Origin of the sequence: Cellulosimicrobium sp. JZ28 (genome assembly GCF_015327065.1) — a bacterium.
GTDB lineage: Bacteria > Actinomycetota > Actinomycetes > Actinomycetales > Cellulomonadaceae > Cellulosimicrobium > Cellulosimicrobium funkei.
Map to the genome: position 1 here is coordinate 3,651,844 of NZ_CP017660.1, position 455,966 is coordinate 4,107,809.

Annotated in this window: 425 protein-coding genes, 3 tRNA genes, 6 pseudogenes and 4 riboswitches (2 of these 438 only partly in view); of the genes and pseudogenes, 243 read left to right on the forward strand and 191 right to left on the reverse strand. The window is 74.6% G+C overall.

Going from position 1 to position 455,966, the window contains the following annotated elements:
• Positions 1–406: the end of an LLM class flavin-dependent oxidoreductase gene (locus BJP59_RS16330; RefSeq protein WP_194521452.1), read on the forward strand. 686 nt of this gene lie to the left of the window's left edge; 406 of the gene's 1,092 nt are visible here — the last part of the coding sequence; the start codon falls outside the window, past its left edge; it ends in the stop codon at positions 404–406.
• A 55-nt stretch (positions 407–461) separates the two neighbouring features.
• Here the strand turns inward: BJP59_RS16330 and BJP59_RS16335 are convergent, their stop codons facing one another.
• The gene (locus BJP59_RS16335) at positions 462–1,517 is read right to left on the reverse strand and encodes an NAD-dependent epimerase/dehydratase family protein (protein ID WP_194521453.1); all 1,056 of its coding nucleotides are present in this window, start codon (positions 1,515–1,517) and stop codon (positions 462–464) included.
• 148 nt (positions 1,518–1,665) lie between these two features.
• On the opposite strand from BJP59_RS16335, the gene BJP59_RS16340 reads away from it, so the two are divergent.
• Both BJP59_RS16340 and BJP59_RS16345 read left to right on the forward strand, forming a co-directional pair.
• Positions 1,666–1,920 (forward strand): type II toxin-antitoxin system Phd/YefM family antitoxin, encoded by a 255-nt coding sequence (locus BJP59_RS16340; protein WP_021483636.1) that lies wholly within the window; start codon positions 1,666–1,668, stop codon positions 1,918–1,920.
• Positions 1,917–2,309, forward strand: coding sequence for a type II toxin-antitoxin system VapC family toxin (locus tag BJP59_RS16345; RefSeq protein ID WP_021483637.1), 393 nt, complete (start codon positions 1,917–1,919; stop codon positions 2,307–2,309). The genes BJP59_RS16340 and BJP59_RS16345 overlap by 4 nt, the downstream gene beginning before the upstream one ends.
• Positions 2,310–2,322: 13 nt before the next feature.
• Here the strand turns inward: BJP59_RS16345 and BJP59_RS16350 are convergent, their stop codons facing one another.
• A complete protein-coding gene (locus BJP59_RS16350) occupies positions 2,323–3,183 on the reverse strand; it encodes a siderophore-interacting protein (RefSeq protein WP_194521454.1) in 861 nt (286 codons plus the stop codon).
• A 105-nt stretch (positions 3,184–3,288) separates the two neighbouring features.
• Positions 3,289–4,428: an epoxide hydrolase family protein gene (locus BJP59_RS16355; protein WP_194521455.1), complete on the reverse strand. Its 1,140-nt coding sequence runs from the start codon at positions 4,426–4,428 to the stop codon at positions 3,289–3,291.
• A 140-nt stretch (positions 4,429–4,568) separates the two neighbouring features.
• Between BJP59_RS16355 and BJP59_RS16360 the strand changes: the two genes are divergently transcribed.
• The 3 genes and pseudogenes from BJP59_RS16360 (at position 4,569) to BJP59_RS16370 (ending at position 11,534) form a co-directional block, all read left to right on the forward strand.
• On the forward strand, positions 4,569–5,519 hold the full coding sequence (locus BJP59_RS16360) for a helix-turn-helix transcriptional regulator (protein ID WP_194521456.1): 951 nt from the start codon (positions 4,569–4,571) through the stop codon (positions 5,517–5,519).
• 377 nt (positions 5,520–5,896) lie between these two features.
• A pseudogene (gene hrpA, locus BJP59_RS16365) lies at positions 5,897–10,491 on the forward strand (ATP-dependent RNA helicase HrpA).
• Between the two features lie 167 nt (positions 10,492–10,658).
• Positions 10,659–11,534 (forward strand): hypothetical protein, encoded by an 876-nt coding sequence (locus BJP59_RS16370; protein WP_194521457.1) that lies wholly within the window; start codon positions 10,659–10,661, stop codon positions 11,532–11,534.
• Here BJP59_RS16370 and BJP59_RS16375 read toward each other — a convergent pair.
• Both BJP59_RS16375 and BJP59_RS16380 read right to left on the reverse strand, forming a co-directional pair.
• On the reverse strand, positions 11,531–11,998 hold the full coding sequence (locus BJP59_RS16375) for a DUF488 domain-containing protein (RefSeq protein WP_031316026.1): 468 nt from the start codon (positions 11,996–11,998) through the stop codon (positions 11,531–11,533). The two genes, BJP59_RS16370 and BJP59_RS16375, sit on opposite strands and share 4 nt — an antisense overlap.
• Positions 11,999–12,168: 170 nt before the next feature.
• Positions 12,169–13,017 carry an endo alpha-1,4 polygalactosaminidase gene (locus BJP59_RS16380; protein ID WP_228485130.1) on the reverse strand — a complete coding sequence of 283 codons (849 nt, stop codon included), beginning with the start codon at positions 13,015–13,017 and terminating at the stop codon, positions 12,169–12,171.
• A gap of 282 nt (positions 13,018–13,299) precedes the next feature.
• Here BJP59_RS16380 and BJP59_RS16385 point away from each other — a divergent pair, with 282 nt between their 5' ends.
• From BJP59_RS16385 to BJP59_RS16395, 3 genes are all read left to right on the forward strand, one after another.
• Complete coding sequence (locus BJP59_RS16385; RefSeq protein ID WP_194521459.1) at positions 13,300–14,505, forward strand: beta-ketoacyl-[acyl-carrier-protein] synthase family protein; 1,206 nt, start codon at positions 13,300–13,302, stop codon at positions 14,503–14,505.
• Between the two features lie 101 nt (positions 14,506–14,606).
• Positions 14,607–15,185, forward strand: coding sequence for an O-acetyl-ADP-ribose deacetylase (locus BJP59_RS16390; RefSeq protein WP_194521460.1), 579 nt, complete (start codon positions 14,607–14,609; stop codon positions 15,183–15,185).
• Positions 15,186–15,278: 93 nt separating this feature from the next.
• Entirely contained in the window at positions 15,279–15,497 is a 219-nt protein-coding gene (locus tag BJP59_RS16395; RefSeq protein WP_021482897.1) for a PspC domain-containing protein, read from the forward strand.
• A gap of 74 nt (positions 15,498–15,571) precedes the next feature.
• On the opposite strand, the gene BJP59_RS16400 is transcribed toward BJP59_RS16395, so the two are convergent.
• The gene (locus tag BJP59_RS16400; protein WP_194521461.1) at positions 15,572–16,552 is read right to left on the reverse strand and encodes a hypothetical protein; all 981 of its coding nucleotides are present in this window, start codon (positions 16,550–16,552) and stop codon (positions 15,572–15,574) included.
• 605 nt (positions 16,553–17,157) lie between these two features.
• Between BJP59_RS16400 and BJP59_RS20230 the strand changes: the two genes are divergently transcribed.
• Positions 17,158–19,419, forward strand: coding sequence for a hypothetical protein (locus BJP59_RS20230; protein ID WP_194521462.1), 2,262 nt, complete (start codon positions 17,158–17,160; stop codon positions 19,417–19,419).
• Between the two features lie 136 nt (positions 19,420–19,555).
• On the opposite strand, the gene BJP59_RS16410 is transcribed toward BJP59_RS20230, so the two are convergent.
• From BJP59_RS16410 to BJP59_RS16420, 3 genes are all read right to left on the reverse strand, one after another.
• Positions 19,556–20,236, reverse strand: coding sequence for a hypothetical protein (locus BJP59_RS16410; RefSeq protein WP_194521463.1), 681 nt, complete (start codon positions 20,234–20,236; stop codon positions 19,556–19,558).
• A gap of 71 nt (positions 20,237–20,307) precedes the next feature.
• The gene (locus BJP59_RS16415; RefSeq protein WP_194521464.1) at positions 20,308–22,026 is read right to left on the reverse strand and encodes a tetratricopeptide repeat protein; all 1,719 of its coding nucleotides are present in this window, start codon (positions 22,024–22,026) and stop codon (positions 20,308–20,310) included.
• A gap of 19 nt (positions 22,027–22,045) precedes the next feature.
• On the reverse strand, positions 22,046–23,476 hold the full coding sequence (locus BJP59_RS16420) for an ATP-binding protein (protein WP_194521465.1): 1,431 nt from the start codon (positions 23,474–23,476) through the stop codon (positions 22,046–22,048).
• A 160-nt stretch (positions 23,477–23,636) separates the two neighbouring features.
• Here BJP59_RS16420 and BJP59_RS19960 point away from each other — a divergent pair, with 160 nt between their 5' ends.
• The 4 genes from BJP59_RS19960 (at position 23,637) to BJP59_RS16435 (ending at position 26,667) form a co-directional block, all read left to right on the forward strand.
• Complete coding sequence (locus BJP59_RS19960) at positions 23,637–24,089, forward strand: hypothetical protein (protein WP_228485131.1); 453 nt, start codon at positions 23,637–23,639, stop codon at positions 24,087–24,089.
• Positions 24,086–24,442 carry a winged helix-turn-helix domain-containing protein gene (locus BJP59_RS19965; RefSeq protein WP_211932621.1) on the forward strand — a complete coding sequence of 119 codons (357 nt, stop codon included), beginning with the start codon at positions 24,086–24,088 and terminating at the stop codon, positions 24,440–24,442. The genes BJP59_RS19960 and BJP59_RS19965 overlap by 4 nt, the downstream gene beginning before the upstream one ends.
• An 86-nt stretch (positions 24,443–24,528) precedes the next feature.
• The gene (locus tag BJP59_RS16430; RefSeq protein ID WP_194521467.1) at positions 24,529–25,167 is read left to right on the forward strand and encodes a DNA-3-methyladenine glycosylase I; all 639 of its coding nucleotides are present in this window, start codon (positions 24,529–24,531) and stop codon (positions 25,165–25,167) included.
• A 57-nt stretch (positions 25,168–25,224) separates the two neighbouring features.
• On the forward strand, positions 25,225–26,667 hold the full coding sequence (locus BJP59_RS16435) for an L-serine ammonia-lyase (RefSeq protein WP_194521468.1): 1,443 nt from the start codon (positions 25,225–25,227) through the stop codon (positions 26,665–26,667).
• Positions 26,668–26,736: 69 nt separating this feature from the next.
• On the opposite strand, the gene BJP59_RS16440 is transcribed toward BJP59_RS16435, so the two are convergent.
• Both BJP59_RS16440 and BJP59_RS16445 read right to left on the reverse strand, forming a co-directional pair.
• Entirely contained in the window at positions 26,737–27,279 is a 543-nt protein-coding gene (locus BJP59_RS16440) for a DapH/DapD/GlmU-related protein (protein ID WP_194521469.1), read from the reverse strand.
• A gap of 20 nt (positions 27,280–27,299) precedes the next feature.
• A complete protein-coding gene (locus BJP59_RS16445) occupies positions 27,300–28,604 on the reverse strand; it encodes a glycosyltransferase (RefSeq protein WP_194521470.1) in 1,305 nt (434 codons plus the stop codon).
• Between the two features lie 152 nt (positions 28,605–28,756).
• Here BJP59_RS16445 and BJP59_RS16450 point away from each other — a divergent pair, with 152 nt between their 5' ends.
• The 4 genes from BJP59_RS16450 (at position 28,757) to BJP59_RS16465 (ending at position 32,348) form a co-directional block, all read left to right on the forward strand.
• Entirely contained in the window at positions 28,757–29,407 is a 651-nt protein-coding gene (locus BJP59_RS16450; protein ID WP_228485132.1) for a TetR/AcrR family transcriptional regulator, read from the forward strand.
• A 39-nt stretch (positions 29,408–29,446) separates the two neighbouring features.
• The gene (locus tag BJP59_RS16455; protein WP_163185129.1) at positions 29,447–30,046 is read left to right on the forward strand and encodes a sulfite oxidase-like oxidoreductase; all 600 of its coding nucleotides are present in this window, start codon (positions 29,447–29,449) and stop codon (positions 30,044–30,046) included.
• On the forward strand, positions 30,039–30,899 hold the full coding sequence (locus tag BJP59_RS16460) for a ferredoxin reductase (protein ID WP_194521471.1): 861 nt from the start codon (positions 30,039–30,041) through the stop codon (positions 30,897–30,899). The genes BJP59_RS16455 and BJP59_RS16460 overlap by 8 nt, the downstream gene beginning before the upstream one ends.
• Positions 30,900–31,013: 114 nt before the next feature.
• Entirely contained in the window at positions 31,014–32,348 is a 1,335-nt protein-coding gene (locus BJP59_RS16465; RefSeq protein ID WP_194521472.1) for a serpin family protein, read from the forward strand.
• Here the strand turns inward: BJP59_RS16465 and BJP59_RS16470 are convergent.
• Positions 32,329–32,919: a pyridoxamine 5'-phosphate oxidase family protein gene (locus tag BJP59_RS16470; RefSeq protein ID WP_194521473.1), complete on the reverse strand. Its 591-nt coding sequence runs from the start codon at positions 32,917–32,919 to the stop codon at positions 32,329–32,331. The genes BJP59_RS16465 and BJP59_RS16470 overlap by 20 nt on opposite strands.
• Before the next feature lie 94 nt (positions 32,920–33,013).
• The gene (locus tag BJP59_RS16475) at positions 33,014–33,472 is read right to left on the reverse strand and encodes a hypothetical protein (RefSeq protein WP_228485133.1); all 459 of its coding nucleotides are present in this window, start codon (positions 33,470–33,472) and stop codon (positions 33,014–33,016) included.
• A 139-nt stretch (positions 33,473–33,611) separates the two neighbouring features.
• On the opposite strand from BJP59_RS16475, the gene BJP59_RS16480 reads away from it, so the two are divergent.
• Positions 33,612–34,682, forward strand: coding sequence for an App1 family protein (locus BJP59_RS16480; RefSeq protein ID WP_194521474.1), 1,071 nt, complete (start codon positions 33,612–33,614; stop codon positions 34,680–34,682).
• Between the two features lie 88 nt (positions 34,683–34,770).
• Here the strand turns inward: BJP59_RS16480 and BJP59_RS16485 are convergent, their stop codons facing one another.
• The gene (locus tag BJP59_RS16485) at positions 34,771–35,976 is read right to left on the reverse strand and encodes a YeiH family protein (RefSeq protein WP_194521475.1); all 1,206 of its coding nucleotides are present in this window, start codon (positions 35,974–35,976) and stop codon (positions 34,771–34,773) included.
• Positions 35,976–36,140 (reverse strand): hypothetical protein, encoded by a 165-nt coding sequence (locus BJP59_RS16490; RefSeq protein ID WP_021483057.1) that lies wholly within the window; start codon positions 36,138–36,140, stop codon positions 35,976–35,978. Before BJP59_RS16490 ends, BJP59_RS16485 begins: the two co-directional genes overlap by 1 nt.
• A 292-nt stretch (positions 36,141–36,432) precedes the next feature.
• On the opposite strand from BJP59_RS16490, the gene BJP59_RS16495 reads away from it, so the two are divergent.
• A complete protein-coding gene (locus tag BJP59_RS16495; RefSeq protein WP_194521476.1) occupies positions 36,433–37,290 on the forward strand; it encodes a hypothetical protein in 858 nt (285 codons plus the stop codon).
• Positions 37,291–37,303: 13 nt separating this feature from the next.
• On the opposite strand, the gene BJP59_RS16500 is transcribed toward BJP59_RS16495, so the two are convergent.
• From BJP59_RS16500 to BJP59_RS16525, 6 genes are all read right to left on the reverse strand, one after another.
• Entirely contained in the window at positions 37,304–38,248 is a 945-nt protein-coding gene (locus tag BJP59_RS16500) for an aldo/keto reductase (protein ID WP_228485134.1), read from the reverse strand.
• Positions 38,249–38,281: 33 nt separating this feature from the next.
• On the reverse strand, positions 38,282–38,698 hold the full coding sequence (locus BJP59_RS16505) for a MerR family transcriptional regulator (protein WP_194521477.1): 417 nt from the start codon (positions 38,696–38,698) through the stop codon (positions 38,282–38,284).
• Between the two features lie 79 nt (positions 38,699–38,777).
• Entirely contained in the window at positions 38,778–39,947 is a 1,170-nt protein-coding gene (locus BJP59_RS16510) for a hypothetical protein (protein ID WP_228485135.1), read from the reverse strand.
• 138 nt (positions 39,948–40,085) lie between these two features.
• Positions 40,086–40,532, reverse strand: coding sequence for a DoxX family protein (locus tag BJP59_RS16515; RefSeq protein WP_194521478.1), 447 nt, complete (start codon positions 40,530–40,532; stop codon positions 40,086–40,088).
• 36 nt (positions 40,533–40,568) lie between these two features.
• Positions 40,569–41,216 carry a response regulator gene (locus tag BJP59_RS16520; RefSeq protein WP_228485136.1) on the reverse strand — a complete coding sequence of 216 codons (648 nt, stop codon included), beginning with the start codon at positions 41,214–41,216 and terminating at the stop codon, positions 40,569–40,571.
• Positions 41,217–41,242: 26 nt separating this feature from the next.
• Entirely contained in the window at positions 41,243–42,538 is a 1,296-nt protein-coding gene (locus tag BJP59_RS16525; RefSeq protein WP_194521480.1) for a sensor histidine kinase, read from the reverse strand.
• 106 nt (positions 42,539–42,644) lie between these two features.
• Between BJP59_RS16525 and BJP59_RS16530 the strand changes: the two genes are divergently transcribed.
• The gene (locus BJP59_RS16530) at positions 42,645–43,394 is read left to right on the forward strand and encodes a ZIP family metal transporter (RefSeq protein WP_194521481.1); all 750 of its coding nucleotides are present in this window, start codon (positions 42,645–42,647) and stop codon (positions 43,392–43,394) included.
• Between the two features lie 6 nt (positions 43,395–43,400).
• Here BJP59_RS16530 and BJP59_RS16535 read toward each other — a convergent pair whose 3' ends face one another.
• The 3 genes from BJP59_RS16535 to BJP59_RS16545 all read right to left on the reverse strand — a co-directional run bounded on the left by BJP59_RS16535 (position 43,401) and on the right by BJP59_RS16545 (position 47,384).
• On the reverse strand, positions 43,401–44,045 hold the full coding sequence (locus tag BJP59_RS16535) for a lysophospholipid acyltransferase family protein (protein ID WP_194521482.1): 645 nt from the start codon (positions 44,043–44,045) through the stop codon (positions 43,401–43,403).
• A 54-nt stretch (positions 44,046–44,099) separates the two neighbouring features.
• Positions 44,100–45,605 carry an amino acid permease gene (locus tag BJP59_RS16540; protein WP_194521483.1) on the reverse strand — a complete coding sequence of 502 codons (1,506 nt, stop codon included), beginning with the start codon at positions 45,603–45,605 and terminating at the stop codon, positions 44,100–44,102.
• A 144-nt stretch (positions 45,606–45,749) separates the two neighbouring features.
• Complete coding sequence (locus tag BJP59_RS16545) at positions 45,750–47,384, reverse strand: nucleobase:cation symporter-2 family protein (RefSeq protein WP_228485137.1); 1,635 nt, start codon at positions 47,382–47,384, stop codon at positions 45,750–45,752.
• A 222-nt stretch (positions 47,385–47,606) separates the two neighbouring features.
• Between BJP59_RS16545 and BJP59_RS16550 the strand changes: the two genes are divergently transcribed.
• Complete coding sequence (locus BJP59_RS16550; protein ID WP_061268955.1) at positions 47,607–48,101, forward strand: GNAT family N-acetyltransferase; 495 nt, start codon at positions 47,607–47,609, stop codon at positions 48,099–48,101.
• A 51-nt stretch (positions 48,102–48,152) separates the two neighbouring features.
• Here the strand turns inward: BJP59_RS16550 and BJP59_RS16555 are convergent, their stop codons facing one another.
• Positions 48,153–49,529, reverse strand: a complete 1,377-nt coding sequence (locus tag BJP59_RS16555; protein WP_194521484.1) for an 8-oxoguanine deaminase — start codon at positions 49,527–49,529, stop codon at positions 48,153–48,155.
• A 141-nt stretch (positions 49,530–49,670) separates the two neighbouring features.
• Here BJP59_RS16555 and BJP59_RS16560 point away from each other — a divergent pair, with 141 nt between their 5' ends.
• On the forward strand, positions 49,671–50,993 hold the full coding sequence (locus tag BJP59_RS16560; RefSeq protein WP_194521485.1) for a cation:proton antiporter: 1,323 nt from the start codon (positions 49,671–49,673) through the stop codon (positions 50,991–50,993).
• A 60-nt stretch (positions 50,994–51,053) separates the two neighbouring features.
• Here BJP59_RS16560 and BJP59_RS16565 read toward each other — a convergent pair whose 3' ends face one another.
• Both BJP59_RS16565 and BJP59_RS16570 read right to left on the reverse strand, forming a co-directional pair.
• Positions 51,054–52,370: a glycoside hydrolase family 16 protein gene (locus BJP59_RS16565; protein ID WP_194521486.1), complete on the reverse strand. Its 1,317-nt coding sequence runs from the start codon at positions 52,368–52,370 to the stop codon at positions 51,054–51,056.
• A 225-nt stretch (positions 52,371–52,595) separates the two neighbouring features.
• Positions 52,596–53,165, reverse strand: coding sequence for a TetR/AcrR family transcriptional regulator (locus BJP59_RS16570; RefSeq protein ID WP_137281287.1), 570 nt, complete (start codon positions 53,163–53,165; stop codon positions 52,596–52,598).
• 110 nt (positions 53,166–53,275) lie between these two features.
• On the opposite strand from BJP59_RS16570, the gene BJP59_RS16575 reads away from it, so the two are divergent.
• On the forward strand, positions 53,276–54,118 hold the full coding sequence (locus BJP59_RS16575; protein ID WP_194521487.1) for an alpha/beta fold hydrolase: 843 nt from the start codon (positions 53,276–53,278) through the stop codon (positions 54,116–54,118).
• Between the two features lie 94 nt (positions 54,119–54,212).
• On the opposite strand, the gene BJP59_RS16580 is transcribed toward BJP59_RS16575, so the two are convergent.
• The 3 genes from BJP59_RS16580 to BJP59_RS19970 form a co-directional block, all read right to left on the reverse strand.
• Positions 54,213–55,484, reverse strand: a complete 1,272-nt coding sequence (locus BJP59_RS16580) for an NYN domain-containing protein (RefSeq protein ID WP_061268961.1) — start codon at positions 55,482–55,484, stop codon at positions 54,213–54,215.
• Between the two features lie 108 nt (positions 55,485–55,592).
• Complete coding sequence (locus tag BJP59_RS16585; protein ID WP_043654445.1) at positions 55,593–56,879, reverse strand: MFS transporter; 1,287 nt, start codon at positions 56,877–56,879, stop codon at positions 55,593–55,595.
• Positions 56,876–59,104 (reverse strand): glycoside hydrolase family 3 protein, encoded by a 2,229-nt coding sequence (locus BJP59_RS19970; protein WP_228485138.1) that lies wholly within the window; start codon positions 59,102–59,104, stop codon positions 56,876–56,878. The genes BJP59_RS16585 and BJP59_RS19970 overlap by 4 nt, the downstream gene beginning before the upstream one ends.
• A 198-nt stretch (positions 59,105–59,302) precedes the next feature.
• Here BJP59_RS19970 and BJP59_RS16590 point away from each other — a divergent pair, with 198 nt between their 5' ends.
• The 4 genes from BJP59_RS16590 to BJP59_RS16605 are packed head-to-tail and all read left to right on the forward strand — an operon-like array spanning position 59,303 to position 62,472.
• A complete protein-coding gene (locus tag BJP59_RS16590) occupies positions 59,303–59,926 on the forward strand; it encodes a TetR/AcrR family transcriptional regulator (protein ID WP_021482984.1) in 624 nt (207 codons plus the stop codon).
• Positions 59,927–59,971: 45 nt separating this feature from the next.
• On the forward strand, positions 59,972–61,282 hold the full coding sequence (locus BJP59_RS16595) for an MFS transporter (protein ID WP_194521489.1): 1,311 nt from the start codon (positions 59,972–59,974) through the stop codon (positions 61,280–61,282).
• Positions 61,279–61,866 carry a sugar O-acetyltransferase gene (locus BJP59_RS16600; RefSeq protein WP_021481591.1) on the forward strand — a complete coding sequence of 196 codons (588 nt, stop codon included), beginning with the start codon at positions 61,279–61,281 and terminating at the stop codon, positions 61,864–61,866. Before BJP59_RS16595 ends, BJP59_RS16600 begins: the two co-directional genes overlap by 4 nt.
• A gap of 3 nt (positions 61,867–61,869) precedes the next feature.
• A complete protein-coding gene (locus BJP59_RS16605; protein ID WP_194521490.1) occupies positions 61,870–62,472 on the forward strand; it encodes a TetR/AcrR family transcriptional regulator in 603 nt (200 codons plus the stop codon).
• Here BJP59_RS16605 and BJP59_RS16610 read toward each other — a convergent pair.
• Together BJP59_RS16610 and BJP59_RS16615 are read right to left on the reverse strand one after the other, a co-directional pair.
• Positions 62,432–63,013 (reverse strand): GNAT family N-acetyltransferase, encoded by a 582-nt coding sequence (locus BJP59_RS16610; RefSeq protein WP_194521491.1) that lies wholly within the window; start codon positions 63,011–63,013, stop codon positions 62,432–62,434. The genes BJP59_RS16605 and BJP59_RS16610 overlap by 41 nt on opposite strands.
• 40 nt (positions 63,014–63,053) lie before the next feature.
• Complete coding sequence (locus BJP59_RS16615) at positions 63,054–63,695, reverse strand: hypothetical protein (protein ID WP_163185196.1); 642 nt, start codon at positions 63,693–63,695, stop codon at positions 63,054–63,056.
• A gap of 235 nt (positions 63,696–63,930) precedes the next feature.
• On the opposite strand from BJP59_RS16615, the gene BJP59_RS16620 reads away from it, so the two are divergent.
• From BJP59_RS16620 to BJP59_RS16645, 6 genes are all read left to right on the forward strand, one after another.
• On the forward strand, positions 63,931–66,228 hold the full coding sequence (locus BJP59_RS16620) for a carbon starvation CstA family protein (RefSeq protein ID WP_194521492.1): 2,298 nt from the start codon (positions 63,931–63,933) through the stop codon (positions 66,226–66,228).
• On the forward strand, positions 66,225–66,491 hold the full coding sequence (locus BJP59_RS20235) for a YbdD/YjiX family protein (RefSeq protein WP_336244580.1): 267 nt from the start codon (positions 66,225–66,227) through the stop codon (positions 66,489–66,491). Before BJP59_RS16620 ends, BJP59_RS20235 begins: the two co-directional genes overlap by 4 nt.
• Before the next feature lie 18 nt (positions 66,492–66,509).
• On the forward strand, positions 66,510–66,971 hold the full coding sequence (locus BJP59_RS16630; protein ID WP_194521493.1) for a hypothetical protein: 462 nt from the start codon (positions 66,510–66,512) through the stop codon (positions 66,969–66,971).
• Positions 66,972–66,976: 5 nt separating this feature from the next.
• On the forward strand, positions 66,977–67,495 hold the full coding sequence (locus BJP59_RS16635) for a hypothetical protein (RefSeq protein ID WP_194521494.1): 519 nt from the start codon (positions 66,977–66,979) through the stop codon (positions 67,493–67,495).
• An 85-nt stretch (positions 67,496–67,580) separates the two neighbouring features.
• Entirely contained in the window at positions 67,581–67,853 is a 273-nt protein-coding gene (locus tag BJP59_RS16640) for a type II toxin-antitoxin system Phd/YefM family antitoxin (RefSeq protein WP_021483656.1), read from the forward strand.
• Complete coding sequence (locus BJP59_RS16645; RefSeq protein ID WP_021483657.1) at positions 67,850–68,128, forward strand: type II toxin-antitoxin system RelE family toxin; 279 nt, start codon at positions 67,850–67,852, stop codon at positions 68,126–68,128. Before BJP59_RS16640 ends, BJP59_RS16645 begins: the two co-directional genes overlap by 4 nt.
• 22 nt (positions 68,129–68,150) lie before the next feature.
• Here BJP59_RS16645 and BJP59_RS16650 read toward each other — a convergent pair whose 3' ends face one another.
• The gene (locus tag BJP59_RS16650) at positions 68,151–68,621 is read right to left on the reverse strand and encodes an META domain-containing protein (protein ID WP_194521495.1); all 471 of its coding nucleotides are present in this window, start codon (positions 68,619–68,621) and stop codon (positions 68,151–68,153) included.
• A 90-nt stretch (positions 68,622–68,711) separates the two neighbouring features.
• Between BJP59_RS16650 and BJP59_RS16655 the strand changes: the two genes are divergently transcribed.
• Positions 68,712–69,332 (forward strand): hypothetical protein, encoded by a 621-nt coding sequence (locus BJP59_RS16655; RefSeq protein WP_021482172.1) that lies wholly within the window; start codon positions 68,712–68,714, stop codon positions 69,330–69,332.
• Here BJP59_RS16655 and BJP59_RS16660 read toward each other — a convergent pair.
• Together BJP59_RS16660 and BJP59_RS16665 are read right to left on the reverse strand one after the other, a co-directional pair.
• Positions 69,310–70,236, reverse strand: a complete 927-nt coding sequence (locus BJP59_RS16660) for a siderophore-interacting protein (RefSeq protein WP_194521496.1) — start codon at positions 70,234–70,236, stop codon at positions 69,310–69,312. The genes BJP59_RS16655 and BJP59_RS16660 overlap by 23 nt on opposite strands.
• On the reverse strand, positions 70,223–71,188 hold the full coding sequence (locus tag BJP59_RS16665; protein WP_228485139.1) for an ABC transporter substrate-binding protein: 966 nt from the start codon (positions 71,186–71,188) through the stop codon (positions 70,223–70,225). The genes BJP59_RS16660 and BJP59_RS16665 overlap by 14 nt, the downstream gene beginning before the upstream one ends.
• An 86-nt stretch (positions 71,189–71,274) precedes the next feature.
• Between BJP59_RS16665 and BJP59_RS16670 the strand changes: the two genes are divergently transcribed.
• The 6 genes from BJP59_RS16670 (at position 71,275) to metE (ending at position 79,038) form a co-directional block, all read left to right on the forward strand.
• Positions 71,275–72,447, forward strand: a complete 1,173-nt coding sequence (locus BJP59_RS16670) for a sensor histidine kinase (RefSeq protein WP_194521498.1) — start codon at positions 71,275–71,277, stop codon at positions 72,445–72,447.
• Positions 72,448–72,506: 59 nt separating this feature from the next.
• Positions 72,507–73,316 (forward strand): LytR/AlgR family response regulator transcription factor, encoded by an 810-nt coding sequence (locus BJP59_RS16675; RefSeq protein ID WP_442861551.1) that lies wholly within the window; start codon positions 72,507–72,509, stop codon positions 73,314–73,316.
• A 166-nt stretch (positions 73,317–73,482) separates the two neighbouring features.
• The gene (locus tag BJP59_RS16680) at positions 73,483–73,767 is read left to right on the forward strand and encodes a hypothetical protein (RefSeq protein WP_194521499.1); all 285 of its coding nucleotides are present in this window, start codon (positions 73,483–73,485) and stop codon (positions 73,765–73,767) included.
• A complete protein-coding gene (locus BJP59_RS16685) occupies positions 73,764–75,287 on the forward strand; it encodes a sodium/solute symporter (RefSeq protein WP_194521500.1) in 1,524 nt (507 codons plus the stop codon). The genes BJP59_RS16680 and BJP59_RS16685 overlap by 4 nt, the downstream gene beginning before the upstream one ends.
• Positions 75,288–75,376: 89 nt before the next feature.
• Positions 75,377–75,479, forward strand: a riboswitch (SAM riboswitch).
• 5 nt (positions 75,480–75,484) lie between these two features.
• Positions 75,485–76,546, forward strand: a complete 1,062-nt coding sequence (locus BJP59_RS16690) for a methylenetetrahydrofolate reductase (RefSeq protein ID WP_043655337.1) — start codon at positions 75,485–75,487, stop codon at positions 76,544–76,546.
• A gap of 32 nt (positions 76,547–76,578) precedes the next feature.
• Positions 76,579–79,038: a 5-methyltetrahydropteroyltriglutamate--homocysteine S-methyltransferase gene (gene metE, locus BJP59_RS16695; protein ID WP_194521501.1), complete on the forward strand. Its 2,460-nt coding sequence runs from the start codon at positions 76,579–76,581 to the stop codon at positions 79,036–79,038.
• 56 nt (positions 79,039–79,094) lie between these two features.
• Here the strand turns inward: metE and BJP59_RS16700 are convergent, their stop codons facing one another.
• The gene (locus BJP59_RS16700) at positions 79,095–79,346 is read right to left on the reverse strand and encodes a hypothetical protein (protein ID WP_021483231.1); all 252 of its coding nucleotides are present in this window, start codon (positions 79,344–79,346) and stop codon (positions 79,095–79,097) included.
• Positions 79,347–79,396: 50 nt separating this feature from the next.
• The gene (locus BJP59_RS16705) at positions 79,397–79,645 is read right to left on the reverse strand and encodes a DUF2630 family protein (RefSeq protein WP_194521502.1); all 249 of its coding nucleotides are present in this window, start codon (positions 79,643–79,645) and stop codon (positions 79,397–79,399) included.
• Positions 79,646–79,737: 92 nt separating this feature from the next.
• On the opposite strand from BJP59_RS16705, the gene BJP59_RS16710 reads away from it, so the two are divergent.
• On the forward strand, positions 79,738–80,136 hold the full coding sequence (locus BJP59_RS16710) for a VOC family protein (protein ID WP_194521503.1): 399 nt from the start codon (positions 79,738–79,740) through the stop codon (positions 80,134–80,136).
• Positions 80,137–80,140: 4 nt separating this feature from the next.
• On the opposite strand, the gene BJP59_RS16715 is transcribed toward BJP59_RS16710, so the two are convergent.
• Positions 80,141–80,365: a hypothetical protein gene (locus BJP59_RS16715; RefSeq protein ID WP_194523119.1), complete on the reverse strand. Its 225-nt coding sequence runs from the start codon at positions 80,363–80,365 to the stop codon at positions 80,141–80,143.
• A gap of 269 nt (positions 80,366–80,634) precedes the next feature.
• On the opposite strand from BJP59_RS16715, the gene BJP59_RS16720 reads away from it, so the two are divergent.
• Together BJP59_RS16720 and BJP59_RS16725 are read left to right on the forward strand one after the other, a co-directional pair.
• Positions 80,635–81,015, forward strand: coding sequence for a VOC family protein (locus BJP59_RS16720; RefSeq protein WP_043655328.1), 381 nt, complete (start codon positions 80,635–80,637; stop codon positions 81,013–81,015).
• A 479-nt stretch (positions 81,016–81,494) separates the two neighbouring features.
• On the forward strand, positions 81,495–82,001 hold the full coding sequence (locus BJP59_RS16725; protein ID WP_021483431.1) for an FBP domain-containing protein: 507 nt from the start codon (positions 81,495–81,497) through the stop codon (positions 81,999–82,001).
• Here the strand turns inward: BJP59_RS16725 and BJP59_RS16730 are convergent.
• Entirely contained in the window at positions 81,985–84,222 is a 2,238-nt protein-coding gene (locus BJP59_RS16730; RefSeq protein ID WP_194521504.1) for an MMPL family transporter, read from the reverse strand. The two genes, BJP59_RS16725 and BJP59_RS16730, sit on opposite strands and share 17 nt — an antisense overlap.
• 271 nt (positions 84,223–84,493) lie before the next feature.
• A complete protein-coding gene (locus BJP59_RS16735; protein WP_194521505.1) occupies positions 84,494–87,817 on the reverse strand; it encodes a family 16 glycoside hydrolase in 3,324 nt (1,107 codons plus the stop codon).
• A gap of 166 nt (positions 87,818–87,983) precedes the next feature.
• On the opposite strand from BJP59_RS16735, the gene BJP59_RS16740 reads away from it, so the two are divergent.
• Genes BJP59_RS16740 through BJP59_RS16750 form a run of 3 tightly spaced genes read left to right on the forward strand, consistent with a single transcriptional unit; the run spans position 87,984 to position 91,861 of the window.
• The gene (locus BJP59_RS16740) at positions 87,984–88,895 is read left to right on the forward strand and encodes a PhzF family phenazine biosynthesis protein (protein WP_194521506.1); all 912 of its coding nucleotides are present in this window, start codon (positions 87,984–87,986) and stop codon (positions 88,893–88,895) included.
• Positions 88,896–88,955: 60 nt separating this feature from the next.
• Positions 88,956–90,269, forward strand: coding sequence for an MFS transporter (locus tag BJP59_RS16745; RefSeq protein WP_194521507.1), 1,314 nt, complete (start codon positions 88,956–88,958; stop codon positions 90,267–90,269).
• A gap of 47 nt (positions 90,270–90,316) precedes the next feature.
• The gene (locus BJP59_RS16750) at positions 90,317–91,861 is read left to right on the forward strand and encodes a glycosyltransferase 87 family protein (RefSeq protein ID WP_194521508.1); all 1,545 of its coding nucleotides are present in this window, start codon (positions 90,317–90,319) and stop codon (positions 91,859–91,861) included.
• A 104-nt stretch (positions 91,862–91,965) separates the two neighbouring features.
• Here the strand turns inward: BJP59_RS16750 and BJP59_RS16755 are convergent, their stop codons facing one another.
• The 4 genes from BJP59_RS16755 to BJP59_RS16770 all read right to left on the reverse strand — a co-directional run bounded on the left by BJP59_RS16755 (position 91,966) and on the right by BJP59_RS16770 (position 99,436).
• Positions 91,966–93,204 (reverse strand): DUF916 domain-containing protein, encoded by a 1,239-nt coding sequence (locus BJP59_RS16755; RefSeq protein ID WP_194521509.1) that lies wholly within the window; start codon positions 93,202–93,204, stop codon positions 91,966–91,968.
• 132 nt (positions 93,205–93,336) lie between these two features.
• Entirely contained in the window at positions 93,337–94,611 is a 1,275-nt protein-coding gene (locus tag BJP59_RS16760; protein ID WP_194521510.1) for a hypothetical protein, read from the reverse strand.
• Between the two features lie 33 nt (positions 94,612–94,644).
• The gene (locus BJP59_RS16765) at positions 94,645–95,664 is read right to left on the reverse strand and encodes a sugar phosphate isomerase/epimerase family protein (RefSeq protein ID WP_228088017.1); all 1,020 of its coding nucleotides are present in this window, start codon (positions 95,662–95,664) and stop codon (positions 94,645–94,647) included.
• 94 nt (positions 95,665–95,758) lie between these two features.
• Positions 95,759–99,436, reverse strand: coding sequence for a PQQ-dependent sugar dehydrogenase (locus tag BJP59_RS16770; RefSeq protein WP_228485141.1), 3,678 nt, complete (start codon positions 99,434–99,436; stop codon positions 95,759–95,761).
• Between the two features lie 614 nt (positions 99,437–100,050).
• On the opposite strand from BJP59_RS16770, the gene BJP59_RS16775 reads away from it, so the two are divergent.
• On the forward strand, positions 100,051–100,326 hold the full coding sequence (locus BJP59_RS16775; RefSeq protein ID WP_021483283.1) for a type II toxin-antitoxin system Phd/YefM family antitoxin: 276 nt from the start codon (positions 100,051–100,053) through the stop codon (positions 100,324–100,326).
• 94 nt (positions 100,327–100,420) lie between these two features.
• Here BJP59_RS16775 and BJP59_RS16780 read toward each other — a convergent pair whose 3' ends face one another.
• The 6 genes from BJP59_RS16780 to BJP59_RS16805 all read right to left on the reverse strand — a co-directional run bounded on the left by BJP59_RS16780 (position 100,421) and on the right by BJP59_RS16805 (position 108,132).
• Complete coding sequence (locus BJP59_RS16780) at positions 100,421–101,041, reverse strand: M15 family metallopeptidase (protein ID WP_194521511.1); 621 nt, start codon at positions 101,039–101,041, stop codon at positions 100,421–100,423.
• A gap of 164 nt (positions 101,042–101,205) precedes the next feature.
• Positions 101,206–104,139 (reverse strand): FAD-binding and (Fe-S)-binding domain-containing protein, encoded by a 2,934-nt coding sequence (locus tag BJP59_RS16785; protein ID WP_194521512.1) that lies wholly within the window; start codon positions 104,137–104,139, stop codon positions 101,206–101,208.
• On the reverse strand, positions 104,136–105,023 hold the full coding sequence (locus BJP59_RS16790) for a MurR/RpiR family transcriptional regulator (protein WP_021482220.1): 888 nt from the start codon (positions 105,021–105,023) through the stop codon (positions 104,136–104,138). Before BJP59_RS16790 ends, BJP59_RS16785 begins: the two co-directional genes overlap by 4 nt.
• Complete coding sequence (locus BJP59_RS16795) at positions 105,020–106,162, reverse strand: N-acetylglucosamine kinase (protein ID WP_194521513.1); 1,143 nt, start codon at positions 106,160–106,162, stop codon at positions 105,020–105,022. The genes BJP59_RS16790 and BJP59_RS16795 overlap by 4 nt, the downstream gene beginning before the upstream one ends.
• Positions 106,163–106,282: 120 nt before the next feature.
• Positions 106,283–106,957, reverse strand: a complete 675-nt coding sequence (locus tag BJP59_RS16800; protein WP_137281313.1) for a response regulator — start codon at positions 106,955–106,957, stop codon at positions 106,283–106,285.
• Positions 106,954–108,132, reverse strand: coding sequence for a sensor histidine kinase (locus tag BJP59_RS16805; protein WP_228485455.1), 1,179 nt, complete (start codon positions 108,130–108,132; stop codon positions 106,954–106,956). The genes BJP59_RS16800 and BJP59_RS16805 overlap by 4 nt, the downstream gene beginning before the upstream one ends.
• Before the next feature lie 108 nt (positions 108,133–108,240).
• Between BJP59_RS16805 and BJP59_RS16810 the strand changes: the two genes are divergently transcribed.
• Together BJP59_RS16810 and BJP59_RS16815 are read left to right on the forward strand one after the other, a co-directional pair.
• Positions 108,241–109,254 carry a CPBP family intramembrane glutamic endopeptidase gene (locus tag BJP59_RS16810; protein ID WP_194521515.1) on the forward strand — a complete coding sequence of 338 codons (1,014 nt, stop codon included), beginning with the start codon at positions 108,241–108,243 and terminating at the stop codon, positions 109,252–109,254.
• Between the two features lie 50 nt (positions 109,255–109,304).
• A complete protein-coding gene (locus tag BJP59_RS16815) occupies positions 109,305–110,972 on the forward strand; it encodes an outer membrane protein assembly factor BamB family protein (RefSeq protein WP_194521516.1) in 1,668 nt (555 codons plus the stop codon).
• A 16-nt stretch (positions 110,973–110,988) separates the two neighbouring features.
• Here BJP59_RS16815 and BJP59_RS16820 read toward each other — a convergent pair whose 3' ends face one another.
• The 4 genes from BJP59_RS16820 to BJP59_RS16835 all read right to left on the reverse strand — a co-directional run bounded on the left by BJP59_RS16820 (position 110,989) and on the right by BJP59_RS16835 (position 113,522).
• The gene (locus BJP59_RS16820) at positions 110,989–111,684 is read right to left on the reverse strand and encodes a DNA alkylation repair protein (protein ID WP_194521517.1); all 696 of its coding nucleotides are present in this window, start codon (positions 111,682–111,684) and stop codon (positions 110,989–110,991) included.
• Between the two features lie 79 nt (positions 111,685–111,763).
• Positions 111,764–112,549, reverse strand: a complete 786-nt coding sequence (locus BJP59_RS16825) for an SDR family NAD(P)-dependent oxidoreductase (RefSeq protein ID WP_074803850.1) — start codon at positions 112,547–112,549, stop codon at positions 111,764–111,766.
• A 150-nt stretch (positions 112,550–112,699) separates the two neighbouring features.
• Complete coding sequence (locus tag BJP59_RS16830; RefSeq protein ID WP_194521518.1) at positions 112,700–113,311, reverse strand: DUF6993 domain-containing protein; 612 nt, start codon at positions 113,309–113,311, stop codon at positions 112,700–112,702.
• Positions 113,312–113,363: 52 nt separating this feature from the next.
• Positions 113,364–113,522 carry a hypothetical protein gene (locus BJP59_RS16835; RefSeq protein WP_021483806.1) on the reverse strand — a complete coding sequence of 53 codons (159 nt, stop codon included), beginning with the start codon at positions 113,520–113,522 and terminating at the stop codon, positions 113,364–113,366.
• Between the two features lie 169 nt (positions 113,523–113,691).
• Between BJP59_RS16835 and BJP59_RS16840 the strand changes: the two genes are divergently transcribed.
• On the forward strand, positions 113,692–114,174 hold the full coding sequence (locus BJP59_RS16840) for a glutathione peroxidase (protein WP_194521519.1): 483 nt from the start codon (positions 113,692–113,694) through the stop codon (positions 114,172–114,174).
• Positions 114,175–114,177: 3 nt separating this feature from the next.
• Here the strand turns inward: BJP59_RS16840 and BJP59_RS16845 are convergent, their stop codons facing one another.
• Together BJP59_RS16845 and BJP59_RS16850 are read right to left on the reverse strand one after the other, a co-directional pair.
• Positions 114,178–114,810 carry a uridine kinase gene (locus BJP59_RS16845; protein ID WP_194521520.1) on the reverse strand — a complete coding sequence of 211 codons (633 nt, stop codon included), beginning with the start codon at positions 114,808–114,810 and terminating at the stop codon, positions 114,178–114,180.
• A 60-nt stretch (positions 114,811–114,870) separates the two neighbouring features.
• Positions 114,871–115,749, reverse strand: a complete 879-nt coding sequence (locus BJP59_RS16850; RefSeq protein ID WP_194521521.1) for an AraC family transcriptional regulator — start codon at positions 115,747–115,749, stop codon at positions 114,871–114,873.
• 129 nt (positions 115,750–115,878) lie between these two features.
• On the opposite strand from BJP59_RS16850, the gene BJP59_RS16855 reads away from it, so the two are divergent.
• Entirely contained in the window at positions 115,879–116,424 is a 546-nt protein-coding gene (locus tag BJP59_RS16855) for a carboxymuconolactone decarboxylase family protein (RefSeq protein ID WP_171468589.1), read from the forward strand.
• 11 nt (positions 116,425–116,435) lie between these two features.
• On the forward strand, positions 116,436–117,215 hold the full coding sequence (locus BJP59_RS16860) for an MOSC domain-containing protein (protein WP_194521522.1): 780 nt from the start codon (positions 116,436–116,438) through the stop codon (positions 117,213–117,215).
• A gap of 10 nt (positions 117,216–117,225) precedes the next feature.
• On the opposite strand, the gene BJP59_RS16865 is transcribed toward BJP59_RS16860, so the two are convergent.
• The 3 genes from BJP59_RS16865 to BJP59_RS16870 all read right to left on the reverse strand — a co-directional run bounded on the left by BJP59_RS16865 (position 117,226) and on the right by BJP59_RS16870 (position 120,866).
• Positions 117,226–118,164: a PP2C family protein-serine/threonine phosphatase gene (locus BJP59_RS16865; protein ID WP_336244634.1), complete on the reverse strand. Its 939-nt coding sequence runs from the start codon at positions 118,162–118,164 to the stop codon at positions 117,226–117,228.
• On the reverse strand, positions 118,071–119,006 hold the full coding sequence (locus tag BJP59_RS19975) for a PAS domain-containing protein (RefSeq protein WP_228485142.1): 936 nt from the start codon (positions 119,004–119,006) through the stop codon (positions 118,071–118,073). The genes BJP59_RS16865 and BJP59_RS19975 overlap by 94 nt, the downstream gene beginning before the upstream one ends.
• A 150-nt stretch (positions 119,007–119,156) precedes the next feature.
• Positions 119,157–120,866: an alpha/beta hydrolase gene (locus BJP59_RS16870; RefSeq protein ID WP_194521524.1), complete on the reverse strand. Its 1,710-nt coding sequence runs from the start codon at positions 120,864–120,866 to the stop codon at positions 119,157–119,159.
• Between the two features lie 120 nt (positions 120,867–120,986).
• On the opposite strand from BJP59_RS16870, the gene BJP59_RS19980 reads away from it, so the two are divergent.
• Entirely contained in the window at positions 120,987–121,130 is a 144-nt protein-coding gene (locus BJP59_RS19980) for a hypothetical protein (RefSeq protein ID WP_228485143.1), read from the forward strand.
• Positions 121,131–121,261: 131 nt separating this feature from the next.
• Positions 121,262–121,588: a type II toxin-antitoxin system HicB family antitoxin gene (locus BJP59_RS16880; RefSeq protein WP_043652837.1), complete on the forward strand. Its 327-nt coding sequence runs from the start codon at positions 121,262–121,264 to the stop codon at positions 121,586–121,588.
• 134 nt (positions 121,589–121,722) lie between these two features.
• On the opposite strand, the gene BJP59_RS16885 is transcribed toward BJP59_RS16880, so the two are convergent.
• The 3 genes from BJP59_RS16885 to BJP59_RS16895 are packed head-to-tail and all read right to left on the reverse strand — an operon-like array spanning position 121,723 to position 124,042.
• Positions 121,723–122,955 carry an SLC13 family permease gene (locus BJP59_RS16885; protein ID WP_194521525.1) on the reverse strand — a complete coding sequence of 411 codons (1,233 nt, stop codon included), beginning with the start codon at positions 122,953–122,955 and terminating at the stop codon, positions 121,723–121,725.
• A gap of 5 nt (positions 122,956–122,960) precedes the next feature.
• Complete coding sequence (locus BJP59_RS16890; RefSeq protein ID WP_194521526.1) at positions 122,961–123,710, reverse strand: cation transporter; 750 nt, start codon at positions 123,708–123,710, stop codon at positions 122,961–122,963.
• Complete coding sequence (locus BJP59_RS16895; protein WP_043652840.1) at positions 123,707–124,042, reverse strand: ArsR/SmtB family transcription factor; 336 nt, start codon at positions 124,040–124,042, stop codon at positions 123,707–123,709. The genes BJP59_RS16890 and BJP59_RS16895 overlap by 4 nt, the downstream gene beginning before the upstream one ends.
• A 97-nt stretch (positions 124,043–124,139) precedes the next feature.
• Between BJP59_RS16895 and BJP59_RS16900 the strand changes: the two genes are divergently transcribed.
• From BJP59_RS16900 to BJP59_RS16925, 6 genes are all read left to right on the forward strand, one after another.
• Positions 124,140–125,783 carry an ATP-dependent DNA ligase gene (locus BJP59_RS16900; protein WP_194521527.1) on the forward strand — a complete coding sequence of 548 codons (1,644 nt, stop codon included), beginning with the start codon at positions 124,140–124,142 and terminating at the stop codon, positions 125,781–125,783.
• A gap of 139 nt (positions 125,784–125,922) precedes the next feature.
• Entirely contained in the window at positions 125,923–126,576 is a 654-nt protein-coding gene (locus tag BJP59_RS16905; protein ID WP_194521528.1) for a fasciclin domain-containing protein, read from the forward strand.
• Positions 126,577–126,721: 145 nt separating this feature from the next.
• Entirely contained in the window at positions 126,722–127,600 is an 879-nt protein-coding gene (locus tag BJP59_RS16910; protein WP_194521529.1) for a DUF4397 domain-containing protein, read from the forward strand.
• A complete protein-coding gene (locus BJP59_RS16915) occupies positions 127,597–128,319 on the forward strand; it encodes a class F sortase (RefSeq protein WP_194521530.1) in 723 nt (240 codons plus the stop codon). The genes BJP59_RS16910 and BJP59_RS16915 overlap by 4 nt, the downstream gene beginning before the upstream one ends.
• An 88-nt stretch (positions 128,320–128,407) precedes the next feature.
• Positions 128,408–128,989, forward strand: coding sequence for an RNA polymerase sigma factor (locus BJP59_RS16920; RefSeq protein WP_074803869.1), 582 nt, complete (start codon positions 128,408–128,410; stop codon positions 128,987–128,989).
• Complete coding sequence (locus BJP59_RS16925) at positions 128,973–129,794, forward strand: anti-sigma factor (protein WP_194521531.1); 822 nt, start codon at positions 128,973–128,975, stop codon at positions 129,792–129,794. Before BJP59_RS16920 ends, BJP59_RS16925 begins: the two co-directional genes overlap by 17 nt.
• A gap of 29 nt (positions 129,795–129,823) precedes the next feature.
• On the opposite strand, the gene BJP59_RS16930 is transcribed toward BJP59_RS16925, so the two are convergent.
• Entirely contained in the window at positions 129,824–130,402 is a 579-nt protein-coding gene (locus BJP59_RS16930; protein WP_194521532.1) for a dihydrofolate reductase family protein, read from the reverse strand.
• A gap of 78 nt (positions 130,403–130,480) precedes the next feature.
• On the opposite strand from BJP59_RS16930, the gene BJP59_RS16935 reads away from it, so the two are divergent.
• Positions 130,481–131,053 (forward strand): TetR/AcrR family transcriptional regulator, encoded by a 573-nt coding sequence (locus BJP59_RS16935; protein WP_086150075.1) that lies wholly within the window; start codon positions 130,481–130,483, stop codon positions 131,051–131,053.
• A gap of 31 nt (positions 131,054–131,084) precedes the next feature.
• Here the strand turns inward: BJP59_RS16935 and BJP59_RS16940 are convergent, their stop codons facing one another.
• Complete coding sequence (locus tag BJP59_RS16940) at positions 131,085–133,037, reverse strand: BTAD domain-containing putative transcriptional regulator (RefSeq protein ID WP_228485144.1); 1,953 nt, start codon at positions 133,035–133,037, stop codon at positions 131,085–131,087.
• Positions 133,038–133,172: 135 nt separating this feature from the next.
• Here BJP59_RS16940 and BJP59_RS16945 point away from each other — a divergent pair, with 135 nt between their 5' ends.
• Positions 133,173–134,045, forward strand: coding sequence for an alpha/beta fold hydrolase (locus tag BJP59_RS16945; protein WP_194521533.1), 873 nt, complete (start codon positions 133,173–133,175; stop codon positions 134,043–134,045).
• A gap of 16 nt (positions 134,046–134,061) precedes the next feature.
• Here BJP59_RS16945 and BJP59_RS16950 read toward each other — a convergent pair whose 3' ends face one another.
• Positions 134,062–134,691 carry a PAS and ANTAR domain-containing protein gene (locus BJP59_RS16950; protein ID WP_175009479.1) on the reverse strand — a complete coding sequence of 210 codons (630 nt, stop codon included), beginning with the start codon at positions 134,689–134,691 and terminating at the stop codon, positions 134,062–134,064.
• A 198-nt stretch (positions 134,692–134,889) separates the two neighbouring features.
• On the opposite strand from BJP59_RS16950, the gene BJP59_RS16955 reads away from it, so the two are divergent.
• The 6 genes from BJP59_RS16955 to BJP59_RS16980 all read left to right on the forward strand — a co-directional run bounded on the left by BJP59_RS16955 (position 134,890) and on the right by BJP59_RS16980 (position 139,350).
• Entirely contained in the window at positions 134,890–135,600 is a 711-nt protein-coding gene (locus tag BJP59_RS16955) for a GAF and ANTAR domain-containing protein (protein ID WP_076404212.1), read from the forward strand.
• A 95-nt stretch (positions 135,601–135,695) separates the two neighbouring features.
• Complete coding sequence (locus tag BJP59_RS16960) at positions 135,696–136,712, forward strand: zinc-binding dehydrogenase (RefSeq protein WP_194521534.1); 1,017 nt, start codon at positions 135,696–135,698, stop codon at positions 136,710–136,712.
• Positions 136,713–136,799: 87 nt separating this feature from the next.
• Positions 136,800–137,744, forward strand: a complete 945-nt coding sequence (locus BJP59_RS16965; RefSeq protein ID WP_194521535.1) for an N-acetyltransferase — start codon at positions 136,800–136,802, stop codon at positions 137,742–137,744.
• A gap of 2 nt (positions 137,745–137,746) precedes the next feature.
• A riboswitch (guanidine-III (ykkC-III) riboswitch) is annotated at positions 137,747–137,813 on the forward strand.
• Between the two features lie 13 nt (positions 137,814–137,826).
• The gene (locus tag BJP59_RS16970; RefSeq protein ID WP_021482216.1) at positions 137,827–138,141 is read left to right on the forward strand and encodes a DMT family transporter; all 315 of its coding nucleotides are present in this window, start codon (positions 137,827–137,829) and stop codon (positions 138,139–138,141) included.
• A gap of 2 nt (positions 138,142–138,143) precedes the next feature.
• On the forward strand, positions 138,144–138,557 hold the full coding sequence (locus tag BJP59_RS16975) for a DMT family transporter (protein WP_194521536.1): 414 nt from the start codon (positions 138,144–138,146) through the stop codon (positions 138,555–138,557).
• 136 nt (positions 138,558–138,693) lie between these two features.
• Complete coding sequence (locus BJP59_RS16980) at positions 138,694–139,350, forward strand: ANTAR domain-containing protein (protein WP_194521537.1); 657 nt, start codon at positions 138,694–138,696, stop codon at positions 139,348–139,350.
• Positions 139,351–139,447: 97 nt separating this feature from the next.
• Here BJP59_RS16980 and BJP59_RS16985 read toward each other — a convergent pair whose 3' ends face one another.
• The gene (locus BJP59_RS16985; RefSeq protein ID WP_194521538.1) at positions 139,448–141,577 is read right to left on the reverse strand and encodes a Cys-Gln thioester bond-forming surface protein; all 2,130 of its coding nucleotides are present in this window, start codon (positions 141,575–141,577) and stop codon (positions 139,448–139,450) included.
• A 276-nt stretch (positions 141,578–141,853) separates the two neighbouring features.
• Here BJP59_RS16985 and BJP59_RS16990 point away from each other — a divergent pair, with 276 nt between their 5' ends.
• The 7 genes from BJP59_RS16990 to BJP59_RS17020 all read left to right on the forward strand — a co-directional run bounded on the left by BJP59_RS16990 (position 141,854) and on the right by BJP59_RS17020 (position 146,824).
• Positions 141,854–142,831 carry a sensor histidine kinase gene (locus BJP59_RS16990; protein ID WP_194521539.1) on the forward strand — a complete coding sequence of 326 codons (978 nt, stop codon included), beginning with the start codon at positions 141,854–141,856 and terminating at the stop codon, positions 142,829–142,831.
• Positions 142,828–143,481: a response regulator gene (locus tag BJP59_RS16995; RefSeq protein WP_194521540.1), complete on the forward strand. Its 654-nt coding sequence runs from the start codon at positions 142,828–142,830 to the stop codon at positions 143,479–143,481. The genes BJP59_RS16990 and BJP59_RS16995 overlap by 4 nt, the downstream gene beginning before the upstream one ends.
• A gap of 71 nt (positions 143,482–143,552) precedes the next feature.
• Positions 143,553–144,059, forward strand: coding sequence for a hypothetical protein (locus BJP59_RS17000; protein ID WP_194521541.1), 507 nt, complete (start codon positions 143,553–143,555; stop codon positions 144,057–144,059).
• Positions 144,056–145,285 (forward strand): NRAMP family divalent metal transporter, encoded by a 1,230-nt coding sequence (locus tag BJP59_RS17005; protein WP_194521542.1) that lies wholly within the window; start codon positions 144,056–144,058, stop codon positions 145,283–145,285. The genes BJP59_RS17000 and BJP59_RS17005 overlap by 4 nt, the downstream gene beginning before the upstream one ends.
• The gene (locus BJP59_RS17010) at positions 145,282–145,695 is read left to right on the forward strand and encodes a hypothetical protein (RefSeq protein WP_194521543.1); all 414 of its coding nucleotides are present in this window, start codon (positions 145,282–145,284) and stop codon (positions 145,693–145,695) included. Before BJP59_RS17005 ends, BJP59_RS17010 begins: the two co-directional genes overlap by 4 nt.
• Entirely contained in the window at positions 145,692–146,105 is a 414-nt protein-coding gene (locus tag BJP59_RS17015; RefSeq protein ID WP_194521544.1) for a PRC-barrel domain containing protein, read from the forward strand. The genes BJP59_RS17010 and BJP59_RS17015 overlap by 4 nt, the downstream gene beginning before the upstream one ends.
• Positions 146,106–146,218: 113 nt before the next feature.
• Entirely contained in the window at positions 146,219–146,824 is a 606-nt protein-coding gene (locus BJP59_RS17020) for a flavodoxin family protein (RefSeq protein WP_194521545.1), read from the forward strand.
• 10 nt (positions 146,825–146,834) lie between these two features.
• Here BJP59_RS17020 and BJP59_RS17025 read toward each other — a convergent pair whose 3' ends face one another.
• The 8 genes from BJP59_RS17025 to BJP59_RS17060 all read right to left on the reverse strand — a co-directional run bounded on the left by BJP59_RS17025 (position 146,835) and on the right by BJP59_RS17060 (position 153,487).
• The gene (locus tag BJP59_RS17025; protein WP_034652607.1) at positions 146,835–147,155 is read right to left on the reverse strand and encodes an ArsR/SmtB family transcription factor; all 321 of its coding nucleotides are present in this window, start codon (positions 147,153–147,155) and stop codon (positions 146,835–146,837) included.
• Positions 147,152–147,637: an SRPBCC domain-containing protein gene (locus BJP59_RS17030; protein WP_194521546.1), complete on the reverse strand. Its 486-nt coding sequence runs from the start codon at positions 147,635–147,637 to the stop codon at positions 147,152–147,154. Before BJP59_RS17030 ends, BJP59_RS17025 begins: the two co-directional genes overlap by 4 nt.
• 99 nt (positions 147,638–147,736) lie before the next feature.
• Positions 147,737–148,114 carry a fluoride efflux transporter FluC gene (locus BJP59_RS17035; protein ID WP_194521547.1) on the reverse strand — a complete coding sequence of 126 codons (378 nt, stop codon included), beginning with the start codon at positions 148,112–148,114 and terminating at the stop codon, positions 147,737–147,739.
• On the reverse strand, positions 148,111–148,557 hold the full coding sequence (locus tag BJP59_RS17040) for a FluC/FEX family fluoride channel (protein WP_228485145.1): 447 nt from the start codon (positions 148,555–148,557) through the stop codon (positions 148,111–148,113). Before BJP59_RS17040 ends, BJP59_RS17035 begins: the two co-directional genes overlap by 4 nt.
• Complete coding sequence (locus tag BJP59_RS17045) at positions 148,545–149,105, reverse strand: universal stress protein (protein ID WP_194521548.1); 561 nt, start codon at positions 149,103–149,105, stop codon at positions 148,545–148,547. The genes BJP59_RS17040 and BJP59_RS17045 overlap by 13 nt, the downstream gene beginning before the upstream one ends.
• A 41-nt stretch (positions 149,106–149,146) precedes the next feature.
• Positions 149,147–149,221: riboswitch (Fluoride riboswitch) on the reverse strand.
• Positions 149,222–149,246: 25 nt separating this feature from the next.
• Positions 149,247–150,059 (reverse strand): hypothetical protein, encoded by an 813-nt coding sequence (locus BJP59_RS17050; protein WP_194521549.1) that lies wholly within the window; start codon positions 150,057–150,059, stop codon positions 149,247–149,249.
• A gap of 661 nt (positions 150,060–150,720) precedes the next feature.
• Positions 150,721–151,992, reverse strand: a complete 1,272-nt coding sequence (locus BJP59_RS17055; protein ID WP_194521550.1) for an arginine deiminase — start codon at positions 151,990–151,992, stop codon at positions 150,721–150,723.
• Positions 151,993–152,035: 43 nt separating this feature from the next.
• Positions 152,036–153,487 carry a basic amino acid/polyamine antiporter gene (locus tag BJP59_RS17060; protein ID WP_085386982.1) on the reverse strand — a complete coding sequence of 484 codons (1,452 nt, stop codon included), beginning with the start codon at positions 153,485–153,487 and terminating at the stop codon, positions 152,036–152,038.
• 282 nt (positions 153,488–153,769) lie between these two features.
• Here BJP59_RS17060 and BJP59_RS17065 point away from each other — a divergent pair, with 282 nt between their 5' ends.
• Complete coding sequence (locus BJP59_RS17065; RefSeq protein ID WP_086150094.1) at positions 153,770–154,201, forward strand: hypothetical protein; 432 nt, start codon at positions 153,770–153,772, stop codon at positions 154,199–154,201.
• A 41-nt stretch (positions 154,202–154,242) separates the two neighbouring features.
• On the opposite strand, the gene BJP59_RS17070 is transcribed toward BJP59_RS17065, so the two are convergent.
• On the reverse strand, positions 154,243–154,902 hold the full coding sequence (locus BJP59_RS17070; protein ID WP_144722927.1) for a GntR family transcriptional regulator: 660 nt from the start codon (positions 154,900–154,902) through the stop codon (positions 154,243–154,245).
• Between the two features lie 90 nt (positions 154,903–154,992).
• On the opposite strand from BJP59_RS17070, the gene BJP59_RS17075 reads away from it, so the two are divergent.
• Positions 154,993–156,081: a 3-keto-disaccharide hydrolase gene (locus tag BJP59_RS17075; RefSeq protein WP_194521551.1), complete on the forward strand. Its 1,089-nt coding sequence runs from the start codon at positions 154,993–154,995 to the stop codon at positions 156,079–156,081.
• Positions 156,082–156,094: 13 nt separating this feature from the next.
• Here BJP59_RS17075 and BJP59_RS17080 read toward each other — a convergent pair whose 3' ends face one another.
• Together BJP59_RS17080 and BJP59_RS17085 are read right to left on the reverse strand one after the other, a co-directional pair.
• Positions 156,095–159,517, reverse strand: a complete 3,423-nt coding sequence (locus tag BJP59_RS17080) for a GH36-type glycosyl hydrolase domain-containing protein (protein ID WP_194521552.1) — start codon at positions 159,515–159,517, stop codon at positions 156,095–156,097.
• Complete coding sequence (locus BJP59_RS17085) at positions 159,514–160,251, reverse strand: TetR/AcrR family transcriptional regulator (protein ID WP_082774551.1); 738 nt, start codon at positions 160,249–160,251, stop codon at positions 159,514–159,516. Before BJP59_RS17085 ends, BJP59_RS17080 begins: the two co-directional genes overlap by 4 nt.
• A 141-nt stretch (positions 160,252–160,392) precedes the next feature.
• On the opposite strand from BJP59_RS17085, the gene BJP59_RS17090 reads away from it, so the two are divergent.
• From BJP59_RS17090 to BJP59_RS17110, 5 genes are all read left to right on the forward strand, one after another.
• Positions 160,393–161,682 (forward strand): extracellular solute-binding protein, encoded by a 1,290-nt coding sequence (locus BJP59_RS17090; protein WP_061268126.1) that lies wholly within the window; start codon positions 160,393–160,395, stop codon positions 161,680–161,682.
• Between the two features lie 15 nt (positions 161,683–161,697).
• Entirely contained in the window at positions 161,698–162,621 is a 924-nt protein-coding gene (locus tag BJP59_RS17095; protein WP_021481814.1) for a carbohydrate ABC transporter permease, read from the forward strand.
• Between the two features lies 1 nt (position 162,622).
• Complete coding sequence (locus BJP59_RS17100; protein WP_061268125.1) at positions 162,623–163,516, forward strand: carbohydrate ABC transporter permease; 894 nt, start codon at positions 162,623–162,625, stop codon at positions 163,514–163,516.
• A gap of 23 nt (positions 163,517–163,539) precedes the next feature.
• Complete coding sequence (locus BJP59_RS17105; RefSeq protein WP_306303317.1) at positions 163,540–164,709, forward strand: glycoside hydrolase family 1 protein; 1,170 nt, start codon at positions 163,540–163,542, stop codon at positions 164,707–164,709.
• Positions 164,710–164,869: 160 nt separating this feature from the next.
• The gene (locus tag BJP59_RS17110) at positions 164,870–165,886 is read left to right on the forward strand and encodes a LacI family DNA-binding transcriptional regulator (protein ID WP_194521553.1); all 1,017 of its coding nucleotides are present in this window, start codon (positions 164,870–164,872) and stop codon (positions 165,884–165,886) included.
• A gap of 37 nt (positions 165,887–165,923) precedes the next feature.
• On the opposite strand, the gene BJP59_RS17115 is transcribed toward BJP59_RS17110, so the two are convergent.
• Positions 165,924–167,876: a glucoamylase family protein gene (locus BJP59_RS17115; protein WP_194521554.1), complete on the reverse strand. Its 1,953-nt coding sequence runs from the start codon at positions 167,874–167,876 to the stop codon at positions 165,924–165,926.
• A 215-nt stretch (positions 167,877–168,091) separates the two neighbouring features.
• Here BJP59_RS17115 and BJP59_RS17120 point away from each other — a divergent pair, with 215 nt between their 5' ends.
• The 15 genes from BJP59_RS17120 (at position 168,092) to BJP59_RS17185 (ending at position 181,203) form a co-directional block, all read left to right on the forward strand.
• Positions 168,092–168,394, forward strand: a complete 303-nt coding sequence (locus tag BJP59_RS17120; protein ID WP_043654671.1) for an urease subunit gamma — start codon at positions 168,092–168,094, stop codon at positions 168,392–168,394.
• A gap of 43 nt (positions 168,395–168,437) precedes the next feature.
• The gene (ureB, locus tag BJP59_RS17125; protein ID WP_086150101.1) at positions 168,438–168,812 is read left to right on the forward strand and encodes an urease subunit beta; all 375 of its coding nucleotides are present in this window, start codon (positions 168,438–168,440) and stop codon (positions 168,810–168,812) included.
• Between the two features lie 3 nt (positions 168,813–168,815).
• Complete coding sequence (locus BJP59_RS17130) at positions 168,816–170,534, forward strand: urease subunit alpha (RefSeq protein ID WP_194521555.1); 1,719 nt, start codon at positions 168,816–168,818, stop codon at positions 170,532–170,534.
• Between the two features lies 1 nt (position 170,535).
• Positions 170,536–171,057, forward strand: coding sequence for an urease accessory UreF family protein (locus BJP59_RS19985; protein WP_228485146.1), 522 nt, complete (start codon positions 170,536–170,538; stop codon positions 171,055–171,057).
• Entirely contained in the window at positions 171,054–171,332 is a 279-nt protein-coding gene (locus BJP59_RS19990; RefSeq protein ID WP_170963734.1) for a hypothetical protein, read from the forward strand. The genes BJP59_RS19985 and BJP59_RS19990 overlap by 4 nt, the downstream gene beginning before the upstream one ends.
• Positions 171,325–172,170: an urease accessory protein UreG gene (ureG, locus tag BJP59_RS17140; protein WP_194521556.1), complete on the forward strand. Its 846-nt coding sequence runs from the start codon at positions 171,325–171,327 to the stop codon at positions 172,168–172,170. Before BJP59_RS19990 ends, ureG begins: the two co-directional genes overlap by 8 nt.
• Positions 172,171–172,190: 20 nt before the next feature.
• Positions 172,191–173,021, forward strand: coding sequence for an urease accessory protein UreD (locus tag BJP59_RS17145; protein WP_228485147.1), 831 nt, complete (start codon positions 172,191–172,193; stop codon positions 173,019–173,021).
• A gap of 1 nt (position 173,022) precedes the next feature.
• A complete protein-coding gene (locus tag BJP59_RS17150; protein ID WP_194521557.1) occupies positions 173,023–174,006 on the forward strand; it encodes an energy-coupling factor ABC transporter permease in 984 nt (327 codons plus the stop codon).
• Positions 174,007–174,204: 198 nt separating this feature from the next.
• Entirely contained in the window at positions 174,205–175,470 is a 1,266-nt protein-coding gene (gene urtA / locus BJP59_RS17155) for an urea ABC transporter substrate-binding protein (RefSeq protein WP_021479860.1), read from the forward strand.
• Positions 175,471–175,661: 191 nt separating this feature from the next.
• Entirely contained in the window at positions 175,662–176,546 is an 885-nt protein-coding gene (gene urtB / locus BJP59_RS17160) for an urea ABC transporter permease subunit UrtB (RefSeq protein WP_086150105.1), read from the forward strand.
• Positions 176,543–177,766 carry an urea ABC transporter permease subunit UrtC gene (urtC, locus tag BJP59_RS17165; protein WP_194521558.1) on the forward strand — a complete coding sequence of 408 codons (1,224 nt, stop codon included), beginning with the start codon at positions 176,543–176,545 and terminating at the stop codon, positions 177,764–177,766. The genes urtB and urtC overlap by 4 nt, the downstream gene beginning before the upstream one ends.
• Positions 177,763–178,722, forward strand: a complete 960-nt coding sequence (gene urtD, locus BJP59_RS17170; protein WP_194521559.1) for an urea ABC transporter ATP-binding protein UrtD — start codon at positions 177,763–177,765, stop codon at positions 178,720–178,722. Before urtC ends, urtD begins: the two co-directional genes overlap by 4 nt.
• On the forward strand, positions 178,722–179,414 hold the full coding sequence (gene urtE, locus BJP59_RS17175) for an urea ABC transporter ATP-binding subunit UrtE (RefSeq protein ID WP_061268117.1): 693 nt from the start codon (positions 178,722–178,724) through the stop codon (positions 179,412–179,414). Before urtD ends, urtE begins: the two co-directional genes overlap by 1 nt.
• Before the next feature lie 61 nt (positions 179,415–179,475).
• On the forward strand, positions 179,476–180,219 hold the full coding sequence (locus tag BJP59_RS17180; protein ID WP_194521560.1) for a GntR family transcriptional regulator: 744 nt from the start codon (positions 179,476–179,478) through the stop codon (positions 180,217–180,219).
• 168 nt (positions 180,220–180,387) lie between these two features.
• Positions 180,388–181,203 carry a CPBP family intramembrane glutamic endopeptidase gene (locus tag BJP59_RS17185; RefSeq protein ID WP_194521561.1) on the forward strand — a complete coding sequence of 272 codons (816 nt, stop codon included), beginning with the start codon at positions 180,388–180,390 and terminating at the stop codon, positions 181,201–181,203.
• A gap of 275 nt (positions 181,204–181,478) precedes the next feature.
• Here BJP59_RS17185 and dnaB read toward each other — a convergent pair whose 3' ends face one another.
• Positions 181,479–182,846: a replicative DNA helicase gene (gene dnaB / locus BJP59_RS17190; RefSeq protein ID WP_021479895.1), complete on the reverse strand. Its 1,368-nt coding sequence runs from the start codon at positions 182,844–182,846 to the stop codon at positions 181,479–181,481.
• Positions 182,847–183,249: 403 nt separating this feature from the next.
• Between dnaB and BJP59_RS17195 the strand changes: the two genes are divergently transcribed.
• Complete coding sequence (locus tag BJP59_RS17195; RefSeq protein WP_194523122.1) at positions 183,250–184,614, forward strand: MATE family efflux transporter; 1,365 nt, start codon at positions 183,250–183,252, stop codon at positions 184,612–184,614.
• 99 nt (positions 184,615–184,713) lie between these two features.
• On the opposite strand, the gene rplI is transcribed toward BJP59_RS17195, so the two are convergent.
• The 5 genes from rplI to BJP59_RS17220 all read right to left on the reverse strand — a co-directional run bounded on the left by rplI (position 184,714) and on the right by BJP59_RS17220 (position 189,052).
• Positions 184,714–185,160 (reverse strand): 50S ribosomal protein L9, encoded by a 447-nt coding sequence (gene rplI / locus BJP59_RS17200; RefSeq protein ID WP_194521562.1) that lies wholly within the window; start codon positions 185,158–185,160, stop codon positions 184,714–184,716.
• A gap of 19 nt (positions 185,161–185,179) precedes the next feature.
• Positions 185,180–185,416: a 30S ribosomal protein S18 gene (rpsR, locus tag BJP59_RS17205; RefSeq protein ID WP_021481584.1), complete on the reverse strand. Its 237-nt coding sequence runs from the start codon at positions 185,414–185,416 to the stop codon at positions 185,180–185,182.
• A 101-nt stretch (positions 185,417–185,517) separates the two neighbouring features.
• Positions 185,518–186,045: a single-stranded DNA-binding protein gene (locus BJP59_RS17210; protein WP_194521563.1), complete on the reverse strand. Its 528-nt coding sequence runs from the start codon at positions 186,043–186,045 to the stop codon at positions 185,518–185,520.
• Positions 186,046–186,198: 153 nt separating this feature from the next.
• Entirely contained in the window at positions 186,199–186,489 is a 291-nt protein-coding gene (gene rpsF / locus BJP59_RS17215) for a 30S ribosomal protein S6 (protein WP_009863694.1), read from the reverse strand.
• Positions 186,490–186,640: 151 nt separating this feature from the next.
• The gene (locus BJP59_RS17220; protein WP_194521564.1) at positions 186,641–189,052 is read right to left on the reverse strand and encodes a penicillin-binding protein; all 2,412 of its coding nucleotides are present in this window, start codon (positions 189,050–189,052) and stop codon (positions 186,641–186,643) included.
• Between the two features lie 414 nt (positions 189,053–189,466).
• On the opposite strand from BJP59_RS17220, the gene BJP59_RS17225 reads away from it, so the two are divergent.
• The 4 genes from BJP59_RS17225 to BJP59_RS17240 all read left to right on the forward strand — a co-directional run bounded on the left by BJP59_RS17225 (position 189,467) and on the right by BJP59_RS17240 (position 194,891).
• Positions 189,467–190,162, forward strand: coding sequence for a PadR family transcriptional regulator (locus BJP59_RS17225; protein ID WP_021482833.1), 696 nt, complete (start codon positions 189,467–189,469; stop codon positions 190,160–190,162).
• The gene (locus BJP59_RS17230) at positions 190,159–191,250 is read left to right on the forward strand and encodes an inositol-3-phosphate synthase (protein WP_021482832.1); all 1,092 of its coding nucleotides are present in this window, start codon (positions 190,159–190,161) and stop codon (positions 191,248–191,250) included. Before BJP59_RS17225 ends, BJP59_RS17230 begins: the two co-directional genes overlap by 4 nt.
• A gap of 420 nt (positions 191,251–191,670) precedes the next feature.
• A complete protein-coding gene (locus BJP59_RS17235; protein WP_194521565.1) occupies positions 191,671–193,002 on the forward strand; it encodes an MFS transporter in 1,332 nt (443 codons plus the stop codon).
• 326 nt (positions 193,003–193,328) lie between these two features.
• Complete coding sequence (locus BJP59_RS17240; RefSeq protein ID WP_228485148.1) at positions 193,329–194,891, forward strand: MDR family MFS transporter; 1,563 nt, start codon at positions 193,329–193,331, stop codon at positions 194,889–194,891.
• A 132-nt stretch (positions 194,892–195,023) separates the two neighbouring features.
• On the opposite strand, the gene BJP59_RS17245 is transcribed toward BJP59_RS17240, so the two are convergent.
• Entirely contained in the window at positions 195,024–196,457 is a 1,434-nt protein-coding gene (locus BJP59_RS17245) for a CCA tRNA nucleotidyltransferase (RefSeq protein ID WP_442861552.1), read from the reverse strand.
• A 173-nt stretch (positions 196,458–196,630) separates the two neighbouring features.
• Between BJP59_RS17245 and BJP59_RS17250 the strand changes: the two are divergent.
• The 8 genes and pseudogenes from BJP59_RS17250 to BJP59_RS17285 form a co-directional block, all read left to right on the forward strand.
• Positions 196,631–197,218 (forward strand): annotated as a pseudogene (locus tag BJP59_RS17250) (NUDIX hydrolase); the annotation flags it as partial.
• Positions 197,219–197,346: 128 nt separating this feature from the next.
• Complete coding sequence (locus BJP59_RS17255; protein ID WP_194521568.1) at positions 197,347–199,620, forward strand: DUF6049 family protein; 2,274 nt, start codon at positions 197,347–197,349, stop codon at positions 199,618–199,620.
• Positions 199,621–199,823: 203 nt separating this feature from the next.
• On the forward strand, positions 199,824–201,539 hold the full coding sequence (gene murJ / locus BJP59_RS17260) for a murein biosynthesis integral membrane protein MurJ (protein WP_086150256.1): 1,716 nt from the start codon (positions 199,824–199,826) through the stop codon (positions 201,537–201,539).
• Positions 201,540–201,637: 98 nt separating this feature from the next.
• Entirely contained in the window at positions 201,638–203,497 is a 1,860-nt protein-coding gene (locus tag BJP59_RS17265) for a protein kinase family protein (protein WP_194521569.1), read from the forward strand.
• 353 nt (positions 203,498–203,850) lie between these two features.
• Entirely contained in the window at positions 203,851–204,879 is a 1,029-nt protein-coding gene (gene trxB / locus BJP59_RS17270; protein ID WP_021479913.1) for a thioredoxin-disulfide reductase, read from the forward strand.
• Positions 204,880–204,918: 39 nt separating this feature from the next.
• On the forward strand, positions 204,919–205,251 hold the full coding sequence (gene trxA, locus BJP59_RS17275; protein ID WP_021479912.1) for a thioredoxin: 333 nt from the start codon (positions 204,919–204,921) through the stop codon (positions 205,249–205,251).
• Between the two features lie 228 nt (positions 205,252–205,479).
• Entirely contained in the window at positions 205,480–206,715 is a 1,236-nt protein-coding gene (locus BJP59_RS17280; RefSeq protein ID WP_194521570.1) for an aminotransferase-like domain-containing protein, read from the forward strand.
• Positions 206,716–206,920: 205 nt separating this feature from the next.
• A complete protein-coding gene (locus BJP59_RS17285) occupies positions 206,921–207,841 on the forward strand; it encodes a D-alanine--D-alanine ligase family protein (protein WP_228485457.1) in 921 nt (306 codons plus the stop codon).
• Between the two features lie 1,338 nt (positions 207,842–209,179).
• On the opposite strand, the gene BJP59_RS17290 is transcribed toward BJP59_RS17285, so the two are convergent.
• The 9 genes from BJP59_RS17290 to rpmH all read right to left on the reverse strand — a co-directional run bounded on the left by BJP59_RS17290 (position 209,180) and on the right by rpmH (position 216,263).
• Positions 209,180–209,317 (reverse strand): hypothetical protein, encoded by a 138-nt coding sequence (locus BJP59_RS17290; protein ID WP_194521572.1) that lies wholly within the window; start codon positions 209,315–209,317, stop codon positions 209,180–209,182.
• 675 nt (positions 209,318–209,992) lie between these two features.
• Positions 209,993–211,345 carry a ParB/RepB/Spo0J family partition protein gene (locus BJP59_RS17295; RefSeq protein ID WP_194521573.1) on the reverse strand — a complete coding sequence of 451 codons (1,353 nt, stop codon included), beginning with the start codon at positions 211,343–211,345 and terminating at the stop codon, positions 209,993–209,995.
• Positions 211,342–212,514 (reverse strand): ParA family protein, encoded by a 1,173-nt coding sequence (locus tag BJP59_RS17300; protein ID WP_336244582.1) that lies wholly within the window; start codon positions 212,512–212,514, stop codon positions 211,342–211,344. Before BJP59_RS17300 ends, BJP59_RS17295 begins: the two co-directional genes overlap by 4 nt.
• Positions 212,515–212,629: 115 nt before the next feature.
• Entirely contained in the window at positions 212,630–213,292 is a 663-nt protein-coding gene (gene rsmG, locus BJP59_RS17305) for a 16S rRNA (guanine(527)-N(7))-methyltransferase RsmG (RefSeq protein ID WP_194521574.1), read from the reverse strand.
• A gap of 412 nt (positions 213,293–213,704) precedes the next feature.
• Positions 213,705–214,232 carry a Jag family protein gene (locus tag BJP59_RS17310; protein WP_086150127.1) on the reverse strand — a complete coding sequence of 176 codons (528 nt, stop codon included), beginning with the start codon at positions 214,230–214,232 and terminating at the stop codon, positions 213,705–213,707.
• A 39-nt stretch (positions 214,233–214,271) separates the two neighbouring features.
• Complete coding sequence (yidC, locus tag BJP59_RS17315; RefSeq protein WP_144679290.1) at positions 214,272–215,357, reverse strand: membrane protein insertase YidC; 1,086 nt, start codon at positions 215,355–215,357, stop codon at positions 214,272–214,274.
• A 61-nt stretch (positions 215,358–215,418) separates the two neighbouring features.
• On the reverse strand, positions 215,419–215,754 hold the full coding sequence (yidD, locus tag BJP59_RS20370; RefSeq protein WP_021479903.1) for a membrane protein insertion efficiency factor YidD: 336 nt from the start codon (positions 215,752–215,754) through the stop codon (positions 215,419–215,421).
• A complete protein-coding gene (rnpA, locus tag BJP59_RS17325) occupies positions 215,751–216,119 on the reverse strand; it encodes a ribonuclease P protein component (protein ID WP_031315171.1) in 369 nt (122 codons plus the stop codon). Before rnpA ends, yidD begins: the two co-directional genes overlap by 4 nt.
• A 6-nt stretch (positions 216,120–216,125) precedes the next feature.
• The gene (gene rpmH / locus BJP59_RS17330; protein WP_034225701.1) at positions 216,126–216,263 is read right to left on the reverse strand and encodes a 50S ribosomal protein L34; all 138 of its coding nucleotides are present in this window, start codon (positions 216,261–216,263) and stop codon (positions 216,126–216,128) included.
• Between the two features lie 544 nt (positions 216,264–216,807).
• Here rpmH and dnaA point away from each other — a divergent pair.
• The 5 genes and pseudogenes from dnaA (at position 216,808) to BJP59_RS17355 (ending at position 223,578) form a co-directional block, all read left to right on the forward strand.
• Positions 216,808–218,228 (forward strand): annotated as a pseudogene (gene dnaA / locus BJP59_RS17335) (chromosomal replication initiator protein DnaA).
• A 1,279-nt stretch (positions 218,229–219,507) separates the two neighbouring features.
• Positions 219,508–220,638 carry a DNA polymerase III subunit beta gene (gene dnaN / locus BJP59_RS17340; protein WP_034651929.1) on the forward strand — a complete coding sequence of 377 codons (1,131 nt, stop codon included), beginning with the start codon at positions 219,508–219,510 and terminating at the stop codon, positions 220,636–220,638.
• Positions 220,639–220,690: 52 nt separating this feature from the next.
• Positions 220,691–221,629 (forward strand): phosphogluconate dehydrogenase (NAD(+)-dependent, decarboxylating), encoded by a 939-nt coding sequence (gene gnd / locus BJP59_RS17345; RefSeq protein WP_194521575.1) that lies wholly within the window; start codon positions 220,691–220,693, stop codon positions 221,627–221,629.
• 37 nt (positions 221,630–221,666) lie between these two features.
• A complete protein-coding gene (gene recF, locus BJP59_RS17350) occupies positions 221,667–222,971 on the forward strand; it encodes a DNA replication/repair protein RecF (RefSeq protein ID WP_194521576.1) in 1,305 nt (434 codons plus the stop codon).
• Positions 222,972–223,077: 106 nt separating this feature from the next.
• Positions 223,078–223,578, forward strand: a complete 501-nt coding sequence (locus BJP59_RS17355; protein WP_061268303.1) for a DUF721 domain-containing protein — start codon at positions 223,078–223,080, stop codon at positions 223,576–223,578.
• A gap of 92 nt (positions 223,579–223,670) precedes the next feature.
• On the opposite strand, the gene BJP59_RS17360 is transcribed toward BJP59_RS17355, so the two are convergent.
• Positions 223,671–225,215 (reverse strand): hypothetical protein, encoded by a 1,545-nt coding sequence (locus BJP59_RS17360; protein WP_194521577.1) that lies wholly within the window; start codon positions 225,213–225,215, stop codon positions 223,671–223,673.
• Positions 225,216–225,776: 561 nt separating this feature from the next.
• On the opposite strand from BJP59_RS17360, the gene gyrB reads away from it, so the two are divergent.
• From gyrB to BJP59_RS17385, 6 genes are all read left to right on the forward strand, one after another.
• Complete coding sequence (gyrB, locus tag BJP59_RS17365) at positions 225,777–227,852, forward strand: DNA topoisomerase (ATP-hydrolyzing) subunit B (RefSeq protein ID WP_031315400.1); 2,076 nt, start codon at positions 225,777–225,779, stop codon at positions 227,850–227,852.
• A gap of 183 nt (positions 227,853–228,035) precedes the next feature.
• Positions 228,036–230,675 (forward strand): DNA gyrase subunit A, encoded by a 2,640-nt coding sequence (gene gyrA, locus BJP59_RS17370; RefSeq protein ID WP_044144050.1) that lies wholly within the window; start codon positions 228,036–228,038, stop codon positions 230,673–230,675.
• The gene (locus BJP59_RS20000; RefSeq protein WP_228485150.1) at positions 230,672–231,676 is read left to right on the forward strand and encodes a DUF3566 domain-containing protein; all 1,005 of its coding nucleotides are present in this window, start codon (positions 230,672–230,674) and stop codon (positions 231,674–231,676) included. Before gyrA ends, BJP59_RS20000 begins: the two co-directional genes overlap by 4 nt.
• A gap of 127 nt (positions 231,677–231,803) precedes the next feature.
• Positions 231,804–231,877 (forward strand) — tRNA-Ile (locus BJP59_RS17380).
• Positions 231,878–231,904: 27 nt separating this feature from the next.
• Complete coding sequence (locus BJP59_RS20005; protein WP_021483216.1) at positions 231,905–232,024, forward strand: DLW-39 family protein; 120 nt, start codon at positions 231,905–231,907, stop codon at positions 232,022–232,024.
• A 38-nt stretch (positions 232,025–232,062) separates the two neighbouring features.
• Positions 232,063–232,138, forward strand: a tRNA-Ala gene (locus tag BJP59_RS17385).
• Positions 232,139–232,326: 188 nt separating this feature from the next.
• Here the strand turns inward: BJP59_RS17385 and BJP59_RS17390 are convergent.
• Positions 232,327–233,493 carry a YtxH domain-containing protein gene (locus BJP59_RS17390; RefSeq protein WP_194521578.1) on the reverse strand — a complete coding sequence of 389 codons (1,167 nt, stop codon included), beginning with the start codon at positions 233,491–233,493 and terminating at the stop codon, positions 232,327–232,329.
• 140 nt (positions 233,494–233,633) lie between these two features.
• On the opposite strand from BJP59_RS17390, the gene BJP59_RS17395 reads away from it, so the two are divergent.
• Both BJP59_RS17395 and BJP59_RS17400 read left to right on the forward strand, forming a co-directional pair.
• The gene (locus BJP59_RS17395; protein ID WP_021483785.1) at positions 233,634–234,173 is read left to right on the forward strand and encodes a peptidylprolyl isomerase; all 540 of its coding nucleotides are present in this window, start codon (positions 233,634–233,636) and stop codon (positions 234,171–234,173) included.
• A gap of 107 nt (positions 234,174–234,280) precedes the next feature.
• Entirely contained in the window at positions 234,281–235,090 is an 810-nt protein-coding gene (locus tag BJP59_RS17400; RefSeq protein ID WP_228485151.1) for a rhomboid family intramembrane serine protease, read from the forward strand.
• A gap of 105 nt (positions 235,091–235,195) precedes the next feature.
• On the opposite strand, the gene BJP59_RS17405 is transcribed toward BJP59_RS17400, so the two are convergent.
• Complete coding sequence (locus BJP59_RS17405) at positions 235,196–235,447, reverse strand: cell division protein CrgA (RefSeq protein ID WP_021483485.1); 252 nt, start codon at positions 235,445–235,447, stop codon at positions 235,196–235,198.
• A gap of 321 nt (positions 235,448–235,768) precedes the next feature.
• Here BJP59_RS17405 and BJP59_RS17410 point away from each other — a divergent pair, with 321 nt between their 5' ends.
• Genes BJP59_RS17410 through BJP59_RS17425 form a run of 4 tightly spaced genes read left to right on the forward strand, consistent with a single transcriptional unit; the run spans position 235,769 to position 238,195 of the window.
• A complete protein-coding gene (locus BJP59_RS17410) occupies positions 235,769–236,569 on the forward strand; it encodes a DUF881 domain-containing protein (protein WP_228485152.1) in 801 nt (266 codons plus the stop codon).
• On the forward strand, positions 236,566–237,345 hold the full coding sequence (locus BJP59_RS17415) for a class E sortase (RefSeq protein WP_086150133.1): 780 nt from the start codon (positions 236,566–236,568) through the stop codon (positions 237,343–237,345). Before BJP59_RS17410 ends, BJP59_RS17415 begins: the two co-directional genes overlap by 4 nt.
• Positions 237,345–237,539 carry a hypothetical protein gene (locus BJP59_RS17420; protein ID WP_021482317.1) on the forward strand — a complete coding sequence of 65 codons (195 nt, stop codon included), beginning with the start codon at positions 237,345–237,347 and terminating at the stop codon, positions 237,537–237,539. Before BJP59_RS17415 ends, BJP59_RS17420 begins: the two co-directional genes overlap by 1 nt.
• Positions 237,536–238,195 carry an aminodeoxychorismate/anthranilate synthase component II gene (locus BJP59_RS17425; protein WP_194521579.1) on the forward strand — a complete coding sequence of 220 codons (660 nt, stop codon included), beginning with the start codon at positions 237,536–237,538 and terminating at the stop codon, positions 238,193–238,195. The genes BJP59_RS17420 and BJP59_RS17425 overlap by 4 nt, the downstream gene beginning before the upstream one ends.
• A 115-nt stretch (positions 238,196–238,310) precedes the next feature.
• Here the strand turns inward: BJP59_RS17425 and pknB are convergent, their stop codons facing one another.
• The 7 genes from pknB to BJP59_RS17460 form a co-directional block, all read right to left on the reverse strand.
• On the reverse strand, positions 238,311–240,383 hold the full coding sequence (pknB, locus tag BJP59_RS17430; protein WP_194521580.1) for a Stk1 family PASTA domain-containing Ser/Thr kinase: 2,073 nt from the start codon (positions 240,381–240,383) through the stop codon (positions 238,311–238,313).
• Between the two features lie 110 nt (positions 240,384–240,493).
• Positions 240,494–242,164, reverse strand: a complete 1,671-nt coding sequence (locus BJP59_RS17435) for a serine/threonine-protein kinase (RefSeq protein WP_194521581.1) — start codon at positions 242,162–242,164, stop codon at positions 240,494–240,496.
• Positions 242,161–243,627, reverse strand: a complete 1,467-nt coding sequence (locus BJP59_RS17440) for a peptidoglycan D,D-transpeptidase FtsI family protein (protein ID WP_194521582.1) — start codon at positions 243,625–243,627, stop codon at positions 242,161–242,163. Before BJP59_RS17440 ends, BJP59_RS17435 begins: the two co-directional genes overlap by 4 nt.
• The gene (locus BJP59_RS17445; protein WP_137281368.1) at positions 243,624–245,264 is read right to left on the reverse strand and encodes an FtsW/RodA/SpoVE family cell cycle protein; all 1,641 of its coding nucleotides are present in this window, start codon (positions 245,262–245,264) and stop codon (positions 243,624–243,626) included. The genes BJP59_RS17440 and BJP59_RS17445 overlap by 4 nt, the downstream gene beginning before the upstream one ends.
• Entirely contained in the window at positions 245,264–246,694 is a 1,431-nt protein-coding gene (locus tag BJP59_RS17450) for a Stp1/IreP family PP2C-type Ser/Thr phosphatase (protein WP_137281369.1), read from the reverse strand. Before BJP59_RS17450 ends, BJP59_RS17445 begins: the two co-directional genes overlap by 1 nt.
• 6 nt (positions 246,695–246,700) lie before the next feature.
• Positions 246,701–247,204 carry an FHA domain-containing protein FhaB/FipA gene (locus tag BJP59_RS17455; protein WP_194521583.1) on the reverse strand — a complete coding sequence of 168 codons (504 nt, stop codon included), beginning with the start codon at positions 247,202–247,204 and terminating at the stop codon, positions 246,701–246,703.
• Positions 247,205–247,214: 10 nt separating this feature from the next.
• Entirely contained in the window at positions 247,215–247,922 is a 708-nt protein-coding gene (locus BJP59_RS17460) for an FhaA domain-containing protein (protein WP_021480387.1), read from the reverse strand.
• Between the two features lie 400 nt (positions 247,923–248,322).
• On the opposite strand from BJP59_RS17460, the gene BJP59_RS17465 reads away from it, so the two are divergent.
• Positions 248,323–248,406 (forward strand) — tRNA-Leu (locus BJP59_RS17465).
• Here BJP59_RS17465 and BJP59_RS17470 read toward each other — a convergent pair.
• Positions 248,388–248,927, reverse strand: a complete 540-nt coding sequence (locus BJP59_RS17470; RefSeq protein WP_194521584.1) for a DUF6389 family protein — start codon at positions 248,925–248,927, stop codon at positions 248,388–248,390. The genes BJP59_RS17465 and BJP59_RS17470 overlap by 19 nt on opposite strands.
• A gap of 52 nt (positions 248,928–248,979) precedes the next feature.
• Here BJP59_RS17470 and BJP59_RS17475 point away from each other — a divergent pair, with 52 nt between their 5' ends.
• From BJP59_RS17475 to BJP59_RS17485, 3 genes are read left to right on the forward strand one after another with little or no spacing between them, the layout of a single operon-like run.
• Positions 248,980–249,354, forward strand: coding sequence for a PadR family transcriptional regulator (locus BJP59_RS17475; RefSeq protein ID WP_194521585.1), 375 nt, complete (start codon positions 248,980–248,982; stop codon positions 249,352–249,354).
• On the forward strand, positions 249,354–250,730 hold the full coding sequence (locus tag BJP59_RS17480) for a permease prefix domain 1-containing protein (protein ID WP_194521586.1): 1,377 nt from the start codon (positions 249,354–249,356) through the stop codon (positions 250,728–250,730). The genes BJP59_RS17475 and BJP59_RS17480 overlap by 1 nt, the downstream gene beginning before the upstream one ends.
• A 39-nt stretch (positions 250,731–250,769) precedes the next feature.
• Positions 250,770–251,852, forward strand: coding sequence for a squalene cyclase (locus BJP59_RS17485; RefSeq protein WP_194521587.1), 1,083 nt, complete (start codon positions 250,770–250,772; stop codon positions 251,850–251,852).
• Here the strand turns inward: BJP59_RS17485 and BJP59_RS17490 are convergent.
• The 4 genes from BJP59_RS17490 to BJP59_RS20010 all read right to left on the reverse strand — a co-directional run bounded on the left by BJP59_RS17490 (position 251,777) and on the right by BJP59_RS20010 (position 255,999).
• Complete coding sequence (locus BJP59_RS17490; RefSeq protein WP_137281378.1) at positions 251,777–252,832, reverse strand: ABC transporter substrate-binding protein; 1,056 nt, start codon at positions 252,830–252,832, stop codon at positions 251,777–251,779. The genes BJP59_RS17485 and BJP59_RS17490 overlap by 76 nt on opposite strands.
• Positions 252,833–252,923: 91 nt before the next feature.
• A complete protein-coding gene (locus tag BJP59_RS17495; protein WP_194521588.1) occupies positions 252,924–253,793 on the reverse strand; it encodes an ABC transporter ATP-binding protein in 870 nt (289 codons plus the stop codon).
• 29 nt (positions 253,794–253,822) lie between these two features.
• The gene (gene fepG, locus BJP59_RS17500; RefSeq protein WP_228485153.1) at positions 253,823–254,914 is read right to left on the reverse strand and encodes an iron-enterobactin ABC transporter permease; all 1,092 of its coding nucleotides are present in this window, start codon (positions 254,912–254,914) and stop codon (positions 253,823–253,825) included.
• On the reverse strand, positions 254,911–255,999 hold the full coding sequence (locus BJP59_RS20010; RefSeq protein WP_228485154.1) for an iron chelate uptake ABC transporter family permease subunit: 1,089 nt from the start codon (positions 255,997–255,999) through the stop codon (positions 254,911–254,913). The genes fepG and BJP59_RS20010 overlap by 4 nt, the downstream gene beginning before the upstream one ends.
• 183 nt (positions 256,000–256,182) lie before the next feature.
• Between BJP59_RS20010 and idi the strand changes: the two genes are divergently transcribed.
• Positions 256,183–256,779 (forward strand): isopentenyl-diphosphate Delta-isomerase, encoded by a 597-nt coding sequence (idi, locus tag BJP59_RS17505; RefSeq protein ID WP_086150146.1) that lies wholly within the window; start codon positions 256,183–256,185, stop codon positions 256,777–256,779.
• A gap of 34 nt (positions 256,780–256,813) precedes the next feature.
• On the opposite strand, the gene BJP59_RS17510 is transcribed toward idi, so the two are convergent.
• From BJP59_RS17510 to BJP59_RS17520, 3 genes are read right to left on the reverse strand one after another with little or no spacing between them, the layout of a single operon-like run.
• Entirely contained in the window at positions 256,814–257,554 is a 741-nt protein-coding gene (locus tag BJP59_RS17510) for a hypothetical protein (RefSeq protein ID WP_194521590.1), read from the reverse strand.
• On the reverse strand, positions 257,551–258,366 hold the full coding sequence (locus BJP59_RS17515; protein WP_194521591.1) for a hypothetical protein: 816 nt from the start codon (positions 258,364–258,366) through the stop codon (positions 257,551–257,553). Before BJP59_RS17515 ends, BJP59_RS17510 begins: the two co-directional genes overlap by 4 nt.
• Positions 258,363–259,367, reverse strand: a complete 1,005-nt coding sequence (locus tag BJP59_RS17520) for a hypothetical protein (protein ID WP_137281383.1) — start codon at positions 259,365–259,367, stop codon at positions 258,363–258,365. Before BJP59_RS17520 ends, BJP59_RS17515 begins: the two co-directional genes overlap by 4 nt.
• Before the next feature lie 195 nt (positions 259,368–259,562).
• Between BJP59_RS17520 and BJP59_RS17525 the strand changes: the two genes are divergently transcribed.
• Positions 259,563–260,411 carry a class I SAM-dependent methyltransferase gene (locus BJP59_RS17525; RefSeq protein WP_194521592.1) on the forward strand — a complete coding sequence of 283 codons (849 nt, stop codon included), beginning with the start codon at positions 259,563–259,565 and terminating at the stop codon, positions 260,409–260,411.
• Between the two features lie 57 nt (positions 260,412–260,468).
• On the opposite strand, the gene BJP59_RS17530 is transcribed toward BJP59_RS17525, so the two are convergent.
• Positions 260,469–261,533 carry a LacI family DNA-binding transcriptional regulator gene (locus BJP59_RS17530; protein WP_228485155.1) on the reverse strand — a complete coding sequence of 355 codons (1,065 nt, stop codon included), beginning with the start codon at positions 261,531–261,533 and terminating at the stop codon, positions 260,469–260,471.
• 217 nt (positions 261,534–261,750) lie between these two features.
• Here BJP59_RS17530 and BJP59_RS17535 point away from each other — a divergent pair, with 217 nt between their 5' ends.
• The 8 genes from BJP59_RS17535 (at position 261,751) to BJP59_RS17570 (ending at position 270,110) form a co-directional block, all read left to right on the forward strand.
• A complete protein-coding gene (locus BJP59_RS17535) occupies positions 261,751–262,989 on the forward strand; it encodes an amino acid ABC transporter substrate-binding protein (RefSeq protein WP_194521594.1) in 1,239 nt (412 codons plus the stop codon).
• A 7-nt stretch (positions 262,990–262,996) separates the two neighbouring features.
• Positions 262,997–263,881: a branched-chain amino acid ABC transporter permease gene (locus BJP59_RS17540; RefSeq protein WP_021482482.1), complete on the forward strand. Its 885-nt coding sequence runs from the start codon at positions 262,997–262,999 to the stop codon at positions 263,879–263,881.
• A gap of 109 nt (positions 263,882–263,990) precedes the next feature.
• Entirely contained in the window at positions 263,991–265,112 is a 1,122-nt protein-coding gene (locus BJP59_RS17545) for a branched-chain amino acid ABC transporter permease (protein ID WP_194521595.1), read from the forward strand.
• Positions 265,109–265,867, forward strand: coding sequence for an ABC transporter ATP-binding protein (locus BJP59_RS17550; protein WP_021479842.1), 759 nt, complete (start codon positions 265,109–265,111; stop codon positions 265,865–265,867). Before BJP59_RS17545 ends, BJP59_RS17550 begins: the two co-directional genes overlap by 4 nt.
• A complete protein-coding gene (locus tag BJP59_RS17555) occupies positions 265,860–266,642 on the forward strand; it encodes an ABC transporter ATP-binding protein (RefSeq protein ID WP_021479843.1) in 783 nt (260 codons plus the stop codon). The genes BJP59_RS17550 and BJP59_RS17555 overlap by 8 nt, the downstream gene beginning before the upstream one ends.
• An 8-nt stretch (positions 266,643–266,650) precedes the next feature.
• Positions 266,651–267,877 (forward strand): Gfo/Idh/MocA family protein, encoded by a 1,227-nt coding sequence (locus BJP59_RS17560; RefSeq protein WP_198947262.1) that lies wholly within the window; start codon positions 266,651–266,653, stop codon positions 267,875–267,877.
• Complete coding sequence (locus tag BJP59_RS17565; RefSeq protein ID WP_194521596.1) at positions 267,874–269,085, forward strand: dihydrodipicolinate synthase family protein; 1,212 nt, start codon at positions 267,874–267,876, stop codon at positions 269,083–269,085. The genes BJP59_RS17560 and BJP59_RS17565 overlap by 4 nt, the downstream gene beginning before the upstream one ends.
• A gap of 140 nt (positions 269,086–269,225) precedes the next feature.
• Positions 269,226–270,110 carry a sugar phosphate isomerase/epimerase family protein gene (locus BJP59_RS17570; RefSeq protein ID WP_228485459.1) on the forward strand — a complete coding sequence of 295 codons (885 nt, stop codon included), beginning with the start codon at positions 269,226–269,228 and terminating at the stop codon, positions 270,108–270,110.
• Between the two features lie 82 nt (positions 270,111–270,192).
• On the opposite strand, the gene BJP59_RS17575 is transcribed toward BJP59_RS17570, so the two are convergent.
• Entirely contained in the window at positions 270,193–270,666 is a 474-nt protein-coding gene (locus BJP59_RS17575) for a winged helix-turn-helix transcriptional regulator (protein ID WP_228485156.1), read from the reverse strand.
• A gap of 278 nt (positions 270,667–270,944) precedes the next feature.
• Between BJP59_RS17575 and BJP59_RS20195 the strand changes: the two are divergent.
• Positions 270,945–271,391, forward strand: a pseudogene (locus BJP59_RS20195) (MFS transporter); the annotation flags it as partial.
• A 152-nt stretch (positions 271,392–271,543) separates the two neighbouring features.
• On the forward strand, positions 271,544–272,296 hold the full coding sequence (locus tag BJP59_RS20200) for an MFS transporter (RefSeq protein ID WP_255541859.1): 753 nt from the start codon (positions 271,544–271,546) through the stop codon (positions 272,294–272,296).
• Positions 272,297–272,701: 405 nt separating this feature from the next.
• On the opposite strand, the gene BJP59_RS17585 is transcribed toward BJP59_RS20200, so the two are convergent.
• Complete coding sequence (locus BJP59_RS17585; RefSeq protein WP_228485157.1) at positions 272,702–273,610, reverse strand: SDR family oxidoreductase; 909 nt, start codon at positions 273,608–273,610, stop codon at positions 272,702–272,704.
• Positions 273,611–273,696: 86 nt separating this feature from the next.
• Here BJP59_RS17585 and BJP59_RS17590 point away from each other — a divergent pair, with 86 nt between their 5' ends.
• Positions 273,697–274,221: a low molecular weight protein-tyrosine-phosphatase gene (locus BJP59_RS17590; RefSeq protein ID WP_228485158.1), complete on the forward strand. Its 525-nt coding sequence runs from the start codon at positions 273,697–273,699 to the stop codon at positions 274,219–274,221.
• On the opposite strand, the gene BJP59_RS17595 is transcribed toward BJP59_RS17590, so the two are convergent.
• The 4 genes from BJP59_RS17595 to BJP59_RS17610 form a co-directional block, all read right to left on the reverse strand.
• Positions 274,204–274,812, reverse strand: coding sequence for a VanZ family protein (locus BJP59_RS17595; protein WP_194521598.1), 609 nt, complete (start codon positions 274,810–274,812; stop codon positions 274,204–274,206). The two genes, BJP59_RS17590 and BJP59_RS17595, sit on opposite strands and share 18 nt — an antisense overlap.
• A gap of 163 nt (positions 274,813–274,975) precedes the next feature.
• The gene (locus BJP59_RS17600) at positions 274,976–276,124 is read right to left on the reverse strand and encodes an alpha/beta hydrolase (RefSeq protein ID WP_194521599.1); all 1,149 of its coding nucleotides are present in this window, start codon (positions 276,122–276,124) and stop codon (positions 274,976–274,978) included.
• Between the two features lie 95 nt (positions 276,125–276,219).
• On the reverse strand, positions 276,220–276,828 hold the full coding sequence (locus tag BJP59_RS17605) for a J-domain-containing protein (RefSeq protein ID WP_194521600.1): 609 nt from the start codon (positions 276,826–276,828) through the stop codon (positions 276,220–276,222).
• Positions 276,829–276,893: 65 nt separating this feature from the next.
• Positions 276,894–277,526 (reverse strand): hypothetical protein, encoded by a 633-nt coding sequence (locus BJP59_RS17610; protein ID WP_194521601.1) that lies wholly within the window; start codon positions 277,524–277,526, stop codon positions 276,894–276,896.
• Between the two features lie 123 nt (positions 277,527–277,649).
• Between BJP59_RS17610 and BJP59_RS17615 the strand changes: the two genes are divergently transcribed.
• Positions 277,650–278,834 carry a pyridoxal phosphate-dependent aminotransferase gene (locus BJP59_RS17615; RefSeq protein ID WP_194521602.1) on the forward strand — a complete coding sequence of 395 codons (1,185 nt, stop codon included), beginning with the start codon at positions 277,650–277,652 and terminating at the stop codon, positions 278,832–278,834.
• A 95-nt stretch (positions 278,835–278,929) separates the two neighbouring features.
• A complete protein-coding gene (locus tag BJP59_RS17620; protein WP_228485159.1) occupies positions 278,930–279,829 on the forward strand; it encodes an endonuclease/exonuclease/phosphatase family protein in 900 nt (299 codons plus the stop codon).
• 16 nt (positions 279,830–279,845) lie between these two features.
• Here BJP59_RS17620 and BJP59_RS17625 read toward each other — a convergent pair whose 3' ends face one another.
• A complete protein-coding gene (locus BJP59_RS17625; RefSeq protein ID WP_128957677.1) occupies positions 279,846–280,214 on the reverse strand; it encodes a CBU_0592 family membrane protein in 369 nt (122 codons plus the stop codon).
• A 216-nt stretch (positions 280,215–280,430) separates the two neighbouring features.
• Here BJP59_RS17625 and BJP59_RS17630 point away from each other — a divergent pair, with 216 nt between their 5' ends.
• Together BJP59_RS17630 and BJP59_RS17635 are read left to right on the forward strand one after the other, a co-directional pair.
• The gene (locus BJP59_RS17630; RefSeq protein WP_163185503.1) at positions 280,431–281,348 is read left to right on the forward strand and encodes a LysR family transcriptional regulator; all 918 of its coding nucleotides are present in this window, start codon (positions 280,431–280,433) and stop codon (positions 281,346–281,348) included.
• Between the two features lie 25 nt (positions 281,349–281,373).
• Complete coding sequence (locus BJP59_RS17635; RefSeq protein ID WP_194521603.1) at positions 281,374–282,891, forward strand: lactate/malate family dehydrogenase; 1,518 nt, start codon at positions 281,374–281,376, stop codon at positions 282,889–282,891.
• A gap of 47 nt (positions 282,892–282,938) precedes the next feature.
• Here BJP59_RS17635 and BJP59_RS17640 read toward each other — a convergent pair whose 3' ends face one another.
• Positions 282,939–283,304, reverse strand: coding sequence for an SdpI family protein (locus BJP59_RS17640; RefSeq protein ID WP_194521604.1), 366 nt, complete (start codon positions 283,302–283,304; stop codon positions 282,939–282,941).
• A 175-nt stretch (positions 283,305–283,479) separates the two neighbouring features.
• Positions 283,480–283,587, forward strand: a riboswitch (glycine riboswitch).
• Positions 283,588–283,867: 280 nt separating this feature from the next.
• Here BJP59_RS17640 and gcvP point away from each other — a divergent pair.
• Genes gcvP through gcvH form a run of 3 tightly spaced genes read left to right on the forward strand, consistent with a single transcriptional unit; the run spans position 283,868 to position 288,349 of the window.
• Positions 283,868–286,723 carry an aminomethyl-transferring glycine dehydrogenase gene (gcvP, locus tag BJP59_RS17645; RefSeq protein ID WP_442861553.1) on the forward strand — a complete coding sequence of 952 codons (2,856 nt, stop codon included), beginning with the start codon at positions 283,868–283,870 and terminating at the stop codon, positions 286,721–286,723.
• Positions 286,720–287,943, forward strand: a complete 1,224-nt coding sequence (gcvT, locus tag BJP59_RS17650) for a glycine cleavage system aminomethyltransferase GcvT (RefSeq protein ID WP_043653114.1) — start codon at positions 286,720–286,722, stop codon at positions 287,941–287,943. The genes gcvP and gcvT overlap by 4 nt, the downstream gene beginning before the upstream one ends.
• A gap of 28 nt (positions 287,944–287,971) precedes the next feature.
• Entirely contained in the window at positions 287,972–288,349 is a 378-nt protein-coding gene (gcvH, locus tag BJP59_RS17655) for a glycine cleavage system protein GcvH (protein WP_021483687.1), read from the forward strand.
• A gap of 51 nt (positions 288,350–288,400) precedes the next feature.
• Here gcvH and BJP59_RS17660 read toward each other — a convergent pair whose 3' ends face one another.
• The 3 genes from BJP59_RS17660 to BJP59_RS17670 are packed head-to-tail and all read right to left on the reverse strand — an operon-like array spanning position 288,401 to position 292,382.
• On the reverse strand, positions 288,401–288,970 hold the full coding sequence (locus BJP59_RS17660) for a hypothetical protein (RefSeq protein WP_086150167.1): 570 nt from the start codon (positions 288,968–288,970) through the stop codon (positions 288,401–288,403).
• Positions 288,967–289,467, reverse strand: a complete 501-nt coding sequence (locus BJP59_RS17665) for a pyruvoyl-dependent arginine decarboxylase (RefSeq protein ID WP_043653117.1) — start codon at positions 289,465–289,467, stop codon at positions 288,967–288,969. The genes BJP59_RS17660 and BJP59_RS17665 overlap by 4 nt, the downstream gene beginning before the upstream one ends.
• On the reverse strand, positions 289,464–292,382 hold the full coding sequence (locus tag BJP59_RS17670) for a response regulator (RefSeq protein ID WP_194521606.1): 2,919 nt from the start codon (positions 292,380–292,382) through the stop codon (positions 289,464–289,466). Before BJP59_RS17670 ends, BJP59_RS17665 begins: the two co-directional genes overlap by 4 nt.
• Before the next feature lie 70 nt (positions 292,383–292,452).
• On the opposite strand from BJP59_RS17670, the gene BJP59_RS17675 reads away from it, so the two are divergent.
• The 8 genes and pseudogenes from BJP59_RS17675 to BJP59_RS20025 all read left to right on the forward strand — a co-directional run bounded on the left by BJP59_RS17675 (position 292,453) and on the right by BJP59_RS20025 (position 296,417).
• Entirely contained in the window at positions 292,453–292,848 is a 396-nt protein-coding gene (locus BJP59_RS17675; protein WP_086150268.1) for a response regulator, read from the forward strand.
• Positions 292,845–293,198: an Hpt domain-containing protein gene (locus tag BJP59_RS17680; protein WP_194521607.1), complete on the forward strand. Its 354-nt coding sequence runs from the start codon at positions 292,845–292,847 to the stop codon at positions 293,196–293,198. Before BJP59_RS17675 ends, BJP59_RS17680 begins: the two co-directional genes overlap by 4 nt.
• Positions 293,199–293,306: 108 nt before the next feature.
• On the forward strand, positions 293,307–293,588 hold the full coding sequence (locus tag BJP59_RS17685; RefSeq protein ID WP_021483475.1) for a hypothetical protein: 282 nt from the start codon (positions 293,307–293,309) through the stop codon (positions 293,586–293,588).
• A gap of 197 nt (positions 293,589–293,785) precedes the next feature.
• A complete protein-coding gene (locus BJP59_RS17690) occupies positions 293,786–294,013 on the forward strand; it encodes a helix-turn-helix domain-containing protein (RefSeq protein WP_044144703.1) in 228 nt (75 codons plus the stop codon).
• 79 nt (positions 294,014–294,092) lie between these two features.
• Positions 294,093–294,521 carry a (deoxy)nucleoside triphosphate pyrophosphohydrolase gene (locus BJP59_RS17695; protein ID WP_044144702.1) on the forward strand — a complete coding sequence of 143 codons (429 nt, stop codon included), beginning with the start codon at positions 294,093–294,095 and terminating at the stop codon, positions 294,519–294,521.
• A gap of 362 nt (positions 294,522–294,883) precedes the next feature.
• Positions 294,884–295,093 (forward strand): annotated as a pseudogene (locus tag BJP59_RS20015) (DUF308 domain-containing protein); the annotation flags it as partial.
• Between the two features lie 524 nt (positions 295,094–295,617).
• Positions 295,618–295,860, forward strand: a pseudogene (locus BJP59_RS20020) (lipase family protein); the annotation flags it as partial.
• Between the two features lie 77 nt (positions 295,861–295,937).
• The gene (locus BJP59_RS20025; protein WP_228485160.1) at positions 295,938–296,417 is read left to right on the forward strand and encodes an alpha/beta hydrolase family protein; all 480 of its coding nucleotides are present in this window, start codon (positions 295,938–295,940) and stop codon (positions 296,415–296,417) included.
• 52 nt (positions 296,418–296,469) lie between these two features.
• Here BJP59_RS20025 and BJP59_RS17705 read toward each other — a convergent pair whose 3' ends face one another.
• The gene (locus tag BJP59_RS17705) at positions 296,470–296,853 is read right to left on the reverse strand and encodes a hypothetical protein (protein WP_194521608.1); all 384 of its coding nucleotides are present in this window, start codon (positions 296,851–296,853) and stop codon (positions 296,470–296,472) included.
• A 114-nt stretch (positions 296,854–296,967) separates the two neighbouring features.
• Between BJP59_RS17705 and BJP59_RS17710 the strand changes: the two genes are divergently transcribed.
• Positions 296,968–297,390 (forward strand): VOC family protein, encoded by a 423-nt coding sequence (locus BJP59_RS17710; RefSeq protein WP_076404560.1) that lies wholly within the window; start codon positions 296,968–296,970, stop codon positions 297,388–297,390.
• A 44-nt stretch (positions 297,391–297,434) separates the two neighbouring features.
• On the forward strand, positions 297,435–298,724 hold the full coding sequence (locus BJP59_RS17715) for an amidohydrolase (RefSeq protein WP_137281397.1): 1,290 nt from the start codon (positions 297,435–297,437) through the stop codon (positions 298,722–298,724).
• 163 nt (positions 298,725–298,887) lie between these two features.
• Here the strand turns inward: BJP59_RS17715 and clpX are convergent, their stop codons facing one another.
• Complete coding sequence (gene clpX / locus BJP59_RS17720) at positions 298,888–300,243, reverse strand: ATP-dependent Clp protease ATP-binding subunit ClpX (protein ID WP_085386935.1); 1,356 nt, start codon at positions 300,241–300,243, stop codon at positions 298,888–298,890.
• An 83-nt stretch (positions 300,244–300,326) separates the two neighbouring features.
• Positions 300,327–301,538, reverse strand: a complete 1,212-nt coding sequence (zapE, locus tag BJP59_RS17725; RefSeq protein WP_194521609.1) for an AFG1/ZapE family ATPase — start codon at positions 301,536–301,538, stop codon at positions 300,327–300,329.
• 105 nt (positions 301,539–301,643) lie between these two features.
• Between zapE and BJP59_RS17730 the strand changes: the two genes are divergently transcribed.
• A complete protein-coding gene (locus BJP59_RS17730; RefSeq protein WP_043659817.1) occupies positions 301,644–302,354 on the forward strand; it encodes a metal-dependent transcriptional regulator in 711 nt (236 codons plus the stop codon).
• Between the two features lie 127 nt (positions 302,355–302,481).
• Here BJP59_RS17730 and BJP59_RS17735 read toward each other — a convergent pair whose 3' ends face one another.
• Positions 302,482–303,105 (reverse strand): superoxide dismutase, encoded by a 624-nt coding sequence (locus BJP59_RS17735; RefSeq protein WP_074804415.1) that lies wholly within the window; start codon positions 303,103–303,105, stop codon positions 302,482–302,484.
• Between the two features lie 147 nt (positions 303,106–303,252).
• On the opposite strand from BJP59_RS17735, the gene BJP59_RS17740 reads away from it, so the two are divergent.
• Together BJP59_RS17740 and arfB are read left to right on the forward strand one after the other, a co-directional pair.
• Positions 303,253–303,609, forward strand: coding sequence for an iron chaperone (locus BJP59_RS17740; RefSeq protein WP_194521610.1), 357 nt, complete (start codon positions 303,253–303,255; stop codon positions 303,607–303,609).
• 136 nt (positions 303,610–303,745) lie between these two features.
• On the forward strand, positions 303,746–304,183 hold the full coding sequence (arfB, locus tag BJP59_RS17745) for an alternative ribosome rescue aminoacyl-tRNA hydrolase ArfB (protein WP_194521611.1): 438 nt from the start codon (positions 303,746–303,748) through the stop codon (positions 304,181–304,183).
• A gap of 102 nt (positions 304,184–304,285) precedes the next feature.
• Here the strand turns inward: arfB and BJP59_RS17750 are convergent, their stop codons facing one another.
• Entirely contained in the window at positions 304,286–304,915 is a 630-nt protein-coding gene (locus BJP59_RS17750) for a putative glycolipid-binding domain-containing protein (protein WP_228485161.1), read from the reverse strand.
• A 61-nt stretch (positions 304,916–304,976) separates the two neighbouring features.
• Between BJP59_RS17750 and BJP59_RS17755 the strand changes: the two genes are divergently transcribed.
• Positions 304,977–305,396: a VOC family protein gene (locus BJP59_RS17755; RefSeq protein WP_194521612.1), complete on the forward strand. Its 420-nt coding sequence runs from the start codon at positions 304,977–304,979 to the stop codon at positions 305,394–305,396.
• On the opposite strand, the gene BJP59_RS17760 is transcribed toward BJP59_RS17755, so the two are convergent.
• Entirely contained in the window at positions 305,393–306,049 is a 657-nt protein-coding gene (locus BJP59_RS17760) for a helix-turn-helix transcriptional regulator (protein ID WP_228485162.1), read from the reverse strand. The two genes, BJP59_RS17755 and BJP59_RS17760, sit on opposite strands and share 4 nt — an antisense overlap.
• A 229-nt stretch (positions 306,050–306,278) precedes the next feature.
• Here BJP59_RS17760 and BJP59_RS17765 point away from each other — a divergent pair, with 229 nt between their 5' ends.
• The 16 genes from BJP59_RS17765 (at position 306,279) to BJP59_RS17840 (ending at position 322,506) form a co-directional block, all read left to right on the forward strand.
• The gene (locus BJP59_RS17765) at positions 306,279–308,099 is read left to right on the forward strand and encodes a fatty acyl-AMP ligase (RefSeq protein WP_194521613.1); all 1,821 of its coding nucleotides are present in this window, start codon (positions 306,279–306,281) and stop codon (positions 308,097–308,099) included.
• Positions 308,096–308,362, forward strand: coding sequence for an acyl carrier protein (locus BJP59_RS17770; protein WP_194521614.1), 267 nt, complete (start codon positions 308,096–308,098; stop codon positions 308,360–308,362). The genes BJP59_RS17765 and BJP59_RS17770 overlap by 4 nt, the downstream gene beginning before the upstream one ends.
• Entirely contained in the window at positions 308,359–309,363 is a 1,005-nt protein-coding gene (locus BJP59_RS17775; protein ID WP_194521615.1) for a 3-oxoacyl-[acyl-carrier-protein] synthase III C-terminal domain-containing protein, read from the forward strand. The genes BJP59_RS17770 and BJP59_RS17775 overlap by 4 nt, the downstream gene beginning before the upstream one ends.
• Positions 309,360–310,817, forward strand: a complete 1,458-nt coding sequence (locus BJP59_RS17780) for an ATP-grasp domain-containing protein (RefSeq protein WP_194521616.1) — start codon at positions 309,360–309,362, stop codon at positions 310,815–310,817. The genes BJP59_RS17775 and BJP59_RS17780 overlap by 4 nt, the downstream gene beginning before the upstream one ends.
• Positions 310,814–312,133: a type III PLP-dependent enzyme gene (locus BJP59_RS17785; RefSeq protein WP_194521617.1), complete on the forward strand. Its 1,320-nt coding sequence runs from the start codon at positions 310,814–310,816 to the stop codon at positions 312,131–312,133. Before BJP59_RS17780 ends, BJP59_RS17785 begins: the two co-directional genes overlap by 4 nt.
• 73 nt (positions 312,134–312,206) lie before the next feature.
• Positions 312,207–312,491 carry an acyl carrier protein gene (locus BJP59_RS17790; RefSeq protein ID WP_194521618.1) on the forward strand — a complete coding sequence of 95 codons (285 nt, stop codon included), beginning with the start codon at positions 312,207–312,209 and terminating at the stop codon, positions 312,489–312,491.
• Positions 312,492–312,564: 73 nt separating this feature from the next.
• Positions 312,565–313,494: a hypothetical protein gene (locus BJP59_RS17795; protein ID WP_194521619.1), complete on the forward strand. Its 930-nt coding sequence runs from the start codon at positions 312,565–312,567 to the stop codon at positions 313,492–313,494.
• The gene (locus BJP59_RS17800; RefSeq protein WP_194521620.1) at positions 313,491–314,210 is read left to right on the forward strand and encodes an acyl-CoA dehydrogenase family protein; all 720 of its coding nucleotides are present in this window, start codon (positions 313,491–313,493) and stop codon (positions 314,208–314,210) included. Before BJP59_RS17795 ends, BJP59_RS17800 begins: the two co-directional genes overlap by 4 nt.
• The gene (locus tag BJP59_RS17805; protein ID WP_194521621.1) at positions 314,207–315,355 is read left to right on the forward strand and encodes an acyl-CoA dehydrogenase family protein; all 1,149 of its coding nucleotides are present in this window, start codon (positions 314,207–314,209) and stop codon (positions 315,353–315,355) included. The genes BJP59_RS17800 and BJP59_RS17805 overlap by 4 nt, the downstream gene beginning before the upstream one ends.
• Positions 315,339–316,826: an MATE family efflux transporter gene (locus BJP59_RS17810; protein WP_194521622.1), complete on the forward strand. Its 1,488-nt coding sequence runs from the start codon at positions 315,339–315,341 to the stop codon at positions 316,824–316,826. The genes BJP59_RS17805 and BJP59_RS17810 overlap by 17 nt, the downstream gene beginning before the upstream one ends.
• Positions 316,823–318,859: a hypothetical protein gene (locus BJP59_RS17815; RefSeq protein WP_194521623.1), complete on the forward strand. Its 2,037-nt coding sequence runs from the start codon at positions 316,823–316,825 to the stop codon at positions 318,857–318,859. Before BJP59_RS17810 ends, BJP59_RS17815 begins: the two co-directional genes overlap by 4 nt.
• On the forward strand, positions 318,856–319,554 hold the full coding sequence (locus tag BJP59_RS17820; protein ID WP_194521624.1) for an HAD-IA family hydrolase: 699 nt from the start codon (positions 318,856–318,858) through the stop codon (positions 319,552–319,554). Before BJP59_RS17815 ends, BJP59_RS17820 begins: the two co-directional genes overlap by 4 nt.
• Entirely contained in the window at positions 319,551–320,249 is a 699-nt protein-coding gene (locus tag BJP59_RS17825) for a 4'-phosphopantetheinyl transferase family protein (protein ID WP_194521625.1), read from the forward strand. The genes BJP59_RS17820 and BJP59_RS17825 overlap by 4 nt, the downstream gene beginning before the upstream one ends.
• On the forward strand, positions 320,246–321,703 hold the full coding sequence (locus tag BJP59_RS17830) for a hypothetical protein (protein ID WP_194521626.1): 1,458 nt from the start codon (positions 320,246–320,248) through the stop codon (positions 321,701–321,703). Before BJP59_RS17825 ends, BJP59_RS17830 begins: the two co-directional genes overlap by 4 nt.
• Positions 321,704–321,849: 146 nt before the next feature.
• On the forward strand, positions 321,850–322,113 hold the full coding sequence (locus BJP59_RS17835) for a GlsB/YeaQ/YmgE family stress response membrane protein (RefSeq protein ID WP_009863124.1): 264 nt from the start codon (positions 321,850–321,852) through the stop codon (positions 322,111–322,113).
• Positions 322,114–322,158: 45 nt separating this feature from the next.
• Complete coding sequence (locus BJP59_RS17840) at positions 322,159–322,506, forward strand: STAS domain-containing protein (protein ID WP_143317101.1); 348 nt, start codon at positions 322,159–322,161, stop codon at positions 322,504–322,506.
• A 24-nt stretch (positions 322,507–322,530) separates the two neighbouring features.
• Here the strand turns inward: BJP59_RS17840 and BJP59_RS17845 are convergent, their stop codons facing one another.
• Complete coding sequence (locus tag BJP59_RS17845) at positions 322,531–323,445, reverse strand: LysR family transcriptional regulator ArgP (protein ID WP_194521627.1); 915 nt, start codon at positions 323,443–323,445, stop codon at positions 322,531–322,533.
• Between the two features lie 11 nt (positions 323,446–323,456).
• Here BJP59_RS17845 and BJP59_RS17850 point away from each other — a divergent pair, with 11 nt between their 5' ends.
• A complete protein-coding gene (locus BJP59_RS17850) occupies positions 323,457–324,167 on the forward strand; it encodes a LysE/ArgO family amino acid transporter (RefSeq protein ID WP_194521628.1) in 711 nt (236 codons plus the stop codon).
• Positions 324,168–324,230: 63 nt separating this feature from the next.
• Here BJP59_RS17850 and BJP59_RS17855 read toward each other — a convergent pair whose 3' ends face one another.
• A complete protein-coding gene (locus BJP59_RS17855) occupies positions 324,231–324,617 on the reverse strand; it encodes a hypothetical protein (RefSeq protein ID WP_021482779.1) in 387 nt (128 codons plus the stop codon).
• A 157-nt stretch (positions 324,618–324,774) separates the two neighbouring features.
• Positions 324,775–325,509: an aminoglycoside phosphotransferase family protein gene (locus BJP59_RS17860; protein WP_194521629.1), complete on the reverse strand. Its 735-nt coding sequence runs from the start codon at positions 325,507–325,509 to the stop codon at positions 324,775–324,777.
• A gap of 106 nt (positions 325,510–325,615) precedes the next feature.
• Here BJP59_RS17860 and BJP59_RS17865 point away from each other — a divergent pair, with 106 nt between their 5' ends.
• Positions 325,616–327,364 (forward strand): SpoIIE family protein phosphatase, encoded by a 1,749-nt coding sequence (locus BJP59_RS17865; protein ID WP_194521630.1) that lies wholly within the window; start codon positions 325,616–325,618, stop codon positions 327,362–327,364.
• Between the two features lie 17 nt (positions 327,365–327,381).
• Here the strand turns inward: BJP59_RS17865 and BJP59_RS17870 are convergent, their stop codons facing one another.
• The 3 genes from BJP59_RS17870 to BJP59_RS17880 all read right to left on the reverse strand — a co-directional run bounded on the left by BJP59_RS17870 (position 327,382) and on the right by BJP59_RS17880 (position 329,091).
• Positions 327,382–327,894 (reverse strand): hypothetical protein, encoded by a 513-nt coding sequence (locus tag BJP59_RS17870; RefSeq protein ID WP_194521631.1) that lies wholly within the window; start codon positions 327,892–327,894, stop codon positions 327,382–327,384.
• The gene (locus tag BJP59_RS17875) at positions 327,867–328,166 is read right to left on the reverse strand and encodes a hypothetical protein (RefSeq protein ID WP_034653057.1); all 300 of its coding nucleotides are present in this window, start codon (positions 328,164–328,166) and stop codon (positions 327,867–327,869) included. Before BJP59_RS17875 ends, BJP59_RS17870 begins: the two co-directional genes overlap by 28 nt.
• Before the next feature lie 67 nt (positions 328,167–328,233).
• On the reverse strand, positions 328,234–329,091 hold the full coding sequence (locus tag BJP59_RS17880) for an MBL fold metallo-hydrolase (protein ID WP_194521632.1): 858 nt from the start codon (positions 329,089–329,091) through the stop codon (positions 328,234–328,236).
• A gap of 55 nt (positions 329,092–329,146) precedes the next feature.
• On the opposite strand from BJP59_RS17880, the gene BJP59_RS17885 reads away from it, so the two are divergent.
• Both BJP59_RS17885 and BJP59_RS17890 read left to right on the forward strand, forming a co-directional pair.
• On the forward strand, positions 329,147–329,665 hold the full coding sequence (locus BJP59_RS17885; RefSeq protein ID WP_194521633.1) for a VanZ family protein: 519 nt from the start codon (positions 329,147–329,149) through the stop codon (positions 329,663–329,665).
• A 158-nt stretch (positions 329,666–329,823) separates the two neighbouring features.
• Complete coding sequence (locus BJP59_RS17890; RefSeq protein WP_194521634.1) at positions 329,824–330,795, forward strand: LacI family DNA-binding transcriptional regulator; 972 nt, start codon at positions 329,824–329,826, stop codon at positions 330,793–330,795.
• 39 nt (positions 330,796–330,834) lie between these two features.
• On the opposite strand, the gene BJP59_RS17895 is transcribed toward BJP59_RS17890, so the two are convergent.
• From BJP59_RS17895 to BJP59_RS17915, 5 genes are all read right to left on the reverse strand, one after another.
• Complete coding sequence (locus tag BJP59_RS17895; protein ID WP_194521635.1) at positions 330,835–331,581, reverse strand: glycosyltransferase; 747 nt, start codon at positions 331,579–331,581, stop codon at positions 330,835–330,837.
• Entirely contained in the window at positions 331,578–332,987 is a 1,410-nt protein-coding gene (locus tag BJP59_RS17900) for a bifunctional PIG-L family deacetylase/class I SAM-dependent methyltransferase (protein ID WP_228485163.1), read from the reverse strand. The genes BJP59_RS17895 and BJP59_RS17900 overlap by 4 nt, the downstream gene beginning before the upstream one ends.
• Positions 332,984–334,075 (reverse strand): acyl-CoA dehydrogenase, encoded by a 1,092-nt coding sequence (locus BJP59_RS17905; protein ID WP_194521637.1) that lies wholly within the window; start codon positions 334,073–334,075, stop codon positions 332,984–332,986. Before BJP59_RS17905 ends, BJP59_RS17900 begins: the two co-directional genes overlap by 4 nt.
• A gap of 102 nt (positions 334,076–334,177) precedes the next feature.
• On the reverse strand, positions 334,178–335,344 hold the full coding sequence (locus tag BJP59_RS17910; RefSeq protein WP_194521638.1) for a YihY/virulence factor BrkB family protein: 1,167 nt from the start codon (positions 335,342–335,344) through the stop codon (positions 334,178–334,180).
• Between the two features lie 135 nt (positions 335,345–335,479).
• Complete coding sequence (locus tag BJP59_RS17915) at positions 335,480–336,436, reverse strand: L-lactate dehydrogenase (protein WP_194521639.1); 957 nt, start codon at positions 336,434–336,436, stop codon at positions 335,480–335,482.
• Positions 336,437–336,588: 152 nt separating this feature from the next.
• On the opposite strand from BJP59_RS17915, the gene BJP59_RS17920 reads away from it, so the two are divergent.
• Complete coding sequence (locus BJP59_RS17920) at positions 336,589–337,008, forward strand: hypothetical protein (protein WP_194521640.1); 420 nt, start codon at positions 336,589–336,591, stop codon at positions 337,006–337,008.
• A gap of 404 nt (positions 337,009–337,412) precedes the next feature.
• Here BJP59_RS17920 and BJP59_RS17925 read toward each other — a convergent pair whose 3' ends face one another.
• Positions 337,413–337,814 (reverse strand): hypothetical protein, encoded by a 402-nt coding sequence (locus tag BJP59_RS17925; protein ID WP_194521641.1) that lies wholly within the window; start codon positions 337,812–337,814, stop codon positions 337,413–337,415.
• Between the two features lie 455 nt (positions 337,815–338,269).
• On the opposite strand from BJP59_RS17925, the gene BJP59_RS17930 reads away from it, so the two are divergent.
• The 4 genes from BJP59_RS17930 (at position 338,270) to BJP59_RS17945 (ending at position 342,245) form a co-directional block, all read left to right on the forward strand.
• A complete protein-coding gene (locus BJP59_RS17930) occupies positions 338,270–340,609 on the forward strand; it encodes an arylsulfatase (protein WP_194521642.1) in 2,340 nt (779 codons plus the stop codon).
• Between the two features lie 103 nt (positions 340,610–340,712).
• On the forward strand, positions 340,713–341,189 hold the full coding sequence (locus BJP59_RS17935; RefSeq protein ID WP_021480863.1) for a DUF6325 family protein: 477 nt from the start codon (positions 340,713–340,715) through the stop codon (positions 341,187–341,189).
• A gap of 23 nt (positions 341,190–341,212) precedes the next feature.
• Positions 341,213–341,524: an SHOCT domain-containing protein gene (locus BJP59_RS17940; RefSeq protein ID WP_194521643.1), complete on the forward strand. Its 312-nt coding sequence runs from the start codon at positions 341,213–341,215 to the stop codon at positions 341,522–341,524.
• 52 nt (positions 341,525–341,576) lie between these two features.
• Entirely contained in the window at positions 341,577–342,245 is a 669-nt protein-coding gene (locus BJP59_RS17945) for a YrhK family protein (protein WP_194521644.1), read from the forward strand.
• A gap of 34 nt (positions 342,246–342,279) precedes the next feature.
• Here BJP59_RS17945 and BJP59_RS17950 read toward each other — a convergent pair whose 3' ends face one another.
• The 6 genes from BJP59_RS17950 to BJP59_RS17975 all read right to left on the reverse strand — a co-directional run bounded on the left by BJP59_RS17950 (position 342,280) and on the right by BJP59_RS17975 (position 349,338).
• Entirely contained in the window at positions 342,280–344,496 is a 2,217-nt protein-coding gene (locus BJP59_RS17950) for a sialidase family protein (RefSeq protein ID WP_194521645.1), read from the reverse strand.
• A gap of 221 nt (positions 344,497–344,717) precedes the next feature.
• Entirely contained in the window at positions 344,718–345,389 is a 672-nt protein-coding gene (locus BJP59_RS17955) for a hypothetical protein (protein WP_076406800.1), read from the reverse strand.
• Positions 345,390–345,658: 269 nt separating this feature from the next.
• A complete protein-coding gene (gene nagB, locus BJP59_RS17960; RefSeq protein ID WP_137280243.1) occupies positions 345,659–346,441 on the reverse strand; it encodes a glucosamine-6-phosphate deaminase in 783 nt (260 codons plus the stop codon).
• Positions 346,441–347,523, reverse strand: coding sequence for a Gfo/Idh/MocA family protein (locus tag BJP59_RS17965; RefSeq protein ID WP_194521646.1), 1,083 nt, complete (start codon positions 347,521–347,523; stop codon positions 346,441–346,443). The genes nagB and BJP59_RS17965 overlap by 1 nt, the downstream gene beginning before the upstream one ends.
• A complete protein-coding gene (locus BJP59_RS17970) occupies positions 347,520–348,521 on the reverse strand; it encodes a Gfo/Idh/MocA family protein (RefSeq protein WP_228485164.1) in 1,002 nt (333 codons plus the stop codon). Before BJP59_RS17970 ends, BJP59_RS17965 begins: the two co-directional genes overlap by 4 nt.
• A gap of 61 nt (positions 348,522–348,582) precedes the next feature.
• Positions 348,583–349,338 (reverse strand): FadR/GntR family transcriptional regulator, encoded by a 756-nt coding sequence (locus BJP59_RS17975; protein WP_144681223.1) that lies wholly within the window; start codon positions 349,336–349,338, stop codon positions 348,583–348,585.
• 100 nt (positions 349,339–349,438) lie between these two features.
• Between BJP59_RS17975 and BJP59_RS17980 the strand changes: the two genes are divergently transcribed.
• The 12 genes from BJP59_RS17980 (at position 349,439) to aspS (ending at position 362,587) form a co-directional block, all read left to right on the forward strand.
• Positions 349,439–351,043 carry an ABC transporter substrate-binding protein gene (locus BJP59_RS17980; RefSeq protein WP_086149537.1) on the forward strand — a complete coding sequence of 535 codons (1,605 nt, stop codon included), beginning with the start codon at positions 349,439–349,441 and terminating at the stop codon, positions 351,041–351,043.
• A 132-nt stretch (positions 351,044–351,175) separates the two neighbouring features.
• The gene (locus tag BJP59_RS17985) at positions 351,176–352,132 is read left to right on the forward strand and encodes an ABC transporter permease (protein WP_021481963.1); all 957 of its coding nucleotides are present in this window, start codon (positions 351,176–351,178) and stop codon (positions 352,130–352,132) included.
• 1 nt (position 352,133) lies between these two features.
• Positions 352,134–354,233 (forward strand): dipeptide/oligopeptide/nickel ABC transporter permease/ATP-binding protein, encoded by a 2,100-nt coding sequence (locus tag BJP59_RS17990; RefSeq protein WP_194521647.1) that lies wholly within the window; start codon positions 352,134–352,136, stop codon positions 354,231–354,233.
• Entirely contained in the window at positions 354,230–355,072 is an 843-nt protein-coding gene (locus tag BJP59_RS17995; protein WP_144681231.1) for an ABC transporter ATP-binding protein, read from the forward strand. Before BJP59_RS17990 ends, BJP59_RS17995 begins: the two co-directional genes overlap by 4 nt.
• Positions 355,073–355,146: 74 nt before the next feature.
• Positions 355,147–356,070: a dihydrodipicolinate synthase family protein gene (locus tag BJP59_RS18000; protein ID WP_034652676.1), complete on the forward strand. Its 924-nt coding sequence runs from the start codon at positions 355,147–355,149 to the stop codon at positions 356,068–356,070.
• Positions 356,063–357,064: an ROK family protein gene (locus BJP59_RS18005; protein ID WP_228485165.1), complete on the forward strand. Its 1,002-nt coding sequence runs from the start codon at positions 356,063–356,065 to the stop codon at positions 357,062–357,064. Before BJP59_RS18000 ends, BJP59_RS18005 begins: the two co-directional genes overlap by 8 nt.
• Complete coding sequence (locus BJP59_RS18010) at positions 357,061–357,777, forward strand: N-acetylmannosamine-6-phosphate 2-epimerase (protein ID WP_194521648.1); 717 nt, start codon at positions 357,061–357,063, stop codon at positions 357,775–357,777. The genes BJP59_RS18005 and BJP59_RS18010 overlap by 4 nt, the downstream gene beginning before the upstream one ends.
• 148 nt (positions 357,778–357,925) lie before the next feature.
• On the forward strand, positions 357,926–358,459 hold the full coding sequence (locus BJP59_RS18015) for a DUF1016 N-terminal domain-containing protein (RefSeq protein WP_228485166.1): 534 nt from the start codon (positions 357,926–357,928) through the stop codon (positions 358,457–358,459).
• 324 nt (positions 358,460–358,783) lie between these two features.
• The gene (locus tag BJP59_RS18020; protein WP_194521649.1) at positions 358,784–359,734 is read left to right on the forward strand and encodes an NAD(P)/FAD-dependent oxidoreductase; all 951 of its coding nucleotides are present in this window, start codon (positions 358,784–358,786) and stop codon (positions 359,732–359,734) included.
• Between the two features lie 56 nt (positions 359,735–359,790).
• Positions 359,791–360,048, forward strand: coding sequence for a hypothetical protein (locus BJP59_RS18025; protein ID WP_194521650.1), 258 nt, complete (start codon positions 359,791–359,793; stop codon positions 360,046–360,048).
• 42 nt (positions 360,049–360,090) lie between these two features.
• Positions 360,091–360,771 (forward strand): XRE family transcriptional regulator, encoded by a 681-nt coding sequence (locus BJP59_RS18030; RefSeq protein WP_194521651.1) that lies wholly within the window; start codon positions 360,091–360,093, stop codon positions 360,769–360,771.
• Positions 360,772–361,276: 505 nt separating this feature from the next.
• On the forward strand, positions 361,277–362,587 hold the full coding sequence (gene aspS / locus BJP59_RS18035) for an aspartate--tRNA(Asn) ligase (protein ID WP_194521652.1): 1,311 nt from the start codon (positions 361,277–361,279) through the stop codon (positions 362,585–362,587).
• 240 nt (positions 362,588–362,827) lie between these two features.
• Here the strand turns inward: aspS and BJP59_RS18040 are convergent, their stop codons facing one another.
• The 3 genes from BJP59_RS18040 to BJP59_RS18050 form a co-directional block, all read right to left on the reverse strand.
• Positions 362,828–363,355 carry a ClbS/DfsB family four-helix bundle protein gene (locus BJP59_RS18040; RefSeq protein WP_194521653.1) on the reverse strand — a complete coding sequence of 176 codons (528 nt, stop codon included), beginning with the start codon at positions 363,353–363,355 and terminating at the stop codon, positions 362,828–362,830.
• Positions 363,322–364,098, reverse strand: a complete 777-nt coding sequence (locus BJP59_RS18045) for a class I SAM-dependent methyltransferase (RefSeq protein WP_194521654.1) — start codon at positions 364,096–364,098, stop codon at positions 363,322–363,324. The genes BJP59_RS18040 and BJP59_RS18045 overlap by 34 nt, the downstream gene beginning before the upstream one ends.
• A gap of 68 nt (positions 364,099–364,166) precedes the next feature.
• Positions 364,167–364,682, reverse strand: coding sequence for a mycothiol transferase (locus tag BJP59_RS18050; protein WP_194521655.1), 516 nt, complete (start codon positions 364,680–364,682; stop codon positions 364,167–364,169).
• A gap of 232 nt (positions 364,683–364,914) precedes the next feature.
• Between BJP59_RS18050 and BJP59_RS18055 the strand changes: the two genes are divergently transcribed.
• Genes BJP59_RS18055 through BJP59_RS18080 form a run of 6 tightly spaced genes read left to right on the forward strand, consistent with a single transcriptional unit; the run spans position 364,915 to position 371,731 of the window.
• Positions 364,915–366,153 carry a PP2C family protein-serine/threonine phosphatase gene (locus BJP59_RS18055; RefSeq protein ID WP_194521656.1) on the forward strand — a complete coding sequence of 413 codons (1,239 nt, stop codon included), beginning with the start codon at positions 364,915–364,917 and terminating at the stop codon, positions 366,151–366,153.
• Complete coding sequence (locus tag BJP59_RS18060; RefSeq protein ID WP_194521657.1) at positions 366,150–368,165, forward strand: glycosyltransferase family 2 protein; 2,016 nt, start codon at positions 366,150–366,152, stop codon at positions 368,163–368,165. The genes BJP59_RS18055 and BJP59_RS18060 overlap by 4 nt, the downstream gene beginning before the upstream one ends.
• Positions 368,162–368,497: an STAS domain-containing protein gene (locus BJP59_RS18065; RefSeq protein WP_051028350.1), complete on the forward strand. Its 336-nt coding sequence runs from the start codon at positions 368,162–368,164 to the stop codon at positions 368,495–368,497. Before BJP59_RS18060 ends, BJP59_RS18065 begins: the two co-directional genes overlap by 4 nt.
• A 7-nt stretch (positions 368,498–368,504) precedes the next feature.
• The gene (locus tag BJP59_RS18070) at positions 368,505–368,951 is read left to right on the forward strand and encodes an ATP-binding protein (protein ID WP_051028349.1); all 447 of its coding nucleotides are present in this window, start codon (positions 368,505–368,507) and stop codon (positions 368,949–368,951) included.
• A 57-nt stretch (positions 368,952–369,008) separates the two neighbouring features.
• Positions 369,009–370,865 carry a cation:proton antiporter gene (locus BJP59_RS18075; RefSeq protein ID WP_194521658.1) on the forward strand — a complete coding sequence of 619 codons (1,857 nt, stop codon included), beginning with the start codon at positions 369,009–369,011 and terminating at the stop codon, positions 370,863–370,865.
• 47 nt (positions 370,866–370,912) lie between these two features.
• Positions 370,913–371,731, forward strand: a complete 819-nt coding sequence (locus BJP59_RS18080) for a MerR family transcriptional regulator (RefSeq protein ID WP_076404001.1) — start codon at positions 370,913–370,915, stop codon at positions 371,729–371,731.
• Here the strand turns inward: BJP59_RS18080 and BJP59_RS18085 are convergent.
• Positions 371,647–373,380: a helix-turn-helix transcriptional regulator gene (locus BJP59_RS18085; protein WP_194521659.1), complete on the reverse strand. Its 1,734-nt coding sequence runs from the start codon at positions 373,378–373,380 to the stop codon at positions 371,647–371,649. The genes BJP59_RS18080 and BJP59_RS18085 overlap by 85 nt on opposite strands.
• Positions 373,381–373,770: 390 nt before the next feature.
• Here BJP59_RS18085 and BJP59_RS18090 point away from each other — a divergent pair, with 390 nt between their 5' ends.
• Both BJP59_RS18090 and BJP59_RS18095 read left to right on the forward strand, forming a co-directional pair.
• Entirely contained in the window at positions 373,771–376,146 is a 2,376-nt protein-coding gene (locus BJP59_RS18090; protein ID WP_194521660.1) for a DUF11 domain-containing protein, read from the forward strand.
• Positions 376,065–381,353, forward strand: coding sequence for a DUF7507 domain-containing protein (locus BJP59_RS18095; RefSeq protein ID WP_194521661.1), 5,289 nt, complete (start codon positions 376,065–376,067; stop codon positions 381,351–381,353). Before BJP59_RS18090 ends, BJP59_RS18095 begins: the two co-directional genes overlap by 82 nt.
• A gap of 72 nt (positions 381,354–381,425) precedes the next feature.
• On the opposite strand, the gene BJP59_RS18100 is transcribed toward BJP59_RS18095, so the two are convergent.
• The 5 genes from BJP59_RS18100 to BJP59_RS20035 all read right to left on the reverse strand — a co-directional run bounded on the left by BJP59_RS18100 (position 381,426) and on the right by BJP59_RS20035 (position 384,916).
• Positions 381,426–381,590 (reverse strand): hypothetical protein, encoded by a 165-nt coding sequence (locus tag BJP59_RS18100; protein ID WP_158097153.1) that lies wholly within the window; start codon positions 381,588–381,590, stop codon positions 381,426–381,428.
• A gap of 91 nt (positions 381,591–381,681) precedes the next feature.
• The gene (locus tag BJP59_RS18105) at positions 381,682–382,800 is read right to left on the reverse strand and encodes a glycosyltransferase family 2 protein (RefSeq protein WP_194521662.1); all 1,119 of its coding nucleotides are present in this window, start codon (positions 382,798–382,800) and stop codon (positions 381,682–381,684) included.
• Positions 382,801–382,986: 186 nt separating this feature from the next.
• On the reverse strand, positions 382,987–383,706 hold the full coding sequence (locus BJP59_RS18110) for an anti-sigma factor family protein (RefSeq protein WP_194521663.1): 720 nt from the start codon (positions 383,704–383,706) through the stop codon (positions 382,987–382,989).
• On the reverse strand, positions 383,703–384,209 hold the full coding sequence (locus BJP59_RS20030) for a sigma-70 family RNA polymerase sigma factor (protein WP_269467723.1): 507 nt from the start codon (positions 384,207–384,209) through the stop codon (positions 383,703–383,705). Before BJP59_RS20030 ends, BJP59_RS18110 begins: the two co-directional genes overlap by 4 nt.
• A 20-nt stretch (positions 384,210–384,229) precedes the next feature.
• A complete protein-coding gene (locus tag BJP59_RS20035) occupies positions 384,230–384,916 on the reverse strand; it encodes a YceI family protein (RefSeq protein ID WP_228485167.1) in 687 nt (228 codons plus the stop codon).
• A gap of 249 nt (positions 384,917–385,165) precedes the next feature.
• Here BJP59_RS20035 and BJP59_RS18120 point away from each other — a divergent pair, with 249 nt between their 5' ends.
• Positions 385,166–385,717 carry a COG4315 family predicted lipoprotein gene (locus BJP59_RS18120; protein ID WP_194521664.1) on the forward strand — a complete coding sequence of 184 codons (552 nt, stop codon included), beginning with the start codon at positions 385,166–385,168 and terminating at the stop codon, positions 385,715–385,717.
• A 76-nt stretch (positions 385,718–385,793) separates the two neighbouring features.
• Here BJP59_RS18120 and BJP59_RS18125 read toward each other — a convergent pair whose 3' ends face one another.
• From BJP59_RS18125 to BJP59_RS18145, 5 genes are all read right to left on the reverse strand, one after another.
• Entirely contained in the window at positions 385,794–386,207 is a 414-nt protein-coding gene (locus BJP59_RS18125) for a VOC family protein (protein ID WP_076403994.1), read from the reverse strand.
• 3 nt (positions 386,208–386,210) lie between these two features.
• The gene (locus BJP59_RS18130; protein ID WP_194521665.1) at positions 386,211–386,993 is read right to left on the reverse strand and encodes a deoxyribonuclease IV; all 783 of its coding nucleotides are present in this window, start codon (positions 386,991–386,993) and stop codon (positions 386,211–386,213) included.
• A gap of 43 nt (positions 386,994–387,036) precedes the next feature.
• Entirely contained in the window at positions 387,037–387,270 is a 234-nt protein-coding gene (locus BJP59_RS18135; RefSeq protein ID WP_194521666.1) for a hypothetical protein, read from the reverse strand.
• 232 nt (positions 387,271–387,502) lie between these two features.
• Positions 387,503–388,642: an RDD family protein gene (locus tag BJP59_RS18140; RefSeq protein ID WP_194521667.1), complete on the reverse strand. Its 1,140-nt coding sequence runs from the start codon at positions 388,640–388,642 to the stop codon at positions 387,503–387,505.
• An 85-nt stretch (positions 388,643–388,727) separates the two neighbouring features.
• Positions 388,728–389,969 carry an MFS transporter gene (locus BJP59_RS18145; protein WP_194521668.1) on the reverse strand — a complete coding sequence of 414 codons (1,242 nt, stop codon included), beginning with the start codon at positions 389,967–389,969 and terminating at the stop codon, positions 388,728–388,730.
• A 66-nt stretch (positions 389,970–390,035) separates the two neighbouring features.
• On the opposite strand from BJP59_RS18145, the gene BJP59_RS18150 reads away from it, so the two are divergent.
• Positions 390,036–390,467: a MerR family transcriptional regulator gene (locus BJP59_RS18150; protein WP_021483088.1), complete on the forward strand. Its 432-nt coding sequence runs from the start codon at positions 390,036–390,038 to the stop codon at positions 390,465–390,467.
• 57 nt (positions 390,468–390,524) lie between these two features.
• Here BJP59_RS18150 and BJP59_RS18155 read toward each other — a convergent pair whose 3' ends face one another.
• Positions 390,525–390,860, reverse strand: coding sequence for a YnfA family protein (locus BJP59_RS18155; protein ID WP_194521669.1), 336 nt, complete (start codon positions 390,858–390,860; stop codon positions 390,525–390,527).
• Positions 390,861–390,945: 85 nt separating this feature from the next.
• On the opposite strand from BJP59_RS18155, the gene BJP59_RS18160 reads away from it, so the two are divergent.
• From BJP59_RS18160 to BJP59_RS18185, 6 genes are all read left to right on the forward strand, one after another.
• Complete coding sequence (locus tag BJP59_RS18160; RefSeq protein WP_194521670.1) at positions 390,946–391,962, forward strand: LacI family DNA-binding transcriptional regulator; 1,017 nt, start codon at positions 390,946–390,948, stop codon at positions 391,960–391,962.
• Between the two features lie 281 nt (positions 391,963–392,243).
• On the forward strand, positions 392,244–394,433 hold the full coding sequence (locus BJP59_RS18165) for an alpha-galactosidase (RefSeq protein WP_442861516.1): 2,190 nt from the start codon (positions 392,244–392,246) through the stop codon (positions 394,431–394,433).
• The gene (locus tag BJP59_RS18170) at positions 394,430–395,365 is read left to right on the forward strand and encodes a carbohydrate ABC transporter permease (RefSeq protein ID WP_076403986.1); all 936 of its coding nucleotides are present in this window, start codon (positions 394,430–394,432) and stop codon (positions 395,363–395,365) included. Before BJP59_RS18165 ends, BJP59_RS18170 begins: the two co-directional genes overlap by 4 nt.
• Before the next feature lie 7 nt (positions 395,366–395,372).
• Complete coding sequence (locus BJP59_RS18175; RefSeq protein ID WP_021480452.1) at positions 395,373–396,326, forward strand: carbohydrate ABC transporter permease; 954 nt, start codon at positions 395,373–395,375, stop codon at positions 396,324–396,326.
• Positions 396,327–396,417: 91 nt separating this feature from the next.
• Complete coding sequence (locus BJP59_RS18180) at positions 396,418–397,758, forward strand: ABC transporter substrate-binding protein (protein ID WP_021480451.1); 1,341 nt, start codon at positions 396,418–396,420, stop codon at positions 397,756–397,758.
• A gap of 102 nt (positions 397,759–397,860) precedes the next feature.
• Positions 397,861–400,764, forward strand: coding sequence for a hypothetical protein (locus BJP59_RS18185; RefSeq protein WP_194521671.1), 2,904 nt, complete (start codon positions 397,861–397,863; stop codon positions 400,762–400,764).
• 424 nt (positions 400,765–401,188) lie between these two features.
• Here the strand turns inward: BJP59_RS18185 and BJP59_RS18190 are convergent, their stop codons facing one another.
• From BJP59_RS18190 to BJP59_RS18200, 3 genes are all read right to left on the reverse strand, one after another.
• Positions 401,189–401,824 carry a sugar O-acetyltransferase gene (locus tag BJP59_RS18190; RefSeq protein ID WP_194521672.1) on the reverse strand — a complete coding sequence of 212 codons (636 nt, stop codon included), beginning with the start codon at positions 401,822–401,824 and terminating at the stop codon, positions 401,189–401,191.
• A gap of 145 nt (positions 401,825–401,969) precedes the next feature.
• Positions 401,970–402,695, reverse strand: coding sequence for a HEAT repeat domain-containing protein (locus BJP59_RS18195; protein ID WP_194521673.1), 726 nt, complete (start codon positions 402,693–402,695; stop codon positions 401,970–401,972).
• A gap of 108 nt (positions 402,696–402,803) precedes the next feature.
• Positions 402,804–404,240: an NAD(P)/FAD-dependent oxidoreductase gene (locus BJP59_RS18200; RefSeq protein ID WP_194521674.1), complete on the reverse strand. Its 1,437-nt coding sequence runs from the start codon at positions 404,238–404,240 to the stop codon at positions 402,804–402,806.
• A 191-nt stretch (positions 404,241–404,431) separates the two neighbouring features.
• Here BJP59_RS18200 and BJP59_RS18205 point away from each other — a divergent pair, with 191 nt between their 5' ends.
• Positions 404,432–404,893: an Lrp/AsnC family transcriptional regulator gene (locus BJP59_RS18205; protein ID WP_021482652.1), complete on the forward strand. Its 462-nt coding sequence runs from the start codon at positions 404,432–404,434 to the stop codon at positions 404,891–404,893.
• Between the two features lie 10 nt (positions 404,894–404,903).
• On the opposite strand, the gene BJP59_RS18210 is transcribed toward BJP59_RS18205, so the two are convergent.
• Positions 404,904–406,460, reverse strand: coding sequence for a class I adenylate-forming enzyme family protein (locus BJP59_RS18210; RefSeq protein ID WP_194521676.1), 1,557 nt, complete (start codon positions 406,458–406,460; stop codon positions 404,904–404,906).
• Between the two features lie 139 nt (positions 406,461–406,599).
• Here BJP59_RS18210 and BJP59_RS18215 point away from each other — a divergent pair, with 139 nt between their 5' ends.
• From BJP59_RS18215 to BJP59_RS18225, 3 genes are all read left to right on the forward strand, one after another.
• On the forward strand, positions 406,600–407,280 hold the full coding sequence (locus BJP59_RS18215; protein ID WP_194521677.1) for a TetR/AcrR family transcriptional regulator: 681 nt from the start codon (positions 406,600–406,602) through the stop codon (positions 407,278–407,280).
• 98 nt (positions 407,281–407,378) lie between these two features.
• On the forward strand, positions 407,379–409,154 hold the full coding sequence (locus tag BJP59_RS18220) for an acyl-CoA dehydrogenase family protein (protein WP_194521678.1): 1,776 nt from the start codon (positions 407,379–407,381) through the stop codon (positions 409,152–409,154).
• Positions 409,155–409,224: 70 nt separating this feature from the next.
• Positions 409,225–409,800 (forward strand): DUF4240 domain-containing protein, encoded by a 576-nt coding sequence (locus BJP59_RS18225; protein ID WP_194521679.1) that lies wholly within the window; start codon positions 409,225–409,227, stop codon positions 409,798–409,800.
• 39 nt (positions 409,801–409,839) lie between these two features.
• Here the strand turns inward: BJP59_RS18225 and BJP59_RS18230 are convergent, their stop codons facing one another.
• From BJP59_RS18230 to BJP59_RS18240, 3 genes are all read right to left on the reverse strand, one after another.
• Complete coding sequence (locus tag BJP59_RS18230) at positions 409,840–411,225, reverse strand: FAD-binding oxidoreductase (protein ID WP_194521680.1); 1,386 nt, start codon at positions 411,223–411,225, stop codon at positions 409,840–409,842.
• A 118-nt stretch (positions 411,226–411,343) separates the two neighbouring features.
• Positions 411,344–412,141 (reverse strand): alpha/beta hydrolase, encoded by a 798-nt coding sequence (locus BJP59_RS18235; protein WP_074804572.1) that lies wholly within the window; start codon positions 412,139–412,141, stop codon positions 411,344–411,346.
• 84 nt (positions 412,142–412,225) lie between these two features.
• Complete coding sequence (locus tag BJP59_RS18240) at positions 412,226–413,242, reverse strand: 5'-3' exonuclease (protein ID WP_228485168.1); 1,017 nt, start codon at positions 413,240–413,242, stop codon at positions 412,226–412,228.
• A gap of 112 nt (positions 413,243–413,354) precedes the next feature.
• Here BJP59_RS18240 and BJP59_RS18245 point away from each other — a divergent pair, with 112 nt between their 5' ends.
• The gene (locus BJP59_RS18245; protein WP_021482941.1) at positions 413,355–413,648 is read left to right on the forward strand and encodes a hypothetical protein; all 294 of its coding nucleotides are present in this window, start codon (positions 413,355–413,357) and stop codon (positions 413,646–413,648) included.
• A gap of 10 nt (positions 413,649–413,658) precedes the next feature.
• Here BJP59_RS18245 and BJP59_RS18250 read toward each other — a convergent pair whose 3' ends face one another.
• Together BJP59_RS18250 and BJP59_RS18255 are read right to left on the reverse strand one after the other, a co-directional pair.
• Positions 413,659–414,522: a CPBP family intramembrane glutamic endopeptidase gene (locus BJP59_RS18250; protein ID WP_076403977.1), complete on the reverse strand. Its 864-nt coding sequence runs from the start codon at positions 414,520–414,522 to the stop codon at positions 413,659–413,661.
• A 115-nt stretch (positions 414,523–414,637) separates the two neighbouring features.
• Entirely contained in the window at positions 414,638–415,003 is a 366-nt protein-coding gene (locus BJP59_RS18255; protein ID WP_076403976.1) for an ArsR/SmtB family transcription factor, read from the reverse strand.
• Between the two features lie 83 nt (positions 415,004–415,086).
• Here BJP59_RS18255 and BJP59_RS18260 point away from each other — a divergent pair, with 83 nt between their 5' ends.
• Positions 415,087–416,505, forward strand: coding sequence for an FAD-dependent oxidoreductase (locus tag BJP59_RS18260; protein WP_194521681.1), 1,419 nt, complete (start codon positions 415,087–415,089; stop codon positions 416,503–416,505).
• A 50-nt stretch (positions 416,506–416,555) separates the two neighbouring features.
• On the opposite strand, the gene BJP59_RS18265 is transcribed toward BJP59_RS18260, so the two are convergent.
• From BJP59_RS18265 to arsB, 3 genes are read right to left on the reverse strand one after another with little or no spacing between them, the layout of a single operon-like run.
• Entirely contained in the window at positions 416,556–416,993 is a 438-nt protein-coding gene (locus BJP59_RS18265) for an arsenate reductase ArsC (protein WP_034655985.1), read from the reverse strand.
• Positions 416,994–417,010: 17 nt separating this feature from the next.
• Entirely contained in the window at positions 417,011–418,027 is a 1,017-nt protein-coding gene (locus BJP59_RS18270; RefSeq protein WP_194521682.1) for a metalloregulator ArsR/SmtB family transcription factor, read from the reverse strand.
• Entirely contained in the window at positions 418,024–419,130 is a 1,107-nt protein-coding gene (arsB, locus tag BJP59_RS18275; protein ID WP_194521683.1) for an ACR3 family arsenite efflux transporter, read from the reverse strand. The genes BJP59_RS18270 and arsB overlap by 4 nt, the downstream gene beginning before the upstream one ends.
• A gap of 165 nt (positions 419,131–419,295) precedes the next feature.
• Between arsB and BJP59_RS18280 the strand changes: the two genes are divergently transcribed.
• Positions 419,296–419,739 (forward strand): acetyltransferase, encoded by a 444-nt coding sequence (locus tag BJP59_RS18280; RefSeq protein ID WP_076403972.1) that lies wholly within the window; start codon positions 419,296–419,298, stop codon positions 419,737–419,739.
• Between the two features lie 85 nt (positions 419,740–419,824).
• Positions 419,825–420,202: a VOC family protein gene (locus BJP59_RS18285; RefSeq protein ID WP_194521684.1), complete on the forward strand. Its 378-nt coding sequence runs from the start codon at positions 419,825–419,827 to the stop codon at positions 420,200–420,202.
• Between the two features lie 4 nt (positions 420,203–420,206).
• On the opposite strand, the gene BJP59_RS18290 is transcribed toward BJP59_RS18285, so the two are convergent.
• From BJP59_RS18290 to BJP59_RS18300, 3 genes are all read right to left on the reverse strand, one after another.
• Positions 420,207–420,875, reverse strand: coding sequence for a response regulator transcription factor (locus BJP59_RS18290; RefSeq protein WP_031315713.1), 669 nt, complete (start codon positions 420,873–420,875; stop codon positions 420,207–420,209).
• Positions 420,872–422,878 carry a sensor histidine kinase gene (locus BJP59_RS18295; RefSeq protein ID WP_228485169.1) on the reverse strand — a complete coding sequence of 669 codons (2,007 nt, stop codon included), beginning with the start codon at positions 422,876–422,878 and terminating at the stop codon, positions 420,872–420,874. The genes BJP59_RS18290 and BJP59_RS18295 overlap by 4 nt, the downstream gene beginning before the upstream one ends.
• A 170-nt stretch (positions 422,879–423,048) precedes the next feature.
• On the reverse strand, positions 423,049–423,744 hold the full coding sequence (locus BJP59_RS18300) for a hypothetical protein (protein ID WP_194521685.1): 696 nt from the start codon (positions 423,742–423,744) through the stop codon (positions 423,049–423,051).
• A 195-nt stretch (positions 423,745–423,939) separates the two neighbouring features.
• On the opposite strand from BJP59_RS18300, the gene BJP59_RS18305 reads away from it, so the two are divergent.
• Complete coding sequence (locus BJP59_RS18305; RefSeq protein WP_021483470.1) at positions 423,940–424,359, forward strand: phage holin family protein; 420 nt, start codon at positions 423,940–423,942, stop codon at positions 424,357–424,359.
• Positions 424,360–424,414: 55 nt separating this feature from the next.
• Here the strand turns inward: BJP59_RS18305 and BJP59_RS18310 are convergent, their stop codons facing one another.
• Both BJP59_RS18310 and BJP59_RS18315 read right to left on the reverse strand, forming a co-directional pair.
• Entirely contained in the window at positions 424,415–426,202 is a 1,788-nt protein-coding gene (locus BJP59_RS18310; RefSeq protein WP_228485170.1) for a SulP family inorganic anion transporter, read from the reverse strand.
• Positions 426,186–427,523: an ion channel protein gene (locus BJP59_RS18315; RefSeq protein ID WP_228485171.1), complete on the reverse strand. Its 1,338-nt coding sequence runs from the start codon at positions 427,521–427,523 to the stop codon at positions 426,186–426,188. The genes BJP59_RS18310 and BJP59_RS18315 overlap by 17 nt, the downstream gene beginning before the upstream one ends.
• Before the next feature lie 179 nt (positions 427,524–427,702).
• Here BJP59_RS18315 and BJP59_RS18320 point away from each other — a divergent pair, with 179 nt between their 5' ends.
• Positions 427,703–428,200 carry a DUF1269 domain-containing protein gene (locus BJP59_RS18320; RefSeq protein WP_194521686.1) on the forward strand — a complete coding sequence of 166 codons (498 nt, stop codon included), beginning with the start codon at positions 427,703–427,705 and terminating at the stop codon, positions 428,198–428,200.
• 159 nt (positions 428,201–428,359) lie between these two features.
• Positions 428,360–429,031, forward strand: coding sequence for a GAP family protein (locus BJP59_RS18325; protein ID WP_194521687.1), 672 nt, complete (start codon positions 428,360–428,362; stop codon positions 429,029–429,031).
• Positions 429,032–429,049: 18 nt separating this feature from the next.
• On the opposite strand, the gene BJP59_RS18330 is transcribed toward BJP59_RS18325, so the two are convergent.
• The gene (locus BJP59_RS18330; RefSeq protein ID WP_228485172.1) at positions 429,050–430,327 is read right to left on the reverse strand and encodes an AI-2E family transporter; all 1,278 of its coding nucleotides are present in this window, start codon (positions 430,325–430,327) and stop codon (positions 429,050–429,052) included.
• 136 nt (positions 430,328–430,463) lie between these two features.
• Between BJP59_RS18330 and BJP59_RS18335 the strand changes: the two genes are divergently transcribed.
• Both BJP59_RS18335 and BJP59_RS18340 read left to right on the forward strand, forming a co-directional pair.
• Positions 430,464–430,871 carry a DUF7144 family membrane protein gene (locus BJP59_RS18335; protein WP_086149493.1) on the forward strand — a complete coding sequence of 136 codons (408 nt, stop codon included), beginning with the start codon at positions 430,464–430,466 and terminating at the stop codon, positions 430,869–430,871.
• A 52-nt stretch (positions 430,872–430,923) separates the two neighbouring features.
• Positions 430,924–431,406, forward strand: coding sequence for a DUF1269 domain-containing protein (locus tag BJP59_RS18340; RefSeq protein WP_194521688.1), 483 nt, complete (start codon positions 430,924–430,926; stop codon positions 431,404–431,406).
• Positions 431,407–431,417: 11 nt separating this feature from the next.
• Here BJP59_RS18340 and BJP59_RS18345 read toward each other — a convergent pair whose 3' ends face one another.
• Entirely contained in the window at positions 431,418–432,509 is a 1,092-nt protein-coding gene (locus BJP59_RS18345; RefSeq protein WP_194521689.1) for a sigma-70 family RNA polymerase sigma factor, read from the reverse strand.
• Between the two features lie 142 nt (positions 432,510–432,651).
• Positions 432,652–434,655, reverse strand: a complete 2,004-nt coding sequence (locus tag BJP59_RS18350; RefSeq protein WP_442861518.1) for a SpoIIE family protein phosphatase — start codon at positions 434,653–434,655, stop codon at positions 432,652–432,654.
• Positions 434,656–435,172: 517 nt separating this feature from the next.
• Here BJP59_RS18350 and BJP59_RS18355 point away from each other — a divergent pair.
• Together BJP59_RS18355 and BJP59_RS18360 are read left to right on the forward strand one after the other, a co-directional pair.
• On the forward strand, positions 435,173–435,733 hold the full coding sequence (locus BJP59_RS18355) for a SigE family RNA polymerase sigma factor (protein ID WP_228485174.1): 561 nt from the start codon (positions 435,173–435,175) through the stop codon (positions 435,731–435,733).
• Positions 435,730–436,923, forward strand: coding sequence for a hypothetical protein (locus BJP59_RS18360; RefSeq protein WP_194521691.1), 1,194 nt, complete (start codon positions 435,730–435,732; stop codon positions 436,921–436,923). Before BJP59_RS18355 ends, BJP59_RS18360 begins: the two co-directional genes overlap by 4 nt.
• 57 nt (positions 436,924–436,980) lie before the next feature.
• On the opposite strand, the gene BJP59_RS18365 is transcribed toward BJP59_RS18360, so the two are convergent.
• The 4 genes from BJP59_RS18365 to BJP59_RS18375 all read right to left on the reverse strand — a co-directional run bounded on the left by BJP59_RS18365 (position 436,981) and on the right by BJP59_RS18375 (position 440,995).
• On the reverse strand, positions 436,981–437,772 hold the full coding sequence (locus BJP59_RS18365; protein WP_194521692.1) for a 2,3-bisphosphoglycerate-dependent phosphoglycerate mutase: 792 nt from the start codon (positions 437,770–437,772) through the stop codon (positions 436,981–436,983).
• Positions 437,773–437,775: 3 nt separating this feature from the next.
• Positions 437,776–438,000 (reverse strand): helix-turn-helix domain-containing protein, encoded by a 225-nt coding sequence (locus BJP59_RS18370; protein WP_228076049.1) that lies wholly within the window; start codon positions 437,998–438,000, stop codon positions 437,776–437,778.
• Entirely contained in the window at positions 437,919–440,720 is a 2,802-nt protein-coding gene (locus BJP59_RS20040) for an ATP-binding protein (protein ID WP_228485175.1), read from the reverse strand. Before BJP59_RS20040 ends, BJP59_RS18370 begins: the two co-directional genes overlap by 82 nt.
• A gap of 131 nt (positions 440,721–440,851) precedes the next feature.
• Positions 440,852–440,995 carry a hypothetical protein gene (locus BJP59_RS18375; RefSeq protein WP_158097151.1) on the reverse strand — a complete coding sequence of 48 codons (144 nt, stop codon included), beginning with the start codon at positions 440,993–440,995 and terminating at the stop codon, positions 440,852–440,854.
• A 278-nt stretch (positions 440,996–441,273) separates the two neighbouring features.
• Between BJP59_RS18375 and BJP59_RS18380 the strand changes: the two genes are divergently transcribed.
• Positions 441,274–442,422 (forward strand): zinc-dependent alcohol dehydrogenase, encoded by a 1,149-nt coding sequence (locus BJP59_RS18380; protein WP_031316519.1) that lies wholly within the window; start codon positions 441,274–441,276, stop codon positions 442,420–442,422.
• A gap of 11 nt (positions 442,423–442,433) precedes the next feature.
• Positions 442,434–443,060: a hypothetical protein gene (locus tag BJP59_RS18385; protein ID WP_228485176.1), complete on the forward strand. Its 627-nt coding sequence runs from the start codon at positions 442,434–442,436 to the stop codon at positions 443,058–443,060.
• Positions 443,061–443,120: 60 nt separating this feature from the next.
• On the opposite strand, the gene BJP59_RS18390 is transcribed toward BJP59_RS18385, so the two are convergent.
• A complete protein-coding gene (locus tag BJP59_RS18390) occupies positions 443,121–443,930 on the reverse strand; it encodes a carbonic anhydrase (RefSeq protein ID WP_194521693.1) in 810 nt (269 codons plus the stop codon).
• A gap of 241 nt (positions 443,931–444,171) precedes the next feature.
• Here BJP59_RS18390 and BJP59_RS18395 point away from each other — a divergent pair, with 241 nt between their 5' ends.
• Together BJP59_RS18395 and BJP59_RS18400 are read left to right on the forward strand one after the other, a co-directional pair.
• Positions 444,172–444,864, forward strand: coding sequence for a hypothetical protein (locus BJP59_RS18395; RefSeq protein WP_021480893.1), 693 nt, complete (start codon positions 444,172–444,174; stop codon positions 444,862–444,864).
• 47 nt (positions 444,865–444,911) lie between these two features.
• Positions 444,912–445,271, forward strand: coding sequence for a UBP-type zinc finger domain-containing protein (locus tag BJP59_RS18400; protein ID WP_086149696.1), 360 nt, complete (start codon positions 444,912–444,914; stop codon positions 445,269–445,271).
• Positions 445,272–445,319: 48 nt separating this feature from the next.
• Here the strand turns inward: BJP59_RS18400 and BJP59_RS18405 are convergent, their stop codons facing one another.
• A complete protein-coding gene (locus BJP59_RS18405; protein WP_194521694.1) occupies positions 445,320–445,643 on the reverse strand; it encodes an STAS domain-containing protein in 324 nt (107 codons plus the stop codon).
• Positions 445,644–446,034: 391 nt separating this feature from the next.
• On the opposite strand from BJP59_RS18405, the gene BJP59_RS18410 reads away from it, so the two are divergent.
• Positions 446,035–449,592 carry a LamG-like jellyroll fold domain-containing protein gene (locus tag BJP59_RS18410; RefSeq protein WP_228485177.1) on the forward strand — a complete coding sequence of 1,186 codons (3,558 nt, stop codon included), beginning with the start codon at positions 446,035–446,037 and terminating at the stop codon, positions 449,590–449,592.
• A 139-nt stretch (positions 449,593–449,731) separates the two neighbouring features.
• Here BJP59_RS18410 and BJP59_RS18415 read toward each other — a convergent pair whose 3' ends face one another.
• A complete protein-coding gene (locus tag BJP59_RS18415; protein WP_194521696.1) occupies positions 449,732–451,504 on the reverse strand; it encodes a SpoIIE family protein phosphatase in 1,773 nt (590 codons plus the stop codon).
• A 197-nt stretch (positions 451,505–451,701) separates the two neighbouring features.
• On the opposite strand from BJP59_RS18415, the gene BJP59_RS18420 reads away from it, so the two are divergent.
• The 4 genes from BJP59_RS18420 (at position 451,702) to BJP59_RS18435 (ending at position 454,730) form a co-directional block, all read left to right on the forward strand.
• A complete protein-coding gene (locus tag BJP59_RS18420; RefSeq protein WP_061268374.1) occupies positions 451,702–452,049 on the forward strand; it encodes an S-adenosylmethionine decarboxylase family protein in 348 nt (115 codons plus the stop codon).
• On the forward strand, positions 452,046–452,801 hold the full coding sequence (locus BJP59_RS18425; protein ID WP_171467235.1) for a DUF4178 domain-containing protein: 756 nt from the start codon (positions 452,046–452,048) through the stop codon (positions 452,799–452,801). Before BJP59_RS18420 ends, BJP59_RS18425 begins: the two co-directional genes overlap by 4 nt.
• Positions 452,802–452,880: 79 nt before the next feature.
• Positions 452,881–453,111, forward strand: coding sequence for a DUF350 domain-containing protein (locus BJP59_RS18430; protein WP_034656213.1), 231 nt, complete (start codon positions 452,881–452,883; stop codon positions 453,109–453,111).
• 2 nt (positions 453,112–453,113) lie between these two features.
• A complete protein-coding gene (locus BJP59_RS18435) occupies positions 453,114–454,730 on the forward strand; it encodes a polyamine aminopropyltransferase (protein ID WP_228485178.1) in 1,617 nt (538 codons plus the stop codon).
• A gap of 28 nt (positions 454,731–454,758) precedes the next feature.
• On the opposite strand, the gene BJP59_RS18440 is transcribed toward BJP59_RS18435, so the two are convergent.
• On the reverse strand, positions 454,759–455,966 hold the end of the coding sequence (locus BJP59_RS18440; protein WP_194521697.1) for a LuxR C-terminal-related transcriptional regulator. 1,405 nt of this gene lie beyond the right edge of the window; only the last 1,208 of its 2,613 coding nucleotides appear in the window; its start codon lies off the right edge, out of view; it ends in the stop codon at positions 454,759–454,761.

Sequence of the window (455,966 nt, forward strand, 5' to 3'; positions counted from 1 at the left end):
CCGCCCCTACGTGGACCTCTACCACCGCGCGGTCGAGGAGCTCGGCACGCCCGTGCTGCCGATCGGCGTGCACTCGCCCGGCCACGTCGCCGAGACCGACGAGCAGGCCCAGGAGGAGGTCTACGAGCACTTCGCGGCGATGAACAACCGGATCGGGCGTGAGCGCGGCTGGCCCGCGTACCACCGGGGGCGGTTCGCCCACGACGTGCGCGACGGCTCGCTCTACGTCGGCTCGCCCGAGACGGTGGCCCGCAAGATCGCCCGCACCGTCCGCCTCCTGGGCGCGGGCCGGTTCGACCTCAAGTACTCGACCGGCACGCTCCCCCACTCGACGATGCTGCGCAGCATCGAGCTCTACGGCACCCAGGTCATCCCCCGCGTCCGCGAGCTCCTCGCGGAGCACTGACCCCCCACTGATCGCTGCGCGGCCAACCCCCTCGCCGACGAGCCGCGTCGGCGGGTCAGCCGCGGCCGGCGGCGCGCAGCGCGGCGGCCTCGAGGTCCGGCGGGAGCCCGACGGCGGGGCGGTCCGCGCGCTGCGGCGTCGTCTCTCCCGTGGCGTCGAGGGCGCAGAGCCATGCCCACGTGTCGCGCACCGTCTCGCGCACGTCGCGCGTGCGCAGGCCGAGCGTCGCCGCGCGCGACGTGTCGGAGCCGTGGAGCGCGTCGTGCAGCTCGCCCGGCGGCAGCCAGACCGGGAGCTGGGTCCACGGCTCGATCCCGGCCGCGAGGACGGCCTCCGGCTCGACCCACACGAGCTCGGCGGGCGGGTCGCCCGCCGCTGCCGCGTCGTCGGCGGTCGCCTCGACGCACGCGGCGAGCAGCTCGCCCATGGTCGTGCGCCCGGGAGCGCTGACGACGTCGACCGGCCCGGACGCGCCCGCGAGCGCCACGTCGAGCGCGAACGCCGCGAGGTCGCGCGCGTCGACGTACTGCAGCGACAGGTCCGCGGGCCCGGGGGCGAGCACCGGGCCGCCGCGCGCGACGCGCCGCAGCCACCACGGCAGGCGGCCGACGTTCTCCCGCGGCCCGAGGACGAGGCCCGCGCGCAGCAGGATCGCCCGGTCGCCGAGCGCGTCGGTCACGGCGATCTCCGCGCCGCGCTTGGCGCGGGCGTAGTCGTCGGAGGTCGTGTCGTCCGGGTCGCCGTCGACGAGCTCCGACGTCTCGTCGGCCCCGCGCGGCCGCGGGAACGGGTACACCGAGCGCGACGACACGTAGACGTACCGGTCGTCGCCCGGCACCCGGCCGGCGAGGAGCCGGGCGGCGTCGCGCGCCGCCGCGGGCGCCCAGGACCACGTGTCGACGACGACGTCCCACTTCTGCGGGACGTCGTCCGCGCGCAGCGCGTCCAGGCCGTCGGGCCGGGTGCGGTCGCCCACGAGCTGCCGGACGCCGTCGGGCACGGGCGTGGTGCCCCGGTTGAGGACGGTGACGTCCCAGCCGCGGGCGAGGGCGTCGTCGACGACGGCGCGCCCCACGAAGTCGGAACCGCCGAGCACGAGGAGTCGGGTCATGGGCCCACTGTGGCGCGCCGTCGGTCCGCTTGCAGCCCGTTACGCCGGCCGCAGACGCCCGCGGGAGGGGACCTCACGGCCCTCGCGAGCCTTCCGCGGAGCACACTGGCCAGGTATCCTGGCCAGGATAACGACCCGAGGAGCGGCGATGCAGGTCAACGTGCTCGAGGCCAAGAACAACCTCTCTCAGCTCGTCAATCGTGCCGCGGCCGGCGAGGACGTGGTCATCGCGCGGCGTGGCGTCCCGCTCGTGCGGCTCGTGCCGGTCCGGGCCGACCTCGCGCACGGGACCGGGGCAGCGATCGTCGAGTGGCTCGACGACCACCCGCCGTCGCGACGGACCGCCCGCTCGGCGAGCCAGATCGACGCCGACATCGAGGCCGCGCGCGAGGGCTGGGAGTGATCTACCTCGACACGTGCCTCGTCATCTACCTGGTCGAGGACGCCGAGCGCGGTCCGCACGTGCGCGAGCTGCTGGCCCGGCACGGGCACGAGGAGTTCGCGATCAGCCCGCTCGTCCGGCTGGAGTGCCTCGTGGGACCGCTGCGGTCCGGGGACCCGGAGCTCGAGGACCGGTACCGGGGCGCGCTCGACCTGTTCGTCGAGCTTCCCCTCGATGCCACGGCCTTCGAGCGGGCGGCACGCCTGCGCGCCTCCTCGTCGCTCCGGACGCCCGACGCGCTGCACCTCGCCGCCGCGCAGGTCCACGGGTGCTCCGCCCTGTGGACGAACGACTCGCGGCTCGCCGTCGCCGGGCGCGGGCTCGCCGTCGACGTCCTGCACGGCAGCTGACCCGGGCGAGGGGTCAGTCGGGGTCGGTCGGGTCCAGGGGAGCCTCGGGGTCGAGGTTGACGACGCCGCGACGCCAGTAGCCGTGGACGGCGAGCTGGTCGGGCCGCGCGCCGGAGCCGCGCAGCGCCCGGCGGACCGCGACGAGGTCGGTCGCCTCGCCCGCGGCGAACACGTACTCGTCGGCGTCGAGCGGGCCGAGCGCGCGGACGGCCTCGGCGAGCTGCCCCGGCCCGTCGGTGCGGTAGAGGAGCTCGGTCGTCGCGCGCCCGAGCTCGTCCTCGACGAACGCCTCGTCGACGTCGTCGCCGATCTCCACGATCGCGGTCACCGGCACGTCGGCCCCGACCGCCTCCACCCAGCGCGCGAGCGCCGGCAGGCCCGTCTCGTCCCCGACGAGCAGGAGCCGCCCGACGCCGTCCGGCACGGCGCGGCTCGTCGTCGGGCCGGCGAGCACGACCTCGTCGCCCACCGCCGCCCGTGCGGCCCACGCCGACGCCGGGCCCTCGCCGGTGGGCGGCGCACCCGGGTCGGTGCCGCCGTGGAGCACCCAGTCGACGTCGACCTCGGGAACCCCGTCGATGGTCCGCGTCGCCCGGACGGTCAGCTCGCGCGAGATCGACACGACGCCTGCCGGGCGCTGGAGGGCGCCGTCGTCGGTGAGCGTCGGGGCGTGCAGGACGCCGGTGGCCGGGTCCGGGAGGAACACCTTGACGTGGTCGTCGGGGCCGGGCACGCGCAGCGTCGCGAGCGAGGCATCGCCCGGGGCGGCGTCGCGGAAGGTGAGGCGGCGCAGCGCGCCGGACGTCTCCCGGACGGCGTGCACGCGGACGCGGCGCGGGACGAGGTCGAGGCGGGTCACGGGTCGGGAGAACACCGCCCCATTCTGCGCCGAGCACGACGTCGCCGTCGTCATCGGCCGGATGACGACGGCGACGTCGTGGTCGAGCGCGCGGTACCCCGTTCTCGACGGTCGCGGGCGTCAGGCGAAGAAGACCCGGAGGTCGGCGACGACGTCGAGCGGGACCTCGAGCGCCGCGTAGTGACCGCCGCGCGGGTGCTCGGACCAGTGCTCGATCCGGGCGTTGTCGCGCTCGGCGAACGCGCGGATCGTCTGGAAGTCGTCGGCGAAGACGGCCACGCCGATCCGGCCCCGGCTCACGACCGGCTCGGCGCCCGAGCGCTGCTCCGCGTAGTGGTAGCGCGCGGCGGTCGCGTAGGAGTTGGTCAGCCAGTAGAGCGTCGCCTGGGCGAGCACCTGGTCGGCGCTCACGAGGCTCGTCCCGTTGCCGAAGCTCTCGAACAGCTCGTGGTAGGCGAGGACGGCGACGGGCGAGTCGGCGAGGCCCGCGGCCATCGTCTGCGGCCGCGACGCGTTCATCGTGTTGTAGGCACCCACCGACTGGAACCACTGGAGGTGCCCGAGCGCGGCGAACTCCTTCTCGCCGAAGCCGTCCATCTCGCCGGGAGCGCCCGACGGGAAGGAGAAGAGCTGGAGCACGTGGGCACCGAGGAAGCCCTCGGGGTCGAGGACCGCGAGCTCGCGGCCGACCATCGCGCCGCCGTCGCTGCCGTGGATCCCGTAGGAGTCGTACCCGAGGTCGCGCATGAGGACGTCGTAGGTGCGGGCGACGCGCGCCATCGTCCAGTCCGTGTCCCCGACGACGGGCGTCGAGAATCCGAAGCCCGGCATGGAGGGGATGACGAGGTGGAACGCGTCCTCGGGCCGGCCGCCGTGGGCGACGGGGTCGACGAGCGGGTCGATCATGTCGAGGAAGTCGAGGAACGAGCCCGGGTAGGTGTGCGCGAGCAGCAGCGGCGTCGCGTCGTCGTGCCGGGAGCGCACGTGGAGGTAGTGGATCGGCTGGCCGTCGATCTCGGTGCGGAAGCCCGGGTACGTGTTGACCCGGTCCTCGACCGCCCTCCAGTCGAACGCCGTCCAGCGCCCGACCATGTCGCGCAGGTAGGACTCGGGCGTGCCGTAGTCCCAGGAGTCCCCGGGGGCGGCGGGCGCGAACCGGGTCCGTCCGAGGCGCGACCGGAGGTCGTCGAGGTCGACCTGCGGGACGGCGACGGAGAACGGGCGGTGCTCGAGGGACGGGGAGAGGTGTGACGCGGTCATGGTGGTCTCCTCGGTCGGGCGGGGCCTCGTACCCTGCTCTGCTCCCGACTCTAGGAAGGGTTCAGGAACGGTTCATTCCGTTATTCTGGCGGTGCTCCGAGAAGTTCTCCCGCATCGTCCGTCGACCCCAGGAGGGACCCGTGGCCTCCACCTCGGCCCGCATGCTCGCGCTGCTCGGCCTGCTCCAGTCGCGCTCCGACTGGTCGGGCGCCGAGCTCGCCGAGCGCCTCGACGTCAGCGACCGCACGGTCCGCAACGACGTCGCCCGCCTGCGCGAGCTCGGCTACCCCGTCGACGCGGTGCGCGGCCCGGGCGGCCGGTACCGGCTCGGCGCCGGGGCGCGGCTGCCCCCGCTCCTGCTCGACGACGCCGAGGCCGTCGCGGTCGCCGTCGGGCTGCGGGCCGCGACCGGCACGGCGGGCTTCGAGGAGTCCGGGGCGTCCGCGCTCGCCAAGCTGGAGCAGGTCATGCCGGACCGCCTGCGCCGTCGTCTCGCCGCGCTCCGGTCCGCGAGCGCCGCCGGCCCCGCGAACACGGACTCGAACGTCGAGGACCCGGTCGTCGACCCGGACACGCTCACCGCCCTGGCCGACGCCGTGCGCGACCACCAGGGCCTGCGCTGCTTCTACCGCGACGAGCCGCTCGAGCTCGAGCCCTACCGCCTCGTCGCGTGGCAGCGCCGCTGGTTCCTCGTGGCCCGCGACCCGGCGACGGGCGCGTGGGCCCCCTACCGCGTCGACTGGCTCGTGCTGCGCGTGCCGGGTGGGCGGCGGTTCGCGCCGGTGGACTTCCCCGGCGACCTGACCGACTTCGTCGTGCGCGAGGTCGCGCGCGCCGGCTGGGCCGTGCACGCCCGGATCGTCGTCGACGCGCCCGCCGACGAGGTGCTGCGGCGCATCAACCCGACGGTCGGCACGGTCGAGCCGCTCGCCGACGACCGCTGCGTCCTCGTCACCGGCGGCGACAGCGTGGAGGTCGTCGCGGTGTGGGTCGGGATGCTGGGCCTCGACTTCCACGTGACGGAACCGCAGGCCCTCGTCGACCACGTGCGCACCCTGGCGACCCGCTACGCCCGCGCGACCCCGCCGTGACCCACCCCACCCCCGCTCCCCTCCCCCTCCCCCCGACCGGCATCGAACACGGGGTTGGAGACCTGTTCTCGACGAGAACGGTCGCTGATCCCGTGCTCGGCGCCAGTGGGCACCGTTCGGTCAGCACCCCGGAGCAATGAAGTTGCGACGGGTTGAGAGAATGGACCGTCGTGAGTACCGAGCCCGCAGCGAACCAGCCTGACGCGCGCCCTCCCCAGCGGGACGGCGCCGCCGAGGGCACCCCGCGCGAGGGCCGCCGACGCCGCGGGAACCGCCGCGGGCGCGGTCGGGGCGAGCGGGCGGCGTCGGGCACCTCGACGACCACGGAGCCGACGCGTCGCGGGCGGGGCGCGCGGACGACGTCGGGCCCGCGGCAGGTGAGCCGGGCGCAGCTCGACCGGGCCGCGCAGGCGCGCGAGAACGTGACGGTCCCGCCCATCACGTACCCCGAGCAGCTCCCGGTCAGCGCCCGACGCGCGGACATCGCCGCCGCGATCCGCGACCACCAGGTCGTCATCGTGGCGGGCGAGACGGGCTCCGGGAAGACGACGCAGCTCCCCAAGATCGCGCTCGAGCTCGGCCGAGGCCGCTCGGGTCAGGTCGGGCACACGCAGCCGCGCCGCATCGCCGCGCGCACGGTCGCCGAGCGCATCGCGGAGGAGCTCGGCACGGAGCTGGGCGGCGTGGTCGGGTACCAGGTGCGGTTCACCGACACCTCCAGCGAGGACACGCTCGTCAAGGTCATGACGGACGGCATCCTGCTCGCGCAGATCCAGCGCGACCCGGAGCTGCTCGCCTACGACACGATCATCGTCGACGAGGCGCACGAGCGGTCGCTCAACATCGACTTCCTGCTCGGCTACCTCGCGCGGCTCCTGCCGCGCCGCCCCGACCTCAAGCTGATCATCACGTCGGCGACGATCGACTCCGAGCGCTTCGCGCAGCACTTCTCCCCCACGCACCTCGCGCAGCTCGGCGGCGCGCCGGAGTACGTGGTCGACGCGCTGCCCGACGCCGCGCCCGTCGTCGAGGTGTCCGGCCGCACCTACCCGGTCGAGATCCGGTACCGGCCGCTGTCCCCCGACGCCGACCCCGGCGCCTCCACCGGCAGCGGCACGAAGGCGAAGGGCCGCTCGGGCGCCGAGGAGAAGGACCTCGTGACCGGCATCGTCGACGCGTGCGACGAGCTCATGCGCGAGGGACCGGGCGACATCCTCGTGTTCCTCTCGGGCGAGCGCGAGATCCACGACGCCGCCGACGCGCTCACCGGCCACCTCAAGGACCGCGTCACCGTCCCGAAGCACCCGCAGCGCGTCGAGATCCTGCCGCTGTACGCGCGGCTGTCGTCGGCCGAGCAGCACCGCGTGTTCCAGGCGCACTCCTCGCGGCGCATCGTGCTCGCGACGAACGTCGCCGAGACGTCGCTCACCGTGCCGGGGATCCACTACGTCGTCGACCCCGGCACGGCCCGCATCTCGCGCTACTCCAAGGCGACCAAGGTCCAGCGCCTGCCCATCGAGCCCGTCTCGCAGGCGAGCGCGAACCAGCGCTCCGGCCGCTCCGGGCGCGTCGCCGACGGCATCGCGGTGCGCCTCTACTCCGAGGACGACTTCCTCTCCCGGCCCGAGTTCACCGAGCCGGAGATCCTGCGCACCTCCCTCGCGTCGGTGCTGCTCCAGATGATCTCCGTCGGCGTCGTCGAGACCCCGGACGAGGTCGCGCGCTTCCCGTTCGTCGAGCCCCCGGACACGCGCGCCGTGCGCGACGGCGTCCAGCTCCTCACCGAGCTCGGCGCCCTCGCCACGTCCGACGGCGTCACGCGCCTCACCGAGGTCGGGCGCGTCCTCGCTCAGCTCCCCATGGACCCGCGCCTCGCCCGCATGATCTGGGAGGGCTCGAGGCTCGGCGTCGCGCGCGAGGTCGCGATCATCGCCGCCGTCATGTCGATCCAGGACCCGCGCGAGCGCCCCGCCGAGGTCCGCGCCCAGGCCGACCAGGCGCACGCGCGCTTCACCGACCCGCACTCCGACTTCCTCACCTACCTCAACGTCTGGGAGTACGTCCGCGAGCAGCAGCACGAGCTCTCGTCGTCGGCCTTCCGCCGCCTGTGCAAGGCCGAGTACCTCAACTTCCTGCGCATCCGCGAGTGGCAGGACGTCGTCGCCCAGCTCCGCGAGATGTCCAAGCCCCTGGGCATCGACATGTCGTACCGCCCCCGCGCGCGTCACGGGTCGGGCGCGGGGGGGACGCGGCGTCGACGCCCGGGCGACGAGCAGGACGAGCGGTGGGGGCGGCGTCGGATGCGAGAGAGCGTCAAGCCGCGCTCGTGAACTTCCGGCCGGACGACCAGGGCGACGGCGCGGCAGCTCCGAGCACCGACGCCGCCGCCACCGCGGACGCCACCCCCGACACCCAGGCGTACAAGCGCGCCTGGGATGGCGACACGATCCACAAGGCGCTCCTGTCCGGCCTGCTGTCGCAGATCGGGATGCAGGACACGGGCGAGGTGAAGGCGTCGTCGGTCGCGCACCTCAAGGGCGAGGCTCGCGCCAAGGCGCTGCGGCGCGCGCAGAAGCAGGCCCGCAACGAGTACACCGGCGCGCGCGGCGCGCGGTTCGCGATCTTCCCCGGCTCGCCGCTGAGCAAGAAGCCGCCGGCGTGGATCATGGCGGGCGAGCTCGTCGAGACGTCGCGGCTGTGGGCGCGCGACGTCGCCCGGATCCAGCCCGAGTGGGCCGAGGACCTCGCGGGCGACCTCGCGCGGCGCACGTACTCCGAGCCGCACTGGTCGACCAAGCGCGGCGCGGCGATCGCGACCGAGAAGGTGCTGCTGTACGGCGTGCCGATCGTCGCGGACCGCAAGGTCCTCTACGCCAAGGTCGACCCCGAGGCCGCGCGCGAGATGTTCGTGCGGCACGCGCTCGTGCAGGGCGAGTGGACGACGCACCACAGGTTCTTCCACGACAACCGCAAGCTCCTCGCCGAGGCGGAGGAGCTCGAGGCGCGCTCGCGCCAGCGCGGGCTCGTCGTCGACGACGACGTGCTGTTCGACTTCTACGACGAGCGCGTGCCCGACGACGTCGTCTCCGCCGCGCACTTCGACCGCTGGTGGAAGACGGCGCAGCGCCGCGACCCCGACCTCCTCACCTTCACGCTCGAACAGCTCGTGCCCGACGCCGAGCAGGTCGACACGTCGCAGTTCCCGGAGACCTGGCCCCAGGGCGAGCTGACGCTCCCGCTCACGTACCAGTTCCAGCCCGGGACCGAGGCCGACGGCGTGACCGTGCACGTCCCGATCTCCGTGCTCAACCGCGTCGTCCCCGACGGATTCGACTGGATGGTGCCGGGCCTGCTCGACGAGCTCGCCACGGCGACGATCCGCTCGCTGCCCAAGCCGGTCCGCGTCCAGCTCGTGCCGGCGCCGGACGTCGCGCGCGACGTCGTCGCCTGGCTCCGCGAGCACACGCCCGCCTGGGAGGACATGGCCCGCGCGGGCGACATGGCCGAGCCGTTCCACGTCGCGTTCACGCGCGCCGTCCGGGCGCTGCGCGACGTCGTCATCCCCGACGACGCGTGGGGCCCCGAGCAGGAGGCGCGCCTGCCCGCGCACCTGCGCATGACGTTCCGGGTCGAGGACACCCGCGGGCGCGGCTCCGTCGTGCTCGACGAGTCGAAGGACCTCCTCGCGCTCCAGCGCCGTCTCGCGGCACAGAACCAGGCGGCGGTGCGGGCGGCGGTCAAGGGCGCGGTGGGTGCGGCGCTGCGCGAGGCTGCCGCGGGGTCCGGATCGGAGCTCGCGGGGTCGGGTTCGGCGGCGGAGGGGGCGTCGGTGCTCGGGCTACCATCCGCGCCGCTCGTTCCTCACGGCGCTCCCGCCAGGCCCGCCACGCCCTTCGCATCCGACGCCCCCTCCCCCGCCTCCGCGTCCGGCTCGCCGACGCGCCGCGAACAGGTCACGGCGCAGGACGGCGCAGGGTCACCCTCGGCGTCCGGTTCGCCACGGCAAGGCGACCCGCCGCCCTCGGACCCCGCCACGGCCACGCTCGTCAGCGAGCGCACCGACCTGACCACCTGGCCCGACGGCCTCACCGACGGGCGGCTGCCCGCGACGGTGTCGACTGACCTCGGGGGCGGGGTCGTGGTGCGGGGGTACCCGGCGGTCGTCGAGGAGCAGGACGCGAAGGGGAAGCCGGTCGTCGCGCTGCGCGTGCTGGCCGACGCGACCGCGCAGGCGCGGGTGCACGCGCGGGGTGTGCGGCGTCTGCTGCTGACCGAGACGGCGCTCCAGACCGGGCGCATCACGAGCCGGTGGAACGGCACGCAGTCGCTCACGTTGGCGGCCAGCCCGTACCGGAACACGGACGCGCTCGTCGCGGACCTGCAGCTCGCCGCGGTGATCGCGCTGACGAGCGGCGGCAGCGGGCAGCCGGACGCGGCGACGATCCGCGACGCCGAAGCCTACGAGGCCGCGCGCGCGTTCGTCCGCGCGCACCTGGAGGAGCACGTGCACCAGGTGGTCGGGCACGTGGTCGCCGCGCTCACCGCGTCGCGCAACCTCGACGCGGAGATCCGCGCGTCGAACAGCCTCGCGCTGCTCAACACGCTCACGGACCTGCGCGACCAGGCGGCGGGCCTCATCCACGACGGCTTCGTCTCGCAGACCCCGCCGCGGCGCCTGCCGCACCTCACGCGCTACCTGCGGGCGGCGTCGTACCGGTTGGAGAAGGCGCAGACGAACCCGAACCGCGACGCCGAGCTCGCGTGGCGCGTGCACGACGTCGAGGACGCCTACCAGCGCGCCCGTGCCGCGTACGTGCAGGGCCCGGCCGACCCGGTCCGCGCCGCCGACCTGGCCGAGGTGCGGTGGCTGATCGAGGAGCTGCGCGTGTCGCTGTTCGCGCAGCAGCTCGGCACCGACGGCCCGGTGAGCGAGAAGCGCATCCGCAAGCTCCTCACGCCCGACGGCTGGTGACGCGCGGAGTCGTTGTGTCGAGCGCGGCCCCGCGACCCGAGAGCGCCTCGCCGAAGACCAGGTGTCCGACGAACTGGCGCGGACGCGCGGTTTCCGGCACGATCCGACCACGCCGCGGTCGTCTCAGACGGGTGCTGCTTCCGCGAAGTGCAGAGGGCAGGGGGCCCATGAGCAAGTCGAGCACGCTTCCCGCCGGGGTTCCCGACCTCGGCGTCACGAACAAGCCGGGGTGGGAGACGGTCACCGCTCTGATCACCGTCAAGGCCTATCCGGTCATCGGGCGGAAGACGGGGGAATCGGTGTGCGTCGCCGGGGTTCGCCTCGACGGCGCCCGGCCACGGTGGATCCGACTCTTCCCCGTCCCGTTTCGAGAACTCCCGAAGAACGTCCAGTTCAAGAAGTACTCCATCGTCCAGCTCCGAGCCCGCCGATCCGACGGACACGACAGACGGCCCGAGAGCATGCGCCCCGACCTGTCTACATTGCGTGTCGGTGGCGTGATCACGTCCGACCGGAGTTGGCGCGAACGCTGGGATCTCATGGAGCCGCTCGTGGGGGCCACGAGCGCGTGCCGCCTCATCAAGGCCGCACGGGCCCAGGGTCAAGTGGCTCCCTCACTCGGCCTCGTGCGTCCGACCGAGGTTCTCGACGTCGTCGTCACGGACAACGCGGCCTACGAACCATCTACCGGAGTCGGTGATCTGCTCGATGCCGACCTCTTCGGCAACACACTTGCCGCGCTGGAAGCGTCACCCTTCGTCGCGAAGTACCGCTACCGCTGCGCTGAGTGCAGCGGCGGCGGCCACGAACAGTCGATCATCGACTGGGAAGCCGGCGAGTTGTCACGGCGGCTTCTCCGCGACGGCCGAACGCCACGAGAGGCGCGAGACGCGATTCGCGCGAAGTTCCTCCAACAGATGGCCGGAGCCAGCAAGGACACCCACTTCTATCTGGGGAACCAGCACCAGAACCCCGGCACCTTCATGGTGCTCGGCGTCTTCTGGCCGCCGAGATGGAGCCGCCCAGCGCCCCAGCTCTTCTAGGCCGGGACGAGCTGCCGGTCGTCGTCGCGCTGCGCCCTCGCCTGGAGCGCTTCCAGGATGAGGGACCGGTGACAGCAGTCTTCCGTCGCCTCGAAGCAGAGAAGCAGGACCGGCCCTCGCTGTTGCAGCTCGTCGATCGTGCGGAGCGCGTCCTGTGCGTCGAGGGTCGTCAGCACCTCGGCCTGAAATCGGTGCCGAGCGTGCAGCCCCTCGGCGGTCGACGTCTCCGCGAAGCCCGCTCGGTTGTCTTTCGGATTTCCCAGAGCGCGCAGGTGCACGTACTGCACGCCTGCCGCCGCGAGAGTCGCTGCGAGGGCGGTCTTCGACAGACCTCGCTTGCGTGAGATGGGGTTCAGACGGACGTCGACCACGGTGGCCACGCCCTCTCGCCGGGCATCCTCAACCAGCTCGTCAACAGATCGTCCTTCGTAGCCCCAGCCCGTCACGCCGTGTCGCACCGTCATCCCGTGATCGTTGCACGACCGACGCCAGCCTGCCGAAACGCTCGAGATATCCACAACGCACCTTGTTCCGGCACCACGACGGCACACGCGAAGAGGTGTCTCCTGCACAGCGTTCGACCTCCCGTGCACACTCACGCTCGTTCCTGTCGTGAGGCCGGCGGGTTCTCCTGTCAGCACGCGTCGTAGGCATATCCCGACTCGTCCGGGCCGACGAGGTCGCGGTCGCGCAGGACGGTGAGCGGGGCGCGGTCGTCGCGGGCGCAGACGTCGTCGAAGGTCAGGCCGGCGTCGGCGAGCGCGTCGGGGTACTCGACCTGGAGCACGTGGTCGCCGTAGACGTCGGTGTACGCGGCGCACTCGTCGAAGACCGCGCACTCCTCGGTGACGGCGAGGTCGAAGCCGAGGTCGTCGTGCGCGACGGACGCGATCTCCGCCGCGTTCTTCTGCGCGACGGCGAGCCCGGCGTCGTGCGCGAGGTCGACGTACGCGCGGGCGAGGGCGTGGGCGCCGTCCTCGTCGATGGCGTCGAACCGCGTCCAGGTGTCGAGGTTGTCGAGCTCGACGGCGTCGAAGCCGGCGTCGGCGCAGCCCGTGACGACGGGCCCGAGGATCGCGAGGATGCCGTCGCGCTGCTCGGGCGTGGAGGGGTCGAGGACGTGCTCGTCCGGCCAGTCGGGGTCGACGACGAGCGTCCCGTCGGCGTCGTGCAGGAGCAGGTCCTCGTGGCCGTCGAGCCACCGGTCGGCCTCTCCGGGCTGGGTCTGGAAGCCGTTGACGTAGCAGACCGAGTACGCGCCCGGCAGCGGTGCGGCGGTCGCGTCCCGCACGACGACGTCCGGCCGCACGGGCCCGTCCCCCGCGTCGACCTCGTCGTACGCGGCGCCGAGCTGGTAGTCGAGCACGCCGTCCGTGGGCGGAAGGGCGGGCGTCTCCGCCCGGGCAGAGGCCGCGGGCGCCGGGGGCGCGGGCGCGGCGCACGACCCGGTCCCGAGCACGACGACGCCCACGGCGACCGCCACCACGGCGCGGTGCGCGCGCCGTCGGGCAGCAGGCCCTCGCGTCCCCGCACGTCGCACCGTCGCTCCCCCGACCTCGTCCCGCGGCCTCCCCGACGGCGGCCGCTGTGCCGACCGTACGCGGCCGGCGGGCGCTCGCGGGAGTCGTCCGCCGCTCCCGCCGGGATGTGGGCGTGCGCACCGTCACACCTGCGAGGGCGACAAAGACCGCTGCGATGACTTGGAATAAGACCCATCGACCACACCCGTCGCCGTTCTCGGCGGCTCGGCTGCAAGGGGCACACCATGACACGAGTCGTCGTCAGCGGGTACGGGGCGGTGACCCCGGTCGGGCGCACCGCCCCCGACACGTGGGAGGCGCTGCTGCGCGGGGAGCCGGGCGTGCAGGCGATCGACGACGACTGGGCGGCCGAGCTGCCCGTGCGCATCGCCGCGCGCGTCGACGACGTCTTCGCCGAGGCGCTGTCCGTCCGGGAGCGGCGCCGCACCGACCGGGCGGAGCAGCTCACGCTCGTCGCGGGCCGGGAGGCGTGGGCGTCCGCCGGGTCGCCCGACGTCGACCCGACGCGTCTCGCCGTCGTCGTCGGCTCCGCGAACGGCGGGATCGCGACGACGCTCGACCAGTCGCGCGTCCTGCACGAGCAGGGCCACCGGCGCGTCTCCCCGCACACCGTGACGATGCTCATGGCCAACGGCCCGGCCGCGTGGCTGTCGATCGACCTCGGCGCCAAGGCCGGCGCGCGCGCCCCGATCAGCGCGTGCGCGGCGGGCTCGGAGGCGATCACGATGGGCCGCGAGATGATCCTCGCCGGCTCGGCGGACGTCGTCGTGTGCGGGGGCGTCGAGGCGGGCGTCCAGCCGTTCTCGCTCGCGGCCTTCGCCGCGGCCCGCGCGATGTCGACCCGCAACGACGAGCCGGAGCGCGCGTCCCGGCCGTTCGACGTGGACCGGGACGGGTTCGTCATGGGCGAGGGCTCGACGCTCCTCGTGCTCGAGCGCGAGGACCACGCCCGGGCCCGCGGGGCGGTCGTGCACGGCGTCGTCTCGGGTGCGGCCCTGACGTCGGACGCGTACGACATCGTCGGCGGCGACCCCGAGAACCAGGCCCGCACGATCACGATGGCGCTGCGCTCGGCGGGCCTCTCCCCCGAGGACGTCGGGCTCGTCCACGCGCACGCGACGGCGACCCCCGTCGGGGACGTCAACGAGGCGGACGCGCTGCGCGCCGCCCTCGGGATGCCGCCGCCCGTCACCAGCACGAAGGGCGCGACGGGCCACCTCCTCGGCGCGTCGGGCGCGCTGGGCGTCCTCGTCGCGCTCCTCGCCCTGCGCGACGGCCGCGTGCCGCCCACGCTCAACGTCGACACGCTCGACCCCGCGATCGACCTCGACGTCGTGCGGGAGGCGGCCGCGACGTCGGCCCGGCACGCGCTCGTCGACGCGTTCGGGTTCGGCGGTCACAGCTCGAGCGTCGTGGTCTCGCGCGACTGACCGGGATCGCCGAGCACGAGGTCGCCGTCGGGAAGGCGGCCAGAACGCCACGGACCCCGTGGTCGACGGCGAGCAACCCCGTCCCCGGGCACGATGGAGCGATGGACCTCGACGCACGCCTCGCCGACATCACGACGCTCGACGTCGACGCGATCGTCAACGCCGCGAACTCGTCGCTGCTGGGCGGCGGCGGGGTGGACGGCGCGATCCACGCCGCAGCCGGGCCGCGGCTCCTGGAGGAGTGCCGACGGCTCCGGCGCACGACCCTCCCCGACGGCCTGCCCGTGGGCGACGCCGTCGCCACCGACGCCTACGACCTCCCCGCCCGCTGGGTCGTGCACACCGTCGGGCCGAACCGCTACCGCGGCGAGACGGACCCCGCGCTCCTCGCGTCGTGCTTCGCCCGCTCGCTCGACGTCGCGGACGACCTCGGCGCCACGACCGTCGCCTTCCCCGCGATCAGCGCGGGCGCGTACGGCTGGGACGTCGAGGAGGTCGCCCGCGTGGCGGTGGACGCCGTCCGCGGCTGGTCCGCACCCGACCTCTTCGACGAGCCCACCGGCCCGACGGCGGCCCAGGACCCGGACGGGTCGCGCCCCGGGCCGGGCGTCGCCGCCGTCACGTTCGCCCTCGCGACGCCGCGGGCGCTCGCGGCGTTCCAGGCCGCCCTCGCCCGCTGAGCCCCGACCCTCGGGGTCGCCGCCCCGAGGATCAGGGTCGGGTCGGGGGACCTCCGGATACCGGGGCGCCCGGGACGCTCGTACCGTCGAGGCATGAGCACCTCAGACGCCTCCACCGCCGCGTACCGCCCGACGCTGTCCCGCCCGCGCCACGGCCGGATGATCGCCGGCGTGTGCGCCGGGATCGCCCGCCGGTTCGGCTGGGACCCGACCGTCGTCCGCATCGTCGCCGCGGTCTCGATCCTGCTCCCCGGCCCCCAGGTCATCGCGTACCTGGTCCTGTGGGCCCTCATGCCGAACGACCGCGACTGAGCACGGTCCACGCGCCGGTCGCGCAAAGCCCCTGGCGGTCGTTCGACCGACTCGTCCCGGCTGGCCGGGACGCCTCAGTCGAGCTCGACGACGACGGCGCCGGACGGGTCACGCAGCACGGTGCCCTCGACCCTCACGGTGACCTCCAGCGGGCCCTGCGGCCATCGAGCACTCACCGTGTACGGGGCGGACGCGCGCACCTCCTCGCCGGTCACGAGGTCGAGCGGCTCGTCCTGGGCCCAGACGGCGGACGCCACGTCCACCCCTGCGTACCCGCGGAAGATCCCGTCCGCGACGCTCTGCGGGCAGTCGTCGCCCGTGAGCCCGGCGGCGGTGCACGAGGCGAGCAGCTCGTCGATGCGCGCCTCGGCCTCGGTGGCCACCTCGGCGCGGAGCACCGGGTCGACGTGCAGCATCTGCGAGCGCAGCTCCGCTCCCGGAGGAGGCTGGATCGCGTCCGGGTCCACGGGGAACTCCACCGTGAACGGCTCGCTGTCGCCGCCGTCGGGATCGATCGTCGTGAGGTCCTGCGGCCCGGCGAGCTCGAGGTCGTAGATCCCGGGAAGCAGCCGCAGGGGCCCCGACGTCGCGAGGTCGAACACGCCCGACCCCTCGACCACGATCTCCACCGGGACGCCCGGATGGACGACCGGGAGCCCGTGATCGGACCAGAGCGCGACCCTCGGCTCCCCTCCGACGGTCTCCGTGCTGACCACGAGGGTGCGCGTCTCCTCCTCGCCGTCGAGCCGGTACTCGACGTCCACCGAGGACTCCGGGCCCGACCCGGTCACGGAGGTGACACGGGCCTCGACGGGGCGCACCGCCTCGGCGTAGACCGCGTCGTCGAGCGCGACCGGGCTGACCACCGACGGATCGCTCAGCAGCTCGCCCGCTCCCGTGGCGTCGCCGTCGACGAGGCGGTCGAAGAAGGTCGTGACCACCTGCTCCGCGGCCCTCTCCTCGGAGCTCTGGAACGAGCACCCCGCCACCGTCAGGGGGACGACCACGGTCGTGAGGCCGGCGGCCCACCGCGCCGCGCGTGACGACGCCCTCACCGGATCACCGCCCCTGCTCGCGGACGGCCCCGGAGCCGTCGACGGTGGTCCCGGGCTCGGCGTCGGTCTTCCACGCCCTGCCCCGGAAGGACGACACGCCGGCCGGCGCACTGCACTCCATGCTGTTCCTCTTCCCCTTCTGCCCTACCCTCGCTCCGCCCCGGACCCAGCAGCCGTCCGGAGCGTCACCGTCGAGCCCCGCTGGTCGGGCGGGCGCGTCGTCGAGCACCGCCCTACCTTCGCCGATGAGCGCCGAGATCGCCTCATGAGCGGCGCGGCTCCCGCTCCGGACGGCAGCGCTCGGGCTCGTCTGCGGTGCCCCGGACGGGCGGCCGTTGCTCCGAGCGACGGACTCGCGCACGGAGTACCTGATACTTCGGGCCCGTGACCGAATCGTGACGGCGAAAGTACCTAGTACTCGCTGTCCGTGGTGTCCGGGGCGTTGCTAGCGTCGCTGGGGATCTACCTGCTACTCCACGTCCCGCCAACGGTGGCGGGCGCACCGGCGCACTCCCGCGCCGAGCAGACCGGTACCCGCCTCTCCCGCAGCTCTCCCCTCGTGCCGACCGCCCCGCGACGACGCCGGGCGTGAGGAAGGACGACAGATGACGCAGCACGCTCTCCGACCGTCACGCACGCACACGGTCCTCACCTCCGTCGCGCTCGCCGTGCTCGCCCTCGCGGTCGCCGGCCTGGTCGCGTTCCTCCTCGTGTACAACGGCAAGGTCGCCGACGGCGCGACCCGCCTCGACGACGGCGCGGCCGAGCTCGACGCGGGCGCCGCGACCCTCGCCGACGGCACGACCGAGGCCCAGGCCGGCGCCCGACGCCTCGCCGACGGCGCGGACGACCTCGAGGCCGGCGCGGGCGACCTCTCCGCCGGGGCGCGGAAGGCGTCCGACGGCGCCACCCAGCTCGCCACGGGCGGCGCCACCGCGCTGGACGGCGCGACCGAGCTCGCCGCCGGGGCGGACGAGCTCAACGCCGGGGCGGCACGCCTCGCCGCCGGGGCGGGCGACGCCGCGAGCGGCGCGGCCCGGCTCGCCGCGGGCAGCAAGGACCTCGACTCCGGGGCGGCACGCCTCGCCGCGGGCAACGCCCGGGCGGCCGACGGCGCGTCCCAGATCGCGGCGGGTGCGGGCACCCTGAAGGACGGCGCGGCCGAGCTCTTCGCCGGGAACGCGACGGCCGCGCAAGGTGCCGGGCTGCTCGCCGAGGGCACCTCGGCGCTCGCCACCGGCGCGTCCGACCTCGCCGACGGCACGGCACGGCTCGCCGTCGGGGCGAGCACCGTCGCGGACGGCGCGTCGACGGTCACCACGGGCCTCACCGGCGCCGCGTCCGGCGCGCGCGATCTCGCGACCGGGGCGAGCAGCGTCTCGGCGGGCGCGTCAACCCTGCGCGACGGCGTCGCCGCCACCGCCCGGGGCGCCGGCTCGCTCGCGCCGGGCGCGGCGACGGTCGCGGCGGGCGCCGAGCAGCTGTCCGTTGGAGCGAGCTCGTTGCAGGCCGGCACGGCGCTCCTGGCGCCGGGCGCGCAGCAGGTCGCGGCGGCGTCCGCCCAGCTCCGGGACGGCGCGACCGGACTGGCGGCGGGTCTGTCCACGGCCCGCGACGGCGCCGTCGGCCTGGCCGACGGGACGCGTTCGGTGGCCGAGGGCGCCGACCAGGTCCACGCGGGCGCGGACTCCCTCGCCGCACAGCTCCAGGGCCTGGCCGCGGCGACCGACGACCCGGCTCTCAAGGCGAGGCTCGACGCGCTCGCGGGTGCGGCGGGCTCGGTGCGCGACGGTGCGGCGAGGGTCGACGCCGGCGCAGGAGGGCTCGTCGCCGGCGCGTCCGCCCTGCGCGACGGGCTCGCGGGCGACTCCGGCGCCGCGGCGGGCGCGGCCCGGCTCGAGGCGGGTCTTCGGGACCTCAGCACCGGAGCCGCACGGGTGTCCACCGGCGCCCAGGAGGCGGACGCGGGCGCGACGCGGCTCGCGGAGGGCGCGGCCGGGCTCGCCACCGGCGCCGCCGCGGTCTCCGGCGGGGCACAGAGCCTCGCCGCCGGGACGGCGCAGCTCTCCGGAGGGGCCGACGCTCTCGCTGCTGGCGCGAGCACGGTCTCGGCCGGCAACGCCTCGCTCGCCGGGGCGACCCGCGCCCTCGCCGACGGCGCCGCGAAGGTGTCGGGCGGCGCGACGACCTTGGCCGCCGGGAACGCGGCGTCGGCAGACGGCGCCGCCCGTCTCGCCGCCGGGAACACCGACGCGGCCGACGCCTCGGCAGCGCTCGCCGAGGGCACGGCTCGCCTGGCCGACGGCGCCTCGCGGGTCGCTGGCGGCAACGCCCAGCTCGCCACCAAGACCTCCGAGCTCGCCGCAGGCGCGTCGGAGCTCGCGTCCGGCGCCGCCGACCTCAAGGCCGGGACGGCGAGGGCCGCGACCGGCGCGAGCGACCTCTCCGCCGGCACGGTGCGGCTGCGCACGGGCGCGGGCGACCTGTTCGGCGGGACCACGCGGCTGGAGGACGGGACGCTGCGCCTGCAGAACGGGCTCACGACCCTCTCGACGGGCGCGACGACCCTCGCGGCGGGCAACGCGGCGCTGGCCGAGGGCTCCGCGACGCTGCACGCCGGCACGACGACCCTCGCCGACGGCGCGTCCGACCTGCACGACGGCAGCACCCGCATCGCCGACGGCGCGGCCACGCTCGCGGACGGCACGGGCACCCTCTCCGACGGCACGACGGAGCTCAAGGACAGCGTCGAGAACAGCCCCGTCGGACGGGTGTCGCTCGGCATGTCGGCGCTGGTCGGCGGGTCCGTGCTCGCGGGCGTCGCGGGCGTCGGGCTCGGGCTGCGCCGTCGGCTCGCGGCGGTCTGACGGACCGACGCGCACGGCCGGGCGGCGTCCTCGCCGCCCGGCCCTCGGCTCGGGGGCGGCCTCACGTCGACGGTGCCGCCCTCGCGGGCGGCGGTCCCGGTGGACAGGACTCCGGGGTCGCCGCCCTTTTCTCTCGCTACCGGGCTGCGGGCCCGCCGCCACGGCGCGCGGCCGCGTAGCCGCGAGCGCGCAGCGCGTCCTCCCAGCCATACGTGCCGAGGTGGCGCGGCGCGTGACCGGTGGGGTCGAAACGCACCTCGGGGTCGTCGCCGTCGTGCGCGGACCCCGTCTCGGGTCCGTGCAGCTCGACCGCGCCGAACCGGTGCCAGGCGCCGAGCGGGGTCGCCTCGAGCACCTCGAGCACCGGCGTGCCGACGACCCGCGCCGCGTCGCGGTCCGGCCGCAGGGCGAGCACGCGGGGACCGTGCGGCGACCGCAGCGGCATGAGCGTCGACAGCCAGCCGCGCAGCAGCGCGCGGCGCGGCACGAGGAGGAAGCGCGTGAGCCGCCCCCTCCCCGAGGAGGCGAGCAGGACGTCCTGGGGCACGCCGTCGTCGGTCCAGCGCACGGCGATCCCGACGACGTCCGGGAGCCCGCTCGGGAGGCCTGCCCCGAGGGACACGCGCACCGTGACGGGCGTGCGGCCCTGCGGGACGCTGACCGCGCCCGCCTCGTCCTCCGCGACGACGAGCGTGCCGCGGAGCAGCACGCCGCGCGCGTGCATCGGGCGGCCGCCGCGCAGGCGCGCGACCGTGCCGGTCACGGCCGCGAGCGCCGCGCCGACGGGTCGAGAGAGCGTCTCCACGAGTCCTGCCACGCGGCCACGGTCGCACCGCCCCGGGCCACCCGCACGGCCGCGGGCTCGTCACCCGCCCGGGGTGCCGGGGATCAGGGGGTCTGCTGCCCCGTGGAGCCCGGCGCCTGGAGATCCGAGAGATCCGGGAGGTCCGGCACGTCGAACGTGGGGACGTCGATCGTCGGGACGTTGAGCTCACCCATCCGCTCCTGGAGCTCCTCCTGGCGGACCCGGTTGTTCTCCTGGAGGCACGCGAGGCGCGCGGCGGGGCGCCCGGCACACTCCTGCACGGCCGAGCCCGGGTCGCGCGGGGCGCGCTCCTCCTGGGCGTAGCGACCGTCGGCGTCGTGCTCGTCGGGGGCGACGGGCAGCGCGGCGAGCGCGGCCGCCTCGGCGAGCAGCAGCAGGACCGTGACGAGGACGAGGACGGCGCCGCCCAGCCCCGCGCGGACCGCGGCGGCCGTGCTCACGGGCGGGCGCTCGTCGGACACCGCGCGCTGCCGGGCCGCGACGCGCCCCGCGGCCCACATCCCGACGACGAGCGGCAGCACGTACGCCACCGCGGCCAGCGCCGCCACGGGGCGCGCGTCCTCGCGCGCGACCGCGCCCGGGCCGATGCTCCCGACGACGACCGCGACGATCCCGAGGACGACGGCACGGCGCACGACGGCGCCCCGCAGGCTCGCGCGCAGGGCCGCGATCCGCGCGGCTCCCGCCGTCCCGGCCGGCAGGTACCCGAGCTCGCGCGCCTGCGTGAACATCGCCGCGTGCAGCACGGCCGAGGTCACGGTCGTCAGGGCCAGCACCACCCCGAGCCCGACGAGGAACCAGCGGACGGCGACGGCGTCGCGCACGACGCAGAGCAGGGCGAGGCCCGCGAGGACGCCCGCCCACCCGACGGCGATCGCCACGACGGTGCCGCCGCGGAACGGGGTCCGACGCAGGGTGCGGCGCAGCAGCCCGCGCGGGACCTGGAGCAGGACGGGCAGGACGCGCAACGCGGTCACGCCCGTCCACAGGAGCACGACGACCCCCCAGACCGGCACGCTGCCCACGTGGGCGTCGCTCATCGCGAAGGCGACGACGAGGGCGACCGCCCCGACGAGCAGGACCGGCATCTCGACGAGCCGCAGCACCTGCTGCCACACGCTGAGGTGCAGCAGGTACCCGGCCTCGGCGTGCTCGGGGTTCATGGCGAGGACGCCGCTGTACCCCTGGGCGCTGCGGCTCGCGTCGAGCGCGAGGGCCGCGTCGAGGTAGAGGAGGTCCTCGTGCTCCGGCGCGACGGCGAGCCCCTGCCGCACCAGGGCGCGCGCCCGGTCGTCGTCCCCGAGGCGCGACCACAGCCGGGCCGCCTGCGCGAGCCGGTCCGGGGCCTCGGGGGCGAGCTCGAGCGCCGAGGCGATGCGCTCGCGCGCGAGCCGCCGGTCGGCGCCGCGCACGCGCCCCGAGAGGAGGGCGTCGGCGAGCTGGAGGTGGTAGCGCGCGTCGTCGGGGTCGAGCTCGAGCGCACGGCGTGCGGCGTCGCGCGCGCCCGGGACGTCACCGGTGTTCTGGCGCGCGACCGACAGCAGGTAGAGCGCGCCGTCGGCCGCGGGCTGGGCGGCGACCACCTGCTCCAGGAGGGGCAGCGCGTCGGCGGAGCGCTGGAGGTGCAGCCGCACCCACGCGGCAGCGAGGAGGAGCCGCGGGTCGTCGGGGACGGTCGCGAGCGCCTCGTCGACCTCGTCGAGCGCGCGCTCGGGCCGCCCCATCTGGACGAGCATCTCGACGCGCGCGCCGACGGCGCGCGGGTCGGTGGTCGTGGTCACCGTCGGCTGCCTCGCCCTCTCAGAGCATGCGCCGCGCGCGCAGGTACGCGGCGAGCTCGTCGTAGCGGCCGTCGTTGTTCGCGAACGTCACGACGTTGCGCGCGGACTGGAGCCACGCCGTCGTGGACGGCCGGACGTCCGCGAGCGCCGACTCCATGTCGGCCATCGTGACGGGTCGCACCTGGCCGGACGCGATCGAGTCCATCATCGCCTTCTCGGCCGCCGTGGCCGCCAGGTGCTCCAGGTCCGCGCCGGAGAACCCCTCGGTGCGCCGCACGACGGCGCCCAGGTCGATCCCGGCGACGGGCCGCCCCGCGAGGTGGTGGCGCAGGATGGCCTCGCGCGCGGGCTCGTCGGGCGGCAGGACGAGCACGACGCGGTCGAACCGGCCCGGGCGCAGGAGCGCCGTGTCGACGTCCCACGGGTGGTTGGTCGCGCCGAGCACGAACAGGCCGTCGTTGTCGGAGCCGATGCCGTCCATCTCCTGGAGGAGCTGGTTGACGACCGTCCGCATGCCCGACGAGCCGGAGTACTGCGCGCGCCTGCCGCCGATCGCGTCGACCTCGTCGAGGAACAGGACGGCCGGCGCGAGCTGTCGCGCGCGCTGGAACAGGGCGTGGAGGTTCTGCTCGCTCTCCCCGATGTACTTGTCGAGGATGTCCGCGAGCGTCACCGTGAGGAACCGCGCGCCGAGCTCGCCCGCGACCGCGCGCGCCATGTACGTCTTGCCGGTGCCGGGCGGCCCGTAGAGCAGCAGGCCGCCGCGCAGCGACTTGCCGAACGCCTGCGCGATGGCCTGGTGGCGCATCGGCTCCAGGAACGCCTCGCGGATGCGCTTCTTCACCGGCTCCAGGCCGCCGACGTCGGCGAGCGTCACCGTCTCGCGCGAGACCTCGAGCAGGCCCGACCCGTCGTCGGGGGCGTCGTCGCGCGCGGGCACGAGGAACGGCTGCCCGCCCCCGGGCGCCGGGTCCGCGTGGCCCTGCTCGGGTGCCGGGCTCGGGTCGGCGGGGGCGGGGCCCGTGGCGCCGACCACAGGCTCCTCGACGAAGGGCGGAGGGACGCGCACGTCGAGCTCGTCCTCCAGCCGGTCCCAGTCGATGCCCGACGCCGGGCTCCCCGGCCCGGCGGGAGCGCCCTGCCCGGGGTGGTCGGACTGCGCAGGGTGGTCGGACGGCGCGGGGTCGCCGGACGGCGCGGGGTCGCCCGGCGCGTGCCCTGGCGCGGCGTCTCCCGGTCGCGACGCCGCCGCGGCGGACGCGGCCGCCTCCTGCACGAGCCGCAGCGCCTCGCCGTCGGCGGGGTCGATCCGGAGCCCGGCGCTGGCCTGCTCGAGCGCCTCGACGGGACGCCCCGCGGCGAGCAGGAGGCTCGCGTAGTGCACGCGCAGCGGCGCGCTCGCGGGCGCTGCCGCGACGGCGGCGGCGAGCGCGGCCAGGGCGTCGGACATGGGTGCTCCTCGGGGAAGGAGGTCGGGACGACGGCGTCGTGCGGCCCGGGGCGGGGCACGGCCGGGACCAGTGTGCACGGGACCGGTGACGCGCACGATAGGGAGAGGTCCCCATGGAAACCACTTGCCATAATGGAAAGTAGATGCTTCGATGGCATCCATGAGCACCGACGACACGACCTCCTTGGCGCCCCTCGACGCGGCAGCCGCTCTCGACCGTGCCGGCCGCCTCGCCGGCGCCACCCGGGCGCGCGGGTGGCGGTGGGTCCGGCTCTACCTGACGGGGTGGGCCGTCGCGAGCGTCGGGCTGGTGCTCGCGATCGGGCTCGGCGGCCGGGTCGGCTTCGTCGTCGGCATGGCGGCCTGGGTCGCGATCGTCACCGTCGGCGCCACGTGGGCGGGGCGGCAGGGCGCCCTGGCCGTCGGCACGCGACGCCGGATCGCCGTCGGCGCCGTGTCCTGGGCCGTGGTCTACGGGGCCGTGCTCGTCGCCGGGCTGGTGGTGTGGCCCGGCTCCGTGGCGTACTGGGTGCCCGCGGCTCTCGTGAGCGCCGTCCCGCTGCTCGTCGCGGCGTGGCGGCCCGCCCCGCGGGACGCGGCGGTGACGGCGTGACCACGCGCCGTCCCCCGGCGGGCGACGGCTCCGCCGTCGACCACCACCCGCGCCACACGCTCGACGAGGTGATCCACTCCCCCGTGCGCCTCTCCGTCGTCGCCGCGCTCTCGGGCGTCGAGAAGGCGGACTTCCGGACCCTGCGCGACACCATCGAGCTGTCCGACTCGACCCTGTCGAAGCAGCTCACGGTGCTCGAGGACGCCGGGTACGTCGAGATCAGCAAGGAGCGCGCCGGACGACGCACGCGCACCTGGGTGCGCCTCACGCCCGCCGGTGCCGCCGCCCTGCGCGCGCACCTCGACGCGCTGCGCGCGATCGCGGAGGTCGCGCTGCCCCCGGCCGACGCCTGACCACAGGCGCCTCGGCGCACGCGCCCGGACGCACGCCGTCCACAGGGACCTCGTGGGTGTCGGCGGGAGGCGGCAGAGTGGGGCGCATGACGACCGAGACCGACGCGTCCACCCCGCTCGCCGTGCCCGACGACGCGCCGCCCGCGCCGCGCCCCGGCGCACGCTGCTTCGGCGACGGCGACCCGCTCTACGAGGAGTACCACGACACCGAGTGGGGGGTGGCGGTGCACGGGGACACCGCGCTGTTCGAGCGCCTGGTCCTCGAGGGCTTCCAGTCCGGGCTGTCCTGGATCACGGTGCTGCGCAAGCGACCGGCCTTCCGCGAGGTGTTCGCGGGGTTCGACCCCGAGGCGGTCGCGGCGTTCGACGAGACCGACGTCGAGCGGCTCCTGGCGGACGCCCGCATCATCCGCAACCGCCAGAAGATCACGGCGACGATCGACAACGCGCGGGCGCTCCTCGCGCTGCAGTCCGGCGGCGGCTCGCTCGACGAGCTGGTGTGGTCGTTCGCGCCGCCCGCGCGCTCCGGCCGGCCCGCCACGTGGGGCGACGTCCCGAGCACGAGCCCGGAGTCGGTCGCCCTGTCGAAGGCGCTCAAGAAGCACGGCTTCCGGTTCGTCGGGCCCACGACGGCGTACGCGGCCATGCAGGCGTGCGGCCTGGTGGACGACCACCTCGCGACCTGCCCGGTCGCCCTGAGCCGTCCCGCGCCCACGCGCTCGTGACCGATTCGCTATAGCAAAATCCGCCCGCATCGTGGACGAGGTGCGACCATGGTGGGCATGAGCGCCTACGTCTCGGTCCTCGACCTGTTCTCCGTCGGCGTCGGCCCGTCGAGCTCGCACACCGTCGGGCCGATGCGCGCGGCGAAGGCGTTCGTCACGACCCTGGCCGCGGACGACACGCTCGGCAGCGTCGCCGGCCTGCGGGTCGTGCTGTGCGGCTCGCTCGGCGCGACGGGCGTCGGCCACGGGACCCCGGAGGCCGTCGTCGCGGGCCTGCTCGGCCTCGACCCCGAGACGTGCGACCCGGCGCGCGTGCCCGGGTCGTGGGAGAAGCTCGGCGACGGCGCGCCCGTCACGCTCCTGGGCCGCCACCGCATCACCATGACCAGCGACGACGTGCGCCTCGCGCCGCTGACGCGCATGCCCGGCCACCCCAACGGGATGCGCTTCACCGCGCTCGACGCCGACGGCGCGACGGTCGCCGAGGAGGCGTACTACTCCGTCGGCGGCGGGTTCGTCCTCACCGCGGCCGAGCTCGAGGCAGCCGCCGCGAACGAGGCCGCGCAGGTCGGGGCCGAGCTCGCGGGCGAGGCGATCGACCCGCGGACCGAACCGGCCGGCGTGCCGTTCCCGTTCGCCAACGCGGCCGAGCTCCTCGCCGTGTGCGAGCGCGAGCGGACGTCCATCGCCGCGGTCGCGTGGGCCAACGAGACCGCGCTGCGCCCGGCGGCCGACGTCGAGGCGGGCGTCGACCGCATCTGGGACACGATGAGCGCGTGCGTCGACGCGGGGCTGGAGCGCGACGGCGTCCTGCCCGGGCGGCTCAAGGTCCGGCGTCGGGCCCGTGCGCAGCGCGAGCGCCTCGAGCTGGCCGACGAGCGCGGCGCCGACACGACGATCGAGTGGCTCCAGGCCTTCGCGATGGCCGTCAACGAGGAGAACGCCGACGGGCGGCGCGTCGTGACCGCCCCGACGAACGGCGCTGCCGGGATCATCCCGGCCGTCGGGCGGCACTTCCTGCGCACGCACCCGGACGTCGCCGCCGACCCGGCCCGCCGTCGTCGGGCGATGCGCACGTACCTGCTCACCGCCGCCGCCATCGGCGCGCTGTACAAGCGCAACGCGTCCATCTCCGGCGCGGAGGCCGGGTGCCAGGGGGAGGTCGGTTCGGCCTGCTCCATGGCCGCCGGCGCCGTCTGCGCGGTGCTCGGCGGCACGCCCGCCCAGGTCGAGAACGCGGCCGAGATCGCGATGGAGCACAACCTCGGCCTCACGTGCGACCCCGTCGGGGGGCTCGTCCAGGTCCCGTGCATCGAGCGCAACGCCATCGCCGCGTGCACCGCCGTCTCCGCCGCGCGCCTCGCGCTCCAGGGCGACGGCTCGCACGTCGTCTCGCTGGACACCGTCATCGAGACCATGCGCCAGACGGGCGTCGACATGTCGACCAAGTACAAGGAGACCTCGACGGGTGGCCTTGCGGTCAACGTCGTCGAGTGCTGAGCCGGAGCGCAGCGGAGCAAGCACAGGCTCCAGCACGACCGAAGGAACACGTGCGGAGCCGGCGGCCCCTCACCAGGTGCGGCGGACGTCCGCCCGCGGCCCGGTCACGAGGCTGCGTGGCGGCACGTCGTCGGTGACGACGGCGCCCGCGGCGACGACGGCGTCGCGACCGATGGTCACGCCGGGCAGGATGGTCGCTCCCGCGCCGATCCACACGTTCTCGTGGACGTCGATCGGGCCGCCGGTGAGCCAGACCTTGCGGTCGTCGGTGTCGACGGGGTGCCCGACGGTGATGAACGTGACCCGCGGTGCGACCAGCACGCGGTCGGCGAGCCGGATGCCGGCGTAGTCGAGGAACGTGCAGTTCTGGTTGACGAAGACCCGCTCGCCGAGGTCGAGGTGCAGTCCGTGGTCCGTGAAGAACGGCGGGTAGATCGTCGTGCGCGGCGGCAGCGGTCGCCCGAGGATCTGCTCGAACAGCTGGGCCTTGCCCTCCTCGTCGTCGAACGGGAGCACGTTGAGCCGCGAGGTGAGCGCGGTCGCCTCCAGCACACGCTCGGACATGGCGCGGAACTCGGGACCGTGGATGCGCATGAGCAGGTCGCTGGGCATCCCCCGATCCTCCTCCCCCGTCAGCGCGCGGCACGGGGCGCGGCGCGCCGGGCGACGACCTCCTCCACGACCGCGACGACGCCGTCCTCCCCCGGCGCGACGGCGATGCGCTCGCCGAGGCGCGCGGCGGCCCGGGCGTACGCGGGGTCGTCGAGCAGGCGGCGCACCGCGCGTCGCACCTGGGCGGGTCGCGGCGTGCTGGTCCGCAGCCGCACGCCCGTCCCGGTCCACGCGACGCGGGCCGCGACCTCCGCCTTGTCCTCCGTCTTCCCGGCGACGACGACGGGCACGCCGTGCCGCAGCGCGTGGTGCACGCCCCCGTAGCCGCCGTTCGTCACGAGGACCGACGTGCGCGGGAGCAGCGCGTCGTACGGGAGGTACTCGGCGGCGCACGCGTTGGCGGGCAGCGCGCCGAGCGTCTCGACGGGCCGCCCGCCGGTGGCGGCGACGACGAGCACGTCCTCGTCCGCGAGCGCGCGCAGGGTCGGCAGGAGGAGCTGGTGCGGGTCCTCGTTCGCGACCGTGCCCTGCGTGACGTGGACGACGGGGCGGCGCGTGCCGAGGTCGTCCCACCAGGCGGGGAGGTCGCCGTGCGCGGCGACGGGTCGCGGCGGGCCGACGAACCGGACGGGCGTGACGACGTCGGGCCGCGGGTACTCGAGCTCGGGGACAATGAGCTGCACGACGGCGTCCGCGTCGGCGGGCCAGCCCAGGAAGAACGTGTCGCTCGGGGTGGCGCCGGTCGCGCGCACCATGTCCTGCGCGGCGCGCTGCGGCGCGGCGAACGCGACGCCCTCGACGAACCGGTGCAGCGCCCGGTTGCGCAGCACCCCGAGCGGCCCGCGCGCGGGAAGCACGCCGAGGCCGAACGGTGCGGTGAGGTCGCTCTTCAGCCCGAGCGGGAAGATGCCCAGCGTGAGCACGGGAGGGCGCCGGTCGGCCGGGGTGGCGACGAGCGCCATCGCGCCGAGGAACAGGGGCTCGACGAGCACGACGTCGGCCGGGCGCGCGGCGAGGGCGTCGACGACGGCGCGGTGCTGCGCGGCGCCCGGCCGGACGAAGATCTCGAGCATGTCGTGCCGGATCGCGTCGAGACCGGTGCGGCCCGCGCGGCCCGGGAAGGCGGCCGCGAGGTCGCGGTCGTCGAAGTCGGCGGCGGCGGGCAGCGGCACGTGCTCGGCGCCGGCCGCCTCCGCGGCCGCGGCGAAGCGCGCGCCGGTGAGGAACCGGACCTCGTGGCCGTGGGCGACGAGCGCGCGCGTGACCGCGAGCAGCGGGGTGACGTGGGCATGCACGGGGGTGGAGCAGAGCAGGACGGTGGCCATCGGTGTGCCTCCCTCGGGCGGCGCGGGACGCGCCGGTCGGACGGGAAGGGCGCGGGACCGGGCCGTCCGCGCGAGGACGCCGAGGGGGAGGCGGCGTGTGAGAAGATCGGTAACCGTCAGGAGTATTCATCACCCTAGAGGGGTAGTCAATAGTGGTCCCCCGCGCCTACACGTCCGACCTCCGCGCCGAGCAGGCCGCGCGTACCCGTGAGCGCGTCGTGCGCGCGGCGGCCGAGGAGCTCGCCGAGCGTGGCTACGAGCGCACGACCCTCGCACGCGTCGCCGAACGGGCGGGCGTGTCGCTCGAGACCGTCAAGGCGCACGGGCCCAAGCGCGCCCTGCTCCTCGCGGCCTTCGAGGTGACGTTCGCGGGGTCCGAGGGCCAGGAGTCGCTCGCCGCCCGGCCCGAGGGCCGCGCCGTCGCCGGGACCACCGACCCCGAGGCCTTCCTCGACGGGCTCGTCGCGCTCGTGGCGGCGGCGAACGAACGCGTCGCGGCCCTGTGGTCGGCGTTCACGTCGGCGGCCCGCTCCGACGAGGCCGTCGTCGCCGAGCTCGCGGCGCTCCTCGACCGCCGTCGCGCGGACCTGCGCGCGAGCGTCGACGTGCTCGCGGACCACGGGTTCCGGCTGCGCGCACCGCGGGACGAGGCCGCCGAGACCCTGTCCTACCTCCTCGCGCCGGAGGGCTGGACGCACTTCGCGGCCGGTGCGGGCTGGTCGCGCGAGCGGTACCGCGCGTGGCTGCGCGACGCCGTCGTGCGCCTCGTCGCCGCACCGCCCCGGGGTGACGCGGACGCCTGACCCCTGGCGCGGCCTGGCGGGCCGCGCCTACCGTGAGCCATGAGCACCCTCACCCCCGGCTTCCAGGGCCGGCCCCGCCCGCAGGGCGTGGCGCTCCCGCCGGGCCAGTACGTCGAGACCGGGTTCCCCGTGCTCTCGGCAGGGCCCACACCGCGCGTCGACACCGCGACCTGGCGCTTCGACGTCACCACCGAGACCGGCGCGACCCGATCCTGGTCGTGGGCCGAGCTCCTGGCGCTCCCCCAGGACGAGCCGACCGTCGACATCCACTGCGTCACCCGCTGGTCGAAGTTCGGCACGTCCTGGCGCGGCGTCTCGCTCGACACGCTCCTCGGCGAGGTCGAGTCCACGGCCGACTTCGCGATGATCGGCTGCTACGGCGGCTACACGACGAACCTCCCGGTCGCCGAGCTGCTCGGTGGCAAGGCGTGGGTCGTGCACACCTTCGACGGCGCCCCGCTGCACCCCGTGCACGGCGGCCCCGCGCGGCTCCTCGTGCCGCACCTGTACTTCTGGAAGTCGGCGAAGTGGGTCAACAGCATCACCCTCATGCCCATGGACCGGCAGGGCTTCTGGGAGCGGCTCGGCTACCACGACCTCGGCGACCCGTGGCGCGAGCAGAGGTACCAGGGTGACTGAGGCGCCCGTCCGCCTCGGCGCGCGGTACGCGACGCCGTCGGGCTGGCAGGTCGCGACGCTCGTCGACGCGTGGGCCGAGAGCCCGTCCGCGCGGACGCTCGTCCTCGAGGTCCCCGCGTGGCCCGGCCACCTCGCCGGCCAGCACGTCGACCTGCGCCTCACCGCGCCCGACGGCTACACCGCCGAGCGCAGCTACTCGATCGGCAGCGCCGCGACGCGCACCCCCTTGCCCGACGACGACCCCTCCCCGGGCAGCCCGCCCGCCGTCCGGCAGGACGGCGCGGTGCCCGACGGCGTCGCCCCCGCCCGCGTCGAGGTCACCGTCCAGCGGGTCCCCGGCGGCGAGGTCTCGACCTACCTCACCGACGTGTTCGCCGTGGGTGACGCGATCGAGCTGCGCGGGCCCGTCGGCGGGTGGTTCGTCTGGTCGCCGGAGCGCGACGCGGGGACGCCCGTGCTGCTCGCGGCGGGCGGCTCGGGCCTCGTCCCGCTCATGGCGATGCTCCGCACCCGGCGCGACGCCGGCGACCGCACGCCGTTCCGGCTCGTGTACTCGGTGCGGCGCCCCGAGGACATGCTGTACGTCGACGACCTCGACCGCCTCGCGGCCGCGCACGACGGGCTCGACGTCCACGTCGTCCACACCCGTTCGACCCCGCTCGGCTCGATGCGCGGGCCCGGCCGCGTCGAGCGGCGCGAGCTCGCCGCGTGGGGCTGGCCGCCCGAGATCGAGCCCGCGTGCTTCGTGTGCGGGCCGACGGGGTTCGTCGAGGCCGTCGCACGGCAGCTCGTGGCGCTCGGCCACGACCCGGCGCGGATCAAGACCGAGCGCTTCGGGCCAGCGGTCGACTGACCGCGGCGGAGCGCGTCAGAGCCGCAGCGGTACCGCTGCGCAAGGATCGCGCTCCCGCCGACACAGTCGGAGAGAGGGCGGCGGGCGCGCCGCCCCCGACGGCCGGGGGGATCGATGACGACGACGACGACCGCAGGACCGCACCGGGAGCCGAGCCCGCCGCGGCGCACGCTGACCGCCCTGGCGACGACGGCGGCGCTGGCCGCGCTCACGGCGTGCGCGGGCGGTGTGCCGGCAGGCCCGGACCTGCCGCTCGCCACCGCCGACACCGCGCGGGACGTCGTGCGCGTGACCGACGCCGGCGCGACACCCCGCGTCGTCGACGCGACCGAACGGCTCGGCCTGACGATGCTCGCCGCGGCACCGCGCGACGGGAACGTCGTGGTGTCGCCCGCGAGCGCCGTCGTCGCGCTCTCGATGCTGGCCGAGGGCGCGCGGGGCGACACGGCGCTCACCCTCGACGACGTGCTCGGCGCGTCCGGCCAGGACCGGACGGACGCGGTCAACGCCCTCCTCGCGTCGCTCGACGCCTACGACGGCGACCCGGCGCAGGTCCGGGCGGACGAGCTCCCGGAAAAGCCTCTCGTGCACGTCGCGAACCAGGTCGTGCTCGACGACGAGGCCGAGGTCCACGAGCCCTACCTCGAGTCGCTCGCGACCGGGTACGGCGCCGGGGTGCTGCACACGGACCTCGGGACGTCGTCGGGCATGGTGCCGCTCAGCGAGTGGGTCCGGTTCCACACCGGCGGGCTGATCGAGGAGAGCGCCATCGAGCCCGACGTCGACCTGCGCCTCGTGCTCCAGAACGCGGTCCTGTTCGCCGCCCGGTGGGAGGCACCGTTCGACGTGGGCGACACGGCGCCCTCGCCCTTCACGCTCGGGGGCGGCGACACGGTGGACGTGGAGTCGCTGCGGCTCACGGAGACGTGGGCGTACGCCGAGGACGACGGGTGGCGCGCGGTCCGGCTGCCGTACGTCGAGGGGTTCCACGCCGACGTCGTGCTTCCGCCCGAGGGAGTCGATCCGGCGTCCGTCGCGCCGGGGCGGCTCGTCGCGCTGCGGGAGACGCTGGACACGGCACCCCGGCTGACGGTCGCGCTCATCCTGCCGACGCTCGACGTCCCCGCCGAGGACCCGCTGGACCTCCGGCCCGCGCTCTCCGCCGCCGGGCTGGGCGGGCTTCTCGACCCGGCCACGCCGCCAGACCTCGGCGGCATCAGCGACGAGGAGCTCTACGTCTCGCAGGCGTGGCAGCAGGCGCTCCTCCAGGTCGACGCCGAGGGCACCGTCGCGGCGGCCGTCACCGAGGTCGGTGTCGGGGCGGTGTCGGCGGAGGCCGTGGCCGAGATCGTCACCTTCCGCGTGGACCGGCCCTACCTCTTCTCGGTGTCCTCCGACGACACCGGCTGGCCGCTCTTCACCGCGGCGATCAGGGACCCGCGGCACTGACGGCGCGGGGGCCCGGGCCGAACCGCCACCGCATCGCCGCGTGCTCGGACGTGCGCTCGTACGCGAACACGACCTCGGGCCGCACGGCGAAGACGAGCGCCGGGTCGCCGTCGTGGAGGAACACGCCGTCCCCGACGTCGAACGCCCAGTCGTCGCCGTACTTGCAGCGCCACCGCTCGGCGAGGCGGTGCAGCGCGGCATCGTCGGTGACGCGCGCGGCGGTGCCCTCGACGACGACGTCGAGCGCGTCCTCGTAGGCGTTCGTCCCGGTCGTGAGGACGACGCGCGCGTTCTCGGCCAGGTTGCGGGCCTTGCGCTCGTCGGGCCCGGTGGTCACGTGGAGGCGGCCGTCGGCGACGACCGTCATGAGCGGCGTGACGTGCGGGCGCCCGTCGGGGCGCACGGTCGAGATCCACGAGATCTCGGCCCGTTCGAGCGTGCTGCGCACCGTCTCCCACGGGACGGGGCGCGCGCCGGGAGAGCTGAAGCCGGGGACGAGCGTGCCCTGCGGTGCGTCGGGGTCGGTCTGTCGGGCGTCGGGTCGCGCGGCCGGCTGGTCGGCGGTGGTCATGGCGGTCCTCTCGTCGGTCCTGCCTCTGGGACCGACGAGCGCGCCCGGACTCATCGGTCGCGCGGGCCTCGGTCCTGCGCCGACCGGCGGGGCGTCACCGCACGTCGTCGGGGCCGGCCTCATGACCGGGGCGGCCCGCCGTGCGCCGGTCCTGCTTCATCCGCGCCTCGAACAGGTGCCGTGCGCCGCCCGCGAGCTCGTCGCGCGCGGCGCGCTCGTGCTCCCGGAACGCCGACCAGTAGCCGTCGTCGTACTCCTCGACGAGCTGGAACGTCCAGCGGCCGGGGACGACGTTGCGGCCCACGAGGTCCGTCTCGATGCGGTCCGCGACCTCGGCGTGCCCTGCGGCGCGCAGCTTCTCGACCGCGTCACCGAGGGCGAGGTCCGCCTCGCCGGTGAGCTGGTGGAACGTGTAGAGGTGCCCGCGCGCGCGTTCCGTCGTCTCGAGCGCCTCGCTCAGGGCACCGAGCGCCTCGACGGTCACGTCGGTCACGCCGTCGGGCACGGGACGGCCGGGCAGGTCCGCAGGGTTCCGGGAGGTCTCGTCGCTCACGCGGCCACGCTAGGCACGGCCCGCCGGGCCCGCACGCGCTCGCCGACGACGACCACCGCCCCGAGCGACACCCCGCGCGCGTGGGCATGCTGTGACAGGGTTGACCCGCCACCCCCGACCGAGGACAGCGCCGCGAGCCATGCCACAGACCGCACCCGTACCGACCGTCACGAGCGAGCCCACCCCGAGCCAGCGCCCCCACCGGGCCGCGCGGCTCGAGGACCGGTGGCGCGCCGTCGTCTCCCGCTTCCAGAAGGCCCGCGGGTGGCGCCCGCGCGTCGAGCCGTTCGCCGGCTACGGGAGCCCGCGCCGCGTGCGCGTGCTGGGCCGGGTGCTGCTCGCGAGCCCCGCGTTCGACCCGGCGCTGCACGAGCGCGAGTCCGCGGACCGCCGCGGCTGGCGCTACTTCTTCACCGCCCCGGCCCCGCGCGAGGAGGTCCGCGTGCGGGTGGGCGGCACGACGGTCGACCTCGTGTCCGACCGCGGCGGCTACCTCGACCGGGTGATCGACGTCGACCTCGCGCCGGGCTGGCACGACGTCTCGTTCCGGACGTCGGCGGGCGCGACGGCGACCGGCCGCGTGTTCGTCGTGGCCGACGGGCGCCGGCTCGGCGTCGTCTCGGACATCGACGACACCGCGATGGTGACGGCCGTCCCGCGCCCGTTCATCGCGGCGTGGAACACGTTCGTGCGGCACTCGAGCGCCCGCGTGCCGGTGCCGGGCATGGCGGCGCTGTATCGCGGCATCGCGACGTCGCAGCCCGGCACCCCGTTCGTCTACGTGTCGACGGGCGCGTGGAACACCGCCGCCAACCTGCGGCGCTTCCTCCAGCGCCACGGCTTCCCGCCCGGCCCGCTGCTGCTCACCGACTGGGGCCCCACCAACACGGGCTGGTTCCGCAGCGGCCCGGAGCACAAGGACACGTCGCTCGACCGGCTGTTTCGCGAGCTGCCCGACGTCGACTGGCTGCTGATCGGCGACGACGGCCAGCACGACCCCGACATCTACGCGCGCGCCGCGCGGCGCCACCCGGGCCACGTGGCGGCCGTCGCGATCCGCGAGCTGACGCCCGCGCAGCAGGTCCTCGCGCACGGCTCGCCGCTGCCCGCGCCGGGCAGCCTGCCGGGCGACGTCGGGGGCGTCCCGACGGCGCACGGGCCCGACGGCGACGCGCTCACCCGTTCGCTCGCCCGGGTCCTGCGCCGCTGACCGTCCGGCCCCGATCGGGGCCCCGCGCCACGAGGTAGAGGCACGGTCCGAGGACCACGCCTCTACCTCGCGCGTCAGGACTGGCGCGTCAGACCTCCAGGTTCGCGAACAGCACGCTCGCGAGGGCGAGCCCCACCACGAGGTTGAACACCGTCGCGGACCCGAACACGACGAGCGGCTTCCAGCCCGCCTCGCGCACGGCCGTGACCTTGAACTCCAGGCCGATCGAGACGAACGCGACGATGAAGAACACGGTGCTCAGCGACTTGAGGACCGCGATCTGGTCCGCCGACGCGTCGGCGCCCACGGCGCCGACGTACACCGTGGCGGCGACGGACGCGGCGAGGAAGCCGAGCACGAACTTCGGGAACCGCGTCCACAGCTCGCGCACGCGCGGGGCCGAGGCTCCCGGAGTCCGCTCGACCTTGAACGCGAAGTACGCGGTGAGGGCGACGGCGACGACGCCGATGAGCGCGTTCTGGGTCGCCTTGACGATGGCCGCGACCTGGAGCGCCTCGTCCCCCGCGAGGGCGCCCGCCGCGGTGACGGCCGCCGTCGTGTCGATGTTGCCCCCGATCCAGGCGCCCGCGACGGCGGGGCTGAGGCCGAGCGACTCGGCCAGCGCCGGCAGCACGAAGATCGACGGGAGCGCGAAGAGGATGACGACGCTCGCCGTGTACGCGAGCTGCTCCTTCTTCGCCTGCACAGCCCCGGCAGCGCTGATCGCGGCGCTCACCCCGCAGATCGACACCGCGGACGCGAGCAGCGCCCGGAGCCTGTCCTCGATGCCGAGCCGCCCGCCGAGCCACCACGTGAACCCGAACACGAGCGTGATGAGCAGGAACGCCTGGGCGATCGCCGGGCCCGCCGCGGACACGATGAGCGCCAGGTTCACCGTCGCGCCGAGCAGGACGAGCCCGGTCTTGATGAAGAGCTCGGTGCGGAACGCGGCGGAGAGCCGGTCGCGGAGCCCGAGCGCGGTGAGCACGAGGTTGCCGAGCAGGCCGAGCGCGATCGCGTACACCGGGTACTCGACCGCCTTGGCGATGCCCGCCAGCGACGTGCCCGCGAGCCAGTCGGGCACGTGCTGCTCCAGGTAGCGGACCGACCACGCGAGGCCGAGGAGGACGACGACCCCGGCGACGACGTAGCCCGCCCCGGGGTTGCGCCCGTCCTGGACGACGGACTCCTCCAGGCTCGTGCCCGACGTCGGGCCGCGCCCCTCGGGGTCCGTCGCCGGGTCGGTGGTCGGCGTGGTGCTCGTCGCCGCGGAGGGCGGGGTGGAGGCGCTCATCACGGCACCAGCCCTTCGGGGATCAGGCCGAGGAGGCCGAGGGCCACGATCAGGAGGCCGACGCCGGTCGCGAGCCAGTCCTCGGAGAGGTGGACGCGGCGGACGGTCTCGACGGTGACGGGTGGTTCGACGCGCGCGGCGCCGGGGGTCTCGTGCTCGCTCATGGTGGTCCTGTCGCAGGGAGTCGGGGGGTCGGCGGTCCGGGCAGGGGCGACGGACGGCCGCGCGACGACCGCGAGAGCGCGGCCTACCTCGCGACGTGTCGGGGTCCGTCGCCCCGTCGACACAGCGCGCCGGGGCGCGGGGCGCGCTCCGCGGGAGGTCGGGTGCCGGTCATGGCGACATGGTCCTCGGGCCGGGCGGTCGACCGGAAGCGGGTTCTCGCATCTCGGGCGGACGTGACGCAACGTGACGCGTCCGGGGTGCCGTCCCCGCGCGTGGTGGTTGCCTGGGGACATGACCACGCCCGGAGACCCCTTCCCCACGCCCGACCCCGAGCCCGCGCCGACGCGCCGCACGTGGCCGTGGATCGTCGTCACGGTCGTCGCGGTGCTGGTGATCGCGCTCGTCGTGTGGCTGGTCAACCGCCCGACGGACGACGGCCCCGCCGTCGAGACGCCCGCGCCGTCGACCAGCGCTCCCGCGAGCCCGTCCCCCACCGACGCGGCGTCGCCCACCGACGGCGCCTCGACCCCGGCCGCCGAGGGGTGCCCCGCGACCGGCGACGGCGTCCCCGCCGGGGCGGGCACGCACGAGATCGTCGACGTCGACGGCGACGGCCGCCCGGACACCGCGTGGCTCACCGGCGGTGCGGACCGCACGTTCGGCATCACGACGGCGTCGGGCGCCACGTTCTCCGCACCCGTCGAGTCGGCGAGCCCGCAGCCGGCGAGCGCGATCGTCCAGCTCGTCGCGGCGGGCGACGGGACCGCGCCGATCGCGCTCGTGGACACCGGGCGCGAGGTCCTGCTGCTCTCGGCCGCCGACTGCGCCCTGACGCCGACGCAGAACGCGCAGGACGAGCCCTACACGTTCGACAAGGGCTTCACGGGCTTCGGCACGGGCGTCGGCTGCACCGAGGTCGACGGCACGCTGCGCCTCGCGGGCTTGAACGCCGTGCCCGACGACGGCTCCACCTTCACGGTGTCGCGCACCTTCGTCGACCTCGACACGGGCGCGAAGGTCGCGACGAACGGCGAGGAGGAGACGGTCGCGCAGGGCGCCGCCGCCGACGACCCGGTCGTCACGACAGCCCAGGAGACGAGCTGCGGCGACCTCGTGGCCGGCCAGGACGGCCCCGTCGAGCCGCAGTAGCCCCGCCGAGGGGTCAGCGGGCGTCGGCGAAGCGGTCGAGCTGGCTCGGGGACAGCGTGACGTCGCGCGCGGCCATCGCCTCGTCGACCTGCTCGATCCTGCTCGCCCCGACGATGGGCGAGATCCCCTGGCTCATGAGCCAGGCCAGGACGACCTGGTTCGGCGTCGCGCCGGTCTCCCGGGCGACCTCGTCGAGCACGCGGAGCACGCGCTCGGTCCCGGGGTGGGCGTAGCCCGCGGAGAACGGACGGTCCGCGCGGGTGTACCCGCCCATCATCAGGGGCGTGTAGCACCACAGGTCGAGCCCTTCCGTGCGGGCGTGGTCGAGGTCGTCCGGGGCCAGGAGCTTGTGGCCCGCCTCCGGGACCGTCGTGCCCGGGCGGGGCTGCACGAGGGAGTGCCGGAGCTGCAGCGCCGACCACGCGGCCACGCCCTGCCGACGCGCGAGGTCACGCGCCTGCTGCACCCGCCACGACGCGTGGTTGGCCGCGCCGATCCGGGTGGCACGCCCCTCGGCCACCGCCTCCCCGAACGCGGCGACGGTCTCGCCGAGGTCGACCGTGCGGTCCTCCGCGTGCGCCCACAGCAGGTCGACGTGGTCGACGCCGAGCCGCTCGAGGCTCCCGTCGAGCCCGGCCCGGACGGCAGACGCGGACAGCCCCTCCGCGCTCTCGGGCCACGCGTGCGCGACCAGCGGGTCCTGACGGACCTTGGTCGCGAGCCCGACGGCCGAGCGCGCCCCCGGGTTCGCCCGCAGCCACGCGCCGAGCACGCGCTCGCTGGCGCCACCCAGCCCGCTCGGGTCGGTCCAGAAGGCGTAGCAGTTGGCGGTGTCGAGCCAGTGGCCGCCGGCCTCGACGAAGCGGTCGAGCAGCCGGAACGCGGTGGTCTGCTCCACGCGCGTGCCGTGGTCCATGGTCCCGAGGACGATCTGGGGGGCGTTCTGCTGTGCGGTCATGCCCCGATGCTCGATGCTGGAGCGCGCTCCAGGTCAAGCGGTGCGCGACGGCGGAGCCGGCTCCCCCTCGACGCTCGGCTCCGGGCCCCCTCCCGCCTGCTCGCGGTAGTACGCGATCTTGTCGTCGAGCACGCCGAGCGCGAGGTCGATCCGCGCCCTGCGCTCGTGCAGCTCCCGCCGATGGCCCTGGAGGAACGCGACGCGGTCCGCGGGGCTCCCCTCGCGGCGGAGGAGCGACGTGAACTCGCGCAGCTCGGAGATCCCCAGCCCGGCGTCGCGGAGGCACGTCACCAGCCCGATCCAGAACAGGTCGTCCCCGTCGTAGGCCCGGTGCCCGCCGGCGGTCCGGGCGATCGGCCCGATGAGCCCCTCCCGCTCGTAGTAGCGGAGCGTGTCGAGGCTGACGCCTGCTCGGGCGGCAGCGGCCTGCGGCGTGAGCGTGTCGGACATGAGGAGCCTCTCTCTGCGCTGTCGGTACCCGCTCCCGATTCTGGGTCCTGGTGCGCGCTCCAGGCCAACGCCGCCCGGCTCAGCCGCGCCCGCAGACCCGGCACGCGCCACGGCGTCGGAGCCAGTAGGCGTAGGTCGCGGCGCCGAGCGCGAGCGACCAGACCGGCCACAGGAGCGTCGGCCCGACGGCGCCCCACGAGTCCGCGGTCAGGGCCAGCCGGCTCTCGCCGAACCCGAGGACGATGAGCGAGAGCCCCGCGGGGAGCACCGCGACCGCGACGACCGTCGCGGGGACGACCGCGAGCCCCACCGGCACGCGGCGTCCCGCGAGCCCGACCGTCCAGCGCGGGAAGACCTCGCCCCAGCGCTGGAACAGGCCGAGCGTGAGCACCGCGCCGACGAGCGCGAAGCCGCCCAGCCCGAGCGCCGCGACCCAGCCGTCGTCCCCGGCGAGCTGCGCGACGTCGTCGGGCGAGAAGCCGAGCGGGATGCCGAGCACCCAGGCGATGCGCGTGACCGCGTAGAAGGTGGGGATCGCGGCGGCGACGAGCGCGGCGGTCCGGCCCCAGCGCGCCGCGGCGGCGGGCGTGGTCCACGCCGGGTCGTGGCCGTCGTGGCGGCGCCCGCAGGACGCGCACGCCCCGGCCCCGCGGCGCACGAACCGCCACGTCGAGGCGACGAGCAGGGCGCCGCCGCCGAGGAGCGCGAGCTGCGTGAGCGGGCCGGCGCCGAGGAAGTCCTCGAACGCGGCGCGGATCACGGGGTCGAACGGCGCCATGACGAGCGTGACCGGGAGGTACCCGAGCCGGGCGAGGATCGACGCGTCGGTGAGGGCGAGCACGCCGGCCGAGACGACCGCGGTCGCCGCGACGGTCAGCGCGCGGTCGGCCCGGGCGACGGGACCGCGCCGTCCGCCGAGCCACGCGCGCAGCGCGGTGGCCGCGCCGACGAGCGCGAGGACCGCGACCCACGGCGTGAGGGTCGCGCCCGGGACGCCGCTCAGGGCGCCGAACGACAGGTCGTTCGCGGCACCGACCGCGAGCGTGCCGCCGGTCAGCGTGACGACGAGCGCCACGACGCCGCCGAGCGCCCACCACGCGGCCGCGGCGGGGGCGATCCAGCGTCCGCGGGACGCGCGCTCGGGATGGACGCGCGGCCCGCCGCGGGTCGACGGTCCACGGTCGCGGCCCGACGACGCGGGTGCGGGCGTGCGGTCCGACAGGGGCGGGTGCGGTGTCGAGGTGCTCATGCCTCGACGATCCCGGACCCCGCCCGGCGGCGGATCCCCCGGCACGGCGAGCACGCTCCCCCGCGCGGGTGACCGCGCTCCGGCGCGAGCGGTCCGACAGCCACCGGTCCGACAGCGGCCGGCCGGCGCGTCAGGGGATCAGTCGCGCGGGCGCACCCGGCGCAGCGCCCGGAGGGCGCCTGTGGACCACAGCGCCCACGCCACGAGCACCGGCTGGAAGAACAGGCGGCCGAACCGCTTGGCGTCGGTGTCGAGGCCGAACCCGTCCTGGTGCTCGAGCCACTGCCCGACGTTTCCCGGGAAGATCACCACGAAGAACGCGGCAGCGACAAGCCCCACGGCGACGCGCCACCGGGACAGCACGACGAGCGACCCGCCGAGCGCGATCTCGACGGCGCCGGACGCGAGCACCGTCACGTCGTCGTCCACGGGGAACCAGGACGGGACCTGCGCCTGGAACTCCTCACGCGCGACCGTGAGATGGCTGATCCCGGCCCCGACCAGGGCGAGCCCCAGCGCGACGCGTGCGACCGTCGCGACGGGCGGCACGGACGGGGCGGGGCGGGTGAGCACGGAGAGGTCCATGGCGCGATCGTCGCACCGGGGCGGTCGGCGCGCGCGTCAGCCCGCCCGCACGAACCCCGACTCGTAGGCGCGCACCACGGCCTGCGTGCGGTCGCGCACGCCCAGCTTGGCGAGGACGTTGCCCACGTGCGTGCGCACCGTCTCGACGCCGAGGTAGAGCTCGGCCGCGACCTCCGCGTTCGACAGCCCCTGCGCGACCAGCCGCAGCACCTCCCCCTCCCGCTCGGTGAGGCGCGCGCTCCGCAGCGCGTCGCCCGTGGGCGGGTGCGCCGTCGCGAGGCGTCGCACGGCGTCGGGGAAGAGCAGCGACTCGCCGCGCGCGACGACGCGCACCGCCTGCGCGACCTCCTCCGGGCGAGCGCGCTTGAGCAGGAACCCGTGCGCCCCGGCCCGGAGCGCGTCGAGCACGTGGTCGTCGTTCTCGAAGGTCGTGAGCACGAGGACGCGCGGCGCGCCGTCGCGCGCGAGCAGCGCCCGCGTCGCCGCGATCCCGTCGACGCGCGGCATCCGCACGTCCATGAGCACGACGTCGGGGCGCGCCCGCGCGACGACGCCCGGCACCTCCGCGCCGTCCCCCGCCTCGCCGACGACCTCCAGGTCCGGCTCCGCGTCGAGGATGACGCGCAGCCCCGCGCGCACGAGCGGCTCGTCGTCGACGAGCACCACGCGGACCGTCCCCGTCACGGGACCGCTCCTGCCCGGGCCCGCGCTCATCGCGACGACCCCGCGCGCGGGAACGTCGCGCGCACGACCCAGGCGCCGCCGTCGGGCGCGGGACCGGCCGCGACCTCCCCGCGCAGCAGGTGGGCCCGTTCGCGCATGCCCGCGAGGCCGCGGTGCTCGCGCGCGGCGCCGTCGGTTTCCCGACGCCGCGCGCCCGCCCCGAGCGGGTTGCGCACCTCGACGACCAGCGCGTGACCGGGACCGGGCGCCACCTCGACGGCGACGGGCTCGCCGGGCGCGTGGCGCAGCGCGTTGGTCAGCGCCTCCTGCACGACCCGGTACGCCTCCTGCGAGACGGCGCGCGGGACGTCGGGCAGCGCGGCGCCGTACCGCGCAAGCCGCACGTCGGCGCCCGTGCCGCGCGCGTCGTCGAGCAGGGCGTCGAGGTCGGCGAGCGTGCGGGCCGGGGCGCGGGGCGGCGCCCCCGGGACGTCCGCGCGCAGGAGGCCGAGCACGTGGTCGAGGTCCGCCATCGCGCTGCGGCCCGTCTCCTCGATCGCGGCGAGCGCACGGCGCGCCGCGGGCGGGTCGGAGTCCAGCAGGCGTGCCGCCGCGGCCGCCTGGAGCGTCGTGACGGTCAGCGCGTGGCCGACCGAGTCGTGCAGCTCGCGCGCGAGCCGGCCCCGCTCGGCCGCACGGTCCGCGGCCGCCTCCAGCTCCGCGATCTGCTCCGTCTGGTCCGGGCCGAGCAGCGGCAGGGCCGCCTGGCGCAGCACGGCGCGCGCGAGCGCCACGACGTACGGGACGGCGAGCAGCACGAGCACCGCGGTGAGCAGCCACGTCCACGCAGGCAGCGCCTCCCACGGTCGCCAGTCGGCGAGCAGCACCGGCTCGACGCCCGTCGCGGACAGCACGAGCTGCGTCGCGACCGGGACCCCGAACAGCACCACGACCACGACCGCCGCTCCGAGGGCCAGGTGCAGCGCGTACCAGGCCGCGGCCCGCCAGCGCGTCGCCGCGCCCGGCGGGTCGGTGCCGGCCGCGGGGAGCGGCACGTCGACGTCGAGGAACGTCCGCGCCGCCGCGATCTCGAGCGTCCGCACGGGCGCGAGGAACGGGGGCGCGCTCGCGAGGACCGCCGTCACGAGCGCCAGGACGACCGTCGCGACGCGCGGCGTCTGGAGGGACGCGAACATCTGCACGAACCCCGCGACGAGTGCCGCGTACGCCCCGGCGACGACGCCGCCGACCACGAGGAGCACCCCGGCGCGCACGGTGGCCGTGCTGCGCAGCGGGGCGAGCACCCGTCCCCACCCTCGCGGCGGGCGCGCGTCGGTCGTCATGGCCCCCAGTCTCACCGCGCCGCCCGCGCGGCACATCCCCTCGACGGGGGAACCGCGACGTGCGCGACGCCGCGCGCCCCGGCACGCCCGCTGGTCCAATGGGAGCGTGATCGGGTTCTGGTGGGGCCTCGTCGGGGCGTCGTCGCTGCTCCTCGGGGCCGCGCTCGTCTTCTGGCGCCCGCCGGGCCAGCGGTTCGTCGGGCTCGTCATGGCGTTCGGCTCGGGCGTGCTCATCAGCGCGGTCGCCTACGACCTCGTGGAGGACGCGTCGACCCGCGCGAGCGGGCTCGTCCTGCTCGCGGGCCTCGCGGGCGGGGCGCTGACGTTCTTCGTCGGCGACCGGATCATCGACCGGATGGGCGGCGAGGGCCGCAAGCGCTCCACGGGCGTGCAGAAGGAGGCGGTCCAGGCCGCGGGCGGGACCGGCGGCGCGGCGATCGCGCTCGGCACCGTGCTCGACGGCATCCCCGAGTCCGTGGTGCTCGGCGCGACGCTCATCGGGGGCGGCGGGGTGAGCGTCGCGATGCTCGCCGCCGTCTTCGTGTCCAACCTGCCGGAGGCGATGTCGGCGACGGCGGGGCTGCTCAAGGCCGGCACGAAGCCGTCACGGCTGTGGGTGCTGTGGGGGTCGACGACGCTCGTCTCGGCGCTCGCGGCCGGGGTCGGCTACCTCGCGCTCGACGGCGCGTCGCCCGCCGTCGTGGCGGTCACCCAGGCGTTCGCCGCGGGGGCGCTGCTCACCATGCTCGTCGACACGATGATCCCCGAGGCGACGGAGTTCGGCGGCCCGGTCACCGGGCTCGTCACCGTGCTCGGGTTCGCGACGGCGTTCGGGCTGAGCTCGATCGGCGGGTGACCGCCGTCAGGCCGCGAGGTCCTGGCCGCTCATGCGGTGGATCGACGCCATGACCTCGTCCGTGAGCTCGCGGCGCGCCTGCGCCGGCTTGGTCCCGGCCGTGATCTGGCGCTGCGGGTCGATGGGCTTGCCGAAGTGCACCTCGACGCGGTGCAGGCGCGGGATCCGCTTGCCGACCGGCTGGACCTTGTCCGTGCCGCGCACGGCGACGGGGACGACGGGCGCGTGCCCGGCGAGCGCGAGCCACGCGACGCCCGTGCGGCCCGGGTGCAGCTTGCCGTCGCGCGAGCGCGTGCCCTCGGGGTAGATCCCGAACGCGCCGCCGCGCTGGAGCACCTCGAGCGCGTCCTCGAGCGAGCGCTGCCCGGCGCGCGGGTCGTCGCGCTGGACGGGGATCATGCCGATCGTCGTGAAGAACCACCGCAACAGGCGTCCCTTGATCCCGCGGCCCGTGAAGTACTCGGCCTTGGCGAGGAACGTCACGTGCCGCGGCGCGACGATCGGGATGAGCAGCGAGTCGATGAACGACAGGTGGTTGCTCGCGAGGATCACCGCACCGTGGCGCGGGATGTTGTTGCGACCTGTCACCTGGGGCCGCAGCAGCACGTAGGCGAGCAGCGACAGGATGAGCCTCAGGACGCGATAGGTCATCCGTTCATTGTGCACCGTCCGGGGCGCACGTCCGTGCACGCCGTGGGCGACGGCTCACCCGTCGGCGCGCGCCCCCGCCGCCGCACCGCGCCGCGCCCGGCCCCGCCGGGTGACGAGGTACACCGCGAGGATCACGACCACGAGCCCCGCGGTGGACACGAGCTGGGCGCGCGCGGCGGCGTCGGTCAGCATGAGGACGGCGAGCGCCGCGAGACCCACGAGCACCGCCCACGTGAGCCACGGGAAGCCCCACATACGCAGGGTCATCGGCTCGCCCGACGCGCGGGCCTGCGCCTCGATCCGCCGACGGAGCCGCAGCTGCGAGACGGCGACGAGGACCCACACGACGAGCAGCGCGGCGCCCACGGCGTTGAGCAGGATGCCCAGCAGCGCCTCCGGCAGGAGCCAGTTCAGCCCGACCGCGACGAGCGCGAAGAACACGGAGACCAGCACCGACACCCAGGGGACGTCGCGCCGCGACACGCGCCGCAGCGCGCGCGGGCCGTCGCCGCGCCCGGCCAGCGAGTAGGCCATGCGCGACGTGCCGTACACGTTCGCGTTGAACGCCGAGAGCAGCGCGACCACGACGACGACCTCCATGACGCGCGCCGCGCCCGGCAGCCCGGCGAGGTCGAGCACCGCGACGAACGGGCTCTCGGCGAGCAGCGGCGAGTCCCACGGGAGCACGAGCACCATGATCGCGACCGAGCCCAGGTAGAACACGAGGATCCGCCACACGATGCTGCGCGTCGCGCGCGCGACGGCGGTGCGCGGCTCGCGCGCCTCGGCCGCGGCGATCGTGACGATCTCGATGCCGCCGAACGCGAAGACGACGACGAGCAGCCCCGCCGCGATGCCGCCCCACCCCTCCGGGGCGAAGCCGCCCTGGCCGAGCAGGTTCGACGTGCCGACGGGCTCCGTCCCGGGCAGCAGTCCGAGCACGAGCAGCACGCCGACGACGAGGAACCCGACGATCGCCGCGACCTTGACGAACGCGAACCAGAACTCGAGCTCGCCGAACTGCCGCACGCCCCACAGGTTGATCACCGCGAACACGACGACCACGGCGAGCGCGACGCCCCACTGCGGCACGTCGGGGTACCAGCCGGTGACGATGCGCGCGGCCCCGGTGATCTCGGCGCCGAGCACCATGACGAGCATGAACCAGTACAGCCAGCCGAGCAGGAACCCGGCCCACGGCCCGAGCGCCTCCTCCGCGTAGACGGAGAACGACCCGCTCGCGGGGCGCGCGCTCGCCATCTCGGCGAGCATCCGCATCACGAGGATGACGACGACGCCCGCGATCGCGTACGACACGAGCACGGCCGGGCCGGCGGTGGCGATCCCGACGCCGGAGCCGAGGAACAGCCCGGCGCCGATCGCGGAGCCGAGGCCCATCATCGTCAGGTGCCGCGTGCGCAGCCCGCTGCCGAGATGGTCGGCTCCCGGGTCGCCAGGGTCGGCGCCGCGGTCGACGGTCGGGTCGGTCGTCGACGGCCGGGTCTCGGCCGGGGCCCCGCTCGCAGACGGTGCCGGGCGTTCGGGCGTGGGGGTGCTCATGGTGCGGTCCTGCGGTCGGGGTCGGGACGCCGTGCTCGACGCCGACCCACGACGCTACACGGCCCGGGCGCGACGACGCCCCGCACCCGGCGTGAGGGACGCTCGGGGGTGCGGGGCGGTGTCGGGCACGACGCTGTGCCGTCGCTACGGGGTCGCGGTCCGCGGGAGCGGGGCGACGGCGTGCTGGCGCGGCGCGGCGCTGCCGTCGCCCGGTGCGGCCGGGTCGTCGGCGCGGTCGCCCGCTCCGGCGGCGGTGCCGGTCTGTCGTCCGTCGCCGTCCGGCGCCGGGGCGTCGGGGGTCGGCGCCGCGGCGTCGACGGCGACCGGTCGGCGCGTCGAGCCGTTGAGGACGCCGTCGTCCTGGAGGTCGTCGAGGTCCTCGTCGTCCACGGCGTTCGCCCCGTGCTCCGCCCCGGCGGCGAACACCGACGGGTCGGGCGGCGTGCCGAACTTCAGGTGGTTGAAGAGCAGGTTGAGCAGGATCGCCATGACCGCGGCCGAGCTGATGCCCGAGTGGAAGATGATCCCGAACCACGTGGGGAACTGGTCGTAGAAGTCGGGCTTGGCGATGGGGATCATGCCGAACGAGATCGACGCCGCCACGATGATGAGGTTCATCGGGCGCGAGTAGTCGACCTTGGCGAGCGTGCGGATGCCCGACGCCGCGACCGAGCCGAACAGGACGACGCCCGCACCGCCGAGGACCGGCGTCGGCACCGCGGCGACGACGCGGCCGAGGACCGGCAGCAGGCCGAGGATCACGAGGATCGCGCCGCCCGCCCCCACGACGAACCGCGACTTCACGCCCGTGATGGCCACGAGGCCGACGTTCTGCGCGAACGCCGACTGCGTGAAGGACCCGAAGAACGGCGACACGATGGACGACGCCATGTCGGCCCGGAGGCCGTCCGCGATGCGCTTGCGGTTCACCTTGGTGCCGACGATCTCGCCGACGGCGATGATGTCGGCCGTCGTCTCGGTGAGGGTCACCAGGATGACGATGAGCATGGAGATGATCGCGGCGATCTCGAACGTCGGCGCCCCGAAGCCGAGGAACGACGGGAACGCCGCGACGGGGCCGTCGCCCACGCCGGAGAAGTCGGCCTTGCCGAGCGCGAGGGCGATGAGCGTCCCGACGACGATCGCGATGAGGATCGACAGGCGCGAGATCGTGCCGCTGCCGACCTTGGACAGCAGGATGACGATCGCGAACGTCAGCGCGGCGAGGCCGATGTTGCTTACCGAGCCGTAGTCGGGCGCGCTCGCGTTGCCACCCATCGCCCAGTTGGCCGCGACGGGCATGAGCGTGAGGCCGATCGTCGTGATGACGACGCCCGTGACCACCGGTGGGAAGAACCGGATGATCTGCGCGAAGAAGGGCGTGATGAGCAGGCCGATCACGGAGGCGACGAGCACCGCGCCCAGGACGCCCGGGATCCCTCCGCCGCCGTTGACGATCGCGACCATCGTGGACACGCCCGCGAAGGACACGCCCTGGACCAGCGGCAGCTGGGACCCGAAGAAGGGGATGCCCACCGTCTGCAGGATCGTCGCGAGGCCGCCGATGAAGAGGGACGCCGCGACGAGCATCCCGATCTCGGCGCCGGTCAGGCCCGCGGCGCTCCCCACGATGAGCGGCGGGGCGATGATGCCGCCGTACATCGTGAGCACGTGCTGGAACCCGTACCCGAACGTCGACCCGATGGGCAGCCGCTCGTCCTCGGGGCGTGCCGGACGCCGTTCGGCGCCGTCCGTGGCCCTCGTGGCTCGCGCATTCATAGCGGACCTCCTCGTCAGCTATCGTTCCGCTTGGCGGAAAACTACTTCCACTATTCGAACGCCTCGTGTGACCTGTGTCAAGTCCCGGCCCGCAACTCGTGCGTGGCCAGCGGGGACGGTCGCGACCGCCCGACGTCGCCCGTCCGCCGCCGCCCGTGACGTCGCCCGTGCGACGCGGCAAAGCGCTAGCACCATGCCGCGCGCCCTCCCTACGCTCCACCGGTGACCACGACCCTGCGGCCCTACCGCCCCGCCGACCTCGACGCGGTCGTCGCGCTGTCGCTGCGCGCGTGGGAGAGCGCGTTCGCCTCCTGGCGCGAGATCCTCGGGGAGCGCCTCTACGACCTCGCCTACCCCGACTGGCGCCGCAGCCAGGCGGCGGAGGTGCGGGGCGCGTGCGAGAAGCACCCCGCGACGACGGTCGTCGCGGAGCGCGACGGCCGGGTCGTCGGGTTCGCCACCACGGTGCTCGGCGAGCCCGCGCCGGAGGGCGCGCGCACCGCCGACCTGGAGATCATCGCCGTCGACCCCGACGTGCAGGGCGACGGCATCGGCCGCCGGCTCGTGGACGCTGCCCTCGCGCTCATGCGCGACGCCGGGTGCGCCTACGCCAACGTCTGGACCGGCGGCGACCCGGGCCACGGGGCAGCGCGCGCCCTGTACGAGTCGAGCGGTTTCACCGCCCTGCCCGTCGTCCACTACTACCGCGAGCTCTGAGCCGACGGGGACGTCCGGGCGTCGGCCCGGCCCGTCCCCGCCGGCCCCGGCTCACCCCGCGACGAGGCGCCGGGCCGCCGCCGAGTGCTCGGCCGCGAGGGCGCCGAGGTCGAGCCCGGGGATCGCGCCGTCGACGACGCGCCACGCGCCGCCCACCATGACGCGGTCCGCGCGGTCGGCGCCGCACAGCAGGAGCGCGGCGACCGGGTCGTGGGCGCCGGAGAAGCGCAGCTCGTCGAGCCGCCACAGCGCGAGGTCGGCCTGCTTGCCGACCGCGAGCACGCCGACGTCGTCCCGCCCCAGCACGCGCGCCGAGCCACGCGTGCCCCAGCCGAGCGCGCGGGTCACGGGGATGTCCGCGCCGTACCGGAGGCGCTGGAGGTAGAGCGCCTGGCGCGCCTCGAGGATCATCGTCGAGGCGTCGTTCGACGCCGAGCCGTCGACCCCGAGCCCGACGGGCGCGCCCGCGTCCTCCAGCTCCACGGCCCGGGCGATGCCCGACGCGAGGCGCATGTTCGACGTCGGGCAGTGCGCGACGCCGGTCCCCGCCGCCCCGAGGCGGCGCACCTCGTCGTCGTCGAGGTGGATGCCGTGGCCGAGCCAGGCGCGGTCCGTGAGCCAGCCGACGGACTCCAGGTAGTCGACCGTGCGCATCCCGAAGCGCTCACGGCAGAAGTCCTCCTCGTCGACCGTCTCGGCGAGGTGCGTGTGCAGGCGGACGTCGAGCTCCTCCGCGAGCGCCGCGCTCTCGCGCATCGCGTCGGTCGTCACCGAGAACGGCGAGCAGGGCGCGAACGCGATCTGCACCTGCGCCCCGGCGCCCCGCTCGTGGTACGTGTCCACGAGCCGCCGCGAGTCCGCGAGGATCGTGTCGAGGTCCTGGACGACCGACTGCGGCGGCAGGCCGCCGTCGTCCTGGCCGAGCGTCATGGAGCCGCGCGTGAGGGTCGCGCGCATCCCGAGCCGCCGGACGGCGGCGACCTGGAGGTCGATCGCGTCGTCGAGACCGGCGGGGAAGACGTAGTGGTGGTCGGCCGCCGTCGTGCAGCCGGAGAGCAGGAGCTCCGCGAGGGCGACGGTCGTCGCGAGCTCGTGGTCGCGCGGCGTGAGGCGCGCCCAGACCGGGTAGAGGCGCTGCAGCCAGGGGAAGAGCGGGGCGTCGGCGACCGGCCCCCAGGCCCGCGTGAGCGTCTGGTAGAAGTGGTGGTGCGTGTTGATCAGGCCCGGCGTGAGCACGTGCTGCGACGCGTCGAACGTCTCGTCGACGGGAGCGGACGGCTGCGCGCCGGCCGCGACGAGCTCGACGACCACCCCGCCCTCGACGACGAGGCCGCCGCGCGCGTCCGGGGCGCCCGGGGAGTCGTCGGCGGTGAACACGCCGAGCGGGTCGCGGACCCACGTCCTGGTCGCTGCGTCGGTGCTGGTCATGGTGCCTCCTGGTGGCTCGTCGCTCACCGGGGCGCGGCTCCGGCGCCACGGTGCGCCGGCTCAGTGGTCCTGTCTGCCGATCCAGGTGCCGCGCGTCACGCGGCCCGGCCGACGCTAGGCCGGGCCGCGACCGCCGTCAAGATGCGCCCGCCGCTTCCCGCGCGCGACCTCGGCCGCTGCGCCATCCTGGTGCTCGCCGCCGCCGACCACCGGGAGCCGTCCGTGAACGTCTACGCCCCGCTCGTGCCGGTGTTCGTCGTCGCCCTGCTGGCGCCCCTGCTCACGGGCCTCATGCCCGTGCGGTCGCGCGTCCCGCAGGTCGTCGTGCTGCTGCTGGGCGGCATCCTCGTCGGGCCGTCCGCGCTCGACCTCGCCACGCCCGACGACGTCACGCTCCTCTCGGACCTCGGCATGGGCTTCCTCTTCCTCCTGGCCGGGTACGAGCTCGAGCCGAGCCTCCTGCGCGAGCGCGTCGGCCGGCGGGCCGGAGCGGCGTGGCTGACGTCGCTCGTCGTCGGCGCCGTGCTCGTCCTCGCGATCGTGGGCCACGACTCGCCGCACGCCGTCGCGGCGGGGGCGATCGCGCTCACGACGACGGCGCTCGGCGTGGTGCTCCCCATCCTGCGCGACGGCGGTCAGCTCGGCTCGCGGCTCGGCCGCGCGGTGCTCGTGGTCGGGGCGGTGGGCGAGCTCGGCCCGATCGTCGCCATGGCCGTGCTGCTCGGGACGCGCGAGAGCGGGGTCGCGGCGATCCTGCTCGTCCTGTTCGCGGTCGTCGCGGTCGCGCTGTCCGCGCTGCCGGGCCGGCTGGGGCGCCTCAAGGCCCTCGGCGGCGACCGCCTCTTCAGCGCGGCGGAGCACGGGACCGGCCAGAGCACGCTGCGCCTCACGGTGCTGCTGCTCGTCGTGCTGCTCGCGCTCGCCGCGGGGCTCGGGTTCGACGCGGTGCTGGGCGCGTTCGTCGGCGGCATGGTGCTGCGCCGCTGGGCGCCCGGCGACGTCGAGGCGCTGGAGAAGAAGCTCGACGCGGTCGCGTGGGGCGTGTTCGTGCCGGTGTTCTTCGTCAGCTCCGGCATGGGCCTGGACATCGACTCCATCGTCGCGTCCCCGCTGCTGCCGCTGACGTTCTTCGCGCTCATGGTGGTCGTGCGGGGCGGCCCGGTGCTCCTGTGGTTCCGGCGCGAGCTACCGTCGGTCGAGCGTGTCCAGACCGCGCTCTACGCGGCGACCGCGCTGCCGCTGCTCGTCGCGCTCACGGAGATCGCCGTCGAGCAGGGCGCCATGACGTCGCAGGTCGGGGCGGCGCTCGTCGGCGCGGGCGTGCTGTCGGTGATCGTGCTGCCGATGGTCGCGAGCCGGCTCGGGCCGCGCGAGCCAGGCGGCCGCCCGCCCCGACCGGGCGAGCAGGGCGAGCCGGGCCCGCGCGTCGACCCGCCCGACGACGCGGCGACCGCGCGCGGGTGACGCACCCCGGGGTGCCCCGCCCGCGCGGCCGGTCGCCGCGGTCGCCAGGTCAGCCGGGTGTCAGAGCGTCCACTGCTGGGCGGTCGTGCCGTTGCACGTCCAGGTCTGCAGCCGCTGGCCGTCGTGCAGGGGCGCGCCGCCCGTGGCGTCGAGGCAGAGCCCGGACTGCGGGTTGCGCAGCGCCTTGCTCCCCGCGTCGTACGCCCACTTCTGCGCGCCCGTCCCGTTGCACGTCCACACCTGCACCGCCGCGCCGCGCGTCGTCGCGCCGTCGCGCACGTCGAGGCACTTGCCGAGCGCGCGGACGGTCCCGTCGGAGCCGCGCGTCCAGGTCTGCGCGGCGTTGCCGCTGCACGTGACGATCTGCACCTGGTTGCCGTCGGTCGGGTCCGCCCACGGGACGTCGACGCACATGCCGTTCGCGGCGCGCACCGCGCCGGTCCCCGTCGGCAGGCCGGTCCCCGGGTTCCCCGGGTTCCCGGGGTTCGACGAGCCCGAGCCGTTGTCGTAGACGCGCACGTAGTCGACCTTCATCTGCTGCGGGAGCTGGGTCGTGCCGTCGGGGTAGCCGGGCCACTGCCCGCCGACCGCGACGTTGAGGATGAGGAAGAACGGCTGGTCGAACACCCAGGCGTTCGCGCCGACGCTCGCGCGCGTGACGCGGTGGAACTGCTGGCCGTCGACGAACCACGTGATCTCCCCCGGCTTCCAGTCGACCGCGAACGTGTGGAACGTGTCCGCGAAGGACCAGCCCTGCGGGTGCTGGTACATGCCCGTGATGCCGGAGCCGCCGGAGTACCCCGGGCCGTGCACCGTGCCGTGCACGCGGTGCGGCTCGAACCCGACGTTCTCCATGATGTCGATCTCGCCCGACGACGGCCACGGCGTCCCGGGGAAGCTCCCGCCGAGCATCCAGAACGCCGGCCAGATCCCCTGGCCCCGCGGGATCTGGATGCGCGCCTCGATGCGCCCGTACTGCGGCTGGTACTTCCCCTGGGTCGTCATGCGCGCCGACGTGTACGACCCGTCGCCCTCGCGGCGCGCGGTGATGACGAGGTTGCCCTGGCCGTCGAGCGCGGAGTTGGCGCGCGAGGCCGTGTAGTTCTGGAGCTCGGCGTTGCCCCACCCGTGCGCACCGGTCTCGTGGTTCCAGACGGCGGGGTTCGGCGCCGAGCCCGCGGCGCCGTCGAACTCGTCGGACCACAGGAGGTCGCCGGGTGCGGCGGCGGCCGACGTCGCGGGCACGGTGACGGCGAGCGCCGCGGCGGCCGCCGTGAGCGCGGCGACGAGCGCGCCCGCGAGGCGCCGCCGGGTGCGGGATCGGGGCCCGGCCGGGGTGCGGGGCCGTGTCAGGGAGCGGTGACGTGCGAGGTCCATCGTGCCTCCAGGTCCGGCGGCGGTGCCGCCTGCGTCTCGCCACGGTGCGCGACGTGCTCTCGGCGCGACTCTGCACCGGGACGGGGGCCGTTCCTCGGCCCTCCGTCGCGAACCTACGACGGCAGGATCACGCCGAGCAAGCGCTCTCTCGGCGTGTCGTGGGATCGCTCCCATCTTTCGATCCCTCCCGGTGCCCGGAGCCCGGAGCCCGACCACCCAGGGACGTCAGGCCGTCGCGGGGACCGCCGCGTCGAGGATCGCCTCGGCCGCCCGGCGCGCCTGGCGCGCGACGTCGAGGTCCTGCGTGATGGCCGCCGTCGTCTGCGCACCCTCGGCGAGCAGCACGACCTGGAGCGCGACGTCGTCGGGCAGGCCCGCCTCGCGCACGACGTCGCGCGCGTACCGCTGGAACGACTCCTTGTGCTCGCGCACCGCGGCGGCGACCCCGGGCGACGTCGCGCCCAGCTCGCCGAACGAGTTGATGAACGCGCACCCGCGGAAGCCGTCCTCGCGGAACCACGTGTCGAGGAAGTCGAACACCGCGAGCAGGCGGTCACGGGGCGTGGCCGCTCCCGCGGCGGCCTGCGCGATCCCCTCGTCCCACCGGCGCGTGCGCTGGCGCAGGACGGCGACGACGAGGTCGTCCTTGGACGGGAAGAGCGAGTAGATGCGCTTGAGCGACACCCCGGCCTCGGCGCGGACGGCGTCCATCCCGACGGACTGCACGCCCTGGGCGTAGAACAGCCGGTCGGCCGCGGCCACCACGGCCGCACGGGCGCTCGCGTCGTCGAGCATCGCTCATCTCCTGTTCACGTCGTACCGCTTGCGCGGAGAACCATCGTTCTCTAGTGTAGCGACTCACGGGAGAACGACCGTTCTCCCGACGCCGCGAAGGGAGCACGACCATGGGGTACATCACCGTCGGGCAGGAGAACTCCACCGACATCGAGCTCTACTACGAGGACCAGGGCACCGGGCGGCCGGTCGTCCTCATCCACGGCTACCCGCTCGACGGCCACAGCTGGGAGCTGCAGAAGCGCGAGCTGCTCGACGCCGGCCACCGCGTCATCACCTACGACCGCCGCGGGTTCGGTGCGTCGAGCAAGGTCGGCAGCGGCTACGACTACGACACGTTCGCAGCCGACCTCGACACCGTCCTCGAGACGCTCGACCTGCGCGACGTGATCCTCGTCGGCTTCTCCATGGGCACCGGCGAGCTCGCCCGCTACGTGAAGAACCACGGCCACGAGCGCGTCGCCAAGCTTGCGTTCCTCGCCTCGCTCGAGCCCTTCCTCGTCCAGCGCGACGACAACCCGGAGGGCGTCCCGCAGTCCGTGTTCGACGGCATCGTCGAGGCCGCGCGCTCCGACCGCTACGCCTGGTACACACAGTTCTACAAGGACTTCTACAACCTCGACGAGAACCTCGGGACCCGCATCAGCGAGGACGCCGTGCACGCGAGCTGGATCACCGCGATCGGCTCCGCGCCCGTCGCCGCGTACGCGGTCGTGCCGACCTGGATCGAGGACTTCCGGGCCGACGTCGAGGCCGTCCGCGCGGCCGGCAAGCCGACGCTGATCCTGCACGGCACGAAGGACAACATCCTGCCGATCGACGCGACCGGGCGCCGCTTCCGCCAGCTCGTGCCGGACGCCGAGTACGTCGAGGTCGAGGGCGCTCCCCACGGCCTGCTCGTCACGCACGCGGCCCAGGTCAACGAGGCGCTGCTCGCCTTCGTCGGTCGCTGACCGCGACGTTCCTCGCGGGAGCGGTCGCCCGTCCGAGCGCCGCGACCGGGCGCCGGGGTGGTCCCCGGCGCCCGGCGCCACGGCCGAGTGAGCGTCAGGCGACCGTCACGCGGTAGTCGTCGGCGTCGTCGTCCCAGGCGAGGTCGACGGCGCCGGCGGCCTGCGCCGCCTTGCAGAACTGCAGGAACCCGCGGTACCCGAGCGCCTTCTCGCTGAAGTCGGGGCGCTTCTTGCGGATGGCGTTCTTCAGCCCGGACAGGACCGTCGAGCCGCCCTCCTCGCGGACCACGTCGCGCACGAGCGCGAACGCCTGGTCCGTGTCGCCCTGCGCGGGCAGCGACACCTCGGGGTCGCCCGTCGCGGGGCCGGGCGCGAGCTCCACGAAGCTCCGGTCGGCGAGGAACCGCAGGAACTCGCCGAAGTTGCGGAACCCGTAGTCCGCCTCGCTGAACGTCGGGTCCTTGCGCAGCAGCGTGCGCTTGAGCACCGACGCGGTGACCGGGCCGCTCGTGGACGCCTCGAGGTCGGCCAGCGTCTGCGCGACGCGCACCTCCATCGGGACGTCCTCGCCCGACGGCGCGTCGTCGTCGGCCTCGGGGGTCGTCGCGACGAGCGCGGGCTCGTCGGTCGGCTGCTCGACGGGCGTCGTCTCGCCGTCGACCTCGGCGTTCTCGGTCACGACGGGCTCGCCCCGGCGCGACGAGCGCCCGACGGCCTCGCCGAGCTCCGCGAGCGCCGCCGCGGCCGGGGTCTCGACCTCCGGCTCGGCGATCTCGGTCGCCTTGCGGCGCCCGGACGTGCGACCCCCGGTGCGCTTCGCCTTCGCGCCGCCCGACGGCGCCCCGGCGCGCCCGCCGCGGACCGAGCGGGGCTCCGGCTCGTCGGGGACGTCGACACCCTCGAGCCGGTCGTAGAAGAGGAACTCGTCGCACGCGGGCGGCAGGAGGCGGGACGTCGACTTCTCGACGCCCACGCCGATCACGCGCTTGTTCAGCTCGCGCAGCTTGTGGACGAGCGGGGAGAAGTCGCTGTCCCCCGTGCACATGACGAACGTCGAGATGTAGTCGCGCTCGAACGCCATCTCGATCGCGTCGACGACCATCTTGATGTCGGCGGCGTTCTTGCGGGACGCCCCCATGCGCTGGGGCATCTCGATGAGCTCGACCTGGTGCCGCGTGAGCGAGCGACGGTCCTCGTCGAAGTACGACCAGTCCGCGTACGCCCGCCGCACGACGACGCGCCCGCGCACGGCGAGCGCGTCGGCGATCGGGCCGAAGTCGAACGTCATGCCGCCCAGGTGCTCGCGCGCCCCGAGCGCGAGGTTCTCGTAGTCGATGAAGACGGCCAGGCGCTCCTCGGTGTCCATGTCCGCCAGCCTAGGCGCAGACCACGGCGCCGCGCCCTCGAGCGCCGGCGTCGTGCGTCACGGGCCTGCGCACGTGACGCACGACGCCGGCCGGAAGAGCTCCTCCGCTCAGCGGACGGACCGGATGAGCAGGATGAGGACCGCACCGACGAGGGCCAGCACAGCCGCGACGGGGAACATCGCGTGGTAGCCCAGCGCCGTGATCGCGGCAGCCGCGAGGACCGGTCCGAGGATCTGCCCACCCGTGTTGGCGAGGTTGAGGATGCCCAGGTCCTTCGCGGCCGTCTCCGGATTGGGCAGCACCTCGACGTTGAGCGCCTGGTCGACGGCGTTGAAGGCGCCCATGCCGATGCCGGCGACGAGCCCGTAGACGAGCATCGTCCAGGGCTCGGCGGACACGAACGGCACGAACGCGCCGATCGCGACGAGCACGGCCGCCACGACCACAGGCAGCCGCCGTCGCCGCAGGCGGTCCGAGACCGGCCCCGCCACGGCCGACATCACGAGCGCCGTGATCATGAGGAACAGGGACACCAGCGAGACGTACCGCGAGGTCTCGTCCTCGCCGAGGCGCATGTAGTCCGTGAGGATGTAGAGCTGGTAGCCGGAGATCGCGAACGTCGCGGCGATGATGAGGAACTTCCCGAACAGCGCGAGGTAGTAGTCGCGCGCACCGCGCCGCGGGAACGAGAAGTTGTCCAGCAGCATCCGCTTGTCGAGACGGCGCCGGGCCATGCCCAGGCTCGAGCCCTCGCGCATGAGCAGGGCGGCGACCGGGCCCGAGAGCAGGGTCAGGGCGGCCAGGACCGTGAAACCGCCGGTCAGCGAGCCGAGGAACTGCGCGCCCACGATCTGCCCGCCGTAGAGCCCCGCGGAGTACCCGAGGGCGTAGACGGACGAGATCGTGCCGCGGTGACGCGGGGCGACACGGTCGGAGATCACGGCGATGAGCGGCGCGACGATCGCGTTGAGGAAGAACTGGTAGACGCACCACGCGACGACCAGCAGCCCGACGCTGCGCACCGAGCCCACGACGAGCAGCATCGCCGCGGACGCGACCGACCCGACGACGATCCACGGCGTGCGCCGCCCCCAGCGCGAGCGTGTGAGGTCGGAGAGCGCGCCGAACAGGATGTTCGCGATCGTGGCGACCACCATCGCGCTCGTGGCGAGGAGCGCGACGACCGCCTCCTTGTTCGCCGGAGCGATCTCTGCGACGCGCGCGGGGAGCAGGACGGCGTTGACGCCCAGGTAGGGGCCGAGCCACAGCACCACGCCCAGCGCGAGGGCGACGCCGACGCGCAGCGGCCGGCGCGGCTGCTGACCGTCCTCGACGGTGCCGGACCACTCGCTGACGACCTCGGGCGCGACGGCGCCGGGTCCGGTCGCGGTCACAGCTCGGCCTCCGCCCGTGCCGCGCCCGCGTCGCCCCAGCACGACGCCGCCTCGAGCACGACCGGCCCCGCCGCGACGACGACCGCTCGGGTGCGCTCGTCCCAGCGCCCGAAGGGCGTGAGGTCGAGCGCCACCGGGACCGTGACGCTCGACCCCGCCGGGACGTCCACCACGGCGAAGCCCAGCAGCTCGCGCTCGCCCGCACGGTCGCCGTCGGCCCGCGAGCCGTACACCTGGACGACGTGGCGGCCGTCGCGGTCGCCCGTGTTGCGCACGGTCGCGCGCACCTCGGCGTGGCCCGCGGCGCGGTCGACCGTGCCGACGTCGATCCGCGTCACCTCGTACGTCGTGTACGCCAGCCCGTGGCCCAGGGGGAAGAGGGCGTCGACGCCGTCGCGCTGCAGCAGCCGCTGCCCGTACCAGCGGTCGTACGTGATCGCGGTCGCGTCGATGTCGAGGGGCGGCAGGTGGTCCGCGGACGCCGGGATCGGGTAGGGCAGACGCCCGGACGGGTTGTGAGCGCCGAGCAGCACGTCGGCGAGCGCGTTGCCGCCCTCCATGCCGGCGTACCAGCCGAGCAGGACGGCCGGGACGTCGTCGACCCATTCCTCCATGAGAACCGCGCCGGCGCTGACCACGACGACGACGGTGCGCGGGTTGGCCGCCGCGACCGCACGGATGGTCTCGACGTCCTCGGGCCGCAGGTGCAGGTCGCGGCGATCGCCGCCGGCGGTCCCGCTGCCCACGACGCTCAGGCCTTGGCCCATCGCGGCCATGACGGCGTCGCGATCGGCGCGCTGGGCGTCGTCGACGGGGTCCGGGTAGAGGCGTAGCAGGTCCTCGCGCGTCGCGACGGAGCCGTCGACGAACTCGCCCTCGTCGGCGGCGGTGTACCCGACGACGACGACGGCCGCGTCGGCACCGCGGGCCGCTTCCGCAGCCGCCGGGGCACCCCGCTGCGGGTCCGCCGTGACGATCTCGGCCCCGGGGATCGCGGCGCGCAGGCCCTCGACCGCGGTGACGACGTACGGCGCCCGCACGTCGGACGACCCGTGGTCCCCGGTGTTGGCGACATCCGCGAGACGGCCGACGACGGCCAGGCGACGCAGGGAGTCCGTATGCAGCGGGAGCGCGGGCGCACCGGACGCCTCGTCGTTCTTGAGGAGCACGACGGCGCGGCGCGCCGCCTCGCGTGCCAGGTCGACGTGCTCGGCGCTCACGACGGTGCCGCGAGGCTCGTCGGCGTCGCGCCCGGCGTGGTGGCGCAGCTGCGTCGCGAGGATGCGCACGCCCGCGCGCTCGACGTCCGCCCAGGTGGCACGGCCGTCCTCGAGGGCATCACGCAGCCATGCACCACGCTGCTGGCGGAACGGCGCCTCGACGTCGAGCCCGGCGGCGAGCGCCTTCGCCCCGTCGCGCATGCCCCAGATGAAGTCCGTGACGACGGTGCCCTCGAAGCCCCAGTCCTCGCGCAGGACCGTGGTGAGGGTGTACGGGTTCTGACCGCCCCACTCGCCGTTCACCGAGTTGTAGGAGCTCATGACGGCCGCTACGCCCGCGTCCGACACCTGCTTGAAGTGCGGGAGGTAGACCTCGTGGAGGGTGGCCTCGTCGACGGTGACGTCGACCGAGAAGCGCGCGTTCTCCATCGAGTTGAGCGCGTAGTGCTTCATGCACGCCATCGCGTGGTGCTGCACGCCGCGCGTGAGCGCGGCCCCGAGCGCGCCGAGCAGCAGGGGCTGGTCGGAGTACGTCTCCTGCGAGCGGCCCCACGCCGGGTGGCGCGGCAGGTTGATGCACACGCCACCGAAGAAGTTGCCGCCCTGCTCGCGGATCTCCGCGCCGATCGCGCGCCCCACTCGCTCCTCGAGCTCGACGTCCCACGTGGCGCCGCGCGCCATGGAGACCGGAAACGCCGTCGAACGGCCGACGACGCACCCGCGTGGTCCGTCGACGAACCGGATCCCCGGGATGCCGAGCCGGTCCACGGCGCCCATCACGTAGGGGAAGACGTTGTAGCCGTCCTCCACGAACGAGCGCATCCCCTTCCAGAACTCGAGGTCGCCGTCGAGGAGCCAGAGCCGCTCGTCGTCGGTGAGCCGGTCGTACAGGCCCGTGGCCTGCGCGACGGGGTCCGCGCCCGCGCGCACCTCGTCGGTCGCGAGGCCGAAGGCCCCGGTGTCGGTCGGGACGGTCGTCGTCCCGGCGGCGTCATCGCTCGTCATCCTGCACACCTCGTCCGTGAGTCGTGAGTGGTACTGAGTACCTAGTAGGTATTCAGTAAGATAGGTCGTGGCAGCCGCCCGAGCAAGGGGCCCTTCGTCCCGGGCCGTGCTCCTGCCCGCCGGGGCGGGGACTGGCACGCGCCTGACCAGCCGCGACGCCCCGGCGTAGAGTGGCGAACGACGACCCGACGAGGAGCGATGACCACAGCCCCCTGGAGCGCACGACCCCGCACGCGCATGGCCGCGGCAGACCGCCGCGCGCAGATCCTGGCATCCGCGAGCCGGCTCATCGCCGAGCGCGGGTTCTGGGGCCTCACCCTGCGCGACGTGGCGCTCGACTGCGGCATCACCGAGGCCGGGGTCCTGCACCACGCGGGGTCGAAGGACGGCCTGCTGGTCGCGGTGCTCGAGCACCGCGACGCGGTCGACATGGCCGCGCTCGCCGAACGCCTCGCAGTCCCCGTGACCGCCATCGACGACGACCCGCTCCCCGTCGGGCTCCGCGACCTGTGCGCCGCGCTCGTCGCCCGCAACGCCACCCAACCGGAGATCGTGCGCCTGTACACGGTGCTCCAGGGCGAGTCCCTCGACGAGTCGCACCCGGCCTACACCTACTTCCAGCAGCGCGAAGAATGGGTCATGGACCTGTTCTCCCGGGCGGCCCGAACCGACGGCCTCCTGGGGGCGGCCGTCGTCACGACGGCCCGCGAGACGCTCGCCGCCATGGACGGCCTGCAGCTGCGCTGGCTGCGCTCCCCCGCGACCGTGGACCTGGTCACCGAATGGGACGCCTTCGCTGACAGGCTGCTGACCGGGCGCTGACCCGAGATATGTACGACCGTACGCACGATGTGTACGATCGTCCGCATGTCGTCTCCCACCCTCGCGCGCCCGGCGCCGGACGTCCGGCGCGCGCGGGTCGCCGTCGCCGCGCTGTTCCTCACGAACGGCGCGCTGTTCGCGAACCTCGTGCCGCGCTACCCCGAGATCAAGGCCGGGCTCGACCTGGGCAACGCCACGTACGGGCTCGCCGTCGCGGCGTTCCCCGCGGGAGCCATCACCGCCGGGCTCGCCGCCGCGGCGCTCGTCCGCCGGTTCGGGTCGGCGCGCGTCGCCGTCGCCGGCACCGTGCTCACCGCGGCCGGGCTGCTGCTCGCGGGCCTGGCGCCCGTCCTGCCGCTGCTCGTCGTCGCGCTGTTCGCAGCGGGGGCGATGGACGCGTTCACCGACGTCGCGCAGAACGCGCACGGCCTGCGCGTGCAGCGCCGGTACGGCCGCTCGATCATCAACGGCTTCCACGCGCTGTGGTCGGTCGGCGCCGTCGTGGGCGGCGGCATGGCGGCCGCCGCCATCGCGCTCGGCCTGCCCCTCGGCGTCCACCTCGCGATCACGGGCGCGCTCTTCGCGGTGGTCGCGCTCGTCGCGCTGCGCTGGTGCCTGCCTGGGCTCGACGGCGAGGCGCCCGACGCCGTCGCCGCGGAGACCGCCGCGACCCCCGCCGGTGCCCCGGCAGGCGGGGAACCCGCAGGGGCCGGCGCAGCACTCGCGCGCACGTCCCGCGCCCGCACGGCCGCCGTCCTCGCCGCGCTCGTGCTCGTCGCCGTCGCGGGCGCCCTCGTCGAGGACGCGGGCAGCACGTGGGCCGCGGTCTACCTGTCCGGGTCCCTCGGCGCCCCCGCGACGCTCGCCGCCGCCGGCTTCGTCGCGCTCGTCGGCGCCCAGTTCGTCGGGCGCCTCGTCGGGGACCGCCTCGTGGACCGCTTCGGCCAGCGCGCCGTCGCCCGGACCGGGGGTGCGCTCGTCGCGCTCGGCACGGGCCTCGCGCTCGCGTTCCCCTCCGTGCCCGGCACGATCGCCGGGTTCGCCGCCGCCGGGTTCGGCGTCGCGACCCTCGTCCCGGCCGCGATGCAGCAGGCAGACGAGCTCCCCGGGCTGCGCGCGGGCACGGGCCTCACGCTCGTCTCGTGGCTCATGCGGCTCGGGTTCCTCCTGTCGCCGCCGATCGTCGGGCTCGTCGCCGACGCCACGAGCCTGCGGACCGGCCTGCTCGTGCTCCCGCTCGCGGGCGTCGTCGTCGTGCTGCTCGCCGGCGTCCTCGCACCGCGCCGCGCCACCACCTCGCCGCACCACCCCGCCCTGCACGGCAGCACCCTCGAGTCCCAGGAGACCAGCGCATGACCACCGACTACTTCGCCGGCGACGACCGCACCAGCTACGAGCGCATGGCCGCGGGCGACCTCTACGTCGCCGACGACCCGGAGATCGCGCGCGGCGTCCAGCGCGGCCTGCGCCTCGTCGACGCCTACCATCGGGCGGTGCTCGACGGCGACGACGACGGCGCCCGCGCGATCCTCACCGACCTGCTCGGCTCGCTCGGCGAGGGCGCGTCCGTGAAGCCCCCGCTCGCGGTGGACTTCGGCAGCAACGTGCACCTCGGCGACCGGACGTTCGTCAACTCCGGGCTCACCGCGCTCGACGTCGCGGCGATCACCGTCGGCGACGACTGCCTCCTCGGGCCGAACGTCCAGCTCCTCACCCCCACGCACCCCGTCGACCCCCAGCCGCGGCGCGACAAGCTCGAGGCCGCCGAGCCCATCACGCTCGGCGACAACGTCTGGCTCGGCGGCGGGGTCATCGTGTGCCCGGGCGTGACGATCGGCGACAACACCGTCGTGGGCGCGGGGTCCGTCGTGACGCGCGACCTGCCCGCGAACGTCGTGGCCGTCGGCAACCCGGCGCGCGTGATCCGCGAGAACATCTGACCCGTGACCGAGACCCCCACGCCTCCCGGACCGACGGGCCGCGCGCGCCGCCACGACCCGGAGCGCCGCGACCGCATCATCGACGCGTGCCTCGACGTGATCGCGGAGCACGGGGTCGAAGGGACCTCGCACCGGCGCGTCGCGGCGGCGGCCGACGTCCCGCTCGGCTCCATGACGTACCACTTCGCCGGGATGGACGACCTGCTGCGCGAGGCGTTCGGCCGGTTCACGCGCGAGGCCGCCGCGCAGTTCGAGCGCCGCATGGGCGACGCGCGCACGCCCGAGGAGGCCGTCCAGGCCGTCACGACGCTCATCACGCACGACGTCTTCGCGACGCAGCGCGACCTCGTCCTGTCGCACGAGCTCTACACGCTCGCGGCGCGGGACCCGGCCTACCGGACGCTCACCAACGACTGGATGCGTCGCAGCCGCGCCGCGCTGGGCCGCCACTTCGACCCCGCGACGTGCCGCGTGCTCGACGCGTTCATCGAGGGCATGACGATCCATCGCGCCCTCGACACCGAGCCGCACGACGACGTCGACGTCCTCGGTACGGTCCGCCGCCTCACGCGGGTCGGGCCGCCCGCGCCCCCTCCGCCGCGGTGACGTCGAACAGCTCGCACGTCACGCCGTAGTAGGCGTCGGTCGTGCCGCGGGGGGTCATGCCGATCCGTCGGCACACCGCCTGGGACGCCGCGTTGTCGGGGTGCGTCACGGCGACGACCCGGTCGAGGCCCCGCGCGAACGCGTGCGCGAGGACGGCCGAGGCCGCCTCCGACGCGTACCCGCGGCCCCATGCGGCGGGGTGGAAGTGCCACCCGATCTCCGTGTCGCCGGACGGCTGCAGCGGCTCGCCCGTGCCCGACGCCGGGATCGACTTGAGCAGGATGGTCCCCACGGGTGCGCCGTCCGGCAGACCGGCACCGTCGTCCTCGCGCGGGACGACCGCCCAGACGCCGTGCGTGCCGTCGTCGACCTCGGCCCACGCGGCGACGCGCGCGAGCGCCTCGTCCCGGTGCTCCAGGACGCGCGGCGTCGTCCCGACGTACCGCATCACGTCCCAGCGGGAGTAGATGTCGAGGACGGCGTCGGCGTCGTCGGGCTGCCAGGGGCGGAGGGTCAGTCGGGGCGTCGTCAGCGTCTGCACCGCCCCAGGCTACGAGCCGGCGCGGGCCCTGGCCGAGGGGTCAGACGATCTTGGGGAAGGTGAGGAGGAAACCCACGCCCACGACGAGCACCACGCACGCGAGCCCGACCATCGCCCACGAGGCGCGCTCCGAGCGGAACCGGCCGGCGAACGCCCCGAAGAACAGCACGAGCGCGAAGAGCACGGTCGTGAGGGTGTAGTTGTCGCCGCGCTGGTTGTTCACGAGCGCCTGCGCGAAGAGGGCGTCGGCCCGCTCGTCCGCCGCGGCGGCCTCGACCTCTCCCGGCGGGACGTACGCGTCGAGCGCGAACGGGCTCGGCGCTGCTGCAGGGTTCTGCAGCGGGCGGGACGCGAGCCACTCGTCGAACGCGGGCCGGAAGTGGTCGGTGAACCGCGCGCGCGTGAACTCCTCCAGCTCCGTGTCCCCGGTCGCGTACGCCTCCAGCCACAGGCTGAAGACCTGCAGGTCGATCGACCGGGCGGTGTCGGCGTGCGCGCGCTGCGTCGACGCCTCGATGCGCTGGGTCGACGCGCGCGAGAACGCGATCGACATCTCGCCGCCCCACTTGCTCGCCTCGAACCCGCTCCACGCGGTGAGCACGGCCGTCACGGCGAGCAGCACGACCGTCACGGTCTCCCGCAACGACCTGCCGCCCTTGCCCTCCGCGCCGTCGTCGGCCACGGCAGGACACTAGCCCTCCGCTCAGGGGTCCGCGCGGCGACGCCGCACGCCCGGCGGCACCTGCCCAGGACAGCGCGACGAGCGCCACCACGCGCGACGAACGCGCCGTTCGTCGCACACCGACCACCGTTCGTCGCACACCTCGACCGCCTGCCGCCGTGACGTGGATCACGGTCCGCCGCGGTTCCTAGCCTTCCGTGGTCGGACCGCAACGACGCGACCCTGGAGAGGCTCGATGACGACAGACACCCGCGCGGCGCGGAACGCCGCGGACGACGACCCGGAGATCGTGCCGGACCCGTCCCTGCCCCCCACCGCGGTGCCCGAGGAGCTTCCCGGGGCACAGGCGCGCACCCGCTGGACGCCGCAGAAGATCGCCCTGTGGGCCGCGATCTCGCTGGTCGGCGGCATCGCGTGGGTCATGCTCGCGGTCGTCCGCGGCGAGACCGTGAACGCGATCTGGTTCGTGTTCGCCGCCGTGTGCACGTACCTCATCGGGTACCGCTTCTACTCCAAGGTCATCGAGCGCTACATCACGCGCCCCGACGACCGCCGCGCCACGCCCGCCGAGGCCCGCGAGGACGGCAAGGACTACGTCCCGACCGACCGGCACGTGCTGTTCGGCCACCACTTCGCCGCGATCGCCGGCGCGGGCCCGCTCGTCGGCCCGGTGCTCGCCGCCCAGATGGGCTACCTGCCCGGCACGATCTGGATCATCGTCGGCGTCGTGCTCGCCGGCGCGGTCCAGGACTACCTCGTCCTGTTCTTCTCCATGCGCCGCGGCGGGCGGACCATCGGCCAGATGGCGCGCCAGGAGCTCGGCCGCGTGGGCGGTACCGCCGCGATCGTCGCGTCGCTGCTCATCATGATCATCATCGTCGCGATCCTCGCGCTCGTCGTCGTCAACGCGCTCGGCGAGAGCCCGTGGGGCGTGTTCTCCGTGTCGATGACGATCCCCATCGCGCTGTTCATGGGCGTGTACCTCCGGTACATCCGGCCCGGGAAGATCACCGAGGTCTCGGTCATCGGCTTCGTGCTGCTGCTCGCCGCGATCGTCGGCGGCGGCTGGATCGCGGACACCGCCTGGGGCGCCGAGCTCTTCCACCTCGACCGCACGACCATCGCGGTCGGCGTCATCGTGTACGGCTTCGTCGCCGCCGTCCTGCCCGTGTGGCTCCTGCTCGCGCCCCGCGACTACCTCTCGACGTTCATGAAGGTCGGCGTCATCGTCGTCCTCGCGGTCGCGGTGATCGTCGTGCGGCCCGAGATCACGGTGCCCGCGATCAGCGAGTTCGCGAGCGGCGAGACGGGCCCGGTCGTGTCCGGGGCGTTGTTCCCCTTCCTCTTCGTCACCATCGCGTGCGGCGCGCTGTCCGGCTTCCACGCGCTCATCGCGTCGGGCACGACGCCGAAGCTCGTCGAGAAGGAGCGCCAGACGCGCTTCATCGGCTACGGCGGCATGCTCATGGAGTCGTTCGTCGCGATCATGGCGCTCGTCGCCGCGATCTCCATCGACCGCGGCATCTACTTCGCGATGAACTCGTCCGCCGCCGCCACGGGCGGCACGGTCGAGGGCGCGGTCGCGTTCGTCAACGGGCTCGGCCTCATGGGCGTCAACCTCACGCCGGACATGCTCACGTCGACCGCGGAGGCCGTCGGGGAGCCGTCGATCGTGTCCCGCACGGGCGGCGCCCCGACGCTCGCGCTCGGCCTCGCGCACATCATGCAGCAGCTCGTGGGCGGCACCGCGATGATGGGCTTCTGGTACCACTTCGCCATCATGTTCGAGGCGCTGTTCATCCTCACCGCCGTCGACGCCGGCACGCGCGTCGCGCGGTTCATGCTCCAGGACACCCTCGGCAACGTGTCGCCGAAGTTCCGCGACGTCACGTGGCGGCCGGGCGTGTGGTTGTGCACCGCGATCATGGTCGCCGGGTGGGGCAGCATCCTCTACCTCGGCGTCACCGACCCCCTCGGCGGGATCAACACGTTCTTCCCGCTGTTCGGCATCGCGAACCAGCTCCTCGCGGCCATCGCGCTCGCCGTCGTGCTGGCGATCGTCGCCAAGCGCGGGCGCAGCTACCAGCGCTGGCTGTGGATCGTCGCGGCGCCGCTCGCGTTCACCGCGGTCATCACCATCTGGGCGTCGATCGAGAAGATCTTCTCCCCCGTCCCCGCGGTCGGGTACTGGGCCAACCACAACGCGTTCAAGGACGCGCTCGCCGCGGGCGAGACGTCGTTCGGCACCGCCGGCTCGGTCGAGGCCATGGAGGCGGTCGTCCGCAACACGTTCGTCCAGGGCACGCTCTCGATCGTGTTCGTCGTCCTCGCGATCGTCGTCATCGTCGCGTCGGTCCTCGTGACCGCGAAGGCGCTGCGCGACGGCGGCGGCGCCAACCACGAGGACCCGCCCGTCGCGTCGCGCCGGTTCGCCCCGGCCGACCTGTTCGCGACGAAGGCCGAGAAGGCGATCCAGAAGGAGTGGGCGGCGCTGCCGCCCGAGAAGCGCCCTGCCGCGACGGGGCACCGGTGACGGTGCGGCAGGGGACGCAGGGTCCCGCCACGACGGTCCGCGCGATCGTCGTGGCGGGGCTCCGCAGTGCCGCGACCCGCGTGCACGACGGCGCGGCCCACGTCCGCTGGTACGTGCGGCAGGTGATGGGCGACGACGCGTACGCGACCTACGCCGCGCACCAGCGCGCGGTGCACCCGGGGGGCGTCGTCATGACCGAGCGCGAGTTCTGGCGCATGCGGCACGCCGAGCAGGACGCCAACCCGGGGTCGCGCTGCTGCTGACGGCCTAGGCTCGGCGCCGTGCTCCGCGTCCCCCTCGACCTGCTCCTGCCGCGGGTCTCCGTCGCCGACGTCCGGCAGCGCGCCGCGGAGCTGCCCCGCCGCGGGCAGGAGGTCCGGGTCCGCGTGCGCGACGACGTGCTCGTCGCGCGCCGCTGGGCCCCCGGCGCGCACGCGAGCGGGCACAGCGTGCTGCGCGCCCGGCTCACCGAGGAGCCCGACGGCGTCCGCGTGCGCGGGACGGTCGCCCCGAGCGGGCTGGACCTCGTGCTGGTGGCGATCTGGCTCGCCGCGGCCGCCGGGATCGCGACCCTCGGCGCCGTCTACCAGAACGGGGTCGCGTGGCTCGTCGCGCTCCTCCCGCTCGCGTTCGGCGCGGTCTTCGCCGCCTGGCTGCCCGGGGCCGCGCGGTCCGGTCACGACGTGCTGCTGCGGGCGCTCGCCGCCCTCGGCGAGGGGCCCGACCCCCACGGGCTACGGTGACGGGCGTGGCCCGCCCTCCCGTCCGCATCACGTCCGACCCGCCGCGGGGGACGTTCTCCGCGTGCACCCTCGTGCTCGCCACCGACCCCGGGACGGCGGCCGGGTGGGTCGCCGCCGCGTTCGGCGCGCTGCGCTGGAAGCGCCGGGCGTCCGACGTCGCGCACCGCGAGGGCGCGTCGTTGTGGGAGGTCGGGGGCGCGGCCCGCGCGTTCTTCCTCGACGACCTCGACGTGCTCCGCCTCGTCACCCCGCGTGCGGCGGCGTTCTTCTCGCACGGGCGGGGCGTCGCTACGGTCCAGCCCGACGGCGCCGCGCACCGCACCGTCGTCACGCTCTCCCTCGTCGAGGGCCAGCTCTCCTGCCGCGAGAGCTTCGGCGCCGTCGCGCGGCACCTGCACGAGGCCGCGGTCCGCGCCGGGGCGCTCCCGCCCGAGGACATCCCGGTGTGGACGAGCGCCTACGACCTGCCCGCCGCCTCCCCCGGCGACCCGCGGTCGCGCAAGCGCCTGTTCCGCGGTTCCTGAGCACCCGCACCGACTAGATGGACGCCGGCGAAGCGCCTCATCTTCAGACTAGAATTCGAGTCTGAATAGAGACTAGAATCATGGTGTGCACACCTATCCCATGAGCGAAGCGAAGACCAACCTGTCCGCCCTGGTCGACGAGGTGGAGAGCACCCACCAACCGGTGACGATCACCCGTCACGGGAAGGCGGCGGCGGTGCTGATCGCGCCGGAAGACCTGGCGACGCTCATGGAGACGCTGGCATGGCTGTCCGACCCTGACCACGGGGCCGAGATGGCCGAGGCCGAGGAGGCGGTGGCGCAGGGCCGCACCCTGAGCCTCGCCGAGGTGCGCGAGCAGCTGGCCTCGCGACGGTGACCGACGTCGACGGTGGGTGGGAGGTGCGCCTGAGCCCACCGGCCGCACGCACGCTCTACCAGCTCCCCCCACGCCTGGCCGACGCCGTGATCCGCTTCTGCGACGAACCACTCGCGTCGAACCCCTACCGGGTGACGAAGGCGCTCGGGGCCGAGCTCGCCGGCCAGCGTGCCGGGTACGTCGGGATCGGGTTCCGCGTCCTGGTCCGCATCGACGACGACCAGCGTCTGGTCACCGTGATGCGGATGGCCTACCGCGCCGACGCCTACCGGTAGCCCAGGACGGGCGCTACGAGAGTCAGCCCCGTTCCAGCCGCGCGAGCTCGACGCCGTCGTGGTCGACGAGCACGAGCACGGCACCGTCGAGCCCGGCGCGGGAGGAGCGGGCCAGGAGATCCGGCACCGGCTCGCCCTCGCAGCCGATCTCGGTGTGCCCGCCCGAGGTGACGACCAGGCGGCCCTCGGCCTCGACGAGCCAGCTCCCGGCCGCGGCGTTGCACCCGTCGGTGCCGGTCCACGAGCCGTCCTCCGCGAGGACGACGTGCGGGTCGGTCGCATAGTCGGCGCCGGGCTGCCAGCGGCCGGCCAGGTCGCCCGCGGTGGCGGGCGCCGTGCCGTCGGGCAAGGGTGCGGCCGTCGTCGGCGCCGGCCCGGCCGTCTCCCCCGGGCGGAGGGGCGCGTCGGCGCCCGGCCCGACGCACGAGGCGAGGAGCGCCACGGCGAGCACCGGGAGGGCCGTCGTCCTGGGCAGGGGACGTCGTCGGGTCATGTCTCGATCGTGTCTCCCGGTGGGCGAACCTTGCACCGCCCGGGCGGGCCGCCCGACGCGAGGGCCGGGCGCCGTGGGACGATGCCGCCCGTGACGGAGCTGACCTTGCACGACGACGCCAAGCGCCGCGTGGTGCGCGCCAACCTCACGTTCGCCGCGATCCTCGTGCCGATCCTCGGGCTCACGGCGGTCTCCCTGGGGATCAGCACGCGCAACCTCGCCCTCGCGCTCGGCTACGCGTGCGTCGTGCTCGCGATGATCCCGCTGACGTACGTGCTCGCGCGCCGGTTCACCGACCGCTCCCGCGTCACGTTCGGCGACGGGTCGGTGACGGTCCAGGGCTGGGGCCGGCCGCGGCGGTTCACGGTGGCCGAGATCGAGCGCGTCGTCACGGTCGACAGCATGGGGTTCGGGGGCATGACGCCGACGCACCACCTCATCGTCGTGGGGCCGACGAAGCGCCTCGCCCTGCTCGTCGGGCAGATGTGGGACCGCGACCAGCTCTCGGCCGTCGCGCTCGACCTCGCGCACCGCGGCGTCCCGCTCAACCCGGTCCACCAGCCGGTCACGCCCGCGCAGCTGCGGGCGATGGACCCCCGGCTCGTGCCGTGGCGTCAGGCGCACCCGGTCGCGCTGGGCTTGTTCGTCGGGCTCGGGGTGCTGCTGTTCTTCCTGGTCGCGTTCGTCGTCATGGTCGCGTTCCTCGTCTGACCGTCGCCTCCGGCCGGGCGCGGTCGTGCCAGTAGCCCTGGGCGTGCACGCGCGACCGCGCCACGCCCGCCGCGACGAGCTCGGCCCGGACGCGCGCGACCGTGGCGCTCTCCGTCGCGCACCACGCATAGAAGCCGTCGCCCGCGGAGGACGCGGACCGGCCGTGCTCGGCAACCCAGTCGCGGACGGCGCCCAGCACCGCCCGCTCGGCGCCGCGACGTCGCAGGCGGGGCACGTGCTCGACGCGCACGGTCGCGCGCACGTCCCCGAGCGGGGCGTCCGCCGGGTCGTCGGCCTCGACGAGCACGTGGGCCCGGACGTCGGGGCCGAGGCTCGCGAGGATCCCGCGCACCGCGGGCGCGGACGTCTCGTCGGCGACGAGGAGCACGTGCCCGACGGCGGGTCCCGGGTCCCACTGCGTGCCGTGGTCGGTCACGCCGAACCGCGCGTGCGGCGCGGACAGCAGGACGCGGTCCCCGACCGCCGCCCGCCGCGCCCAGGCGCTCGCCGGGCCCGCGGGCTCGTGCAGGTACAGGTCGAGGTCGACCTCGGCGGCCTCCGACCGCACGGCCACGGGCGTGTACGAGCGCATGACGGGGCGCTCGTCGTCGTCGAGCGCGGACCACTCACGGCGCCACGTGCTCTCGTCCGCGAGGCGCGCCCGGCGCGCGAGGCGGTCCGCGCCCGGCCCCGGGAGCAGGATCTTCACGCGCTGGTCGAGCCCGACGTCGGCGCACACGGCGAGGTCCGGACCGGCGAGCGTCACGCGCACGAGGCGCGGGCCGACGTCGTGCACGCGCGCGACGGTCGTCGGGAAGAGCACGTTGGGCGACCGGTGGAACCGGCACCCGGCCGGGCTCCCGGCGCTCGCCGGGGGCCCGGCCGCCGCGTCAGGAGCCGGCACGGTCCTGCAGGAAGCGCTCGACGTCGTCGAGCACGGCCTGCCCGCCGAGCGGCCCGACGCCGCTGATCCAGGAGGACTGGTCCACGACGCGCACGTCGGGGAACGACGCGGCGTTGAGCGGGATCTCCGCGGGGACCGCGGACGCGTCGCCGGGGTCGGCGGCCGAGACGAGCACGAGGTCGGCGGCGGCCTCGGTCACGCGCTCCGGGGACAGGTCCACGGAGATGTCCTCGCCCCACTCCTGCTCCGGCGTCGTGAACCCGACGCACTCGAGCGTGCTGCCCGCGAACGACCGCGGCCCGTACGCGGACACGATGCCGTCGCGCGGGCGCAGGAGCTGCGCCGTCCCGGAGACGTCGTAGTCCTCCTGGAGCTGTGCGCAGCGCGCGTCGTAGGCGTCGAGCAGGGCCTGGGCGTCCGCCTCCCGGCCGAGCGCGCGCCCGACCAGCAGCACGTTCTCCTGCCACGGGTCGGTCTGGGTCGCCATGAAGACGGTCGGCGCGACGCTCGCGAGCTGGTCGTACAGGTCGGAGTGGCGCGACTCCGTGCCGAGGATGAGGTCCGGCTCGAGCGCCGCGATGGCCTCGAGGTTCGGCTCGGGCACGGTCCCGACCACCTCGATCGCCTGCGCCTCCTCGCCGAGGTACGCGGGCACGCCCGCCTCGACGCTCAGCACGGCGGCACCCACGGGGACGACGCCGAGCGCGACGGCGGTGTCCGTCTCGACGGGCTCGAGCGTCACGACGCGCTGCGGCGCCGCGTCGAGCTCGGTGGTCCCCCGCGCGTGCTCGACGGCGTACCCCGCCGCGGTGTCGTCCGGCGCCGGCGCGCCGGTCGCCGCGGGCTCGGGGTCGGACGAGCACGCCGCGAGGAGGGTCGCGGCGAGCACGAGGGCGGTGGTGGTGACGCTGCGGCGCACGCGCGGGCTCGACGTGGTCCGGGAGATCGGCACAGGAGGTTCCTTCGTCATGGGATAGGACTGCCTAACCTTATCTGCCCCACCGGGGTGGGTGACGCCGCGCTGGATACGATCACTGCATGTCCGGGCCCGTGTTCGCCGGCGCCGCCGCCGGTCTCGTCGTGGGCATCCTGCTCACCCTCGGGCTCGTGCTCGCCTGGCGGCTCGCGCGCGGGTCGCGCGAGCTCGGGAGCGACTCCGACCGGGCGACGTTCCGCACCCTCCACCTCGCGTCGCGCGCCGCGACGCACCTGCGCGACGGGCTCGACGGCGACGACGTCGGCCGCGCGGCCCGCTCCCTGCGCCAGCTCCTCGGCGCCGACGCGCTCGCCGTCGTCACGGCGGACGGGGCGGTCGCCCTCGACGGGAGCTCGACCCTCGAGCCCGACGCGCGGCGCGTCGCCGAGCGCGTCCTCGCGACGGGACGGCGCCACGTCGAGAGCGGTGACGTCGAGGACGCCGTCGGGGCGCCCGTCGTCGCGGGCGGGCGCGTCGCCGGTGTCGTCGTCGCGTTCGCCGACACCGTGCGACCGCCGCTCGTGCGCGCGACGGGCGAGGTGGCGCAGTGGTGCGCGGCGCAGCTCGAGCTCGCCGAGCTGGAGGCGTCGCGCACCGCGCTCGCCCAGGCCGAGCTCCGCGCGCTGCGCGCCCAGATCAGCCCGCACTTCGTCTACAACGCGCTCGGCGCCATCGCGTCGTTCATCAGCACCGACCCCGAGCGGGCGCGCGACCTCGTGCTCGACTTCGCCGACTTCACGCGCTACTCGTTCCGCGGGCGCGGCGACTTCACGACCCTCGCCGACGAGCTGCGCTCGATCCACTCCTACGTCGAGCTCGAGCGCGCCCGGTTCGGCGAGCGCCTCGCCGTCACCCTGCAGATCGCGCCGGAGTCGCTGACGGCCGTCATCCCCTTCCTCTCCGTGCAGCCCCTCGTCGAGAACGCGGTGCGCCACGGCCTGGAGCCGCGCGAGCACGGCGGCACGATCGTCATCACCGCGCGCGACGAGGGCACCCAGACGGAGATCACGGTCGAGGACGACGGCGTCGGCATGGACCCGGCCGTCGTGCGCGAGCTCCTCACGTCGCGCGACACGACGCACGTGGGCCTGCGCAACGTCGACACGCGCGTCCGCCAGCTCTACGGCGACGACCACGCGCTCGACATCGAGACCGCGCCCGGCGCGGGCACGCTCGTGCGGCTGCGCGTCCCGCGGTCGCAGCCGCTGCACGAGACGGAGGTGAGCGTGCCGTGACCACCCCGGACCCGGCCCCGGCCGGAGGCGTCCCCGGCGGGGCGGGCGACGCCGTCGGGCTGGACGTGCTCGTCGCCGACGACGAGCGTCCCGTGCTCGACGAGCTCGTGGCCCTGCTCCGCCGGGACCCGCGCGTGCGCACCGTGCGCGGGGTCGCGAGCGGCTCCGAGGCGCTGCGCGAGCTCTCGTCGCGCACGGTGGACGCGGCGTTCCTCGACATCCACATGCCGGGGCTGACCGGCCTCGACCTCGCCCGCGCGCTCTCGCGGTTCGCCGACCGCCCGGCGGTCGTGTTCGTCACCGCCGACGAGGCGCGCGCGCTGGAGGCGTTCGACGTCGAGGCCGTCGACTACGTGCTCAAGCCCGTGCGGCGCGAGCGGCTCACGCGCGCCGTCGACCGCGTCGTCGAACGGGTCGCGGAGCGCACCGCGGTGGGGCGCGCCCCCGCGACCGACGCGGCAGCACCGCCCGCGAGCGCCGCCGCTCCCCCGCCGGCGGCCGGCGACCCGGCGGGCGGTGCGGCCCCGGCCGACGAGACGCTCGTCGTGACGGTCGGCACGACGACGCGGCTCGTCCGGCGCAGCGCGGTGCGGTGGGTGCAGGCGCAGGGCGACTACTCCCGGCTCGTGACGGACACCGAGCAGTTCCTCGTGCGCGAGCCGCTCTCCGACCTCGAGGAGCGGTGGGCGCCCGCGGGGTTCCTGCGCGTGCACCGGTCGTACCTCGTGGACCGCGCGGCCGTGACCGCGGCGCGGTTCGGCGGGGCGCAGCCCGCGCTCGTCGTCGCCGGGCACGAGGTCCCGGTGAGCCGCCGCATGGTGCCCGGGGTCCGTGAGGCGCTCCTCGGGCCGCACCGGGGCGCGCCGTGACAGGCACCGACCCGCGTCGTGACGCGCGCGTGCGCGTCCGGTCCACCGACCTCCCCGCGGCGCGCGCCGGCCGCGGCGAGGGTGCCGGCCCGGGGGCGGGGCGCCGTCGGGCACGGCGCGGACCGGCGAGCCGGACGACGCCGCGACCGCCTACACGCGCGGGCTCGTGCGGGCCCAGCTCCGGCTCGGGCTGGCGTGCGTGGCGTCGTTCCTCGCAGTCGTCACGCTGCTCACGGTGACGATGAGCGGCGTGCCCGCGCTGGACGACGTCGTGCTGCTCGGCGTGCCGCTGCCGTGGCTCGTGCACGCGTACGGGTTCTACCCGGTGATCGTCGCGTTCGCGGTCGTGTTCGCGGTCGCGGCGGCGCGCAACGAGCGCCGGTACCGCGCGCTCGCCGAGGGCGCGGGCGGGCCCGACGAGCCCGGCCCCGACGACGGCGGTGCGCCGTGACCAGCGCGCTGCCCCTCGTCGCGATCGCGCTGCTCCTGCTCGCGACCGGGCTCATCGGGTTCTACGGCCTGCGGATCTCGCGCACCACGAGCGACTTCTTCGTCGCGTCGCGCACCGTGCGGCCGGTCTGGAACGCGTCGGCGATCAGCGGCGAGTACCTGTCCGCGGGCACGTTCCTCGGGCTCTCGGGTCTCGTGCTGCTGTCCGGCGCGGAGGCGTTCTGGTTCCCCGTGGGGTACGCGGCGGGCTACCTGCTCGTCCTGCTGTTCGTCGCGGGCCCCCTGCGGCGCAGCGGCGCGTACACGATCCCCGACTTCGTGCACGCCCGGCTCGACTCCGTGGTCGCGCGCCGCGTGACGAGCGTGCTCGTGCTGGTCATCGGGTGGCTCTACGTGGTGCCGCAGCTCCACGGGGCGGCGCTCGTCATCACGAGCGTGGCCGCGGTGCCGCCGTGGGTCGGCTCGGTGGGGATCGCGGTCGTGGTGAGCGCCGTCGTCGCCGCGGGCGGGATGCGCTCCATCACGTTCGTCCAGGCGTTCCAGTTCTGGGTCAAGCTCACCGCGCTCGCGGTGCCGCTCGTCTTCGTGCTCATGGCGCTCGGCGGGGCGTTCGAGCCCGGCGGCGCCGTCGTCACGTTCGACCCCGGCGCCGTGTTCCCCCACGAGGCCGGGCCGGGCGGCCTCGACGCGTACGCGACCGTCTCGCTCCTGCTCGCCCTCCTGCTCGGCACGACCGGCCTGCCGCACGTCCTCGTGCGCTTCTACACCTCGCCCGACGGCGGCTCGGCCCGCCGCACGACCGTCGTCGTGCTCGTCATGATCAGCGTGTTCTACATGGTGTCGAGCACGCTCGGGCTCGTGGCGCGGGTCGTCGCGCCCGACCTCGCGGCGCCCGGGGTCGCGGACACGGTCGTCCTCACGCTGCCGACCCGCCTCGTGCCCGGGCTCGGCGGCGAGCTGCTCGCCGCGCTCGTCGTCGCCGGGGCGTTCGCGGCATTCCTCGGGACGTCGTCGGGGCTCGTGGTGGCGCTGGCGGGCGTCGTGAGCCAGGACCTGTTCGGCGGCACCGTGCGGTCCTTCCGCTGGTCGGCGGTCGCGTGCACGCTCATCCCGCTCGCGTTCGCGCTCGTCACCATCCCGCAGGGCCTCGTGACAAGCGTCGGGACGGTGTTCGTCTTCGCCGCGTCGGCCCTGTCCCCGGTGATCCTGCTCGGCGTGTGGTGGCGCGGCCTCACCGCGCGCGGCGCGGTGGCGGGCATGGTCGTGGGCGCCGTCCTGTGCGCGACGGCGCTGCTCGCGTCGTCCGCGCTCGTCGCCGCGGGGTACGGGAGCCCGTCCGGCAGCACGGCCGACGGCGTCCCCGGCGTCGTGCGCGCCCTGCTCGCCCAGCCCGCCGCCTGGACCATCCCGCTCGCGACGGCGACCGTCGTCGTCGTGTCGCTCCTCGACCGGCGCGGCCCGCCGCTGCGCACCGACCGGTTCCTCCGCCGTCTGCACGTGCCCGAGCGCCGTCGAGCCTGAGACTCGTCGCACCGGGAGCTCCGACGACCCTCCGCATCTCACCTGGCGGGCGCTCTCGACCGCATGTCGGATGGGTCGTAGGATCGTGGCAACCATCCAGAGCGGTCGAGAGTCCTGGCTCGACGACACCGCAGCAACCCGCCGACGGAAGCCTCCCGAGGACAAAGGTGCTAACGCCAGGGTCGATGGAGTGACGCATGACCTCAGAGGCATCCTTCGCGCACCGTCCGGGCCGTCCGCGGCCGACGGTGTCGTTCGAGCTCATGCCCCCGCGCCGACCGGACGCGGCCCCGAAGTTCTGGGAGACGGCACGCCGTCTCGTCGCGACGCACCCCGACTTCGTGTCCGTGACGTACGGCGCCGCGGGCACCGACCGCGCGACCGCGCGCCAGGTCGTCGGACGCCTGCTCCAGGGCACGCCCGTGCTGCCGATCGCGCACCTCACGTGCGTCGGGGCGTCGCGCGAGGACGTGGAGTCGGTCATCACCGACTTCCTCGACGAGGGCGTGCGGAGCTTCCTCGCCCTGCGGGGCGACCCGCCGCGCGACCAGCCGGACTGGCAGCCCGCGCCGGACGGCGTCCGGTCGTCGACCGAGCTCGTCGCCCTGCTGCGTGAGGTCGAGGCGTCGCGCTGCGCGTCCGACCCGGCCGTCGCGCTGCGCGGCGCGGCCCGGCCGCTGACGATCGCCGTCGCGACGTTCTGCGACGGCAACCCCGCCGCCGGCACGACGCGCACCCAGGAGGTGCGACGCCTCTGGCAGAAGCAGCAGGCCGGCGCGAGTTTCGCGATCACGCAGCTCTTCTACGACGCGTCGTCGTACACCGACTTCGTCGCCGAGGCCCGCGCGGCCGGCGTGACGATCCCCATCCTCGCCGGGCTGCTGCCCACGACGGAGCCCGCGCGGCTCCGTCGCGTCGAGGAGCTCACGGGCGTGCGCGCGCCCCAGCACCTGCTGGACGCGCTCGACGCCCTGCCCGACCCGGAGGCGCAGCACGCCTACGGGATCGCGTACTCGGTCGACCTCGCGCAGCGCGTCCTCGACGCGGGCACGCCCGGTCTGCACGTGTACACGTTCAACAAGCACCGCGCCGCTCTTGACCTGCTCGAGGGTGTCCACCTCGGCGGCGGGTCGGTCGGGACCGGGGGCGGCGCCAGCGCCGCCGCCGCCCCGCTCGTCCCGGACCTGGCCAGCGGGCCGTGGGTCACCGGCACCTCCCTGCCCACGACGAGCGCCGCCACGCACGGCGCGCCCGTCTGACCGGTCCTCCGGACCAGCAAGAGGTTTCGATCATGGCCACTTCCGTACCCTCCCCTACCCAGAACCCGGTCGGTTTCCCCGCCGGCACCGTGCTCGGCTACCCGCGCATCGGGCGCCGCCGCGAGCTCAAGAAGGCCGTCGAGGCGTTCTGGGCCGGCAAGACGTCGGCCGACGAGCTCGAGGCCACGGCCCGCGAGCTGCGCCTCGCGGCCGTCCGCCGGCTCGTCGACCTCGGCCTCGGCGCCGACGACGCCTCGGTCCCCGGCTCGTTCTCCTTCTACGACCAGGTGCTCGACGTCACCGCCTCCCTCGGGGCGGTCCCGTCGCGGTTCGCGTCGCTCCTCGGCACCGGGCCCGACGACGCGGGCCGCCTCGACCTCGCGGGCTACTTCACCGTGGCGCGCGGCCAGGGGGACGACGCCCCGCTCGAGATGACCAAGTGGTTCGACACCAACTACCACTACCTGGTCCCCGAGATCGGCCCGGACACCCCGATCCGCTTCGTCGACGACCGCGTCGTGCGCGAGTTCGTCGAGGCGAAGGAGGCCGGCGTCGTGACGCGGCCCGTCGTCGTCGGGCCCGTGACGTTCCTCGCGCTGTCCAAGGCCGCCGACGACGCGCCCGCGGGGTACTCGCCGCTCGACCGCCTGGACGACGTCGTCGCCGCCTACGCCGACCTGCTGCGCGCGCTCGCCGCCGCGGGGGCGCCCTGGGTCCAGCTCGACGAGCCGATCCTCGTCACCGACTCGGTCGACGTGCCGTTCGCCGACCTGGCCGCCGCCGTGGAGTCCGCGTACCGCACGCTCGCGACGGAGCTCTCCGTCGGCGCCGAGGACGCCGCGCAGGCGCGTCCCGCGATCCTCGTCGCCGCGCCGTTCGGCGGCCTCCAGGCCGCCGCCGAGCACGACGGCGCCGCGGCCCGCGACGGCCTCGCGCTGCTCGCCGGCACGGACGTGGACGCCGTCGCGATCGACCTCGTCAAGGGCGCCGTCCCGGCGGCGGCCGACGGCGCCGTCCCCGGCCTCGCGGGCAAGACGCTCGTCGCGGGCGTGATCGACGGGCACAACGTGTGGCGCGCCGACCTCGCGGCGAAGCTCGACGTCGTCGACACCGTCCGGGCCCTGGGCGCGGGCGCGGTCGCCGTCGGCACGTCGACATCGCTGCTGCACGTGCCGCACGACGTCGAGGACGAGACGTTCGCCGAGCCCGGCACGGCGTCGGGCACGACGCTCGACCCGCGCCTGCGCGACTGGCTCGCGTTCGCGGACCAGAAGGTCGGCGAGGTCGCGACGCTCGCCCGCGCGCTCACGGAGGGTCGCGACGCCGTCGCGGCGGAGATCGAGGCGTCCCGCGCGGCGGTGGCGTCGCGCGCGGAGGCGAGCGGCGTCGTCGTGCCCGCGGTGCGCGAGCGTGCGGCCGCGCTGACCGACGCGGACTTCGCGCGCGGTGACTACGCCGAGCGTGCGGCCGCGCAGCAGGAGCGCCTGAACCTGCCGCCGCTGCCCACGACGACGATCGGCTCGTTCCCGCAGACGCCGGAGATCCGCCGCGCCCGCGCGCTGTGGACGAAGGGCGAGCTGTCGGACGCGGACTACACGACCGCGATGCGTGAGGAGATCGCGCGCGTCGTCGCGATCCAGGAGGAGCTGGGCCTCGACGTCCTCGTGCACGGCGAGCCCGAGCGCAATGACATGGTGCAGTACTTCGCGGAGCACCTCGACGGGTTCGCGGTCACGGCGAACGGCTGGGTGCAGTCGTACGGGTCGCGCTGCGTGCGCCCGCCGATCCTGTGGGGCGACGTGACGCGGCCCGCGCCGATCACGGTCGAGTGGTCCGCGTACACGGCGTCGCTCACCGAGAAGCCCGTCAAGGGCATGCTCACCGGGCCCGTGACGATCCTCGCGTGGTCGTTCGTGCGCGACGACCAGCCTCTCGGCGACACGGCGAACCAGGTGGGCCTCGCGCTGCGCGACGAGATCGCGGACCTCGAGGCCGCCGGCATCGGGATCGTCCAGGTCGACGAGCCCGCGCTGCGCGAGCTCCTGCCGCTGCGCCGCGCGGACCAGCCGGCGTACCTCGACTGGTCCGTCGGGTCGTTCCGGCTCGCGACGTCGGGCGTGGAGGCGGCGACGCAGATCCACACGCACCTGTGCTACTCGGAGTTCGGCGAGGTCATCGGCGCGATCGACGGCCTCGACGCCGACGTGACGTCGGTCGAGGCGGCGCGCTCGCGCATGGAGATCGTGCCGGAGCTGCGCGACGCCGGGTACTCGCGCGGCATCGGGCCGGGCGTCTACGACATCCACAGCCCGCGCGTGCCCTCGACGGAGGAGGTCACCGAGCTGCTGGAGCTCGCCGTGAAGTCGATCGACCCGCGCGTCGTCTGGGTCAACCCCGACTGCGGCCTGAAGACCCGCCGCTACGAGGAGACCGTGCCGTCGCTCGAGCACCTCGTCACCGCGGCGAAGGCCGTCCGGGCCACGCTCGGCTGACCCCGGAGACGCCGGAGGCCGGGTCCCGTCAGGACCCGGCCTCCGTGTCGAGGGTGTCAGCGCTCGGTCGTGCCCGTGCCCGCCATCGGGAGGGCGAAGGCGAGCGTCGCCGCCGCGAGGCCGCCCACGAAGAGCCACACACCGCCGTCGACGCCGGACATGCCCGACCCCATGAGCACGAGCCCGCCCACGAACAGCGCGAACGCCACGACGAACCGTGCGACCGCGCCCGCGTGACCGGGGATGTCGCGCCCTTCGGTCCCGGTGGGGAGGGGGCTGTGCGCCGCCTGCTCGCTGGACGTGGTCATGGGGTTCTCCTTCTGAGGTCGGAACGGGAGCCGGACGTCGCCGTCGGCGATCAGTCCAGGTAGTTCTCCACCGTACCGGGGTCTCGCACCGCCGCCGCATCGGGGTCGCCGCCGAACTCGCGCGCGGCGCCGCGCTGGCGCAGCAGGTCCCAGCACTGGTCGAGCTCGACCTCGATCGCGCGGAGCCGCTCCTGCTCCTGCGGGCCCGAGATCTCGCCCCGGGCGAGCTGCTCCCGGAGCCGGTGCTCCTGCGCCACGAGCTCGCTGATCGTGCTGCGGATGCCGCCGTCGGTCGTCATGCCGTCCACGGTATGCCCGACGGCGCGGGCGCGCCCCGGGAGGCCGGGCCCCACGCGGGCGGGGCGTCGGCGGTGCGCCCTAGGCTCGTCGCATGACGACGACGATCGGGCGCACGGTCCTGCTCTGCCGCGACCTCGACGCGAGCGCCGCGTTCTGGGCCGACGGGTTCGGCTTCCGCACGTTGTTCCAGGGGGAGACGGAGGGGTTCCCGCTGCTCCACGTCGGCCCCGGACGCGTCGACGAGCCCGGCCTGTGGCTCGTGCCGCTCCCCGCGGGCGGCGCCCCGCTCGTGCGGCACGGCCTGCCCAACCTCGTGCTCTACGTCGACGACCTCGACGCGACCCTCGCGCGCCTCGCCGCGGCCGGGGTCGAGCCGTTCGTCGGGCCCGACGCCGACGCCGACACCGGCGACCGGTTCGCGCACGTCCACGACCCCGACGGGCACCGGGTCGTCGTCGTGCAGCTCGGGACGACGACCGACCCCGCGTAGCGGGCTAGCGAGCCCGCACCCACGTCGCGTCGTCGGCGAGGATCGTCACCTCGTCCTGGTCGACGACGACGAACCCGCCCCCGATCCGCAGCTCGGCCGTCGGGCGGTCCGGGGTGCGCAGACGCACCCGGCCCGCCGTGAGCGACGCCGCGACCGGCTGGTGCCGCGGCAGGATGCCCAGCGTGCCCGACGCCGCGGGGACCGTCACGCTCCGCGCCTCCCCGCCCAGAACACCCCGGACGGCACCACCACCTCCACGGACACCAGCCGCTCCCCGGCGGGTGCGGCGGTCTCGGACGGGGACGGCAGGGCGACGGGCACGGAGTTCCTCCCGGACGGTGGACGGCGGAACCTCCGAGTCTGGCCGGGCGACCCGCTCGCCGGGTCCGGCACTTCGTCACCCGGGTGGGGCCGAAGGTCACCGGGGAAGCGCCCGCCGCGGTGGTTCCGGTGGGTGCCCGCGCGTCGACCGTGGGTGGCCCACGTCACGATGGGTGCATGAGCACCCATGCGCACGGCATCCACCACTCGATCGACTACGTCGAGCTCCCCGTGACCGACCTCGCCGCCGCGCAGGCGTTCTACGGCGCGGCCTTCGGCTGGGAGTTCGTCCCCTACGGCCCCGGGTACGCCGGCATCCGCACGGCGGCAGAGTCCGGCGCGGACGAGGCCGGCGGTCTGCGTCTGGCCGAGTCGGGCGACGTGACCCGCGGCGGTCCGTTCGTCCTGCTGTTCTCCGAGGACCTCGACGCGACGCTCGCCGCCGTGCGGGACGCGGGCGGCGAGGTGGTCGAGGGCCCGTACGAGTTCCCCGGCGGCCGTCGGTTCCACTTCCTCGACCCGAGCGGCAACGAGCTGGGCGTCTGGGCGACGTCCTGAGGGACGGCGTCGGCCGTCGCGCCGGAGGTGCGCGGCGACCCGGGCGACAATCACGTTGACGACGGCAGGGGCCGAGGCGCACCATCGAGGGTGACGGTTGCCGTGGGCAGCCGTCGGTCGTGCCGGACGGGCACGACCACGGTTCAGGATCGCGCCGACGGCGCGCCGCACGGGACGAGGAGACGCGGATGCACGGCACCGCAGGCTGCGAGGTGGCCATGGCGGCCTGCTCGGGCGCCCCCTCTCCCCGCACCGTCACCCGCTGAGACCACCGGGCCGCGAGCCGACGCCCGCCGCGCTCCGGGGCGCACCGCCGTCCGACGACCCCGTCGTCGCGCGGCCGCGCCGGTCATGACGCGACGGCTGCGGGCACGCCGTCCTCCCCGCCCCCGGCGGCGCCGTCGTGCGCCCGGGCGAGCACGCGTCGTCGTGCACGCCCGCCGGGCCGCGGACCGTCCTGACACGGAAGCAGCGAACCCATGAACCCCCTGACCGAGAAGCAGATCCGCGCGTCGTTCGTCAACGCGTCCAAGCGTGAGGCCGCGCAGGCGACCCTCCCCGACCTCGACACGCTCGACTGGGACCGCCTCGACTACCTCGGGTGGCGCGACCGCAAGGCCCCGCTCCTCGCGTACGCCGTCGTGGAGGTCGACGACGAGCCGCGCGGCGTCCTGCTGCGCTCGACCGACGCCAAGACGGGCGGACGGCGCAAGCGCGCGGTGTGCGCGTGGTGCGAGGACGTCGTCGTGACGGACGACGTCAGCCTCTACGTGGCGCGCCGCGCCGGGGCCGCCGGGCGCCGCGGCAACACCGTCGGCACCCTCATCTGCACGCAGTTCCTCTGCTCGCAGAACGTCCGCCGGGCGCCCACCCGCACCGAGATGGGCGACGACGAGTCGATGCGCGAGCTGTTCGTCGAGCTCCGCGTCGACGGCCTCCGCGAGCGCTCCGCGCGCTTCGTCACCGAGGTCATGCGCGACGTGTGACCGACCGCGGCTCTACCTCGGCGGACCCAGGCTCTACCTCGGCGGACCCGGGGTCTCCCTCGGCGGACCCGGGCTCTACGTCGGCGGACCCGGGTTCTCCCCCGCGCCAGGAGGGCCACCAGTTCCACCGGCCCAGGAGCGTCATCGTCGCGGGCAGCAGCAGCCCGCGCACGACGGTGACGTCGAGGAGCACGGCGACGGCCATGCCGACGCCGACCTCCTTCATCGCGACGAGCTCGCCCGCCGCGAAGCCGAGGAACACGATGCCGATGGCGACGGCCGCCGTCGTGACGACCGGGCCGGACGCGGTGATGCCGCGGAGCACGGCCCGGTCGTTCGCGACGCGCGGGTCCTCGCCGGGCGCGCGGGCGCGCCACTCCTCCGCGGTGCGAGACAGGAGGAACACCTCGTAGTCGGTGGAGAGGCCGAACACGAGCATGCCGACGAGCAGGGGCGTGGTGACGTCGAGCGCACCCCACGGCTCGAACCCGAGGAGCGAGGCGCCGACGCCGTGCTGGAACACGGAGACGAGGACGCCGAGCGTCGCCGCGAGCGTGAGGAGGTTGAGCACGAGGGCCTTGAGCGGCACCACGAGCGAGCCGGTGAGCAGGAAGAGCAGCACGAAGGTCGCGAGCACCACGACCCCGGCGGCGAGCGGGAGCCGCTGCGCGAGGTGCTCCTGGGTGTCGACGACCTCGGCGGCCGGTCCGGCGACCCGCACCTCCAGGTCGGTGTCGAGGGCGCGCACGGCGTGCACGAGGTCCTGCGCCTCCTGGGCCGTCGCGTCGCCGCCCGGGCCGACGTCGGGCGTGAGGTCGACGACGGTGACCTCGGGCGGGTAGCCGGTGTCCTGCATGGCGTCCTCGACGCCGGGCAGGGCGGCGGCCCGGTCGAGCAGCTCGGGCACCGCCGGGTCGTCGACCGGGCCCTCCACGAGCACGGTGACGGGCGCGACGCCGAGGTCGGCGAAGCGGGAGGTGGTGGCGTCAGCGGCGAGGCGCGCCTCGGCGTCGGCGGGCAGCGAGCGGACCTCCGAGCTGCCGAGCGTGAGCGAGCCGAGGGGCGCCGCGAGGGCGAGCAGGAGCGCCGTCGCGCCGAGCGTGACGAGCACGGCGTGGCGCTGCGCGGTGCGCGCGAGCCGGCCCAGCGTGCCGGCGCCGCCGCGGCCCGTCCACGGGTGGGACCACGTGCGCGCGCCCGGCGCGGGGATCGCGCGGTGCCACGTCGCGACGAGCGCTGGGACGAGCGTGAGCCCGGCGACGGTCGCGACGAGCACGACGATCGCCCCGCCCACCGCCATGCCGGAGAGCAGGGAGTCACCGAGCAGGAGGAGCCCGGCGAGCGAGATGGCGACCGCGAGGCCGGAGGCGAGCACGGCGCGGCCGGCGGTCGCGAGCGTGCGCCCGACGAGCTCGTCGAGCGGGAGGCCCGGGGACGCGGCGCGCTCCTCGCGGAAGCGCGCGAGCACGAGCAGCGAGTAGTCGACCGTGAGGCCGAGACCGAGCAGCGTCACGACGTTCACGGCGAACTCGTTGACGGGCACCACGCCGAGCAGCCCGCTGAGCACGAGCAGCGCGACCGCGATCGCGGCGAGCGCGGAGAGCAGCGGGACCAGGCCGGCCCGCAGGCCGCCGAGGACGACGACGAGCACGACGAGGAGCACCGCGATCGCGATCCCCTCGCCCACCGCGGCGTCGGTGATCGCCTGCTCGACGAACGCCTCCTCCGCGAGCAGCGCACCGCCCACGAGCACCTCGGGGGTGTCGACGGTGTGCAGCGCGTCGGCGACGCGGTGCGCGAGGGCGAGCGCCTCGTCGTCGGACAGCGCGGGGTCGAGCTCGACGACGACGAGCGAGCCCTGCGCGTCGTCGGCGATGAGCCCGCCGCCGGTGTAGGCGTCGGAGAGCTCCACGACGCCGGGCATCGCGCGGATGCCGTGCATGACCTCGCTCGCCTGAGCGATGAGGTCGGCGGAGAAGTGGTCGCGGCCGGACAGCACCGCGACGACGGTCTCCCCCTCGGGGGCGAGCTCCTCGAGGCGTTCCGCCGCGAGGGCGGACGCGCTGCCCGGCGGGGCGGGGTCGACGTCGGAGGTCTTGTCGAAGACCGCCCCGCCGAGCACGGCGCCCGCGACGAGGAGGACGGCCCAGACGACGAGGACCACGCCCCGGCGGCGGGCGGCGAACCGTCCGGTCCGGTGCAGGAGGCGTCCGAGCGTCATGGGGGCTCCCCTCGTCGGGAACTCGTCGGGGAGTCGTGGGGTCGGCCTCGGCCGGCTCGCCCACGACGTTCGTGCGGTGCGTCCGTGCGGCAGCGCGCGGACGTGAGCACCCTACGCGAGGGTGGGAGCGCCGTCGGACCGCGCTCCGCCCTGCGGGGACGCCCTGCCGGGCGCCGGACGAGACGGGTCGGGCGGGGGCGGCTCGTGCCGCCGCCCCCGCCCGGTGCGACCCGGGGCGGACGGCTCACGCCGCCCGCCCCGGGTCATCGGCTCAGCCGCAGCTGACGGCCTCGTAGGCGGCGTCCGCCTCGAACGTCCGGCCGTCACCGGTCGCGGAGACCTGCGCGACCCCGGCCTCGACCGACGTGGCACGCGTCGCGAACGACTGGTACGCGGAGGCACCCGGCTGGACGCCGGTCACCGTCTTCGTCCCGAACGGCGTCGTGAGCGTGACGTCCGCCGGCACCGTGTCGTCGTTCGTGGCACGGACCGCGACGTAGACCTTGCCCGCGAGGCAGCGGGTCTGGACCGTCGTCGAGATCGCGAGCTCCTCGACGGGCTCGTCGGTCAGCTCCTTGAACCGGATGTTCCGGTAGTTGACCATCTCGCCGTTGCCGTGGTTCTGGATCCCCACGAAGCTGTTGACCAGGCGGGCCGGGTCGGTGCTCGTGAAGTCGTTGACCAGCACGTCGTTGAGGTAGACCCGGATGCGGTCACCCTCCACCCGGATGTCGTACGCGTTCCACTGGCCGACCGGCTTGAGCGAGGCCTCGACGGCCGCGGCGTCGGCACCCTGGAACGTGTAGATGGCACCCGTGGTGCGGTCGGCGGCGTCCGTCGCGTCGATCTGGATCTCGTAGCCCTTGTTGACGGCCACCCACGGGTCGTCGCCCGGGTTCGGGAACCCGACGAACACGCCGCCGTTGTCGTCCTTGAGGAGCTTCCAGTCGAGCTTCAGGCTGTAGCTGTCCCCGAGCTCCTGGTTGAACCAGAGCAGGCCCATGCCGCCCGCGCCCTGGATCGAGCAGTCCTCCTGGCGGCCGAAGCCACCCGGACCGGCCATGCGCCAGCCCGCCTGGAGGCTCGCGAGGGTGCCGTCGAAGAGGGCGGTGTAGCCGTCCTCGACCTCGCCCGGGGTGCAGATGTCCGGGTTCTCGCCGATCGAGAGCACGTCGATGTTGATGTTGCCCTGGTCGCCCGTCTCGTACGCGAGCGTGATGGTGTTCGTGCCCGCCTGGAGCTCGAGGTCGCGCGTCTGCACGCCCCAGTCCTTCCAGCTCCCCGTGGTCGGGAAGTTCCACTGGCCGAGGTCCTGGCCGTTCACGTGGAGCGAGACGTTCTTGGACCGCAGCTCGGTGTACGGGTGGATGCCGTTGGCGTAGCGCACGTTCACCGGGTAGGTGCCCGCCTCGGGGACGGTCACGGAGAACGTGCGGCCGGAGCCGACGCTCGTCATGCCCGCGGCGAAGCCGGAGCCGGAGTAGTTGCTGTGGTCCGAGCCGATGCTCGAGCCGCCGAGGGGCTGGGCCAGCTCCGCCTCGTACCAGCCGCGGTCGGCCGGGGCGACGTAGCCGGGCAGCGAGTTGAGCGTGTACCAGGCCTCGGTGCTGAGGAGCTCCGCGCCGTCGGCCGAGGCGAACGGGCGCGGGGACCGGACGTAGACGACGTGGCCGGGCTTGAGACCGTCGATCTTCAGCGTGACGGTCGTGCGGTCCTCGGACACCTGGGCGTCCGTGACGAAGAGCGGCTGCTCGTCGACCTTCGGGCCGCCGTACTGCTGCGTCGGCACGTAGCGCCACTGCTTGATCTGGTACGCGTCGGCGAGGTTCTCGACGACCTCGTCGGAGACCGGGTCGGTGTACTCGATCTCGAAGCCGCCCTCGACCACGCGCATCTCCTTCATGTCGAAGGAGTCCTCGTTGACGGGGACGAGCTTCTGGAGGCCGAACCGGAGCTTGCCGGACTCGCCCCAGTTGCCGCCCTCACCGGTGCCGCCGGCGTAGAGCGCGCCGTCGGGGCCGTAGATGACGCGGTTCACGCCGACCTCGAGGCCCGCGGTGTGGCGGAAGACCGCACCCTGGAACTCGCCGTCGACCTTCTCGAGGAACGCGCGCTGGATGCCGCCGTACGTGACGTCGCCGAGCAGCATCTGGCCCGCGAACTCGCCGTCCTCGACGAGGATCGGGTTGCCCGGGGAGTTGGCGATCTCGTTCTGCGGCAGCCACACGGCCGGCGGGGCGACGGGGTTCGAGTCGAACGGCCCGGCCGGGTTCGTGTAGTGGTTGTAGAACTTGTCCTGCTGGATATGGATGAGCTTGTTCGACGGCAGCCAGGCACCCTGGTTGTCCGTCGCGAAGATCTCGCCCTCGGGGCCGAAGCCGATGCCGTTCGGCGTGCGGAGGCCGCCCGCGACGTAGCTCACCTCGCCCGTCTCGCGGTCGATCTTGATCGACGTGCCGCGGTTGGCCGCGGGCTGCGGGTTGGTGGTCGCGCCGCCGTTGTTGATGGCCACGGAGAGGTTGACGTAGAAGTAGTCCTCGTCGTGGATCAGGCCGAACGCGAACTCGTGGAAGTTGCCGCCGTCGGGCCACTCCGCGATCTTCGTGTGGGTGTCGTAGAAGCCGTCGCCGTCGGGGTCGGTGAGCTGCGTGAGCTGGTACCGCTCCGAGACGAAGATCGAGTCCTCGACGACCTCGATGCCCATGGGGTTGAGCAGCTCGTCCGCGACGAGCGTCGCCGTGACGTCCTCGGGGCCGTCGGCCGTGGTGACGCCGTCGAGGAAGTAGACCTCACCGGACACCGGGTCGGGGCGCCAGCCGCCGGAGCTGACCTCGCCCGTCGTCACGACGGCGAGCTGCTCGTCCGGCGTGAACGCCAGGCCGGAGACCTTGGGCTCGAAGCCCGCGGGGCGCAGGTCGACGAGCTCGTAGTTGGGGTTGACGGAGTCGAGCCGCAGGCCGTCGCCGGCCGTGTCGGTCGCGCCCTCGCAGTACTTGTAGCCGGGCGCGGTCACGCGCACGACGCCGGCCTCGGTGCTGAGCGCCGAGGTCGGGATCACCTGGAAGGAGGAGCTGCCCGGCGTCTTCCACGCGAGCGTGAGGCGCTGCTTGTCGCTGCCCTCGTAGTAGTCGACCCGCAGGTCGTGCACGCCTGCGGTGAGCGTCGCGCTGCCCTCGACGGAGGTCGAGTCGTTGGGGCCGTCGTTCTCGAGGACGAGCTGGCCGTCGATGTAGACGAGCGCGCCGTCGTCGTTGGTCACGCGGAACTGGTACTGGCCGTCCGCCGGGACGTGCAGGTTTGCGCTCACCTGCGAGATGAAGTTGTCCTCGGCGCCGAACTGCTCGGCCGTGGACCAGTCGATGGTCGGCATGAGCTTGTCGACGTTGGGCGTCTGCCCGGACTTCAGGGTGCAGACCCCGCCGGGGTTCTGCGCGAGCTGGAAGGTCCGCAGCGTGACGCCGGGCTCCTGCTCGGGGAGATCGGCCGCGGCGGGGACGGCCCAGCCCGCGACGACCAGGGCGCCGAGGGTGAGGGCGGCCGCGCCGCGTCGGTACCTGATCCGGCGGGACACCGGCAGGCTGGTGCGTTCGAGCATCGTTGCTCCTTACTCGGTCGGACTACGAGTCCACGGAGCGTAACCCCTGCCTGGCCCCGTCGATGACAACGCTGGACAGGCTAGCCCCCGTTCTATCGATGTGTCTACAACTTCCGTCGCACCGTCGACAAAAGTGCTCCCATCAGCGGGGACGTACGCTCACGGCATGACCGCACGCCACGGAGACATCGCCGACCGGACCGCGTCCCGCCCGTTCGCCCAGGTCGACGTCTTCACCCGCACGCCGACCCTCGGGAACCCCGTCGCGGTCGTGCTCGACGCCGTCGGCCTCACGGACGAGCAGATGGCCGCCTTCGCGCGCTGGACCAACCTCTCCGAGACGACGTTCCTCCTGCCGCCCACGCCCGACGGCGCCGCAGGCGGCGCCGACTACCGCCTGCGGATCTTCACCCCGGCGGGCGAGCTGCCGTTCGCGGGCCACCCGACGCTCGGGTCGTGCCACGCGTGGCTCGAGGCGGGCGGCAGCCCGCGCGCGGGGGACGTCGTCGTGCAGGAGTGCGGCGTCGGGCTCGTGACGATCCGGCGCGAGGAGGGCACGGAGCGGCTCGCGTTCGCCGCGCCCGCGCTGCTCGCCGACGAGCCGGTCCCGGCCGACGACCTCGCGGCGATCGTCGCCGCGCTCGGCGTCCCCGACGAGGCCGTGCTCGACCACCGCGTGCTCGACAACGGGCCGGGCTGGCGCGTCGCCCTGCTCGACTCCGCCGCACGTGTCGCAAGCCTGACCCCCGACTGGTCCCGGCTGCGCGCGGAGCGCCCCGACCTCTCGGTGGGCGTCGCCGGCCTGCACGGGGACGACGGCGGCCCCGACGGCACGGCCGTCGAGGTGCGCGGGTTCGCGCTCGCCATGGGCATCCCCGAGGACCCGGTCACCGGGAGCCTCAACGCCGTCGTCGGGCAGTGGCTCACGCGCGACGGCCGCCTCCCCGGGCGCTTCGTCGCCGCCCAGGGCGCCGCACTCGGCCGGGCGGGGCGCGTGCACGTCGAGCGCGACGGCGCCGGGACCGTCTGGGTCGGCGGGTCGAGCGTCACGTGCGTCGCGGGGACCGTCCGCCTCTGACGGGTCGCCGCCGCGGAAAACGGAGGCCCGGGGGCCCGCCCGCTCCGTAGACTCGGGCAAGTGTCAACAAACCCTCCGGTTTCCGGACCGGCGCGCGCCCTGACGGACCGCGCCCTGGTCTCGCGCGCCCGGTGGGCGCTCATGGTGCAGTTCGCGCTGTTCGGCGTCATCGGCACGTCGTGGATGAGCCGCCTGCCGTCGGTGCGCGAGGCGCTCGGGCTGAGCTCGGGCCAGCTCGGCGCGCTGCTCGTCGTGGGCGGGGTCGGCACCCTCACGGCCGTCGTCGTGACGGGCGCGGTCGTCGCGCGCTTCGGCAGCCGCACGACGCTCGTCGTCGCGACGTCCGCGAACGTGGTCGGGTTCGGCCTCGTCGCGCTCGGCACGGCGACCGGCAGCGTCGGCGTGTTCGCGGCGGGCGCGTTCCTCAACGGCATGTGCGGCGCGCTGACCAACGTCCCCATCAACATCTGCGCGGCGTCGGTGGAGCAGCACGTCGGGCGCGCGATCCTCCCCCACTTCCACGCGGCCTTCTCCATCGGGGCGGCGTGCGGGGCGCTCGTCGCCGCCGCGTTCTCGTGGGCGCACGTGGGCATCGCCACGCAGGTCGTCGTCGTCACACTCGTCGTCACGGCGGCCCGCGCGCTCCTCATCGCGCCCGCGACGGCGATCGCGCCCGAGCGTGCCGCGGCGCGCACGGCGGCGGCCCACGGCGCCCCCGCACCCCGGCGCGGCGCGGGCGTCCGCGCGGCGCTCGCCGCGTGGCGCGAGCCGCGCACCCTCCTCATCGGGCTCGTGCTGCTCGCGTCGTCGCTCTCCGAGGGCTCGGCGGGCAACTGGCTGTCCATCGCCGTGGTCGACGGGTTCGACGTGCGCGAGGCGCTCGGCGCGGTGGCGTACGGGACGTTCGTCGGCGCGATGACGGTGTTCCGGTTCGCCGGCACCGGGCTCATCGACCGGTTCGGTCGCGTCGCGGTGCTCCGGGCGTCGGGCGCCTCCGCGCTCGTCGGGCTCCTCGTGTTCGGCCTCGCGCCCACGCTGCCGCTCGCGTGGGTGGGGATCGTCCTGTGGGGCTGCGGTGCGGCGCTCGCGAACCCCGTCGCGATCGCCGCGGCGTCCGACGATCCCGCGCACGCCGCACCCCGCGTCGCGGTCGCGACGTCGTTCTCCACGGTCGCGATGCTGAGCGCTCCCCCGCTGCTCGGCCTGCTGGTCGACGGCGTCGGGGCCCGCCACGCTCTCCTCGTGATCTGCGCCGCGACGGTGCTGTCCCTCGCGGTCGCGGGCCAGGTCCGGCCCCTGCCGCGCCCGGCGGCGCCCGCCCCGGCCGACGACCTGCCGGAGCCCGGCCGGGAGCGCCCGGTCGGGTCCCGCTAGGGGGACGCGTCGCGCGCCCGCCGCGGCCCCGGCGCACACTGGCGGGTGTGAGCCTGGCAGCCCGTACCCCGCGCCGAGCGCCCGCTGCCGCGCGGTGGGGGTGGGTCGTGGCCGCCGTCGTGGCGGGCATGGCGTTCCTCGTGCGGTGGCACCTCGTCGGCGGCTCGGCCGGGATCGGCGGGTACCGCGGCTACGACGACGGCGTGTACTTCTCGGCCGCGGTGGCGCTCGTGCACGGCCGCGTGCCCTACCGCGACTTCCTCCTGCTGCACCCGCCCGGCTCGACGCTCGCCCTGACGCCCTTCGCGGCGCTCACCACGTGGACGAGCGACGACCACGCCCTGGTCGCAGCGCGCGTCGGCATCATGCTCGTCGGCGCGGCCAACGCCGTGCTCGTGACGCGCGTGGCGCGCCGGTGGGGCACGACGGCGGCCGTCGTGGGCGGCGTCCTCTACGCGCTGTCGTACGCCGCGGCGTGGGCCGAGCGGCTCACGCTCCTCGAACCGCTCGGCTCCCTGTGCCTGCTCGGCGGGGTCGTGCTGCTGCTCCGCGGCCTCGACCGGCGCCAGGAGGGCACCGGCCGCGAGCGCCCGTGGCTCTGGGCGGGCGGGGCCGTCCTCGGGCTCGGTGCGACGGTCAAGATCTGGGGCGTGGTGCCGCTGCTCGTCGTGCTCCTCTGGCTGCTGCTCGCCGCCGGGTGGCGCACCGCGGCCCGTGCGGCCACGGGCGCTGTCGTCGCGCTGGTGGCGGTCCTCGGCCCGTTCCTCCTCGCCGCGGGGTCGGACATGGTCCGCATGGTCGTGCTCGACCAGCTCACCCGGCCCCCGGCGACGACGGACCTCGAGCAGCGGCTCGTGTGGCTCACGGGGACCGGCGGCCTGCGCGACCTCGTGCCGGAGCAGGAGCAGCTCGCCGTGGCGTGGACCGTGCTGGCGCTCGCGACGGTCGCCGCGGTCGCGGCGTGGGTCGGGCGGCGCGGGAGGCTGTGGGTCGTGCTGCTCGCGGTGCAGGTCGGCGTCCTGCTGCTCTCGCCGTCCGCGTACCCGCAGTACGCGGCGTTCTCGGCACCGGCGCTGGTCCTCGTCCTGGCCGCCGCGTGCTCGCTCCTGCCCCGCCCGAGCCGGGTCGCGGCGGGGACGCTCCTGAGCATCGGCGCCACAGCCCTCCTCGTGGCCGCGGTGCAGACCGCACCGCGCCTCGCCCCGTTCCCGACGGCCGAGGTGGCGGCGGCGCTCCCCGACGACGGCTGCGTCCGCGCCGACTCCCCCGGGGTCCTCGCCGTCCTCGACGTGCTGAGCCGCGACCTCGAGCGCGGCTGCGAGCTCCCCGTGGACCTGTCGGGGTACTCGTACGACCACGGCGCGCGGGACGCCGCCGGCGAGCCGGTGCCGCGCCGTCGGAACCTCGCCTGGCAGGAGGAGGCGCTGCGCTACCTGACGTCGGGGTCGTCCGCCGTGCTCGTGCGGTCGACCGGCAACGGGTTCAGCGACGAGACCTGGCAGACCCTCGACGCCACGACGACGACCGTCGTCGACCGGCCGGGGGTGCAGGTGCTCGTCCCGCACGACGACGTCACGCGGCCAAGAGGCTGAGCCCGCGGGGCAGGGTCGCTCAGGCGTAGGTCCCGGTATCGCTCCGGCCGCTCAGGCGCTCCAGGTGATGCCGTGTCCACCGCCACCGCTCGTGCCCGGACACCTCACGGCGCAGGTCTCGCAAGGGGGTCCCCGTCCGGTGCGGGGGTGCCGACGGGCTCGCTCGGCGACTCCTCCGTCGTCGGCTCGTCCGCCCCGCCCGCGGCACGCTCGGCGAGCGCGGCGGCGACGGCGGCGTCGACCGCGCGCTGCTGGGCGGTCCGCGCCCGGCGCCGCGCGCGGACGCGCCAGACGACGACCAGCGCCACGAGGGCGAGGAGGCCGAGCGCGACCCATGGCACGGCCCAGGTGGTGGCGGTCGCGACGACGCCCGGCACGACGACCTCCGGGTCGGGCACCGTCCCGGGCAGCGGCACGACCTCGCCGCCGACCGTCAGCGTCGCGACCTCGCGCCCGAGCGGCCAGACGCCGTCGACCTCGACGGTCCGCTCGACGGACGAGCCGGGGAGCAGCTCGGGCACGTCGATGTCGGTCGCGGACGTCGCGCCGAGCCCGAACGGCCCGGAGATGCGGACGGCGGTCGCCGGGGCGACGCGCGCGTTGCCCTCGTTCGTCACGGTGAACGTGACGGTCGCGCTGCCGGGCGCGAACGGGTTGAGCGTGCCGTCGTAGGCGAGCCGCACGTCGTCGACCGCGAGCGCCGGGGCGAGCTCGCCCTGGACCCGCAGGTGCACGCGCGAGCCGAGCCGCCGGTCGGTCGTGACGCCGTCCTCGGCGACCACGACGAGGGACGACACGACTCCGGCGGCGTAGTCTCCCGGCGTCGCGTCGTCGGGCACGGTGACGGCGAAGGGGACCTCGACGCGCTCCTGCGGAGGGATCTCGACCTCGGCCTGGTCGAGGGCGATCCACGACCCGAGCGCGGTCGACTCCTCGCCTGCGGGGAGGAGGTCGAGCGTGCCGTCGTCGGTGAGGAAGCCGTCGGCGGCGTAGACGGCGAGCGCGAGCGGGGTGTCGCCGTGGTTCGAGACGACGAGGCTGTCGCGCAGGGAGCCGCCGGGCGCGAGCGAGTACGCGAAGTTGGGACGGTCGACGCCCTGGGCGGTGTCTCCCGGGCGCACGCCCCACTGCACGGTCTGCTCCGGGTCGGGCGCGGGGGCGTCGTCGGTCGCGACGGCCGTCCGCGCGGCGGGCGCGGCCTGGCCGGGGGCCGCGGCAGGCGCGGTGTCCCCGGGGAGCGCGGCCGCGGCGGGCGCGCCGAGGAGCGCGAGCGCGAGCAGGGGCCCGGCGAGCGCGCGCAGGGCACGGGACGCGGGGGCGGGAGAGGTGCGGCGGTGGGTCATGCGCTCGGTCCTTCGTCGGTGCAGGTGGGGCGGCTCGGACGAGAGCCGCCGGACCGGCCGGCCACCACGGCGTGCGTGGTGGCCGACCGGTCGCCCGGCCCGTGCCGGGCCGGGCTGCGGTGTCCCGCGGGATCAGCCCAGTGCGGTGAGCGTGATCGTCGCGGTGTAGGTGCCGCGCGGCGTGTCGAGCGGCATCTTGAGGTCGAGCTCGGCCCCGACCACGGACGCGCCGCGCGCGTGGCCCTCGTCGGCCCGCGCGAGGGTGCGTGCCTGCTTGAGGCCCTCGCCCTCGTCGAACCCGGACGCGACCGGGGCGCCGGCGACCGCGTCGCCGCCGTTCTCGATGACGCCCGGCGTCCAGCCGAGGTGCTTGCCGTCGACCGTCTGGCCGCCCGCCGTGAAGTCGGACACCTGGCCGGTGACCGACCACGCCGGGTCGCCCGCGCGCGTGTCCTGCACGCGCACGGGGACGAGCTGGCCCTGGGCCTGGTAGTAGCTGAGCTCCTCGTCGGCGACGCCGAGGTCGACGAGGCGCGACGAGCCCTCGAGCGACCACGTGAGCTCGCCCCCGGACTGCTGCGGCACGGTGACGGCCACGGCCTGGTCGCCCTCGGGCGCGGCCCCCGGCTCCTCGCCGGTGTGGTCGCCCTCGACGCCGCCCGCGGTGTTCCCGGGCCCGAGGACAGCGGCCGGGTCGTTGCCCGTCGCGCGGATCGTGCCCTGGACCGCCGTGCCCGCGACCCGCAGGTTGCCGGCGTTGCCGCTGAGCACGAGGTCGCCCGCGACCGCGTTGCCCCACTCGTCGGCCTCTCCGGACGCCGTCGCGCCGACGAGCAGGTCGCGCGCACCGTTGCTCACGGTGAGCGTGCCCCCGACCACGGCGCCCGCGACCGTCACGCCGAACGCGGAGCCGTCGAGCGTCGCGTCGCCGCGCACGGACGTGCGCAGCAGGTCGACGTAGCTCGCCTCCTGCGTGAGCAGCCCGCCGGAGACGGTCGAGTCGCTGATCTCGACGTCCACGCCCCCGGCCGCGACGTCGCCCCCGACGGTGAGGTCGTTGAGGTACAAGAACCCGTTCCGGGTGCCCGCCGAGTAGACGCTGACGTCCCCGGCGACGCTCGTGCCGTCGAGCAGCACGCCGTACGCGTCGGTCGCGACGACGTCGCCCCCGACGGCCACGGACGTCGCGTCGAGCCAGCCGCCCGGCTGGACCACGACGTCGCCCTCGACGGTCGCGCCACCGAGGACGCAGTCCGCGCCCCCCGGGACGACGAGGTCGCCGCTGACGGTCCGGTCGCCGAGGTCGGTCGTGCACTCGACGTCGGCGGCCTGCGCCGCGGGCGCGACCGCCGTGGCCGTGGCCACCGCGAGCAGCGCGGCGGCCGGGACCTTCCACTTCCACTTCATGTGATGCTCCTTGTCAGGTGTGGTCGGTCCGCGTCAGCCGCGGAGCGAGGAGATCTCGCCGTAGCTGCGGCGGGCGTTGCCCAGGGAGTTGAGGGCGTTGCCGGGCTCGGCCACGGTCGCCGCGTTGTCCTGCTCGTACAGCCCGAACCGCTGCCCTCGGTCGCGGAGCTGGGAGAGGAACGCCTGGTAGGGGATGTCGCCGGCGCCGAACTCGATGATGTCGTAGCCGTTGCCGCTGGACTCGTTCGTCCTGCCGTCCTTGAGGTGCAGGATCGGGAAGCGGCGCGGGTCGCGCGTGACGTAGTCGATCGGCTCGAACCCGGGGTACAGGTGGCGGCCCACGTACGCCCAGTAGACGTCCATCTCGAAGAACACGAGCTCGGGGTCGAGGTTGTCCCACAGCAGGTCGTAGACGCGCTGGTTCGGGTCGTCGCTGGTGAACGCCCACTCCTGGGCGTGGTTGTGCGAGTAGAGCTTGAGCCCCGCCGCGCGGGCCTTCTCGCCCATCTGGTTCCAGGTCTCGCAGGCCTGGAGCCACTGCGCCTTGGGGATGGGTCCGCCGTAGCCGCCCGCGATGGGTCCGCCCTGGCCGAGGTGCGGCATGCCGAGCGCGAGCGCCTTCTCGATCTCGGCGTCGATGTTCGCCGGGGTGAGGTTGACGTGCGCACCGACGGCCCGCAGGCCGTTGTCGTCGAGCAGCTGCCGGATCTCCGGCACGGTGATCGCGCCGACGCTCCCCTGCGTGTAGCCCGCGAACTCGATCTCGGAGTAGCCGATGTCGGCGAGCTCCTCGAACACGGCCCGGAACCCGAGCGAGCTGACCTTGTCCCGCACGGTGTAGAGCTGGATGCCGATGCGGTTCACCGGCACGAGCCGGTTGCGCCCGCCGGACGGCGCGACCGCCGTCGGGAGGGCGCCGCCGAGCGCGTTCGCCGCCGACGGACCGAGGGCGGCCCCCACGCCCACGGCGACCGACGACGCCGCGAGCGCCTTGAGCAGGTTGCGACGGGTCATCGGCTTGGCCGAGACCGTCGGGTGGTGGTGTGAACTCATGTCTCTCCTTCGAGGTGAGCCGCCCCGGGACCGCACCCGGGGACGCCTGGGGGCCGGTGGCCCGGGCGGGTCGCCCGGGCCACCGGTGGGACGGTCAGCTGCGGACCGTGAGGGTGAGGTTCACCGTGCTGGGCGCGACCCCGGCGGACCCCTGGTAGCGGGCCTGCACCTGGTAGGTGCCGGTCGCCGCGAGCTTGGGGAGCGTCACGACGACGTCCCCCGCCTCGTCGAGCGTCCCGGTGAGCGACGCGACGGTGCCGTTGTTCTTGCGCACCGTCACCTGCACGTCGCCCGTGGGCACGACGCCGGTCGACGACTCCACGTGGAGCGTCGCCTTCGCCGCGACGGCGGGCTTCACCGGGTTCGGCGCCACGCTGCCCGTCGTGGTCGACCGGGCCTGGGCCACCGTGAGGCGCACCGTCCCCGCCGACGCCGTGTAGACGCCGTCGGCGCCGTACGTCGCGGTGAGGGTGTGCGTCCCGACGGCGAGCGACGGGTCGATCGCGATCGTCGCCGTGCCGTCCGCGAGCGTCCCGCGCCCGACCTCGGTCTCGCCCGTGGTGAGCACGACCTCGCCCGTGGGCGTGCCGCCCTCGCCCGTGACCGTGACGACGGCCTCGCCCGGCGCGCCGTAGGAGACGCGCGCGGCGCCGACGGAGACCGTCGTGGCCGAGGCGACCGTCGGCTCGTCCGGGGCGTCGAGGTCGATCGTGAACGACACCGCGCCGGCCTCGGAGACGTTGCCGCCCGTGTCGGTCGCGCGGTAGAGCAGGTCGTACGCGCCGTCCTGCGAGAACGTCACGCCGTACTGCTGGTTCGCCGCGAGGTTCGTCCACGTCGCGCCCGCGTCGCGCGAGTACTGCACGCTCGCGACCGCGCCGTCGTCGGTGGCCTGCACGGAGAACCGCACCGGCTCGTTGAACACGCCGCCGACGCCCGTGGGCGTCTCCGGCGCGAGCGTGTGCGCGACGGTCGGGGCGGTGACGTCCGCCGCGCCCGCGCCCACCATGGTGATCGCGTCCACCGCGAGCTCGTCGGACGACGTCACGAACAGCGTGCCCGAGCCCTCGGGGGCGTCGAACGTGATCTCGACGTCCTGCCAGCCCTCGCCCGCGGGGACGACGGCGGTCGCGAACGGCTCGGCGTCGGCCGCGCCCCAGCGGAGCTCGAGCTCGCCGCCGCCGCTCGCGCGGACCACGGCGCCGTCGATCCCGGCGAAGCTCACCGGGTCGTACCGCAGGAAGTCGCCCGCGCCGAGCCCGCGGACGGCGTTGCCGCCCCGCGCGGTCGCGTCGGCGAACACCTCGACGCCCTCGCGGCCGATCGCGTGCTCGCCCTGCTGCTCCTTCGGGTTGAGGCGCAGCGTCGCCTCGCCCGTGGCCGGCGGGAGGCCGTTGTGGCCCGCGTCGGTGTACGTGACGACGACCGCCCCGTACAGGAGCGCGCCCGGGCCGTGCTCGGGCGAGTTGGGGTCGGTGCGCCACGCGCCCGTGCAGCCCGTGCCCGTGGACTCGGGGTGCGCGTGCTCGTCGTGCCCGAGGCCGTAGGTCCACGCGACGCGCGAGCACACGGTGCCCGAGCCCGCCTGCGGGTCCTCGAACGCGGCGGCGTACGCCTCGAGCACGTCCGCCACCATCTGCGCGGTGACGGCACCGCCGGAGATCGCGACGAGCTCGTCGAGGGTGAAGCCGGAGGCCTCGCCCAGCGTCTCGGCGTCGACGCCGAGCGTCTCGACGAGGACGTCGTGCCCGATGGCGTCCGCGAGCCACTCGCCGATCTGGTCGCCCGACGTGAGGTGCGGGGTCGGCGCCTCGCCGCCGCCGAGGTCGTCCTCGGCGTCGGTCGTGGTCACCTGGTACGGGACGGCCTGGCCCCAGTCGAAGAACGCGCCGTCGGCCGGGTACTCGATCGTGACCTCGGGCGCCTGGTTCCCGACGGAGATGACGCGCGACGTGAGGGAGAACTTGCCCGACGCGTCGGTGACGCGCAGGCGCGCGGTGTACGCGCCGATCTCCGTGTACGTGTGCGTCGTCCGGACGCCCTCGGCGTCGAACGTGCCGTCACCGTCCACGTCCCACGCGTAGGTGAGGTCGTCGCCCTCGGGGTCGGACGACGTCGACGCGTCGAACGTCACCTCGAGCGGCGCCTGCGACGACGACGTGGGCGTCGCGGTGAAGCGGGCCTGGGGCGCCTTGTTGCCCTCGGCGTAGTCGATCCGGTACAGGCCCGCGTCGGGGTTGGCGCGGAAGAAGCCGTCGCCGTAGTCGAGCACGTAGAGCGAGCCGTCGGGACCGAACTCGAGGTCCATCGGGTTGTCGTGCGGCGGCTGGCCCGCCGCGGCGAGCGCGGCGTTCGGCAGGAAGTCCTCGATGTGCGTGACGTCGAAGGTCTCCCAGTCGACCGTGAACGCGGCGAGGTAGTCCTGCGAGAACTCGCCGAAGAACGCCTTGCGGTCCCAGTACGCGGGGAGCTTCGTGGTCGACGGGTTGTCGGCGTCGTAGTGGTAGACGGGACCACCCATCGGCGCCTGGCCGGAGCCGGAGCCGAAGTTCACGAGCTCGTCCCACGGCTGGTCGCCCGGGTTGTCGCCGTACCAGAGCGTCGCGGCGCGGGCCGGCGGCAGCTCGCGCAGGCCCGTGTTCCAGCGGGAGTCGTTGACGAGGTTCTCGGGGTCGAAGAACTCCCCCGGCGTGCCCGTCGCGAAGTCCCAGTCGTTGTAGGCGAAGTTGTCGCCCTGGACGTAGGGCCAGCCGGCGTTGTGCGGGTCGTCGAGCGAGACGACGTTCCACTCCACGAGGCCCATGGGCCCGCGGCCCGCGGTCTCCGCGACCGCCTTCGTCGCGTCGGGGCCGTAGTCGCCCCAGGAGAGCGAGTTCGTCTCCGGGTCGACCTCGAACCGGAACGGGTTGCGCACGCCCATGACGAAGATCTCGGGGCGCGTGCCCTCGGTGCCCGGCGCGAACAGGTTGCCCTCGGGGATCGAGTACGAGCCGTCGTCCTCGACGTGGATCCGCAGGATCTTGCCGCGCAGGTCGTTCGTGCTCCCCGCGCCACGACGCGAGTCGAAGCCGGGGTTCATGCCGGGGGCGTCGTTGTTCGGCGCGAAGCCGTTCGCGCCCGGGGTGCTCGCGGGCGTGTTGTCGCCCGTCGTGAGGTAGAGGTTGCCGTCGCCGTCGAAGTCGATGTCCGCCCCGACGTGGCAGCACTGGCCGCGCTGCACCTCGACGTCGAGGATCACCTGCTCGCTCGCGAGGTCGATCGTGTCGCCCGTCCACTGGAACCGCGCGAGGCGGTTCACGCCCACCCAGCGGTCCCAGTAGCTCTCGTCCTCGCCCGCCGGGAGCGAGTTGGGCGCGTTGCCCGTCGGGGTGTCCGCGACGCCGTCGCCGTCCGCGTCGCGCGGCGCGTAGACGAGGTAGACCCACCCGTTGTCCTCGAACTCCGGGTCGAGCGCGACGCCCTGGAGGCCGTCCTCCGAGTTCGCGTAGACGTCGAGCGTCGTGACCACGCGCGTGACGCCCGTCGCCGGGTCGGTGAGCCGCACGTCGCCGTTGCGGGCCGTGTGCAGGACGCGCGAGTCCGGGAGGATCGCGAGGTCGATGGGCTCGCCCACGTCCTTCGTCAGCAGCACGCGCTCGTAGTTGGACCAGTCGAGCGCCGCCTCGGCACCCGGTTCCGCGCCGTGGTCGACGCCGTCGTGCGCGACGGCAGGTGCCGTCGCCGCGCCCAGGCCCGTGAGCGCGAGGGCGCCGGCGGCCAGAGCCGCGGTCACCCGCCGGTTCCGGCGCGTACGCCGGTCGATATCCTTCATCTGATGCCGCTCCTGTGAGGTTCAGTCGCCTGTGAGGGGTCATCCGGACCGGGTCGCCCCCGTCGCGCCAACGACGGAATCAGGGCGGCTCGGTCTGTCTGTGCTGGTGGGAGGGCTGCGCGCCCCCTGCCCGGTGGTCCTCCTCGTCTCGTCGTCGAGCGCGATCCCCCCGCACGTCGTCGTGCGGACGGAGAGTGCCACCACGTGCACCGGGGCACGCGCGGAGGCGGTCGGGCCGTAGCGGTCGGGTGAAATTCACCTACCACTCGGTCGTCATCCTACGAGGCTTCTGTCGGGTGTCAATCAAAAGTCGAAAGTCCGCCGATGCACGGACTAGAGGCAGGAACGCAGCCGAATCCTGACTGCGCTGTCGGGTTCGGGAGCTGACCTCGAGCGCGCAGAGATCCCGCCAACGATCCGCCGTCGAGCACGTCGAGGCCGACGGCCTGCACGCCCGCTGCGCGGGCCTCCCGGCGTCCCGTGGGCCGAGAAGGCCGCGAGCACGGGAAGAAGGGGGTGCCTCTTTGGCAAGAATGAGGCTATTCACAGGCTCGTAGTCCGGACAGTATGAGCGCATGAAGTCGGTAGCTCTGAGCGAGGCGAGGGACAGGCTGTCGGCCCTGGTGGACGAGGCCGAGCGAGAGCTCCAGATCATGCGGATCACCCGGCAGGGGCGCGGTGCCGCGGTGCTGATGGCCGGGGACTACCTCGAGTCGCTGCGCGAGACGCTGTTCTGGCTGTCCGAGCCCTGCGTGCTCGACGACGTCGACGGGGCCCGTCGCGCCGCCGCCGAGGGCGCGACGACGTCCGGTGACGACCTGCGAGCACGGTCGGGGCTGCCGGCCCGGTGACCGCCGACCAGACCCCCAGCGTGGCGGCTCGAGGTCGCGACCGCGGCCGAGCGGTTGTTGCGACGCCTACCGCACAAGGTCGCGACCGCGGTGGTCAGGACCGGTACACCCAGTGCCACGGTTCGCGCGGGGTGTCCTCGACGAAGCCGAAGCGGCCGCCGTTGGTGCGCATCCACGCCTGGGCCCGGTCGTCCAGGTCGAGGTCGACCGCGATGCCCCAGCCGTGCAGGCTGGTCCCCGGCTCGGCGGCGAGCCCGCCCTGGGAGTAAAGGCCCTTGCGCGCGGCGACGTCGACCTGCGCGTCGTAGGACCGGTAGGAGTCCGTGATGCCGATGCGGACGCCGTCGCGCGCCGCCTCGGCGAGCAGGCCTTCGAGCGCCTGGCCCGCGGGCGCCCAGAGGCGGTGGCCGGTCGTCCCGACCTCCTGCAGGGCGGTCCGGGGGATCTTCCCGTTGCCGTAGGCCGCGAGGTCGCCGGGGACGCCGTCGACCGTGCGCGTCCGGTCGGGACCGGTCGCTCCCGCCACCGGGGTGCTGCCGGTGCCGGTCGAGCCCGCCAGCACCGTGCTGAGGAGCTCGTCGAAGCGCGCGCCGGAGCCGGTCGCGACCGCCTGCGCCGCACCGGGATCGACAGCACGGACGTCGACGGCGCGGGCGGGACTGAGGGTCGCCTCGATGGCAGCCACGCGCTGCGCGATCGCGGTGATGCCGTCCATCCGGTCGTCCTCCTGGGGGGCGCGCCGGCGGTGGCGTCCACCGGTCGGCACTCCCTATGCACCGCGACGAGCGGTCTGCCGCCTCCCCGCGTCGCAGCGACCGCGCCGAGCGCCCGCTCCCGGCTCGACCGCGATCGCCCGCTCCCGGCTCGACCGCGCGGGGGTCAGACGGCCGCGCCGGGACGCGTGGCCGCCTCGAGGAGCTCGAGCACGTGGACGTAGTCCTCGCCCGTGGCGCGCGACATGCCCATCTCGCACGTCCGGTTGCTCGACACGTACGCGTCGAAGCGCCCCTCGGGGAGCGTGCCGGCGCGGTGCGCGACCTCGTCCGCCTCGGCGCGCGTCGCGCCCGCGGTGAGCTCGGGGTGCAGCATCCCCCGGTCGCCCGCGAACCCGCAGCAGCCCCAGGCCGTCGGCACGGTGGCGCGCTCGGCGACGGCCTCCGCCACGGCCCGCAGGTCGTCCACGGCGCCCAGGTGCACGGTCGCGCACGTCGGGTGCACGACGACGTCCCCCGCCCGCGCGACGTCGACCCCGCGGGCCGCGAGGCCGGGCAGCACGTCGGTGCGCACGAACGTCACGGCGTCGACGACCCGCAGGCGGGCGAACCGGTCGCGCGTCCGCTCGTCGCGCGGGTCCGTCCCGGTGAGGTGGCGCGCCGTCTCGGCGAGGCCGTGGGTGCAGCTCGACGCGTCGCACACGACCGGCAGCTCGCCCTCGCGCGTGGCGACCCACAGCGCGTCCACGACCTTGCGGGCCATGGCGGCCGCGCCGTCGGGCAGGCCCTTGGACGACCACGGGGTGCCGCAGCACAGCCCGCCGATCCCGTCGGGGACCACGAGCCCGACGCCCGCCCTCTCGCACAGCGCCCGGAACGCCGCCTCGGCCCCGACCGGGCGGCTCGCGCCGTCCCCGCCGCACGCGCCCGCGGGCAGGCCGGCACCGGCGGGCGCGAAGAGCTCGCCCATGCACGACGCGAACAGCACCGCGCGCGCGGAGGTGGCGCCGCCGTCGGGCACGACGGCCGTGGTCCCGCGGCGCGGCCCCGGGCCGGGCAGGTCGGCGTCGACGCGCGGGACGACGTCCGTCCCGACGACCCCGCGGGCGACGTCGGACGCGACGCGCACGAGCGGCGTCGGGAGCGCTTCGACGACGCCGAGCGCGGCGCGCAGGCCCGTGACGACGGTCCCCCAGTGCTCGGCGGCGGCCGCTCCCCCGCGCTGCACGAGCCGCGGCTGCGACCGCGCGCGGTGGCCCTTCATGACGACGCCCGTGTCGATGCCCACGGGGCACGCCTCGACGCACAGCGAGTCCGCGGCGCACGTCGCGACGCCCTGGTAGGCGTACTGCCGCTCGAGCTCGCGCCGCTCGGCGGGCGGCGCGGCGGCCATCTCCTTGAGCAGCGCGATCCGCTGGCGCGGCGTGGTCGTCACGGTGCGCGACGGGCAGCCCGGCTCGCAGTACCCGCACTCGACGCAGCGGTCGACGAGCGCCGCGTCGTCCCCGCCCGCCGACGACTCGACCTTGAGGTTGCGCAGGTGCTCGTGGTCGTCGTCGGTGAGCACGACGCCCGGGTTGAGCAGGCCGTGCGGGTCGAGCAGCCGCTTGACCTCGCGCATGACGGCGTAGAGCTCGTCGCCGTACTGGCGCCGCACGAACGGCGCCATGATGCGGCCGGTGCCGTGCTCGGCCTTGAGCGTGCCGCCGTGGCCGAGCACGAGGTCGACGAGGTCGTCGCTGAACGCCGCGTACCGGTCGAGCTCGGCGCGGTCGCCGAGGCGCGGCGTGATCATGAAGTGCAGGTTGCCGTCCTTGGCGTGCCCGAACGTCACCGCGTCGCCGTAGCCCCGGCGCTCGAAGAGTGCGCCGAGGTCGCGCACCGTCGCGGTGAGGTCGGCGACGGGGACGGCCACGTCCTCGAGCAGTGCGGTGCTGCCCGCGGGCCGCGCGCCCGCGACGGCGGTGTACAGGCCCTTGCGCACGCGCCACAGGCGCTCGCGCGTCGCGGCGTCGGTCGTCACCGCGGCGGGGACGGCGAGGGATCCGGCGAGCGAGCCGACGACGTCGCGCGCCGCCTCCTGGAAGGGCGCGAGACCCTCGGGGGTCGCGGCCCGGTACTCGACGAGGAGCGCGGTCTGCCGGCGGATCCCCGCCCCGGAGGCGAGCGAGCGCATCGAGGGGTCGGCGGCCGGGTCCGCCGCGGCCACGCGGAGCGACGCCGCGTCGAGCAGCTCGATCGCCTCCGCGCCCGACGCGACGAGCGGCACGAGCGCGTCCGTGGCGTGCTCCAGCGAGTCGAGCACGAGGAGGGTCGTCGCCGCGTGCGCGAGGAGCGGCACCGTCCGGAACGTCACGTCGGCGACCCACCCGAGCGTGCCCTCGCTCCCGACGAGCAGGTGCTCGAGGATCTTCACGGGCTCGTCGTGGTCGAGGAACGCGTTGACGGAGTAGCCCATCGTGTTCTTCATCGAGAACTGGCGCTCGATCTCCGCGCGCGCCGCCGCGCTGCCCCGCACGCGGTCGCGCAGCTCCGCGAGACCGCGGTGGATCGCGGGCTCGGCGGCGCGCAGGCGCGCGTCGGCGTCGGGCGCGCCCGTGTCGACGACCGTCCCGCTCGCGAGCACGACCGTCATCGCCTCGACCGTCCGGTACGCGGTCCGCGCCGTCCCCGACGACATGCCCGACGAGTTGTTCGCCACGACCCCGCCGATCGTGCACGCGATCTCGCTCGCCGGGTCCGGGCCGAGCCGGCGCCCGTGCCGCAGCAGGTGCGCGTTGACCAGCCGCAGCGTCGCGCCGGGCTCGCAGCGCACGCGCTCGCCGCCGTCGAGCACCTCGACCCGGGTGAAGCGCGTGCGCGTGTCGACGAGCACGCCCGCGCCCGACGCCTGGCCGGACAGGCTCGTGCCGCCGGAGCGGAACGTCACCGGCAGCCCGCGGCGGGTCGCCTCGCGCATCGCGGCGACGACGCCGTCGCGGTCGTGCGCGCGGACGACGACCTCGGGCCGCAGGAGGTAGTGCGACGCGTCGTGCGCCTGCGCGACCCGCGTGAGGAGGTCCGTGCGCAGCTCGAGGCCGGGCGTCTCGACGGCGGTCACGGGCGCGTCCGGCGGTCGTAGCCGAGGCGGTGGGGCTGCACGGCCTCGTACGTCGCGCGCAGGTTCGCGGTCGTGCGGTCGTACAGGCGCTGCGCGACGCGCACGAACAGGAAGTCGACGAGCGCGAGCTGCGCGATGCGGCTCGACAGGGCGCCGGACCGGAACTGCGTCTCGCGCGCCGTCGTCGTCAGCACGAGGTCCGCGTGCTCGACGAGCGGCGACTCGGGGAAGTTCGTCACGGCGACGGTCGTCGCGCCGCGGTCGCGCGCGATGCGCAGGGCGTCGTTCGTCTCGACGGTGAGCCCGCTGTGCGAGACGCCGACCGCGACGGCGCCCTCGGCCAGGAGCGCCGCGGACTGGAGCTGGACGTGCGGGTCCGGCGACGCGAAGCACAGCAGCCCGATGCGCTGGAGCTTCTGCGCGAGGTCCTGCGCCGTGAGCCCGCTCGACCCGACGCCGAACAGGTCGATCCGCGTCGCCTGCGCGACCGCGGCGGTGACCTGCTCCAGCGCGTCGAGGTCGAGCATGCGCGCCGTCTCCTCGATGGTGCGCGCCTCGTGGAACGCGATCTTCGTGACGACGTCGTGCAGCGTGTCGTCGGGGTCGATCTCGCCGTGCGCGACGTTCGCGCGCTCCTGCTCGACGGCGCGGCGGCTCGTCGCCTGCGCGAGGTCGATGCGGAACTCCGGGTACCCGGCGTACCCGACGGCGCGGCAGAACCGCACGACCGTCGCCTGCGACGTCCCGACGAGCGCGGCGAGCTCCGTGATCGTCTTGCCCACGACGGCCGCCGGGTCGGCGAGCACGGCCTCGGCGATGCGCGCCTCGGCGGGCCGCAGGCTCGGCAGGGCCTGGCGGATGCGGACGAGGCCGTCGGCGGTCATGGGGTCTCCTCGGCGGTGGTCGGGTGCTGCGGGGCGGTGCCGGGCGCGCCCGGCGGCAGGGCGGTCGGTGGCGCGGCGGTCGGTGGCGCGGCGGGGTCGTCGAGCGTGAGCCAGGGCGCGTGCCCGACGACGGAGCCCGGATCGGTCGCGAGGCGCGTGGCGAGGTGCAGCGCGCCGTCGAGCGGCGTGCCCGCGGGGTCGACGAGCGCGACGTCCGGCCGCAGCACGGCGAGCCGCGCCCGGAACGCGTCCGTCAGCAGCGGGCCGATCCCCAGCACCCCGCCGGTCGCGGCGGCGAGCGGCGGGACGCCGTCGACGAGCGCAGCCACGAGCGTCGTCGCGAGGTGGGTCCCAGCGCCCGCGAGGACCTGCCGCGCGACGGGGTCGTCGGCACGGGCCGCGGCCGCGACGTCGGGCGTGAACGACGCGAGCACCTGGGCGCGGTCGGGGCGCGTGTAGAGCTGCCCGGGCCACGACGGCACCGGGCCGAACCGCGCGACGGCGGCGGCGAGCAGCGCCGGCGAGCCGCCGGAGTCGCGGCCGTCGTGCGCGGCGACCGCGGCCCGCAGCCCCTGCGCGCCGATCCACGACCCGGAGCCCAGGTCGCCGAGCAGGTGGCCCCACCCGTCGACGCGGTGCCACACGGTCCGCAGGTCGGTGCCGAGCGCGATCGCCCCGGTGCCGACCGCCACGACGGCGCCGGGACGGCCGCCCAGCGCGCCGAGGTGCGCGGTGAGCGCGTCGGCAGCGACGGCGGTGCGCGGGCCGGGCCGGACGGACGGGTCGCCGTCGACCGCGGGGCCCGCGGCGTGAGGCAGGCTCGTGCGCAGCGCGGCGTGCAGCTCGGCGGGGTCGCGCACGAGGGACGCGAGGCCGGTCGCACCGACCGCGGCAGCGGCGACGCCGTCCGCGGCGAGGGTGGGGACCGCGTCCCGGAGCCGGTCGAGGAGATCGCGCACGACGTCCGCGGCGTCGCTCCCCGTGGGCCCGATCGCGACCGGTCGGCCGGTCAGCGCGACGTCGTCCGCTTTCGCACCGGAGCCTGCCGCAGCGGGCAGGCGACGGGCGAGGAGGCGGCTCCCCGACCCCCCGACGTCGAGCCCGACGACCCACGGGCCCTCGGGCGTGCTGCTGCTCACGGGGCCAGTGTGGCACAAAGTTTCACAGCAGAGAGGCAAAAGGGAGATTCTTGCCAGGGCGTCCGGGCTGCGTGCGCTCACCGTACGCCGCCCGGTCCACCGCGGGAACCCCCGCCGCGGTCATTCGTGCTCCGGGTCGTTCCGCAGCACGAGGGCGGCGACCTGGGTCCGCGACTCCACGCCGAGCTTGGCGATCACCCGGCTGACGTGCGTCTTCACGGTGGCGAGCGAGATGAACAGCGCCGCGCAGATCTCCGCGTTCGACATCCCCCGGGCGAGGGCGCGCGCGATCTCGCGCTCGCGCGGGGAGAGCGTCGCGAGGGCGTCGACCGCGGCGCTGTCCGGCGGTCGGGTGTTCTCGGCGGCGAGCGTCATCACCCGCCGCAGCACCGCGGGCGCGAGGACGGGCCGCCCCTGGGCCGCCGCGCGGACGGCGTGGGCGAGCTCGTCGGGCGGCGCGTCCTTGAGGAGGAACCCGCACGCCCCGGCACGCAGGGCGCGCACGACGTGGTGGTCCGTGTCGAAGGTCGTCAGGACGATGATCGCCGTCTCCGGCCGGAGCGCGGTCTCGCGCGCCGTCGCGACCAGCCCGTCGCAGCGCGGCATGCGCAGGTCCATGAGCACGACGTCCGGCCGGCAGGCCTCGATGACGTCGCGCGCGTGGTCCCCGTCGACCGCCTCGCCCACCACGGCGATGTCGGGCTCGCCGCCGAGCATCAGGCGCAGCGCCGAGCGGACCTCCGGCTGGTCGTCGACGGTGACCACCCGGACGACGTCGGGCGACGGGCGGCTCACGCGGCCGGCCAGGGGATCGTCACCGCGACCACGTGCTCGTCGTCGCCCGGGCGGACGCTGACGGACCCGCCCACGGCCCGGGCCCGTTCCTGCATCCCGATGACGCCGAGGCCCGGCCGGGGCGCAACCTCCCGCGCCCCCGCGAGCGGGTTGCGCACCACGATGGCCAGCTCGCGGCCGGGAGCGCCGCTGATGGCGACGTCGACACGCTGGCCGGGCGCGTGCCGCCGGGCGTTGGTGAGGCACTCCTGGACGATCCGGAACGAGTGCCGGCTGACGGTCGGGGGCAGGCGCTCGAGGTCGACGGCGCAGTCCGTCCGGGCGAGCGGCGTCTCGGCGACGAGCTCGTCGAGCCGGTCGAGGGTCGGCTGGGGCTGGTCGTCGTCCGACCGGCTCGGGCCCCGCGCGTAGGTGAGGAGCTCGCGCAGGTCGGCGAGCGCCTGACGGCTGCTGTCGTGCAGGGCGGCGACGGCCTCGTCCCGGTCCGCGGCGTCGAGGTCCGTCCGGTGCCGCAGGACGCTCGCGTGCATCGCGGTCACCGAGAGGCGGTGGGCGAGGGCGTCGTGCATCTCCCGGGCGATCTGCATGCGCTCCTGGTGGCGCGCGCGCTCCTCGCCGAGGCGCTGCTCCTCCGCGGTCAGCCGGGCCCGCTCGTGCAGGGTGGCGACGAGGTCCCGCCGCGCGCCGACGGCGATGCCCGCGGCGAGCACGACGGCGAGGACGACGGCGGTCGCGCCCACCGCGGCCACCACCTCCCACCACGGCAGCGCCACGCCGACCAGGTCGATCCCCAGGGCGGCCACCGCCAGGACGCCGACGAGCCAGACCGCCGCGACCGGCGCCAGCTCGCGCACCCGGCGCCGGGTGGCGAGCGACCCGAACGCGAAGAGGGCCGCCGGCACCGCCGCCGTCGAGACGACGGCGAGCACGGCGAGCAGCAGGGCGACGAGGAAGGGCGCGCTGCGGCGCCAGAGCACGACGACCCACGCGGCGACCCCGAACGCGAGGTCGAGGAACAGGAGCGCGGCGAACCGCACGGGGTCGTCCTGCGCTCCCGGCGTGTCGACGCTGAGGGCGAAGTTGCCGAGGAACAGCAGAGCCCCCGACAGGGCGACCGCGGCCAGGAGGCCGGTCTCGCGGAGGACCCGACGCCACGCCGGGCGCTGCGCGAACATGCTCACCGGAGCACTGTAGGCACCGACGAGCCCGGCGCCCCGGCTGAGGACGGGAAATCAGACCGATGACCGATACCGCGGCACGAGCCGCCCGACCAGGCTCGACGCATGCACCCCTCGCTCGACGAGAGTCCCGTCCCGACGGCACCCGTGCCCGGCGCGCCGCTCATCGGTCCCGTGTCCCAGCCCACGCTCGACAGCACGACCGCGACCACCTTCCCCTACCACCGGGCGGCCCGCGTCGACCTTCGCCCCGCACGGTGGTGGACCCCGCTCACCACGTTCGGCGCGACGGCGCTCCTCTACCTCGCCTTCCTCGCCCCGGTCGCCGTCGTCGCGGTCGCCTACGCCGTGCTGGTGCCCTACCGGCCCGGGCTGCCGACGCCGTCCGACGACTTCTCCGACCCGCTCAACCCGCTGGACTGGGCGATCGGGCTCGGGCTCATCGCGCTCCTGCTGCCCGCCGTCGTGCTCGGCGTGCGCTGGGGCGGTCGGCGCCGCGGCACGATCCACTCGGTCACCGGACGGTTCCGGTGGGGGCTCGTCGGCAGCGCGGTGCCGCTCGTCGTGCCGCTCTACGGCGTCGTCACGGTGGGCGGGTTCCTGCTCCGGCCGCCGTCCGACCTGGCGACCCCCGCCGTGACTCCGGCCCTGCTGGTGAGCCTGGGGTGCATCCTCCTCCTCGGGCCTCTGCAGTGCGCCGCCGAGGAGTACGCGTTCCGCGGCCTGCCCCAGCAGATGCTCGGCACGTGGCTACGCTCGCCGGTGTGGGGGATCGTCCTGCCCGTCCCGTTCTTCGTCGTCGGACACGGGTACGACGGGGTGGGGCAGATCGGCATCGCGGCGTTCGCGCTCTGCACCGGGTTCCTCGTCTGGAAGACGGGCGGGCTCGAGCTGGCCGTGCTCGTGCACGTCGCCAACAACCTCTTCCTGTTCCTCCTCGCGCCCTTCAGCACCTCGTCGATGGAGCAGGGCGCGGTCGAGCCGCTCGTGCTGCTCGTCGACCTCGGGCTCCTCGGCAGCGCCACCGTCGTGCTCACGGTGTGGTTCTCCCGCCGCGAAGGGCTGCGGTTGCGCGAGCCCTACTGCGGCCGGATGCCCGCCGCGCGCCCGGGGTCGTGACCCGGCCACCCCTCGCGGACCCCCTGAGGCGGCTCGCCTAGGATGCGGGCGTGCCCCGACGACGCCGTCCCGACCACGCGCGGATCACGTTCGCGCTCGACGACGTCGCGGGCGACGCGGGACCGGACCGGCACCCAGAGCCGGGACCAGGCCCGGGCCCCGAGGAGGCCGCCCCGCCTCGCACGAGCGGCGCCGGACGGCGGCGCCTGCGTCTGGCGCTCGCGGGCGCGACCGCCGTCGGGCTCGTCGTCGCCGGGATGGCGGTCGTGGATGCCGCGTCGTCGCGCGGGTCGCTGGAGACGCTGCGCCGCTCCGTCGGGGGTGTCGAGCCCGTCGAGAGCACGCCGCGGGAGCTCTGGTCCACGGACGCGCAGACGAGCGGCGCCCTCGCCGCGCTGCCCGGCCTCCTCGTCGTCGTGCGCGACGACGAGGCGGTCGCCCACGACCTCGACTCCGGCGCGGTCCGCTGGACCGTGCCCCTCCCACGCACGTCCCGCTGCGGCGGCGAGCTCGAGCTCGCGCTGACGTCCCCGGTGCCGGACGAGACGCTCGTGTGCGTCACCGACGACGTCCCCTCGCCGCTCGCGAGCCGGACGCTGCTCACGACGACGACCGGCGAGGCGGTCGACGGGACGGCGTCCTTCCCCGCCCCGCAGGTGACCGTGCTCGACGCCGACGGCACCGCCACGACCCGCCCCCTGGACGCGTCGCGCGGCTGGTCGGCGCCGGGACCGGACGGCACGGTCGCCCGCTTCCGCCGCGTCGGCGACACGCCCGCCGCCCCGGTGCCGACCGACCCCTCGACGGGCCTGCCTACCGACCTGTCCGGAGGGCGCGCGGCGGTCGTCACGCTGGAGGACGCCCGGACCGGTGCCGTCCGCTGGGAGCACGAGCTGCCCTTCGTCGCCGAGGAGGGCGGGTGCGACCAATACTCCGTCGCCGAGGACGCCACGTACGCCGACCTCGACGGCGGGACCGTCGTCCGCTCCGCCGGGCTCGTGGCCGTGCGGGGCTGCGGTGTCGACGCCCGGTTCACGCCCGAGGGCACCCGCGTCGACGACCCGGAGAAGCCCGCGGACGTGGTCGCGCAGCTCCCCGACGGCGCGCTCCTGCGCGCGATCGACCGCGGCTGGGCCGCGCCGGACGGTTCCGGCGCAGCAGCCGTGCTCGAGCCGGACGGTGCCCTCCGGTGGGAGCCGACGGGCGAGGTGATCGTCCCGACCGCGACGGACGGGACCGCGGGAGACCTCGTGCTCACGCGCCAGGTCACGGACCTCGTCGCGCACGACGCGGCCGGGCGCCCGCGCTGGGAGAACGCGGAGGTGAACTCCCCCGAGATCGCGTACGTCGTCGCGGACGGCGTCGCCGTCGTCCTCCAGGGCATGGGTTCGGTCCTCGTCGGGGTCGACGTGGAGACCGGGCGCACCCTGTGGACCCGCACGATCGACGAGCTGGTCGACGACGGCGCGGGGCCCGCCGTGGGCCCCGGGATGCTGCACGTCGGGCAGGCGTTCACCGACGGCGCCCGCGCGCTCCTCGCCGTCTCGGCGTGGGAGGACGAGGAGCACAGCACGACACGGCTCGTCGCGCTCGACCTCCGCGACGGCGAGACCGGCTGGAGCAGCGCCTCGGCGTCCAGCACCCGGTACGCCGCGGTCCAGGGCCGGCTGCTGCGGCTCGACCTGGGTGACGACCCGACGGTGACCCGCCTGGGCTGAGGCGCCGGACCGACGCTCAGCGCGCGAGCCACTCCTTGCGCTCCGCGGGCGGCAGCTTCTCGACGGCGGCGCGCAGCACGTCGCGCGACATCGTGGCCGCCCGCTCCTCGAGGAACGCCCGCAGCCGCTCGGGCTCGACGTCGCCCGCGTGCCGGAGCATCCAGCCGACGCCCTTCTGGACGTACGGCTCCGGGTCGTCGAGCAGCATCGCGGACAGCCGGAACGTGTCGTCGACCTGGCCGCGCCGGAGGAACGCCGCCGTCGCGACGACGGCGGAGCGACGGCGCGGCCAGTCGGGCGCGCGCGCCAGGTCGTCGAGCACGTCGCGCGGGCGGTCGAGCAACCACGTCCCCAGCACCTGGGACGCGGTGAGGTCCACGAGGTCCCACGTGTCGATGCGGTCGTGCCGGCGCAGGAAGAGCTCGACGAGCTCCGCGTGCCGATCGACCGTCACGCGCCGGGCGGTCGCCGACTTGCCCATGATCGAGCACCCGCCGGCCCGCACCTCGTGGATCCGGTCCTCGAGCAGCAGCTCGATCTGGTCGACCGGCAGGTCGAGGGCGTTCTTCGCGAGCACGAACACGTCGCCCATTCGCACCCCGGCGACGGTGCCGTCGCCCGAGAAGCTCCGGGCGGACGCGCGGCGCTGGGCCGCCGTCGCGCGGGCGAGCAGGTCGGCCCGGAAGTCGGTCGCCGTCGTGTACGGCGGCATCGTCCCTCTCCTCTCCTCCGGGCGCGTGCCCGGGGTCCTGTCGTCGTCGGGCGGCCCGTGCCCCCGGCGGTCCTGCGGCTCAGCGCGGCGCCATGCGGATGGCGCCGTCGAGGCGGACCACCTCGCCGTTGAGCATCGGGTTCTCCACGATCGCGCGCACGAGGTGCGCGTACTCCTCCGGGCGCCCGAGCCGGCTCGGGTGCGGCACCTGCGCCCCGAGCGACTCCTGCGCCGCCTCGGGGAGCGACGCCATCATCGGCGTGCGGAAGATCCCGGGCGCGATCGTCATGACGCGGATCCGGTGCTGCGCGAGGTCGCGCGCGAGCGGCAGCGTGAGGCCGGCGACCCCGGCCTTGGACGCGGCGTAGGCCGCCTGCCCGACCTGGCCGTCGAACGCCGCGACCGACGCCGTCTGCACGACGACGCCGCGCTCCTCGCCGTCGGGGTCGGGGCCGTCGGGACCGAGCGGGTCGAGGGCGAGCATGCGCTCCGCGGCGAGCCGGACGACGTTGAACGTGCCGACGAGGTTGACGTCGACCACGCGGCGGAACGCGTCGAGCGCGTGCACCCCGGACCGGCCGAGGACCCGCTGCGCGAGCACGATCCCGGCGCAGCTCACGACGACGCGCGCCCCACCGAGGGCGTCCGCGGCGTCCAGGGCCCGCGCGACGTCGTCCTCGCTCGTCACGTCCGTGGGGACGAACCGCGCCGCGTCGCCGAGCCCCGCGGCGACCGCCGCGCCGTCGGACGACGCCAGGTCGGCCAGCACGACGCGCGCGCCGGCAGCCACCAGGCCCTCCGCCGTCGCGCGCCCGAGGCCCGACGCCCCGCCCGTCACCAGCGCGACCGCGCCCTCGATCCGCATCTCTCACCCTCCGTCAGCCGTGCGGGCTCCGTCGCCCGCCCCGCTGACCGTACCCAGGTGGAGCCGCAGGTCGCGAGATCGACCCGCGCGGCGACCTCCCGGACCACCCGGGCCGGGCCGCGCGGCCGCGGGCGCCCGGTGCGAGGGGCGTCAGTGCGCCGGCATCTCCAGGCAGCCGCCGTCCGCGATCGGACCCCCGGCCTCGAGGGTCACGGCGTCGGGCGCGACGCCCCCGAACACGCAGCCGCCGGGCACCGCGACGCCCACGCCGACGGTCGTCGCGACCTCGCCGGACGCCGTCGTGCCCACGACCTGCACGGTCTCGAACCCCGCGGCGGCGAGCGCCGTCGCGACCTCGTCGGCGTCGACCGCCGAGCCGTCCGCGACCGGGTCGAGCGCGGCGCGGACGGCGGGCACCGAGCGGGCCGCCTCGGCGTCGCGCTCGGGCGTGCCCTGGCGCTGGCGGTACGCCTCGTTCGACGCGTCGAGCGTCGTCTCGCGCCCGGTCCCGGTGCCGGCCGGCGCGCTCGCCGGCGCGCTCGCGACCGACCGCTCGGCGGAGGCGCCCCGCTGGTCGGCCCACGACCGCATCCCGACCGTCACGACCGCGAAGTACCCGACGACGCCCACGAACGCGAAGATCGCGATGCCCACGACCACGCCGACCACCGCCCGGGTCACGGGCGAGGTGGTGTCGGGGCCGTCGTCCGGTCCCCCGTCGTGTCCGTGGCCCGGCCCGTGGTCCGGCAGCCGCGTCGTCATGCCCCGAGTCTGTCCCGCGCGGGCGCGGGAGGCCACCGAGATTCCGCCGCTCCTACTGCTCGCGCGCGGCGCGGACGCCCTCGAGCCAGCGGTCGAACTCCTCCGCGAGCTCCTGCGGGGACATCCGGAGCGCCTCGGCCGGGCTCGTCGCCTCCCGGCCTGCGACGTACAACCGGCGCACCATGTCGGTCTTCGGGGTCCACGGGCGCATGGAGGCGTCCCTTCTCTCGGCTGCTGGCATCGCGCACATACTTCAGCACGCCACGGGCAGGCTCGCGCGCGCTCGACCTGGGGTCGGGACGGGTTCCGCACGACGTCACACCCGCGGTGCGAGGATGGGACGGGCCCGGACGCGCCGGCGCCTCGCCCGAGGAGGTCCCATGAGCCTGTACGACATCCCGTTCGACGCCATGGACGGGACGGCGCGCACCCTGCGCGAGCACGCGGACGACGTCGTGCTGGTCGTCAACGTCGCGTCGCGGTGCGGGCTCGCGCCGCAGTACGCGACGCTCGAGGCGATGCAGGAGAAGTACCGCGACCGCGGGTTCACCGTGATCGGGTTCCCCAGCAACCAGTTCCTCCAGGAGCTCGGCAGCAACGAGGCGATCCAGGAGTTCTGCTCGCTCACGTACGGCGTGACGTTCCCCGTGGTGGACCGCGTGCGCGTCAACGGCCGTCACGCGCACCCGCTCTACTCGGAGCTCAAGAAGACGCCCGACGCGGACGGCAAGGCGGGGCGCGTCACGTGGAACTTCGAGAAGTTCCTCGTCCTGCCGGGCGGCGAGGTGCACCGGTTCCGGCCGCGCACCCTGCCCGACGACCCGGCGATCGTCGAGCTCGTCGAGACCCACCTCCCCCGCTGACCCTCAGCGGACCACGAGCGCCGGGTGCCGCCGGTCGTCGACCCGCACGACGACGTCCGCCACGTCCTCGGGACGGACCTCCTCCGCGTACCGGCCGTAGGCGGCGAGCGTCCACGCCGCGTCGGGCGCGGTGCGGCGCGCGAGCGTCGCGGGGCGCAGGGCGAGGTGCACGGTGAGGTCGAGCGCGAGGCCGAGGCCCAGGCAGAGCGCGCCGTCGAGCACGACGACGAGGCCCGGCTCGGCCTCGACGTGCGCGGCGCGGGTCGACCGGCTCGTCGCGGGGTCGCGCAGGCTCGGCAGGTAGCGGCCGGACCCGCCCGGCCCGACGGCGTCGAGCACCTCCCGCCGGAGCCCCGCCACGTCGACCCACTCGTCGAGGAGCGCGTCGGGATCCTCGCGCCCGCGCTCGAGGCGCAGCGACGCGGGACGCCAGAAGTCCTGCACGCGCACGCGTGCGACCGGCCGACCCGCCGCGCGCAGCGGCGCGACCAGACGATCCGCGAGGTCCTCGGGCCGCGTGGAGGGGTGGCCGTCGACGAGGAGGCGGACCGCCCGGGGCTGCTCACGCCCGACGGCGAGCACGCGCTCGACCACCCGGTCCACGAGGACGTCCTCGCTCAGCGGCTCGACGCGCACCGGCTCGACCCGCCTCGGTTCGGTCCGCACCGTTCGCCCCGCGCCTTCGACCGCACCGCGTCAGGATGCCACGGACGCCGCGACCGGGTCCGCGCGCTCGGCCAGCCACGCGCGCGGCGAGCGGCCGACGCGGTGGCTGAACGCGCGCGAGAACGCGGCGGGCGTCGCGTAGCCGAGCTCGGTCGCGGTCCGGCTCACGGAGGCGCCCGCCCGGAGCCGGTCCTGCGCGACGGTGATGCGCCAGCCGGTCACGTAGTCGCCGGGCGGCTGCCCGACGACGGCGGTGAACCGGGCGGCGAACGCGCTCCGGGACAGGTGCGCCGCGCGCGCCATCGACGCGAGCGTCCACGGCTCCCCCGGCGCCTCGTGCACCGCGACGAGCACGGGCGCGAGGCGCTCGTCGGCGAGGCCGGGGAGCAGCCCCGGCGGGAGGGCGAGGTCGTCGGCGTGGTCGAGGATCCACCGGAAGAGCTGCACGAGCACGACCTCGAAGAGCCGGTCGGCGAGGACGCGACGGCCGCAGCGGACGTCGTCGATCTCGCGGAAGAGCAGGTCGAGCGCGGGCTCGAGGCCCGCCACGTCGTCGAGCGGCAGCACGAGCACGGGCGGCAGCGTGCGCACGAGGGGGTGGGTGGCGCCGCCCTCGACGTCGAGCGTCGCGCACGCGAAGTCGGAGTCCTCGGTGGGCGCGTTGTGGAACGCGTGGTCGAGCGGGCGCGGGTAGAAGAGCAGGCTCGGGCGGTCGACGCTGCGGCGCTCGACCCGGCCGTCCGCGCCGACGTGGGTCATGTCCATCTCGCCCCGCCGGAGCACGTGCAGGAACCCGCGCCCGGGCCGCGCGTCGAACGTCGTGACGCCGCACAGCGGCCCGGTGTGGAAGAGGTGCGTCCGCACGCGGAACCGCTCGAGCAGGTGCGAGAGCCGGTCGACGGGAGCCATCACCCCAGGATGCCAGACGATCGGACACGTTCCGAGGACGATTCGTTCCCCGTCGTCCGACGCGACCGACCAGGCTGGACGACGTCGGCCCCGCCGGGGCCGGCGTCCCCGCACCCGGAGGAGATCCCCGTGTCCCGTGTCCCCCTCGTCAGCCCCGAGTCCGCCACCGGCCCCGTCGCCGACGGGCTCGACCAGATCCGTGCCGCGTTCGGCGGCGTCCCGGCGATGTTCCGGGCGGTCGCGAACTCGCCCGCCGCCCTGCAGAGCATGTGGGGTGCGTTCGGCGCCCTCGGCACCGGCACGCTCGGCGCGGCCGTCGGCGAGCAGATCGCCGTCGCCGTCGCGAACCGGAACGCGTGCGAGTACTGCCTCGCCGCCCACACCGCGCTCGGGCGCAAGGCCGGCGTCGCGCGCGACGACCTCACCGCCGCGCAGGACGGCACCGCGTCCGACCCGCGCGTCGAGGCGCTGCTGCGCTTCGCGCTCGCCCTCGTGGACGAGCGCGGCCACGTGAGCGCGCAGGACGTGCAGGCGGTGCGCGACGCGGGGTGGACCGACGAGCAGGTGGTCGAGGTCGTCGCGCACGTCGCGCTCAACCTGTTCACCAACTACGTCAACGTCGCGCTCGACGTCCCCGTCGACTTCCCCGCCGTCGGTCTGCGCCGCGCCGCCTGAGAGGAGCCACCGTGCCGTCCCACCCCGCCGCACCGTCGCGCCCTGCCGCACCGTCCCGCCCTGGCGACCCACGCTCCCCGGCGCCCGCCCCGGGACCCGCGAGCGCCGTCGTGCTGGAGGTGCGCACCGGCGGGGTGGGCACGGTGGCCCACCGTGGGCGCGACGTGCCGACGGCGTTCCGCAAGCGGCCGCGCCTCGGCCCCGTCGCGGTGGGGACGGAAGGGCTGGAAGGCGACGCGCAGGCCGACCGGCGCGTGCACGGCGGCCCCGAGAAGGCCGTGTGCGTGTACCCGGTCGAGCACTACGCGGCGTGGCGCGACGAGCTCGGCGCGGACCTCCCGCCCGGCGCGTTCGGGGAGAACCTCCTGACGCGCGGGCTCACCGAGGACGACCTGCTGCTGGGCGACGTGATCACCCTCGGGACGGCGACCCTCCAGGTGAGCATGCCGCGCCGCCCCTGCTACAAGCTCGCGGCGGTCCACGGTCTCGTCGACCTCCCGGACCGGGTCCAGTCGTCGGGCCGCACGGGCTGGTACCTGCGCGTGCTCACGCCCGGCACGGTGCGGTCGGGCACGACCGCCGTCGTCGTCGACCGGCCGACCCGGAGCACGACGGTGCGCGAGGTCAACCGCGTGATGAACCTCGACCGCGACGACCTCCCGGCCGCCGCGGCGCTCGCCGCGCTCCCGACGCTCCCCGCGCGCTGGCGCGACACGCTCGCGCGCCGGCTCCGGGGCGGGACCGAGGACGACCGGGCGCGGCTGCGGGGGCCGCTCGCCGAGGGTCCGTAGCGCCCGCCGCTCAGGCGTGGGGCGGCGCACCGCCGTCGGACGCCGCGGCCTCGTCCGCGCGCGGCAGGCGGACGACGAGCAGGCACGTGTCGTCCTCGTCGCTGCGGCCCCCGGCCTGGTCGAGCAGGTGGTCCCGGACGGCGGCAGCGTCCGCGTCCGCCGGGGCGCGGCCGAGGGCCCGCGCGAGCTCCGCGACGCCCTCGCGCTGGCCCCGGGCGCGGGACTCCACGAGGCCGTCGGTGTACAGCACGAGCACGCTCCCGGCACGCGGTCGCACCCGGGCGGCCGTGACGGGCCGGGGCGTGACGACCCCGATCGGCGTGGTGAGCGACTCGTCGAGCGGGCGGACGACGCCGTCGGGCGTGCGGAGCAGGGGCGGCGGGTGGCCGGCCCGGCAGTAGACGAGCTCGCGCCCGCCGTCCGCGTCGGGCGGCCCGAGCGTCGCGACGACGCACGTCGCGACGTCCGCGAGGCCGAAGCGCTTCACGAGCCCGTCCAGGCGCTCGACGACCTCCTCGGGCGTCGTGCCGTCCGCCGCGACGGTGAGGAGCGCCGACCGGATCTGACCCATCGCGGCGGCGGCGTGCATGTCGTGCCCGACGACGTCCCCCACCACGAGCAGCACGCGGCCGTCGGGCAGCTCGATCGCCTCGAACCAGTCGCCGCCGACCGCCGCGGCGCCCACGGACGACCCGCCTCCGGCGGGCCGGTAGACCACGGCCACGTCCAGCCCGTCGAGGGATCCGAGCCGCGGCAGCATGCGCTCCTGCAGGGTGTGCGCGGCGTCGCGCTCGCGCTCGTAGAGCCGCGCGTTGTCGAGCAGGAGGCCGATCCGGTGGCCGAGGTCCTCGAACATCACGGCGTCCTCGTCCTCGAAGAACCCGGGCTGCGCGCTGACCACGGCGAGCACACCGACGATCCGGCCGCGGGCCCGCAGCCCGACGGACATCGCGGAGCCGAGCCCGAGCTCGTGCATGGCGGCGAGCTCCTCCTCGTCCGCGTGCGGCGAGACGAGGTCGGGCGTGACGTCGAACGGCCGCGCGAACTGCGCGCCGCCCCGAGCACGTCGACCGCCGCGAGCGAGCGGTCCGCCCAGCCCGGTGTCCGGGACAGGCGCCGGGCGGCATCGGCGAGCGCCGGGTCGTGCGACGCGACGTCGGTGCGCGAGCGCCCACCCGGGTACGTCACGACGACCGCCCAGCACGAGAACACCTCGGCCACGGCCTGTACCGCCTCGGCGAGCACGTCCTCCGTGCCGAGCAGCTCGCCCAGCCGCTCGACGAGCCGGGTGGTCGTGGTCAGCCGGTGGTTCGCCGAGATCGCGGCGTCGAGAGCCGCCTCGCGCGAGCGCGCCGTCTCCACCCGCGCCGTGACGTCGGCCTGGACGCCGACGAAGTGCGTGAGGGTGCCGAGCTCGTCGTGCACGGGCGAGAGGGTGAGCTGGTTCCAGAACGCCGTGCCGTCCTTGCGGTAGTTGAGCAGCGTCTCGCCCGCCGTGGTGCCGCCGTCGACCGCGGCCCGGATCCTCGCGACCGCGTCGCGGTCGGTCCCCGGGCCCTGGAGGAAACGACAGTTGGTGCCGAGCACCTCGTCCGCGGCGTAGCCGGTGGTCGCCGTGAACGCCGGGTTGACCCAGACCAGAGGCACCCCCGGGGCGCGGGCGTCCGCGATGGTGAACGAGACCTCGCTCGCAGACATCGCGCGCCGCTCGAGCGCGGCGGCGAGGCGCTCCGCCTCGGCCGGTGCGAGGGAGGCGCGCGCGGGGTCGGAGGGTGCGGAGGACGCGACCACAAGACGCCTCTCGGCTCGACGACGGGCGTCCTGTGCTCGAACGCCCGGAACACTCTCGCACGCGACGGTCGCTCGCGAGGACCGCACCCCGACGTGCCGGCACCCGTGCCACCCGCGCGCGGGGCGGGTGGACGTCGGGTGTCAGCGGGGTCAGACGACCGGCAGGCGCAGCGCCTCCCCGAGCGGGACCGACGGGCCCTGGAACGGCACGACGTCCTGCTCGCACGTGGCGCCGTCGGTCGCGTCGAGGTCCACGAGGTACCGCGCGACGGCGTCGTCCGCGCACGCGCTCTTGCCGATGATCGTGTGGCCCCAGCCCTCGACGGTGAGCACGCGGGCGTCGGGCCAGCGGTCCGCGTAGGGCTGCGTGAACCCGTACGGCGTCGCGGGGTCGAACCGGGTCCCGACCACGAGGACGGGAGTCTCGGTCGTCTGGTCCCACGGGCCCGTGAACGCGTCGCGGTCCTCGACGGGCACGAACTCGCACTGGAGGCCCACCCAGCCGCGGAAGCGCCCGAAGTGCGGGTACTGCGCGTCGAGCGCGTCGACCTTCGCGGGGTACTGCCACGGCCGGCCGGGGGTCGTCGTGTCGACGCACAGGCTCGCGAGCGCGCCGCCGACGGACGCGTAGTCCTCGGCGAAGCCCGCGCGGCGGAGCAGCTCCCCGAGCGAGGGCAGGGCACGGAGCGTGCGCTGGCGGTCCGCGTCCGCGGGCGGCTCGACGGCGCCGCTCAGCACGGCGAGCGACGCGAGCGTGAGGTCGAGGTCGCCCCACGCGACGGGCTCGTACAGGTACTGGAAGACGAGCGCCACCGTGTCCGGGTACCCGACGCGCACGCTCGTGCCGTCGGGGAGCGGCACGTCGACGGGCGCCTCGCGGAGCGCGGCGTAGGTCGCCTCGACGACGTCGGCCGGGTCGCCGAGCGACGCGAGCGCGCACGCCGACGGCCCCGCCTCCGCGCACAGCCGCGTGAACTCGCCGAACGTCTCGGTCGCGCCGGCGGCCTGCCCGATCCGGGCGCCGATCAGCTCGCGCGATCCGACGCCCGACCACGCGTCGACGTCCATCGTGCCGTCGAGCACCAGGGCGCGGACGCGGTCGGGGAACAGCGCCCCGTACGTCGCGCCGAGCACCGTGCCGTAGGAGTACCCCACGTAGCTGAGCTGCTCGTCGCCCACCGCCTGACGCAGCAGGTCCATGTCCCGCGCGACGTTCGCCGTCGACGCGTGCGCGATCCGGTCGCCCGAGAACAGCGTGCAGGACGCCCCGAACGCCGCCATCTGGCCGAGGTACCGCGCCTCCTCGCGGTCGGTCACGGGGAACGCGGGCAGGCCCGCGAGGAACGCGTTCTCGCGGTCCTGGTCGCGGAAGCACGTCGCGGGGTCGGACGTCCCGACGGCGCGCGGGTCGAACCCGATGACGTCGAACCGCGCGAGCACGTCGTCGTCGAAGAGCGAGCCCCCGAGCAGGTGCAGCGTCTCGACACCCGGGCCGCCGGGGCCGCCGAAGTTGGTGAACAGGCTCCCGATCCGCTGCTCGGGGTCGGACGCCGGGAGCCGCGTCAGGCCGATGGTCGTCGTGCGGGCGTGAGGGCGGTCGTAGTCGGTCGGCACCTGCGCCGTCGCGCACTCGAACGCCTCGAGGCCGTCGCCGTCGCAGGGGCCCCACGCGATCTCGGGCACGGGTGCCTCGACCTGGGCGGCCGTCGTCGTGGCGGGTCCGGTGCGGGCCGACGCCGTGGCGGCACCGGTGCGGGCTGGCTCACCCCCCGGGCCCGCGACGGCGGCGGCGGGGACCCCGCCGAGCAGGAGGACCGCCGCCAGCGACGAGGCGGCGGCGCGGACGGTTCGTGTCGTCATCGATCGCGAAGTCATCGCTCCCCATCCGACCACGGGCCCGCGGAGAGCGCACCCGGACCTGTGCGGCCGAGCACGCCGGGCCACAGCACGGGTGGTACCACTATTGGTACCGTAGGTCTCGTGACGAAGCGAGACAAGGTGCTGGACCGCATGCGGAACAGCCCGGGCAGCGTTCGCTTCGACGAGCTCGCCGCCGTGTGCGACCACTACTTCGGCGAGCCTCGGCGTAGTAGTGGCTCGCACCACGTCTACGCCATGCCGTGACCCGGTGACCCTCGGGTCAACATCCAGAACAGCAACGGCCGGGCCAAGGCCTACCAGGTCAGACAGGTCCTCGAGGCGATCGACAGGCTCGAGGCCATGCACGTTGAGAACGACCCCTCAGAGGAGGAGAAGTGAACGCCGCCGAGCACTACAGCTACCGCGTGTCCTGGTCCGCAGACGACGGAGAGTTCGTCGGTACGGTTCTCGAGCTACCCTCCCTCTCCTGGCTCGAGCCCGAGTCGGCCGCCGCGTTCGCCGGGATCCGGAAGCTCGCCTCCGAGGTGGTCGAGGACCTCGCAGCCTCTGGCGAAGAGGTCCCCGAGCCCCTGTCCGAGCGCCACTACTCCGGCGAGTTCCGCGTGCGGATCCCCCCGGCCATGCACCGTCGGCTCGTCGAGGAGGCTGCCGCGCAGGGCATCTCGATGAACCGTCTCGCCAACCACAAGCTCTCCGCCTGAGAGCACGAAGCGCGCGTCCCAAGAGCCACCTTCTCGCGCGGGCTGCGTCGTACCGCTCGGCTCTCCCAGGGCGCGACGTCGAGCCCGGGACCGCGTGCGACCGAGACGCCGGCCGCGATGCCGAATCTCGCCGGTCAGCGCAGCACCACGACGGCGACCCCCGCCGCGACGGCGAGGGGCGCGAGCACGAGGCCCTGGCGGATCACGTGCCACGCGGGCGGCGCCTCCTGCCCGAAGGTGTGACGGCGGTACTGCTGCCACCACAGCACGGTCGCGAGCGACGCCCAGGGCGTGATCAGCGGCCCGGCGTCGACCGCGACGAGCAAGGTCGCGAGCCGCTCGACGTCCTCGCCCGCCGCGGGGAGCAGCGCGAGGAACGCGGGCAGGTTGTTCACGAGGTTCGCCGCGACGACGCCCGTCGCGGCGAGGCGGGCGAGGTCGCCCGGTCCGGTCCCCGTGCCCGCGACGGCGGCGAGGAGGTCGCCGAGCCCGTGCGCGTGCCAGGTCTCCACGACCACGAACAGCGCCGCCACGACGAGCGCCGACCGCCACGGCAGCATCTCGCGCACCGGCACGAGCGGGCGCACGCGCCGCCACCACGTCGCGAGCGCGAGCACCGCCGCACCCGCGAGCGCCGTCGGCGCGACGGGCAGCTCGAGCGCGAACGCGACCGCGAGGAGCACGACGACGGCCCCCGTGACACGCAGGAGCACCCGGTCGGGCGGCGTCGGGCCGGGACCCACGAGGTCGAACCGTCCCCGCAGGTGGCGACCGTGCAGCGCGAGCAGCACGACGACCGTCACCACGAGGACCACGAGCGCCGGCGCCCACATCACCCCGACGTACCCGGTGCCGAACCGGTCCGCCGCGAGCAGATTGGTGAGGTTCGAGACCGGCAGGAGGAGCGACGCCGTGTTCGCGAGCGCGAGCACGGTGAGCGCGAGCGGCAGGGGCCTGGTGCCCGTGCGCCGGGCGAGGGCGAGCACGACGGGCGTGACGAGCACCGCCGTCGTGTCGAGCGACAGCACGACGGTGCTGGCCGTCGCGAGCAGGACGACGAGCACCCACAGCACGATCCGCCGACCTCGGGCGAGCCGCGCCGCCCGGGCGGCGACGGCGTCGAACAGGCCCGCGCCCGCGCACAGCTCCGCGACGACCGTGATGGCGAGGAGGAACACCAGGACCGGCCCGGTGCGCACGAGCAGGTCGCGCGCGTCCGCCGCGGGGAGCAGACCCGTCGCGGGGAGCGCGACGACGACCACCGCGGCGAGGAGCCACGGCGGCAGACGACGGCGGCGTCGCCGGTGAGCCGTGCCCGCGGCGGCGCCGGAGTCCGCGCCGACATCAGGGGGAGGCTCGGTCGTCACGGCGGTCACTGTACGACCGGTGCACCTCGCTCGGCGGTCGAGGGCTCGTGTCGGCAGCAGTCGCAGGACGGGGCGGCGGCGTCCGTGGGGGCGGCGTGCACGACGGCGGTCGGGGCGCAGCACGCGTCGCCGCGCCAGGCCTCGACGCCCTCCTTGACCGCGACGGCGGCGATGACGAGCGCGGCGAGCGGGTCGGCCCACGACCACCCGAGGGTCGCGTTGAGGACGAGCCCGACGAGCAGGACCGCCGACAGGTACGTGCACAGCAGCGTCTGCTTCGAGTCCGCGACGGCGGACGCCGAGCCGAGCTCGCGTCCGGTGCGGCGCTCGAACCACGACAGGAACGGCATGACGGCGAGGCTCACCGCGGCGAGCCAGATGCCGACGACCGAGTGCTCGGGTTCCGCCGCGCCGAGCAGCGACCGGACGGCGTCGACGGACACGAACACCGCGAGGCCGAGGAACGAGACCGCGATGACGCGCATCGCGGCCCGCTCACGCCGGTGGGGGTCGGGCGCCGCGAACTGCCAGGCGACCGCGGCAGCGGAGAGGACCTCGACGAGCGAGTCGAGCCCGAACCCGACGAGGGCGGCCGACGACGCGACCCGTCCTGCCGTGATCGCGACGACGGCCTCCACGGCGTTCCACGCGATCGTCGCGGCGACGACCCACCGCACGCGCCGCTCGAGGACGGCGCGGCGCGCGGCCGTCAGGGCGGGGGCGGACGGCGGTGCACCGACGGGGACGGAGGTCATGAGCACGTGCACCCGTCGGGGCCGCAGCAGGTCGGGTCGACCTGGACGACGAGCCGCAGCAGGTCGTCGAGCGCGGGCGCGAGGTGCGGGTCGGCGAGGCGGTACCAGGTGCGGCGCCCGTCGGGGATCGCCTCGACGAGCCCGCACCCGCGCAGGCACGCGAGCTGGTTGGACATGACCTGGCGGGAGACGCCGAGCGCGTCGGCGAGGTCGGACGGGTAGGCGGGCGCCTCGCGCAGCGCGAGCAGGACGCGGGCGCGCGTCTCGTCCGACAGGGCGTGCCCCAGCCGCGCGAGCGCGGCGGTGTGGGTGAGGGTGACCGTCTCGACCATGGGTGCGACAGTACACGGACTCGTGTATTCACAAAAGGATGTACCGCGGAGGGGCGCCCGGCGGGCGGGGCGTGGGTGGTCGGCGTGAGGATGGGGCATGCTGCTCGCCGAGGTCGCCGCCACGTCCGACGCCGTCGCCGCCACGCGCTCGCGCCTCGCCAAGCGCGCGGCCATCGCCGACCTGCTGCGGCGCGTCGCGGACGACGCCGCGGGCGGGAGCGCGGAGGTGGAGATCGCCGTCGCGTACCTCGCGGGCGAGCTGCGCCAGCGCCGCACCGGGCTCGGGTGGCGGTCGCTGCGCGACCTCCCCGCGCCCGCGGAGGAGCCCGGCCTCACGCTGACCGACGTCGACGCCGCGTTCGCCCGCATGGCGGACCTCTCCGGCCCCGGGTCGTCGACCGCGCGCCAGGCCGAGGCGGCCACCCTGTTCGGCGCCGCGACGGCGCGCGAGCAGTCGCTCCTCGCCGGGCTCGTCTCGGGCGAGCTGCGCCAGGGCGCGCTCGACTCCGTGGTGGTCGACGCCGTCGCCGAGGCGGCGGGCGTCCCTGCCGACACGGTGCGGCGCGCGGTCATGCTCGCGGGCGCGACCGGGCCGGTCGCCCGCGCGGCGCTCACCGCGGGCGGCCCGGAGGCCGCGACGGAGGCGCTCGCGACGTTCCGGCTCACCGTCGGCCGCCCGGTGCGGCCGATGCTCGCGCAGTCCGCACCCGACGTGGGCGCCGCGCTCGACAAGCTCGGCGCCGCGCCGGGCGACCCGTCGGGCACCGCCGTCGCCGTGGACGTGAAGCTCGACGGCATCCGCATCCAGGTGCACCGCGACGGCGACGACGTGCGCGTCTTCACCCGCTCGCTCGACGACATCACCGAGCGCGTCCCCGAGATCGTCGCGGCCGTGCGGGCGCTTCCCGCCCGGGCGCTCGTCCTCGACGGGGAGGCGCTCGTCGTCGGGCCCGACGGCGTCCCCCGCCCGTTCCAGGAGACCGCCGCCCGCTCCGCGACCCAGGGCGAGCGCAGCGCCGCCGAGGAGGCCGAGCTCGCGGCCTCGCTCGAGCTCTCCCCGTTCTTCTTCGACGTGCTCCACGCCGACGGCCGCGACCTGCTGGACGAGCCGCTGCGCGACCGGCTCGCCGTGCTCGACGACCTGCTCGCCGACGCCGCGGGGCCGCTCGTCGTGCGGCGGCTCGTGACCGACGACGCCGCGGCCGCGACCGCGTTCTTCGACGCCGCCGTCGCGGAGGGCCAGGAGGGCGTCGTCGTGAAGTCGCTCGCCGCGCCCTACGCGGCCGGACGGCGCGGTGCCGGCTGGGTGAAGGTCAAGCCGCGGCACACGCTGGACCTCGTCGTGCTCGCCGTCGAGCAGGGCTCGGGCCGGCGCAGCGGGTGGCTGTCGAACATCTGGCTCGGCGCGCGCGACCCCGAGGGCGGGTTCGTCATGCTCGGCAAGACGTTCAAGGGCATGACCGACGAGATGCTCGCGTGGCAGACGCAGCGCTTCCGCGAGCTCCAGGCCTCCGACGAGGGGTACGTCGTGCACGTGCGCCCCGAGCAGGTCGTCGAGATCGCGTTCGACGGCCTCCAGCGCTCGACCCGCTACCCCGGCGGGCTTGCGCTGCGCTTCGCGCGCGTCGTCCGGTACCGCGACGACAAGACGGCCGCCGAGGCCGACACGATCGACACGGTCCGCGCGCTCGCACGCCCGCTCGGGGGCGGCGCGGCGGAGGCGCCCGACGCGGAGGGCTGAGCGGGCGGCGCGTCGAGCGCGGCAGGAAGTCGTCGGCGGTGGGTGCATCCGCGGGCGGCGGTCCGGGTGAAGGAGAGGTGGACGCCGCCCGGCGTCCGACGGCGCACCGCCGTCCCGTGCACGACGAAGGGACTCGACGATGAACCTCCGACGCACGCTCACCGCGGCGGGAGCCGCGCTCCTCGCCCTGGCCGCCGCGGCCGCACCGGCCGTCGCGGCACCGGCACCCACGACGGCGCCGCCGTCGGGCACCGCGAGCCTCGCCTCCGTGCTCGCGGCCGACGGCGACACGTTCGACCGCAACTGGTACGACTTCGACATCGTCGACCAGGCCGTGGCCGCGGTCCTCGCCGCCAAGCCGGACAGCCCCGTGGCGGTCCTGGCCGACGGCACGGTGCCGCTCACCGCGTTCCTGCCGAACGACCGGGCGTTCCAGCTCCTCGCGTTCGACCTCACGCACCGCTGGCAGCCCACGGAGGAGCGCGTGCTCACGTCGCTCGCCGGGGCGGTGGGCATCGACGCGATCGAGCAGGTGCTGCTCTACCACGTCGTCCCCGGCGCGACGATCGACTCCGGCACCGCGCTGCGGTCCGACGACGCCGTCCTCACCACGGCGCAGGGCGCGACGTTCCGGATCGACGTGCTGAGCAAGCGCCTCGCCCTGGTCCGCCTCGTCGACCAGGACCGCAACGACGTCGACCCGTTCCTCGTGAAGAGCAAGCTCGACCTCAACACGGGCAACGTCCAGATCGCGCACGGCATCAGCGCGGTGCTGCGGCCCCAGAACCTCTGACCGGTCCCCCGTGCCCGGCCCCGCACCCGCGGGGCCGGGCACTTTTTTTGATGCGTGTGCATCCAGATCCGCACCTGCGGGGGAAGAGGGGGTGTCAGCAGATCGAGCGCCCGGGACGGACCGGGCTCGACCACCGGAGGACACCATGCACCGCACCGCACGACGCACCGCCGCGCTCGCGGGCGCAGCGACCCTCGTCGCGCTGGGGGCCGTCGCGCTCCCCGCCCAGGCCGCCACCGACGACGGCGCCTCGCTCTCCGTCCTGCACGGCGTGCCGGACACGCCCGTGGACGTCTGGGTGAACGACGAGCTCACCCTCGACGACTTCCAGCCCGGCGACCTCGCGGGTCCGCTCGATCTCCCCGCCGGGACGTACACGGTGGCGATCACGGCGCCCGACGCGACCGACACGAGCTCCCCGGTCATCGGCCCGGTCGACCTCCAGCTCGCGGGCGGCACGAGCTACACCGCCGTCGCGCACCTCGACGCGGGCGGCCAGCCGACCGCGACGCTCTTCACGAACGACACGAAGCCCACGGCCGCCGGCCAGGGCCGGCTCACCGTGCGCCACGTCGCCGCGGCGCCCGCGGTCGACGTCCTCGCCGGCGGGACCGCCGTCGTCACGGGGCTGGAGAACCCGGAGGAGGCCGTGCTCGACCTGCCGGCCGGCACGATCTCGGCGACCGTCGCCGCCGCGGGCACCACGGAGCCCGTGCTCGGCCCGGCCGACCTCACGGTCGCCGAGGGCGTCAACACCATCGCCTACGCGTGGGGCAGCCTCGAGGACGGCAACCTCGCCCTCGCGACCCAGACGGTCGAGGGTCTGCACTCGTCGCCGTCGGGCGTCCCGGCCGGGCTCTCGGGCCTCGCGGCCGACGCGCCGAGCAGCACCGCGACGGGCGTCGCCATCGCGTTCGGTGCGTCGCTGTTCGGCCTGCTGCTCGTCGCGGCCACCTTCATGCTGGCGCGCGCGTGGCGCCAGCAGCACGCGGCCCACGCCGTCCGGAGCGACCGGACGGCATGACGCAGCGCACGATCGCCGGTCCCGCGCGCCCCGCCCGGGGCGCGCGGGCCGGCCTCCGGACCCTCCTGGGGGCGGTGCTCGTCACCGCAGCGGTCGTCGGCGGATGCTCCCTGCCGTCCGCCGACGGGTCTGCCGACGGACTCGGACCGCCGGCCGACCCCCTCCCCACCCCGGCCCCCCACCAGGGCGGGGAGGCGACCGCGGGGACGCCCGGGCCGGCCCGGGACGCACCGGTGCCGGTGCGCCCGGCCCGGGACGTCCCGGCTCCCCCGCCGCCGGCACCCGCACGGGTCGTCGTCGGCGACCTCGGGATCGACCTGCCCGTCGAGGCGGCGGGCGTCGACCCCGAGGGGCGCATGGCGCTGCCGGGCTCCGGCGACGTCGCCGCGTGGTACCGGTTCGGACCGGCCCCGGCGAGCCCCACCGGGACGACCCTGGTCGCGGCCCACGTGGACGACCCGGACGGCGTCGGGCCGTTCGCGCGGCTCCGCGAGATCACGACGGGCGCGAGCGTCGACGTCGTCGACGCGACGGGCACCTCGTACACCTACACAGTGACCGACATCAGGAGCATCGCGAAGCCCGACGTCCCGCTCGACGCGCTGTTCGACCGCGACGGCGAGCGCCGCCTCGTGCTCGTGACGTGCGGCGGACGCTGGGACGCCGAGCGGCGCTCGTACTCGGACAACGTCGTCGTGACCGCGGTCCCGTCGCGGTGACGGCCCGCACGGGCGCTACGATCGCTGCTACCCGCTCGCCGCTGCCGCCCGGGTGGTCGGCGCCGACCCTCGAGGACCCGCCCTGAACGTGACCGAGACCGGGACCACCGACCCGGACCTGTGGCGCCTCGGTCGCGACTTCGCCGACGGCGACGAGCAGGCGCTCGCCGAGGCCTACCGGCGCTGGTCCGCGCTCGTGCACACGATCGCGCTGCGCTCGCTCGGCACACGCGCCGACGCCGAGGACGTCACCCAGCAGGTCTTCGTCGCGGCCTGGCGGGGCCGGTCCCGGTTCGACCCCGACAGGGCCCGGCTCCCGGCCTGGCTCGTCGGGATCACGCGGCACACGGTGGCCGACGCGCACGAGGCCCGGTCGCGGGTCCGCCGGTCGGAGGAGGCCGCGGCCACGACCGCCCCGGACCCGGGCCGCGCGGCGAGCGAGGACACCGACGTCGGGCGCGTCGCCGACCGCGTGCTCCTCACCGAGGAGCTGCGACGGCTCGGCGACCCGGGGCGGACGATCCTGGAGCTCGCGTTCTTCCGCGACCTGACGCACGTGCAGATCGCCGAGGAGCTCGGCCTGCCGCTGGGTACGGTCAAGAGCCACGTACGACGAAGCCTGATCCGGCTGCGCGACCGATTGGAGGTGGACGGTGCAGCACATCGATGACGAGACCCTCGCGCTCCTCGCGCTCGGCGAGGACGTGCTCGACGACGACGCGCGCGCGCACCTGTCCTCCTGCCCGGAGTGCGCCGACGCCGTCGCCCGGCTCGCGCGCGTCGTCGACGCGTTCGACGGCGCGGACCCGGCGGACGAGCTCGTCGCCCCTGACGCCGCGGTGTGGTCGCGGGTCCAGGCCGAGCTCGGCCTGACGAGCGCCGCCGCCGCTCCGCCCGTCGTCGCCCCCGCGGCGGTCACCGACGCTCCGGCCGCGCCGACGCTCCCGCGGGACGCGGCCGGGACGGGCGCGGAGGCACCGGACAGCACGGCCGGCGCGACCGGCACGGCCGTCGTCGTACCGCTCGCGTCGCGACGTCGGCGGGTCTGGGTCCCGGTCGCGGCGGCGGCTGCGGCCGCGCTCGTCGTCGGCGGCGTGGGCGGCATCCTCTGGGAGCGCCGCGACGTCGAGCCGCCCGAGACGACGGTCGCGAGCGCGACGCTCGACCCGCTGCCCGACTGGCAGGGCGCGAGCGGCGACGCGCGCGTCGAGGAGCGGCCCGACGGGCGGCGCCAGGTCGTCGTGACGGTCGACGCGCCGGCGCCCGACGGCACGTACCGCGAGGTGTGGCTGCTCGCGGAGGACCTGAGCGGCCTCGTGAGCCTCGGCGTGCTCGACGGCACGGAGGGCCGCTTCGACGTGCCTGACGGCCTGGACCTCGCCGAGTTCCCCGTGGTCGACGTCTCCGAGGAGCACTTCGACGGCGACCCGTCCCACTCGGGCGACTCGGTCGTGCGGGGACCGCTCGACGTCTAGGCGCACGGTCGTCGCGCCGGGACCGGCGCTCACGCCCGCGCGTACTCCGCGAGCGTGACGCCGGAGCGGAACGTCTGCGTGCCCGTCGATCGCCAGGAGACGGGCGCGTAGTCCCGCTCGCCGAACAGCGGGACCCCGGCGCCGAGCATCACCGGGTTGACCTTGAGCGCGAGCCGGTCGATCTCGTCGACGAGCACGGCGGCGAGCGCTCCCCCGCCGCACAGCCAGATCCCCCGGCCGTCCTCCCGCTTGAGCGCGCGGACCGTCTCGACCGGGTCGGCGCCGGTGAACAGCACCCCCTCGCTCCCTTCGGGCGCCTCGTGCGTGCGGGTGAAGACGATCTGTCGCAGGTGCCGGTAGGGGTTCGGCAGGTGGTGGTCGGGAAGACCGACGGCGTAGGTGTTCCAGCCCATGAGGACGGTGTCGAAGGGGCCGTCGGCGACCGGCAGCCCGGCGGCCCCGGCCAGGTCCGTCGGCGCCGTGCCGCGGTACCGGGACCAGATGGGCGCCATGTGGTCGCCCTCGGCGAGGAAGGCGTCGAACTCGCCCCCCGGCCCGGCGATGTACCCGTCGAGGCTCACGGCGACGTAGTAGGTCAGCTCACGCATCATGTCTCCTGACAACTACAGATGAAGTGGTTGTCCGTGAGACTACAACAGGTGCAGTGGTTGCGATAGCCTCGGCGCATGGCGAAGAACACCGCACGGCGCAGCGCCCTGGCGGACGCCGGGATCGCCGTGCTCGCCCGCGAGGGGTCGCGCGGCCTGACGCACCGCGCGATCGACGACGAGGCTGGGGTCCCGACGGGCACGACGTCGAACTACTTCCGGAGCCGAGACGCTCTCGTCGCGGGGCTCTTCGAGCGCATCGGGGAGCGGCTCGCGCCGGCACCCGAGGACCTCGCCCGACGCGCGGCCCAGACGCCCGACCGCGCGCTGTTCGCGGACTACCTCCGCGACATCGTGCGCCGGTTGTCGACCGACGCCGACGTCACCCGAGCCCTGTTCGAGCTGCGGCTCGAGTCCGGCCGTCGGGGCGAGCTCGCGGCCGTGCTCGGCCCGTGGCTGCGCGCGGGATTCGAGGCCGACGTCGCGTTCAACCGGTCGGCCGGCCTGCCCGGCGGACGCCGGGAGATCGCCCTGTTCCACTACGCGATCGACGGGCTGCTCCTCGACCGTCTCACCACGCCGATCGACCCCGACATCCCGACCGACGAGGTCGTCGACGCGCTCGTGGCGGGGTTGCTCCCGGAGCGCTGAGCGGCCTCACGCCCTCGCCGGACGGCCGCTCCTACGACGCGCGGCGCTCGTCGAGCCGGTCGAGCCAGCCGCGCACGGGCCCGAGCGAGACCAGGCCCGACCCGGCCCCGGCGAGCTCGTCGGGGGTGCGGGCGAGCGCGCGTCGGGCCTGCCCGGCGAGGGCGCGGTCGCCGAGCCGCAGGGCGGTCTCCGCGCGCAGCGCCCACAGCAGCTCGCGCAGGTGGTCGGCGGGCGGCTCGGGCGCCGCGCGCGCGAGCCGCGCGGCGGTGTCGGGGTCGCCCGCGTCGAGCGCGAGCAGCGGCTCGGCCCACGGGGCGTACGGGCCGAGGTCGGCGGCCTCGATCCCGGCGAGCGGGCGCCCGTGCCGCACGCGGACGGTGAGGAGCGCGAGCGGGAGCAGCCCGTCGCGCACGCCGGGCATGCGCACCCCGGCGAGCCGGTCGTCGGCGGCGCGGTACGCGCGCGCCGCGGCGTCGGGAGGGGCGGTCTCGGCGTCGCGCATCGCCCGGTACCAGGCGGTGAGCATCGGGACCACGGGCGACTCGTAGCCCGCCGCGACGTCCTCGGCCGCGGCGGCGTGGGCGTCGGCGTCGGGGAACCGGCCCGCGCCCGCGGCGGCCTGCATCCGGACGAGGTGGCCGAGGATCGCGAAGGTCGGGAGGTCGTGGTCCTCCGCCAGGGCGACGAGCTCGGCGCCGGTCCGGTCCCGCTCGGGACCCGCGCCCGGCCGCTGGAAGGACTGGAGGAACCGCGCGTTGAGCGCGAGCGCGAGCGTCGCCGGGTCGCCGAGGTCGCGCGCGATCCCGACGGCGTCCTCCGCCGCGGCCCACGCCCACGCGTCGCGCGTCCCGCGGTGCTCGATGCCGACCACCGCGAGCAGACGCGCGCGCAGCACCGGCGCCGCGCCCGGACCGAGGCGCCCCAGGGTCCGCCGCGCGACGCCGACGAGCGCGTCGGCCGCCGCCGGGTCGTCGCTCCGGGTCCAGACGGCCGGGACGTCGTACGCGGTGACGGTCCGGGCGGCGAGCACCGGGTCGCCGGTCGCCTCGGCCGCGAGCGCCGCGGCGACGCGCTGCTCCTGCGCGGTCGCGAGGTGGTCGCCCCCGGCGACGGCGAGCGTGCGCGCGACGTCGACCGTGGACCGCAGGTGCGTGCGCGAGCCGGTGGGGGCCGTCACGGCGAGGCGCGGCGCCGGCGTCGGGCCGTCGAGCGACGCCGCGTGGCCCAGCACGTCGCGCTCGAGCCGGACGAGCTCGGGGCCCGGGTCGAGGCCGAGCTCGTCGGCGAGGCGGCGGCGGGCGCGCCGCAGGACGTCGAGCGCGTCCGTCTGCCGCCCGTCGCGGTACAGCGCGAGCGCGAGCAGCGCCCACGCGTGCTCGCGCCACGGGTGCGCGGCGGCGTGCGCGTCGAGCACGACGACCGCCTCCGCGGCCCGGCCCTCGCCGAGCAGCGCGCCCGCGAGCAGCTCGACGGCGCGCGCGTGCACCTCGACGAGATGCCGGCGCTCGGCCCGGACCCACTCCCGCTCCGGCAGGTCGGCGTACGGCTCGCCGCGCCAGGCGGCGACGGCGTCCGCCAGCGCGCGCGTCGTGCCCGACGCCGCGTCCCCGGCCCCGGGAGACGCGCTCGCCCGGGCGACGGCCGCCTCCAGGCGCGCCGCGTCGAGCGCGTCGTCCGGGAGCCGCAGCGCGTAGCCGCCGTGCGCGGTGACGAGGACGCGCGGGGGCGTGCGCGGCGCGCGCCCGGGCTCCAGGCGCCGCCGCAGGTCGCCGACGAACGTCGCGAGCGCGCCGCGCCGGTCGCCCGTCCCCGCGCCGGGCTCGTCCCACAGGTCGTCGGCGAGGCGGTCGAACGGCACCGGGCGCCCGCGCGCGGCGGCGAGGCGCGCGAGGAGCTCGCGCTGGCGCGGTCCGCCGGGGTCGACGTCCGCGCCGTCGCGCAGCACGCGGACCGGCCCGAGCACCTCGACGCGCAGCTCCACCACCCCGCCATTCTCGCCGCACCGGGGCACTGATCGGGCGGCACTGATCGGACGCTGATCCGCCGCCCGGAGGATGGCGACGAGCCGACCGGGCACGACCCCGGCACGGCCGAGAACCGCCCCGAGAGAGGACACCCCATGCACATCCCCGGCTTCGAGACCCGCACCGTCGAGGTCGCGCCCGGCGTCGCGCTGCGCGCCGAGACCGCGGGCGAGGGCACGCCCGTCGTGCTCCTGCACGGCTTCCCGCAGACGCGCCACATGTGGCGGCACGTCGCGACCGACCTCGCGCGCGACCACCGTGTCGTCGTGCCCGACCTGCGCGGCTACGGCGAGAGCGCGAAGCCCGCCGCCACGACGCCCGACGTCTACGCCAAGCGCACCATGGGCGCCGACGTCGTCGCGCTCGCCGACGCCCTCGACGTCGACCGGTTCGTCCTCGTCGGCCACGACCGCGGCGCGCTCGTCGCGTTCCGCGCGGCGCTCGACCACCCCGACCGCGTGAGCCACCTCGGCATCCTCGACGTGGTGCCCACGCTCGACACGTGGGCCGTGCTGCACGGCGTGGACGCCGCCGTCGCGTTCCACCTGTACCTCATGGCGCAGCCCCCGGGCCTGCCGGAGACGATGATCCGCAACAGCGCCGACGCGTTCTTCGGGTCCTTCCTCGACGCGTGGACGCAGGACCCGGCCGCGATCCCCGCCGACGTGCGCGCGCACTACCTCGCGTCGAGCCGCGAGGCGGTCGACTCGATCGTGGCCGACTACCGCGCGACCGCGACGGTCGACGTCGAGCACGACCAGGCGTCGCTCGACGCGGGCGACCGGCTCGCGATGCCCGTCGCCGTGGTGCAGCAGGACTGGGGCGCGCAGCTCGGGTACGACGCCGCGGGCGTCTGGCGGCGCTGGGCGCCCGACCTCGAGCACCTCACGACGACGGCGGGCCACTTCATGGCCGAGGAGGCGCCGGGCGACGTCGCCGCGGTCGTCCGGTCGCTCGCGCGGCGCTGACCGCCCGGCCCGGCGCCTACCGCAGGAGGGACACGACGCGCCGGGCCCGGTCCGGGCTCGGCACGGTGCCCTCCTCGACGACCCGCCGGGCGAGCTCCCGCAGACGCACGTTGCGGTCGTTCGAGACGCGCTTGAGGAGCCCGAACGCCTGCTCCGTCCCCACCCCGAGCGCGGCGGCGACGACGCCCTTGGCCTGCTCGATCGGCCCGCGGCTCCGGGCCGCGGCCGCGATGTCGCGCTGGGCCTGCTGCTCCGCCCGGTCCCGGACGGCGACCGTGACGTCGACGAAGCTGCCCATGAGCTCGACGAGCCGGCCGGTGTCGCGGTCGCGGCGGCCGTGCCCGACGAGCACGAGGACCCTCTCCCCGCCGCGCGCGTCCATGATGCGGTGCATGCTCGAGAACGGCTCCCCGTCGACGCGGGCCCGCTCCAGCAGGTCGCGGACGCGGTCGCGGTCGTCGGGGTGCTTGTGGGCGAGCACGAGCGACGTCGTCGGCACGACCTCCCCGGGCTCGAAGCCGTGCAGGCGGTACGTCTCCGGCGACCACCACCAGGCGTCGGTCGCGAGGTCGACCCGGAACTGCCCGGGCGTCGCGCCGTCGCCGAGCGATACAGGGTGCAGCGGTGCGGGGTTCTCCACGGACATGGGTCGTCTCCGTCGTCGTTCAGCGGGGTGGTGAGCCAGGTCCAGACTCGACTCCGGGGACTTTAGCCCGGCGTCGGTTTCCTGCAACCGGTCCGGGGACTGCCCGTGACGGAGCGCGTCGGAGCGTCGGCCCGCCGCCGACGAGCGAGTGCGGGGTGCGCTGTCAGACTGACCGTGCGCGAGGTAGGGAGGCACATCGTGGGCGCCGCGCCGGATCTGTTGGAGCTGCTCTCTCGCGCGCTCTCCCGGGCCGACCGCAGCCTCCCCCTGGCCACGCGGTTGTGCCAGGCGTCCGCGACCGTCCTCGGAGCCCGGAGCGCGGCGCTGACCGTCGCACCGACGGCGGACGACCGGCTCACCGTGTCCACGGCGGACGGCCTCGCGGCCCGGATCGAGGGGCTGGGCGAGGTGATCGGCGAGGGCCCGGTCCAGCGCGCCCTCTCGGAGGACCACATCGTCGTCAGCGGGGCCGACGACGGCCGCGACGAGCACGACTTCCCCGTCTTCTCCCACGCGGTCGAGGCGATCACGGGCCCTGGCGCGTACCACGCCGTGCCGATGCACGCGGGAGGGCGGGTCGTCGGCGTGCTGAGCCTCGTCACCTCCTCCCGGACGCTGGCGCGGGGGCCGGAGGACGTGCAGCTCCTCGCCGACACCATCGGGCTCTCCCTGCTGGGCGACCTGGACTCGTTGGACTGGGCGCCCCGCGCGGAGGTCCACCAGGCGACCGGCATGGTCACCGCCCAGCTCCGCATCCCTCCCGGCGACGCGCTCGCGGTGCTCCGGGCGCACGCCTACGCCCGGTCCACGACGCTCGACGACGTCGCCGAGGAGGTCGTCACGAGGCGGCTCAGCTTCGCCTACGACGAGGAGCACGCCGTCCAGACGCTCCGGACCGACGACGGCTGACCTCAGGCTCTCGACGGCCGCACAGGCCCCGCGCCACCGGTCGCCGTAGGCTCGACGACGTCCCGACCGCCACCCGCCCACCCCGAGGAGCCCCCGTGCGCGCGACCGTCATCCACGCCCCGTACGACGTCCGCGTGGAGCAGCGCGACGACCCGCGCCTGCTCGCGCCGACCGACGCGATCGTGCGCGTCGAGGCCGCGTGCGTGTGCGGGTCGGACCTGTGGACGTACCGCGGCGTCAACCGGGTCGAGCACCCCGTCGCGATGGGGCACGAGTACGTGGGCACGGTCGAGGAGGTCGGCGCGGACGTGCGGACCGTGCGCCCGGGACAGCTCGTCGTCGGGTCGTTCTTCGCGTCCGACAACACGTGCCCGATCTGCCGGGCCGGGTACCAGACGTCGTGCGTGCACCGGGAGCCCGTGCGCGGCGCCCAGGCCGAGCTGCTGCGCGTCCCGCTCGCGGACGGGACGCTCGTCGCGACGCCGGAACGCCCCGACGACGACCTCCTGCCCGGCCTGCTCACGGCGTCGGACGTGCTGGGGACCGGGTGGTTCGGCGCCCGTGCGGCCGAGGCAGGCCCGGGCAAGACGGTCGTCGTGGTGGGCGACGGCGCCGTCGGGCTGCTCGCGGTCCTCGCCGCCGCGCAGCTCGGCGCCGAGCAGGTGATCGCGATGAGCCGGCACGCGCCGCGCCAGGAGCTCGCGCGCGCGTTCGGCGCGACGGAGGTCGTCGCGGAGCGGGGCGACGAGGGCGTGGAGCGGGTCCGCGAGCTGACCGACGGGCTCGGCGCGCACAGCGTCGTCGAGGCGGTGGGCACGCAGGACTCCATGAACCAGGCGCTCGGTGCCGTCCGTGCGGGCGGGCACGTCGGGGTCGTCGGGCTGCCGCACGGCGTCGACCTCCCGGCGGTCGACATGTTCTACCGGCACGTGCACTGGTCCGGCGGGCCCGCGCCCGTGCGCCGGTACCTGCCCGAGCTGCTCGACCTCGTGCTGGAACGGCGCATCGACCCCGCGCGCGTGTTCGACCTCGAGCTCTCGCTCGACGACGCGGCCGAGGGCTACGCCGCGATGGACGAGCGGCGCGCGATCAAGGCGCTGCTGCGCCCCTGACGGTGGGCGACCGCGGCTGCTAGGGTGCCCGCGTACCGCATCGCGTGGCGGCCTTCCCAGCTCATCACTTCGCCTGGAGGCAGCCGCATGTCTGCACGTCCCCGTGTCCGGACCTTCCGTCGCGACGACCGCGACCAGCTCACGGACCTCGTCAACTCCCACCTCTCCGCCGTCGTGCCGGGAGCGCGGCTCTCGGTCAACAGCGTGCTCGGGAGCCTGGAGCGCCAGCCCGACGAGCACGTCGTCGACCCGTGGGTCGTCGAGCGCGCGACGTTCGTCGTCGAGTCCCGGCACCGGGTGGTGGGCGCCGCGCACCTGCACCGGTTCACGGCCGGGCCGGAGGCGAGCGACGACTACCGCGACGCCGGCCTCGTGCAGTGGCTCCTCGTCACGCCGCCCGACGACGAGGACCCTGAGCAGTCCACCGAGGCCCGCGCGGCCGCGGACGCGCTGACGGCCGCGTGCCACGCGCAGCTCGCGGCGTGGCAGGTGCGCGTCGCGTACGCGGACGGGCAGCTCCCGTTCGCGGGCGTCTACGGGGTCCCGGAGCAGTGGCCGCACGTCCGCGAGGCCCTGGTGCGCGCGGGCTTCCGTCCCGGAGAGCACGCCGAGACGGTGCTGCTCGCCCCGACCTCGGCGCTCCCCCACGCCGTCGCCGTGCCGGACGACGTCGCCCTGCGGCGCACGCTCGGCCCCGGCGGGGGCGTGCGGTTCACCGCGCACCGCGGCACGGAGACGGCCGCGTACGTCGAGATCGACACGACCCTCGGCCGCGCCGAGCGGCAGGCCGCGACGGGAGGCACCGCCGAGCTGGTGGACCTCGCGCCCGGCCCGGGGGCCGACGACGCCCTGCTGGCCGGGGTGCTGGCCGAGGCCCGGGCGTGGCTCGAGCTCGCCGGGGTGCACCGCCTCCTGGTCGGCACCGACCCGACGGACCACGAGGAGATCGCGCAGCTGCGCGCCTGGGGGTTCCGCGAGCTGACGTCCGTGAGCCGCGGCTGGCGGCTGGCGAGGCCGAATGTGGTACGTTAGTACCAGAGTTGCGTCGAGGTAGCTCTGCGGACGAGGGAGCAGTACCCGCACGGACAAGACTGACTCAGAGGGGTTGCTTGTCATGGCTTGGCTCGTCCTGGTCCTCTCGGGCCTGCTCGAGGCGGTGTGGGCCACCGCGCTCGGAGCGTCGGAGAACTTCCGCCGCTGGCGCCCGACCGTCGTCTTCTTCGTCGCCATGTCGCTGAGCATGGTCGGTCTCGCCTGGGCGATGACCACGCTCCCCACCGGGACCGCGTACGCGGTGTGGGTCGGGATCGGCGCGACGCTGACCGTCGTCTGGGGCTTCGTCACGGGCAAGGAGCGCGCCACCGTGGCGCGCGTCGGCCTGCTCGTGCTGCTCGTGGGCTCCGTCATCGGGCTCAAGGCGGTGAGCTGACCGTGCCGTGGATCATCCTGCTCGTCAGCGCCGTCTTCGAGGCCGTCTGGGCGACGGCGCTCGGCAAGTCCGACGGGCTGTCCGTCCTCGGGCCCTCCGTCGTCTTCTTCGTCGCGCTCGCGCTGAGCATGCTCGGCCTCGGCTGGGCGACCAAGCACATCCCGATCGGCACCGCGTACGCGGTGTGGGTCGGGGTCGGCGCGGCGCTCACCGTCACCTACGCCATCCTCACGGGCGACGAGTCCGTGAGCGTGGGCAAGGTGGTCTTCATCGCCGGGATCATCGCGGCGGTGGTGGGCCTCAAGCTCGTGCCGTCGCGCCCGGGGCGGGCGGCCGAGAGGGCTTCCGGCACGGCGGCCGAGGCGGCGGCCGGCTCCGCGCAGACGACCGCGGGAACGGCCCCGGACCGCCCGTAGCGCGGCGTCGAACCGCTCCGCCGCGCCCCTGAGCACGCGATTCGTCGCCCGGGGGCGCGGTGCGGGAGCATGTGCGCCGGGGCGACGGGGTCATGCAGCGGCCCGGACGCCGCCCTCGAGGCCGCAAGGAGCAGACGTGAACGGTTCGGCCGACAGCACCGCCCTCTCGACGTGGGTGGCTTCTCCGGGAGCGGTCGCCGCCGGAGAGTTCCGGTACTACCCGGACGAGGACCGGTGGTGGTGGTCGGACCCGCTCGTCGAGCTGTTCGGCTACGCCCCCGGTGAGGTCGTCCCGACGACGGAGCTGCTCCTGTGGCACCACCGGGCGACGGGCAAGGACCGGCAGCAGACGCTCACCGCCATCGCGCGCGCGGTGTCCGGCGAGGCGCCGGTCCAGGTGCAGGTCATCCAGGACGCCCGCGGCAGGGAGCGCGCGGTCGTCGTGCTCGTGGACGTCGCCTGGACCGACCCGGCGGGCGTGCCCGTCGCCCGGGGCGTCGTGCTCGACGTGACGAGCGTCGTCGGCGTCGGCGCGCGGGTGCAGGCGAACGAGCAGATCGGCCTGTGGGCGCAGTCCCGCGCCGCGATCGAGCAGGCCAAGGGCATCATCGCGCTCGCCTACCGCGTCACCCCCGACGCCGCGTTCGCGTCGCTCCGCCGCTCGTCGAGCCTCGCCAACGTCAAGGTGCGCGACATCGCCGAGTCGATCGTCGCCGTCGCGCAGGACCTGCCGGCCGGGGCCGACCCGCGCCCGGCGCTCGACCGCGTGCTCGCCGGCGTCCAGGCCGCCTGACACCGACCTCCGGGCACGACGACACCTCGGCCCCGCACCGTGTCGGTGCGGGGCCGGGGCGTTCCAGGTCGGCGAGGTGATCGGAGCGTCGCCAGGCTCAGCGGGCGTCGGGCGACCGGCGGCGGCGGGAGGCCAGGACCAGGCCGGTGCCCGCCAGGACGATGAACGCACCGGCGGCAAGGACGCTCGCGTCCGTCCCCGTCGTCGCGAGAGCGTCGCGCTGGGCGGCCTGCTCGACGTCCGCGACCGGCTGCGCGCCCGTCAGCCCGAGGTTCGTCGGGTCGGTCGTGTCGGCCACCTCGACGAGCGTCCCCGTCGGGTCCGCGTAGACACCGTCGGTGGGGTCGACCGGCTGGACCGGGTCGGTGGGGTCGACCGGCTGGACCGGGTCGGTCGGGTCGACCGGCTGGACCGGGTCGACCGGGTCGGTCGGGTCGGTCGGGTCCGTCGGGTCCGTCGGGTCGGTCGGGTCCACCGGGTCGGTCGGGTCCACCGGCGCCTCCGGCTCGTCGGCGAGCGTCACGCCGATCCAGTCCCACGCGGTCGACGGGCGGTCGAGCTCACCGAGCCCGATGAACCAGTGCTGGAACGTCGACGGCGTCCAGAGCCCGGTCTCCGGGTCGACGGACCCCTCGCCGTGGTTGTTGTGGTCCCAGCCCGTGTAGAAGTGCGGGCTGCCCTGCTGCGTGCCCTGCGCCGAGCCCCAGAGCTGGAACTGCGGCAGGTCGGCGACGCTCGTCCCGGCCGGGACGCGGACGAACACCTTCTGGCCCGGCGTCACGCTGTCGACGACCCGGCCCTGGGCGTCCACGAGAACGACCCCGGCCGGCATGGGCGCGCCGTCCGCCGTGCGGAGCTCGACGTGCACGCTCCCGGAGCCCCCGACCAGCGAGGCCGTGAACCCGTAGTCGGTCGAGCCGTCGGCGTTGCGCACGAACCCGTTCGAGACGAAACCGGGCTGCGGCATGACGACGTTGGTCGTGAGCGCCTTCTCGATGAGCCACGCAGCGGTCTGGAGGGTCGCGCCGCGGTCGCTGGAGTAGCCGTTGCCCGAGGAGGCGAACTGCTCCTGCGCGAAGTCGCTCACGGTCACGTGGTTCGACGCGTCGACGTCGAAGAACAGGCCCATGACGTCGTGCCCGGTCGAGAAGTACCAGACCGCGAACTGCGTCGCCTCGTAGGCGGTGTAGTCGAGCCTCCGCTGCTCCTGCTCGTCGTACAGCGCGCGCACGTCGTCGACCGTGTACCAGCCCTGGTCGACGGAGTACTGGTACCAGCCCAGGAACTCCTCCCAGGGGGTGCCGACGGTCGTCACGCCCGCGCTGTCGAGCAGCGCCCGCGCGTCCGCGGCCCGGGCGGCCGCGTCGTTGCCCCCCTTGTAGCCGTTGACGAGGATCGTCTGCTGCGCGGACGTGTTCTGCCAGTGGATGCCGTCCGGGTCCGGGGCGACCGACTCGTCGCCGGACCACGCGTGGTACCAGTACCCGGCGATGTCGCGGTCGTAGACCATGTGCAGCGCGCCGTCGTCGTCCACGAGCGTGTGGTGGAGGATGTGGAGCTGCGGCTGGCCGTTCCACCCCGACCAGTCCTTGCCCGAGCCGCCCTCGGCCGGCTCGGTGAAGTACCAGTAGTCGCAGGGGTAGCCGTGGTAGTACCCGTCGTGCCAGTGCGGCTGGTACTCCGCGTCGGGGTACGCGGCCTGCGTCGCGCCGAGCAGGCCGACACCCAGCGCCGCCTGGAACGTCGCCGTCAGGTCGGACGTCGCGAGCTCCTCGGCCGGCGCCGCCTCGTCCGGCGCCGCGGCCTCCTCCGGCGCCTCGGCGGCGCCGTCCTCGACGACGGTCTCGGGCGCAGGCGAAACGGCGTCGTCCGTCGCGGGGGCCTGCGAGGGCGCAGCCTCCGTGGCGGGCTCGGTACCCTCCGGAGCGTCCTCGACGGCGGGCTCCTCCGGCGTGGGCGCCTCGGTGGCCGGCGCCTCGGGTGCGGACGCCTCGGGCGCCGGGGCGACGACCGGGTCGGTCGGTGCGGGCGCCTGGGCGGCGGGAGCCTCGGCGGGTGCTGACGCCTCGCTCGCGGCGGGAACCGTCGCCTGGGCCGTCTCGGGGGCCTCGGGAGCCGTCGCCTCGGGCGCGGACGCCTCGCCGTCGTCCGCGAACGCGGCGAGCGGGGCGCCCAGCAGGAGCGCGGCGGAGACGGCGGTCGTGGTGGCGGTGCGAAGAACCTTCATGGTGGAGCTCCTCTTGTCCTCGTGGCGGGTGTTTCCCGATGACTCCACGCTCCGCCCCGGGAGGGGTCCTCCGGCACGCCCGAACGGAGGCGACCGCTACCGCCGAAAGTCGACTCCTCGCGCTCGCGCCGCCGGGCCGGGACGGCGGCCGGTGGCTAGCCTGAGCGGCGTGGGGGTCCAGGTCACGCGGGCCGACGTCCTCGTCGCGGTCTCGAGCGCGGCCGCCGGGGCGCTCCTCGTCGTGCTGCGGGCGTCGTCCGGCCTGGGCTGGGCGACGTGGGGGCGGAGACCGCCGCCCAGCTGGTGGCGTCCGGCGTGCTCCTGGCTCGGCGGCGGCACCCGATCGCCGTCCTGGGCGCGTGCGTCGCGCTGTCGTTCGTCTCCCCCGCCGTCGCGACGCTCGCCGCTCTCTACGCCGTGGGGACCGAGGTCCGCTCCGCACGCACCAGCGGGGCCGCGGTGCTCGGCGTCGTCGTCGCGACCTGGCCGGTCTGGCGCACGACGGCGGAGGGCTCGGGGCCGACGACGCTCTGGGTCGCGACGGTCATGGCCCTCTTCGCGTACCTCGCCGGGCGTGCGGAGCGCGCGCGCGCCGAGGCCGACCGTCGGGCGGCGACAGCCTCCGAGGAGGCCGCCCGGGCCGCCGAGCGGGCCCGGCTCGCGCGCGAGCTGCACGACGTCGTCTCGCACCGCGTGAGCTACGCCGTCGTCGAGGCCGAGGTGCTCGCGACCACCACGCGCGACGACGAGGTCCGCCGGGTCGCGGACGAGATCGGGGCGAGCGGCCGGGCCGCCCTCGCGGAGATGCGGCAGGTGCTCGGCGCGCTCACCGCGGCCGGTCCTGCCACCACCGCCCCATCCCGGGCGCCGGACGGCGACGAGGTCGAGACCCTCGTCGCCGAGGCCCGCTCGGCGGGCCAACCCGTCGAGGCGCACGTCGCGGTGCGGCCGTCGTCGCCGCCCGACCTCGTCGACCGGACCGTCGTGCGCGTCGTCGGCGAAGGGCTGACGAACGCCGTCCGGCACGCGCCGGGCGCGCGCACGGTCGTGTCGGTGACCCCCGTGCCCGACGGCGTCGCGGTCGCCGTGGCCAACGACCCGCCCGCCCGTCCCCCGACCGGGCTGACGACCGGCGGCTTCGGCCTCGCGGGCCTGCGCGAGCGCGTCGACCTCCTGGGCGGCACGCTGGAGGCCGGTCCCACCCCCGCGGGCGGCTATCGTCTCCGCGCCACGCTCCCCAGGAGGACAGCATGATCCGCGTGGTCGTCGTCGACGACGAGGCGCTCCTGCGCGCCGGGATCGTGCGGCTCGTGGACACCGCGCCCGACCTCGACGTGGTCGGCGAGGGCGGCGACGGCGCACGGGCCGTCGAGCTCGCCCGCGAGCTCGACCCGGACGCCCTGCTCCTCGACATGCAGATGCCCGTCATGGACGGGCTCGACGCGCTCCTCGCGATCCACCGGGAGCGGCCACGCACCGCGGTCGTGGTCCTGACGAGCTTCCTCGCAGACGAGTACGTCCTCCCCGCGCTGCGAGCCGGTGCCGCGGGCTACCTGCTCAAGGACTCGACGCCGGAGGAGCTCCACCACGGCATCCGCGCCGCGGTCGCCGGCGACTCGATCCTGTCCCCCGCGGTCGCCCGGCACCTGCTCGCGGCCGCAGGAGGCGACGGGACCGCGCGCCGCGCCGACGCGCGCCGCCGTCTCGCGCGCCTGGCGCCGCAGGAGCAGGAGGTCGTCGCCGCGCTCGCGGGCGGGCTGTCCAACGCCGAGATCGGGCGCCGCCTGTTCCTCGCGGAGTCGACGGTCAAGGCGTACCTCGCGCACGCGATGACCAAGCTCGGCACGACGAACCGCACCCAGACCGCGATCCTCGCCCACGAGGCAGGCCTCGCCGGGGAGTGACGTCCGGGGCTGCGGTCACACCCGAGGCCGCCGGGGTGCGGGCCTCCGCGAGCAGCGGCACCATCGCTGACGTGGGACGTCGTGCGCGCATCACCCGGTCCGGGGCCGCGCTCGGGCTGCTGCTCGGGCTCGCGCTCGGCACGACGGCGGGCTGCACGGCGAGCCGGCAGGAGCCGGGCCAGGCGACCGCCGCCGTCGCCGACGCGGTCGCGCAGGCCGGGTCGGCGGTCGAGACGACGCGGCTCACCGTGCGCCTGCTCGACACCGACCGCGTGACGACGCCCGTCGCGGACGCCGCGGTGCTCGACCAGGTCCGGGTGCTCGAGGAGTCCACGACCGCCCTGACCACTCTGGTACCGCCGGACGACGTCTCGTCCGCGCAGCGCGACGCGGGCCTCGCGGCCGTCGCCGACGCGACGGCCGAGGTCGTCACCGCGCGCGCGTGGGTCGCACGGGAGGCGAGCGGCGACCTGTCGGCCGCCGGGGCGGTGCCGCTCACGGCGTCCGAGCTCCAGGCCGACCTCGCGCGCGCGGCCGACGACCTCGACACGGTGCTCGCCCTGGCGGGTGGCGCGTGAAGCAGCTGCTCGGTGTCGCGCTCGGCATCCTCACGGCGATCGGCGGGTTCGTCGACATCGGCGACCTCGTCACGAACGCCGTCGTGGGCTCGCGGTTCGGCCTGTCGCTCGTGTGGGTCGTGGTCGTGGGCGTCGTCGGGATCTGCCTGTTCGCGTCGATGTCGGGCCGCGTCGCGGCGGTGAGCGGGCGCGCGACGTTCGAGATCATCCGCGAGCGCCTCGGCCCACGGGCGGCGGGCGCGAACCTGGCGGCGTCGTTCGCGATCAACCTCCTCACGCTCACCGCGGAGATCGGCGGCATCGCGCTCGCGCTGCACCTCGCGAGCAGCGTCGAGCCGCGCCTGTGGATGCCGGTCGCGGCGCTCGCCGTCTGGCTCGTGCTGTGGCGCGTGAAGTTCCAGGTGATGGAGAACGTCGCGGGCCTGCTCGGGCTGCTGCTCGTGGGGTTCGGGGTGGCGCTGTTCCTGCTGGGACCGGACTGGGGCGAGCTGCTGCGCCAGGCGGTGCCGCCGTCACCCCCGGAGACGGAGCACGTCGCGACCTACTGGTACTACGCCGTCGCGCTCTTCGGCGCCGCGATGACGCCCTACGAGGTGTTCTTCTTCTCCTCCGGTGCCGTCGAGGAGGGCTGGACCGCGAAGGACCTCGCGCAGAACCGCGTCAACGTGCTCGTCGGGTTCCCGCTCGGCGGGCTCCTGTCGGTGGCGATCGCGGCGTGCGCGGCCGTCGTGCTGCTGCCCACGGGCATCGAGGTGTCGTCGCTGTCGCAGATCGTGCTGCCCGTCGCCGAGGCCGGGGGGACGCTGCTGCTCGCCGTGGTGATCGTCGGGATCGTCGCGGCGACGTTCGGCGCCGCGCTCGAGACGGCGCTGTCGAGCGGGTACACGCTCGCGCAGTACCTCGGCTGGTCGTGGGGGAAGTTCCGCCGCCCCGCGCGCGCCGCGCGCTTCCACCTGACGATGGTCGTCGCGCTGCTGCTCGCGGTGGCGATCCTCATGACGAGCGTCGACCCGGTGGCGGTCACCGAGATGTCCGTCGTGTTCTCCGCGGTCGCGCTGCCCCTCACGTACGTGCCGATCCTCCTCGTGGCCAACGACCCGGAGTACATGGGCGAGCACGTCAACGGACGCGTGACCAACGCGCTCGGCATGGTCTACCTGGTGATCGTCGTCGTCGCGGCGGTGGCGGCGATCCCCCTGATGATCGCGACGGGAGCAGGGTCATGAGCCGGGACGCCACCCCGCCGACGGGGGTGCGCGTCGTGGACGCGCGCCTGCACCTGCTGAGCCGTCAGGTGCTCGACGTCGACGGCGAGCCGGTCACGACCGTCGACGACCTGGAGCTCGTCGCCTCCCCCGCCGCGGACGACGGCCCGCGGGACGCGGTGCCCGGAGAGCCGGCGGAGGTCGGCGCGGTCCTCACCGGGCCGGTGCTCGTGACGCGCCTCCTCGGCGGCCGCCCGCCCGCGTCGCGCTGGGAGCGCGTGCCGTGGTCCGACGTCGGGCACGTGGGCACGGCGCTCGAGCTCACCGTCCGCGCGGACTCGCTCGACCTGCACTGGACCGAGGACTGGCTGCGCGAGCACGTGGTCGGCCGCATCCCGGGCGGCCGACACGACCCCGAGGAGGAGTCGTGATCCTCGGCGACCTGCTCGACGCGCGCGTCCTCGGGCCCGGCGGGGAGGACCTGGGGTTCCTCGTCGACGTGCGCCTCGCGCTCGACACGCTGCCCGACGACGGCCCGCCCGCGGGCGGGGCCGACCCCGACGACGCGCACCCCGAGGACCGCGCGCTCAGCGAGCAGGTGCGACGGCGCAGCCGCGTCGGGCGCGCGCGGGTCGTCGGGATCCTCGTGAGCCCACGGACCGGGACGTCGTTCCTCGGGTACGAGCGCACGGACGTCACGGCGCCGTGGCCGGTGCCGCAGCTCGTGCGGCGCCGGCACCGCGGCACGTTCCTCGTGCCGTGGGACGACGTCGCCGCCGCCGGGCAGGGCGAGGTCCGGCTCGCGCGCGGATACCGGCGCCAGGACGCCGCCCTCCCCTGACGACGCCGCGCGTTGCGAGCGACGCGCGGCCCCGTGACGCTGGACGGGACGGTGGAGCCAGCCGCCGCCGGCCGTCCCGGGCGGCACGACCGCCCGGCGCCACGGGAGGACCCATGAAGGCGCTGTTCGTCAGCTGCACGCTCAAGAGCTCTCCGGAGCCGTCCAACACCGAGGCGCTCGGGCGCGTGGTCGCCGAGGCGCTCCAGGACCGGGGGGTAGAGGTCGAGCACGTCCGGCTCGTCGACCTCGCCGTGCCGCCCGGGGTCGTCACCGACATGGGGGAGGGCGACGAGTGGCCGCGCGTGCACGAGCGGCTGGTCGCGTCGGAGATCCTCGTGGTCCTCACGCCCACGTGGCTCGGGCGCCCGTCGTCGCTCGCCCAGCGCATGCTCGAGCGCATGGACGCGATGATCTCCGAGGAGGGGCCCGACGGGATACCGGTCGCGTACAACCGCGTCGCGGGGGTCGTGGTGACGGGCAACGAGGACGGCGCGCACCACGTCATCTCGGAGGTGAGCGGCGCCCTCGCGGACATCGGCTACACGATCCCGGGGCAGGCGTGGACCTACTGGAACCAGGGCCCGGGGCCCGGCCCGGACTACGTCCAGACCGGCCACGGGCACGAGTGGGCGCGCGAGACCGGGCGCCTCATGGCGCACAACCTGCACGCCGTCGCGTCGGCGCTCGCGGCGCACCCCGTCCCCGCTCCCGGCTCCTGACCGACGACCGCTACGCCTCCGCGATCCGCTTGATCGCCGCGAGCCGGCGGTCCCACGCCGCGCCGATGGCCTCGAGGGCGCGCGCGGTCTCGCCGAGCCGCGTCCCGACGGCCCGGTGCCGGACCTCGCGCCCGACGCGCACCGACTCGACGAGCCCGACCTCCGCGAGCACGGCGAGGTGCTTCGCGATGGCCTGCCGGCTCACGGGGAGCCGCTCGGCGAGCGCGGACGCCGAGAGGTCCGCGCTGCCGAGCTCCTGGAGGATCCGCCACCGGGTGTCGTCCGCGAGCGCGGAGAACACGGGGGCGAGCTCCGTCGCCGCTGCGCTCACGCGTGCCCGCCCTCGGCCGCGAGAGCGCCCTCGAGGAGCTCGACGAGCTCGTCGAGCTCGCTCGTCCACCCCTGCCGGTGGCTCTCGAGCAGCTCCTCGGGGTCGGCGGTGCGCTCGAACCCGGTCTCGACGACGCGCAGGACGGTCGTCGGGCCCTGGGGCTCGAGCGTGAAGCGCGCGACGGTCGACGTCGTCTCGTCCAGGGGCTGCCCTACCGGCGTCCCCCACCGGAAGGCGAACGTCGTCGTGGGGTCGTACTCCTCGATCCGCACCTGGACGTCGGGGACGTCGGGCCAGCTGAACACGCCCTCGCCGCCGACGCGCAGGTCGGGCAGGGAGGTGCGCTGACCGAACCAGCGGCTGATGAGGTCCTCCTGGGTGAGCGCCGCCCAGACGCTGGCGGCCGGGGCGTCGATCGTCACGGTGCGGGAGACGGTGTACGACGCCGGGTCGACGACGGCCGGCTCGTTGGTGGTGGTCATGATGCGTCCTCTCCGTGGGGAAGGTCTCGCTGTGCAACTCCACAGTTGCACAGCGCCGGATCGAGCGCAACCCTCGGGTTGCACCGGGCCCGCGACGCGTCACCCGCCCCCGAGCGCGATCCCCGCGACGGCGGCCACGAGGCACACGAGCAGCATCCCCAGCGCGTGCACGACCGCGACCGCGCCGCGGCCCGCGAGCAGGAGCCGCGCCCCCTCGACCGACGCCGTCGAGAACGTGGAGTACCCGCCGAGGAACCCGACGCCGAGCACCGCCACGACGTCCCCCCGGCCCGGGTGCGTCGCCCCCCACCCCGTGAGCAGCCCCAGCAGGAAGCACGCCGTCACGTTGACCACGAGCGTGCCGAGCGGCGTCGACCAGCGGTTGTGCCGCGCGACCACCGTGTCGAGGAGGAACCGGGACGCCGCGCCGAGACCGCCCGCGACGGCGACGAGCAGCAGGTCGGGGACCCCCGTCACCGCGCGCCACCGCCCCGGGCGACGCGCCGCCGTCGGGCCGCGGCCGCGAGCGCGACGCCGCCCACCGCCGCCGCGACCCCGAGCGCGACGCTCCCCAGCGCGTAGGCCGCGCCGAGGGCGGCGTGCCCGCCGCTCGCGAGGCGCTCGACCTCGACGACGAACGTCGAGTACGTCGTGAAGCCCCCGAGCACGCCCGTGCCGCACCCCAGCCGGACGGCCCGGCGCCGACCCGAGTCGGGGCCCGCGCGCAGCAGCGTCTCCAGCAGCGCGCCGAGCACGAACGAGCCGACGAGGTTGATCCAGAACGTCGTCCACGGCCACGCGCCCGGCACGGGCGCGAACGCCTGCTCGAGCAGCGCGCGCGCCGTCGTGCCGACCGCTCCCCCGGCCGCGACGAGGCCCGCGAGCGCGAGCAGCGGGGCCCGGCGCGTCACCTCTCCCACGGGGTGCGGATCTCCTTCCAGTCCACGACGGCGAGCGGGACCGTGAGCACGGGACGGTGCTGGTGGTGGGCCAGGTGCACCGCGACCGACCCCTCGACGAGCTCGCGCACGTGCGCGAGCGAGCCCGGCGCGCGCGACCCGACGACGATCACCGCCGCGTCGACGGCGCGCGCGAGGTGGGTCAGCGCGCGGTCGGGCCGCCCCGCGAGGTAGCGCAGCTCCCACGGCACGCGTGCTCCCGCGAGCTCCGCGCCGACCTCGGCGCGCAGGCGCTCGGCGGTGCCCTGCCAGGCGTCGTCGGCGGAGTCCGGGTCGAGGGGCGCGTGCGTCACGGACCCGTCCGGGTGCTCCTCGACCACGGCGCGCGACGCGTCGGCGTACGCCGCGACGAGCCGGGACCCGGCGGCGTCCGCCCAGGCCGCCGCCGTGCGGACGACGAGCGGGTCACCGCCCGGGACGACGCCCACCACCACGGCGTGCCCCGCGAACGGGACCATCCGGTCGAGCGCGGGCTGGGGCACCGGCCTCGCGTGCGGCCGTGCTCTCATGCGGCCTCCTCCCGCGGGCAGCGTCCTGCCCGCCGACGTGCGACGAGTCAGGAACCATCAGCCCTGGTGGCGGTTCGGGCGGCTGCGCCCCGGCGGGATCCATCACCGCTCCCCAGCGTAGCCAGCGCCGGGACGGTCCGCTCAGCCGGCCTTGGGCTTCGCGAACTTCTTCTCGTCGAACGACTTCGCCAGCTCGTGGTCGGTGACGACGAACCCGACCGCCTGCGCGACCGGGAGCACCTGGTCGCGCTCCAGGCCGTCGTCGATCCCGAGCCGGTACATGATCACGACGGTGCCCGTGCTCAGCATGACCGACGGCGCGTCCCCGTCGTCGAGGATCGCGTACGAGCCCTGGAACCCGGGCTGCGGGACGGCCGCGGCGAGGGTCGGGTGGGCCGGGCCCGTCGTGTCGGCCAGGGGGTCGCCCTCCGGCGCGTCGTTGAACGCCGCGGCGGCACGCTCGGCCTCCTCCTTCGAGCCGACGTCCAGCACGACGACGTCGAGCGCGACGGTCGGGCCGTCGTCGGACACGACGCGCGCCTCGAACCCCGCCTGGCACGAGCCCGCGAGGGCCTGGATCGCGGGGATCGCGGGGACGTCGTCGCACGCGAAGTCCCGCCGCGCCACGAGGGCGATGCGGTCGTCGTTGACGAGGTAGTCGTTGTCGGAGAAGTACGCCCACGACATCGGCGCGAGCTCGGGGCCCTTCTCCGGGTCCATCTCCGCGCCAGCGCGGTACTCCTGCGCGAGCCACGGCTCGTCGTCCGTGACGTCGGTGTCCGCAGGGTCCTCGGTCTCCTCCGGCTCCGGCTCCGTCGGCGCGTCCGACGTCGCGGGCGCCTGCTCGGCCGTGGTCGGCCCGGGGTCGGGCGCGGCGTCGTCGCGCAGCCCGAGCCACACGCCGAGGGCGCCCGCGACGAGCCCGAACGCGCCCACCCCGGCGAGCACCGGCACGAGCCACGGGCGACGGCCGCGGCCCGGCGGCGTCGCGTACGGGGAGAAGCCGTACGGGTCCGACGGCGGCGCGGTCGCCGTCGGGACGACCGTCGCGTCGTCGGGCGCGCCGTAGCCCGGGCCCGACGGTGCCCCGTACGGCGCGGACGGGCTGCCGTACGGAGCCGTGGGGTGGGTGCCGTGCGGCGGGGCGCCGTAGGGCGCGCCGGGCGCGCCCGTGTACGCCCCGGGCGGCGGCGCGGTGTGCCCGGACGGCGGGGGTGCGGTGTGGCCCGACGACGTCGCGGCGGGCGGCCACGTCGCGCCGGTCTCCGCGGGGGCCAGGTCGCGCCCGTGTCCGCCGGCGGGATCGTCGCGTGCGGGTCCGGGCCGCGGTACCCCTGCGGCGCGGGCGGCGCCCCGCGCTGCCCGTACGGGTCCGTGCCGTACGGGACCTGGGCGTGGGGCTGCCCCGGTCCGGGCGGGGCGGCGGGGGCGGCGTCCCGCCCGGGGTCGCGGCGCCGTCGTCCCCGTACCGCCGCGGCGGCCGCATGACGGTCTGGTCGTCGACCGGCTCGTACGGCTCGGTGGGGTCGGACATCGGGCGGGTCCTCTCGTCGTGGGCGGCTCGTGCAGGGTATCCCGGGAGCCGCGCCGCGCCGGTGGTCCGCCGAGCGGCGTCTCAGTCGAGCGGGTCGCGCGCGATGGGGCACGTCATGCAGTGCCCGCCGCCCCGGCCGCGCCCGAGCTCCGCCCCGACGATCGTCACGACCTCGACGCCCGCGCGCCGCAGCGCCGCGTTGGTCAGGGTGTTGCGGTCGTAGGTGACGACGACGCCCGGCTCGATGGCGACGGCGTTGTTCCCCGAGTCCCACTGCTGTCGCTCGGACGCGTACGCGTCGCCCGCCGTCTCCACGACGCGCAGCGCGGGCAGGCCCAGGGCGCGCGCCACCACGTCGACGAAGGGCGTGTCGCCCTCGTCGGTGATCTCGACGCCCGGCGCACGGTCCGACGGCCGCAGCGTGAAGGTGTGGATGCCGTCGACGATCGCCGGGTGCACCGTGACGAGGTCGCGGTCCGCGAACGTGAACACGGTGTCGAGGTGCATCGCCGCGCGCAGCCGCGGCATGCCCGCGACGACGACCTGCTCCGCCGCGCCCGCGTCGAACAGCGCCTTCGCGAGCTGCGAGATCGCCTGGCGCGACGTGCGCTCGCTCATCCCGACGAGCACCGCGCCGTTGCCCACCGGCATGACGTCGCCGCCCTCCAGCGTGGCCTGGCCCCAGTCCTGCTCCGGGTCGCCCCACCACACCGTCGACTCCCGGTACTCGGGGTGGAACGCGTAGACCGCCTTCATGAGGAGCGTCTCCTCCTGGCGCGCCGGCCAGTACAGCGGGTTGAGCGTCAGCCCGCCGTAGATCCAGCACGTGGTGTCGCGCGTGTACAGGGTGTTGGGCAGCGGCGGGAGCAGGTACTCGAACCCGCCCGTCGACTCGCGCGCGAGGTCCACGTAGCCGGTGCGGTAGTCGTCGGGCAGGTCGGTCGTCGCGAGGCCGCCGACGAGGAACCGCGCGAGCTCGCGCTCGCTCAGCGAGTCGAGGTAGGCCCGCGTGCCCTCGACGAGCCCCAGGCCCACCTGGTTCGGCACGACCTTGCGGTCGAGCACCCACGCCCGCGCCTCAGGGATCGCGAGCGTCTGCGCGAGGAGGTCGTGCAGCTCGACCACCTCGACGCCCCGGTTCGTCAGCTTGTTGACGAAGTCGAGGTGGTCGCGCTGGGCGGCCTCCACCCACATGACGTCGTCGAAGAGGAGGTCGTCGGAGTTCGTCGGGGTCAGCCGCTCGTGCGCGAGCCCCGGTGCGCAGACGAGGACCTTGCGCAGGCGCCCCACCTCCGAGTGGACGCCGTGCTGCGCGGGCGGGACGGTGGACGGGACGGCGGACGCGACGCTCATGGGTGCTCCCTCTCGGTGGTGCGGTCGGTACGGTCCGGTGGTCTCACAGCGACACCCACCCCGCCGCGAGCCCGACGACGGCGAGCACCGCGAGCGCCACGACGACGCCGAGCAGCGCGAGCTCCGCGGGCCCGAACGCCCGCCGCCCCTGCTCGCGGCGCGTCATGACGAAGAGGACGGTGACGGGCGCGTAGAAGACGAACGCGAGCAGCGCCAGGTCGAGCCCGGCCGCGAAGAGCAGGAACGCGGTGTACGCCGACGCGAGGACCGCCACGACGAGGTCGCCCGTCAGGGTGCGGGCCGGGGCGCCGTCGTACGTCTCACGCGTGAGCCGCAGCCGCAGCGCGTAGAGCGCGGCCAGCAGGAACGGGATGAGGGTCATCGACGCGGTGAGGTCGAGCGCGAAGTCGAACGCGTCGTCGGAGAAGTACGTGACGACGAGGACCACCTGCGAGAGCGCCGTGCTGAGCAGCAGCGCGTTCACCGGGACGTCCTCCCGGCGCGTGCGGGTGAGGAACCGCGGCATGTCGCGGTCCTTGGCCGCGACGAACAGGACCTCCGCCGCCATGAGGGTCCACGCGAGGTAGGCGCCGAGAACCGAGACGATCAGCCCGACGCCCACGAAGACGCTCCCCCACGGCCCGACCGCGGCCTCCAGCACGCCCGCCATCGACGGCTGGCGCAGCTCCGCGATCTCGGCCATCGGCAGGATCCCGTAGGACACGATCGTCACCGACGCGAAGATCGCGAGCACGCTCGTGAACCCGAGGATCGTCGCCCGGCCCACGTCCTCGCGACGGCGCGCGTGCCGCGAGTAGACGCTCGCGCCCTCGACCCCGAGGAAGACGAACACGGTGACGAGCATGGTGTCGCGCACCTGGTCGAACAGCGACCCGGTGTACGAGGCGCCGTGGAGGTTCTCCGCGAAGACCGCGGGGTCGAATGCGAGCACGGCGAGCAGGACGAAGACGAGGATGGGCACGAGCTTGGCGATCGTGACGATCCGGTTGATCGCCGTCGCCTCCCGGATCCCCTGCCGCACGAGCGCGAAGAAGAGCCACAGCCCGACCGACGAGAGCACGAGCGCGAGCACCGTGTCCCCCGCGCCCAGGGCGGGGACCCACGCCCCGAGCGTCGACATGATGAGCACCCAGTACGTCACGTTGCCCACGCACGCGCTCGCCCAGTACCCGGCGGCGGCGTAGAAGCCCGTGAACTCCCCGAAGCCCGCCTTCGCGTACGCGTAGACCCCGGCGTCGAGCCCGGGCTTGCGGACCGCGAGCCGCTGGAAGACGAGGGCGAGCGTGAACATGCCCGCGCCCGCGACGACCCACGCCACGAGCGCGCCCGCGACCCCGGTCTCCTGCGCGAAGCGGCGCGGGAGCGAGAAGACGCCCGCCCCGACCATGGACCCCACGACCATCGCCGTGAGCGTGAGCACGGTGACCTTCGTGGTGCCGGACGTCGTGCCCTGCGCCGTGCCCTCAGCGGTCATGCCCCACGCCCCTCGCGCTCGCGTGCCGGCCCGCGCCGAGCGGCTCGGCGGCGCCGTGCTGACCCGGTCGATGATGGCAGCGTCGCGGTCGGGCCGCGCGTCGGGTGACGGGGTCCCCCGCGCGACCTACCCCGGGCGCCGTAGCGCCGCCCGATCTCCTCCTCAGGGTGGACACGCGCGCGCGATCGGTACGCGTACGCTGCCCGTGGGTCGCCGGACACGGCAGGGGGGAACTGCTCGACCGACGAGTGACCGACCGTCGTCCGACCCACCTCACCGCACATGAACATGCTCACCTGGACCGCCGTCGACCACCGGACCTGGCGTGCCCGCAGCGCCTCGCGCGAGTACGTCGTCCGGCGCGACGACACCGGCACCTGGACCCTCGACGGCCCCGGCCGCACGTGGGGCGCGCTGCCGAGCCTCGAGATCGCCCAGGAGGTCGCCGCGCTCGCCGACGAGGTCCACCACGACGACGACCGGATGACGAGCTATCGCGTCGTCACCGCCACCGGTGCGCGGCGCGGCGAGCCGTTCGGCGCCGAGACGGACGAGGACGCGCTCGACGTGCTCCGGGCCCGGCGCCGGGCCGGCAACCTCCCGCTCGCACCGTTCCGCCTGGAGACCTCCGACGGCCGCCTGGTCGGCGCGTGGGACAAGGCCGTCCAGATCCCGGCCCGGTCGGTCGGCGACGGGACGTCCGGGCCGGTCTGACGCGCCGGTCTGACGCGCCGGTCTGACGCGCGGTCTGACGCTCAGGCCCGCGACGCGGCGCGGCGCGCCGCGAGAGCGGCCCGCCGCCGTCGGCTGCTCTCGACGTGCGCCGCGGCGAGCTCCGCGGCCCGGTCGCCGTCCCGGGCACGCACCGCGTCGAACAGCGCCACGTGCTCGTCGGTGACGTCGGCGAGGTCGTCGTGCTGCGACAGGGCCCAGCGCATCCGGCTGCGGATGCCCTGCATCATGTCGTCGAGCAGCCGGTTGCCCGCGAGCGCCGTGACGATCTCGTGGAAGTCGGCGGCCGAGCGGCGCGACCCCACGGGGTCGGCCGCGCGCGCGCCCTCCTGCTCGCGGTCGAGCGCCGCGCGCAGGCGCTCCAGCCCCGCCGGCTCGTGGCGCTCGGCGGCGAGGCGGAAGGCGAGCGGCTCGAGCACGGTGCGGACCTCGTCCAGGTCGGCGAGGTCGGCGTCGGTGAACGCCCGCACGACGGCCCACGTGTGCGGGCGCAGCGCGACGAGCCCCTCCCCCTCCAGGACCTTGAGCGCGTCGCGCACGGGGATGCGGCTCACGCCGAACCCGGCGGCGAGGTCGCGCTCGACGAGGCGCGAGCCGGGCTCGCGCACGCCGTCGAGGATCTCGTCCCGCAGCCGGGACGCGACCCGCGCGGACTCCAGCACTCGCTCCTCGGCTCCGGCCACGCGTCGATTCTCGCACCGGCCCGGGTGCCGTTGAGAGCCCGCGCGGACCGTGCGAGGGTGGACGGGACCGCGTCGAACGAGGGAGTTCCGATGACGAGCACCACCCGTACCCCCGCCCGCGCGACCCAGGGCAGGGTGCGCCGCGCCCGGCTCGCCGGGGCGACGGCCCTCGCCGCGGGGATCGCGCTCGCGGCGCCCGCCGCGGCGGTCGTGCCCACCGCGGCACCCGCCGACGACGGCTACGAGGTGATCCTCGACGGCACCCCGGAGTCGTTCGACGCGTGGGAGTACGCGGGCGACGGCGGGTTCGACCGTCTCGACGACGGCACGGTGCGCAGCCGCGCCGGAGCAGGCGGCGGGTTCGGGACCCTCTGGTACCCGGTGCGCCAGTACGGCGACTTCTCGATGGTGGTCGAGCTCCGCGACGACGCCCCCGGCGACGCGCGCGCGAACAGCGGGATCCAGGTGCGGTTCCCCGACCTGTCAGGTCCGGTCGAGGGCTGCCCGACGACGTTCAACGGCAACGAGACGGGCAACCTGTCGTGGATCGCGGTCAACTGCGGCCACGAGATCCAGGTCAACGACTCCCCCGAGGGCGGCTCGAACGACCCGCGCAAGACGGGCTCGGTCTACGGGTTCGCCGACCTCGGCCTCGACGAGGCCCGGCCCACCGCCAAGGGCACGTGGAACGAGCTGGAGGTGCGCGTCGTCGGGCAGCACTACACGGTGATCCGCGACGGCGTGGTCATCAACGAGTACGAGAACCTGCCGGGCGTGCCGTTCCCCGACCGTCCGCTCGACCCCGACTCGAGCTCGCGCGGGCTCGTCGGGTACGTCGGCCTCCAGGCGCACGGCTCCGCGCCGGACGTCGTGTCGTTCCGCGAGGTGCGGGTCCGCGAGCTGCCGCCCGTCCACGTCGAGGCCGACGCGCGGTGCCTCGGCGGGACGGCGCACGTCGCCGTCCGCGCCGAGAACGTCGGGAGCGACCCGCTCGACGTCACGCTCGGCACGCCCGCCGGCGAGCGCACGTTCGACGCCGTGGCGCCGGGGCGCAACGCGTACCGGTCGTTCAGCGCCCGTGCGGCGTCGGTCGACGCGGGGACCGCGACGCTCACGGTCCCCGGCGCCGACGGCCCCGTGGTCGTCGAGACGCCGTACGAGGGCGTCGACTGCACCTGACCGGCGGCCGGGCCTACGACCCGGCGGGCACCGTGACCTCGACGTGCGCGGCGTCCCCGAGGTCGCGCGTCGCGACGACGACGCCGCGCTGCCGGTAGTCGCCGGTGCGCGCGGTCATCGGCACGGGCGCGAGCGCGTCCGGGCCGCTCCCGGCGCGCACCTGCACGCCGTCCCCGGTCGCCGTGACGCGGTAGGCCACGCGGCGCGTGCGGCCGCCGAGGTCCAGGTCGACGGCGAGGCCGTCCGCCGCCGCGGGCAGCACCGGGTCGACGACGATCTCCCCGCCGCGCTCGGTCAGCCCGAGGACGCCCTGGACGAGCTGGCGCAGGTAGATGCCGGGGCCGCTGGAGTACACGCGCCACCCGCCGCGCACCCCGACGCTGCCGTCGCGGAGCCCGTCGAAGTCGCGCGCGAAGCTCTCGCGGTCGGGGAAGTCCGCGTCGCTCGACGAGAAGTAGGCGTTGCGCTGGCGCGGGGCGGCGTGCGCGAGGCGCCGGCCGAGGTCGACCGGGCTGATGCGCAGCAGCTCGTCGAGCGCGCGGCCGCGGCCCAGGGCCGCGAGCGCCTCGACGTAGCGGATGTGCGCGTGCACGTACATCAGCCCGATCTCGCGGCCGACGTTCGCGGCCTGCTCGGCGCGCAGGAACGTGTGCGGCACGCCCTCGTCGAACGCGGCCGGGTGGTCCATGAGGCGCACGCCGTCGGGGAAGTGCAGGTGCTCCAGCACGAGGCGCTCGTGGTCCGCGGCCTCCTCGGGCGTGAGGATGCCCGCGATGATCGACTGTGTCATGGGGATGAGGCGGTACCGCATCCCGGAGACGGTGTCCGACGGGTGGATGACGAGCTCGTCGCCGTCGGCGCCGTGGCGCACGTACCCGGCGAGGACGCCGTCCACGAGGGCGCGCTCGCGCAGGTCTGCGCGGACCTCCGCCGCGAGCGCGCCCGCGCGCCCGGAGAGCGCGGCGAGGTCGTCGCGGCCGGCGGTCGTGCGGGCGAGCAGCTCCGCGGCCTGCACGAGCAGCGCGGAGGTCCACGTCGACGCCAGGTCGGTGCGCATCCGCGGGTCGGCGGGCTGCAGCGTGTCGTCCCAGTCGCCCTCGCCGTAGGCGGGCAGGGCGGTGCCGGGCAGGCGGTCGCGGTCGAGGTGGTCGAGCAGGCGGGCCACGTGGTCGCGGACCGTCGCCGCGGCGTCGGGCCCCGAGGCGGCCGGGCGGCGCTGCTCGTGGTCCCAGAACGGGACGTGCTCGTCGAGCACGGCGAGGTCGCCGCTCGCCTCCAGGTACTGGGCGAGCGCGAACAGCGGCCACACGACGACGTCGCCGTGCGAGGAGTCGTTGTACCGCTCCGCGTAGGCGTCGAACATGAACCACTGCGGGAACTCGCCCCACGTGTGCTGGTGGGCCAGGACGCGCAGCACGATCTCGCGCGCCACGTCGTGGCGCCCGCCCGCGAGCGCGAGCTCGAACGGGCCCTGGCACACGTCGCGCGTGCCCCACGCCGCGCCCGAGTACTGCTCCAGGCCGTGCGGCACGAGGAAGTGGATCAGCGCGTCGTGCGCGTACCAGGGCACGAGGAGGTCGAGCTCCTGCGTCTCGACCGTCGCGTGCGGCGCGAACCGCAGCCCGCGCACGACGCCACGGACGGTCTCGACGTGGCGCGCGAGGGTCGCGTCGGCGTCCGCCAGGGGGTCGAGCGCACCCGCGAGGAGCCCGAGCGCGGCGTCGGTCCCGCGCAGCGAGCCGGTGAGGGCGAGCGTGAGCGACCCGGTGCCGGTCGTGCTCGTGAGGCGGCGGGTCGTGCCGGACGCGGCGCCCCCGGCGCCGGTCTCGGAACCGTCCTCCTCGATGACGAGCCGCGCGGACGACGCCAGGGCGTACCGCAGGTCCGGGTAGTGCGCGTCGACGTCGCCGCCCGGCACGGGCCGCACCACGACGGCGTCGCCCGGGGCCGCGGGGACGTGCTCGGCGAGCCAGCCGCCGGCCTCGTCCTCGAGCTCGAGGGTCGCGGTGACGTGCAGCGGACGCTCGCAGCGCACGGCGACGTCGATGCGGTTCTCGCCGTCGTGCGCGACGGTCCGCACGTCGACCCGCCCGAGCGGCGTCTCGTAGAGCCATCGGACGCCGCCGACGTCGAGCATGAGCGCGGACGGCAGGCCGAGGAGCCGGGGCCCGCGGCCGTCGTCGACGAGCACGCGCAGGCCGCTGCTGCGCATCAGGTTGAGGTGGTGGCGGTGCACGGTCGCGAGGCGGTTCGCCGTGGTGTTGCCGAGCACGACGTGCGACGCGAAGACGCCGGGCGCGAACGCCGTCGTGGAGAGGACGTCGTCCGTGGGCAGCACGTCGTCGCCCGCCTTGAGCACGTGCCCGTGCGAGCGCTCGGTCACGGTGTCCTTGCGCGCGTCGACGACGTGCGTCCCCGTCGCGGTGAAGAACGACAGGAGCGTGCCGTCGGCGTCGCGCTCGGGCAGGAGCACGTCGTCGGCGGCGAGGCCGACGGCGGCGAGCAGCCCGGCCTCGTCGAGCTCCTCGCCCGCGAGGAGCGGCGCGTCGCGCAGCACGGAGGCGGAGGGCGTGAATCGCGCGGTCGGGCGGTCGGCGGCCGCGGCGGCGACCGCGGCGGCGGCCCAGCCGGACACCTCGTCGAGGTGGGCCGCGAGCGGCCCGGGCGCGTCGGCGTCGACCACGGTCACGGCGTGCACGACCGCGGTCCCGGTCGAGAGGTCGAGCGGGTGCGAGACGAGCGTCGGCATCGCGTACTCGTACTGGAGCACGCCCTGCTGCACGGGCCCGAGCAGGCCGTGCGGCAGCCCGTCGCGCCGCGAGCGCGCGGTGAAGACCTGGAGCGAGTCCGTGAGGTGCGCGGCGGCGCCCTCGACGAGGAACGCGACCGCGAGCGGGAGGCGCGGCTGCGCGGACATGGTCTGCCGGCTGACGAGCACGGTCCCGGCGTCGGGGTGCTCGAGCGCGCGGTGCAGCAGGTACTGGCACACGTACGGCTCGCTCGACAGCGCCGCCGCGGGCGGCGCGAGCGCGAGGTCCTGCGCGTGCACGACGTCGTAGCGCGTCCCGTCGTCCGTCGCGGGGCCGGCCGTGAGGTCGACGCGCCAGACGAGCGCGCGCCCGTCGAGCGTCAGCGCGACGCGCGTGGCGAGCCCGAGCGCGGCGCCGGACCAGACGACGCGGTCGGCGCCGACCTCGACCGCCGTGACGGCGGGGGCCGAGCCGGTGAGGCGCGCGACCTCGACCGTGCCGTCCGGGCGCGTGGCGCGCAGCAGGATGCCGCCGGGCATGCGGTCGTGCTCGCCCGGCAGGTACTGGTTCACGAGAAGGCCGTCCGTGCTGACGGCGCGCACGTCGCCGCCGCCGCTGAGCTCGACGGTCAGTCCGCTCGAGGTGAGCGTGGCGCGGGCGGGGGTCTCGGTCGCGGTGAGGGTCACGCGGTCTCCTGCTCGGTGGTGCGGGGCTCGGGTGCTGCGGGCGACGTGCCGTCGGGGCGCAGCAGCGCGAGGAACTGGTCGAAGAGGGCGACCATGTCGACGTTGTCGGGGTCGAGCAGCCACTGGAGCTGCAGGCCGTCCATGACGGCGGAGAAGAGCTGGCCGATCGCGGCCGGGTCGACCTCGGGGCGCAGCTCGCCCCGAGCGACGGCGTCCTGGAAGCGAGTGTCGTCCTGGTGGCGCAGCGCGCGGTAGCGGTCGCGGACGACGTCGTGCGCGGGGTGGGTCGCGTCGGTCGCCTCGGCGGCGACCACCACGTGGAGGGACACGAGGCCGGGCGTCTCGGCGTTGCGGCGCACCTGGTCGCGGATAGTCGTCAGCAGGTCGGCGCCGGCGGCCTCGTCCTCGCCGCGGCGCACCCGGTCGCGCCGGTCGCGCTCCTCCAGGGTCGCCGTGAGGAGACCGGCCTTGCTGCCGAAGTGGTGCAGCAGCCCGGCCTCGGAGATGCCCACGCGGGCCGCGATCTCGCGCAGCGAGCTCCCGCGGAAGCCCTGCTCGCCGAACACCTCGACCGCCGTGCGGAGGATCTCGCGGCGGCGCTGCTCGCCGCGGACGATGCGGCGGTCGGGGAGGCCCGCCGCCGTCGTGCCGCGAGCGCCCGTCGCGGTCGTCGTCCCCGGGCCCCCGGCCGTCCCCGTCGTGGCGCCGCCACCTGCGGGGTCGCTCTCGTTCATCACCGTCTCCTTCGGCAGGTCTGTCGGCGCCAACGGTACGGCCTGGACGCCCCGGTTGAAAATACTAACCGAGCGCACGCTAAGGTAGTTTCCACAGCGGCTCACACGGACGAGCCGACTGCTCGACGAGGAGGATTGCTCATGAAGCTCGGACGCAAGGCGGTCGCCATCGGCGTCGTCGGACTCCTGGCCCTGACCGCGTGCGGTCGCGCGGACGACGACTCCACGGGTGGTGAGACCAGCGCCGGATCCACCACGACGGTGGACGACGCGCCCGCGGAGGGTGACATCACGATCTGGGCGATGGGTGAGGAGGGCGAGAAGCTGCCCGACTTCGTCCAGGGCTTCACGGAGGAGAACCCCGACGCGAACGTCGAGGTCACCACGATCCCGTGGGCCGACGTCATGACGAAGTTCCAGACCGCCGTCGCCGCGGGCACCGTGCCCGACGCGATCATGATCGGCTCGTCCTTCATGCCGACGATGGTCGCGACCGGCGGCCTCGCCCCCGTCCCCGAGGGCCTCGTCGACAACGACGACTTCGTCGAGGGCGCCGCCGCCTCGACCGTCGCCGACGGCGTCGCGTACGGCGTGCCGTGGTACGTCGAGACGCGCGTCCTGTACTACCGCTCCGACCTCGCCAAGGCCGCGGGCGTCGAGGCTCCCACCAGCTGGGAGGAGCTCACCGCGTTCGCGGAGGCCATGAAGGCCAACGGCTCGACCTACGGCCTCCAGCTCCCGATGGGCGACGCCGAGGACTCGACGCAGGTCATCCTGCCGTTCTACTCGCAGGCCGGCGGCTCCGTCCTCAACGAGGCCGGCGACGGGTTCGACCTCGACAACCAGGCCATGGTCGACGCGCTCGACTACTACGCGTCCTTCTTCACCGAGGGCCTGTCGCCGCTGTCCGGCTACGGCGACTCGCAGAACAGCGCGTTCGTCGACGGCTCCGACCCGGCGTTCATCTCCGGCCCGTGGATGGTCAACGTGCTCGCCGACCTCCAGGGCGAGGACTGGGTCGAGCAGAACGTGGCCACCGTGCCCGTGCCCGCCGGCTCCGCCAACAACGACTCCTACATCGGCGGCGCGCACCTCGGCGTCTTCGCCGAGGCCAAGAACGCCGACGGCGCCTGGAAGCTGATCCGCTGGCTCTCCGAGCCCGAGACGCAGCAGGCGTGGTTCGACGCGACGAGCGACCTGCCCGCGCTGAACAGCGCGTGGGACTACGAGGCGCTCACCTCGAACCCCCGCACCCAGGTGCTCCAGGAGCAGCTCGAGAACACGATCGCCCCGCCGACCGTCCCGAGCTGGGACGAGCTCTCGGCCACCATCGAGACCGAGGCCGAGAAGGTCGCGAACGGTCAGGTGACCTCCGAGGACGCGGCGAAGGCCATCCAGGCCAAGGCCGACACGCTCGGGCTCGGCTGGTAACAGGGCCCGTCAGTCATGACCACCACCACCGAGGGACGGCGCCGGCGTACGGCCGGCGCCGTCCACCGGCGACGGCAAGCGCTCGTCGCCTGGCTGTTCGCGCTCCCGTTCGTCGCGGTCTTCACGGTCTTCATGCTGGGGCCGCTGCTCGCGTCGTTCGGGATGTCGTTCTCGGACCTCACGATCCGTGACATCAAGACCCCGTTCGCGGTGAACTTCGTCGGGATCGAGAACTTCACCGGCGTCTTCCAGGACGAGCTGTTCCGCAAGGCGCTGGTCAACACCTTCTACTTCGTCCTCGTCGGCATCCCGCTGACGATGGTGCTCGGCCTCGCCCTGGCCGTCGCGCTCAACTCGGGCATCGAGAAGTTCCGCAGCGTCTTCCGCGTCGGCTTCTACACGCCCGTCGTGACGTCGATCGTCGCCGTGGCGGTCGTCTGGCGGTTCATCCTCCAGGACTCGGGCCTCGTCAACACCGTGCTCGGCTGGGTCGGGATCGACGGTCCCGACTGGCTCAACGACAGCACGTGGGCGATGCCGTCGATCATCCTCATGGCCGCGTGGCGCAACATGGGCACGCTCATGATCATCTTCCTGGCCGGCCTGCAGGCGATCCCGCGCGACGTCTACGAGGCGGCCGAGGTCGACGGCGCCGGCTCGTGGCGGCGCTTCCGCTCCATCACGGTCCCGCTGATGCGCCCGACGCTGCTGCTCGGCGCGGTGCTGCTGTCGGTCGGCTTCCTCCAGGTGTTCGAGGAGCCCTTCGTCATGACCAAGGGCGGCCCGGTCAACTCGACGCTGACCATCAGCTACTACGTCTACAACCAGTTCGGGTACGGCAACTACGCGTTCGCCTCCGCAGCCGCGTACGTGCTCTTCGCGCTGATCGCCGCCCTCGCCGCCGTCCAGTTCCGCCTGCTGCGGTCGAAGGAGGATTGACATGACCGTCACGTCCTCGCGGACCCCCTCCGCGACGTCGGCCCCCCAGGACGCGCCGCGCCGTCGGCCACGACGCCCGATCCGCTGGTCGCGCGGCGCCACGTACACCGCGCTCGTCGTCGGGCTGCTCCTGACGCTCATGCCGTTCATCTGGATGGCGCTCGGCAGCTTCAAGACGCAGGGCGAGCTCCTGCAGCGGCCCATCACCTGGTGGCCCGAGAACCCGACGCTCGACAACTACGAGCGGTGGCTGTCCCAGCTCAACTACGGGCAGTACTTCACCAACTCGATCGTCGTCGCCGTCGCCGTGGTGCTCGGCAACATCGTCTTCTGCTCGATGGTCGGCTACGCCCTCGCGAAGATGCAGTTCCCCGGCAAGAAGGTGCTGTTCGCGCTCGTCATGCTCACGCTCATGGTCCCGGGCGTCGTCACGCTCGTGCCGATGTTCGTGCTCGTGTCCAACATGGGGCTCGTCAACACCTACCCGGCGCTCATCCTGCCGTTCCTCGCCGGCCCGCTCGGCGTGTTCCTCATGCGGCAGTTCATGCTCGGCATCCCGGACGCGCTCATCGAGGCCGCCCGGATCGACGGCGCGGGCGAGTTCCGGGTCTTCTTCCGGATCGTGCTCCCCCAGTGCGGGCCGCCGCTCGCGACGCTGAGCATCCTCACGTTCCTCGGGTCGTGGAACAACTTCCTGTGGCCCCTGGTCGTCGCGCAGACGGAGAACATGTACACCCTCCCCGTCGCGCTCTCGCTGTACTCGGTCGGCTCGAACGGCACCTACTACGGCCTGCTCATGGCCGGGTCCGTGCTCGTCGTGACGCCGATCCTCATCCTGTTCCTGTTCCTGCAGCGCTACTTCGTGCAGGGCATCGCCATGACCGGCATCAAGTGACCGGCGACCGACGAGGAGAGCCTGTGTCGATCACCTTCCCCGAGTCCTTCGTCTGGGGCGCCGCCACGGCGGCCCACCAGATCGAGGGCAACAACGTCAACAGCGACTGGTGGGCGCGCGAGGTCGACCCGGCCTCGACCCTCGCCGAGCCGTCGGGCGACGCCGCCGACTCCTACCACCGGTACGCCGACGACATCCGGCTGCTGGCCGAGTCCGGGCTCACCTCGTACCGGTTCTCGATCGAGTGGGCGCGCATCGAGCCGGCCGAGGGCCGCTTCTCGCGGGCCGAGGTCGACCACTACCGCCGCATGATCGACTGCTGCCTCGAGCACGGGGTCACGCCGCTCGTCACGCTGCACCACTTCACGTCGCCGCGCTGGTTCGCGGAGGACGGCGGCTGGACCGACCCGCGGTCCGTCGAGCGGTTCGCGCGGTACGTCGAGCACGTGCTGCCGCTGCTCGACCGCGCGTCGCACGTGTTCACCATCAACGAGCCGAACATCCTCGCGATGATGATCACGGCCGCCAAGGGCACCGAGCAGCTCCAGGCCGGCACGATGCACGCGCCCGACCCGGTCGCGACCGAGCACCTCATCGCCGCGCACCGCCGGGCCGTGGAGCTCGTGCGGACCGTCGGGGTGCCCGTCGGGTGGCCCGTCGCGCCGCAGCAGTTCTTCGCCGACCCCGGCGCCGAGGAGGTCCTGCGCGAGTACGCCTACCCGCGCGAGACCGTCTTCCTCGAGGCCTCGCGCGGCGACGACTTCGTCGCCGTCCAGGCCTACACGCGCACGCGCATCACCGTGGACGGGCCGCTGCCCGCCCCGGAGGACTCCGAGAAGACGCTCACCGGGTGGGAGTACTACCCGGCCGCCATCGCGGAGGCCGCGCGCCTCGGGCACGAGATCACCGGCCTGCCGGTCCTCGTCTCGGAGAACGGCATCGCGACGGCGGACGACGCGCGCCGCATCGACTACACGCGCGACGCCCTGCGCGCGCTGCACGCCGAGATGGAGGCGGGCCTCCCGCTGCTCGGCTACCTGCACTGGTCGCTGCTCGACAACTACGAGTGGGGCTCGTTCGCCCCGACGTTCGGGCTCGTCGCGTGGGACCCGGAGACCTTCGAGCGCACGCCCAAGCCCAGCCTCGGCTGGCTCGGCGGCGTCGCCCGCGGGACCGTCTCGCTCGACGACTGAGCGCACGCACGGCGGCCCGGTCCGGACCTCACGGTCCCGGCCGGGCCGTCGTCGTCCGTGCCAGGCCCGGTCGCGACCCGGGGCCTCGCTACGATCCGGAGTCGGGGCACGCTCCCCCGGCCGGACCGGCCGCGGGTCGCACGACGGACGGAGGGCTCGGATGGCAGCGTCGCAGCCGGGTCGGCAGGGCGTCCCCCTCGCCCGGGTCGCGGCCGACGCCGGGGTGTCCGTCCCCACGGTGTCGAAGGTGCTCAACGCGCGCCCGGACGTCTCGGCGGCGACGCGCGAACGGGTCGCGGAGGTCCTGCGGCGGCACGGCTACGAGATCCGGCCCCCCACGTCCCGGCGGACGGGGCTCGTCGACGTCCGGATCGTCGACTTCGAGGGCCCGTGGTCCGAGGCGGTCGTGCGCGGGGCGGTGGCCGAGGCGCGGCGCCTCGGGCTCGACGTCGTCCTGTCCGTCGAGCTGGACCCCGACGACTGCGGGGCGTGGGTCCGGCACGCGCTCGCCCGGGGCACGGACGGTCTCGTGAGCGTCGTCGCCGTGCCCGACGCCGAGGCGCGCGCCGCGCTCGCCACGGCCGGGGTGCCTCTCGTCGTCGTCGACCCGCGCCGCCGTCCGCCCGAGGACGTGCTCAGCGTCGGCGCGGCCAACTTCCAGGGCGCGCTCGAGGCGACGGCGCACCTGCTCGCCCTGGGGCACCGACGCATCGCGACGATCACCGGTGTCCCCGAGCAGGACAACGCGCTCGCCCGCCTCGCGGGCTACCGGGCCGCGCTCATCCAGGCGGACGTGCCCGTCGACGACGACCTCGTGCGCCTGAGCACGTACGGGGTCGCCGCGGGCTACGAGGAGACGCAGCGGCTGCTCGCCCTCGACGACGCCCCGACGGCGATCTTCGCGTGCAGCGACGACACCGCGCTCGGCGCGCTGCGGGCGCTGCGCGAGGCGGGTCGCTCCGTGCCGGACGACGTCTCGCTCGTCGGGTTCGACGACCTGCCGGTCGCGCCCTGGACCGACCCCCCGCTCACCACGGTGCGCCAGCCGCTCGTCGAGATGGGCGCCTCGGCCGTCGCACTCGTGCACCGGGCGCGCAGCGCGAGCGGCCGCACCCTGCGCACGGAGCTCGCGACGAGCCTCGTCGTGCGCGCGTCGACCGCCGCGCCGCGCGCCTGACGCGCGCGGCACGGCGGTCGGCCGCGGTGGGTGGGGGTCAGCCGCAGGAGACGCCCGCGTAGCGGTACGGCAGCTCCTGGACGGTCGCGCCGTCGTCGGACGTCACCGTCACGGTCGCGGTGCCCGACGGGATCTCCGCCGTGCGCGCCGAGAACGCCCGGTAGGTGCTGCGGTGCGGGGCGACGTCGTCGTACGACCGCGTCCCGTACGGGGTGGCGAGCTCGACGGTCGTGCGGCCGTCGGACGTGCTGGTGGCGCGCACCGCGACGGCCGCCCGGTTGCCGAGGCAGCGCGCCTCGACCTCGACGTCGGCGCCCACGCCGGGCGTGAGGTCGGCGACGGCCGAGAAGGTCTCCGCCTCCATGAGCGGGCGCAGCGCCTGCTCGAGCCGGTCGTCGACGAAGTAGTCCTTGAGGCGCGAGTCGTCGAGGACGTTGCCGATCGCGGCGACGATCATCGCCTGGTCGAGCGACAGGTAGCGCTCGGCGACCGTGCCCGAGCGGACCGCGACGGAGTCGTAGAACCCGCCCGGCCCGTACGCGTCGAGGTCGTCCGCGAGGTGGGCCAGGTTGTCGAGCACGCCCTCGGTGTCGTACGCGAGCCCGAGGAACGACGCGTGCGGCGTCACGACGCCGTCACCGAACTCCGGCGCCGGGTTCGTGGCCTCGCGGCAGCCCTCGAAGCCGAGGTCGACGTCGGTCTCGCCGTCGGACAGGTAGCCGTCGGAGCGCAGGCCGATCGCGTCGACGCCGTACTCCGCGTACCCGCCGAAGGGGTTGCTCGCGGGCGAGAAGCCCCAGGCCCCGTACCCGGCCTCGTCGAGGCCGTGCTCCTTGTGCGCGCGCACCACGAGCGGGTGGTTGACGCCCCACGACGTCGGGCCCCACTCCGCCTCGGGGACGAGCATGTCCGGCATGAGCGCCTCGAACATCGAGCCGCCCCAGCCCGGCACGACGGCGAGGTCGCGGTAGCGGTACGCCCCCTCGAACACCGGGACGCCCAGGTGCTCGCGCGTCTCGCCGATCGGCTTCTGCTCCTGCCACGACCAGTCGCACGTGTCCGGGAACGTCCGGTAGCTCGCGTAGTAGGCCTCCGGCGGCACCTCGCCCTCGGCGATGCCGAGGTAGGTCGCGATGCGCGTCTCCGAGACCGTCGTGTCGTAGTTGTGGCACGTGTAGTAGACGTCGGTGCCGGTGCCGAGATAGTCCCCGGCGACCGAGCACCCGGGCGGCTCCTCGTCCCAGAACCCACCGCGCAGCAGCCCGACGCCGAGGTCCGGCCGCGCCTCCGCGTTGTAGAACGCACCGAAGTGCATGCCGTCGTAGACGGCCAGCGCCTCCTCCGCGAGGCTCGGCTCCGCCTCCGCGACGACGCGCAGGCCCGCGGCGAGCCAGCCGTTGTCCACCGAGCTGAGGAACTGGTGCACCGGGTTGCCGTCGTCCGGCCACGTCTCGACCCGGTCGCCCGTCGCCGGGTCGTACCAGTTGTAGAACATGCCGCTCGCGTCGTGCCGGTCGAGGGACGCGACCGTGTCGATCGTCGTCGCGAGGCGGTCGCGCGCCTCGGCCTCGTCGACCAGGCCCAGGTCGCGCGCCACGACGGTGGACCACAGCCAGCCGCCGATGTTCGTCGGCGACGTGTACGCGCTGCTCGACGCCGGGTCGAGGTCGCCCTCGATGTTGTCCGCGGGCAGGCCGGTCTCCTCGTCGGTCATGGCCTCCAGCGAGGTGTACGTGTCCTCCAGGTACGTCTCCAGCGTCGCGCGCTGCGCGCCCGTCAGGGCGGGCTGCCCGACGGCGGACGTCGCCGTCGCCGGGACGCTCGCCGTGCGCGGTGCGCCCTCGGCGGTGGCCGGGGCGCTCCCGGCCGCGGCCGGGACGGCGAGGCCCGCCGCGAGCGCCAGCCCGCCGGCGAGCCCACCGGCGACGAGGCCCGTCGCCCTGCGTCGGCGCCGCGACGTCTCGCACGCGCGGTCGGTCGATCCATCCATCAGGCACTCCTTCGTGTCGCGGCCCCGAAATTTCGGCCGAACTTTCCGAATGGGGGCGGAGAGAGTAGCCCTCGGTCGAGCAGGGGTCAACGGCTGGCCCGGAGCCGGCGCACGACGGCGGAGGCGTGGCGGGCGGCGGCCCGCGCGGAGCGGGTACACGAACGTATAACGCGGGGTATACACGCCGGAAACGCGGGCGCGACAGGATCGCGGCCATGCACCTGACGCCCGCCGACACCGAGAAGCTGCTGCTCGCCGTCGCGGGCATGGTCGCCCGCGACCGGCGCGAGCGCGGCGTCCTGCTCAACTACCCGGAGACGGTCGCCCTCCTGACGACGTGGGTGATCGAGCGGGCCCGCGAAGGGGCCGCCGTGGAGGAGCTCATGGTCTCCGGGCGCGCCGTGCTGGGCCGCGACGAGGTGATGGAGGGCGTCGCGGAGATGCTGCCCGACGTCCAGGTCGAGGCGACGTTCCCCGACGGGCGCAAGCTCGTCACCATCCACCAGCCCATCGCCTGAGCCGGTCCCGGCGACGCGACGCACGACGAGAGGACGGCGAGGCATGGCAGGCATCAGCACCTCGGGACCGGGCGCGATCCGGCTCCGGGAGGGCGCGGAGGACGTGCCGCTCGTCCTCAACGCCGACCGCTCGGACGACGAGCGCGTGACCCTCGTCGTGACGAACACGGGCGACCGGCCCGTGCAGATCGGCTCCCACCTCCACCTGCCCGACGCCAACGCGGCGCTCGACCTCGACCGCGCGGCGGCGCACGGCTTCCGGCTGGACGTGCCGTCCGGCACGTCGCGGCGGTTCGAGCCCGGCGCGTCCGCCGAGGTCCAGGCCGTGGCGCTGCGCGGCCGACGGCGCGTCCCCGGGCTCCAGCGCGGCAAGCCCGATGGCGGCGCCCTGGACCCCACCGCACCCGAGGAGGACTGACGCATGGTCGCGATCTCGCGCGAGCGCTACGTCGCGCTCTACGGCCCGACGACGGGCGACCAGGTGCGCCTCGGCGACACGGACCTGTGGATCGAGGTCGAGGAGGACCGCACCTTCGGGGGCGAGGAGGTCGTGTTCGGCGGCGGGAAGTCACTGCGCGAGTCGATGGCCCAGGGCACGACGACCCGCGCCGAGGGCGCGCTCGACACGGTGATCACCAACGCCGTCGTGCTCGACTGGTGGGGCGTCGTGAAGACGGACGTGGGGATCCGCGACGGGCGGATCGTCGCGCTGGGCCGCGCGGGCAACCCCGACGTCGCGGACGGCGTGCACCCCGACCTGCACATCGGCCCGAGCACGGACGTCGTGAGCGGCGAGGGCAGGATCCTCACCGCGGGCGGCATCGACTCGCACGTGCACCTCATCTCGCCGTCGCAGGTCGTCGAGGCGCTCGCCACGGGCATCACGACGGTCGCGGGCGGCGGCACCGGCCCGAGCGAGGGCACGAAGGCCACGACGGTCACGCCCGGCGCCTGGCACCTGGAGGCGATCCACCGCTCGCTCGACCGGCTCCCCGTGAACGTGCTGCTGCTCGGCAAGGGGAACACCGTGAGCGCCGAGGGTCTGCGCGAGCAGGCGATGGCCGGCGCGGGCGGCTACAAGGTGCACGAGGACTGGGGGTCCACGCCCGCGGCGATCGACGCCGCGCTCCGGGCGGCCGACGACTGGGGCCTGCAGGTCGCGCTCCACTCCGACTCGCTCAACGAGGCGGGGTTCGTCGAGTCGACCCTCCGGGCGATCGGCGGCCGTTCGATCCATGCCTTCCACGCGGAGGGCGCGGGCGGCGGGCACGCGCCCGACATCCTCACCGTCGCGAGCCACCCGAACGTCATCCCCGGCTCGACCAACCCCACCCTCCCGCACACGGTGAACACCGTCGCCGAGCACCTGGACATGCTCATGGTGTGCCACCACCTCAACCCGCAGGTGGCGGAGGACCTCGCGTTCGCCGAGTCGCGCATCCGCGGGACCACGATCGCTGCCGAGGACGTGCTGCACGACCTCGGCGCCATCTCCATCACGTCGTCCGACGCCCAGGCCATGGGGCGCATCGGCGAGGTCGTGACGCGGACGTGGCAGGTGGCGCACGTCATGAAGGCGCGGCGCGGCCCGATCCCCGGCGGCGCCCCCGGTCCCGCCCTGCCGGCCGACAACCTGCGCGCCCGGCGCTACGTCGCGAAGTACACGATCAACCCGGCCGTCGCGCACGGGATCGACGCGCACGTCGGGTCCGTCGAGCCCGGCAAGCTCGCCGACCTGGTCCTGTGGGAGCCGAAGCTGTTCGGCGTGCGGCCGAGCGTCGTCATGAAGGGCGGCGCGCTCGTGTGGGGCGCGCTCGGAGACCCGAACGCGTCCATCCCGTCGCCGCAGCCCGTGCTCATGCGGCCCGCGCTCGCCGACGCGATCGGGGCCGACGTGTCCGTGTCGTTCGTGTCGCCCGCCGCGCTCGACGACGGCCTCGCGGAACGGCTCGGCCTCGCCCGGACGCTCCTGCCCGTGGCCGGGACGCGCGACGTCGGGAAGGCGCAGATGCGGAACAACGACTACCTGCCCCGGATCGACATCGACCCCGAGTCCTTCGCGATCGAGGTCGACGGCGAGCTCGTCGTGCCCGCCCCCGCCGACCGGCTGCCCCTCGCGCAGCTCTACTCGCTGTTCTGACATGGACGGCCTCCCCCGCCACGACGCCGACGGGCGCGCCGAGCTCATGCTCGCGCTCCTCGCCGACGCGCGGCTGCCGACCGGCGGCCACACGCAGTCCGCGGGCCTCGAGCCCGCGCTGCGCGCCGGGATGCCCGCCGCGCGCGTCCCCGACTACGTGCGCGCCCGCCTGGCCACCGTCACGCACACCGAGGCAGCGACCGCCGTCGTCGCGCGGCACGCGGCGCTCGCGCCCGACGACGGCCCCCCGCCCGTCGCGGTCGCCCTCGCCGACACGTGGGTCGCGTGGGCGGCGCGGACGCCGTCGCCCGCGCTCCGCGAGACGTCGCAGCGGCTCGGCCGGGGCTACCTCCGGCTCCTGCGCCGCCTGTGGGCGGGGCACCCCGCGGTCGCCGCGCTCGACGCGGCGGCGGCGCTCGTCGCCGCCGCACGCCCCACGGACGAGCGACGCGGCGGTCCGGGCGACCGACCGCCGTCGGGCCGCCGGGCGCCGCAGCCCCCGCGCCCCCTGGTGCTGGGGTGACGGCCGCGTGCGCGGGGCTGTCCGCGCTGCAGGTCGCGCGCCTCGTCGGGTACGAGGACGTCCAGACCGTCGCCGCGGCCACGCTCAAGCTCGAGCCCGTCGACCCGGTCGTCGCGACGGGCTGGGTCGTCGCCTCCCAGGCCGCGATCGACGCCCTGGCCCACGACGTCGCCCCCCTGACCGACCCCCGCGCGATCCCCGCGCACGGCGCACCGCTCGTCGAGCAGTGGGCCGAGACCCACGCCCGCACCACCGAGAGGCTGTTCAGTGCCTGAGAACCTGCCCGACGCCCCGACCGCCCCGACCCCCACGCCCCGCTCGCTGCGCCTCGGCGTCGCCGGCCCCGTCGGCACCGGCAAGAGCTCGCTCATCGCGCTCCTGTGCCGCGAGCTGTCCGAGGTGCTGCGGCTCGGGGTCATCACCAACGACATCTACACGGACGAGGACGCGCGGTTCCTGCGCTCCGCGGGCGTGCTCGACCCCGAGCGCATCCGCGCGGTCGAGACCGGCGCGTGCCCGCACACCGCGATCCGTGACGACGTCACCGCCAACCTCCTCGCCGTCGAGGACCTCGAGGAGGACTTCGCGCCGCTCGACGTCGTGCTCGTCGAGTCGGGCGGCGACAACCTCACCGCCACCTTCTCGCCCGCGCTCGTCGACGCGCAGATCTTCGTGCTCGACGTCGCCGGGGGCGGCGACGTCGCGCGCAAGGGCGGGCCGGGGATCGCCCGGGCTGACCTGCTCGTCGTCAACAAGACCGACCTCGCGCCGTACGTGGGGGTGGACGTCCCGCGCATGGTCCTCGACGCGACGGCCGCGCGCGACGGCGCCCCCGTGCTCGCGCTCTCGCGCCTCGACCGCGAGTCGATCGACACGCTCACGACGTGGGTGCAGACGCTGCTCGCGGCGCACCGGGCCGGTGCGCACGTGCCGCAGGACCCGGGCCCGATGGCGCCCCACTTCCACGCCGACGAGGACGGCGGCGGGCTCCTCCACACCCACGGCGAGGGCGACGCCCCGCACGATCACTCGCCCGCCCACGACGACCACTCCCCCGCCCACGAGCACGACGCCGCAGCCGCGGAGCCGGTGACCGCGGCCGGGCGCGGCTGACCCCGGGCGACGGGCCGCACGTGGACGACGTGACGCGCGTCGGGGCGTACCGCGAGGGCGGCCGCGTGCGCTGCGACCTGCGCCCCGGCGCGCTGAGCCCGCGCGTGCTGTCCGCGAGCCCCACGACGGTGCGCGTCGCGCTCGTCGCGACGCGCGCGCTGCTCCTGGGCGGCGACCGCGTCCGGGTCGAGGTGCACGTCGGGCACGGCGTCGAGGTCGAGCTCGTCGAGGTGTCGGGCACCGTTGCGTACGCCGGGCGCGGCCGCTCCGCGTCCTGGGACGTCGCGGTCCGGGTGGACGACGACGGCCTCCTCGTCTGGGACGCGCTGCCGTTCGTCGTCGCGGACGGCGCAGACGTCGACCGGCGCACCGACGTGCGCCTCGGCCGAGGCGCCGTCGCGCTGCTCCGCGAGACGCTCGTGCTCGGCCGGACCGGCGAGCGGGGCGGGCGCCTGCGCTCGCGCACCCGGGCCACCGACGAGACCGGGGCCCCGCGGGAGTCACCAGATGCAGGGGGCACGCCCCGGCAGGCGCGCGAGCTCTTCGTCGAGGACCTCGACCTCGGCGACGACCGGGCGCTGCCCGGGATCCTCGGCGACGCCCGCGTCGTCGACTCGGTGCTGTGCCTGGGCGCCCGGCCGCCCGCGGCGCACGCCGCCGCCCCGTCCGGCCCCCTGCGGCTCGACCTCGACGGCCCGGGCGCCGTCGTCCGCCACCTGGGGGCGAGCACCCACGACGCCGGCACCAACGGCGTCGTCACCGCCTGGGCGGCGGCCGTGCGCAACACGCGCGGCCTCCCCGACCTCGGCCTCCCCGACCACCGCACCGCACTGCTGACGACAGGAGCCTGACATGCACGTCCCCGACCACTTCCTCGACGACCCCACGTCGGCGACCACCGCCGTCGTGTCCCTCGCCGCCGTCGGGTACGCCGCGTACCGGGCACGCGAGGACCTCACCCCCCGGCGCGTCGCGCTCACGGCCGCGACGACCGGGTTCGTCTTCGCCGTGCAGATGCTCAACTACCCCGTCGCCGCCGGCACGAGCGGGCACCTCATGGGCGGGGCGCTCGCGGCGGCGCTCGTCGGGCCGTGGCTCGGCGTCCTGTCCGTGACCGCCGTGCTGCTCGTGCAGGCGCTCGTGTTCGCCGACGGCGGGCTCACCGCCCTGGGCACGAACGTGCTCCTCATGGCCATCGTCGGGACGCTCGTCGGCTGGGCGGTGACGCGCGGGGTGCTCCGCGCGACGCGCGGCCGGGGCGCCGCGGCCGCCGCCGGCACCGGTGCGCTCGTGAGCGTCCCGGTGTCCGCCGCGGTGTTCGCGGGCCTCTTCGCCGTCGGCGGGACCGTGCCGGTCCCGGTCGGCGAGCTCGTCGGCCAGATGCTCGGCGTGCACCTCCTCGTCGGGCTCGGCGAGGCGCTCATCACGGCCGGCGTCGTCGGCCTCGTGCTCGCCGTCGCGCCGGGCGCCGCGGCCGTCGAGGGCCGCCGGGCCCCGGCGCTCGCGCCGTCCGCCCCCCTCGCCGCGGTGCGGCGCGCCGTCCTCGCCCTCGGCACCGGGGCGCTGCTCGCCGCCGTCGTCGTGTCGTCGTTTGCCGCGGCGACGCCCGACGGGCTCGAGGCGACCGCCGAGTCGGTCGGGTTCGCCGACGCCGCGCGCGACCACGCGTTCGCGGGCGCACCCCTCGCGGACTACGGCGAGGTCGGCGGGATCTTCGTCGGCGTCGCAGGGCTCGTCGGCGTCGTGCTCGTCGTCGCGCTGACCGTCGGCGTGCTGGGCGCGGGCCTGCGCGCCGCCGGCCGTCGCACCGCCCGGGTCGGCGTGACCGGATCGTGACTGCCTGACACGCCCCGTTAACAACCCGGGCAGAACACCCGAAACACGCCGTCACTAGCGTCGACGACCGTGGGCACCGCGCAGGGCGCACGGCCGTATACGCGCCCGTACCCGGAGCCCGCGAGGAGCGGCCGCCCGTCCGGCAGCCGTCGGCACCCGCCGAGAACCCCGCTGTGAGAACCCGCTGAAAGGACCCTCGTGACACCTTCACGCGCCACGACCCGTCTCGCCCCGGCCGCCGCCCTCGTCGCGCTCGCGCTCACGCTCACCGCGTGCGGCGCGAGGACGGAGGCCGGCGAGGGCGGGGGCTCCACGACCAGCGCCGCCGAGAGCTGCGTCGACACCTCCGGCGACACCGTCAAGATCGGCTTCCTCAACTCGCTCTCCGGCACGATGGCGATCTCCGAGCAGACCGTCGCCGACTCGCTCGCCCTCGCGGCGGAGGAGATCAACGCCGACGGCGGCGTGCTCGGCAAGCAGCTCGAGATCGTCCAGGAGGACGGGCAGTCCGAGCCCACCGTCTTCGCGGAGAAGGCGGAGAAGCTCATCACGAGCGACTGCGTCGCCGCGGTGTTCGGCGGCTGGACCTCCGCGTCGCGCAAGGCGATGCTCCCCGTCTTCGAGGCGCAGGACTCGCTGCTGTTCTACCCCGTCCAGTACGAGGGCCTCGAGTCGTCGCCGAACATCTTCTACACCGGCGCGACGACGAACCAGCAGATCGTCCCCGCGCTCGACTACCTCAAGGAGCAGGGCGTCACGTCGATCTTCCTCGTCGGCTCCGACTACGTCTTCCCCCGCACCGCGAACAAGATCATCAACGCCTACGCGGAGGCCCACGGCATCGAGGTCCTCGGCGAGGAGTACGCGCCCCTCGGCCACACCGACTTCTCCACCATCGTCAACAAGGTGAGGTCCGCCGGGGCCGACGCCGTGTTCAACACGCTCAACGGCGACTCCAACGTCGCGTTCTTCAAGGAGTACAAGAACGCCGGGCTCGGCCCGGACACGATGCCCGTCGTGTCGGTGTCGATCGCCGAGGAGGAGGTCGGCGGCGTCGGCATCGAGAACGTCGAGGGCCAGCTCACGGCCTGGAACTACTACCAGACCATCGACAGCCCGGAGAACACCACGTTCGTCGAGGCGTTCCAGGCGAAGTACGGCGCCGACCGCGTGACGTCGGACCCGATGGAGGCCGCGTACACGTCGCTCTACCTGTGGAAGGGCATGGTCGAGAAGGCCGAGTCGTTCGACGTCGCCGACGTCCAGGAGGCCGCCGACGGCGTGACCTTCGACGCGCCGGAGGGCTCCGTCACCGTGGACGGCGACAACCACCACGTCGCCAAGACCGCGCTCATCGGCAAGATCGGCCCCGACGGCCTCATCTACACCGAGTGGAGCTCGGGCGAGCCGATCGAGCCCGACCCGTACCTCGAGGGCTACGACTGGGCCGAGGGCCTCTCCTGACGACTCCGTCGCTCCCGACCCGCTGAGTCCGGCGGGGACCGGGGGTGCGCGTGCCGGGTCTACCATCCGCCCGCTCGTTCCTCGCGGGCTCCCGCCAGCCCCGCCACGACCCGGCACGCGCACCCCCGCCCCCCACCTCGGCGGTCACGTCACCCGTCCTCCTCCGCACCCACCGGAAGGCACGAACGCCCATGGACGTGCTGTTCTCGCAGCTCTTCGCGGGCCTGAGCCTCGGCTCGGTCCTGCTCCTCGCCGCCCTCGGGCTGGCGCTCACGTTCGGTCAGATGGGCGTCATCAACATGGCGCACGGCGAGTTCATGATGGCGGGCGCCTACACGGCGTTCGTCGTGCAGGGGGTCGTCGGGAACGCCGGGCTCTCGCTCCTCGTGTCGCTGCCGCTCGGGTTCCTCGTCGGCGGGCTCCTGGGCCTGCTGCTCGAGGCGACGCTCATCCACCGCATGTACAAGCGGCCGCTCGACACCCTGCTCGTGACCTGGGGCGTCGCGCTCGTGCTCCAGCAGGTCGCGCGCGACGTGTTCGGCGCCCCGAACGTCGACGTGCGCGCCCCCGCCTGGCTGAGCGGCGCGGTCGACCTGTTCGGCCTCGCCGTCCCGAAGACGCGCGTGTTCATCCTGGCGCTCGCCGTCGTCGCGGTCGTCGCGCTGGCCGTCGTGCTCAAGGTGACGCCGCTCGGGCGGCGGATCCGCGCCGTCGTGCAGAACCGCGACCTCGCCGAGGCGAGCGGGGTCTCCACCCGCGCGACCGACCGCCTCACGTTCTTCGTCGGCTCGGGCCTCGCGGGGATCGCGGGCGTCGCGCTCACCCTGCTCGGGTCCATCGGGCCCACGCTCGGGACGAGCTACGTCGTCGACGCGTTCCTCGTCGTCGTGGCCGGCGGCATCGGGCAGATCAAGGGCACGGTCATCGCCGCGTTCGCGCTCGGGCTGCTCCAGGCGACCTTCGAGTACTCGACGACGGCGAGCATCGCCAAGGTGCTCGTGTTCGTCGTCATCGTCGTCTTCCTCCAGGTGCGACCCCAGGGCCTCGTGTCGGTCCGGACGAGGAGCCTCGCATGACCGCCGTCACGACAGGCAGGCCGTCGCGGCTCGCCGCCCTGTACCGCTCGTCGCGCGCCCGCGTGGTCGTCGGGTTCGCCGTCGCCGCGGTCCTGCTGTTCGCCGTCGCGCCCGCGACGCTGTCCACGTTCCGGCTCGGCCTGCTGGGGAAGTTCCTGTGCCTCGCCATGGTCGCCGTCGGCATCGGGCTCGCGTGGGGCCGCGGCGGGATGCTCACGCTCGGCCAGGGCGTGTTCTTCGGCCTCGGTGCGTACCTCATGGCGATGCACCTCAAGCTCGCGGACGCCGGGCCGGACGGCGTCCCGGACTTCATGATGCTCTACGGCTCGGGCGAGGTCCCGGGCTGGTGGGAGCCGTTCCGGTCGCCCGTCGTGACGATCCTCGCCATCGTGGTCGTACCCGCGGGCCTCGCCGCGCTGCTCGGGTTCGCCGTCTTCACGCGACGCGTGCGGGGCGCGTACTTCGCGATCCTCTCGCAGGCGCTCGCCGCCGCGTTCGCGATCCTCCTCGTCGGCCAGCAGGCGACGACGGGCGGCACCAACGGCCTCAACGGGTTCCGCTCGTTCTTCGGGTACGACCTCGCCGACCCCGTGAACAAGCGGATGCTCTTCTTCCTCGCCGCCGGGGCCCTCCTCGTCATGGTCGCGGTCGCGCGCCAGCTCATGGTGTCGCGGTTCGGCGAGCTGCTCGTCGCCGTGCGCGACCAGGAGAACCGCGTGCGGTTCCTCGGCTACGACCCCGCGAAGGTCAAGGTCGTCGCGTACGCCGTCGCCGCCTTCATGGCCGCCGTGGGCGGTGCGCTGTTCGTGCCGATCGTCGGGATCGTCTCGCCCGCCGACGTGGGGGTCGTGCCGTCGATCGGCTTCCTCATCGGGGTCGCGATCGGCGGCCGGGCCACCCTGCTCGGGCCGGTGCTCGGGTCCGTCGCCGTGAGCTGGGCACAGACGAGCCTGTCCGAGACGTTCCCGTCCGGCTGGATCTACGCGCAGGGCGCGCTGTTCATCCTCGTCGTCGCGTTCCTGCCCGGCGGCCTCGCCGAGCTGTTCACGCGATGGCGCCGGTCGCGCGCCACCCCCGTGCCCGACGGCGGCCCCACCCCGGCCGGCGACGCCACCTCGGAGGACGCTCGCCCGCGCGGCGGCACCACCGCGGGCGGCACGGCCGCCGCGGGGACGACCGCCGTCGACCACGACCCCGCGACCACCGGGAGGACCGCATGACCACCCGACCCACCGAGCCCGCCGCGGACGCGGCGAACGCGGCGACCGACGTGGAGGCGCTCGGCGCCGCCGTCCTCGAGACCGGCGTCGCGGGCGACGGCCTCGACCTGGAGGCCGCGCAGGCCGTCCTCGGCGTCGACGACTCGCGCTTCCGCCACGACTACCTCCAGGTCCGGGGGCTGCGCGTCGAGTTCGACGGGTTCGTCGCCGTCCAGGGCGTCGACCTCACCGTCACCGCGGGCGACCTGCGCTTCCTCATCGGGCCCAACGGCGCGGGCAAGACGACGATCGTCGACGCGATCACCGGTCTCGCCACGGCGTCCGGCTCGGTGCAGTTCGGGGGCGTCGAGCTCCTCGGGAAGAAGACGCACCGCATCGCGCGGGCGGGCGTCGGGCGCACGTTCCAGACCGCGAGCGTCTTCGAGGAGCTGAGCGTGCTGCAGAACCTCGACATCGCGGCCGGCGCCGGCCGGGGCCCGCTCACGCTGCTGCGGCGCCGGTCCTCGACCCCCGCGGCCGTCGAGCAGGCGCTGGAGACCGTCGGGCTCGCCCACCTGCGCGACGTCCAGGCGGGGATCCTCGCGCACGGGCAGAAGCAGTGGCTCGAGATCGGCATGCTGCTCGTCCAGGACGCGCGGCTGCTGCTCCTCGACGAGCCCGTCGCCGGCATGAGCCAGGCCGAGCGCGAGCAGACGGGAGAGCTGCTGCGACGCATCGGCGCCCAGCGGACCGTCGTGGTCGTCGAGCACGACATGGAGTTCCTGCGGGCGTTCGCGTCCTCGGTGACCGTGCTGCACCTCGGGCAGGTGCTCGCCGAGGGCACGTACGCCGAGGTCCAGGCCGACCCGCGCGTGCAGGAGGTCTACCTCGGCAGCGCGGGCGCGACCCGCGGCGCCCGACGACGGGGCGCTGCGCCGACGTCGTCCGCCACGACGACCGACGAGAAGGAGGCGTGATGCTCGAGCTCACGGGCCTGCACGCCGGCTACGGCCGGACCATGGTGCTCCACGGCGTCGACGTCACCGTGCCCGCCGGCGGCGTCGCCGCCGTCCTCGGGCACAACGGCGCCGGCAAGACGACGCTCCTGCGCACCGCGCTCGGGCTGCTCAAGGCTCGGTCGGGGAGCGTCGTGCTCGACGGCGAGGACCTCACCCGCCTCCCGACCCACCAGCGCGTGCGGCGCGGTCTCGCGTACGTGCCGCAGGGGCAGCAGTCGTTCGGCGACCTCACGGCGCGGGAGAACCTCCAGCTCGTCGCCGACACGTCGCGCGAGGGGCCGCGCCGCCTCGACGAGGCGCTCGACCTGTTCCCCGCCCTGCGCGGGCTGCTCGGCCGGCGGGCGGGGCTCCTGTCCGGCGGGCAGCGCCAGCAGCTCGCCATCGCGCGCGCCCTCCTCACCGGCCCGCGCGTGCTCGTGCTCGACGAGCCCACCGAGGGCATCCAGCCGTCCGTCGTCACGGAGATCGAGGACGCGATCCTCACGCTCACCGACGCGGGCGGGCTGTCCGTGCTGCTCGTCGAGCAGCACGTCGGGTTCGCGCTCGGCGCGGCACGCGACTACGTCGTCCTGCAGTCCGGGCGCGTGACGAGCCGCGGCGCGGGCGGCGAGGCCGCCGAGCACAGCGTGCGCGCGGCGATGGCGGTGTAGGCACCGTGCTCGCGGGGCGGTGGGTGGCCACCGGCGACCGACGGCACGGCGCGTGCGGACGGTGAGAGCACGGGCCGGGGCCCGGGCCGACGACCCGGGCGCCCGCACGGACGTCGTCACCGCGTCGGAACGGGCCACCACCTCGCTGCGCGACGCCGTGTACGCACGCCTGCGGGCCGAGATCCTCGACGGGCGCGTCGACCCCCGCGAACGGCTCACCGAGCCCAAGCTCGGCCGACGGTTCGGCGTCTCACGCACCCCCGTGCGCGAGGCGCTGTCCCGCCTGCTGTCCGACGGCCTCGTCGAGCGCACCGACTTCGGGTACGCCGTCGTCGTGCCGAGCCTGGTCGAGCTGCGCGACCTCGACGAGCTGCGCGCGACCCTCGAGCTCCGAGGGATCGACCGCGTCATCGAGAACCCGGGGCTGCGCCACGACACGGACGTGCTGCGCGCCGAGCTCGCGCGGTGGGTCGAGCTCCGCGCCGCACCTCCCCGACCGGACCCCGGCTTCGTGCTGCTCGACGAGCAATTCCACACGGCGCTGTCCCGCGCGGCCGGGAACGAGCGGATCACGGAGGCGCTCGTCGAGGTCAACGAGAAGGTGCGCGCCGTGCGGCGGTACGACTTCGTCGAGGACGAGCGCGTCCGCAGCACCGTCGACGAGCACGTCCGGATCCTCGAGCTCGTGCTCGCCGACCGGCTCCCCGAGGCCCGCACCGCCCTGCACCACCACGTCGGCGCGTCGCTCGCCGTCGTCACGGAGCGCGCCGCCCAGGCGCTCGCGCGCATGGCGGTCGCGGGCTGACGGCGGACGACGACCCGCCGTCCCGACCGCACCGCGTCCGCAGCAGCGACCGGACGGCCGCGCCCACGGCCGACGACGCGCGGCTGCCGTCCAGGTCCCTCGCGCCGACGTCGTCCGCGCTCCTGGACGAGCGGCGGTCCCCCGCAGTTCCGGCCCTATCGTTGCGGGGTGACGGACGCACGGATCGCTCGCCGGTTCGTGACGCTCACGTTCCTCATCGCCTACGGGCTCTCCGGTGGTCTGATCCTGGCGGCCCGCTTCGGCTACGAGGTGCACAACGTCGTCACCACGGTTCCCGAGCTCCTGGCGAACGTGCCGTTCGCGCTCTACATCCTCTCGCCCGCGATCGCCTCCTACGTCGTCCTGCGAGCGAACCGGAGGGTCTCAGGCCTCCGGGAGTGGCTGCGGCTCGTCTTCGTCGTCCGTGGCCGCCCCGCCGGGTATCTGCTCGCCCTCTCCGCGCTCGCGCTGTACTTCGCGCTCCACCTGCTGGTCTCCGGCCCCTCCGCGCACGCGCTCCCGTGGTTCATGTTCTTCCTGTCCCTGCCGGGCAACCTCGTCATCGGCGGCATGGAGGAGGCCGGCTGGATGACCGCGCTGCAACCCGGGCTCGATCGGCGGTGGGGGTTCGTCCCGTCCTCGCTGGTGGTCGGGATCATCTGGCTCCTCTGGCACGTGCCGCTCTTCTTCATCCCCGGCACCAACCACGAGTCCGGTCAGATCGACTTCTGGATGTTCGTGGTCCAGATCATGGCGTTCCGCTTCCTCTACGGCGCGATCTTCCGGGTGGCGGGCACGAACGGGGTGCTCCTGTGCATCCTCACCCACACGGTGTTCAACGCCGCCAGCTTCACCCTCGGCATCCCGCCGACGACCTGGGCGGGCACCCTCGCCGCCAACACGGGGGTGGTGATCCTTGCCGTCGTGTCGGTGATGCTCTCCCAGAGGGCTCAGGCGACTCGTCGATGGCGCGTCGAGCCCTGAGTGGCATGGTGGAAAGGCAGCCCAGCGACAGCACGCCACGGCCGCCGGGTCGCTGATCTCTCTCTCGGACCACCGGCTTGAGCCCGCAGGTTGCGTCGAGAGGCGCACTCGTTGTCGGTAGCCCCCGGCTGTGTCTACCGAAACGAGGCGGAGCGGTGTTGCCACACGTTCCAGGGCGTTTCGATCACGGAGAGCCGTCGGAGCGGCTTACGGGTTCACCAGGCATGTGATGGCCACTGAGCCGGAATCTCGACAGACGCGAAACGCCCAAGTGGCTACATCTGCATGTCCGCGAAGCGTTGGTAATGACCTTGGAACGCGACGGTGATCGTGTCGGTCGGACCGTTTCTGTGCTTTGCGACGATCAGGTCCGCCTCGCCCGCTCGGGGCGATTCTTTTTCATAGGCGTCTTCGCGGTGCAAAAGGATCACGACGTCAGCATCCTGCTCGATAGAGCCACTTTCACGAAGATCGCTCATCTGCGGCTTCTTGTCGCCACGCTGTTCCGGACCACGGTTCAGCTGCGAGATCGCGATGACAGGAACCTCGAGCTCCTTCGCCAGCAGCTTCAGAGCACGCGAGAACTCCGAGACCTCCTGCTGGCGCGACTCGACGCGCTTGCCGGAGCTCATGAGCTGGAGATAGTCGATGACGACGAGCTTGAGGTCGTGCCGCTGCTTGAGCCGTCGACACTTGGCCCGGATCTCCATGAGCGACATGTTCGGGGAGTCGTCGATGAACAGCGGGGCCTCGGCGACCTTGCCCATCGTCGAGGCGAGCTTCTGCCAGTCCTGCTCGTCCATCTTCCCGGAACGCATCCGCGTGAGCGGCACCTTCGCCTCGGCGGCGAGCAGACGCATCGTGATCTCGTTGCGGCTCATCTCCAGGGAGAAGATGACGGCCGCCATTTGGTGGTGCACCGCGGCGTGCGTCGCAACATTGATTCCTAGGACGGATTTTCCAATGGCCGGGCGCGCCGCGACGACGATCATCTGGCCGGGGTGCAGGCCGTTGGTGAGCCGGTCGAAGTCGGAGTAGCCGGTAGGGACGCCGGTCATGCCCTCGCCGCGCCCCTGGGCGGCCTCGATCTCGTCGAACGTGGGCCCGAGGATCTCGGCGAGGGGGAGGTAGTCCTCCGTCGTGCGCCGCTCCGTCACGGCGTAGACCTCGGCCTGGGCGTTGTTGACGATCTCGTCGACGTCGCCGCCGTCGGTCGCGTAGCCGAGCTGCACGATGCGCGTGCCCGCCTCGACGAGACGGCGCAGGACCGCACGCTCGCGGACGATGCGCGCGTAGTACCCGGCGTTGGCGGCGGTCGGCACGCCGGCCATGAGGTCGTGGATGTAGGGCGCGCCACCGATGCGCTGGAGCTCGCCGCGCTTCGTCAGCTCCGCGACGACGGTGATCGCGTCGGCGGGCTCGCCGCGACCGTAGAGGTCGATGATCGACTCGTAGACGATCTCGTGCGCCGGGCGGTAGAAGTCGGAGCCGCGGATCTGCTCGATGACGTCCGCGATGGCGTCCTTCGACAGCAGCATGCCGCCGAGCACGCTCATCTCGGCGGCGACGTCCTGGGGCGGCGTCCGGTCGAACCCCGACGGCCCCGGTCCCCCGTAGCTCTCCTCGAGCTCCTCGATCGACATGCGCCCCTCGCTCCCCCGGGACTGGAACGGCCCTTGCGGGACCGCACGACCGGGACCACTCTTCGTCGTACACGTGTTCTACCGCGGGCCACCCACACGACTGTCCCGGTGGCCGCGCCCCCCGCCTCCGACAGGCACGACCCCGCGACACTAGATCGCCACCGGACGCCCTGCAAACGGCCCTGTGCACGCCCGGTGGACAGGGACCCCCGTTCCTGTGGACACAGTCCCCCACACTGTGCACACCCGGTGGAAAACGGTGTGGACAACCTCACGATCTTCCTGTGTACATCGCCGTGAGCGGCCTCTGACCAGCCTCATCACTACCCTCAGGGGTGTGGAAGAAAGAAAGTCGGGCGACACGCCGACGACACGCCGGACACCGTCCGGCCACCCCGACGACATCGGGCCGCCATCCGGCCCCGGTGCGTCGTCCACAGGTCGCCGTGCCCGGTCCCGGCTCGACCGCGAGATCCTCGCCCTCGCCGTCCCGGCGCTCGGCGCGCTCGTGGCCGAGCCCCTGTTCGTGCTCGTCGACAGCGCCGTCGTCGGCCACCTCGGCACCGCGCAGCTCGCTGGCCTCTCCCTCGCGTCGACCCTCCTCGTGACCCTCGTCGGCCTGTGCGTCTTCCTCGCCTACGCGACCACGGCCGCCGTCGCGCGCCGCATCGGCGCGGGCCACACGCGGGAGGCGCTCCAGTCCGGGATCGACGGCCTCTGGCTCGCCGTCGGGCTGGGCGCGCTCCTCGCGGCCGTCCTGTGGACGACGGCACCGTGGGCCGTCGGCGCGATGGGCGGCACGGGTGAGGTCGCCGAGCACGCCGTGGTGTACCTCCGCTGGTCCGCGCTCGGCCTCCCCGGGATGCTCCTCGTCCTCGCGTCCACCGGCGTGCTGCGCGGCATGCAGGACACCCGGACGCCCCTGTGGGTCGCCGCGGGCGGCGCGACGTTCAACGCGGTCCTCAACGTCGTCCTCGTCTACGGGGCAGGGCTCGGGATCGCCGGGTCCGGCATCGGGACAGCCGTCGCCCAGCTCACCATGGGTGCGGTGCTCGTCGTGGTCGTGGTGCGCGGCGCCAGGCAGCACGGCGCGTCGCTGCGGCCCGCCGCGGGCGGGATCAGGGCCAACGCGCGCGCCGGCGCTCCGCTCTTCGTCCGCACGCTCTCCCTCCGCCTCGCGATCCTCCTCACCGTGTTCGTCGCGACCGGGCTCGGGGAGGTCACGCTCGCCGGCTACCAGGTCGTGAACTCCGTCTGGGGGCTCGCGGCGTTCGCGCTCGACGCGCTCGCCATCGCGGCGCAGGCGCTCGTCGGGCACGGGCTGGGGGCCGACGACGTCCCGCGCGTCCGCGCCGTCCTGCGCCGCACCCTCCAGTGGGGCGTGGCCGCCGGGGCAGGGCTGGGCGTCGTCATGGCCGCGGGCGGCTGGTGGTTCGCGCTCCTCTTCACGTCCGACCCCGAGGTGCGCACCGCCGTCGCCGTCGGCATGGCGGTGTGCGGCGTCCTCCTGCCGATGGCGGGGTGGGTGTTCGTGCTCGACGGCGTCCTCATCGGCGCCGGGGACGGCCGCTTCCTCGCCTGGGCGGGCATGCTCACGCTCGTGGTCTACGCGCCGTTCGCGCTCGCCGTCCGGCACTGGGCGCCCGACGGCGCGGCGGGCCTCGCGTGGCTCTGGCTCGCCTTCGCGGGGGTCTTCATGGCGGCACGCGCCGTCACCACCGGGCTCCGTGCGCGCGGGAGCGCCTGGATGGTCACCGGCACCGCCTGAGGGCTCGGCGCGCGCAGCCGAGCACGACGGGGCCGGACGCGACGAAGGCCCGGCCCCTCCGAGGAGGGGCCGGGCCTTCGTGGACTGCTCAGCAGCAGATCAGGCAGCGACGACCTTCACCGCGAGAGTCGCGGAGACCTCCGGGTGGAGGCGGACGGAGACCGTGTAGTCCCCCGTCGCCTTGATCGGCTGACCGATCTCGATCTTGCGCTTGTCGACCGACGCACCGGCGGCCGACACGGCGGACGCGATGTCCGCCGTCGTGACGGCGCCGAAGAGGCGACCGGCAGCGCCGGCCTTCGCCTCGACGACGACCGGCTTCGCCTGCAGCGAGTCGCGGATCGCCTTCGCGTCGTCGAGCGACGCGATCTCGCGGGCCTTGCGCGCCTTGCGGATCGCAGTCACCTGCGACTCGGCGCCCTTGGACCACGGCGTGGCGAGCTTGCGCGGGACGAGGAAGTTACGGGCGTACCCGTCCTTCACCTCGACGACGTCGCCGGGCTCACCGAGACCGGTGACCTCGTGGGTCAGGATCAGCTTGGCCATGAGTTCTCTCCCTTCCCGCTCAGCGAGCCGTCGACGTGTACGGCAGCAGCGCCATCTCGCGCGCGTTCTTCACCGCACGGGCGATCTGGCGCTGCTCCTGGACGGAGACGCCGGTCACGCGACGCGCGCGGATCTTGCCGCGGTCGGAGATGAACTTGCGCAGCAGCGCGGTGTCCTTGTAGTCGACCGACTCGATCTTGGCCGACTTCAGCGGGTTGGACTTCTTCTTGGGCTTGCGCACCACAGGCTTCGCCATGGTGTTGCTCCTCTACAAGGTGCGATCCCCGCGTGCGGACCGCGCCGACGAGCGGCGCGGCACCCGCGGGGACGGGTGTGTGTTCTGGGAGTGGCGGACGATCAGAACGGGGGCTCGTCGGAGAACGAGCCACCGGACGACGCGGGACCAGCCGTGGCCCACGGGTCGTCGCTCTGCTGCTGACCGCCGCCGGAGCTGAATCCGCCGCCGGAGTTGGCGCCACCTCCGTAGCCGCCACCGCCGCCGAAGCCGCCGCCACCCGAGCGCTGAGCGCGGGTGACCTTGGCAGAGGCGTAGCGCAGGGAAGGACCGATCTCGTCCACCTGCAGCTCGACGACAGTGCGCTTCTCCCCCTCGCGGGTCTCGTACGAGCGCTGGACGAGGCGGCCCTGCACGATGACGCGCATGCCCTTCGTCAGCGACTCCGCGACGTTCTCCGCGGCCTCGCGCCAGATCGAGCAGCGCATGAACAGGGTGTCCCCGTCCTTCCACTCGTTCGACTGGCGGTCGAAGGTCCGCGGCGTGGACGCCACCGTGAAGTTGGCCACCGCCGCACCCGAGGGGGTGAAACGCAGCTCCGGGTCTCCCGTGAGGTTCCCGATCACCGTGATGACGGTGTCACCTGCCATGGCCAGCTCCTTCGTGTGTCGTCTGTGTCGTCGACGGCGCCGTGCGCCTCGCTCGTAACGTTCTCGCGTCGCTCATCCCACCACGCGGCGCCCACACGCGCTACGGCGTGCAGCGTCCGGTGCAGGACGGTCGGACGGGGGAAGCGGGAAGGATCAGCGAGCGTCCGTGCGCAGGATCTTGGTCCGCAGGACGACCTCGTTGAGGCCGAGCTGACGGTCCAGCTCCTTGGCGGTGTCGGAGGTCGACGTGAAGTCGACGACCGCGTAGATGCCCTCGGACTTCTTGTTGATGTCGTACGCCAGGCGGCGACGACCCCAGATGTCCACCTTGTCGACGGAGCCGCCGTCGGTCTTGATGACCGACAGGTACTTGTCGAGCGACGGGGCGACGGTGCGCTCCTCGATCTCGGGGTCGAGGATGATCATCAGTTCGTACTGACGCATGCGGATAACCCACCTCCTCTGGTCTTCGCGGTCACGGTCTCTCCGTGACAGGAGGGTTCATGCTTCATGCTGCTGCCGTCCGACGGGCGGACGGCAGCTCCTCAGGGTACCCGCTCGGCGCGGGCGCCCGGAAATCTGCGGCGACGAGCGGTCAGCCCCGGCCCGGGATGATGCCGCCGACGTTGCCGTTGCCCCCGCCGGGGTTGCCTCCAGCACCCGGGTTCCCGGTCTCGGTGGGCGACGGGTCCGGATCCTCCGGATCCGGCGTCTCGGGCGGCGGCTGCTGGCCCGGATCGGTCCCCTTGGAGACCACGAGCGCGATGGTCGACCCGGGCGGCACCTGGTCCATCGAGGACTGGCTGATGACGTAGCCCCGCGGCTGCTGGTCGGAGAACTCCTCGGTGATCCGCACCTTGAGGCCGGCGGCCTCGATCTGGCCGCGCGCGGCGCGCGCCTCCATGCCGACGACGGACGGCACGGCCACGTTCTCCGGCTGCTGCGGCTCCTCCGTCTCCTCCGGCGTCGGCTCCTCTGACGGGGTCTCCGTCGGGGTCTCGGTGGGCGTCTCCGTCGGCTTCGGCTTGGGCGGGGTGTAGTCCGGGAACTCGCCCGCCGGCAGGTTCGCCGCGGCGGTCTGCATGTACGACGTCCAGGCCTCGACCGGCCACGAGCCACCGGTGATCTCGCTGTTGACCCACTTGCCGAACGGCGTGATCTGCTCCTGCTCGCCGTTGGGGCCGGACTGGTAGAGACCCACGACCGTCGCGAGACCGGGGGTGAAGCCGGCGAACCACGCGGACTTGTTGTCCGTCGACGTACCGGTCTTGCCTGCCGCGGGACGACCGATCGCCTGCGCGGGCTTGCCCGACCCCGTCTCGACGACCTGGGAGAGCGCGTACGTCGCCCCGGCCATCACCTCGGGGTCGAACTCCTGCGTCCGGTCGTCGGCGCCCTGTGCCTGGTAGACGAGGTTGCCGCGCGAGTCGGTCACGGACGCCACGATGTGCGGCGTCGCCTTCAGACCCTGGGCCGCGATGGTCGCGTACGCGTTGGTCAGCTCGAGCGGCGTCACCGTCGCGTCACCGAGCACGTTCGCCAGGTTCACCCCGACGTCCGCCTTGATGCCCAGGCGAGCCGCGACGTCCGCGGTCTTCTCCGGCCCGACCTCGAGGTTGAGCTCCGCGTACGCGGTGTTCACCGACTGCGCGGTCGCCTCGGTGAGGTCGACGTTCCCCCAGTCGTGGTCGCTGAAGTTGCGGACCTTCCAGTCCTCGCCGTTGTCGGCGCCGGGGAAGGTCTTGGGCGAGTTGCCGTCGAAGCGCTCGTCGAGCGTGTGCCCGTTCTCCAGGCCCGCGATGAGCGTGAACGGCTTGAACGTCGAGCCGCCCTGCGCGGCCCCGCGGGTCGCGTTGTTGTACTGGTTCTCGAGGAAGTTCTTGCCGCCGTAGAGGGCGCGGATCGACCCGTCGTTCGGGTCGACGGAGACGATCGCGGTCCGGAGGTTCGGGGAGACCGGGTTCTCGTCGCGACCCTCCTGGGGGAGCGAGTCCGCCGTCGCGACGGCGGCCTGCTGCATGGCCGGGTCGATCGTCGTCGTGACCTTGTAACCCTTGCTCGTGAGGGCGTCCTCGCTGATGCCGATCCCCTCGCCGGCCAGCTCCTGCTCGACCATGGCGAGGAGGTAGCCCGTCGGGCCGTCGTACTTCTGGGACTTGACGTACTCGACCGCCTCGGGGAAGCCCGCGTCCACCGCCGCCTGGCGCTCGGCGGCGGTGATGTGGCCGTCCTCCTCCATGTTCCGCAGCGTCCGCTGCCACCGCTCCTCGGCCTGGGCGTGGTTGACGGCCGGGTCCCAGTTGGTCGGGCTGGGGATGATGCCGGCGATCATCGCGGCCTGCGACACCGTGAGGTCGGCGGCGTTCACGCCGTAGTACTTCTTGGCGGCCGCCTGGATGCCGTAGGCGCCACGACCGAAGTAGATGGTGTTGAGGTAGTTGCCGAGGATCTCGGGCTTGTCCTGCTTCTGGGTGATCTTGACGGCGAGGATCGCCTCGCGCGCCTTGCCCGCGTAGTCGGTCACCGTGTTCGTGTAGTACCGCTCGACGTACTGCTGCGTCAGCGTGGACGCGCCCTGACGGCCGCCGCCCTTGATGTTGTTGTAGAAGGCCCGCGCGATGCCCTTGACGTCGACGCCGGAGTTCGTCCAGAACGTCCGGTCCTCGGACGCGACGACCGCGTTGCCGACGTACTCCGGCAGCGTCGCGTAGTCGACGATCTCGCGGTCCTCGACCGCGTACTTGCCCATCTCGGTCGTGCCGTCGCCCCAGTAGACGGTCGACGTCTGGGCGCCGACGCTGGGCAGCTTCGTCGGCACGTCGGTCGTGTACCACGCGGCGACGGCGACGCCCGCGACGAGCGCGATGCCCGTCAGCATGGTCCCGACGACCACGCGCCACGACGGCAGCCAGCGGCGGACGCCCTTGACGTGCGAGCGTGGGTAGTTGAAGAACCGACGGCGCCCGCGCGGGGTCGTCCGTCCGTTCGTCCTCGTGGATCGCGCCACGGTCTACCTTCCTCTGGGGGGCATCGAGGAGCCGGCTCGCGTCGACCGCGGGCCCGCCCGTGGGCCGCCGTGCGGAGACCACCTGACCGACGGGACGGGCCCCGCCTCGGGGGCGGGCCGCCGTCGGGCACGAGGTCGGCGCACGCCGGACCACCCTGAACAATAGGGCGTCACCCTGTCCCGACAAGGGTTCAGCGCACCGTGAGCGGGATCGTCCGCCATTGATTCGCCCGGGCGTCCCGCCGCCTCCGCGGGTTCTTCACATGCCCGGCGACGCGTGTCACAGTCCGGTCAGGATTGCACGACACATCGGGACGACCTAACCTGTCGATGTATCGACTCGATACATCGGGGTCGACAACGATCCCAGCGGGTCCCTCCGGGGCACGCCGAGGAGCGTCAGGAGGTGGGATCGTGCGGAGCAAGACGCCTGTGCTCGAGACCGCGATCCTGGGGCTCCTCAAGGAGGCGCCGCTGCACGGGTACGAGCTGCGCAAGCGGCTCAACATCATGCTCGGCTCCTTCCGCGTGCTGTCCTACGGCTCGCTGTACCCCGCCCTCAAGTCGTTGGTGGCCCGCGGGCTCATCACCGGCACGGAGCAGTCGGCCGCGCAGTCGACCCTCGCGCCCGCCCTCTCGGGCAAGCGCGCGCGGATCGTCTACGAGCTGACGGCCGAGGGCAAGGAGCACCTCCAGACCGTCCTGGCCTCCTCCGGGCCGGCGGCGTGGGAGGACGAGAGCTTCGACGTCCGGTTCGCGTTCTTCGCGCAGACCGACGCCGAGACCCGCATCCGCATCCTCGAGGGCCGGCGCACCCGGCTCACCGAGAGGCTGGAGGCGGTCAGGGAGTCCGCGGCTCGCACGCGCGAGCGGCTCGACGAGTACACGCTCGAGCTGCAACGCCACGGACTCGAGCAGGTCGAGCGCGAGGTGCGCTGGCTCGACGGTCTCATCACCACCGAGCGCGACAGGAGCTCCGGGCACGCCCGGGGCGCCGCCCGCGCGCGGTCCAGCAGCACCCCGCATCCTGCGGAACCATCCGAGCAGGAGCCCGACGGCGCGAGGCGTCCCGAGGACCCTGGAACAACGAACACCAAGGAGCGAGGATGACCTCCATCCGCGTCGCCATCGTCGGCGTAGGCAACTGCGCATCGTCCCTCGTCCAGGGCGTGCACTTCTACCGTGACGCCGACCCGAGCAGCACCGTCCCGGGCCTCATGCACGTCCAGTTCGGCGACTACCACGTGTCGAGCCTGGAGTTCGTGGCGGCGTTCGACGTCGACGCGAAGAAGGTCGGCTTCGACCTCTCCGAGGCCATCAACGCCTCCGAGAACAACACGATCAAGATCGCCGACGTCCCGCCGCTCGGCGTGACCGTCCAGCGCGGCCCGACCCTCGACGGCGTCGGCAAGTACTACGCGCAGACGATCGAGGAGTCGGACGCGGAGCCGGTCGACGTCGTCGCCGCGCTGCGCGAGGCGCAGGTCGACGTGCTCGTCTGCTACCTCCCCGTGGGCTCGGAGCAGGCCGCGAAGTTCTACGCGCAGGCCGCGATCGACGCCGGCGTGGCGTTCGTCAACGCGCTCCCCGTCTTCATCGCGTCCGACCCGGAGTGGGCCGCGAAGTTCGAGGAGGCCGGCGTCCCGATCGTCGGCGACGACATCAAGTCGCAGGTCGGCGCGACGATCACGCACCGCGTGCTCGCGAAGCTCTTCGAGGACCGCGGCGTCGTGCTGGACCGCACGTACCAGCTCAACGTCGGCGGCAACATGGACTTCAAGAACATGCTCGAGCGCGAGCGCCTGGAGTCCAAGAAGATCTCCAAGACGCAGGCCGTGACCTCGAACCTCGAGGGCCCGCTCGGCGGCAAGAAGGAGGACCGCAACGTCCACATCGGCCCGTCGGACTACGTCGCGTGGCTCGACGACCGCAAGTGGGCGTACGTGCGCCTCGAGGGCCGCGCGTTCGGCGAGGTCCCGCTGAACCTGGAGTACAAGCTCGAGGTGTGGGACTCCCCCAACTCCGCCGGCATCATCATCGACGCCGTCCGCGCCGCGAAGATCGCCAAGGACCGCGGCGTCGGCGGCCCGATCCTCTCGGCCTCGACGTACTTCATGAAGTCCCCGCCGGTCCAGATGGAGGACACGAAGGGCCGGGCGCAGCTGGAGGCCTTCATCGCCGGTGAGGTCGAGCGCTGATCCGGAGTGCAGCGAAGGTCGAGATCCCGGCACGCTTTTCGCCGGGCTCCCGGCCGTAGCGGAGCGCAGGATCAGCGCGACCGAAGAGTCGAGCGCTGACCTGAAGCACTGAGCGCTGAGCGCCGGAGGTAGAGCCCTGGTCGTCCTGCCGGATGACCGGGGCTCTACCTCGCCCGGCGAGGGTTCGCCGTCGGCCGCGGGCACGCTCGAGGTGAGACGGCACCGGGAGGGCGGGGAGCGCGCCGCGTCGTGGCGGGCCTGGCGGGAGCCGCGAGGGACGAGCGGCGGTGGGTAGACGCGGCGCGCCTCCCCGCCCGCCCCCCGGGGCGACCCGCGCCGTCGGCCCCCGATCCGCCGCACGACGCCCCACGGGGGACAACCGCATGTCCGACCGCACGACGACGAACGTAGGGTGACCGCGTGGGTGTGATCTCCGAGCTGCGGGCGCTGCTGCGTCTGGACGGCTTCCGCAAGCTGTTCGCCGTCCGGCTCGTGTCGCAGGCCGGGGACGGCATGTTCCAGGTCGGCCTGGCGTCGCTCCTGTTCTTCTCCCCCGAGTCGCAGGGCACGGCGGCGGCCATCGCGGGCGCGTTCGCGGTGATGCTCGCGCCGTTCACGATCGTCGGCCCGTTCGCCGGGGTGTTCCTCGACCGCTGGCAGCGGCGTCAGGTCCTCGCGTGGGGCAACGCGGTGCGCGTCGTCATCACGCTCGGCATGGCGGTGCTCATGCTGACTGGCGGGGTGAGCGGCTGGATCTACGCGCTGGGCCTGGCCGCGCTGTCCGTGAACCGCTTCCTCCTCGCCGGGCTCTCGGCGGGCCTGCCGCGGGTCGTCGACGGCCCGCTGCTCCTCACGGCGAACTCCCTCACGCCGACGCTCGGCGCGGGTGCGGCGTTCGTCGGGGGCGGGATCGGCGTGGTGCTCGGGCTGGCGTTCGAGCCGGGCCGGGTCAAGGACTCGTCGGCGCTCGTGTGCGCCGCGCTGGTCTTCGGCGTCGCGTCGCTCCTGGCGCTGCGCCTCGGGCGCACGCAGCTCGGCCCGGAGCGCCCGGCGGAGTCCGCGATCCGCTCGGAGATCGCGCGGGTCGCGCGCGGTCTGGCCGACGGCGCCCGGTACCTCGTCGCGCGCCGCACGCCGGGGCAGGCGCTGCTCGCGATGGCGACGCACCGCTTCCTCTACGGCGTGGTGTTCATCGCGTCGATCCTCATCGCGCGCAACCTCCTGAGCCCCGGCGACCAGGACGCGGGCTTCGTGACGTTCGGGCTCGTCGTGGGGCTCACCGGCGTGGGGGGTGCCGCGGCGGCGGTCATCACCCCGTTCCTGTCGCGCCGCACCGGCCCGCAGGTGTGGATCGCGATCATGCTGCTGCTCGCGGCGGCGAGCCAGCTCCTGCTGGTGACGACGCCGTCGCGCGCGGTGGTGTTCACGGGTGCGACGCTGCTGGGCCTGGCCGCCCAGGGCACGAAGATCGCGGTGGACACGATCGTCCAGCGCGACACGGACGACGAGTTCCGCGGCCGCGCGTTCGCCTTCTACGACGTGCTGTACAACGCGGCGTTCGTGGGCGCGGCGGCCCTGGCGGCCTTCACGCTCCCGGACACGGGCTGGTCGCGCGGCGTGTTCGCCGTGCTGGCGGTGGCGTACTGCGTCGCCGCCCTGGTCCTGTGGACGCGGGGCGCGCGCACGCCGTCCAAGCCGGGCGACGCCGTCGTGCCCGACGCCGGGGCCTCCCCCCGCACGTCCCCCGCCTGACGCGCCCTCCCCTCGACCGCCTGCGCGACGCGCGCGGACCGCCTTCTGCCCTCGGCGTGCCGATGAGTCCGGGGCGGAAAAGAGGTCGTCACCGTCGGCGGGAATAACGCAGGATGGTGAATGGTCGTACAGGGTACGGATCTCGCGGCGAGCGCCGCGCGGGCCGTCCCGGGTCACGTCACCCTGCTCGTGGCCCCGCCGACCGAACCGACACCGTCGTCGCGTGTCCCCGCACGCGACCGTCGCGCTGCCCTGCAGCGCACCCTGCCCCCCGACCGGGTCCGACCCTGCGCCCGGGCCGCCACCGACGCGAGCGGAGACACACCGTGACAGCCTCCCCCACCCACGACACCTCGGCCGCCGTCGACCGCCTCCCCCGGGCGGACTTCCTCGTCATCGCGCTGCTGCTCGGCTCGGCGTTCGTCGTGATCCTCAACGAGACGACGATGAGCGTGGCGCTCGCGCCGCTCATGGCGGACCTCGGGATCACCGCGAGCACCGGCCAGTGGCTCACGACGGCGTTCATGCTGACCATGGCCGTCGTCATCCCGGCGACCGGGTTCCTGCTCCAGCGGCTCGGGACGCGCGGCGCCTACCTGCTCGCGATGTCGCTGTTCAGCGCGGGCACGCTGCTCGCCGCGCTCTCCCCCGGCTTCGCGTGGCTGCTCGTCGGGCGCGTCGTCCAGGCGTCGGGCACGGCCATCATGATGCCGCTCCTCATGACGACGATCATGACGCTCGTGCCGCCGGCCATCCGCGGCAAGGTCATGGGCAACATCTCGATCGTCATGGCCGCCGCGCCCGCGCTCGGTCCGTCACTCTCGGGCCTCATCCTCAACTCCCTGAGCTGGCGGTGGGTCTTCGGCATCGTGCTGCCGATCGGCCTCGTCGCGCTCCTCCTCGGCTTCCTGTACATCCGGGACGTCGCAGACCGTACGCACTCGCGCCTCGACCCGTTCTCCCTGGTCCTCGCGGCGTTCGCGTTCGGCGGGCTCGTCTACGGGCTCTCGAGCATCGGGGAGGCCGCGCGCCACACGCCCGTCGTCCCGCCCGCCGTGCCGCTCGCTCTCGGCGTCCTCGCGCTCGCCGCGTTCGCGTGGCGGCAGATCGTCCTGCAGCGCGAGGACCGCGCCCTGCTCGACCTGCGCGTGTTCACGCACCGCGGGTTCAGCGTGCCGCTCGGCATCATGGCCGTCGGCATGGTCGCGATGTTCGGCTCGCTCATCCTCCTGCCGCTGTTCCTCCAGGACGCGATGGGCCTCGAGCCGCTCGCGACCGGGCTCATCGTGCTCCCGGGCGGGCTCCTCATGGGTCTGCTCGGCCCGACCGTCGGCCGGCTCTACGACCGGGTGGGCCCGCGTCCGCTCGTCATCCCGGGCGTGAGCGTCGTCGCGGTGGCCCTCGCGGCCTTCACGACGATCCACGCGGACTCGTCGCCGTGGTTCGTCCTGGCGCTGCACGTCACGCTGAGCCTGGGCCTCGCGTTCATGTTCACGCCGCTGTTCACGTCGGCGCTCTCGTCGCTCGAGCCGCACCAGTACTCGCACGGCTCCGCGTCGATCGGCACGGTGCAGCAGCTCGCGGGCGCCGCCGGGACCGCGATGTTCGTCGCGGTCATGACGTCGCGGTCGATCGCCTACGGCGAGGCGGGCGCGTCGCCTCGGGTGGCGCTGGCCGAGGGCGTCGGCGACGCGTTCGTCTGGGGCACGGCGGTCATGCTGGTCGCCGTCGGCCTGTCGTTCCTCCTGAGCCGCAGCGCGCCTCCGGCGCACGGCCCCGGCCCGGCTCAGCCCGGCACGCAGGACGCCCGCACCGGGGACTCCCGCGCCACGGACGCGCGCACCGCGGACGTGAAGGTCGAGGCCGCCCTGGCCACCGACGACGTCTGAGGCGTCCGGCACGACGTCGGACCCGCGAGCACGACAAGGGGTGCCGCTCTCAGCCCGAGAGCGGCACCCCTTCGGTGTCTCCGCTCCTTCTCGCCCCGAGCGCTCACCCGCGCGCACGCGCGCGGGCCACGTTCAGGACGCCGAGGACTCCGGCTGCTCGGCCCACCACCGCAGGAGGTCCGCGCGCGCCGTCTCCTCGTCGACGGGGCCGCGGTCGAGGCGCAGCTCCAGCAGGTGCTTGTACGCCTTGCCCACCACGGGCCCGGGGCGGATCCCGAGGATCTCCATGATCTGCTGCCCGTCGAGGTCGGGCCGGACGGCGTCGAGCTCCTCCTTCGCCTGGAGGTCGGCGATGCGGCGCTCCAGGTCGTCGTACGACTCGCGCAGCCGCTGGGCCTTGCGCCGGTTGCGGGTCGTGCAGTCGGCGCGCGTGAGGCGGTGCAGGCGCTCGAGCAGCGGGCCGGCGTCGGTCACGTAGCGGCGCACGGCCGAGTCGGTCCACGCGCCGTCGCCGTAGCCGTGGAACCGCAGGTGCAGCTCGACGAGGCGGGCGACGTCCTTGACCACCTGCTTGTCGTACCGCAGCGCCTTGAGCCGCCTGGCGACCATCTTGGCGCCGACGACCTCGTGGTGGTGGAAGCTCACGCCGCCCCCGTCCTCGAACCGGCGCGTGGGCGGCTTGCCGACGTCGTGCAGGAGCGCCGCGAGGCGGAGCACGAGGTCGGGGGCGGGGACGGCGCCGTCGGGCCCGGTCTCCTGCGCGATGGCCTGGTCGAGGACCGTGAGCGAGTGCTCGTACACGTCCTTGTGCCGGTGGTGCTCGTCGATCTCGAGCTTGAGCGCGGGCAGCTCGGGCAGCACGTGGTCGGCGAGGCCCGTGTCCACGAGGACCTCGAGCCCGCGCCGCGGCGCGGCGCCGCACAGCAGCTTCGACAGCTCGTCGCGCACGCGCTCGGCCGAGACGATCTCGATGCGCTCGGTCATGAGGACGAGCGCGGCGAGCGTCCCGCCGTCGACGTCGAACTCGAGCTGCGCGGCGAACCGCGCCGCGCGCATCATGCGGAGCGGGTCGTCGTCGAACGACCGCTCGGGGGCGATCGGGGTGCGCAGGACGCGGCGGGCGAGGTCGCCCAGGCCGTCGAACGGGTCGACGAACGTCATGTCGGGCACGCGCACGGCCATCGCGTTGACGGTGAAGTCGCGGCGGGACAGGTCGCCCTCCAGCGTGTCGCCGAACGCGACGACGGGCTTGCGCGACGTCGGGTCGTACTCGTCCGTCCGGTACGTCGTCACCTCGACGACGAGGTCGTCCCCGGGGCCGCCGCGCCCGAAGCGCTTCGCGCCGATCGTGCCGAACTCCTTGCCGATGTCCCAGTGCGCGTCGCCCCACCGCGCGAGGATCGCCTCGGTCTCGTCGGGCGACGCGGAGGTGGCGAAGTCGAGGTCGTTGCTCGCCCGCCCGAGGAACGCGTCGCGGACCGGTCCCCCGACGAGCGCGAGCTCGTGGCCCGCGGCGCGGAACGCCTCGCCGAGCTCGATCGCCGCGGGCGCCATCTCGGTGAGCACCGCGAGGGCCCGGCGCTGCAGCTCGAGCGCGTGCGGCGTCGCGGGCGGTGTCGGCTGGGGCGACGGCGAGGGGGACGAAGGCTGGGGCACGACACCCAAGCCTGCCAGATGCGGCGCCCCCGCCGGGGAGCCGGTCCCGGGGAGGTGGGTGCCCACTCGGTAAAGTTGAACCCATGTCCACCCCCGCGCACGCCGACGACCCCCGGAGGGATCCGGCGGGCGGGCGTGGCGACGGCCGCGGGCAGCCCGCCCCCGTCCCGGCCCCGCCGGGCGGCCACGCCCTCCGCATCGACCCGCGCTCGCGACCGGGACCCGCGCCGGCGCCGCTCCCGGTGGTCGACGAGGTCTCCGCGGGCGGGCTCGTCATCACGGTCGACGGTGGTCACCCGTGCGCGGCGATCATCGCGCGGCGCAACCGCGGGGGCCGCCTGGAGTGGTGCCTGCCGAAGGGCCACCTCGAGGGCGACGAGACGCCGGAGCAGGCGGCCGTCCGCGAGATCGCGGAGGAGACGGGCATCCGCGGCGCGGTGCAGGAGCCCCTCGGCGTCATCGACTACTGGTTCACCGGTGACGACCGGCGCGTGCACAAGGTCGTCCACCACTTCCTGCTCCGCGCGACGGGCGGGTACCTCACGGTCGAGGGCGACCCGGACGGCGAGGCCGAGGACGTCGCCTGGATCCCGGTCGCGGACCTCCCCGCGCGGCTGGCGTACCCGAACGAGCGGCGCATCGCCGTCGTCGCGCAGGGCGTCCTCGAGGGCCGTCGCACGCGGTTCCACGGGGTGGTCGAGAGTAGGGTGACCCGGACGATCGTCCGCCCGCACGGCCACCCGCACGACGGCCGCGGCGGCCCGGCACCGCCCGCCCCACGGAGCTCGACCGACCACTCATGACGCCCTCCTCCCGCAGCGGTGCGCGCCCTCCCGGCGCCGCGCCGGTCTCGCTCCGCGGTCCGTCCGCACGGCTGCTCGTCGCCCTGCTCCTGGTGCTGGTCGTCGCGGCCGGCGTCCTGCTCGGCGGCACGACGGCGGCCCCGCCCGCCGCGGCCGACACGGTCCCGGAGGGCGAGGACGCGGTGACGCTCGAGCTCACGTCGCTCGCACCGACCGTCCTCGCGCCGGACAGCACCCTCACCGTCACCGCGCGCGTCACGAACGGGACGGAGCAGACGCTCGGCTCCCCCGCGGTGACCCTCGGCGTCGACCGCCGCGCGCTGCGCACGCGGTCCGCGCTCGAGAGCTGGACGACGACCGGTCTCGACGGGCGTGTCGGCGCCACCGTCGCCACCGAGGACGTCGGGCGGCCGCTCGCCCCCGGGGAGAGCGCCGACGTGACGCTCTCCGCGTCGGCCGCCGAGCTCGGCCTCGGCACGGGCAACGACCCGGGCCCGCGCGGCCTGGCGGTCGCCGTGTCCGACGGCGGTACGCGCCTCGCCGTGCAGCGCACGTTCGCGCTCCGGGCCCCGGCGGACGACGTGTCTCCCGTGCGGCTCAGCGTGGTCGCGGCGGTGACGGGCCCCCCGGTCGACCCCGACCCGGTCGCGTACGACGACGCGCTCTCGGCCGCGGTCGCGAGCGAGGGACGGCTCGGTCGCCTGCTCGCCGCGACGGGCGGGACGTCCGACGTGGGCTGGGTCGCCGACCCGGCGCTGCTCGCGGCCGCAGCCGTCGCCGCCGACCCGGCGGTGAACGCCTGGGCGGACGCCGTGAGCGGGGCGACCGCCGGGCGCTCCACGTTCGCGCTGCGCGCCTACGACCCGGACGTCGCGGCGTTCGCGCACGCGGGCCTTGCGCTGCCCGAGGGGACGCCGCTGCCGTCGTCGGGCACCTCGTCCGACCCGGTGTCGGGCACGGCGGCCGACGGCACGACCGACGGCGACGACGACGCCGCGGACACGGGGACCCCCGCTCCCCCGGACCCGACGAACGGGTGGCGCACCGACCTCGCCTGGCCGGCCGACGCCGTCCCCGACGTCGCGACCACGACGCTCGCCGTCGCGTCGGGAGCGACCGCGACGGTCGTCGGCCCGGGCGGCCTCGCGCCGGACGAGTCGCTCACGTACACGCCCTCGGGCGTCGCGACGGTGACGACGTCCGCGGGACCTGTCACGGCGCTCGTCGCAGACCCGGTCCTCACCGCGCTGCTCTCCGCCGGCGACGGCTCCGGCGTCTCCGCCACGCAGCGCCTGCTCGCCGAGACGGCCGTGATCGCGCGCGAGCGCCCCGCCGACCAGCGGCACGTCCTCGCCGCCCTGCCCCGGTCGTGGGAGCCCGAGCCCGGCCTGTTCACGGCGCGGCTCGACGCGCTGCGCGACTCCGGCTGGGTCGACCTCGCGCCCGTGGACCAGCTCCTCGCGGTCGAGCCGCCCGCCGTCGACCGCGCGTCGCTGCCCGAGGACGCCCCCGCCGACGGCGAGATCGGTGCCGCCGAGCTCCGGTCCCTCGACCGGTCGCGCGCGGAGCTCGCCACGTTCGCGACGGTCGCGGCGGACCCGACGGCGCTCACGCGCCCGCTCGAGCCCGCGTTCGTCACGCCGACGGCCGTCGCCTACCGCGCGGCGCCGCCGTCGCGCACGCTCGCCGTCCAGCAGGCCGAGCAGCGGTCCGCCGCGGTGCGGGGCGGGCTCTCGGTGGAGACGCGCTCGTCGTTCTTCTTCGTCGCCGAGCAGGAGGACCTGCCGGTCCGGGTGCGCAGCACCCTCACGCAGGACGCGACGGTCCAGGTCGTCCTCCGGCCGGACGACCCCCGGCTGCGGGCCCCGGAGCGCACGACGGTGACGATCCCGGCGGCGACGCGCGACGCGGACGGCGACCTCGTCCCGACCGAGGCGAGCGTCGGGGTGCCGGTCGAGGGCTTCGGGAGCGGCAACGTCACGGTCGAGGTCGAGCTCGTCAGCGCCGCGCAGCCCCAGGTCCGGGTCGCGGAGCCGCAGCAGTTCGTGGTCCGGGTGCGGGCCGACTGGGAGTCCGTCGGCACGGTGGTCGTCGCCGTCCTGCTCGTCATCGCCCTGTTCGCCGGCATCTGGCGCACCGTGCGTCGGGGTCGCTCGCCCCGTCGTCTGGCCGGCGCCACGCTCGACCAGCCGTCGCCGCAGGACGCGCCGGCCGCGGCGCCGGGCGGGCCCGACGGACCGCCCCGGCGTGACGAGGAGCGCGTCGAGTGAGCCCCGGACAGCCGCGGCACGTCCGTCCCGCGGGTACCGGGCGAGGTTCTCGCCCGGGGACGACGCGCGACGCCGTCCCCAGGATCGAAGGCGCACTCCCGGGCGACCCCGCGGCGTCGGGCACCCCCGACGAGACCGCGGAGGCGGGCGCCACCGAGGCCCCGGCGCCCCGCACGGGGAGTCTCGGCCGGTCGTCGGCGCTCATGGCGTCCGGCACCTTCGTCTCGCGCGGCCTGGGCCTCGTGCGCAACGTGCTGCTGGTCGCCGCGATCGGCACGACGGGCCTCGTGGCGGACGCGTTCGACGTCGCGAACAAGATCCCCAACGTCCTCTTCGCGATCCTCGCGGGCGGCGTGCTCAACGCCGTCCTCGTCCCGCAGATCGTGCGCGCCTACCGCGCGCGCAACACGCAGGAACGGCTCGACAAGCTGCTCACGCTCTCGGGCGTCATCCTGCTGGCGCTGTCCGCGCTGCTCACGGCCGGTTCGAGCATCCTCGTCGCGCTGTACACGGGACCGGGCTGGACGGCACCGCAGACGTCGCTCGCCGTCGCGTTCGCGTTCTGGTGCACGCCCCAGCTCTTCTTCTACGGCCTGTATACGCTGCTCGGGCAGGTCCTCAACGCGCGGGGGCAGTTCGGCCCGTTCATGTGGGCGCCCGTGCTCAACAACGTCGTGTCGATCGCCGGGTTCGCGGCGTTCATCGCGCTGTACGGCCCGGCGGCGACCGGGAACGTCGACGACCTCACGCAGTGGGACGGGACCAAGATCGCGCTCCTCGCGGGCACCGCGACGCTCGGCGTCGCCGCCCAGGCGCTCATCCTCGTCGTCCCGCTGTGGCGCGCGGGCTTCCGCTGGCACCTGCGGTTCGGCCTCCACGGCATCGGCCTGCGGTCCGCGGGCCAGGTGGCCCTGTGGACGTTCGCCGCCGTCCTCCTGGAGCAGGTCGGCGTCCTGTTCACGACGCGCTTCGCGAGCGAGGCGCCCCGTGCGGCGCTCGCGCAGACCTTCGGGGCCTACCGCGACGACCCCGGGACCCTGGGCGCCGTCACCGGGCTCGTGACGGGCGCCCCCGGCGCCTTCTCGGACGCGCTGGCCGTCGCGGGCAACGCGGCCTACACGCAGGCGCTGATGATCTACCTCCTGCCGCACTCCCTCGTCACCGTCTCCATCGCGACGGCGCTGTTCACGGGCATGAGCGCGGCCGCCCACGCCGGCGACCTCGCGCGCGTGCGGCACGACCTCTCGCGCGGCGTCCGCACCGTCGGCGTGTTCACGGTGTTCGCGACGGCGGTCCTCGTCGTCCTCGCCCTGCCCGTCACCAAGCTGCTCGTGCCCTCGGTGGACGCCGCCTCGGGCGAGGCCGTGTCCATGGTGCTGCGCGCGATGGCGCTCGGGCTCGTGCCGCTCGGCGGCATGGTCCTCATGAAGTGGGTCTACTACGCGTTCGAGGACGGGCGCACGGTCTTCTGGATCCAGGTGCCGGGCACGCTCGTGCTCGTCGGCGTGTCGTGGCTCGGCACGCAGGTCCTCCCTCCCCAGCTGTGGGTCGTGGGCATCGGGCTCGCGATGAGCCTGTCCAACCTCGTGGCGGTCGGGCTCCGCACCGTCGGCCTGCGGCGCACCCTCCACGGGCTCGACGGCGCGCGGATCCTCCGCCTGCACGTCAAGGCCGGCCTCGCCGCGCTCGTGAGCGCCGTCGCCGGGTGGGGCGTGCTGCGGGCCTTCGTCGTGCTCTCGGGCGACCCCGCCGACGGGATCTACGGGCTCTCGTGGTGGCAGTCGGTCGTCGTCGTGGCGGTCGGCGGCACCGTGATGGGCCTCGTCTACGCGGGCGGCCTCAAGCTCATGCGCGTGCGGGAGCTCGACCAGCTCGCGGGACCGCTCGTGGGCCGCGTCAGACGCCTCGTCCGCCGGTGACGCGACACGTCTGACGTGCGGGTATCCGGTGATACGGGGGCAATCCGGGCCCGCGTACCATGGGGTCTCGACCACGAGTCCCACACGGAGGAGGTCCGGTGAACGGCGTGGCCCCAGGAACGTTGCTCGTCGCGCGCTACCGGCTCGACGAGCAGCTCGCGTCCGACCTGTCGGACGTCACGGCATGGTCGGCCCACGACCAGATCCTCGACCGACCGGTGCGGCTCTCGGTCGTCACCGGCGCGCACGTCGCCGAGGCGCTCGACTCCGCACGACGCGCGGCGCTCGTCGTCGACCCGCGCCTCACGCGGGTGCTCGACGTCGGGTCCGAGGACGGCGTGGCCTACGTCGTGACCGAGCGCTATACGGGCATCACGCTGAGCGAGGTCGTCGCCGGCGGGATCGTCGACCCGCAGCAGGCGCGCGCGGTCGTCGGCGAGGCTGCCGCAGCGCTCGAGGTCGCCCGTCGCCGCGGTGTCCACCATCTCGCGCTGCGCCCGGACGCGGTGCGCGTCGACGGCAGCCGCGTGCTCGTCACGGGCCTCGGGCTCGACGCGGGCGTGGCCGGCCACGACCAGCACGACGCCGAGCAGACCTCGCGCGCGGACGCCGTCGGGCTCGTCGCGCTCCTCTACTACGCGATGACGGCCCGCTGGGCCGGGCCGTCCCTCGACGTCCCCTGGATCGCCGCGGACTCCATCCACCCGCTGCCCGCGCAGCGCGCGGGCGACAGCGTGCTCGCCCTCTCGGACGTCCGTCCCGACGTCCCCGCCGAGCTCGACGAGCTGTGCGCCGAGACCTTCGCCGGCACCCACGGCACCGCCGCGGAGTGGACCGCGACGCCCCTGGGAGTGGGCCCGCGCTCGCCCGCCGACGTCGTGGGTGCGGTCGAGCCCTGGGGCGAGGTCTCCGTCGTCGCGGCGCTGCCCGCGTTCGTGCAGCCCGCCGCCGGTGTGAGCCGCCAGTCGGTGCGGACGGCGTTCGACGGCGCGGCCAGCGCGCCGCCCGGGACGCCGCCGCCCGCGCCGCCCGTCCGCCGTCCGACGACCGGACGCATCCACCGTGTCGGCGCGGTGCCGGGGTCGGCCGGTGCGGGCGCGGGGGCTGCGTACGCCGCCGGGGCGGCGACCGGGGCCACCGCCGCCGTGCCGCCGCCCACCGCCGAGGCGTACTCGGTCCCGCCGCCGCCCGTCGGCTACGACGCGGGCACCGTTCCGCTGCCGTACGACCCGGCGTCCCCGCCGCCCCCGCCCGCAGGTCCCGACGCCGCGCAGGCCTGGAGCGAGCCCGTCCCGTCCCGGCGCGGGCCGCGACGGTTCAACGCGACCCCGATCGTCCTCGTCCTCGTGCTGGCGCTCGTCGTCGGCGGCGTCGTCTGGGCCGTCAACACGGCGTTCGACGGCTTCGGCCCCGCCGTGCAGACCAACGAGCCCACCGCGGGCGGGTCGGAGGCACCGGCCGAGGGCGGTGAGGGCGACGCCTCCGCAGGTGAGGAGGCACCCCCCGCACCCGAGGTCCGCCCGATGATCGCGTCCGGCACCGCGCTCGACCCCGAGGGCGACGCCGGCGGCAACAACGACGGCGAGCACCCAGAGCTGGCGTCGCTGGCCTACGACCAGCAGCCGGACACGACGTGGATCTCGCGGCGTTACAACGCGGCGGACTTCGCCGGGCTGCGCTCGGGGATCGGTTTCGCCGTCACCCTCGAGGAGAAGGCGCCCGTCTCGTCGATCGTCATCGACACCGCGACGAACGGTGGCAACGTCGAGATCCGCGCGACGAGCCCGGACACCCCCACCGAGGGCACGGTGCTCGCCTCCGGGCCGCTCTCCCCCGGTGCGACGTTCACGTTCGAGCAGCCGGTCGAGGCCGAGTCCATCGTCCTGTGGTTCACCGAGCTGCCGCAGAACCCCGCCGGCGAGTACCGCGCGGAGATCAACGAGATCCTCGTCTCCTGACGTCGTGGGGGGCCCGACGCCGGGTCCCCCACGGTCCGCGGTGTCGCCTGCCGCTGCGCTCGTGCCCGTGGTGCGGTGCTCGTCGCGGGCACGTGCGACGTCGCCGGCCGCCCGTCGCTCTGGCGCCACGGTGCCGTGGAGCGCCCGCCCACGGCACCGTGGCGGCCGGCACGGCCGCGGGCCGGCGCCGGGACCATCGCCGCGGCAAGCCGGGTGCCGGTCGGTTCGCACCCACGGTGAGCCGAGCACCCGCCGACCCGCGAACCCCCGTACCGTGGAACAGAAGCCGCCCCGGCGGCGTTCACACTCTCGCGTGGTCGGCCGCCACGCACCGAGCATCCGAGGAGCAGCACGTGACCGAGCAGTCAGCCGTCCAGAACCTGATCATCGTCGGGTCCGGTCCCGCCGGGTACACCGCGGCGATCTACGCGGCGCGCGCGGGCCTGTCCCCGCTGGTGCTCGCGGGGTCGGTCACCGCCGGCGGTGCGCTGATGAACACGACCGAGGTCGAGAACTTCCCCGGGTTCCCCGACGGGATCATGGGCCCCGAGCTCATGGACCACATGCAGAAGCAGGCCGAGCGGTTCGGCGCGCGCATCGAGTGGGACGACGCCACGCTGCTCGACCTCCAGGGGCCGGTCAAGACCGTCGTGACGGGCAACGGTGACACCTACCGCGCCCGCGCCGTCATCCTCGCGACCGGGTCCGCGTACCGCGAGCTCGGCCTGGACGACGAGAAGCGCCTGTCCGGCCGCGGCGTGTCCTGGTGCGCGACGTGCGACGGCTTCTTCTTCCGCGACCAGCACATCGCGGTCGTCGGCGGGGGCGACTCGGCGATGGAGGAGGCCACGTTCCTCACCCGCTTCGCCGAGAAGGTGACGCTGGTGCACCGTCGTGACGAGCTGCGCGCGTCGAAGATCATGGCCGACCGCGCGCTCAACGACCCGAAGATCGAGTTCGCCTGGAACAGCGAGGTCGCCGGGATCGAGGGCGACAAGAAGGTCGAGGGCGTGACGCTGCGCGACACCGTGACCGGCGAGGAGCGCGAGCTCCCCGCGACCGGACTGTTCGTCGCGATCGGCCACGAGCCCCGCACCGAGCTCGTCAAGGGTCAGATCGACCTGGACGACGAGGGCTACATCCAGGTCGTCGGGCGCACCACCGCGACCAACCTCGAGGGCGTGTTCGCCTGCGGCGACGCCGTCGACCACACCTACCGCCAGGCCATCACCGCCGCCGGCTCGGGGTGCTCCGCCGCTCTCGACGCGCAGCGCTACCTCACCGAGCTCGCGGACGCTGCGGGCCTCGCCGACCTCGCCGGCACCCCGCAGACGCCGAACCCCGACGAGCTGCCCGAGGCGCTCGCCGAGCTCCAGGCCTGACCCCGCACCGCAGCCACCGACGTCCCCAGGAGGTTCACCATGTCGACCGTCCCCGTCACCGACGCCACCTTCCGCGCGGAGGTCCTCGAGTCCGACGTCCCCGTCCTCGTCGACTTCTGGGCGACCTGGTGCGGCCCGTGCCGCCAGGTCGCGCCGATCCTCGAGGAGCTCGCCGAGGAGTACGACGGCAAGATCAAGATCGCCAAGCTCGACACCGACGCGAACCCCGAGACGACCGCCGCCTACGGCATCGTGTCGATCCCGACGCTCAACGTCTACGTCGGCGGGGAGCTGCAGAAGTCGATCATCGGTGCGCGCCCCAAGCGGGCGCTCACGGAGGAGATCGACGCCGTGCTCGCCACGACCGTCTGAGCCGTCGCCTCCCGCGATCGCACGGTCTGCGAGCGACCTCTCACCACGCACGCCGGAGGGCGGGCCACCAGCACGGTGGTCCGCCCTCCGGCGTCTTCACGCGATCCCCCGATCCTCCGTGCCACACTGGGGATCGTGACTGGACCGACGACTCCCTCGCAGCAGCCCGCTCCCAGCGGCACCCGCCTCGACCCGTGGTTCGGTGCCTACGCAGAGCGAGCGCACGGGATGCGAGCGTCGGAGATCCGAGCCCTGTTCTCGGTCGCGAACCGGCCGGAGGTCGTGTCGCTCGCCGGCGGCATGCCGTACCTCGAAGGCCTCCCCCTCGACCAGATCGCCGACACCATGCAGCGCCTCGTCGCGACGCGCGGTGCCACGGCGCTCCAGTACGGCTCCGGCCAGGGCGACGAGACCCTGCGCGAGCGGATCCTCGACGTCGTGCGGCTCGAGGGCATCGAGTGCCACCCCGACGACGTCGTCGTGACGACCGGCTCGCAGCAGGCGCTCGACCTCGTCACGCGGATCTTCATCGACCCGGGCGACGTGGTCGTCGCAGAGGCGCCGAGCTACGTCGGGGCGCTGGGCGTGTTCCGGTCGTACCAGGCCGACGTCGTGCACGTGCCCCTCGACGAGCACGGGCTCGTCCCGGAGGCGCTGGAGGAGACGCTCGCGCGCCTCGCCGCCGACGGGCGTCGCGTCAAGCTGCTCTACACCGTCCCGAACTTCCACAACCCCGCCGGCGTGACCCTCACCGCCGAGCGCCGCCCGCGCATCCTCGAGATCGCGCAGCGGTACGGCGTCCTCGTCATCGAGGACAACCCCTACGGGCTGCTCGGCTTCGACGGCCAGACGCTCCCCGCGCTGCGATCCCTCGACGAGGACGGCGTCCTCTACCTCGGCTCGTTCTCGAAGACCTTCGCCCCGGGCTACCGCGTCGGCTGGGTCGTCGCGCCGCACGCCGTCCGCGAGAAGCTCGTGCTCGCCAGTGAGTCCGCGATCCTGTGCCCGTCGAACGCGTCGCAGCTCGCCATCGCCGCCTACCTCGACACGTGCGACTGGAAGGGCCAGATCAAGCAGTTCCGTGAGCTCTACCGCGAGCGTCGCGACGCGATGATCGGCGCCCTCGCCGAGCACCTCCCCTCGGCGCGCTGGACGGTGCCCGACGGCGGCTTCTACACCTGGGTCCAGCTTCCCGACGGGCTCGACGCGCGGTCCATGCTCCCCCGCGCGGTCACCGCGCGCGTCGCCTACGTCCCCGGGACCGCGTTCTACGCCGACGGCACGGGCGCGAGCCACGTGCGCCTCTCCTACTGCTTCCCGACCCCGGAGCGGATCCGCGAGGGCGTCCGTCGCCTCGCGGGCGTCGTGAACGCCGAGCAGGAGCTCGTCGAGATCTTCGGCACCAACGCCGAGCTCGACCCCGACGTCACGGACGTCGAGAACCCCTCGCCGAACCTGGCCTGAAGCCCCTCACCACACGACGCCGCGGCCGCCCCACCGGGCGGCCGCGGCACCGAACAGGAGTCCGTCACCAGTGGACACGACCACGGGCAGCCCCACGACGAGCGGCGTAGCCGACAGCACGACCTCGACGGACGCGCAGCGCCCTGACCAGCACCTTCACCTTCTCCGGCCCGACGACGACGTCCCCCCGGGCGGGCACGTCGCCATCCTCGCGGGCGGTCTCTCGCACGAGCGCGACGTCTCGCTCCGCTCCGGGCGCCGTGTCGCGGAGAGCCTCCGCGCGGCCGGTCTCGAGGTGACCGTGCACGACGTCGACGCCGACCTCCTCCCCTTCCTCGAGTCCGCACGACCCGACGTCGTCTGGCCGCTCCTCCACGGTGCCAGTGGAGAGGACGGTTCGATCCGCGACGTCCTCGAGCTCGTCGGCGTGCCCTACGTCGGCACCGGTCCGCGCGAGAGCCGGGCAGCCTGGAGCAAGCCCGTCGCGAAGAACGTCGTCCTCGGCGCCGGCCTGTGCACCCCGGAGTACGTCACCCTCCCCCAGAGCCTGTTCCGCGAGCTCGGCGCCCAGCCCGTGCTCGACGCGGTCGTCGCACGCCTCGGGCTGCCGCTCGTCGTGAAGCCGACGCACGGCGGGTCCGCGCTCGGCGTCACGCTCGTCGAGCGAGCCGACCAGCTTCCTCGCGCCATGGTGGACTGCTTCGCGTACGGCGAGGTCGCGCTCATCGAGCAGGCCATCCGCGGTGTCGAGCTGGCCGTGAGCGTCGTCGACCTGGGCCGCGGTCCGGAGGCCCTGCCGCCGGTCGAGATCGTCACGACGGGCCCGTACGACTTCGACGCGCGCTACAACCCGGGCCGGACCGAGTACTTCGCACCGGCGCGGCTCGACGACGACATCCTCGGCGTCGTCCGCGAGGTCGCCGTTCGGGCCCACTCCGCGCTCGGTCTCCGCGACCTCTCCCGGACGGACGTCATCCTCGACGCTGACGGGGTCGTGCAGTTCCTCGAGGTCAACGTCGCGCCGGGGATGACCGAGACGTCCCTCCTCCCCCAGGCGGCACGCGCTGCCGGACTCGATCTCGGGCACCTCTACCGGTCTCTCGTCAACGCGCACGTCCGGCACTGATTCCTTTCCCGCCTTGCTGACCGGCGCCGCTGTTTCACGTGAAACAGCGGCGCTGCTCGTTTTCGGCCCTCTCCGGCGGCACTGGTGAGCGAGAGCCACGGTGATGCCACGGGCTGCCGCGGCGGTGTTCGCGGATGCGTTGGCCAGACGGGATAGCACCGATTCATGCGACCCATCCCGACCTCGGCGCAGACGTTCGTTCCCGGGCCGACCCACGTCCCCGTCATGACCTCGTACGGAGGACCTTCGCGCCCTTCCGACAGGCCGGCTCAGGATCGCCGACAGGCGCGTCGTTTCACGTGAAACGCCCCTGATGGGACCGGCCGACTTCGCGCGGGCCGACGCTCCGAGCAGTCGGCCCGGCGCCGCCCGCGCGTCTCCCTGGCCGGCGTTCCCGGACCCGCGCCCACGGACTGGCGGCGCACGGCGTCGCGCTCGCGGAGCGAGGAGACCTCTGGTTCGCTTGGACGCACCTGTGTTGTCTCATTCTCCGAAGGCGGAGAGCTTTCCCGACCACGGCGACGCGCACCGTGCAGCAGAGCCACGGAGGCGAAGGTCTCGGGTGGGCGGGGGTTCGCCCGTACCGGTGCGTGATGCCGCTGACCGTCCACGACCGCAGCGGGGCCAGGATGGTCGCGAGGGGGAAGAACGAGCCTCACGCGGCGGGGCCCCCGACCGCCGCACTTCTGACCTCCCCTGCATCCAGGTCCACCCCTGGTGATCTTGTCGGCGCATCACGAGAGCCCCTCCCCTCCCCCGGCACCGGGCTGTGGCATCCAGCCCCGCCGATGCGTCGCGCGCCCTGGCGCTTCACATGCGGAGTCGGACGACGCGGTGCGGGCAGGTGCGCGGCGTCCAGCTCAGCCGCATCGGACGGTGCCACGACCTTCCGATGTTCCACGTGAAACAGCCGGTCGCGACGCGTGAGCCAGAGACGCCGCGTTGTCCGGCCCGTCCGCGTACGGGCCAACCGCGACGCCACTGTGTTCTCACGAAAGAACTCCACCGGACCGTCCACCGGCGCGTCGGCCGGCGGTGCACGGCAGCGGCATCGAGACGGCGTGGGCCACCTAGCCACGAGCGGCAGCTCTGCGGCCCGTCGTCGAAGACACGAGGCCCGCCCCGCTCAAGAGCCATCCCGTCGTCAGAGCATCTGCGTGGTGTCGGGGGTCCTCGGCCTCTGCCGCAAGGAGCAGCCGAGACGCCGCCCCGCACATCGACCCGTTGGTGGGGTGCCAGAGCGGCCACGTCACGGAGCGCTTGCTCTGCCCAACGTGTCCGGGGATCGTTCGGCCTCGCCTCCGACGCGAGCGTCTCCGAGCGGAGAGCGCCGCGGACCTACGCTGCCTCGACGATGGACGGGCGCCGGCAGCGCGTGAGGAGGTCGGCGTCGGCCGTCTGCTCGCTTGCCGTCGTGGAGCCGACCAGCAGCCACGTCGTCCCGGACCTGTTCCACGTGAAGCACGTCGAGACCACAGCCTGCTCCGTGATGAGTTCTCGACCCCTGCGCGACGAGGAACGCGGCGAACGGCGACGGCGTCGGCCCGAGCCGGAGCGCCACGACCTCGCGCGCGTACGCGATGCAGGCGCTCCCGGCGAAGCGTCGGCGAAGCCGGGTCCGCCGAGCCGCGAGCGCTCCACGGCGTACGCCCGCGCGCGGCCGCTCGTCTGCCGTTTCACGTGAAACATCCGCCCTTCCCTCCGGGCGGAAACCACTACCGTCACGTGTACACAGTGCGCGAAGGGTGTGAGCGAAGGCAGCCTATCGAGACACGGCCGTCCTCGGCAGCGAGGCGTTCCAGAACTCGCTGAAAATCCTCGTGCTCCACCCGGCAGTCTTCCTTCCGCCCGTCTCGAGGCGGGTCTGCGGTAGATACGCAATCTCCTCAGCATGCATCACCCGCACAGCGCGTTGTGGCGACCGGCCGGACACAGGGGTCGCTGGTCATGCGACTCAGACACGCGCCGGTGACGCCGGCTCAGGCGTCTCATCGCAAGAATGCGGAGGAGACGAGGTGCGGTCCGTCCTCCAAATAGACCAGCGGGGCGGGTGCACTCGCCGTATGGCGTGCGCACCCGCCCCGCTAGGTGATCCCCGAGAGCCGACGCTGGTCGACGCAGATTCGCCGGAAGGACCGGCGCGATCGTCGTCTACTTCCGCAACAGACCCGGGTCGTCGGGCGCCATGACATCCAGGATGCGGTTGAGGTCCTCGACGGAGGCGAACTCCACGGTGAGACGGCCCTTGTTCTTGCCCAGGTCGACCTTGACGCGCGTCTCGAAGCGGTCGGACAACCGATGCGCGAGCTCGTCGATCGCCGCGGACCGCTGACCGGCCCGAGGAGTTCGCGGCGGGCGACGCTCCCCGTCCAGACCGCCCATCGCGACGATCTCCTCCGTCGCCCTCACGGAGAGGCCTTCGGCGACGATGCGCTGCGCCAGACGCTCGATCTCCGCACCGTCCGTGAGCCCCAGGAGCGCCCGGGCGTGTCCTGCCGACAGCACTCCGGCAGCAACCCGACGCTGTACCAGCGGAGGCAGGCGCAGCAGACGCAGGGTGTTCGAGATCTGCGGACGGCTTCGCGAGATGCGGTCCGCCAGCTCCTCGTGGGTGCAGCCGAAGTCGTCCAGAAGCTGCCGGTACGCGGCCGCCTCTTCGAGGGGATTGAGAGCACTGCGGTGCAGGTTCTCCAGGAGCGCGTCGCGCAGCAGGTCGGCATCGTCGGTCTCACGGACGATGGCCGGGATGACATCGAGACCCGCTGCCTGCGTCGCCCGCCAGCGGCGCTCGCCCATGATCAGCTCATACGCGCCGGACTCCCCCGGCACCGGGCGCACGACGATCGGCTGGAGCACGCCGATCTCACGGATGGAACCGATGAGTTCATCGAGCTCGCCCTCGTCGAAAACGGTGCGCGGCTGCCGCGGGTTGGGTCGGATGGACGAGGCCGGGAGCTCGGCGAACCGCGCGCCCGGAACGGGCACCAGGTCGTCGGCGGCCCCGCCCGCCCACTCCTCCACGCTGGTCGATCCCGCAGGTGAAGAGTCACCAGGCTCCGTTGCGGAGTTCTGCTCCCTGCTCGCCTCCGGGCTGGGGTCCGGCGTCGTTTCACGTGAAACTGTGCCCGTCGTCGCCGCGTCTGCCGTCGGCGAGTCTGTCGTCGACGAGTCACGAGTCGGCGCGGGGCGCGCGCTCGAGTCGGCGGTGTCCCCCGCCGCCACGGCATCCAGCTCAGCGAGGTCCGCGTCCGAGAGCGAGGTGAGGGACGCGAGGTCAGCAGGCCCGGCGTCCGCGTCCGCCACCAACGTCGTCACACTCGTGGTGGCTGCCGCCTCCTCGGTCTGCTGGTCGACAGAACTCTCTGCGGCGCCGGCCGTCTCGTGGTGCTTCGTCTCGTCCGTGGCAGGGCTCGGGAAGAAGACGTCGACGGGCCGCCTGCCCTCGGAGCTCGTCGGGATCAGGGCACCTAGTCCTCGACCGAGCCCTCGGCGCTTCTCGCTCATCGCTGTTCCTCCTGCCGCAGGCCGGGACCACCGATGGTGCCGGCGAACTCATGATCGTGGTGAGACGTGGAACCGGAATGTGCTGACACCGGAGGGTCCTGGGGTGGCCGCAAGTCGGCGTTCCGTTGACGGTCCTCGCTCGTCCCCTCGTCGCTACGGTTCTCCGCTCGCTGTGTGAGCTCGCGGGCCGCTTCGAGGTACGCGAGAGCCCCCGTCGACCCCGGGTCATAGGTCATGACCGTCTGCCCATGGCTCGGGGCCTCCGAGATGCGCACGGAGCGTGGGACCGTCGTGCGCAGCGTCTGCTCCGGGAAGTGCTCGCGGACTTCGCTGGCGACCTGCTGCGCAAGGTTCGTCCTGCCGTCGTACATGGTGAGCAGGATCGTCGAGACATGGAGCCCCGGGTTGAGGTGCGCCTTGATCAGCTCGATCGTCTTGAGGAGCTGGCTCAGGCCTTCCAGGGCGTAGTACTCGCACTGGATCGGGATGAGCACTTCCCGGCCGACCACGAAGGCATTCACCGTCAGGAGGCCCAGGCTCGGGGGGCAGTCCACCAGGACGTAGTCGATGGGTTCGAGGCCGTCGCGCTCACGCTGGGCGAGATACTCGTCGAGCGCACGACGAAGCCGTGTTTCACGTGAAACGAGCGACACGAGCTCGATCTCTGCACCCGACAGATCGATGGTCGCCGGGACGCACCAGAGGGTGGGGATGTCGGGACACTGCTGCACCGCACTCGCCAACGGGTCGCCATCGACGAGAACCTCGTAGACCGACGGCGTCCCCGCACGATGCTCGACGCCGAGAGCGGTCGACGCGTTTCCCTGAGGATCGTTGTCGATCACCAGGACGTTGAGCCCGGCCATCGCCAGCCCGGCGGCGAGGTTCACTGTCGTCGTGGTCTTCCCGACGCCGCCCTTCTGGTTCGCGACGGTGATGATCCGCGTCGTCACCGGTCGGGGGAAGCGACGTCCGTGAAGGTCGATCCGACGGCGAGCGTCCTCCGCGAGCTGGGCCGCCAACGGCGTCGACTCGTCGGCGACGGGAAGACTCGCCATCAGCGCTGCCCGGCGGTCGTCCTCGGTTCCCATGCTCCGATCGCCCTCCCCGTCGTGGGAGAGCGCCACCTGCTCCTCGGAGCCGTCGGGGCCCACAGGGCTCTGCGTCACGCGTCTCATCCTCTCCGTCGTCGCCTCTCAGCATCCGCCGTGCGCCATGGCTTTCGACGGATCTCGGGGCCGAGATCGGGCGTGTCGCTCACGCCCTCGGCACCCGTTCCCCAGATCAGCGGGATCCAGTCTGCCGCACGATACGAACGACCGTCGTGGTCTCCACACCGGGGAGCGTCGGTGCCTCGATGATCTCCGGCTCCGACCCCTTGAGCTTGCGCAGGACCTTCCGCGCCGGATCGATCTCGCGACTCACGTTGCGACCCTTGAGAACGATCATCTCTCCGCCAGGTCGAACCAGCGGGAGCGACAGTCGCGCAAGCTTGTCGAGTGCCGCGACGGCTCGTGACGTCACCGCGTCGCACTCGAACGCCCCGTGATACTCCTCGGCTCGGCCTCGCTTGACCTCGATGTTCGGCAAGGAGAGTTCCTCGGCGATCTCCGTCAACCAGGCACAGCGTCGCTCCATCGGTTCGATGAGGTAGACGGTCGCCTCCGGGCGCATGGCGGCGATCACGACGCCCGGCAGGCCGGCGCCCGATCCCACGTCGGCGATCAGCCCGGTCCTGGGCAGGAAGGGCACGACGGCGGCCGAGTTCAGGATGTGACGGTCCCAGATGCGCGGAACCTCCCGCGGTCCGATGAGACCGCGCAGCTCGCCTTCGTTGCGCAACCGTTCGGCGAACTTCTCGACGACGACGAACGAGTCACCGAAGTACTCGATCAACGCCTCCCGGGGGATCTCCGGCTCCTCGTTGCCTGCGGCCTCATGCTGCATCGGGTCGTCTGCCTCCTCGTGTGCGAACGCCTCATCGTTTCACGTGAAACGACGTCGAGCGTGCGCGGCCCACCGAGTGTGGAGCGAGGTTCGGCGCGCTCTGACCACGGTCCTTCGCGTTCCGAGGATCGTCGTCACGCTCCTCCTCGCCGACCCGAGGAACGGCGGTCGTCACCACGTGGCGAACGCTGTCAAGCACGGCGGCATCTGCCCTGGACCGCACACGCTCCGTCACCGGGCCCTCGTCGCGCCCCGCAGCTCCTGTGCGTTCCCCTGCCGACGGGATCGTCAGCACCTCCGCACCCAGAGTCGCGCGGAGCTGGTGGTCACCTGCACACCTCAGGAACGCACTTCGCCCCGCGTTTCACGTGAAACGCGGGGCGAAGAAGCGGTGGGGTCGTCTCCGGCGGTGTCAGTCTGCCGGGTAGATGACGACGTAGCGCTGCGGCTCGACACCCTCCGAGTCGCTCCGCAGCCCGGCTGCGGCCACGGCGTCGTGGATGACCTTGCGCTCAAAGGCGTTGAGCGGTTCGAGCGAGACCTTGGCGCCCTCGGCACGCACGCGCTCGATCGCCTCTGCGGCCTGCGCCGTGAGCTCACGACGGCGGCCCGCCCGGAAACCGGCGACGTCGAGCATCAGGCGGCTCCGCTCCCCCGTCCTGGCCTGCACGGCGAGGCGCGTCAGCTCCTGCAGCGCATCGAGCACCTCGCCGTCGTCGCCGACGAGAGAGCTCAGAGCGGCGGGGTCGTCCGCGACGATCTCGACAGCGGCCCGGTCGTGCTCGACGTCGATGTCGATGTCACCGTCGAGGTCCGCGATGTCGAGGAGCTCCTCGAGGTAGTCCGCCGCGATCTCCCCTTCTTCCTCGAGTCGGGTGGTCTCCGGGGCGGATTCCTCGGTGGACGTCGCGTCGGGCGCGGGCGTCTCGGTAGGCGTCATGCGTTGCTCCTCACGGCACGTGCGCGCTCGGGCGCAGGTCTACTTCTGCTTCTTCTTCTTGGGCGCGGGCTTCGACGCGCCGGTCCCGGACCCGCCCTTCGCGGCACCGCCCGGTGTCGGCTTGTCCGCCGGGGCGTCCTCCACCGGGGCATCCTCCGGGGTGGTCGCGGACACCGTCCCGACGGGACGAGGGGCGCTCTTCTGGCGGTCCTTGCGCTTGGGCTGCTGACGCTGGCCGCGAGGCTGCTCGATGACCGGCGTCGCGTCCTCGACGACACCCTTCGCCGCACGCTTCCGCGCCTGACGCTCCTTGAGGAGTCGCTCCGCCTCCGAACCGGGGGCCGGCATACGTCGGATCGTGTAGAACTGCTGACCCATCGACCAGAGGTTCGTCGTGGTCCAGTAGACGAGGACACCGACGGGGAAGTTCACGCCGGAGACGGCGAAGATGAAGGGGAAGACGTAGAGCATCATCTTCTGCGTCGAGGCCATCGGGCCCTCGAGAGCGGCCTTCGGCATATTCTTCATCGTGAGCTGGCGCTGCGTGAAGAACGTCGTCGCGCACATCGCGATGATGAGGACCGCGATGACGATCTTCGTCTGGAGGTCGTCGGTGCGGAGGAAGACGTCGGACAGCTGCGCACCGAAAACCGACGAGCTCTCGATGTCAGACGCCACGGACGCGTCGATGGGACCGATCGGCTTCGAGGAGCCGTCGGAGATCGGCACCAGGCCGTTCAGCACCCGGAAGAGCGCGAAGAAGATCGGCGACTGGAGCAGGATCGGCATGCAGGAGGCGAAGGGGTTCGTCCCGTGCTTCTTGTACAGGTCCATCGTCTCGCGGCTCATGGCTTCGCGGGACGCCGGGTCCGTCTTGCCCTTGTACTTCTTCTGGATCGCCTGCATCTCCGGCTGCAGCATCTGCATGCCGCGCGACGCCTTGATCTGCTTGAAGAACAAGGGGATCAGCAGGATGCGGATGATGATGACCAGGCCGACGATCGACAGAACCCACGCCGGGCCCGGGCCGTCGGAGAACCCGAGGAACACGAGACCCTGGTGGCAGAGGTACATGATCCACGCCACGACCCACTCGATCGGGGCGAGGAACGCGAAGAAGTCCATCGGTGACTGCTCCCTCAACTTCAGACAAAGCGTATGAATCGCCCGGGGATCGGGCTACGGACTAGTGCGTGTGTCGTGCCGGCGGAACGTCGTCGACCCCACCGAGGCTCCAGGGGTTGCAGCGCAGCAGCCGCCAGAGGGCGAGGCCCGTTCCGCGCAGGGCGCCGTGACGACGCACCGCCGTGAGGGCGTACTGGGAGCAGGACGGGTAGTACTTGCACGTGGGCCCGGTCATCGGGGAGATCACCGACTGGTAGGCCCTGATCATGCCGATCAGCGTGAGGGCGGGGACCCGGCGCAGCAGGTCGACGACCCGGCGGACGATGCCGCGCTCGTCGGTCCCCGGCTCCTCGGGCGAGGACGGCGCAGGGACGCGCGGCGGGTGGGTCGTCGTCATCGACGCTCGCCCGCTCGCTCGTCGAGCCGACGGGTCGCACGCACGAGACCGCTGTCGAGGTCGGCGCTGAGCTCCTCGAAGGAAGCGAGCGCCGCTCCGGGAAGCGCGCGGACGACGGCGCGCCCGTGCGCGGGCAGCACGGAGAGGCGCGACGCCGTGGCGGCACGCAGTCGGCGCTTCACGAGGTTGCGGTGCACCGCGTTCCCCACTGCCTTGGAGACGACGAAGCCGACCTGCGGCTGAGCAGCGCCCTCGGGATCCTCCGAGAGGTGCACGACCACGGTCGACCTACCAGCACGCACGCCGCGGCGCACCGCCCGCTCGAAATCGACGGAACGGCGCAGTCGGTGCGCCGCGGGGAGCACGTGCGATCAGGCAGAGAGCTCGGTGCGGCCCTTGCGGCGGCGGGCAGCCAGGATGGCGCGGCCGGCGCGGGTCCGCATGCGCAGCCGGAAGCCGTGGGTCTTCGCCCGGCGCCGGTTGTTCGGCTGGAAGGTCCGCTTGCTCACGAGGTACTCCAAGAACGTCGGGGAGGTACACCGTCTATGTCCTCGACGATGCAGTGACAGGCTCCGGTTGGCTCCTGCCGGTGGTTCGGGTCGTGCGCCGGACGGTTCCCCGCCCGGTCACCGCTCAGGCGCGCGGACCGGATGGCCATTGCTGGGGGCACCGGGTCCTCGCAGGCAGCTCCTGACGTGAGGCCTCGCGTCGAGTTTCCTCCACGCGGGCGCGCCAAGAACACCTGGAACGGCTGTCTGACGTTACGCTGCGCGACCCCTCCAGGTCAAACCACGACGGGTGACCTTCGCCGCGTGCGACGATGGCGCGGCGTCGCCCCGGATCCCGGCATCCTGCCGGTGAGAGCATCCTCACCCTACAACCCACAGCCTGTGGACAACTATGTGGATGAGGGGTTCCCATGGCACGATCGACCCCAGCATCACCCCATCCGTGACCTTCTCCTCGTCGGCGCACCCCCGCCCGGCCCGTCAGCGTGCTCGACGGCCGGAGCTCTGCCCGGCGCACGCTGTCGACCCCCGTGAGGAACTGCCCGTGGCCAACCCGGACGAGAACATCGCCGACGTCTGGGCACAGACCCTGAGCATCCTCGAGGCGAGCCCGGACATCACCCCGCGGCAGATCGCGTTCATCCGGCTGGCCAAGCCGCTCGCGATCCTGGACGACACCGTCTTCATCGCGGTCCCCCACGAGCAGACCCGCACGTACCTCGAGACGCGCGTCCGCGACGAGCTCGTGACCGCGATGTCCTCCTGCCTCGGGCGCGACGTCCGGTTCGGCATCACCGTCGACCCGGAGCTCAGCTCCGACCCCGTCCTCGCGCCCGCGTCGCGGCCGGCGGTGGAGCGCCCCTACATCGAGCCCGACGACGTGCTCCTCCCGGACCTGCCGGCACCTCCCCCGCCGCGTCCCCAGGCCGAGCCGAGCCGGCTGAACCCCAAGTACGTCTTCGAGACGTTCGTCATCGGCTCCTCGAACCGGTTCGCGCACGCGGCCGCGGTCGCGGTCGCCGAGGCACCCGCCAAGGCCTACAACCCGCTGTTCATCTACGGGGACTCCGGGCTCGGCAAGACGCACCTCCTGCACGCGATCGGGCACTACGCCCACAACCTGTACCCCAACGTGCGCGTGCGCTACGTGAACTCCGAGGAGTTCACGAACGACTTCATCAACTCCATCGGCGAGGGCAAGGCCGGGGCGTTCCAGCGGCGCTACCGCGACGTCGACGTCCTCCTCATCGACGACATCCAGTTCCTGCAGGGCAAGGAGCAGACGATGGAGGAGTTCTTCCACACCTTCAACGCGCTGCACAACGCCAACAAGCAGGTCGTCATCACGTCCGACCTGCCCCCAAGCAGCTCAACGGGTTCGAGGACCGCCTGCGCTCCCGGTTCGAGTGGGGCCTCATCACCGACGTCCAGCCGCCGGACCTCGAGACGCGCATCGCGATCCTCCGCAAGAAGGCGTCGAGCGAACGCCTCGCCGCTCCGGACGACGTGCTGTCCTACATCGGGTCGCGCATCTCGACGAACATCCGGGAGCTCGAGGGCGCGCTGATCCGTGTCACCGCGTTCGCGAACCTCAACCGCCAGCAGGTCGACCTCCCGCTCGCGGAGATCGTGCTGAAGGACCTCATCACCGACGAGGACAGCGCGGAGATCACCCCCGCCGCGATCATCGCGCAGACGGCGGCGTACTTCGGGCTGACGATCGACGACCTCTGCGGCAGCTCGCGATCGCGCGTCCTCGTCACCGCTCGCCAGATCGCGATGTACCTGTGCCGCGAGCTCACCGACCTGTCGCTCCCGAAGATCGGGCAGCAGTTCGGCGGCCGCGACCACACGACGGTCATGCACGCGAACCGCAAGATCACCGAGCAGATGGCCGAGCGCCGCTCCACGTACAACCAGGTCACTGAGCTCACGAGCCGGATCAAGCAGCAGCACCGCGGCTGAGGCGGCGCGGCCGTGCCCGGACGGTGCTGCTCTGGCACACACGTCGCGGTCGGGCGTCGCGGCCGGGCTCTCTCGCGTCGCACCGCACGCCCCCGGTGGCACTCCTCGGCCTGCGTCGAGCTCGGACGATCCACGTCCATCTCGTTCCAGGCCTCCGCCCCGGAGATTCTCGCCATCCCCCCGCGGAGCGGGTCCGAGATCACCGAGATCCCTCCGCGACCAGGCCGATCTTCTTGCGGCTGTCGAGCCTCGTCGCGACGAGACGCCGTCCGACGACCCCGGACGGACCGGACGCGCCCCTCCCCGAGCGACGTGTCAACGGGGTCGTCCACCGCCGCTGGACGGTCTCACCAGCTCGTCGCGGACCCCGAAGACCCTTCCTCACCGGTCTCGCGTGCTGTCCACAGGGTTGCCCACTGCGGTGCCATATTCTGTGGATATCGGCTCCAAGCGCCCACGCGACTCCCCGGCCACGGTCGTGAACGACACTCGTACACAGCATGTGGGTGGAGTTGTCCACAGTCATCCACAGGACTCCTGTGGGAATTCACATGCGCGGAATGCAGACGACGACGGTGGACCACAGGGTCGCGTGTGTCGCGACAAATCCTGACAACATCATGGTTTCCCCCCGAAACCTGTGGACGAAGACCTTCGTACACACCCTGTGGACGGCTCACCCAGACCGGGTCTGTGCACAGTTCTGTGGACAGCTGTGGACGAAGGCCCTCTCGGTGTGGACGGGGCACCCTCGATCGGTGGACGACGTGTGGGGACAGATTGGCCGCCCACAGGCGCCGCGACTTTCCCACACTGGGCTCACCGGTTCGTCCACACGCATTTGTGCCCTCTGACCTGGACGGACACCGGTTTTCCACGAGATCCACAACCCCTATGACGACGACGAGAGTGTTCTCAGAGGGGAAATTCCACACGCCTTCATCAGGCTCCGGCGGCCGACGGTGCGACCTGTGCTCCACGAGCCTGCTCCCGATCCTCGTCGAGCCGCGGCGAGCGCGCGACGTCGGCGGAGACCGCCGTCGGGCCTCCGTCCCCAGGCCCGCCGTTCCAGTTCCTCCCACCCGCCTCCTCGCGTAGGGTTCATGCACGACACGTGTGCGCGGACCTGCGACCCGGCACCTCGTGTCCACAGCGGCAGACCTGCCCGGTGGACGAGCGAGGACGAGCGGCCCCGACGGCGAGCCCGGCGTCGCGGCGAAGCAGGGCGGCACATGTGAAGATCGGGTCCGACCGAGACGTGGGGACGAGAGGGTGTGGGATGAAGTTCCGGGTTGAGCGTGATGTCCTGGCCGACGCGGTGACCTGGACGGCGCGAACCCTGCCGACCCGCCCGCCCGCGCCCGTCCTCGCCGGGGTCCGGCTCGAGGCCGACGCGTCGGGGACCATCGGGCTGTCGAGCTTCGACTACGAGGTCTCGGCCCGCTCAGAGATCCCCGCCGAGGTCAGCGAGCCCGGCACGGTCCTCGTCTCCGGCCGGCTGCTCGCCGAGATCTCCCGGGCGCTGCCCGCGAAGCCCGTGGACGTCGTCCTCGAGGGCAACAAGGTCACGGTGACGTGCGGCGCGAGCCGGTTCACGCTCCTCACCATGCCGGTGGACGAGTACCCGGCGCTGCCCGCGATGCCCGAGCTCTCCGGCACCGTCTCGGGCGACGAGCTGACGAACGCCGTCGCGCAGGTCACGGTGGCGGCGAGCCGCGACGACACGCTCCCCCTCCTCACGGGCGTGCGCGTCGAGATCGAGGGCGAGAAGATCACGCTCCTCGCGACGGACCGGTACCGCCTCGCCCTGCGCGAGCTCACCTGGACGCCCGTGACCCCGAGCTACTCCGCCGTCGCCCTCGTGCGCGCGCGCACCCTCAACGACGTGGCGAAGTCCCTCGGCGGCTCGGGCCTCGTCAACATCGGGCTCAACACGGGCGCCGGCGTGGACCTCATCGGCTTCGAGGCCGGGGGCCGTCACACGACGTCGCAGCTCGTCGACGGCGACTACCCCGCCGTGCGCCGGCTCTTCCCGGACGAGACGCCCATCCACGCCGTCGTCCCCACCGCCCCGCTCATCGACGCCGCCAAGCGCGTGTCCCTGGTCGCCGAGCGCAACACGCCGATCCGCTTATCGTTCACGGACGGGCAGGTCGTCCTGGACGCCGGGCAGGGCGACGACGCGCAGGCGTCCGAGGCGCTGGAGGCGGTGCTCGTCGGCGAGGACATCTCGGTGGCGTTCAACCCGCAGTTCCTGCTCGACGGCCTGGGCGCGCTCGGCACCGACTTCGTGCGACTGAGCTTCACGCACCCGAACAAGCCGGTCGAGTTCACGGGTCAGGACTCCCTGGACGGCGAGGACTCGTCCCACTACCGCTACCTGCTGGTGCCGATCCGCTTCGCCGGCTGATCCCGACGGAGCCGGACGGCTCGCACCGCACCACCGCACCCGGAGGACTCGTATGGTCACGCGCATCGGCCTCGTCGGCCTCGGCAAGATGGGCAACAACATGCGGGCGCGCGTCCGCGCCGCCGGCATCGAGGTTGTCGGCTACGACCCTCGTCCGGAGGTGTCGGACGTCGCGACGCTCGCCGACCTCGTCGCGGCACTGCCCGACGACGGCCCGCGCATCGTGTGGGTCATGGTCCCGGCGGGCGACGCGACCCGCGGCGTGGTCACCGAGCTCGGCGGCCTGCTCGGCGAGGGCGACTTCGTCATCGAGGGCGGGAACTCCTACTACGCCGAGGACCAGGCGCGGGCCGCGGAGCTGGCCGAGAAGGGCGTCGGCTACCTCGACGTCGGCGTCTCGGGCGGCGTCTGGGGCCTCGAGAACGGCTACGGGCTCATGGTCGGCGGGGACCGGACGTACGTCGAGGCGGCCATGCCGGTCTTCGACGCGCTGCGTCCCGACGGCCCGCGCGAGGAGGGCTTCGTCCACGCGGGCGAGGTCGGCGCCGGGCACTTCGCGAAGATGGTCCACAACGGCATCGAGTACGGGCTCATGCAGGCGTACGCCGAGGGCTACGAGCTCCTCGCCGCGAAGAGCGAGCTCGTCAAGGACGTGCACGGCACGATGAAGGCGTGGACCCGTGGCACGGTCGTGCGCTCGTGGCTCCTCGACCTCTTCGTCAAGGCGCTCGAGGAGGACCCGCAGCTCGCCGCGATCGACGACTGGGTCGACGACTCCGGCGAGGGCCGCTGGACGGTCGACGAGGCGATCGACAACGCCGTCCCGCTGCCGGTGATCTCCGCCGCCCTCTTCGCGCGCTTCGCCTCGCGCCAGGAGCAGTCGCCCGCGCTCAAGGCCGTCGCCGCGCTGCGCCAGCAGTTCGGCGGGCACGCCGTCAAGGCGGCCGGGCCGTCCTCCCCGGGAGCCGGGCCGCTCGAACCCCCGGCCTGACCGCACCCCGCCGACCTCCTCGACCCTCGCCGCACCGATGTACGTCTCGCACCTCTCCCTCGTCGACTTCCGCTCGTACGAGTCCGTCGACGTCGAGCTCGTCCCGGGCGTGAACGCGCTCGTCGGGCAGAACGGGCAGGGCAAGACGAACCTCGTCGAGGCGATCGGGTACGTCGCGACGCTCGCGAGCCACCGCGTCGCGGGCGACGCCGCGCTCGTCCGTGCGGGGGCCACGCGCGCGGTCGTGCGGACGCGCGTCGTGCGGGGCGACCGGGCGAGCACCGTGGAGCTCGAGATCGCGTCGGGGCGGGCCAACCGGGCGCGGATCAACCGGTCCCCGGCCCAGCGGCCGCGCGACGTGCTCGGCATCGTCCGGACCGTGCTCTTCGCGCCGGAGGACCTCGCGCTCGTCAAGGGCGACCCGGACGGACGGCGCCGCTTCCTCGACCAGCTCGCGGTGCTCCTGGTACCGCGCGTGGCGGCGCTCCTCGCGGACTACGACCGGGTGCTGCGCCAGCGCGGCGCGCTGCTCAAGTCGGCGACGGCGCTGCGCGGCCGCGGCCGGCGGAGGCCGTCCGCCGTCGAGCCGCCGCCCGACGACGACGCCCCCGAGACCGCGGCCTCGCCGCTCGCGACGCTCGAGGTGTGGGACGCGCGTCTCGCGAGCCTCGGCGCGGAGATCACGGCGCTGCGCCTGCAGCTCGTGGCCGCGCTCACGCCCTACGTCGGGGAGGCGTACGAGCAGGTCAGCGCGGGGCAGGGCGAGGCGCGCATCGCGTACCGCTCGTCCGTGGACGAGGCGCTCGACGCGGACGACGGTCGGGTGGGGCCGCCCGCGGCGGGTGGCGCCGCGGACCCGGGCGACGGACCGGCGTCGGGCATCCCCGACGTGGCGGCGCTCGAGAGGCGCATGCTGGAGGCCATGGAGGCCGTGCGCGCGAAGGAGGTCGACCGCGGGGTGAACCTCGTCGGTCCCCACCGCGACGACCTCGTCCTCACCCTGGGCGGCCTCCCCGCGAAGGGCTACGCGAGCCACGGCGAGTCGTGGTCGTTCGCGCTCGCGCTGCGGCTCGCGTCGTACCGGCTGCTGCGCGACGGCGCCCCCGCGGGCCTCGACTCGCTCCTGTGGGCCGACCAGTGGGGGCCCGACGGCGAGCCGATCCTCGTGCTCGACGACGTGTTCGCCGAGCTCGACGTCCGGCGGCGCGAGCGGCTCGCCGAGCTCGTGGCCGACGCGGGCCAGGTGATCATCACCGCGGCCGTGCCCGACGACGTCCCGAGCCGGCTCGACGGTGCGCGGTTCGCGGTGCACGACGGGACGGTGCACCGTGTCGAGGACTGAGCCCACGGACCGGGACCGGGCGGACGGCCAGGACGACGACGCGCGCCCCGGCCCGGCCGACGACCTCCCGGAGCGACGCACCACGGGGCTGCCCGTCGGCCACGTCGTGGAGCTGACCCCGCCGGCGGAGGTGGCGCGGCAGGCCCTGAACCGCGCCAAGGCGGCGGCGCGCGCGAAAGGGCTGCGGCCCGGGCAGGAGCCTCGCCGACGCATCCTCGCGGACCCGCCGACGTCGGGCGCGCGCCCGGGCGGCCGCGACCCGCAGCTCCTGGGCGACGTCGTCGCGCGCCTGCTGCGCGAGCGGGACTGGGTCGCGGACGTGTCGGTGGGGGGCGTCGTCGGGCGGTGGCGCGAGGTCGTGGGCGACCAGGTCGCCGACCACTGCGAGCCCGAGACGTTCGAGGACAAGGTGCTCGTCGTGCGGGCCGACTCGACGGCGTGGGCGACGCAGGTGCGGCTCCTCACGCCGCAGCTGCTCGAGCGGCTCGCGCGCGAGGTGGGCGAGGGGGTCGTCGAGACGGTGACCGTGCTCGGACCGGCGGGTCCGAGCTTCCGCCGGGGGAAGAAGTCCGTCCGGGGGCCGGGTCCCCGCGACACCTGGGGCTGAGAGGGTCCGGACCGACGACGAGGCCCGCCGTGCAGGGGGCACGGCGGGCCTCGCGGGTGGTGACCGGGGCGTTGGTCACCACGTCAGGGGGGTCAGGCCTGGGCTCGGCGGCGCAGCCAGAGCACCAGGGCCCCGCCGCCGACGAGCAGCGCGGCGAACGCGGCCGCGCCGGCGACCGTCGCACCGGTCGTGGCGAGCGCGGGGCCGGTCGGCTCCTCGGGTCCGGCGACGTCCTCGACGGCCACGGGAGCGACGGGCGGGTTCGCGCACGCGCTCGTCGCCGGCGGGTACTCGACCACGGTCGAGTACGACGGGTTGACCTCGAACAGCACCTCGGCGCCGTCGCGGGTCCAGGCGTAGTTGCCGTCGGTCTCCGTGTACGAGCCGTCCTCGTTCCGGACGAACCCGGGCCACTGCCTCGGCTCCTCGGCGGACGCGCCCGGCCACAGGAGGGTCCCGCTGAGCGGCTGGTCCGTCACGACGTAGTCCTCGCCGCCGTTCGGGTGCAGGAAGGTGATCGTCAGCGGGGTCTCCGAGTCGACCGTCACGCCCTCGGGCAGCCCGATCTCGTAGCCGAGGTACGGGACGTCGCCCTGGCAGACGGCGCCGATCTCGCCGGGCACGAGCGCGCACGCCTCGTCGGACGGCAGGAGGTCCTCGAGCGGGAAGAGCGCGAACCGGCCGTCCTCGGTCACGAGGTAACCCAGCTCCTCGGTCTGGGGGGAGAAGGTCGCCGCGGCGTCCTTCGGCTCGGCGACGACGCCCTCGTCCGTGAGGGTGTACCGGACGTCCTCCGACTCGGCGGGGAGGTTCTGCTCCGTGAGCTCGGTGCCGCAGACCTCGACGGCGGTCGGCACGGCCGGCGTGACGACGGCGTCGACCTCTTCCTCGACGGGCTCCGGCGTCTCGCACGCGCCCTCGGGGAGGAGATCGGCGAGGTCCTGGTGGTCCCACGCGACGAGCGTGCCCTCGGGGAACTCCCCGAGGTGCTTGCCGTCGGGCGAGTAGCGGATGTCCGTCGGGAGGTCGTCGAGACCGCCGGGCAGGTCCACGAGGTCCTGCTGGACGGCCCAGGCGGTGCACAGCCCGGCCGTGTCGACGTCCGGCTGGATCGCCCGGGCAACCTCGCGCACGTCCTCCAGGTCGAGGGGCTGCACGACCCAGGCCTTGTCCCACGGCTTCTCCGGCAGGGGGACCTCGGTGCTCGTGACGAGCTTCTGCGGGCCGGAGTTCTCCCAGGCCGCCGGCTGCGCGGGGTCGATCTTGGGGTAGACGTAGACGCCGACCTGGACCGGGGCGTCGGGCGTCTCGCAGGCCCGGGTGGAGCCGGACTGCTCGTAGTCGTACTGCGACCCGTCGGACGCGTCGACGGAGACGGTCCAGGTGTGGTCCTGCGTGGGGTCGAGGTCGTACGACCGCGTGAGCTGGCGCTGGAAGGTCGTGGACTCGACCTCCTTCCCGTCCACGGTGACGGTGAGCTCGTTGCTCTTCTTCGAGTAGGCCCAGAGCTTCACCGAGAGCGTCGTGCAGTCGGCGGTGACGTCGGGCGTGTGAGCGGAGGCGGGTGCCGCGGTGGCCACGAGCAGGCCGCCGAGCGCGAGCGCTGTCGCCGCGGCGCTCGCGAGGAGTCTCTTCACTGAGTGGGGTCCCTTCGGGGTCGAGCCGCCCGCGTGGTACCGCTGCTGCGCGGACGACGCGCGAATCAGGATGGTGTGTGGTATTAGACCACTTTCCGCGTGAAACACCGATTCCCGACTTGTCGGCTGCGGTAGCGCTCCCACCTGGAGCGCAGGACGGTTGCTGCGGGCACTTTTTCGACGACCGTGGACGGTCGCCCGAGCGTCGTGCACAGAGCCTGTGGACAACCGTGTGGAGAACTTCCGTCGGGACGGCGCGGATCGCGTCGCGAATGTCCTGCGAGATGTCCTCAGGACGGCCGAGATCCGCGGAATTCGGCTCGTGGCGGGTAGACTGGGGAGGTCATTCCGGGTCTTGTCACCACCCGCCCGCGCAACCCGTCCGCGGTGCCTCCACCGGCCGTCCGCGGCCGGTCGGACGCTCCTCGCACGGAGCAGGCGCAGGCGGCGGTGCGGGCCCGGAACCTTTGAGCAGCGGCGGCCGGTCCGGCACGGACACGGCGGTCGCGCGCACGACGACGAGGAGCAGTCCTGCCCGTGGCAGAGCACACCGACACCGCCATCCCCGACCCGACGGCGTCCGCGGAGGCGGCACCCTCGGCGGGCGGCGGCTACGACGCGAGCAACATCACCGTCCTCGAGGGCCTCGAGGCGGTCCGCAAGCGTCCGGGCATGTACATCGGCTCCACCGGTGAGCGCGGTCTCCACCACCTTGTGTACGAGATTGTGGATAACTCTGTGGACGAGGCCCTCGCCGGGCACGCGGACACGATCGACGTGACGCTCCTGGCCGACGGCGGCGTTCGCGTCGTCGACAACGGCCGTGGCATCCCCGTGGCGATCCACCCGACCGAGGGCAAGCCGACGCTCGAGGTCGTCATGACGATCCTCCACGCCGGGGGCAAGTTCGGCGGCGGCGGGTACGCCGTCTCCGGCGGTCTGCACGGCGTGGGCATGTCGGTCGTCAACGCGCTCTCCACGCGCATGGTGTCCGAGGTCCGGCGCGACGGGTACGCGTGGCGGCAGGAGTTCACCGAGGGCGGGAAGCCGGTCGCGCCGGTCGAGCGGCTCGAGCCGTCGCAGGAGACGGGCACGACGCAGACCTTCTGGGCCGACCCGGAGATCTTCGAGACGACCGACTACGACTTCGAGACCCTGCGGGCGCGCTTCCAGCAGATGGCGTTCCTCAACAAGGGGCTGCGCATCACGCTGACGGACGAGCGTCCGGCCCACCTCGACACCGGCGACGAGGTGACGGGCGGGGACGACGCGGCGGCGGACGCCGACGGCGTCTCGGAGGCCGACGGCACCGCGGCGGCCGGCTCGTCCCCCGCGCGCACCGTGACCTACAAGTACGACGGCGGCCTCGTCGACTACGTGAAGCACCTCAACACGGCGAAGAAGGTCGAGCTCGTCCACCCCGACGTCATCGACTTCGAGTCGGAGGACACGGAGAAGCGCATCTCGGTCGAGATCGCGATGCAGTGGACGAGCGCGTACTCGGAGTCCGTCCACACCTACGCGAACACGATCTCCACGACGGAGGGCGGCACGCACGAGGAGGGCTTCCGTGCGGCGATGACCTCGCTGGTCAACCGCTACGCGCGCGACAAGGGCATCCTCAAGGAGAAGGACGAGAACCTCACGGGCGACGACATCCGCGAGGGCCTGACGGCGGTCATCTCGGTGAAGCTCGGCGAGCCGCAGTTCGAGGGCCAGACGAAGACGAAGCTCGGCAACACCGAGGCCAAGACCTTCGTGCAGCGCGTCGTGCACGAGCAGCTCACCGACTGGTTCGACGCGCACCCGAACGAGGGTCGCGACGTCATCCGCAAGGCGATCCAGGCGTCGCAGGCGCGCCTCGCCGCCCGCAAGGCGCGCGAGGCCACCCGCCGCAAGGGCCTGCTCGAGTCCGGCGGCATGCCGGGCAAGCTGCGCGACTGCCAGTCGAACCGCGCGGAGGAGTGCGAGATCTTCATCGTCGAGGGTGACTCCGCGGGCGGCTCGGCCGTGCGCGGGCGCAACCCCCGCACGCAGGCGATCCTGCCGATCCGCGGGAAGATCCTCAACGTCGAGCGCGCGCGCCTCGACCGGGCCCTGTCCAACCAGGAGGTCCAGTCGATCATCACGGCGTTCGGCACCGGCATCGGCGAGGACTTCGACCTCACGAAGCTCCGGTACCACAAGATCGTCCTCATGGCCGACGCCGACGTCGACGGCCAGCACATCGCGACGCTCCTGCTCACGCTGCTGTTCCGGTACATGCGCCCGCTCATCGAGAACGGGCACGTCTACCTCGCGCAGCCGCCGCTCTACCGGCTCAAGTGGTCGAACGCCCCGCACGACTACGTGTACTCCGACAAGGAGCGCGACGCGTTCCTCGCCGCCGGGCAGGCCGCCGGCAAGCGGATCCCCAAGGAGAACGGGATCCAGCGCTACAAGGGTCTGGGCGAGATGGACTACTCGGAGCTGTGGGACACGACCATGGACCCCGAGCACCGCACCCTCAACCAGGTGACCCTCGACGACGCCGCGGCGGCCGACGAGATCTTCTCCGTCCTCATGGGCGAGGACGTCGAGTCCCGCCGGAGCTTCATCCAGCGCAACGCGAAGGACGTGCGGTTCCTTGACATCTGAGCCGCTCCTCGCGGAGCCGGGGGGCGGCAGGACCGGACGCCCCGGCGCGGCCCGCCCTCCCGGGCGGGTCCGGAGGTCTTCCAGGACGACGACGCACGAAGAGACGAACGAACGAGGTAGACCGTGACCGACGAGCAGAACCCCGAGAACGAGCCCACGGCTCCCGGCGACGGGTCCGAGGAGATCGTGCACGCCGACGGGACGGCGGTCGCGGTGCACCACGGGCGCATCGAGCAGGTGGACCTGCAGCTCGAGATGCAGCGGTCGTACCTCGACTACGCGATGAGCGTCATCGTGGGTCGTGCGCTGCCGGACGTGCGCGACGGCCTCAAGCCCGTGCACCGGCGCGTGCTGTACGCGATGTACGACGGCGGCTACCGCCCCGACCGCTCGTACTCGAAGTGCTCGCGCGTCGTCGGCGACGTCATGGGCAAGTTCCACCCGCACGGCGACAGCGCGATCTACGACGCGCTCGTGCGCCTCGTGCAGGACTGGTCGCTGCGCTACCCGCTCGTCGCCGGCCAGGGGAACTTCGGCTCCCCCGGCAACGACCCGGCGGCCGCCCCGCGGTACACCGAGTGCCGCATGGCGCCGATCGCCATGGAGATGGTCCGGGACATCGACAAGGACACCGTCGACTTCCAGGACAACTACGACGGCCGCACCCAGGAGCCGTCGGTCCTGCCGGCCCGGTTCCCGAACCTGCTGGTCAACGGCTCGGCGGGCATCGCCGTCGGCATGGCGACCAACATCCCGCCGCACAACCTCCGCGAGGTCGCGGCGGGCGTGCAGTGGCACCTCGACCACCCGGACGCTTCGCGCGAGGAGCTCCTCGCGGCGCTGCTGCAGCGTATCAAGGGCCCGGACTTCCCCACGGGCGCCACGATCCTCGGCCACAAGGGCATCGAGGAGGCGTACCGCACGGGCCGCGGCTCGATCACCATGCGCGCCGTGGTCAACGTGGAGGAGATCCAGGGCCGCGTGTGCCTCGTCGTCACGGAGCTCCCCTACCAGGTGAACCCGGACAACCTGGCCGCGAAGATCGCGGACCTCGTCAAGGAGGGCCGCGTCCAGGGGATCGCGGACATCCGCGACGAGACGTCGGGCCGCACGGGCCAGCGCCTCGTCGTCGTGCTCAAGCGCGACGCGGTGGCGAAGGTCGTCCTCAACAACCTGTACAAGCACACCCAGCTCCAGGACACGTTCGGCGCGAACATGCTGGCGCTCGTCGACGGCGTGCCGCGCACGCTGAGCCTCGACGCGTTCGTCCGGCACTGGACGACGCACCAGCTCGACGTCGTCGTGCGCCGCACGCGGTACCTGCTGGCGGAGGCCGAGCGCAGCATCCACATCCTGCGCGGGTACCTCAAGGCGCTCGACGCGCTCGACGAGGTCATCGCGCTGATCCGGCGCTCGCCCGACGTCGAGGAGGCCCGCACGGGCCTCATGGAGCTGCTGGGCGTCGACGAGGTCCAGGCGACCGCGATCCTCAACCTCCAGCTGCGCCGCCTGGCGGCCCTGGAGCGGCAGAAGATCCTCGACGACCACGACGCGCTCGAGCGCCAGATCCTCGACTACCAGGACATCCTGGCGAAGCCGGAGCGGCAGCGGTCGATCGTGGGCGACGAGATGGGCGAGATCGTCGCGAAGTACGGCGACGAGCGTCGGACGACGATCCTCCCGTTCGACGGCGAGGTCTCCATCGAGGACCTCATCGCCGAGGAGGAGATGGTCGTCACCATCACGCGCGGCGGGTACGTGAAGCGGACGCGCAGCGACAGCTACCGCGCCCAGAAGCGCGGCGGCAAGGGCGTGCGCGGCACGCAGCTGCGCGAGGACGACATCGTCGACCACTTCTTCGTCACGACGACGCACCACTGGCTGCTGTTCTTCACGAACCTCGGCCGCGTCTACCGCGCGAAGGCGTACGAGCTCCCCGAGGGCGGGCGCGACGCCAAGGGTCAGCACGTCGCGAACCTGCTCGCGTTCCAGCCGGGCGAGAAGATCGCCCAGGTGCTCGACCTGCGCGACTACGACGCGGCGCAGTACCTGGTGCTCGCGACGCGTCGCGGCCTCGTGAAGAAGACGCGGCTCTCGGAGTACGACTCGCCGCGCTCGGGCGGCCTCATCGCGATCAACCTGCGCGAGGACGAGTCCGGGACGCCCGACGAGCTCGTCGCGGCACTCCTCGTGGACGCCGACGACGACCTCATCCTCGTGTCGCGCAAGGGCCAGTCCATCCGCTTTCCCGCCGACGACGACACGATGCGGCCGCTGGGCCGCGCGACGTCGGGCGTCACGGGCATGAAGTTCCGCGACGGCGACGAGCTGCTCTCGGCCGACGTGGTCGAGGAGGGTTCCGACCTCTTCGTCGTGACGGAGGGCGGGTTCGCGAAGCGCACGCGGATCGACGAGTACCGCGTCCAGGGCCGCGGCGGTCTGGGCATCAAGGTCGCCAACCTGGTGGAGGCTCGTGGAGATCTCGTGGGGGCTCTGGTGACGGAGGCCGACGACGAGGTGCTGGTCATCATGGAGCGCGGGAAGATCGTGCGGTCCGCGGTCGGCGAGGTGAACCTCACCGGTCGGAACACGCAGGGGGTGACGTTCGCGAAGCCCGACAAGGGCGACCGCATCATCGCGGTCGCGCGGAACGTCGAGCGTCGTCTCGGAGAGGATCGGGATACCGTGGAGGGCGAGGACGGGACCGGCACGGCCCCGGGCGTCACCGACACGAGCAGCGCACCGACCACCGACGCGACCGCCTCGTCCGACGGGGCGGGCGGGACCGACCCGGCCCCCGGAACCACCGAGGAAACCAGATGAGCAGCGAGAACAACGCACCGCCGACCATCACGCCGCGGCTGACCGTGCCGCGGCCGGACACGGACGCGTCGGCACGCTCCGGGGCCGCGTCCCCGAGCCGGCACGGCGAGGCGGACGGGACGTCGTCGAACGGCTCGTCGAAGAAGGGCTCGTCGAAGGGCGCCTCGGCGGCGGCGACCCCGCGTGACGGGGCGTCGGCCGCCGTCCCGCCGCCTCCCCCGCCGCCCCCGGGCCCGTCCGCCCAGGCCGCGCCCGCGCAGGGCACGGTGGACGACGACGGCATGGAGCGCGCGTCGGGCGAGAGCCGTGTCGCGGTAGCGCGTGCCGGGGCCGTGAAGGCGGCGGCCGCGGCGATCGCGGCGGCGAAGACGGCCGCGAAGAAGGTGTCGGCGGCGGTCCCCGCCGCACCCGCAGAGACGGAGCCCGAGCGCGGGCACGACGAGATCGACGACGAGACGGTGAGGCGCGTGCCCACGACCACCTCGGCCCCCACGAGCGCGGCGGCCGCCGGCGCTCCCGCCGGGGCCTCCATGCACTACTCCGCCGCCGGGGTGACGGGGACCGCGAGCCCGCTCACGGGCGCCACGCCGGCCGTGGGGACCGCGACGGGCGCGACCCCGGCCGTCCGACCCGATGGCGGCCCGCGCCGCGTGCGCCTCGCGGTCTCGCGCATCGACCCGTGGTCCGCGATGAAGCTCGGCTTCCTCCTCGCGGTCGCCATCGGGATCATGACCGTGGTCGCGACCGCCGTCGTCTGGTACGTGCTGGACGGCATGCAGGTCTTCTACAAGATCGAGGAGCTGTTCACGCAGATCGTCGGCACGGAGACGGACGTCGACATCCGTCAGTACGTCGCGTTCGGCCGCGTGATCTCGATCGCCACGCTGCTCGGCGTGGTGAACGTCGTCATCATCACGGCACTCTCGACGATCATGGCGTTCCTGTACAACATCGTCGCGGCGCTCGTGGGTGGCGTGCACCTCACGCTCACCGACGACTGACCGCGCACCGGCTCCCCGACCGGGAGGCACGGGCCCTCGGTTTGGGTCTGCGGCTCCCGGTGGGGTAACCTCAATCGCTGCCTGCGAGCGGAGCAGCCCTCCTGGGGCTGTCCGGCGAGGCGCGTGCGGGCCTATAGCTCAGACGGTTAGAGCGCTTCCCTGATAAGGAAGAGGTCAGAGGTTCAAGTCCTCTTAGGCCCACTGCCAACCCACTCGAGGGGGAACATCATGAAGAAGCTTCTGCTCCTGCTCCTCGCCGCCGGCGCCGGGTACCTCGTGTGGCGCAAGTACACGGAGGACAACGCCGAGCGCGACCTCTGGGCAGAGGTCACCGACACCTTCGAGTGAGCACCTCTCGCCGCTGACCGGCCCCGGCCGCGTCACCCGGGGCCATGGCGCAATTGGTAGCGCACCTGCTTTGCAAGCAGGGGGTTGGGGGTTCGAGTCCCCCTGGCTCCACCATCGTCACGACCCCGAAGACCCCGTCCGGCTGCGGACGGGGTCTTCGTGCGTCCGGCCTCGGCGTCGGCGTGCCCGCCGCCGAGGCCGCGTGCTCGTGAGGTGTCCGCCCCTGGGGACGACGAGGGGCCCGTCCCTGCTGGGACGGGCCCCTCGTCGTCTGCCACCGCCCGAGGACGGCGGGTGGAGCGTCAGGCGTCGTCGGCCTTCTTCGCGGCGTCCTCGGCCGCGGACTCGGCGGCCTCGCGCGCCTTCTTGCCGGCGTCGCCCAGGTCGTCCTTGGCGTCCGCCGCGGCGTCCTTGACGTCCTCCGCCGTGTCCTTCACCGCGTCCTTCGCGCCGGCAGCGCCGCCACGGGTGGTGCTGCGGGCCCGGCTCGTCGCCTTCTTCGCCGCGTCCTTCGCGTCCGAGACGGCCTCGGTGACGCGGTCGGTGACGTCGTCGCGGACCTCGGCAGCACGCTCGGCCAGCTTGTCCGTGGCCTCGCGGCCCTTCGCGACGGCGGCGCCCGCAGCCTCGCCGATCGACTCGGCGGCGTCCCCGACGGCGTGCTTGGCGTCACCGACGACGTCGTCGAAGTGGACCTGCTGCTGCTCCTGCTCCCACGGCTCGGCCCAGGGGTCGGTCGTGGGCTGCGCGCGGCGGTAGAGCACGTAGCCGACGCCCGCGGCGGTCACGCCACCGGCGATCCACCAGAGCGTGCGGCCCTTGCCCTTCGAGGAGTCCGCCTCGGCGGCCTTGGCCGCCGCCTTGTCCGCGGCCGCGGCGAGCTTGGCGGCCGCCTTCTCCGCGGTCTTGTCGGCGTGCTTGGCGGCCTTCTTGCCGGCCTTGCCCGCGGACTTCTGCGCCTGCTTCGCGGCCTCCGCCGTCGCCTTCTTGGCCTGCTTCGCGAGCTTGCGCGCCTTCTTGCCCGACGCGGCGGCTGCCGCGGCCGTGGCGGCGGCGGTCGCCTCGGCCGCGTTGTCCGCGGCGCGCTGGGCGGAGTCTGCCGCGCTGGCGGCGGCGGCGTTGAAGCTCGCGACGATCTTCGGCAGCACGTCCTCCACGAGGCGGTCGTGCGCCGTGTCGATCGCGGGCGCGGCCTTGGTCGCGGCCTTCTCGACGCGCGGCGCGGCGGCCTGGATGCTGTCCTGCCACGCCTTCTCGACGCGCGGCTGGAGCCACTCGAGGAACGCCTCCACCTTGGGCGTGCCCCACTCCTTGGCGTGCACCGCGGCGTCCTTGGCCTGGTCCGCGAGCTGGGTCGCGGCGCTCTGCGCGGTCGCGGCGGCCTGCGCGGCCTGTTCCTTCAGCTTCTCGGTGTCGATCGACTCGAGCGTGTCCTTGACGGAGTCGCTCGCTGAGCGAGTACGGGTCATGCGTGCTCCCCGGGGTCGTCGTCCGACGGGACGAATGTGCGGATGCGATGCGTTTCCGCCCACTCTGCCACCACCCCGGCCACGCCGCGAGACATCGCCCCGGACGGGTCGGGCGCGGGTCTCGTGGGAAGATGGTGCCCATGTTCGCAACCCTCCACACGACCGCAGGTGACATCCGGATCGAGCTCCTGCCGAACCACGCCCCGAAGACGGTGGCGAACTTCGTCGGGCTCGCCCAGGGCACCACGACGTGGTCCGACCCCCGCACCGGCGCCGAGCGCACCGAGCCCTTCTACGACGGCCTGATCTTCCACCGCGTGATCCAGGACTTCATGATCCAGGGCGGCTGCCCGCTCGGGACCGGCACCGGCGGCCCCGGCTACACGTTCAACGACGAGATCCACCCCGAGCTCCAGTTCGACCGCCCGTACCTGCTGGCGATGGCGAACGCGGGCGTGCGCCGCAATCCGGTGACGGGCGAGGCCGAGGGCACCAACGGGTCCCAGTTCTTCATCTCGACGGTCCCCACGCCGTGGCTCAACGGCAAGCACACGATCTTCGGCGAGGTCGCGGACGACGAGTCCCGCGCCGTCGTCGACGCGATCAACGCGACGCCCACGCGTCCGGGCGACCGCCCGCAGGAGGACATCGTCATCACGTCCGTCACCATCGAGGACTGACCATCTCGGCGACACCTCCCGGGCCACCCGGCCCGCCGGCGTACGGGACGGCCGGACCGCACGACGGTCCCGCCGTCCCGCCGGTGTGCCCGCGGCACCCCGACCGCGTGTCGTACGTGCGCTGCCAGCGGTGCGGGCGCCCGGCGTGCCCCGAGTGCCAGCGACCGGCCGCGGTCGGCGTCCAGTGCGTCGACTGCGTGCGCGACGCCGCCCGCCAGGCGCCGACGCAGCGCACCGCGCTGGGCGGGAAGGTGCGCGGCGGGCCGCCCGTCGTGACGTTCACGATCATCGGCCTGTGCGTCGTGAGCTGGCTCCTCCAGCTCGTCACGGGCGGCACGTGGACGAACATGCTCGCGTTCGCACCCTGGGTCGGCGAGCTGCAGCCCTACCGCTTCCTCACGGCGGCGTTCCTGCACTCGACGAGCCCCGTCCACATCCTCTTCAACATGTACGCCCTGTGGATCACGGGCCCGTTCCTCGAGCAGCAGCTCGGCCGGCTGCGCTTCACGGCGCTCTACCTGCTCTCCGCGCTCGGCGGCTCCGTCGGCTACCTGCTCCTCGCGGGGGGCCCGACGTCGGAGGCCTGGTACCAGCCCGTCGTCGGCGCCTCGGGAGCGGTGTTCGGCCTCTTCGGGGCGATCCTGCTCGTCCTGCGCCGGACGGGCCGCAACGCGATGCAGATCGTCGTGCTCATCGGCATCAACTTCGCGATCGGGCTGTTCTTCCCCGGCATCGCGTGGCAGGCGCACCTGGGCGGTCTCGTGGTGGGGCTCGCGCTCGGCGCCGCCTACGCCTACGCGCCGCGCGAGCGTCGCACCCTCGTGTCCGTGGGGGCGACGGTCGTCGTCGTGGTGGCGCTGGTCGCCGCCTCCTGGCTCACCTACGCCGCCGCGGACCAGTTCGGCCACCTCGCCTGACGAGGCGGTCACAGAAGTTATCCCCAGGGTTACTCACAGGTGTGGAACTACACCGGTGTGAGGCCCGACGTGCCGGGCGGGGCCCAGGCCCCGCCCGGCACGCGGCTACTTCCAGCGCGTCGTGAGCGCGAAGCCCGCGATGATGAAGGCGAAGCCGACCCCCAGGTTCCACGCGCCGAGCGGCGGGACGGGGAGCTGCTTCGGACCGCTGAGGTAGAACAGCACGATCCACGCGAGCCCGACGAGCATGAGCCCGAGCATCGTGGGCACGAGCCAGCGCGGGTTGCCCGTCTCGGGCTTCGGCACGCTCGGCGGACGCTGCGGCTTGGGCTTCTTGCGCGACTTCGACTCGGGCACGAGGGTGGGCTCCTGTCCTGGTGGGGCTCGCTGCGCCGGCGCCGGGACGCGCCGCGGGAGCGGACGCCTGCCGTCGTCGTGCAGGAACCGTGCATGGGTCGGGCGAAGGTCGTCGACGCGCCGCGAGGCTCTGCCGGAGCACAGGTCCGTCACGATCGTGGACGACGTTCGTCGACTAGCGTAGTGGGCGCACACAATAGGCACGGACACCGCGCGCGGAGGACGTGCCGCGAGGTGTGTGTCGCACGACCTCAGCACGACGCCGACGCACGACGCAGACCCGGTCGACGACCTCGTCCGCCCCAGGAAGGAGACGGTCGCGTGAGCACCACGGACCCTGCCGCCACGGGCCCGGACGACCCCGCCGAGGGGACGTCGTCCGCCCCGGGCGGCACGCCGCGCGCGCGTCGCGTCCGGTCCGCCGTGACCGTCGCGCTCGTCCTCGCGCTCGCCGGGGTCATGTTCACGGCGAACGCGCGGCTCGCGCGCGGCGACGAGTCCCGGCACCCGGAGAACCTCGCGCAGCTCGTGGACCGCGAGTCCGACCGCGTGGCCGACCTCGCGACGCAGGTCGACGCCCTGACGGCGGAGGTCGCGGGCCTGTCGCAGACCGGGGACGCGCCCGCCGGCGTCGACCCCGACCTCGCGGCGCGCACCGCCGTCGCCGCGGGGACGACGCCCGTCCAGGGTGCCGGCGTCTCCGTGACGCTCGACGACGCGCCGCCCGAGGGCAGCTACCCGGCGGGGATCCGCCCCGACGACCTCGTCGTGCACCAGCAGGACATCCAGTCCGTCGTCAACGCGCTGTGGGCGGGCGGTGCCGAGGCGATGACGCTCCAGGGACAGCGCGTCACGGCGACGTCGGCGTTCCGCTGCGCGGGCAACATCCTGCTGCTGCACGGCCGCGTGTACTCCCCGCCCTACGTCGTCGAGGCCGTGGGCGACCCCGAGGCCCTGCGCGACGCGCTCGACCGCTCGCCGGGCGTCCAGGTGTACAAGGAGTACGTCGACGCGGTGAACCTCGGCTGGTCCGTCGAGGACGAGAGCGACATCGAGATGCCGGGCTACCAGGGGGCGCTCGAGCTCCGCTACGCGCGCCCGTCCGACGCGGTGGCGTCGTGACCGCGACGAGCCCCGCACCGGCCCGGCACGCGGGGCACCGCGGCTCGGGTCGCGGTCCGGTGTCCGCCGTCGTGGGGGTGCTCGGCGAGCTGCTCATCACGCTGGGGATCCTGCTCGGCCTGTACGTCGTCTGGCAGCTCTGGTGGACGGACGTCCAGGCGGACCGCGTCCAGGCGCAGGTGCTCGAGGAGATCCAGGCACCGACCCCGGACGCGGCGGACGTCGGCACGACGATCCTGCGCGACGACCCGCCCGTCCCCGCCGCGCCCGCGCTCGGCGAGGTGTGGGGCACGCTCTACGTGCCGCGCTGGGACGGCAAGATGATGCCGATCGCCGAGGGCACCGACAAGCGGTCGATCCTCGACCAGGCGATGGCCGGGCACTACCCCGAGACCGTCATGCCGGGCGCCGTCGGGAACTTCTCCCTCGCCGGGCACCGGCAGACGTACGGCAAGATCTTCCACGACGTCGAGGAGCTCGAGATCGGCGACCCGATCGTCGTCGAGGCCGACGGCACCTGGTACGTCTACCGCGTCGACCACATGCAGGCCGTGAAGCCCGACCAGGTCGAGGCGATCGCGCCCGTCCCGTGGCAGCCCGGCGTCGAGCCCACCGAGCGGTACCTCACGCTGACGACGTGCCACCCGATCGGCCTCAACTCGCTCGTCGCGCGGTACATCGTCAACGCGAAGTTCGACTACTGGATGCCCGTCGAGGACGGCACGCCGCCGGAGCTCGTCGGCCAGACCGCTCCCGCCGCCGAAGGAGGCTCGTGATGTACGGGGCGCTGTGGCGCGTGCTGCCCGGCCCGGCGTGGCTGCGGGTGCTGATCCTGCTCGTCCTCGCGGCCGCCGTCGTGCTCGCGTGCTTCGAGTGGCTGTTCCCGCTCGTGTCCGAGTACATGCCGTTCAACGACCCCAACATCCAGACCGACGCCGCCGGCGCAGTGTCCGTGGAGGCCCCGCGATGACCCACCAGACCCGCATCCTCGTCGTGGACAACTACGACTCGTTCGTCTACACGATCGTCGGCTACCTCGACCAGCTGGGCGCGCAGACCGTCGTCGTGCGCAACGACGCGGTGCCGGAGCCGGACGCCGACGGCCGCTTCCGCGACGCCGACGGCACCGTGTTCGACGGCGTCCTCGTCTCCCCCGGGCCCGGCACGCCGAAGGAGGCCGGGCTGAGCGAGCACGTGATCCGCACGTGCGCCGCGTCGCGCACGCCGATGCTCGGCGTGTGCCTGGGCCACCAGGCCCTCGCCGAGGTGTACGGCGCGACGGTCACGCACGCGCCTGAGCTCATGCACGGCAAGACGAGCCTCGTGGAGCACGAGGGCGAGGGCGTGCTCGCGGGCCTCCCCCTCCCGTTCACCGCGACGCGGTACCACTCGCTCGCCGTCGTGAGCGACACCGTGCCCGCCGAGCTCGAGGTGACGGCGACGACCGCCGGGGGCGTCATCATGGGCCTCCAGCACAGGGACCTGCCCCTGCACGGCGTCCAGTTCCACCCGGAGTCCGTGCTCACCGAGGGCGGCCACCGCCTGCTCGCGAACTGGCTCGAGGCGTGCGGACTGGAGGGCGCCGTCGAGCGCTCCGCGGGCATGGCCCCGCTCGTGCGCCAGTAGCGAGCACCGCGCGGCACCGGCCCCGGTCTGCCGCCCACGGACGCCCGCACGACGACGGGCCCTCACCTCCGTGGAGGTGAGGGCCCGTCGTCGTAGAGAGCAGGGGTGCGGTGGGTCAGCCCTCGCCGTCTCCGCCGTTGCCCCCGCCGTTCCCGTTCCCGCCGCCGTTGTTCCCGCCCCCGTTGTTCCCACCGTTCGACGGTCCGGGACCGGTCGAGACGATGAGGCGCACCTCTGAGCCGACCTCGAGCTCGGTCCCGCCCCGCGGGTCGGACCCGATGACCGTGCCCGCCGGCCACTGCTCGGACTCCTGGGTCTGCCGTGCCCCGGGGACGAGCCCGGCACCGCCCAGCGCCTCGAGGGCCTGCTGCTCGGTCATGCCGGCGAGGTTCGTCGGCACGGTCGTCGTCTCCGCCGCGCGCGGGATGGCGACCTTGAGGGTCACGGTCGACCCCTGCGGGACGCTGCCCGCGTTGGGCTGCTGCGAGAGCACCTGGTTCTCCGCCTCGTCGGACTCCTCGTCGCTGCGGTCGACCTTCAGGCCGAGCGCCTCGACGGTCGACTTCGCGGCGTCGAACTGCTGGCCCGTCACGTCCGGCAGCGCGACGAGGCCGCTCGACACGAACAGGTTGACCGTCGAGCCCGCCGGCACGGACTGGCCGGCGCCGGGGTCGGTCTTCGTCACCGCGCCCTTCGGGACGTCCGGCGAGTCCTCGGTGTTGACGTCGCCGACGTTGAGCCCGGCGTCGGAGAGGTACTGCCGGGCCTCCTCCTGCGTCTTGCCCTTGAGGTCCTGGATGGTGACGGCGTCGGGACCGGCCGAGAAGAAGGCGGTGACGGTCACCCCCAGTTCCTGGGTGGTGCCGCCGGCGGGGTCGGTCCGGGTGAACGTGCCCTCGGGCTCCGTGGAGTCCTGGTCGATCGCCTGCGCGTACTCGAAGCCCGCCTCGGTGATCCTCTGCTCGGCCTCCGCGGGCGTGACGCCCGCCGACAGCGTCGGGACGGTGCCGGTCGTCGGCTCGTCCTCGCCCTGGCTGTTGATGACGATCATCGTGATGATCGCGGCGAGCGCGAGCACGCCGATCGCGATGAGCGTCCACATGAGGCCCTTGCGGCTCTTGGGCTGCTCGTCGTCCTCGCCGGGCGGCTGCTCCCCCGGCGGGACGGCGGGCGCCGCGCTGGTCGCCCAGGGGTTCGCCGCCGCGGCGGCCGGTGCCATGACCTGCGTCGCGGACTCGACCATCGTCGGCTGGAGGTCGGCGGCCGCGGCGGCGGCGCCGAGGCCGGCGGCGGCGGCCGCGACCCCGAGCGCCGGGGCCGTGATCGACCCGCCGCGCACGGCGTTCTCCAGGTCGGCGCGGAACTCGGCGGCGCTCGAGTAGCGCGCCGTGCGGTCCTTGGCGAGCGCCTTGAGGGTGATGCGGTCGAGCACCTCGGGCACGTCGGGAGCGATCGCGCTCGGCGTGGCGGGCGCCTCGCGCACGTGCTGGTAGGCCACCGCGACGGGCGAGTCGCCGATGAACGGCGGGCGCCCCGTGAGCAGCTCGTAGAGCAGGCAGCCGGTCGAGTACAGGTCGGAGCGCGCGTCGACCGTCTCGCCGCGCGCCTGCTCCGGGGAGAGGTACTGCGCGGTGCCGATGACGGCCTGCGTCTGGGTCATGGTGGCCGCGGAGTCGGCGACCGCGCGGGCGATGCCGAAGTCCATGACCTTCACCGCGCCCGTCGGCGTGATCATCACGTTGGCGGGCTTGATGTCGCGGTGGACGATCCCGGCGTGGTGCGAGTACTCGAGCGCCGCGAGGACGCCCGCCGTGATCTCGACCGCCTCGTCGATGGGCACGGCCTGACCGTCGCGCAGGATGTCCCGCACGGTGTGGCCCTCGACGTACTCCATGACGATGAACGGGACGTGCACCGCGTTGCCGGTGGCGTCCTCGTGCACGTCCTCGCCCGTGTCGTAGACCGCGACGATGGCCGGGTGGTTCAGGGAGGCCGCCGCCTGCGCCTCGCGACGGAAGCGCGCGAGGAACGACGGGTCGCGCGCGAGGTCGGAGCGCAGGATCTTGATCGCGACGGTACGACCGAGGCGGTTGTCGTGCCCGATGTGCACCTCGGCCATGCCACCACGGCCGATGAGCTCACCGACCTGGTAGCGCCCGGCAAGCACTCGGGGAGCGTTGTCCACCACTCATTCGTCCTTCGGTGTCGTCGGAGCCGTGGGCGCGTCCGCCCACGGCACAGCTGGCGCAATCATCCCACCCGCGACCCTGCGGCCACGCGGGGAACACCACGATGTCGTCACGATGTCACCCGTCCGGGGAGCGTCTCGGTGTCGGGCACGGCGACCTCGACGGAGGTCTCCGCGCCCCGCACGGGGGCGGCGTCGCCGCCGTCGCCGTCCCGGTCCCCGAGCGTGGCGATCGTCGCGATCACCAGCACGAGCAGGAGACCCAGGAGGGCGACGAGGGGCCAGGTCAGGCCGTTGGGCAGGCCTCCCAGGCGGCGGCCCGTCGTGGTCGACGTGCGGCGCCCCGCGGAGCGCGAGGGCACGGGTGCCGACTGCGACTGACGTCGGGCCTCGGCGCGGGTCGCCGGGGCGACGGGCTCGGCGCGCGTCGAGCCCCCGGGCGCGCCGGCCGGGCGCGTGCCCGCGCGGGTGGGCTGCGGCCGTCGTGAGGAGCGCGTCGGACCGTGCATCTCGCGGCGCGGCGGGTACGACCGCGGGGCGGCCGGGTCGTCCGCCGGGGCCGCGGGGACGGGGCGCTCCCACGGGAGGGCCGGGCCGGGCGCGGCGTCGTCCGGTGCGGGCGGTGCCGGGACGGGCTCGGCGGTCTCCGGGACCGTCCCGCCGTGCCGGCCGAGCGGGCGGACGCGGGTGGCGTCGTCGTCGAGCGGCCCCGGGGGCGTCGCGGCCGACGGCGGCACGTCCGCCTGCGCGGCGTGCGCGGCGCGACGCGGCTCGGGGGCGACCCACGGGTTCGCCGGGTCGGGCGCGTGCGGGTCGCGCACCGCGGCCGGGATGACGAGCGGCGTGATGACGGGTGCCGGGTCCGGCTCGGGCGCGGGGACGTCGTCGGCGGTGGTGCGGGCCCGGCGCGCGCGGCGCGTGGGGGCGGGCGCCCCCGTGCGGGCGGACCAGGGGTCGCTCGCGAGGCGCACGGCGATGCCCTCGAAGACGCGCGCGAGCGCGTCGGCCGGGTGGGGCCGCGCCAGCGGGTCCTTGGCGAGCATGACCATGACGAGCTCGCCGAGCTCCGGGTCGACCGACGTGGGCAGCGGCGGCACCGGCTCGTTGACGTGCGCGACCGCGATGTCCACCGGCGTGGACCCCGTGAACGGGCGGTTCCCCGCGATGGACTCGTACGCGACGATGCCGAGCGCGTAGATGTCCGAGGCGCCGGTGGCGGCCTGGCCGACGGCCTGCTCGGGCGAGAGGTACTGGGCCGTGCCCATGACCATGCCCGTCGCGGTCATCGGGACCTGGTTGGCCGCGAGCGAGACACCGAAGTCGGTGATCTTCACCGTGCCGGAGCGGTCGATGAGGATGTTCCCGGGCTTGACGTCTCGGTGCACGACGCCGGACAGGTGGGCGGCGTGCAGCGCCCGGGCGGTCTGCGCGAGGATCGGCAGGAGCCGCGCGGGCGGGAGCACCGGCTCGCGCTCCAGCAGGTCCGCCATGGGCTCGCCCACGACGAGCTCCATGACGAGGTACCCGGAGCCGTTGGTCTCGCCGTAGTCGTACATCTGCGCGATGTTGGGGTGCGAGAGCGCCGCGCTGTTGCGGGCCTCGGTGCGCAGGCGGTTGAGGAAGTCCTCGTTGCCGGCGTACTCGCTCCGCAGGACCTTGACCGCGACCTCGCGGCCGAGCGCGTCGTCGGCCGCGACCCACACCTCGCCCATGCCGCCGACGGCGATGCGCCGCACGAGGCGGTAGCGGTTGCCGAGCGTCAGCCCCCGGACCGGCTTCATCCGTTCAACACCGCCTCCATGACGGCGCGGGCGATCGGCGCGGCGATCGCGCCGCCCGTCGCCTCGTTGCCCATCGAGCCGCCGTTCTCGACGATGACCGCGACCGCGACCTGCGGGTCGTCGGCCGGCGCGAAGCTCGTGAACCACGCGTGCGGCGCGGCCTCGCCGCCCGTCTCGGCGGTGCCCGTCTTGCCCGCGACCTGCACGCCCGGGATCTGCGCGGACTTCCCGGAGCCGTTCTGCACGACGCCCACCATCATCTGGGTGAGCTGCTCGGCCGTCGACGGGGAGACCGAGGTGCGCAGACGGCGCGGCTCCGACTGCCGGACGACGTCGAGGTCGGGGTTGCGGATCGTCTCGACGGTGTACGGGGCCATCTGCACGCCGTCGTTCGCGATCGCGGTGGCGACCATCGCCATCTGGAGCGGCGTGACCTTGACCTCGCCCTGGCCGATGCCGGCGCGCGCGATCCCGGCGGCGTCGGCGCCCGGCGTGCCCTCGGCGGGGAAGCGGCTCGGCGTGACGTCCATGGGGATCTCGAGCGAGGCGTCGAAGCCGAAGTCCTCGGCCTGGTCGCGCATCGCGTCCTCGCCCAGGGTCATCGCGAGGTCGCCGAACGCGGTGTTGCACGAGATGCGCAGCGCGTCCGCGAGGGTCATCTCGCCCGTGGGCGAGCAGCGCGTGCCGCCGAAGTTCTTCATCGTCTGCGTCGACTGGGGGTACGGCAGCTCGTCCGGGGCCGGGATCACGGTCTCGGGCGTGTACTGCCCGCTCTCGAGCGCCGCGGCGGAGGTGACGATCTTGAACGTCGAGCCCGGCGGGTACGTGTTGCCGCGGATGGCCCGGTTCGACATCGGGTTGCCCTCGGCGTTGAGCAGCTCCTGGTAGCGCTGGCGCGCGAGGGCGGTGTCGTGCGTCGCGAGCTCGTTCGGGTCGTAGCTCGGCTTCGACACGAGCGCGAGGACGCGGCCCGTCTTGGGCTCGATCGCGACGACGGCGCCGCGCTGGTCACCCAGCGCGTCCCACGCGGCCTGCTGGGCCGCCGGGTCGATCGTCAGCTCGACGGACGCGCCCTGCGGCTGCTGCCCCGTGAAGAGCGCGCTCAGGCGGTCGAGCCACAGCGAGCTCGCCTCGCCGTTGAGGTAGTCGTTCTCCTTGTCCTCGATCTCCGTGCGCCCGTTGGTGAGCGACAGGAAGCCGGAGACGGGCGCGTAGAGCGGGCCGTTCGAGTACTGGCGCTGGAAGCCGAACGCGTCGTCCACCGGCGTCGAGGACGCGATGGCGTCGCCCGCGACGACGATCGGGCCGCGGAACTTGTTGTACTCGCGGTAGATCGTGCGGGCGTTGCGCGAGTCGTTGTTGAGCGAGTCGGCCTGGACGAACTGGATGTACGTCGTCGACACCATGAGTGCGAGGAACATCACGAGGACGACGGTCGCGACGCGACGCAGGGGGACGTTCACCGGGCTCCTCCCCAGGGGTCACGGTCGGTCTCGGCACCCGCGTCCGGTCGCTGCACGACCTCGGTCCGCAGCTCGTCCGGGTGGTCGGGGACCTCCCCGGTGCGGCCGACGGCGGGCTGGACGCCCGTCGTCGCGCGCGCGGGGCCCGTGGACGGACCGGGGACGGCGGGCGCGCCGACCGTGGTGGGGGCGTCGTCGGGCAGGGCGCCCACGGCCGCGCCGCCGCCCACGACCGCGACCGGGTCGGAGTCGGTGCGGCTGCGCGCCCCGCCGGGCGCGACCTGCCCGCGCACGGGCAGGGAGGAGGGGCGGCGCGCGTCGTCCGAGATGCGCAGGAGCAGCCCGACGACGAGCCAGTTCGCGAGGAGCGACGACCCGCCCTGGGCGACGAACGGCATGGTCAGGCCGGTGAGCGGGATGATCCGCGTGATCCCGCCGACCACGACGAAGAGCTGCCACGCCATGACGAACGCGAGACCGCCCGCGAGCAGCTTGCCGAACCCGTCGCGCACGCCGATCGCGGTGCGCAGGCCGCGCTCCACGAGGACGAGGTACGCGAGCAGGATGCCGATGAGGCCCGTGAGGCCGAGCTCCTCGCCGAGCGACGCGTAGATGAAGTCGGAGAACGCGTACGGGACCGTGCGCGGGTAGCCCGCGCCCCAGCCGGTGCCGAAGAGCCCGCCGTTGCCGAGCGAGAACAGGCCGCCCACGAGCTGGCCCGAGCCACCCGGGCTGCGGCCGAAGATCTCCGGGTCGAACGGGTGCAGCCACACGTCGACGCGCGCCTGCACGTGCCCGAACGTCGACGCCGCGAGCACCGCGCCGACCGCGATGAGGAGCAGACCGATGACGACCCAGCTCACGCGCTCGGTCGCGATGTAGAGCATCGCGACGAACAGGCCGAAGAACAGGAGCGAGGTCCCGAGGTCGCGCTCGAACACGAGGATCGCGAGCGAGACGAGCCAGACGATGATGATCGGCCCGAGGTCGCGCAGGCGCGGGAGCTGGAGTCCGAGCACGCGGGGGCCGGCGAGCGCGAGCGTGTCGCGGTTCGTCACGAGGTAGCCCGCGAAGAAGATCGCGAACGCGACCTTGGCGAACTCGGCCGGCTGGAGCGAGAAGCCGAACAGGTTGATCCAGATCTGTGCGCCGTTGATGCGGGTGCCCAGGCCCGGGACGAGCGGCAGCGCGACGAGCACGATGCCCGCGATCATCGCGGTGTAGGTGTAGCGGCGCAGGGTCCGGTGGTCGCGCAGGAACCAGACGAGGGCGAACGCGCAGAGGATGCCGAGCGCCGTCCACTGGAGCTGGCGCGGCGCGAGGTCCTGGGTGCCGCCCGTGACCTGCGAGCCCAGGTCGAGGCGGAAGATCATGGCGAGGCCGATGCCGTTGAGCGCGACGGCGATCGGCAGGATGACCGGGTCCGCGTACGGCGCCTTGAACCGCAGCAGCACGTGCGCGGCGCCCGCGAGCACCACCGTGCCGATGCTGTACACGTAGAAGCGGCCCGGGAGCTCGCCCGTGAGCTGCAGGCCCACGAGCGCGTACGCCCCGATGCCCAGCGCGAGCGCGAGGACGAGCAGACCGAGCTCCGCGCCCCGGCCGGGGCGCACCTCGGTGGTCTCCACCGTGGCCATCAGGCCCCCGAGCCGGCGCCGTCGGTGGGCGCGGGGGTCACGTCCGGCGCGTCGGCGTCCGGCGTCCCCGTCGTCGCGCCGTCGACGGTCCCGTCCGCGGGCGGTTCGGTCGAGCCGTCGGTCGCGGGGGTCTCGGTGGTGTCCTCCGTGGCCTCGGCGACCAGCCGCTCGGCGCGGGCGCGGGCGTCCTCGAGCGACTGCGCGGGGATCGTGGTCTCCAGGCGGTCGACGACGTAGCCCGGCAGGTCGTCGACGCGCGTCCCCGTGAGCTCGATCGGGGTCGACAGCGTGACCGGCCCCGCGTTCTCGGGGATGCCGCGGAACACCGCGACCTGGCCGTCGGCGACGCCCACGTAGTACTGCGACTGCGTCCAGCGGTAGCCCGCCCAGCCGGCGACGCCCAGGCCCGCGACCACGAGCAGGATCGCGACCACGGTGACCCAGCGCCGGGGCGCGCGACCCGGGCGCACGTCGTCCTCGTCGTCGCCGGAGCCCTCGGCGATGGTGCGACCCTCCGTGCCGTCCTCGTCCGCCGCGTCGGCGTCCGGGTCCTCGGCCGGGGCGGTCGCCTTCGTGCTCGCCATGAGCGCGGCCGCGCGGGCCGCCGGGCCGTCCGCGGCCGACGTCGGGGCGTCGCGGTCGATCGCCGCCGACCCGACGACCTGCGCGCCCGTGCCGGGGGCCCCGCCGTCGGGCAGGGCGTCGACGTCCACGACGTCCGCGACGACGACCGTCACGTTGTCCGTGCTGCCCGCGCGCAGCGCGAGCTGGAGCAGGTGGTCGGCGCACGCGTCGACGTCGTCCGTGTCGGCGAGCGTCTGCGCGATGGTCTCCTGGCTGACGAACCCGGACAGGCCGTCCGAGCACAGGAGCCAGCGGTCGCCCGGCTTCGCCTCGCGCACGGACATGTCCGGCGTGAGGTCGATGTCGAAGTCACCCAGCACGCGCATGACGACGTTGCGCTGGGGGTGGGTCTCCGCCTCGTCCGCCGAGATGCGCCCCGTGTCGACGAGGTGCTGGACGAACGTGTGGTCGGTCGTGACCTGGTTCAGCTCGCCGTCGCGCAGCAGGTAGGCGCGCGAGTCGCCGAGGTGCGCCATGGCGAGCTTGTTGCCCGCGCGCAGGATCGCGGTGACGGTCGTGCCCATGCCGACCAGCTCCGGGTCGGTCACGCTGCGGTCCACGAGGTCCTGGCGGGCGTGGTCGATCGAGCGCTCGAGCTCGGCCAGCGCGTCGTCCGGGCCGTGCGACTCGCCGTCGAGCGGGGCGAGCGCGGCGATCGCGATGGACGACGCGACGTCGCCCCCCGCGTGGCCGCCCATGCCGTCCGCGACGACGAGCAGGTGCGGGCCCGCGTAGCCGGAGTCCTGGTTGTTGGAGCGCACGAGCCCGACGTCGGAGCGCGCGGCGTAGCGCAGGGCGATGTTCACTGCGGGCTACCTCTGCAGCTCGACGACGGACTGACCGATCCGCACCCGCGTCCCCGGGCCCAGGGGGGTGACCTGGGCGATCCGCTGGTCCTCGACGTAGGTGCCGTTCGTGGAGCCCAGGTCCTCGACGAACCAGGACCCGTGCTGCGGGAAGATGCGGGCGTGGCGCGACGACGAGTAGTCGTCGTCGAGGACGAGCGTGCAGCTCGGCGCGCGGCCGATGAGGATCGACGACGTCGTGAGCGGGATCGTCGTGCCGGTCAGCGGGCCGGCGGTGACGACGAGCCGCGACGGTCCCGCGGGCGCGGCGGGCCGCGACGGCTCCGGGGCGGCGGGGGTGGGGCCCGACGTCGGGCGGGCGGCCGGGGCCGGACCGCTCTTCTTGCCGCGGCGCGGCGTGATCTTCGTGCCGTACAGGTCCCGACGCAGCACCCCGATCGCGGAGAGCACGAACACCCAGAGCAGCACCAGGTAGCCCAGCCGGAGCAGGGTGAACGTGAGATCGGTCATGCGGGCCGGATCACCACTCCTCGTTGTCGGACGCGCCGGTCCAGAACATGATGCGGGTCCGGCCGATCGTCAGGGAGTTCCCGTCGAGCAGCGTCGCGGCCGGCACCTGGTGGCCCTCGACGAACAGCCCGTTCGTGGAGCCGAGGTCCGTCGCGATCACGCCCTCCGGGGTCACCCGGATCTCCAGGTGGCGCCGCGAGACGCCCGGGTCGTCGACGACGATGTCGGCCTCCGAGCCGCGGCCGATCACCGTGACCGGGCCGGTGAGCAGGTAGCGCTGCCCGTCGATGTCGACGAGCGGGTGGCGCGTGCTCGGGGACGCCGTCGTGGCGGGGGCGACGTTGCCGCGCACGCTCGCCGAGCGGAGCTGGAAGCGGCCGACGTCGAGCGTGTCGTTCTGCTCGAAGCTCACGCTCACGGGGCCGACGAACGCGTAGTGCTGCGACGCGGCGTACTGGGTGACGTTCGACGCCAGCTCGTCGGCGAGCGTCTCCGCGCCCCACCCCTCGACCTGGCCGAAGTCGTCCACCGACAGCTCGATGGTGAACTCGTTGGGCACGACCGTGCGCTCGCGGTCGACGACGGCGGCGCGGTCGTCGACCTCGCGCCGCAGCGCGCTCGCGAGCTCGACGGGCTTGACCTCGCTGCGCCCGACCTTGGCGAAGGCGTTGTTCACGACGCGCTCGACGCCCTTCTCGAAGCGGTCCAGGACTCCCATGCCACCTCCTCCCTCGTGCTCGCTCGTGCCGCGGCTGACGCCGCGCGGATCTCGTCTGCTCTGCCGGCGCCCTTTCCGGTGGCCCCCCGCGCACCCGCGTCCGGGCAGACTACCTAGATCGTATCGATCGCGTCGGACCAGCAGGCCCGTTTCGTCGGACGATTACCGGACGGATGTGGCGCTTTCGTGGTGGAGCGTGTGAACGTCGGGCGTCCGCTCCCCCGCCGAGCACGAGGTTGCCGTCGTCTCGCCGCTCTTCCCGGGAGCGACGGCATGCTCGAGGGCGATGAAGGTCGTGGTCGGCGACGGGGCCGCGCCGCGGTGCGTCCGGGTGGCGGGCGTCACGCAGGACGGCGCGGTGCCGGTCGGTCGCCCGCGCCGTGCTAGTCTTCTGCGGCACGCGCGAGTGGCGGAATAGGCAGACGCGCACGGTTCAGGTCCGTGTGCCCGAAAGGGCGTGGGGGTTCAACTCCCCCCTCGCGCACGTGACGAGGTCCCGGTCAGGTCGTCCCTGACCGGGACTTTCGCATTCCCGGCCCTTGCTCTTCCTCCAGGCGGCGCCTCCGAGGGTCGCCCCCGGCGACCACGCGTGGCCCGGCTCCCCCGCTCACGGCGCGAGCGCGGCACGGAGGTGCCGTGGCCGTCGTGCCCGTCCACCACGCCCAGCACGCGCGACCTGCCGCGCGCCGCGGCGTCCCACACGTCCACGACCCAGTCGGCGGCGGTGTCGACGACGACGTCGCGCGCGTCGTACGGCTCGCGGCCGGGCGCGACGAGGGGCACGTCCGGGACGGGGCCGTCATCGCCGTGCACGACCTCGAACAGCGTGCGGTGCGGTGCGATCGCGCGGTCGAGCACGGCGGCGTCGGGGCCGTCGAGCGACACGACGACGTCGAGCGTCCCCTCGCCGTCCTGGTCGGGGAAGACCGTGACGACGATCTCCTCCGCGCGGTCCGGGAGCGCGTCGACGACGGCGCGCAGGCGGCGCACGCCCGCCGAGGCCAACCCTAGATCTGCTAGGGTCGTAACCCCTAGAACAACTAGGCATAGGAGCGTTATGCGTATCGACAAGGACCTCGTGGCCGCCTCGGCCACCCCGCTCGTGCTCGGGATCCTCGCCGACGGCGAGTCCTACGGCTACGCGATCCTCAAGCGTGTGGACGAGCTCTCGGGCGGCCGGATGCAGTGGACCGACGGCATGCTCTACCCGCTGCTGCACCGGCTGGAGCGCCTCGGGCTCGTCGAGGCGTCGTGGGGCACGTCCGACGTCGGCCGGCGTCGCAAGCACTACGCGATCACGGCCGCGGGGAGCGAGGCGCTCGTCGAGCGCCAGGCTCAGTGGGACGTCGTCGCGCACGCGCTCCACCAGGTCTGGCGCTCCACCCAGGACGGGCTGCAGAGCCCGCCGCGCGTCGCGGAGGGGTGGGCCTGATGGGCGCCGCGACCGCGCCCGCCGGCGGCGCGAGCCCCGGCCCGCACGCCGCGCTCGAGGCGCAGATCGACCAGTGGCGCGGGTACGTCCGGCGCCGGGAGGCGATCTCCGCCGCGGACGTCGACGAGATGGAGGACCACCTCCGCGAGCGGGTCGAGGACCTGCGCGCGACGGGCCTCGACGACGACGAGGCCTTCCTCGTCGCCGTCAAGCGCATGGGCACGCTCGACGACCTGTCGCGCGAGTTCGCGCAGGAGCACTCCGAGCGCCTGTGGAAGCAGCTCGTCCTCGTGGGCCGGCAGCCCGGCCGCACCCGCTCGTGGCGCGAGCTCGCGGTCGTGCTCGGGCTCGCCGTCGCGGTGGGCGTCACGGTCAAGGTCGCGACCGTGCTCCTGCCCTGGGAGACGGTCGGCCTCAACGTCGGGCTCCTCGTGCTGCCGTTCCTCACGGCCTACCTCGCGTGGAAGCGCCAGGTGACGCTGCGCGTCGTCGGCGCGCTCGTCGTGCCGTTCGTCGTGCTGGGCGTCGTGCTCAACGTGTACCCGTTCGCGCCCACGGACGCGACGTTCGTCCTCGCGGCGCTCGCCGCCCCGGTGACGCTGTGGTCCGTCGTCGGGCTCGCCTACGTGGGCGGGCGGTGGCGCTCGGACGCGCGTCGCATGGACTTCGTGCGGTTCACGGGCGAGCTCGCCGTGTACTACACGCTCATCGCGCTCGGGGGCGGGGTGCTGCTCGGCCTGACGATCGGGGTCTTCTCGCTCGCCGGCGTCGACCTCGAGCCCTACCTCGACAGCTGGATCCTCACCCTGTGCGTGCCGGCGGCGCTGATCGTGGCCGCCTGGCTCGTCGAAGCCAAGCAGAACGTCGTCGAGAACATCGCGCCCGTGCTCACGCGCGTGTTCACGCCGCTGACGCTCGTCATGCTCCTCGCCGCGTTCGTCGTCCTCGCGACGGCGGGGAACCTCGCGGCGGTCGACCGCGAGCTGCTCATCCTCATGGACGCGATCCTCGTGCTCGTCCTGTGCCTGCTCCTCTACTCCGTCTCCGCGCGCGACCCGCTCGCGCCCGGGTCGTTCTTCGACGGGCTCCTGGTGGTCCTCGTCGGCGCGGCGCTCGCCGTCGACGCGGTCGCGCTCACCGCGATGCTCACGCGCATCGCCGAGTTCGGCGTGAGCCCCAACAAGGCGGCGGCGCTCGGGCTCAACCTCCTGCTGCTCGTCCACCTCGCGTGGTCGGCCGTGCTCGCGACGGCGTTCCTCCGCGGGCGCCGGCCGTTCGCCGACCTCGTCGCGTGGCAGACGCGCTTCCTCCCCGTCTACGCGGCGTGGGCGGCGGTCGTCGCCCTCGTGTTCCCGCCCGTGTTCGGCTTCGCCTGACCGACGGCGGTCGGCCGTCCCCGGGCGTAGCGTGACGGGATGGCCGACCGACCGTCCGGCGGGCCGGTCGACGACGACGTCGTCGGCTGGCTCCTCGACGCCGACCCGGCGCTGCGCTGGCAGGTGGAGCGCGACGTCGTGCACGCCCCGCCCTCCGTGTGGCGGGCGACGCGGGCGCGCGTCGCGACCGAGGGCTTCGGCGCCCGGCTGCTCGGCCACCAAGACCCCGACGGGCAGTGGGCGGGCGGCGCGTACTTCCCCGCGGACGTCGGCGGGGACGGCGCGGCCCCGCCGGACGCCGAGGGCAGGCCCGAGGAGGGCCAGCCCTGGACCGCGACCACCTGGTCGCTCGTCGCGCTGCGCGAGTGGGGCCTCGACCCCGAGGTGCTCCGCGCGCGCCGCACGCCCGAGCTGCTCGCCGAGCGCTGCCGCTGGGAGTACGACGACCTGCCCTACTGGGGCGGCGAGGTCGACTGGTGCATCAACGGGTACACGCTCGCCGCGGGCGCGTGGCTCGGCGTCGACGTGACGGGGCTGCTCCGCACCGTCCTCGACGGACGGCTGCCCGACGGCGGGTGGAACTGCGCGTGGGTCGAGGGCGCGACCGTGTCGTCGTACCACTCGACGCTCAACGCGCTGAAGGGCCTCCTCGCCTACCAGGAGCACGCCGGGGCCACGGACGAGCTGCGCGCCGCGCGCCGCGCCGGCGAGGAGTACCTGCTCCGCCGCGGCCTGTTCCGCCGGCTCGGCACCGGCGAGCCCGTCGGGGACTGGGCGTTCCGCCTCGCCTACCCGTTCCGCTGGTACTACAGCGTGCTCAACGCGCTCGTCTACCTGCGCGCGGCGTCGCTGCTCGACGGCACGCCGCCGGACCCGCGCGCGGCGGACGCGGTCGAGCACGTCCGCCGCGCGCGGCGCCCGGACGGCACCTGGCTCCAGGGCCGGCGCCACCCGGGCCGCGTGTGGTTCGAGGTCGACGCCCCCGCGGGCGAGCCGTCACGCTGGCTCACGTACCACGCGACCGTCGTCCTCGACTGGTGGGACGGTCAGGACGCGGGCGGCCCCGAGACCACCTCGGCGCCGTCGAGCACCGCGATGAGCTCGTCGAACCACTCGACGTAGCTCGCCCACGTGAACGGGCGCTTGTCGTCCCAGCCGACGACCTGCCCCGCCTGGACCGCCGGCAGGCCCGCGTAGACGGGGTTCGCCGCCATGGCCTCGTCGGAGCCGGTGTAGCTGAGCACGACGTCCGCCGGGTAGTCCGGCACACGCTCCCAGCTGAGCTCCGCCCAGGCCTGCTGGTCCTGCGGGCCGCCGATCGTGAAGCCCAGCTCCTCCAGCAGCGCGAGCTGGCCCAGGGTCCGCTGCCCGACCCACAGCTCCTCGGCCCCGTTGAGCGGCAGGATCGTCAGCGGCTTCTCCGCCGCGATCGCCCGCAGGGTGTCGAGGCGCTCGTCGAACGCGGCCCGCGCCTCCGCGACCTCCGGGGTGTCCGCGTCGCCGCCGAGCGCCTCCGCGAGCGACGCGTAGTCCTCGATCACCTCGACGACGGGGCGGCCGGAGAACTTCATCCCGACGAACGGCGCGACGGCGGTCGCCTCCTCGGTGATCTTCTCGTCCCACCACCGCCACGCCGTGCCGTCCTCCGTGCCGAACCCGATCACGAGGTCGGGGTCGAGCGCGAGCAGCTTCTCCAGGTTGAGCTCGGCGTCGGTGCCGACGACCTCCATCTCGTCGACCCGCGCGTTGCCGATCGACAGCGCGCCGGTGTCCGAGAAGCCGTACCCGAACACGCCGTCGGGCCGCACGCCGTAGTCCCACAGCGCGGCGGCCGAGTAGCCGTCGACGACGAGGCGGTCCGGCGCCTCGTCGAGCTCGTACGTCGTGCCGTGGCCCGAGGACGTCCACGACCAGCCGTCGGCGCTCGCGGACGGCTGGTCGTCCCCGGCGCCGTCGGAGCCCGCGTCGGTGCCCGGGGAGCACGCCGCGACGACGGCCGTGAGACCGAGCGCGAGCGTGGCCGCCGCGACCGTGCGCGCGGGCCGGCGCCGCGCACGGGGCGCGCCGGGCAGGGTGGACGAGGGACGGGTCGTGCGGGTCATGCGGTGCTCCTCCGACGAGGCGGTGCGGGCGAGCGCAGGACGGTGGGGGGCCGGTCGGGCGGGGTGGTCCGACCGGGAGAACGGGGCCGCGTCAGGCGCGGCGGGGCCGGCCCTCGGGCACGACGAGCGGGGTGCCCGTCACGGGGTCGGCGATGATGCGGCACGGGAGGCCGAACACGTCCTCCACGAGCTCGGCCGTGACGACGTCGCCCGGCGCGCCCTCGGCGACGATCGCGCCGTCCTTCATGGCGATGAGGTGGGTCGCGTAGCGGCACGCGTGGTTGAGGTCGTGCAGGACGGCGACGAGCGTGTGCCCGCGGTCCCGGTTGAGGTCGGCGCACAGCTCGAGCAGCTCGATCTGGTGGGCGATGTCGAGGAACGTCGTCGGCTCGTCGAGCAGGAGGAGGGGCGTCTCCTGCGCGAGGACCATCGCGACCCACACGCGCTGGCGCTGGCCGCCGGACAGCTCGTCGACGAGCCGGCCCGAGAGGTCCGTGGTGCCGGTCGCGGCGAGCGCGGCGACCACGGCCGCCTCGTCCTCGCGCGACCACTGGCGCAGGAGCTTCTGGTGCGGGTAGCGCCCGCGCGCGACGAGGTCCGCGACGGTGATCCCCTCGGGCGCGATCGACGACTGCGGCAGGAGGCCGAGGCGGCGCGCGACCTCCTTCGCGGGGATGGACGAGATGGAGCGGCCGTCGAGCACGACCTCGCCCTGCGACGGCTTGAGGAGGCGCGACAGCGCCCGCAGCAGCGTCGACTTCCCGCACGCGTTCGGCCCGACGATCACCGTGAACGAGCCGTCGGGGATCGTCACGTCGAGCCCCGACGAGATGACGCGGTCGTCGTAGCCGACGGTGATGCCGTCGGCGTGCAGGCGGTCGGCGGCGGGGGCCGAAGCGCGGTCGGCGGTGCCGGGCGCGGCCGCGTCGTGCGGGGCGTCCGCGAGCTGGGTGGGTGCCACCGGGGTCCTTCCGGTCTGCGGGGTCGGGGTCACTTGCGGGCCTCGCGGACGAGGAGCCAGACGAGGTAGGCGCCGCCGACGCTCACGGTGACGACGCCGACGGGGAGCTGGGTCGGGGCGAACGCGCGCTGCGCGACGAGGTCGCTCGCGGCCAGGAGCACCGCGCCCATGCACGCGGCGGGCAGGATGCGCACGCCCGCGCTGCCCGTGAGGCGGCGCGCGAGCTGGGGTGCGGCGAGCGCGACGAACGCGATCGGGCCGGCCGCCGCGGTGACGAGCGCGGTGAGCGCGACGCCGAGGACGACGAGCGCGAGCCGCACCCGCTCGCTGCGCAGGCCCAGGGCGGCTGCGGCGTCGTCCCCGAGCTCGAGCAGGCCCATGCGGGGGGCGAGCCACACGAGCGGCAGGGCCAGGAGCGCGGCGAGCACGCACGCGGGGACCGCCTGCGCCCACGTCATGCCGTTGAGCGACCCCGCGCCCCACACGGCGGCGGCCATCGCCGTCTCGAGGTCGGCCTTGACGATGAGCCACTGGTTGGCGGACGCGAGCATCGCCGACACCGCGATGCCGACGATGATGAGGCGGAACCCCTGCACGCCGCGCCGGTAGGCGAGGACGTACACGACGCCCGCGGTGACGATCCCGCCGACGAGCGCACCCGCTGCCACGCCGACGTACCCGCCGCCGAGCAGCATGATGACGACGAGCGCCCCGGTGTACGCGCCCGTGTTGAAGCCGATGACGTCGGGGCTGCCGAGCGGGTTGCGCGTGAGCGACTGGAAGATGGCGCCGCTCGCGCCGAGCGCCGCGCCGAGCACGAGCGCCATGAGCGCGCGCGGGAGGCGCCACTCGACGACGACCATGTGCACCGGGCCGTCGGCCGCGCCGACGAGCGCCTGGAGCACCTGCGGCACGGTGAGCGGGTAGTCGCCGGTGGTGAGCGCGACCACCCCGACGGCCAGCGCGACGAGCAGGAGCGCCCCGCACACCGCGAGCGTGCGCAGGTCGAGCCGCAGGCTCACGCCCCGGCCGCGCACGACGCGCGTCGGGCGGCCGAAGTCGACGCGCCGGTCCGGACCGGGCGCCCCGGCCGGGAGACGGTCCTGCACCGGGGCGCTCACAGCCCGCTCGCCTTCGAGCGGCGCACGAGCGCGATGAGGACCGGGGCACCGACGAACGCCGTGACGATCCCGACCTGCAGCTCGCCCGGCATGACGACGACCCGGCCGACGACGTCGGACACGAGCAGCAGGACGGGCGCGAGCACCGCCGAGTACGGGAGGATCCAGCGCTGGTCCGGGCCGACCGTCCACCGCGCGACGTGCGGCACCATGAGGCCGACGAACGCGATGGGCCCGGCCGCGGCCGTCGCCGCGCCGCACAGGAGCATGACCGCGACGCCGACGAGCACGCGCGTGCGCCCCACGTGCGCGCCGAGCGAGCTCGCGAGGTCGTCGCCGAGCGCGACGGTGTTGAGCGGGCGCGCGACGACGAGCGCGATGACGAGCCCGACCACGACGAACGGCGCGATCGTCCCCGCCATCTCCATCGTGCGGCCCGCGAGCGAGCCGGCGCCCCAGAAGCGCATGCGGTCGAACGCCGCCGGGTCGAGCAGGGTGATGCCCTGCGAGACACCGCCGAGCACCGCGCCCAGCGCGACGCCCGCGAGGGTGAGCCGCACGGGCGTCGCTCCCCCGCGGCCCTGCGACCCGATGGCGTACACCGCGACGGTCGCGACGACGGCGCCCGCGAACGCGAACCAGATGAACGACCCGATGTCCGTGAGCCCGAGGAACGCGACGGCGAGCACGACGGCGAACGCGGCACCCGCGTTGACCCCGAGGATGCCCGGGTCGGCCAGGGGGTTGCGCGTCATGGCCTGGATGAGGGCGCCCGAGACGCCGAGCGCGGTGCCGACGAGCAGCCCGACGACCGTCCGCGGGAGGCGCAGGTCGCGGATGATCACGTGGTCGCCCGAGCCGTCGTAGCCGGTGAGGGCGTCCCAGACCGTGCCGAGCGGGACCGGCTTCGAGCCGACGACGAGGCTCAGCACGACCGCGAGCACGAGGACCGCGAGGGCGACGACGAGCCCGACGCTGCGCCCCGCGTTCGTGCGGGCGACCCCGGCCGGGCGGTCGGCGCGGTCGGCCGGTGCCGTGCCGCCGGGGACGTCGGCCGTCGTGGCGGCGGTCGCGGGCGAGGTCATGGTGCTCGGATCTGCTCGGGGGCGCTCGGCCCGGCGGGTCAACACTAGTGAGGTTACCCTCACCTTAATTCACGCCCGGGAGGGTCCGGCAAGGTCGTCCGCGAACCCGGTGGAGTGACCCCGCTCACCGTCGGTGCCGGAGGGGGTTGCCGGTCGGCGAGCGGCGTGTGCGAGAGTGGCCGCATGACCTCGCACGTCCCCGTCGCCGCCGACCACGTCGTCACCGTCGACGACCAGGGCCGCCGGACCGGCACCTTCGAGCGCGCCGCGGTCCACACGACCGAGACGCCCCTGCACCTCGCCTTCTCCTGCTACGTGCTCGACGACGCGGGCCGCCTGCTCCTCACGCGGCGCGCCCTCGCGAAGCGCACGTGGCCCGGCGTGTGGACCAACTCGTTCTGCGGGCACCCGCGCTGGACGGAGTCGACCGAGGAGTCGATCGTCCGCCACGCGCGGCACGAGCTCGGGCTCGAGATCGCGGACCTGGAGGTCGCCGTCCCCGGGTTCCGCTACCGGGCCGTCGACGCGTCGGGCGTCGTGGAGAACGAGATCTGCCCCGTCTACGCCGCCCGTGCTGCGGGCCCGGTCGAGGCGAACCCCGACGAGGTGATGGAGCTCGCCTGGGCCGACCCGCGGGACGTCGCGCGCGGGGTCGCCGCCACGCCGTGGGCGTTCAGCCCGTGGATGGTGCTCCAGGTCGGGGCGCTGGGCGGCGCGAGCACGGCCGGCGACGGCCCGACGGCGCCCCTCGCCGCGGCCTTCGGTCCCGCCTCCGCCTGACCGCGCCCGGCCCGCGACCGGGCAGGGCGAGGAGTCAGACGCGCCGGAGCGGCGCGCGGCGGAACCGCTCGGGGATGCCCAGGTGGTCGGCGTCCTCGGCGGTCGAGCGCAGCCGCCGCGGCGGGAGCGCGTGCGGGACGACCGCGTCGGCGCCGGGGACCCGCGCGTCGTGCATCGCGGCGGCGAGCGCGTGCACCAGGGGCGCCTGCCGGGACGGCCGCCGCGTCGAGAAGACCCACAGGTCGAAGCCGGGGGCGGTCGCGAGGTCGACGGGCTGGCCCTGAGCCCACGCGTGCCGCGCGACGACCGGCGACACCGCCAGGAACGTGACCGGCCGGCGCGACCAGAGCACCGTGCGCGACGCGCCGCTCACGCCGCGGTCGGCCAGGAGGAGCCCGATCGTGCGCTGGTTGCCCACGACGGCGGACACCGTGCGGGGGTCGATCCCCGACCACGGGATGACCGTCGGGCGCAGGAACGGTGCGAACGAGCCCACGACGATGCCGCCGTCGAGCACGAGCAGCTTCTCCGAGCCGAGGAACCACAGCAGGACGCCGAGCACGGCGGCGACGGCCACGAGCAGGACGGCCGCGGCGACGACCTCGCCGTCGGCCAGGCTGGCGACCGGCGCGAGCAGCACGAGCACGAGGACCACGGCCCACGCGGGGCCGTTCGGCGTCGCTGCCTCGACGTGCCGGAGGCGGCCGAGGCGCGACGCGTCGGCCCAGTGGCGCACCTTGCGCGTCGCGCGGTCGCCGGTCGGCGCGGCCGTCATCGGCCGAGCAGCTCGGCGGGGAGGCGGCGCAGCGTCGCCGGCCCGACCTCCGACAGCTCGAGAGTGACGGGCGCGCCGTCGGCGTCGTGCTCGCCGCCGCGCACGACGTACACGCCGTCCGGCGTCGCGTAGACGCTCACCCGGACGAGGGTGTCCGAGCCTGCGCGCACCGCCCCGAGCACCGTGACGGCGACCGCTCCGGAGAGCTCGGGCGACGTGCGGGCCTCCGCGGCGAACTGCTCGGTCGTGAAGGTGCGGGCGCGGCCGTCGAGCACGGCCTTCGCCGCGGGGTCGAGGAACACCGCGAGGCGCCCCGCGAGCTCGGCGAGCGGGTAGACGCTGAAGGAGTGGTGGCCGCTCGGCCCGACCTCCTCCTCGAGCACCCGGTCCTCGTCGTGCAGGTAGACGTACACCCAGTGCTTGCCGAGCGCCGTCGTGCGGTCCGCGGAGAGGATGGCCGACGCCGTACGCCGCAGCACGAGCGGGCCCGTCACCTCGGGGACCGCGTCGATCCCGACCTGCGGCTCGCCGCCCGGCCCGGGCGGGCGCTCCTCGTCGGACGGCACCACGAGACCCCGCGCGAGCAGCGACCGCAGGGCCACGCGCCCCACGAGCGTGCGGTCCGCGCTCTCCTGCGCGTCGAGCCAGGGCAGCGGGACGAGCTGCGGGTTCTGGAGGCCGTCGAGGATCGCGACCTCCTCGTCCGTGAGCGTGACGACGTGCGTCACCTCGCCGGGCGCCGTGCGCGCGAGCGTCTGCTCGGCGGCCGCGATGTCGGCCGCGGACCACTGCATGGTCGGCTGCTGGGTCACGAGAAGAGGCCTCCGATGAAGTCGCCGGCGGCGGAGAGCCCGTCGCCGATCGCGTCACCGACGTCGGACGCGACGTCGCCGATGGTATCGGCCGCGTCCCCGACGAAGCTCGTGACGTCGTTCCAGCCGTCCGCGAGGTACGGGCCCGGGTCCGAGAAGAACCCCGTGATCGAGTCCCAGTTGTCGTAGACGAGGTTGCCGAGCGCCCAGACGCCCGCGACCGCCGCCGCGCCCGCGACGACCGCGATGCCGACCGGGTTGGTGAGGAGCCCCGCCGCGATCGCCATGGTGCCCGCGCCGCCGATCACGGACAGGACGCCCATGCCGCGGTCGACGCCGCCGCGCACGCCGTCGTACTGGGTGTTGACGATCTGGTTGATGCCGCCGACCACGCCGGCCGCACCGCCCGCGAAGCCCATGAACCGGGAGAACGTCGTGGCCCGCCCGAGCACGCTCAGCGCGTCCCCGACCGCCATCCCGCGCGTGAGCTGCAGGGCGCTCGCCGCCGCGGGCGACAGCGCCGCGAGCCGGCTCGCGTCGAGGAAGCCGCGCGCGGCGAGGAAGGTGCGGTACGCGATCCACGCGCCGCTCCCGGCGCCCCACGCGGACAGCGCGGTGTCGCCGACGTCCCAGATCGACCCGTCGAGCGGGTCGCCCGCGCCGGGAGGGCCGCCGCCGGGGCCGGTCGGCACGCCGGGCCCGGGGACGCCCGGGGACGGGATGGACCCGCCCTCGGTGCTCGTCGCGAACTGCTGGTCCGCGTGGCGCAGGACGGCCTGCGACGCCTCGGAGAGCGTCTGGCTCACGCCGCGCAGCAGCGCGACGGACGTGCCGGTCCACTCGCTGCGGAACTGGTCGGCGTCGCCGCCCTGCCAGCGGCCCGCCGCCTCCACGAGGCCGCTGACCTCGGACGTCGTGCTCACGAGCTGGTCCGAGGCGGACCGCAGCGACTGCGCCAGCCTCCGCAGCTCGTTGACGTCCGCGCCCCACATACCGCTCACGTCGTCCTCGTCCCCTCGTCGGTCGTCCGGCCCGCCGGCACCCGGTGTCCGGGACGCGCGAGGCGGGCACCGGGGAGGCTATCGTGCGCGCCGTGGTGCGGGCGATGGGGAGTCCTCCCCGTCGGGTCGTGGCGCGCCCGCGCCCGCGCACCGCTCGCGTTCGGCTCCGGCGCCCGGGCGGGTGACAATCGACCCATGCCTGACGCGGTACCCGACACCCCCGCCACCCCCGACCGCGCGAGCGAGGCGCCGGTGCCCGCCCGGGACGCCTCGTTCGAGGAGCACGTCGCGTGGGCCCGCGCGGTCCCGGTCGTCGGTTTCGACCTCTCCCCCGTGGCGGGCCGCGTCGTCGAGGACCCGCTGCCGTGGGACTACGTGGCGCTCGCGCGCGAGCTCGTCGCGAGCGGGCGCGGGCCCGTGCTCGACCTCGGCACGGGCGGCGGCGAGCTCCTCTCCACGCTCGGCCCGTTCCCCGCGGGCTCCGCGGCGACCGAGGGCTGGGCCCCGAACCTGCCGGTGGCCCGACGGCGGCTCGAGCCCCTCGGTGTCGAGGTGCGGCCCGTGGAGGGCGACGACGAGCAGCTCCTGCCGTTCTTCGACGGCCAGTTCGCGGTCGTCCTCGACCGGCACGAGGAGTTCGACCCGGACGAGGTGCTCCGCGTGCTGGAGCCGGGCGGCGTGTTCCTCACGCAGCAGGCCGACTCGCGCGACGGCGTGCGTCTGAGCACCGCGCTCGGCGCCGAGCCGGCGTGGGACCCGGACTCGGTCACGCTCGACGCCGCGGTCGAGGTGCTCCGCGAGGCCGGGTTCGTGGTCGACGCCGCGCGCGAGCACGAGGGGTTGCGCCGGTTCCGCGACCTGGCCGCCCTGCTCTGGTACCTGCGGCTCACGGCCTGGCAGGTGCCGGATCTCGCGTCGCTCTCGTCCGAGGCGGTCGCGCGCTACGAGGCACCGCTGCGCGCCCTGCACCTGCACCTCGCCGCAGGCCACGAGTTCGTCGACGAGGCGCCGCGCTTCCTCGTCGTCGCGCGCAAGCCCTTCTGACGCCCGCGCCGCCTCACGGGTGGCGGGTCGTTGGCGAGGTGGTGGCGAGGGCCCGGGTCACGCCGGGGGCGGGCCCGGGCGGGGCGGGGCCGTGGAGTCGCGCACGACGAGCACGTGGTCGGTGCGCTTGCGGCGGGGCCGGGCCGACGGCGGCCGCAGCGCCATCTCGAACGCGGCGGCACCCATCTCGCTCATCGGCAGGCGCACGGTCGTCAGCGCGGGCGCGAGGTCCTGCGCGACCTGGATGTCGTCGAACCCGGTGACCGACATGTCGCGCGGCACGACGACGCCGCGCTCGCGCAAGAGCGACAGCACGCCCGTGGCCATCGCGTCGTTGAGCGCGAGGATCGCCGTCGTGCCGGGGGCCTCGTCGAGGATGCGCGCGGTGGCGTCCCGGCCGCCCTCGCGCGTGAACGGCGCGTGCACGACGACAAGGTCGTCCGGGTCGAGGCCGTGCGCCGCGACGGCGGCCCGGATGCCGGCGGTGCGGTCGGCGACGGTCGTCAGGCGCTCGGGCCCGGCGGCGATCGCGAGGCGGCGGTGGCCGAGGCCGAGCACGTGCTCAGTGAGGGTCTCGGCGGCGGCCTCGCTGTCGGGCAGCACGGCGTCGCTGGGCAGGTGGTGCCGCCCGATGACGACGACGCGCCCCCCGGCCTCCTCGAACGCCTCGAGCTCGCGCGCGGCGTCGGCCTCCATCGCGGGCTCGACGTACCCGGACCCGGCGACGAGGATCGCGCCCACACGGTGCGCGCGCATGAGGCGGATCTGCGTGACCTCGGCGCTGGGCTCGCGCTCGGTGTGGCTGATCTGCACGCTCCAGCCGTGCTCGGTCGCGACGCGCACGACGCCGCTCGCGATCTCAGAGAAGTAGGGGTCGCCGATCTCGTAGACGAGCAGGCCCGCGACCGACGTCGTGCCGCCCGCGAGCGTGCGGGCGTGCGGGTTGGCGATGTAGCCCATCTGCGTGGCCACCTCGCGGACGTGCTCGGCCAGCACCTCCGACACGCCGTCGCTGCCGGACAGCGCGCGCGACGCGGTCGCGAGCGACACGCCTGCCCGCTCGGCGACGTCCACCAGCCGCAGCGCGCTCCGGCCCTTCGTGGCCCGACCCTCTCGACGCACCCCTGCTCCGCTCGTCCGTGCGTCGCCCGGTCGGCGACCCGAGGGCCCTTCCCGACGTGACGCTTGCCACATCCACTGTCCGCACCGTACTCTAGCGGAAGCGCTTACGAAAGCGCTTTCGCAATGCAGCGGTCTCGTACGGAGCAGTACGGCCTCAGGTCTTCACTACGACGAAGTAGGGAGAGTCACGTCCATGCATTCTCGGTCGACTCCACGGATGTCCACCCGCCCCCGCGCACGCCGTGCGCTCGCCCTCGTGGCCGGGGCGTCCGCAGCGGCGCTCGTCCTCACGGCGTGCTCCGGCGGGTCCGACGACGGGGGCGGAGGCGGTGGCGCGGACGACCCGATCGTCGTCGGCATCTCCCTCCCCCTCACCGGCGACTTCTCCGAGCCCGGGAAGGGGGTCCAGCGCGGCTACGAGGCCTGGGCCCAGTTCGTCAACGAGGACGGCGGCCTCCTCGGCCGCGAGGTGAAGCTGAAGATCCTCGACGACCAGTCCAACGCGGACCGCGTCGTGCAGGACTACGAGGCACTCATCGCGCAGGACGAGGTCGACCTCGTCTTCGGCCCGTTCTCCACGCGCCTCGTGGTGCCGAGCGCCCGCGTCGCCGAGGAGTACGGGATGCTCTTCGTCGAGCCTGCCGGCGCCGCGAACGAGGTGTTCGAGCAGGGCTTCGAGAACCTCTTCTACGCCGCCCCGGCCGTCGCCGACGACCACTACAACTACCTCGCCGACCACATCCTCGACATGCCCGAGGCCGAGCGCCCGCAGACGGTCGCCGTCGCCGCGATGGACGACCCGTTCGCCCAGGGCACTGCGTACGGCCTGCGCGACAAGCTCGCCGACGCCGGCCTCGACGTCGTGGTCGACGAGGTCTACCCGCCCAACACGACCGACTTCTCCTCGATCGCCGCGAAGATCAACGACTCGGGCGCGGACATGGTCATCGGCGGCACGCAGTACCAGGACGCGGTGAACCTCATCGTCGCGCTGCAGCAGCTCAACTATCAGCCGATGCTCGCCGCGTTCTCGACCGCGCCGACCAACCCCGAGTTCTCCGCCGCGATCGGCGCGAAGACCGAGGGCATCCTCTCCCCCACGGGCTACACGGAGACCGCGAGCTGGCCGTCGAACGTCGACTTCGTCGAGCGGTACACGGAGCTGCACGGCAACCCGCCCGGCGAGGACGAGGCCAACGCGTACACGACCGGCCAGGTCGTCGCCGCCGCGGTCGAGGCCGTCGGGTGCGCCGAGCAGGGCGAGTGCCAGCAGGAGCTCATCTCGTGGCTCCGGGACAACGAGGTCGAGACCGTGGTCGGGCCGCTGACGTGGGACGAGACGGGCAAGCCGCAGGGCGCCCACCTCATCCAGCAGTACGTCGGCGGCGAGATCCAGATCGTTCTCCCGCAGGACGCGAAGGAAGCCGACTTCGTCTTCCCCAAGCCGGCCTGGTGATCGCCTCGTGACGGGAACCCTGCTCTTCCAGAGCCTCGTGCTCGGCGTGCTGCTGGGAGGGCTCTACGCCCTCCTGGCAGCGGGCCTCACCCTGTACTTCGGCGTGATGCGCGTCGTGATGATCGCCCACTCGGCGTTCCTCATCCTCGCCGCGTACCTCGCCTGGTTCTTCAACCAGCAGACCGGCATGGACCCGCTGCTGTCGCTCGTCGTCACGGTGCCGCTGTTCTTCCTCGTCGGCGTCGGGATGCAGCGCCTGCTCATCACGCGCCTGCGGCCCGCGACGCTCACGATGATGTCCGTCCTCCTCACGTTCGCCGTCGCCCTCTTCATCGAGGGCATGATCGGCTTCGTCTGGAGCGGCACGCAGCGGCGCATCCAGCTCCCGTACTCGGGCGCGAGCATCGAGTTCTTCGGCGCGCGGATCGCCGTCGTGAAGCTCGTGGCCTTCGCGCTCGCGGCGCTGTCCCTCGCGCTGCTCTACCTGCTCATGAAGCACAGCCGGTTCGGCCAGGCGCTGCGCGCGACGATCCAGCACCGCGAGGCCGCGCAGCTCGTCGGCATCAAGACCGACCGCGTCGCCGGCTACGGCTTCGGCCTCGGCCTCGCGACCGCCGCCATCGGCGGGACCGCGCTGTCGCTCGACGCGACGATCTACCCGTCGCTGCACTGGCACTGGATCGGCCCGCTCATGGCGATCATCGTCGTCGGCGGCCTGGGGTCCATCCCGGGCGCCGCGATCGCCGCCATGGTCCTCGGCATCGGCCAGAGCCTGCTCCAGGTGCCGCTCGGCACCACGTGGGCGCAGACCATCTTCTACGTCGCGCTCTTCGCGACGCTGATGCTGCGGCCCCAGGGATTCTTCGGAGGTCGCCTTGCCCAACGCTTCTGACACCCGTCCCGCGAGCCGCCGCGGTGCCGCCGCCGCCCGCCCGGTGCCCGACGGCGCGGCTGCTCCCTCCGCCCCCGGCGCACCTGCCGCTCGGCGCCCGTGGGCCCGCGTGGCCCGCCTCGCGGCGCTCGCCGTCGGCGTCGTGCTCGTCCTCGCCTTCCCGACTCTGGCCCCCAACGCCTACATCCTCTCCGCCGGCATCGTCGTCGCGAGCTACGCGTGCACCGCCACCGCCTGGAACTTCATGGGCGGGTTCACCGGCTACGTCTCGCTCGGGCACGCCGCGTTCTTCGGGCTCGGCGCCTACGGGACCGGTCTGCTCATCCGCGACGTCGGCCTCCCGAGCTTCGTCGCCTGGCTCGTCGCAGGCGCGCTCGTCCTGCTCGTCACCATCCCCGTGGGGATCGCGGCGCTGCGCGTGCGCGGCGCGTCGTTCGTCATCGTGTCGATCTCGTTCGTGCTCATCCTGCTGCTCGTCTTCCAGGCGTGGGGGTCCTTCACCGGCGGGTCCGACGGCCTCGTCGTCCCGCGCCCGTTCCCCGACCTGCTGCGGCCCGAGCACCACCGCACGTTCTTCTACCTGTTCGCGGCGCTGCTCGCCGTCATGCTCGTCGCGTGGTGGGCGATCGACCGCTCGCGCTTCGGCACCGGGCTCAAGGCGATCCGCGAGGACGAGGACAAGGCCCAGGCGCTCGGCGTCCCGACGCGCAACTACAAGCTCGTCGCGTACGTCGTCTCGGCGACGTTCACCGGCCTCGCGGGCGGCATGTACGCCCTGTGGTTCGGCGACCTCGACCCGATCTTCCAGTTCTCCATCATGCTCGGCTCCTACATGGTCCTGATGGCCCTGTTCGGAGGCGTCCGGCACCTCTTCGGCCCGCTCCTCGGTGCCGTCGTCGTGGGCACCGGCCTGGAGTACTTCAAGCTCGAGTTCGGCGACACCCAGTTCCACCTCGTCGCCACGGCCCTGCTGCTCGGCGTCGTCGTGCTCTTCATGCCCGACGGGATCATCCCCGCCGCCCAGGCGCTCGTGAAGCGCTTCGGCCCGCAGGACTCCTCGATCCGCGAGATGACGGCCGCCGAGCTCCTCGAGCGCAACCGTGCCGCAGCAGACCCCACCACGTCCGCGGGCGCCGCGACCGCCGGGCCGGCCACCGCCGTCGGGCAGGACGGGCGGCACGGGGACGGCGAGCCGAGGGCAGAGGGCACGGGAGAGGAGAAGGACCGATGACCACGACCACCACCCCACCGACGACCCGCAACCTCGAGACCGTCGGCCTCACCAAGTCGTTCGGGGGCGTCCACGCCGTGCGCGACGCCACGGTCACGTTCCACCACGGCAGGATCAACGCACTCATCGGGCCCAACGGCTCGGGCAAGACGACGTTCTTCAACTGCGTGACGGGCATGATCAAGCCGGACTCCGGCACGGTCACGTTCCGCGGCGAGGACATCACGCGGCGTGCGCCGCACAAGATCGCGCGCGCCGGGATCGGGCGCAGCTTCCAGCTCTGCCGCGTGTTCCCCCGCATGACCGTCCTGGAGAACATGCTCGTCGCGGTGCGGCGCACGAAGGTGCGCGAGCTGCTCGCCGGGGCGCGCAACCCGGAGGAGATCGACAAGGCGCGCGCGCTGCTCGTGCGCGTCGGCATCGACCACCTGGAGGACGTCGAGGCGCGCAACCTGTCCTACGGGCAGCAGAAGCTCCTCGAGCTCGCGGGCGTCCTCATGGGCGACCCGGACACGATCATGCTCGACGAGCCGGCGGGCGGCGTGAACCCGGCGCTCATCGGGCGCATCGGGACGCTCGTGCAGGAGCTCAACGCCGAGGGCAAGACGTTCCTCGTCGTCGAGCACAACATGGACATGGTCATGAGCCTGTCCCACCACGTCATCGTGTTCGACCGGGGCCGGCCCATCGCCGAGGGGACCCCCGCCGTCGTGCAAGCCGACCCGCGAGTGCTGGAGGCCTACCTTGGTGTCTGACCCGACCCCCGGGACGGGGGCGAAGCAGGAGTACCTCCTCGAGCTGGACGACGTCCAGGCCGGGTACGGGCGCGCCGCGATGGTGCTGCGCGGGCTGACCATCAAGGTCCCCGCGTCGACGGTCGTGTGCCTCGTCGGACCGAACGGCGCGGGCAAGTCGACGGTGCTCAAGGTCGCGAGCGGGCTGCTCAAGCCGCGCTCGGGACGCATCCTCGTCGGCGGGCGCGACGTCACGGGCCAGGGGCCGCAGGAGATGCTCTCCTCCGGCCTGGCCCACGTGCTCCAGGGGCACAGCGTGTTCCGCGAGATGACCGTCGCGGAGAACGTGCTCCTCGGCGCGTACACGCTGCGCGACAAGGAGAAGGTCGCGGAGCGCGTGGCGTTCGTGCAGAACCTCTTCCCCGTCGTGGGCGAGCGGTGGAAGCAGCTCGCCGGTTTGCTGTCCGGAGGGCAGCAGAAGCAGGTGGAGTTCGCGCGCTCGCTCATGGTGAGCCCGCAGGTCGTGCTCCTCGACGAGCCCTCGATGGGCCTCGACCCCAAGACGACGTCGACGGTCTTCGAGCAGGTCGTGCGCATGCGCGACGCCGGGGTCGCGGTGCTGCTCGTCGAGCAGAACGCGCGCCGCGCGCTCGAGACCGCCGACATCGGGTGCGTGCTCGACCTGGGCCGCGTCCACATCACCGGCCCCGCGCCCGAGCTCCTCGCCGACCCCCAGCTCTCCGAGCTCTACCTCGGCGGACGCCCCGCCGAGCGCTCGCTCTCGCAGAACGGATGACCCGCAGGATGACCAGCCAGACCACGGGCGCGACGACGCCCGACCGCACCGTCCGCATCGTCATGAACGGCGTCACGGGCCGCATGGGATACCGCCAGCACCTCGTCCGCTCGATCCTCGCGATCCGCGACGACGGCGGCGTCGAGCTCGACGACGGCACGCGCCTCCAGGTGGAGCCCGTCCTCGTGGGCCGCAACCGCACGAAGCTCGCGGAGCTCGCCGAGCGGCACGGCGTCGCCGAGTTCACGACCGACCTCGACGCGGCGCTCGCGGACCCGACGGCGACCGTCTACTTCGACGCCCAGGTGACGTCCGAGCGCAAGAAGGCGCTGCTGTCGGCGCTCGCGGCCGGCAAGCACGTGTACACGGAGAAGCCCATCGCGGAGTCCGTCGCCGACGGCGAGGAGCTCGCGGACGCGGCGCGCGCCGCGGGGGTGATCCACGGCGTCGTGCACGACAAGCTGTACCTGCCGGGGCTGATCAAGCTCAAGCGCCTCATCGACGGCGGGTTCTTCGGCCGCATCCTGTCGGTGCGCGGCGAGTTCGGGTACTGGGTGTTCGAGGGCGACTGGCAGCCCGCGCAGCGTCCGAGCTGGAACTACCGCGCCGAGGACGGCGGCGGGATGGTCCTCGACATGTTCTGCCACTGGAACTACGTGCTGGAGAACCTGTTCGGCCCGGTCGAGGCGGTCATGGCGAAGGCCGTGACGCACATCCCGGAGCGCTGGGACGAGCGCGGCGAGCCCTACCGGGCCACGGCCGACGACGCGGCGTACGGGATCTTCGAGCTCGCCGGGCCGGACGGCCCGGTCGTGGCCCAGGTGAACTCGTCGTGGGCCGTGCGCGTCGACCGGGGCGAGCTCGTCGAGTTCCAGGTGGACGGGACGCTCGGGTCCGCCGTGGCAGGGCTCTTCGGGTGCCGCGTCCAGCCGCGGGCCCGCACGCCCAAGCCCGTGTGGAACCCGGACCTGCCGACCGACCAGGACTTCCGCGCCCAGTGGGAGCAGGTCCCGGACAACCAGGAGTTCGTCAACGGGTTCCGCGCCCAGTGGGAGGAGTTCCTGCGCGACGTCCACGCCGGCCGGCCGCACCCGTACGACTTCGACGCCGGAGTCCGCGGGCTGCGCCTGGTCGACGCCGGCTACGCGTCGTCGCGCGAGGGTCGTCGGGTCGAGCTCGGGGCGGGCTCCGACCCGTCGGGCCTCGTCGCGCCTGCCGTCGAGGCGGGCGCGTGACGGCCGGGGACGCGGTGCGGGTCCCGCTGGCCGACGGCGGCACGCGCCGCGTCGAGCTCCGTGCGCCCCGGGAGTGGACCGACCACCCCGGCCCGTACCGCTCGCGCGTCGCGTTCGCGGCGGCGCACGTCGTGGCGGACCCGCGGGGCGAGAACGTGCCGGGCGCCCCGGCCGTCGTCGACTGGGACTCGACGCTCGCCTTCCGGCGGCACCTGTTCCGGTACGGGCTCGGGGTCGCCGAGGCGATGGACACCGCGCAGCGCAACATGGGGCTCGACTGGCCCGCGGTGCAGGAGCTCGTGTCGCGCAGCGCAGCCCAGGCGAAGGAGCTGGGCGGGCGCATCGCGTCCGGCGCCGGCACGGACCACCGTGCGCCCGACGAGCTGCGGACCGCCGACGACGTGATCGGGGCCTACGCGGAGCAGGTCGAGTTCGTCGAGGGCACGGGGTCGCAGGTGATCCTCATGGCGTCGCGGCACCTCGCGCGCGTCGCGACGTCCGCGGACGACTACGTGCGCGTCTACGACGCGATCCTGTCCCAGGTGCGCGAGCCGGTGGTGCTGCACTGGCTGGGCGAGGCGTTCGACCCGAACCTCCGGGGCTACTGGGGGTCGGGCGACGTCGACGTCGCGACGGCGACCTTCGTCGACCTCGTGCGCGCGCACGCCGCGAAGGTCGACGGGGTCAAGGTGTCGCTGCTCTCGGCCGCGCACGAGGTGGGCCTGCGCGCTGTACTCCCCGAGGGAGTGCGGTTGTACACGGGCGACGACTTCCACTACCCCGAGCTGATCCGGGGCGACGGCGAACGGCACTCCGACGCGCTGCTCGGCGCGTTCGCGGCCGTCGCGCCCGCCGCCTCGGCCGCGCTGGCCGCGCTCGACGACGGCGACCTCGACCACTACGACGCCGAGATGGCGCCGACGCTCGCGCTCTCGCGGCACGTGTTCGAGGCGCCGACGTACTACTACAAGACCGGCATCGCGTTCCTCGCCTGGCTCGCGGGCCACCAGCCGGGCTTCACGATGGTCGGCGGTCTGCAGTCGGCCCGGAGCGTCGTGCACCTCGCGCGCGCGTTCGAGCTCGCCAACGAGGCGCGCCTCCTGCCGGACCCGGACCTCGCCGCCCACCGCCTCGGCCTCGTGCTCGCGGCGGCGGGCGTCGAGGTGGGCGCGGACGTGCCGGCCGTCGTCGGGCAGGAGGTCGCATGAGCCTCGAGATCTCGGAGTTCCCGTCGGGTTCGAGCAGGTCGATCCTGTCAGGCGAGCAGGCCGTCCCGGCTCGTCCGGGCGGCGGGACGGACCAGGACCACCTGCTCGGCGGGGGCCGGGGGAGCGTAGACGTGCCGTCGATGGTGCCGGCTCGTGTGGCGACGCCGTCGGCCGGCGACCCGCGGCTCGCGCGGCTCTCGCTCAACCAGCGCACGACGGCGGGCTGGTCGCTGCGCGAGGCGATCGACGGCTGCGTCGCGGCGGGGCTCCCGGCGATCGGGGTGTGGCGAGAGCCCGTCGCCGACGTCGGGCTCGACACCGCCGTGCGGTGGGTGCGCGACGCCGGGCTGCGCGTCTCGTCCGTGTGCCGCGGCGGGTTCTTCACCGCGAGCGACCCCGACGCGCGCGCCGCCGCCCACGCGAGCAACCTCGCCGCGATCGCGGAGGCGGCCGCGCTCGGGGCGCGCACGCTCGTGCTCGTGCCGGGCGGCCTGCCCGCGGGCGACCGCGACCTCGTCGGGGCGCGCGCCCGGGCGGCGGACGCGATCGCGGCGCTCGTCCCGGCCGCGCGCGACGCGGGCGTGACGCTGGGGATCGAGCCCATGAACCCGATCTTCGCCGCCGACCGCGGCGTCGTGTCGACGCTCGAGCAGGCGCTCGACCTGGCCGAGCCGTTCGCGCCCGCGGAGGTGGGCGTCGTCGTCGACACGTACCACCTGTGGTGGGAGCCGAAGGTCCACGAGCAGGTGGCGCGCGCCGGTGCGGCGGGGCGGATCGTCAGCTACCAGGTGTGCGACTGGATCACGCCCCTGCCCGCGGACACGCTGCTGGGCCGCGGCATGATGGGCGACGGCCACGTCGACTTCGCGGCCTTCACGCGGTCCGTCGCGGCCGCCGGGTACGCGGGCGACGTGGAGGTCGAGATCTTCCACGCCGACGTCTGGGCCGCTCCCGGTGCCGACGTCGTCGCCACGCTCGCGCGCCGCTACGTCGAGCTCGTGGAGCCCTACCTCACCACCCCGTGAGTGCGGGAGACAGTCGCGCGCCGGGACCTGCCGGACGCGACTGTCTCCTGCGCCCAGGGGTGGGGTGGCGTCTCGGGGCGGGTCACAGGTCCCGGAGCTCCGCCTCGCGCTCGTCGTAGGCGCTGCGGGCCGCCGCGATGCGCTCCTGGTGCGCCTCGGTCCAGACGACGAGCGCCTTGGTCGTCGCGTGGAGCGAGCGCCCCATCTCGGTGAGGGCGTAGTCGACCCGTGGCGGGACGGTCGGGTAGACCGTGCGCTCGACGATGCCGTCGCGCTCGAGCTGGCGCAGCGTGCGCGACAGCATCCGCTGGCTGATCCCGTCGATCTCGCGCTTCAGCTCGGTGAAGCGCATGACGCGGCGGTCGAGCAGCGCGATGGCGAGCAGCGACCACTTGTCGGCGATGCGGTCGAGGATCTGCCGCACCTCGCAGTCCTCGCGCGCGTCCCACTGCCAGACGTCGGCGTCGCTCTCCCACCGTGACGGCGGTCGCGGGTCGCACGCCTCCTCCGTCGCGGCGTCGTCGGCCGCGCCCGCCGGTCGAGGGCGCGCCGCCACGGTATCCGCGGTGATACCAGGTGGGCGTGATGTGCCGTCTTCCATGCCTCCTGATCCTGACCCACGATGGGTTCGGTATCAAGAGGTAACCGGGTGCCGAAGGGTGCTCACGACGACAGGGGACGTCCATGGGCGACGGGACGACGAGCCGCAGCCGCGAGAGCAGCCGGGAGCCCGGCTGCGAGGCCGCGCGGGAGGCCGCACGGTTCAGCCTCCGGGACTGGGGTCTCCTCCTCGTGCTGTGCGGGGCGATCTTCCTCGAGGGCAGCGACATCGCGATGCTCTCCGTCGCGCTCCCGGGCATCCGCGCCGACCTCGGCCTCGCGACCGGCGAGCTCGGCGGGGTCGTGACCGCCTACGTCGTCGGGTACGGCGGGTTCATGCTCCTCGGCGGACGCGCGGCCGACCTCTACGGCCGACGCCGCATGTTCGTCGTCTGGCTGCTCGTGTTCCTCGTGTTCTCCGGGCTCGGCGGGTTCGCGACCGACGGCTGGATGCTCCTCCTGTCGCGCTTCGTCACGGGCGTGGCGGCCGGCTTCCTCACGCCCGCCGGGATGTCGCTCATCACGACGTCGTTCGCGGAGGGGCCGCGCCGCAACCGCGCGCTCGTCGTCTACGGGGCCGCGGGGGCCGCGGGCTTCTCGCTCGGGCTCGTCGTCGGCGGTCTCCTGGCGGCGGTCCACTGGCGGTGGGTCTTCTTCGCCCCGGTGCTCGTCGCCGTCGTGCTGCTCGCGCTCGCCCTGGTCACGGTCCCGCGTGACACGACGACGCGCGTCCGCGGTGCGCTCGACGTCCTCGGTGCCGTCCTCGCGACGACCGCCATGGTCCTGCTCGCCGTCGGCATCGTGCGCCTCGAGCACCCGGGCGACGGGCTCGCGTGGACGGTCGCCGCGCTCGGGGCGGCGCGGCGCTGCTGGCGGGGTTCGTCGTCCGGCAGCGCCGTGCCCCGCACCCGTTGCTGCCGCTGCGGCTCTTCCGGTCGGTGGAGCTCGTCCGGGCGAACGTCACGGCCGTGCTCTTCGCGGGCGGGTTCTACGGCTTCCAGGTGCTCCTCACGCTCTACCTCCAGGAGCTCCGCGGGTGGACGCCGCTCCAGACCGGGCTCGCGATGCTCCTCATGGCGATCGACGTCGTCCTCGCCCCCGTCCTCACGCCGCGCCTCGTGGAACGGTTCGGGGTGCCGCGCGTCATCGTCGGGGGCCTGGTCGCCGGCACGCTCGCCGCGGCGTGGTTCCTCGGGTCGGGGCTCGACTGGGCGTACGCCGTCATGGTCCCGTCGTTGGCGCTGGTCGGGGTGGCGTTCGCGCTGGTCTACGGGCCGATCGCGATCGCCGCGACGACGGGCGTGACCGACGCCGAGCAGGGCGTCGCGGGCGGGGTGCTCAACACGTCGTTCCAGCTCGGTGCGGCGATCGGCATCTCGGCTGCGACGGCGGTCAGCGTCCTCGCCCTCGGGGACGCGACGGGTCCGGACGCGGGCCTCGCCGCCTTCCACACCGCGCTGTGGGTCCCCGTCGCGGCGTTCGCCCTCGCGGCCGTGGCGATGGGCGCGCCGCGCCGCCGGGCCGCCGTCGGGCCGGCCGCTCCCGACGCCGCCGACACCGCGACTCCCGCCCCCGCCATCAGGTGAGTGCACGGTGCGGGCAGCAAGAAGCCCGCGGGCTGGAGGGTTCCTCCTGTCGTGCTGGACGAGGGCACGACACCCGCGGGCTCCGGTGGTTGCGTGGTACTCGCTCGCCGCCGGGGGCTCCCCTCGGGAGACCCCGCCCGGTTCACGGGCTCACCGCATCCGGTCCGTTGCTGGATCGGTTGCGCGACGACTAGCGCGCAACCACCTCACGAGTCCGAAGAATCTTCACTTCCAGGACCACCTCCTTTCGCGTGTACGACGACGGTACGTCCGCCTCCCGCGGCCACGCCAGGGGTTTTCGCCCACGGCGTGGAACCGCCGGGGAACGGCCCGCCGGGTCGCCCGGTCGGTCCTGCGAGGGGCGACCAGGCGACGCGCAGGCCGTCGTCGCGCGCTCGACGGGGGTCAGGCGGGGCGCAGGTGCGCCCACTCCTCGGGGTAGTCGTCGAGCCACGCGGCGAACGACTGCGCGGGCCGCTCGACGAGCCGCGGGACCGTGTCGCTCACGTGCGCGAGCTCGCCCGCGGCGATCGCCGTGTACGACGACACCCAGCCGTCCACCTCGAACCGCGGCGCCCCGTACCGGTCGCGCGACGCGTACGCCTCGTCGACGCTCTCCGGGTGGTACGTGATGTCGCGGCCCGTGGCCGACGACAGCTCGGCCGCGACCTCGGCGAGCGTGAGCGCCTCGGGGCCCGTGACGTCGTAGGTGACGCCGTCGTGACGGTGCGCGTCGGCGTCGAGCAGCACGACGGTCGCGACGTCGGCGATGTCGTCGTGCGAGACCGACGCGACGCGCCCGTCGCCCGCGGGGCCGCGGATCACGCCGTCGTCGCCCACCATGAGCGCGAGCCCGCGGTGGTAGAGGTTGTCGCGCAGGAACGTGTGCCGCACGCCCGTCGCGCGGATGTACTCCTCGGTGCGCCAGTGGTCGCGCGCGAACGTGAACACGGCGTCCGGGGCGGCGCCGACGAACGACACGTAGACGATGCGGTGGACGCCCGCCGCGACGGCCGCGTCCACGGCCGCGCGGTGCTGCGCGACGCGGTCGACGTCCTCGCGCGCGGACACGAGCAGGACCGTGTCCACGCCGGTGAACGCCTCGACCATGCCGCGCGTGTCCGTGTACCCGGCGACGACGGCGACGTCCGACTCCGGCAGCGGGTCGTCGCCCAGGCTGGGCGCGCGTGCGGCGTCGCGCACCACGAGGCGTTGCGGCGCGCCCTCGGCGGCGAGCCGGAACGCGAGCTTCGATCCCAGGAGACCGCTCGCGCCCGTCACGGCGACCCGCCCCGACCCCGCCCCGATCATCATCTCCTCACGGTAGGCGCCCTGGTCACGGGCCGCCCGACGACCGGCCTGGACGGGAGGGGAGCGCCCTCCTCGCGCAGAATGGGGCCATGTCGAGTGCCGAGACCCGCCCCGGGCCCTACCGCGTCATGACCGTCTGCACCGGCAACATCTGCCGCTCCCCCATGGCCGAGGTGGTGCTGCGCGACCGCTTCGAGGCGGCCGGACTCGGCGACCGCGTCGTGGTGGACTCGACCGGGATCAGCGACGAGGAGCGGGGGAACCCGATCGACCGCCGCGCCCGGGCCGTTCTGGCCGAGCACGGGTACGTCGTCGACGGGACGCACCGGGCGCGTCAGGTGCGCGCGGGCGACCTCGCCGCGCGCGACCTCGTGCTCGCGATGACCGCCCAGCACGCGCGGGCGCTGCGGCGCCTCGACGCGTCGGCGCCGGTGCGCCTGTACCGCTCGTTCGACCCGGCGGCGCCGCGCGTCGAGCCGGGCGGGTCCGAGCACGTGCTCGACATCGCCGATCCCTGGTACGGCGGGCAGCAGGACTTCGAGGACTGCCTCGCCGAGGTCGAGGCCGCGGCCGACGGGATCGTGGACCTCGTGCGCTCAGAGCTCGACGGCTGAGCGCGCGCGACGGGCGTCCGTCCCGGCGGCGCGCGACCCGCGCGGCCGCGGCGGAGTGGTCCAGCGGAAGCGGTCGAAGAACGCGTCGAGCGCGGGGACGCGGCACAGCGCGGTGAACAGCCCGAGGCCGAGCGCGCCGCCCACGACGTTGAAGAGCAGGTCGCTGGCGTCCGCGACGTGACCGCCACCCAGCAGGTGCGAGGTGACGTACTGGGTGACCTCGATCGCGAGACTGAAGGCCGCTGCCGTGAGCACGACGCGCCACCACGACGGCCGCGCCAGGAGGAGCGGCAGGAGCACGCCCAGCGACAGGAACACGAGGACGTTCATCACCGCGTCGGCGACCTCGTAGTCCACGAGGGGCACGAGGACCAGGTGGGCGTCCCACGCGGCGCTGCTCGCCGGCTTGTCGAGGAAGATCGGGAACACCGTGTTCGCCACGACCCCGGCCGCGTAGACGGCGAGCGCGAGCGCGACGGCGGCCCGCGGCAGCGTGAGACGACCGGACCGGTGCAGGCGCCACAGCAGCAGCCCGAGGACCACCGCCCCCAGCGGGACGACGACGGGGAGGACGGGGACCTCGCGAAACACTCGAACCGCTCCTTCAGGTGACGACGCCACGCACGACGTCGCCGACGGTAGCGGTGCCCCGCCACCCGGGAGATCCCCCGACGGTGCGACCCCGGCCGCGGCGCCCTCCCCCTGCGGGTGGACCGGGGCGCGCCGCCCGAGGTTCATCGGGTGTCGTCGAGCGTCACCGGCGGCGGGTCCGCCCGCGCAGCGTCCCGACGGCGGTGCCCACGGACCGCGCGACGGACCGTCCCGCGTGACGCACCGTGGCGCCGAGCCGGCCGAGCGCGCGGCCCACGCCGCCCGTCGCGCGCGGCGCGCCGCGGGGAGAGGGGGCGACGGCGTCGGGCACGGGCGGCGTGACGGGCGCGGGCCGCGGCAGGTACGCCCCGACCCACTGCGCGACCCGCCCGTAGGCCAGCGCGCGCACGGGCCGGGAGGAGAGGACGACGTCGTGCAGGGCGCCGTCGAGGCGCGCGACCGTGACGAGGTCGCCGAGCTGGACCGAGCGCTGCGCGACGCCGTCGACGTCGATCGCGGTGTCCGTGCGCATCATCTCGGGCGACCAGCGGGGCAGCAGCGTGCTCCGGGCCGAGAGCAGGACGAGCACGGGGGCGCCGATCCCGAGCCCGCGCGCGACCGTCTGCTGCCCGTGGAAGACGGCGGACAGCCAGGCGGGCGTCGTCCGGAAGCCGTGCTGCGGACGCCAGCTGAGGTCGTACGACCACTCGCCGTCGAACTCCTTGCTCACGGAGCGCGTGTAGAAGCCGAGGTCGACGTTGGGCAGCGGGCGCGTGGGCGTGAGCCGGGCGCGCGCGCCGATCACGGGCTCGAGCAGGAGGCGGCCGACCTCGCGCGTCTGGAACTCCAGCCACGGGCTGTTGAGGACGAGCGCCGCCGCGCGCCCGGGGTGGCGCGCGAGCCACAGGCTCAGCGTCAGGCCGCCGGTCGAGTGGCCCATGAGCACGACCTCGCGCGGGGACCGCCCGTCGCCCCGGTGGCCCATCGCGACGAGCGCGGCCTCGATGTCCTCGTCGTACGTCGCGAGGTCGGCGACGTACCCGGGCGTCTGGCCGGGCCGCAGGCTGCGGCCGTACTTGCGCAGGTCGAGCGCGTGGAACCGCGCGCCGTGCGCCTCCCAGAAGTCGGCGAGCTGGGTCTGGAAGAAGTAGTCGGACCAGCCGTGCACGTACAGCACGTCGAGGTACTGGTCGGGCCCCGGTCGCCGGCGCCGCACGAGCGTCGCGACGACGTCGCCCTCCTCGTCGGGCGCGAGCGGCAGCGTGAGCTGCTCGTAGTCGTCGCCCAGGACGTCGGGCTGCCAGTCCGCCATGCGGCCGACCCTAGGCGGGCCCGACGACGATCGCCCGCCCGGCGGGTCGCGGACCGGTCGGCCAGGGTCGGGTCCGGTCGAGCCGGTTCCGGAGGTCAGCGGGCGGCGCGACGGGCGCGCCAGCGCGCGACCTCGTGCTCGACGTCGCGCGTCGGGGTCACGACGGGCGGCCCGCCGAGCAGCTGGCGGCGGGCGTCGACGACGCGCGCGTTGAAGTCCGCGAGGATCTCGCGGACGGCCTGCTCGTCGAGCTCGCGGTCGAGGCGGTCGTCGAGCTCGCGGTCCTCTGTCTTGAGGAGCATCGCCGGAGGCCCGAGACCGGTGAGCCGCTCGCGCTCGATGACCGCCTTGAGCCACCAGTCCGGGTCGTGCGTGCCCGTGAGCCCGGGGATCGGCTTGCCCGCGAGCGGGAGGTCGTCGAACTCGCCGCGCCGGACCGCCTGGTCGATCACCGTGTCGACGTACATCGCGCGGTCCTCGGGTCGTACACGACGTGGGCCCCCGGCCGGGAGGTCGTCCTCTCGCGCCTCGGCCGCGCCGCGCGTGCCGGGCTCGCCCGGCGCGTCCACGGGCTCACGGCGGGCGGGGTCGTCGTCGGACGCCTCCCGCTCCGCGGCCTCGCGCGCGGCCTCCCGCTCGACCCGGTACTGCGCGGCGCGCCGGACGGGGTCGTCGTCCGGGGTGCGGGAACGTCGTCGGAACACGAGCACCTCCCTCGTCGTCTCCGCCCAGCGTAGGCAGCCCCGGTCCGGCCGGATGAGCAGAGAGCTCAGCCGTCGAGGAGCGGGTGGTACCGGCGGCGCAGGGCCCGGTCGAGGGCGGCCAGCACGCCGCCCACCGTGAGGACCGTGTTCACCGGCGCCGGGAGGTCGGGCACGAACGGCGGCGTCCACCCGGTGAACTGCGACGTCACCTCGAGCAGCTGCGGCACCTGCGTCACGACCGCGACCGCGAGCACGACCCACGCCGTCACGCCCACGGCGCGGCTCGCCGTCGGGCGCTCGCGGTCCATGCGGTCGCGCCACGCCTCGGCGGTCCCGGGCAGCGGCGGGACGTCGTGCACGGTGCCGACCGCGTCCACGACGCGCACGTACCGCATCCCGTAGGTGCTCATCCTCGCCTCCAACGTCGCGCCCCCGAGGTCGAAGCGGGCGCGCGAGCGCTGCTCGTCGACGAGCCGACCGTCCCGGTACAGCCGGATGCGCTCGTCCCAGTCGAGGAAGTCCACGGCCACGACGTACTCGTGGCCGCCGTGCCGGAGCCCGAACGCGCTCCGCCACAGCACGGCCCACCCGCGCACGGGGCGGAAGGTCGCGGCGCCGTCGCGTCGGTCGCCGTGGTCGCCGTGGTCGTCGTCCTCCCGGTCGTCGGGGCCGTCGCGCCAGGCGTCGTCGGTCGTCATGGCCCCATCCGACCCCGGGCGCGAGGTGCGGCGCGTCGCCCGGACGACCGACCACCCGGCGCGGAGCCGGACCGGCGTCCGCCGAACGGATGACCCGGGCATGATGGGTTCATGCCCGGGTCGATGAAGGTCTCACGCCGCTCCCACGTGCCGCCGTTCGCGGTGATGGAGGTCCTCGCCGAGGCGAACCGGCTGCGCGACGCCGGCGCGTCCGTCCTCAACCTCTGCGCGGGCGAGCCGTCGACCGGGGCGTCGGACGTCGTGCGGCGCCGGGCGATCGAGCTGCTCGAGCACGGCGACCTCGGCTACACCGAGTCGCTCGGGGTCCCCGCGCTGCGGCGCGCGATCGCCGAGCACTACGACCGCTGGTACGGCGTCGAGATCGACCCGGCGCGGGTCGCGGTGACCACCGGGTCGTCCGGCGGGTTCCTCCTCGCGTTCCTCGCGACGTTCGACGTCGGCGACCGCGTCGCGCTCGCCCGCCCCGGCTACCCCGCGTACAAGAACATCCTGCGCGCGCTGGGCTGCGAGGTCGTCGAGCTCGACTGCGGCCCGGAGACGCGCTACCAGCCCACGGTGTCGCAGCTCATGGAGGCCTACTACGACGGCGGCCTCGACGGGCTCGTCGTCGCGAGCCCCGCGAACCCGACGGGGACGATGATCCTGCCCGCCGAGCTCGACGCCGTCTCGGCGTGGTGCACCGACCACGACGTGCGGCTCGTCAGCGACGAGATCTACCACGGCATCGTCTACGGCGACGGCGCGGACGGCCCGGCCGCGGCGCTGCCGACGGCGGCGCGGTACGTGCCCGACGGCGCGGTCGTCGTCAACTCGTTCTCGAAGTACTGGGCGATGACCGGGTGGCGCCTCGGGTGGCTCGTGCTGCCGGACGAGCTCGTCGGGCCGGTCGACGCGCTCGCCGGGAACGTCGCGCTGTCGCCGCCCGCGCTCGCGCAGCACGCGGGCGTCGCCGCGTTCTCCCCCGAGGGGTACGCCGCCGCGGCCGAGAACGTCGCGCGGTACGCGGCGTCGCGCGAGCTCGTGCTGTCCCGGCTCGACGACCTCGGGTGGTCGCGCGTCGCGCCCGCAGACGGCGCGTTCTACGTCTACGCCGACGTGTCCGGGGACGGCCTGGACTCCGTGACGTGGTGCGCGCGCCTGCTCGCCGAGGCGGGCGTCGCGCTCACCCCCGGCACGGACTTCGACGGCGTCCGGGGCGGGGACTGGGTCCGGCTGTCGTTCGCCGCGGCCCCGAGCACGGTCGCCGAGGCGGTCGAGCGCATCGCCGCCTGGCGCCGCACCCACTGACGAGCCCGGGGCGCGCCGCCCCTGCGGCGTCCCCGGTGCCGGGCGGGGACCCCGCCCTGGTCGCGACGGTCCGCGGCCCGCGCGAGGATCGTCCGGTGCCCCACGACTCCCGTGACCTGACCGACGGACCGCTGCCCCCGCGACCGGAGGGCGCCCTGCGCCTCGCGACCTTCAACACGCTGCACGGTGCCGCGCTCGACGGGACGGTCGACGTCGAGCGGTTCGCGCGCGCCGTCGCGTACCTCGACGCCGACGTGCTCGCGCTCCAGGAGGTCGAGCGCGACTCGCCCCGCTCGCACCGCGCCGACCTCGTGGCCGTCGCGGCGGAGGCGCTGCGCGCCGAGCACCGGCACCTGTCCCCCACGCTGCGCGGCGTCTCCGGCGCGTGGGTGCGCGCGGGCCGGCCGGGATCGGGCGTGCGGCGCGTCCCCGGCGTCGCGTCGTACGGGATCGGGCTCGTCAGCAGGTTCCCCGTCGAGCGGTGGGCGCGCCTCGAGCTCGACCGGATGCCGTGGCGGTCGCGCGTCCGACGGCGACGGCCGGGCGCCGCGACGGGGGCCGCCCGCCTGCTCCCGTTCCGGGTGGTGCCCGACGAGCCGCGCGCCGCGCTCGCCGCCGCCGTCCGCACGCCGTGGGGGCCGCTCACCGTCGTGACGGCGCACACGACGTCGCGCCCCGAGTTCACCGCGGACCAGCTCCGGTCCTTCACGGGCGCCTGCGCGCCGCTCCCCCGCCCGCTCGTGCTGCTGGGCGACCTCAACCTGCGCGCGCCCGAGCCCGCGGAGATCACCGGGTTCACGTCGCTCGCCGACGTGCTCACGCACCCCGTGGACCGGCCCGTGCGGCAGATCGACCACGTGCTCGCCGACGGCCTGCCCGGCGGCCCGACCGTCCGGGCCCTCGGGCCCGCCACGGCCGTCGACACGGGGCTGTCCGACCACCGCGCGGTCGTCGTGGACGTCGTCCTGGAGCCCGCGCCGGGCGCCTCGCGCTGAGCGGTGCCGGGGGTGGTCAGGCGGCGAGCCCGACCTCCTGGGGTGCGGGGTCGCCGTCGGCGCGCACGGCGGCCGGTGCGGAGGCGGCCGCCGTGATCCCGGCGGCCTCGGCGAGCGTGCGACGACGCGCGCGGCGCGCCCGCACGATGACGACGATCGCCTGGGCGCCGATGAGGACCCACACGAGGTTCGCGGCGACGGACGGCCACACGCCGTTCGCGGCGGCGACCATGCCCATGAGGCCTGCGGCGGTGAGGTTGGTGAGCTGGAACGGGGCGGACGACGGCGCCCAGCGGCCACGGCTGACCATCGCGTAGGCGACGACGCCGGCGGCGGCACCGATCCAGCCGAGGAACATGACGATCGCGTCGAGGGTGACGGGCACAGCGGTACTCCGGTGACGAAGAAGGGGTGGAGGGGGGTACCGCGACGCTGCGGTGGCTGTGCGCTCCGGGCCGATGGCTGGTGGCGCGGGTGGTGCGAAGCTCGGGCGCCGACCCGTAAGGAGGAGGAGGTAACCGACCGGCGCCACGACAAGTGTGAGGCCTTCCGAGGTTCAGCACAATCGAAGGATTCTGCACCGGGCGTTTAGCATCTCTACATGGCGACGGACCCACGCAGACTTGGTTTCCTCCTTGCCGTGCACCGGGGCGGAGGCATCCTCGCGGCAGCGGATCTCCTGCACGTCACCCCGTCCGCGGTCTCCCAGCAGATCCAGCGGCTCGAGGCCGAGGAGGGGGTCGTCGTGCTCGACCGCGGACCGCGCGGCGTGACCCTCACCCCGGCCGGTCGCGTGCTCGCCGAGACCGCCGAGCGCATCGAGACCGAGCTCGTCGAGGCGCGCAAGGCGCTGGCCGCGCTCGGCGACGAGGTGAGCGGGCGCGTCGCCGTCGGCTCCTTCCAGACGGCGATCCGCGCCGTCGTCGCACCCGTCGCCGGGAGGCTCGCCGAGACCGCGCCGGGGATCGAGCTCGACGTGCAGGAGCGCGAGCCCACCGAGGCCCTGCGGCTGCTGCGCGCGGGCGAGCTCGACGTCGTGCTGCTCGAGCGCGACTACGAGGCCGACTCCCCCGCCCCGCGCGGCACGCGCGAGATCGTCCTGCTCGACGAGCCGTGGCGGCTCGTCGTCCCCGCGGGCATGCCGACGCCCACGCGCCTCGACGACGTGCGCGACGCCGTCTGGCTGGGGCCCGAGCCCGGCACCGCCGCCGCCCGAGCGCTCCGGCGGCTGGCCCGCGGGCTCGGCGGGACCCTGCGCACGCGGCACAACTACTACGACTTCGACGTCGCGCTCTCGCTCGTCGCCGCCGGGCTCGGCGTCGCGATGCTCCCGGCGCTCGCCGTGGAGGGCGGCGCGTCGGACGAGGTGCCCGACGGCGTCACGGTCGTCGGGCTGCCCGGCCTCGGCTCGCGCCGCCTCGTCGCGCGCCACCGCGCGACCCGGCACGAGCCGCGCCCCGTGGTCTCCGCCGTGCTCGACGAGATGGTCGCCGCCGCGGGCGGCATCGCGTTCGCCTGACTCCGGGGCGTCGTAGCCTGCGGGTGTGGACGTAGCGGTGGTGGGGGCGACGGGCGACGTCGGCCGACAGGTGTGCACGCAGATCGTCGAGCGGCGGGTGCTCCCGCCGACGGCGCGGCTCCAGCTCGTCGGTCGGGCCGGCGGCGCGTCGGGGCGCGCCGTGCACGGGCTGCGCGCCGACCTCGTCGACGCGTACGACGAGCACGCGCCGCTCCTCGACGTCGCGCACTCGCCCGACGACGTCACTGCCGACGTCATCGTCGTCGCCGCCGGCCTCACTCCCCCGGCCCGTACGGGCGCCGACCCCGACCGGCGCGTGCTCGCCGCGACCAACGGCGCGGTGCTCGCCGAGTACGCGGACGCGATCGCGCGGCACGGCTCGGGGCACGAGGTCGTGATCGTCGTGACGAACCCCGTCGAGCTCGGTGTCGCGGTCATGGCGGAACGGCTCGGGCGGCACCGCGTGCTCGGCATGGGGGCCTGGCTCGACACGCTGCGGTTCCGACGCGAGCTCGCGGTCGAGCTGGGCGTGCGGCGGCACCGCGTCGGCGGGTTCGTGGGGGGTCAGCACGGCGAGGACGCCGTCCCGCTCTGGTCGACCGTCCGGGTGAGCGGGCTCGACGCCGACGAGCGGGCGCGCGCCGTCGCCGCGCTGCGCCGCGGCCGCACCCTCGACGCGCTGCCGGGCGAGATCGCCGCGGCGAAGGACGAGCTCGCGCGCGTCGCGAGCCAGGACATGGGTGCCGCGTTCGAGCTCATCGACACGTGGCCCGCCGACCTGCGGCTCGTCACGCGGCCCTGGATGACGCACCAGTCCGGCGCGAAGACCCCCGCGGGCACCGCGAGCGCGACCGTCGACCTCCTGGAGGTGATCCTCGACGGCCGCGAGATCGTCGTCGCGGGGCAGGTCGCGCTCGACGGCGAGCTCGACGGACGCCTCGCCCCGGCCGACGGCGTGCCGTCGCGCGGCGTCCTCGGCGTCCCGGTCGTGCTCGGCCCCGGCGGCTGGACGCGCGTGCTGCTCGACGCGCTGCCCGACGACGAGGCGCGCCGGCTCGTGCAGGCGGCCGAGGGGATCGATCGCCTCGTGTCGGCGAGCGCGGTGCCGGACGCGGGCCGTGCGGCGGGCGCGGCGGGTCCGCAGGGCGGGGCGGGTCCGCAGGGCGGGGCGGGTCCGCAGGGCGGGGCGGGCTCGCCGGGCGGGGCGGCGGTCGTCCCCGGCACGACCGGTGCGGCGGGCGCGGTGCGTGCGCCGGCCCCGGTCGGCGCGGAGCGCGACTGGGTCGCGACCGTGCACGGCCTCGACCAGCCCGGCACGCTCACCGCGCTCACCGGGGTCTTCTCGACGCGCGGCGTGAGCTTCGACTCGCTCGCGACCGGGCCGGTCGACGGCGACGGCCGGGCGGGCCGGATCGTCGTGTCGTTCCGTGCGACCCCCCGCCGCACGCGCGCCCTGGAGCGCGCGGTCCGGCGGCTCGCGACGGTGCGCTCCGTCGTCGTGGAGCCCGCGGGCGACTCCTCCCGGCACGGCACGCCGGGCTGAGCGACGGCCGGGCTCGCGGGGCCGACCGTGCGCGAGCCGCCGCCGCGTCAGCGGCGAGGACCCACCTCGCGGCGCACGGCCCGCGCCCCGACGACGAGCCCTCCCACCGTGAGCGCGAGCGCCAGACCGGTCGCGACCAGCACGACGACGAGGCCCGCGGCGTCGTCGACCACCAGGAGCACCGGGGCGGCCGCGACGAGCACCCAGCCCGCCGCCTCGCTCAGCGGCCGGGCCGCGCGGTGTGCCGTGCGCCAGGCGTCGTCGCTCGCCAGAGTCGTCGGGGTGCGGATGCCCGCGACCTGGTTGCGGCCGATCCGTCCGGAGGCCGTGGCGCGCGCGCACCAGACGAGCAGGAGACCCGCTCCGGCGAGGACGAGCAGGAGCACGAGATCGGCGACGGTGTCGGGGTGCACGTGCCCCACCCTGTCACGGCGGCGCGCGCCCGTGCCGGGCTACCGGTAGGCGTGCGCCTGGAGCGCGGACATCTCCGCGCACGGTCCGCCGCGAGCGCGACCGTGGCGCCTGCCTCGGCCCGCCCGGGCGGCACGACCCCGGTAGGATCGTGCGCACAACTGCAGTACTGCCGCCCGAACCTCGACGGGAGAGCTCGGCAGCACGGTCCCCGGACCGGGCGCCGGCGCCGAAGGAGCAAGTCCTCCCCGGGAATCTCTCAGGCCCACGTACCGTCGAGGCGAGGCAACTCTGGAAAGCGGTCGTGCGCTCGTCGGACCCCCGGCGACCTCGGCCCACCGACGGTGCAAGTCGGCGCGCCCCGGCCCTCGCGGCACGGCGGACCGGCAAAACTCTCAGGTCGACGCGTGCGTCCGATGACAGAGCGGGGAGGGACCCGCCGTCGTCCCCTCCCCCGGAGGTCCCCGTGACCCAGCCGTCCCTCGACCGCACCTCGCCGCCCGACGCCGCCTCCGGCGCGTTCGCGCCGCGCCACCTCGGCCCGCGCGGCCGTGAGGTGCAGGTCATGCTCGACCAGCTCGGCTACGCCTCGCTCGACGCGCTCGTCGACGCCGCCGTGCCCGCGACGATCCGCACCGAGCGCCCGCTCGACCTGCCGGCGGCGCGCACCGAGACGGAGGTGCTCGACCACCTGCGCGCGCTCGCCGCGAAGAACGTCGTCAAGACGCAGATGATCGGGCTCGGCTACTACGGCACCGTCACTCCCCCGGTGATCCGTCGCAACGTCCTCGAGTCCCCCGCCTGGTACACGGCGTACACGCCGTACCAGCCCGAGATCTCGCAGGGCCGCCTGGAGGCGCTGCTGAACTTCCAGCAGGTCGTCGAGGACCTCACGGGCCTCGACGTCGCGAACGCGTCGCTGCTCGACGAGGCGACCGCGGTCGCGGAGGCGGTCGCCCTCATGTGGCGGGCCTCGCGTGCGAAGAGCGGCTACGTGGTGCTCGACGCCGACCTCTTCCCGCAGACGCTCGCGGTGACGCTCGGTCGCGCGCAGGCCGTCGGCCTGCCCGTGGTGGTCGCGGACCTGTCGGGCGGCCTGGAGGCCGGGCTCGCCGCCGCCCGCGCGGCGGGCGCGTTCCCCGCCGAGGTGGACGACGACGCGCACCTCGTCGGCGTCGTCGTCCAGCAGTCGGGCGCGTCGGGTCGCGTCGTGGACTGGCGGCCCGTGGTCGCGGAGGCCAAGGACGCGGGTGCGCTCGTCACGGTGTCGAGCGACCTGCTCGCCCTGACGCTGCTGGTCTCCCCCGGCGAGCTCGGCGCCGACGTGGCGGTGGGCTCCGCCCAGCGGTTCGGCGTCCCGCTGTTCTACGGCGGCCCGCACGCCGCGTTCATGGCCGTCCGCAAGGGCCTCGAGCGGTCCCTGCCCGGTCGTCTCGTGGGCGTCTCGATCGACGCCGACGGCGACACCGCCTACCGCCTCGCCCTCCAGACGCGCGAGCAGCACATCCGGCGCGAGAAGGCGACGAGCAACATCTGCACGGCGCAGGCGCTCCTCGCGATCGTCGCCTCGATGTACGCGGTCTACCACGGCCCCGACGGCCTCCGCGCGATCGCCGAGCGCACCCACGCCCACGCCACGACCCTCGCCGAGCACCTGCGCGCGGGCGGCGTCACGGTCGAGCACGCCACCTTCTTCGACACCGTCCGCGCCGTGGTCCCGGGCCGCGCCGCCGCCGTCGTCGAGGCCGCCGCGACGGTCGGCGTCAACCTGTACAACCCTGACGCGGACCATGTACAGATTGCTTGCGACGAGACCACCACGCCGGCGATCCTCGCCACGGTCGTGCGGGCGTTCGGGATCGACCTCGCGACCGGACAGAGCGAGGACGCCGCTGCGGCCGCAGCACCCGGCCACGACCTCCCGGCCTGGGCGACCCGGACGACGCCGTACCTCCAGCACCCGATCTTCCGTCTGCACCGCTCCGAGACGTCGATGCTGCGCTACCTGCGCCGACTCGCGGACAAGGACCTCGCCCTGGACCGGACGATGATCCCGCTGGGCTCGTGCACGATGAAGCTCAACGCGACGGCGGAGATGGAGGCGATCTCCTGGCCGGGGTTCGCGGACCTGCACCCGTTCGTCCCCGCCGACCAGGCGCGCGGCTACGAGGAGCTCATCGGCGGCCTGGAGTCGGCGCTGGCGGAGATCACGGGCTACGCGGGCGTCTCCGTGCAGCCGAACGCGGGCTCGCAGGGCGAGTTCGCGGGCCTGCTGGCGATCCGCGAGTACCACGTGTCTCGCGGGGACGTGGAGCGCGACGTGTGCCTGATCCCCGCGTCGGCGCACGGCACCAACGCGGCGTCGGCGGCGCTGGCGGGCCTGAAGGTCGAGGTCGTGCGGACCGCCGAGAGCGGCGAGGTGGACCTCGCCGACCTCCGCGCCAAGCTGGCCGACCACGGGCCGCGGGTCGCGGCGATCATGATCACCTACCCCTCGACGCACGGCGTCTTCGAGGAGCACGTCCGCGAGGTGTGCGATCTCGTACACGAAGCAGGTGGCCAGGTGTACATCGACGGGGCGAACCTCAACGCGCTCGTCGGGCTCGCGCGCCCGGGGGAGTTCGGCGGCGACGTCTCGCACCTGAACCTGCACAAGACGTTCTGCATCCCGCACGGCGGGGGAGGGCCCGGGGTCGGACCGGTCGCGGTCGGCGAGCACCTCGTGCCGTTCCTCCCGGGCGACCCGCTGGCGCCGGGCGCGTCCGCCGCGACGCCCGTCTCGGCGACGCGGTACGGCTCGGCCGGGATCCTGCCGATCTCGTACGCGTACGTCGCTCTCATGGGCCCGGACGGGCTGACGGAGGCGACGAAGACGGCGGTGCTCACCGCGAACTACGTCGCGAGCCGGCTCGCCGACCACTACCCGGTGCTCTACACCGGGCCGAACGGCCTCGTCGCGCACGAGTGCATCCTCGACCTGCGCCCGATCACCGCGGAGACGGGCGTGACGGCGGAGGACGTGGCGAAGCGGCTCATGGACTACGGGTTCCACGCGCCGACGCTCTCGTTCCCCGTGGCGGGCACGCTCATGGTGGAGCCGACGGAGAGCGAGGACCTCGCGGAGCTCGACCGGTTCGTCGACGCGCTCGTCGCGATCCGCGGCGAGATCGACGCGGTGGCGTCGGGCCGCTGGGCGGTCGAGGAGTCGCCGCTGCGCGGCGCGCCGCACACCGCGGCGGCGCTCGTGGCGGAGGACTGGGACAAGCCCTACTCGCGCGAGCTCGCGGCCTACCCGGTCGCGAGCCTGCGCGCCGGGAAGTACTGGCCGCCGGTGCGCCGCATCGACGGTGCGCGGGGCGACCGCAACCTCGTGTGCTCGTGCCCGCCCCTGGAGTCCTACGTGACGGGAGACCTCGCATGACCGAGCAGCAGACCGGGACGACCGAGAGCGCGGAGCGCCGCAGCCCGCTGCACGACGAGCACGTCGCGCTCGGCGCGAACCTCACGAGCTTCGGCGGGTGGCTCATGCCGCTGCGGTACACGTCCGACCTCGCGGAGCACCGCGCCGTCCGCGAGGCGGCCGGCCTGTTCGACCTCTCCCACATGGGCGAGATCGAGGTCGCGGGACCGCAGGCCGCGGCCGCGCTGGACCACGCGCTCGTCGGGAACCTCTCCGCGGTCGCGCCGGGCCGGGCGCGCTACACGATGATCTGCCAGGAGGACGGCGCGGTCCTCGACGACCTCGTGGTGTACCGCCTCGCGGACGAGCGGTTCCTCGTGGTCGCGAACGCGGGGAACGCGGACCTCGTCGCGCGCGAGCTCGTGGAGCGGGCCGCGGGCTTCGACGCGACGGTCACCGACCAGGGCGCGGGCACGGCGCTCGTCGCGGTCCAGGGGCCGCGTGCGGAGGAGATCGTCGCGGGCCTCACGGACCCGGCCGACCCGGTCGCCGCCGAGACCGTGCGCGACCTCCGGTACTACGCGGCCGCGCCGCTCGTGCTGCGGACCGACGACGGCCCGGTCGACGCGCTCGTGGCCCGTACCGGGTACACGGGGGAGGACGGGTTCGAGCTGTTCGTGCCTGCCGACCGCGCCGCCGACCTGTGGCGCACGGTGCTCGCCGCGGGCGCGCCGCTCGGCCTCGTCCCGGCGGGCCTGTCCGCGCGCGACTCGCTGCGCCTGGAGGCGGGGATGCCGCTGTACGGGCACGAGCTCGACACCACGACCACGCCGTACGAGGCGGGGCTCGGGCGCGTCGTGAAGCTCGACAAGGTCGACGCCGACGGCGCGCCGCTCGAGTTCGTCGGCCGCGCCGCGCTCGCCGCGCGCCGGGAGTCGCCGCCCGCGCGCGTGCTCGTCGGGCTCCGGGGCCTGGGGCGGCGGCCCGCGCGGGCGGGCTACGCCGTCGTGCTGCCGGGCGACGGCGTCGACGCCGGGGGAGCGGTGGGGGAGTCCGCTCGCCGCGTGGGCACGGTGACGTCCGGCGCGCCGTCCCCGACGCTCGGCCACCCGATCGCCCTCGCGTACGTCACGCCCGAGCTGTCGGCGGAGGGCACCGAGCTTGCCGTCGACGTGCGCGGCCGGGCCGAGCCCGTGGTCGTCGTGCCGCTCCCGTTCTACCGTCGTCCCCAGCAGTCCTGACCGCCCCGTCGTCCCGAAGGAGAACCCCATGACCGAGGCCCAGTTCCCGGCGCACCTGCAGTACACGGCCGAGCACGAGTGGATCGACGGCTCGACGCCCGCCGTCGTCGGGATCACCGCGACGGCCGCCGAGGCCCTCGGCGACATCGTCTACCTGGAGCTGCCCGAGGTGGGCGCCGAGGTGACCGCCGGGAGCGTCATCGGCGAGGTCGAGTCGACCAAGTCCGTGTCGGAGCTCTTCTCGCCCGTGACGGGCACGATCGTCGAGGTGAACCAGGCGGCGGTCGACGACCCGGCCGTCGTGAACTCGGACCCGTACACCGACGGCTGGCTGTTCAAGGTCGACGTCGTCGACACGGGCGACCTGCTCACCGCCGACCAGTACGCGGCGCACGTCGGCAGCTGACGTCCGTGCCGGGGCGGTGCGGACCGCCCCGGCACAGGGTCGGCGCGCCGGTCAGCGGAACGTCGTCGCGTAGTACGTCTGCTGGTCGACGGTCTCGACCTCGACGTCCTGCGTCCGCTCGAGGTGGCGGCGCAGGTTGTCCGCGAACCGCAGCGAGTCGTCGTTGAACCGCGACACGTCGTAGGCGCACACGACGCGGTTCTCCGCGAGGTGCGCGACGAGCGCGTCGATCATGTCCATGAACGTCCGGCTCGCACGACGGCCCGGGTGGGCGAGCGTGAAGCCGATGTACCAGACGGCGCCGCGCGCCGCGTGCTCGGGGTAGCGCGCCGCGAAGAACTCCGGGCTCACCCACGGGACGGCCGCGAGGTCGGTCGCGAGCGTCGTCAGCCCGACGGCCGCGCCGTCGTCGTCGTGCGCGAGGAGCTTGAGCACCCGCGGGTCGCTCATCTCCTCGTCGAACTCCTCGCGGTGCAGCACGTGCCGGGCGGCCGCACGGGTCCGCAGCGGCTCGAACGCCTCGAGGTAGAGCTCCCAGAACCGGTCGGCGAGCTCGCCGTCCACGGTCTGCTCGAACGTGACCGCGGCGCGCCCCGCGCCCGCGCGCGCCGGCGCCGTCACCGGGTCTCCCCGTCCCAGCCCTCGCGGCGGTACGCGGCGACGACGACGGAGCACACGGGCAGCGACTCGCAGCGCACCCCGGCGACCCGGCGGCCGGCCGGGTGGAACCGGTTGCCGCGCGTCGCGGCCAGGTCCTCCAGGCTGAGCGTGAGGTCCAGCTCGAGCTGCTCGTGCGACGGCGCCTCGTGCTCCACGAACAGACCGGCACCGCTGTCGTCGTCGCGCAGCGACCACGCCACGCCCGCCCACGCCTCGTGGCCGGGCATCACGGCGTGCGCCTCGGCGTACACGCAGTAGAGGAGGTCGCCGTGCCCGCCGTACCCCTCCTCGAGGCGGTCCACCTCGACCACGCGGGACCCGGGCGGCACGACGGAGCTCAGCCGGACGAGGTTGAAGTCGCCGACGCCGGCGTCCGTGAGCGCCGCGTCGAACGCGGACAGCTCGGTCCTCCCCGTGCCCGTCCCATGGCTCACGTAGATGATGGGTCCCGCGGTCATGTGTTCTCCGTCCTCGAGGCTCTCGCCCCGTCGTCGTGCGCCGTGCCCCAGCGGCCCGCGGCCGTGTCCAGGAGGTCGAGCACGGGTTCCAGCAGCTTCTCGGGGGCGGTGCTCCCCTTGCGCAGGTAGACGGTATCTCCCAGCCTGAGGTCCGCACGCTGGTGCGCGTCGAGGCGCGCCCCGCTGTAGATGACGAGCGGGACCCGGCTCAGGCGGCCGTCCTGGCGGAGCGCGTCGACGACCTCGCGGCCCGCGCCGTCGGGCAGCGTGAGGTCGAGCACGACGAGCGCCGGGTCGTCGCCGGCGGCGAGCACCTCCAGCGCCTCGTGGACGCTGCGCGCCAGCGTGACGACGAGACCCGCGCCCTGCAGGACGGCCCGGACCACCTCGCCGACCTCCGGGTCGTCCTCGACGACGAGCACGTGCTCGTGGTGCGGGCGCAGGCTCACGGCCTCCTTGACGGTGCGCTCCAGCTCCGCGGGCGCGACCGGCTTGACGAGCCAGCGGTCGGCGAGGGACGCCGTCGCCACGGCCTTCGAGGGCTGCGAGCCCGAGACGATGACGACGGGCACGTTCGCCGTCGCGGCGCTCCGGCGCACCCGGTCGAGCACGTCCTGCCCGTCGCGTCCCGGCATCGCGAGGTCGAGCACGACGGCGGCGGGCCGGGCGGCCTCGATGGCCGCGAAGGCGAGCGTGCCGTCGGTCACCCCGACGACCTCGTACCCGCGCGACTCCAGGACCGCGCGCAGCACGTCGACGACGTACGCGTCGTCGTCGACCACCACGACCCGGGGGCGCTGGTCGCCGGGCGCCGTCGCGGGCACGTCGTCGGCCGGGCCGAGGACCGGCTCGGGCCGGGGGAGGGTCGCGCGGAAGGTCGCGCCCATGCCCTCGCCGCGGCTCTCGGCCCAGATGCGGCCCCCGTGGCGCTCCACGATGCTCTGCGAGATCGCGAGCCCGAGCCCGCTGCCGCCCCGCTCGCGCGAGTCCGACGCGTCGACCTGCTCGAAGCGCCGGAACACCGCCTCGAGCTTGTCGGGGGGGATGCCGCGCCCCTCGTCCTCGACGCGGAGCTCGACCATCTCCCCGGCGGAGCGTGCGGACACGCGGACCGTCCCGCCCGGCGGGGAGAACTTCACGGCGTTGCTCAGCAGGTTGGTCAGCATCTGCACGACGCGGTCCCCGTCGACGGCGACGACCTCGTCGGTGCCCTCCTGCACGATCTCGACGCCGGCGTCGCGCGCGAGCAGCCCGACCGGCTCCGCGGCCGTCGCGACGAGGTCGGCCACGCGGTGGTCGGCCCGCTCGAGCGGCGTCGTGCCCGAGTCCATGCGCTCGATGTCGAGGATGTCGTCCACGATCCGGTTGAGGCGGTCGCTGCTGGACCGCGCGACGTGCACCATGCGCGCCGAGCGCTCGGGGAGCGTGCCCAGGGCACCGCTGTCGAGCAGGCCGAGCGCGCCGCGGATCGCGGTGAGCGGCGTGCGCAGCTCGTGGCTCACGACGGACACGAACTCGTCCTTGAGCCGCTCGACCTCCCGCCGGTCCGTGATGTCGCGGAACACGACGACCGCGCCCAGCGTGCGGCCGTCGTCCTTGAGCGGGCTCGCCGTGACCTCGACGGCCACCTCGGAGCCGTCCTCGCGGAGGTAGACGTCCTGCTCGGCGACCGCGGTGATGCCGTCGCGCACGGCCTCCCGGATGTAGCAGGACTCCGCGGGATAGGGGTTGCCGTCCGCGTCGGGCGCGTGGAAGAGGGCGTGCGCGTCCCGGCCGATGAGCGAGTCAGGGCTCGCGCCGAGCGTGCGGGACGCCGCCGCGTTGACGAAGGTGACGCGGCCGTCGGGGTCGACGCCGTAGATGCCGTCCGCCACGGACTCGAGCGTCCGCGCGCGCTCCCCGGCGAGCGCGCGGAGCTGGGACGTGCGCTCCTCGACGCGCCGCTCCAGGCCGTGCAGCAGCGACTCGTTGTCGGCGACGACGAGGATCTGCCGTGCGACGACGGCGAGCAGCACGACGACCCACAGCGCGTTCGGGGCCCACGTGAAGCCCGTCGAGGACTGCACGACCCGGATCAGGGCGGCCGCGAGGAACAGGCAGAACGTCACGGTCGTGCCCAGGATCGCGGACCCCTGCGCCCGCTCGTCGGCCACCGGGCTGCCGCTCGCCGCCCGGTGCCGCGCGGCGAGCGCGATCATGAGGTACCCGCCGACCCACCCGACGTCGATCGGGCTGCCGAACGTGAACGTGCCGTCGGCGGAGAGCAGGGCGAACGCGACGTCGGCCACGGCGTAGAGCACGAACCCGCTGCCCACGAGCACGAGGGGCACCCGCTCGGAGGCGGTCGAGCGGGTCATCACGAGGACGGCGAAGGTCGCGAGCAGCGCGTCCACCACGGGGAGCGTGTACGCCGTGACGGCCGCGGTGCCGGTCGGCGGCGCCTCCGCCGAGCGGAGCGTCACCGCGTAGAGCGCGATGTACAGCACCGAGCCGCCGACGACGACGCTGTCGAGCAGCATCCGCCCGATCTCCTTGCCGCGCGGGCGCACGGTGGGGAAGAAGGCGAGCCCGACGATGCCGAGGAGCAGCGCGGCGATGTAGGCGTAGTCGCCCGTCGAGGGGTTGTCGACCAGGCCCGCGTAGACGTTGCCGACGAGACCGACCACCCCGCCGAGCGCGAGCAGGCTCCACGCCCGACGCCGTCGGCCCGTCGAGCGGGCCGCGCGCCACCCGCAGCTCGCCGCGGCGATCGCCCCGGCGCTCACGATCGAGGCCTGCGAGACCGTGCGTCGGGTCTCGGCGTCGAGCGGGCTCGCGAGGACGACGACGAGGAGCACGAGGACGACGCCGACCACCCAGCACCAGAGGACGAAGGGGTCGTGCGTCCGCTCCGTCGGTCCCCGCTGCCCCACCATGCGTCGAGCGTAGGGGACCGCCCGTGGGCGCGCGCTGCCGGGCGCGGGCTTCTCGGCTAGCGTCGGGACGATGGACGCGGAAGGGCAGAGCAGGCGGCGCGTGGTCGTCATCGACGACGACCCGTCGATCCGCGAGGTCGTCGAGCTCGCGCTCGACGTGGTGGGCGGCTACGAGGTGCACGTCGCCGCCGACGGCGACGAGGGCGCGGCGCTCGCCGAGCGCGTGCGGCCCGACGCGATCGTGCTCGACGTGATGATGCCCGTCGTGGACGGGCCCACCGTGCTCGCGCGTCTGCGGACCCGCCCCGCGCTGCGCGACGTGCCGGTCGTCTTCCTCACCGCCAAGGTCGGCGCGGGGGAGATCTCGCGCCTCGACGGCCTGGGCGCCGCCGGCGTCATCACGAAGCCGTTCGACGCTCTCGACCTCGCGGCCCGGCTCGGCGCGCTCCTCGGGTGGGAGCCGTGACGGCCGGGCCCGACGGTCGTGCGGACGACCGGCTCGACGCCGCGCTCGTCGTGCTGCGGCAGCGGGCGCGCGCCCGGAACGCGGCCCGGGTCGAGGAGGCGGCCCGCCTCCTGGGGCACGGGGCGGACGACGCGGAGGAGCCCTCGGCCGAGGCCGTCCTCGAGGCGGCGGCGCTGTGCCACGCCGTCGCCGGGTCCGCCGGGACGTTCGGCGACGACGACACGACCACGGCCGCGCGCGAGCTGGAGGCGGCGCTCCGCGGGGGCGACCTCGCCGCGGTACCGGCACGTCTCCAGCGCCTGCGCGCGCTGACCGACGGCGCCCGGGAGGGCACGAACCCCGAGTCTTGAGCAAATCTTGAGGTTCTCCTGCGGCGGACGTGGGATTCCCCCGAGGACCGCGCACCAGGGTGGTGGGTGCCGAGGGGACGGTCCCCCGGACTGGCAGGGGGTACTCCCATGATCGACACCGTGACGTCGCCCGACAGCCCGACCCGCGCGAGCCACGGGCCCCGCGTCCCGACGCCGACCTATCTCACGTCGGGCCCGCAGGCGAGCATCGACGCTGCCATGGCAGCGCTGAGCGACACCGTCGAGCGCACGCTGCAGGAGGACCTCGCCCAGGGAATGCTCCCGACGGTCGAGCAGATGAGCGTGAGCGTCGTGACCCGTTCGACGGGTTCCGTCGAGGACTACACGGCCGTCGCGCTGCTGCTGCTCTCGTACCAGCACCTCGTCTGACCTGCACCGACGCCGCTCCGGCGGCTGGTTCGTCCGGGTCTGGACGAACGTCCTGAAACTCGTCGCGAGAAGTCGCGTCATGAAACGACTCCCGTCCCATCCCTTCAAGTAGCACCAACCGGAACTCGCCACGTGGGGATGACGTGACCGGAGAGCATCTGGAGGAGAACATGAGCACCATCGAGCTGGTCCGCCCCATGGCGGCCCCGTCGGAGCGGATCGCCACCCCGATCGCTCCGCTGACCCGCCGGGAGCGGGTCGTCCTGTCGAACCTGTCTGAGGACGTCACGCTCGAGCAGATCGCCACCAAGCTCTTCGTCACGCGCAACACGGTCAAGTCGCAGGTCCGCAGCCTCTACCGCAAGCTCGGCGTCTCGACCCGTGCCGAGGCCGTGGCCTGGGCCCGGGCGGCCGGCCTGCGCTGACGAACGGCTCCGCGGCCCTCGCAGGCCGCGGTCACGGTCGCGTCACCCGCACGTCACGACGCCGTGCGACACTCCGCGTATGACTCTGCGCAGACTGGTGGTGGCCGCGGCGATCGTCGACGATCTCGTCGCCCCGCGGCTCCTGCTCAGCGCGCGCCGGTCCCGTCCGTCGCACCTCGCGGGCCGCTGGGAGTTCCCCGGGGGCAAGGTCGACCCCGGCGAGACCCCGACGGAGGCGCTGCACCGCGAGCTCCGCGAGGAGCTCGGCGTGGCCGTGGAGCTCGGTGACGAGATCGTGGGCCCCGACCACGGGACCTGGATCATCACCGACCGCCACGTGATGCGCCTGTGGTTCGCGCGGGTCACCGCGGGAGAGCCCCAGCCGCTCGTCGAGCACGACGAGCTGACCTGGCTCGACGCCGGGAGCTGGCTCGACGTGCCCTGGCTCGATGCCGACGTGCGCATCGTCGAGGAGCTCGCGCGCCAGGTGGCGCCCGAGGCGGTCTGACCGCCGACCCCTCCCGGCCTCCGCCACGCGCTCCGCGCGCGCCCTGCGGGACGCGTGGCTACGGTCGCGACGTGAGCCGAACCACCGCCCGGGCGCGCCGCGCGCTGCGCGACCTCGGGGACCGCCTGCCGCCCTGGGCCGCCGTCGTGCTCGGCGCCGCCGCCACCGCGCTCGGCGCCGCCGTCGTGCTGCGGCCGTTCGCCTCGCTCGCGGTCCTCGTCGTCGCGGTCGTCGCGGCGTTCGTGGCTCTCGGCGTCGTCGAGCTCGTCGGCGACGGCGGCACGACCCCGGACGCGCGCGGCCCCCGTGCCCTGCGCGTCGTGCGCGGGCTGCTGTTCCTCGCGCTCGCGGTCGCCGTGCTCGTGTGGCCCGCGCCGACGATCGGGGTCGTCGCGCTGCTCGTGGGCGTCGGCCTGGTCGTCGCCGGGGTCCTCGACGTGGTCGACGGCGTCCGGTCGTCGGGCACGGACCGCTGGGCCCGCGTGGCGGTGGGCGCGGCGTCCGTGCTGCTCGGCGGGCTCGCGCTCGTCTGGCCGGACGTGACCGTGCTCGTCGTCGCCGTGGTGCTGGGGGTGCGCCTCGTGCTGCTCGGCGTGCGGCTGCTCGTCGCCGGGGTGCGCCGTGCGCGCGCCGCGCGCCGTCCGCCCGAACCCGTCGCGGCGTCGTCGCGCCGGTCCCGGTCGGGGCGCCGCGGGCCGGCCGCGCTCGTCGGGGCCGTGCTCGCGTTCGTCGCGGCCGCGGGGCTGACGGGCGTGAGCGTCGCCGTGCAGCGCGCCGCGCCGCACGCCGACGCGTTCTACGACGCGCCCGACGCGCCCCCGGGCGAGCCCGGCAGCCTGCTGCGGGCCGAGCCGTTCACGCGACAGATCCCGGACGGGGCGACGGCCTGGCGCATCCTCTACACGACGACGCTCGACGAGGGGAGCCCACCGTCGCGAGCGGCCTCGTCGTCGTGCCCGACGGCGTCGGGACGGACGGGGGAGCGCCGCCGCCCGTCGTCGCGTGGGCGCACGGCACCACCGGCTATGCGCGCGGGTGCGCGCCCTCGGTGCTCGACGAGCCGTTCGAGTCCGGCGCGTTCTTCCTGCTCGACGACGTGCTCGCGCGCGGCTGGGCCCTCGTCGCCACCGACTACGCGGGGCTCGGCACGGCGGGACCGCACCCGTACCTCGTCGGCCAGGGCGAGGCCCGCTCCGTGCTCGACGCGGTGCGCGCGGCCCGCGCCCTCGACGACGCGACGCTCGGCGAGCAGACCGTCGTCTGGGGTCACTCGCAGGGCGGGCACGCCGCCCTGTGGACGGGCGCCGTCGCGCCCGCGTACGCCCCCGACGTGCCGCTCGCGGGCGTCGCCGCGCTCGCTCCCGCGAGCGACCTCACGGCCATGGTGTCCCACCTGGAGAACGTGCCCGGGGGAGCGTGTTCGCGTCGTACGTCGTGGCGGCGTACGACGCGGCCTACCCCGACGCGGACGCGATCGAGGCCGTGCGCCCGGGGGCGCGCCTCGTCGTGCACGAGATGGCTTCCCGCTGCCTGTCCGGGCCGGGCGCGCTCGTCTCCGTCGCCGAGGCGCTGTCCATGGACCAGCCGCTGTGGACGACAGACCCCACGGACGGCGCCCTGGGGGAGCGGCTCGCCGAGAACGTGCCGACGGGGGCGGTCGAGGCGCCGCTGCTCGTCGCGCAGGGGGCGTCGGACCCGCTGGTCCTCCCGAGCACGCAGGACGCGTACGTGGGGGAGCGGTGCGCGGCCGGGCAGCCGGTCGACTACCGCACGTACGAGGGGCGGGACCACGTCGGCCTCGTCCAGGCGGACTCGCCGCTCGCCCCCGACCTCGTGCGCTGGACCGAGGCGCGGCTCGCGGGCGAGCCGCCGACGCCGACCTGCGCCACCGGCTGACGCGTCGGCGTCGCCGCGTGCCGCGGCGAGGGCGGACGGCGGCCGACGGCTGTCAGGGGCGCTCGTCGTCCGCCGTGTCCGCCACGTCCGCCGTGTCCCCCGCGTCCGCCGCGCCGGCGCGCGCCCGGAGCAGGCTCGCCACGTCGGCGAGCGTGCTGCCCACGGCCCGTGGGGCGCGGTCGGGCCGCAGGTAGCGCTCGTCGTCGTCCGGGGTGCCCACGGTCGGGCGAGGTGGCGCCGTCGGCCCGTCCCCTGGCGAGGCGCCGGGCACGGCACCCGGCGCCGGGAGCCCCTGCACCACGCGGCCTCCGCCGGCCCGCCAGGCGAGCGTCGCGTCGACGAGGCGCCGGTACACCCCCGCGTCGAGCGGGTCGCGCAGCCACGCGTCGGCCGCCTCCGCGACGTGCCGCGCGAGGCGCCAGTCCTGGTCCGTCACGTCGTCTCCCGGTGGGTGGTGTGCCGTCGTCCGGTCCCATCCTCGCGTGCCGTGACCGCACCTGCTTGCGAGCGCGCGGGCGCGGCGCGACGGTGGCGTGCGGAGGTGGTAACCGTGGCCGACACGTTCCCCCGGATCGCCCAGGTCGTGCTCGACACGACCGACGCCCGCGCGCTCGCGGAGTTCTACCGCGGCCTGTTCGGGCTCGAGTACCGCGCGGGCGACGAGCCGCCCGCCGCGGGTGAGCCCGACCCCGACGGCGCGGACTGGCTCGTGCTGCGCGCCGCACCGGGTGGGGTCCAGCTCGCGTTCCAGCAGGTCGGGACGCTCCCGCCCTCGACGTGGCCCGACGACGGCGTGCCCCAGCAGCTGCACCTCGACTGCACCGTGCCCGACGTCGCGGAGCTCGACCGGCAGCACGACCGCGCCCTCGCGCTCGGGGCGCGGCTGCTGCTCGACCGGTCCGACGACCCGGACGAGCCGCTGCGCGTCTATGCCGACCCGTCGGGTCACCCGTTCTGCCTCTTCGTGGGCTGACGCGCGCGGTCGCCGCCCGTCGCCGGGCGCGGGATCATGCGTGCATGACCGCGACCCCGCTGACCACCGCCGAGCTCACCGACGTCTACACCGACCTCCATCGCCACCCCGAGCTCGCGTTCGCCGAGCACCGGACCGCCGGGATCGTCGCCGAGCGGCTGCGCGGCTGGGGGTACGACGTGCACGAGGGGATCGGCGGGACCGGCGTCGCGGGCGTCCTCGCGAACGGCGACGGACCGCGCGTCCTGCTGCGTGCCGACATGGACGGGCTCCCCGTCACCGAGCTCACCGGCCTGCCCTACGCCTCCACGGACACCGCGACCACGCCCGACGGCCACGAGTCCGGCACCATGCACGCGTGCGGCCACGACGTGCACGTGACGTGCCTGCTCGGCGCCGCGGCCGAGCTCGCCGCGCACCGCGACACGTGGTCGGGCACGCTCGTCGTCGTCTTCCAGCCCGCCGAGGAGGTCGGCGGGGGAGCGCGGGCGATGGTCGCGGACGGCCTGTTCGACCGGACCGGCGGGCGTCCCGACGTCGTCCTGGGGCAGCACGTCATGCCCCTGCCCGTGGGCGTCGTCAACCTCACGGCCGGGCCGGCGATGGCCGCGACCGACTCGTTCCGCGTCACCCTGCACGGCAAGGGCGGTCACGGCTCGAGCCCCGAGTCGACGGTCGACCCCGTCGTCATGGCGGCCGCGACGGTCATGCGGCTGCAGGGCGTGGTGTCGCGGGAGGTCGGGGCGCGGGAGTCCGCGGTCGTGACCGTCGGGGCCCTGCGCGCCGGGACGCAGGCCAACATCATCCCGGGGTCGGCGGAGCTGCTCGTCAACGTCCGGTCCTTCACGCCCCAGGTGCGCCGTCGCGTGCTCGACGCGATCCACCGCATCGTCGACGCCGAGGCCGCGGCGTCCGGGGCACCCCAGGCCCCGGAGTACGAGGAGGTCTCGACGTTCGACCTCATGGTCAACGACCCCGCCGCCGCCGAGCGCACCCGGGCCGTCCTCGCCCGCACGCTCGACGAGCAGCACGACCGCATCGAGGCCGCGGGCGGGCGGGCCGCCGTCGTGTCGCTGCCGCCGCTGCCCGGCTCCGAGGACGTCGGCGACCTCGCCACCGCCGCCGGCGTGCCGCTCGTCTACTGGAACCTCGGCGGATTCGACCCCGCCCTCTTCGCCGCGTTCGACCTGTCCACCGCGACGGGCATGGGCAACCTGCCCGACGGCGTCGCCCCGAACCACTCCCCGTACTTCGCGCCCGTCCCCGAGCCGACGCTCGACCTGGGCGTCGCGCTCCTCGTCGCCGCGGCGCGCGACTGGCTGCGCACGGCGTGACGTCGCCCCGCGCGACCGTGGCGCGCGCGTGGGGCTGCGGCTCCGCCGGGATGAACCCGGGCTCTCCCTGAGCGGACCGGGGCACTCCCTGAGCTGACCCGGGCTTACCTCGGCGGACCCGGGCATTACCCGGGCGGGCCCGGAGGCCGCGTCGTCGTCGGGGTCAGGCGGACTTCTCGCGCGGGGTGCGTGCGCGCGCGGTCGTGGTGCGCGGCACGATCGTGGGATTGACGTTGTCCAGCACGACCTCGCGCGTGATCACGACCCGCTCCACGTCATCACGCGACGGCACGTCGAACATCACCTGCTGCAACACCTCCTCCATGATCGCGCGCAACCCCCGCGCCCCCGTCCCGCGCAACAACGCCTGCTCCGCGACCGCCTCGACCGCACCCTCGGTGAACTCCAGCTCCACCCCGTCGATCGCGAACATCCGCTGATACTGCTTCACCAACGCATTCCGCGGCTGGGTCAAGATCCGCACCAACGCCTCACGATCCAACGCCGCCACCGACGCGATCACCGGCAACCGCCCGATGAACTCCGGGATCAACCCGAACCGGTGCAGATCCTCGGGGCGCACCTGCGCGAACAGGTCCTCCCCCGCACCCGTCTCGATCGGCGCACCAAACCCCACACCCCGCTTGCGCGCCCGCGCCGCCACGATGTCGTCCAACCCCGCAAAAGCCCCCGCCACGATGAACAGCACGTTCGAGGTGTCCACCTGGATGAACTCCTGGTGCGGATGCTTACGACCACCCTGCGGCGGCACCGACGCCGACGTGCCCTCGATGATCTTCAACAACGCCTGCTGCACACCCTCACCCGACACGTCCCGCGTGATCGAGGGGTTCTCCGCCTTGCGCGCCACCTTGTCGATCTCATCGATGTAGATGATGCCCGTCTCAGCCTTCTTCACATCGAAGTCCGCCGCCTGCACCAGCTTCAACAGAATGTTCTCCACGTCCTCACCGACATACCCCGCCTCGGTGAGCGCCGTCGCGTCCGCGATCGCAAAAGGCACGTTCAACATCCGCGCCAACGTCTGCGCCAGATACGTCTTGCCCGTCCCCGTCGGACCGATCAACAAGATGTTCGACTTCGCCAGCTCCACGTAGTCCGGGTCGTCGGTCGCGAGGGCCTCGCCCGCCTCCTCGGCGGCAGCGGCGGCACGCACGCGCTTGTAGTGGTTGTGCACCGCGACGGCCAGCGCCCGCTTGGCGCCGTCCTGCCCGACGACGTAGCGGCTGAGGTGCGCGAAGATCTCGTGCGGCGTGGGGAGCGGGCCGCTGCCGGTGACGATGTCCTGCTCGGCCGACTCCGTCTCGCGGTCCTCCTCGACCATCTCGAGGCAGAGCGCGACGCACTCGTCGCAGATGAAGACGCCCGCGGGGCCCGCGATGAGCCGCTTCACCTGCCGCTGCGACTTGCCGCAGAACGAGCACGTGAGCGCGTCCGCCGCGCGGGGCCCGCGCTGACCGCGCGCGCCGCCGTCGTCGGTGCCGTCGGAGCGTGCCACCAGGTGCCTCCAGTCGAGTCGGTTGCGGCCGATCGTAACCGCCGCCCACGACACCCCCGCACGCGAGCCCTGGGACGCGCCGGTCAGGCGTGCGGGACGTCGTCCGCCGGGACGCCGCCCGCATCCTCGGTGAGGAGCTGGAGCCGGCTCGCGGTGCGGAACGCGTCCGGGCGGTCGGGGAGCGCGGTGCGGAAGGTGCCGAGCGCATGGGGCGACGTGACAACGAGTTCGACGTCCGCGTCGACCAGCACGTCGACGACCGCGACGAACCGCTGCTGGGCCTCGCGGTCGACGGCGGTGAGCAGGGGGACGTCGGTGACGACCCACCGGCGGAAGCTCACGGACCAGTCGAGGTACTCCAGCGTCGACGTCGGCCGGCCCGCGAGGTCGTCGAACGTCACCCACAGCTCGTCCGCGCGCGCCGCCGTCACGGGGAACGTGCGCGACCCGGTGCGCACCGCCGTCGCCTCGCCCGCGCCCGGGCGGCGCAGGCCGCGGGCCTCGAGCTGCGCCGTCGTGCCGGGGCGGAGCCACGTGCCCGCGGCGAACCCGGCGCGACCGCGCCCGCCGAGCGTCCGGTAGTCCGTGGGCCCGGCGAGCTCGACGACGTCGAGGTGCGTGCGCAGGAGCGCGATCCCCGGCTCGGCGACGTGGTGCCACAGCGGGTTCGGCAGCAGCGTGCCGGGCTCGTAGTTGGACGTCGCGAGCACGACGACGCCCGCCGCGAACGCGCGGCGCAGGAGCCGCGTGAGGAGCGTCGCGTCGCCCGTGTCGTGCAGGTGGAGCTCGTCGAGGAGGAGCAGCGTCGTGCCGCGCAGGAGGTCGTCGATCGCGTCGTCGACCGCGCTCGGGCGGTCCTCGGGCCGCACCTCCGGCCCCGGGGGTTCTGGCGCCGGGGGTTCCGGGACCTGCGGCGCCCGGGTGCGCCACCCGCGCGTCGGGCCCCCGTGCCCGACGGCGGCGCGCGGCTCCGCGCGGGCGGCCTCCCGGCGCGCGTGGATGGCCGCGTGGAGTTCGCGGAAGAGGTCGTAGACGTGCGTGCGGCGCACGGCACCCGCGGGGAGCCCCGGCGTGACGGCGTCGACGAACGCCGTGGCGAGCCAGGACTTGCCCCGCCCGACCGGCCCCCAGACGTACAGCCCGCGGACGGGACGTCGTCGGGCCCGGGCGACGTCGTCGCCGAGCCGCGCGAGCAGGTCGAGGAGGGCGCGCTGGCCGGCGTCGAGCACGATGCCGTCGCGGGCGGCGGCCGCCTCGACCGCGCGGCGGACGCGGTCGGCGCGGGGGCGGGTCACGGGGACACCCTAGGCGCGGCGGTCCGCCGGTCGGAGTCGGCGGTGAAAGCGCTAGACTGGAACCGTTCCAGAGAAGAGTGCGTCGTACCTGCCGCGGGAGGCCGAGTGACCGACCTGATCGACACCACCGAGATGTACCTGAAGTCGATCTACGAGCTGCAGGAGGAGGGGATCCCCCCGCTGCGCGCGCGGATCGCCGAGCGCCTCGGGCACTCGGGGCCGACGGTCTCGCAGACCGTGGCGCGCATGGAGCGCGACGGCCTCGTCGTCGTCGGGGGCGACCGCCAGCTCGAGCTCACGGCACTCGGCCAGCAGACGGCGGTGCGCGTCATGCGCAAGCACCGCCTCGCCGAGCGCCTGCTCACCGACGTCATCAAGCTCGACTGGGAGCACGTCCACACCGAGGCCTGCCGGTGGGAGCACGTGATGAGCGACCTCGTCGAGCGGCGCCTCGTCGGGCTCCTCGACCACCCGGCGCACGACCCGTACGGCAACCCCATCCCCGGCCTGCGCGAGCTCGGCGAGGACCTGCCCGAGGTCGGTTACCTCCAGGGCGTCGTGTCCCTGCGCGCGCACCTCGTCGCGCGCGGCGCGGTGCCCGGCACCGAGGTGCGCGTCGTGCTCCAGCGCATCGCCGAGCCGATCCAGGTCGACGTCGAGCTGCTCGCGCGGTTCGCCGAGGCCGGCGTGCTCCCGCACCGGACCCTCGTGGTCACGGTGGGCGACGGCGTCGTCACCGCCTCGGGCGAGGGCGCCCTGACCGTCCTCGACCTGCCCGACGACGTCACGCGCCACCTCTTCGTGACCGCGGACTGACCGGGGTGGCCCTGGGCGGCCGCCGAGAACGAGGTTGGTCCCGCTATCCGGTGGATAGCGGGACCAACCTCGTTGTGGTGGGGGAGCGGGGTCGTGCTCGCCGACCGGGTGTCGTGCGGCGGGGTCGTCAGGGGACGATGAGCCCGGCGGTCTGGGTCTTGGCGCGCTGGAGGCGGGCCTCGGCGTCGGACCAGTTGACGAGGTTCCACCAGGCGGTGACGTAGTCGGCGCGCACGTTCTGGTAGTCGAGGTAGTAGGCGTGCTCCCAGACGTCGAGCAGGACGATGGGGGTCAGGCCGAGGGTGAGGTTGCCCTGCTGGTCGTAGAGCTGGACGGTGATGAGCTTCTGGCCGATGGAGTCCCAGGCGAGGATGGCCCAGCCGGAGCCCTGGACGCCGGCGGCGACGGCGGCGAACTGCTTCTTGAAGGCGTCGAAGGAGCCGAAGTGCTCGTCGATCGCGGCGCCGATCTCGCCGGTGGGCTCGCCGCCGCCCTCGGGGGAGAGGTTGGTCCAGAAGGCGGAGTGGTTGACGTGGCCGCCGAGGTTGAACGCGAGGTTCTTCTCGTGGAGGTTGATCGCGGCGAAGTCGCCGGACTCGCGGGCCTCGGCGAGCTTCTCCAGGGCGGTGTTCGCGCCGGTGACGTAGGCCTGGTGGTGCTTGGAGTGGTGCAGCTCCATGATCCGCCCGGAGATGTGCGGCTCGAGCGCACCGTAGTCGTAGGACAGCTCGGGGAGAGTGTAGACAGGCATGGTTCCTCAGGTTCCTTCCGTCGGTATGCAGCCACGCTAGGACCTCGACCACGGTTGAGGTCAAGGAGGGCGCGCTGTGATCTTGCAGGTCGGACGGGTCGTCCCGCCCGTCGAGCGGCCTCGTTCGGCGTGCGCAACCATGGTCGGATGGGGACCGTCTCGGACTACCTCGCCGGTGCCGACGAGCCGGACCGCGTGGCGCTCGCGCGCGTGGTCGAGATCGCGCGGGACGTCGCACCGGCCGCCACCGAGGGGACGAGCTACGGCATGCCTGCACTGCTCTACCGCGGCAAGGCGCTGCTCAGCGCCATGGCGTCCGCGAAGCACCTCGCCGTCTATCCGTTCAGCCCTGCGGCGGTAGCGGCCGTCGAGCCGCGGCTCGACGGGTTCTCGCACGCGAAGGGGACCGTTCGGTTCTCCCGGGACCACCCGCTGCCGGACGACGTCGTGCGCGACCTCGTCGCGACCCGCGTCGCGGAGATCGACGCGCAGCTCGACCGCTGAGCCGCGCGCCGTCGAGCACAGGACCTGCGAGCGAGGTCGGCCGGGTGCTGGCCGGCGGACTGTGCTCGGCCCGCGTGCGCTCGGTGCGGGGGTCAATCCGCTAGGGCGGGCGGCCGTCGTCGGGCACCATGGACGGATGCCCGACGACGTCCGCCCCGGCCTGCGCGTGACGACCACCCTGGTCGTCCCCGAGGCGGAGCTGTCGTGGCGGTTCTCGCGCTCGTCCGGCCCCGGCGGGCAGGGCGTCAACACGACGGACTCGCGCGTCGAGCTGTCGTGGGACGTCGCCCGGTCGGCGGTCCTCACCGAGGCCCGGCGCGCGCGCCTGCTCGACCGGCTGGGTCGCCGCGTCGTCGGGGGCGTCGTCACGGTCGCGGCGTCCGAGCACCGGGAGCAGCGGCGCAACCGCGAGGCGGCGCGCACCCGGCTCGCCGCGCTGCTGGCGGCGGCCGTCGCGCCGCCCGGGCCGTCGCGGCGGGCGACGCGGCCCACGCGCGGGTCCGTCGAGCGGCGGATCGCCGCCAAGAAGCGGCGGACGGACGTCAAGCGCCTGCGCCGCCCGCCGCAGGACTGACCGTGCTGGCACGCCTCACCGACCACGACCCTGCGCGCGGTCGAGCACGAGCCTCCTGTCGTTCTCGACGGGAGAACGACAGCAACCTCGTGGTCGGCGGGATCAGAGGCGGCGCGCGAGCTCCGGGTAGTCCACGACGAGACCGTCGGCGTCGACGGTGAGGTCGGCCGTGAAGTCCCGCGTCGCGCTCGTGTACCTGACGACGCCCTGCCCGGTCGCGGGGTCGAGCGGCTCGCGCGCCGCGTAGACCTGGTCGCTGCGCAGGACGCGCAGCGACGGCACCTCGACCCAGGCCATCACGAGGTGCGTCTCGTGCGCCGGCGGGTCGTCCCCGAGCAGCCCGAGCCGCAGGATCGGCATCGTGTTCGTCACCGGGCAGAGCGCGATGTCGCAGTCCAGCGCCCCGTCGAGCGTGGCCGGGTCCTCCACGCCGGGCGCGGCCAGGCCCGACGGCGGCGTCCCCACCTCGCGCACGTCGGCCCGCCACGCGCCGTCGGGCAACCGGACGAGGTCGAGGTGCCGCGACCACCCGAGGCCCCGCACCGACACGTCGAGGTGCTCCGTGGCCCAGCCCGGCCCGGTGCGCAGCGCCCACGCCGTCGCGTAGGTGGTGGCGCGCGACGTGCCGAGCGCGGCCAGGCGGTCGCCGCGGACGGTGACCGTCGCCGCCTCGAGGCGGTCGGGGTCGTCGTCCCAGCCGGTCCATGCGACGTGCCTCGTCCGTGGGCTCACGCCGGTCAGTGTGGGCCGAAAAGCCGGTGCCCGCGCGGCGAGCGCGTGGCAGGGTCGCGCCATGACCTCACGCATCTCCCACACCACCTTCGACGCGCGGGACGCCTACGCGCAGTCCGTCTTCTGGGCCCAGGTCCTCGGGTACACCGACGTGCCCGGCGACCCGAACCTCCCCGGCCACGAGGAGTGCATGATCGTCCCGCCGGCCGACGCGACGACGCCCGCCGAGAGCCGCGGGCACGTCCTGTTCGTCGAGGTGCCCGACGACAAGCAGCTGAAGAACCGCGTCCACCTCGACCTGCGGCCCACCGACAGGTCGCGCGAGGAAGAGGTCGAGCGCCTGCTCGCGCTCGGCGCGACCCAGGTCGCCGACCGCCGCACGCCCGACGGGCTGGGCTGGGTCGTCCTCGCCGACCCGGAGGGCAACGAGTTCTGCATCCTGCGCAGCGACGCCCAGGTCGCGGCGGACGCGGCGCGCTAGCGGTCGGTCATCCGGATCCAGCCGCGCTGCGCGGCCCGGACGCCGGCCTCGAACCGGCTGGTGGCGCCGAGCCGTCCCATGAGGCCGGCGGCGTGACGGCGCACGGTGCGGGGCGAGACGCCGAGCCGGACGGCGACGGCGGTGTCGGTCTTGCCCTCGGCGAGCAGCCGCAGCAGCGTGTCCTCGCTCGGGGCGAGCGCGTCGCCGTCGGGCCGTGCGCGGTCCCACTCGGACTCGGCGAGGGCGCGCAGCGCGGCGACGGCGTCGCGGTCGGTCACGGCGCGCGTGCGCCCGGGGCGCGCCACGAGCACGACGGTGTCGTCGAGGGCGACGAGCGACACCGGGAGGGAGGTCGCGACCCGTCGCTCGACCGCGGGGGCGCCGCCGCTCGCGTCACCGGGCCGACCCGCCGCACGACCGGGGCCGCCGTCCTGCGCGGGCGTGCCGTCCGTGCCCTCGTCGCGACCCGCACCGAGCATCACGACGCGGAGGCGTGCGGCGTGGCGGGCGCGCTCGTGGACCCGGAGCCACAGGGGCTCCGGGCAGGCCTCGCTGCCGTCGTCGAGGACGAGCACGTCGTGCGCGCGGCGCAGCGCGAGGGCCCGCGCGGAACGGCGGGCCCCGAGGACCGGGTCCCGCTCCGTCGAGGTCACGCCGTGTGACTGTAGTCGACCCCGGCAACGGTCCCGGGCCGTCCCGCGGTGCGGACCGATGTGACGAGTTGCGGTCGAGAGAAGGCATTTGTCCTCTTCCGGCCACGTGAATTTGTTTACACCGCGAGCAACCGCTGCGAGGCTTCCCCCGGACCGCCGGGGTGGGGCGTGTGCTTCCTGGCGTCCGCGTGCGTCGGGACGGTCCCGGCGCCGGCGAGCAGGGGGCGACGTGGGCGTGCAGCCGGACGACCGGACTCTCGTGGACCTCGTCCGCGACCACGTGCGCGAGCGCCCGGACCACCCGGCGGTCGTCGTCGTGCCGGAGGTGGGAGAGCGGCGCACGCTCACCTACGCCGAGCTCGACGCGCAGGCGGCGGCGCTCGCGGCCCGCCTCGCCGCCCGGCACGAGCCCGGCGACCGCGCGCTGGTGCTCTACTCGGCCACCGCGTCGTTCGTCGTCGGGCTCCTCGCGTGCTTCTCCGCCGGGCTGGTGCCCGTCCCGTCCCCCCTCCCGGGCGGGCAGGCGTACCAGCGCGAGCGCGTGCGCGGCATGCTCGCGGACTGCGACGCCGCCGTCGTGCTCGTCGACCCGACCGCCGCGATCGAGACGACGGAGTGGGCCGTGCCGCTGCGGCGCGCCGACGGCAGTCCCGTCGCCGTCACCGTGGTCGACGGCGCGACGGACGGCCCGGCGCGGCGGGACCGCCCGGGCCCGCAGGACGTCGCGTTCCTCCAGTACACCTCCGGGTCCACGAGCAGCCCCAAGGGCGTCGTGGTCACGCACGCGAACGTGCTGCACCACCACGACGCCTTCACCACGACGCTCGGCCTCGTCCCGGACGACGTCTTCTGCAGCTGGCTCCCGGGGTACCACGACTTCGGCCTCGTCGGGATGCTGCTCGTGCCGCTCGGCCTCGGGGCGACGGCGGTCGTCGTGCCCTCGACGTCGTTCCTCAAGCGCCCCGTCCGCTGGCTCTCCGCCATCACCGAGACGGGGGCGACCGTCACGGCATCGCCGAACTTCGGCTACGACCAGTGCGCGCGGCGCGTGCGCGACGACCAGCTCGCCGAGCTCGACCTGGCCCGCCTGCGCTGGGCGCTCGGCGGCGCCGAGCCGGTCGACCCGGCCGTCCTCGACGCGTTCACGCGCCGGTTCGAGCCCGTGGGCTTCCGCGGGTCCGCGCACGGCCCGGGGTACGGCCTCGCGGAGGCGACGCTGACGGCCACGTACCCCGACAGGCGCCTCCCGCTCGTCGTCACGGCCGACGAGACGGCGCTCGCCGACGGCCGCCTGGTCGTGACGGAGGAGGCTTCCTCTCTGTCCGCCCTCCCCGACGCCGCGACGGTCGAGGGGCCGGGCGCGCGCCTGGTGTGCTGCGGCGTGCCGAGCGGGGTGGAGCTGCGGGTCGTGGACGGTGAGGGCGGCACCGTGCCGGACGGCGCGGTCGGCGAGGTCTGGCTGCGCGGCGGCAGCGTCGCGGCCGGGTACTGGGGCGACGCGGCGGCGACCGCGACGGCGGAGACGTTCGGCGCCGTCGCCGCGGACGGCACGGGCCCGTGGCTGCGGACCGGCGACCTGGGAGCCCTGCACGGCGGCCAGCTCGTCGTCACGGGCCGCATCAAGGAGCTCCTCATCGTCGCGGGCCGCAACCTCTACCCGTACGACCTGGAGCGCGAGCTGCGCCGCCTGCACCCCGGGGCCGAGGGCCGCCCGGGTGCGGTGTTCGAGGCGGAGGGCCGACCGGGCACGCTGTGCGCGGTCCAGGAGTTCCGCCCCACGCCGGGCGCCCGGGCGGGCGGGGCGGCGAGCGCCGAGGAGGAGCTGGACGCCGTCGTCCGGCAGATGGCGGCCCACCTCGCGACGGTCTCGGGTGCCGCGGTGCACGACGTCGTCCTCGTGCGTCCCGGCCAGGTGCCGCGGACCACGAGCGGCAAGATCCAGCGCGGCCGGGCGCGCGACCTGCACGGCCGGGGCGACCTGGCCGCGCTCCACTCCCTGCGTGCGGCCCGCGACCGCGCGCACCCCGAGCTCGCAGGGAGCCGACCATGACCGCACCCCGCCCCGACGCCTTCGACGACCTCGTGCTGTGCCTCGTCGCCACCGCGCTCGGCGTCGCCCCCGCCGACGTGGACGCGGGGGCCGACCTCGCTGGGCTCGGTCTCGGCTCGGTCCAGGTGCTGGCGCTGCTCGGCGACCTGGAGGACGCCCTCGGCGTCGACCTCGACCCGGAGGCCGTCGTCGACAACCCGACGCCCCATGCGCTCGCGGCGCACCTGCGCAGCGTCGTCGACGTCCCCGGGACGGCGGCATGACGACCCTCGTCGACGTCGGCGCGCACGTGCCCGCGACGCGCGTGCCGATCCGGGACCTCGCCGACGAGCTCGGCCTCGACCACCTCGAGCTCGGCGTGTTCGAGCGGTTCTTCGGGCTGCGCGAGGTGTGCACGGCGCCGGGGCAGACCCTCACCGACCTGCTCGTCGCCGCGGCGCGCGCCGTGCCCGGGCTCGCGGGCAACGAGCACCGCGTCCGGTACGTGCTGGGGGCGCGGACCATCGCGACGGTCGCCCCGGTCGGGGTGAACCCCCTGCACGACGCCGCGACGCGCCTCGGCCTGGACCACGCGGTCGTGTGGACGCTCACCCAGCACGCGTGCGCGTCGGCGCTGCTCGCGGTCGACCTCGCGGGGCGTCTCCTCGCGTCGGACGGCGACCCCGACGCGCTCGCGCTCGTGCTTACGGGGGAGAAGGCGTTCAGCCCGGGCTCCCGGCTCATCGAGGGCACGACGATCATGGGCGAGGGCACGGCGGCGTGCCTCGTCGCGGCGTCGCGCCCCGCAGGCTCGTCCGCCGACGGGCCCGCGCCGGGCAGCCCCGTCCTGGCCTACGCGACCCGCACGCTGGGCGAGTACCACCAGGTGCCGCTCCCCGAGGATCTCGCGGGCCCGTTCGGCGTCGCGTACACCGAGGTGCTCGCCGAGGTCGTGCTGGAGGCCGTCGGGCGCGCGGGCCTCACGCTGGACGACCTCGCCCTCGTCCTGCCGCACAACGTCAACCGCGTGTCCTGGCGGCGGCTGTGCACGCGTCTCGACCTCCCGCTCGCGCGCGTCCGGCTCGACGACGTCCCGGTGACCGGCCACTGCTTCGGGGCGGACTCGTTCATCGGCTACGCCGCCGCGCGCGCCGAGGGTCGGCTGCGGCCCGGCGACCCGTTCCTCATGGTCGCCGTCGGGCTGGGCGCCACGTTCTCCGCCATGGTCCTGCGCCACGAGGGCTCCGAAGGCGCCACGGTCCACGACACGAAGGAGCACGCATGACGGTCGAGCAGGTGACGGGGACCGCCCCGCACACCACCACGACGGCCGGCCGCGAGCCGTTCCTCGCGCGGACGAAGCGCGCGCTCGCGGGCGCGCCCGACGCGCCGCTCGTGCTGCTGGGGAACGTCGAGGTCGAGGACGCATGGGCGGTCGGGGAGGTCGGCCTGCCCGCCGTCGGCGGCGCGTCGGCGACGGCCGCGCTCGTCCACCGCATGGACGAGCTCGCGCTGCTCCTCGCGGGCCCGCACGACCACGTCGTGCTCAAGGCCGAGCCGGACCCCGACCACCTCGCGCACCTGGACGCGCTCGGCGTCGGGCTCCCTACGGTGCACGTCGCCGGGTCGAGCGACCCGCTGCGCACGGTGACGCTCGACGCGCTCGACTCGCCCGCGCTGCTCGCGCGCCTGGGGGAGCTCGCGGCGGACGGCGTGCGGCTCCTCGCGCACGGGACGTCGTCGGCCGAGGAGGACCTCGCGACGGCGACGGGCCTGCGCTCGGTGCTCCCCGACGCGGCGACGACCAAGACCGTCAACAGCAAGGTCTACAGCCGCGGTCTGTGCGACGAGCTGGGCGTCGAGCAGGCGCGCGGCTGGGCGTGCCGCACCGTCGAGGACTTCGAGCGCGCGTGCGCTGAGGCCGCGCGGCTCGTCGCGGACGGCGCGACCGTCGGCGTCAAGGACGCGTACGGCGTCTCCGGGAAGGGGATCCTCGTCGTCGACGACCCGCACCGGCTCGACCAGCTCGTGCGCATGGTCGCGCGTCGGGCCGCGCGCTCGGGCGACGACCGCCTCGCCGTCGTGGTGGAGGTCTGGGCCGACAAGGCGACGGACCTGAACTACCACTTCACCGTCGGGCGGGACGGCTCGGTCGCGTTCGACTTCGTCAAGGAGGCGATCACGGAGGGCGGCGTCCACAAGGGCCACCGCATCCCGTCGCGCCTGCCCGCGGACCAGGTCGACGCGCTGGCCGAGCTGTCGGGCCGCCTCGGCGCGCGCCTCGCGGCCGACGGCTTCCACGGCCTCGTCGGGGTCGACGCGCTCGTGCGCACCGACGGCCGGCTCCTGCCCGTGCTCGAGATCAACGCGCGCAGCAACATGTCGACGTACACCGTCCCGCTCCAGGAACGGTTCCAGCCCGACGGGTGGGTCGCGCTCGCGCGCCAGTACCCGCTGGTGCTCGACGCGCCGCTCCCGTTCGCGGCGCTCCACGACCTGCTCGGCGACCTGCTGCCCGGCGCCCCCGGCGCGGCGGGCCTGGTGGTCCAGGGGACCGGCACGGTCAACGCGGGGCCGTCGGGCGCGTCCGGGCCGACGTCGGGCGCGACGTTCGCGGGACGGCTCCACGGCCTCCTCGTCGCGCCCGACGAGGACACCCTGACCCGCCTCGACCGCGCCGTGACGGAGCGGCTGGCCTCGCGGCCCACCGGTCGCCCCACCGAAGGAGACGCCCGATGACCACGACCCCGACCCGGCCGGCGACGCCCGGGAGCGCGGACCTCGCCGCGGTCGCGGAGCGGTACGGGACCCCCGTGTACGTGTACGACGGCGACGTGCTCGCCGCGAACTACCGGGCGCTGCGCGAGCGGCTGCACCCCGCGCTGGGGATCTTCTACTCGCTCAAGGCGAACCCCAACGTCAGCGTCTGCGGGCTGCTGCACGCGCTCGGCGCGAACGCCGAGGTGTCGTCCCTCGCGGAGCTGCGCACCGCGCTCGCCGCGGGCGTCGCGCCGCAGGACGTCCTGTTCCTCGGCCCCGGCAAGAGCCGGGACGAGCTCGTCTCGTGCCTCAACACGGGCGTGCGCGCGATCATCGTCGAGTCGCTCCCCGAGCTCGCGCTCGTGGACGAGCTCGCGCAGGCGGTGGGACGGCCCGCGCGCGTCGTGCTGCGCGTCAACCCGTCGTTCTCGGTCAAGGGCTCCGGGCTCACCATGGGTGGCAAGCCGCGTCAGTTCGGCATCGACGAGCAGCAGCTCCTCGACGCGCCCGACCTGTGCGACGGCCTCACCGCGGCCCGCGTCGTGGGCGTCCAGGTGTACATGGGGACGCGGATCCTTGACGAGGGCACGATCGTCGAGAACACGACGCGCATCTTCGAGCTCGCCGAACGGCTCGCGGAGCGCCTGCGGTTCCCGCTCGAGCTCGTCGACGTCGGCGGCGGCCTGGGCGTCGCGTACTTCGAGCGCGAGCGCGACCTCGACGTCGAGGTCCTCACCGCGGCGCTCAACCCCGTCGTCGAGGCGTTCGTGCAGCGCCACCCCCGGACCGACCTCGTCATGGAGCTCGGCCGCTACCTCGTGGCGCTGTGCGGCACGTACGTCGCGCGCGTGCGGTACGTGAAGGAGTCCATGGGCGAGCGGTTCGCCGTGGCCGACGGCGGCACGAACCACCACATGGCGGCCGTCGGCATCGGGTCGTTCGTCAAGCGCAACTTCCCGATGCGCCGCGTGGGACCCGCCTCGACCGCCGAGGACGTCGCGTGGAACGTGACGGGCCCGCTGTGCACCCCCAACGACACGATCGGCAAGGCCGTGCCGCTCCCGGCCGACCTCGTGCCGGGCGACCTCGTCGCGGTGGACCGTTCCGGCGCGTACGGCGCGACGGCGTCGCCGGTGCACTTCCTCAGCCACGGGTACCCGGCCGAGGTGCTCACGCTGGGCGACGAGACGTTCCTCGTCCGGCACGCGGACACGCCCGACGACCTCCTCGCGCGCCAGGTGTTCCACGACCTCGGTGCGCGGGTCGAGCCCGTCGCCGTCGGCGCCGTCCCATGACCCACCGCCCGTCCGCCGTCGTCCAGCCACCGCCCGCCCCGCGGGCGCCGACCCACCACCCGGAGGAACCATCGTGAGCACCAGCACCGAGCCGCAGGAGGCCCTCGGCCGCGAGCGCGTCGTCGGGGCCGTCGTCGAGGCCCTGTCGAGCGTCCTCGGACGACCGCTGCCCGACGTGACCTCGACGACGCGCCTGTTCGACGACCTCGACCTCGACTCCACGAGCGTCCTCGGCCTGCTCATGGCCCTCGAGGACTCCCTCGACATGGAGGTCGACCCGGAGTCGCTCGAGCAGCACCACCTCGAGACGGTCGGCTCGCTGACGGACTTCGTCGTCGAGCACTCGACCCGGAACTGACGTGCCGCTCGGGGGCAGCGGTGCGGGGCCCGGAGCCTCGCCGGCGTCGGGTCCGCGCGACGACGCGCTGCGGGTGCGGGCCGTCGTGGACGTGCCGGTCGACGACCTCGTGCCCGTCGGGGACGGGACGCGGCGGTCGGTCGCGGAGGACCTGCGGTACGTCTACGGCGAGGACCGGCCGACGGACTGGCTCGAGGACGGGCCGGGCCGCGACTACCCGACGATGATCCGCGCGGCGCGCGCGGCGCTCGACGGGCGTGGGCTGCTCGACGACGTGCGCCTCGTCGTGCTCGTCGTCACGACGCCCGACCTCCAGCACGAACGGCTCCTCGGCGGGTTCGTCGCGGACCTGTTCGACGACGGCCCGTCCACCTTCTGCGTCACGGAGCAGGGGCTCGCGGGCCCGTTCACCGCGCTGCGCCTCGCGGGCGAGCTGCTCGCCGACGGCGGGCCCGTTGTCGGGTCGCGCGGCGGACCGGGAGGCGGGCCGGTCGGCGGGCCGGGCGATGCCGGGCGCGCAGGGACGGCCGTCGTGCTCGTCCTCGAGCAGTGCACGCTCCCGCCCACCGCGACGCGCGTCCCGGCGCGGGACCGCGTGGTGGCGCTCGTCGTCGCGCGCGACGGCGCGGGGCGGCCCGTCGAGGACCTGTCGGTCGCGCGCGCCCCGCGGGGTCCGCGCCCCGCGGGCCCCACCGCGCCGGCGGGTTCGTCCGATGTGCCCCGCGGGGCGGGCCCGGACGTCCGGCGCGTCGTCCTCGGTGTCGACGTGGACCCGGCCGACGTGCCCCTGCTCGACGGCGCCGTCGTGCGGCACGCCGACCCCGGGGCCGCGGCGACGGGCGTCTGGGAGGTGCTCGCGGACGACGACGCCCCGGACGCGCCCGTCGTGCTGCACGAGCGGTGCGTCGAGCTCGGCTACCGCTGCTCGCTCGCCCTCGGTCCGCGGTCGGCCGCGACGGCCCCGGAGGCCGGCGGCCGCGCCCGCGAGGCGGTGCTCGCATGAGCGCGGGGGTCGTCTCGCGGGACGCGGGCACGGTGAGTGCCGACGTCGTGGCGACCGGGGTCCCCGGGGTGCGCGACGTCGCGCGCGAGCAGGGCGCGGTCGCGGCGCTCGTCGCGCTCGCCGCGGTGCTGCCGGTTGCCGTGCTGCCGGGGGAGTGCGTCCTGCTGCCCGACGACGTCGCCCCGCCGCCCGGGTCGGTGCTGCTGGGCGAGGTGGTGTCCGACGCGGGCCCGCTGCTCGCCTGGCGCGCGGCGGCGTCCGGGCCGGTGGACGACCGGCGCGGCCGCGCCGCGGACGCCGCGTGGCGCGTCGGGGTCGCGTGGGCGCGGACGGGCCTGTGCGAACGGCTGGCCGACCGTGCGGTCGACCGGCTGCGCGGCCGGAGCATCGGCGGCACGGCGACGGTGAACCTGCCGTCGGTCCGCCTCGTCCTCGCGGACGCGGCGCTCGCGCACCTGGAGGCGCAGGCGCTGCTGGCGCGCGTGACCGCGGAGCCCGGGGAACAGGCCGACGACGGGCCGGTGCCCGCCACGACGCTCGCGCGCGTCACCGCGGTGCTCGACCGCACGTCGCGCGCCGTCCACAACCTGTTCGGCGCCTCGGGGTTCGTCGACGGCGACGCGGCCCGGCTGGCCCGCACGATCGATCTGCTCGGCCATGCGAGCGGGACGCTGCCGACCGGGGCGACCCGCGGCGGGGAAGGGCAGGACGCATGACCACGGTCGACCTTCTGGCGCTGCGGGACCACCTGCGCCCCGTGGCCGTCGCGCTCCGCGAGCGCGCGCTCGCGGTCGACGCCGACCCCGGCGCGCTGCACGCGCTCCTCGACGCCGGCGTCCTGCCGTACCGGCAGCTCGGCGGCTTCCCGCCCGGCTATCTCGACGACCCGCTGCGCGTGCGGGGCGTGCCCGTGCTCGTGCGGACGTGCGTCGAGCGCGCCGTCGTCGCGGAGACGCTCGCGTGGGGCGACGCGTCCGTCGTCGTCGGGGCGCCGGGGCCGTCGATGTCCGGGGTCGTCGTGGACGACCTCGCGGACGACGAGCAGCGCGACCGCTTCTACCGGCACGTCGCGCAGCCGCGCACCTGGACGTTCTTCGGGCTCACCGAGCCCGACCGCGGCTCGGACGCCGCCGCGCTCGAGACCGCGGTGGTCGCGGGAGGCGTCCTGCGCGGCCACAAGAAGTACGTCGGCAACGTCGCCCGGGCGAGCCTCGGCGTCGTGTTCGCGCGGCACCGCCCCGGCCCGCTCGGGGTCGGGGTCTACCTCGTCGACACCGCGCGCCCGGGCTTCGACGCCGCGCCCCTCGTGACGACGGGCATGCGGGCCGTGCAGCTCGGCGAGGTCCGGCTGCGCGACGTGCCGCTCCGCCCGGACGACACCCTGGGCCGGCACCTCTCGCCGTCGCGCCGTGGCCTCCTCGGGGCGGTCCGCACGTTCAACCGGCTGCGGCCCGTCGTCGCGGCGCTCGCCGTGGGTGTCACGCAGGCGGCTCTCGACTACGTGCGGGCCGAGCGGTCGTCGTTCCGGGCCGACGATCGCCGGCTGCTCGAGACCTTCGACGACCGTCTCCACGCGGCCCGGGCCCTCGTGCTCCAGGCGGCGCGCGGCGCCGACGCCGACCCGGCGGACGGGACGCTGCCCGCGGCGGCGAAGGCCACGGCGCTGGACCTCGCGGAGGAGGTCACGCGCGCGGTGCCCGCGCTGCTCGGCCCTGGCGCGCGGTGGGAGCACCCGTACCTCGACAAGCTGGTCCGCGACGTGCCCGGCCTGGAGATGATGGAGGGCACGCGGACCGTCCAGCGGCTCACGCTCGCCCAGGGCTGGCTGCAGGGCAGGGCACGGCATGTCGAGCTCGTCTAGGGAGGCGGGAACGGCACCGGCCCTGCCCGTCCCCGGGCCCGATCCTGACGCCGCGCCGCCGGGCGGGTCGGGGCTGCGGGGCGCGTCGGCGCCGTCGGTCGCGGAGCTGCGCCGACGCGTCCTGCGGCTCGCGGGCCCGATCTGCGCCGCGCTCGTCGTCGGGGCGCTCGCGCAGCTCGTCGTCGCGGCGCTCCTCGGGCACATGGGTGACGAAGCCCTGTACGTGCGCTCGCTGTTCATCCCCGTGACGTTCCTCGTCCTCGCCGTCCAGGAGGGTCTCGACGTCTCGACGCAGGTCGGGTTCGCGCGCCTGCGCGGCGCGCGCGGCCGGGACGACGTGCCGGCGTCCGCGACGACGGCGCTCCTGGGGCGGTTCGTCGCCGCGGGCGGTGCGGTGCTCGGCGCCGTGGCGCTCCTCGTCGTCCTCGCCGCCCCGGCGCTCGCGACCGGGCTGTCCGTGCCGGGCCCGCTCGTCGCGGAGTTCGTGGCGTTCGCGCGCTGGACGGTGCTCGCGAGCGTCCTGTCCGTGCCGACGGCGGTGGCGGCCGCCGCGCTGCGCGGCTGGGGTCGCACGGGTGCGTCGGCGACCGTGGCGCTGCTCGTCGCGGGGCTCCAGGTGCTCGTCGTGTGGCTCGTCGGGCTGGTCGGCGGGTTCGGTGTCCTCGCCGTCCCGGTCGCGATCGCCGGGTCGACGCTCGTCGGCGCAGGCGTCGCGTGGGCCCTTCTCGTGCGCGCACGCCTCCTCCCGCCCCCGGGACGACGGATGCGCGGCGCCGCGCGACCGGGCGCGGCGGACGGCCGGGGCGTCGACGTGCGCGCGCTCCTCCTCGGCGTCGGCCTGCCGGTCGGTCTGTCCTACCTCCTGCTCACCGTGACGAACCTCGTCATGGTGTGGGTGCTCGGGCCGTCGGGGACCGACGTCGTCGCCGGGTTCGGCGGCGCCGCGACGGTCCAGACGCTCGTCGTCGTGCCGGCCATCGGCCTCGCGGCCGCGGTGAGCATCGTCATGAACCAGCAGTGGGGCGCAGGTGCGCTCGGCCTCCTCCCGCGCACGTTCCGCGCCGGGACGGTCGTGGTCGCGGGGACGTACGTCGTCGTGGGCGCCCTCGTCCTCGCGGCGGCGCCCTTGCTCGCGGGGCAGCTCTCCGCCGACCCGGAGGTCGCCGCGCAGGCGGCGCTGTACCTGCGGGTCGTCGGGCCGTCGTACGCGGGGGTCGGCCTCGTGCTGTACCTCGTGACGCTGCTGGAGCAGCTCGGGTACGGGCGCGTGGCGGTGACGCTCAACGTGCTGTACCACGCGGTGTCGCTCGGGGTCGGCGGGGCGCTCGCCCGGGCGGGCGGCGGGCCGACCGCGCTGTACGCGGCGATCGCGGTGGCGAACGTCGTCGGGCTGGCCGTCCTGCTCCCCGTCGCGGTGCGTCTCGTGCGACGACGCGCGGGCGGCGGCCGGGCGCGGCAGGTCGCGTCGTGACGGCCGGACCGGTGGTCGTGCGCGCCGGGGAGCCCGGGCCGGGGCGGGTGGCCGGGCGGGGCGAGGTCCGCGACCCGGTGCTGAGCGTCGTCGTCATGCACCACCCGGCGCGGGGCGACGTGTCCGCCCTCGTGCGCGCGTGCGCGCCGCTGGACGTCCGCGTCGTGGAGGACCCCGACCCGGACGGTCCGCCCAGCCCGCTGCGCACCGCGAAGCGCGCCTGGGCCGCCGTCGCGCCCGGCGCGACGCACCACCTCGTGCTGCAGGACGACGTCACGCCCGTCGCGGGCTTCGCCGAGCTCGTCCGGCGCGCGGTGCGGGCCCGGCCACGGCACGCCGTCGCGCTGTACTCGAACTGGAACAGCCCACGCAACGCCTACCTCGTGCGCGCCGCAGCGGCTGCGGGCCAGGCCTGGGCGCCGCTCGGCCACGACGAGTGGGTGCCGACGCTCGGCCTCGTGCTCCCCGCCGACGGCGCCCGACGGCTCGCCGCGCACCTCGCGACGCTGCCCGACGACGCGCGCGACGACGACGAGGCCGTCGTGACGTTCTGCGCGCGCGAGCGGTACCCGGTCGTCGCGACGCTCCCGCACCTGCTCGAGCACGGCGACGGTCCCAGCCTCGCGGGCAACGACGCGCACGGCGCCCGGCACGCCACCGTCCCGGCGGACGACGTCGTCGACCCGGATGCGTGGGACCGGCCCGGACCGAAGCGCACGCCGGCGCGCGTCCCGGCGACCCTGCGGCCGGTCGCCGTCACGCTCGAACGGTCGCGCTGCACGCTGCGCGTCCTGCGACCCGCCGCGGGCGAGCCGCTCGAGCACCCGTTCGGGTGGGCCTGGGACGCCTGGGCGGGGTGGCTCGGCGTCGACCCGGCGGTCGTCGCGCACGACGTCGCGGCGCTCGCCGCGGGGGTCTGCCCGCGACTGGGGGGCGTCGCGCCCGCCGCGCTCGTCGAGCTCGGCGCGGCGTGCTGGCTGCTCGGGTCCGACGTCGCGCGGACCGCCTGGCCACCGCCTGCCGGCCCCGGGGCGACGGCGCACCGGGCGGCCGCGGTGCGGACGTGGGTGCTCTCGGGGCTGCTCCCCGCCGACCGCCCGGAGGGTCGCGTCGACGAGCTCGTCGCGTTCGGTCTCGACGCGCTCGCCGCGGGCACAGCCTGGGCGGTCACGGCGCGGGACGCCACGGCGGACGGCGCGTCTCCTGCGGGGCCCGCCCGGCCCGGCCTCGGCGCGCGCGGAGACCGGCCCGACCCGGCCGCACGCGACGACCGTCGCGGCCCGACCGCTGGCGACGACCGGCTCGATCCGGCCGCTCGCGACGACAGTTCCGACCTGGCCGCTCGCGACGAACGGCTCGACCCGGCCGCGCTCGACGCGGTGCGGCTCCTGGCCGAGCGGGACGCGGCCGTCGTCTGCCGCGCGGCCGGTCCGGCGGTGCCGGTGCGGGTCGTCGTGCACGACTGCGCGTCGTGCGGCGCGCAGGCCGCGGACGCCGTCGCCGACCTCGCCGCGCACGGCGACCTCGACGGCGCGGCCAAGCACCTCGTGGCGGACGAACAGGACGTCGTGGACGAGCACGGCGTAGCGGCGACCGCCGTCGGGTCGGACGACACCGCGTCCCCTGCGGTCGACGGGACGGGCTGCCCTCGCCCGGCGCCTGGCGGCCCCGACCCCGTGCACGGCGACGGACGGACCCCGGACGCCCGCGCGACGGTGGAGGTCCTCGCGTGCGAGCGGCTGGAGGTGCGCGGGTTCCTCGGCCTCGTGCCGGGCGGACGGCACGTCTCGCGCGGGCTGTGGGCGGCACGCCGGGCGTCGGCCGCGGGCGGGGAGCGGCTCGACGCCGCCGACCTCCCCGTGGCGCTCGCGGACGAGGCGCCCGGCCTGCCCGTCGTGGCCCGCGCGGTGGGCGAGCCGCTCGGCCGCCCGAGCCGCGCGCCGCTCGGCCTCCAGCACGCGACGGGTGCGGCGCAGGAGTACGCCGACCGGTACGCCGCGGCGCGGTCCGCGCGCGCGGCGGGGCTGCTGTGAGCGGCGGCCCGGCGGGGGTGTGGCGGTGGCGCGGCGACGCGCTGCTGCTCGACCTCGACGGCACGCTCGTCGACTCGTCCGCCGCGATCGAGCGCCACACGCTCGCGTGGGCCGCCCGCCTCGGGCTCGACGGCGCGGCCGTCGTCGCCGCGTCGCACGGGCGGCGCGACGTCGAGGTCGTCCGCCTCGTCGCGCCGGGTGCCGACGTCGCGCGCGAGGTCGCGTGGCTGCACCGCCTCTCGTGCGACGACACCGAGGGCGTCGTCGCCGTGCCGGGCGCGGCCGAGCTGCTCGCCGGGCTGGACCCGCGCACGTGGACCGTCGTGACGTCGGCGGCGCGCGAGGTCGCTCTCGCGCGCCTCACCGCGGCGGGGCTGCCGGTGCCGGGGCGCCTCGTGTGCTCGGAGGACGTGACGCGCGGGAAGCCCGACCCCGAGGGCTTCCGCGCCGGGGCCCGGCTGCTCGGCGTCGACCCGCGGCGGTGCCTCGTGCTCGAGGACTCGGCGGCGGGCGTCGCGGCGGGGCGCGGGGCGACGGCGGCCGTGCTCGCCGTCGGGCCCGAGCCCGTGCCGGGGGCGCACCACCGCGTGCCGGACCTGCGGCCGGTGGCGGCACGACCCCCGCGCGGCGGGCTGGAGGTCCTCGTGCGGGCCGACCGTCCCCTGCGCGTCGCGAGCCTGGAGGTCGTGGCATGAGCGGAGTCCTCGACGTCGAGGCCTGGTACGTCGACACGACGGTCCCCGTGCTCGGCGGCGACACCCTGCTGGGCGCGGCGGAACGGGCGCGGTCCCGGCGGTTCGCGGTCGCCGCCGACGCCTCCCGGTACGTGCACGCCCACGTCGCCGCCCGCGTCATCCTCGCGCGGCGCGCGGGCCTGGCGCCCACGGACGTCGGGTGGGAGGTGGGGCCGCACGGGAAGCCGGGGCCCGTCGTCGGGCAGCGGTGGAACCTCAGCCGGAGCGGGGGGCACGCGCTCGTCGCGCTCGCCGCCGACGACGTGGGCGTCGACGTGCAGGTGCGCGACCCCCGCGTGGACGTCGCCCGCGTCGCGGCGCGCTACCTCGCCCCCGCGGCAGGGACCGTGGGAGCCGCCGACGACTGGCGTCGCCTCGCGCGCCTGGAGGCGTGCGCCAAGGCGGTCGGCGGGCGCCTGCTCGACCTGCTCGGCCTCGACGTCACCACTCCCGGGGTCGTGCGGGCCGACGACGGCGCGTGGCGCGGGCAGGAGTGGTGGGTGTCCGACGTGCCGGCCCCGGACGGAGCCGTCGCCGCGTGCGCGACGCCGGGCGCGCGCCCGCACGTGTGCCGCGTCCGGGTGTGGCCGGGGGAGCAGCGCGACCGCCCGGTCCGCGCGCCACGACCGGTCGCCGCAGGGGAGGGGGCCCGATGAGGGTCGTGCACCGGGTCGAGGTCCGCGGGAGCGCGGGCGAGGGGCCCGCCACGTGGGGGCAGACCGCCATCCGGCGGGCCCTCGCGGCGCTCGCGCCGCAGGACCACCAGTTCAACCTCGTGTGGGGCGGTCCGCTCGACCGACCGCTGCCCACCGCCGCGGCGGTGGAGGTGGTGCGCGCGCTCGTCGAGCGCCACGACTCCCTGCGGACGCGGATCCACGCGCGGGGCGACGGCTTCGCCCAGGAGCTCTGCGGCGTCGGGACGGTCGAGGTGGTCGAGGAGCGCGTCGACGACCTCGCCGCCGTCGCCGTGCGCGGCGCGCGCATGCGTCACGAGCTCTGGGGCCGCAGGTTCGACTACGCGACGGACCTGCCCGTGCGCGCCGGTCTCGTGACCGTCGACGGCGCGGTGCACCACACGGTGCTCGTCGTCGCGCACACGGCCCTCGACGGCTGGGGCCTGCCCGTCCTCGACGCCGACCTCACGGCCCTCGCCGCGGGGAGCGCCCCGCCGGAGCGGGCCGCGTGGACGCCGCTCGACGAGGCGGCCTGGCAGACGTCGCACGACGGCCGCCGGCACGACGCCGCCGCCCGAGCCCGCACCCTGCGCACGATGCGGGCGGCGCCGGTCGTCGTCTTCCCGCGAAGGAGCGCCGACGCCGAGGGCCCGGACGGCGGGGACGCCGACCGCGGCAGCACCGTCCGCAAGGGCACAGGAGGCGTAGGCGAGGAGGCCGGGGGCGCGGGCGAGGCGGTGGCCACCGCGCGGCCGCGGTACCGGCAGACCGTCCTGCGCTCGCTCCGCCTCGGGCCCGCGGCGGAACGCGTGGCCGCTCGGTGGCGCACGAGCACGTCCGGGGTCCTGCTCGCGGCGTCGTGCCGGGCGCTGGCCGCCGCCGCGGGCCGGGACGACCTCGCGCTCCAGGTCATGGTGAGCAACCGGTTCCGGCCGGCGCTCGCGGACGCCGTCGTGACGACGGCGATGGAGGGGCTGCTCCACGTCGACGGCCTCGACGCCCCGTTCGAGGAGGTCGGGCCGCGCGTCTGGCGGGCCGCAATGACGGCGTACCGCTCGGCGTACTACGACAAGGACCTGCTCCGGCGGGACGCCGCCGCCGACCCGACGACCGCGCACGACGGGACCTGCTGGTACAACGACCGGCGCGGCACCGGGCCCGACAGGACGCTGCGCGCACGACCCACGCGGTCGCGGCGGCTGGCGCGCGCCGACGCGTCCGACGAGCAGGGCGGCGTCACGCTCACGCTGCACCTCGTGGACGCGCCGGACGGCGGCGTCGACGTCGTGCTCACGGCGGACGCGGCGCGCCTCGACGACGCGACCGCGGAGTCCGTGGTGCGGGACGTCGAGCGCACGGTCCTGGCGGCGTCCCGGGCCCCGACCCCGTCGTCGCCTCGACGCGCCCCTCGGCCTGCCGCCCCGCGCGCCCCCTGACCGGGGCAGCGAGGGCCACGCCCGCGCGTCGGGCGGTGTGACGTCCGCAACGGGGTGCGGGTGAGACGGCGCCAGCGCGTGCGAGGAGTGCCGGAGCCTGGGAGTGTTCACGTCCGCAGGGAAACCGACGTATCGGAGGAGTACTCATGGGTTGGATCGCGTACATCGTCCTCGGCCTCGTGGCCGGTCTCATCGCCCGTGCCGTCCTGCCGGGCAAGCAGACCGGTTCGGTGATCATCACCATCCTGCTGGGCATCCTGGGCGCTCTGCTCGGTGGGTGGCTCGGCTCGGTGTTCTTCGGGACCTCGCTGGGCGACCTGGGCGACTTCCGCACCTGGCTCCTCGCCATCCTGGGTTCGCTCATCACCCTCGGCGTGTACGGTGCGGTCACCCGGAACAACCGGGGCTGACCGTGCGCACGGCGCACCGTCGGTGACGTCGGGGACGGGAGCGTCGTGGGGAGCACTGGCACCGGGGGAGTCCGCGTCGAGGACGGTGGCCGTCGCTGGGTGATGTGGGGCCAGATCGACTTCGCGGTCACCCACGCCGTCAAGGCACGGCTCGCCGCCACGATCGACGGCCGCCCCAAGACGGTCGACCTCTCGGCCGTGACGTTCATGGACTCGTCGGGGCTGCACCTGCTCCTCATGAAGGTGACCGAGGAGTCGCGACCGCGACTCCTCGGCGTCCCGCCCCAGGTGCTCGAGATCCTGGAGTTCAGCCACGCCCTCGACCTCGTCGAGATCGTCGGCCCCGACGAGGTGCCCCCGCCCGACGAACCGGCCGGTGCGCTGGCCGTCTGACCGACGCCCGCGGCGCGCGACGTGCTATCCCAGCGCGTCGCGCGCCGCGCGTGCGACCGCCGTCGCGAGCCGGTCGAGCGAGGCGGAGTGCAGCCGCCACTGCTGCCAGTGCTGCGGCACCTCCACCGCCCGCTCGTCGTCGAAGCCGACGAGGCGCCCGGCCCGCTCGGCCCGGGCGCTCTGCAGGTCGGGCAGCATCGCCCACGCCATGCCGAGCTCGACGGCCCGGCGGAACTCGTGCGACGCGGGGACGTAGTGGCGCGGCGGGTCGAGCGCGGTGCCCGCCTCCTCCGCCCGCAGCCGCAGGTAGCGCTCCTGGAGGTCGTCCTTGCGGTCGAACGCGAGGACGGGCGCCCGGGAGAGCGCGGCGGCCGTCGGGCCGTCGGGGAACCAGCGCTCGACGAACGCCGGGCTCGCGCACGGCCGGTACCGCATCCGGCCCAGGAGGGTCGACCGGCAGCCCGGCACCGCGTCCGCGACCGACGTCACCGCGGCGACCGCCGTCCCGTCGCGCAGGAGCCCGATCGAGTGCTCCTCGTCCTCGCGGAGCACCTCCAGCCGCGCCCACCGCGCCGCCTCGGCGAGCGCGGGCAGCGCCCACGTCGTCAGGGCGTCCCCGGAGACGACGAGCGTGATCTCGGGCAGCGCGGCCGGGTCGCCCGCGTCCTGCCCGTCCCGCCCGATGCCCAGCTCGGCGAGCACGTCCGCCTGCTGGAGCGCGAGGTGGCGTGCGTGCCGCACGAGCACCCGCCCGGGCGGGGTCAGCTCCGCGGGCTTGCCCCGCCGCACCAGCACCTGCCCGACGGCGGACTCCAGCGCACGCATGCGCTGGCTCACCGCCGACGGCGTGACGCCGAGCCGGCGCGCCGCGGCGTCGAACGTGCCGGTCGCGGCGATCGCCTCGAGCGCGCGGAGCTGGTCGGGCAGAAAGTCAACCATGAGCGCATCTTATGGTTCTGCAGAATCTGTCGCTGTACTTCATCGAGCCGCGTCCCTACCGTCGGGGGGTGCTGTCCTTCCTCGCCCCCCTCGCCGCCGGCCTCGCCGCCGGGCTGTCCCTCATCGTCGCGATCGGCGCGCAGAACGCGTTCGTGCTGCGCCAGGGGCTGCGGCGCGAGCACGTGCTGCCCGTCGTCCTCGTGTGCGCGCTCTCGGACCTCGTGCTCATCGCGGCCGGGACGGCCGGTCTCGGCGCGCTCGTGACGGGTGCGCCCGTGCTCCTCACCGTCGTGCGCTGGGGTGGCGCCGCGTTCCTCCTGACGCTCGCGGCGCTCGCCGCCCGGCGGGCGCTGCGCCCCGGAGGGCTCGACCCCGCGTCGGACGCGGGGGCGACGTCGGCGCGGTCGGCCGTGGGCACGTCGCTCGCCCTCACCTGGCTCAACCCGCACGTGTACCTCGACACGGTCCTGCTGCTCGGGTCCCTCGCCGCGGGCTACGCCGCCGCCCACGCAGGCGGGGCGGGGGCCGGGGGCGCCGACACCGCGCGGTGGCTGTTCGGCACCGGGGCGATGGTGGCGAGCGTCGTCTGGTTCACGGCGCTCGGCTTCGGGGCGCGGCTGCTCGCGCCGGTCTTCGCCCGGCCCGGGGCGTGGCGCGTGCTCGACGGCGTGATCGCCCTCGTCATGGCGACGATCGGGGTGTCCCTGCTGCTGGGTGGCTGAGAGGCTGGGGGCAGGTCACCGCGCGCGGTCACGCGGGGGGTACGGGGCGGTGGGGCCGCGGCGTCAGGGCGTCGCGTCGAGCTGGTAGAACGTGCGGATGCGCTGCTGGGTCGCCGGGTCGATGCGGCGCCGAGGGCTCGTCGAGCCGCCGGCGTGCACCGCGATCCACGAGCGCAGCACCGTCGGCTGGACGTCGACGACGCGCGCGAACTCGTCCACGGTGGGCCACGCGGGCTGCGGCGTCCGGACGCGCGGGCCGCTCGCGGCGAGGTGGAGGTCGTCGCCCCAGGCCATGGCCTCGGCGGTCGACGGGAAGCCGCCGATGCGGCCCGGCGTCGGGAACGGCTTCTCGAGGCACCACTCCGTGCCGCGCGCGACGATGCGGTAGACGCCCTCGGGCGCGTGCGCCTCGTACACGTCCGGTCCGGTGTTCCCCCAGTTCAGCCCCATGGGCCACATCTTCAGCGGAAAGCGCTGTCAGCGGAAGGGACCTTCGTCAACTTCACCCGCTCCTGATACTGGACGCTTGTCCAGTTCGCATCTAGCGTGAGGGGCAGCCGGTGCCGCATCTCTGCCCCCTGCTGGTGCGGCACCGGCAACCACCCCCTCACCCCTGCGGCAGGCGCTCGACGTCCCGCCGGTAGAGCGCGGCGTGCTCCCGCAGGTCGTCGCGGCCCGTCGTCCGGGCACGCTCCTCGGTCCAGTCCGCGAGGTCGAGCAGGCGCTCGCGCATCGTGCGGAGCACGTCGGCAGCTCCCGGCGCCGCGTCCGGCCCGTAGGCCTCCAGCAGGTGCGCCAGCCGTTCTTCGGGCCGGGCGTCCGCGGGAGCGGGCATGTCCTCGCACCACCCGCACATCCGGTAGGCCAGGTAGGCGAGGTCCCACGCGCGCGGCCCGGGCGCTGCCATGTCGACGTCGATGAACCCGACGACCCGCTCGCCGTCGTGCACCATGTTGTACGGCGCGACGTCGTTGAGGCACACCACCTCCGTGGGCTCGCGCACCGGCGAGCGCCAGACGGCACCCGGGGGAGCGAAGCCGACCGAGGCGTCGTGCACCGTGCGCAGCATCCGGGCGGCCTGCTCGCGCGCCGCGGCCGTCCACACCCAGTCCGGGACCGGCCAGCCGCCCGTCTCGCCGGGGATCCAGCCGAGCACCTCGCGGCCCTGCTCGTCGAGCCCGAGCGGGGCGGGCACGAACGAGACGCCCTGCGCACGCACCCACGCCAGCAGCGCCTGGACGGTCGGGGTCCACGGACCCGCCGAGCGCCGCACGGTGTCCCCGCGCCGCACGACGTCGTTCACGTTGCCGCCGGTGAGCTCCTGCTCCGTCGTGTCGTCCATGGCCCCGATCCTGCTCGGTGCGCGGAGCGTGGAACAGCGATTAACGGCCCGTCTCAGCACGCCCCAGGTGCGGTCGCGAGGCCCCGGCGCCCACTACGATGCGGAGGTGAACGCGGACGCGAGCTGGTTTGACGAGGCGACGTCGGGCAGCGACGTCGGTCGCCTCGCTCGCGAGGTCGTGTGGGCGGACACCCCGCTGGGAGAGCCCACGACCTGGCCGGTCGCCCTCCGCCACGCGGTGCGGCTGTGCTTCTCCACCCGGTTCCCCGCGATGATCGTGTGGGGCCCGGAGCTGACGCTCCTCTACAACGACGGGTACCGGGAGATGCTCGGCACCGACAAGCACCCGAGCGCGCTCGGCGCGCCGGTCCGTGCGGTGTGGCCGGAGATCTGGGACGACATCGGGCCGCTGTTCGACGCCGTGCTCACCGAGGGCCGCGCGACGTGGAGCGAGGACATGCCCCTCGTCATGCACCGGTCGGGCTTCGACGAGGAGACCTACTTCACCTTCTCCTACAGCCCGCTGCGCGACGACGAGGGCCGGATCGCCGGCGTCCTCGACATCGCGACGGAGACGACGCGCGAGGTCGTGAACCAGCGCCGTCTGCTCACGCTCGGCGAGCTGCACGCCGTCCTGCCGACGACGGCCGGCAGCCTGGCCGCGTTCGCGCGTCCCGTGGTCGAGGTGCTCGCCCGCAGCGCCGACGTCGCGCGCGTCGCGTTCTACGCCATCGACGGCCCGCGCCCCCGCGTGCTCCTGGAGGCGGGCCACGCGGCCGACGGCACGGAGGCCGAGGCCGTCGGGCGCACCCTCGCGACCGGTCAGCGCGAGGTCGCGCGGGGCCGCGTCGTCAAGCCCCTGCGGGACGCGAGCCCGCGGGGTGCTGCGGGCGTCCTGGTCCTCCAGGCGGCGACCGGCCGCCCGTGGGACGACGACTACGCGCGCTACCTCACGGGTCTCGCCACGACCATCGGTGCGGCGCTGCGCGACGCCGCGCGGATGCGGACGACCCTGGACGAGCTGCGCCGTCGGGCCGAGCGGTCGGAGGAGGAGACGGCGCGCGCCCGCGAGCTCGCGCTCGTGCTCCAGCAGGCCGTGCTCACCGAGCCGCCGCAGCCCGAGGACCTCGAGGTCGCGGTGCACTACCAGCCCGCGACCCACGACCGCGACATCGGCGGCGACTGGTACGACGCGTTCGTGGCGTCCGACGGCGTGACGACCCTCGTCATCGGGGACGTCGTCGGGCACGACCTCGGCGCCGCGGCGACGATGGGCCAGCTCCGCGGCCTGGTGCGCGCCATCGGCTACGACAGCGGCGCGACGCCGGCCCGCCTGCTCGAGCGCGTGGACGCCGCGATCGACGGCCTCGCCCTGGGGATCAACGCTGTGGCGACCGCCGTCGTCGCCCGCATCGAGCAGAGCGACGACGAGCGCTCCCGCGGCGTGCGGACCGTCCGCTGGTCCAGCGCAGGCCACCTGCCCCCGGTCGTCGTCCGCGCGGACGGCGCGGTCGAGGTGCTCACCGTGCGCAACGACCTCCCGCTCGGCCTGCGACCCGGCGCGGGCCGGCACGACCACACGGTCGAGCTCGGCACCGACGACACCCTCGTCCTGTACACGGACGGCCTCGTGGAGCGCCGGGGGCACAGCATCCGCGACGACGTCGCCGCGCTCGCCGACGCGCTGCGGGGCCTGGCGGGCGCGAGCCTGGACGACGTGGTGCGGACGGCGCTCTCCCAGGTCCTCCCCGGCGACGGTGAGGACGACGTCGCGCTCGTCGCGCTCCGCACCGGTCCGCAGGCGGCGGTCGTGCGGCGCGACGTCCCCGGCACCCCGGTGGCCGTCTCGGCGTGAGTCCCACGGCGCCGGCGTCAGGGCGCGACGTCCACGAGCGCGGACGGCGGCGCAGCGCACCCGATCGTCGGGTCGACCTCGCACACGGTGGGGGCGTGCCGGAGACTCACCGAGACCTCGGCCTCGCCGGTCGGCGCGCCGTCAGGGACCGGGAACGTGCACACCGCGTCGCCCTCGTCGTCGGGCTCGAGCACCCCGAGGGAGACGCTGTACCAGCCGGTGGCGGGATCGTCCGCGGGTCCCGCGACCGTGATCAGCACCTCGTAGCGCGCGCGGGCGGGCAGCTCGCGCTCGCACCCCGTGCTGCCGCTGCCTCCCGCCACCTCGACATGCAGGTCGTCGCCCGGAGCGACGCGCTGCGGCGTCACCAGCGGGTCGTCGGGCTGGCAGTACGCCGTCGGCTCGCCGGTCCCGAGAGCGCAGCCGGACGCCACGGCCACGACGACGGCCAGCCCGCAGAGCGCCCTGCGGGCGACCTGTCCACGACCCGGGCAGGACGCCGTCACGGTCGCGGGTCGACCCGGCGCCACGGCTTCTCGTCGCGCCGGGCGCCCGTCCCGGCGGCGCAGCGGCGGCAGACGGACGTGACGGCGTCGGCGTCCCGCCCGGTCGCGGGCTGGACGTCGGCCCACGTCACGTGGGGGAACCGCACGAGACCCTGGCGGCTGAGCTGCAGGCGGCACACCGTCGCGTTGGTGCCGCGCTCCCACGCGTGGACCTCGCCGGCGGGCATGCGGACGCCGTCCGGGTCGACCCACGTCCCCGTCGCCGCCACCGCGGCCCCTGAGACACGTCTCGGCATCGTCGTCACCTCCGGCTCCCATCCTCGGCCGGGCTGCGCGCGGTCGCAGCCCTGGCCGGCGGTGCGGTCAGGTGAGGTGGTCGAAGTCGCCGCGGACCCAGGCGGCGTGCCGCTGCGCGGAGCGGAGCACGACCGCCCGGGCGTCGGCGGGGATCACGCCCTCGAAGTTGTTGTAGAGCCGCTCGAACGGGCGCCGCGCCACGCGCTCGGCGACGCGCAGCACGACGGCCGCCGAGAGCGGGATGCGGTTCGGGTAGGACCGCATGAAGCTCACCGACGTGCGGTCGGGGTTGGCGAAGATCGTGTCGCCCGAGAGCAGCACGCCCCGACCGTCGGCGCCTGCGGCCCAGTGCACGACGGCGCTCCCGGGGAAGTGGCCGCCCGGCTGCGAGAGCACGACGCCGGGCAGCACCTCGCGCTCGCCGGTCCAGGTCTCGATGACCGGGTCAGACCGCGCGACCCAGTGCGCGTCCGCCTCGGCGACGAGCACGGGGACGTCGCCGAGCGCACGGCTCCACTCGACCTGGACGCCGAACATGTGGGGGTGGCTCGCGGCGATCGCGACGACCGGGCCGAGCGCGCGCACCTGCTCGACGGCGGCGTCGTCCACGTAGCCCGGCGGGTCCCACAGGAGGGTGCCTGCCGGGGTGCGCACGATCTTGGCCTGCTGCCCGATGCCGACGGTCGGCTCGCTCGTCAGGCCGAACAGGTCGGGCTCGAGCTCCTCCAGCACGAGGCGCTCGCCCGCCGCGGCGAGCTCGGCGAGCGTGGTCCACGCCTGGCCCGTGGCGGGCACCCACTGGCGCTCGTCGGCGCAGATCGCGCACACCGCGGGGCGCTCGGCGTGCTCGACGGCGCACGTGCGGCAGATCCACCAGCCCGCGTCCGGGGTCGGGGCGGGCGAGGGCGCGGGCGTCGTCGTCATGGCACAGGTCTACCGTGCCCCGCCGACACGCGTCTCCTGACAGACTGTCGCCCCCATGATCTCCACGCTCCTCGTCGCGCACCCCTGGATGTCGCCGCTCGCGCTCGCGGCCCTCGTCGTCGTCGGCCCGTTCCTGGGTTCGTGGCTCGTCGGTCGCCGCCGCCTCACCGGCGCGCTGCTCACCCTGTCCCTCGTGCCGCTGCTCCTGCTGACGCTCGTCCCGGTCGACCGCGAGCTGTACGCCGTCTGCACGGTGGGGTGGGCCCTGCCGACGCCGGCCCGGGTCGAGCTGTTCGCGAACGTCGTGCTGTTCGTGCCGCCGGTCATGCTCGCGGCACTGCTGCTCCGCCGCACGCTCGTCGCGCTGCTGGGCGGGGTCGTCGCGTCGGCGCTCGTCGAGGCGTTCCAGGCGCTCATCCCGGCGCTGGGACGGTCGTGCGACACGAACGACTGGCTCTCCAACTCGATCGGCGCGCTCGTCGGCGCGGGGGTCGCCGTCGTCGCGCTGCGCCTCGCCGCCCGGCAGGCGCGCACGACGGACGACGACCGCGTGGCCACGACCCGCGCGTCCTGACGGCGCGGCCGGGCGTCCGGTCGTCGGCTCCGCGGGCCGCGAAACCCGAGCGCGGACACGGTGTGGGAACGCTTCCACGGAGCGTGCTCCCCGGGTTAGCGTGGTGGTCCGGGCGCGTCGCCCGTCACCGCCGACACGACCCCGCCCAGGAGAACGCCATGCCGACCACCACGCTCGACGACGTCGCGGCCGCCGCGCGCGTCTCGCGGTCGACGGCGTCGCGGGTCGTGCGCGGGGCGGGCCGCGTGTCGGACGAGGCGCGCCGCGCCGTCCTCGCGGCGGTCGACGAGCTGGGCTACGTGCCGCACCCGGGCGCGCGGGCGCTCGCGAGCGGGCGGGGCGAGCGCGTCGTGGTGGCGGTCGGTTCGCCGTCGGCGGACCTGCTCGCCGACCCCTACGTCGCGCGCGTCGTCGCGGCGGCGAGCCGCACCGCGGACACCCAGGGCGTCGGGGTGGCGCTGCGCTGGCTCGGCCGCGACCCCGGCGAGGAGCTGCGACGCCTCGCGCGCGACCCCGGCGTGGGCGGCGTGCTGCTCGTCGACTACTCGGCCGACGTGCTCGCGAGCGTGCCGCGCGAGCTGGTGGCGCGCGTCGCGGCGATCGGCCCCGCGGACGGCCGCGTCCCCTCGTACGACGTCGACGCCGCCGCGGGGATCGCCGCGCTCGTCGAGCACGTGCTCGCGGCCGGGCGGCGCGACGTCGTCATGCTCACCGGGCCGGGCTGGCTGCCCGGCTCGCGGCGCGCCGTCGAGGCGTACGAGGGCGTGGTCCGGGAGGCGGGGGTCCCGGCGCGCGTCGTCGCGGCCGACCTCTCGTGGCTCGCGGGCGCCGAGGCCGCGCGCGAGGCACGACGGCGCTGGCCGGGCGTCGACGCGCTCGTCGCGATGAGCGACACCCTCGCCGTGGGCGCGATGCGCGCGCTCGCGGAGGACGGCGTCCGCGTGCCCGACGACGTCGCCGTCACCGGGTTCGACGACCAGCCGTTCGCGGAGCAGGCCGGGCCCGGCCTGACGACGGCCACGCACCCGGTGGAGCGCATCGCGGCCGCCGCGACCGCGGCCCTGCTCGGGCGGCGGCACGACGACGAGCGGACGTTCCCGTCCGTCGTCGTGCGGCGCACGAGCGCCTGACCCGGCCGTCGGGACTGCGCTGGCCGGAAGGGTGGCGCCTCAGGCGGGAAGGTCGTGCGCGAGCAGGTCCTCGCGCAGGTGCCGGGCGTATCCGCCGGGCGTGCGTCCGACGAGGCGCGCCGACGTCAGGACCTCCCCGGCCGCGTCGGCGACGACGCGCGCCCCCGCGGTCCGGGCGCGCTCCACGAGCCCCACGTCCTCGTGCTCCGCGACGGGCGCGAACCCGCCCGCGGCGTCGTGCGCCGTGAGGCGGACACCCAGGTTCGCACCGTGCACGTGCCCGTTGGCCGTGCCCGGCCGGTGCGTCGCGAGCCACGCGCGCGCCCGGTCCGGCGAGAGGGCGGCCAGCTCGGGGCGGACCGTCCCGACCACGACGTCCGCCCCGGCGTCGGCCAGGTCGAGCTGACGCGTCAGCCAGTGGTCGGGCACCGCGGAGTCCGCGTCGGTGCACGCGAGCCACGTACGCGCCGCGGCGTCGTCCCGGCGCACCCGCAGGTCGGCCACGCCGGCGCGCACCCCCGCCCGACGAGCGCGCCCGACGTTGCCGTACGCGACCTCCACCACGCGCACGCCCGCGGCCCGGGCGACGCGCGCGCTCCCGTCGGTGCAGCCGTCGAGCACGACGACGACCGCGACCCGCACGTCCGGCCGGTCCCGCCCGACGACGGCCGTCGCCCGCCCGAGCGCCGCGAGGCAGCGCGGCAGCAGCTCCTCCTCGTCGCGGGCGGGGACGACCACGACGACGCGCTCGACGGCGCCCGCCGACCCGCTCCCCGGGGCGCTCACAGCAGCCCCGTCGCGCGCGCGACCGACACCGCCGGACGGCGGACCAGCACGTCGAGGACGAAGTCCTCCTCCACGTGGTGCGCGAGCCGGTCGAGCTCCGGGCGGGCGGCGAGACGCGCGTGCACCTCGTCGCCGCCCAGCGGGTACTCGACGACGTCGTGCCGCCAGTGGCACGCGACGAGCACGCCGTCGGTGGCGAGAGACGCCGTCGCCCGGTCCAGCGCGCGGTGGAGGTCGTCGCGACCGTAGTAGTAGAGGACCTCCGAGAGCACGACGAGGTCGAACGTGCCGTCGGGCCACTCGCCCGGGGTGTCGAGACGCATCAGCTCGACCTCCGGCCCGAGGCGGCGCCGCGCCTCCGCCAGCGGAGCCTCGGCGACGTCCACGCCGACCACGTGGTCGCAGCGCGCGGCGAGCTCGGCCGTGAGCACGCCCGTCGAGCACCCGACCTCGAGCGCGGCCCGGAACCGCGGCCGCGGGAGGCTCGCGAGGAGGACAGCCCGTTTGCGCTGCTCGTACCAGCGCGTCTCGAACCCCCAGGGGTCGCGCCGGCCCGCGTAGAAGCGCTCGAAGAACCCCACGTCGAGGCTCGCGCCCGGGTCCGCGGGCTCCTTCGCGACCCGGCGGCCCGACGCGTCGACGAGCACCTCGACGCCGCGGTCCGCGTGCCGGAGCATCTCCGGGCCGAGCGTCGCCTCGTCGCCCGGCGTCGCGGACAGCGGCTCGACCTGCGTCACGTGGGCCGCGAGGGCGCGCCGCTTGGCGTCCCGTGCCGCGGCGCCGAGGGGGAGGGCACGCAGGGTCGGCCACGGCACCGCGTCGTCGCCCGGGTCCGCCCAGTGCCACAGCCACACCGGGTACTCCAGGAGCCGCACGCCGAGGCGGTCGGCGACCTCCGCCGCCACCTCGCCCGCGATCCGGTGGTCGCGGTGCCCGTCGCCGCGCCACGGCGCGCACAGCACCACCGACGACGGCGGCACGCCCTCGCCGCCCGGCCCGGCGAGCACGTCGTCCAGCACGTCGCCGAGCACCCGGGCGAGGTCGTGGCGGTGCTCGCGCAGACCGCCGTCGGGCAGGCCGGGCAGCACGAGCCGGGCCGCGGGCGCCAGGACGCCCACCGCCTCGGCCACCTCCGCGCGGCGGACGGCGCGGAGCCGCTCGGGCGAGATCGTCGTCGAGCCCGCGTGCGACGCCTCGCCGTCCGTCGCGACCACCACGGTGACCGCGGCGCCGCGACCGGCCAGCTCGTGCACGAGCCCCGCCGCGCCGAACGACTCGTCGTCGGGGTGCGCGGCGAGCACCACGAGGTGCGCGACCTCGCCCACGTCGAGGCGCGGGACGTCCAGGATCCCGGCGCGCACCCAGGCGTCCTCCGACGTGCCGGGCTCGCGGTGGTCGAACGTCACCACGCCGTCGTCCCGTGCGCGAGGAGGGCGCGGCCGAGCGACGCGTCGTCGCGCTCCGCGTGGTGCTGGCGCACGTACAGGCCGAGGTCCGCGACGCGTCGCGCGAACCGCTCGTCCGTGGTCAGCGGGCCCGGGCCGAGCGCGTGGGCGCAGCGGCGCTGCACCTCCTCGACGACCTCCGCGACGACCCCGCGGACGCGCCGCGCCAGCAGGGAGGCGTCAGGGCCCTCGATGCCCGCGTCGACGGCGCTCGCGGCCTCCGCGAGGACCGCCTGCCCGGCGGCGAGCGCGCGGTCCGTCGCACCGAGGTGCGCGAGCGCGAGCTGGTCCGGCTCGCGCGCGGCGAGCGCGTCGCGCTGAGTCCGCGCCAGCCCGACGGCGCCGCCCCACCAGCACGCCGCGACGCCGATGCCGCCCCACGCGAACCCCGGCCGCTCCAGGTACCAGCCGGGCGCCCCGACCGGCACGGCCGGGACGCCGTCGAACCGGACCGCGGCGCTCACGACCTGGGCGAGCCCGCGCGCGACCCACGGGCCATCGGCGGGGACGACGCCCGGCGACCGCAGCCCGACCGCGAACAGCCGCCGACCGGCGTCGGTCCACGCGGTGACGAGCGCGTGCGAGAGGTCGGCGGCGAGGGAGCACCACGGCTTCGTGCCCGACAGCACCCACGCGCCGTCGCGCTCGTGCGCCTCCAGCCGGACCCCGGGACCCTCCGCCGCGTACACGCCCCACGTGCTGTCCGGACCCGCCCCCACGGCGTCGAGCGCCACGGGGACCGGGACCTGCCCGAGGATCGCGAGGGCGTCGAGGTGCGGCTCGACGACGCGCGCGGCGCCCACGTCCGTCGCGGCGAGCGAGGCGAGCGACCCCCAGAGCCCGGCGGTCTGCCCGTCGCCGGGGAACGGTGCCCGGGCGCCGATTGTCCGCGCGTGGTCGAGGAGGGCCGCGACGTCGGTCCCGGCCGCGTCGATCGCGGCGAGCTCGTCCGTCCCGACGAGCGCGGGCCGGTCGGCGAGCGGGGTCGACGGCGGGCCCAGGTACAGCGGGACGAGGCCGGGGGTGGTGGGTCGAGCGAGGTCGGGCACGTCGCGGCTCCGGGGGATCGAGGACGGGCCTCGTCTCGACCCGGCACGACCGTAACCGCGGGGGCGCCGCCGGGCGCGTCGAGCCCGGCGGCGCCGGCGCGGTCAGTCGCGCCGCGGCGTCGTGCCCGGGCCGGTGCCCTCGTCGTCCGTGCTCGCGCGCCCGGTCCCGGGGGAGTCGGTGTCGCTGTCGGTGTCCGTCGACCGGCCGTTCGACTCGCGGAGGGCGCGCGCCTGCTCGACGGCTTTCTCGCGCTTGGCGGCCTTCTTGTCGCTCGCGCGCGTGTCGCGCGGCGGGAGCTGGATGCGCTCCTCCGCGGGCATCCCGCTCTGCAGCTCGCGGCTGCGCTCGACCTCGGCGTCGAGCTCGGCGCCGAGCAGGAGCGCGAGGTTCGTCAGCCAGAGCCACAGGAGGAAGATGATGACGCCCGCGAGGGTGCCGTAGGTCGCGCCGTAGTTGCTCAACCCGCTGCCGAGGTAGAGGCCGAACGCCGCCGAGGCGACGACCCAGACGAGGATCGCCAGGATCGCGCCCGGACTGACCCAGCGGAACTTGGGCTGCTTGATGTTCGGCGTGAGGTGGTAGAGCAGCGCGACGAGGATGACGACGAGCAGGAGCGCGACCGGCCACTTCGCGACCTGCCAGACGGCGATCGCGGTGTCCCCGAGGCCGACGAGCTCGCCCACCTGGCGCGCGATCGGCCCGGACAGGACGAGGCTCCCCACGACCAGGCCCGCGAGCAGCACGGTGATGACGGTGACACCCAGCATCACGGGGCGCAGCTTCCAGATCGGGCGCCCCTCCTCGATCTCGTAGATGCGGTTCATCGACCGCGAGAACGCGCCCACGTAGCCGGACGCCGACCACAGGGCCAGCACGACACCGATGACGAGCGCGAACCCGGCCTTGTCCGTGTTGGCGGCGTTCTCGACGAGCGGCTTGATCATGTCGAGGGTGGTCTGCGGCACGACACCCTCGACGCTCTTGAGCACCGACTCGACGGCCTTCTCGCCGTCGCCGACGAGCCCGAGGATCGACACGAGCGCCAGCAGCGCGGGCGCCGACGCCAGCACCGCGTAGTACGTCAGCGCGGCGGCCAGGTCGGTGCACTGGTCGTCCATGAACTCGCGCACCGCGCCCTTGACGGCGAAGCCCCACGACGGCTTGCGCAGGTCCGTGGGGGAGTCGGGCTTGTGGTCGGCGTCGGGGGCGGGCCGCGACTCCTCGTCCCGTGCGGTGCCGGACGCGTGGCGTCCGCTGCTGTCGGTCATGGCGGCCTCCTCGGTGGGCGTCGCCTCGGCGCACGACGCTCGCGTCGGTGGACGGCCTCACGGCGCGTCCCGGACGAGCACCACGCTCCGTGCGCCGGGCTCCACCCGCAAGCGGAGCGCCCCCGGCGCGGGCGGCTACTCCAGCCCGAGGTCCTGCTGCGCGGCGTGCAGGGCCTCCGCGGACGCGCGGAGCTGACGCTCCTCGGCCGCCGACATCGTGAGGTCGAGGACCTGCTGGACGCCACCGGACGCGACGACGCTCGGTACGGAGAACGCGACGCCGCCGATGCCGCGGTAGTCGTCGTGCACCGTGCCGACGGGCAGCACGGCGTGCTGGTCGCTGACGACCGCCTCGACGATCCGGGCCCCCGCGAGCCCGATCGCGTAGTTCGTCGCGCCCTTGCCCTCGATCACCCGGTACGCGGCCTGGCGCACCTGGTCGGTGATCTCGTCGAGCTCGCCGTGCGTGAAGTGGTGGCCGTCGGGCGAGACCCAGTCGAGGATCGGCACCGGCCCGATGCGCGCCTGCGACCACAGCGCGAACCCCGTGTCCCCGTGCTCGCCCACGATGTCCGCGTGCACGCTCGTCGCCGCGACGCGAGCCTTGTCGGCGATGAGGCGGCGCAGCCGGGAGGTGTCGAGCACCGTGCCGGACGAGAACACGCGCGACGTCGGCAGGCCGCTGATCTGCTGCGCGGCGACGGTCAGCACGTCGCACGGGTTGGTGACGATGCAGTAGACGGCGTCCGGCGCATGCTCGAGGAGCTGCGGCAGCAGCGTCTCGAGGATGCGGACGTTCGTGCCCGCGAGGTCCAGGCGGCTCTGGCCCGGGTCCTGCTTCGCACCGGCGGTGATGACGACGACGTGCGACCCCTCCGCGACCGACGGGTCCGCGCCGCCGACGACCTGGCTCGCCCCCGTGAACTGCGTGCCGTGCGCGAGGTCGAGCACCTCGGCCTCGACCTTCGCGCGGTTGATGTCGTAGAGCGCCACCGTCCGTGCGGAGCCGCGGATCAGCGCGGCGTACGCCAGGCTGGTCCCCACGCTCCCGGCGCCCACCACCGTGACCTTCGAGCTCTCGACGCGTGTCATGGGCACCACGCTACGCAGACGGCGCCGCTGAGGCTCGTGCTCGCCGTCCGAGAGCGGTGACGGAGGGCCTGGGGCATCATCGGCAGTGCTCCTCGGCCCGCCCGGGGAGGCCGGGCCGCCCAGGCCGGGCGGGGTGCGAGGCGAGGACGGTCATGAGAGCTCTGCGGTCCCGGGTCGCGGCGGTCGCCGCGGCAGGTGTGGTGCTGGTGTCGGCAGGGGCCTGCTCGGCGGACGAGCCGAGCTTCTGCGACGCCGCCCGGTCCTACGAGGAGACCGTCAGGGCCAGCACGGAGTCGCTCACGCGCGAGGAGGCCGCGGACGCGTTCGCGCAGGACGCCGAGGCGATGCGCGAGGTCACCGCGCCCGACGCGCTCAGCGCGGACTGGGACCGCGTGACGACGACGGCCTCGGACGTGGCGGACGCCCTGGCCGACGGCGACGACGGGACCGAGCTCTGCTCGACGACGACTACCAGGCCTCGTTCAGCGCGGTCACCGAGCACGTCGAGAACAGCTGTAGCTGAGACGGCTCTCGCGCGAAGGTCGGGAAGGGTGGTCGTGGCTCTGGGCTGACGCCAACGAGCGCCGCAGAGCCCGGGAGCGACGAGCCCCGACCGGCTCAGGGGGTGGCGGCAGAGGCGTCGTCGTGCCGTACCGCTGTCGCTCGGGGGAGCGGCGCGCGCACCGGTGAGGTCCTGGCCGAGCAGGCGCTCGACACCCCCACCACGCCGTAGGCCGACACCCGCGCGCCGATCCGTCCGAGACGACACCCGGCCTCTGCCACACTCCTCAGGCATGGACGACGGACGAGGCTGGACGTGGGGCTTTCGCGCTGCGCGCCCGGCCGTCGAGCTGTTCGCGATCGCGACCGTCCTGCTCTGCGTCGCCTGGCTGGCTGATCGGGCGGCGGCAGGGCACGCGGACGACGCTCGGGCCCTACGGGTGGCCGTCGACGGCCGGTCCGTGCTCGGAGGTGATCAGAGCGTCCAGCCCACCCGGGCTTCCATCGGGCCGCCGCACGCTTCCGACCCTCCGACGCGGACCCAGTCGACGGACTTCTCGGTCTCGGCGAGGACGGTTCCGGTCTCGTCGAGGGCGCGCAGCCCGACCGGGTTCGTCGGCAAGAAAAGACTGAAGGACCAGGTGTCGCCCTCCCGCGAGGTCGCGATGGCTGGCTCCTGTGCGTCGGGACCCGTCGGCAGCGGTGGTTGCCACACGTCGCCTCCGCCGTCGCGCACCTGAAGATGGTGCACCTCCTCGGTGTCGCCGGTCAGCACCACCTCGAGGAGATCGGCGTACCCGATCGCGGGGCAGGCCTCTGCGCCGCCGGAGAGCCGCGAGACGAGGAGCGCCACGACGACCAGCGCCCCGACGACCACGAGGCTCGTCCCCGCCCAGACGGGCAGGCGCACGCGCCGAGGTCTCGTCGGCCGGTACGCCCGGTCGACGTCCTGCTCCTCCATGAGTGCCCCCTCGTCGCGGACCGGTCCCGGTACCGTGCACGTCGCGGTCGACGACCCTGGCCGCGCGCGACACCGAGGACCATCATGGCCGATCTGCCGCCCGGTCAAGCGGTGCGCACCCGTCCCCGCAGGTCCGCGTCTCCTCGCGGAGGTCGGGTGCGGCGGCGTCGACCCCACCCGGTTCGCCCGTCGCGGGTGATGCCGCGCCTCGCTCGTCGTCCGTACGGTCGAGCCGATGCCCTCCGCCGCGCCGTCCTGCTGCGCGCCGGTCGGCGACGACGTCGCACCCGCCCACCGCACCTCGGCAGGTCCGCACCCGGGGCGGGCCACGGCGTCGGTCCGCACGGCCCAGGACAGACGGGAGAGAGTGGATGAGCACCGAGCCCCGCCGGACGGTCGTCGGACCGCCGCTGCCCACGGAGCGGTCGTTGCCGTTCCCGCCCCGCCGCTCCGGCAGCGTCGCGGGCCGGACGATCCAGGAGTCGACCTACTCCCCGCGCCCGCCGGAACGCCACCTGCCCCCGGGCACGCCGAACGTCGTCGTGATCCTCATCGACGACGCGGGGCCCGCGCTCCCGACGACGCTCGGGGGCGCCGTCCGCACCCCGACGCTCGACCGGGTGCGCGCGAACGGCATCGGGTACAACCGCTTCCACACGACTGCGATGTGCTCGCCGACGCGCGCGTCCCTGCTCACCGGGCGCAACCACCACCGGGTGGGCAACGGCCAGATCGCGGAGCTCGCGAACGACTGGGACGGCTACTCGGGGCACATCCCGAAGAGCAGCGCGACGATCGCGGAGGTGCTGCGCCAGTACGGGTACGCGACCGGCGCGTGGGGCAAGTGGCACAACACCCCGGCGGAGGAGACGACGACGGCCGGCCCGTTCGACCGCTGGCCCACCGGGTACGGGTTCGAGTACTTCTACGGCTTCCTCGCGGGCGAGGCGTCGCAGTACGAGCCGCACCTCGTGCGCAACACGACCCCGACCCTGCCGCCGAGGACCCCGGAGGAGGGCTACCACCTCAGCGAGGACATCGCCGACGACGCGATGCGGTGGCTGCGCGACCACAAGGCGAACGCGCCGGACAAGCCGTTCTTCGTCTACTGGGCCACCGGCGCGCTGCACGGGCCGCACCACGTCATGAAGGAGTGGGCGGACAAGTACGCCGGCGCGTTCGACGACGGGTGGGACGCCTACCGGGAGCGGGCCCTCGCGGGAGCGAAGGCGGCTGGCTGGGTGCCCGAGGACGCCGAGCTGACGCCCCGCCCCGAGAGCCTCGCGGGGTGGGACGACATCCGCGACGACCAGAAGGCGTTCCAGGCGCGGCTCATGGAGGTCGCCGCGGGGTTCGGCGAGCACGCGGACGTGCAGGCCGGGCGCCTGCTCGACGAGGTGGAGCGGCTCGGCTACGCGGACGACACGATCGTCGTCTACATCTGGGGCGACAACGGCTCGTCGGGGGAGGGGCAGAACGGGACGATCAGCGAGCTGCTCGCCCAGAACGGCATCCCCTCGACGGTCGAGCAGCACATCGCCGCCCTGGAGGAGCTCGGGGGCCTCGACGCGCTCGGCACCCCCGCGACGGACAACCAGTACCACGCCGCGTGGGCGTGGGCCGGGTCGTCGCCGTACCAGGGCATGAAGCTGCTCGCGTCCCACCTCGGCGGCACGCGGAACCCGATGTTCGTGAGCTGGCCCGGGCACATCGAGCCCGACCCCGTGCCGCGCACCCAGTTCCACCACGTCGTGGACCTGGTGCCGACGATCTACGAGATCCTCGGCATCTCCCACCCGGAGACGGTGAACGGCGTCCCGCAGGACCCGATCGACGGGACGAGCCTCGCGTACTCGATCGACGACGCCAGCGCCGAGGGCCGCCGTCGGACGCAGTACTTCGAGATCATGGGCAGCCGGTCGATCTACTCCGACGGCTGGATGGCGTCGGCGACCGGCCCACGCCTGCCGTGGGTCCAGGGGATGCCGGCCGGGATCCAGACGTGGACCCCGGACCAGGACCGGTGGGAGCTCTACCACCTCGACGAGGACTGGAGCCAGGCGCACGACCTCGCCGCGGATCACCCCGAGAAGCTCGCCGAGCTCAAGGAGCTCTTCGCGATCGAGGCGGCGCGCAACGACGCGCTCCCGGTGGGCGGCGGGCTGTGGGTGCCGGTCATGCACCCCGAGGACCGGATCAGTCCCCCGTACACCGCGTGGGACCTCTCGGGGGACACCGTGCGCATCCCGGAGTTCTGCGCGCCGGCGCTGGGCAACCGCCCGAACCGGGTCGAGATCCGGCTCTCCGTCCCCGACGCCGCGAACGGCGTGCTCTACAAGCTCGGGGGCGCGGGCGGCGGGCTGACCTGCTTCCTGCTCGACGGCGTCCTCACCTACGAGTACAACCTGTTCCTCGTCCAGCGGACCGTGGTGCGGTCGGGCGCGCCGCTCACCGTGGGCGACCACACGGTCGAGATCGTCACGACGTACGCCGAGCCGCGGCCGGCCGGGCCGCTCGACGTCGTGCTGCGGCTCGACGGCGAGGAGGTCGGTTCCGGCACGGTGCCCGTCAGCGCGCCGCTGCTGTTCTCCGCGAACGACTGCCTCGACGTGGGACGCGCGTACGGGGGCGCGGTGTCGCGTGCGTACGCGGACCGGATGCCGTTCGCGCTCGACGGGCGCATCGACGGCGTGCACGTCGCGTACCTGTGACGCGACTTCACACTTCCCGGGTGAGGACGCGGACGGCGCCCGGGGGCGAGCCTGGGGGTCGAGCCCGTGCGCCGCGCGGGACGGACGCGGGGAGGACGCCACGATGACGCAGGAACTCAGCGACGGGCCCGGTGACGGGCTCGACGACCTCCGGGAGAGCGGGCCCGTCGACTTCCTCGTCGTCGAGCTCCCGACGGACCGCGCGACGGGCGACGCCGCGTTCCCCTACCTCGTCGACCTCGTGGACCGCGGCATCATCCGCGTGCTCGACCTGGTGGTCGTGCGCCGCGAGGACGACGGCGGCGTGACGGCCGTCGGGCTCGAGGAGCTCGACGACGGGTCGACGGAGCTCGCGGTGTTCGAGGGCGCGCGGTCGGGGCTGCTCGACGACGACGACCTCGCGCAGGCGGTGGACGCCGTCGAGCCCGGCATGACGGCCGTCGTGCTGGTGTACGAGAACGTGTGGGCGGCGCCGTTCGCGACCGCGCTGCGTCGCAACGGTGCCCAGCTCGTCGCGAGCGGGCGCATCCCGGTCCAGGCGCTCATCGCGTCGCTGGACGCCACCGAGCCGGTCGGCTGACCGGCGCCAGGAAGGAGACCACCGTGCCAGGACTGCTCCGCGGCGTCGCCCGCACCGCCGTCGTCGCCGGGACGGCGACCGCCGTCTCGAACCGTGTCTCGCGCCGCCAGGCGGGCCGCTGGGCCGCCCAGGAGTCGGCGCAGGAGCCGCAGTACGCGGACCCGCCGCAGCAGCCGCAGTACGCGGCCCCGCCGCCGCAGTACGCCGCGCCGGCACCCGCCCCGGCGGCCACGGACGCGCGCATCGAGCAGCTCACGCAGCTCGCCGCGCTCCGTGACCAGGGCGTGCTCACCCCGGCCGAGTTCGAGGCCCAGAAGGCCCGCATCCTCGCCTGACACGGCCGGTCCGCCGTCGCGCGGGCCGGCCCGGCCCGGCGGAAGGACGAGCATGACCCGCACCCGCACCGCCGACCCGGGGCGTCGCCTGCGGCGCGAGGCGTGGGGATTCGCGGCGGGGTCGCTGTGCTTCCTCGTCGGCGCGCTCCCGCCGTACGCGGGCGCGGTGGGCGCCGTGGCGACCGGGGTGACGTTCGTCGTCGGCTCGGTCTTCTTCACGGCCGCGGCGTTCGTCCAGCTCGGCCTGAGCGGGCGCCGCCCGCCCCGCACGGGCACGCCGCCCGCCGACCGCTGGGACTGGTGGTCCGCCGCCGTGCAGCTCGTCGGGACGCTGTGCTTCAACGTGAGCACGACGGCGGCCCTCGTCGCGGCCGTGAAGGCCCCGACCGAGCTGTGGGTGGGGTGGAGGCCCGACGCCTACGGCTCGGTCGCGTTCCTCGTGTCGTCGGCGCTCGCGGTCCTCGCGACGCGCGACCGGGGCCATCTGTGGGACACCGACGCGCGCACGTGGCACGGCACGTGGCTGAACATGATCGGCTCCGTCGCCTTCGCGGCGTCCGCCGTCGGGGCGTACGTCGACCCGTCCACGGGCACGTACCTGAGCGCGTGGTGGGACGACGCCGGGACGCTCCTCGGCGCCGTCTGCTTCCTCGCCGCCGCGCTGCTCTCGCGCCGGTCGGCCGGTGCCCCGGCCCGCACCGACGCCGTCCCGGCCGGGTGACGCCCCCGCGTCACCCGGCCGGACGCTCCCGGTGTCAGGAGCAGTCGGTCGCCGCGTAGTCGGCGTCCACGGCCGCGGTGGCCGTCCCGGCGCTCGCGCTGCCGGCGTCGACCGCGGCCGCGCGGACGGCGAACGACTGGTACGCCGCCCGGCCCGGCTGGACGTCCGCCACCGTGCGCTCGCCGTACGGCGTGCGCAGCGTGACGTCGGCGGGCTCGTCGCCGGTGTTGCGCGCCGTGACCGCGACGTACGCGCCGCCGGCGAGGCAGCGGCTCGTCGCCTGGACCGCGAGCACGGCCGGGGCGGCGGCGAGCTCGACCGTCGGACCGTCGAGCTCGACGACCGTCACGCTCGACCCGGAGGTCGAGGTCCACGTCGTGGCGGGCGTGAACGACCCGCGGTCGAGGTCGGCCTGCGTGACGACGTGGTGCGCGAACGTGCACGTGTACGACCCCTCGGCCGGGAGGTTCCGGTACCGGCAGTTCTGCGCGGCGTTCGCGGGGTCGAGCCCGGCGAGGTTGCCCGTGGGCACCACCTGGGTCGCGGCCGTCGAGAGGTTGCGCACGTCGAACGTGAAGCTCAGGCGGTCGCCCACGGCGTACGACTGCTGCGGGTTCGCGTGCGTCCCGCGCACGCTGATGTTCCCGGGCGCGCCGAAGTACACGCCGGGACCCTCGTGCTCGACGGTGGTGACGGTCGTGCCGGACGTCGACGTCCACGTGGTGCGCGGGGCGAAGAAGCCCGCGTCGAGGTCGGCCTGCGTGATCGTGTGCCGGGCGGACGTGCACGTGTACGCCGCGCGCGCCCCGAGGTTGCGGTAGCGGCAGTTCGGCGCGCCCTGCGCGGGGTCGAACCGCTCGAGGTTCCCCGTCGGCGAGACGGTCGTCACGGCGTCGGACAGGTTGGTCACCGTGAACGAGTAGGTGACGACGTCGCCGACCTTCCAGCCGCCGGCCGGGGTCGCGCTCGTGACGCTCGCCGTGGTGACCTCGACCTCGCCCGGCGTGCTGCTCGGGGCCGCGAGGAGCCAGTCGTGGTCGAGCTTGGCGAACCGGATGCCGCCCCCGCCACCGCCGGGCTCGTAGAGCAGGCCGACGGTCCCGTCCGCGAGCGTGGCGAGCGTCGAGTACGCCATGCCGCCCGGCTGGAAGACGCGCGCGACGGGCCACGTCTCGCCGTCGTCGTAGCTGACGCGGACGGTGCCGTTGACCCGCCCGGTCTGCGACGCGGCGTTCGAGAAGAGGAGCACCTTCGCCTCGGCCGACCCCTGGGGCGCGTTCGGGTACGCGCGCACGATCGACGCGTTGTTGGTCGGGTCGGGCAGCTCCGTGTCAAGCGTGACCGGCCCGTACGTCACGCCGCCGTCGGTCGAGTACGCGACCTTGCGGTACTTCGACCCAGCGGAGTCGCGCGAGTTGAGCATGACGCGCCCGTCCGAGAGCTCGACGGTCTTGTTCTCGTCCATGCCCGTGCCGACGGGCTGCCCGACCTGCCACGTCGCGCCGTGGTCGTCGGAGTAGACGGACACGGCCTGGAACTGGCCGGAGCCGTTGATGATCGTGTACTGCTGCACGAGCCGGCCCGCGTGGGGGCCGTAGCGGAGCTGGATGCCCTGGCCCGACGCGGCGAAGCGCGAGCGCCACCCGAGGTCCGCCGTGACGTCGGCGGTGATGGTGCGGTGGGTCCACGTGCGGCCGTCGTCCGTGGAGGCGGAGACGTTGGCGTGGATGACGTCGCGCGCGGTCGGGTCGACGCCCGGCCGGGACCCGCCGAAGCCCTGGTCGTACGACTTCACGTGGAAGTTGAAGATCGTCCCCGTCTCCCGGTCGACGACGTAGCTCGGGTCGGAGTAGCCCTCGATCGGCGCGGTGGTCTTCCCGGCGGCGACGACCTCCTGCGGCCCCCACGTGACGCCGTCGTCGGTGGAGCGGCGCTGGAGGATCGAGTTCGGCCCGGGGGAGTCGGCCGCGGTGGGGCGGCCGTCGTACGAGGCGAGGACGTCGCCGTTGGGCGCCACGGTGAGCGCCGGGATGCGGTAGTTGGGGAAGCCGCCCTGTCCGTTCGTCGCGAGCTGCTGCTCGGTGTACGAGCCCGGTCCGCCGGTCGCGGGCGCGAGGTCGAAGTCGGGGGCGAGGGTCGTGTGGTGGGCCGACGCCGTCGTGACGGGGGCGACGACGCCGCCCACCGCGAGCGTGAGCGCCGCGGCGACGGTCACCGCGCGGTGCGCGGGTCTGCGGAGGTGTCCGATCATGCCGTTCCTTCCGGTCGGTGCTCGGCGCGGGCGGACGGTCGCGGGGGAGCGCGGCGACGCTGCCGAGAACGCTTGAACAGATGATGTCAGATGTCTGACGTCAGGAAGGTAGCCCGGCGGGTCGGCAAGGTCAAGGGCGGCGCGCGGACAGCACGACGCCCGCCGGCCGCGCGGGGTGCGCGGCCGACGGGCGTCGGTGCGGGTCGGAGCTCTCCGGCGGCTCAGCCGCGGCGGGTCCGGCGGGACGCGATCACGACGGCGGTGCCCGCGGCGGCGAGCACCGCGGCGATCCCGGCGTACAGCGCCGCGCTGACGCCGGTCTCCGCGAGGCCCGGGTTCGCCGCGGAGGCGCTGACCGTGCTCGAGACGGGGACGACGCCGGCCGGGTCGCCCAGCCCGGGCGGGTTCGTCGCGCAGTCGGGGGACGCCGGCGGGTAGACGGTCGTCACGACGACGTGGGGGTTGACCTCGAAGCGGACGTCGACGGAGGGGCGCACCCAGTCGTACTCGTCGCCCTCGACCCACCGGCCGTCCTCGAGGCGCCAGCCGGGCCAGTCGACCCCGCGGCCGGAGTCGTCGACGACCGCGCCGGGCCACAGGAGGCGGCCCGAGAGCGGGAGCCCGCTCTGCACGACGCTCTCGCCGTCGGGGTTGATCCACGTGACCGTCGCGGTGTCGTGGTCGGTGCCCTCCACCTCGATCGCGTAGTCGAGGTACGCGGCGTCGCTCTCGCACACGGGCGCGAGGGTCGTCAGTCGCATCGAGGGCTCGGTCGGCACGTAGGTGTCGCCCTCCGCCGCGTGGGCCGGCCCCGCGAGGAGCGCGGCGGTGGCAGCGAGGGCGGCGGCGGCGGTGGCCCGCCCGGCGGCGCGGCGCCCGGTCGAGGTGCTCATGGTGGTTCCCGTCGGGTCGTGGTCGGTCGGGTCTCGGCGGTCGTCGTCCACGGGCGCCGCCGTACCCCGCGGACCAGCGGGACCGGAGCAGCAGGGGCACGGGCGTGTCGGACACGATGAGGCGGCACCGCCGTCGTCGCCGATGCCCGCACCTGCAGGGGGCTGTGGTGCGGGCATCGGCTGGGCCTCAACCTAGACACCCAACTGGACAGGCGTCCAGTTCTCGAGCGGGTGAAGTCCGGGCGTCGTCGAGCCGCCCGTGCGGCGGGCTAGAGGCCCTGCCAGTCGGGCTTGGACGCGTACGTCTGGCGGTAGTAGTCACCCAGCTGCAGGCGCGAGGCCGCCGCGTCGTCGACCAGGACCGTGGCGTGCGGGTGCATCTGCATGATCGTCGCGGGCCACATCGCGCTCACCGGACCCTCCACGAGCTGGTGCACCGCCTCCGCCTTGCCCTTGCCCGTGGCCAGCAGCACCAGGTGCCGCGCCGACATGATCGTCGCCAGACCCTGCGTCAGACAGTGCCGCGGCACCCGCTCCACGTCGTCACCGAAGAACCGCGCGTTGTCCTCGCGCGTCTGGGCCGTCAACGTCTTGATCCGCGTCCGCGACGCCAGGCTCGACCCCGGCTCGTTGAACGCGATGTGCCCGTCCGTCCCGATCCCCAGGATCTGCAGGTCCACACCCCCCGCCCCCGCGATCGACTCCTCGTACGCCGCGCACGCCGCCACCAGGTCCTCCGCGTTGCCGTCCGGACCCTGCACCGCACCCGGAGCGAAGTCCACCCGCGAGGCGATCTCCGTCTCGATCACGTTGCGGTACCGCTCCGGATGATCGACCGGCAACCCCACGTACTCGTCCAGCATGAACGCCCGCACCCCCGCGAACGACAACCCCTCCTGCACATGACGCCGCACCAGCTCGTCGTACACCTTCAACGGCGACGACCCCGTCGCCAACCCCAGCACCGCCCCCGGACCCGACCGCACCACCGCCTCCACGGCATCCGCAGCCAGCACCGCCAACCGCTCCGCCGGAGCGATCACGACCTCCATCAGACCCTCGCCTCCTCGGGCACCGTCCGGTGCTCCACCGCGACCACGTCGCCCGTCTCGACCGAGCGGTACGCCGCGTCGATCACGGCGAGCGACGCGCGCGCCTCCTCGATCCCGTAGTCCGGCCGTCCGCCGGCCAGCACCGCCCCGACCACGTGCCGCAGGTACGCCGCCGCGGCGACCTGGCCCGCGTCCGCGGCGATCGTCGTCCGACCGTCCGCGCCGAACCGCGCGACCGCCGGGGCGTCGTCGTCTGCGACGGCGTGGCCGTGCGACCCGAGCAGCCGCACCGACGACGTGGTGGGCGTCCCGCCGGGCGCGAACGGGACGCGCCCGAGGGTGATCGTCGCGGTCACGCCGCGCTCCAGCTCGAGCGTGACGACCGCCGTGTCCTCGACCCCGGCCTCGCGGTGCGGCTCGAGGAAGAGCGACCCCGCGAACGCGTGCACCTCGACGGTGCGCAGCCCGGTGAGGTGGTGCGCCGCGTCGGCGCAGTAGCCGAGGAAGTTCAGCAGCTCGCCGCCCCCGGAGAGCGCGCGGTCCACGACGAGGCCCGGACGCTCGACCGACGTCGCGAAGTGGGCGCCGGACGCGAGGAACTCGAGGTCCAGGTGGCGCGGCAGGCCCACGTGGCCGGCGTCGACCCACGCGCGCAGGCGGCGCAGCGCGGGCGCGTGCGTGCGGTTCACGACGGCGCACGTCCGCCCGGTGCGGGCGGCGACGGCGACGAGGTGGTCGGCGTCGGCGAGGGTCGTCGCGACGGGCTTGTCGACGAGCACGTCGAGGCCCGCCTCCAGCAGCGCCGCTGCCAGGCGCGCGTGCCGGGTCGGCTCGGCGCACACGACGACGAGGTCGACCGCGCTGCCCAGGGCCTCCGCGACCGCGGCCACGTCGGCGACCTCGGCGTACGGCACCCCGGCGCGCTCGGCGACGGCGCGCGAGTCGTCGCGCACCCAGCCGGGCGCGTCCGCCTCCTCGACGACGCCGACGAGCTCGACGCGGTCGTCGGCGCCGAGGATCCGCAGGTAGTCGGCCGCGTGGCGCACGGCCGACGCGAACGCGACGCGCAGGACGGCGCTCATGCGGCCACCCCCGCGGTCGCGTAGCCGGGGACGTCGGCGACGCGCTCGCGCCGCCCGGAGACGAGCGAGCGCTGCGCGGCGAGCGCGGTCGCGAGCGCGGCCCGCACCTGCGGCGTCGTGACGACGGGCGCCGCGTCGCCGCGCACCACGTCGAGCCAGTGCGCGAGCTGGATCCCCAGCGCGCCCTCGACGGAGACGGGCGGTGCGGTCGTGGCGTCGGAGTGCAGGCCGTCCTCCTCGGTGGTCGAGTGCGCGAGCGTGCCCTCCGTCCCCACGAGCACGACCCGGCGCACGAGCTCGCCGCGGCGGCGCAGCGCGTAGCAGAGCTCGAGCGTCGCGAGCGCGCCCGACGCCGTGCGGAGCTGCACGTGGAACGAGTCGGGCGACTCCATGTCGGGCGAGAACGTGCGGAAGCCGCGAGCGAAGACCTCGACCGGCTCGTCGTCGAGCAGCCACGTCGCGGCGTCCATGATGTGGGTGCCGTTGTGCACGGGGTGCCCGCCCGAGAGCTCCGGGTCGAGCTGCCAGCCGCGCCATCCGGCGGGCCACGCGTGGCCCGTGTACCAGGAGATGTGCGCGAGCCGCGGGGTGCCGATCTCGCCCCGGCGGGCCGCGGCGGCGAGCGCCGTCACGGCGGGCTGGAAGCGCACGGTCTGCCCGACGACGAGCGTCGTGCCCCGGCCCTCGGTCGCCGCGACCATCGCGTCGAGCTCGGGCAGCGACAGCGCCGCCGGCTTCTCGACCTGGACGTGCTTGCCGGCCTCGCCCGCGGCGATCGTGTCGCGCGCGTGCGTGGGCGTCGCGGTGACGACGTCCACGGCGTGCACGGCGTCGTCCGCGAGCGCCTCGTCGAGCGCGGTGGTCGCCCGCGCGCCGGGGACGAGCGCCGCGAGCGCGCGGGTGCGCTCCAGGTCGTGCCCGACGACCCAGCGCACGTCCGCGCCGTCGAGCGCCGCGAGCGCGGTGAGGTGCTCGCGCGCGAACGCCCCGATGCCCACGACGGCGATCCCGACGGGGCGGCGGCTCGAACGTCGCCCGGCCGGGGGAGGTGCTGGGGTCTCACGCGGTCGTCACCCCGAGGGCCCGGTCGATCGGCTGGTAGTGCGAGGCGACGGCGGCACGGAACGCGTCGACGTCGCCGGCCTCGGCGGCGTCGAGCATCGCGCCGTGCGCGCGGGCGGTCTGGTCGAGGTCGGCGGCGACGGAGAGCCCGAGCTTGGGGATCACGGCGGTGTGCACGTCCCAGAACGCGGCGACGAGCTGTCCGACGAGCGAGTTGTCGAGCCGCGCGAGCAGGCCGGTGTGGAAGGCCCGGTCCTGGGTGGGGAACGACTGGCCCTGCGACGCCGCGGCGACCATCTCGTCGACGAGGGCGTGCAGGTCGGGGTTCGAGGTCCCGGTGAGGCTCGCGACGATGCGCTCGGCCATGGCGAGGTCGAGGGACTGGCGCACCTCGACGACGTCGCGCAGCGCCCGCAGGTCGTCGCCGGGGGAGAGGACGCCGCGGAAGACGAGCGCCTCGACGAGCGCGTCGAGCGACATGCTGCCGACGAACGTGCCGTGCCCGTGGCGGACCTCGACGATGTCGAGGGTCGACAGGGTGCGGATCGCCTCGCGCACGCTCGACCGGGAGACGCCGAGGTGCTCGCACAGCTCGGCCTCGGTGGGGAGCGGGTCCCCGGGCCGCAGCCCCTCGCCGAGGATGAAGTCCTTGATCCGGTCGGCGGTGGTGGTCCGCCGCGGTGCGGTCGCACCGGTGCTGCCGGCTCTGGAGGCGTCGAGCGTCGCGAAGCTCCTCCGCCGTGGTGTCGCCATCTTGACCCCTTCGGTTTCTGGTCCTAGTGTCATGCTACACAACGTCAGACATCAGACATCTTCTCTCCGGAAGAGTGTCGGTCTCATGTCAGGAGAACCAATGAAGCTTCACGTCAGCTCACCTCCCCGTCGCCGGGGAGTCGCTGCGGTCGCCGCGGGCGTCGTGCTCGCGCTCGGCCTCGCGGCGTGCTCGGGTGGCGACGCCGCGCAGGACGACCCGACCGAGGGCACCGCCGCCCAGGGCGAGATCGACCAGGACGCCGTGATCGAGGCGGGCATCTCGTACTCCCTCTCCGGTGGTTTCGACCCGATGATCACCACCGGTGCCGTGACAGTAGCCGCGAACTGGCACGTGTTCGAGGGACTCACCGAGCTCGACCCCGCGACCCGCGAGGTCTACGCGGCGCTCGGCACCGACCTCCCGGCGCAGGTCGACGACACCCACTACGAGGTGGACATCCGCGAGGGCGCGGTCTTCCACGACGGCACGCCCGTCACCGTCGACGACGTCGTCTTCAGCTTCGAGCGCGTGCTCGACCCGGCGAGCGAGTCGCTCTACGCCGGCTTCATCGACTTCATCGAGTCCGTCACCCCCGTCGACGACGACACGGTCTCGATCAACCTCAAGTACCCGTTCAGCCTCGTCCCCGAGCGTCTCTCGGTCGTCAAGGTCGTCCCGAAGGCGCTCGTCGAGTCCGACTACGAGGCGTTCAACGCCCTGCCCGTCGGCACCGGCCCGTTCAAGATGACCCAGGCGACGCCCGACGACAAGATCACGTTCGAGCGCTTCGACGACTACAACGGCCGTCGCCCCGCGCTGGCCGCCGGTCTCGTGTGGAACCTGCTGTCCGACCCCGCGGCGCGCGTCACCGCGATGAGCTCCGGCACGGTCAGCGCGATCGAGGACGTCCCCTACATCGACGTCCCGACGCTCGAGGGCGCCGTGGACGTCGAGTCGGTCCAGTCGTTCGGCACGCTCTTCATGATGTTCAACACCGACCTGCCCCCGTTCGACGACGTCCGCGTGCGCCAGGCGTTCTTCTACGCGCTCGACATGGACAAGATCATCGACAACGGGCTCCTCGGCAACGGTGCCGCGGCCACGAGCTTCCTGCCGCAGAGCCACCCGAACTACCACGAGGCGTCGACCGTCTACTCCTACGACCCGGAGAAGGCGAAGTCGCTGCTCGCCGAGGCCGGCGTGAGCGACCTGTCCATCACGCTCCTCACCACCGACACCGGCTGGGTCGCGGACATCGCGCCGCTCATCAAGGAGAACCTCGACGCGATCGGCGTCGACACGACGCTCGACATCGGCCAGTCCGGCGGCCAGTACACCAAGGTCGACAACGGCGACCTGCAGGTCATGGTGGCGCCCGGCGACCCGTCCGTCTTCGGCAACGACCCCGACCTGCTCATGCGCTGGTGGTACGGCGACAACGTGTGGTCGCAGTCGCGCTACCGCTGGAACGACGACCCGAAGTTCGCCGAGCTCCAGTCGATCCTCGACGCTGCGGTCCGCACGTCGGGCGACGAGCAGCAGGAGCTGTGGGACCAGGCGTTCGACCTGATCTCCACCGAGGTGCCGCTCTACCCGCTGCTGCACCGCAAGCTGCCGACCGCGTGGGACGGCGACACGCTCTCCGGCTTCAAGCCGCTGCCCATCACGGGCCTGTCGTTCCTCGACGCCGGCCTCGTCAAGTAGCCGCGGGCGCGTAGCCCTCGGCGCCGACCGACCCCGGGCCCCTCGCCCGCCCCGGCGAGGGGCCCGGTACCCGCCCGGCACCCAGAACGGACAGACCATGCACCGCACCCCCGACGCACCAGGAGGTCGACCATGAGCGCGCTGCTGCGACTCGTCGGACGCCGCCTCCTGCAGCTGCCGATCATGATCCTCGGCATCACGTTCCTCGTGTTCCTCGTGATGTCGTTCTCGCAGGTCGACCCCGCGATCCAGGCCCTCGGCGAGGGCGCCTCGGTCGAGGCGCGCGAGGCGTACCGCGAGGCCAACGGGCTCAACGACCCGCTCCTCGTCCGGTACGTCGCGTTCCTCGGCGGCCTCCTGCACGGGGACCTCGGCACGTTCAGCGCCCGCCAGGTGCCCGTGGCCGACGAGGTCGCGCGCGCCCTGCCGATCACCCTGCAGCTCACGCTCATGGGCCTCGTCATCGCCGTCGTGGCCGCGCTCGTCATGGGCATCCTCGCCGCGCTCTACCGCGACCGCTGGCCCGACAAGGCGATCCGCGTCGTGTCCGTCGCGTCCCTCGCGACGCCGTCGTTCTGGCTCGCGGTGCTGCTCATCCAGGTCGTCACGCTGAGCGCCGGGTGGCTGCCCGCGAGCGGCCCCCTGCCCGACCCGTCCGAGGACCTCGGCGGCTACCTCGCGCGCATGACGCTGCCCGCGCTCGCGCTCGCGATCCCCGTCGTCGGCCAGCTCACGCGCGTCGTGCGCACGTCCGTCGTCGAGGAGCTCGACAAGGACTACGTCCGCACCGCGATCGGCGCGGGCATCCCGCGCCACGTCGTCGTCGGGCGCAACGTGCTGCGCAACGCGCTCATCACCCCGATCACGGTCCTCGGCCTGCGCGTCGGCTACCTCATCGGCGGCGCCGTCGTCATCGAGATCATCTTCGCGCTGCCCGGCATGGGCACGCTCATCCTCAACGGCGTCACCAACAACGAGCCCAACCTCGTGCAGGGCGTGACCCTCACCGTGGCGCTCGCGTTCGTGCTCATCAACATCGTGGTCGACATGCTCTACGTGCTCGTCAACCCGCGGATCAGGACGGTGTGACGTGCGCCGACAGCTCACCGAACGACTCTCGACCCCCGGGCTGCGCCTGCGCGCGCTGCCCCTCGGGTCCAAGATCTCCCTCGCGTTCGTGCTCCTCGTGGCGCTCGCGGCCGTCTTCGCGCCGCTCGTCGCGAGCCACGACCCGCTCGCCACCGGCACGCCCGTCCAGCCCCCGAGCGCGGAGAACTGGTTCGGCACCGACCGCCAGGGGCGCGACATCTTCTCCCGCGTCGTCTACGGCGCGCGGTACTCGCTCGTCATCGGCCTCGGGGCCACCGCCATCGCGCTCGCCGCGGCCGCCGTGCTCGGCGCCGTCGCCGCGACGGCCCGCAAGAGCGTCTCCGAGACGCTCATGCGCGTGCTCGACATCGTCATGTCGTTCCCCGGCATCGCGCTGGCCGCCGTGTTCGTCTCGGTCTTCGGCCGCTCGCTGCCCGTGCTCGTGCTGACGATCGCGTTCCTCTACACGCCGCAGCTCACGCGCGTCGTGCGGGCCAACATCCTCGACCAGTACGGCGAGGACTACGTCGCCGCGACCCGCGTCATGGGCGCGCGCACGGCCTGGATCCTCGCGAAGCACGTCGCCCGCAACTGCGCGGCGCCCGTGCTCGTGTTCACCACCGTGCTCGTGGCCGACGCGATCGTCTTCGAGGCGTCGCTGTCCTTCATCCAGGCGGGCGTCCCCGACCCGGAGCCCTCGTGGGGCAACATCATCGCCGCCGGCCGCGACCTCGTCATGGGCGGCTACTGGTGGGCGACGTTCTTCCCGGGCCTGGCCATCATGCTCACCGTCCTGTGCCTCAACATCCTCTCCGAGGGCATGACGGACGCCATGGTCGCCGCCCCGCGGGCGACGCGCGCCACCCCGGCGAAGGCCGTCGCGACCGACTCCGACGACGCGGCCGTCGCCGCGGAGCTCACCGCGATGGACGCCGACGAGCCGGTCGAGACGGCGGACGAGGCACGCCTCGCCGAGTCCGAGCCGGTCGTGCCCGACGTCGAGCCGCAGGTCGCGCACGTCGGGCGGGCCGTGCCCCTCGCCTCGCGCCTCGCCACGCTGCGCGCGGCCGAGTCGGCCCGCACCGACCGTCCCGTGTACGACGGCGACGCCGAGCCCCTGCTCGAGGTGCGCAACCTGTCCATCCGCTTCCCGCGCCACGGGGACGTCGCGGTCGTCGACGACGTCTCGTTCTCGGTCCGCCCCGGCGAGACCATGGCGCTGGTCGGCGAGTCCGGCTGCGGCAAGTCGATCACGTCGCTCGCCGTCATGGGCCTGCTGGACCCCTCCGCGCAGATCAGCGGCGAGATCCGGTACGGCGGCAAGGACCTGCTCGCGATGGGCAACCGCGAGCGCGCGGCGCTGCGCGGCACCGAGATCGCGATGATCTACCAGGACGCGCTGAGCTCGCTCAACCCGTCGATGCTCGTCCGGGCGCAGATGAAGCAGCTCACGCGCCGCGGCGGGACCCGCACGGCCGAGGAGCTCCTCGAGCTCGTGGGCCTCGACCCGGAGCGCACGCTCAAGAGCTACCCGCACGAGCTCTCCGGCGGGCAGCGCCAGCGCGTGCTCATCGCCATGGCCCTCACGCGCGACCCGAAGCTGGTCATCGCGGACGAGCCGACGACGGCGCTCGACGTCACCGTCCAGGCCCAGGTCGTCGCGCTGCTCGACGAGCTGCGCGTCAAGCTCGGCTTCGCGATGGTGTTCGTCAGCCACGACCTCGCGCTCGTCGCGCAGATCGCGCACCGCATCACGGTCATGTACGCGGGCCAGGTCGTCGAGCAGGCGCCGACGAGCGAGCTGCTCACCGACCCCCGCCACGAGTACACGCAGGGCCTGCTCGGCGCGGTGCTCTCGATCGAGCAGCGCTCCACGCGCCTGCACCAGATCCCCGGCACGGTCCCGTCGCCGCGCGACTTCCCGACGGGCGACCGGTTCGCGCCGCGCTCGTCGCGCCCCGACCGCGGCCTCGACGTGCGGCCCGTGCTGCGCGCCGTGGACGCCGACGGGCAGCACCTCGTCGCGATGCCGCCGGACGAGCCGGTCGGCGCCGTCGCGGGCGGTGGCCCCGCCCCGATCACCACCGGAGGGACGCGATGAGCGCCACCGACCAGACCCCGACCGCCGCGGAGCGGGGGTCCGCGACCGACCACGACACCCCCGTCGTCGAGCTGCGCGGCGTGCACGTCGTCTTCAAGGCCCGCACGGGCACGCTCTTCAAGGCCAACCGGGTGCACGCCGTGAACGACGTCAGCGTCGCGGTCCGCCGCGGCAGCACGCTCGGGATCGTCGGCGAGTCCGGCTCGGGCAAGTCGACCATGGCGAAGGTGCTCGTCGGGCTGCAGGCGCCGACGTCCGGCGAGATCCGCTTCCGCGGGCAGCCGGTGGACAAGTACACGACGCGCGTGCGGCGTGACGTCGGGCGGGTCGTGTCCGTCGTCTTCCAGGACCCGGCCACCGCGCTCAACGCGCGCATGCGCGTGCGGGACGCCCTGCGGGACCCGCTCGACGTGCACCGCGTCGGCGACGCCGCGTCGCGCGAGGCGCGCGTGCGCGAGCTCGTGCACCTCGTCGGGCTGCCCGAGTCGGCGCTCGACGCGCTGCCCGGCCAGCTCTCCGGCGGGCAGCGCCAGCGCGTCGCCATCGCGCGCGCCCTCGCGCTCGCGCCGGACGTGATCGTCGCCGACGAGCCCACGTCCGCGCTCGACGTGTCCGTGCGGGCCCAGATCCTCAACCTGCTCGCCGACCTCAAGGCCGAGCTCGACCTGGGGATGGTCTTCATCTCGCACGACATCCAGACGGTGCGCCACGTCTCCGACGAGATCGTCGTCATGCAGGGCGGCCGCATCGTCGAGTCCGGCCCGGCCGCGCGCGTGCTCGACGACCCGCAGGACGACTACACCCGCACCCTGCTCGGCGCGGCGCCCGCGCTCCTGTGAGCGCCGCCGCGCCCCGCCCGACGCCGGGCACCACCCCGACCACCACACCGCTGAACCCAGAACCGGAGCTCCTCGTGACCACCCCCTTCCGCGGGATCGTCCCGCCCGTCCTCACCCCGCTCACGACCGAGGGCGAGGTCGACGTCGCGTCCCTCGAGCGTCTCGTGGACCACCTCGTCACCGAGGGCGTGCACGGCCTGTTCGTGCTCGGGTCGACCGGCGAGGTCGCCTACCTCACCGACGCGCAGCGCGACGTCGTCGTGCGGACCGTCGTGCGCACGGCCGCGGGCCGCGTGCCCGTCATGGGCGGCGCCATCGACCTGACGACGGCACGCGTCGTCGAGCAGGCGAAGGCGCTCGTGGCGGGCGGGGTGGACGCGGTCGTCGCGACCGCCCCCGTCTACGCGCTCAACGACCTCGACGAGATCGAGCGCCACCTGCGGGCCGTCGCCGCCGCCGTCGACGTGCCGCTGTTCGCGTACGACATCCCCGTGCGCGTGCGGACGAAGCTGCCCGCGGACCTCCTCGTCCGGCTCGGCACCGAGGGCGTCCTCGCGGGCGTCAAGGACTCGTCGGGCGACGACGTCGGTTTCCGCCGCCTCGTCGCCGCCAACGCGGCGGCCGGCTCGCCCCTCGCGCTCTTCACGGGGCACGAGGTCGTGGTCGACGGGATGCTGCTGCTCGGCGCCGACGGCGTCGTGCCGGGCCTCGCGAACGTCGACGCGGGTGGCTACGTGCGCCTGTGGGACCTCGCCCAGGCCGGGAAGTGGGACGATGCCCGGGTGGAGCAGGACCGTATCGCCGCGCTGTTCGAGATCGTGTTCCAGGCACGCGGCCGCTCGGGCGACGCCGCGGGCGTCGGGGCGTTCAAGGTGGCCGCGCAGCGCCAGGGGCTCATCGCGACCGAGACCCTCGCGTTCCCCGTCGAGCCGCTCGCGGACGACGTCGCCGCGCGGGTCGAGGAGATCACGCGCGCCGCGGGGCTCCTGCGTGGCTGACGCCTCCCCGGACGCCGCCGTGCCGACGGTCGTCGTCGGCGTCGACCTCGGCGGCACCAAGACGGCCGCGGCGACCGTCGCGGCCGACGGGACCCTCGGTCCCGTGCTCGCCGTGCCGACCCCGGCCGCCGGCGGCCCCGACGCGGTGCTCGACGCCGTCGCCGGGGTCGTGCGCGAGGTCGTCGCCGCGCTGCCGGGCGCGGCGCGCCTGCGCGCGCTCGGGGTCGGCACGGCCGGGGTGGTCGACGTCGGTCGCGGCGTGATCGTCTCCGCGACCGACACGCTGCCCGGCTGGCCCGGGACCGACGTCGCGGGCGGCCTGCGCCGTCGGCTCGCCGACCTCGCGGCGGACGCCGACCTGCCCGTGTTCGTCGAGAACGACGTCGACGCGCACGCCGCCGGCGAGGTGTGGCGCGGCGCCGCCGCGGGCGCGCGCAGCGCGCTGCTCGTCGCCGTCGGGACCGGGGTGGGGGGTGCCGTCGTGCTCGACGGGCATCCCCTGCGCGGCGCGCACCACGTCGCGGGCGAGCTGGGGCACGTGCCCGTCCCCGGCGCCGAGCTGCTGCGCTGCCCGTGCGGACGCACCGGCCACCTGGAGGCGATCGGGGCGGGCCCGGCCGTCCACCGCCGCTACCTCGCGCTCGGCGGGGACGCGACCAGCCCCGACACGCGCGACGTCGTCGCCCGGGCCGACGCCGGCGACGAGCTCGCGGCCTCGGTCGTGCGCGACGCCGCCCGCGCCGTGGGCCGCGCCGTCGCCGGGGTCGTCACCGTGCTCGACCCGGAGGTGGTCGTCGTCGGAGGCGGCATGGCCGGCGCGGGCGACCTGTGGTGGTCCGCGCTCGAGGACGCGCTGCGCGCGGAGGTCGTCGACGTGCTCGCCGACCTGCCGCTGCGGCCCGCCGCGCTCGGGAACGTCGCGGCGGTCGTCGGCGCGGCGCGCGGCGCGTGGAACCTGCTGGACGACCGCACGACCGACGGAGGAGCGCGATGAGCGCGGAGCAGCACGACCGGACCCCCTGGACGCGCGAGCGCGTCCTCGACGCGATGCGCGGACGCCTCACGGTGTCCTGCCAGGCCTACCCCGGCGAGCCCCTGCGCGACCCGCGCACGACGGCGCAGATGGCGCGCGCCGTCGTCGCCGGGGGTGCGGCCGCCGTCCGCGTGCAGGGCCTGGACGACGTCGCGGCCGTCGTCGCGGCGGTCGACGTGCCCGTCGTCGGGCTGTGGAAGGACGGCGACGGCGGGGTCTTCATCACCCCGACCCTCCGGCACGCCGTCGCGGTCGCGGACGCGGGCGCGCACGTCGTCGCGCTCGACGGCACGCGCCGGCCGCGCCCCGACGGGCTCACGCTCGCCGAGACCGTCGCACGCCTCCGCGAGACGACCGACGCGCTCCTCATGGCGGACTGCGGGTCGCTCGACGACGCGCTCGCCGCGCAGGACGCGGGCGTCGACCTGCTCGGCACGACCCTCTCCGGCTACACCGGGGAGCGGCCCCGGACCGACGGCCCCGACCTCGGGCTGGTCGACGAGATGGTCGCCGCCTGCACCCTCCCGGTCGTGGTCGAGGGTCGCGTGCACACCCCCGCCCAGGCCGCCGAGGCGATGGTGCACGGGGCGTTCGCCGTGTGCGTGGGCACCGCGATCACCCACCCCACGACCCTGACGTCCTGGTTCGTCGACGCCGTCGCGCCGCCCGCCTGAGGCGGTGCGGCAAGAGGTCTGCTCGAGGGGGCCGGGCAAGATCTCTGTCGAGGCGCCCTCGGCCCCACGGCCGGTGTGCACGCCAGGTCAATCCTGTGTGTGCTGCTGTCCCGAGCGATGCGGCGGGCTGGGGGAGCAAGGTCGTGACGTGACGTCGTTGGCCGCGGACCTGCAGCGCGAGCTTCCCGGCCAGCGGGGCTGGTCACGGTCGAACCTGCTGTACATGCGCCGGGCGGCAGAGACGTGGCCGACGGAGGAGGAGTTCGTCCACCACGTTGGTGGACGATTGCCGTGGCGCCATGTCACGGTGCTGCTCGACCGGCTGAAGACTCGCGAGGAGCGGGACCGGTACGCCGCGAGTGCGGCCGAGTACGGCTGGTCGCGCGCGGTGCTCGAGCACCAGATCAAGGCCGACCTGCGGCGCGCCGTCGGTGCTGCGCCGACGAACTTCACCGAGGCGCTCGAGGTCCCGGACTCTGAGCTGGCGCAGCAGCCGGTCAAGGCCCGTACGTGTCGAGCACCTGGGCCTGGTCGAGCGCCTCGCGGAGCGCGATGTCGAACGAGCGCTGATGGCCCGCCTACAGGACATGATGCTCGAGCTCGGGTCTCTGGCAGTGCGTATCGCATCAGATGCGACACCTTCCGGCTGGGACTTCCCTCGTCCCGAGCTCAGTTCTGCTGATGCTTGACCTGCGGCAACGGCACCCGCGCAACGCGATAGGACTGCAAGGCGCACCGATGGGTTGGCAGAGTTCGCGACGCGCCACCCGGTGACCTGCAGGCTCTTGCCACTCATTCGTTTGTCGCGCAGGAGCTCCTTGACGACTGCCACTCTCTGCAAGACCGTGCTCATCCACCGTCAGGGACCTACTACAGCCACCGACGGCGCGCCAAGCCGTCCCGGCCTGACGCAACACCTGGAGCCGCCGAACTCACTGGAGCGAGCCAGTTGCCGGAACGGCAACTTTCCTTGGGCCGGGTACCCGGATCATCGAGGATCTCCGGCATGAGCGAACTCGATGTCGTGATCGTCGGTGGCGGTGCTGCCGGCCTGTCCGCCGCTTTGGTCCTGGTCCGTGCGCGCCGTCGCGTCGCGGTGGTCGATGCCGGGCGGCCGCGCAACGCTGCGGCAGCGCGCATGCGGGGCTACCTGGGTGCCGACGGGTGGGCGCCGGCGGCGCTGCTTTCCGCTGGCCGCGAGGAGGTGACGGGCTACGGCGGCGAGCTGCTGTCTGGTGCCGTCACCGGCGTGGCTCGCGGCCTCGGAGCGAGCGACCGGCGGCCGCAGTTCGACGTGCGGCTCGAGGACGGCCGGGCGTTGTCCGCCCGCCGCATCCTGGTTGCGACCGGGCTCCGGGACCAGCTTCCGGACGTCCCAGGTGCACGCGAGCGGTGGGGGCGCGACGTGCTGCACTGCCCCTACTGCCACGGCCATGAGGTGCGCGACCGGCCGCTCGGCGTCCTCGGCGGCACGCCGGAGGCCCTCATGCACGTCCAGCTCGTGCGGCAGTGGTCCGCGGACCTCATCTATTTCGCCCATGGCGCCGAAGTGAGTGCTGCCCAGCGCGAGCAGCTGGCCGCTCGGGCGATCGACGTCGTCGACGAGCCCGTCTCGCGCCTGGTCATCGAGGATGACCGGCTGGTCGGGGTGGAGCTGGCCACCGGCCGGCTCGTGCCACGCACGGCGGTGTTCGTGCGGCCGCGCTTCGTCGCTACCGACGACCTGCTGGACGGGCTCGGCGCTGTCCGGGGTGACACGGGCTGGGTCACCACCGACGCCACCGGGCGCACGAGTGTCACCGGAGTTTGGGCCGCCGGCAACGTGGCCAACCCGCGCGCCCAGATGATCACCGCCGCCGGCGAGGGGTCTGCCGCTGCCATCGCCATCAACAACGACCTCACTGAAGAGGACGTCGCCGACGCTGTGGCCGCCTGGCGGCTCGGCGTGCCTGCCTGACGCGCTCGCCCGCCCACCCCCGGACCACGTTCGTACCGATGCAAGGAGTTGCCCGTATGACCGCCACGCCCGTCGCGCCTGCCGCCGTCGTCCCGCCGCCGACCCAGCACCAGATGGCCATCATGATCTGGCTCGCCGTATTCCCCACCCTGACCGTGCTCAACCTGCTGCTCGGAGACGTGCTCGCTCCGCTGCCCGTCGTCGTACGGACGCTCGTGCTGGTCACCGTGGCCGTGCCGGTGGTGATCTATGGCCTGATGCCGCACCTGCACCGCCTGCGCGCCGGCATCCTGCGCCGCCGGGCCGACCGATGACGTCTCCTTGCCGTGGACTTCGCGACCCGGTCCAATAGCCCCGTGACGACCGATCCCGCCGAGCCGGGTCCTCTCGCGGCGCTCCAAGCCGGAGCGGCCATCGCGGCCGCTCTCGGCGGGATCGGCCCCCGGCTGCGCGCCATCCGAGCCCGGCGCGGCACGACCCTTTCCGCCGTCGCGGCCGCCACCGGCATCTCCAAGAGCACCCTGTCCCGGTTGGAGAACGGCCAACGCCGGCCCACGCTGGAGCTGCTCCTACCGCTGGCGCACGCCTACCGGGTGCCGCTCGAAGACCTGGTCGGCGCGCCGGCCTTCGGCGACCCGCGCGCGACCCTCAGGCCCGAGCGGGTCAAGGGCCGCACCGTCATCCCGCTCACGCGGGTGCCCGGCGGCCTGCAGGCGTGGAAGATCGTCATCCCGACCGGAGCGGCGTCGCCCGAACCGCGCTCGCACGACGGGTACGAGTGGCTCTACGTCCTGTCCGGCCGCATGCGCCTAGTTCTCGGCGACCGGGACCTGGTCCTCGGCCCTGGCGAGGTCGTCGACTTCGACACCCGCGTCCCGCACTGGTTCGGAAGCGCCGGCGACGGACCGGCCGAGGTGCTCAGCCTCTACGGCCGACCCGGCGAGTCCCACCTGCGCCGTGTTGACCACCCCCACCAACCTCCTGGGCATCGCATCGCGCCGCAGACCGCGCCCACAGCGACGGATGCAGAGGCATGATCAGGTCACACGATCGATGGGGCGCCAGAACCGTCAAACGCGTCGAGGCAATGACGCTCGAGTGATGTGGGTCGCACCAGCTGTCGAGCTGGGGCGCTGCCCCGCGGCGGTCGCTGACCCGTCAGGGCACCATTACCGTCGCGCGCCGCGCGGCCCGCGAGGTCCAGCAGAGCCAGGAGAGCAAAGACGCGCTGGCGCGATGTCGGGCTCGCCGACCTCGAGTCGCGGTGCTGTATGTGGAAGGTCGCTCGCCGAGACCAGCACAACAGCGCCAAACCGCCACGCCGGTACCGCACGGCGGTGTGCACAGCACTGCCTGCCGCCCTATCATCAGCGGTGGTGGCCGCGAGGCGTGACGACCCTCGGCCGGTGGCGACACCGGCGACGGCTCCCCGCGCGTGACGGCGTACCGACGAGAGGTCGACGAGACGTCGACGAAGGTGTGGTGGCACCGCGACCTAGCCCCCGCCCGCACCTCCAGGGCCTGCCCTTCCCTGGAGGAGTCATGAGACCACCTGCCCCGCCCGCCCCCGCTCGCACCCTGACCGCCGACGTCGCCGCCGCACCACCCGGAGACGTGGTGACCCTGTGCGGGCACGTGCACCGCCGCCGCGAGCTCGCGACCGTGTCCTTCCTGGTCCTGCGCGACCGCACCGGACTCGCCCAGGTCGTCCTGCGTCCGCACGAGGTGCCCGCGGAGGGGCTGCCGCCGGAGGAGACCGCCGTCCAGGTCACGGGGACGGCCACGGCGAACGCGCAGGCACCGGGCGGCGTCGAGATCACCGCGCCGACGGTCACCCTGCTCGGCGCGCCCGCGACCCGCCCGCCGGTCGAGCTGTGGCGCCCCGACCTCGACGTCGCGCTGCCCACGCTCCTGGACCACGCGGCCGTGACGTGGCGGCACCCGGCCCGACGGGCCCGCTGGGAGCTCGCCGCCGCGAGCCTGCGCGGGTTCCGCGCCACGCTCGACGCGGCGGGCTTCACCGAGATCCAGACGCCCAAGCTGGTCGCGTCCGCGACGGAGTCGGGCGCGAGCGTGTTCCCCGTCGACTACTTCGGCCGCACCGCCTACCTCGCCCAGAGCCCGCAGTTCTTCAAGCAGCAGCTGGTCGGCGTGTTCGAGCGCGTGTACGAGGTCGGGCCGGTCTTCCGGGCGGAGCCCCACGACACGGCACGCCACCTCGCGGAGTACGTCTCCCTGGACGTCGAGCTCGGCTTCGTGCGCGACCACCGGGACGTCCTGGCGGTGCTGCGCGACGTGCTCGCCGGCATGGTCGGGGCGCTCCGGGACGGGGCGGGCCACGCCGTCGAGCGGCTCGGGCCGGCGCTGCCGGTCGTGCCGTCCGAGATCCCCGTGATCCACTTCCGTGACGCGCTCGCCCTCGTCGGTGCGGCGGACGACGAGCCGGACCTCGCCCCCGAGCACGAGCGGGCCCTCGGCGCGTGGGCGAGGTCGACCCACGGCTCGGACTTCCTCGCGGTCGAGGGCTACCCGATGCGGAAGCGGCCCTTCTACACGCACCCGCAACCCGACGACCCTCGTTGGAGCAACAGCTTCGACCTGCTCTTCCGCGGCCTGGAGCTGGTGACGGGCGGACAGCGGCTGCACCGCTACCAGGACTACGTCACCGCGCTGGCGGTGCGGGGCGAGACGGCCGAGCCGTACGCGACCTACCTCGAGGCGTTCGCCCAGGGGATGCCCCCGCACGGCGGCTTCGCGATCGGCCTCGAGCGCTGGGTCGCCCGCCTGGTGGAGGCGCCCAACGTCCGTGAGGTGGCGCTCTTCCCCCGGGACCTGCACCGCCTCACTCCCTGACCGTAGAACCCCGACCGGCGGGCTGACTGACGAACCAGGGGCTCGTGACCCGCCCCAACGAGCCTCGGTACGTTCTCAATCGGCTGCACGGAGTCCCGCACACGTTCGGCCACGCCCTGGGGGGCACCCACAGGCCCGATCGTTGAGGAGGCGGATGATCGATACGGAGTCGCCGAGCTCGTCGGCGAGCGTCGGCGACCCGTCAGAACGTCCGGCATCGATGCGCGCCGCCGGGGAGCGTCACGACGAGGTGGCCTGGCTGTCGGGGAGCGTGCGCAACCACGTGCGCAGCCGGCGTCGGGCGTTGGCGTAAGCGGAGGAGGTGTTGAGCTGGATCATCCGGCCGGCGGTGTGCTTGCCGTACCACGACGCCCCGTACAGCTCCTCGTCGCTCGCGTCGGACACGAGAGCGACGATCTCCGCTCGCGCGACGTCGAGCCTGGCGAGCAGCACAGGCCACGGCACGTCGGCGCAGTCCGCGTAGAACCTCTCGGCCAACGGCCCCAGCTGGTTCCACCGGTAGCCCGGAGCCGGAAGCTCGGGCTCCTCTCCCCTGGCGCGCTGCGCGTGCCATGACGTGACGAGCTCGTTCCACCCCACCAGGTAGGCCACGAGATCTGCAGGGCTCATCACGGCCCCTGCTCGATGTGCGGGCATGGACGCCTCCCGCGCACGGTCGGGCGGCACCCGGTCCAGGTCACGCACCAGCGCGTCGTACTCGCTCCCGATCGCGCTCAACAGCTCCGACTTGCTCCGCGGCACAGGCATCGATGCTCCACTCGTGGACGACGGGGAATCCCCGTGCACACAGTGTGCAACGAGCCGACGCGGCCCTCGGCCAGCGAGGCCGCGGTTGCCGCGTCGATGCCTTCTGACCCGAGGTGTCGATGAGGTGCCGTGCGCCGTCGTCGAGAGCGGTGGCTCCGCCGACGACGGCGAGAGTGGTGAGGGCAGACGGGGAACGCGGTGATGTGGTCGCCGTCCAACGGGGTGGGTTCGGCACCCAGGACTCGCGTCCGTGACCAACGAGTGCTTGGTTTCCTTGCTCGAGGACTCGTTGCCGGGCTTGACCGTGTCGGCATCTCGGATGACGGGTCCCCGAAGACGTGCCGCCAGACGAGGAACCGCCCGGCTGGAACCAGGGCGCGATGGAGCCGGGGCAGGAGCGCGTCGAGGTCCATCCAGTGGATCGAGGTCGCGGCGACCGCCAGGTCGAACGCGGCTCGGCCGAGCTCGGCGTCCTCGGCCCGTGTGACGACCACCTCCGCCGTCGGGTGCCGGGCCGCGAGCACGACGGCCAGCTGCGTGCCCGGTTCGACGGCGACGACGTCGACCCCCGCTGCGAGCAGCGGCCCGGTCGCCTCACCGGTGCCCGCGCCGAGGTCGACCGCTCGCCGCCCCGGCGCGACCAGGCCCGTCCGACGCACCCGCTCCCACAGCTCGGCCGGATACGGCGGACGGGCGGATCCGTAGGAGTCCGCCAGCGCGTCGAAGTGCGTCGGGTTCCCCATCGTCCGACCCTACGACCGCAGATCCTGGCGCTCGGCGGTCGCGCCTCGCTCGGCGATCCCGCGCTGCGTCAGGCGCGCCCGGTGCGCTCGAGCACGCCTCGCAGGTAGGCGGCCTGGCCCGCGTGCTCGAGGGCGTCCACCGCGACGCTCACGAGCCGGACGCCCAGCGTCACAGGCGGGTCCCACGCCTCGTCGACGACCCGGTCGAGGTCGTCGGCGGTGAGGGACGCGAGCACGTCGCGGGACTCGACCTGGACCGCGTGGACGTAGCCGAGCAGCAGGTCGTCGCGCGCGCGGACGCGGGCGACGTCGTCGGCCGACTGCCCGTAGCCGGTCGCGCCGTCGTCGAACGGCAGGTCGAACCGGCGGGCCCACCCGTCGCGCGTCCACACCTGGTCCCGCCCTACGGCGCCCGCGACCTGGGCGTCCTGCCCGCGCGCGAGGTGCCACGCGAGCCACGCGATCGTGTTGGCGCCCGGGTCGACGCGCGCGGTGAGCGCGTCCTCGCCGAGGCCGTCGATCGCGCGCGTCGCGGTCGGCCCGATCCTCCCGAACAGGTCCTCCAGCACGGTGATCGCGTCCACGGTCCTCCCTCTCCTCGGGTGCCCGGCGGTTCGTCGCCTCTGGCAGCGTCTCCGGACCGCGGGACGCTCGCGACCGGAGCGGCCTCACGCCGAGACGCGCGGCTGCGCGTACGGGCGAAGGTCCAGGTCCGGGACGTGCGGACGGTCTCCTGCCCCTGCGGCGCGCAGCACTCCGTGATAGATGTCGGGAGGTCGCGTCACGACGCAGGGGCACGAGCAGGGGGAAGAGACTTTGACGACGACCGACGCGCTCCAGGACGAGCGCACGCGGGTCCTGGCGCTCCAGCGGCTCGGGGTGCTCGACAGCTCGCCCGAGGAACGGTTCGACCGCGTGACGCGGCTCGCGCAGCGCCTGTTCGGCGTCCCGACGGTGAGCATCACGCTCGTGGACGCGGACCGGCAGTGGCGCAAGGCCTTCGTCGGCCTCGACGGCCCGGTCGCGCAGCGCGAGGGTGCGTTCTGCGACGTGACGATCCGTGCGGACCGCACGCTCGTCGTCGAGGACGCGGCGCAGGACGCCACGTTCGCCGACAACCCCTTCGTGGTCGGCGACCCGCACCTGCGGTTCTATGCCGGGCACCCCATCGCGGCGCCGGGCGGCGAGCTGGTCGGCACGCTGTGCGTCATCGACACCCGGCCGCGCCGGTTCGACGACGCCGACCGCTCCCTGCTGCGCGACCTCGCGCTGTGGGTCCAGGGGGAGCTCCAGCACGACGTCGAGCTCGACCGGGCGGGCGCGGTCCAGCGCGGGCTCCTCCCGCGCCTTGCCCCGGAGCTCGAGGGCTACCGGGTGGCCGCGCGGTGCCTGCCGGCCCGCGGCGTCGGGGGCGACTTCTACGACTGGACGACGACGGCCGACGGCGCCGGGTTCGTCGTCGCGGACGTCATGGGCAAGGGCATGCCCGCCGCGATCGTGGCGGCGTCGGCGCGCGCCGCGCTGCGGCCCGCGCTCCGGTCGCCGTCGCTCGCGGCGGGCGTCGAGACGGCCGACGACCTGCTCGCCCCGGACCTGGAGGAGGTCGGGTCGTTCGTCACCGCCTGGTGCGCCACGGTCGAGCGGGAGAGCGGCCGGCTGGCGTACGTCGACGCGGGCCACGGCCTGGCGAGCGTGCTGCGCCCCGACGGCGGCATCCACCGCCTGGAGGCGGACGGCCTGCCGCTCGGCGTCGCGCCGGGTACCGCGCGGGTCGTCCACCGCGTGACCCTCGACCCGGGCGACCGCCTCGTCGTCGTGAGCGACGGGCTCGTCGACCTGCTCGCCGACCTCGGGGTCCCGGGCGGGGACCCGCGCCTCCTGGACCCGGACGTCCCGCTGCCCGTCCCGGACGGGCCGGCCCTCGCGCGTGCGGCCCGCGAGGTCCGGCAGGCCGGGGACGCCGCGGCGACGCTCGACGTGCTGGTCGGGCTCGCCGACGGGCGGTACGTCGGGGACGACCTCACGGTCCTCGTGGTCGAGCGGGTCGCGGCATGAGGGGCTCCGCGCGGCGGCTCGCGCTGATCCGCGTGCTCGTCGTGCTGGCGCTGGTCACGGGCGTCAACTACGTCGCGTGGCGGTGGCTCGACTCCGTGGCGTGGTCGCACTGGTGGATCGCCGTCCCGCTCGTGCTGGCCGAGACGTACAGCCTCGTGGACACCGCCCTCTTCGGCGTGACGATGTGGCGCCTGCGCGAGCGGGGCGAGCCGCCCCCCGCCCCGGAGGGCGTCACCGTCGACGTCTTCGTCACGACGTACGACGAGCCCGAGGAGCTCGTCCTCGCGACCGCCCGCGCGGCCCGGGCCATCCGGTACCCGCACCGCACGTGGATCCTCGACGACGGCGCGCGCGAGAGCATGCGGGCCGCCGCGGCGGAGGCGGGCGTCGGGTACCTCACGCGCAGCGCGAGCTGGGCGGGCAAGCCGCGGCACGCGAAGGCCGGCAACCTCAACAACGCGCTGTTCCAGACGGACGGTGAGCTGCTGCTCGTGCTCGACGCCGACCAGGTGCCCGACCCGGCGATCCTCGACCGCACGGTCGGGTACTTCACCGCGGACGAGCGCGTCGCGATCGTCCAGACCCCGCAGTGGTTCGTCAACGTCGACGACGCCGACCCCCTCGGGAGCCAGGCGCCGCTCTTCTACGGGCCGATCCAGCAGGGGAAGGACGGGTGGAACGCCGCGTTCTTCTGCGGCTCCAACGCCGTGCTGCGGCGCGAGGCGCTCATGCAGCTGGGCGTCGTCGGGTACGTGCGGGGCGTGACGGTCGGCGTGCGGCGCGCGCTGCGCACCGCGGGCTCGGTGCTGGCCCGGGCGGCGCGCTCGCCGGAGGCGGCCGACCCGGCGGTGCGGACCGCCGTCGAGCGGCTGCGCGCGGAGGCCGACGAGGCCCGCCGCGCCCTCGCGGCGGGGGAGCCCGCGGCCGACGTCACCTACCGGTTCCAGCGCCGCGTCGACGAGGCGTCGCGCAGCGTCGTCGCCGGCCAGGTGGAGGCGCTGCGGGCGGAGCTGGCGACGGTGGAGCCCGAGCTCGTGTCCGGCGGCCCGCTCCAGGTCGACGAGGAGATCGGCCAGCTCGTCGTCGACGAGGAGGCGCTCGACCGGCTCGCGCGGCGCGACCTCTCGCCCCTCGTCGCGGTCGAGGCGGTGCGCCGCCTCGCGGACGCGGTCGACGTCGGGCGCAGCGACGAGGCGCAGGCCGTGATGCCGATGGCGACGATCTCCGTCACCGAGGACATGGCCACCGCGATGCGGCTGCACGCGCTCGGCTGGCGGTCGGTCTACCACCACGAGGTCCTGGCCCACGGGCTCGCCCCCGAGGACATGCCGACGATGCTCCAGCAGCGCCTGCGCTGGGCGCAGGGCACGGTGCAGGTGATGCTCCGGGAGAACCCGCTCACGCTGCGCGGGCTGCGCGTGGGGCAGCGGCTCATGTACTTCGCGACGATGTGGAGCTACCTCGCGGGCTTCGCCGCCCTCGCGTACCTCGCGGCGCCCATGGTGTACCTGTGCTTCGGCATCCTCCCGGTCCAGGCGTTCGGGACGGACTTCTTCGTGCGCTTCGTGCCGTACTTCGTGCTCAACCAGCTCTTGTTCCTCGTCGTGGCGCGCGGGGTGCGGACCTGGCGGGGGCAGCAGTACTCGCTCGCGCTCTTCCCGGTGTGGATCCGGGCCTGCGGGACGGCGTTCGCGAACGTCGTCCTCGGCCGCCCGCTCGGGTTCGTCGTGACGCCCAAGACGCGGACCGGGGAGCACCGGCCGGCCTGGCGCACCATCTGGCCCCAGCTGACGGCCATGGTGCTGCTCGTGGTCTCGGCCGTCGTCGGGACGGTGCGCCTCGTCGCGTTCGACGCCGACCTCGGCGCGACCCTCGTCACCCTCGCCTGGGTGGCGTACGACCTCGCGGTGCTCGGGGTGCTCGTCCCCGCCGCGCGGTACTCCGGCCCGCGCCCGCCGCGCGAGCCCGTGCCGGAGACGACGATGACCGGACGACGGACGGAGGACCAGTGAAGCTCGACGTGACACCGCTCGAGGAGACGGGGGCGGTGATCGTGCCGCGGGGGCGGCTCACGCTCACCACGGCACCCCAGCTGCGCGACGCGGTCACCGACCTCGTCGAGGCAGGCCGGACCCGGCTCGTCGTCGACCTCGGGAGCCTCGAGTTCGTCGACTCCTCGGGCCTCGGCGCCCTCGTCGGCGGGCTGCGCACGACGCGCGCCGCCGGCGGAGACCTGCGGCTCGCGAACGCCGCGCCCTCCGTGGCGACGGTCCTGCGGCTCACCAACCTCGACCGCGTGCTGCGCGTGCACGACGACGCGGCGAGCGCGTTCGCCGACGGGTGACCCCCGCGTGACCCCGCCGGACGACGCCCCGCTCGTCGTGCTGAGCGCGACCGCGTCCCCGCCGTGGCTCGACGCCCTCCCGGACGCGTTCGCCGCGCTCTGGGGCCAGGCGCCGTGGGTGCCCACCGACGACCGGCTCGCCGTCGAGCTCGCCACGACGGAGATCGCCGCGAACATCGTGCGGCACTCGCCCGCACCCGAGACGGTCGAGGTCCGGGCCGAGCTCGACGCCGGGGCGGGACGCGTCGTCGTCGTGCTGCGCGACACCGCACCCGCCGCCGACGTCGACCTCGACCGCACCATGCCGCCCCCCGAGGCCGAGTCCGGGCGGGGGCTCGCGCTCGCGCGGGCGTGCGTCGACCGGCTCGAGCACCGCTGGGTCGCGGGGACCTCCGGCAACGAGTGGCGCCTCGAACGCCGCGTGCGCACCGCCGGAGACGGCCCCGGCGGCTAGCGTGGGGGCGTCCCGCGCGCGCCGACCCGGGCGCGGCGCCGGTAGCCGGAGGTGCAGATGGAGTTCCCGTTCAGCCTGACCGAGGAGCAGATCCTCTCCCTCATCGTCGTCGGGACGCTCGCGGTCGTCGCGATCGTCGGGGTCAACGCCCTGGCGCCGAAGGCGGGCGTGGCCGCGCCCCTCGTGCTCGTCGCGGTCGGCGTCGTCGTGAGCTTCGTGCCCGCCGTCCCCGAGATCGAGTTCGAGCCCGAGTGGATCCTCGCCGGGATCCTGCCGCCGCTGCTCTACTCGGCGGCCGTCGGCCTGCCCACCATGGACTTCCGGCGGGACTTCACCGCGATCAGCGGGCTCTCCGTCGTCCTCGTCCTGATCAGCACCGCGCTCCTCGGCTACCTCTTCACGTGGCTCATCCCCGGCATCCCGCTCGCGGCGGGCTTCGCGCTCGGCGCCATCGTCAGCCCGACCGACGCCGTCGCGACGTCCATCGTCAAACGGCTCGGCGCGTCACCCCGCGTCGTCACGCTGCTCGAGGGCGAGAGCCTGCTCAACGACGCGTCCGCCCTCGTCCTCCTGCGCTCCGCCATCGCCGGGATCGGGATCGCCGTCGCGACCGGGGAGTCCGCCACCCGTGTGTCGCTGTGGTCGGTCGCGGGCGACTTCGTGTTCGCCGTCGTCGTCGCCGTGCTCGTCGGGTTCCTCGTCGGGTTCCTCGGCCTCTTCGTCCGGCGCCGCCTCGCCAACCCCGCGCTGAGCACCGCGGTGTCCTTCGTCGTGCCGTTCCTCGCCTACCTGCCGTCGGAGGAGCTCGGCGCGTCGGGCCTCGTCGCCGTCGTCACCGCGGGCCTCGTCACCGGCAACGGCGCCGCGAAGTACCTGCGGCCCCAGCACCGGCTCGCCGAGGAGTCGAACTGGCGGACCGTCGAGCTGCTGCTCGAAGGCACCGTCTTCCTCCTCATGGGGCTCGAGCTGTTCGCGCTGGTCACCGACGTGCAGGAGGCCCACGGCAGCCTGTGGCGCGCCGTCGGCATCGCTGCGCTCGCCGCCGTCGTCATCCTCGTCGTGCGCTCCGCGTACGTCGCGACGCTCCTGCGGTCGCTCGCGCGACGCGCGCGGCGGGGAGAGTCGATGCGCGACGTGATCGAGGGCATGCAGGAGAAGCTCGACGCGCGGTTCGGGCCGGCGGAGGCACCGCTCGCCACGGTCGAGCCCTCGGGACGGCACCGCGAGGTCGCGCGCACGGGCGGCCCGAAGGAGGTGCCGCAGGCCCGCCTCGGACGCATCCGCACGTCGCTGCGTCGTCGTGCCGCCGACATCGACTACCTGACGGCCGAGCGGCTCGGGTGGCGAGAGGGCACGCTCCTCGTGTGGGCGGGCATGCGCGGCGTCGTGACGCTCGCCGCGGCGCAGACCCTGCCGCTCGACACCCCGCAGCGCTCGTTCCTCGTGCTCGTCGCCTTCGGGGTCGCGGCCGGGACGCTCGTCGTGCAGGGCGGCACGCTCCCATTTGTCGTGCGCCGCCTCGGCCTCTCGGGCGGGTCCACGCGCGCCGACGAGGACCGCGGCGCCGTGCGTGCCGAGCTCGACGGCGCGGCCGTGGCCGTGATCGACGCGCCCGACCTCCGCCGCGCCGACGGCACCACCTACGACGGTGACGTCGTCGCCCGCGTGCGCCGCGACGTCGTGCGCGAGCTGGAGAACCGCGACACCGACGCCGCGACGTCGGCCGACCTGTTCGCGCAGTACAAGGAGCTGCGGCTCCGGGCGATCGCCGCGCAGCGCGTCGCGCTGCTCGACGCGCGCACGTCCGGCGCGTACAGCTCGCAGGCGCTGCGGCACGCGCTCGACCTGCTGGACGCCGAGCAGATCGACCTCGAGCTCCGCCGCGGGCCCTACGTGCCCGGCGACGACGACTGAGCCGACCTCTTGCGGCTGCCCCAGGGGAAGGCCCTAGCGTCGCGGGCATGGACGAGTACACGACGGGTCAGGTGGCGCGCGCGACGGGGCTGAGCGAGAAGGCCGTCCGGATGTACGTCGACCGCGGGCTCCTCGACGCGCGCCGCACCTCCGCGGACGGGCCGCGGCTGCTCGACGGCGGCCAGGTGGAGCGCGCCCGCCTCGTCCGGCTCCTGCGGGGCGTCGGCCTGTCGCTCGCCGAGGTGGGCGACGTGCTCGCCGCCCCCGACCCGGTCCCCGCGTTCGACGCCGTGTGGAGCGACCGCCGCTCGGCGCTCGCGGCGTCGCTGACGGCGGCGGAGTACGTCCGGTCCGCGCTCGTCGGCGCGCCACGGCTGGACGTCGTGGTGCACCGACGGCACGTGCCGGAGCGGCTCGTGCTCGGGACGGAGCGCCGCGCGACGCTCGCCGAGCTGCCGTCCGTGCTGCCCGAGGCGACCGGAGCGGTCTTCGCCGTGCTGCGCGTCGCCGACGTGCCCCTCGCCGGCCACCCCTACGTCGAGCTCCACGAGCGCGCGACCGAGGGGTACGCCGCCCGCCTCACGCTCCGGGTGCCCGTCCCCGCGCCCGTGCGGCCGCCGTCGGGCTTCGCCCTCACGACGGACGACGCGCACGAGGAGGCGTACGTCGCGCTCACGGCCGCGGAGGCCCGCGACCAGGAGCGTCTGGTCCTCGTGCACGACTACCTGGCGTCCGGGCGGGCGCTCGCGGGCGGTGTGCCCGCGGGGGACGACCGGGAGGTCTACCTGCCGACCTGGGAGGCAGGCGGTCCCGGCCCGGTGATGGAGGTCGCCGTGCCCGTCGCGGCTCGCCGACCCGGGGCGTAGCGTCGCTCCGACCGCCCGACGGCCTCCCCCCGGGCCGCGGCGAGGATCCCGGCCTCCTGCGCGATCGCGATCGCCTCGCGGCGGCTCGACACGCCGAGCTTGCGGTACAGCGTGCGGATCTGGGTGCGGATGGTGTTCACCGACACGTTGAACCGCGCCGCCGTCTGCTCCGCCGTGAAGCCCTCGCTGAGCGAGCGCAGCACCTTCCTCTCGCGCGGGGAGAGCCGGCTCGCGAGCGTGACCGGGGGCGTGTTGCGCGCCTCGACGGCACCCCGGGGCAGCACGTCCGCGGTGTCCGCGAGCTCGGCGAGCGTGCGCCGCTCGTCCGGCTCGAGCGCGAGGAACGGGGCGGCGTGCTCGGGAGACGACCGCAGCCGCAGGGCCTTCTGGAACCAGCTCCGCGCGCGGTCCTCGCGCCCGGCGCGGAGGTGCGCGACCGCGAGGACGACGTGGAGGTCGAGCGCGTCGGTCGGTGACAGGGACGCCTGGTGGATGGCGGACGAGGCGAGGCCGATCGCCTCGTAGTGCTCGCCCACCGACAGGTGCGCCCAGGCGTGGTGGTTCGCCAGCCACTCGGTCGTGTCCTCCTCGGACCCGTGGGCCAGGTGCAGCACGCGGCCCGCGCCGCCGGCGCGCAGGAGCAGCTTCGCCTCGGCCCGCAGGAGCAGCCGCCCGACGAACGACCCCGGGTCGGGGTCGACCGTCCCGTGCACGAGACGCACCTCGTCCAGCTCCCGCAGGCCATGGAGGGGGTCGCCGTAGAAGGCGGCGTGGCTCGCGCGCGCGGACGCCAGGAACGGCCACAGCTCGCCCACGGCAGGGGAGGTCGGGTCCATGGTCTCGAGGATCCTCTGCGCCGTCACCGGGTCGCCCTCGTGGATCGCGAGGTGCGCCCGCGCGAGCGCTGCGCCGCGCACGTGTGCCCCCGCGATCCACGAGGGGAAGGGTGCGGCGTCGCGGACCACGGCGAGCTGTTCGCGCGCGAGATCGTGGTGCCCCCGGTAGGCGGACAGGAGCGCGAGGTTCGACGCCGCGCTCACGCGGGCGAAGTGGCCGCGCGGTTCGTCCCCGGCCTCGTCGGCCGCGCGACGCAGGTGCTGGATCGCCGGGTCGGTCGCGCCGGACAACATCGCGGTGATCCCGCGCTGCGCGCTCAGCCAGCCCGGCCGCGCGTCCGGGCGCCCCGCTGTCCAGGGCAGCGGGCCTCCCGCCATGAGGAGCGTCGTGCGCTGCTCGACCCACGTGCCGATCCGCATCGAGGCGTCGTGGTCGCGGCGGTGCCGCAGGCCCACGACGGCCGCGGTGCCGGCCGAGAGGACGTCGTGCAGGCGGGTGAACGCGTTGAGCCGCCTGCTGTGGCGGAGGCCTGCCCGGGAGTAGTGCCGCAGCAGGCGCGACATGCTGCGCTCGTCGTCGCGTTGGTGGTCGCGGCGTCTCTGGGCGAGGAGCACGAGGTGCGCGAGGCGCGGGCGGCGGTCGAGCACCTCGGGAGGGACGCGTGCGAGCGCTGTCAGGAGCTCGCGCGCGAAGCGGTCGGGGAGCTCGTACCAGAGCACGTCGAACGCGGTCTCCACGCCGTCGAGGTCGCCCGCGTCGAGCGCCCGGAGGATCTCCTCGCTGCTCCACGGGACATCTCTGGCGCCTGTCATAGCCGTGATCCTGACGGACGTGCCAGGTTCTGCAAGCGCGTCTCGCGGCGCCGGGTGAATTCCTTCACGGAACTGGTGATGGGACAGGTGATTTCCCAGGTCACGCTCGTCATGGGCCTCGGTGGCCCGGGTCCTATGGGGTGACGACCGTGCACGCGAGGGGCGCGTGCGCACGACGAAGGGGACCCCATGCAAGGTTTCGAGCGAGACGCCGCGGCCGCGGCAGGCGGGCGACCCGCCAGGCACGCGGCACCCCGCGGCGCCCGGCACGCCCGCACCGGTTCGTGGTGGCGAGGAGCGCGTGCACGTCGCCTGATCGGTGGCGTCACGGCCCTGGTCCTGGGAGGCGCGGGGCTCACGGCCGCGGCGCTGCCCGCGACGGCGGCGACCGTGTACGAGCTCGAGGGGTCCTGGGCCGACTCCACGCCCGCGACGCTCGAGACCGGTGACGCGGTCTCGGCGGAGTGGTGGTTCAACCTCAACGACGACGCGGCGGCCCCCGGCAACGCGCCGGTGGAGAACGTCACGGTGACGATCACGGCGCAGGGCGCGGTGTTCGACGCGCTCCCGCCCGCGTGCCTCGTGGACGGCGTGGACCCCGCGTCGAGCGTCTCCGAGGACGGTTCCACGCTCGTCTGCAACGTCGGGACGCAGACCGAGGGCACGGCGTTCTCGCTGACGACGCCGATGCGCGTGACGGCCGTGACCGGAGAGACCGTGAGCGCGGGCGCGACGATCGCCGACCAGCAGACGTCGCTGCCCGAGCTGCCCGTGCAGAACGGGTTCGTCCAGGACATCCACTGGGTGGAGAGCGTCTCCGGGAGCACGCGAAACGACACCTCCCGCGACTTCCTGTTCAACTGGACGCTGTTCCACGGGACGAACAGCCCCGCGGGCCAGGACCCCGTCTCCTACAACCTCACGGTGTCCAACAGCCTCGGCGCGGTCACGCAGGTCGGGCCGCAGGCGTGCTCGGCGTTCACGAGCGGGGCGGCGACCGGCCACCCGTGGTCGGGCGGGACGCACGACGCGAGCCAGGTGGCGCCGTCGGTCGGGTCCTGCACGCTCACGCGCAACAGCTCGACGTCGTACACGCTGACGCTGGCCGGGATCGACTACAGCCACGCGCAGGTGCCGACGACGGACTCGGCCGGGAACCCGCTGCCGACGGACCGCGTCGCGGTCGCGTCCGGGCAGATCCAGCTGCGGGTCGTCACGACGGCGGGCGCAGGGCAGATCTCGGTCACGTCCAGTGCGCCGACCTACACCGCGGTCGACGGGCAGACGGCCAACGACGACCCCGCGAACAACACCACGGCGAAGAACTGGACGACGGGCGTCTGGTCGCACGCGTGGCAGCCCGGCTACACGGGCTCGAACGCGACCGTGTGGTCCGACACCTACCGCGTCGCCCCGGAGTCGGAGCTCGGCTCGGCAGTGCGCGTGCTCTACCCGAACGTCCAGAACCAGAACTCCACGCAGGGTGGTCTCTGCCTGGTGCTGGACACGCGGTACGTGGAGTTCACGGGTGCCCTCACGCGCTTCGACAACGGGACGACCGGTGAGCCCGCCGGCTTGCCCGTCGCCTACTACGTCGGGACCTCGGCGCTGGTGAATCCCGCGAGCGCGTCCTACGACCCGAACGCGTTCACGTGCGAGGGGACCACGGGGTGGACCACGACCCGCCCCGCGGACCTGTCGACCGTCAAGGCGGTCCGCGCCACGTACTCCATGACGGCGGCACGCTGGCAGCGCGATCTCGTCCTGCAGGCGACGCAGCGGCTCCTGCCCAGCGCCCAGGTCGGCCAGGACGTGTGGACCTGGGGGTCGTACATCAACCCCTCGTCGGCCACGAACGCCTGGGTGAACGCGGCGCGGTCGACCTCACCGTCCGACGCCGGACCGTCCGCGACGCTGACGCCGGACGCGCGCTACCCGTACGCGGTGGGCGGCCGAGACATCGTGCGAGTCATCGGTGTCACGCCGGACGTGGCGAAGTCGGTGCTCCCGACGACGGTCGACCCGGGCGGGCAGGCGACCTACACGCTGAGCTACGCCGCGAACGGGACGGGCGCGGTCGCGCCCACCGTGGACGACTACCAGCTCGTGGACACGCTGCCGCTCGGCACGACGTACGTCCCGGGCTCGTCGAGCCCTGAACCGGTCGCTACGACGAACGGCTCCGGTCAGCAGGTCCTCACGTGGACCCTCGACGGGGTGCCCACGAACACTCCGCAGTCGCTGTCCTACCAGGTGACGTACCCCGACGACGTCGCCGGCGGTGAGCGGCTGGTCAACACCGTCACCGCCTCGGCCGAGGGCGTGCAGTCGGACTCCGCGACCGCGACGGTCGTGGTCAACGAGTCCGGGCTGACGCGGATCATCAAGACGGCGGACCAGGCGTTCATCCCCAACCTCGCGGGCGACGGCGCGGGCGTGGGCTCGTGGACCGTGCTGGTGCGCTCCGAGGATCCCCTCCCGCAGGAGTTCGTCGACGTGATCGACATCCTCCCGTACGTGGGTGACGGCCGCGGGACCGCGTTCTCGGGCTCGTACCGGCTCGACGGCCCGGTGACCTCCTCGGTCGGGGGACCGTCTACTACACGACCGCCGACCCGGCGACGCTCACCGACGACCCGGCCGACGCCACGAACGGCTCGGCGGGCAGCACCACCGGCAACACCGTGGGGTGGAGCACCACGTACACCCCCGACGCCACCGCGGTGCGCGTCATCACCGGCGCCCTCCCGGCGCGGGGCGAGCTGACGCTCGACGTCCCGGTCGTGACCGACGGCATGGTCGGGGGCGACGTCCTCGTGAACCGCGCGCAGGGCCGTGCCGAGAACACGCGCCTCGTCATGCGCACGTCGGCGTCGACCTCGATCGCGAACTACTACTCGGCGTCGCTGAAGAAGTACGTGCAGGACGCCGACGGCGAGTGGCGCGACGCGAACGACCCGCTGGACTACCCGCGGTTCCGCGTCGGCGACACGGTCCGCTACCGGATCGTCGTGGAGAACACGGGTCAGGGGACGCTGACGAACGTCGCGGTCTCCGACGACCTGCAGCCGGAGCTCGGGTCGTTCACGATCGAGTCCCTCGCCCCGGGAGCGACCGAGAGCCACGAGTTCGAGATCGAGCTCACCGAGCCCGTCGCCGACTCCGTCGTGAACACGGCGTGCGCGGACGCGGACGTGCCGGCGGACTCGGGCGTCGAGCCCACGATCAACTGCGACCCGGCCGGGTTCGTCGTCGTCGGTACGCCGACGCACACCAAGGAGGTGGTCTCGGCCACCCCGGTCGGCGGCGGTCGCTGGGAGGTCGTGTACGAGGTCGTCGTGTCGAACACGCAGACCCCGTCGACCACCTACTCCCTGACGGACGCGCTGCACTTCACGGACCAGGCGACGATCGTCTCCGCGACGGTGACGCAGGCGCCCGACGGCGTCGTCCTCGCCGACCCGGCCTGGGACGGCCAGGGAAACACCCTGGTCGCGGCAGACGTACCGCTGGCCGGGAACGACGACGAGGGCTACGCCCCGCACGTCTACCGCGTCACCGTCCTCGCCGACGTGCCGCTGCAGCTCGACGGTGCCGGCTCCGGCGCCGACGCCCCGACCGCCTGCCCCGCCGAGGGGTCGGACGCGGACCAGGGGTTCAACAACACCTCCGGGCTGACCGGCCCGGAGGGCGAGACGGAGGAGGACCAGGCGTGCGCGCCGATCCCGTCGATCGACATCGCGAAGACGGTCTCCGCCGGCCCGACGCCGAACGGTGACGGGACGTGGACGGTGACCTACGACGTCGTCGCGACGAACGCGGGCGCTGCGGACGGCACCTACGAGGTGACGGACCGGATGACGGCCGACGGTGACCTCGAGGTCCGCTCGGGCGCCGTCGTCACCGCCCCGGACGGTGTGACGCCGAACGCGGCGTGGACGGGCCTGGGTGCCGAGGGCGCCCCGGAGAACGTCATCGCCTCCGGCGTCGTCCTGCCCGCGGGCGGGACGCACACCTACCAGGTCGAGGTCGTGCTGGGGATCGCCGAGGGCGTCGAGGGCGCGCCGGTGATCACGCCGTGCTCGGCCGAGCCCGGAGCTTCTCCGGGCGGCCTGTCGAACGCGGCGACGGTCGAGCACAACGACCTGACCGACGACGCGACGGCGTGCGTGGCGATCGCGTACGTCGTCGTGGACAAGTCGATCAGCGCGGGCCCGACACCGAACGGCGACGGGACCTGGACGATCGTCTACGACGTCGTGGCGGAGAACGTCGGCGGCGAGTCGGGCGAGTACGACGTGTTCGACCGCCTGCACTACGGCGACGGCATCGAGATCGTCGACGCCGCGGTCACCGCGGCCCCGGACGGGGTCGAGACGAACGCGGGGTGGACCGGCCTGGGTGCGGAGAACGCCGACCCGGAGAACCTCGTGGCGTCCGGCGTCGAGCTCGCCGCGGGCGCGTCGCACACCTACCAGGTCGAGGTCACGGTCCAGATGGACGAGGCCACGATCGACCCGGCAGACCTGCAGTGCCCGCCGCCCGGGTCGGGTGCGGACGGTGGTCTGGCGAACTCGGCGAGCCTCGACCACAACGGGATCGTGGCCGAGGACGGCGCGTGCGCGTCCCTGCCGCTGATCGGGATCGAGAAGTCGATCTCGGCGGGTCCGACGCCGAACGGCGACGGGACGTGGACGATCACCTACGACCTGGTCGCCGCCAACACCGGGCAGGCCGCCGGTGACTACGACGTGGTCGACCGGCTGCTGTACGGCGAGGGCGTCGTCGTGGAGTCGGCCGCCATCACCTCGGCACCTGACGGTGTCGAGCCCGAGACAGGCTGGACCGGTCAAGGAGCGGCCGGTTCGGCCGACAACCTGGTCGCGGCGGGCGTCACGCTGGACGCGGGCGCGACGCACACGTACCAGGTGCAGGTCGTCGTCTCGCTCGACCGGGAGGTCGTGACCCCGGAGGCGCTGCAGTGCCCGGAGCCCGGCTCGGGCGAGAACGGCGGGCTGGCGAACGCCACCGAGCTCACGCACAACGGCGAGACCCGGGGAGACGACGTGTGCGCCACCCTGCCGCTCGTCGACGTGGCCAAGACGGTCTCCTCGGGCCCGACGCCGAACGGTGACGGGACGTGGACGGTGACGTACGACGTCGTCGCGACGAACTCCGGCGCGGCCGACGGCGCGTACGACGTCACGGACCGCATGACGGCCGACGGCGACATCACCGTGGTGTCCGGGGCCGTCGTCTCGGCGCCGGACGGTGTGGCCCCGTCCCCGACGTGGACCGGCCTGGGCGCCGAGGGCGCGCCGGAGAACGTCATCGCCACGGGTGTGAACCTGCCTGCGGGCGAGTCGCACACGTACCAGGTGCAGGTCGTCATCGCGCTGGCCGAGGGCACGGAGGGTGCTCCCGCGGTCACCGACTGCGCCGCGCCCGGGACGGGGGAGGACGGCGGTCTGTCCAACTCCGCGGGGATCGACCACAACGGCATCCCCGACTCGGACGAGGCGTGCGTGACGATCTCGGCGATCACCGTCGACAAGACCATCTCTGCCGGCCCGACGCCGAACGGTGACGGGACGTGGACGATCGTCTACGACGTCGTGGCCGAGAACGTCGGTGGTGCGGCGGGCGAGTACGACGTGTTCGACCGCCTGCACTACGGCGACGGGATCGAGATCCTCGACGCGGCTGTGACCACGGCTCCGGACGGGGTGGAGACGAATCCCGACTGGACGGGCCTGGGCGCCGAGGACGCGGACCCGGCGAACCTCGTGGCCTCGGGGATCGAGCTGGCCGCGGGGGGCACGCACACGTACCGGGTCGAGGTCACCGTCCAGATGGACGAGGTCACGATCGACCCGGTGGACCTGCAGTGCCCGCCCCCGGGCAGCGGTGAGAACGGTGGTCTGGCGAACTCGACGAGCCTGGACCACAACGGGATCGTGGTCGAGGACGAGGTGTGCGCCTCGCTGCCGCTGATCGAGTTCGACAAGTCGATCTCGGCGGGCCCGACGGGCAACGGCGACGGGACGTGGACCATCACGTACGACCTGGTGGCCACCAACACGGGCCAGGCTGCAGGCGACTACGACGTGGTCGACCGGCTGCAGTACGGCGAGGGCATCGTCGTCGAGTCGGCGACGGTGGCCACGGCGCCGGACGGTGTCGAGCCGAACGCGGGCTGGACCGGCCAGGGCGAGGCGGGCTCGGAGGAGAACGTGGTCGCCACGGCGGCCACGCTGGAGGCCGGTGCCACGCACACCTATCAGGTGCAGGTCGTGGTCTCGCTCGATGCCGCGACGGTCACGCCGGACACGCTCGCGTGCCCCGAGCCGGGGTCCGGCGAGACCGGTGGTCTCGCCAACGCCGGCACGCTGACGCACAACGGCGAGACGCAGGACGACGACGTGTGCGCCACCCTCCCGCTCCTCGACATCACCAAGTCCCTCTCGGGTGCGGTGACGCCGGTCGAGGGCGAGGACGGCGTGTACGACGTGGTGTACGAGGTCACGGTGACCAACCGGGGCCCGGGTGCCGGGGTCTACGACCTGGACGACACGCTCGCGCCGGGCGAGGGCGTGACGGTCGTCGGTGTCCAGGGTGTCGTCACCGACGCGCCGGAGTCTGTGGGCGTCAACGAGGGCTTCGACGGCCTCGAGGACGTCCGGATCGTGACCGGTCAGCCCATCGCGGGTGCCGGCACGGGCCCGGTCGTGCACACCTACACGGTCACGGTGCGGTACGCGGCGGACCTGTCCGACGTCGAGATCCCGGACACGGACGTGTGCACCACGGACGGTGGCACGGTGCCCGGCGGGCTGAACAACGTCGCGGCCGTGGACTGGAACGGCATCCCTGGGCAGGACGAGGAGTGCGTGCGTCCGGGCAAGCCCACCCTCGACAAGGCGCTGGTCTCCGCTCGACCGACCGGCGACGGGACGTGGGAGGTCGTCTACGACCTCACCGTCGGCAACGTCGGCGGGGAGGCCACGACCTACGACCTGGACGACGAGCTGCTCTTCGCCCCGGTCATCACCGTCGACTCGGTCGCGGTGACCGGTCCGGACGGCGTCACCCTGAACGACGGGTTCGACGGCGACACCGACCGGCGGATCGCGACCGACGTCGTGATCGGCGGCCTGGACGACGAGGGGTACGCCCCGCACGTCTACCGCGTCACCGTGGTCGCCGGCGTGCCGCTGCACTTCACGGACGTGGAGGACGACGGCACGGGCTCGCCCGCGTGCACCGCGGCTCCCGGGGGCAACCTCACCGAGCAGGGGCTGAACAACGCGGCGACGCTCACGGACGAGACGGGCGGGACGCAGACCGACACCGACTGCGCCCCCGTGCCCTCCGTCGACATCACCAAGTCGACGGACGGCGCGCCGGTCAAGGGTCCCGACGGGTCGTGGACGGTGGCCTACACCGTCACCGCCACGAACGACGGCGCCGCCGCCGGGGTCTACGACCTCACCGACCGCCTGCGCTACGGCGCCGGCATCGAGGTCCGCAGCGCGACGGTCACCTCGGCGCCCGACGGCGTCACGCCGTCGGGCTCGTGGACGGGCCAGGGCGCGCCGGGCGACCCGGCCAACGTCGTGGCGACCGGCGTGAGCCTCGCCGCGGGGGCCACCCACACCTACCGGGTGGAGGTCGTCGCGACCCTCGACACGGAGCAGGTGGACGACACGACGTTCACCTGCCCCGAGCCGGGCTCCGACGGCAGCGGCGGGTTCGCCAACACCGCCGGGATCGGCCACAACGGGTTGACCGACGCCGCCCAGGCGTGCGCGACGCCTGACCGGCCGGGCGACCCGGGCACGCCGGGCAAGCCCGGCGGGTCGCTGGCCACGACCGGCGCGACCCTGGCGTGGGTCGCCGGCGGGGCAGCGCTCCTGCTGCTCCTCGGCCTCCTGGCCGTGGCTGCGGCCCGGCGTCGGAACGCCGTGGGCTGACGGCGCGACGAGGAAGGCCCTGCCCACGACCGTCCCCACCGGTCGTGGGCAGGGCTGTTCGTCGGCCGTCTCTCAGCGCTGCGCGCGGGCGGCGGCCCGACGGCGCAGGACGCGCGCCGTCGTGACGAGCGCGAGGCCCGCGACGAGGAGCGTCCAGGCCGCGACGACGTGGAACGCGGTCGCGACACCGGTGACGGCGAGGACGGGGGCGGTCTGGGCGAGGGTCGAGTTGTACATGGCTGCTGTCCTTCCGGGACGGGTGAGGGCATGCCGAGGACGTCCCGGTCGCGTGCGCGACGGGGCGGGTCGGCGAGGGGAGGGGTGAGGGTCAGGCGGTGGCGGCGACGTGGTTCCACGTCGTCTGGCGCCGCGTGACGAACAGCGCTGCGGCGTGCAGGAACGCGCGCTGCAGGGCGAGGTCGTAGAGGAGCTCCGGCAGCACGAGCGCGGCCAGCAGCCGGGCGCGCCGCCCGGCGCCCCAGACGGTGACGAGGCGCTCCGCGAGGAAGACGAGCCCGACGGCCGCCCACAGCGGGGACAACGTGAAGGTCCCCGTCACGAGGGTGACGACCGTGAGGAGCAGGTAGGCCGCCATCATGAGCGTGCCGACGGCGAGCATCACCTGCTGGCCGACGTAGCGCCACGTGGTGCGCGTGAGCCCGTACTCGGCGAGGTTGTCGAGCATCCCCTTGTACCAGCGGACGCGCTGCCGGTGCAGGTCGCCGGCCGTCGGCATGAGCTCGGTCGTGCAGCTCATGGTGACGGGGGAGCGCAGCTCGTGGCCGAGCGTGCGCAGCGCGAGGGTGAGCTCGGAGTCCTCGGTGATCGCGTGCCGGTCGTACACGTCGCCGCGCTCGCCGGGGAGGACCGAGCCGCGGGCGTCGGCCACCTCCTGGAGCGCGGTGCGGCGCACGAGCGCGGCGGTCCCGGTGAGCACGGCCGTGCGGCCGGTGAGGTCCACCTGCACGCCGTAGCGCGTGTACTCGTTGGCCTGGCAGTGCTGCAGGTAGCCCTGCGGCGGCCGACCGCGGAACACGCCGCCGACCGCGGCGACCTCGGGCGCCGAGGCGAGGACGGCGAGCCCTTCCTCGACGAACGTGGGGGCGATCGTCGTGTCCGCGTCGAGGACCATGACGACGTCCTCCGTCGTGGTCGCGATCGCCTGGTTGAGCGCGCCAGCCTTGCGGGCCGTGTTGCCCACGGTCTCCATGACGTCCGCGCCGGCGGCGCGGGCGACCGCGACGGTCGCGTCCGTGCTGTTGTCCGAGACGACGAGCACCCGGTCGGGGCGGCGCGTCTGGGCCGCGAGCGAGGCGACGGTGGCGGGGAGCGCCTGCTCCTCGTCGTGGGCGGGGATGACGACGACGACGCGCACGGCGGGCCCGTCCGCGGGACGGGCGGCCGCCTCGGCGCGGTGGCGGGGGGTGTGCGGGGCAGTGGTGTTCACCGGAAGCTCCAGGTCGACGAGTGCTGTCGACAAGGAGCCTCGGGCGGTCGCCTCAGCGTTCCCCCGGGGGTGGCGCAGCGGTCGGCGAGGTCTGGCTCAGCGTTCCGGAAATCTGATTGATAGTTCAATCAGAGGAATTCCTGAGGTTCGCGCCGCCCTCGCGCCGCCCTCGCGGCGCGGACGCGGTCAGACGTCGGCGGCCGCGAGCGCGCCGTCCACCCCCACGACCCCGAGCTCGAGCCGGGCGATCCCGTCCACCGGCACCGCCGACGACGCGCCCAGGCCCGACGAGCTCCCCGCCTCCGTCGAGGACCACGTCGCCACGACCGAGCGCGTGCCGTCGTCGTCCACGAGCACGAGCTCGTACGTCGCGCCGTCCTCCCAGACCCCGGCCGGGTACGAGCACGACCAGTCGAGGCGCGTGCCCCACGAGGCCGGCGTGAGCGTGAGCTCAGCGCGCACGTCCGCGCCGCCGACCGGCTCGAGCGCGACCTGGGTCGTGCCGGACGTCGCGGGGGGCGGGACGTCGTCGGACCGCGTCACCGCCGCGCCGCCCGCGGCGCCCGCGACGACCAGACCCACTGCCGCCACGGACAGGAGCGACCGCCGTCGGGTGCGGCGCCGCCGGGCGCTCGCGGCCACCACCGCGAGGGGCACGACGGCGCCCCCCGCCCCGCCGGACGCCTCGGCCGGGACGTCGGTGCGCGCGTCGTCCACGAGCGCGTCCGCGTGCTCGGCCGTGAGCATGCCGAGGATGCCCGGCATGCCCGCGAGCTCCGCGACGGCCTCGCGGCACGCCGCGCACGTCGCGAGGTGCTGCTCGAACGCGCGCCGGTCGCGCGGGCTGAGCGCGCCCAGCACGTAGGCGGCGTCCCACTCGCGGTACGGGTCCGGGGTAGCGGTCATGACGAGACTCCCTTCTCCTGCAGCGCGAGCCTCAGCGCGCGGAGCGCGTAGTGCATGCGGGACTTCACCGTCCCGGGCGGGACGCCGTGCGCCGACGCCATCTCGGCCACGGAGCGCCCGTGGTAGTACGCGTCGACGACGACCGCCCGGTGCTCGGGCGAGAGCGAGACCAGCGCGTCCGCGACGAGCCACGCGTCGAGCACGGCCTGGGTCGCGTCGGCCTCGCCGCGGTCGGGCACGTCGGCGCTCGCGAGCTCGCGGCGGTGGTGCGCGCTGCGCAGCTCGTCGACGACGAGGTTGCGCGCCACCGTGAAGAGCCACGCACGCACCGAACCCTCCGGCCGCTCCAGCACCTCGGGGTGGCGCCACGCGCGCAGCAACGTCTCCTGCACCACGTCCTGCGCCTGCGCCGGGTCGTCGGTGAGGCGCGCGACGTAGCGCTCCAGCGCCGGCCCGTGCGCGGCGTGGACCGCCCGCAGCAGGTCGTCGGCGTCGGCGCGCACGCGCGGCACCTCCCCGTCGGTCACGACCCGGCCGACCGCACGAGGTCGAGGCCGAACTCGACGCTGCCCGCGTCGTCGACCGTGACGAACCCGAGGCTCGGTGCCTCCACGTCGAAGTCGGAGAACGTGATCGGCACGCTCCCGACGACCTGGACGCCGTCGGTGGTCGGGCCGACCTGAGCCTCGACCGTCACGGCCTGGGTCACGCCGTGGATCGTCAGGTCGCCCGCGAGCTCGACGGCGCCCGACCCGGTCGGCAGGTCCACGGGGCTCGTCAGCTCGAACGTCGCGGTCGGGTACGTCCCGACCTCGAGCGCGTCGCCCCGGAAGTACGCGTCGCGCGGCGGCTCGTCGGTCGCGACGCTCGCCATGTCGACCTCGATCGTCGCCGCGGTGAGCGCGCCGTCCGCGACGGTGAACGACCCCGTGACCTCCTCGGTCCGGCCGGTCACCGTGACGTCCTCGCCCTGCAGCACCTCGTGCACGCGATACCCCGCGTACGAGCCGTCCCCGACCGTCCACGCACCGGCCAGGTCCGCCGGGTCGAGCGCGGCGCCGTCGCCCGACGGCGCGTCGAGCGTCGGCTCCTCGGCCGCCGCGCGGTTGGACCAGTCCGCGTACAGGCTCGGGCCGAACGCGACGGCCGCACCGCCGAGCACCACGACACCGACCCCGACCCCCACGAGCACCTTCGTCCTCCTGCGCACGTCTGCCCCTTCCGATCATCCTCTGCGACTCCGTCACCTGGGAGACGAGGCAGCGGCCCGATCGGTTCACCCGGGCCCCTCGACGCTACGCGGCCGGGCGGTGGGCGTCCGACAGTCGGAAGGGCCGCCGGACGGGCGTGCGGCGTGCGGGCCGACGCGCGGGCAGGCCGGTGAACCTCGTGACGCGCCGCGCCGTCGTGAGAGTAGGGGCCGTGCTCGCGACCCCGACCGTCCTTCCGAGGAGTCGACATGCGACGCACCCTGACCACCGGTGTCCCGGCCGCCACCACCTGGGCCGTCACCGCCCTGCTCGCCGCCACCCTCGCCGGGTGCTCCGGCGGGGGAGGCGGACTGCACGGGGGCGGTGGCTCCAGCCCGTCGGGCTCGGCCTCCGAGGGCTCGGCGGGCGGCGGCTCGTCGGACGTCGTGCTCGGCACGGCGGACTCCTCGCTCGGGACCGTCGTGGTCGACGGCCAGGGCATGACCGTCTACTACTACGACAAGGACACGAAGGGCTCGGGCACGAGCGCGTGCGAGGGCGAGTGCGCCGCCGCGTGGCCCGCCGTCCACGCGGCGAGCGCGGACCCCGAGGTCGACGGCGTGACGGGCGAGGTCGGCACCATCACCGGGGTCGACGGCGAGCTCCAGGTCACCGTCGACGGCCGCCCGGTCTACACGTACGCGGCCGACACCGGCCCTGGCGACGTCACGGGCCAGGGCGTGAACGGCGTCTGGCACGTCGTGGCGCCCGACGGAACCGAGATCATGGACGCGGCCCCCGCCGCCGGGTCGGGCTACTGACCGGTGCGCCGACCGGTCGCGCGCGGGCTGGTCCTGCGGGGACCGGCCTCGCGCCGGGCGGCCCTGCACCGGCCGCTCACGGGTGGTCGAGCGGGGGCGAGCTCAGGCAGAACGGGTGGCCCTCCGGGTCCGCGTAGACGCGGAACAGGTCGTCGGGGTGGCCCTCGTCCTCCGGCGTGCCCGTGAGCGGGCGCGCGCCGCAGGCGAGCGCGTGCTCGTGCGCCGCGTCGAGGTCGGGGACGTCGAGGTCGACGTGCACGCGCGCCCCGCCGGGCCAGGGTCGTACCTCGGCGTCGGAGCGCTGGAACGCGAGGCGGGACGCGCCGCCCGGGACCTGGAGCGAGAGCCAGTCGTCGCCCGCCGGGTCGGCGACCTCGTGGCCCGGCGTGTACGCCCAGCCGGTCAGGCGCCGGTAGAACTCCGCGAGCGCGCGCGGGTCGCGCGCGTCGACGGTGACGTTGCGGAGCCGCAGCGGGCGCGGGTCTCCCACGGCTCAGCCGACCTGCTCGCGCAGCCACGCGACGTCGGCCGGGACGTCGGCGTGCGTCTCGCAGACGACCGACGTGCCCGCCGCGCGCGCGACCCCGAGCAGGAGCTCCGGGTCGATCGTCCCGGCCGTGAGGCCGGCGTGGCGGTCCGCGCCGGAGCCCGCGGTGTCGCGGCTGTTGTTGAGGTGCACGAGGTCGACGCGGCCGGTGATCGCACGCACGTCGTCGACCGCCGTCGTGAGGTCGATGCCGCCCGCCCACGCGTGGCACGTGTCGAGGCAGAACCCGACGTTCCCGGCGCCGTCGGCCTGCTGCACGGCCGCCCACAGGCCCTCGATGCGGTCGAGGCGGCGGGCCATCGAGAAGTCGCCGCCGGCGGTGTTCTCGATGTAGATGGTGACGTCCGTCTGGAGGGCGTCGATCGCCTTGCGCCAGTTGTCGAAGCCCTTCGCCGGGTCCTCCTTCGCGGTGACGTGCCCGCCGTGGACCACGACGCCCGTCGCACCGACCGCCGCCGCGCCGTCCACGATCAGCTGGAGCAGCTTGCGGCTCGGGATGCGGATGCGGTTGTTGGGGCTCGCGACGTTGATGACGTACGGCGCGTGCACGACGAGCTCGAGGTCTGCCGCCGCGGCGGCGTCCTTCAGGGCCTCCGCGCCGCCCGGGAACGTGAACTCCGGTCCCTTCCAGGACTGGGGGTCGCCGAGGAAGATCTGGGCGACGTCCGCGCCGATGCTCGCTGCCTGCGCGATGACGTCCGACTGGTCGAGGTGGGCTCCGATCCGCATGGGGACCAACCTACGCGGCGCCGCCCACGCGCGCGGCCGCTCGTCACCAGCCGGTCGAGCTCCTCCGGATGACGTCACGGCGCAGGTCGAGCAGCGCCGCGCGGGCGCGCCGCCGGCGGTCGGTCGGGTCGACCGTGAGCTCGTCGCCCGGGTTCGCCCGGCGGCGCGGCTCGCCGTGGACGTTGAGGTCGGGCGCGGCGCCGTGGTCGGCCGCGCGGTGCGCCGTCGTGGTCGTCGGGGCGGACGGTGCGGAGAAGAGCGGGCGGTTGTCCGGCACGGGAGCCTCCTCGGGGACTCCGTCGCGCGGGGCGGCGGAGGGTCGGGACGATGCTGGTGCGCCGGGCTCGCCGCCCGGCGCCCCCTCATCGTGCGACCGCGACGTTTCCCCCGGTCGTCCTGGACGTTTCGGCGATGTTGCGGTCCCACCCGGCCGTCGAGCACGGGGTTCCCGACCGCCCGAGCCCGATCCCGGTCGCCGACCCCGTGCTCGACGGCAGCGGGGGGCCGGGTCAGGAGGGGGCGCGGGCTCCGCAGGTGGCGATGGTCTGCGGTCCCTCTTCGCCGTCGACCACCACCGAGGCCTCCCAGCGCCAGGCCGCCGGCAGGAGGTCGACCGTCCCCGCCGGCACGTGGACCGCGTCGAGGCCGGAGCCCGGCGACGTGGGCTCGACCGACTCCCACGCTGGCCCGTCATCCGGCGTCTGCTCCACGCGGAAGGACGACCGGAACTCGCCCAGCTCGTCGCCCTGCCACGTCGTGAGGCGCAGGACGAGCGCGCCGTCCAGCGGCCCGTCGAGCGTCGTCCCCGGGGCGACGTCGACGGTGAACGCCGCCTCGAGGCCCGCCTCCTCGCCGGCCCAGGCGGGGAGCGGGTCCGTGCGGGTCACGCCCCAGCGGGTCACGGTGCCCTCCTCCGACCAGCCGGACACGTCGATGTTGCTGACCGTCAGCGGAGACCCGGCGGCCACCTCGGGCGTGCACGACTGCATCTCCGGGTCGCCGGTGGTGGACGTGGCGGGCCCAAGCATGAAGACGGCGCTGCCCGCCGCGAGGACCGTCGCCGCGCCGGTCACGACGCGCGACGGCGTCGGGCCGCCGAGACCGGTGCCCGGGCCGAGGAACGGGACGGGCGGTCGGACGCGCCGGAGCACGACGGTGCTGCACAGCGAGTCGGCGAACGTGCGGCGCTCCGCGTTCCACAGGGGGCGGAGGAAGCCGATGTAGAGCAGCGCGTCGAGGATGTGCGCCACGCTCCGCAGGACCGTGCGCACGAGGCCCGCGGGGCGACCCGTGGCGTCGTGCACGACGACGATCCCCACCGTCCGCTTGCCGGGCGTCGCGCCGGTCCAGGCCTGGAGGGCGAGGAGCGCGGCCGTGGTGCCGACGGCCCACCACGCCCCGCCGGGCACCGGTGCCTCCGTGCTCACGCCGAAGCTGATCGTCGGGATCCACGCGACCTCGTAGGCCGGCCCGACGGCGAGGAACAGCACCGTCGCGGTGATCGCGGTGTCGAGCAGCGACGCGACGACCCGGCGAGACCAGCTCGCGTAGGGGCCGTGCGCGGGTTCGAGCTCCGGCAGCGTGTCGTCGAGGTCTCCGGCTCCGACGGCGTGCGTCGGCCCCCTGCCGGGCGGGGCGTCGATGGCCACGCGCGCATCCTGGCACAGTGCGACCTCGGTGACCACACCCTCCCGCCGTGCTCGACCCGGAGCGACCTCGTGCTCGGCGGCCGTCTCAGCGGAAGGAGTGCCGCCGACCCAGGGCGACCGTCGCGAGCACCGGGACCATGAGCGCGAGAGAGACCCACGGGAGGCCGCCCGGTCCCGCGGCGGCGAGCGCCGCGCCGCCGACGGCACCGCCGAGCGCGACGGACGTGTTCCACACGGTGACGAGGGCGGACTGCGCGACGTCGGCGCCGTCGCCCGCGGCCCGGGCGGCGGCGGTCGTGTAGAGCGTCCCGGCGCCGCCGAACGCGGCACCCCAGGCGGCGACGGCGAGCACGACGACGACGGTCGACGTCGGGGCGAGGCCGAGCACGAGCATCGCGAGGCCGAAGACGACGACCGACCCGAGGGTGAGGGCGCGCAGGCGGTGGTCGATGAGCGCCCCGACGAGCACGAGCGCCCCGGCGGACGCGGCGCCGAGGGCGAGCAGCAGCGCGCTGGTACGCGAGCCCTGGCCGAGGTGCGCGAGGTGGACCGCGACGTACGTGTACAGGGACGTGTTGGCGAGCACGTTGAGCCCGGCGACGAGCAGCACCGGCCGCAGGCCGGGGCGGGGGAGGACGGCGCGGATCGCGAGCTGCGCGCCGCGCGGGGTGCCCGCCGCGCCGGGGACGCCGAGCCGGATCCAGGCGAGCAGCGCGACCCCGACGACGGAGAGGACGCCGAACGTCCAGCGCCACCCGACGGCGGCGCCCAGCACGGCCCCGGCGGGGACGCCGAGCGTCAGGGCGAGCGGGCCGCCTGCCATGGCGATCGTCATCGCGCGGCCGACGCGGTCCGCCGGCACGATCCGACGCACGTACCCGGGCAGGAGCGCCCACGTCAGCCCGGCGACGAGCCCCGCGGCGAAGCGCGCGACGAGCGTCAGCGCGAACGACGACGACACCGCGGTGACGGTGTTCGCGACGACGAACCCCGCGACCGCCACGAGGAGCAGCGTGCGGCGGTCCCACCGCGCGGTGGCGCGCGTGAGCGGGATCGCGGCGACGATCGCCCCGACGGCGAACGCGGTGACGGTCTGCCCGGCCGCGCCCGCCCCGACGCCGAGGTCGGCGGCCATGGCGGGCAGCACGCCCGCGGGGAGGTTCTCGGTGAGGAGCGTGAGGAACCCCGACGCCGCGAGCGCGAGGAGCGCGCCGACGGGCAGGGCGCCGGGGCTGCGGATCACCGGGGCCGCCGGGGCTTCGGCCGAGGTGGGGCCCGGGCCGGCGGCGGCCGTGGGACCGGTGGTGGGTGTGCTCGTCGTGGACATGGGGTTAGCATCGATGTCTGACATTGATGTGAAGGTCAAGCGACACGACCCGGTGAGGTGGATCACGTGCGGATCGGCGAGCTGTCCCGGCGCACCGGGACCCCGACGCGACTCCTGCGGTACTACGAGGAGCAGGGCCTGTTCACGCCCGAGCGGGCAGAGAACGGCTACCGCGAGTACGGCGAGCACCTCGTCGACCGCGTGCTGCAGATCCGCGGGCTCCTCGAGGTGGGGTTCACGACGAAGATCATCAAGGAGTTCCTGCCGTGCCTCGGCAACGCGCCGGAGATCCACCTGCACAACGCCTACCCGGACAAGATCGCGCTCCTCGAGACCGAGCTCGCGCGCCTGGAGGACCGCATCCGCATCCTCGAGAAGAACCGCGAGGCGATCGCCGACTATCTCGACCGCATCCGCCCGTTCGCCCAGCGCCCGGAGGACCGCGTCGCCGGGAGCGCCTCGTCGAGCACGACGTTGCTGTCGTCGTCCGCCGGATAGCGACGGCGACGTCGTGCTCGGCGGGGGATGGGCAGGGGCGTGGACGGGTGGACTCGGTCACTCGGGGCGTGGGGCGTACATGATGACGGCGACGCCGGCGAGGCACAGCAGCGCGCCGGCCACGTCCCAGCGGTCCGGGCGGAAGCCGTCCACGACCATGCCCCACGCGAGCGAGCCGGCGACGTACACCCCGCCGTACGCGGCGAGGATGCGCCCGAAGTTCGCATCCGGCTGGAGCGTCGCGACGACGCCGTAGAGCCCGAGCGCGACGACGCCCGCCCCGATCCACAGCCAGCCCCGGTGCTCGCGGAGCCCCTGCCACACGAGCCACGCCCCGCCGATCTCGAGCAGCGCGGCGAGCACGAACAGCGGGATCGAGCGCGCGAGGTCCATGCGCGCCAGCGTAGGGGGGAGTGCGTGCGCCGTGGCGGTGTCTCCTCGTGCAAACGTAGGTCGGGATTCGGCGTAGCCTTCCGGGGTGACGACTCCCAGACACCAGCCGCCCGTGCTCTCCGACGTGGCTGAGCTCGCCGGGGTGAGCGTCTCGACGGTGTCGCGCGTCCTCACCGGACGGACCCCGGTGAGCCCGAGGCTGCGGGACAAGGTGCAGGCCGCCGTCTCGCAGCTCGGCTACCGCCCCAACGCCGCTGCGCAGACGCTCGTCAGCGGGCGGAGGTCGACGGTCGCGGTGCTCGCGCGCAACACGCTGCGCTACGGCTATGCCGCCACGCTCCAGGGGATCGAGGAGGCGGCGCGCGCCGCGGGCTACGTCGTCTCGATCGCCGTCGTGGAGTCGGAGGCGCCTCGCGACCTGGGCCGCGCGGTCGACCTCGTCCTGTCGCAGTCGCTCGCCGGGGCGATCGTGGTCGAGTTCGACTCGCTCGGCGTGCGCACGCTCGAGGCGCTGCCGGAGGCGCTGCCCGTCGTGGCGGCCGCGGGTGCGCGACGCCGGCAGGGGCCGCGACCGCACGCGTTCCTCGACGACCAGGCGGGCGGCGAGGAGGCGACGCGCTACCTCCTGGGCCTGGGGCACCGCACCGTGCACCACGTCGCGATCCCCGCGACCCGGCCGCGCAGCGGGCGCAGCTGGGGGTGGCGGCGCGCGCTCGAGGCGGCCGGGGTCGAGCGGCCGGACGTGGTCCAGGCGAGCTACGACCCCGACTCCGGCTACGAGGCGGGGCTGCGGCTGGCCGACGACCCCGACGTCACCGCGGTCCTGTGCGGCAACGACGAGCTGGCGATCGGCGTCATGCGGGCGCTGGCCGAGCGCGGGCGTCGCGTCCCGGAGGACGTCAGCGTGGTCGGGTTCGACGACCAGCCGTTCGCGCGCATGTGGAGCCCGCCGCTGACGACGGTCGCCCAGGACTTCGTCGACCTCGGACGGCGCACCTTCGGGATGCTGGCGCGCTGGGTCGAGACGGGCGAGCCGCCGCAGGACAGCGCGACCCGGCCCACGCTCGTCGTCCGGGAGAGCGCCGCGCCGCCGCGCGCCTGACCCCGCGCCCCGGAGCGCCCGATGTCGCGCGCGTGACACCCCGCGCGCCTGAGACCCCGCGCGCCTGACGTGTCCCGTGCCGCTCGGTCTGGCGCACCCGTCCCCGACCGCGCGGCCCGACGTGTCTGCCCCCGTCCCGAGGCCTTCTCTCGCGTCGCGACGACGCCGATGGCTCGCCGCCATTCTGACCGACGTTTGCAGAACCCCGGATGTGTGCGTTAACTTCTGACCAACGTTTGCAGGACCCGCACCGATGCGGGGCGACGAGGGAGTGCGCGTACGTGGTGAGCACAACGATGGCCGAGGACGTCCGTGACGCGGGCGGGACCCCCGTCTGGCCCCGGGTGGTGCGTCTGGCGGCGGCGGGCGCCGCCGTCGTCCTGCTGCTCCCCGAGGACGGTCTGCCCGAGGTCCTGCACTGGGGCTCCGACATCGGCGAGAGCCGGCAGGACCTCGAGGCCCTCGAGCGCGCGACCCGCCCCGTCCTCGCGACGAACGGCGTCGACCAGGGCGTCCGCGTCTCCCTGCTGCCCGAGTCCTGGACCGGGTGGACGGGCACGCCGGGGCTCGCGGGGCACCGCGCGGGCGCGAGCTGGTCGCCGCGGTTCCGCCCGGTCCGGATCGACGTCGACCAGCGTCGGGACGGCGGTGCGGTCGTCGTCGAGGCGCACGACGCGGACGCGGGGCTGCGCCTCGGGCTGGAGCTGGAGATGCTGCCGTCCGGGCTGCTCCGCCTCCGCGGCCGCGTCACCAACGTCGCCGCCCGGCCCTACGCGCTCGAGGGCCTGCGGCTCGCCCTGCCCGTCCCCACGACGGCGGACGAGCTCCTCGACCTCGCCGGTCGCTGGGCCAAGGAGCGGGTCCCGCAGCGGTCCCCCTTCGTCGTCGGCTCCCACGTCCGCGAGGGCCGGCACGGCCGGACCGGCGCGGACGCCGCGACCGTGCTCGTCGCGGGCGAGCCCGGGTTCGGGTTCGACGCCGGGGAGACGTGGGGAGTCCACGTCGCGTTCAGCGGCAACCACGTCGTCTCCGCAGAGCGGACCTTCGACGGGCGTCGGCTCCTCCTCGGGGGCGAGCTGCTGCTCCCCGGCGAGGTCGAGCTCGCGCCGGAGGAGTCGTACACGGGCCCCTGGCTCTACGCGAGCCACGCGGACGGTCTCGACGCGCTCGCCGCCCGCTTCCACGACCACCTCCGCGCACGTCCCGGGCACCCGCGCACCCCGCGACCGGTCGTCATGAACGTGTGGGAGGCCGTGTACTTCGACCACGACCTCGACCGGCTCAAGGAGCTCGCCGACCTCGCGGCCGAGGTGGGGACCGAGCGGTTCGTCCTCGACGACGGATGGTTCGGCGGGCGTCGGGACGACGTCACGGGCCTCGGCGACTGGACCGTGTCCGACGACGTCTGGGGAGAGGGGCGCTTCGCGGACCTCGTCCGGCACGTCAAGGGGCGCGGGATGGAGTTCGGCCTCTGGTTCGAGCCCGAGATGGTGAACCTCGACTCCGACCTCGCGCGGCGGCACCCCGAGTGGATCCTCCAGGTGGAGGGACGGCTCCCCGTCGAGGCGCGGCACCAGCAGGTGCTCGACCTCTCGCACCCGGGCGCGTACGAGCACGTGCTGTCGAGCATCGTCGCGATCGTCCGCGAGCACGGTGTCGACTTCATCAAGTGGGACCACAACCGCGACCTCGTCGACGCGGGCTCGACGCGCACCGGTCGTGCGGGGGTCCACGAGCAGACGCTCGCGACGTACCGCCTCCTGGACGAGGTCCGCGCACGGTGCCCGGGGCTCGAGATCGAGTCCTGCTCGTCCGGCGGAGCGCGCGTCGACCTCGGGATCCTCGAGCGGACCGACCGGGTCTGGGCATCGGACTGCATCGACGCCCACGAGCGGCAGCAGATCCAGCGCTGGACGGCGCAGCTCCTCCCGCCCGAGCTGGTCGGCAGCCACGTGGGGGCCGACCGGGCGCACACGACCGGGCGCCGGCTCGACCTGTCGTTCCGCGCGGCGACGGCGCTCTTCGGCCACTTCGGGATCGAGTGGGATCTCTCGGAGGCCACCGAGGCGGAGCGGCGCGAGCTCGCCGACTGGGTCGAGCACTACAAGCAGGTGCGCCACCTCGTGCACACGGGCCGCGTCGTGCGCCGGTCGCTGGAGGGGGGTGACCTGTGGCTGCACGGCGCGGTGAGCCCGGACCGCACGGAGGCGCTGTACGGGCTCACGCTGCGCGAGCGCCACGTGACGTGGCCGGCGGGGCGCGTGCAGCTCCCCGGTCTCGACCCCGACGCGACCTACGTCGTCCGCCCGTCCGGGCCGTCGGTGGTCCGCGCCGACGACCCGCGGTCGGCGCCCGCGTGGTGGGCGGGCGGGCTCCGCCTGAGCGGAGCGGCCCTCGGGTCGGTCGGGCTGAGCGTCCCCGCGCTCGACCCGGACCAGGCGGTGCTGATCCACGTGGAGGTGGAGCGATGACCACGCAGGCGACGGGTCCACGGCGGGCGACCGCCCCTCCGGCGGCGCGACGCCGGTCGCAGGAGCTGCGGAACCTGCCGGCGGCCCTGCTGTTCGTGCTGCCCGCCGGCATCGGGTTCGTCGTGTTCTTCCTGTGGCCGGCGCTCCGGGGGATCTGGCTGAGCCTCACCGACTCGACCGCCTTCAACACCGGCGGGTTCGTGGGGCTCGAGAACTACCAGCGGATGGTCGCGGACCCGGTGTTCTGGAACGCCTTCAAGGTGACCGTCTGGTACGTGCTGCTCAACATCGGCCTCCAGACGGTGCTCGCGGTGGTGGTGGCGGTGCTCATGCACCGGCTCACGCGGTCCTTGGTCGTCCGCGGCATCATCCTCACGCCGTACCTCGTGTCCAACGTCGTCGCGGCGATGCTCTTCCTCATGCTGCTCGACTACCAGCTCGGCTTCGTCAACGAGCTGGTCGAGTCGCTCGGCGGCGACCGCATCATGTTCTTCGGCGACCAGTCGCTCGTGATCCCGACGATCGCCCTCGTCAACGTGTGGCGCCATCTCGGCTACACAGCGCTCCTGCTGTTCGCGGGCCTCCAGACGATCCCCGAGAACCTCTACGAGGCGGGCCGCGTCGACGGCGCGTCCGAGCTGCGCATGTTCCGGTCGATCACGATGCCGCTGCTGCGCCCGTACCTGGGCCTCGTGCTCATCGTCACGATGATCGGCTCGTTCCAGGTGTTCGACACCGTCTCCGTCGCGACCCAGGGCGGCCCGGCGAACGCCTCGAACGTCATCCAGTACTACATCTACGAGGTCGCCTTCAGCCGCGGGTACGACTTCGGGTACGCGTCGGCCATGTCGGTCGCGCTGCTCGTGGTGCTCGCCGCGATCGCGATCGTCCAGTTCCGGCTCACCCGGGCGAACCAGAACGACATGGCGTGAGGTACCGATGACCACCACAGCTCCCGCTCCCGTCGCCACGCCGACCGGACCCGCCCACCCCGAGCCGGCACCCCGCCGTCGCCGACGTCGCACCACGCCGGGCCGGGTCCTCGGCTGGGTCGTGCTCGCGCTCCTCCTGGTCGTGACGCTCTTCCCCTTCTACTGGATGCTCCGCACCGCGTTGTCCACGAACGCCGCGCTGCCGGGAGGGGCGGCCGACCCGCTGCCGGTCGGGTTCAGCGGGGAGGGTTTCCGCCGCGCGCTCGGGCTCGCCACCGCGCAGGAGTCGCTCGCGGACGGCGGGTCCGGCGCCTCGATGGACTTCCCGCGCTACCTGCTGAACTCCGTCGTGGTCGCGACGCTCGTCACCGTGTGCCAGGTGTTCTTCTCGGCGATGGCGGCCTACGCGTTCGCGCGGCTGCGCTGGCCGGGCCGCGACGCCGTCTACGCGGTCTTCCTCGCCGGCCTGATGGTCCCGACCATCTTCACGCTGCTGCCGAACTTCCTGCTCGTGCGCGACCTCGGTCTGCTCGACACGCTGCCCGGCATCGCGCTCCCCACGATGCTCATGACGCCGTTCGCGGTGTTCTTCCTCCGCCAGTTCTTCGCCGGGATCAGCTTCGAGATCGAGGAGGCGGCGAAGCTCGACGGCGCGGGTCGGTTCCGGACGTTCTTCACCATCGTGCTGCCCATGGCGTCGCCCGCCGTGGTGACGCTCGCGGTCCTCACGTACATCACTGCCTGGAACGACTACCTGTGGCCCCTGCTCGTGAGCCAGTCCGACGACTCACGAGTCCTGACCCTCGCGCTCGGGATCTTCCGGGCGCAGTCCCCCCAGGCGTCCCCGGACTGGGCGGGGCTCATGGCGGCGACGCTGCTCGCAGCGCTGCCGATGCTCCTGCTCTTCCTCGCCTTCGCGAAGAGGATCGTCAACTCGATCGGCTTCACCGGGATCAAGTAGCCGCTCGGCACCAGGGGGCACGGGCCGGCGGCCGTCGGACCCGACAACCATTCCGCACCATCGACGCGGATGTCTGCGAAAGGGAACAACGATGCGAAAGTCTGTCCACGTCGCGGTGGCGGGATGCCTGGTCCTGGCTCTCGGTGCGTGCTCGTCGGGAGGCGGCTCGGGCTCGGGAGGGTCGGGCGAGCAGGTCTCGTACTGGCTCTGGGACTCGAACCAGGTGCCCGCCTACCAGGAGTGCGCGGCCGCGTTCACGGAGCAGAACCCGGACATCACGATCAAGATCGAGCAGTTCGCCTGGGACGACTACTGGACGAAGCTCACCGCCTCCTTCGTGGGCGGCTCCGGCCCGGACGTGTTCGTCGACCACCTGTCGAAGTACGGCGAGTTCGCGGCGCAGGGCCAGATCGTCGCGCTCGACGACCTCGTGGAGGAGGACTCGGTCGACACGTCGGTCTACGCCGAGGGCCTCGTCGACCCGTGGCGCTACGCCGACGGCTCGCTCTACGGCCTGCCGAAGGACTGGGACACGACCGCGTTCTTCTACAACGAGGCGCTGGTCGCCGACGCGGGCTACACGGCGGAGGACCTGTGGGCCGCCGACTGGAACCCCGACGACGGTGGCACGTTCGAGCAGATCGTCGCGCACCTGACGGTGGACGCGAACGGCGTGCGCGGTGACGAGGCCGGGTTCGACAAGTCGAACGTCGCGGTCTACGGCCTGGGCATCAACCCGAACTTCGAGGAGACGGGCCAGATGCAGTGGGCCAACTTCACGGGGTCGCTCGACTGGGACTACCTCGACCAGAACCCGTGGGGCACGCGCTACAACTTCGACGACCCCGAGTTCCAGAAGACCGTCGACTGGTTCTACGGCCTCGCGGACAAGGGCTACGCGCCCGCCGCCGGGGTGTTCTCCGAGGAGACGCTCACCCAGGTGGGCTCCGGCAAGGTCGCCATGGGCACCAACGGCTCGTGGGCGACGGGGACCTTCAAGGCGCTCGAGGGCGTCGACGTCGGGATCGCGCCCGGCCCGGTCGGGCCGACGGGTGACCGCGCCTCGCTCTTCAACGGCGTCGCCGACTCGATCAGCGCGTCGTCGAAGAAGCAGGACGCTGCGTGGGAGTGGGTCAAGTACCTCGGGTCGAGCGCGTGCCAGGACGTCGTCGCCGAGCACGCCGTCGTGTTCCCCGCGATCCCCGGCTCGGCCGACAAGGCGCTGGAGGCCTTCGACGCGAAGGGCTGGGACGTCTCGGCGTTCTTCAGCTACCGCGAGGACGGGCGCACGTTCCTCCCGCCGATCACCGTCCGGGCCGGCGAGGTGAACGCGATCGCGTCGGTCGCCTTCGAGGACATCGCGCTCGGGAACAAGGACGCGTCGTCGCTGACCGAGGCCAACGAGCAGATCAACGCGGTCCTCGCGGACTGAGCACCAGCACGACGGCGGGTTGCGGCGGAGTCGCCGCACCCCGTCGGCGGGGCGGCCGTCCCGGCCGCCCCGCTCCCCGACAGCACGAAGGAGTGTGGACAGATGCACGGCAGGAGAGCGGACGGCGGGCGCAGGATGCTCCGCCGGCTCACGGCGGGGCTGACCGCGTCCGTGGTCGTGGCGACCGGCGCGGTGACCGTGCTGCCCGGCGCGGCGGCCGCGGAGGACGTGGAGGTCCTGGCCGTCGACCTGGCAGCGTCGACGGGCGCGGTGCAGGGCGGAGCCTCGGGCATGCTCTACGGGCTGGGCGACGACGGCGTGCCCACCGACCCCATCATCGCGGGGGCCCGGCCGACCAACGTCACCCAGAAGGCACCGCACGGCGCGCAGCACCCCAACGGGGACCCGCTCGACGTCGAGCGCTCGCTCTTCGAGAACGGGGGCGAGTACCTGATGGTGAACATCCAGGACTACTACCCCGACTGGGCCTACAACGGCGGCAAGCGTCCCGAGGACTTCGACACGTACCTCGACATCGTGCGCACCGTCGTGACGAGCATCGTCGAGGAGTCCGACTACCCCGAGCGGTACGTCTTCACGCCGTTCAACGAGCCCGACGGCATCAACTGGTACGGCGACTGGAACGTCATGCGGGACACGTTCCTCGCGGACTGGAAGGCCGCCTACGAGACCATCAAGGAGGTCTACCCCGAGGCGCGGATCGCCGGCCCTGGTGACGCGTGGTGGCACGGGACGAGCACCCGCCAGATCCTCACCTACGCGAAGGCCAACGACGTCCTGCCGGACATGTGGACCTGGCACGAGCTCGGGGTCGAGAACCTCGCGACCTTCCGCTCGCACCTCGCCGAGTTCCGCCGGATCGAGCAGGAGGTCGGCGTCGGCCCGCTGCCCGTGAACATCACGGAGTACGCGATGCGCCGCGACATGGGCGTGCCCGGCCAGCTGGTGCAGTGGATCTCGATGTTCGAGGACGAGAAGGTCGACGCCCAGACGGCGTACTGGACGTTCGCGGGCAACCTCAACGACAACATGGCCAAGAACAACGGCGCGAACGGCGCGTGGTGGCTGCTCAAGTGGTACGGCGACCTCACGGGGGAGACCGTGGAGCTCACCCCGCCGGCGCTGAACGCGGTCGACACGCTGCAGGGGCTCGCCGCCCTGGACGCCGAGAAGCGCCAGGCGACGGTGCTCTTCGGTGGCGGCTCGAAGGACGTCCGCCTCGACGTGTCGGGCGTCGACACGGAGGTCTTCGGCGACGAGGTCGACGTCCAGGTGCGCCGGGCGGAGTTCACCGGGCAGGAGGGCGAGGCCCTGGCGCCGCCGGTCGTGGTGGCCGAGCGCGCGTCGGTGGTCGACGGCGCGGTGCAGGTCGTCGTCCCGAACGACGACCGTCACTCCGCCTACCAGGTCGTGGTGACGCCGGCCCTCGACGAGGCGCCCGTGGCGGACACGACGTGGAGGCAGCGCGTGGAGGCGGAGTCGACCCGGCTGTCCGGGCTGACGGTCGTGGACCGGCCGGCCGGTGACGCGTGGACGTTCGCGGCCTCGGGCGCGAAGGACGTGCGCGGGTTCACGACGGCGGGCGCGTCGGCGTCGTGGACGGTCGACGTCCCGACGACGGGCACGTACCGCCTGGGCGTCATCGCGGGGGTGAACGGGCCGAACGTGGGGCCGGGCTCGCACGCGCTGTTCGTCGACGGGGCTCCGGCGGGGACGATCCGCTACGAGGCGGGGTTCTCGGACTCCTACCGCGGCAAGGCGGAGGTCCTGGTGGAGCTCGAGGCGGGTGCGCACGAGCTGTCGGTGCGCGCGAGCGCCGACGGGTCGACCGTGCTGCCCGGGGCGAACGTCACGCTCGACCGGTTCGACCTCGAGCGGGTGGACGGCCCGGACACGACGACCTACCCGGCCCACCTCGCCCGTCTGCAGGGAGCGTCGGTCTCCTACGACGCCGGAGAGGCCGGGCGGGTGCAGGTCGGCGGCGACGGCACCGCGACGTTCTACGTGGCCGCGCGCGAGACGGGGTACTACGACGTGACGCTCGACTACTCCGCGGACGCACCGACCACGGTGGGCCTGCGGCTCAACGGCCGGGAGGTCGTGGGCCTCGAGGCCCACGCCGCCGGTGCGCGCACCTCGTCGGCGCGGGTGCACCTCGCGCAGGGGATCACGGAGCTCGCGGTCACCGCGCCGGGCGGCATCTCGCTCGGTGCGCTGACGACCACGCGTGCGGCAGGGTCGGACGCGTCGGTCGAGACGGTCGAGGCCGAGGACGTGCTCCAGCTCTCGGGCGGTGCGCGGCTGGAGTCGGTCGCGCAGCCGACCGACGTGTCGGGACGGCAGGTCTCCTGGCTGGGCGGCAGCGAGCAGAGCGTCGCCGTGTGGCCGCGCGCGGAGGGCGTGGGCGCTGGCCAGTACGACCTCGTGGTGCGGTACGCGAACGCGGAGAAGAACACCGGGCACGCGTACAACACCGACGTCATCACGCGCTTCCTCGACGTGAGCGAGGCCGGCGGCGGCACCACGCGCGGCGCCTTCCGGCACAACTACTCGTGGAAGGGCTTCTGGACCCACACGGTGGCTCTGGACCTGACCACCGACGACGGTGCCCTGACGCTCGGCAACGCCACGGGCTGGGCCCCGAACCTGGACACGCTGGCCCTCGCGCCGCTCGTGCTCGACGTGAGCAACGGGGCGTCCTCGCCGGGCGTCGCGGTGGAGGTCCAGGTGCAGCCGCGCTGCCTGGCGGGCACCGCGTACCTCGCCGTGCGTGCGACGAACGAGGAGCCGTCCGCGGTCGACCTCGCCGTCGTCACGGCGTACGGCAGCCGCGACTTCGCGGCGGTCGCGCCCGAGCGCTCCGGCTACCAGTCGTTCGCCGTGCGCGCGGCCCGGCTCGAGGCGGGGACCGTCACGGTGACCGCGTCGACGGACGGGCGCGACGGCCGGTACGACGTCGCGTACGACGCGCTCGACTGCGGCTGACCGGCTGGCCGACGTCGCTCGGGCCCCGCACGGGAGTGGACCGTGCGGGGCCCGAGCGCTGTGCTCTCCAGGGCGGCACGAGGGCCGAGCACCCCGAGGCGGAGCGCCGCGCGGCTACCGCCGGACCTGCTCCAGCGGCTCCGCGAGCCGGGTGCACTCGCTGCACCGCAGGCGTCGTGCCGTCCGCACGACGGGGTTCCCCACGGAGGTGGCGGGGATCCGGATCCTCACCTCGTGGGTGTGCTCCGCGCACGTGGCCGCGCCGCACTCGCTGCACACGGCCGTCGCGACCCGGCCGTCGCGGGGGGTGGTCCCACACTCTGCACACTGCATGGCTCCTGCTCTCCGCCGGCGCAGGGCGCCGGCTGCTCGGTGACTGCGTCGTCGTGCGCGCCGGGCGTCGTCGCCCGGGCGCGGGTGCCGTTCAGCGGGCGGCGGAGTCCTCGGGGTCCGTCGCGATCGCGCGGACGGGCCGGCACGGGTTCCCCACCGCGACGACGCCCGCGGGGATGTCCCGCGTGACCACGGACCCGGCGCCGATGATGCTGTCGTCGCCGATCGTCACGCCGGGCGTGAGGGTGACCGAGCCGCCGATCCACACGTTGCTGCCGATCGTGACGGGCTCGGGGCGCTCCCAGCCCTCGCGGCGGCGGACGACGTCCTCGGCGTGGTTCGGCGTGTAGATCGAGCAGCGCGGACCGATGAGGCAGTCCGGGCCGATCGTGACGAGGCCGCCGCCGATGACCATGAAGTCGGCGTTGATGAAGGTGCGCGCGCCGATCTGCAGCCGGTCGCCGTAGTCGATCGTCAGCGGCGGGCGGAAGTCGATCCCCTCCTCGGCGCCGGGGACGAGCCGGTGGAAGAGGCGGCGTGCCTCGTCGACGTCCTCGAAGTACACGCGCCCGATGCGGGCGCACGTCGCGTGCGCGTCGCGGGTCAGCTCCTGCAGCGCGGGCGACGTGCGGTAGCGCAGCCACCCGCCCGAGAGCAGGCTGCGGAGGTCCTCGTCCGTGGCGGCCAGCTCGGCCATCCTCGTCGTCGGCTCGGTCGTGCTGCTCATCGGACTCCTTCGTCGTGATTAGTATTTCGGTTAAACATATAGGCGCGCGCGAAGGGACGCAAGACTCCTCGGGCTCGACCTCTCTGGGCCGCCGTCGCCGGGCCGCCCCCGGAACGCCGTGACCGGGGCGGCTCCCGGCGCCCGGTCAGGACGTGCGGTCGAGGACGCGGCGCAGGCGCGCCTTCTTCTCGTTCTCGCGCACGACCCACGCCACGTCTGGGTCCGACGACCCGCGCAGCGCCGCGAACCGCGGCACACCGGCGGCCGGGTCACCGACGACGGCGACGCTCCAGCAGTACCCGAGGGCCTGGCGCAGCGTGCGCACGTCGGGGTCGCGGCGCGCGTCGGCGGGGAGCGCGCCGATCGAGGCGGTCGCGGCCGCGCACGCGTCCAGGGCGGCGGTCGCGGTCGCCGGGTCTCGCAGGAGTCGCGGCTCGCAGATCCCGGCGACGGCGGCGCGGCGGACCAGCGGGTCGGGGTCGGCGACCCACGACGCGACGAGCGCGCGGAGCGTAGCGGGCTCGGCGTCGCCGATCCGTTGGAGCGCCATCGCGGCGGCCTCGCGGACGCGCCACGACCCGTCCGACGCGCGGGCGCGCAGCCGGTCGGTCGGCTCCGCGCGCGCGTCGGCGGGGGCCGCGACGACGAGCCGGCCCAGCCCGTACGTCCCGCAGCACCGGAGGTACTCGTCGGGGTCGTCGGCCAGGGCGCGGACGAGCTCGGCGGGCGCGACGTCGGCGAACGCGCCCAGGAGCTCGAGGTTCGCGCGCGGGCCCGGCAGCCCCGATCCCGCGGTGAGGTGCGCGCGCACCGCCGCCGGGTCGCCGTCGAGCGCGCGCAGCGCGGCCCGGTGCTCCTCTCGCACGGTCATGCCGACCACGCTAGGACGCGGCGCCCCCGCCCGACAGGGTCTTTCGGCCGGGCTCGGGCGGCCGCGAGCCACGATCCGGGAGCCGCCGGAGAGCGCCTGCCGCCGGGCTCAGCGCAGCGGGTCGAACGCGCGGATCTCGTCGGGGGTCTCGCCGGTCGTCACGAGGTGGGCGAGCGCCCGGCCGGTCGCGGGCCCGAGCACCATGCCCCACATGCCGTGGCCGCCCGCGACGTAGACGCCGCGCGTGCGCGTCGCGCCGACGAGCGGCAGGCCGTCGGGCGTGACGGGCCGCGAGCCGACCCACTCGTCGTGCCGGTCGTCGAGGTCGACGCCCTGGAACAGGTGCCGCACGGATGCGAGGATCGCGTCGATCCGCCGGGGCTGGAGCGGCTCGTCCGGGCCGCGGAACTCCATGGTCCCCGCGATGCGGAACCGGCCCTGGTAGGGCGTGCACGCGACGCGGCGCGCGGGCAGGTAGATCGGCGTCTCGACGGGCTCGTCGGTCTTCACGGTGAACGAGTAGCCGCGTCCGGCCTGCACGCGCGTGCGCACGCCGAGCGGCGCCGCGAGCGAGGGCAGCCACGCGCCGGTCGCGAGCACGACGGCGTCGCCCCGCAGCACGACGCCCTCCTCGCGGTCGGCGGGGGAGCCGGCCCGGCGCGGCACCCCGGCGTCCGGCCCGACGCCGTCGGTCACCCCGGACCCGTCGCTCGCCCCGGCGCCCACGAGGGCGGGGTGCCGGGCGGCGTCGGGGTGCACGGCGCGCGCGAAGACGCACGCGCCCAGGCGGCCGGGTTCGACGTCGAGCACCTCGAGGCCGGTGAGGATGGTGCCGCCGCGGGCGCGCACGGAGTCGGCGAGCGCGTGGACGTACGGTCCGGGCTCGAGGAAGCGCTGGCCCTCGAGCGCGTAGACGGTGGAGACGCGGTCGGTGAGCTGGTGTGCGCGCTCGCCAGCCTCGACGCGCCGGACGGGGACGGTCTGCCCGGCGGCGGCGACGTGCTCGAGCTCGCGCAGGAAGGGCCGGGCCTCGCGCACGTGCTCGAACGCGACGGTGAACGGGCCGGGAATCGTGCCGGCCTCGACGCCGTGGCCGAGGCTGCCGCCCGCGGCGAGCTCGTCGAACGCGTCGAGCGCGACGCGGTCGATCGGGGTGAGGGCCGCCATCGCGCGGTCCCAGCGGGCCTGCGTCGCGTGCGCCATGAAACGCGCGAAGAACGTCCACAGGCGCGGGTCGAACCGCAGCGGGACGTGCAGGGGAGCGGCCGGGTCGAGGAGGGCGCGCGGCCCGTACGTCCACAGGGACGGGTCGGCGAGCGGCATCGCCATGCCGGGGGTGAGCCACCCGGCGTTGCCCCACGAGGAGCCCGCGGCGACGCCCTCGCGGTCGACGACGGTCACCTCGACGCCCTGCTCCTGGAGGTGCCACGCGGTCGCGAGCCCCACCATGCCGGCGCCGACGACGACGGCCGTGCGAGGGGCGCGGCCGGGGGGTGCCGACCGGGCGTCGCGAGAACGGGGACGGGGACGAGAGGTCGTGCTCACGCCGGGCTCCTTCGACCGACGCCCGCCCCGCGGGTGGCGAGGCGGGCGCGTGGCTGGTGTGCGGCGGGATGGTGCCGCACGACTCACAGCGTGGTGGATCCTTCGGTGTGCGGCAAGATGTGCCGAAGGATCATCGCTCCCGGCCGCTGCCGCCGCCGCGACGTTCGCCCGCCGACCAGGGGAGGCCCACCGTGCCGAAGGATCTTCGACCGCCCGCGCTGGACGACGTCGACCGTCGCATCCTCGACGTCCTCGCGACCGACGCGCGCGCCACGAACGCGGCGGTCGCCGCCCGCGTCGGCATCGCGGCCTCGACGTGCCACGCGCGCGTCCGGGCCCTCGTGGACCGCGGCGTGATCCGGGGCTTCCGGGCCGACGTCGACCCCGCGGCGCTCGGCCGGGGGCTCGAGGCGCTCATCGCGATCCGCCTCCAGGCCGGGGCCCGCAAGGGCCTGGAGGCGTTCCGCGACTACCTGCTGACGCTGCCCGACGTCGAGGGCGTCTTCTTCGTCACCGGCGACCGCGACTTCCTGCTGCACGTCGCGGTCGCCGACTCGGACGCGCTGCGCGACCTGGTGTCCCGGACGCTCAGCGTGCGCCCCGAGGTGGCCGGGACGAGCACGACGGTGATCTTCGAGCACGCGCGTCCCTGAGGCCCTGGCCTCACGCCACCGTCGTCCCCTCCCGCACGCGCGACCGCAGGACGTGCTTGGTGAGCTTGCCGGAGGGGTTCCGGGGGAGCTCGGTCACGAGCGCGACGTCGCGCGGCACCTTGTAGCGCGCGAGCCGGTCGGCGAGGAAGGCGCGCAGCGAGTCGAGCGTCGGCTCGGCGCCGGGAGCGGGGACGACGAACGCGACGACCGTCTCGCCCCAGTCGGCGTGCGGCCGCCCGACGACGGCGACGTCCGCGACCTCCGGGGAGCCGCGCAGCGCCTCCTCGACCTCCTGGGAGTAGACGTTCTCGCCGCCCGTGATGATGACGTCCTTGAGCCGGTCGACGATGAACAGGTACCCGTCCTCGTCGACGCGCACGACGTCGCCGGTGCGGTACCAGTCGCCGACCAGCACGGCCTCGGTCGCCTCCGGGTCGTCGAGGTAGCCGACCATCCGGGTGTCCGACCGCAGCCAGATCTCCCCGGTCCCGCCCGGGCCGACGTCCTTCCCGTCGAGGTCCACGACCCTCACGTCGACGCCGGGCATGCCCGCGTGCCCGATCGAGCCCGCCTTGCGCTCCTGGTCGGCCGGGCCGAGCGCGGTGCCGACCGGCCCCATCTCGCTCATGCCGTAGACCTGGTGCAGCTCGCCCGGGTAGGCGGCGCGGATCGCCCGCACGGTGTCGGCGCCGACGGGCGCGCCGCCGGCGAGCCACAGCCGCGCGCTCGACAGGTCGAACGTCGACAGGTCGATGCCCTGCGCGGCGGCGACCTGGAGCGGCGCGACGTACGCGATGGGCGCGCCGAAGAACGCGGTGGTGCGCTCGGCCTCGACCGTCCGCAGCATCTCGATCGGGTGGTACTCGCGCAGCAGCACGGTCGTCCCGCCGAGGAACACCATCGACAGGAACCAGTTGTTGAGGGGCGAGGCGTGCCAGATGGGCATCGCGAGGAGGAAGCGGTCGTCCGCGCGCAGCCCGACGGCCGCCGTCGTGTAGGCCGCGACCGAGCTCAGCCCGCGGTGGGTGTGCTCGCAGCCCTTGGGGGCCGCCGTCGTGCCGGACGTGTAGAGCACCTGGGCGATCGTGTCCTGGTCCGGCGGCACGCCGTCCCACGGCTCGGCGGCCGCAACGAGCGCGTCGAAGTCGTCGTGCCCCGGAGTCCCCTCCGCGTCCTGCCCGACGGCGTCCGCCTCCGTCCACAGCCAGCGCACCGCGGGCGCGGCGGCGGTCGCGACGGGGGCCAGGCTCGCGTCCGCGACGCCCAGCACGGCGCCGCTGTGGGCGACGAGCCGCGCGACCTCGGGCGCCTGGAGCTTGTGGTTGACGGGGACGAGCACGGCGCCCGCGCGCCACAGGCCGAACGCCGCGACGACGAACCCCGGCGTGTTGTAGGTCATGACCGTGACGCGGTCGCCGGGGCGCACGCCGGCGTCCCGGAAGACCGCCGCCGCGCGGCGCGCGGCCGCGTCGAGCTCGGCGTACGTGAGCCGGCGCTCGCCCAGCACGAGCGCCTCCTTGGTCGGGACCTTGCGTGCCGTGCTCTCGAGCATGCTGCCCAGGTGCATGTCGTCCTCCTCGACGTCGTGCGCGGCGTCGTCCTCGACGCCTCCGGCCCGGCGGCCGGTACCGCGATGAATTGAATCATGCTTCAATTCTTCGTGGAAGCCGCCCCGAGGCGGTTCACCCGACGACGACGGAGGACCCGTGCCCTACCGCGAGACCCCGGCGACGCGCGCCGCCCGGGAGCGCAAGCGCGACGCCCTGCTCGACGCGGCGCGGACGATCGTCGCCGAGCACGGGTTCGCCGGCGCGAGCGTGCAGGCGCTCGCGGCGCGCGCCGGGGTGAGCACCGGCGGCGTCTACTCCTACTTCCCGACGAAGGCCGACCTGCTCGTCGCGGTGTTCCGCCAGGCGGCCGACGTCGAGCTCGACGCGGTGCGCGCGGCGGCCGCCGCACGCCCGGACGACCCGCCCGGCGGCGGCACCGCGGCGCGCCTCGGCCGCGCCGTCGACACGTTCGCGCGGCGCGCGCTGCGCGGCCCGACGCTCGCGTGGGCGCTCCTGCTCGAGCCCGTCGACCCGGCCGTCGACGCCGCGCGGCTCGAGTACCGCCGCGCGTACGCGACGACGTTCGCGGACGTCGTGCGCGACGGCGTCGCGGCGGGCGAGATCCCCGACCAGGACGTCGCGGTCGTCGCGACCGCGCTCGTCGGGGCGATCGGCGAGTCGCTCACCGGCCCGCTGTCGCCGCTCGCCGCGGCCCGCGACGGCGGGTCCACGGGCCCGGCGCCGACCCCCGGCGAGCGGGACGCCGTCGTCGCCACGATCCAGCGCTTCTGCCTGTGTGCCGTGGGCGCCCGGACGGTGGCGCCCGCCCCCGCCTGACCTGCCCGCCCGAACCACCCACCTGACCCGACCGTCCGGGCCGCACCCGAGCACCGCCGCACCGACCCGAGCCACCCGCAGAGCCGCAGGAGGACACCGTGACCCCGACCGACACCCGCAGCGACACCCCCACCCGGGCCGCCGGCACCAGCGGGACCGCAAGCGTCACCGACGCCGCGACCGCCGTCCCGCACCCGGCACCCCGCACGACCCACCGCGTGACCAACCAGCCGCCGGAGCGCGAGGGGGTCAACGAGTACCTCGACCACCCCGTGCTGCGCGAGGCGGTGCACGCGTACGGCGGGGCGTGGGGCGAGGACCGGCTCGTCGAGGTCGGCGCGCTCGTCGGGACGGGGGACTTCCAGCGCGCGGCCGAGCTCGCGAACGTCCACGAGCCCGTGCTGCGCACGCACGACCGCCGGGGCCACCGCATCGACGAGGTGGAGTACCACCCGGCGTACCACGAGGTGATCGGGGCGGCCGTCGCGCACGGCGCGCACACGAGCGCGTGGGCGGAGCCCGGGCCGGGCGCGAACGTCGTGCGGGGCGCGGTCTTCTCGCTGTTCGCGCAGGTCGAGCCGGGCCACGCGTGCCCGGTCTCCATGACGCACGCGGCGGTGCCCTCGCTGCGGCACGCGCCGTCGCTCGCCGCCATGTGGGAGCCGCGCCTGCTCTCCCGCGGGTACGACGGCGCCCTCGCGGCCCCGGGCAGCAAGCCCGGCGTGCTCGTCGGGATGGCGATGACGGAGAAGCAGGGCGGCTCGGACGTGCGCGCGAACGCGACGACGGCCGTGCCCGCCGGGGCCGACGGCGCCCACCTGCTCACGGGGCACAAGTGGTTCTGCTCGGCACCGATGTCCGACGCGTTCCTCGTGCTCGCCCAGGTCCCGGGCGCACCGGGCGAGGGGGCGCCGTCGTGCTTCCTCGTGCCGCGCGTGCTGGAGGACGGCACGCGCAACGTCTTTCGCATCCAGCGCCTCAAGGAGAAGCTGGGCAACCGGTCGAACGCGTCGTCGGAGATCGAGCTCGACGGCACCGTCGGTTTCCTCGTCGGGGAGCCCGGGCGCGGCGTGCGGACGATCATCGAGATGGTGTCGCGCACGCGGCTCGACTGCGTGCACGGCTCGGCCGCGGGCATGCGCCAGGCGGTCACCGAGGCGCTGTGGCACGCGCGGCACCGCACCGCGTTCGGCGCGGCGCTCGTGGACCAGCCCGCGATGACCGCGGTGCTCGCCGACCTCGCGCTCGAGTCCGAGGCCGCGACGCTCACGTCGGTGCGCCTCGCCGCCGCGCACGACGGCGAGACCGAGCACGACCGCGCGTTCCGCCGCCTCGCGACGGCCGTGAGCAAGTACTGGGTGTGCAAGCGCGGGCCGCACCACGCGTACGAGGCGATGGAGTGCCTGGGCGGCAACGGCTACACGGAGGCGTTCCCGCTCGCCCGTCGCTACCGCGAGCAGCCGGTCATGGCGATCTGGGAGGGGTCGGGCAACGTCATCGCGCTCGACGTGCTCCGCGCGATGGGCCGCGAGCCCGCGTCCGTCGCGGCGTTCGAGGCGGAGCTCGCCACGACGGCGGGCGCGCACCCCGTCCTCGACGCGCACGTCGCGCGCACGCGCCGTCTGCTCGCGGAGGTCGCGGGGGCCGACGCCGGGGCGCAGCAGGCGCAGGCCCGTCGCGTCGTGGAGTCGCTCGCCCTCGCGCTCCAGGCGTCGCTCGTGGTGCGGCACGCTCCCTCGGGCACGGCCGACGCGTTCGTCGCCGCCCGGCTCGGCGAGGACCGCGGCCACGGGTACGGCGTCCTGCCGCGAGGCACCGACGCGCACGCGATCCTCGCGCGGCACACGCACCTCGGGACCGCCCCGGACCGGTGAGCGGACCGGCCTGCGCCGACGTCGCGGGTGGCCGGGCCCGCTGTGGGTGCCGGGCCGTACCGTCCGCGCCATGGACCGAGAGACCTTCTGGGGCATCGTCGAGACGGCACGCGAGCGGGCGGGCGCGGGTGCCGACGACCGCGGCGCCGAGGACGACCCGCTGCCCGGCGCCCTCACCGACCTCCTCGTGGAGCGGCTGACCGCCGACGAGATGCTGGCGTTCGTCGACGTGGCGGGAGACGTGGCGAACGACGCCTACGCCTGGCCGGTGTGGGGCGCGGCCTACCTCGTCGAGGGCGGGTGCAGCGACGACGGGTTCATGGACTTCCGCGACGGGCTCGTCCTCACGGGCCGAGAGACGTTCGAGCGCACCCTGGCCGACCCGGACACGCTCGCCGACCACCCCGTCGTCGCCGCGATGGCCGACGGCGGGTCGCCCTGGTTCGGGTTCGAGTCGCTGGACTCGCTCGTCGGGGACGCGTGGTCCCGCGCGACCGGCGAGGACGACGAGGCGTACTACGCGGCGCGCGAGCGGACGTCGTCGGTGCGGGCGCGCAGCGAGCCCGCCGGCGAGCAGTGGGACTTCGACGACGACGAGGAGAACGCGCGCCGCCTCCCGCGGCTCACCGCCCTGTTCGCCGTGTGACGGGACGGTCCGCCCCCGGGGAACCGGGGGCGGACCGGGTCACATGCGCCAGGCGAACAGGCCCGTCGGGTCGTACGCCGCGCGCACCGACGCGAGGCGTGCCGCGGTCTCGGGCGACCAGGCCCGGGCGAGCGCGTCGTCCGTCCAGGGCCCGGGCAGGAAGTTGATGTTCGTCTCCGTCGCGGCCCACGGCTGCGACCACTGCGCGAACGAGGCCGCGGCGGCGACCATGTCCGGCAGCCGCGGCGGGTTGACGCCCACGAGGCTCAGCAGGAACCCGGCGGTACGGCCGCCCGCGGCGGACCCGCCCTCGACGTCGCGCGCCCCGGCGCCGCCGACGTGCCGCAGCTCGGCCGCGACGAACGGCGACCCGCTGCCCGGCCCGAGCTCGGCGAGGAACCGGTCGAGGAAGTCCCCGTCGACCTCCCGCAGGCCCGCGCCGTAGACCCACGACGGCCCGGCGTCCTCCGGGTCCGCGTGGATCGTCGCGACGGCCGTCACGGGCAGCTCGCCCACCGTGTCGGCGAGGGCGGGCGCGAGCGCCCGCAGCGGCGCGGCGAGGCGCTCGCCCTCCGCGGGGTCGCCCGGGTAGGCGAAGCGCAGGGCGAGCACCGTGCGGCCGCGCAGGTGCTCCGGGACGAACGGCAGGTCCGGGAGGGCGAGCACCGCGACCGAGGTCGTGACGTCGTCGGGCGCGGTCGCGGTCCACGACGCCCAGCCGCGCAGGACCTCCTCGACGTGCGGGGCGTCGAACGTGAGCGAGCCCGCGTACAGCGTGCGCAGCGGCACGAGCTCGAGGTCGAGCCGCGTCACGACGCCGAGCCCGCCCTTGCCGCCGCGCAGCGCCCAGAACAGGTCCGGCTCGGTGTCCGGGCCCGCCTCGACGACCGACCCGTCGGCGAGCACGACCCGGAACCCGCGCACCCGGTCCGACGTCAGGCCGTGGCTGCGCGTCAGGGGCCCGTACCCGCCGCCCAGCGTGTACCCGACGACCCCGACGGACGTCGACGAGCCCGTGACGGGCGCGAGCCCGTGCTCCGCGGCCGCGTCGACGACCGCGTTCCAGCGCGTCCCGGCACCGATGCGCGCGACGCGCGACGCCGGGTCGACCTCGACGCCCGCGAGGCCGCTCGTCCCGAGGACGACGCCGTCCGTGATCGGCGACGACTCGCCGTGGCCCGTCGCGTGCGACCGCACGGGCAGCCCGTGGTGGGCCGCGAACCGCACGGCCTCCACGACGTCGGCCTCCGTCTCCGCGAGCACCGCGACGTCGGGGTCGTGCGCGACGAGCGTGCTGTGCGCGGCGACGGCCTCCGCGGCGGTGGGGCCGCCGTCGGGCAGGTCGCCGCGAGCGAGGACGCGACCCGAGACGCGGTCCCGCAGCGCGGCGACGTCGGTGGGCGAGAGCGTGGTGGAGGCGGTCATGGTGCTGGTCCCCTTCGTCGGTGTGCGCGCTGCACGGCCGGAGGTGCGGTCAGGTCACCTGGACGACGACGCGCGGGCACGGTCTGTGACATGCCCGAGGGGTAGGGAGGGCGCCGCCTCAGGTTCGTGGCGTCCCGGCCAGCGGCAGCCAGTCGAGGACGTCCTGGATGGTGCGGTCCCAGAAGCCCCACTCGTGCGTCCCGGGCGAGAACTCCGACCGCAGCGCCACGCCGGACTCATCGGCCACCCGCTCGAACGCCCGGTTGCCGTCGACGAGGAAGTCCTCCGTCCCGCACGCGAGGAACAGCTCGGGGAGGTCGGCAGTGCGGCCCTCGGCCGCGGCGCGCCGCAGCAGAGCGAGCAGGTCGTCGTCCGACCCGGCGATCTCGCGGTCGCCGAACACGCGCTCGATGTCCGGCAGACGCCGCTCGCGGTACGACTCGTCGGCGAGGTCGAGCACCCCGGACAGGCTCGCCGCCGCCGCGAACCGCTCGGGGTGCCGCAGGGCCCAGCGGAACGCGCCGTACCCGCCCATCGACAGCCCCGCGACGAACGTGTCCTCGCGGCGCGTCGACACGCGGAAGAACTGGTCGACGAGGCTCGGCAGCTCCTCGGACAGGAACGTCCAGTAGCGGTGCCCGTGCACCTCGTCGGCGTAGAAGCTGCGCTCCACGCGCGGCATGACGACGGCCAGCCCGCGGTCGGCGACGTACCGCTCGATCGACGTCCGGCGCGTCCAGATGGTCTCGTCGTCGCTCATGCCGTGGAGCAGGTAGAGCACCGGGGCGCCCTCGGCGCGGGCGCTCGCCGACCCGGCCATGCCGATCTGGGTCGACGTGGCCTGGGGGAGCACGACGGTCATCGACGTGCTCACCTCGAGCACGTCGGAGTAGAAGCTGCAGCGGACGAGAGCCACGGGTCGCCTCCCGGCGGGGTCGGACGGGCCGCCGGCGGTCCGCGGCGGCGGACCCAGTCTGCCCTCCGGACGGGCAGCGGCCGCTCAGCCGCGCAGCGCGTCCAGGAGGCGCTGCACGGACGACCCCAGACCCCAGCGCTCGCCGAGCTCGGCGAGCGCGTCCGGGTCGGCCGGGGCCGTGGGCAGCGCGTCGTCGACGTCGTCGAGCGGGGCGTCCGGCGCGACGCGCACGACGAGCGGGGCGACCTCCAGGTACGGGGCCGCCTCGGTCAGCCGACGGCGCTGGGTCGCCGTCAGTCCCGCGTCGCCCGCGTCGCGCGCCGCGAGCACGCCCGCGAGGTCGCCGTACCTCCCGAGGAGCGCGACCGCCGTCTTCTCGCCGATGCCGGGGACGCCCGGCAGGCCGTCGCTCGGGTCGCCGCGCAGCACCGCCATGTCCGCGTAGGCCGCGCCTGTCGCGACGCCGTACCGCTCGCGCAGGCGCGCCTGGTCGACGACGTCGAGGTTCTTCACGCCCTTCGTCGGGTAGAGCACGCGGACGCCCGCGGCGTCGTCGACGAGCTGGAACAGGTCGCGGTCGCCCGTGACGACCTCGACCGCCGCCCGGCCCGACGGGTCCGGCGTCGCGCCCGCCGCCGCGCGGCGCGCGACCTCGCGCGCGGTGAGGGTGCCGATGACGTCGTCCGCCTCGTAGCCCGCCGCCCCGACGCGGGCGATGCCCAGCGCCGCGAGCACGTCGACGATGACCGGCACCTGCGCGACGAGCTTCTCCGGGACCTCTTCGACGCCCGTCGTGCCGGGGACGACCTCCGCGACGCGGTGCGCCTTGTACGAGGGGATCGCCTCGACCCGGAAGGCCGGCCGCCAGTCCACGTCCCAGCACGCGACGAGGCGCGTCGGACGACGGTCCGTCACGAGCGTCGCGATCATGTCGAGCAGGCCGCGCACCGCGTTGACGGGCGTGCCGTCCGGCGCCTTGATCGAGTCCGGCACCCCGAAGAACGCCCGGAAGTACAGGCTCGCGGTGTCGAGCAGCATGAGCTCGCCGCCGGGGGTGGCGTCGCTGCTCGCGGGGGCGCCGTCGTCCGTGCTCTGCGTCATGCGGTCATCCTGCCGCACGGCCCCGACACCGGTCTCCCCGGGGAGTGTCGCGCCTACCCGGCCTGGCCGTCGGGCGGCGCGAGCGGTTCACTGGTGCTCGGAGGTGAGCGACATGTCCACGACGACGCGACGAGCAGCCGGCACGGCCCTCGCCCTCGCGGTGCTCCTGCTCCTGGGGGCGTGCGCGGCCGGGCCGAACGTCGCCGCGAACCCCGGGGGCTACGGGTTCTGGTGGGGCCTGTGGCAGGGCGCGATCCTGCCGGTGACGTTCATCGTGTCCCTCTTCACGGACACGGTGAGCATCTACGAGGTCGACAACAACGGGACCTGGTACGACGTCGGGTTCGTGCTGGGCATCGCGCTCTTCTCCGGCCCTGCGATCGCGCTGCGCGGCCGACGGTCCTGACGAGGGGGAGTCACCCCTCGGCCGGGGCGGTGCCCCGCGCACGGCCGGAGACGAGAAAGATCGCGAGGATCCCGACGAGGACGAACACGACGTTGAAGGTGCCCGCGATCGCGTTCAGCGCCTCGGAGCCGGAGCTCGCGCCGTGTGCGTCGACGCCGTCCGTCGCGAGGAACGTCGTCGGGTCGGTGGCCGCGTGCAGGAGGATCGCGGGCACGATGCTGCCGGTGACACGCATGGAGAGGTACATCATCGTGCCGAAGCCGAACGCGTAGACCACCGTGGTGCCCACGAGCAGGAGGTTCTGCCCCGAGACGAGGTTCGTCGTGTGCAGGAGGCCGAACAGCAGGGACGACAGCACCATCACCGCCTTCTCGCCGTACCCGGCCCGGCGGAGCATCGTGACGGCGACGCCGCGCGTCAGGACCTCCTCGGCGAACCCGACGCACAGGCCGAGCGCGAGGACGGTGAGGACGACCGTGACGTCGTAGGCGCCCCAGTCCGTCGCCGCGAGATGGAGCGCGACCGGGACGAGCACGAGGACGACCGCGACCCACATCCACGGTCGGCCCGCGACCGGCTGCGGCCCGAACACCTCGCGTCGCCACCGGACGGTCCGCAGGAAGACGACGAGCAGCAGGCCCATGACGAGGATCGGCAGCAGCAGCCCGAAGAACACGGTGCCGGACGAGTCGAGGAGCTCCTCGCCGCTGCCCGGCCCCAGCCGGGTGAGCCCGACGAGCCACCCGACCCCCAGATACACCGCGATGTAGAGGACCGCGAACAGGAGGGCCCGCCACCAGCCGCCGCGGTCCCAGAACCGTTGCCAGCCGGACCGGGGGCCGGCCTCCTCGATCGATCCGGTCAGCTCGGTCATCGTGTGCCTCGCTCGTCGTCGGACGACCGTCGCCGACGGCCGGTCGGTGCGGACGGCGCCACCGACAGGGGCGAGCGTAGGGACAGGAGGACGGGAGCGCGCGGCGAAGCGGCGCTCAGCGCCCCGCGATCTCCGTGAGCGACCCCGCGACGCGGGCGAGGGCGCCCGGGACGAGCGAGTAGTACGCCCAGCGCCCGCGCTGCTCGCGGGTCAGCAGACCGGCGTCGACCAGGATCTTGAGGTGGTGGCTGACGGTCGGCTGGGAGAGGCCGACCGGCCCGGTGAGGTCGCACACGCACGCCTCGTGCCCCTCCTGGGCGGCGACGATCGCGAGGAGCTGGACCCGCGTCGGGTCCGCCAGGGCCTTGAAGGTGCGCGCGAGCTCGCGCGCAGCATCGGGGTCTGCCGCCCCGGTGGCGGCCGGGCCGCAGCAGCCGGGTGCGCCGCGCGGGGGCGCCGGGGGCAGCGTGGCCGTCGTCATGCGGCCATCCTGCCACACATTGACACTCATCGATGGGTGGTCCACGATGCTCGCATCGATAACCTTCAATACGAGGAGTGCTCATGGTCGAGGTGGGGCGGGACGAGCTCCCGGTCGTGGTGATCGGTGCAGGTCCGGTGGGTCTGGCCGCGGCGGCGCACCTGCTGGAGCGCGGGCTGGAGACGATCGTGCTCGAGGCCGGCGACGGGCCGGGTGCGGCCGTGGCGTCGTGGGGCCACGTGCGGTTGTTCTCGCCGTGGCGCTACGACGTCGACGCCGCCGCGCGGCGCCTGCTGGAGGCGACGGGGTGGGTGGAGCCGGATCCGGACGCGCTGCCCACCGGCGGGGAGCTCGTGGGGCGCTACCTGGCTCCGCTGGCCGCGACGCCGCAGATCGCGCCCCGACTGCGTACCGGCACGCGAGTGGTGTCGGTCGCCCGCGACGGTGCGGACAAGACACGCTCCCTCGGCCGGGAGCGGCGCGGGTACCGGGTGCGGACGGTGGACGCCGGCGGCACGGTGACCGACGTGCTGGCCCGCGCGGTGATCGACGCGTCGGGGACGTTCTCGACGTCGAACCCGCTGGGGGTCTCGGGTCTTCCGGCCGTGGGCGAGGAGGAGTCGGCTGCGTTCGTCACCGGACCTCTCCCGGACGTGCTCGGCACCCGGCGCGACCGGTTCGCAGGCAGGGACACCCTCGTCGTCGGGATGGGCCACTCCGCGGCGAACACGCTCCTGAACCTCGTCGAGCTCTCCGAGTCCGAGCCGGGCACCACGATCACGTGGGCGATCCGCGGTGGTTCCGCGCGTCGCCTCTTCGGCGGTGGAGCCGACGACGAGCTCCCTGCGCGAGGCCTGCTCGGCACGCGCCTGCGGGCCGCCGTGGAGGCTGGGCGGCTGACGCTGCTCACGCGCGTCTCGATCGAACGCCTCGTCCCCGGTGCCGGAACCGTCCAGGTGCTGGGGACCGTGCGCGACGGGGCGCTGAGCCTCGAGGTGCACCAGATCGTCGACGCGACCGGCTTCCGGCCGGACCTGGACATGCTGCGCGAGGTGCGCCTCGACCTGGACCCGGTCGTGGAGGCACCTGCGGCGCTCGCTCCGCTCATCGACCCGAACCAGCACTCCTGCGGCACCGTGCCGCCGCACGGCGAGCAGGTGCTGTCCCACCCGGACGACGGGTTCTACCTCGCAGGCATGAAGTCCTACGGGCGTGCGCCGACGTTCCTGCTCGCCACGGGCTACGAGCAGGTGCGCTCGATCGCGGCGGCGCTGGCAGGGGACCGGGCTGCGGCCGACGCGGTCGAGCTGGCCCTCCCCGCGACCGGGGTCTGCTCGACCGACCTCGCTCTGGAGGCGGACGGCGCGGGGGCGAGCGGGTCGTGCTGCGGCACCGCGCCGGCGGCGCCGCAGCCGGTCACCCTCGGGGTCGGGGCACCGGCCGGGGTCGGGTTCGCTACCGGCGTCGTGCACGGACGCTCGGGCGACGCGGACCACGGCTGAGCGCCCGGCCGCGCGTCGGGTCCGGGTGGGACCGACGCGCGGCCGGCTCCTCAGCCGCGCGGGAGAGCGACCGGGGCGACGCCGAGCTCGTCGAGGAGCGTCAGTACGCGGGTGCGGATCTGATCGCGGATGGGGCGCACGGCGTCGATGCCCTGGCCGGCCGGGTCCTCCAGGGCCCAGTCCTCGTACCGCTTGCCGGGGAAGATCGGGCAGGCGTCCCCGCAGCCCATGGTGATCACGACGTCGGACGCCTGCACCGCCTCGGTGGTCAGGACCTTGGGGTGCTCGGCGCGGAGGTCGATGCCCTCCTCCAGCATGGCCTCGACGGCGACGGGGTTGATCTGGTCGGCCGGGGCGGACCCGGCAGAGCGGACCTCCACGGCTCCGCCGGACAGGGCGCGCAGGTACCCGGCGGCCATCTGGGAGCGACCGGCGTTGTGCACGCAGACGAACAGGGCGGACGGCTTCGCGGTGGCGTTCTCGGTCATGGTGATGTCTCCCGGGGTCAGGCTGGGGGCAGGTCGAGTTCGGGCAGGAGGTCGGCGAGCAGGGCGCGCACGCGGGAGTCGAGGTCGTCGCGGATCGCGGCGACCCCGGCCGGGGAGGCCAGGGCCGGGTCGCCCACGAGCCAGTCCTCGTACCGCGTGCCGGGCAGGACCGGGCACACGTCTCCGCAGCCCATCGTGACGACGACGTCCGCGGCGCGGACGGCGTCGTCGGTCAACGGCTTGGGGAACGCGTCGTCGGCGGTGATGCCGAGCGCGGTCAGGCTCTCGCGCACGCCCTCGTGGATGTCGGACGCGGGCGCCGACCCCGCGGACCGGACGACGACCCGGTCGCCGGCGTAGCGGCGCAGCAGGGCGGCGGCGAGCTGGGAGCGTCCGGCGTTGGCGACGCAGACGAACAGCACCTGCGGTCCCGCGTCCGCGGGGCGGGTCAGGTCGCTCAGCCGCTGGCGGGCGAACCGTTCCGTGAGCGGCACCAGTTGGGCCGAGACCTTCGCCGAGCGGGCCAGGTCGGTGTACGACTCGCGGACCACGCGCTGCACGACGTCGAACCGCACGTCGGCGAAGGTCCCGGCCAGGTCCTCGGCCAGGTGGTCGAGGGCGGCGTCGACGTCGTCGAGCCCGGCGAGGACGGTCGCACCGTGGCTGGCGCCGAGCGCCGCCGGGGCGAAGGAGTCCAGCAGCGTCGTGACCGCGGTCGTGTACCCCGGCGCGACGCGGTACCAGACCCAGGTGCCGCGTCGCTCGGACGTCAGCACCCCGACGTCGCGCAGCACCTTCAGGTGGTGCGAGACGGTCGGCTGCGAGACGTCCGTGAGCGAGGCGAGGTCGCACACGCACGCCTCACCGGCCGTGGAGGTCGCGATGAAGGAGAGCATGCGCAGCCGCAGCGGCTCGGCGAGGGCCTTGAGCGTCGTGGCGACGGCGCCCGCGATCTCGGTCCCGATCGCGTGCGCCTCGACCTGCGGCGTGCAGTCGGTGTCCGTGACGGTCATCGGCAGGGGAGCGGTGGTCATGGCCTCACCTCTTCCAGCTCTCGTGCTCGGGTCGGGTCGGCGTAGGGGTCGATGGCGAACCAGCGGCGTGCGAGCCACAAGGAGACGTAGACGAGACCGACCAGGACGGGGACCTCGATGAGCGGACCGACGACTCCGGCCAGGGCCTGGCCGGAGGTCGCACCGAACGTGGCGATGGCGACGGCGATCGCGAGCTCGAAGTTGTTGCCCGCCGCGGTGAACGCGAGCGTCGTGGAGCGCGCGTAGCCGAGCGCGAGCGTCTTGCCGGCGACGATGCCGATGCCCCACATGGCCGCGAAGTACACCAGCAGCGGCAGGGCGATCCGGGCGACGTCGAGCGGGTGGGAGGTGACGGTCTCGCCCTGCAGGGCGAACAGCAGCACGATCGTGAACAGCAGCCCGTACAACGCCCAGGGTCCGATCACCGGCAGGAACCGGTCCTCGTACCAGGCGCGGCCCCGGGCGCGTTCCCCGACCAGTCGCGAGGCGAACCCGGCGACCAGCGGGACGCCGAGGAACACGAGCACGTTGAGCGCGATCTGCCCCACCGACACGTCCAGGCCCTGGGTGTCCAGGCCCAGCCACGCGGGCAGCACCGTGAGGTAGAAGTAGCCGAGCAACGAGAAGGCGACGACCTGGAACACGGAGTTGATGGCGACGAGCACCGCCGCGGCCTCCCGGTCCCCGCACGCCAGGTCGTTCCAGATCACGACCATGGCGATGCACCGGGCCAGGCCGACGACGATCAGCCCGGTGCGGTACTCGGGCAGGTCGGGCAGGAAGGACCACGCCAGGGCGAACATCAGCGCAGGCCCGACCAGCCAGTTCAGGACCAGCGAGGAGGCCAGGAGCCGCGTGTCGCCGGTGACCGCACCCACCCGGTCGTAGCGGACCTTGGCCAGCACCGGGTACATCATCACGAGCAGGCCGAGGGCGATCGGCACGGAGATCCCGCCGACCTCCAGCGCGGCGAGCACGTCGGACAGGGCAGGGACGAACCGGCCCAGGACGAGCCCGGCGACCATCGCGAGCCCGATCCACAGCGGCAGCCACCGGTCGAGCGCCGACAGTCGCGGACCCGGTGCGGCGCTGGGTGTGCTCACGGGAGGCCCGGCCCGTCGGTGGCGACGACCCAGGAAAGCGCGGAGTGCATCGACATGCTTCTATATTGACAGGCCTCGATGCAGTCGCCAAGTGCTGGTGCCCCTCCTGTGCGGGAGCGCCCGTGACCTCTCGGGGCCACCGCGTGGCCGTGGCATGCTCGTGCCGTGACCGATCCCGTGCTCCGACCCGCCCGCCCCGACGACACGGACGCGCTGGTCGACGTCTGGCGGCGCGCCGTCGAGGCCACGCACGACTTCCTCGGACCCGACGACGTGCGCGAGCTGGAGGCCGCCGTGCGGGACGAGTACCTCGGCGCCGTCGACCTCACCGTCGCGGAGGTCGACGGCCGGGTGGCGGGGTTCGCCGGGACGGTCGGGCACCGGGTCGAGATGCTGTTCGTGGACCCCGCGCTGCACGGGCGCGGGATCGGCCGCGCGCTGCTCGACGCGGTCGGGCGTGGCCTTCCGGTCGTCGAGCTCGACGTCAACGAGCAGAACCCGGGCGCGCTGGCCTTCTACCGGGCGCTGGGGTTCGAGGTGACCGGGCGGTCGGAGACGGACGACCAGGGCCGCCCGTTCCCGCTGCTGCACCTGCGCCGCGAGGCCTGATGCCGCGCGACCGATGAGCCGGTGGCCTGCGGCCGGTCGACCCTGAGGAGAGCGGGCGCCCGCCCGCGCGACCTCAGGAGGAGACATGCTCGACACGGCGTTCAGCGGGTTCTCGGTCGACGACGTCGACGCGGCGCGGCGGTTCTACGCCGACGGCCTCGGCCTCACCGTCAGCGGGGACGACATGCTCTGGCTCGAGATCGGCGGCGGTGCGCGCGTGCTCGTCTACCCGAAGGGCGAGGCCCACGCCCCGGCGTCGTTCACGGTGCTGAACTTCCCGGTCGCCGACGTGCCGGGCACGGTCGCCGCGCTCCGCGAGCGCGGCGTGGCGTTCGAGCGCTACGCGGGCACGCCCGTCGAGACGGACGACGACTTCGTCTTCCGCGGCGGCGGCCCGCTCATCGCGTGGTTCACCGACCCGGCGGGGAACGTGCTGTCGATCATCCAGGACGACGACGCCTGACGCGTCAGCCGCCGCCCAGTCCTTCCTCGCGAGCCCGGACGATCGCGGCGGCGCGGTCGCGGACGGCGAGCTTGGCGAGGACGTTCGCGACGTGGTTGCGCACCGTCTTGGGGCTCAGTACGAGCCGTCGGGAGATCGACGCGTTGTCGAGCCCGGCCGCGACGAGGTCGAGCACCTCGCGCTCGCGGTCGGTGAGCTGGGGGAACGGGGCGCGCACGGCAGAGCGCCCGCCCACGACGTACGCCATCGCCCGGTCGGCGACGGACGGGGAGAGGATCATCGCGCCGTCGGCCACCGCGCGGACGGCGCGCTCGACCTCCGCGGGGCTCGCGGACTTCACGAGGAACCCGCGCGCCCCCGCGCGCACGGCCGCGACGACGGCGTCCTCGTCCTCGTGCATCGTCACGACGAGCACGCGTGCGGCCGGGTCCGCGCGCACGAGGTCGCGCGTCACGTCCACGCCCGACCCGTCGCCGAGGTCGAGGTCCAGGAGCACGACGTCGGCCCGCGCCCCAGTGCCCGCATCCTCGCCGGGGCCGAGGCCGAGCAATGCGCGCGCCTCCGTGGCCGACGCCGCGCTCCCGACGACGCGCACGCCGTCGAACGAGTCCAGCAGCGCGGCCATGCCGAGCCGGAACACCGGGTGGTCGTCGACGACCGCGACCCGGATCACGACGCCGCCCCGCGCGCGAGCGCCCCGGCCGGGACCAGCGGGAGCGTGGCGCGCACGCGCGTGCCCGGGCGCTCGCCGTCGGGCCGCACCGCGGCGACCTCGAGCCGGCCGCCGAGCTCGTCGGCCCGCTCGCGCAGCGACCGGGAGCCGACGCCGGCCACCGCGTCCGGCGCGACGCCCCGACCGTCGTCCTCGCACGTGACGACGAGCGCGCCGTCCCCGAGCCGTACCGTCAGGCGGCACTCCGGCGCCCCGGAGTGCCGGGCGGCGTTGACGACGCTCTCGCTCGCGATCGCGTACGCGGCCGCGGCGACGCGCGGGTCGAGGCCCCCGCACGGGTCGCAGCGCACGTCCACGACGAACCCGCCGAGGGCCTGCCGCCCCGCGAGCTCGCCGAGCGCGACCTCCAGACCGTGCTCGTCGAGCGACGGCGGCAGGAGGCTGCGGGACAGCGCCCGCACGTCCTCGACGCGCTGCGCCACCTCGACCCCCAGGGCGTCCAGCACCGCGGCCGCGGCCGCGGGGTCGGTCCGCAGCGTGTTCCGCGCGCCCTGGAGCCCGAGGCGCAGACCCACGAGCCACGGCCCGACGCCGTCGTGCAGCTCCCGGCGGATCACGCGCCGCTCGGCGAGGCGCGCGCGGGTCGTGGCGTCGCGCGCCTCCTCGAGCTCGTGCGCGCCCCGCGCGAGCGCGAGACCGGCGCCGAGCACGGGCAGGAGCTGCTCGAGCGCGTCGCGCGTCCGGGCGTCGAGCCGCTCGCCGGCCCGCGCGACGACGTGGACACGGCCGAGCGCCCGCCCGCCGTGCTCCACGGGGAGCGTGACGGCGTCGCCGGACGGGTGGCCGTCGGGGCCCGCCCAGGGCGCCGGGCCCGCGGGGCTGCCGGACGCCGTCGGGCCGGGTGCGGACCGCTCGATCGTCACGCTCTCCAGGCGCAGCGCCTCGCGCACGCCGACGGCGAGGCTCACGACGAGGTCGTCGGCCGTCGACGCGGACGACAGGTGGCGGCCGACGCTCAGCGCCGCCCGGCCCGGGTCGTTCCCCTCCCCGTAGACGAGCGTGCGCACGCGGTGCCGCAGCCACGTGTGCAGGGGCTGCACCGCGAGCGCGACCCCGACCGCCGCGACGACCTGCGCGGCGGTACCGTCGACGACGGTCGTCGCGAGGACGACGACCACGGCGTAGACGACGGCGAGGCCCACGGCCAGCATCGCGGCCACGGTCGCGCGCGAGAGGACGAGGTCGATGCCCCACAAACGGTTGCGCAGCACGCACACGAGGATCGCGGCGGGGAACAGCGCCTGGCACGCGAGGTGCGTGAGGGGGAGCGCGAGGAGCACGTCCGGGTCGGCCCACGTGCCGAGCAGCGGGAGGAACGACAGCGCCATGAGCGCCGTCCCGAGCGCGAGCAGGCCCAGGCCGCGGCGCTCCTCGACAGGCCCGCGGAACCGGCGCCACGCCGTCGCGCCCGCGGTGACGAGCCCCATGACGACGACGCCGACGATCGCAGGGCGCGGGTCGTCGGAGGGAGCGAGGAAGAAGAAGGTGATGGACGCGACGCCGCCCGCGACCCCGCACCACGCGCCCGCGCCGAGCCGCCCGCCGCGCACGAACCACGGGACGAGGACGAAGAGCCCGACCGTGCCCGGCACCCACGCCCACCCGTAGGCGTCCGCGAGCGGCGTGAGCGGGGGCAGGCCGGGGTGGGTCGACGCGTAGCTGCGCCACCCGCCGCCCAGGGCCGCGACCCCGCCGCCGATCGCGGCGAGGGCCACGAGCCAACCCACGACGTGCGGCCGCCGCACGAGGATCACCGCCGCGACCGTGCCGTAGACGAGCGCGACCGTCGCGTCCACGACGACGAACAGCAGGTCGCCCAGCAGGAGCGGCACGCCGGACGTGAGCTGGAGCGCGAGCGCGGACACGCCGAGCACCCAGGCGAGGACGCCGATCGTCCAGCCCGTGCGGGGCATCCCGGCGCGGCCGGGCCCGGGCTCGGCCACGGGCCCACGGTAGGGCCGCGGCACGCGCGGCGAGAAGGGCCCGGGCGGGAGATCACCCGGCCGTGGACGACGGCGAGATCGGCGGTCCCGTGTGGGGTCGGCGGTCCAGACCGCCGATCCCGACCGGACCCGCCGATCTCGTCGCGCGTCGCCGATCTCGCGCGTCGCGCTCAGCGCCGGTCCCCGAGGGCGAAGCCGAGCGCGGTGACGAGCAGCCAGATCGGTCCGACGAACCCCGCCATGTACTGCAGCGGCGACACGCCCGTGAGGAGCGCGAGCCCGCCGAGCACGAACCCGACGACGCCGAGCCAGCGCGGCGCGGCCGCGTGCCGCAGCGCCGCGACGCCGAGCGCGACGCCCGCGACGCCCGCCCCGACCCACAGCCACGGGATCGTCGCGACCCAGTCGCTGTAGAACGCGCCCGACTCCGGGACGATGAGCGCTGTGTCGCCGAGGCCGAACAGGAACTGCGTGTCGAGGCCCGAGCCCAGCAGCCCGGCGACGGAGACGAGCACGAGCCCCCAGCCCGCGACCGTCGGGAGGATCGACCCGGCGGGCGCCTGCCCGTCGAGCCGCCGCTTGAGCCCGGCGGCGAAGACGAGCACGAGCAGCGCGCACGCGATCGTCGCGGTGTGGAACACGATCTGCGTGCCCGTGCGGCCGGAGAGGTCGGCGACGATCGCCTCCGCGTCGCCCGCGGTCTTCTCCCAGTTGATGCCGAGCGCCATCGAGGACTGGATCGAGACGAGGCCGAGGACGCCGGCGACGACCCCGGTCCAGGCCCACGCGCGGGGCGTCGTGCCGCGGGCGCGGCGGGGCGTGCCGTCGGCGACCGCCGACGGCGTGGTGAGCGAGCTGTCCTGCATGGGACGCCCTTCCGTTCGAGGCCGCCACCCGCGGCCGGGGCCCGTCACGCGGTGCGACGGCCCCCGCAGCGTCGGCCGGGCGGCGTCCCGGGTCCCAGGGGCAGGTGTCCCGACCTCCCGGGCAGGTCGCACGGGGCGGGCTCCCGCGCCGCACCAGCGGTTGCGGAACCTCCCGCGCGGCGGGACCGTTGCGGCATGATCCGGTTCCTGCTGAGCTTCGCGATCAACGTGGTCCTCGCCGCCGTGGGCCTCCTCGTCGCCGCGAACGTCTTCGACGGCGTCACGGTGCACGCCTCCGGGTTCACGGTCGCCGTCCTCGTGTTCGCGGTGGCCCAGGGGGTGCTCGCGCCCTTCGTGTTCAACGTGGCGCGCAAGTACGCGTCCGCGGTGCTCGGCGGCATCGGCCTCGTGTCGACGTTCCTCGCGCTGTGGATCGCGACGCTCGTGGGCGACGGCCTGGAGATCTCCGGGGCCTCCACGTGGATCGGGGTGACGGTCGTCGTCTGGCTGATCAGCGCGCTCGGCGGCTGGCTCCTCGGGTGGCTCGTCCTCACCCGCTGGTGGGACCGCCGCCAGGAGGACAAGCGCATCCGCGAGGCGACGGCGCGCGGCTGACGCCGTCCCGCGCCACCGAACCGCGCCGCTGACGAGCGACCGACGAGCCGGTCGCCTAGGCCGACCCGGCGTCCTCCCGGCGCGCCCAGCGCTCGGCGTCGCGGAACCCCGCCTCCAGCGCTCCCAGGACCTCGTCGGTCGCGTCGACGACGGCCTCGGCGCCGAGCTCGTCGACGGTGCCGGTCCGCTCCAGGAGGTTGCGCATCGCGGGTGTCACCCCGACGAGGACGAGCCGGTTCCCCTGCGCGGCGAGCCGTCGGGCGGTGCGGTGGAACAGGTCGATCACCGCCGAGGACGGGATGTCGGGGAGCGTCCGGAGCACGAGGACGAGCACGGCACGCCGGGCGCCGGAGCCGTCGGGGAACTGGTCCTCGATGCGGGGGAGCGAGGCGAAGAACGACGTCCCCGCGAACTCGAGCACGGTGACCTCGCCGGAGCGCAGCCGGGCGGGCGTCCGCCGCGACGTGCGCCAGCGCCCGTCGGGCTCGCGGGTGAGGAGGACGAGGCGGGACTGGCGCGCCGCCTGGACGCAGTACAGGAGGAGCGACAGGACCGCGCCGAGGACGATGGCCTGCTGGAGGGGGAGCTGGGTCGTCGCGGCGAACGTGACGACCATCGCGAGCGACGACAGGGGCGACGTCCGCAGCACGAGGAGGATCTCGTGGCGCTTGCCCCAGACGAGCTCGCCGCCGACGACGAGGATGAGCCCGCCGATCACCGGCATGGGGATGAGCTCGGCCAGTCCGCCGAGGAGCAGCACGACGAGGGCGAGGAACACGCCGCTCACGACGCCCGCCCAGCGGGTCCGGGCGCCCGCCTCGGCGGCGACGCCCGTGCGCGACATCGAGCCGCCGCTGGGCAGCGCCTGGAAGAGGCCGCCTGCCACGTTGGCCCAGCCCTGCGAGCGGAAGTCGGCGTCGGTGTCCGAGCGGGAGCCGTCGGGGTTGGGCATCGACGGCGCGATGGACGCGGCCTGCGCGAGGGCGACGAGCGCGACGGCGACGGCGCCCCCGACGAGCGCGGGCGCGACCGAGAGGTCGGGGAGCGACAGGCCGGGGAGGGCGGACGGGATCGAGGCGATGTCGGCGACCTGGCGCACGTCGATGCCCGCCGCGACCACGACGACGGTCACGACGACGAGGGACACGAGGAGCGCCACGGGCACGAGGCGGCGGACCGACCGGGCCAGCGCCCACACGAGGACGGTCCCGGCCGCGACGAGCGTGGACGCGAGGTCCCACGACGTCACGTGCACGATCCAGTCGCCGAGCTGGTACAGCCGGTTGTCGCCGCGCGGGTCGTACCCGGTCGCGTCGCCGAGGACTCCCGTGATGATCTGGAGCGCGATGCCGGTCGAGAAGCCCACCATGACGGCGTTGGACACGAAGCTCATCACGGCGCCGAGCCGCAGCGCGCCGAGCACGAGCATCACCAGGCCGACCATGATCGTCAGCGTCGCGACGTTGGCGGGGTCGGTCGGCTCCAGGCCGGCGGACGCGAGCACGCTCTGCGACGTGAGCGCGATGGCGCTCGTGAGCGTCGTGATCATGAGGACGGTCCGCGCGGTGAGCGAGCCGACGATCGCGGGCACGATGCCCGCGTAGAGGCCCGCGACCGGGTTGAACCCGGCGATGGAGGCGTACGCCATGCCCTCGGGGATGGAGAAGAGCCCGGTCACCATGCCCGAGACGACGTCGGAGCGGCTCGGTCGCCCCGCGCGCCGCAGCAGCCCGGCCGCCCCGCGCCGCCCGGGCGGTGGCGCGGCCCCGGGGTCGGCGTGGACCTCGGCCTCGGCGCCGGCGCCGGTGTCGGTCGTCGCGTCGTCGTCACCGCGCTCCGCCACGACCACCGCCCTCCGCCGTGTGTGCCGGGCCGGGGGTGGTGGCGAGCGCGGGGAACTCGGGGGTCCCCGGGGGGAGGTCGACGCGCAGCGGGGGCATCGAGCGGGCGACGAGCCACAGCGGCAGGACGGCCACGCAGAGCACCGGGAGCAGGTGGACGTCGCCGACGGTCACGGCCGCCATGAAGAGGGCGAGCCAGCCGTCGCGCGCCACGACGAGGACGGCGCCGAGGACGGCGGCGGAGACGGCGATCGCGGGCGGCACGGCGGGGACGAGGGACGACGCCGAGAGGCCCAGCGCGACGCCGATGAACACCGCCGGGAAGATGCGGCCGCCGCGGAACCCGGCCGCCGCCGCGACGACGAGGGCCGCGACCTTGACGACGGCCATGAGCAGGATCGTGGACCAGGCGTACGTGTCGGCCTGCTGCGCGAGCTCCTTCATCTCGTCGAGGCCCTTGAACAGCGTGAGCGGTCCGCCGAGGACGCCGAGGAGACCGAGGACCAGACCGCCCGCGCCGAGCGCCAGCACGGGGCTGCGGAGGCGGTGGAACAGCGTGTGCACGACGGGCAGGGCGGCCACGGCGAGCGCCGTGACGAGGGCGGCGACGGCGCCGATCAGCACGCTGCTCGCGACGTCGCCGAGGGCCGGGCCGGGGTAGTCGGGCAGGTCGACGGAGAACGTCGGGGCCCCGACCGCGGTCATGGTCACGGCCCCCGCGCCCGCCGCGGCCAGGGGCGCGAACAGCCGGTCGAACAGGGGACCGCTCTGCCCGCCGCGCTCCGCGAAGCTCTCCGTGAGGACGAGCGCGGCGGCGACGGGGGTGGCGAACATCGCGCCGATGGTCCCGGCCAGCGCGAGCGCGACGGCGCCCGGCACGGGGACGCCGAACCGGGGGCGGCAGAGGAACCACGCGGCGAGCGCGACGTTGAGGGCGATGATCGGGTTCTCGGGCCCGAGGCTCACCCCGCCGGCGAGGCCGAGGACGAGGGCGAGCGCGAGGCCGGGCAGGGCGCGCAGGGGCAGCGGCTCGGAGACCAGCTCGGTCGTCGCGGGGTCGACGCCCGCGTGCCCCGGTGCCCACCGGACCGTGGCGCCCACGAGCAGCCCGGTGACGGTGAGCACGAGGACGGTCCACCACGTCCGCGTGCTCGCGACCCCCCACGCCTCCGGCAGCCGGTCCCACACGAGGTGCTGGATCCACGTCGCGAGCTCGGAGAGCGCGAGGAGCGTCAGGGCGCTGACGATCCCGACGACGAGGGCCGGCACCACGGAGCGCAGGAGGCGACCCGACGTCGTCCCGGTAGCCGGCGCGTCGGACACACGGGAAGAGAACCACGGGGGTGGTCGCACCGCATCCGGAGCCGCGGCACCCCCACCGCGCCGCTGCGCGGCTCCCCGACGCTCGCCGCGCGCGACCCGGGAGGCGGGGATACGTTCGACGCGTCACGGGGCGCGACGGCGCGCCCCCGCCGAACGAACGATCCGGAACGAGGTCTGACGTGGCAACGCTCACCGTGTGGAAGTTCGACACCCCCGAGGGCGCCCAGCGCGCCGAGGACGCGCTCCTCGCCCTCCAGAAGCAGGAGCTCATCCAGGTCCAGGACGTGGCCACCGTGTCCTGGGAGGAGGGCAAGAAGAAGCCGAAGACGCGCCAGGGGAACAACACGACGGCGATCGGCGCGCTCGGCGGCACGTTCTGGGGCCTGCTGTTCGGGCTCCTGTTCTTCGTCCCGCTCCTGGGCGCCGCGATCGGTGCGGCGTCCGGCGCCATCGCCGGCGCGCTCACGGACGTCGGCATCGACGACGACTTCATCGACTCCGTGCGCAGCAAGGTCACGCCGGGCACGTCCGCGCTGTTCGTCCTCACGTCGGGCGCCGTCGTCGACCGCGTGCACGAGGCGCTCCAGGCCGAGGGCATCCACGGCGAGCTCATCCAGACGAACCTCTCCGCCGACGAGGAGGCCAAGCTCCGCGCGGCCTTCGACGAGAACGCCTGAGCGGTCCAGGACCCGCGGCGAGGCCGCACGGGTGAGGTGCCCGACGGCGGTGCGTGACGCCGTCGGGCACCTCGCCCGCCCGCGCGCCTCCGTCCGCGCGCCGTCGTTCCCGTAGCTCCCGCCGTCCCGCCCGGGACCGGACCACGAAGGAGGCCGCCCGTGGGCGCGGCGATCGGCCAGTCCCTCCCCGTCGCGGTCGGCGTGCTCGTGAGCCCGCTCCCGATCGTCGCCGTCGTGCTCATGCTCGTGAGCGGGCGCGCGAAGGCCAACGCCTTCGCGTTCCTCGTCGGCTGGTTCGTCGCGGTCGGCGCGGTGACGCTCGTCGTCGCGCTCGTGGCGGGGTCCGCCGTCCCCCAGGACGGCGGCCCGCCGCTGTGGGCGGCGATCCTCAAGCTCGTCCTCGGCGTGCTGCTGCTCCTGCTCGCGCTCAAGCAGTGGCGGGGGCGTCCGCGCGACGGCGTCGACCCGCCCGCGCCCCGCTGGATGGCTGCGATCGACGCGTTCACGCCCGTCAAGGCGGCCGGGCTCGCGGTGCTCCTCGGCGCGGTCAACCCGAAGAACCTGCTGCTCGTCGTCTCGGGCGGCGCCGCGATCGCGTCGGCCGCGCCGGACGACACGGCCGCCCAGGTGGTCGCGGCCGTCGTGTTCGCCGTCGTGGCGAGCATCGGGGTGACGGCGCCCGTCTTCATCTACCTCTTCATGGGCTCCCGCGCGGCCGCGATGCTCGACGCGCTCAAGGCCTGGATGACCCACAACAACGCGGTGATCATGGCCGTCCTGCTGCTCGTCCTCGGGGCGAAGCTGCTCGGCGACGGCATCGCGGCGCTCTGACCACGCCGGACCGTCCCGCTAGTCGATGCCCTCGGCGCGCCGCTCGTCGACCGTGCGCTCGGCCTCGAGGTTCGCCTCGCGGTTGCGGCGTCGGCGGCGGGTGGTGCGCCCGTCGTCGTCCCTGTTCTTCCCGTCGCCCTTGCCCCGGCCCGGGCCGTGGCCCTCGGCGTCCGGGTCGTGGAGCATGTGCGACTCGATGAGCTCGTGCCGCTGGAGGTAGGTGTTCGCGACGGCCTGGATCGTCGCGGCGATCGGCAGGGCGAGGAACGCGCCCAGCGCGCCGAACACCGCGCCGAACGCGAGCACGACGACGAAGCTCACCGCCGGGTTCATCTCCAGCGCCCGGGCGGAGACCTTGGGCGAGAAATACAGGTTCTCGAGCTGCTGGTACCCGATGATGAACGCGAGCACGCCCAGGGCCTGCGGCAGCCCCTGCGACGTGAGCGCGACGGCGACGGGCAGCGCGCCGCCGATGTACGTGCCGATCGTGGGGACGAACTGCGAGACGACGCCCGTGAACACGGCGAGCGGCAGGGCGTACGGCGTCTGGAGGATCAGCAGGAAGACGAACGTGAACACGCTCGACAGCGCGGCGAGCACGATGCGCGAGTTGATGAAGTCCGACACCTTGACCTGGGTGATCTCCCAGAGGCGCAGCACCTCCTCCTGCCGGTTCGGCGTGAGCCAGCGGCACACGGCCGCCCGGAACCGCGGTCCCGCCGCGAGGAGGTAGTAGGTGACGAGGAGGATCGTCAGGCTCGCGAAGACCCCGCCGACGATCGTCGTCGTCACGACGATCGCGCCGGACGCGACGTCGTCGCCGAAGTCGTTGATGACCTGCTTGAGGAGGTCGTCGGAGTCCGGGATGACGACGTCGAAGCGGTCCGCGACGAAGTCCTGGATGCTCGCGTACAGCGCCGGGATCGACTGGACGAGCTGCACGAGCTGCTGGACGAACAGGTTCCCGAACAGGGCGAGCACGACGAGGATCCCGACGAGCGACCCCAGGAGCGCGACGGCGGCGGCCGCGCCGCGCCGCCAGCCGTGCCGCACGAGCCAGACGACGATCGGCTCGAGCGCGAGCGCGACGAAGAACGCGATGAGGATGTTGACGCCCAGCGCCTTGAGCTGACCGAGGGCGTACCAGGCGAAGACGCCGACGAAGACGGCGACGACGGCCATGGCGAGCGCGCGGGGCACCCAGCGCGGCGGCCGTCGCGAGTCGTGCTGGACCGGGCGGGTGCCGGCGTCCGGGACGCCCGACCACGGGTCGTCGGTGGAGGGCGGCGTCGTCATGGCCACGAACCTAGCGGGGCCGCCGGGCAGCGGTCCCGGGACGCGCCGACCTTCCGGATGCCGAACCGGGCGGCCGGTGCCACGATCGATCCGCACGCTCGTCCGGTCGGGGCTCCACGGTTCTCAGGAGGATGGCATGGCACGCTCGTCACAGGTGACGGCATGGGTCGGCTGGGTGTGGTTCGCCGGCATCGTGCTCGTCACGATCGGCTTCTTCAACGCCATCAGCGGCCTGGTCGCCGTGTTCTCCCCGAACAGCCTCGTCGGCGTCTCCGACGCGGGCATCGTCGTCCTCGACGTGTCGACGTGGGGCTGGATCCACCTCGTCATCGGGGTGCTGCTCGTCCTCACCGGCTTCGCGCTGCTGTCCGGCAAGGGCTGGGCGCGCATGGTCGCGATCGTGCTCGTGGTCGTCAACGCGATCGCGCAGTTCACGACCCTGCAGGTCACGCCGTGGTGGTCGCTCATCACGATCGTGCTCGACGTCTTCGTCCTGTGGGCGCTCGTCGTCCACGGCGACGAGGCCGAGCGCGCCGCACGCTGACGTCGCCCGGCCTGGGCGTCGCAAACCGATCGGCCGACAGAGGGAGCGGACGATGGCCACGTTCACCGTATGGAAGTTCGACTCTCCGGAGGGCGCTGACGCGGCGTCCCGGATCCTGCACGACTCCGCGTCGGAGCACGCCGTCAAGATCGTCGACACCGCCGTCGTGTCGTGGCCCGAGGGCGCCGCCAAGCCGACGACGCGCCACGGCCACCAGGACGAGTGGCGCGGCACGGGCTGGGGCGCCTTCTGGGGCCTGCTGCTCGGGTCGCTGTTCTTCGCGCCCGTGCTGGGCGCCGCGGCCGGGGCGGCGATCGGCGCGTCGACGAAGGCGATGGAGGCCGTGGGGATCGACAAGAACCAGCTCGACCGCATCCGCGAGGGCGTGACGCCCGGGACGTCGGCGCTGTTCGTCGTCACCGAGGACGGCGACCTCGACCGCGTCGGCGAGCGGTTCCACGGGGTCCACGGCACGCTCGTCGCCACGAACCTCACGGACGCCGAGCGGAGCACGCTCCTCGAGACGTTCGGCTGACCCGCGGCGCGTCAGTCGTCGAGGCGCTCCGGGAGCCCGAACAGCGGAAACCACGAGGCAGTGTCGAGGAACGCGTTGATGGCCGTGACGCGGCCACCCTCCGTCTCGACGACCTGGAGCGCCCACGGCTCGTGACCGCCGCCGGCCGCGCGGCGGTACTGGCCGAACCCGAACGTGCCGTTCACCGCGACCGGGACCATGCGCGATCCCTCGCACTCGTGGCCCGGCCCGGTCATCCACGTGACGATGTCCGCCGGGCCGCGCATCCACAGCGGGTACGGCGGCATCGACAGCGTCGCGTCCTCGTGCAGGATCGCGACCAGCGCGTCCATGTCGTAGCGCTCGAACGCGTCGAGGTAGCGCTCGAGCAGGAGCTTCTCCTCGTCGCCGAGACCCGCGTTCGCCGCGACCGGCGCGGCGGACCCCGTCTCGTCGCCCAGCCCCGAGCTGTCCCAGTGCGCGCGCGCCGCGAGCGTGGCACGGGCGCGCTGCAGCGCGCTGTTCACCGACGCGACCGTCGTGTCGAGGAGCTCCGCGACCTCGCTCGCCTGCCAGCGCAGCACCTCGCGCAGCAGCAGCACCGCGCGCTGGCGCGGCGGCAGGAACTGGAGGGCGGCGACGAACGCGAGGCGGATGGTCTCGCGCCCCACCGCGACCTGCGCCGGGTCGCCGTCGTGCGGAAGCACCCGGTCGTCGGGGACGGGCTCGACCCACGTCTCCTCCGGCAGCACCTGGCCCAGGTTCTCCAGCTCCGGGGCCTGGGGTCCGCCCAGGCCCATCGGGCGCTCGCGCCGCTTGCGCGCACCGAGCGCGTCGAAGCACACGTTCGTCGCGATGCGGTACAGCCACGAGCGCAGGGCCGAGCGGCCCTCGAAGCGGTCGTAGGACCGCCACGCGCGCAGGAACGTCTCCTGCACGGCGTCGTCGGCCTCGAACGACGACCCGAGCATGCGGTAGCAGTAGCCGGTGAGCTCGCGCCGGTGGCCGTCGAGGACGGCGTCGAGGTGCTCGCGGTCGGGCAGCGGGGCAGGGGCGCCAACGGGGGCGGCGGCGGTCGCGGTGGCGTCGCCGCGCAGGGTCGCGGGGGTGGCGAGGTCGGTCATGGTGCTGCCTCTCAGGACTCGGTCGTCTCGACGTGCACGAGGGGTCACGGGATCGCGCGCGGTGCCCGGGGGGAGTGGCCCACCTCACACACGCTACCGCCGCCCTCCGACACCGCACAGGGGCACCGGACGACCGCCCGGGTCAGCCGTCGAGGTCCAGCTCGAACCACACGGTCTTGGCCGCGCGGCCGTCGACCGCGTCGTCGCCCGCCGCACCGTCGCCGGCTGCACCGTCGTCGGCCCTGCCACCGTCGGCAGCGCTGTCGGCGCCCGGGTCGTCGTGGAGGTCGACGCCCCAGCGCGACGCGCACCGTTCGAGGAACTGCACGCCCCGGCCGCCCGTCTCCTCCGGCCGCGGCGAGCGCAGCCTCGGCAGCGCCGTCGACCCGTCCTCGACGCCGACCCGCACCACCCGGTGCCCGACCTCGAGCTCCGCCCGGACCGGCGTCGTGCCGTGCTGCACCGCGTTCGTGAGGATCTCGCTCGTCAGGAGCATCGCGACGCGGCGGACCGCGGGCGACACGTCACAGCTCTCGAGCACGTCGTCGACCCACCGCCGCGCGGGGCCGATCGCCGCCGACGTGTGCTCGACCGGCCGCGTCAGCACCGAGGGGCGCCCGGGCGCCGGTGCCCGCGAGACCGTGTGCCGCACGCGCAGGGCGAGGACCGCGACGTCGTCCCGCTGGTCGGCGACGAGGCGGCGGACGAGCGCGTCCGGGACGGCCGACGTCGCGGTGCCCGCGTGCTCGCCGAGGACGGACCGCAGGCCGGCGAGGCGCTCCGCGAACGACGTGCCGCGGCGCTCGACGAGGCCGTCGGTGTAGAGGAGCAGCGTGTCGCCCGGCGCGAGGCGCGTGCGGTGGTCGTGCCGCTGCGTGCTCGGCAGCACCCCCAGCATGAGGTCGGGCGCGGACTCGAGCGGGTCGACCGTCCCGGCGGCGCGCAGCACGAGGGGTGGGGGGTGCCCGGCGTTGGACCACGTGAGGTCGAACCCCTGCGGGGTGCGGTCGAGCCGCACGACGACGGCCGTCGCGCTCGAGTGCAGCGCGAGCCCGCGGTTCGCGCGGTCGAGCAGGCGCAGCAGCACGGCGGGCGGCTCGTCCTGGCACCAGGCGAACGTCCGCAGCATCGACCGGAGCTGGCCCATCTGCGCCGCGGCACGCATGTCGTGCCCGGTGACGTCCCCGATCATGAGCACGCACGCGTCGTCGTCGAGCACCACCGCGTCGTACCAGTCGCCGCCGACCTGGTCCGTGCGGGTCGCGGACGCGTACGTCGCCGCGAGCTCCGCGCCGCGCACCGGCGGCAGCTCGGTGAGCATCGCGGCCTGGAGGGTCGCCGCGACGCGGTGGCGCTCCTCGAGCAGACGGACGCGCTCGACCGCGTGCGCGACGTACGACGCGATCGTCGTCTCCGTCTTCACGGCGTCGTCGTCGAACTCGCGGACCGTGTCCCACGCGAGCGCCACCACGCCCAGGAGGCGGTCGTCCGCGAGCACGGGCACGAACGAGCGCGCCTCGACCGTGTCGGGCGCGATGAGCGACGCGGCCTCGGGGAACCGCTCGCCGTACTGCACGTGGTCGCGGAAGAACAGGGGCTCGCGCGTCCGCGCCGCGGTCGACACGGCCCGGTCCGCGTCCACGCGCATGCGGCGGAACGACGCCGGGACCCCCGGCTCCAGGTGGTCCAGCGTCGTGAACTCGAGGCGGGTGCCGCCGCCGTCGAGCAGGGCGAGGCCGGCGTAGCGCGCGCCGATGGCCGCCCCGACGGCGGCCAGCCGCTCGGCGACGTCGCGGACGGACGTCGCGGCGGCGAACGACTCGGACAGCTCCAGGAGCAGGCGCGACCGCTTGTTCGCCGCGAGCGCGACGCGCTGCATGCGCTTCGCGCGGGCCTGCGCCAGGCGCAGCCGGAGCTCGGACGTGCACGCGGACGCCAGGTCCGCGAGCGTCGCCAGCTCGTCGTCCGACCAGGTGCGGGGCCGCGCGTCGAACGCGCACAGCGACCCGACCGCCCGGCCCTGCGGGTCGAAGATCGGGAAGCCCGCGTAGGCGACGACCCCGATGTCGTCGACGGCCCGCAGCGTGGCCAGGTGGGGGACGGTGCGCGCGTCCTCGACCACGAGCGGGCGCGCCTCGTTCGCCACGAACTGGCAGAACGTGTGGCTGCGGGGGTCCGGCGGGCCGACTGGTACGGCTCGGGCACGCCGTGCGCTCCGGGCAGCACCGCCTCGTCGTCGAGGACCAGCGTGACGAGCGCCGACGACACCCCGAGCTGCCGGTGCACGAGCCGCGCGAAGCGGTCGAACGACTCGTCCGCCGCGGGCTCGGCGAGCCCCGCCTGGACGAGCTCGTGGATCGCCTGGGCGTCGGTCATGGTCCAGTATCACCGGGACGAGCCTGGTCAAACAGCGCAACCCGCCCAGCGCGGCGCGACGCCGGGGGTGAAATCGGACAGAAGGGAACGTCGCGGGCAGGTCCTGCGTGTTCCGCTCGTGAGACGACGACACGACGGCGGCCGCCCGCCGAGCAGGGTGGCACGGTGAGCGCGCGGGACCGCCCCGGGCGGTACGAGCTCGTGCTCGAGCAGGGGGACGGGGAGTTGGGGACGAGGAGCGCGGGCCCGACGACGGGTGGCCGCCCGAGGCGCCGCTCGAGGTCGACGTGGTCGCCCGCCGCACGCGCGACGAGGAGTTCACCGCGTTCATGCGCGAGGCCCGCGACGCGCTGCACCGCATGGCGTACCTCCTGTGCGGGGACCGGCACCGCGCGGAGGAGCTCACGCAGCACGCCCCGGAGCGCACCTACCGCGCCTGGCCCCGCGCGGCGCAGCGCGACCCGCTCGCCTACGCACGCCGCGTCCTGGCGAACCTGCGGATCGACACGTGGCGCCGCACCCGGCGCGAGGTGCTCGCCGGGCCGGACGAGCTCTCGTCCGCCGAAAGAGCAGCCCGTCCGGTGGGGCGCGACGGCGGGGCGGGCACCGCCGCGGTCGACGACCGGGACGCCGTCGTGCGCGCGCTCCTCGCGCTCCCGGTCCGGCAGCGGCGCGTCGTCGTGCTGCGCCACCTGCTCGACCTCAGCGAGAACGAGGTCGCGGCCGAGCTCGGCATGCCCGTCGGCACCGTGAAGTCGACGGCGTCGCGCGGTCTCGCCCGGCTCCGCACCCTCCTCGGCGCCCCCGCCGACGGCGCCCCCACGACCAGCGGAAGGACAGCCCGATGAGCCGCGAGACCGGTTCGACGCCCACCCCGCCCGACGACGACTTCCTCCTGCGGCTGCGACGCTCGGCCGACGACGCCGTCCCGCCCTCCACGCTCGACCTCGACGTGGTCCTGCGGTCGAGCCGACGCGGTGCGCAGCGGCGCCGGTCCCTCGCGGGGGTCGCGGGCGTCGTCGCGCTGGGGCTCGTCGGGACGGGCGTCGTCACGGCGGGCGGCCCCGGCGGCGTGCGCGAGCTCGCGCGCGAGGTCGTCACCGGCTCCCCGGGGTACGAGGTGCTCGTCGACGAGCCGACCACGGTCGACGTCGCGCCCGGCGTCGTCGCCGTCGCCGAACCCGCCACGTACCTGCGCGACGACGGCACGTACGTCCTCGACCTCGGCCTCGGCGCGTGGCGCGACGGCGAGCGGTTCCTCGTCGAGTACGACCCGGCGCCGTCGGCCGGCGAGGATGCGCGGGGTCTGCGGGTCCTCACGGGAGACGACGACGACCTCGCCGCCCTGCGCGGGGGCGACGACGCCGGGACCCTCGTGCACGACGGCTTCCAGCACCTGATGCTGCTCCAGCGTGCCGGCGGGGAGGACGGGCTCGTGCTGAGCGTGCAGTCGTCCAGCACCTCGGCCGGGTCGGACCCGTCGTGGGAGCGCGAGCGCCATCAGACATGGGTGGCCGTGGCCGGGGAGCCGCCGGGCGCCACCGGCCCGACGTTCCGGCTCCCCGACGCCTGGGCGGGCGGGGTGTTCCTCAACGCCGCGCTCTTCGGGCCGGAGGCGGGACGGGTGACGGACGTCCGCGGCGTCCTGTCCTCCACGACGTACTCGGACGGGACCTCGAACTCCCTCGACACCTGCGGCTCGCCGCTGACCGACCCGCGCCAGGACCGAGCCTGCCGGTTCTCGTACGACCCGTCGACACGCGAGGTGGTGCCGGTCGAGGCGCCGCCCTCCGTGCTCGACCGGTCGGTCCTCGACCGCCTCCTCCCGGTCATCGCCGAACCCAGAGACGAGCAGGAGACCGGGCTCCGGACGTGCCTCGCCGCGCGGGGGGCCGAGCCGGACGTGCTGCCGAGCCGCTGGGGCCTCGACCCGAGCGGTGTGGACGGGGACGCCTGGCGACAGTGCCAGATCGACGTGTCTCTGGTCTCGTCGGCGCGTTTCGCGGAGTGGGCCGAAGCGATCGCGGCCGGACCGTGACCGCCACCCCGGCGCGGGGGCTCGGCTCCAGGTTCCGCCGCGGGCGGCACGAGCCCGTCAGGTGCCCCCGCGGGCCCGGAGGTCCGTGACGGCGTGCTCGGCGCCCTGCGCGTCGAGGTAGGTGCCGCCGCGGACCTCGGGGACGAGCGCGGCGTCGGGCCCGGACGTGAAGCGGTGCACGAGCGGGTGCCCGGTGGGGACGTCGAGCTCCTGGACCTCCTCGGGCGTGAGGTCGTCGACGAGCACGGACAGGGCGCGCAGCGAGTTGCCGTGCCCGACGACGAGCGCCGCCTCCCCGTGCAGGAGCCGCGCGCGGGTGGCGGCCCAGAAGGGGCGCAGGCGCTCGACGACGTCCGCGAGGGACTCGGCGTCCGGCCGCAGGGTGGCGCGCGCGGCGTCGGGCAGGCGCAGGAGCGTGTCGTCGACGAGGGCGCGCGCCGGGTCGTCGTCGGCGAGCGGCGGCGGCCGGTGCAGGTACGACCGGCGGTAGCGCCAGTAGGCGGCCTCGCCGTAGTCGCGGCGGACGACGTCGCGCAGCTTGTCGGTGAACGCGCCGTAGTGCCGCTCGACGAGCCGCCACTCGACCGCGAGCGGCGGGGGCCCGGGCAGGGCCTCGGCCACGACGGCGGCCGTCGCGGACGCGCGCACGAGCGGCGAGGTCACGACGCGCCGCGGGGCGAGCGCGGGCTCGCGCGCGACGGAGTCCGCGAGGAGCCGCGCCGCGCGGCGTGCCTCGGCGACCCCGACGTCGGAGAGCGGCACGTCGAGCAGCCCGGTGAAGCGGTCGCCCGCGTTGAACGTGCTCTGCCCGTGCCGCACGAGCACGAGCGCCCCGGGTGACGGGTCCACGCGTCAGACCTCGAGCAGCCCGCGCTGGTGCGCGAGCGACACGGCCTCGGCGCGCCCCGACGCCCCGAGCTTGGCGAGGACGTTCGACACGTGCACGCTCACGGTCTTCCCGGAGATGAACAGGCGCTCGCCGATCTGTCGGTTGGTCAGACCCTGCGCGACGAGCAGCAGGACCTCCTCCTCGCGCTCGGTGAGGACGGCCGTCGTGGACCGGCGGACGCCGGGCAGGTCGAGGCGACCGCGCCGCCCGAGCGCGCGGACCGCCTCGGCGAGCGGCGCGGCGCCCATGGCCTCGGCCTCCTCGAGCGCCTGCGCCGCCTCGATCTCGGCGGCGTTGCGGTCGCCCGCCCCGAGCAGGGCCTGGGCCCACCGGAACCGGGACCGCGCGACCTCGTACCGGTAGCCGTAGTCGAAGAGGCGCGTCGTCTCCTCCCACAGCGCGGGGTCGTCCGTGCCGGTGAGGCGGGAGTGCTCCGCCGCCGCGCGCGCGAGCCACGCGCGGCCCTCCGGCCCGAGCCGCCCCCGCGGGGGCGGCCGCGCTCGGCGGTCGTGCGGGCGGCGTCGAGCAGCTCGGCCCCGCGAGCGACGAGCTCCCGGACGGTCGCGGCCCCGGCCGCGCCCTGGAGGCGGGCGGCGTCCGCGGCGTCGGCGAGGGCAGCGAGCGCGAGGGCGGAGATCCAGATGCGGCCCAGGAAGTAGTCGCTCCACGTGCGGCCCAGGTGGTCGACGAGCTCGACGGCGAGCGCCACCGCCTCGTCGCGGCGCCCGGCCCACGTGAGGGCGTCGATCGAGCACCCGCCCGAGATGAGCGCGATCTGCCCGTCCCGGAACCAGTCGCGCCGCAGCGCCGTGCCCCGCGCGATCGCGTCCGCGTCGCCGCGCGCGACGGCGGCGTAGAGCTGGACGCACGACAGCTGCGGCGCGGAGCCCTCGGGCATGGTCTCGCCCGCGGTGTCCGTGGGGGTGAGGTCGCCGAGCACGTACCGGACGAGGTCGCGGAACAGGCGCAGCTCGACGCCGTACGCGCTCCACCCGAGGCCGGTCGCCCGCGCGCGGTCGAGGCCGTCCTCCGTGACCTGCAGGGCCTCGTCGATGCGCCCCGCGTAGTAGCGGTTCGCGGCGATGTTGTACCAGCAGCGCAGCTCGGTGAGGATGTCGCCCGCCTCGACCGCGCGCTCGCGCGCCTGGGCGAGCAGCACCGCGGCGCGGTCGTCGTCGGCGACCTCGAGGATCGCCATCGTGGTCAGCACGTCGGCCTCCACGTCGGGCGCGTCGAGGCGGTGCGCGACGTCGATCGCCTCGGCCGCGACCTCGGCGGCGAGCTCGTCGAGGTCGGCGTTCATCGCGGCGCGCGCCCGCATGGCCAGCGTCCACGCGCGGTCGAGCGACGGCGGCTCGACGGGCAGGACGGCGAGCGCCGCCTCGGTGTGCGCGAGGGTCTCCTCGACCTCCTCCGTGCCGAGCAGGTACCGGGACAGCACGTGCCGCAGCGACGCCTGCCGCATCGGGTCGTCGGCGGTGCCCTCGACGACGCGCCGCGCCAGCGCCACCGCGCGGTCCGGCTCGCCCGCGCGGCTCGCGGCCCCGGCGGCGGCGAGCGCGACGGTGACGCGGTCCTCGCCGAGGAGGGTCGCGGCGTCGGGCACGGCCTGCCACAGCGCGAGCACCTGCTCGAGGTGCCGGAGCTCCTCCGCGGGCGCGAGCACGCGCGCCGCCTTGCGCGCCGCGGCGCGCGACGCGGTGAGCGCGGCCGGGAGGTCGTGCGCGGCGAGCGCGTGGTGGGCCCGCAGGGCGGGGGAGCCGAGCGCCGGGTCGTCGTCGAGCGCCGCGAGGTACGCGCGGTGCACGCCGACGCGCTCGCCCGGGAGCAGGTCGGACGCGACCGCCTCGGCGAGCAGCGCGTGCCGGAACACGACCGTGTCGCGCGCGCCGTCGCCCTCGACCGCGAGGACGTGGTGCGCGATGGCCTCGCGCAGCGCGGCGTCGAACGGACGCCCGGACGACCGGTCCGCGGGCTCGCCCTCGTCGGTGTCCCGCGCCAGCGCGGCCCGCAGGAGCGGCTCGCTCACCTGGCGTCCCGAGACCGACGCGACGCGCACGAGGTGCTGGACGGCCGGGTCGAGCCCCTCCAAACGGGCGCGCAGCACGTCCGCGAGCGACCACGGCAGCTCGTCGCCCAGGCCCGACTCGACGAGCTCCTCCGCGAAGTAGGCGTTCCCCTCGGAGCGCGTGCGCACGGACTCGAACGCGGCGGGCGGCAGCGGGCTGCCGGCGAGCGCCGTCGTGAACTCCCGCAGCTCGCGCTCGGTGAAGGGCGAGAGCTGCACGTGCTCGACGCGCGGGTGGCGCAGCAGCTCCGCGAGCACCGGGCGCAGAGGGTGGCGGCGGTGCAGGTCGTCCGCGCGGTAGCTCGCGACGACGAGGACGTGCTCCGCGCGCAGGCGTGCGACGACGAAGCGCAGGACGTCGCGGCTCGACGGGTCCGCCCAGTGCAGGTCCTCGACGACGAGCACGAGCGGCGCCTCGGGCGTCCCGGACGCCGCGATCGCGGCGGCGACGCTCTCGAAGAGCTGGAGGCGCTCGCCCTGGCTCTGCTCGTCGTCGGCCGGGGTGCCGGCGTCGAGCAGGCGTGCGAGCGCGGGACGGGCCGCGACCGTCTCGTCGACGGCGGGGTGCTGGGCGCGCAGGGTCGTGAGCGCCTCGGAGAACGGGAGGTAGGGGAGGCCGACCTCGCCGAGGTCGACGCAGTGGCTCCACACCACCGTCGCGCCCGTGCCTGCCGCGAGCTCCGCCGCGCGCGTGAGGAGGCGCGTCTTGCCCACCCCCGCGTCCGCACCGACGAGCACGACGCCCGGCTCGCCGCGGCGCGCGCGCTCGACCGCCGCGGCGAGCACGTCGAGCTCGGCCGCGCGGGCCACGAAGGGCGCGCGCGTGGAGGGTCGGGGCACGGTCCCCATCCTCGCAGCGGGCACCGACACGTGACCAGCCGATCGGCCGCCCCCGGCCGGACGGGAGACCTCGCCGGACACGACGACGCCGCCGGCGAGTGGTGCCTCGTCGGCGGCGTCGGGCGGCGCGGTCACCGCGCCGGGTGGTCGTGGCGACGACGACGGCCGCGCCACCAGTGCAGCAGCGCGGGCTCGTCGTGCCGCAGGTCCGCCCGCAGGCGCTCGGCGCGGTACTCGAGGTCCGCGTCGAACGTCGGATCGATGTGCGTGCTCATGGTCGTCCCCGTCTCCCAGGCTCCCTGCCTGTCCGACACTCACAGTCGTCCTGAGCACCGGGCCGTCGCATCGGTCGACCGCGCACCGTTCGTCCGGGGGTGCCTTAGGCCGGGCGTCGCCCGTGGCCCGAGGCGTCTGAGGTGGGCTCCCGCGTCTAAGGCATCGGCGCGTCCGTCCGTGTCCGGTCCTGGGGCGGTCGCGGTGCTCCCCGCCCTGAGATGCGGGTGAGGGGGTCGCGCGCAGGCTGGGGAGACCAGCCGAGCACCGAGGAGGCACGATGCGAGCCATGACGTACCGCGGGCCGTACAAGGTCCGGGTCGAGGAGAAGCCGGAGCCGGTGATCGAGCACCCGAACGACGCCGTCGTCCGGGTCACGCGGGCGGCGATCTGCGGCTCCGACCTGCACCTCTACCACGGGATGATGCCCGACACCCGGGTCGGTCACACGTTCGGCCACGAGATCGTCGGGGTCGTGGAGGAGGTCGGCCCGTCGGTGCGGAACCTCAGCGTGGGGGACCGCGTGATGGTGCCGTTCAACATCTACTGCGGCTCGTGCTTCTTCTGCGCGAGGGGCCTCTACTCGAACTGCCACAACGTCAACCCCAACGCGACGGCCGTGGGCGGCATCTACGGCTACTCGCACACGACCGGCGGGTACGACGGCGGTCAGGCGCAGTACGTCCGCGTCCCCTTCGCGGACGTCGGTCCGTCGGTGATCCCGGACTGGCTCCACCCCGAGGACGCGCTCCTGTGCACCGACGCGCTCGCGACCGGGTACTTCGGCGCGCAGCTCGCGGAGATCACCGCGGGCGACGTCGTGGTGGTCCTGGGCGCCGGCCCGGTCGGGCTCTTCGCGGCCCGCACGGCGTGGCTGCTCGGCGCGGCGCGCGTCATCGTCGTCGACCACCTGGACTACCGGCTCGCCAAGGCCCGCGAGTTCGCGCTCGCGGAGACGGTGAACTTCACCGAGGTCGACGACGTCGTCCTGCACCTCAAGAAGGAGACGGACTGGCTCGGTGCCGACCGCGTGATCGACGCCGTCGGGGCCGAGGCCGACGGCAACCTGCTCCAGCACGTCACGAGCGCGAAGCTCAAGCTGCAGGCGGGTTCGCCGGTCGCGCTCAACTGGGCGATCGACGCCGTGCGCAAGGGCGGCACCGTGTCCGTCATGGGCGCCTACGGCCCGCTGTTCACGTCGGTGAAGTTCGGCGACGCGATGAACAAGGGGCTCACGCTCCGCATGAACCAGGCCCCCGTGAAGCGGCAGTGGCCCCGGCTCCTGGAGCACGTCCGCGCGGGCTACCTCACGCCGCGCGACGTCATCACCCACCACGTGCCGCTCGAGCACATCGCCGAGGGCTACCACATCTTCTCCGCCAAGCTCGACGGGTGCATCAAGCCCGTCGTCGTCGTGGACGAGGACTGAGGAGGAGCACCATGACGCACGCCGCACCGCTCGACCCGACCACCGCGACCCGGCCCCCGGCCACGGAGACGCCGTACGTCGCCGGCCCCGCACGGCGACCCGTGGACGCCGACGCGCTCCGCGCTCGCGTCCCCGGCTGGGGCGTCGACCTCGACCCGAGGGACCGGCCGTCGTACCCGCGCGAGGTCTACGACCCCGCGGCCACGGGTGCCCACTGGGACGTCCCCGAGCAGCAGCCCGAGCTCCGGCCGCGCGAGCGGTCGGTCGAGCACGCGCACCTGACCCCCGTGTTCGGCACGTCGGCACCGCTGCACGGGGCGTCCGGGGCGGTCCGGCGGTACGCGTACCGCCGGTTCAGCGAGGGCCGGGCGGCCCACTGGCTGCTGCTCCTGGCGGGCGACCGCGTCGACGCCGTCGAGAGCCACGTGCGGTCGTTCGCCTCGCTGCACCCGGACGACCCGGTGACCGAGACCGGCGTCGTCGGCGAGCTCCACGGGCACGGGATCCGGTCGCGGCGCGGGCGGGTCGACACGCGGCATCAGGTCCTCGACCCGGTCCTCGTGGCGGGGCCGTGGGTCGCGGCGGCCGGGGTCGGGGTGTGGGCCCTGCGGGCGCTCGCGCGCCGCGCCCGGCACTGAGACCGGCATCGAGACCGGCACCGGGACCGGCGGCGCGGGACGCGGCGACGCGATCCGCGGTCAGTCCGTCTCCAGCTCCGTCTCCAGCTCCGTCGCGAGGACCGGTCGTCCGCCGAGCGGCTGGACCGGGCGCGCGTTGCCCCGGGGGAACTCGGGCCCGTCGAAGAGCTCCTCCAGCCCGCTCACCTGTCCCGACGAGAGCGAGCGGACGTCCTTCGCCACGAACCAGGTGACGGTCTCGGAGCAGGGCGGCGTCGTGAGCGACCCCGCGTAGGAGTAGACGTCCAGGTCGTCCGGGACGACGCGGTCGAGGGCGAGCGTGACCCGGCGCGCGTCGTCCTCCGGGGAGCCCGGCAGGTCGGACAGGACCGGGCGCAGCGCCGCGTCCGCCGCACGTTCGCGGTAGAGCAGGCCCACGACCGCCAGGCTGCCGTCCGGCGCGGCATGGACCAGGTGCAGCTCCACGGGCTGCGCCACCCCGGAGAGACGGTGCTCGCTCGGCGTGTGGAAGTGGAGCTGACGCAGCTCGTAGGCGGCGCCGCCCACGTCGAGCGTGCCCGCGCCGGCCGGCACGTCGACCTGCACGGTGTGCCCGGTGTGCCGCACCGTCACCTCGCTCGACCGCGCGTAGTCCAGCGTGACGTCCTCGACGGGAGTGCCGTCGGCGTCGACGGCGGACCCCCGGCGGATGTCGACCGGCGACTGCGCGGCGCCCTCGCAGGTCGGGTAGTGGTCGCCCCAGGTCTCCGGTCCTCGCTCGGCGTAGTCCCAGCCGCCCGAGGCGGACGCCGGGACCAGGAAGCCCGTCGCCACGACGGCGACGCCCACGGCGGTCGCCCGTACTCCGGTCCTGCGCACGGCACGAGTCATCCTCGACGCCTCCCCTTGTCGTTCCGACGCGGCCGGGCGGTCGCTCGGTCGCGTCCAGGACGCTAGGAGCGTCCCGAGACGCTGGACAACACCCCTACGTGCTCTCCGTACGCGGCCGCGCACGGGGGTACGGGACGACCCGTACCGATCGTGGTGTGTCCTGCGTCACTCCTCCCGTTGCCAACGGCGGGACCCCGGCGCAGACTGGACGAAGGACCGGACCCGCTGTGGGGGTGACCTCGTGACCGACACCTACGACATGCTGCCGATGCTGGGCCGTGGCAAGCACCGCAACCCGAAGAAGGGTGCGTGCTTCATGGAGCTCGCGTCGTATCTCGCGGGAGAGCGCTGGAGCGACCATCCACGGTGCACCCATCCGCTGCTCGCGATGCTCGCGCGCGCCGTGAACGACCTCACGGTCGACCCGGAGCGTCCGAGGCTCGCGCCGCTCATCCCGTCCGTCATCGGGCTGACGAGCGACGACCCGCACTGGGACGTGCGCATCGCGCTGCGCGCCGCCGTGACGGCGCTGCCGATCGCCCCGGCGGACCGGCAGCAGACGCTCGCGGTGGCCATTATCGGTGCCGAGAAGATGCTCGACGTCCTCGACGACCGCCCCGCGGGCACGCTGAGCGCCGAGTCGGCCGACGCGCTCGCGAGCTGCCCGCGCACCGCGCGGTGGGCGCAGCGGTTCTGCGAGGGCGCGCGACTGCGGCCCACGCGGTTCGTGCGCGACGCCGCACCGAGCATCATCTCCGCGGCGGTGCAGGGCATCGCCGAGGCATGCGTGAGCGACCCGGACGAGCGGCTGCGCGCGCTGCTCTCCGCGACGATCGACGACTGCCGTGCCTGGGCTGCGGCAGAACCCGCGCCTGCTCTCGACCCCGAGGCGTGGGCGCCGGTCGTCCGGGCCGCCGGGGCGGGGGCGCGGTGACGACGGACCGCGCGCCGAACGTCAACGGCGAAGGTCTCGACGACCCTGTGCTCGCGGCCGCCCTCGCCACCGCGGTACGTGTCGAGGTGCCGCCGAGCGGCACCGGGTGCGCCGAGTGCGACGAGGCCGGCGGCTGGTGGGTGCACCTGCGCCGGTGCGCGACGTGCGGGCACGTCGGCTGCTGCGACACGTCGCCCGCGCAGCACGCGACCGCGCACTACGACGAGACCGGCCACCGGCTCATGCGCTCGTTCGAGCCGGGTGAGGAGTGGTACTGGGACTTCGAGACCGAGCAGGTGCTCGAGGGCCCGCACCTCGCCGCGCCGCTGTCCCGGCCGCCCGAGCAGGGGTCGCCCGGCCCTGCCGACCGCGTGCCGCCCGACTGGACGTCGCTCATCCACCGCTGACGGGGCGCTGCCGGCGCAGCCCGGACAGGCCCGCGGAGCGGCCGGTGCTCAGGGCGAGGTGCTCCACAGGAACAGGTCGGTCGCTCCGGCGAGCGCGAGGGCGTCTCGGACGTAGTCGCTGCAGCCCAGGATCGTCGGCGGGGCGGGCGCGCCGGCGGCGATCAGGAGGAGGCCGACGCCGGCGGAGTCCAGGAACGTGACTCGCGAGGCGTCGATGTGGAGTGGTCCACCGGTCGTGCCCAGGCGGTGCTTCGCGGCCTGGACGACCGCGTAGTCGACCTCGCCCCAGAGCTCCCACGTGTCGGCCGTGGCGTGCAGGCCCCCGTGCAGCGGGTCGGTGGGATGTGCGGCCGGGGTGCTCTCGTGAGCCATGCGGGTGCCTGTTTCTGTGGAGGCCGGCCGACGCGGGAACTCTGTCGGCTCCCAACCTCCCACACTTGCGGCGTCAGCGGGCTGCCGACCCTCACGCCCGAGGCGGTCGCGCACCACCTCGACCCCTCGCGCACGCGCCGACGGGGCGGCGCGGCGTCTGCCCCCGCGACCCCGATCTGGTGTTCCGTGGTGTGACCTGTTGTCTTTTTCTGGTGGAAGTTGTTTGATTCTGGGGAGACGTTGTGCGGTGCGCCAAGGACGGCGACCGCCGGAGCATCGGGGCCCGGTTCGCCGCCGCGTCGTGCAGTCCCTGGATTCACTCGACGAGGAGGAAGCACGGATGCAGTCCATGACAGCGGTAGCACCCCCACGGGGCAGACCGGCGAGGATCTTGGCGGCGGCACTGGCCGCCGCGCTCACGGTGCCCCTGGCCGTGGCGACGGCGGCGGGGGCGACCGCGACGCCGTCGGCCCCGACCGACGAGGCCACGCAGGACGTCGCGGCCCAGGACCTCGCCCTCGACAACGGGCTCAAGGGCGAGTACTTCCTGTCCGGCGGACCCGGCTGGCCGCTCACCGACCTCAAGGCCACGATCCCCGACCAGCGGATCGAGTTCCCCAACCTGGTCCCGACGTTCGCCGAGCTCACCGGCCGCGGCGAGCGCACGTCCGCGCGCTGGACGGGGCAGATCACGCCCGACTACAGCGAGGCGTACACGTTCTCCGCGATCGGCGACAACGGGTTCCGGCTGTGGATCGACGACCGGCTCGTCATCGACCACTGGGTCGACGACTGGGACGTCGAGCAGACGTCCGCGCCGGTGCAGCTCCAGGCGGGCCAGGAGTACGCGTTCCGCATGGAGATGTTCCAGAACACCGGCGGGTCGCACCTCCGGTTGCGGTGGCAGAGCCCTTCGCAGCAACGTGAGATCGTGCCGACCGACGCCTTCACGTACCCCGACGACTTCGTCGTCTTCCCCGCGCAGGCCGCGCTCGAGAGCGACGGCACGAGCCTCAACGTGGCGTTCGAGGGCGCCGCGGGCGGCGTCGACGAGAGCCTCGTCGACCACCTCAAGGTCCAGGTCGACCAGCTCGCGTGGCCCGTCGCGCAGGTCGCGGCGCAGGGCGACGTCCTCGGCATCACGCTGGCCGAGCCCGTCGACCGCGCGTCGACCGCGCGCCTCGTCTACGACGGCGAGGGCGACCTGACGGTCGGCGGCGAGAAGGTCGGGCCGCTCAACCTGCCGGTCACGAACGGTTCCGAGTTCCGGATCCAGACCCCGTGGGCCGACGACTTCGACCCGACGAACCCGCTGCCGGAGTACCCGCGTCCCCAGCTCACGCGCGACGCGTGGCAGAACCTCAACGGCGTGTGGCAGTTCGAGGCGGCGGAGTCCGACGACGCCGTGCCGAGCGGCCGCGACCTCGACGAGGAGATCGTCGTCCCGTACGCGGTCGAGTCCGCGCTGTCGGGCATCGAGCGGCGCGAGGACGACATGTTCTACCGCCGCACCTTCGAGGTGCCGCAGGACTGGGCGGTCGGGAGCGACAACCGGCTGCGCCTGAACTTCGGTGCGGTCGACTACGTCGCGACGGCGTACGTGAACGGCCAGGAGGTCGGCACGCACCGCGGCGGCTACGACGCGTTCTCGTTCGACGTCACCGACGCGCTCGTCGCGGGCGCGGAGCAGGAGCTCGTCGTGCGCGTCGTCGACACGACGGACGGCAGCAACCAGGCCGTCGGCAAGCAGACGCTCAACCCGGGCGGCATCTTCTACACCCCGACGTCGGGCATCTGGCAGACGGTGTGGATGGAGCCCGTCCCGGTGGCGGCGATCGACGCCGTCGTCACGACGCCCGACGTCGAGGCCGGCGTCCTCGCGGTGACCGCGCAGTCGGCCTCCGCGTCCGACGCCGCCCAGGTCACCGCCGTCGTGCGGGACGCGGACGGCACCGAGGTCGGGACCGCGACCGGCGCCGCGAACGAGCTGCTCGCGGTCGAGATCCCGGACGCGCACCTGTGGTCGCCCGACGACCCGTACCTCTACGACGTCGACGTCACGCTCACCGACGGGGACTCGACCGACACCGTGGCGTCGTACGCGGGCATGCGCTCGATCGAGGTCTCCGAGGTGGACGGCGTCCAGCGCATCCTGCTGAACGGCGAGAGGACCTTCCTCATGTCGACGCTCGACCAGGGCTACTGGCCGGACGGCATCTACACGCCCGCGTCCGACGAGGCGTACGTGTTCGACCTCCAGGCGCACAAGGACCTGGGCTTCAACACGGTGCGCAAGCACATCAAGGTCGAGCCGGCCCGCTGGTACCACCACGCCGACACGCTGGGCCTCATGGTCTGGCAGGACATCCCGAGCGGGTGGTTCGACAACGGCGACACGGACCCGGCGTCGCGCGTCTTCTGGGAGCAGGAGATGAAGACGATCATCGACCAGCACCGCTCGGTGCCGTCGATCGTCGGCTGGGTGACGTTCAACGAGGGCTGGGGCGAGTGGAACCTCGCCGACACGGCGCGGATCGGCAACGTGATCGACGAGTACGACCCGAGCCGCATCCTCAACACGCACTCCGGCTACAACTGCTGCGCGTCCAAGGGTGACTCCAAGACGGGCGACATCATCGACTGGCACCAGTACACCGGCCCGGCCCTGCCGAAGCCGGACGCCACGCGCGCCGCGATCGACGGCGAGCACGGCGGCTTCTCGATGAGCGTCCCGGGCCACATGTGGCCGGGCGTGTCCGCCAACCCGTACGGCGGGGTCGCGAACAGCGAGGCGCTGACCGACGCGTACGTGCAGAACACCGAGAAGCTCGTGCGGCCGGCGCAGTGCTACCTGTCCGGCTCGGTGTACACGGAGATCTCCGACGTCGAGAACGAGCTGAACGGCTTCTGGACGTACGACCGCCGCGTGCTCAAGATGGACGCCGCGCGCGTCAAGGACGTCAACGAGCGGGTCGTCGCGGCGGCGGTGCAGGGCTCCGCGCCCGTCGACCCGGGCACCCCGGGGCTGACCGGCACGGGCCGCTGGTCGTTCGACGAGGGCCAGGGCACGACGGCGGCCGACGGCGTCGGCGACCACGCGGCGTCGGGCACGGGCACGTGGGTCGCCGGTCACGGCGACAGCGGGTCCGCGATCAAGCTCGACGGCACGAACCAGTCGTTCACGACCGAGGGGCCCGTCGTCGACACGACCGGTTCCTACACGGTGTCCGCATGGGTCCAGCTCGACAAGACGCCCGGCGGTGCGTGGTCGACGATCGTCGGCCAGGACTCGGTCACGGGCTCGAGCGCGTTCTACCTCCAGTACGGCGGGGGCGGCCGGTGGGCCTTCTCGTACGACGGCGAGCCGCGCGCGGAGTACGTCGTGCAGCCCGTGCTGGGCGACTGGTACCACGTCGTGGGCGTCCGCGACGCGGCCGACCAGAAGCTCAAGCTCTACGTCAACGGCGAGCTCGTCGGCCAGTCCGACGTGTGCGGCGGCACCACGCCGTCCGGTCCGCTGACGATCGGGCGCGGGCAGTGGAGCGGCAACCCGGTCGACTACTGGCCGGGCACGATCGACGACGTGCGCGTCTTCGACCGCGCGCTGTCCGACGCCGAGGTCGCCCAGGTCTACGCCGGTGACGACGGCGAGGAGCCGACGCTCGACGTGATCGTCACGGCCGAGACCCGCTGCCTCGCGGGCAAGGCCTACGTGGCCGTGCGCGCGACGAACGGCGAGGACGTCCCCGTGGACGTCACGCTCGCCACGCCGTTCGGGACCAAGGCGGTCACCGCCGTGGCCCCGGGGGCGAACGCGTACCAGTCGTTCGCGGTGCGCGCCCCGTCCGCGGAGGCGGGCGAGGCGACCGTCACCGCCACGGCGACGGTCGACGGCGAGCAGGTCAGCACGGAGGTCGTCGCGCCGTACGGCGCGACCACCTGCGGCTGACGGCCGACCGGCGCCGCAGCGCGGCACCGGCCCGGGGTCGTCCCCCGCCCGTCACGGGCGGGGGGCGACCCCTCGTCGTACCCCCGTGCGACCGCAGCACCCCGGCGCACCACCCCGGGAACCCGCGTCGTCGCGCCGGTCAGGCCACGGGCGCGCCGCGCTCGGAGGGCAGCTCGGCGGACGTCTCGCCCGGCATCTCGGCCGTCCCGGACACCGGGGCGTCCTCCGGGCCGGTCCGGAGCACGACGAGCGCGACGTCGTCCTCGCCCGGCCCCGGCAGCATCCGCGTGAGCGCCGCCTCGACGACCTCCTCGATGGGCCCGCGGTGCGTGCCCTCCAGCGCGCGGGCGAGGTCGGCCAGGTCGTCGCGCAGGTTGTGGCCGCGACGCTCCACGAGCCCGTCGGTGTACAGCACGAGCGTGTCGTCCGGGTAGAGCTCGACCGTGTGCTCGGTCCGCACGGTGCCCTGGGAGAGCCCGAGCGGCAGGTCGTTGCGCCGCGTGAGCGTGTCGACGCGGCCGTCCGCGCGCACGAGCATCGGCGGCAGGTGCCCCGCGCTCGACCACCGCACCGTCCGGGCCCCGCGGCGACGCTGCTCCGGGCTCTGCTCGATGCGCGCGAGGACCAGCGTCGCGATCGCGCCGCTCCCCAGCGCGAGCCCCTGCACCGCCGTGTCCACGCGCTCGAGGATGCGCGCCGGCGACTCCCCGCTGTCGTAGCCGATCGCCCGCACCAGCCCGCGCAGCTGCCCCATCATCACCGCCGCCGCGAGGTCGTGGCCGACGACGTCGCCCACCACGAGGGTCGTCGCGCCGTCGGGCGTCACGAACCCGTCGTACCAGTCGCCGCCGATGTCGCGGTCGAGCGCGGCGGGCTGGTAGTGCACCGCGACCTGGAGGTGGTCGGGGTCGGGCGGCTCGGTGAGCACCGCCTGCTGGAGCGCGAGCGCGACCTCGCGCATCTGCGCCGTCTGCTCCTCCGAGCGCTCGACCCGCAGCCGCAGCGCGTCCATCGTCGTGCGCAGGCGGACGGCGTCGCGCAGCGCGGCGCCGACCGTCGCGGCCAGGCCGGCGAGGTACCGCGCGTAGTCGCGGTCCCAGGGGCGCAGGGGGCTCGCCCGGAGCACGAGGATCCCGGCCACGCCGCCGCGCACCGCGTCGCGCAGCGGCTTGACGACGAGACCCTGCGAGACGACGCGCTGGCGGGTCCGGAACACGCGCTCGACGAGGCGGGTCTCCGCCGGCTCCGCCTCCGGGCCGACCGACCCGACCACGCGGGGGCGCGCGCCGCGCACGTCGTAGAACGCGGCGCGCGCGACGTCGGGGCTCCCGGCGAGGACGTCGAGCACGGGGCGGCCGAACGTCGCCAGGTCGGTGAACGTCGTCGGGAGCGCGCCCTGGAGCTCCCCGAGCATCGCGAGGCGGCGTTGGTTGACGACCGCCAGGGTCGTCTCCGTCGAGATGTCGAGCACGCCCGCGATGCGGCCGTCGTCGTCCCGCAGCGGGCTGTAGGAGAAGGTGAAGAACGTCTCCTCGTCGTAGCCGGAGCGGTTCATCACGAGGTGCAGGTCCCGGTCCGACGACGCGCGCCCGGTGCGCAGGACCTCGTCGAACAGCGGCCCGACCTCGTCCCAGATCTCCGCCCACACCACCGCCGCCGGGGCGCCCAGCGCGCCCGCGTGCTTGGCCGTGCCCAGCATCTCCTCGTAGCCGTCGTTGTAGATCAGCGTGAGGTCCGGCCCCCAGACGAGCATGACGGGGAACTGCGTCGAGAAGCACAGGCGGACGGCGTGGCGCAGCGCCTCGGGCCACTCGTCGGGCGGGCCCAGCGGTGTCCGCTCCCACGCGACCTCGCGCGCCTGCCGACCCACGGCGCACTGCGCCGTGGCGTCGACGAACCACTCGGCATCCATCCGCGCATCGTAGGCGAACGGCCGTCGCCCGCTCCCTGGACGGCGTCCGCCCGTGCGGACGGGCGGCCGGTCTCGCGCGGCGGGTCCGCCCGTCGGTCGACGCCGCAGGTCGGCTAGGGTGTGCCCGGCCCGACGGCGGCCACCGGACCGCGGGCCGCTCGCCCGCGCCGGCCGGCAGGACCGAGACCGACAGGGGCGTGGACGTGCAGCGCAACCTCGTCCACGTGTTCGACGTGACGGGCGCGGACCCGGCGCTGCTCGACGACGACCCGACCGTCCGCCGCTGCCTCGACGCGATCGTCCGCGAGGCCGGGATGACGCCGCTCGGGGAGGTGTCCCACCGCTTCGAGCCGCAGGGCACCAGCGTCGTGCTGCTGCTCGCGGAGTCGCACCTCGCCGTGCACACCTGGCCCGAGGACGGCACGGCCTACGTGACCCTCACGACGTGCCGCGCCCCGGCGTCGGCCACGTTCACGGACGACGTGCGCGCGCTCCTCGCCGCGGAGCTCGGGGCCGCCGACGTCGCCGTGCGGAGCCTCGTGTGAGCAGGACGCCCCGCCCGCGGCTCGCGATGCGCGTCGGCGAGGACCTCGTCGGCGCCCCGCCGCAGCGCGCGACGCCGCGCGCCGTCGCCGTGCTCTCGACCGTGCACGGCGGCTCCACGTTCACGTGGGAGGAGTGGCAGCTCCTCGCCCACGACGGCTCCGACGTCTGGGTCGAGTACGACCACGACACGCGCGACGTGACGCTCCTGCACCCGACCGAGCCGTGGCCGCCCGTCGTCGACCTCGCGGGCCTGCAGACCGGCCGGACCCTCGGGCTGACGCTCGAGGGGCGCCAGCACACGCTCACGGTGCGCGAGCACGGGACGGGGCGCGTCGAGCACGTCGAGGGGCAGTTCGCCGAGCCGTTCGCCGTCGGGCAGGAGGTCGAGTACGTCGACCTCTCGGCCCACGGGACGATCGTCTCGATCGAGCGCACCACCGGACCGCTCGGCCCCGTCACGTCCGTCTACCACGGGCGTCGTCTCGACGTCGCCGAGCAGCAGCGCCTGTTCGGCCGTCGCGTCGCGCCGCGCACGGTCCCCGGCGGGCGGTTCGTCGCCTTCGCGGTCGCGGCGGTCGTGCTGCTCGGTCTCGGGTCGTGCGCCGCCCGCGCCGCCTCGGGCAGCGCGTCGTGCACGCCCCGGTCCGTCGTCACGACGTCGCCCACCACGGGCCAGGTCGCCACGACCGACGACGGCACGTGCGTGCGGCGCACCGTCTACGGCGGGGGCGGCGGAGGGCTCGGCAAGTGACCCGACCCGCGCCCGCCCGTCCCGGCCCCGAACCCCTGCACCCGTCCGCCCGTCCCACGACCCGAACCCGGGAGACCCCGTGATCTCAGCCGCCGCCCCGCTGGCGTTCCTCTGGTCCTTCTTCTCGACCGTCCTCTACTCGGTGCTCGGCATCGTGCTGCTGCTCGTCACGCTCGTGGTCGCGAACAAGGTGTTCCGGCTCAACCTGCACCGCGAGCTCGTCGACGAGCACAACGTCGCGTTCGGCGTGATGATCGCGGGCCTCGCCGTGGCGATCGGCCTCATCATCGCGGGGACGATCAGCTCCTGACCGTGCTCGACCAGCAGGAGGTCCCGCCCGGCGGCCCGCCCGGGGCGGGCGCGGCGGCGGACCGCGACGTGCCCGCCGGGCGGTCGGGAGCGCGCCACCTCGACCGGCCGACGGTGTTCGCCGCCGCGCTCCTCGTCGCCGTCGGCGGGCTCGTCTACGAGCTCATCCTCGGGACGGCGGCGTCGTACCTGTTCGGCGACTCGGTCGTCGCGTTCTCCGTCGCGACGGGGCTCACGCTGTTCGGCATGGGCCTGGGCTCGCTCCTCGCGCCGCGCCTGCAGCGCACCGCGGGGCTGAGCTTCGTGCGCAACGAGCTCGTGCTCTCGCTCCTGGGCGGGACGTCGGTGCTCGCGCTGTTCTGGGCGTACGCGGCGACGGAGCTCGCGTGGGTCGTGTTCGTCGTGCTGTCGCTCGCGATCGGGACGGCGATCGGCGTCGAGATCCCGCTCCTCGTGGCGGTGCTCAAGGAGCGGGGGAGCGAGGGCTCCGTCTCGCTGCTGTCGAAGGTGCTCGCGCTCGACTACTTCGGGGCGCTCGCCGCCTCGCTGCTGTTCCCGTTCCTGCTGCTCCCGTACCTCGGCCTCGTGCGCACCGCGTTCGCGGTCGCCGTGCTCAACGTCGCCGTCGCGGGGTTCATGCTCGCGCGCATGGGCCACCCGCCGCGGTGGTCGGTGCTCGCGGGCGTCACGCTCGTCGTGCTCCTCGCCGGGTTCGCGGCGTCGTCGTGGCTCGAGGCGCGCATCAGCGCGGGGATGTACCAGGACCCGGTCGTCGCGCAGGAGCGCAGCGCCTACCAGCAGGTCGTCGTGACCGCGTACCAGGGCGACACGCGGCTCTACCTCGACAACCAGCTCCAGTTCTCCTCCGTCGACGAGGCGCGGTACCACGAGACGCTCGCGCACGCGGCGATGACGTCCGTCGCGGCGCCCGCGTCCGTCGCGATCCTCGGCGGCGGCGACGGCCTCCTTGCGCGCGAGGTCCTGCGCTACGGCTCGGTCCAGGACGTCACGCTCGTCGACCTCGACCCCGCCGTCACCGACCTCGCGCGCGAGAACCGGCTCCTCACCGCCGTGAACGAGCACGCGCTCGACGACCCCCGCGTCACGGTCGTCAACGCCGACGCGTTCCGCTGGGTCGAGGACACGCCGCAGACTTTCGACGTCGTGCTCGTCGACCTCGTCGACCCGTCCTCCGAGCGCGTCGCCAAGCTCTACTCGCAGGAGTTCTACGGCATGGTCGCCGCGCACCTGCGGCCCGGCGGCGCGTTCGCGACGCAGGCGACGTCGTCGTACTTCACGCCCGACGCGTTCTGGCAGGTGGTCTCGACCGTCCGCGCTGCGGCGCCCGGGCGCACCGTCGTGCCGCTCACCGTCAACGTGCCCTCCTTCGGGGAGTGGGGCTTCGCGCTCTCGCTCCCGGGCGGACCGGCCGACGTCGTGCCCGGCCCCTTCGCGCGCACGCCCCTCCCGGACGGGCTGCGCTTCCACGACGCCGCGTCCCTCGCGGCGACCACGCGCCTCCCGGCCGACAACCCGCCGCGGGACCTGCCGCCGTCGACCCTGCTGTCCCCGACGGTCCAGCGCACGTACCAGGAGGACATGCGCGCCTGGCGCTACTGACGCGGCGCCGGCGGGACGACGTCGGGCGTCAGAGCACGGACGGGAGCTGGTCGCGCGAGGTGATGCCCAGCTTCCGGAAGATCCGGTAGACGTGGTTGTCGACGGTGCGGTCGCTGAGCACGAGCTCGCGCGCGACGTCCTTGTTGCTCAGCCCGCGCGCGACGAGCCGGGCGACCTCGCGCTCGCGCGGGCTCAGGGTGTCGACGGGCGCGACGGGCGGCACGAGCAGGTCCAGCTCCTCGCCCGCGGTCGCCACGAGGGCGTGGAGCCGGTGCGCCTCGTCGGTGGCGAGGGCGGTGCGACCGTCGTCGCGCAGCAGCCGGACGGCGGTCGCGTGGGCCTGGGTGCCGTGCAGCACGAGGCCGCGGGCGCGCAGGTCGTCGGCGGCCGCGAGGAGCGCCTCGGGCGTGCGGTCGGCGGCGGCGGCGACGTAGCGGCCGAGGGCGGGCAGGAGGGTGCCCTGCGCGGCGGCCGCGTGCTCCGCGACCCGCCGGGCGCGGCGCGCGTCGGGCCAGAGGGTCACGAGCCAGGCTGCGTCGAAGAGCGCGGCGAGGAGGTACCCGCGGCGGTCCATCACCTCGACGAGCTCCCACGCCGCGCGCGTCGCGGCCTCGGGCCCGGCCTGGCCGGTCGCGAGCGCGAGCTCCGCGGCGAGCGGGTGCGGCCGGGCGAGCGGCGTGGACGCCGCGAGGAGCTGCAGCGCGTCGAGCTGGTGCGCGAGCGAGCGCGCGCTCGTGACGTTCCCCTCCCGGAGCGAGAGCTCGGCGCCGAGGCAGCGCAGTCCCGCGCGCGTGCTCGGGCGCAGGGGCGCGTGCGCGCCGGCGGCGAAGACGCTCGTCAGGTGCTCGCGCAGGGTCGTGAACCGGCCCTGGAGGTAGAGGCCGAGGGCGATCACGTAGCCGTGGGGCTCGATCTCCCAGACCGCGAACCGGTCCCGGGCCTGGTCGAGGAGGCGGCGCGAGCGCTCGACGGCCGCCTCGACCTCTCCGGCGCACAGGAGCGTGAACGAGCGCCACGAGGCGCCGTCCTGGCGGTCGGCGGCCTGCGGCACGACGAGGTCGTCGAGCATCTCGGCCGCGTCGTCGCACCGACCCCGGGCGAGCAGCACCTCGGCACGGACGAGCCCCACCACGTCACCGGGCCCGACGAGCAACGACGCGGTCGACGACGGCTCCGCGCTCTCGTCGGTCGCGGGACGGGGGAGCGAGGGCGGGAGCTCGGCGGACGGTCCGGTGC

Coding starts and splice junctions, on each gene's coding strand:
- BJP59_RS17095 (WP_021481814.1), top strand. CDS start 161,698: ATGACCACCACCACCGAGGGACGGCGCCGGCGTACGGCCGGCGCCGTC.
- BJP59_RS18020 (WP_194521649.1), top strand. CDS start 358,784: ATGAGCGAACTCGATGTCGTGATCGTCGGTGGCGGTGCTGCCGGCCTG.
- BJP59_RS20000 (WP_228485150.1), top strand. CDS start 230,672: ATGAGCAGCGAGAACAACGCACCGCCGACCATCACGCCGCGGCTGACC.
- BJP59_RS17010 (WP_194521543.1), top strand. CDS start 145,282: ATGAGCCGGGACGCCACCCCGCCGACGGGGGTGCGCGTCGTGGACGCG.
- BJP59_RS17085 (WP_082774551.1), bottom strand. CDS start 160,251: ATGAACGAGAGCGACCCCGCAGGTGGCGGCGCCACGACGGGGACGGCC.
- BJP59_RS18415 (WP_194521696.1), bottom strand. CDS start 451,504: ATGGATGCCGAGTGGTTCGTCGACGCCACGGCGCAGTGCGCCGTGGGT.
- BJP59_RS16395 (WP_021482897.1), top strand. CDS start 15,279: ATGAGCACCTCAGACGCCTCCACCGCCGCGTACCGCCCGACGCTGTCC.
- BJP59_RS18190 (WP_194521672.1), bottom strand. CDS start 401,824: ATGAGCAGCACGACCGAGCCGACGACGAGGATGGCCGAGCTGGCCGCC.
- BJP59_RS18180 (WP_021480451.1), top strand. CDS start 396,418: ATGCGAAAGTCTGTCCACGTCGCGGTGGCGGGATGCCTGGTCCTGGCT.
- BJP59_RS16740 (WP_194521506.1), top strand. CDS start 87,984: ATGACCGCACGCCACGGAGACATCGCCGACCGGACCGCGTCCCGCCCG.
- BJP59_RS17485 (WP_194521587.1), top strand. CDS start 250,770: ATGGCCGACCGACCGTCCGGCGGGCCGGTCGACGACGACGTCGTCGGC.
- BJP59_RS16985 (WP_194521538.1), bottom strand. CDS start 141,577: ATGAAGGTTCTTCGCACCGCCACCACGACCGCCGTCTCCGCCGCGCTC.
- BJP59_RS18300 (WP_194521685.1), bottom strand. CDS start 423,744: ATGCAGGACAGCTCGCTCACCACGCCGTCGGCGGTCGCCGACGGCACG.
- urtE (WP_061268117.1), top strand. CDS start 178,722: ATGCTCGAGCTCACGGGCCTGCACGCCGGCTACGGCCGGACCATGGTG.
- BJP59_RS18230 (WP_194521680.1), bottom strand. CDS start 411,225: ATGACCGCCTCCACCACGCTCTCGCCCACCGACGTCGCCGCGCTGCGG.
- BJP59_RS18110 (WP_194521663.1), bottom strand. CDS start 383,706: ATGACCGCTACCCCGGACCCGTACCGCGAGTGGGACGCCGCCTACGTG.
- BJP59_RS17955 (WP_076406800.1), bottom strand. CDS start 345,389: ATGAGCACCTCGACCGGGCGCCGCGCCGCCGGGCGGGCCACCGCCGCC.
- BJP59_RS16905 (WP_194521528.1), top strand. CDS start 125,923: ATGAACCTCCGACGCACGCTCACCGCGGCGGGAGCCGCGCTCCTCGCC.
- BJP59_RS16420 (WP_194521465.1), bottom strand. CDS start 23,476: ATGTCCGACGCCCTGGCCGCGCTCGCCGCCGCCGTCGCGGCAGCGCCC.
- BJP59_RS17460 (WP_021480387.1), bottom strand. CDS start 247,922: ATGGGAGTCCTGGACCGCTTCGAGAAGGGCGTCGAGCGCGTCGTGAAC.
- BJP59_RS16495 (WP_194521476.1), top strand. CDS start 36,433: ATGACCACGCCCGGAGACCCCTTCCCCACGCCCGACCCCGAGCCCGCG.
- BJP59_RS20230 (WP_194521462.1), top strand. CDS start 17,158: ATGACGCAGCACGCTCTCCGACCGTCACGCACGCACACGGTCCTCACC.
- BJP59_RS17210 (WP_194521563.1), bottom strand. CDS start 186,045: ATGGCAGGTGACACCGTCATCACGGTGATCGGGAACCTCACGGGAGAC.
- BJP59_RS16775 (WP_021483283.1), top strand. CDS start 100,051: ATGAAGTCGGTAGCTCTGAGCGAGGCGAGGGACAGGCTGTCGGCCCTG.
- idi (WP_086150146.1), top strand. CDS start 256,183: ATGACCTCGCACGTCCCCGTCGCCGCCGACCACGTCGTCACCGTCGAC.
- BJP59_RS18010 (WP_194521648.1), top strand. CDS start 357,061: ATGAGCGCGGAGCAGCACGACCGGACCCCCTGGACGCGCGAGCGCGTC.
- BJP59_RS17230 (WP_021482832.1), top strand. CDS start 190,159: ATGACCTCCATCCGCGTCGCCATCGTCGGCGTAGGCAACTGCGCATCG.
- BJP59_RS17875 (WP_034653057.1), bottom strand. CDS start 328,166: ATGCCGAGACGTGTCTCAGGGGCCGCGGTGGCGGCGACGGGGACGTGG.
- BJP59_RS17120 (WP_043654671.1), top strand. CDS start 168,092: ATGCACCTGACGCCCGCCGACACCGAGAAGCTGCTGCTCGCCGTCGCG.
- BJP59_RS17885 (WP_194521633.1), top strand. CDS start 329,147: ATGATCTCCACGCTCCTCGTCGCGCACCCCTGGATGTCGCCGCTCGCG.
- BJP59_RS17965 (WP_194521646.1), bottom strand. CDS start 347,523: ATGAGCGCCGTCCTGCGCGTCGCGTTCGCGTCGGCCGTGCGCCACGCG.
- dnaB (WP_021479895.1), bottom strand. CDS start 182,846: ATGTCGATCGAGGAGCTCGAGGAGAGCTACGGGGGACCGGGGCCGTCG.
- BJP59_RS17550 (WP_021479842.1), top strand. CDS start 265,109: ATGACCACGACCACCACCCCACCGACGACCCGCAACCTCGAGACCGTC.
- BJP59_RS16995 (WP_194521540.1), top strand. CDS start 142,828: ATGATCCGCGTGGTCGTCGTCGACGACGAGGCGCTCCTGCGCGCCGGG.
- BJP59_RS17945 (WP_194521644.1), top strand. CDS start 341,577: ATGACCCGCACCCGCACCGCCGACCCGGGGCGTCGCCTGCGGCGCGAG.
- BJP59_RS17980 (WP_086149537.1), top strand. CDS start 349,439: ATGAAGCTTCACGTCAGCTCACCTCCCCGTCGCCGGGGAGTCGCTGCG.
- BJP59_RS17930 (WP_194521642.1), top strand. CDS start 338,270: ATGAGCACCGAGCCCCGCCGGACGGTCGTCGGACCGCCGCTGCCCACG.
- BJP59_RS17310 (WP_086150127.1), bottom strand. CDS start 214,232: ATGACGCCTACCGAGACGCCCGCGCCCGACGCGACGTCCACCGAGGAA.
- arfB (WP_194521611.1), top strand. CDS start 303,746: ATGCCCGACGACGTCCGCCCCGGCCTGCGCGTGACGACCACCCTGGTC.
- BJP59_RS18240 (WP_228485168.1), bottom strand. CDS start 413,242: ATGACGCAGAGCACGGACGACGGCGCCCCCGCGAGCAGCGACGCCACC.
- yidD (WP_021479903.1), bottom strand. CDS start 215,754: ATGACGACGACCCACCCGCCGCGCGTCCCTGCGCCGTCCTCGCCCGAG.
- BJP59_RS17805 (WP_194521621.1), top strand. CDS start 314,207: ATGACCACGGTCGACCTTCTGGCGCTGCGGGACCACCTGCGCCCCGTG.
- BJP59_RS17150 (WP_194521557.1), top strand. CDS start 173,023: ATGCACGTCCCCGACCACTTCCTCGACGACCCCACGTCGGCGACCACC.
- BJP59_RS16890 (WP_194521526.1), bottom strand. CDS start 123,710: ATGACCTCCGTCCCCGTCGGTGCACCGCCGTCCGCCCCCGCCCTGACG.
- BJP59_RS16810 (WP_194521515.1), top strand. CDS start 108,241: ATGCACCCCTCGCTCGACGAGAGTCCCGTCCCGACGGCACCCGTGCCC.
- BJP59_RS17490 (WP_137281378.1), bottom strand. CDS start 252,832: ATGACCCGCACGACCCGTCCCTCGTCCACCCTGCCCGGCGCGCCCCGT.
- BJP59_RS17685 (WP_021483475.1), top strand. CDS start 293,307: ATGATCGACACCGTGACGTCGCCCGACAGCCCGACCCGCGCGAGCCAC.
- BJP59_RS16445 (WP_194521470.1), bottom strand. CDS start 28,604: ATGGCCACCGTCCTGCTCTGCTCCACCCCCGTGCATGCCCACGTCACC.
- BJP59_RS17060 (WP_085386982.1), bottom strand. CDS start 153,487: ATGACCGCTGAGGGCACGGCGCAGGGCACGACGTCCGGCACCACGAAG.
- yidC (WP_144679290.1), bottom strand. CDS start 215,357: ATGGACTTCTTCGCGTTCCTCGCCCCGATCGAGTGGGTCGTGGCGTGG.
- BJP59_RS17090 (WP_061268126.1), top strand. CDS start 160,393: ATGAAGCTCGGACGCAAGGCGGTCGCCATCGGCGTCGTCGGACTCCTG.
- BJP59_RS16670 (WP_194521498.1), top strand. CDS start 71,275: ATGTCCGGGCCCGTGTTCGCCGGCGCCGCCGCCGGTCTCGTCGTGGGC.
- BJP59_RS18060 (WP_194521657.1), top strand. CDS start 366,150: ATGAGGGGCTCCGCGCGGCGGCTCGCGCTGATCCGCGTGCTCGTCGTG.
- BJP59_RS18390 (WP_194521693.1), bottom strand. CDS start 443,930: ATGACTCGTGCCGTGCGCAGGACCGGAGTACGGGCGACCGCCGTGGGC.
- BJP59_RS17915 (WP_194521639.1), bottom strand. CDS start 336,436: ATGACACGCGTCGAGAGCTCGAAGGTCACGGTGGTGGGCGCCGGGAGC.
- BJP59_RS17880 (WP_194521632.1), bottom strand. CDS start 329,091: ATGACGACGACGCCCGCGCCCTCGCCCGCCCCGACCCCGGACGCGGGC.
- BJP59_RS18170 (WP_076403986.1), top strand. CDS start 394,430: ATGACCACGCAGGCGACGGGTCCACGGCGGGCGACCGCCCCTCCGGCG.
- BJP59_RS16485 (WP_194521475.1), bottom strand. CDS start 35,976: ATGAGCGCCTCCACCCCGCCCTCCGCGGCGACGAGCACCACGCCGACC.
- BJP59_RS17775 (WP_194521615.1), top strand. CDS start 308,359: ATGACGACCCTCGTCGACGTCGGCGCGCACGTGCCCGCGACGCGCGTG.
- BJP59_RS16545 (WP_228485137.1), bottom strand. CDS start 47,384: ATGAATGCGCGAGCCACGAGGGCCACGGACGGCGCCGAACGGCGTCCG.
- BJP59_RS17740 (WP_194521610.1), top strand. CDS start 303,253: ATGGGGACCGTCTCGGACTACCTCGCCGGTGCCGACGAGCCGGACCGC.
- BJP59_RS17455 (WP_194521583.1), bottom strand. CDS start 247,204: ATGACCGATCTCACGTTCACCCTGCTCCGGCTGGGCTACCTGGTGCTG.
- rsmG (WP_194521574.1), bottom strand. CDS start 213,292: ATGCAGCATGAGGCCGCAGGCAACGAGGAGCCGGAGATCCCCCGGGAG.
- BJP59_RS16370 (WP_194521457.1), top strand. CDS start 10,659: ATGAGCAAGTCGAGCACGCTTCCCGCCGGGGTTCCCGACCTCGGCGTC.
- BJP59_RS17100 (WP_061268125.1), top strand. CDS start 162,623: ATGACCGTCACGTCCTCGCGGACCCCCTCCGCGACGTCGGCCCCCCAG.
- rpsF (WP_009863694.1), bottom strand. CDS start 186,489: ATGCGTCAGTACGAACTGATGATCATCCTCGACCCCGAGATCGAGGAG.
- BJP59_RS17510 (WP_194521590.1), bottom strand. CDS start 257,554: ATGACGGCCGCGCCGACCGGCGACCGCGCGACGCGCAAGGTGCGCCAC.
- BJP59_RS16805 (WP_228485455.1), bottom strand. CDS start 108,132: ATGTTCGCGCAGCGCCCGGCGTGGCGTCGGGTCCTCCGCGAGACCGGC.
- BJP59_RS17475 (WP_194521585.1), top strand. CDS start 248,980: ATGCGTATCGACAAGGACCTCGTGGCCGCCTCGGCCACCCCGCTCGTG.
- BJP59_RS16950 (WP_175009479.1), bottom strand. CDS start 134,691: ATGTCCGTGGAGAACCCCGCACCGCTGCACCCTGTATCGCTCGGCGAC.
- BJP59_RS20005 (WP_021483216.1), top strand. CDS start 231,905: ATGAAGAAGCTTCTGCTCCTGCTCCTCGCCGCCGGCGCCGGGTACCTC.
- BJP59_RS17985 (WP_021481963.1), top strand. CDS start 351,176: ATGAGCGCGCTGCTGCGACTCGTCGGACGCCGCCTCCTGCAGCTGCCG.
- BJP59_RS16895 (WP_043652840.1), bottom strand. CDS start 124,042: ATGGTCGAGACGGTCACCCTCACCCACACCGCCGCGCTCGCGCGGCTG.
- aspS (WP_194521652.1), top strand. CDS start 361,277: ATGAGACCACCTGCCCCGCCCGCCCCCGCTCGCACCCTGACCGCCGAC.
- BJP59_RS17030 (WP_194521546.1), bottom strand. CDS start 147,637: ATGACCACCACCAACGAGCCGGCCGTCGTCGACCCGGCGTCGTACACC.
- BJP59_RS16870 (WP_194521524.1), bottom strand. CDS start 120,866: ATGACGACACGAACCGTCCGCGCCGCCGCCTCGTCGCTGGCGGCGGTC.
- BJP59_RS17715 (WP_137281397.1), top strand. CDS start 297,435: ATGACCGCGACCCCGCTGACCACCGCCGAGCTCACCGACGTCTACACC.
- BJP59_RS17065 (WP_086150094.1), top strand. CDS start 153,770: ATGAACATGCTCACCTGGACCGCCGTCGACCACCGGACCTGGCGTGCC.
- recF (WP_194521576.1), top strand. CDS start 221,667: ATGTACGTCTCGCACCTCTCCCTCGTCGACTTCCGCTCGTACGAGTCC.
- BJP59_RS16490 (WP_021483057.1), bottom strand. CDS start 36,140: ATGAGCGAGCACGAGACCCCCGGCGCCGCGCGCGTCGAACCACCCGTC.
- BJP59_RS16865 (WP_336244634.1), bottom strand. CDS start 118,164: ATGTCCGTCGGGCTGCGGGCCCGCGGCCGGATCGTCGGTGTGCTCGCC.
- BJP59_RS18100 (WP_158097153.1), bottom strand. CDS start 381,590: ATGTACAACTCGACCCTCGCCCAGACCGCCCCCGTCCTCGCCGTCACC.
- BJP59_RS17295 (WP_194521573.1), bottom strand. CDS start 211,345: ATGAGCGAGAAGCGCCGAGGGCTCGGTCGAGGACTAGGTGCCCTGATC.
- BJP59_RS18360 (WP_194521691.1), top strand. CDS start 435,730: ATGAGCCGCGAGACCGGTTCGACGCCCACCCCGCCCGACGACGACTTC.
- BJP59_RS16540 (WP_194521483.1), bottom strand. CDS start 45,605: ATGAGCACCCCCACGCCCGAACGCCCGGCACCGTCTGCGAGCGGGGCC.
- BJP59_RS18385 (WP_228485176.1), top strand. CDS start 442,434: ATGACGCACGCCGCACCGCTCGACCCGACCACCGCGACCCGGCCCCCG.
- BJP59_RS16970 (WP_021482216.1), top strand. CDS start 137,827: ATGGCTTGGCTCGTCCTGGTCCTCTCGGGCCTGCTCGAGGCGGTGTGG.
- BJP59_RS18145 (WP_194521668.1), bottom strand. CDS start 389,969: ATGTCCACGACGAGCACACCCACCACCGGTCCCACGGCCGCCGCCGGC.
- BJP59_RS16560 (WP_194521485.1), top strand. CDS start 49,671: ATGCGCCCGCCGCTTCCCGCGCGCGACCTCGGCCGCTGCGCCATCCTG.
- BJP59_RS17825 (WP_194521625.1), top strand. CDS start 319,551: ATGAGCGGAGTCCTCGACGTCGAGGCCTGGTACGTCGACACGACGGTC.
- BJP59_RS16820 (WP_194521517.1), bottom strand. CDS start 111,684: ATGCCGCCGTACACGACGGCGACCGACTTCCGGGCCGACCTGCTCGCC.
- BJP59_RS18345 (WP_194521689.1), bottom strand. CDS start 432,509: ATGACCGACCTCGCCACCCCCGCGACCCTGCGCGGCGACGCCACCGCG.
- dnaN (WP_034651929.1), top strand. CDS start 219,508: ATGAAGTTCCGGGTTGAGCGTGATGTCCTGGCCGACGCGGTGACCTGG.
- BJP59_RS16840 (WP_194521519.1), top strand. CDS start 113,692: ATGAGCCTGTACGACATCCCGTTCGACGCCATGGACGGGACGGCGCGC.
- BJP59_RS16525 (WP_194521480.1), bottom strand. CDS start 42,538: ATGACGACCGACGCGCGCCCGCCGCGAGGGTGGGGACGGGTGCTCGCC.
- BJP59_RS18185 (WP_194521671.1), top strand. CDS start 397,861: ATGCACGGCAGGAGAGCGGACGGCGGGCGCAGGATGCTCCGCCGGCTC.
- BJP59_RS17045 (WP_194521548.1), bottom strand. CDS start 149,105: ATGAGAGCACGGCCGCACGCGAGGCCGGTGCCCCAGCCCGCGCTCGAC.
- BJP59_RS16730 (WP_194521504.1), bottom strand. CDS start 84,222: ATGACGCTCGGACGCCTCCTGCACCGGACCGGACGGTTCGCCGCCCGC.
- BJP59_RS18045 (WP_194521654.1), bottom strand. CDS start 364,098: ATGGGGAACCCGACGCACTTCGACGCGCTGGCGGACTCCTACGGATCC.
- BJP59_RS18335 (WP_086149493.1), top strand. CDS start 430,464: ATGGCACGCTCGTCACAGGTGACGGCATGGGTCGGCTGGGTGTGGTTC.
- BJP59_RS17110 (WP_194521553.1), top strand. CDS start 164,870: ATGGCAGCGTCGCAGCCGGGTCGGCAGGGCGTCCCCCTCGCCCGGGTC.
- BJP59_RS18255 (WP_076403976.1), bottom strand. CDS start 415,003: ATGACGACGGCCACGCTGCCCCCGGCGCCCCCGCGCGGCGCACCCGGC.
- BJP59_RS17770 (WP_194521614.1), top strand. CDS start 308,096: ATGACCGCACCCCGCCCCGACGCCTTCGACGACCTCGTGCTGTGCCTC.
- BJP59_RS16335 (WP_194521453.1), bottom strand. CDS start 1,517: ATGACCCGACTCCTCGTGCTCGGCGGTTCCGACTTCGTGGGGCGCGCC.
- BJP59_RS17445 (WP_137281368.1), bottom strand. CDS start 245,264: ATGGCCACGGTGGAGACCACCGAGGTGCGCCCCGGCCGGGGCGCGGAG.
- BJP59_RS17395 (WP_021483785.1), top strand. CDS start 233,634: ATGTTCGCAACCCTCCACACGACCGCAGGTGACATCCGGATCGAGCTC.
- BJP59_RS20010 (WP_228485154.1), bottom strand. CDS start 255,999: ATGACCTCGCCCGCGACCGCCGCCACGACGGCCGACGTCCCCGGCGGC.
- gcvT (WP_043653114.1), top strand. CDS start 286,720: ATGACCGAGCAGCAGACCGGGACGACCGAGAGCGCGGAGCGCCGCAGC.
- BJP59_RS18025 (WP_194521650.1), top strand. CDS start 359,791: ATGACCGCCACGCCCGTCGCGCCTGCCGCCGTCGTCCCGCCGCCGACC.
- BJP59_RS18040 (WP_194521653.1), bottom strand. CDS start 363,355: ATGCCTGTGCCGCGGAGCAAGTCGGAGCTGTTGAGCGCGATCGGGAGC.
- BJP59_RS16565 (WP_194521486.1), bottom strand. CDS start 52,370: ATGGACCTCGCACGTCACCGCTCCCTGACACGGCCCCGCACCCCGGCC.
- BJP59_RS17610 (WP_194521601.1), bottom strand. CDS start 277,526: ATGACGACCGACGACGCCTGGCGCGACGGCCCCGACGACCGGGAGGAC.
- BJP59_RS19970 (WP_228485138.1), bottom strand. CDS start 59,104: ATGACGAGCGATGACGCCGCCGGGACGACGACCGTCCCGACCGACACC.
- BJP59_RS16555 (WP_194521484.1), bottom strand. CDS start 49,529: ATGACCAGCACCGACGCAGCGACCAGGACGTGGGTCCGCGACCCGCTC.
- BJP59_RS16930 (WP_194521532.1), bottom strand. CDS start 130,402: ATGCGTGAGCTGACCTACTACGTCGCCGTGAGCCTCGACGGGTACATC.
- BJP59_RS16590 (WP_021482984.1), top strand. CDS start 59,303: ATGACCACAGCCCCCTGGAGCGCACGACCCCGCACGCGCATGGCCGCG.
- BJP59_RS18120 (WP_194521664.1), top strand. CDS start 385,166: ATGCGACGCACCCTGACCACCGGTGTCCCGGCCGCCACCACCTGGGCC.
- BJP59_RS18265 (WP_034655985.1), bottom strand. CDS start 416,993: ATGACCGAGAACGCCACCGCGAAGCCGTCCGCCCTGTTCGTCTGCGTG.
- BJP59_RS16690 (WP_043655337.1), top strand. CDS start 75,485: ATGACCTCAGAGGCATCCTTCGCGCACCGTCCGGGCCGTCCGCGGCCG.
- murJ (WP_086150256.1), top strand. CDS start 199,824: ATGGCGTCCGGCACCTTCGTCTCGCGCGGCCTGGGCCTCGTGCGCAAC.
- BJP59_RS16725 (WP_021483431.1), top strand. CDS start 81,495: ATGAACCCCCTGACCGAGAAGCAGATCCGCGCGTCGTTCGTCAACGCG.
- BJP59_RS18075 (WP_194521658.1), top strand. CDS start 369,009: ATGGAGTTCCCGTTCAGCCTGACCGAGGAGCAGATCCTCTCCCTCATC.
- BJP59_RS17525 (WP_194521592.1), top strand. CDS start 259,563: ATGCCTGACGCGGTACCCGACACCCCCGCCACCCCCGACCGCGCGAGC.
- BJP59_RS17600 (WP_194521599.1), bottom strand. CDS start 276,124: ATGGCGGACTGGCAGCCCGACGTCCTGGGCGACGACTACGAGCAGCTC.
- BJP59_RS16705 (WP_194521502.1), bottom strand. CDS start 79,645: ATGACGACCGACGGCGGCATCCGCAGCACGATCAGCGAGCTCGTGGCG.
- BJP59_RS16535 (WP_194521482.1), bottom strand. CDS start 44,045: ATGACCTATCGCGTCCTGAGGCTCATCCTGTCGCTGCTCGCCTACGTG.
- BJP59_RS17890 (WP_194521634.1), top strand. CDS start 329,824: ATGCCGACCACCACGCTCGACGACGTCGCGGCCGCCGCGCGCGTCTCG.
- BJP59_RS16910 (WP_194521529.1), top strand. CDS start 126,722: ATGCACCGCACCGCACGACGCACCGCCGCGCTCGCGGGCGCAGCGACC.
- BJP59_RS16580 (WP_061268961.1), bottom strand. CDS start 55,484: ATGGACACCGAGGAGCGCCTGGCCGTCTTCATCGACTACGAGAACCTC.
- BJP59_RS17425 (WP_194521579.1), top strand. CDS start 237,536: ATGACCCACCAGACCCGCATCCTCGTCGTGGACAACTACGACTCGTTC.
- metE (WP_194521501.1), top strand. CDS start 76,579: ATGGCCACTTCCGTACCCTCCCCTACCCAGAACCCGGTCGGTTTCCCC.
- BJP59_RS18085 (WP_194521659.1), bottom strand. CDS start 373,380: ATGACAGGCGCCAGAGATGTCCCGTGGAGCAGCGAGGAGATCCTCCGG.
- BJP59_RS17420 (WP_021482317.1), top strand. CDS start 237,345: ATGTACGGGGCGCTGTGGCGCGTGCTGCCCGGCCCGGCGTGGCTGCGG.
- BJP59_RS17390 (WP_194521578.1), bottom strand. CDS start 233,493: ATGACCCGTACTCGCTCAGCGAGCGACTCCGTCAAGGACACGCTCGAG.
- BJP59_RS17810 (WP_194521622.1), top strand. CDS start 315,339: ATGTCGAGCTCGTCTAGGGAGGCGGGAACGGCACCGGCCCTGCCCGTC.
- nagB (WP_137280243.1), bottom strand. CDS start 346,441: ATGGAGGTCGTGATCGCTCCGGCGGAGCGGTTGGCGGTGCTGGCTGCG.
- BJP59_RS18155 (WP_194521669.1), bottom strand. CDS start 390,860: ATGGACCTCGCGCGCTCGATCCCGCTGTTCGTGCTCGCCGCGCTGCTC.
- BJP59_RS18375 (WP_158097151.1), bottom strand. CDS start 440,995: ATGAGCACGCACATCGATCCGACGTTCGACGCGGACCTCGAGTACCGC.
- BJP59_RS17590 (WP_228485158.1), top strand. CDS start 273,697: ATGTCGAGTGCCGAGACCCGCCCCGGGCCCTACCGCGTCATGACCGTC.
- BJP59_RS19985 (WP_228485146.1), top strand. CDS start 170,536: ATGGACGGCCTCCCCCGCCACGACGCCGACGGGCGCGCCGAGCTCATG.
- BJP59_RS17615 (WP_194521602.1), top strand. CDS start 277,650: ATGAAGGTCTCACGCCGCTCCCACGTGCCGCCGTTCGCGGTGATGGAG.
- BJP59_RS17115 (WP_194521554.1), bottom strand. CDS start 167,876: ATGGATGGATCGACCGACCGCGCGTGCGAGACGTCGCGGCGCCGACGC.
- BJP59_RS16935 (WP_086150075.1), top strand. CDS start 130,481: ATGGCGAAGAACACCGCACGGCGCAGCGCCCTGGCGGACGCCGGGATC.
- BJP59_RS16900 (WP_194521527.1), top strand. CDS start 124,140: ATGCTGCTCGCCGAGGTCGCCGCCACGTCCGACGCCGTCGCCGCCACG.
- BJP59_RS17855 (WP_021482779.1), bottom strand. CDS start 324,617: ATGGGGCTGAACTGGGGGAACACCGGACCGGACGTGTACGAGGCGCAC.
- BJP59_RS18250 (WP_076403977.1), bottom strand. CDS start 414,522: ATGACCGAGCTGACCGGATCGATCGAGGAGGCCGGCCCCCGGTCCGGC.
- BJP59_RS16355 (WP_194521455.1), bottom strand. CDS start 4,428: ATGACCGCGTCACACCTCTCCCCGTCCCTCGAGCACCGCCCGTTCTCC.
- urtC (WP_194521558.1), top strand. CDS start 176,543: ATGACCGCCGTCACGACAGGCAGGCCGTCGCGGCTCGCCGCCCTGTAC.
- BJP59_RS17255 (WP_194521568.1), top strand. CDS start 197,347: ATGACGCCCTCCTCCCGCAGCGGTGCGCGCCCTCCCGGCGCCGCGCCG.
- BJP59_RS17075 (WP_194521551.1), top strand. CDS start 154,993: ATGACGAGCACCACCCGTACCCCCGCCCGCGCGACCCAGGGCAGGGTG.
- BJP59_RS16835 (WP_021483806.1), bottom strand. CDS start 113,522: ATGCGCCCGTGGACCCCGAAGACCGACATGGTGCGCCGGTTGTACGTC.
- BJP59_RS16340 (WP_021483636.1), top strand. CDS start 1,666: ATGCAGGTCAACGTGCTCGAGGCCAAGAACAACCTCTCTCAGCTCGTC.
- BJP59_RS16375 (WP_031316026.1), bottom strand. CDS start 11,998: ATGACGGTGCGACACGGCGTGACGGGCTGGGGCTACGAAGGACGATCT.
- BJP59_RS18405 (WP_194521694.1), bottom strand. CDS start 445,643: ATGGCTCACGAGAGCACCCCGGCCGCACATCCCACCGACCCGCTGCAC.
- urtD (WP_194521559.1), top strand. CDS start 177,763: ATGACCACCCGACCCACCGAGCCCGCCGCGGACGCGGCGAACGCGGCG.
- BJP59_RS16755 (WP_194521509.1), bottom strand. CDS start 93,204: ATGACCCACCGCCGCACCTCTCCCGCCCCCGCGTCCCGTGCCCTGCGC.
- BJP59_RS16965 (WP_194521535.1), top strand. CDS start 136,800: ATGTCTGCACGTCCCCGTGTCCGGACCTTCCGTCGCGACGACCGCGAC.
- BJP59_RS17850 (WP_194521628.1), top strand. CDS start 323,457: ATGGTTCTGCAGAATCTGTCGCTGTACTTCATCGAGCCGCGTCCCTAC.
- BJP59_RS16385 (WP_194521459.1), top strand. CDS start 13,300: ATGACACGAGTCGTCGTCAGCGGGTACGGGGCGGTGACCCCGGTCGGG.
- BJP59_RS19960 (WP_228485131.1), top strand. CDS start 23,637: ATGAGCACCGACGACACGACCTCCTTGGCGCCCCTCGACGCGGCAGCC.
- BJP59_RS17480 (WP_194521586.1), top strand. CDS start 249,354: ATGGGCGCCGCGACCGCGCCCGCCGGCGGCGCGAGCCCCGGCCCGCAC.
- BJP59_RS16510 (WP_228485135.1), bottom strand. CDS start 39,947: ATGAGCACCTCGACACCGCACCCGCCCCTGTCGGACCGCACGCCCGCA.
- BJP59_RS18175 (WP_021480452.1), top strand. CDS start 395,373: ATGACCACCACAGCTCCCGCTCCCGTCGCCACGCCGACCGGACCCGCC.
- BJP59_RS17935 (WP_021480863.1), top strand. CDS start 340,713: ATGACGCAGGAACTCAGCGACGGGCCCGGTGACGGGCTCGACGACCTC.
- BJP59_RS18260 (WP_194521681.1), top strand. CDS start 415,087: ATGGTCGAGGTGGGGCGGGACGAGCTCCCGGTCGTGGTGATCGGTGCA.
- BJP59_RS16620 (WP_194521492.1), top strand. CDS start 63,931: ATGACGACAGACACCCGCGCGGCGCGGAACGCCGCGGACGACGACCCG.
- ureB (WP_086150101.1), top strand. CDS start 168,438: ATGGCAGGCATCAGCACCTCGGGACCGGGCGCGATCCGGCTCCGGGAG.
- gnd (WP_194521575.1), top strand. CDS start 220,691: ATGGTCACGCGCATCGGCCTCGTCGGCCTCGGCAAGATGGGCAACAAC.
- BJP59_RS18130 (WP_194521665.1), bottom strand. CDS start 386,993: ATGCGGATCGGAGCCCACCTCGACCAGTCGGACGTCATCGCGCAGGCA.
- BJP59_RS17910 (WP_194521638.1), bottom strand. CDS start 335,344: ATGACCGACAGCAGCGGACGCCACGCGTCCGGCACCGCACGGGACGAG.
- BJP59_RS16390 (WP_194521460.1), top strand. CDS start 14,607: ATGGACCTCGACGCACGCCTCGCCGACATCACGACGCTCGACGTCGAC.
- BJP59_RS16710 (WP_194521503.1), top strand. CDS start 79,738: ATGACGACGACGATCGGGCGCACGGTCCTGCTCTGCCGCGACCTCGAC.
- gcvH (WP_021483687.1), top strand. CDS start 287,972: ATGACCGAGGCCCAGTTCCCGGCGCACCTGCAGTACACGGCCGAGCAC.
- BJP59_RS16760 (WP_194521510.1), bottom strand. CDS start 94,611: ATGAAGTGGAAGTGGAAGGTCCCGGCCGCCGCGCTGCTCGCGGTGGCC.
- BJP59_RS17830 (WP_194521626.1), top strand. CDS start 320,246: ATGAGGGTCGTGCACCGGGTCGAGGTCCGCGGGAGCGCGGGCGAGGGG.
- BJP59_RS16470 (WP_194521473.1), bottom strand. CDS start 32,919: ATGACCACCGCCGACCAGCCGGCCGCGCGACCCGACGCCCGACAGACC.
- BJP59_RS17975 (WP_144681223.1), bottom strand. CDS start 349,338: ATGGCGACACCACGGCGGAGGAGCTTCGCGACGCTCGACGCCTCCAGA.
- BJP59_RS16915 (WP_194521530.1), top strand. CDS start 127,597: ATGACGCAGCGCACGATCGCCGGTCCCGCGCGCCCCGCCCGGGGCGCG.
- BJP59_RS16500 (WP_228485134.1), bottom strand. CDS start 38,248: ATGACCGCACAGCAGAACGCCCCCCAGATCGTCCTCGGGACCATGGAC.
- BJP59_RS17630 (WP_163185503.1), top strand. CDS start 280,431: ATGGCGACGGACCCACGCAGACTTGGTTTCCTCCTTGCCGTGCACCGG.
- BJP59_RS17020 (WP_194521545.1), top strand. CDS start 146,219: ATGAAGGCGCTGTTCGTCAGCTGCACGCTCAAGAGCTCTCCGGAGCCG.
- BJP59_RS16850 (WP_194521521.1), bottom strand. CDS start 115,749: ATGGCTCCCGTCGACCGGCTCTCGCACCTGCTCGAGCGGTTCCGCGTG.
- BJP59_RS16465 (WP_194521472.1), top strand. CDS start 31,014: ATGACGACGACGACGACCGCAGGACCGCACCGGGAGCCGAGCCCGCCG.
- BJP59_RS17665 (WP_043653117.1), bottom strand. CDS start 289,467: ATGACCGCGGGACCCATCATCTACGTGAGCCATGGGACGGGCACGGGG.
- BJP59_RS18305 (WP_021483470.1), top strand. CDS start 423,940: ATGATCCGGTTCCTGCTGAGCTTCGCGATCAACGTGGTCCTCGCCGCC.
- BJP59_RS17735 (WP_074804415.1), bottom strand. CDS start 303,105: ATGCCTGTCTACACTCTCCCCGAGCTGTCCTACGACTACGGTGCGCTC.
- BJP59_RS17835 (WP_009863124.1), top strand. CDS start 321,850: ATGGGTTGGATCGCGTACATCGTCCTCGGCCTCGTGGCCGGTCTCATC.
- BJP59_RS16480 (WP_194521474.1), top strand. CDS start 33,612: ATGCCACAGACCGCACCCGTACCGACCGTCACGAGCGAGCCCACCCCG.
- BJP59_RS16650 (WP_194521495.1), bottom strand. CDS start 68,621: ATGACCCGACGACGTCCCCTGCCCAGGACGACGGCCCTCCCGGTGCTC.
- BJP59_RS17055 (WP_194521550.1), bottom strand. CDS start 151,992: ATGAGCGTCGCGTCCGCCGTCCCGTCCACCGTCCCGCCCGCGCAGCAC.
- BJP59_RS16455 (WP_163185129.1), top strand. CDS start 29,447: ATGAGCACCCTCACCCCCGGCTTCCAGGGCCGGCCCCGCCCGCAGGGC.
- BJP59_RS16790 (WP_021482220.1), bottom strand. CDS start 105,023: ATGACCGCCGACGGCCTCGTCCGCATCCGCCAGGCCCTGCCGAGCCTG.
- BJP59_RS17535 (WP_194521594.1), top strand. CDS start 261,751: ATGTCCACCCGCCCCCGCGCACGCCGTGCGCTCGCCCTCGTGGCCGGG.
- BJP59_RS16575 (WP_194521487.1), top strand. CDS start 53,276: ATGGGGTACATCACCGTCGGGCAGGAGAACTCCACCGACATCGAGCTC.
- BJP59_RS17800 (WP_194521620.1), top strand. CDS start 313,491: ATGAGCGCGGGGGTCGTCTCGCGGGACGCGGGCACGGTGAGTGCCGAC.
- BJP59_RS16830 (WP_194521518.1), bottom strand. CDS start 113,311: ATGACGACGCGGCTGCCGGACCACGGGCCGGGCCACGGACACGACGGG.
- BJP59_RS17785 (WP_194521617.1), top strand. CDS start 310,814: ATGACCACGACCCCGACCCGGCCGGCGACGCCCGGGAGCGCGGACCTC.
- BJP59_RS17995 (WP_144681231.1), top strand. CDS start 354,230: ATGAGCGCCACCGACCAGACCCCGACCGCCGCGGAGCGGGGGTCCGCG.
- BJP59_RS17675 (WP_086150268.1), top strand. CDS start 292,453: ATGGACGCGGAAGGGCAGAGCAGGCGGCGCGTGGTCGTCATCGACGAC.
- BJP59_RS16735 (WP_194521505.1), bottom strand. CDS start 87,817: ATGCTCGAACGCACCAGCCTGCCGGTGTCCCGCCGGATCAGGTACCGA.
- BJP59_RS16825 (WP_074803850.1), bottom strand. CDS start 112,549: ATGCGGATCGAGGGCGCGGTCGCGCTGGTGACGGGCGGGGCGTCGGGC.
- BJP59_RS16595 (WP_194521489.1), top strand. CDS start 59,972: ATGTCGTCTCCCACCCTCGCGCGCCCGGCGCCGGACGTCCGGCGCGCG.
- BJP59_RS17920 (WP_194521640.1), top strand. CDS start 336,589: ATGAGAGCTCTGCGGTCCCGGGTCGCGGCGGTCGCCGCGGCAGGTGTG.
- BJP59_RS17585 (WP_228485157.1), bottom strand. CDS start 273,610: ATGATGATCGGGGCGGGGTCGGGGCGGGTCGCCGTGACGGGCGCGAGC.
- BJP59_RS18340 (WP_194521688.1), top strand. CDS start 430,924: ATGGCCACGTTCACCGTATGGAAGTTCGACTCTCCGGAGGGCGCTGAC.
- BJP59_RS18245 (WP_021482941.1), top strand. CDS start 413,355: ATGTCCACGACGACGCGACGAGCAGCCGGCACGGCCCTCGCCCTCGCG.
- BJP59_RS18195 (WP_194521673.1), bottom strand. CDS start 402,695: ATGACCGTGCGAGAGGAGCACCGGGCCGCGCTGCGCGCGCTCGACGGC.
- BJP59_RS17845 (WP_194521627.1), bottom strand. CDS start 323,445: ATGGTTGACTTTCTGCCCGACCAGCTCCGCGCGCTCGAGGCGATCGCC.
- BJP59_RS17695 (WP_044144702.1), top strand. CDS start 294,093: ATGACTCTGCGCAGACTGGTGGTGGCCGCGGCGATCGTCGACGATCTC.
- BJP59_RS16440 (WP_194521469.1), bottom strand. CDS start 27,279: ATGCCCAGCGACCTGCTCATGCGCATCCACGGTCCCGAGTTCCGCGCC.
- BJP59_RS17435 (WP_194521581.1), bottom strand. CDS start 242,164: ATGAAGCCGGTCCGGGGGCTGACGCTCGGCAACCGCTACCGCCTCGTG.
- BJP59_RS18210 (WP_194521676.1), bottom strand. CDS start 406,460: ATGCACCTGGGCAGCATGCTCGAGAGCACGGCACGCAAGGTCCCGACC.
- BJP59_RS17280 (WP_194521570.1), top strand. CDS start 205,480: ATGCGAGCGTCGGAGATCCGAGCCCTGTTCTCGGTCGCGAACCGGCCG.
- rplI (WP_194521562.1), bottom strand. CDS start 185,160: ATGGCCAAGCTGATCCTGACCCACGAGGTCACCGGTCTCGGTGAGCCC.
- BJP59_RS17130 (WP_194521555.1), top strand. CDS start 168,816: ATGGTCGCGATCTCGCGCGAGCGCTACGTCGCGCTCTACGGCCCGACG.
- gcvP (WP_442861553.1), top strand. CDS start 283,868: ATGCTCGACCAGCTCGGCTACGCCTCGCTCGACGCGCTCGTCGACGCC.
- BJP59_RS16945 (WP_194521533.1), top strand. CDS start 133,173: ATGCACATCCCCGGCTTCGAGACCCGCACCGTCGAGGTCGCGCCCGGC.
- BJP59_RS17950 (WP_194521645.1), bottom strand. CDS start 344,496: ATGATCGGACACCTCCGCAGACCCGCGCACCGCGCGGTGACCGTCGCC.
- BJP59_RS17570 (WP_228485459.1), top strand. CDS start 269,226: ATGGTGCCGGCTCGTGTGGCGACGCCGTCGGCCGGCGACCCGCGGCTC.
- BJP59_RS16720 (WP_043655328.1), top strand. CDS start 80,635: ATGAGCACCCATGCGCACGGCATCCACCACTCGATCGACTACGTCGAG.
- BJP59_RS16600 (WP_021481591.1), top strand. CDS start 61,279: ATGACCACCGACTACTTCGCCGGCGACGACCGCACCAGCTACGAGCGC.
- BJP59_RS18080 (WP_076404001.1), top strand. CDS start 370,913: ATGGACGAGTACACGACGGGTCAGGTGGCGCGCGCGACGGGGCTGAGC.
- BJP59_RS18285 (WP_194521684.1), top strand. CDS start 419,825: ATGCTCGACACGGCGTTCAGCGGGTTCTCGGTCGACGACGTCGACGCG.
- BJP59_RS17780 (WP_194521616.1), top strand. CDS start 309,360: ATGACGGTCGAGCAGGTGACGGGGACCGCCCCGCACACCACCACGACG.
- BJP59_RS18270 (WP_194521682.1), bottom strand. CDS start 418,027: ATGACCACCGCTCCCCTGCCGATGACCGTCACGGACACCGACTGCACG.
- BJP59_RS16700 (WP_021483231.1), bottom strand. CDS start 79,346: ATGACCACGTCCAGCGAGCAGGCGGCGCACAGCCCCCTCCCCACCGGG.
- BJP59_RS16430 (WP_194521467.1), top strand. CDS start 24,529: ATGACGACCGAGACCGACGCGTCCACCCCGCTCGCCGTGCCCGACGAC.
- BJP59_RS16505 (WP_194521477.1), bottom strand. CDS start 38,698: ATGTCCGACACGCTCACGCCGCAGGCCGCTGCCGCCCGAGCAGGCGTC.
- BJP59_RS17670 (WP_194521606.1), bottom strand. CDS start 292,382: ATGGTGGGGCAGCGGGGACCGACGGAGCGGACGCACGACCCCTTCGTC.
- BJP59_RS18380 (WP_031316519.1), top strand. CDS start 441,274: ATGCGAGCCATGACGTACCGCGGGCCGTACAAGGTCCGGGTCGAGGAG.
- urtB (WP_086150105.1), top strand. CDS start 175,662: ATGGACGTGCTGTTCTCGCAGCTCTTCGCGGGCCTGAGCCTCGGCTCG.
- BJP59_RS16570 (WP_137281287.1), bottom strand. CDS start 53,165: ATGCTCGACGACGCGAGCGCCCGTGCGGCCGTGGTGGCCGCGGCCGAC.
- BJP59_RS17690 (WP_044144703.1), top strand. CDS start 293,786: ATGGCGGCCCCGTCGGAGCGGATCGCCACCCCGATCGCTCCGCTGACC.
- BJP59_RS17755 (WP_194521612.1), top strand. CDS start 304,977: ATGACCTCACGCATCTCCCACACCACCTTCGACGCGCGGGACGCCTAC.
- BJP59_RS18225 (WP_194521679.1), top strand. CDS start 409,225: ATGGACCGAGAGACCTTCTGGGGCATCGTCGAGACGGCACGCGAGCGG.
- BJP59_RS16435 (WP_194521468.1), top strand. CDS start 25,225: ATGAGCGCCTACGTCTCGGTCCTCGACCTGTTCTCCGTCGGCGTCGGC.
- BJP59_RS16780 (WP_194521511.1), bottom strand. CDS start 101,041: ATGGACGGCATCACCGCGATCGCGCAGCGCGTGGCTGCCATCGAGGCG.
- rpsR (WP_021481584.1), bottom strand. CDS start 185,416: ATGGCGAAGCCTGTGGTGCGCAAGCCCAAGAAGAAGTCCAACCCGCTG.
- BJP59_RS17860 (WP_194521629.1), bottom strand. CDS start 325,509: ATGGACGACACGACGGAGCAGGAGCTCACCGGCGGCAACGTGAACGAC.
- BJP59_RS18330 (WP_228485172.1), bottom strand. CDS start 430,327: ATGACGACGCCGCCCTCCACCGACGACCCGTGGTCGGGCGTCCCGGAC.
- BJP59_RS16515 (WP_194521478.1), bottom strand. CDS start 40,532: ATGGACCTCTCCGTGCTCACCCGCCCCGCCCCGTCCGTGCCGCCCGTC.
- BJP59_RS17560 (WP_198947262.1), top strand. CDS start 266,651: ATGACCAGCCAGACCACGGGCGCGACGACGCCCGACCGCACCGTCCGC.
- trxA (WP_021479912.1), top strand. CDS start 204,919: ATGTCGACCGTCCCCGTCACCGACGCCACCTTCCGCGCGGAGGTCCTC.
- BJP59_RS16765 (WP_228088017.1), bottom strand. CDS start 95,664: ATGAGTTCACACCACCACCCGACGGTCTCGGCCAAGCCGATGACCCGT.